Raw genomic sequence first — 443,351 nt, 5'->3', positions numbered from 1 at the left:
GTGCTGGCTAAGAGCGGCTAACAAAACTCAGCGAAGCGGTTCTGGCTAGGCGCTGCGTCGCAGGCAGTACGAGCAGTACGACAAGACGCAGCAACGACGCCAGAAGAGTTTTGTTAGCCGCTCTAAGATGGCGGCCCATCCCAGTCACCGCCGAGCCTGATGCCATTGCACATCGAACAAGCCAGCGCCTCAGATCTGCAGGCCGTCATCTCCACCCTGCAGGAGGTTGCGCAGTGGCTGCAGAACGCCGGCCGGCCCCTGTGGTCTCCCACCGAATTCGGCCCTGAGCGCGTGTCGCGCGAGGTCAGCGCTGGCGCCTACTGGCTTGCCCGGCCCGATAGGAGCCGCTCCGAGGCGGCGGGCGTGATGCGCCTGGACCTGGAAGACCCCCACTGCTGGCCCGAGATCGCGCCCGGCACCTCGGTCTATCTGCACAAGCTTGCGGTGCGCCGGGCCTGGGCGGGGCAGGGCGTGTCCACCGCACTGCTCGACTTTGCGCGCGAGCGGGCGCGGGCATTGCAGCTTTCGCATCTGCGGCTGGACTGCGTGGCGGACCGCAAGGCGTTGCGCACGATCTATGAGCGCTTCGGGTTCGTGCTGCACAGCGAGGTGCCCAAGGGTAACTGGGCGTTGGCGCGGTATGAGCTGGCGGTGGCTTCCTGACAGGATTCGGGTGCGCAGCCGGGGCCCTACGCCGTTCCCCAATCCCCCAGCACCATCCCATTCCACTCCCGCAACGTCTTCTGCTTCTCGTCATCCGCCAGCGCATTCGCCTCCTGCTGGCGCTTGAGTTCCTTGAGCAGGGGCAGCAGGTCCGTCTGCTTCGATTGCTGGCGGGCCGGATCGGCCGTGTTCTCGGTGATCCGGTTGTTTTCCACCTTGAGCGACTGCAGCGATTGCGACGCGGTCTGGGTGACCAGGGCGCGCACCGGTTCGTCCTTCTCATAGGCCAGCTCCACCTGGGTGCTGCTGCTGTCTTCCACCTTCTTGTAGTAGTAGTTCTGCGTGGCGGAATCGGAGGTCAGCTTGAGCTTGGCCGAAGGTCCGTCGAGCGATTGGTGGAAGGACGCCAGCAGCCTGGCGGTCTGGGTCTGGGTGACGGCGCGGTTGCCGGGCGAGGTGCCTGAGACCGGGGTGGACTGGTTGAGCGTGTACTCGAAGCTGTCCACCTCCTTGAGGCGGCGCGGGTTCGAAGCGCGGCGGGTGGCAGTGATCGAGGCGTTGAAGTCCGCCAGGCCTGTGAGCAGGCTCTGGTCCTCTTCGCTGAAGGCTCCTGCATCGCGGTTCAAGTCCACGGACTGGGCTGGCCCGAGGCCGGTGCTGGCGCGGCTGCCTGCGGCCGACCCGTAGCTGCCGTTCATGGCCGTGAAGGTGGACTTGAACAGGTCCACCAGTTCCGCGTCTGCATTGCCGCGCTGGGCGGCCTTGTCGATGCGGCCCAGGTATTGCTGCACGGCATAGGCCTTCTGGTCCACCGTGCCCCACAGCGCGCTCTGGCGCAGGTCGGTCTTCATGGCCACCGTGCCCTGGGGGGTCTTGATCTCGATCTCGCGGTTGCTGGCGTCGGCCGTGTAGCGGACGCCCAGCTTCTGGATGCGCGAGCCGTTGTCGTCCACGCCATAGAGGCTGGTCTTGAACTCGACCTTGCCCAGCAACTGGGTGTCAAACTTCGACAGGCCTTCCAGGTCCAGCGTCGGCGGCTCGCCCACCAGGCCCTCTATGGCCTGGTCGAAGCCCTTGGCCAGTGACTGCAGCGCCTGCTTCTCCTGTGGCGTGAGATCGCCCTCGACATCGATCTGCACCGCGATGCCCGAACCCGTGCCGATCGGCTCGCGCTGGTCGGCAATCGAGATGCGCACCGTTGCGCCCGACTGGGTCTTGATGGTCAGCTCGGCACTGGCGCTGGGCCGGGACTGGATGGCCCACAGCGCATCGGTGGCCTTGCCCTGGATCTTGCCCGGCGAGTAGGTTGCGCCCACATTCACGATGGTCTGCCGGTAGCTGGCGCCCGTGCTGGCCACCTGCTCCAGCAGGGCCGAGCCCAGCCCGGCAAACCGGGCCTTCTCTGTGGTGGCACTGGCGTTGCGGCCGATGATCTGGTCCACAGCCGTGGTGGGTGCCTGCTCCCACACCTGCATCTGCCCATTGCGGGTCTGCAGGTTCGCCAGTGCCTCGTAGGTCACGTCCACTGCTTCGAGGGACGCGGGGTACTGCGTAACGTGGAGAAAGCGGGTGTCGCCGGTGGCCGATGGTGCAATCGCCGGTGGGACCGATGCAGTGAATCTCGTGGCCGTGGCGACCGCTGCGCCCCCTCCACTGGAGGCTGTTGCAGGGACCGTGCTCGATGCGGTGGAGGCTTTGATGCTGGCACTCTGTGTGCCCAGGGCTGTTGCCGGAGAGGAAAGACTGACTGCACTCATTTTCTGGTTCTTGGTTTGTTGATGCGGTTCCGGTTGTTATCGTCAGGGCTTGAGAAAACTGAAGGTCCTGGCCTGTGCGAAGCTCTGCACCTTTGAAAAAATGAGGAGTGATGGCAAGCCATGGATCTGAAATTCAGCCACGTCGATGTTCTGGTCAGCAACCTGGAGGAGGCCTGCGCCTACTACGCCCGTGTCTTCAGCGCCCGGGTCTCCAGGACCCAGGTGTGGGAGCGCGGTGGCCTGCATGTGCGCTATGCGGTGGTGATGTTTGGCACCGAGCGCTTCATGCTCGTGCAGCCCATCGCTGGCAACCTGAAGGCGCTGATGGACTCCCAGGGCGAGGGCACGATCTACCGCCACTGCTACTCCACCCCTGACATCGGGGCGGCCTACGATGAGCTGGTGGCCGCCGGTGTGCAGCCGCAAGACGAGAATGGCAAACCCCTGGCGCGTGGCGATCTGCAATCACCCAGCGGCGCGCGCATCCTGTGGCTGCCCAAGCGCTTTGGCCATTTTTCGATCGAACTGCTGGAAGAAAAAGAGCTTCAGCGCTTCATCGAGGATGCGTTTGCGGGCGTTGCGTGAACCCGATGGGACTCAAGGCCTGGCAATGAAGGCCTGTTTGCCATGCCGGTCAAAGCCCGCGGATTCATAAAACCGCAGCGTTGCCTCGTCCTTGCGCCCGGTCATCAGCATCACCTTGTAGCAGCCCTGCGCCCATGCGAAGGACAGGGCATCGTGCAGCACCGCTTTGGCGTACCCGTGTCCGCGGTGATCGGCATGGGTCACGACGTTCTCAATCAGCCCATAGGGCCTGCCGCCGCGCGTGAGGTTGGGCACGATGGTGATGGTGCAACTGGAGATCAACTGGCCGTCAAGATAGGCGCCCAGGTACCGGTAGCGGTTGCTGCCCAGCAATTCCTTCCAGATCTCATCCAGTGCGCCGCCGTCGGGCCGTGGCTCGTCGTCGGCATGCAGATGGGCATAGAGTGCCAGCAACTGCGCGAGCTCGGATCGTTCGATGGGGCGGATCTCCATGCCGCATTCTGCATGCAGGGTTCAACTCACCCGCCGCCCGCCAAACCACTCCCCCAGAAAATCCGCCAGCGCCCGTGTCTTGGCCGACAGGTCGCTCTTGGTCGGGTACACCAGCGTCACGTCCGCAGCGGGCAGGGCCCAGCCCGGCAGCACCAGCCGCAGGCGGCCTGAGGCGAGGTAGGGCGCCACGTCCCAGTGGGAGCGCATGAGCACGCCATGCCCGTCCAGCGCCCAGGTGGTGGCCGCTGCGCCGTCGTTGGTGCTGAGCATGCCGCGCACCTTCACGGTCTCTTGCCTGTCGCCCTGGTGCAGGTGCCAGGTGCCATAGGTTTCGTCGCTCTCGCGGATCACGATGCAGTGGTGCGCCAGCAGGTCGGCCGGCTGCGTGGGCTCGCCCGCCTGGGCCAGGTAGGCGGGCGATGCGCACAGCACGCGCTGGTTGACCATCAGGCGCCGGGCCGTGAGGCGCGAGTCGGGCAGGTCGCCAAAGCGCACGGCGGCGTCGAAGCCTTGCTCCACCAGGTTCACGGGCCGGTCGGTCAGGTGCAGTTGCACCTCCACCTCGGGGTAGGCGCGGGCAAAGGCCGACAGGGCAGGGGCGATGTGCACGCGGCCAAAGCCCAGCGTGGCGGCCAGCTTGATGAGGCCGCGCGGTGAGCTGCGGGCGCCGGCCACCGTGCGCTCCAGCGCCTCCAGGTCGCCGAGGATGCGGGCGCCGTCCAGCAGGTAGGTCTCGCCCTCGGGCGTGAGGTGGATGCGCCGCGTGGTGCGGTGCAGCAGGCGCACGCCCAGCCGGTGCTCCAGCTGGGCCAGGCGCCGGCTGACCGCAGGCGGGGTGATGCCCATCTGCTGCGCAGCCGCAGCCAGGCTGCCTTCCTTCATGAGCAGGGCAAAGAAGCGCAGGTCCGAAAAGCCATCCATGGGTGCTTGATTCGTGCTTTGAATTTATGAATGAAGTAATTTTGACGGTATTTATGGCTTTGCACATCACTCATAAGATCCAACCCACAACAAATAACCACCTGCAGGAGACAAACCCATGACCGATTCCGTTATCCCGTTCACATCCCGCCGAATGGCTGCCGCTGCAGTCGCTGCAGCCACGCTGGCCCTGTTGGTGCCATCCGCCGCCATGGCGCAGCCAGCCGGCTACCCCAACAAGGCCATCAAGCTCGTGGTGCCCTATGCCCCGGGCGGCAGTGCCGACATCGCCGCCCGCCTGGTCACGGACGAGTGGAGCAAGGCCTTGGGCGGCTCGCTGTTCATCGAGAACAAGGGCGGCGCCGGCGGCAACATCGGCGTGGACATGGTGGCCAAGGCCGCACCGGACGGCTACACCATCGGCCTGCAGACCGTGTCGTTGGCCATCAACCCCAGCCTCACCGCGAAGATGCCGTATGACACGCTGAAGGACCTGGCACCCATCGGCATGGTGGCCAGCTCGCAGCATGTGCTGGTGGTCAACAATGCGCTGCCGGCGAAGAACATCAAGGAGCTGGTGGCGCTGCTCAAGGCCAGGCCGGGCCAATACTCCTACGGCTCTGCAGGGGCAGGCAGCACCTTCCACATGTCGGCCGAGCTGTTCAAGGCCGTGGCGGGCACGCCCATCGTGCACATCCCCTACCGCGGCGGCGGCCCGGCCATGATCGACACCATGTCGGGCCAGGTGGCGCTGAGCTTCCCCGTGCTGTCGGCCGCGCAGCCGCATGTGCAGGCGGGCAAGCTCAGGGCCCTGGGCGTCACCGGTACCAAGCGCTCGGCGCTGATGCCCGATGTGCCCACCATTGCCGAGGCGGGCCTGCCCGGCTACGCTTTCGAAACCTGGTTCATCGTGTTCGCGCCAGCGGGCACACCCAAGCCCGTCATCGACAAGCTCAACGCCACCTTGAACCAGGCGCTCAACACCCCCGCGCTCAAGGAGCGCATGGCCAAGGACGGCTTCGACCCCATCCCATCGACGCCCGAGCAGGCCCGCGCACGGCTCGAAAAGGAAATGCCGCAGTGGGCCAAGCTGATCAAGGAGCGCGGCATCACCGCAGAGTAAGCAATGGTGCGGGCTGACCCGCGCCCCAACACCAACCACCCCCCATGACCTCGACCCCGCTTTTCCCCGGCTTCACCCCCTACCGCGTGCCCACGCCCGACGGCCAGCACATCCACGTGCTGGTGGGTGGCAGCGGCCCACCGTTGCTCTTGCTGCACGGGCACCCCCAGACCTCGGCCATCTGGCACAAGGTGGCGCCGGTGATGGCGCAGCACTTTACGCTGGTGCTGGCGGACCTGCGCGGGTACGGAGATTCAGCGAAGCCGGAAGGCGACGCGGAACACCAGAGCTACAGCAAGCGCACCATGGCCGCCGACATGCTGGCCGTGATGCAGCACCTGGGCCACCCGCGCTTCACCGTGCTGGCCCACGACCGCGGCGCGCGCGTGGCGCACCGCCTGGCGGCAGACCACCCGGCGGCCGTGCAGCGCATGGTGCTGCTGGACATTGCCCCCACGCTGGCCATGTACGAGCAGGCCAACAACGCCTTTGCCCGCGCCTACTGGCACTGGTTCTTTTTGATCCAGCCCGCGCCGCTGCCCGAGCGCCTGATCGAGGCCGACCCCGCTGCCTATGCGCGCGACGTGATGGGCCGGCGCAGCGCGGGCCTGGCCCCGTTCGACCCACGGGCCCTGGCCGAGTACGTGCGCTGCCTGGCACTTCCCGGCACGGCCCATGGCATCTGCGAAGACTACCGCGCCGCCGCCGGCATCGACCTAGTGCACGACCGGGCCGACCGCGACGCGGGCCGCCAGTTGGCAATGCCTCTGTTGGCCCTGTGGGGCGAGCAGGGCGTGGTGCACCAGTGTTTCAAGCCCCTGGCCGAATGGCAGCGCGTAGCGACCGACGTGCGCGGCCATGCGCTGCCCTGCGGGCACTACATCGCCGAGGAGGCGCCCGATGCGCTGCTCGACGCGGCGTTGCCCTTCCTGCTGGCCGGCCAATAAAAACGATATCTCCCCCCGATGACCATGACCATCCCCACAACGCTCTACCAGAAGCTGGTGGCATCGCACACCGTGGCCGTTCTGGACGAACAGAACGTGCTGCTCTTCTGCGACCTGCACCTGATGAACGAATACACCAGCCCCCAGGCCTTCGCCGGCCTGCACGAGGCCGGGCGCGGCGTGCCCGTGCCGGGGCAGAACGTGGCGGTGGTGAGCCACATCATCCCCACGCACCCGGTGCGCTGGCGCACCATCCAGGACCCGCCTTCGGCCCTGCAGGCCAGGAACCTCAAGGCCAACTGCGACCGCCACGGCATCCCGCTGTTCGACACCAACGACCCGCTGCAGGGCATCGAGCATGTGATCGCGCCCGAGCACGGCATGGTGCGCCCGGGCATGGTCATCATCTGCGGCGACAGCCACACCACCACCTACGGCGCGCTGGGTGCTTTGGGCTTCGGCATCGGCACGTCGGAGGTGGAGCATGTGCTGGCCACCCAGACCCTGGTCTACCGACTGGCCAAGGACATGCGCATCCGCGTGGATGGGGTGTTGCCCACGGGCACCACCGCCAAGGACCTGACCCTCATGGTCATCAGCCGCATCGGCGCGCAGGGCGCGCGCGGCTATGTGGTGGAGTTCTGCGGCAGCGCCATCAGTGCGCTGTCGGTGGAGGCGCGCTTCACCCTGTGCAACATGGCGGTGGAGGCGGGCGCGCGCGGCGCTCTGATCGCCCCCGACGCCACGGCCATCGCCTACGTGCTGGCCAAGGCCCCCGACATCACGGGCGACGTACGCACCCAGGCGCTGGCCCACTGGGCCACGCTGCACAGCGATGCAGGTGCCGTGTTCGACGTCGAGCATGTGTTCGACGCCAGCGCCGTGGCGCCCTTCGTCACCTGGGGCACCAGCCCCGACCAGGCCATGGCCATCAACGCCACCGTGCCCCGGCCCGAGGACATCGCCGACGCCGTGCAGCGCAGCAGCGCCGAGCAGGCCCTGCGCTACACCGCCCTGACGGGGGGGCAGCCGCTGGCGGGCGTGCCGGTGCAGCATGTGTTCATCGGCTCGTGTACCAATGCGCGCATCGAAGACCTGCGCGAGGTGGACCGCATCGTCGGCAGCCGCCATGTGGCCAACGGCGTGCGCGCCATGGTCGTGCCCGGTTCGGGCGCCGTGAAGGCCCAGGCCGAGGCCGAGGGCATTGCCGCGCGCTTGGTGGCCGCCGGCTTCGAATGGCGCCAGCCCGGCTGCTCCATGTGCCTGGCGATGAACGACGACGTGCTGGCCCCCGGCCAGCGCTGCGCATCCACCACCAACCGCAATTTCGAGGGCCGGCAGGGCCGGGGCGCCATCACCCACCTGATGAGCCCGGCCATGGCCGCCGCCGCAGCCATCACCGGCTGCATCACCGATGTACGCACACTGGAGACCACCGCATGACCGCCGACAACAACGCCACCGTGCGCGGCCAGGCCGCCTTGCTCGACATCGCCAACCTCGATACCGACCAGATCATGCCCAAGCAGTTCCTGCGCGGCATCGACAAGGCGGGCCTGGCGCCCGGCCTGCTGTACGACCTGCGCTTTGATGGCGCGGGCCAGCCGCGGCCCGACTTCGTGCTCAACCAGCCGGCCTTTGCCGGCACCGACGTGCTGCTGGCCGGCAGCAACTACGGCTGCGGCTCCAGCCGCGAGCATGCCGTGTGGGGCATGCAGCAGTACGGCTTCAAGGCCGTGGTGGCATCGAGCTTTGGCGAGATCTTCTACTCCAACGCCATGAACAACCGCCTGCTGCTGGCCATGGTGAGCGAGCCTGATGCCCAGGCTTTCATGCAGGAGGCCTGCACCACCACAGGACCGCTGGCCCTGGAGATCGACGTGGAGCAGCGCCGGGTGCGCACGGTGGGCCATAGCGCACCGTTCACCATCTCCGAGCGGCACCGGCGCATGTTTCTCGACGGGCTGGACGTGATCGGTGCATCGCTGACCTACCAGGACCAGATCAACGCCTTTGCCGCGCAGCACTGGGCGGCGCAGCCCTGGGTGAAGGATGTGGCGCGGTTGACGCGGGACCGGCTGTGGGCGTGAGCGCACAGCGCAAACTCTGCCGGCAACCGTGAGATTGTGCCGGTTGCGGCCGCCGTAGCAGGGCAGGGGATGGGTTGACCTCTATAGTGGGGTGACACATTGCCCCAAGCCGTACCCATGCAATCCTTTTCCCTTACGCGCAGCGACTATGTCGATCTGCAAAAACGCATCCTGGCCAATGCCAAGGCCCAACTGCGGCGTGGTGCTGGCAGCAGTGATCAGCGCAGTGAAAAAGCCGCAGACGGGTCGGGACGATGGTGGTTGCCCCTGGTGCTGTGGGGTGCCTCCGTCGTGCCGCTGGTGTTCGTGTTCCGCTGGCTGGAGTCGTTGCCTGACATGGGCAGCCATCTGGCGGTGGGGGCTGTGGGCATCGTGGTCGGTGCATTGGCCTTCTGGGCGCTGGTCGGCAGCGGCACCCGTTCGCTCCAGAATGCCATGTTCGAGGACGACGGCTATTGCCTTGCGCCCCAGTCCCTCGACATACGGGCCGACTGCATTGAGCAGCGATCGGATGCGGCCCACAGCCTTTGGCAGTGGGCCGGCTTCAAACGCCGGCAGGAGAGCGATACGCTCGTGTTCCTGTTCGTGGACAACGCCGTGTGCTTGCCCGTGCCCAAGTCCATCCTCACGCCCGAAACCTATGCGCTCATCGAGCAGCGCGTGCCGCTTCAGGGGGACTGAAGATTTTTCACCCCTGGGCCGGCTTGCACGGGGGGGCCGTAGGGTCAGATCCCGAACACTTTGAGTACGGAATCCGCCAGGCCCTCCAGCCACCGCGCCGGGCCGCCCTGGTGCTTGCGCGGGTGGGGCAGTTCCTCGTACACATAGAAGCCGCGTTCGCCGCTGAAGGAGTCGTTGAGCAAAGCCTGCTTGCCACGCAGGTAGGCGATGAAGGTCTCGCACCGGCGCGTGGAATAGCCCAGGTTGGCATTGAAGCCGATGGTCGCCGCCTGGCTGATGGCGCGACCCGCATCGGCCGGTTCCACCCGCACGCCCCGGCAGCCCTGAACGATCAGCTGCGCGGGGCCATGGAACGCCAGGTAGCGCAACTGCAGCGTGAGCCAGGCATGCAGGCTGCCAAGCCGCCAATGCGAGGTGATGCGCACCGGCATGCCGCGCTGCTGCAGCACGCCCACCAGGTTGTGCGGCTGCATCACCAGGGCCGCGCCTGCGGGCAGCAGCAGCACGCCAATTTCACTGTGGGCGTCCTGCGTGGCCGACACCACGTAGGTGGCGGGCGCGGGGGTGCGGATGCGGGTGAGCGCCACCATGCCCGACGCCAGGCTGGTCAGCGGGTAATGTGGGTTCAGCAGCCAGCAGGTATCGCTGTGGCCTGCGGTGGATGCGCTCTGCAGAAAGTCAGGGTGCACCAGCAGCTCGTGGCCGGCGTCCACCACCACCTCGCGCGACACCGCTGCGTGGCCTGATTCCAGCGCCAGCTCGCCCAGGCTGTCTAGCAGCAAGCGCACGGGAGGGCGCCGCGCGGCCAACGGCGCGAGCACGAAGTAGAACAGCGCCTTGATGGCCAGTGGCGTGAGCATGGCACCCAGCAGTATCAGCAGCGCCGTTGGCATGATCTCCAGCAGCGGGGCCGACAGCCTGCCAAACCAGTTGCCGGCACGCAGCTCCTGCAGCGCCGCCTGCCGTTCGCGCAGTGGTGCAAGCAAAGTGTCGATCTCGCTGCGGTTCGGCGCGAACGCCTGCAGGGCTGGCAGCGGCTGTATCTCCTGCACCAGCGCCAGCTGGCGCTGGTAGTCGCCGTCGGCGCGGCGGTTGTCTGCCAGCAACTGGTCCTGCAGCGCCCTCAATTGCCCGCACTGGCGGTATTCGGCCGATCCAATGCCCAGCCGGCATGCCACGGGATGGCTCTGCTCCAGCGCTTCCCGCTCCCTTTTTGCGGCCTGCCACTGCGTGTACACACCCTGGTGGATGAGGCGCAGCCGCTCCAGCTCTGCCCGGCGCGACTGCGCCGACTGGGTGGCCTGCAAGCGCAGCCGCAGTTCCTGCAGGTACTTGCGCTCCGCGTCGAGCAGGTAGATCTCGGCATCCAGCCGCATGCCGGCCAGCTGGTGCTCCAGGATGGGCTGGCCTTTGAGCAGGGGTCCGAGCTCGCTGGCCTTCTGCCGTTCGAGCTGCTTGCGCCGGGTCTCCTGGTCCACCGCGTCGATGCGCTCGCCCAGGGCGCTCAGCGATGCGGACGATAGCCTGGCCACGCGCTCCTGGCTGGCGGTGGCAAGGGCGCCTACATCGCGCGCGATGCGCTGGTCTGCCCCCGCCAGTTGCCCTATCTCGGCCCGCGATGACTGGTATGCCTGCCACTCGGCCCAACCCCATCGGCCCAGCAGCAGCACCGCGCAGATCAGCACGAACGACAGCAGGTGGCGCAGCAGGAACCGGGCGATCATTGCAGCAAGAGTGGTCAAGAGCGGGGCCTTTCGTCGTGGTGAAAGCGATGTATCCCAACGCCTCTACAGGCGTGGGTTGCCAGAGTACCCGCCGGCAAGCGAGCCCAGACTGTGCCACGGCCGCGCAGCCTCCGAGCATGACCCACCAGTTGGCCGGCAGATCGGTGGCTCTTCAGGGCTTGGCCGCCGTGGCCGCCTTGCCCGCCTGCGCCTTCTGGGTCTTGTTGTAGACCTCCATCACCGTCGCAAAATCGCGCTCGAAGTTGATGGCCAGGAAGGTGTCGTTGCCGGGCAGCAGCTGGCGCAGCTTGGGCGAGAAGCTGTAGCTGTACGAGCACTTGGTCACGCGCGCCTGCACCTCGGGCGAGACATCCTTGCCCAGGGTCCAGGTCTCGGTCATGAAGGGCGGGCTTTCCCACAGGGTGCGAATGCTCGACCCCTTCACGTCGCCCTTGACCACCATGCGCTGGTACAGGTCGCTGGCCACGGCGGCGGCTGGGTAGAAGCCGTGCATCACGCCGGTCACCGAGCGCTCGTGGCCGTTGGAGAAGACCACCTCATAGTTCTGGTCAGGCACCAGGCCCAGCGCGGGGAACAGGGCGCGTGGCGCCAGGTTGCCCGAGTTGGAGGTGGGCGTGGTGTGCGCAATCTTCTTGCCCACCAGGTCCTGCGGCTTGGTGAAGGGGCTGTCCACCCGCGAGATCAGGATCAGCTTGTACGAATTGCGCTGCCCGCTGGCCTTGTTGCCCGGCACGCCAAAGGGGGCGGGCTGGCCCGCCGCCACCAGCTGCGGCACCAGGCCGGGGTTGACCTGGGCGAGCTGCACCTTGCCGGCGATGATGCCGTCGATCAGCTCCTTCTCGCCCAACGTGTCGATGTTCACGCTGCGCTCCAGCGACTCGCCCTGCAGATTCTGCAGGTCCAGGTTGCCGCAGCGTGCCAGGTGATTGAAGTAGTCACCCCAGATGAGCATGGTCTCGCTCTTGGCGTAGGTCTTGGGCATGGCCACGACCAGCTTTTCGCGCGTGCCGCCAAACAGCGGGGCGGCGGGTCCGGCGGCCTGCCGCGCAGCGCTGGCCTTGGCCGGTGGGGTGGCCGTGGTCTGCGCGGCCACGGGGCCCAGCAGCAAGGTGGCGCCTGACAGCAGCGTCGCGCACAGGCGCGCATCCAGGGGTTTGGCAAGCATGGTGTTTTCTCTTCCTCGGTTCATTCTTGTGTCGGCCAACGCGGCGCCAGCCCCGCGCCCGGCGGGCGCTGGATGGCTGGTGGCAATGCGTTGGGAATGGCTGCCTTGCGGGGCAGGCCGTGGCGGCACAGGCGTGCTGCGAGGGGCCCGGTAGGCCGGGCCAGTATGCACGACGCGACCCACCTGTTTGTAACCTTGGCGACTTGCGGGGCCCCGGTGTGGTGCGCGTGCCAAAACACCCATCCGCCATGGTTCGGTTGACACCCTGTCAAGCGCTGCGGGTGTGCAAATGGACAAGGTGGAGAGGGTGCAGCACACGCGCCACGGCAACAATCCAACCACTTCGCAGCCAATCCCGGTCGCCACACCGACTCCACCATGTCCCAAAACGCCCATACCCTGCACCTGTTCTTCGAAGATTCGATACGGCTCAAGTACGCCCAGCTGGTGTACCAGTACATCGCCGAGGGCAACACCGCAGAGGCCACGCGCTGGGCCGCAAAGCTGGGCGTGGCGCTGGCGGACCTGTGGGATGCCGAGTGGTTCAACCAGCAGGTGACGGCCGCGCCCGGTTACCTGCAGCTGAACTTCGACACCGGCACCAGCGACCCGCTGCCCCTGTCACCCCTGGTCGCACTGTTCGGCCACGGCCTGCAGGCTGCCGTGCTCGACGTGTTCTACGACCAGGTGGGTGAAACCCAGCGCATGTACTTCGACAAGGGCCAGTGGGTGCCGCGCTCGTATTTTCTGGCGCTGTACCCGCACCTGCAGACCATCGTCGAGCCCGCACACGACCCGGACGATGGCGACGAGCCCGGCGAACGCGCTGCAGCCGACGCGCACGACCCGGCCAAGCCCCTCTCCGTCGCCCGCCTGCTCAAGGACGAGGCCAAGAAGCGCAAGGAGGCGCAGGAGGCCGCCGAGGCCTTTGTCGAGATCGCCAAGGCCATGGGCAAGAACGGCGTCAAGAACACCATGGACGGCGTGATCGGCGTGGTGGTGCTGGGCTCGGCCCTCAAGGGCTTGCTGCACGCAGCGGTGTTCACCGTGGTCGCCGTGCTGCTGTTCAAGGGCCTGTGGCTGTGGCTCGGGCTGGGCCTGGTGCTGGCCATTGCGCTGCCGCTGTACTACGCGACGCGCACGCACAGCGAGCTGAAAGGCGATGGCGGCGATGGTGATGGCGATACCGATGGTGAAGCCGCCGCCGTTGGCTCTTGACCAGGGAGAACACACATGCTGACGCAGATCGAATGGTGGGGTGGGGTGATCTTTGTGCTGGGGGCCTTGGCCTACCGGCTGGTGCTGGGCGCGCTGGAGAAAGGCGAGGGCTACGACTGGTACCGGTGGCTGATGCGCCTGTTCTTTGTGCTGCCGGGCGTGCTGCTGGCCGGCTATTTCTATCCGCTGGAACGCCTGGCGCTGCAGTACGCCTACCTGGGAGTGCTGGGCGTTGCGCTGCTGGCGGTGGCCGTGGTGATGGTGCAGGAGGTCACGGGCGACGCCGATTCGGACAAGGACAAGGCCGCAAAGGCCGGGAGGGAGGGAGAAAAAAGCCAGGCCGGGGAGGACAGCGAAGACGAGGAGCCTGGCTGGCTGATGACCATCGTGGGCGTTGCCGTGCTGTACAGCCCGGTGCTGGCTGCATGCGGGCTGGCGTGCCACAAGGCCTGGCCCATGGTGCAAAGGCTGGTGTGAGGGGGCATCGGATGGTCGCCTGTGCCCACCAGGCCGCTGTGGGGCGCGGTGTGCGTCCGATGCCATCGTTTTTTGGCCGCCAGCACCCCTGGCGCAGGAGACAATGCCTGCTGGAGGCCTCGGCCTCTTTTTGTTGCCCTGCTCAAACCCCCTTGCCGGCTTGCCGCCCACCATCCATGGCCCACGATTCGTTCCCGGAGCTTTTGTCCCTCTACATGCGCCGCATCCGTGCGAGTGCCTCGGGGGTGGCCACCGAGATCGGCCTGAGCCGCGAGGCGGTGAACAACTGGCGCAACGGCATGTCGGCGCCCAACGCCCGTTCGCGCGAAAAGGTGGTGGCGTGCACCCGCTACCTGCGCCTGACCGAGGCCGAGGCCAACCGCCTGCTGAGTGCCGCCGGCTTCGCGCCCGAGTTCCCGCTGCAGGCCGAGGTGGAGGCACCTGCCGCGGCCGTGGGCGCCGCCACGGGTGCGGAGAGCGAACAGCCCTTTGGCGCCTTCCAGGCCCGGTTGTTCGGCCAGCTCGCCCAGGCCATGCCTTACCCCATCTCCATGCTGCTGTCGCCCGCGCACTGGGGGCAGCCGCCGTTTCGGCCCGAGCTGCTGCAGCGCGCGCGCCATCAGTATGGTGCCACTTCGGTGCTGCACATCCAGCCGCCCTACAGCGTGAGCACCGCGCCCACCGAGTACTTTGCCGCCATCGGCCGCCAGTGCGGGCTGGGCGAGGTGCAGTCGGACTACGAATTCGAATCTGCGCTGGAGCGGCGCCTTGTGGCCGGTGAGCGCCTGTTCTGTCTGGTCAGCCGCTTCGAGCAGGGCACGCCCGCGCTGCGCGAAACGCTGGCCGGCATCCTGCGCAGCCTGAGCGAAATGCACAGCGGCCGCCTGCACCTGCTGCTGTGCGGCGGCGAGGCGCTGGCCGACCTCAAGTACCGCAGCGGCGACATGTCGCTGCTCAACATCGCCCAGGTCAACCACTGGCCCGAGCCCACGCTGGCCGACCTGGCCCTGCTGGCGCGCCAGCGCTGGCCCGGCCACGACTGGCCGACGCCCGTGCTGGCCCACCTGCTGGACGCCAGCGGCGGCCATCCCGCGCTGTTCGAAGAGGGGCTGCAGTGGCTGGTGGAGCAGGGTATCAACGAGACCCAGGCTTCATCTGCCGCACTGCGCACGCAGCTGGCCGGCAGCCCGCGCCTGTGGCAGACCTTTCTGCCGCTGGCGCAGGAGGGCGCCCCGCGCGAGCGCCTGCGCAGCCTGCTGCAGGCCGACGACCTGGGCCGTGCCCGCCCCTACCTGCAGGACGACGACCTGCGCCGCCTGTTCTGGGGCAACCTCATCCACGTGCGCGGCACCGGCGATGCGGCGCGCCTGCACTGGCGCTGCGACACGGTGCGCCATGCGGGCCTGATGGTGCTGGAGGCCGCATGCTCGAGCAGTTGAGGTCCTGGATGACGTGGCCCGTGATCAGGGCCTTGATGGTCGCAGGCGCAACGCTGTTCATCGGTAGCGCGCTGCTCACGCCGCACCTGAACCCGGCCACCCGCGGATCGGTGCGCACGGCCGAGAGCATTGGCCCCGTGTGGGGCGAGCTGGTGCAGTGGCGCGTGGCCCTGGTGCAGGCCAGCCAGGAGCTGGGCCATTGGCCCGAGGACATCCAGAAGTACGCGCCGCAGATACCCTTTCCCAAGCTGCGCGTCACCTCGCCCGGGCCGCTGCGCCTGCAGGCCGACGTGATCAGCGACCCCGCGCTCGGCAATCTGTCCGGCACGCAGGTGCTGTTGCACATGACGCCCGACATGTACCACTGGACCTGCCGGCCCGGCAAGCCGCCCATGCCCCCGGGCATGCTGCCCATCAGCTGCGCAGCCGGCCCCGAAAGCCAGGACAACCAGGACGGCAAGGGCGACGACATGGACCCCGATGCCATCCGCCAGGCCCGCATCGCCGCGGTGGAAGCGGCCGAGCCTTTTGGCTGGCTGCGCAGCCTGATCAAGTGGTGTGCGCTGATCTTCGTGGTCGGCGCGGTGGTGTGGGTGCTGCGCCACCCGCTGATCGGCCCCGCGCAACTGCGCCCCGAGAGCTGCTGCGCACCCCTGTCTCGCGCCTGCCGCGCATCGACCAGTTGCTGCGCACCGTGGGCCGGCTGCGCGCCACGCTCGAGGCCGCCGAGGTCCGCACCCGGGACTGGCAGAGCGCCGTGCAGTTCGCACACGACGACCCGGCCGACCAGTCCACGGTGCTGGCCGAGCGCGTGTCCGCCCGCAGCCAGCCGGCCCGAGACTGGGCGCTGCCCGGCGCGGTGTTCGAGTGGCAGTTTCCGCCCGACCTGCCGGTCTCGCTGGACCGTTGCCTGCTCTACGTCCCCACCCCGGGGCTCGACGAAGCCACCGTGCTGCGCCAGCTGCGCGCCGCGCAGACCGGCACCGACGTGCTGCTCATCCTGTGCGAGCACGGCACCGAGACCCCCTGGCCGCTGTTGCGCGCGCACACCGACGACGGCGCCAACCTGCATGTGATGGTGGACAGCGCCAGCCAGACTGAGTGGCTGCTCTCGGCCCAGCCCCTGCAGGTGCTGCTGCGCCTGCTCTCGGCCCAGCTGCGCGTGACGCGCATCTCGCCCTACCAGACGCGCGGCGGCGTCACGCGCGAGGGCTCCTTCTTCGGGCGCGAGCAACTGCTGGCCCGCGTGGTCAACCGCGAGCCGGCCAACTACCTGGTGGTGGGTGGGCGCCAGCTGGGCAAGAGCAGCCTGCTCAAGGCCGTGCAGCGCCGGCTGCAGGGCCACCCGCAGATCGTCTGCCACTACGTCTCGCTGCGCGACCACCGGCTGGCGCCGCGCATGGCGCTGCAATTCGGCCTGCCGGCCGACACGCCGCTCGAAGCCATCGTGGACCACCTGCAGGCCCAGTTCACCGGCAAGCGCCTGTATTTGCTGATCGACGAGGCCGACCTGTTCTTTCGCGACGAGTCGAACAACGGCTACCACCAGCTGTCCACCCTGCGCTCGCTCAGCGAAGAGGGGCGCTGCTGGTTCATGCTGGCCGGCTTTTGGGACCTGTATGCCACGGCCGTGCTCGATTACCAGAGCCCCCTGCGCAATTTTGGCGAGGTGCTGGCCATCGGCGGGCTGGAGCGCCCCGCCTGCAAGGCCCTGGCCACCGAGCCGCTGCGCCGCCTGCGCCTGGGCTTTGGCGGCGATGCGCTGGTGGAGCGCCTGGTGGATGCCAGTGGCCTGCGCGCCAATCTGGTCGCCATCCTGTGCCAGGAATGCCTGGAGGCCCTGCAGCCTGGCGAGCGCGTGATCGAGGCCCGCCACCTGAACCAGGCCCTGGCCTCCCAGCCCGTGCAGGACGCCCTGGCCGGCTGGGGCCGCCTCTCGCCCGACGACGCCGCCTGCCGGCTCGACCGCGTGGTGGTCTACCACGTTGCCCAGCAGGCAGAAACCAGCCTGGTGGCCCTGGCGGGGCTGCTGCAAGGCCACGGCGTGCAGGCCGACGCCCAGGCCCTGCGCCAGTCGCTCGCGCGCCTGCAACTGGCCTGGGTGCTGCGCCGCGAGGGCGCCGCCTACAGCTTTGCCATACCGCTCATGTCCGCGCAGTTCGAGCCCAGCGAGGTGGAGCTGTTGCTGCACCAGGAGCTGGCGGTGATGGCCAAGGCCTGACGAGCGAGTTGCATCTTTTCTTCTGAGGTTCCTTTTTCCATGGCCACATCTTCTTCCGTTACCCTCGAACACGACATCGGGTTCGAAACCATCGTTGCCGAGATAGAGCGGCTGGTCCGCTCCGGAGTACACCCCGACCGCATCAGCGTGTCCCAGTACCCCGCGTCGCAGTGGGCCTGCAGCCCCCGTTGGGCACGCTACGATGGTCCTGACGAGCCCACAGCCACCCAGCGCGTGGATGCACAAATGGACTTGTTGCGCCTGCTGCTGGAGCACGGTGCGGATCCCAACAAGCGCAAGAACCGCAATTCCACGCCCCTGGCCGTGTGCTGCGAGCAATTGTGGAGCGGTCCCAGCGAGCGCTCTTTGGAGCGGCTGGGCCTGGTGCTGGCGGCAGGAGGTGATCCCCGCAAGACCAAGGATCCCGCGCTGTGCATTGTGCTCGGGTTGGGGGACATGCGCGGCGAGATTTTCAGCATCCCCTTTCGCGAGGATGCCGAGGCTGGGCATGCCGACGCCGTGTACCAGGCCATCGACATGCTGATCGCGGCAGGCGCCGACATCGAGGCCCTGGACCACCGCGAGATGTACAACCCGCTGCTTATGGCTGCCTACATGGGCAGCGTGCCGCTGCTGCAGTTTCTGAAGGGCCGGGGCGCCAACGTGCTGGCCACCAATCCCGCAGGCTCCAACGCATTGATGTACATCGCCGGCGACGTCGACGGCCTGGACCTGAGCCGCGCAGGCATCTCGGTGGCCTGGATGCGCCACGGCGACCCCGTAGCCACCACCCGCCAATTGCTGGTCTGGGGCCTCGACCCTGCGGCCGCCAACGCCCGCGGGCGCACCCCGCTGCGCCTGGCCGTGAGCGGTGGCAACCTGGATGTGGCAGCCGTCCTGGCCGAGGCGCTGGCCGCGCAAGGCAAGTTGTTGGCGGCCGATGCACGCCTGTTTAAGGGCACCGAATACGAAGCCCGCGTGGCCGCTTTGAGTACCGCAGTGCCCGCGAAGAAGCCTCCCAAGGTGAACACCAACCCCGATGGTGCAGCCCAACGCGCATCGTGGGATCGCGCGCGTGCAGTATTCAACGGCCCTGCGTTCGCACCGCCCAACCCGGATTCCCAATGGTTCCTGCCTTTCATGCACGGCATCTTCGAGCATTTGGCCACCGTTGCCGACCCCCGCATACCGATGCAGGCCCTGTACGCCGAGTACGACAACCAGTTCACCGCCATCCGGCTGTCAAAGACGAAATCTTGGCTCAGCCGCAGCGGCGTGGTGGAGGTGGAGCCGGACGTGTTCTGGACCAACCTGCTCGTCAAGTATCGGCAACAGGAGGGCAATAATTTTCTCAGCAGGGAGGAGGTGGTGCTGCCCATCTCAGCCAACGCGCTGCCCCCATTCGAGGCGGTTGCCGATGTGGTGGGCCGTATGTGCGCGCAGTACCTCAAGACGCAGGGATAGGGCAGGGCGCAGCTTTGGTTGGCCGTATCGCTGCGAAAAGAGTAGGACGCCTGCGGGATACTGCGCATGCCATGTCCCTCCTGACCACCGCCAAAGACTGGGCACGCCGCATCAAGCGTGACGTCGTCGCCGTCTACTTCGCTGCCCGCGATGCGCGCACGCCATGGCCCGCGCGCTGCCTGGCCGTTGCAGTGGCCGCGTACGCGCTCAGTCCCATCGACCTGATCCCCGATTTCATCCCCGTGCTCGGCTACCTGGACGACCTGCTCATCGTCCCTCTGGGACTGCTGCTCGTCATCCGCATGCTGCCGCCTGCGGTGCTGCAGGACGCCCGTGACAAGGCAGCCAGCGTGCTGGAGCGGCCCCGGAGCCGGGCTGCGGCGGTGGTCATCGTACTGGTCTGGTTGGCGTTTGCGTCGGGGCTCGTCTACTGGTGGGTGCATCGGCCGAACTGAAGGCAGCGGTGGGGTGCGATCCCTTACGATGGCGGGCATGCAAATCCGATTGGAATCCCCCCGCCAGCCCGACGTGGTGCAGCTCATCGACGACCTCGACGCCTTCCAGAAGCCCTTGTACCCACCCGAGAGCCACCACGGCATCGACCTGAACGCGCTCGACCAGCCCCACGTGCTGTTCGCCGTGGCGCGCTCGGAGCAGGGCGTGGCCCTGGGCTGCGGCGCCATGGTGCTGGGCGCCGATTTCGGAGAGGTCAAGCGCATGTACGTCCGCCCCGAAGCGCGCGGCCAGGGCCTGGCCCGGGCACTGCTGGCCTTGGTCGAAACTGCAGCCATCGCACGCGGCTGCACGCGTTTTGCGTTGGAGACGGGACCCCTGCAGCCCGAGGCGCTGGGTTTGTATGCCCGCATGAGCTATGAGGAGAGCGGGCCGTTTGGCGACTATGCGCCGGACGTGCACAGCGTGTTCATGCGCAAAGAGGTGCAGGTGGCTGCGTGATGGCTTCGGGCGATGGATTCATCCTGCGCCGGCTCACTGCCGAGGATGCCGAGGCCTTCAGCGCGCTGCGCCGCCTGGTCGCCGCAGACAATCCCGTGCCCTTGGGCCTGGGCATGCAGGAGGAACTGGCTCGGCCCCTTCAGGGTTTTCGCGACCAACTGGGTGCCCCGACGAACGTGGTTTTTGGCGCCTTCGTCGGCGCAACCCTCGCCGCCACCGCTGCGCTAGCCCCGTCAGGACCCTTCGCATCGTCGCGCCACAAGCTTGTGTTGTGGGGCACCTTCGTGGCACCCGACCATCGCCGCCAGGGCCTGGGGCGCCTGGTGGTGGCGCAGGCCGTCGATCATGCTCGCCAGGCCGGTGTGCGCCGCATCCACCTCACCATGTACCTGCCCAATCTGGCTGCTGGTGCGTTGTACGAATCCCTGGGCTTCACCGTCTGGGGCACCGAGCCCGAGGCCGTGTGCGTCGATGGCATCTACCATGATGCCATGCAGATGGGTTTGCTGCTGCAGTAGGCAGTAACGTGGCGGCGCCCGGCATTCAATAGCAGGAGGAATCCCTATGCCGCAGACCGTTGCCATGACCGCCGCACCGCAACACACCTTCTTCTGGCGCCGCATTGGCGGCGGGACTGGCAGCGATGTCTGCCGCGTCTACCCGCGGGCCGATGGCGGCTGGGACCTGCACGGCATGGCGGTGTTCCATGAAGAAGGGCTGGCGTGCGACCTGGGCTATGCGGTCAGCGTCGATACAGGCTGGGTGACGCAGGCCGCCCATGTGTCCGGCCATTGCGGTGGGCGCGTAGTGGACTTGCGCTTTCACCCCGGCGCCGATGGCCGTTGGCGGGTGGGGCAGGGCGCTGGGCCCGATGCGGATACCGGCGTCAGCGTCAGCGCATGCCCGGACATGGACCTCAATTTCAGCCCTGCCACCAACATGATCGCGATCCGCCGCATGGCCTTGCAGGTGGGGCAGGAGGCGAAGGCGCCTGCGGCCTGGCTGTCGTTTCCGGAGTTGCGTCTTCAGGAATTGCCCCAGGTCTACCGGCGGCTGGATGCCCTGCGCTACCAGTACGACGCGCCTACGGTGGGGTACAGCGGAGTGCTGGAGGTGTGCGAGAGCGGCGCGGTGGTGGAGTACCCGGAACTGTTCTCAAGGCTGGGCACTGGGACCCCCTCGCTCTCGACGCCCGATTGAAAACAGCGCCGTCCTGCACTCAAGTACCAGTTTGTCCGCATCGGCCCGAAAACTTGGCCAGTCGATCACCGCGAGCGCCGCACGGGCGTCGTTCCTGACCGGCTCCCAATCGGAGTGGTTGAAAATTTCCGGATCACCACATTCCAAGGCGCCTGCATCCATGGCATTGCAGCTTTCCCACGTGCGCGCCAAAGCATGCCTGAAGTCCGGACCAACGGCCTGGGGGCAACTTTCAAGGTAGTCTTTGACCGGCAAGACCATCGAATACCAAGTCTCGCATGCCTGGCAATTGGGGATGCTGTTCGCCTGTTCTGCTGCACTGGAAGCCAGGAATTCGAGTGCTTGGCACAGCTCGCAAAGTGCGAGGATGTTCTTGTACTCGTCTTCTGCGTACCAGCTCCAGAGCACCAGGGATAGCCGTTCAGTCATGCAAACTACCTGTTCTTTAGCCGAGATGTCGAAAGGGCTCAATCCAGCGCCAGCTTGCACTGATCTTCATCCGCATGGCGGTGTTGGTGCAACAGCGATTGAAACATGGCGGCGGTCGATATCCAAGGTTGACTGCGGGAACCACCTGATTTTGATGCAACGCGCTGCTCCTGTACTGGATGTGCTGTGTTTCCCCGCAGCAACATGTGTCTCCAATGACTTGGAGTGTCACGCACCTGACGCATTCGCCCCCCAACCTCCCGTGCTGCTTTCCTCAATCCCCCAGAAAGACGCACAACATGAGTTTCGCTCACACCACCACCTCCGCCTGGCGCCGCACGGCTGCCGCGTTCGCGTTGGCCGCGCTGACGGCAGCCACCCTGGCCGCCTGCGGCGGCAGCGACGACGACAACGGCGAATCCCGCGTTGCATCCCTCAGGCTGATCGGCACCGCGTCCCTGCCCACCGGCACGCTGTTCGAGGGCGTCGAGTTCGGCGGCATCTCGGGGCTGGACCAGGCCACCGATGGCAGCTACTGGGCCATCTCCGATGACCGCGGTGGCGAGCGCGGCACGCCGCGCTTTTACAACCTCAGCATCGACTACGCCGCCACCGGCCCGGTGACGGTCAAGGTCAACCGCCAGACGTATATGCAGCGCGAGGATGGCTCCTCGTTTCCCGCATCGGCCCGCACGGTGGACCCCGAGGCGATCCGCCTGGCGCCCAATGGCAACCTGTACTGGTCGTCCGAGGGCAACTGGGGTACCACGGCGGCAACCCTGTTCCAGCCCTTCGTGCGCGAGATGACGACGGCCGGCAAGTTCGTGCGCGAGTTCAAGATGCCGGCGATCTACAACTATGTGGACAACACCACCACGGGCGCGCGCAGCAACAAGCTCTTCGAGGCGCTGACGGTGGCGCCTGATGGAACGGTGTTCGTGGCCAATGAGGATGCGCTGATCCAGGACGGCCCGCTCACCACCGTGCAGGCCGGCAGCGTGGTGCGCGTGACGGCCCTGGACCCGACCACCGGCGCGGCCAAGGCACAGTATGCGTACCAGTTGCCGAAGATCCCGGTGGATGCGCCGGCCGGAGCGCCGTTCGGACCGGACAACGGCTTGTCGGACTTTCTGGCCATCGGCAACAAGAAGTTCATCGCCATCGAGCGCGCCTTTGCATCGGGCATCGGCAACACCATCCGCCTGGTGCTGACCGAGATCACCGATGCCACGACCAACGTGACCAGCATGGCCAGCCTTGCAGGCACAGCGGCCTACACCCCCATGACACGCAAGCTGCTGCTCGAGATGCCCATCAACTACCAGGGCGTCAAGCTCGACAACATCGAAGCCATCACCTGGCGCAAGACCCTGCCCAATGGCCACCGCACCCTCGTGCTTGCGGCGGACAACAATTTCACCGCCGACACGCAGGCCAATCAGTTCATCGTCTTCGAAGTGCTGCCAGATTGATTCTGTAAGGGGGCATGGTAGCCGCGCCAACGGCCCCTACCGCTCAATCATCTCCTGTACCTTGGCGGCCAGCGCCGCCACGTCAAACGGCTTGGTGATCACCTCCATGCCAAACGCCAGCAGGCCGTTGCCCACGGCCGCGTTCTCGGCGTAGCCGGTGATGAACAGCACCTTGAGGTCGGGGCGCGATACGCGGCCGGCGTCGGCCACCTGGCGGCCGTTGAGGCCGCCGGGCAGGCCCACGTCGGTCAGCAGCAGGTCGATGCGGCGCTCGGACTGCAGCACGTGCAGGCCGGCAGGGCCGTCGCCCACCGAGATCACGTTGTAGCCCAGGTCCTCGAGCTCTTCTGCGATCAGGCCGCGGATGGTGGCCTCGTCCTCGATCACCAGCACCACCTCGCCATCGGCCCGGTGGTCGAAGGTGGGCTGGATGTGCGGATTCTCCTGGTCGGCATCGCCCATGTAGCGCGGCAGGTACAGGCACATGGTAGTGCCTTCGCCGGGCACCGAGTAGATGCGCACCTGGCCGCCCGACTGGCGCACGAAGCCGTACACCATCGACAACCCCAGCCCCGTGCCCTGGCCCATGGGCTTGGTGGTGAAGAAGGGGTCGAAGGCACGTGCGATCACCTCGGGCGCCATGCCCACGCCGGTGTCGGTCACGCACAGCGAGATGTACTGGCCGGGTGGCAGCTCGCGCTCGGCGGCGGCGCGGTCGTCCAGCCATTTGTTGGCCGTTTCGATGGTCAGGCGCCCACCGTTGGGGGCCATGGCATCGCGCGCGTTGATGCACAGGTTGAGCACGGCGTTTTCAAGCTGGGATGGGTCCACCTGCGTGAGCCACAGGCCGCCCGCGCCCACCACCTCCACCTCGACCGAGGGGCCCACCGTGCGGCGCACCATCTCCTCGATGCCCCCCACCAGGCGGTTCACGTCGGTGGGGCGCGGGTCCAGCGTCTGGCGGCGTGAGAAGGCCAGCAGTCGCTGGGTCAGCGATGCCGCCCGGCGCACCGCGCTTTGCGCCATGCCGATGTAGCGCTCGGTGTTGTCGAAGTTCCTGGCGGCGAGGCGCTTTTCCAGCACCTGCAGGCTGGCGCTCATGCCCGCCAGCAGGTTGTTGAAGTCGTGCGCGATGCCGCCGGTGAGCTGGCCGATGGCCTCCATCTTCTGCGACTGGCGGAACTTGGCCTCCACTTCCATCAGTTCGTTGGTGCGCTCGGTCACCTTGCGCTCCAGCGACTCGTTCATCTCGCGCAGTTGGGCTTCGTTGCCGCGCAGCTTGTTTTCGGAGCGCACGCGTTCGGTGGCGGTGCGGGTGCGGCCCGCAATCTCGCGCATGAACTCGCACTCTTCGTGGGTCCACTGGCGCACGTCGTCCTGGTTCACGAAGAGCACGGCCACCAGGCGTTCGTGCTCCACCACGGGGATGTTCATGAAGGCACGGGCGCTGCGCGACTCCAGCGCACCGGCGGCCACCGCAGTGCGGGGGTCGTTGCGCGCATCGGTCACCCTGACGAACTCGTCGTTCTTGAGCGCGTCGATGAACGTGCCGAAGTCCCGCAGGCAGAGCTCTCCCTGCAGGGTCAGCACCCCCGGGGCCGTCCAGTCGCATTGCACCTGCAGGATGTCGGTATCGTGGTCCACGCGGCCATAGCCCGCGCGGCTCACTTTGAGGGTCTGGCCCAGGATGCGGGCTGCGGCCAGGCTGATGTCGTCCACGTTGTCCAGCCCGCGCAACTGGCTGGTGAACTCGATCAAGGCGTCGCGCTTGGCCTCTGCGGCCACGCGCTCGGTCACGTCCAGGCCATCCACGAAGATGCCAGTCACCGCGCCGGAGGTGTCGCGGATCGGCTGGTACACGAAATCCATGTACCGCTCGCTCACCGGCTCACCCGCATGCTGCTGGATGTCGAAACGGGCGCCAAAGGCCGTTGCGGCCTTGCCGCTCGTGTACACGCCATCGAGCATGGCCACATAGCCCTGCTCGGCGGCCTCGGGCAGAGCGTCGGCCACCGTGCGGCCCAGCAGGCTGCGGTCGCCCACCAGCTCCAGGTATTTGGGGTTGGCCAGCTCGATGCGGTGGCTGGGCCCCTGCAGCAGCACCATGAAGCTGGGCGACTGCTCGAACAGGGTGGCAAAGCGCTCGCGCTCCATCAGCAGGCGCCGGTCGGCCAGCACCTTGTCGGTGGTTTCCACCACCAGGGCCATGGCGCCCACCGGGGTGCCTGCGTCGTCTACCAGGGGGGAGTAGTTCAGGTCCACCCACAACGGCTTGTGCACGCCGTCGCGGTTCAGGCTCAGCTCCTGGTCTTCATACGTGAGCGTGCCGCCGGCCAGGCAGACCTTGAGCACCCGGTCGTTGAGGTCGGCCGCCTCGGGCCAGGCCTCGCGGATCTTCATGCCCAGGAGGCCTGGGTGGCGTGCGCCCGAGAACCTGGAGTAGGGGTCGTTGTAGATCAGCACGCCCGATTCGCCCCACAGCGTGGCAATCGGCATGGGGCAGCGCAGCATGTTGGCCAGTGCCAGCGTGAGGTGGGCGGGCCATTGTTCGAGCGGCCCCAGTTCGGTCGCGGCCCAATCGAAGCGCGCAATCAATCCGGCCATTTCGCCGCCGGCGGACAGGAGGGAAGCTTGGGTAGTGGGTATGCCGGAGGACATGGGTGCCTGGTTCTGTGATCGGGCCGTGCCCGGGGAAGGCGGTGCGGCACCGCATTTTTCGCACGATGATAAAGACACCTGTCCAGAGATTTTGTAGGCATTCGCCGATGCCATCACCAAAACGTGCACGACTTGGCAATGACAGGCCGATAGGGCTACCCCTGGCCCGGCCGCTGCGCCATCACCAGTGCATACAGCGCCTGCGCTGCTACCGACAGGCTGCGGTCGCGTCGGCGCACCAGGTAGATTTGGCGCAGCAAGCCGGGCAGGGCCAGCGGCCGGGTGACCAGGCCCGGCTGGTCGAAGTGGAACAGCGTGAGCGCCGGCACCACGCTGATCCCCAGGCCCGCGCGCACCATGCCCATCACGGTGGCCAGTTGCTCCACCTCCATCAGCGTGTGCATGGCCTCGGGGTGGAAGGCGGCCTCCAGGTACTGGCGCACGCTGCTGTTGCGCGCCAGGTGGATGAAGGGCCAGGTGGCCAGGTCGGCAGGGGCAATGGGCTTCTTGCGGTGGGCCAGCGGGTGGTCGGCCTGGCACACCAGATGGAAGTCGTCGCTGCAAAAGGGCTCGGCCTGCAACTCGGGTGTGTCGGCGCGGATCGCGGCCAGCGCAAAGTCGGCCTTGCCGCTGGCCACACGCTCGATGCAGGGCTCCGAGAGCACGTCGGCAATGTCGATCTCGATGCCTGGATAGGCCGCGCGGTAGGCCGCCAGCACGCCCGGCAGCCAGCCCGCAGCCAGCGACGGCAGCAGCGCCACGGCCACGCGCCCGCGCTGCAGGGTGGCCGCGTAGCGCATGGCGGCCAGCGCGGTGGTGATCTCGGCGCGGATGCGCCGGGCCGACTCCAGGAAGTTCTGGCCCTCGCCCGTCAGGTCGACATGCCGCGTGCTGCGGTCGAACAGGCGCAGGCCCAGGTCCTCTTCCAGCGCACGGATGAGGGCGCTGAACGCCGGCTGCGACAGATGGCACTGGGCCGCGGCGCGCGTGAAGTTGCGCTGCTCGGCCAGCGCCAGGAAGGCGTCGAGCTGGCGGGTGGAGAGGTGGTGGCTGCTCATTGCCGATAAATTAATCTGAAAAACGGATGGATTGATACCAACAATCTATTTCACAGAATAACACCCGGTGCCTACAGTGCGGCACAGGAGACAAAGACACCTTATGGCGAACAACGCAACACTGCTGGTCGGCTGCGCCGCCGGCTTCTCGGGCGACCGCACGGACGCCGCCGCGCCCGTGGTGCAGGCCCTGATCGCCAGCGGCAAGCCGGCTGTGCTGATCTTCGAGACCCTGGCCGAGCGCACCCTGGCCCTGGCCCAACTGGCCCGCCGCAGCGACCCCGACGCGGGCTACGAACCCCTGCTGGTGGACATGCTGCGCCCCGTGCTGGGCGACTGCCTGGCGCATGGCGTGCGCATCGTGAGCAACTTTGGCGCTGCCAACCCCGAGGGCGCGGCCCGGCGCATCGTGCAACTGGCGGCCGAGCTGGGCCTGCGCCGCCCGCGCGTGGCGGTGGTGCAGGGCGACGACCTGAGCGGCCCCGCGCACCGCGCCCTGCTGCAGGGTGCCCTGGGCAATGCGATGCCCACCGAAACCATCGCCAGCGCCAACGCCTACATCGGCGCGCAGGCCATTGCCGGCGCGCTGCGCGAGGGCGCTGATGTAGTGGTCTGCGGCCGCGTGGCCGACCCCTCCCTGGTGCTGGGCCCGGCCCTGGCGCACTACGGCTGGGCACCCGACGACTGGGATCGCATGGCCCGCGCCACCATGGCCGGCCACCTGCTCGAATGCGGCGCCCAGGTCACCGGCGGCTATTTCGCCGACCCCGGCTACAAGGACGTGCCCGGCATGGCCCGCCTGGGCTACCCGATTGCCGAGATCGATGCCGACGGGCATTGCACCATCACCAAGCCCCCGGGTACCGGCGGGCGCATCGACGAGCGCACGGTCAAGGAGCAACTGCTGTACGAGCTGCACGACCCCGCCGCCTACCTGACCCCCGACGTGGTGGCCGACATCACCGAGGCCACCGTCACCGCCGTGGGGCCCGATGCCGTGCGGCTCGAAGGGGTGCGCGGCCATGCCCGGCCGGCCACGCTCAAGGTCAACGTGTGCTTCGAATCGGGCTGGTTCGCCGAGGGCGAGATCTCCTACGCCGGCGCCCGGGCCGAGGCCCGTGCCCGCCTGGCGGGCGAGGTGCTGCGCGAGCGGCTGGCCGGCCTGGGCCCGCTGCGCATCGACCTGATCGGCGTGACCAGCGTGCTGGGGGACGATGCCGGCCGCTGGCTGGATGCCACCGGCGACGGCGGTGCCCGCGACGTGCGCCTGCGCGTGGCCCTGCAGCACCGCGACCATGCCAGCGCCCAGCGCCTGCTGCGCGAGGTGACCGCCCTGTACACCTGCGGCCCTGCGGGCGGGGGCGGGGTGCGCACGGCGATGCGGCCACGCCTGGGCACCGTGTCGTGCCTGGTGCCGCGCGAGGCCGTGCCCACGGGCTACCGCATGTTCGATGCCATCGTGCAAGAAGAAAGGGCGGCCGCATGACCGACACCATCACTGTTCCGCTGTACCGCCTGGCGCACAGCCGCACCGGGGACAAGGGCAACCGCTCCAACATCAGCGTCATCGCCTGGCACCCTGCACTGTGGGATGTGCTCATGGCCCAGGTGACCGAGGCCGCCGTGGCGCACCATTTTGCGCACCGCGAGCCGGGCCGCGTGGTGCGCTACGTGCTGCCGCAGCTGCAGGCCATGAACTTCGTGCTCGACGACGTGCTGGACGGTGGCGTCAACGACGCCCTGAACCTCGACAGCCACGGCAAGGCGCTGAGCTACCTGCTGCTCGACCTGCCGGTGCAGGTGCCGCAGGCACTGGCCGGGCATCTTGCGGGCCCGGGCTGACCCCGATTTCGTTCCTTCACCATCACCAACAACACCAGGAGACAACATGAGCGCTTTCAACACCATCCATTCCCCATCCCGCCGACGCACCCTTGCCGCCGCCATGGCCATGGCCGCATCGCTAGGCTTGGCCGGCACGGCCATGGCCCAGGCCTACCCGGCCAAGGCCATCACCTTCGTCGTGCCGTTTGCCGCCGGCAGCGCCACCGACCAGCTGGCGCGCGCCATCGGCCAGTCCATCACCAACGACACCAAGCAGCCCGTGGTCATCGACAACAAGGCCGGCGCCAGCGGCATGATCGCCGCGCAGGCGGTGGCCAAGGCGCCTGCGGACGGCTATACCCTCCTCATCACCACCAACACCACGCACGCGGCCAACGAGCACCTGTACAAGAAGCTCTCGTACGACCCGGTGAAGGACTTCGCGCCCATCAGCGGCCTGGGCAAGGGCGGGCAGGTGATGGTGGTCAATGCCGCATCGCCCTACAAGAACGTGGGCGACGTCGTGGCCGCGGCCAAAAAGGCGCCGGGCAAGCTCAGCTTTGGCAGCGGCAGCTCGTCGAGCCGCATGGCCGGCGAAATGCTCAAGCAGCTGGCGGGTGTGGACATTCTGCATGTGCCCTACAAGAGCAACCCCCTGGCCATCACCGACCTGCTGGGCGGGCAGATCGACCTGATGATCACCGACACCTCCACCGGCGTGCCGCAGGTCAAGGCCGGCAAGCTGCGCGCGCTGGGCTACTCCACGCAAAAGCGCAGCTCGCAGCTGCCCGACGTGCCCACCATCGACGAGGCTGGCGTCAAGGGCTATGACATGGGCTACTGGTTCGCGGCCTATGCCCCTGCCGGCACGCCGCCTGCCGTGGTGACGCGCCTCAATGAACTGATGGGCGCTGCCACGAAGAGCGCGGCCGCCAAGGCCTTCTTCGACATGGCGGGCTCCGAAGCCTGGACGACCACGCCCGACGAGCTGGCCAAGTTTCAGGCCGCCGAAACGGTGAAGTGGGGCAAGGTCATCAAGGCTGCCGGTATCGAAGCCGAGTAAACCGCCCACCTGCGTGCCCAGCCGGCACGCAGCCCTGTGCCGCGTTTTTGAGGACGCGCACAGCTCACCCCTGAAAGAGACGCCAATCGGCCGCGCGCCTGCGCCGCCGGTATGGGCGCAGCCATGCCCGAACACCCGACTCCCCGTGAGCGAGGTGCGAAGCCGCTGCATGTCCGTTTTTCCCGCAAGCAAGAGACCACAAGAGCAACCACACAGGAGACAAGCAACATGAGAAAACATCCTCTTCCCACCTGGGGCGCCATCGCTCTCACGGCTGCGGCCGCAGCAGCCGTCACCGCCTGCGGCGGCAGCAGCAGCGACGACGGCCTGACCGGCAAGGCCCCGGCGATGAAGCTCGAGATCACCGCCCGCGAGGACTTCCCGGGCACCTACGGAACCGTGGGCACGTACGAGCGCCTCACGGGCACGCTCTCGGGCGAGGTGGACCCTGCCGATCCCAAGAACGCGGTCATCCAGGACCTGGCGCTGGCGCCTGTCAATGCCCGCGGCATGGCCGAATACAAGACCGAGTTTGTGATGTTGAAGCCCAAGGACATGGCCAAGGCCAGCGGGGTCTTGCGCTACGACGCGCCCAACCGCGGCAACATCCTCACCATGCTCAACCCCACGGCCACGCCCAGCGATGCCGTGTACCTGGAGCGCGGCTACGTGATGCTGTACTCGGCCTGGCAGGGCGACGTGCCCAAGAGCGCGGCGGCGCGCCTCACGGCCACCGTGCCCGTGGCGAAGAACAAGGACGGCACCAGCATCACCGGCCCGTACCGCGCCGAGTTGGTGCCCACGGCGGCCAGTCCTGCGATGACGCTGCCCGGCGGCGTTTTCAATGGCACTATGATCCCCTACGAGCCCGCCAGCCTGGACAACACCCAGCCCGGCTATTCGCTCACGCGGCGCGCCAACGAGACCGATCCATACGTGACCATCTCCGCTGCGGACTGGAAGTTCGCCACCTGCGACGCCACGGGCGCCAAAGCCTTCCCTGGCACGCCCAGCCCCACCAGCGTCTGCCTCAAGGGCGGGTTCGACCCGGCCTACCTGTACGAGCTGGTCTACGTCGCCAAGGACCCCAAGGTCATGGGCGTGGGCCTGGCCGCGCTGCGCGATACGGTGAGCTTCTTCCGCAGCAAGGGGGCCGACGCCAGCGGCACGGCCAACCCGGTGGCTGGGCGCATCACGCACACGCTGGGGCAGGGCACCTCGCAGTCGGGCAACGCGATGAAGACCTTCTTGCACCTGGGCTTCAACCAGGCGCTCGATGGCAGCAAGGTGTTCGATGGCATGTACGCCCACGTGGCTGCGCGCCAGACCAACATCAACACCCGCTTTGCCGTGCCCGGCGGCGGCGGCGGGCTGCGCACCGACCACACGGCCTTCGGCCAGACGGCGCCGCGCGGGCTGGACAAGGACTACGTGGACGACATCAGCGGCCGCCAGGGCGGCGTGATGAAGCGCTGCGCCGCCACCAGCACCTGCCCAAAGTTCTTTTTGGGCCTTTCGGGCACGGAGTTCTGGCAGCTGCAGGGCTCGCCGGTGCTGACGGACGCCAATGGTCTCAAGGACCTGACCCAGCCCGACAACGCGCGCATCTACTACTACGCCAGCACCCAGCACGGCGGGGCCGGCGGTACGGCCAGCATCAGCTTTGCGCCCAGCCGCTCGCCGTACCCCACGGGCACGGTGGTGCAGTTCAACGACACCTTCCGCGCGCTGTTCCTGGGGGTGGAGGACTGGGTGGTGCGCGGCACCACGCCGCCCGCCAGCCAGGTGCCCAAGGTGGCCGACGGCACGCTGGTGCGCCCCGCGCAAGTGGCCTTCCCGGCCATGAAGGGGCTGACCTGGGCGGTGAGCGGCGCGCAGACGGCCATCCCCGACTTCAACTACCTGGGCTGGCACAACAACTTCCCGCTGTTCGACTTCGGCCCGCAGTACATCCCGCAGGACGAGGCCGGCATTGCCACCATCCTGCCCCCGCGCAACCTGAACCGCGACTACGCCATCCTGGTGCCCCAGGTGGACGCGCGCACGGGTCTGACCCGCGCCGGCATCCAGAGCGTGGAGGCGCGCGCGCCGCTGGGCACGAGCTTCGAGTTCAACTACGTGGCCACGCCAGGCATCACCGACCTGGCCAACCTCACGGGCGGCTACATCCCGTTCCACACCACGCGGGCCGCGCGCCTGGCCGCCGGCGATGGCCGGGTGTCGCTGGAGGAGCTGTACGGCAACCAGGCCGGCTATGTGGCCGCTGTGACCGAGGCGGCCAATGCTCTGGTGGCCCAGCGCCTGTTGCTGCCGCGGGACGCACAGGCCCAGATCGACCGGGCCAGGGCTACGGTGATCCTGCCCTGACGGTGGGTTGACCCTGTGATGCAAAGGCCAGGGCTGGTGCCCCGGCCTTTGTATTTCAGAGCGACCAGGGGGCTCCCTTGAAGCGCTCGACGAGAAAATCCAGCAACGCCCGCACCGCAGGCGACTGGTGCCGGCGCGAGGTGTACAGCGCGTTGATCGCCATCACCGGCAGCCCCCAGTCGGGCAGCACGGCGGCCAGCTCCCCGCTGGCGATGTGCGGGTTGGCCAGGTAGGTGGGCTGCAGCGCGATGCCGCCACCGGCCAGCGCGGCGCGCAGCAAGGTGGTGGCCTCGTTGGCGCTGAAGTGGCTGGACACCGCCACGCGCTCTGTCTCGCCGCCCCGGGCCAGCTCCCACACGCTCTTGCCGAAGTTGGCATAGCTCAGGCAGCGGTGGCGTTCCAGGTCGACCGGCAGGGCGGGCACGCCATGGCGCGCCAGGTACGCGGGCGATGCCACCAGCACCGAATCGCAGCGCGCCAGCGGCCGGGCGATCAGCATCGGGTCGGGCCCGCTGCTGATGCGGATGGCCAGGTCGATGCGCCGCTCCACCAGGTTGAGCGCGCCTTCGCTCGCATCCAGGTCGATCTTGAGCAGCGGGTGCAGCGCCAGAAAGTCGGTGATCGCCGCGCCCAGCTGCGCATAGGCGAACGACACGCTGCAGGTCAGCCGCAACTGGCCGCGCAGCTCGCCTTCACCCGTGGCGGTGGTCTCTTCCTCGATGTCCTGCGCCAGCGCCAGCATCTGCTGGCAGCGGCGCAGGCAGGCCTCGCCCGCATCGGTCAGCGTCACGCTGCGGGTGGTGCGCTGCAGCAGGCGGGCCTGCAGCCACTGCTCCATCTCGCCCACATAGCGCGTGACCATGGCGCGCGACATGTCGAGCCGGTCGGCCGTGGCACTGAAGCTGCCGCTGGTGGCGACTTCCACAAACACGCGCATAGCGGTCAGGCGGTCCATATTTGATCTATTGGTGCAACAAATATGCGCAGTTTAAGCGGTTTATTAGATCGATTGGCGCAAATAAACTGCAGCCTGTACCGAGCAACACCACCCACTTCTGGAGATTCCCGCATGTTCCGCACCACCGTTATCGCTGCCACCCTGGCCATCGCCTTCACCGCCGCACAGGCTGCCGAGCCGCTGCAGATCAAGGTCTACAACGCCGACGGCAACAGCTTCAATGTCAACTCCACCCTGGTCTACGGCGAGAAGGAGGCCATGGTCATCGACGCCGGGTTCACCCGTGCCGACGCGCTGCGCATTGCCGCCAACGTGCTCGACAGCGGCAAAGCGCTCAAGACCATCTACGTGAGCCAGGCCGACCCGGATTACTACTTCGGCGTGGAAACGCTCAAGGAGTTCTTTCCCCAGGCTGAGGTGGTGACCACCCCCGCCGTACTGGAAAAGATCAGCGCCAAGCTCGCTGGCAAGCTTGCCTTCTGGGGCCCCAAGATGGGTGCCAACGCACCGCGCACGCCCGTGCTGCCCAAGGCCATCACCGGCAACACCCTCACGGTCGACGGCCAGGTGGTCGAAATCCGTGGCACCACCGGCCTGCTGGCGCACCGCCCCTATGCCTGGATCCCCTCGGTGAAGGCCGTGGTGGGCAACATCGGCGTGTTCGGCACCAACACCCATGTATGGACCGCCGACACCCAGACCGTGGCCGAACGCAGTGCCTGGGTGGCCCAGCTCGACGAGATGGCCGCCCTGCAGCCCGCCGTGGTCGTGCCCGGCCACATGGGCGCCGGCACCGCACTGACCGCTGCCAATGTGACCTACACCAAGGGCTACCTGCAGGCCTTCGAGAAGAACGCCGCTGCGACCAAGACCAGCGCCGAACTGATCGACGCCATGAAGAAGGCGTACCCCGCAGCGCCCATGGGCCTGTCGCTCGATATCGGCGCCAAGGTGAACAAGGGCGACATGAAGTGGTAAGCAACAGGTTTACCAATCCCCCAAAGTGATGGACCACCAGATCATGCCAACGCATCCACTTCAACCCGTTTTGCAGCACCTGCGCGCCGGGCGCTGGAATGAAGCGCACGATCTGGTGCAACACGACGGCTCCCTGCTGGCGGCCTGGCTCCACGGCATCCTGCATCTGCAGGAAGGTGATCTGGAGGATGCCGAGAACTGGTACGACCGCGCCAACCGCCACTTCCGCAGCCGCGGCACCCTGGAAGAAGAACTGGCGCTTTTTGAAGCGGCGCTCTCTCAATCCACTGAACTGTGAAAGACCCAACACGATGACAACGGCAGTGACGTATTTGTTCGATCCCCTGTGCGGCTGGTGCTATGCCGCCGCCCCGGCCCTGGGCCGGCTGCAGGGTACCCCCGGCGTGCACGTAGCACTGGCGCCTTCGGGCCTGTTCGCGGGCGCTGGTGCCCGGCCCATGGATGCGCAATTTGCCGCCTATGCCTGGTCCAACGACCAGCGCATCGAAAAACTCACCGGTCAGCGCTTCACCCAGGCCTACCGCGACAACATCCTGGGCGCACCTGCGGGCCGCTTTGATTCCGGCCCCGCCACCCTGGCGCTGACTGCGGTGGCGCAGACCGCGCCAGACCGCGAGCTGGATGCCCTGCACGCCTTGCAGCGCGCCCGCTACATCGATGGCCGTGACACGGCCGATGCGCAGGTGCTGGCCGACGTGCTGACCAGCCTGGGCCTGGCCGACGCCGCCGCGCTGACCCTGGCGCCCGACGCCGCATTGCACCGTGCCATGGTCGAACGCGTGGCCAGCTCACAGGCCACCCTGCGCGCCGTGGGCGCACGCGGTGTGCCGCAACTGGTGGTCAGGGGGGAGGGCGGGGCGCTCAGGCTGATCGGCGGCGACGCGCTGCTCGGGCCGCATGAGCGCTTGCTGGAGCTGGTGCTGGCTGCCGCCTGATTTCAGCGCCGTTGGCGCCCCCCGACTACTTCGACGGATCGATCAACACCTTGGCACCGGTATTGCGCGGCCCGTAGAAGGCAATGGCGTCGGCGCTCAGCGCCTCTGCCAGCGATACCGTGCGCGCATAGTGGCTGGCGAACGTGGTCTTGAGCTCGGCCGCCACGCGCTGGCGCAGCGCCTGTGCCGCCTCGTTGCCGATCTTCTGCAAGAACGGGAACAGCAGCCAGCCGCCCACGCCCCAGGCCATCCCAAAGGTGCGCTGGATCTCGGTCGGGCGGGTGTCCAGGTGGCCATACAGGTAGACCTGCTTGTGCACGGCCGAGCCATAGCGGCTGTACTCGGTGGCCTTGCGGTTGATGGCGGCTTCCATGCATTGCAGGATCTGCCCGGTCAGCGTGCCGCCGCCTGTGGCGTCGAACGCGATGGTGGCGCCCGTGGCGGCCAGCGCGTCGGTCAGCTCGGCCATGAAGCCGGGCGCACTGCTGTCGCACACATACTGGGCGCCGATCTCGCGCAGCAATGCGGCCTGCTCGGGCTTGCGCACGATGTTGACCAGGCCGATTCCGTCCTTCTGGCAGACCTTGTTCAGCATCTGGCCCAGGTTGCTGGCGGCGGCGGTATGCACCAGCGCGGTGTGGCCCTCGCGCTTCATGGTCTCCACCATGCCCAGCGCCGTGAGCGGGTTGACGAAGCACGACGCACCCTCGGCCGCCGTAGTGCCGGCCGGCAGCGGCAGGCACTGCGCGGCGGGCATGGCCCGGTACTGCGCGTACATGGCCCCACCGATCACCGCCACGGTGCGTCCAAGCAGCGCCTGGGCTGCAGGCGAAGAACCGGCCGCCACCACCAGGCCCGCGCCTTCGTTGCCCACAGGCATGCTCTGACCCAGGCGTGAGGCCATGCCCGGCATGGCGCGGTCTGGGATGCGCGCGGTCACCACGGGCCGGTCGGCGCTGCCTGCCACCTGCACGCTGGCCAGGTCGGCCGGCCCGAACAGCAGGCCGATGTCCGATGGGTTGATCGGCGTCGCCTGGATCTGGATCAGCACCTCGTCGGGCCCCGGCGTGGGGACGGGCGTGGGTTCGAGGCTGATCTGCAGGGTGCCATCAGGCTGCACCAGCGAGCGCAGTTGCAGAGCGGTGGATGGAATGGCGGTGGTCATGGGTGTCTCCCGGTGGAATAACGGTGTCGGCTTTCATTGTCGCCGTGATGGGGCGCCTGTGCTGTCACCCACTTGGCTCATTGGGTCAGGGTCCGCACCATTTGCTCGTACATCGCATCCACCGCCGGTGAGCGCTGCGACTCCTTGCTGCGCAGCACCGACACGTCCATCGAATCCAGCGCGGGCAGGTCGAACTCGGCCGGCAGGTTCTGCAATATCTGCAGGTTGGGCGGCACGCTGCAGCGCGTGAGCACGGCCACGGCCAGGCCGCTTTCCACGGCGGCCAGTTGGCCCGCCAGGCTGGAGCTGTGGTACACGATGCGGTAGGCGCGGCGCCGTGCGGCCAGGGCTTTCATGGTGGCGATGCGCGCCAGGCTGGCCGACTCGTACACCGCAATCGGCAGCGGGTCGCGCCGCCAGGCCTCGAACTGCGCGGCACCCACCCAGACCAGCGGCTCCTGGAACAGGAAGCGCCCGCGCTGCGGCTTGTCGCGCGAGACCAGGGCCAGGTCGAGCTCGCCGCGCAACACGCGCGGGATCAGCGAGGTCGACTGCTCGCAGGTCAGCTCGATCTCCACCCCCTGGTAGCGGTGCGAAAAGCTGCGCAGCACGGGCGTGAGGTAGGTCGATGCATAGTCGTCCGGCACGCCCAGGCGCACCCGGCCCGCCAGCCGCGGGCCGAACAGGGCCGTCTGCGTTTCGGCCTGCAGCTCCAGCATGCGGCGCGCGTAGGCGAGCAGCTCTTGTCCCAAGGGCGTCAGCTCCAGGTGGCGCGGGCCGCGCAGCAGCACCGGACGGCCCAGCGCGGCCTCGAGCTTCTTGATCTGCATGCTGACGGCCGACTGCGAGCGGTGCACCAGCGGCGCCGCACCCGAGAGCGAGCCAGCGTCCACCACCGCGACAAAGGCGCGCAGCCAGTCGATCTGCAGGTCGGGATGAGTCATGCGTGCAATGTATTCGGTTTTCGAATGGCTGTGCTTCGAACTATGCGCTTTACCTGGAGTTTCGAAGAAACGACCATTGGCGTCATGAACAACAAGGCCTCCGCACTGCCCCTTTCGCCCGCGTCACTCGCCAGCACCCCCGACCTTGCAGCCCATGCCCGCGAGCGCACGGGCCAGTGGTTCATGATCGCCGGCGGCATGCTGCTGGGCACCATCGGAGTTTTTGTGGAAGAGGCCGGCCAGCACCCGCTGGTGACGGTGTGGTTCCGCTGCGCCTTCGGCGCGCTGGCCCTGGTGGCCTGGTGCCTGGCCACGGGCCGGGGCCGCGAGCTGCTGCTGCGCCACCAGGCCAGGAGCCGCTGGGTGGCCTGCGCCACCGGGGTGTTCATGGTGCTCAACTGGGCGCTGTTCTTTGCGGCCATCCCGCGCACCTCCATCGCGGTGGCCACGGTCATCTTCCATGTGCAGCCCATCTGGGTCATCGTGTTCGGCGCCCTGTTCCTGCGCGAGTCAGTCTCTCCCTCCCAATGGGCCGCCACGCTGGCGGCCCTGGCCGGCCTGGTGCTCACCACCGGGCTGCTGGACGGCATCCCCGCCGGCACGGCCGATGGCGGGGCCTATGTGGTTGGCGTGCTGATGTGCCTGGGCGGTTCGTTCTGCTACGCCGCAGTCACGCTGCTGGCCAGTCGCGCGCCCGCGCCCATCAGTCCGTTCGCCTTGTCGCTGTGGCAATGCCTGGTGGGCGTGGTGCTGCTGGCGTGGGCGCCGCTGGCCTTCGGCTGGCCGCACACGGCGGCTGCCTGGGCCTGGCTCACGGGCCTGGGCGTGCTGCACACGGGGCTGGCCTATGTGATCCTGTTTGCCGGCATGGCCCGGCTGGCGCTGGGCAAGGTGGCGGTGCTGCAGTTCGTCTACCCGCTCACGGCCGTGCTGGTGGACTGGGTGGTGTACGGGCGCACGCTGAGCCCGGTGCAGTTGGGTGGTGTCGTGTTGATGGCGGCGGCGCTGTGGACGATACGGCGGCCGGGCAGGGCTGTGGCCCGCCCCGCCTGACGCCATCGCTCTCAGAACGTGTGGCGGATGCCGGTGCCTAGGGCCGTGGTGGCGTTGCCGGCCCCGGGCGCAGGGCCGATGATGCCGGGGCTGTACATGGCATCGGCCTTCAGGTGGGCCACGGTGGCGTACAGCGTGGTGCGCTTTGACAGGCGGTATTCTGCGCCGGCCGTGTACTGCGTGAGCTTACCCTTGCTGGCGGCGCCGATGAAGTTGTAGCGTGACTGGATGAAGCTGCCCTTGAGCAGCCACACGCCCATGGCGTACTCCACGCCCAGGTCCGCAATATTGCTCGACGGGTTGTTGGGTCCGCCAGCAGTGAAGGGCTGGGTGCCGGTAGGGCGCGTGAAGTTGGCTGCGAAGTTGGGCGCAGCGCCCGCGCCTGTGCGCACCAGCGGCTGGTTCACGCGCGAGAAGCTGCCATGCAGGTGCAGGCCGCCGGTCTTGTAGCGTGCGCCCACGATCCACGTGCGCATACAGACCTCGCCCGGCTGGCCCATGCCCACGGTATTGCAGCCCGCGCCCGTGGCTGCTCCCTGGTCGCTGCTGCTGTTGGCCGTGGCGGTCACCACGCCCAGTTTTGACTGCCAGTAGCCCACGCCGGCACCGAAACCCTCGGTGTTGTAAATGGCGCCCGCGCCGAACGATTGGCCCGTGGCAGTGCTGTCCGCCGTCTCGCCCAATCCGTAGGTCACGTTGGCGCGAAAGCCGTTCCAGCGCGGGGTGCTGTAGTACACCATGTTGTTGGCCCGGTTACCCCCGATACGGTCCATGTTGTTGGAGTGCACGCGCGTGATGAAGGTGCCGAACGGCGTGATGCTGGAGAACGGTTCCGCGATCTCGTCGGTGAAGTCCTTGCGGCGGCCGATCTGCAGGTCACCGATCCAGCCAGCCAGGCCCACCGTGGAGCGCCGGCCAAAGGGCAGGCCGCCTTGGCTGAATGAGCCACTGTCAATGGCCAGCCCGCCCTCCAGCCCGAACTGCGCCCGCAGGCCGCCTCCCAGGTCCTCCGTGCCCCGAAACCCCAGGCGTGAGGCTTGCAGCAGCCCCGAGTCTTGCAGCCAGCCGCTGCCGGTGTTTTTCGGTGCCGCAGTAGTAGGGGCCTGCACGGTGCCGACATAGGCCACACCCACGTCTGCAATGCCATAGATCTGTACGCCCGACGTTTGGGCGAGGGCCGGGCCCGCTGCGGCCAGGGTGGCGGCAAAGGCGATGGTGTGTTTCTTCATGGAGTCTTTCCGGTATGGGTGGATGACGACCTGCGGCCCATCGGCTGCAAGCCCCCTACCGCCATGTCTCAATTCATGATGTTTTATTGGTTGAGACAATGTTGCGATAGATGAGACAATTTTGAAACTGAGAGAACGCTCCGTCAAGTGTTTGTTTTGTCTGTTGATCTTTGGTGTTGTCGGTCGATGCTGCGTGCAATGTGGTCCATCGCATGCGCCATGGCGGTGCGCGCTCACCATGAAGGTGCGTGGCGAAATCACGGGCCAAAAAAAGGACCAAGTGGTTAGCACTTGGTCCAACACGCCGAGGTCGTCAAGCCCCACCAGAGCGGCGTGGGGCAGGGGCGGGAGTTCGCCCCTGTCTTTCAACAGATTCTTCGCATGGTGTGCAGCGAAGCCGTTGCCGCACGCAGGCCATTTCTCATATCCTTCGAAGGATGTGAAGGTCTGTGCAGGCGCCCCTTGCGGGCGAAGGCCGTTGCACCGTGCCGCAGTCCTGAACTGGTCGCCTGCCGGTGGCGCCTATTCGTCGAGACTCAGCTTCTTTTCCTGGATCAGCTTGCCCCAGGCGGCGGTGTCCGCCTGCACCATGCGGCTGAAGGCCTGGGGCGTTGAGCCCTTGGCATCGGCGCCCTGGGCGCGCATCTGCTGCACGATGGCAGGCTCGGCCAGAAGCTTCTGCATGTCGGTACTGAGCTTGGCCACGATGGCCGCCGGAGTGTTGGCTGGTGCGAAGATGCCGTACCAGATCTGGTAGTCGAAGTTGGGTACGCCGTCCTCTGTCATTGTGGGAACATTGGGCATGGACGCATCCCGCCTGGCACTGGCCACGGCCAGGGGCGTGAGCTTGTTCGTATTCACGTACTGCAGCACTGTGGGTGTGGCATTGATGCCCAACTGTACGTGCCCGGCGAGCAGCTCTTGCACCGAAGGGGCTCCGCCTCGGTAGGGGATGTGCGTCATCTTGGTGCCCGTGATGTCGTTGAACATCTCCATCATCAGGTGGCTGGGGCTGCCGTTGCCTGCAGAGCTGTAGTTGAGCTCGCCGGGATGCGCCTTGGCGTAACTGATGAGGTCCTTGAGCGTCTTCACCTTGAGCGAAGGGTGCACGGTGAGCACCGGTGTGTTGGTGAGCAGCAGGCTCACGGGCACGAAGTCGCGCTGCGGCTTGTAGGCGAGCTTGGGGTTCATGAGGGGCGCCGTCACCATGTGCGAGCCCGCGCCCAGCACGAAGGTGTAGCCGTCGGCCGGCGCCGAGGCCGCCACCACGATGCCTGGCGCGCCGGGCCGGTTTTCCACCACTGCGGGCTGGCCCCACAGCTCACCCAGGCGCTTGGCCACGACGCGCATGGCAGCGTCGGATGGACCGCCCGCCGGAAACGGCACGATGAAGCGCACCGAATGATCGGGCCATGCCGCGTGGGCCGCTAGGGACGTGAGGCTCAATGCGGCGGCAGTGAGCAGGCTGGCGAATCGCTTCATGGTGTTCTCCATTGTTTCAAGAAATGGGCAGGGGTGGCGGGGATGGAAAATCTGTAGGGGTGCATCAGCGGCTCAGGGCTTGGCGGCACGGGGCGCCATGGGCAGCCGCAGGTGTGACGCGTGCACGCCGCCCATATGGATGCGGTTGATCGCCACGCGCGAATGGGTGGCCTGCGCCTCGGGCTCGCCCGTGTTGGGGTTTACGTCGAACTTGGGGAAATTGCTGCTCGAGATGTCGAGCCGGATGCGGTGGCCGCGCTGGAACAGGTTGCTGGTGGGGAAGAGTTCTATGCGCAGCGCATAGACCTGGCCCGGCTCCATCAGGACCGGGTGCTCCCAAGAATCACGGTAGCGCGCGCGCAGGATGCCGTCCGTGAGGTTCAGCGCATAGCCCTCGGGGTAATCGTCGCTGGGGGGGTACAAGTCCACCAACTTCGCGGTGAAGTCCGTGTCCGGGCAGTTGCTGGAGACGTGCAACACCACCTCGATGGCGCCAGTCACCTCCACGTCGTGGGTGAGCTGCGGCGTCTCGAATACCAGCACATCCTGCCGCCGGGCAAGTGGGCGGCCGGGCATGCGGCAACCGAAAAAGTCCGCGCGCTCCACCTGGTTGAACCCGCCCGCAAAGATGGCCGGCGGGCGCGATACCACGCTGCCGCCCAGAGTGGGGACGGGGTCTTGCGGGTCGAAGACGTATTCGTGCGCGCCCTGCGTCTGTGGGGCTGGCCCGCTTTGCAGGCTGCCATCGGCATGCAAGTACAAGCGCGTATCCCGCACGCCGAGGATGGGCCAGTCCTGCTCGGCGCGCCAATGGCCGCCGTGGTCCAGCCGGCCCTGGGCATTCTTGCGGCCGCTGCCGCCGCCCATTACGAACAGGCTCACTGGCGAGCGGGCAGTGGCTTTGGCGCCGTGGCCCGGTTGCATGCCCTTGAGCCAGCGGTCGAACCACTGCAGGCGAAGCTCAAGGAAGCTGGGCGCCAGGCTGGCGTCGAGCCGCGCTGCAGGGCCGAAGTCCACGTCGCCTGCAAAGGTCTCCCAGCGGTTGCCATGCGTCCACGGGCCCAGCACCAGTTGCTGGGGCGCGCCATGCCCCTTTGTTCCCTTGAAGTTCTCGACAGCGGTGCGAGGGTACACGTCGTACCAGGAGGAAATATGCAGCGCCGGGATGTGCCACAGCCGGTCGTAGTAACCCTCTGCGTAGATGCCTGGCTGCTTCCAGTAGCTGTCGAAGTTGCCGCGCTCCCACTGGTCGAAGAGAAAGTCCTCGTAATCGGGCGCCCCCGTCAACGGCGAATCGCCGCGGCGCCAGGGCATGCGCTTGAACCAGCGGTCCAGGTCCTGCGGGGTGAGGTGCAGGCCGTCGCTGTCATCGGCGTGCTTGCGGCGCGAATGCTCGGCCGCGAACATCACTGCCCAGGCGGCCTGCTTGAGCTCGTAGGCACCGCCCTGGCGGATGCCGCTCTGAAAGCCGTTGGAGAAGCCGCCCGAGTCCACCACCATCGCGCGCAGGCCGGGCGCGCCCAGGCTGGCCGCCGCCATCTGCGTGTGCGCTGCGTACGACAGGCCCTTGGTGCCTATGGCGCCGTCCGCCCAGTCCTGTTCCAGGATCCATGCGCAGGTGTCGTAGCCGTCCTTGGCATCGCTCAAGTACTTGACGAAATCGCCTTCGGAGCCGTAGCGACCCCGGCAGTCCTGGTAGACCACCACATAGCCATGGGCAACGAAGTACCCCGCTACCTCGGCGCGGGTGAGGGGAGTGGCGTCGGCGTGCGTGCGCTCGGAGCGGCTGGGCACGCTCTTGCCGTAGGGCGTGCGCTCCAGAACCACCGGAAAGCGGCCGGGCAGACGCTGGCCGGCCGCTGCGGGAAAGTAGATGTCCGTGGCCAGCCGCACGCCATCGCGCATGGTGATCATCACGTTGTGTTCCACCCCGTGGCATGGGGTGATTTGCCGCTTCTGCGGCTGTTCGATTGCTGCTTGCATGTTTTGTTTGTTGATACTGTGTTTTGTTCAGTAATACAAATGCTATCACATGAAAAATTGCGCGTAAAGCGCTCGGGCGTTGGTATGGGCGTGCGAAATCGCTGCGCAGCCGCTGTCGGGCGGGGCCTGCAAGGGGCTTTGCCAGCAGGCGAGCAGGGGGTGGACGTGCAATGTCGACCAGGCAGCGAGGGCTGGTCTTACGGGAACGGTCAGAGGCCGGGGCCTGCGAGCGGCGGCCGCGGCTTTTCAGGCGGGCAAGGCCGCCTGGCGCAGCTGTGTCAACGGCAGCGCATCAGTGGTGAAAAGCGTGAAAAAGGCGGGGTATCGCCCGAAGACCCCGCAGCCGGTCAGCCGTGGTTGCGCCAGCCCAGCTCGAACGACAGGTCGGCTGCGCTCTTGCTCACAGCCTGGATCATCTTCGCCAGGTCGTCCGGCGCGCGGTTGGAGGGCAGTGATATGCCGATGGCTGCCTGCACCGAGCCTGTGGAGTCGAACACAGGCGCGGCGACCGCCACCACGTCGGCCGCCATCTCCGCTATCGAGGTGGCATAGCCCTGCTCTGCGATCCGCTTGAGCTCCTGCTTGAGCTTGGTCTTGCTGGTGATGGTCTGGGGGGTGAACTTGCTCAACTCGCCCTCCAGCACGGCAGCCTGCACTTCGGGCGATGCAAAAGCCAGCAGCACTTTGCCCGATGCGCCCGCATGCAGTGGACGCCGGCGCCCGACCGCGCCCTGCACCCGCACCTCGTGCGTGCTGAGTTTTTGCGCAACCGACACGGATTCGAGTTCGTCACGCACCAACACGGCCGAATGCTCGTTAAACCGGTCCTGCAGCGCTTCGAGGTATTTGTCGGCCAGCCGCGTCAGGCTTACTTGCTCTTGCGCGGCCAGGCCCAGCACCAGCGCCTTGTAGCCCAGGCTGTAGGCCGTCGAGTCGCGGTCACGCTGCACGAAAGACGCTTCTTCCAGTGTGACCAAAAAGCGGAAGGTTCTAGCCTTGGTGTTGCCCGAGCGCTTGGCTATCTCCGTCACGCCTAGCCCCGGGTTGTGGGCTACCACCATCAGAACCCCGAGCGCCTCCTGCACCGCATTGACCGTGTATTCCATGACCGTCCTGTTTCACTGATTGAGACGATTATAGGGGGGCGGATTCCGAGGCCTGGGGTTGTGGATGCAACCTTCGTGCAGTGTCAAGGACTTGGCGATGGACGTGGGCGCCGTCCTGGCAAGACGACTGCGACAGGCTCCGGTGCGAAGCCAGAACGCGCCATGGCGCGTTCAGACCTTGATGCCGTCGCCCGCCTTGCGCATGTCCGCATGGCGGTGGATCAGCTTCCACTGGCCATCCTCCAGGCGAAACACCTCGGTCGTGCGCAACTGCATCGACACGCGCTCGTCCTTGCCCTCCATCACCACCTCGGCATGCTGCACGCCGGTCCAGAACGCGAGGGTACCGCTGCTGGCGCTCTGCATGATCTCGAACTGCCCCGTGCTGCCATCGCGAAAGCTCTGCGCGCCCTGGCGCTGGCTGGCTGATACCTCTGCCGCTCCCTGCACCGTGGTGCCGCTGGGCGGGAAGAAGGTGGCGGGGTCGTGCTGCGTGGCGATGTCCGCCAGCGGCTCGGGGTGGCCGTTGATGTAGTCGTTGGAGATCCGCTCGCGGGTGCGCAGGAAGTCTTGGAAAGAGCGGGTGGGCTGGAGGAACAGGTCCTTGGGTGCGTTGATCAGTGGTGCTCCGTTCTGGAAAGCGCTGCGCACGGCATGGATGCTGTCGCGCGGGCTTGGTGCTTGGTTCATGACAGGCTATTGCATTGCCCGCTGAAAGGTGTAGGAGGGAATGCATGCGACCTGTCGGACATGGCCTTGCGCAGGGTGCCGCGCGGCGGCGGATTTCAATGATTCGCGGGCCGCGCAGAAGAAGGCCAGGCCCAAGGCGCCTGCACCGCAGAAGGCCGCTTAAGGCGCGACGGTCAGCCGCACGACCACGGGCCGATGGTCCGACCCCAAGTCCGGCCCGATGCCCCCGCCCACCACCTGCCAGCCGCTCGATGCCAGCACATGGTCCAGCGGCAGCACCGACAGCCAGCCGAAGGCATTAGGCCAGCTGGGTGCCATGCCATTGGCGCGGCGCATGCTGCCGTCCACCGCGAACAGTCCCCGCGCCCAGGGGGTGATGTTCAGGTCCCCCGCCATCAGTGCCAGGCCGCCCGGTTGCGCTGTGAGGTGCTGCGCCTCCTGCACCAGGGCCCGGTCGCGGGCCTGGGCGAAGCCTTGGTCCAGCGGCGGCATGGGGTGCAGCGCGCTCAGGTACACGGCCTTGCCATTCCATGCCACGGTGGCGCGCAGGCGCAGGGTGTCGCGCAGGTCCTGTGGCTGCAGCGTCTGCAGGCCCGACAAGGGATGGCGCGACAGCACGGCCAGGCCAAACGGGTCGAGCTGGGGCACGGCCAGGCGGTGGGGGTAGCGCGCGGCCACGGCGGGGTTGCCGGTGAGCGCCTGCTGGGCCAGCTCGGTGAACTCCTGCAGAAACACCACATCGGGCGCATCGGCCAAGGCCAGCCAGTCGGTGAGCGGGCCGAAGTCGGTGGTTGCCGCATTGAGGTTGGCAGTGCCCACTGTCAGTACCGCGCCGGGGTCGGCCGGTTCGGCACCGCGCGGCAGCGTGGCCGGCTGCCACAGGAAGATGCCGCCCAGAACCAGGGCTGCCAGGGCCGGCAGGGCCAGCCACCCCTTGCCCATGCCGCTGCGCCCCGAGAGCATGAGCAGCACCAGCGAGGTCGCGCCCACCACCAGGTAAAGCCACTGCCAGTGGGCCGGCAGCTCCACCAGCCATTGCAGCGAGGGCACCAGGTCGGCTGGCAGAAAGCGCGCTATCGGCGCCGCCAGCGCGCCCAGGGTGCACAGCCAGACCAGCCACCGGGCCCTGGCGGTGATGAAGCGAGGAACTGCGGCATATGGCATACGGTCAATGGGCAGGGTGACGGGTGAAGGTGCAGGACAATTTGCGGAATGTACTGATCGTGGAATGGTGCCGGGGCTGGATGGCCGATTGCCTACTGTCCCGCCTGCAGCACCACGACACCTGAGTAGACACCCGGATACTATCGGCCGAACTCCCATGCATCTCCATCGCCACCATCAGGACACCACAGACGCCAGGTTTGCAGACTTGCTGCGCATTGCCATGGACGGGTACCGGGCCAGCCAGGCGGCCTTCAGCGAGGCCATTGCCGGCTTTTCAGCGTGGAACATCGATGAAGAAGCAGCGACGCTGACACTCACCGGCGATGGTGGCCGGACATGCGTGTACCAGGCGACACCCATCGTCACCTACCTCCCCGCGTTGGAAAGCCTGGCCTGGGCATGGGCCAACGACGTGTTCCCTGTGCTGTCAAGAAACAGGGCCGCTCAGGTCAGGGAGCTGGCGACCCAGACCGGCTACCAGGTGTTCGATACCCCGCAATTGCGCGCCACCCCCGGCGATATGGACGAGCTGTGCGCCCTGGCACTGCACCATCTGCAAGGCATTGCCGTGTTCAAGACCAAGAACCAGGAGCCATGGGTTTGCTATGTCCTGCATGCGGCCGCCTGAGCTTCGGTTTGCCCGTATTCCCAGCCCACCGTGGGCGGGGCCGGTGGACATGGAGCGGTGTGATCACTTCGAGGAGGTGGACTACGACACCCTCCAGGGTTTGCGCACCGTGATCGAGGCCGAGGTGTGGCGTCGGTTGGCGCAGTACGTCAGCGGGCTGCCGGCTGGCAATGCATTCCCTGATCTGGAAAGGTTGACTGGCGAGTGCTACCTGTCTGCCGAGCGCTACTGGGTTCAGGACGAGCCCTGGTTTGCCAAGGTTGGCAGACCAAGGGCGGTGTGCTTCAGCTTCTTCGTACGCTGCCTGGAGCGACAAAACGCGTTCAACGCCGCTGATCGCGACTATCTGGGCCTGGAGGTCCACTTCCGGTGGCTGCGAGACTCGGGTCGTTTTCAGTGGACTGCCACCGACCCAAGCAGCATTTAGCCACGCACAGATCGGTGCCCAGCGTTCGGGTTCCGCCACACAACCAGAGACAGGCCCGCAGAAGCGCGGGCCTCAGCGGGCGGCGATCACCTGCAAGGTACTGCGCAGCGCCGCCTCGTAAACCGCGTCGGGCCCCAGGCGGCCACTGTCCCTGGACACCGGCAGCGCCAGCCGCCCCGCAAACGACTCGCGCAAACGGGGCGCGGCAACCAGCCTGGCGCCCTCGCCGTCGGGCAACGCGATGCCCGCGAGCCGGCCGGCCTGGTCGAAGACGGGCCCGCCCGGCACCAGGCCCCGGTGCATGGACAGATCGAGCTCACGGTCCCCATCCGTACCCCTTGCGGCGCCGACGAAGCCCGTGCGCAGCAGGGGCCAGGCGGCGCCCGCATCGCCTGCTTGCGCATACGCCACGGCGAAGGCCACGGCACCCGGGAACACGTCGGCGGGCACGGTGCCCATGGACGGCGCGGGCAGCGGGCTGCCCAGGCGCAGCAGGGCGACGCCACTCTCGCCGCGCACCGGCATGGCGGTGGCCGGCACCAACTGCCCCAGCCCATTGCGCACCCACAGGCGCCGGCCGCCGGCGACGGCCCGTGCGGGCACCAGCGCCATGCGGCCTTCATCCACCAGCGTACCGGCCGCAACCAGACGCGCGCCCCGCGGCAATGCGGCCGGGTGGCCGGGGTGGCTGTACGGGGCGAGCCGTGCGGGCGCCAGCAGCATGTCGCCGCTCGCATGCGGGGCACCCGACGCCAGTTCACGGCCCACGCTGGCCACCAGCGGCTGCGACGGTGCACGCGCTTGCGCATCGGCCAGCAGCTTGCGGGCGATAGCGTCCTGCCCGCCCGCGTGGAGCAGCCAGGCGTACAGCGCCGCACCGCCGACCACGTCCAGGTGCGCACCCGCCGTGTGGGCGCCAAACGCCAGCGCGCGCCGGTACTGGCCCGACTGCATGTAGCTGCGCACCAGGCCCATCTCGGTGTCGGCGGAATGCAGGATCATCGCGGCGCGGTCGAAGCCCTGCTCGGCCGTCTGCGCATCGCCGGCTGCCAGCGCGGCCTCGGCCTCGCGCAACAGGGCCTCGCGCTCGCGCAGGCGCTCGGCGTCGGGTGGCCGGCCGGCCGCCGCCTGCATGATCGCCTTGAGCTTTTCCTCGGTGGCCGGCGAGGCCGCCAGCGGGCCGGTCGCCGCCAGCGCCAGCAGGCCGCTCAGGAAGTGACGGCGCCGGTCGGGCATGCGGTGCTGGTGCCGGTGCGGTTGATGCGTGTGCCGCCCGCATCGTTGGGGTTGGTGCCCAGCGTGTACGGTGCCTTGGGCGCCTTGAAGCCGGACAGGTAGGCCACCAGTGCGTCGATGTCCTGCGCGCCGCCCAGGCGGTTGGTGCCCTTGAGGAACGTGGAGTAGCCGTCGCCGCCATCGGCCATGAAGTTGTTCATGGTGACGCGGTAGGTCTTGGTCGGGCTGGCCACCGTGCCCGCAGCGTCGACGATGGTCTCCGTCGAGGCCCCGTTGCGCAGCGTGACATTGCTGACGCGCGCGCCGCAGGCCTTGGCGCCGTCCCAGGTGTACTTGAAGCCGTTGGAGGGCAGCATCACGCGCGTGGCCGTTGCCGACTGGCCCTTGCAGGCCGCGAACTGCTCTTCCAGCACGTCCTTCAGGTCCTGCGCCGTGAGCGACATGGTCACCAGGCTGTTGCCGAACGGCTGCGTGGTGAACGCCTCCCCGTAGGTGACGTTGCCGGCACCTTCGCCCACTGCGCTGCTCGCGAAGGTGAAGCCGGGGTTGCGCACGCCGCCGCCGTTCATCAGGGCGATGACCGCGGAGCCGAAGGTGGGGCCCTGCGTGGCCGCCAGCATGGCGTCGGCGACCAGGTCGCCGGCCGGCATGTTGCAGGCACCGTCGGAGCGGCTATTGGGCAGCTCGGCGGCGATGGAGCCGATCACCGTATTGGCGATGGGCGAGACCAGGGTGTTGTAGCCGGCAATGATCTTGGCGACGGCCGTATCGGCGGGCACGGTGGGGTCGTTGCGCACCACGAGGCGGTTGGTGGCCGTGGCTGCGGTGATGTCGCGTGTGGAGGGGTCGATGGTCAGGTCCATGTCGGTCAGCACGCGGCCGAACGAGCTGGAGCTGGTCACCGGGATGGCCCGGCCCGTGGCGTTGGGCAGCTTGCAGTTATAGGCGGCGTGGGTGTGGCCACTGATCACCGCGTCCACCGCGTTGTCCAGGCCCTTGACCAGGGTGGCGATGCCCGAGCCGGCGAGCGCGCCCTCGCAGCCGTTGATGTCCGACACGGTGCCCGACTGGAAGCCGCCCTCGTGCACCAGCACGACGATGGCTTCGATGCCCTGGCCCTTGAGCTCGGGGATGAGGCTGTTCACCGTCTGGATCTCATCGCGGAACTCCAGGCCGGCCACGCCCGTGGGCGTCACCACGGTCGGCGTGGCCTTGAAGGTCATGCCGATGAAGGCCACCTTGACGCCCTTGAATTCCTTGATGCCATAGGCCGGCAGCAGGGGCTTGCCGGTGGCGGTGGCAATGACGTTGGCCGACAGCCACTTGAACCTGGCGCCTTCGAACGGCACCGGCGTGCCGGCCACCGCGCCCTTGCAGCTGTTGGGCTCGCCGGTCTTGCAGCCGCCGTTCTGCAGGCGCAGCAGCTCGGCCGAGCCCTTGTCGAACTCGTGGTTGCCCACCGAGTTGAACTCCAGCCCGATGCGGTTGAGCGTTTCCACCGCGGGCTCGTCCTGGAACAGGGCCGAGATCAGCGGCGAGGCGCCGATCGAGTCGCCGGCGCCCACCACCACGTTGTTGGGGTTCTGGGCCTTGAGCTTGGCGACATGGGCCGCCATGAATTCGGCGCCGCCCACGGGCGGGCGGTCGGCTGCCGGCACGGCGGCGCTGGCACCGAAGGTGCCGGGGGATTCCAGGTTGCCGTGGTAGTCGTTGAAGCCGATCAGCTTGACGGTGAACGGCGGCTCGCTGCCGCCGCTGCTGCCGCAGGCGATCAGGGTGGCGGCCAGGGCGGCGAAGGCCGCGGCAGTCAATCGCAATGTCATGGATTCCCTCGTCGGTGTTGGTTTCTCGGTGTCCTGAAGCAGTCGCGGACTCTGGTCTGCTGCCTGAGTGGACCCAGCCACCGTGACAAAGCGATGAAGATGTTTGTTTGACCTAAATTAGGTCTAAGTTAAGTCTTGTGTGGCCTAAGTGGGCCGCATAGTATTTGTCCAACGCACCAACCAAGGTGCAGGCGACCTGGATGGGACCCACTGCGGCCTTGCAAGGTCAGCCACATAAAAAACAGGAGACAAGCCTTGGCACGCTGGCACAACTGCGGCACCGAAGACCTGGACGTTCTGCAAACCATTTTCTGGTCGGCGGGCGCGTCGCGGCATGCACTGGCGCAGCGGCTGGCCTACTCCAAGAGCAAGGCCAACGCGCGGGTGGCGGCCTTGCTGGACGAGGGCTTGCTCGACGAGGTGGGCCTGCAGGAGTCCTCCGGAGGCCGCCGTGCCGAGACCCTGCGCCTGAGCGAGACCCTGGGCGTGGTGATCGGCGCCGACCTGGGCGCCACCAGCATGCAGGTGGCCATCATGCGGCCCGACATGACGGTGCTGGCACGGCACCGCGAACCCATCGACGTGCGCCAGGGCCCGGGCGTGATCCTGGCGCGGCTGCGCGGCCTGATGCGCGAGCTGATGGCGCGCTGCGGGCTGCCGGCCTCGCAGGTCATCGCCATCGGCATGGGCGTGCCCGGCCCGGTGGACTTTGAAAGCGGCCAACTGGTCAACCCCCCGCTCATGCCTGACTGGGACGGCTTTTCCATCCGCGACTACCTGCGCGAGGCGTTTGCCGCACCGGTGTTCGTGGACAACGACGTGAACCTGATGGCCCTGGGCGAGCTGTGGCGGCTGCAGCGCAACCTGCCCAACTTCCTGGTGATCAAGATCGGTACGGGCATCGGCTGCGGCATCGTCTGCCATGGCCAGGTGTACCGGGGCGCCAATGGTTCGGCCGGTGACGTGGGCCACATCTGCGTGGACCAGGCCGGCCCGCGCTGCCACTGCGGCAACCAGGGTTGCGTGGAGGCCATGGCCGCCGCGCCCGCCATGGCGCGCATGGCGCTGGCCGCAGCCCAGGCGGGCGAGAGCGCGTTGCTGGCCGAGCGCCTGCAGGCCACCGGCACCCTGACCACCGAGGACGTCGCTCAGGCCAGCCGCGCGGGCGACGTGGCGGCCAACGCCATCATCCAGCGCGCGGGCAACCTGGTGGGGCAGATGCTGGCCTCCATCGTCAACTTCTTCAACCCGTCGCATGTGTTCATCGCCGGGCGCGTGGCCGACATGGGGCCGCTGTTCCTGGCCTCGGTGCGCCAGAGCGTGTACCACCGCTCGCTGGCCCTGTCCACGCGCCACCTGGAGATCCAGTACGCGCCCCTGGCCGACGATGCCGGCGTGGTAGGCGCGGGTGTGCTGGCCATGCAGGAGAGCATGGCCCAGTCCTCGCGTTCGGGAGGGGCCGCACGATGAGCGTCGCCGTCGAGTTCCGCAACGTGACCAAGGAGTTCGGGCCCGTGCGCGTGCTGCACGGCGTGGGCTTTGCGCTGCAGCCGGGCCGGGTCTATGGCCTCTTGGGCGAGAACGGCGCGGGCAAGTCCACGCTGATGAAGATACTGGCCGGGTACGAGAGCCCGACCACCGGCGAGGTGGTGGTCGACGGCGCAGTGCGCGCCCCCGGCGGCGGCTCGCGCGCGGCCGAGGCCCAGGGCATCGTGCTGATCCACCAGGAGTTCAACCTGGCGGACGACCTGACGATTGCGCAGAACGTCTTTCTGGGCCATGAGATCAAGAAAGGGTTCTTCCTCGATGATCGAGCGATGAGGGAGAAGACCCGCGCTGCCCTGGCCCAGGTCGGCCTGCCGCTGGACCCCGACACCCGCGTGAAGAAACTCATCGTGGCCGAAAAGCAGCTGGTGGAGATCGCCCGCGCGCTGGCCCGCAATGCGCGTCTGCTCATCATGGACGAGCCCACCGCCACGCTCACCCCGGGCGAGACGGAGCGCCTGTTCGCGCTGATGGCCGAGCTCAAGGCCGCGGGCGTGACCATCATCTACATCTCGCACAAGCTTGACGAGGTGGAGCGCACCACCGACGAGGTGGTGGTGATGCGCGACGGCCTGCTGGTGGCACGCGAGCCCACGGCCAGCGTCACGCGGCGGCAGATGGCCAATCTGATGGTGGGCCGCGAGCTGGCCGACCTGTTTCCCGCGAAGCTGCCCGCCCCGGCAGGCGAGCCTATCCTCCAGGTGCGCGGCCTCACCGTGCCCGGCTGGGCGCAGGACGTGGATTTCGAGGTGCGGCGCGGCGAGATCCTGGGCTTTGCCGGGCTGGTTGGCGCAGGCCGCACCGAGCTGTTCGAGGGCCTCTTGGGCCTGCGCCCTCGCTCTGCCGGCACGGTGGAGCTGGCGGGCAAGGCCGTGCAGTTCAAGAGCCCGCGCGACGCGGCACGCCATGGCCTGACCTACCTGAGCGAAGACCGCAAGGGCAAGGGCCTGCATGTGCACTTCAGCCTGCGGCCCAACCTCACGCTGATGGCGCTGGAGCGCTATGCCAAGCCTTGGCTCAACCCGGCGGCCGAGCAGGCCGCGCTGCGCGATGCGGTGCAGGAGTTCGGCATCCGCACCGGCTCGCTCGACGTGCGCGCATCGTCGCTGTCGGGAGGCAACCAGCAAAAACTCGCGCTGGCCAAGGTGCTGCACCCCGGCCCTACCGTGGTGGTGCTCGACGAGCCCACGCGCGGCGTGGACGTGGGCGCCAAGCGCGAGATCTACCACCTCGTGCAGCGCCTTGCGGCGCAGGGTCTGGCGGTGATCGTGATTTCGTCCGAACTGATGGAGCTGATCGGCCTGTGCCACCGCGTGGCGGTGATGCGCGCCGGCCGGCTGCAGACCACGCTCGAAGAACCCCATTTGACCGAAGAGGAGCTGATCGTCCATGCCACAGGTACCCGCTGAAAACGCCCCGACCGCGCCGGTTGCAGGCAGCCGCCACGGCGCCGCCAGCGCCTGGTGGGGCAAGCTGCACGGGCTGGGCCCGGTCATCGGCCTGGTGCTGCTGTGCATTGCCGGCACGCTGCTCAACAGCAACTTCGCCACCTACGACAACGTGATGAACGTGCTCACGCGCACGGCCTTCATCGGCATCATCGCGGTGGGCATGTGCTTCGTCATCATCTCGGGTGGCATCGACCTGTCGGTGGGCTCCATGGCGGCGCTGATCGCCGGCTCGGTCATCCTGTTCATGAACGCCATGGCACCCGTGCTGGGCTCGCCCATGGCCGCCGTGGTGGTCGGCATGCTGCTGGCGGTGGTGCTGGGCGCGGTGTTCGGCCTGGTGCATGGCCTGTTGATCACCAAAGGGCGCATCGAGCCCTTCATCGTGACGCTGGGCACGCTGGGCATCTTCCGCGCCTACCTCACCTACTTCTCCAACGGCGGCGCCATCACGCTGGACAACGAGCTGTCGGACCTCTACAGCCCCGTGTACTACGCCAACCTGCTGGGCGTGCCGATCCCGGTGTGGATCTTTTTGCTGGTGGCGTTGGTGGGCGGCGTGATCCTCAACCGCACGGCCTATGGCCGCTACGTGCAGGCCATCGGCTCCAACGAGCAGGTGGCGCAGTACGCCGCGGTGGACGTGCACAAGATCAAGATCCTGACCTACATGCTGCTTGGGGTGTGCGTGGGCATCGCCACGCTGCTCTACGTGCCGCGCCTGGGCTCGGCATCGCCCACCACGGGCCTCCTGTGGGAGCTGGAGGCGATCGCCGCGGTGATCGTGGGCGGCACCGTGCTGAAGGGCGGTGCGGGCACCATCACCGGCACCGTGGTGGGCGCCATCCTGCTGTCGGTCATCAGCAATATCCTGAACCTCACCAGCATCATCAGCGTGTACCTGAATGCCGCCGTGCAGGGCTTCGTGATCATCGCGGTCGCCTTCATGCAGCGTGGAAAACGGTGACGGCCTCTTGAATCGGTTTCTCGGTTTTTCGGTAAGTGTTTTTGACTTTCGTGTTCCCCAGCCGGCCAGCTTCCATGGCCTTTTTCATCAAAGCAACAGCAACAGGAGACAACGCATCATGAACAGCCAACTTACTTTCACCCGCCGCCTGGCCCTCTCGGCCGTGGGCGCCGCCGCCGCCGCGCTGGCACTGGCCGGCCCGGCCATGGCGCAGGCCAACAAGGTCGTGGTGGGGGTGGCCATTCCGTCGGCCACGCACGGCTTCACGGGCGGCATCGTGTACTGGGCCAACCAGGCCAAGAAGGACCTGGAGAAGGCCAACCCCGGCCTGCAGGTCATCGTCAAGACGGCCGGCGGCGCGCCCGAGCAGGCCAACCAGCTGCAGGACCTGGTCACGGTCAATAAGATCAACGCCCTGGTCATCTTCCCGTTTGAATCGGCTGCGCTGACCAAGCCCGTGGCCCAGGTCAAGGCCAAGGGCGTCTACGTGACGGTGGTGGACCGCGGCCTGACCGACACCAGCGCGCAGGACGCCTATGTGGCCGGTGACAACACCGCCTTCGGCAAGATCCCGGCCGAGTACATCGCCAAGGCACTGGGCGGCAAGGGCAACGTGGTGGCCATGCGCGGCATTGCCACCACGCTGGACAACGAGCGCATGGACGCCTTCAACGCGGTGCTGAAGAACCACCCCGACATCAAGCTGCTGGACGCCAAGTACGCCAACTGGAACCGCGACGACGCCTTCAAGGTCATGCAGGACTACCTCACGCGCTTCCCCAAGATCGATGCCGTGTGGGCGGCCGACGACGACATGGCCGTGGGCGTGCTCAAGGCCATCGAGCAGGCCAAGCGCAAGGACATCAAGCTGGTGTTCGGCGGCGCCGGTGCCAAGGGCATGATCAAGACGCTGGCCGACGGCAGCAACCCGCTGATCCAGGCCAACGTGTCGTACAGCCCCAAGTTCATCTACGACTCGATCAAGCTCACGGCCGAGGCACGCATCAAGGGCGACAAGCTGCCGCCCACGACGATCATCCCGTCGGTGCTGATCACCAAAGAGAACGCCAAGAGCTTCTACTTCCCTGACTCGCCATTCTGATCCCAGAGGTCGGTGGGCAGCGGCTGGCGCCATGGCCAGCCGGCTGCTGCCTGCGATCTTCCGCACGCAGGAGATGTTCCATGCCCATGCACCACGCCATCATTCCGTGCCTGCGCTACCGGGATGCGCAGGCGGCCATCGGCTTCCTGTGCAATGCCTTCGGCTTCGAGCGCCAGACCGTGTACGCCGATGATAAGGACACGTCCATCGTGCACCACGCCCAGTTGCTGCTGCGCGGGCAGATGGTGATGCTCGGCTCCGACCGTCCGGGGGGTGTGAAAGACCTCTACCGCTGGAAGACCGTCGACGAAGCAGGTGGCATCACCATGTGCGTCTACGTGGTGGTCGATGATCCGGATGCCCACTGCGCGCAGGCCAGTGCGGCTGGCGCTCAGATCCTCACCGCGCCGCACGATAACGATGGCTATCCCGGCCGCGGCTACGACGCGCGCGACCCTGAGGGCAATGTCTGGAGCTTCGGCAGCTACGACCCGTTTGCCGAAGGCGCATGAGGCCTGTCGCCAGCCCCGTTTTTGTTTCTGTTTGACCGCTGCATTCCCTGGAGCACCGCATATGCCAAGACCCGTCACCCTCTTCACCGGCCAATGGGCCGACCTGCCACTGGCCGAGCTTGCGCCGCTGGCACGCAGCATGGGCTACGACGGCTTGGAGCTGGCCTGCTGGGGTGACCATTTCAACGTGCAGGAGGCGCTGGCCTCCGCGCAATATGTGAAGGACAAGCATGCATTGCTGGCCCAGCATGGCCTCGCATGCTTTGCCATAGGCAACCACCTGGTGGGCCAGGCCGTGTGCGACCGCATCGATGAGCGCCACCAGTCCATCCTGCCGCCCCATGTGTGGGGCGATGGCGAGCCCGAGGGCGTGCGCCAGCGCGCGGCCAGCGAGCTGGCCGACACGGCGCGGGCCGCCGCCAGGTTCGGCGTGAAGACGGTCACGGGCTTCACGGGCTCCTCCGTATGGCATGCCATCTATGCCTTCCCGCCCACCAGCCAGGCGTACTGGGACAAGGGCTTTGTCGACTTTGCGCAGCGCTTTGTTCCCATCCTTGATGTGTTCGAAGAACACGACATCAACTTCGCGCTCGAGGTGCACCCCACCGAGATCGCCTTCGACATCGCCTCGGCCGAACGCGCCATTGCGGCGGTCAAGGGCCACCGGCGCTTCGGCTTCAACTACGACCCCAGCCACCTGGCCTACCAGGGCGTGGACTATGTGAAGTTCATCCGCCAGTTTGCCGGCCGTGTCTACAACGCCCACATGAAGGACGTGTGGTGGGGCAAGGGCGACGGCACGGTGGGCGTGTTCGGCGGGCACACCAGCTTCGGCGATGCGCGGCGCCACTGGGACTTTCGCAGCGTGGGCCGCGGCATGATCGATTTCGAATCCATCATCGTCGCCCTCAACGACATCGGCTATCAGGGCCCCCTCTCGGTGGAGTGGGAGGACAGCCGCATGGACCGCGTGCACGGCGCCACAGAAAGCGCGGCGTTCTGCAAGCGGCTCGACTTCAAGCCGGCCGCTGGCGCCTTCGACGCTGTCTTCGCACGCGACGAGCAACCGAAATAATAACCAACAAGGGTATCCATGTCCTCTGAACGCAAGCTGCGCTACGCCATGGTGGGCGGCGGCAACGGTGCCTTCATCGGTGCCGTGCACCGCAAGGCCATGGCGCTGGACGGGCAGTTCGAGCTGGTGGCGGGCGCGCTATCGTCCTCTCCCGAGCGGGCCCGCGCCTCGGGCGCCGCCCTGGGCCTGGCCGACGACCGCAACCACGGCAGCTGGCAGGACCTGCTGGCCGACGAGCTGCGCCGCCCCGCCGGTGAGCGCATCGACCTGGTCAGCATCGTCACCCCCAACCACGTGCACCACCCGGTGGCCCTGGCCTTTGTGCAGGCGGGCTTTCACGTAGTGTGCGACAAGCCGCTGGTGCACACCAGCGCGCAGGCCGACGAGCTGGTGGCCGCCGTTCGCCAGGCCGGCACCGTCTTCGGCGTGACCTACAACTACACCGGCTACCCCATGGTGCGCGAGGCGCGCCACCTGGTGCACAGCGGCGCCTTGGGCACGCTGCGCAAGGTCACCGTCGAATACAACCAGGGCTGGCTCGCCACGGCGGTGGAAGAGGGGGGGGGCAACAAGCAGGCCGACTGGCGGCTGGACCCCGCGCGCAGCGGCGCCGTGGGCACCATGGGCGACATCGGCTCGCACGCCGAGAACCTGGCCGCCACCGTCACCGGGATGGAGCCCGAATGGCTCTGCGCCGACCTCACCGCCTTCGGCGCGGGCCGCCGCCTCGACGACGACACGCAGATGCTGCTGCGCTACGCCAATGGCGCGCGCGGCATCATCGTGGCATCGCAAGTGGCGGCGGGCCTGGAGAACGACCTGCGCCTGCAGGTCTCGGGCACCCTGGGCACCATCACCTGGCGCCAGGAAGACCCCAACCACCTGGTGCATTCGCCCGTGGACGGGCCGCGCCGCATCCTCACGCGCGGTGCCCCCTGGCTCAGCCCGTCTGCGCTGCGTGCGGGGCGCATTCCATCAGGCCATCCCGAGGCGTTCATCGAGGCCTTTGCCAACGTTTACCTGGGCGTGGCGGCCGACATCCGCGCCCATGCGGCCGGGCAGCCGGCCGACCCGCTGGCGGCCGATTACCCGCGCGTGGAAGACGGTGCACGCGGCGTGCGCTTCATCGAGCGGGTGGTGGAGTCCGCGCGCAGCGAGCGAAAGTGGACGGCGCTGGCTGGCGACGGGGTGTGAGCCGGGCACTGCTGCGTCACCAACGGCACTGAGCGGCCCATTCCTGCAATGGGGAGCGATGGCGCGGTAAGCAGTGCGCGCTGCATGCGCGCGCACGACTTGCAGCCCATGTGCAGGCCCATCTTCGAGGCCACGGCCTGCGCCATCTCTCAGCGCGACGGAATGGGGGCTTGGCACAGCAGAGCGCCACGCCGGTGAGGCAATTCTCCGCAACTGCGCAGTCACTGCGCGCCGTGCAACTCTGACCATTCCGCGAACAGCCCACCCCGCGTGCTGCTGCGCGATGCAGCCCCCTTCACATTCTGTTCAAGCATCTGCAAAAAACCGAGGGTGAAGGCCTTCTCCAGGCCGTGTCTGCCGGCTATCGCCTCCGGCGTCCAAAGGCTCTCCTTGGGCCTGTCTCTGCAGCCCGGTGAGCCCCGGTTTGGGGGGGGGCTGCCATTCCTTCTACAGCGCAGGCCCTAACAGATTTCTGGCCACTTTCAGACCGATTTCCCGCGTCAATTCGATTTGTGAAATCTATTGAATTTTTATTTCAGTTGTTTATTTTGTATTTTGTGGCCACTCTAATACATAAGCACTATGGCTAATTGCAAGGCGATGGGGGATGCTTCGCTACCGCTTTCAGGGGCGTGAAGGATGCTGCAAATACCCTCATTTCTCCTATGAAAAATGCCTTTTTCGGCGGCGAAACCGGGGTACCGCCTAGGCGGGAAAAATCGACCGAAAACCACCTGAAAGAGTGATTGTTTTTTTCTTGACTTCAGTTATGCATTGTTTACAGTCGTTACATTCAGAAATCTTTCCTGTGTGCTCTTTTTTCAACGCCTGAGGACATCATGCGACCACTTTTTCCCATCCTGCCTTCGCGGCGCAAACATGGCTCGGCCGGCCAAAGGGCTGCACAGGGTGGTTTCACCCTGGTGGAACTGGCGGTCGTGCTGGCCGTCATCGGCCTGATCATCGGCGCCGTTGCCATCGGCAAGGATGTGCAACGCAACGCCGAATACACCAAGATCAAGAACAAGTTCATTGACCAGTGGGAGCAGGCCTACAACCAGTACTACCAGCGCACGGGCGTGGTGGTGGGGGACAACCAGGTTGCGCCGCGGATCATGGTGAATGGCACGGCTTACGTGGCGGCGGCTGGAGCTCCCACATCTGGTGGCGATATGGCCACGCTGGTTGCTGTCGGTTCCGAGCCCATCCCCGTTTGTCAGCGAGTGCCAGAAGTGGGGGCAATGCGCAGCAACGCTCCTGCAGTCACCCTGCGTAACCTGATGACGCAGGCCGGCATTCGCATGCCTCCAGGACGTGCTGAAGGGCAAGAGGATCTGTACATCTACACCGATACCAATGGTGCCCCGCAGGAAATCCAGGTGTGCTTCCAGTGGAACCGCCCTACGACTCCTGAAGGCGCAGGCAACGTGATGGTGATCTCAGGCCTGACCCCTGATCTGGCCCGCATGCTGGACCAGATGATCGATGGCAAGCCCGATGAGCAGGAAGGCCGTTTCCGCAGGCGAGGCATCGCCAACGGCACGCCCAACCAGCCTGGTCTGCAATGGATCGCCAACAACACCTCGGGTCAGGGCGCTGCGCTCGCCGTAGGGACAGACGGCAAGTCGCGCGATGAAGAGCAGGTCATCACGCTGACCGCCATCTACAAGATGAACCAGTAAGCCGCGCCAGGGAAACACCATCATGAAAAATCTCTTCAAGAAACCCCAACGTGGCCTGCGCTCGACGCGCCAACAGGGCTTCACCCTCGTTGAACTGGCTGTTGTACTGGCCGTCATCGGCCTGATCATTGGCGCCGTCGCCATCGGCAAGGATGTGCAGCGCAATGCCGAGTACACCAAGATCAAGAACAAGTTCATCGACCAGTGGGAGCAGGCGTACAACCAGTACTACCAGCGCACGGGAGTGGTGCTGGCCGACAGGCAGACCGCCCCGCAAAACATGGTCAACGGCGATGCATTCGTCGGGGCTGCGCTTCCCGGTGCCGTTCGGTCCGGCAGGAACATGACTGGGGCGACGGCGCCAGCGGCCATCTGCCGTGGGGCTGCTGGACAGGGGATGGCTCGCGCCTTCGATGCGGCCGCAGACCGGGACTTGCGGGTCCTGATGACGCGTGCCGGTATCCGCATGCCCCCGGGTCGCGCCGAAGGTCTGGAAGACCGTTATGTGTACCTCGACAGCAACGGCAACCCGCAGGAAATCCAGGTGTGTTTCCAGTGGAATGTGCCGATGGCCAACGGCGCTGCAGACGGCGACGTGGGTGAAGGGTCGGGCAACGTGATGGTCATCACCGGCCTGACGCCCGACCTGGCCCGCTCGCTCGACCAGATGATCGATGGCAAGCCCGATGAGCGCGAAGGCCGCTTCCGCCGCCAGGGGGTGCTCAACAACGCTGGTGGGACGACGCCAAACGCTCCAGGCACCCAATGGAACCGCACCAACCGTGACCTGATCGGCACCACCAATGACCGCAGCTTTGATGAAGACCAGGTGGAAATCGTCACCGCCATCTACAAGATGAACCAGTAACCGCAAATCCGCGGGCTACTTTTCTCACAACCTCCCCATTCAACCTCGTCGGAGATTTCGATGAAAAAGATGCATTCTTTTCGCAAGCTTGGCCGCAAGGTCCAGCAAGGTTTCACCCTGGTGGAGCTGGCCATCGTGCTGGCCGTCATCGGCCTGATCATCGGTGCCGTGGCCATCGCCAAGGACGTGCAGCGCAATGCCGAGTACCAAAAGGCGATCAACAAGTTCGCCTACCAGTGGAAGATGTCTTACGACCAGTACTACCAGCGTACCGGTGTGGTGGTGGGTGATTGCCAGCAGGCTCCCACCTACATGATCGATGGCTCCGAAACCTCGATCAACAACAGCAACGCATGCGCCCGCGCCGGCTCCATGGCCGTGCCCGGCATCCCCGCCAGCTTTACCAACCGGGGTGCAAAGATCTGCGCTGGCCAGGGCTATGCGGCAGACACCGTCGGCCAGGGCGACAAGGCGCTGGCAGGCCTGAACCTGCGCACCCTGATGACACAGTCCGGCGTGCGCATGCCCCCTGGCCGTGGCGAAGGGCATGAAGACCGTTTCCTGTACATCGACTCCAACGGCAACCCCGCCGAGCTGCAGGTCTGCTTCCAGTTCAACGACGCCGGCGTGGCCAGCGGCGCTGGCAACGTGATGGTGATCCGCGGCCTCACACCTGACCTGGCGCGCTACATGGACCAGGTGATCGATGGCAAGCCCGATTCACGCGAAGGCCGTTTCCGCATCCAGGGCCGCCCAGCCCACCAGACGGCTGCGACCGAGGCGAACGCGCCCGGTACCCAGTGGGAGGCCAACAACACCCAGGGCGTGGCCATCAATGTGGCTGGCAACAGCACCCAGATGAACACCAGCGACACGCGCCAGGCGGTGGTCAATACGTCCGGCAGCGCTGGCGGTACGACTGATGGCCGCAAGCTGGACGAAGACCAGGTCATCTTGCTGACCGCCCACTGGATCATGGAGCAGTAATTGAACGGCACCCGTACCGTCAAGCTCGGGGCCCTGGCCCTGGCCACTGCCTTGCTGGCTGGTGGCGCCTGGCTGGCGCAGAGTGGGCTCAAGCGGCTGGCGTTCGAGCGCCAGCAGACAGCCCAATTGCGCCAGAGCCTGGACAGCGCCCGTAACCTCATGCCCGAGGTGGAGCAGCGCGAGCGCCTTGTGCAATCGCTCAAGCAGGTGGCGCAGCAGGTAGACCGCCTGGGGTTCGATCCCGCGCAGTGGGGCGAGCGCAAGCTGCGCCGCACGACAGGGCCGGCTACCCGCGTGGAGGCTGCGCAGTTCCTGGGCGAGCTGGGCCGTGGCGGTGCAGGATCCATCTTCGTTGCCGATCTCTTCGAGGTCGCCACCCTGTCCCCTGAAACGGGTCTCTTCCAGATGCCGCAGCCAGGTGACAAGGGGCTGACGCTGGGTGCCAGCGGCACGCTGTATTTCCAGACGGTTTCCGTCGCCCCACCGCCCAGGACCATGCCATGAGCGCTGCCGCCGAACATGTTTACCGCGTCGCCAATGCAGGGTGGGTGCATTGCCACGGCCACCAGGCACAGGAAGTGCCTGCCTGGCCCCGGCTCACGCATACCGCGCTGGTGGTGCTGGACCTGGACGACGTCTTCACCGATGTCTGGCGCTTCGAAGGCAAGTCCGAATACGCCACGGCTTTGATCGAGAAGCGCGTGCGCACGCAAGGCCTGGTGGAGGGCTCTGCCCACATCATCATGCACCGCCTGCTCAAGGTGCCAGGTGGGTTCCAGGCCTTCTTTTCCGCGGTGTCGCTGGATCTGTGGCAACGCAGCTCGCAGTGGGCTAAGGAGCAAAACGACCACTGCCTGGTGATGACGACCGGCGGCCTGCTGTGCAATGGCGTGGACGCGGGCCAGGCGCGCCTGCTGCTCTCGCAGCGCCGCCTGATGTGCTTTGCCCACAGCGAGGAGGGCATGGTGTTCGCTTCCACCCAGGCACTAGGTTCGGGCGCGTCGGCCATGACCAGTTCTGCCCAGGTGCTGGTGGCCAACCAGAGCGCGCTGCTCAGCCGCCTGGGGCCCGATGCGGTGGAGTGGGGCGCCTTGTGGAGCACCCAGCCCGCCGATGGTGAGATCTGTGTATCGGCCTTGCAGGGCGTGCTGGGCAGTGCACCTGTGGTAATGAAGGCTGCAGAGCTGTCGTTGGCCGGCGAGCGGGTGCAGACGGTGATGCCCGCGCTGGCGCGCGACGCTGCAGGCCGGCATGCCCTCAATCCCTTTGCGGAGCGCGTGGCCTGGCGTGCGGAACGCTGGGTGGCGTCGATTACGGCGCTCACGGCGGTGGTTGGCGGTGCCTTGGTTGCCGTGGGTGCATTCACCAGCCAGCAGGCCGATGCCCAGCGCGACGAAGGCCAGAGCCAGCGCGCGCAGCTCGCGGCAATGCAGCAGCGCATCCAGGCCGTGACCACCGTACAGGCGCCGCTGCAACTGCTTCCCGTCGCGGAGTTTTCGCGCACGCTGGACGAGGGCGCCCGCTACGATCCCATGGCCTTCCTTGCCGTGCTGAAGTCCTCCACGGGCAGTGACATTCGCATCGTGCGTGTGAAGCTGGAAGCCACCCAGCAGAACCAGAACCCGAACCGCGCGCGTGCCTTTCGCGTGGATGGCGTGGTCGCGCCCGGAGCCTCGGCATCGGTGACACGATGGGTGAGCCTGATGTCCGCCGCCGGCTGGACGCTCAAGGCCATGGACCCTGCCGAATCTTCTCAAGGCGCTTTCTCCTATGAACTGGTTGCCAAGGCTGCCGCACCCGGGAACATGAAACCATGAAATACGCAGCACTGCTCTTGAATGCGGTTGCCGTCGCATTGCTCGGATGGGCAATGTACGGTGTGGTGCAACTGGTCCAGGCCCGAACACCCAACGTGCGTCCGCCTGAGATGTCATTGGCAGCCTTGCCTGAGGCGCTGCGCACCGACCAGGCGCGGGTCGCAGATGCTTTCGATGCCATGGCCCGCATTCAGAAGCAGGCATCTGGCCGGGGCGTGGACCCGCAAACCCTGATCGCGCTGCCCGCACCGGGTCGCGAGATCGTCGGAAGCGTGCAGATGCCCATGCGTTCGATGTCGTTGCACCTGGACAACTTGGCCACAGAGACGCAATCCGTCGTGATCGATGACCGCCTGGCCCGCCAGGGTGCGCGCCTGCCCGAAGGCGGCCGCATCACCAAGGTGGAGCCCAACCGGGTCGTGATTTCCGAGCGTCTGGGCCGCCAGACGCTGACCTTGCCCGAAGTGGGGCTTCGGGTCGGAACGCTGCGCTGGCCCGATGGCTCGCTGGCGAGCATCAGCAGCCAGCAGTTCAAGGCCGGCGTGCCCGGCACGGCACCGGACAACGCCCAGGGCCCCATCAGGAGCCTGCCGTGATGAGCAAAGGCGCCGCAGCGTCCATACGCTCCTGCGGCCTTCGGATGTGCCCGGCAGTCTGAACTTCGCGCACAGAAGAACGTACCCATTTTCAAGAAATCCATGAATCACCCAAGCGGTGCCAAGGACAGCGATATGACCCATCCTCCGATCTTCAAGCCCCTGGCCCTGGTGTGCGCCGCGTTCATTCTCAGCGGGTGCGCCAACGGTCCGCCCCGCAGCGCCTCCAGCCTGCCCGCGCCGGACACCGCGGCTGCCGACCAGATGCGCGAGAACGCGGTGGCCGAGGCCAAGCGCCTGCTGGAGCACCAGCAACTGTTGCTGGCAGACCTGAACAGGCCCGCACCGGCACCGGTGATCGCACCGATGGCACCCGTGTTCGATCCGCTCGAAGGCAAGCTGATCAACGTGGCCATGTCCAAGGCCAGCATCAGCCAGATCCTGGGGGCATTCGCCGATGCCGGCAACCTCAACCTGATCGTGGACCCCAACGTGCTGCGTGGCGGCCAACTGGCCGACATGTACCTGCGCCAGGTGACCCTGCGCGAAGGCTTCAACGAAGTGATGCGCACGTACGACGTGGCGGGCGAGTTTCGCGGCAACACGCTGCGCGTGAGCCTGACCGAGGAAAAGTTCTTCTCGCTCAACTTCCTGAACACCAAGTCCAGCATCCAGATGGGGTCGGGGGGCAATGTATTCGGCAGCAGCAATGGCGGTGGCGGAGGGAGCAGCGGCGGTGGCGGCGGTGGCTCCAGCGGCGGCTCGGGCGCCCAGCAGGGCAGCCTGACCATGTCGGGCTCCGGCGGCAGCTCTGCCGATCCTTACGCAGACGTGGCCAGCGCGCTCAAGGCCCTTCTGGAAGACGACGCCAAGGATCGCCTGGAGCAACAGCAGCAGGGCGCGAACGTGCAGGCGCCGGGCTATTCCCCATCCACGCCTTCGGCCTGGACGGGAACACCCGCCCCCAATGGAACCGGCGCGGCAAACGTGGCCCGGGGGCCCGGGGCGCTAGGTCCATCGGTGACCACCATCAAGGAAGAGGGCGGCTTCACCCTGAACTCCCAGACCGGCACGCTCTACGTCAAGGCGCGCCCTTCCAAGATGCGCACGGTGGAGAAGATGCTGGCCCAGATCCACAAGGTGCTGGGAAAGCAGGTGTATGTCGAGGCTCAGCTGATCGACGTGCAGCTGGGTGACAACTTCGAGTTCGGTGTGGACTGGAATTCGTTGCGCAGCCGCCTGGCCACGGGCTTCGGCTCCTCGCCCATGCAATTGGGCGGCAGCAACGGCACGCTGCCCAATGCGGGCAACGGCTACCCTGCACGCGCCATCTCGATCCCCGCCGCGCTCATCGGTAGTCTGACCGGCCCGGCCTTCGGCGCGTCCTACCAGGGCAGCAACTACGGCATCGTGATCAATGCACTGCGCGCGTTCGGCAACCTCAAGGTGCTGTCCAACCCCAACATACAGGTGCGCAACGGCACGCCGGCGCTGCTGTCGGTGGGCACCAGTTCGCGCTATGTATCGCAATCGGCCTCCACGCAGACGGTACCCGGCGGCGGCGCATCCACCACGTCGTCGAGCGTGCAGACCGACACGGTGTTCTCGGGCGTGATGGTCGGCGTACTCCCCATGGTGCGTGAAGACGGCCGTATCGAGCTGATGCTCAACCCGATGCAGAGCGATGTGGACCCGGCCAGCCTGCAACTGGTGGCGGTGGGGGGCGAGAACCTCATATCGTTGCCCAAGGTCAGCTACAAGGGCCTGACCACCACGCTGAACGTGGGTGATGGCGACGTGGTGGTGGTGGGCGGCCTGATCGATCAGCGCAACTCCAACAACGACCGCGGTGCCCCAGGTGTCTCCGACGTGCCGCTGCTGGGCAAGTTGTTCGGCAACGAGAACAAGGTGCACAACAGCCGTGAGCTGGTCATCGTTCTGCGGGTGCGTGTGCTATGAGCCTCATCCACGACGCACTGAAATCCATGGACACGGCCGTGGCATCCCCTGCTGCGCCCGCTGCCACGGCCCGGCCCCGCGCTGCCACCGCCCCGCGCGGCGGCCGCCCTGCGTGGCTGGATGGTGCCCTGGCATTTGCCATCGTGGTGGCCGCCGGTGGCCTGGGCTGGGTGCTGTGGCAAAGCCAGAAGCAACCCCAGCCGCTGCCGCCCGTGGTGGCTGTTGCGGCGCCTGTCTTGCCGGTGGCCACCCCGCCGGCACTGGCGGCCCCGCAGCCGCTGGTGGAAGTGCCTGCGGTTGCCGGTGCCACGCCGGTGGTCGATTTGCCAGCCGCCAGCGCTCAGCCCGCTGCGGTGGCTGCCGCCACGGCGCCAGCCCCCATGCCTTCCGCAGTTGCACCCGCGCCGTCAGCGCCGGCACTTGTCGCACAGGTTCAGGCCGCTCCAGCCGCCGCCGCACCTATGTCCGCATCGGGCGTGATGGTGGCGCAGGCTGCCACCGGCCAGGCCGACGTCCGCACGGCCACACCGCGCCCTGCAGCGGCGCCGCGCCCCGCCCGCGCCACCCGTGCAGTCGCCCTGCCTGTGGTGATGCCAGCCCCCGCGCCTGTGCTGGACGAAACGCCCGTGGAGCTGCGCTTCGCCCGCTTCGTGGCGGCCATGAAGAACAACCAGACCGCAGATGCCGAGCGCGAGCTGGCGGCCCTCAAGGCCCGCCTGCCCGCTGGCTCCCTGGGCTTGCTGCGTGCCCAGGCCTGGTTCGACCTGCGCGCCGGCAACGACGCCGCCGCTGCCGAGCAGTACCGCGCCATCCTGGACCGCATGCCTGGCGATGAAGAGGCATCCATCAACCTCGCCAGCATCCACAGCCGCCGGGGCAAGCCCGAGGAGGCCCGTGCGACGCTGGACACCGCACTGCGCCTGTCCCCCGACTCGGCTGCGCTGCGCTCGGCCCTGGGCCAGTTCACCCCCAACGCCCGCCAATGAGCACCAGCCCTGTCTACGCGACGCTGGGTCTGTCGCGCAATCCCTTCCCTCCCACGCCGGACGCGGGGTCGTACTTCTTTACGCCCCGATTGGAAGAGGATTTTGCGGAGGTTGCGCACTGCATCGAGGCGCGCAAGGGCTTCGTGCTGCTCACCGGCGAGGTGGGCCTGGGCAAGAGCACCATGGTGCGGCGCTTGCTCGATACGCTCAAGGACAAGAACTGCCGCTCGGCCTTGATCCTGAACACGTTCCTGCAGGACAGCGCACTGCTCTCGGCCATCCAGAGCGACTTCGGCCTGCCGCCCAGCGACGCGGTGGAGCAGGGGCTGGCCCGGCTGACGGAATTCCTGATCGAGCGCCACAAGGCCGATGAGACCAGCCTGCTGGTGATCGACGATGCGCAGAACCTGAGCGTGCAGTCGCTCGAACTCGTGCGCCTGCTGTGCAACCTGGAAACCGGGCAGGAGAAGCTGCTGCAGATCCTGCTGGTGGGCCAGCCCGAGCTCGAAGAGACCCTGGCCACGCCCGAGCTGCGCCAGCTCAAGAGCCGCATCGTCAAGCATGCCCGCCTGTCGGGCCTGCAAAAGGACGAGATGCCCCGGTACTTCGACTTCCGCGTCAATGCCGCCGGTGCGGAAGGGCGCCTGTCCATCGAGCCCGCCGCCGTGGACATCGTCTACCGCGTCACGCAGGGCAACCTGCGGCAAATCCACCTGGTGCTGGACCGCTGCCTGTACGGCTTGGCCAGCACCCGCGGCTCGGTGATCACCGAGGCGCTGGTGCAGCGCGCAGTGTCAGACATGCCGGCGCTGGGCGATGACGCCGCCACCATCGCTGCCGCCGTGGCACGCCCCCGCCGCCGCTGGGCCTGGGTTGCTGCCGGCCTGGTGGCCGGAACCACGGCCACCGTGGCGCTGGCCAGTTGGGGGCTGTCTTCTTCCGGCGGCAGTGCACCGCCGGTGGTCGATGCCGCCCCGAAGAACCCGCTGGCGCCAGTGCCCAAGGCTGCGCCCGAGGCGCCAACGCCGGCTCCCGTCACGCAGATGCCGACGGTGGCAGAGCCCGCACCTGCCGTAGTCGCATCGGCGGCCGCTGACCCCAGCGCTGCTGCAGCGTCTGCGACCGTGTCCGTGGCCGAAGTTTCTCCCCGCATTGCTTGCGAAGCCCAGCTCAAGGCCATTGCCACCGCTGACGACGTGCTGCAGGTGCAGCGCCTGCCGCAGCCCCTGGGCGCCAATGCCAATGCGCTCAAGCCCATGCCCCGTGTTTGCCGTTTTACCGAGGGCAAGGATGCATGGGTGGCGTGGCTGGGCCGTAGCGAGGCGCGCCACATCCTGGCGGCCCAGCAGGCCACGCGCAACGTGCAGCTCAAGCTCAAGGGCCTGGGTCTGCTCGATCCGCGCGAGCTGGACGACGGCTTTTTCGGCTCCAAGACGGGGGAGGCGCTTGCCCGCTTCCAGCTGCAACACGGGTTGGCCCCCACGGGCAAACCAGACGAACTGACTTTCTTTATCTTGGAGCAGCAGAATGTATCCGCCCGCTGACCCGGTGCTAGACGCCGCCCTTTCGCTGCCGCCCGGCACTTCCGTCACCGACCGCCTGGCTGCCCTGCAGGAGAAAAGCCCTTCCCTGGGGGCGGCGCTGGTGAATGCTGGCGTTGTCTCATCCGTGGCGATCGACTACGTGTTGCAAAAGCAGAAGATCGAGAAGGTGCCCATGGGCAACCTGCTCGTGGAACTGGGCTTTGCCAGTGCCAACGAGGTGGCCCGCCAACTGGCTGGCCAGCGTGGCCTGCTGTTCGTGAACGCCGCCGAGATGCCCGAGCCCGACCCGGCCGTGGCAGCGGTGTTCAACCGCTCGCTGTGCCTGACCTATGGCTTTTTGCCGGTGCGGGAACACGAAGGCCAGATTGAGGTGGTGCTGGGCGATGCCCAGCCCGACGCCGTGCGCGAACTGGTGCTGCGCAAGCTGGGCAAGTCCTGCCATTTCTTCCAGGGCGAGTTCGACAGCGTGGCCCAGGCCATCCAGCAGCACTACTACTTTGCCGACAACCCGCCCACCCGCCTGGTCGAGAGCGAAGTGCGCAAGCTCGAAGCCGACATCGACCGTGCCTACAGCCCGGCCCGCCTGCTCGAGCACATGCTGCACCTGGCCGTGCGCGAACGCGCCACCGACATCCACCTGGCGCCCACGGCGCGCAGCCGCTCGGTGCTGCTGCGGGTGGACGGCGTGCTGCGCCCCGTGTTCGCCCTGTCGCCCGCACTCGACCGCCTGGTGGTTTACGTCAAGCTGCAGGCCGACATGGACGCCAGCGAGCAGCGCCTGCCGCAGGACGGCAGCTTCACTGCCCAGGTGATGGAGCACAACTACACGATCCGCGTCTCCACGCTGATCTCCGAATTCGGCGAGCGCATGGTGCTGCGCCTGCTGCCTGAGCGCAGCAGCCTGGACAAGCTGGCCGATCTGGGCTTTCTGCAGGAAGACGTGACCGTGATGGCCAAGGCCTTTGCCAAGCCGCACGGTCTGATCCTGATCACCGGCCCCACGGGTTCCGGCAAGAGCACCACGCTGCATGCCGCCCTGCGCATGCAGCCGCTGATCGAGCGCAATGTGCTCACGGTGGAAGACCCGGTCGAGTACCGCGTGCCCGTGGCCTGCCAGACCGAGGTGAACCGCCGCGCGGGCTACGAGTTCGCCAACGCCATGCGGCACTTTCTGCGGCATGACCCCGACATCATCCTGGTGGGGGAAATCCGCGACTCCGAGACCGCACGCGCCGCGCTCGACGCATCGTCCACCGGCCACCTGGTTCTCTCCACCCTGCATGTGGGCAGCATTTTCGGTGTGATGCCCCGGCTCAAGCTGCTGGGCGTGGACACCGAGACCATTGCCGAAAACCTGGTGGCGGTGATCAACCAGCGCCTGGTGCGCCGCATCTGCCCGCACTGTGCCAAGCCGCGCCTGGCGACGGAGGATGAACGCCGCTGGCTGGGCCTGACCAACCCCGACTCGACGCCGCAGGTGTTCCACGGCGCGGGCTGCCACCACTGCCGCGACACCGGCTACCTGGGCCGGTTGCCTGTGTACGAGATGCTGGTCGTCAACCGCGACCTGGCCGACGCCATCGCCTCCGACGCCACGCGTGCGGAAATCCGCCAGCGCGCCATGGGCGCCGGCATGCGCCCCATCCTGACCCTGGCGCGCAACCGCGTGCTGGCGGGGGAGACCACCATGGAAGAGATCCTGCGCACGGTGGGCGAGGACTGACCCGTTTCGGCGGACACCACCCATGGCCTCATCCCTCAATACCTACTACTACCGGGTGCTGCTGCCGCATGGCGGCGTGCGCTCGGGCCTGCTGCGCCTGGCGGTCAAGCGCGAGGTGTCGGTGCGCATGCGCATCGAATCGGACACCGACGGCACGGTGCTCAGCCTGTTCCGCTTTCCGGCCTGGCTGGCCTTCTTCTCCGAGATCCTCATGCACGTGTTTCGCCGCCAGGTGCGCGGCGAAGACCTGGCGGGCTTCCTGCGCGACATGGGCCTCATGATGCGCGCCGGCGTGCCTGCGCTGGACGCGCTGCAGACGCTGGTGGACGAAAGCGACACCAGCGAGAACCGCGCCATGGCCTACGTGGCGCGCAACATGCTCGACGACCTGAACGCCGGCGTGGGCATGACCGAGGCCTTCAACCGCCACCCCGACGTGTTCCCCGAGACCGTGCGCAACCTGGTCTCCATCGGCGACCAGACGGGTACGCTCGACCGCATGCTGGGCGAGGCGGCAGAGCACGTGGAGCGCATGATCAACATCAAGCGCGACATCAAGACCGCGCTGATCTACCCGGCCTTCGTGTTCGCCACCATCATCGGCGTGGCGATCTTCTGGATCTACTACGTGGTGCCCAACATGGCCCGGCTGTTCAAGCAGATGCAGGCCAAGCTGCCGCCCATCACCGAAGGCCTGGTGTCGTTCGCCAACATGCTCTCGACCCACCTGCCCTGGGTGTTGCTCGTCGTCGCCGTGGTCGCCATCACGGGTACCGTGCTGTTCAAACGCTCGGAAAGCTTTCAGCTGGCCACCTACAACCTGCTGCACCGCCTGCCGATATCGCGCACGCTGCTCGTCTCCTCAGGCATGGCGCACATGACGGAGCACCTGTCCATCCTGGTGCGTGCCGGTGTGGACCTGGTCTCCAGCCTGCGCATCCTGGGCCGCGCCACCAAGAACCGCTACTACCGCACCCGCCTGATCCAGGTGGCCGAATCGGTGTCGCGTGGTGAATCGGTGTCTTCCTCCATGCGCCGTGTGGGCGGCTTCCCGGCCATGGCGGTGCGCATGATCTCGGTGGGCGAGGAGTCCGGCAGCCTGGACCAGCAACTGGCCCACCTGGCCGGAGACTACCGCAAGCGCCTGGAAGTGGTGGTCCAGTCGCTGGCCGAAATCCTGAAGCCGGTGATCATCCTGATCGCCGGCGGTCTGTTCCTGTTCCTCATCGTGGCGCTGCTGCTGCCGGTGTACGACCTGGTGCGGCAGTCGGTCGGGCATACGCTGGGAGGCGTGCAATGAAGGCTGAACGCCTTTTCGCCTCTGACACTGCGTTTTGCAGTGTGCTGTGGGCGTGTGAATCGCTTGCTTCACGCCGCCTTGCTGGCGTGGGTGTGAAAATTGGGACGGAGCAATGATGCGCAAGGGTGTTTTGATCGGCGGTGCCGCTGGCCTGCTCGTGCTGGCGCTGGTATTTGCCGTAGGCGTGTGGACTGGGAGCTCGGGCGCGCCCGAGCCGGTAGCTGCTGGTGCGGCAGGCGCGGCGGCATCGCCCGCAGCGACCGTTCCTGGTGTGAAGGAACAAGGCCGGGATCTGGCGATGGCTGGCGCGCCCGCTTCCCAAGCGCCGGGGCAGGCTGCAAGTGCGGTTGTGGCACCGGCCTCCGGCATGAATTCGCAGGAGCGCCGCAGGCGCCTGACTGAGGTGCGCGCTCGCTTTGCGACGCTGACGGCACAGGGGCCTGACGCCTCGCCTACCGAAGTGATTGCAGCGCTCAACGAACTGGAGTCCCTGTCGCAGGGTGAGCTGGATCCGCGCTACTTTCAGGCATTGCGGGTGATGCTGGAAGGCAGTGCCAAGGTCCAGTCGCTCAACCGCGAACTGAAGACCATCTCCAACAGCCTGGACCCCAAGGACGTGGCCCGGCGTCGCGTCATTCTTGAAGAATTGCCCCGCGTCAGCGAAGCCATGAGCGTTGCGGCCGCCAATGTGCAGACCTACGCGCGCCGGGCCACGCCCGCAGGGAAGGCGCAATGACCTGTGCCGCACTCCGCAGCAACCTTCCCGCGCAAGGTGCTGCGCAGGCGGGCTTCACCATGGTAGAGCTTGCTGTTGCGCTGGTGGTGGCGGGCCTGATGTCTTGGGCTGCGTTCAGCGGGTACGAAACCGTGACAGCGCAGCAGCAGATCGAACGGGGCCGCGCCGAAGCACAACAGCTGCAATCCATCGTCCGCGCTTTTGCGCTGCGCCATGGGCGGCTTCCATGCCCTGACAGCAGCGTTGCGGGCATCGGCTACGAGGCACTGACCGCAGGGGTCTGCACCACAGGTACGCAGGTCGGCTGGTTCCCCTATGTGAGCGTGGGGCTGGAGCTTCCGGTGCCGCTGTTGCGTGCGCGCTATTCGGTGTTCCGTGACCCCAATGTCGTGGATACCGCTGATGCAGACCTTGCCGTGGTGAAGGAGCGGACCGGGGACCCTGTGCCTGATCCTTCCAACCCCAATGCCAGTGCCAGTCCCAACTACCGTGATACCACGGACCTGATTGCGGCATTGAACACGGCATCCAGGAAAACGGCGGCAACGGCCAGAACCTACCTCACCGGAGATGGTGGGCCCGCTGGCGCCATTGACTGCGCTGGCAACCTGGTCATGGTTGCGGCCTACTGGGTGATCGTTCCGCTGGATGACAAGGACAACGATGGAAGCCGATTCGATGCCCCGCATGTGCCTGTCAGCACTTGTGCTGCAAGCCCCTCGGCGCCCCTGCGCTTCGGTTCCGACGATGTGGTCGTGGCCGAGTCCCCGGCCCAACTCGCCGGCTGGCTGCGCAAAAGTCTGCCGTAACGGTGTTTGCCTAGATACCTCCCATGCTGACAAACCATTCCAATGCCCACCGCGCACGCAGAGCGCCCGGCCGCTCACGCGGGTTCGGCCTCGTGCAGGTGCTGCTCCTGATTTCCGTGATGGCGGGCCTTGCAACCATCGGCTACCTGCAGTGGCGCGAACGCTCGGCCGTGAACACCGCCCGCCAGGAACGCCAGGCCCTTTCGCAAGCAGACCGGGCCCTCATTGCATACGTCACGGTGGCCGGAAGCCTGCCTTGCCCTGACATCGACCGCGATGGCTTGCAGGACTGTGGCGCCGGCAACCAAAGTGGATGGTTGCCAACGGTCACCATGGCCCTGGCGGGTGTCGATGCCGGTGTGGATGTGGGCCAGTTGCGCTACCTCGTGCAGCGCGGAACGGGTGCGAACAGCCTGACGGTGCTGGACGACTCCTGGAGGCCGCTGGAGTATGACGAAACCGGTCGCACTTTCGCCACCATGCGCGAGACCACTGCCACGGGCGGCACCTACACGGCCAACGTCCTTACGCTGCCGGACTTCTGCCAGCGGCTGGACGCAGGGCGGGCCATCGCCCCAGCTGCCGGCATGGCGGAGGTGAACTCGACACCTGTCAGGACCGTGGCCTATGCGCTCGTGCATCCGGGCAATGGGGACGCCAATGGCGACGGCAACCTGTTTGACGGAGCCAACACCGGGAGCGACAGCATGGTCGAAGACCCGGGCCGCCGGCCGGTGCTGGCGCTCTACAACGACATCGTGCTGGAGCGTTCACATGCCAGCCTCCTGTCCGCATTCCATTGCCACCCGTTGATCGACTCCATCAACACCATGGCCCTGGGGGTGGATGTGATTGAGCAGGTGCATGGCATGCGTACGGACAATATCGCCTCTGCCAAGGAGGCCGTGGCATTTGCCGCGCTGGGCGCCGCCATCACCGCCGTCGAAACCGGTGCATTGGTTCTGGAAACCATCTCGGATGCCGCCAATACCGTTGTCGACACGGTGACTTGTGCTGCCTCGCTGGGCTTGGCCGTCAACGCCTGTGCCGCCATCGGCATCCACGCGACTGCGACCGCATTGTCGGGAGGGGTCATATACCTCAACATTGCTTCCATCGCCGCAAACGTTGTGGCCGCTGTGATGGCCGGAAACGCGCTGGCCTTGGCCGATGGCAGTGCCGATCTGAGCGCGGTGTGCCCCACCATCGACCTCAGCTCTTCGGTCAATGCGGCCAAGACCGAGTGGGACAATGCCATCGCAGCCAGGCAAGCAAAACAGGCTGCGGTCACGAGCAAAACCAATGACGTGAACAACGCTGACACCAACAGGACCAATGCCATCAACCTGTTGATCGCGTATGTGAGAGCGGGCGCCACTTCCACGAACATCGATGACAGGGTGGCGACCCTGCAGACGGCAGCCACCACCTGGAACGACTACACGGCGGCCAAAACCAACGCGGACTACCGGATCGCGGACTACCAGGCTGCGGTGACCTCCTGGAGTGGTGAAGTCACGTCCTACGGGAACATGATCACCAACAGAACAGCATTGCTTACCCAGCTCAATACGGACATCGCCTCGCTGAATGCGCAGATTGCTGTTGCGACCGATCCCGTTGCCAAGGCGGCGCTGCAAAAGACCATGCTGGAGAAGACCTCGCAGCGCACGCTGCTCAATGACCCCGTGGCGCTGCAGGCAGAGTACGACAAGGCCGTGACTGAGCGCAACAACGCCCAGACCAACCTTGCGACCGCTCAGAGCGATCTGGCCGCCGCGCAGGCCAACCTGGGGCCTGCGGCCACGGCTTTCCAAACAGCCTACAACGCTTTGGTTGACGCCGGACCCTACCGGCGCTTCAACGGAGCCACTGAAATCCAGCCAGGTTGCTCTTTGAGCAATGGACTGTGCCCCTTGGGGCCTGTCAACACTTCCTCCAATGTGCTGGCTGGTGTCGTGGATCTGTTTGGTGGATCCAGGACCAGCCCTGACCCGAACGCGAAATTCCTTTTGCCCATCAGGCTGCGCAAGGAACTCGCGATTCTGCAAAGCGAGCTGACAGTCGCCCAGAAGCGGGAAACGGATGCCCAAGCCATCTATCAGCAGCTCAAGACCCAGCAGGACAACCCGCCACCTTGCAACATCACCAACAATGGGGCCGTTACGCCCATGCCGATCGAACGGGCCATGGAAATCCTCCTGCGCGCCGACCAGAAGGGAGGCATCCGATGAAGCGCTTTCTTCTGCACCGGGAGCGCGGCCTGTCCTTGGTGGAACTGGCCGTGGCGATGGCCGTCATCGGTATTCTTGGCGTACTGGTGTGGCGCTGGGTCGTTTCCACGCGTGAGCCTCTGCAGCGGCCCGCCATGCTGGCCCAGCTGGCGGAAGCCCAGTCGGCCGTGGAAGGTTTCGTGCTTGCCAACAGCACCATGCCGTGCCCTGCTTCAGATGCCCAGGGGGTCCAGGCCTGCGGCGATGCCGACGCGGTGTTCCTGCCGTGGCGCACCCTGGGCCTGGGCAGCCAATTCAACCAGATCCACTACGGCGTCAACCGCGGTGGGTCCATGGACCTGGCGCTCAATACCGCGACCGCCCCAAAACTGGCTTCCCCGGACTTGTATATCGAGTTCACCGGCCTTGCTGTGCCCGCACACCAGACGGGGCTTACACCGAGCGCAGGTGTGACCTCCGCCTTGGCGAATGCGACCAGTGCCATTGGCAGGGCAAAAAATACCCGCCGCGCCGTGTTCAACGGCCTGGACTGGTGCGCCGTGCTGCGCCAGTACGCTGCCAACCCCACGGCGACAGGTGCGCTGTCGGCGGGGAATGCAACGGATTCCATTCCCCTGGCTTACGTCCTCGTGCATCCCGGTGAGAACAACCGTTTTGATGGCAACAATGCCGCAGGCGCCAATCCTGCGTGGAAATTCGATTTTCCAGGCCGCCCCCAGACCCACGATTTCGACGATCTGAGCCTGGCGGTCGGTCCATCCGACCTGAGCGCACGCATTGGATGCGCGGCCCGCCTGAGCGAAATGCAGGCTGCGGCGCAGGGGGCCTATGCCGCTTACGACACTGCACGGGTGATGCAGGAGTATTGGTCCCTGCGATTGTTCGACATCACAGCATCAGAGTCTGCCGTCCAAAGCGCAGAGACGGGTGTGGCGGTTGCCGCGATGGGCTTGGCACTTGCGACGGCCGGGGGGGTGCTGAGCATTGCGTCGGCCGCGAACACCGAGGGGGTGACCGCCTTTACCGTTGCGATTGCCGCCGTGAACCTGGGCGCATCGATTGCTGAAACCGTGCTTGCGGCCCAAGCGCTTGACGAAGCGAAGGCAGCGCTGGAGGTCTCGCGGCAAAAGCGCCTCGCTGCGGACACCTACGCCATCCAGGTCTACGAGTCGTTCACGAATGCCCTCACCGATGCCATCAATCTGGACGAGAAAGGGCTCAATCCATGAAGCGCAAAGTGAGGGGCTTTACTCTCGTCGAACTGTCGGTGGTGCTTCTGGCCCTGGGGATCATCCTGCCCGCTGCGGTGATCCTTTGGCAGTTGGCTGAGCGCCAGCGCGTCACGTCGGTGCAGATAACGGCGCAGCAGCAGGCGCGAGATGCCCTTGTGGGCTTTCTGCATGCCAATTACCGCCTGCCTTGCCCTGCGGCGGACGCCAATGGCGTGGAGGCCTGCTCCGACGGCGCGGGGTTGCGCCAGGTGGGTTTCCTGCCGTGGCGAGCGCTGGGGATTCCCAGCCTGGATGCAAAGGCGTTGCGCTATGGCGTCTACCGCCAGCCCAATGCGGCAACCGCGCAACTGGACCAGGACCTGGCTGTTGCCCGTGACCGAATGAACCCGTTGCGCATTCGCACGCCAAAGCCCCGGCCTCAAAATGCGGATGGTCCCAACGCCACCGCGCCGCCCATTCCCCAGTCCACGGCGGTCCTGCTGGGGGCGACCCAGCCCGCGACCCAATCCGCGCCGCCTGCGGCTCCCATCTTCAATCCCTTGTGCGATGCCGCCAACGGTCCGCCGTGCCCGCTGGCAGGCAAGTCGACCACGCTGGTCGACGCCTGCCTTGCGCTGAACCTGGGGAGTGTCGTCATCCCTGCGCCTGCCGGAGGCCTCGCCACCACGCTGGGTGGCGTGAGGCGTTCGGTGGCGTTCGTGATCGCAGCGCCGGGCATGTTGGACGCCAACGGCGATGGGCAATCGTTCGATGGAGCGAATGCCACCGCCACCAGTGCTGCGCCGACCTTTGAGGCACCCGCAAAGCGCGTCACCAACACCTACGACGACATCGTGATGGCTGCCAGCCACGCGGAGTTGTTTGCCGAATTGCATTGCGGTGCCGCGTTGTCCGCAATCTCCCACGCTCACTTCAACGCGGCCATGGGTGCTTTTGTGATTGAACGCTCGTTGTACGACTACCGTGACCAGTTGTTCATCTCCGTCAAGCTGGCAGAAGCCGACGTCGCAGCTGCTGCCGCAGGCATTGCAGGTGCTGCCGCAGGCGTGCTCGATGCCGCCAAGGAAATGGTGTCCGCCGTTGGCGACACCACCTACAGCGCCGGTGTCCGGTCTGCTCAGATCGGATTGGCTGCGGGGGGCATTGTGGCAGCGGGGATCAGCGTGGGACTGGCGGCATTCGCTCAGGTTGACGCGATTGCGTCGTTGGCCGAGGCCAAGGAAGTGCACAAAGACTTTGCCGAACGGACGACGGCCATGACGGACCTGTCGATCTCGATCAACAACAACACGCTGACAGCCGATGCGATCGGCCATTGATTTCACGCTTACCGAGTCACCTACCATGACCTCACTTCACACTGCATCCAGTTGCCGCACCCGTGTGCGCCGCCAGCGTGGTTTCTCGCTTTTGGAGCTGAGCGTCGTTCTGGTCGTGATCGGCCTTTTGATCGGCGCCGTGGCCGTGGGGCGCGATCTGCAGCGCTCTGCGGCCAACCAACGCCTGTCCACGGACTTCATCCAGGGCTGGCAACTGGCCTACGAGGCGTATTTCAACGGCGTGGGGCGCCCGCCAGGCGACAATGCGCTGGCGCCCACTGGCCGGGTCAATGGTGCGGTGACGCCTGCCGGAACGCCCCTGTGTGGTGCCGACATGATCAACGCCTTTCTGGCCGCAGGCATCCGTGTCCCTACCGGGCGCACCGAAGGTCAGCAGGACCGTTACGTGTACCTGGATAGCAACGGCAACCCGCAGGAGGTGCAGGTCTGCTTCAGCAGCCTGAACTGGTCGGAGCCGGCCGCTGCGGTCGGCACCTATGTGGCGATGCCGCGCAACCTGATGGAAATCCGCAACGTGACCTATTCGCTGGCCGGAGCATTGGACCAGCAGATCGATGGCCGCAGTGATGCCCGTTTCGGCAGCCTGCGTGCTGCCGCGCTGGCGGCTGACGTTACCGCGAACAACCCTGGTCAGATTTGGCCCATCGACGACCGCATGGCCTTTGGCACGGTGGCTGTGACAACGCTGGACGAATCCCAAGTGGCTGTCGTGAATGCATTCTTCAAAATGACCCGCTAAGGGCTACTTCCCGTGCCTGCTGACGCAGGCCCGAGAGGGCCTCACACCCCCGCCAGCTGAAACCTCTGGTCAAAGTTCATCTTCCCCAGCACCTGCAGCGCAGCGGCGAGCAGGTTGCCGTCCACCTTGCTGATGTCGAGGCTGTAGCGGCGCTCGGTGGAAACCACGTCCACGCTCTTGCTGCCCCATTGCACGGCGACCAGGGGGGCAGGGCGGGTGCCCATGCCGGCGCCCACGAACACGCCGCGCTGTTCGGGGCGCAGCATGAATTCCAGCCGGGGTGTGCGCTTGAGCGTCAGGCGGTCTGCCCCCTGGGGGCCGAACGCAAACGAGACGATCCAGTCGTCTTCGTCTTCCACGGTCAGGATCGGGACACGCTGGGGTGGTGGCATGGTGGGCGGTGTTGATTGCTCGGCCGGCCCTGGTGGGGCCAGCAAGCCGGGCGGCGGTCAGTATGCCGTGCAATAGCCATGCCAGAAGAGGGGCGAACCCGAAGTTGGGTGTATCCAACGCTGCACCGAGTTTGTCAGCAAAATGCAAGGACTGGCCCGGCAGGTTTCCCCAGGATGGGAGGCGAGGGCGTGGTATTGCACCAGGATGTTGCGCTCCCCCGCGTGCCGGGCACCGGTTTCAGCCCAGCGCCAACTCCCGCGCCAGCCGCCCCACGGTGGCCAGCGCCTCCTCGAAGCGCTCCTGCGCCGGGTGGCCGTAGTTGATGCGCACGCAGTGGGCAAAGCGCTGGTCGGCTGAGAAGATCTGCCCCGGTGCCAGGCTGATGCCATGGGCCAGAGCCTGGCGGTGCAGGGTGAGGGCGTTGACCGACGCTGGCAGCTCCACCCACAGAAAGTACCCACCCTCGGGCCGCGAAACCCGCGTGCCGGCCGGAAAATGCCGCGCAATGCCGGCCAGCGCGCGCTCCTGCTGGCGGGCCAGGCTGCGCCGCAACTGGCGCAGGTGCCGGTCGTACCCGCCCTGGGCCAGGTACTCGGACAGCGCCTGCTGCGACGGTGTGGCCGCCGCCAGCGTGGTCATGAGTTTGAGGCGCTGCACGGCGTTGGCAAAGCGGCCCGCAGCCACCCAGCCCACGCGGTAGCCGGGGGCCAGGCACTTGCTGAACGAGCTGCAGTGCATCACCAGCCCCTCGGTGTCGAAGGCCTTGGCCGGGGGCGGGCGCTCGGGGGCAAAGTGCAACTCGCCATACACGTCGTCCTCGATCAGCGGCACCTGGTGGCGCGCGAGCAGAGCCACCAGGGCGCGCTTCTTTTCTTCGGGCATCAGGCTGCCCAGCGGGTTTTGAAAGCTCGGCATCAGCCAGCAGGCCTTGACCGGGTGGCGCGCCAGGGCCTCGGCCAGCGCAGCCAGGTCGATGCCCTCGCGCGGGTGGGTCGCCACCTCCACGGCTTTCAGGTTCAGCCGCTCCAGCGCCTGCAGTGCGGCGTAGAAGGTGGGCGATTCGACCACCACGATGTCGCCCGGCCGGGTCACCGCCTCCAGGCACAGATTAAGCGCCTCCATGGCGCCGTTGGTGATGATGAGCTCGCCCGTGTCCACCGCCGTGCCGTGCAGGCCGTAGCGCAGCGCGATCTGCTGGCGCAGGCGCTCGTCGCCCGGCGGCAGGCTCTGCACGATGCTCCAGGGGTCGAGCTTGCGCATGCCGCTCGACAGGCAGCGCGCCAGCCGCTCGACCGGGAACAGCTCCAGCCCCGGGAAGGCCGAGCCCAGTGGCACCAGGTCGCGGTCGCGCGCCGAGCCCAGCACCTCGAACACCAGGTCGCTGATGGCCACGCCGGTCGATCCGACCGCCGGCTGCGAGGGCAGGGGCTCGGCCGGGGGCTGCTGTCCGGCGGTGGCCGGCAGGTGCGTGCTGACGTAGTAGCCCGAGCGCGGGCGCGCATGGATCAGGCCCTGGGCCTCCAGCAGGTAGTAGGCCTCGAACACCGTGGAGGGGCTGATGCCCCGGGTGCGGCTGGCCTCGCGCACCGAAGGCACGCGGTCGCCCGGGCGCAGCGCACCGCTGTGGATGAGCTGGGCGATGGCATCGGCGTGGCGTTCGTAGCGTTTCAAGGGAAGTATTGTTCTAGTACAAACTGATCTGTATTTTTAACCAGAAACTGAATCTGTACTGTTTTTTAAAGGGGGCGTAGAGTCGCTTGCGTGTACTGGCCTACCGTGTACCTTCAAAACAAACTTCGCCCCATGATTGATCGTTTGCGCAGTGTGCTGCGCCCCGTTGTCCCGCTGTGGATGGCTGCCACCCTGGGCTGCGGCCTGGCGGCTGCGCAACCTGCCACCCCGCCCGCGCCTGTGGCGGCCACCACCGTGTCCAGCGGCATGGCGTCGCGCGTACTGGCCTGCGTCACCTGCCATGGCAAGGAGGGCCGCGCCACGCCAGAGGGCTACTTCCCGCGCATCGCGGGCAAGCCGGCCGGTTACCTAGCCAACCAGCTTCTCAACTTCCGCGAGGGGCGGCGCAGCTACCCGCAGATGACCAGCCTGATCGAGCACCTGACCGATGACTACCTGCGCGAGATGGCAGCCCACTTCGCTGCGCTCGACGTGCCCTATGCCCCACCGCCCGCACCCCAGGCACCACCCGCTGTGCTGGAAAAAGGCCGCCTGCTGGTGCTGCAAGGCGATGCGGCGCGCGGCATTCCGGCCTGCGTGCAGTGCCACGGCCAGGCCATGACGGGGGTGAACCCCTTCATCCCCGGCCTGCTGGGCCTGCCGCGCGACTACCTTAACAGCCAGCTCGGCGCCTGGAAGACCGGCCAGCGCCGCGCCCATGCGCCCGACTGCATGGCCGATATCGCGCGCCAGCTCACGTCCGAGGACGTGAGCGCCGTATCTGCCTGGCTGGCCGCCCAGCCCGTGCCCGGCGGTGGCAAGCCAGCGGCCCGCCTGGGCCAGCCCATGCCTGCGCGCTGCGGCGGGGTGGACGGCGTGCCCGTGGCCGCACGCTGAGGGGGATGCCATGAGAACACGCACCATCCTCCGTTCCATCTCCTTCACCCTGGCTGCGCTGGGCATTGCCGCAGCCACCGTGATCACCCTGAACCTGCGCGGCGAAGAACCGTTGCCATCCACCCCCGAAGCCTTTGCCTCCACCCCCGAACGGGTGGCGCGCGGCGAATACCTGGCGCGCGTGGGCAACTGCATGGCCTGCCACACCATGCAGGGCGGGGCGGCGTTCGCGGGCGGGCGCGGTATCGAGACACCCTTTGGCGTGGTGCACAGCTCCAACCTCACGCCCGACAAGGCCAGCGGCATCGGCCAGTGGTCGTCTGCCGAGTTCTGGCGCGCCATGCACCATGGCCGCTCGCGCGATGGGCGGCTGCTGTACCCGGCGTTCCCGTACCCCAACTACACCCAGGTCACGCGCGAGGATTCGGACGCCATCTACGCCTATCTGCAGAGCAGGCCCGCCGTGGACCAGGCCAACCGGCCGCATGCGCTGGGCTTTCCGTACAACACACAGGCTGCGCTGGCCGTGTGGCGGGCGCTGTTCTTCGCACCGGGCTTGGCGGTGGTCGCACCCACGCAGACGGCCGAGTACAACCGCGGCGCCTACCTGGTCAATGGCCTGGGCCACTGCACGGCCTGCCACACGCCGCGCAACGCCTTGGGCGCTACCAGCGACGCCATGGCCTTCAACGGCGGACTGATCCCGGTGCAGAACTGGTATGCCCCCGCGCTCAATGCCGCAGCCGAAGCCGGCGTGAAGGAGTGGCCGGTACAGGACGTGGTGGCCCTGCTCAAGACCGGCGTGGCACCCCACGGCTCGGTGATGGGCCCCATGGCCGAGGTGGTGTTCCGCAGCACCCAGTACCTGACCGATGCCGATGCGCGCGCCATGGCGGTGTATCTGCAGGACCTGCCGCAGCACACCGTGTCGCCACCACCCGCTGCGCCACCCGGCGCATCGGCCATGGCGCGCGGCGCCAAGGTCTACGAGCAGCAGTGCGCCCAGTGCCATGGCGACCAGGGCCAGGGGCAGGGCGGGCCCGGCGCCTTCCCCGCGCTGGCCGGCAACCGCGCCGTGGTGCTGGCCGACACCACCAACCTGGTGCGCGTGGTGCTGCAGGGCGGCTACTTGCCGGCCACGGCCGGCAACCCGCGCCCGCACGGCATGCCGCCGTTTCGCCATGTGCTGACGGATGAGGACGTGGCCGCTGTCGCCACCTTCGTGCGCAACAGCTGGGGCAACCAGGCTGCGGCGGTGGGCACCATCGAGGTCTACCGCGCCAAGGAACGGCGCGGCATGTAGGCTCAGGCGCCCAAGGGGTGCGCCTTCATCAGCGCCATGTACGACTCGGGCTTGATGTTGGTGTAGTTGGGCACATCGGCCGTGAGCACCGGTGCGGTCTTCTGTGCCGCCGCCTGGGCCTGCTCCACCGTCTCGAAGAAGGCATTGGTCAGCGCCACCACTTGGCCAGGGCGTGGCGGGCCGGGGTACATCACGCGGTCGCTCTCCAGCCGCACCAGGCCCAGCGGGCCCAGGGCCTCGCGCGCAATGCGCATGTGCTCGCCGTGGTAGTAGTCGTGGTCGAAGCGGGCACCCTCGTGCCAGCGGTACAGGGCCGTGATCTTGATCATGTAGGTTCTCTCTTCGTTGGAGCGACTCACAAAACTCTTCTGGCGTCGTTGCTGCGTCTTGTCGTACTGCCCGTACTGCCTACGACACAGCGCCTGGCCAGAACCGCTTCGCTGAGTTTTGTGAGCCGCTCTGGATGGGAGGCTGAATGGCCTCCGAAGCCTGCACGTTAGGGCGCACTGTGGTTGCCAGCAGCCGCCTGAGTGACACGGGCGGCTGCCGTTGTCGCCTGTGTGTCAAATCGCGCCGCTTCAGTCCTCGTCGGTTTCACCAAGGAAGCCGCCGCTCTGGTGCCCCCACAGCCGCGCATACACGCCGCCCTGCGCCAGCAGCTGCGCATGCGTGCCCTCTTCGATGATGCGCCCGGCATCCAGCACGATCAGCCGATCCATGGCGGCGATGGTGGACAGGCGGTGGGCAATGGCGATCACCGTCTTGCCCTGCATCAGCCCGTCCAGGCTCTGCTGGATCGCCGCCTCCACCTCGGAGTCCAGCGCGCTGGTGGCCTCGTCGAGCAGCAGGATGGGCGCGTCCTTGAGCATCACACGCGCAATCGCTACGCGCTGGCGCTGCCCGCCCGAGAGCTTCACGCCGCGCTCGCCCACATGTGCCTCGTAGCCGGTGCGGCCCTGCAGGTCACTCAGCGTGGCGATGAATTCAGAGGCCTCGGCGCGCTGGGCAGCGGCCTGCAGGTCCTCCTCGTTCGCATCGGGGCGGCCGTAGAGGATGTTGTCGCGCATGGAGCGGTGCAGCAGTGAGGTGTCCTGCGTGACCATGCCGATGGAGCGGCGCAGGCTGTCCTGCGTCACGTGGGCGATGTCCTGCCCGTCGATCAGCACCCGGCCCGAGCGCACGTCGTGAAAACGCAGCAGCAGGTTCACCAAGGTGGACTTGCCGGCGCCGGAGCGGCCGATCAGCCCGATCTTCTCGCCGGGGCGGATGGTCAGGTTCAGTTGGTCGATCACTGGGCGGCCATTGTTGCCATAGGCAAAGGTCGCATCCTCGAACTTCACTTCGCCCTGCGTCACCTGCAGCGGCTTGGCATCGGGCGCGTCCACCACGGCACGCGGGCGCGTCAGGGTGTTGATGCCGTCCTGGATGGTGCCCACGCTCTCGAACAGCGTGGTCATCTCCCACATCACCCAGTGGGCGTGGCCCGATACGCGCAAGGTCATCGCCGTCACGGCGGCCACGGCGCCGGCGCCCACCTGGCCCAGCGACCACAGCCACAGGGCCGTGCCGCAGGCGCCCAGGATCATGCCCACCACCAGGATGTGGTTGACGATCTCGAACTGGCTCACCAGGCGCATCTGGGCATAGCCGGTGAGCTTGAAAGCGTCCATCGCGGCGCGCGCGAACTCCGATTCGCGCCGCGTGTGCGAGAACAGCTTCACCGTGGCGATGTTGGTGTAGGCGTCGGTGATGCGCCCCGTCATGGCCGAGCGCGCATCGGCCTGCGCCTTGCCCACCTTGCCCAGGCGCGGCACGAAGTACCAGCAGGCCAGGCCGTAGGCCACCATCCAGAGTACGAAGGGCGCCAGCAGGCGCACGTCGAACCCCGCCAGCAGCGCCAGGATGGTCACCAGGTACACACCCATGCCGATCACCACGTCGGTGGTGGTGAAGATCATGTCGCGCACCGCCAGCGCGGTCTGCATGATCTTGGTGGTGATGCGGCCCGCGAACTCGTCGGCATAGAAGGCCATGCTCTGGCCCAGCATCAGCCGGTGAAAATTCCAGCGCAGGCGCAGCGGGAAGTTGATGGCCAGCACCTGGTGCTTCACACTGGTCTGCAGCGCCACCAGGGCCACCGAACCGAGCAGCAGCACGGTGATGCCGATCAGCTCCGTGCGGCGCTCGGCCCACAGGGCCGCGGGCGATACGCTGGAGAGCCAGTCCACCACATGGCCGAGCACGGCGAACAGCAGCGCTTCGTAGACCGCAATCGCTGCCGACAGGGCCGCCATGGCCACCACGTGTCCGCGCAGGCCGCGCGTGCCGTCCCACACGAAGGCCATGAAGTCCTTGGGTGGCAGGTGGGGTTCCTCGATAGGGTAGGGGGCTACGCGTTTCTCAAAAAATCCGAACAATGGGAGGGCTCCTTGGCGCGTGCCAGGGGCACGCTCTTTTGACCACATGGTAAGTGCCCTTGTGACCCGGCGCACCGGCAGGGGCATTGGGGCGGGGCGCGATGGGCGGGCACTGCATAGAATCCGCCCCCATGCACACCCGTCCCGCGTACCTTGCGTCCATCGATCTTCCCGAGCCCCTGGGGGGCCTGGCCACATGACGGCGCTCGCGCCCTGGACCTGGGCCATCATCGGCGTGGCCACCGCAGCGGTCATCGTACGGCCCTGGCGCCTGCCCGAGGCGGTTTGGGCAGTGGCCGGCGCGGCGCTGCTGCTGGCCTGCGGCCTGCTCACCCCCGCGCAGGCCTGGGCGGGCGTGCTGCGCGGGCATGACGTCTACCTGTTCCTGGCCGGCATGATGCTGCTGTCCGAACTCGCCCGGCGCGAGGGCGTGTTCGACTGGCTGGCCACCCTGGCGGCGAGGCAGGCCAAAGGCTCGGGCCGGCGCCTTTTCGTGTGGGTGTATGCAGTGGGCACGCTGGTCACGGTGTTCCTGTCCAACGACGCCACGGCCGTGGTGCTCACCCCGGCCGTGTTCGCCGTGGCGCGTGCGGTGGGGGCCTCGCCCTTGCCCTACCTGTTCATCTGCGCCTTCATCGCCAATGCGGCGAGCTTCGTGCTGCCCATCTCCAACCCGGCCAACCTGGTGGTCTGGGGCAGCGGCATGCCCTCGCTGGCGCACTGGCTGGCGCTGTTCGCGCTGCCTTCGCTGGCGTCCATCGCCGTGACCTACGTGGCGCTGCGCTGGGTGCTGCGCAGCACCATCCCCGAAACCATCGCTACCACAGTGCCCGAGCACCCCTTGGGCCTGGGCGGCCGCGTGGCGGCAGGGGGCCTGGCGGTCTCGGTGCTGGTGCTGGTGGCCTGCGCATGGCTGCGCATCCCGCTGGGCTGGCCCACGCTGGGTGCTGCCCTGGGCACGCTGGCGTTGCTGGCCTTTGTATGCGGACGTGCGCCCTGGCAGGCGTTGCGCTCCGTCTCGTGGGATGTGCTGCCCCTGGTGGCGGGGCTGTTCATCTTCGTACAGGCGCTGGAGTTGACGGGCGTGGTGGGCCTCATGGCGGGCGCACTGCGCAACGCCGCCGCAGCCTGGCCGCAGGGCGCGGGCACGCTGCTCGGCGCCCTGCTGGGCGTGGCGACCAACCTGGTCAACAACCTGCCCGCAGGCCTGCTGGCCGGGGCCTCGCTCGACGCGGCATCCGCATCAAGCACCGTGCGGGCGGCCGCGCTGATCGGCATCGACCTGGGGCCGAACCTCTCGGTCACGGGCTCGCTGGCCACCATCCTTTGGCTGGCCGCGCTGCGGCGCGAGGGCCTGCACGTGGGGGCCTGGCAGTTCCTCAGGCTCGGGCTGGTGGTGATGCCGCCCGCCTTGCTGTCAGCGTTGCTGGTACTTCAAGCGGCGCACTCGATGCACCTGCTGGTGCCTTGATCGGTCAGGTCAGCAGGAACACCACGGCCACCGTGATCACGCCCAGCGCCAGGTTCACCCCCACCAGGGTGCGGATGGACGCCAGCGCCTTGCCGCCCGCTGGCCAGTCCGCAGCCGCCACGGCGACCTTGAGCCGCTTGAACAGCGCAAAGCGGATGTGGCCATAGATCGCCATCATCACCAGGCCGATGGTGGCCATGATGGTCCACGACAGCGGCATGGCAAAGCGCCCGCCCGTCTGCGCGGCCATGCGCGCGACATTGCCGATCATCCATAGGCCCGAGCCCAGCACCAGCACCACGGCCACCGACACGGCGGCGAAAAAGCGCTGCAGAACATCGTGCATCAGCTTCACGCGCTGCGGCGGCTCCAGCGATAGGGTGGCGGGGCGCAGGAAGAAGTGGGCGAAGACCATGCCTCCGATCCAGACGATGAGGGACAGGACGTGGACGAACTTGAGCGCGGCGTAGAGCATGGCGGGCGGGCAGGGCGTGGGGCCCTGGTAGTGGTTGTAGTGGCCCGATTGTGCGGGCACCGGCGCCGGCCTGCCCGGAGGCCGTGCATGCCAAGGGGATTACATCCTCGCCAGTACCTGCGCGATGAACGGCCCCTTGGCCTCCGTGTAGCCCTCGCGGTCATGCCGGTACTGTACTGCCAGCTGGCGTTTGAGCGCCGCATAGCGTGCGGTCAGCGTGGAACTGCCCCGCAAGGCATCGCGGAACGCCAGGCGCTGCTGCCACAGGGCGCTGTGAAGCGGCACCAGGTGCAGGTGATGGGTGCGGTGCACGGGGCTGGGTTTGCAGAACCAGTGCAGTTGCTCCGGCTTGTAGGGGTAGTACAGGTAGTCGAGCGCGCTGGCTGCGGCAATGGCGTCGGCCGACTCCGCCAGCGAGCGCACCGGCGCCATGATGTCGATGATGGGCTTGGCGGGCAGGCCCGGCACGGCGGTGCTGCCGATGTGCTCCACCGGCCCGGCCAGCCAGGGCGCCAGCGCCTCTTGGAGCAGGCGGCGCTCGGCGTCGAACAGGGCGGGCCAGGCGGGGTTGTAGTCCACAACCTCGATCGGTGCGTCGTCTGTGCTTGATGCTGCAGAGGTGTTCATGGGGCAGTCAAAGGCGTCAGCCGCGCAGGAGCCGCCGGGCTATCCTGGGCCCCAGCAGGGCCAGGGCCAGCAGTGCGCACCACACCGCCCCATAGCACCAGCCTGCGGGGCCCGAGTGGCCCATGGATTCCCAGCCGGTCGCCGCCTCCACCCACGACCAGCAGGGAAACAGCAGCAGCGTGAGCAGCGGCCCTGCGGGCAGCACCCAGGCCAGGGTGATCAGCCCACGCAATAGCAGCCCGTGGCGAGGCTGCCGGGGCGCGCCATCGTGGCCGGGTTGTCGAGGTTGGCGCTGCATACCCCGCATTTTGGCCCAGCCGTATCAGGCGATGGCTGGGGGCGAGTGCGGAGGCGGTGCCGTATGCACCTGGTTGCCGCCGTTCTTCTTGGAGACATACATCGCCTCGTCCGCATGCACCAGCAGGTGGTGCTCCTCGCGGCCATGGTCGGGGTAGATGGCCACGCCAATGCTGGGCTGCGTGTGCACAGGGCGGCCTTCCAGGTCGAAAGGGGGGCCGAAGGCTGCCAGGATCTTCTCGGCCATGGCATGGGCGTGCTCACGCGCATGGCCGCCTTCGAGCAGCACCACGAACTCGTCGCCGCCGATGCGCGCCACGGTGTCCGAGCCGCGCACGCATTCGAGCAGGCGCTGGGCCACGCGCTGCAGCAGCAGGTCGCCCATGGCGTGGCCCAGGGTGTCGTTCACCTCCTTGAAGCGGTCCAGGTCGATGAACATCAGCGACAGCAGGCTCTGGTCGCGCCGCGCGCGGGCCAGGGCGGTCTTGAGCCGGTCCAGGAACAGCTGGCGATTGGGCAGGTGCGTGAGCTGGTCGTACTGCGCCATGTGCGCCAGGCGCTCGTGCATCTGCTTGCGTTCTATCGCGGCGGCGACCTGGGTGGAGACGAATTGCAGCAGCTCCTTGTCCTTCTCGGTGTAGGCTGCGTGCTCGGTATAGCCCTGCACCACCAGGGCTCCAATGGCACCGTGGTGCGTGTGCAGAGGTACGCCCAGCCAATAAAGCGGCGCGTCCTCACCGTCGGGCAACCGCAGGTGTGCGGGCAGGGCGGCGCGGGTGCCGGGCGTTAGCAGCAGAGACTGCCCGCTGCGAATGACCTCGGCACACAGGGTGTCGTCCGCCAGCGCCAGGGTGCCGGGGGCGGGGTGGCGCTCGTTGACGTGGTAGGGGTAGCTCAGCACGTCCTGGGCTGCGTCGTAGAGCACCACCGAAAAGTTCACGGCCGCCAGCAGCTGCCCGATGACCTGGTGGATGTGTTCGAACAGCGCAATCAGGTCCTTGGCGGTGTGGGCCGCCTCCGAGATGGCATAGATGGCTGCGTGCATCACCTCGATGTTTTTGCGCTCGGTGATGTCGTGGGCCACGGCCAGGCGCACCTGTCGCTCCTCGATCCAGCGCGCCGTCCAGCGGATGTGCGCGATGCGGCCATCCTTGCGCACGTAGCGGTTCTCGAAGTGCAGCTGCAGTTGCCCCTGCATGATGGACCGGGCCTGGTCCGCAGTGGTGCCCCGGTCTTCGGGGTGCACCAGGTCCAGCATGCGCAGGCCCACGGCTTCCTCGGGGCGGTAGCCAAAGATGCGCTCGAACGCCGGACTCACGAAAAGGATGCGGCTATCCGCATCGACGATACACACCGCGTCGAGCAAGAGATCGACAACGTTCAGGGAAGAAATGCTTTGCATGGGCAGGGCTGCCATTGGGGTCAATGCGTGCAAAGGAGCACTTTGCGGCCATTGTGCAGCGGTGCAAAGACATATGTGACAAGTTGTTTATCGATTGCTCTTTTATTGATAGCTGAAAACGCTTGAACAGCAAGTCGAAGAACGGCATTTTGCAATCTGCACGATGGTGTCTTCTGCGCGTCCCTTTTGTTGCCAACGCCGATCCTGAATGGGTCTGGTGTCGGTGCGTGCTACTCCCCACGGCCCCAGGGGTTACCCGCAGGCGTATTGCATAATCGCGAATCACTCGCATTATCACTTCCCTTGAGCCAATGGCCACCATCACCGCTTCCCGCCTGCACATCGTCGCGCGCATTGCCGCAGGCACGGTGGGCAGCTATGCGTTCACCTGGGGCTTCATTGCCCTCGGCATCGGCCTGCTGTTCGCGGCGGGGATGCCGTTCCACGATGCCGAGGCACTGGGCTACATCCTGGGCTTCATCGTGCTGCTGGTGGCTTTTCTCTGGGCCTTTTGCGCTGCCAGCCTGGTGCGTGTCTGGCTGGTGCTGGCCGGTGGCGGCGCCCTGATGGCCGGGGCTGCGTCCCTGGTCCAGAAAGCCCTGCTCTGATCCTTTTTTGCGGTGCGGCTCCCACCAGAGAGATCCCGCACCAGGAGATTGTTCGATGTTCCCAAATTTCCGGCTGTCCATGGCCTGGCTGCACACCTGGTTCGGCCTGGTGCTGGGCTTCGTGCTCATGGTGGTGTTCTTCTTCGGCTCGCTCTCGGTGTTCGACCGCGAGATCGACCGCTGGGCGATTCCCCAGTCGCGTTTCGAGCCGCAGCCCATGCCCTCGTTCGACAGGATCCTGCTGCCGGTCTTCAAGGACATGAAGCCCACGCCCGAGGCCATCGAGCAGGCGCGCAGCCGCGTCGACGGCCCCATGGCCGAGACCTTCCCCGTGCAGCGCTGGGGCGCCTACACCACCCACCGCGACCCAGTGCTGGGCCTGTTCTCGGGCCATGAGCTGCCCCATGCCAAGAACAAGGACGACAGCGTCTTCGGCACGCGCACCATCGACCCGCGCACGGGCGCGGCGCTGCCCGACGACCACCTCAAGATCGGCAGCCAGTTCTTCTACCCGCTGCACTACAGCCTGCACCTGGAGTGGAAGAACCTGGGCTACTGGATCGTGGGCTTTGCCGCCCTGGCGATGATGGTGGCGCTGGTCAGCGGCGTGGTCATGCACCGCAAGATCTTCCGCGAGCTGTTCACCTTCCGCCCGAAAAAGCACACCCAGCGCAGCGCGCTCGATCTGCACAACCTGACGGGCGTGGTGGCGTTGCCGTTCCACTTCATATTCGCGCTGTCGGGGCTGGTGATCTTCGGGGGCATCTACTTCCCTGTCACGCACACCCAGCTTGAACCTCTGCACGAACTGCATGAAAAGCACGAGGCCCAGGAAACCGGCCTGCCGCACGAAAAGGCCGGCGTGCCTGCCACGCTGGCGTCGGTGGACGCCATGGTGGCCGAGGCCCAGCGCCGCTGGGCCGCCAAGGGCATGGCTGGCGACGTGGGCTTTCTGGCCGTGCAGCACGTGGGCGATGCCAATGCCTATGTCAGCGTCTACCGCGCCGGCACCGACCGCGTGACGCTCACGGGCGAGGGTATCCACTTCAAGGGCTCCACCGGCGAGCTGATCCGCGAGGACCCGCCTGTGACGGTGGTGGCCGGCATCAACAACTTCCTCACCGGCCTGCACCTGCAGCACTTTCGCCATTGGCTGCTGCGCTGGCTGTATGTGCTGGGCGGCCTGTCGGGCTGCGTGTGCATTGCCACGGGTTTCCTCTTCTTTGTGGAAAAGCGCAAGCGCCAGCATGCCAAGCAGGCCGTGAGCGGCGCGCGCTGGGTGGACGCCTTCGCCGTCACCACCGTCACCGGCATGCTCATCGCCACCTTCTCCATGCTGATCGGCAACCGATTGCTGCCCACCGACCTGCCGGCGCGCGGCAATGTGGAGCAGTGCCTCTTCTGGGGTGCATGGGTGCTGGCCTGCGCGCACGCCATCTGGCGCACCGCACCCATGGGCGAGGGGCGCATGTCGCCGGCCTGGGCCGAGCAATGCTGGGCCGCAGCCGCACTGGCGGTGGCGGCCGTGCTGCTCAACTGGGTGACCACGGGCGACCACCTGCTGCGCACCATCGGCAACGGCTACTGGCCCGTGGCCGGGGTGGACCTGGCGCTGCTGGCCGCCGCAGCACTGGCCGTGGTCGCTGCCCGCCGGCTCCGGCGCCGCGCGCTGGGCGCATCCGTACAGGCCAAGGCGGCTCGCTCGCCAGAGGTGGCCAATGCCTGACTCGCTGCTCTATGCCGTGGCCCTCGTGGCCAACCTGACCGGTCTGGCCTGGCTGGCCCTGTCGATGGACGTGCATTGGGAGCAAGTGCGAGGCCCGGTGCCGCCTGCGCGTGGCTCCGTGGTGCTGCTGCGCTGGCTGGGGGCTGCGGTGGTGGCCGCCTCGCTGGCGGTGTGCCTGTCGGTGGACCATGGCTCCATGGCCTCGCTGGTCTGGTTCATGGTGCTGGCCGGCTCGGCGCTCACCATTGCCTTCACCCTGGCCTGGAAGCCGCGCCTGCTGGCGCCGTTGGTGGCCTGGGTGCCGGCGACCGCGCCCCACTGAGATGACAGACCCACCCTGCGCCTGGACGGCGTGGGTGGGTTCACCCCCAAAAGGCTGGCGAACAGGCAGGGCCGTGGGCTACCCTGCCGGCCGTTCGATCACTCCAGCTTGAGTTTCTGCTTGGCTACCACGCCCTTGTACAGCTCGAACTCGGCCTTGGTCTGTGCTGCGAATTCCTGCGGGGTGTTGCCCACCACCAGCGAGCCGGTGTCCTCAATGCGCTTCTTTACCGCCGGGTCTTCCAACGTCTTCTTCACGGCCTGCGAGATGCGCTCCACCACGGCCGGTGGCAGGCCCTTGGGGCCGTGGATGCCGTAGAAGGCCATGCGGTTCACGGGCTCGAAGCCCACTTCCTTGAACGTCGGCACATCGGGCAGCGAGGCCAGGCGCTGCGGGGCGGCCACGGCAATCGCGATCAGGCGCTTGTCCTTGATGAAGGGCAGGGCGGAGGGCAGGTTGTCGAAGATCATCGGCACCTGGCCCGATACCGCGTCGTTCAGCGCCGGGCCTGCGCCCTTGTAGCCGATGTGCTCCAGGTCCAGGCCGGTCAGTGACTTGAACAGTTCCATCTGCAGGTGGCCAATGCCGCCCGTGCCCGAGCTGGCGAATGAATACTTGCCGGGGTGGGCCTTCACCTCGGCCATGAAGCCCTTGAAGTCCTTTCCCGCAAAGCTCGGGTGCACGGCCAGCACATTGGGTGTGGCCGCCATGTTGACGATGGAGGTGAAGTCCGTGAGCGGGTTGTACTTGGCCGCCGGGTTGATGGCCGGGGCCGAGGCCACGGTGGACACGGTCGCCACGCCCAGGGTGTAGCCGTCGGCTGGGGAGCGCGCGATTTCCGTCGCGCCCACCACGCCGCCGGCACCGGCCTTGTTGTCTACCACTACGGGCTGGCCCAGGGCCGTGCCCAGTGACTGGCTGACCACGCGGGCCACGATGTCGGTGGTGCCGCCGGGGGCAAAAGGCACGATCAGCCGCACGGGCTTGTTCGGGTAGTCCTGTGCCAGCGCGGGGGCTGCGCCGACGAGCAGGCCAGCGGCAATGGCCACGGCGCTGCAGAGCTTGGAAAAAGGTTGTGTCGATGTCATGTGTTGTCTCCGGACAGGTTGTGGTGCGAAAAGGCCGGGCTGCGTTGGCCGCAATGCCCGCCCTGGGCTTTTTGCAGCTTGTGTGCCAGGCGCTGCCGTGCGGCGCCTGGCGGGCCGCCAGGCCGCGCCGCCATTGGGTTTGGCCCACGGGGGCCGGCATGGAAATCCATGCGCTGGTCCGTAAAAACCGGCGGATTTCCACACGAAAACCCCCGGTTTGTGCGGATTTCCAGACAGCGCCCCTTGTCAACCGGGTATCGCCTTGCCTGCAGGGTGCGGGGAGCGCCGCACAATGCGGGCAAGGCTGCCGCGCAATGGCAGTGCCGTTGACCTTCTGTTGCCGATCCGTTTGAAACCCACCCGTTCGCTGTTGACTTCCGGCCTGGCGCTGTTGGCCTGCGTGTTCGTGGGTGCGCTGGCCTACCGCTGGTCGCTCGACGCCCAGCTGTCTGGGCAGCAGCGCGCCGCCAGCCAGCGGCTGGCCTTTGCGGCCCAAAGCCTAGAGTCGCTGCTGCAGCGCAACGAGGCGCTGCCCGCGCTGCTGGCGCTCAACAGCCGCACCAACCTGGCCCTGCAGCGGCCCGATCCGCAGAACCTGCAGGCCGCCAACGCCTACCTGGCATCGGCCGTGGCGCTGGCCGACGTGGACACGGCCTATGTGATGAACACCGAGGGCCTCACCCTGGCCGCCAGCAACTGGAACCTGCCCAGCAGCTTCGTCGGCCAGAACTACCGCTTTCGCCCCTATTTCGAGGCCGCCATGCAGGGCCGCACCGGGCGCTTCTTCGGTGTGGGCGTGACCACGGGCAAGGCGGGTTACTTCATGGCGTCCGCCCTGCCGCCCGAGGCGCCCGCGCCCGGCGTGGTGGCGGTCAAGATCTCGCTCGACGCCTTCGAGGCGGCGCTCGCCGATGGCGGCGACACTGTGCTGTTGGCGGACGGGGAGGGCGTGGTGTTCGTCAGCACCGAGCCCGCCTGGCGCTACCGCACGCTGGCCCCGCTCCCGGCCGATGTGCGCGGTCGCCTGCAGGGCGTGCAGCAGTACGGCAACCATCCGCTGACGCCCTTGCATGCGGATGGATTCCGCCCTGCCGATGGTGACACCCTGCGCCTGCAGCAGGCGGGCCAGCAGCGCGACTTCAGCGTGGCGGCGCGCAGCGTAGGCCCGCTGGGCTGGCAGATGCTGCTGCTGGCCGACCAGCGCCCGGCCCGGCAGGAGGCGCTGGTCGCGGGCTTGGCCGGCGGCCTGTGCGCAGCGCTGGTGCTGGGCCTGGCGCTGCTGCGCCGGCTCGACCGGCTGGGCCGAGCCGAGCGGGCCGCCAGTGCCCTGCGCCTGCGCGAGGCGCACGGCATGCTGGAGGTGCAGATCGCCCAGCGCACCCGCGAGATCACCGCCGCCAATGCCGCGCTGGAAGACCGCGTGCGCGACCTGCAGCAGGCCGAGCAGATCGTGCGCGGCACCCGCGACACGGCGGTGCAGGCCGGCAAGCTGGCCGTGCTCGGCCAGATGGCCGCCGGCATGAGCCATGAACTGAACCAGCCCTTGGCCGCCCTGCAGACCCTTTCGGACAACGCCATCGCCCTGCACCAGCGCCAGCGCGGGGACGACGTGGCCGAGAACCTGCGCCTCATCAGCCAACTGGCCGGGCGCATGGGCCGCATCGTGCGCCAGCTCAAGAGCTTTGTGCGCAAGGAGCCGCCGGCCCTCAGCCCCTGCAGCGTGCGCGAGGCGCTGGACCATGCCCTGCTGCTGCTGGCCCCGCGCTGCCAGGCGGTGGATGCACAGATCGCCGTGGCTGACTTCGACGAGGCGCTGTGCGTGCTGGCCGATGCCACGCGGCTGGAGCAGGTGCTGGTGAACCTGCTGCGCAACGGACTCGACGCCGTGCAGCACCAGGCCGTGCGCGAGGTGCGCTTTGCCGTGGAGGTGCAGGCCGACGCAAGCGTGCTGCTGCGCGTGGCCGATACCGGGCTCGGCATGAACCCCGAGGTGCAGACCCATCTGTTCGAGCCTTTCTACACCACCAAGGCGGGCGAGGGCCTGGGCCTGGGGCTGGCTGTTTCGCGCATCATCGTCGAAGGCATGGGGGGCACGCTTGCGGCGTGTAACCTGCCGGAGGGAGGTGCCGAGTTCACCGTCCGCCTGCCCCGGGCTGCTGGCATTGCAGCGCAAGGCAAGGCCGCCCACCCCGCCACACAGGACCTTCCATGAACCTTTCTGCGGCAGACCCACCGACCGTCTACCTCGTCGAGGACGACGCCATGGTGCGCCGCGCCTACGCACAAGCGCTGTCACTGGCCGACATCGAGGTGCGCGCCTTCGCCAACGCCCAGGGCGCGCTCGACGCCTTCGGCCAGGACCGGCCGGCCGTGGTCGTCACCGACATCCAGATGCCGGGCATGAGCGGCATGGACCTGTTGCGCACCCTGCGCGCGCTGGACGCAGACCTGCCCGTGGTGTTGGTCACCGGCCATGGCGACGTAGCCCTGGCCGTGGACGCGATGCGCGACGGCGCCTACGACTTCATCGAAAAGCCGTTTTCGTCCGAGCACCTGGTGGCCACCGTGCAGCGCGCGCTGGAGCGCCGCGCCCTGGCCGAGGAACTGCGCGTGCTGCGCGAACGCAACCCGCGCGATGCCTTGGCCACGCTGGTCGGCCCATCGCCCGGCATGGCCGAGGTGCGCCGCCTGGTAACCGCCCTGGCGCCGCTCAGCGTGGACGTGCTGCTGCACGGCGAGACCGGCGCCGGCAAGGAGGTGGTGGCCCGCGCGCTGCATGCGGCCAGCGGGCGCAGCGGGCCCTTCGTGGCCATCAACTGCGGCGCGCTGCCCGAGAGCATCATCGAGAGCGAGCTCTTCGGCCACGAGCCCGGGGCCTTCACCGGCGCCACGCGCCGGCGCATCGGCAAGATCGAGCATGCCAACCAGGGCACGCTGCTGCTCGACGAGATCGAGTCCATGCCGCAGGCCCTGCAGATGCGCCTGTTGCGCGTGTTGCAGGAGCGCGAAATCGAGCGCCTGGGCAGCAACCTGAGCGTGCCCATCACCTGCCGCGTGGTGGCCGCGTCCAAGGTCGACCTCAAGGCGCTGGCCGTAGAGGGCCAGTTCCGCGCCGACCTGTACTACCGCCTGCACGTGGCCAGCATCGCCATACCGCCGCTGCGCGAGCGCCCGCAGGACATCCCCGTGCTCATGGCCCACTTCATCGCCCAGGCCGCCGCACGCCATGGCCGGCCCGCGCCCGCATGGACCGACCGCGAACTGGCCGCCTGGCTGGCCCACGATTGGCCCGGCAACGTGCGCGAACTGCGCAATGCCGCTGAACGCCTGTGCCTGGGCCTGCCCATGGAGCCGCTGGGGGAGGGCGATGCGTCAGCCCCCTCGCTGGCCGCCCGCGTGGACGCCTTCGAGCGCAAGCTGCTGCGCGACACCCTGCGCCTGACCCAGGGCAACGTGGCCCGAGCTGCCGAGATGCTGCAGATGCCGCGCAAGACGGTGTACGACAAGCTGCAGCGCCATGGGCTCATACCGGGGGATTTCGCGGCCCGCCCTGGGGCGGGGTCGTAGCTCTATATAGAGAGGAAGGATTCGCCCCCAGTACCTGCGGTCCTGGCGCGGCTTTCAGTGCAGGCAAAAGCAAATTCCTCGGGGTTTCCCTACCGCCCCTCAAAAGTAGTGCTATAGTCGAGGGCTTCGCTACCAAGACCTCTGTTCACAGAAGTTGGTCGGTTGAAGGTGCTGCCCAGGCAGTGCTTTCAGCGGTTTGGGTAGACCGAAGCAGACTTTGCAAAAAGTTGGGTCCTTTGAGAAAAGCGAGCAAAAACTCGGTATACAATCAAAGGCTGCGCTGAAAAGAGCTGGTCGCCGAAAGGTGGTGAGAGCTTCGAAGTGCTGGGGTAGATGAAGACGCCAAGCGGCTTCAAAAACTTCCAAAAAGTTTGACGGAACTTAAAAACCGTGCTATAATTCAAGGCTCAGCTGATCGCAGCTAAGTCGGTAGAAATAAAGAAAAGAACTACGGTTCTGGCCTGATTTCTACAAGGATCCTTAAAAATATACAGCCGATAAGCGTGGGCGTTTGATGGCGAGTGCCAAGTTCTTTGGAACTAGTGCTTAGCACTACAAACGCTCATGAGATAGAAGTGAAGTTCACTTCAATTCTTTTTTATGAGTTGCTCGAAAGAGCGAAAAAAATCAAGATCGAACTGTAGAGTTTGATCCTGGCTCAGATTGAACGCTGGCGGCATGCCTTACACATGCAAGTCGAACGGTAACAGGTCTTCGGATGCTGACGAGTGGCGAACGGGTGAGTAATACATCGGAACGTGCCCGATCGTGGGGGATAACGGAGCGAAAGCTTTGCTAATACCGCATACGATCTACGGATGAAAGCAGGGGACCGCAAGGCCTTGCGCGGACGGAGCGGCCGATGGCAGATTAGGTAGTTGGTGGGATAAAAGCTTACCAAGCCGACGATCTGTAGCTGGTCTGAGAGGACGACCAGCCACACTGGGACTGAGACACGGCCCAGACTCCTACGGGAGGCAGCAGTGGGGAATTTTGGACAATGGGCGAAAGCCTGATCCAGCCATGCCGCGTGCAGGATGAAGGCCTTCGGGTTGTAAACTGCTTTTGTACGGAACGAAAAGACTCCTTCTAATACAGGGGGTCCATGACGGTACCGTAAGAATAAGCACCGGCTAACTACGTGCCAGCAGCCGCGGTAATACGTAGGGTGCAAGCGTTAATCGGAATTACTGGGCGTAAAGCGTGCGCAGGCGGTTATGTAAGACAGATGTGAAATCCCCGGGCTCAACCTGGGAACTGCATTTGTGACTGCATAGCTAGAGTACGGTAGAGGGGGATGGAATTCCGCGTGTAGCAGTGAAATGCGTAGATATGCGGAGGAACACCGATGGCGAAGGCAATCCCCTGGACCTGTACTGACGCTCATGCACGAAAGCGTGGGGAGCAAACAGGATTAGATACCCTGGTAGTCCACGCCCTAAACGATGTCAACTGGTTGTTGGGTCTTCACTGACTCAGTAACGAAGCTAACGCGTGAAGTTGACCGCCTGGGGAGTACGGCCGCAAGGTTGAAACTCAAAGGAATTGACGGGGACCCGCACAAGCGGTGGATGATGTGGTTTAATTCGATGCAACGCGAAAAACCTTACCCACCTTTGACATGTACGGAATCCTTTAGAGATAGAGGAGTGCTCGAAAGAGAACCGTAACACAGGTGCTGCATGGCTGTCGTCAGCTCGTGTCGTGAGATGTTGGGTTAAGTCCCGCAACGAGCGCAACCCTTGTCATTAGTTGCTACATTCAGTTGGGCACTCTAATGAGACTGCCGGTGACAAACCGGAGGAAGGTGGGGATGACGTCAAGTCCTCATGGCCCTTATAGGTGGGGCTACACACGTCATACAATGGATGGTACAAAGGGTCGCCAACCCGCGAGGGGGAGCCAATCCCATAAAGCCATTCGTAGTCCGGATCGCAGTCTGCAACTCGACTGCGTGAAGTCGGAATCGCTAGTAATCGTGGATCAGAATGTCACGGTGAATACGTTCCCGGGTCTTGTACACACCGCCCGTCACACCATGGGAGCGGGTTCTGCCAGAAGTAGTTAGCCTAACCGCAAGGAGGGCGATTACCACGGCAGGGTTCGTGACTGGGGTGAAGTCGTAACAAGGTAGCCGTATCGGAAGGTGCGGCTGGATCACCTCCTTTCTGGAAAACCGCATTCAAAATTGAACGCCCACACTTATCGGTTGTTGGAAAAGGGTCTGTAGCTCAGCTGGTTAGAGCACTGTGTTGATAACGCAGGGGTCGTTGGTTCGAGCCCAACTAGACCCACCAAATTCCGATGGACAGAGAACTGCGGCGAGAGCTGTGGGGAAATGCATGGAATGGGGGATTAGCTCAGCTGGGAGAGCACCTGCTTTGCAAGCAGGGGGTCGTCGGTTCGATCCCGTCATCCTCCACCAACGACGACAGACAAAAACAACAACAAGTTAGTAAGAGATTACTCAACACCAAAGCGGCTTTGAATCAGAAATGATGCGAGGCTGTTTTGTTGTTGATCAATATCGATTGATCAATCGGCTGTTCTTTAAAAATTCATAGAGTCGAATCAGAGTTGCTAGCGGAAACTGCACATTCGTAAAGGTTTAGTGCAGACCGTGCCGCTAGCAACGATAATTTTTGATTGCGTCAAAACGAATATTCAAACCTAGTTTGAAATTCTTAAGTAATACGATGACAGATCTAAGGATCTGAAGTTGTTTACGGCATAACGCGCCAGGTGAAAGACCTGGCAAGTCCTTGAAGATTACGGCGATATCTTGAAAGAGATGTCAAAGTTATAGGGTCAAGTGACTAAGAGCATGTGGTGGATGCCTTGGCGATTACAGGCGACGAAAGACGTGATAGCCTGCGATAAGCTTCGGGGAGCTGGCAAATAAGCTTTGATCCGGAGATTTCTGAATGGGGAAACCCACCTCGCAAGAGGTATCGCATGATGAATACATAGTCATGCGAGGCGAACCGGGTGAACTGAAACATCTCAGTAGCTCGAGGAAAAGACATCAACCGAGATTCCGAAAGTAGTGGCGAGCGAAATCGGAAGAGCCTTCTATTGATAGCACGACTGTTAGCAAAACGGAATGGAAAGTCCGGCCATAGCAGGTGATAGCCCTGTATGCGAAAACAGACGTGTGGTACTAAGGTAGAGACAAGTAGGGCGGGACACGAGAAATCCTGTCTGAATATGGGGGGACCATCCTCCAAGGCTAAATACTCGTAATCGACCGATAGTGAACCAGTACCGTGAGGGAAAGGCGAAAAGAACCCCGGGAGGGGAGTGAAATAGATCCTGAAACCGCATGCTTACAAAAAGTAGGAGCCCGCAAGGGTGACTGCGTACCTTTTGTATAATGGGTCAGCGACTTACATTCAGTGGCAAGGTTAACCGAATAGGGAAGCCGTAGAGAAATCGAGTCCGAATAGGGCGAATCAGTCGCTGGGTGTAGACCCGAAACCAAGTGATCTATCCATGGCCAGGATGAAGGTGCCGTAACAGGTACTGGAGGTCCGAACCGACTAGTGTTGCAAAACTAGCGGATGAGCTGTGGATAGGGGTGAAAGGCTAAACAAACTTGGAAATAGCTGGTTCTCTCCGAAAACTATTTAGGTAGTGCCTCAAGTATTACCGTCGGGGGTAGAGCACTGTTTAGGCTAGGGGGTCATGGCGACTTACCAAACCTATGCAAACTCCGAATACCGACGAGTACAGCTTGGGAGACAGAGCACCGGGTGCTAACGTCCGGACTCAAGAGGGAAACAACCCAGACCGCCAGCTAAGGTCCCTAAAATTGGCTAAGTGGGAAACGAAGTGGGAAGGCTAAAACAGTCAGGATGTTGGCTTAGAAGCAGCCATCATTTAAAGAAAGCGTAATAGCTCACTGATCGAGTCGTCCTGCGCGGAAGATGTAACGGGGCTAAGCCAGTTACCGAAGCTGCGGATGTGCAATTTATTGCACGTGGTAGGAGAGCGTTCTGTAGGCCTGTGAAGGTGTCTGGTAACGGATGCTGGAGGTATCAGAAGTGCGAATGCTGACATGAGTAGCGTTAAAGGGGGTGAAAAGCCCCCTCGCCGTAAGCGCAAGGTTTTCTACGCAACGTTCATCGGCGTAGAGTGAGTCGGCCCCTAAGGCGAGGCAGAGATGCGTAGCTGATGGGAAACAGGTCAATATTCCTGTACCGATGTGTAGTGCGATGTGGGGACGGAGAAGGTTAGCTCAGCCAACTGTTGGATATGTTGGTTCAAGCCTGTAGTCGTGCCTGGTAGGCAAATCCGCCGGGCTTAGATGAGGGGTGATAACGAGTCTGCTTGCAGACGAAGTGAGTGATACCCTGCTTCCAGGAAAAGCCACTAAGCTTCAGCTACACACGACCGTACCGCAAACCGACACTGGTGCGCGAGATGAGTATTCTAAGGCGCTTGAGAGAACTCAGGAGAAGGAACTCGGCAAATTGATACCGTAACTTCGGGAGAAGGTATGCCCCAAGTAGGTGAACTCGAACAGAGGGAGCCCAACGGGGTTGCAAAAAATCGGTGGCTGCGACTGTTTAATAAAAACACAGCACTCTGCAAACACGAAAGTGGACGTATAGGGTGTGACGCCTGCCCGGTGCTGGAAGATTAAATGATGGGGTGCAAGCTCTTGATTGAAGTCCCAGTAAACGGCGGCCGTAACTATAACGGTCCTAAGGTAGCGAAATTCCTTGTCGGGTAAGTTCCGACCTGCACGAATGGCGTAACGATGGCCACACTGTCTCCTCCTGAGACTCAGCGAAGTTGAAATGTTTGTGATGATGCAATCTCCCCGCGGAAAGACGGAAAGACCCCATGAACCTTTACTGTAGCTTTGTATTGGACTTTGAACAGATCTGTGTAGGATAGGTGGGAGGCTTTGAAGTGATGTCGCTAGATGTCATGGAGCCAACGTTGAAATACCACCCTGGTGTGTTTGAGGTTCTAACCTAGGTCCATTATCTGGATCGGGGACAGTGCATGGTAGGCAGTTTGACTGGGGCGGTCTCCTCCCAAAGCGTAACGGAGGAGTTCGAAGGTACGCTAGTTACGGTCGGACATCGTGACGATAGTGCAATGGCATAAGCGTGCTTAACTGCGAGACTGACAAGTCGAGCAGATGCGAAAGCAGGACATAGTGATCCGGTGGTTCTGTATGGAAGGGCCATCGCTCAACGGATAAAAGGTACTCTGGGGATAACAGGCTGATACCGCCCAAGAGTTCATATCGACGGCGGTGTTTGGCACCTCGATGTCGGCTCATCTCATCCTGGGGCTGTAGCCGGTCCCAAGGGTATGGCTGTTCGCCATTTAAAGAGGTACGTGAGCTGGGTTTAAAACGTCGTGAGACAGTTTGGTCCCTATCTTCCGTGGGCGCTGCAGATTTGAGGAAGCCTGCTCCTAGTACGAGAGGACCGGAGTGGACACACCTCTGGTGTATCGGTTGTCACGCCAGTGGCATTGCCGAGTAGCTAAGTGTGGAAGAGATAACCGCTGAAAGCATCTAAGCGGGAAACTCGTTTCAAGATGAGATCTGCCGGGGCCTTGAGCCCCCTGAAGAGTCGTTCAAGACCAGGACGTTGATAGGTCAGGTGTGGAAGCGCAGTAATGCGTTAAGCTAACTGATACTAATTGCTCGTGAGGCTTGACCCTATAACTTTGATAGCCGTGTACGCTCCTTCATGGACGTGTGCAAGCTTCGAAGATTGTTATGCCAAGTTGACGCAGTCAAAACACATAAAATCTGATTCCACTCTATGAATTCGTTGTCTTGCTCCAAGAGCAAGTCGACTCCAAGTTATGCCTGATGACCATAGCAAGTTGGTACCACTCCTTCCCATCCCGAACAGGACAGTGAAACGACTTTGCGCCGATGATAGTGCGGGTTCCCGTGTGAAAGTAGGTCATCGTCAGGCTCTTATAGCCCCAAATCCCCTCAGTCTCCAAAGGACTGGGGGGTTTTGCGTTTGGGCGGGCGAAATGCGTCCGACGTTCCGGCCGATTCCTGAGGTCCGCCTCGCCCGGAAGCCCTGGCCCTACTATTTTTCATTTTTTTGGGTGGCGCTTAACCCCGTTCATCCCCGCCGTTCGTTTCACTCAGCACCAACACTTTGATGGAGCTGCCATGAAATCCGGTTCATTCATCCTTCCCGCTCTGGCTGCAATGCTGGCGCTGGCCAGCCTGCCGGCCCAGGCCATTGGCCGCCTGGCCGATATCACCATCGTCGATCGCGAAACCGGCGCCACGTTGCCGGTGCATTACGCCAAAGGCGAATACTGGGTGGCCGGCCGCCCTGGCGCGCGCTATGCCGTCACGGTACACAACCGCCTGGGCGAGCGGGTGCTGGCTGTGCCCTCGGTGGACGGCGTGAATGTGCTCAGTGGCGAGACCGCCGCCTGGGACCAGCGCGGTTATGTGTTCTCTCCCTACGAGCGCTACCAGATCACCGGCTGGCGCAAGAGCAGCAGCGAGATCGCCGCCTTTGAGTTCTCCAGCGCAGGCAACTCCTATGCCGGCCGCACCGGCCGGCCGGCCAACGTGGGCGTGATCGGCGTGGCGCTGTTTCGCGAGCAGCCGCCCTTGCCCGCGCCACCCGTGGTACAGGAGCCCTTGGGCCAGCGCCGCGACAGCAGCAGCGACAACAGGCTCGGGCGCCTGCGCGAGGAGCCAGCGTCGCCCGCCGCCGCAGCTCCCACCCCCGCCTCGGAAGCCGAGTCCTCCGCGCGCTCGCAGTCGGCGGGCAGCCTGGCGAAGGCGGCGCCTGCACCATCGCCCAAACTGGGCACGGCACATGGCCAGCGCGAGACCTCCGTCGTCACGCAGACCACCTTCACGCGGCTGCAGGAGCAGCCCAATGAAGTCATCAGCATCCGCTACGACAGCCGCGAGAACCTGGTCGCCAGCGGCGTGATCCGCGAGCAGCCGGTGCGGCCACCGGTACCCCGCGCGTTTCCGCAGTCGGACAACGTGTCCTATGTGCCGGACCCGAAGTGATGCGGCCTAGCGGAGCGTGGCAGACTTCGCCGGTGGATGAGGGCCCCGCATAATGCACAGGTGCCGGCCCTCCCATCACCCGACGACACCAACGACACCGACGAGGCGCTGATGCTGCGCTATGCCGGGGGTGAGCTGGGCGCGTTCGACACGCTCTACAGCCGGCACGAGCTGGCGGTATGGCGGTTTGTGTTTCGCAGCGTGAAGGTCCAGGCGGTGGCCGACGACCTGCTGCAGGACGTCTGGTTTGCCGTGGCGCGCAATGCCGGCAGTTATGAGGTCAAGGCGAAATTCAGGACCTGGCTGTTCACCCTGGCACACAACCGGCTGGTGGACCACCTGCGCACCGCCAAGCACCACGCCAGCCTGGACGCGAGCGACGATGACGAGCGCAGCCTGGTGAACACCCTGGCGGCAGACTCCGGGTTCGGCCCGGTTCGGCAGTTGCAGTCGCGCGAGCAGGCGGCGGCGCTGATCGCTGCGGTGGAGCAGCTGCCGTTCGAGCAGCGGCAGGCCTTTCTTCTGCAGGCCGAAGGTGACCTCGGTGTGCAGGAGATTGCGCAGGCCACTGGCGTCAGTTTTGAAACCGCCAAGAGCCGCCTGCGCTATGCACGGGCCAGCCTTCGCCAACAGCTACAGGAGTTTGCACCATGAGCGCGCGGGACGACGAGCTGACCCAGCGGTACCGCGAAGCCAGCGAACAGGAAGATGCCCGCCCCGGTGCCCATGTCCGTGCTGCCGTGCGTGCGCATGCTCAGATGCTGGCGGCAGCCCCGTTGCCCACCGCGCCCGCCGCCCCCAGCCCGGTTGCCGCCAACCAATCGCACTGGAAGATCACGGCCCTGGCCACCGTGGCGGTGGTGGGCCTGACCGGCTTGCTGCTGCTGCAGTTCCAGCGCGGGACGCCCGAAGAACAGGAAATCGCCTACGGCCAGCGCCGTGCCGAGGCGCCTGCGCGCGCGCAGCCGTCTGCTGCCGCACCCCCTGCGCCTGCGCCGGCAGCAGAAGCGCCTTTGGCAGCGCCTGCCGCACCTCCAGTACCACAAAGCCGTGCCCGTGATGAGGCCAGTCCATCGGCCGGGTCTGCGGCGCAAAAACCTGCTGCACCGGCGCTGGGCCAGGCAGCGCCACTGGCCAAGACGGTACCCGCACCGGCCATGCGGGAGGCCGAATCCCCAACGGCTGCGGGCGCGGCCGGCGCGGTGTCGGGCTTCCCCGCATCGCCGCCTCTCACGGCCGATCGCTCGTCGGTGTCTGGATCTGCGCCTCCAGTGGCGCCTTCCACCCCCTCCACTCCACGCGGTGAAATGCGCGAGCGTTTGGCCGTGCAGGATGCCCCGGCTGCCGCAGCAGCCGAAACTTCCCGCTCCGCCGCACCGGTTCAGGCACTGCCTGCCCCGACAGCGGTCCCCAGGCGGCAGGACAGCAGCGCGGCGGGCAACAGCCTGGCTGCGGCCGCGCCCCGTGCCGACAGCGGGGGCAGTGCCTCGTTGCCCGATGACTTGCGGGAGGCGGCCCGCACGGGCCACGCGCTGCAGGTGGAAAGCCTCATCCGCCAGGGGGCGCCCATCGACGCCCGCGACAACGCTGGCAAAACCGCACTTATGCTGGCGGCCATGGGCGGCCAAACCACCACGGTCCAGAAACTCCTGGCCCTGGGCGCCAACCCGGCCCTGGTGGACCGCGAAGGCCTGGGCGCCGCGCAGCACGCCAGGCGACTGGGTTACACGCGCATCGCCGAGCTCATCGAAGCCACCCCATGAGGCAGTGGGCGTGGGGCGCCTGCGGGCGCCTCACCCCTTGCCATCAGCCCTTCAAGGCCGCTGCCACCGTGGTCGCCAGCGGCGCCGTGGCCCTGCCGATCAGCTGGCTCAGCTGGTGGCCATCGTCGAATAGCGCACCCTTGGCCGCTGCAGCGTCCGAGTCGGCCAACAGCGCGGCAAAGCCTGCCGGCAGGCCCACCTGCACCAGGGCGGCCTGGTAGTCGGCCTCGGGCAGGTCTTTGTAGACCACGTTCTTGCTCGACTGACGCGCGATCTCTGCAGCCAGGTCCGCCAGGGTGTAGGCACTGTCGCCTGCCAGCTCGTACACGCGGCCGGCCTGGCCGTCGGTGGCCAGCACCACGGCTGCGGCTTCGGCATAGTCCGCGCGGGCCGCCGAGGCGATGCGGCCGTTGCCCGCGCTGCCCAGCACGGCGCCATGGGCAAGGGCGGCCGGCACGCTGGCCGTGTAGTTCTCGGTGTACCAGCCATTGCGCAGCAGCACCACCGGCAGGCCCGAGGCGCGCAGCAAGGCTTCGGTCTCCACATGCTCCGCAGCCAGGCCTAGCAGGGAGCTGTTGGCACGCAGCACGCTGGTATAGGCCAGCAGTTGCACTTGGGCACGCTTTGCCGCGTCGATCACCGCCTTGTGCTGCGCCGTGCGCTGGCCCACTTCGCTCGATGAGATCAGCAGCAGCTTGTCCACGCCCTGGAAGGCAGTATCGAGCGTGTCGGGCTGCCCGTAGTCGGCCTTGCGCACCTGCACGCCCAGGGCAGCGAGGTCCTGGGCTTTTTCGGGGCTGCGCACGGCCGCGACGATCTGGGCGGCAGGGATGCTCTTGAGCAGGGACTGGATGACGAGGCGGCCGAGCTGGCCGGTGGCTCCGGTGATGGCGATCATGGTGAAAAACCCTGGTTGAAAAAGAAAGAGAAGGCAGAATAGCGGCCAAGCTAACTTTTTGTAAGTACGCACATAAAGGTAAGTACCCCTATGTCTGCAAACCCTTCACCACCCCCCACCAACGCGGTATCCCCTGACGGAATTGCCGAGCGGCTGCAGCGCGGCCAGCTGTTCGCGCCCGATTGCCCATCGCGCGCGGTGCTTCAGCATGTGACCAGCCGCTGGGGCGTGCTCGTGCTGGTGGCCCTGCTCGCGGGCACACACCGCTTCAGCGATCTGCGCCGCAAGGTAGGCGGCGTGAGCGAGAAGATGCTCGCCCAGACCCTGCAGTGGCTGGAGCACGATGGCTTTGTGCTGCGCGTTTCGCATCCAGTGGTGCCGCCGCACGTCGAGTACAGCCTGACGCCCATGGGTATTGAAGTCGCACGCCAGGTCGAAGGGCTGGTGGACTGGATCGAGGGCAACCTGCACCGCATCATGGACAAGCACCGGGCGGATGCGGCAGGCGCTGGCGCTGCCGTGCAGCCTGTCGATCCGGGTGCGGGATGGGTGTTCTCCGCAGGCCTGTAGACTGCGGTGGCTCGGGGCATGGGCCCCGCTGACTGGAGATCTGCGGGATGAACCTGTCCATCGAACCGGTGGCACCAGCGCATTTCGAGGGCCTGTGGCGCGCCCTCGACTCGGTCGCGCGCGAGAAGCGCTTTCTGGCCTTTACCGAGGCGCCGCCCTGGAAGTCCTCGCGCGCCTTTTATGAGCACATCATCGCCAACGACCAGTGCCAGGTGGTGGCCGTGGCCGACGGCCAGGTCGTGGGCTGGTGCGACGTCCTGCCCGGCACGGGGCAGACGCGGGCGCATGTCGGCACCCTGGGCATAGGGCTCATCCCCTCTGCACGGCACCAGGGCATCGGGGCCCGGTTGATGCGCGCCGCCATCGACGGCGCCTGGGCCCGGGGCTTGACGCGCATCGAGCTGAGCGTGCGTGCCGACAACACCAATGCCAGGGCCCTGTACGAGCGTTTGGGCTTTGAGCTGGAGGGCATTCGCCGCCGTTCGGTGCGCGTGGATGGTGACTACCATGACAGCCATGCCATGGCGCTGCTGCGCGAGGGCGCGTAGCGGACGTTGGCCCGACAGACACCTTTGCGGGAGCAGCCATGCACTCTGACGATGAAGCACAGATCCGGGCACTGATCGAAACCTGGATGGTGGCGACCCGTGCCGGTGACGTGGAGGCCGTGATGGGCCTGATGACCGACGACGTGGTCTTTCTCATGCCCGGCAGGCCAGCCATGTCCAGGGCCGATTTCGAGGCCGCCGCCCGGCTGCGGGCCGGCGGTGCCGGCCCCCAGGTGGACGGCACCAGCGACATCCAGGAGGTGCAGGTGGCCGGCGAGTGGGCGTTTGCCAGGTCGCAACTGAGCGTGACCGTCACCCCACCCGGCGGTGCTGCGCCGCCCACCGTGCGCTCGGGCCCGGTGCTCACCGTGTTCCGCAAGGAACGGGGCCGCTGGCTGCTGGCGCGGGATGCGAACATGCTGGCGGTGCAGGCGCCGCCCCCCACCTGATCCTGCCTGTCTCAGGCGGCCTGCGCCTCGTGCATCCGCATGTGGCCAAGGGTCAGGGCCAGGCTGTCGTGCGACAACTCGGTGGCAGCGGCCTCGGCGGAGCCGGCGGCTGCCTGCACCACGCGCTCGAACATGTGCTGCTCGTAGTCCTTCACCGCCCGGGCCCAGCCCACCTGCTCGATCAGGCGCATGGCCAGGTCGCTGGCGTCCAGCATGGCCGCATTCACCCCCTCGCCGCCAAAGGGCGACATCAGGTGGGCGGCGTCGCCCAGCAGGGTCAGGCCCTGGCGGTGCTGCCAGCGGTGGCCGACGGGCAGGGCGTGGATGTGGCGGGCGACGAAATGGTCGGTGCTGGCGCGAAACAGGTCGGTGATGCCCTCGGCGTGGTCCGCAAACTCGGCCAGCAACCCCTCGCGCACGGCTGCGGGCAATGCGAAGTCGAAGCGTTTGTGCGCCCAGTCGGTCGGCACCCTGAAGATGGCATAGCCACGCACATGGGCGTTGCCGTTGCGCTGGGCGATGATCTCCTTGCCGCCACCGCACACCTGCAGCTTGCCGCGGCCCACCAGGCGCGAGAGGGCCGGGTGCCGGGCATCGATGTCGTCAATGCCGAACTCGATGAACGTGAGCCCACTGTACTGCGGCTGGTAGGCCGACAGCAGGGGCCGCACGCGCGACCATGCGCCGTCTGCACCGACCACCAGGTCGAATGGCCCGGCCTCGCCATCGTCCCCATCGGCCAGCACCAGCTTCCAGGTGCCCTGGCCTGCATCTGCCACCTGCACCAGTTCACTGCACCAGCGCACGCAGCCGGCCGGCAGGGCATCGAGCAGCATGCTGCGCAAGGCGGTGCGGTCCACCTCGGGCCGGTTGCCGCTGCTGGCATCTGCCGATTCGAACAGCACCTGGCCTGCCCGGTCCAGCAGGCGTGAGCCCTGGTCGTCGTAGCGCGCAATGCGCTGGAAGGGCTCCAGCAGCCGGGCGCGCTCCAGCGCCAGCAGGCCTGAGCCTTCGTGCAGGTCCAGCGTGCCGCCCTGGGGCCGCACCAGCGGCCTGGCTTCGCGTTCGAACACGGTGCTGGCCATGCCGGCCAGGTGCAGTGTGCGGGCCAGCGTGAGCCCTGCGGGGCCGGCGCCGATGATGGCAATGCGGGGATAGGTCATGTGCGCCAATCAAATTAAATAGGATCCTATTTATATTAAGATAGGTACCTATGCAAAGTCAAGCAAGCTCCGTCACGATGAATCCCCTGAAGATGATCGGCCACGTGGCGCGCGGCTTCACGCGCCTGGGTGACGCCCGGCTGCGCGACCTGGGCCTGGCCATGGGCCAGTTGCCCGTGCTTGTCTCGCTCAAGGACGGCGCAACGCGCTCGCAGGCCGAGCTGGCGCAGATCGCCCAGGTCGAGCAGCCCAGCATGGCCCAGTTGCTGGCGCGCATGGAGCGCGACGGCCTGGTCCAGCGCACGCCCGATCCGGCCGACGGCCGCAGCCGGCTGGTATCGCTGACGCCCGCGGCCCGGCGCAAGCTACCCCAGGGCAAGGCCCTGCTCGATGCGCAGGTGGACGAGGCGCTGGCCGGCTTTACGCCGCAGGAGGTGGAGCAGTTGGGCGCGATGCTGGTGCGCATCTGCGGCAATCTGGAGCGCATGGAAGCGTAGCCGCGCGCGAGCGGGGCGATGGGGCAGCCGGTGGGGCTAACATCGTGTTCATGAAAAGGCCATCCCGGAACCTGAACCGGCAGCGGACCCCGCAGCAACTGGTGCGCAGGGCGCTGCGTGCCTGGGACACCGACCGGGGCTGGAGTGCCATCGTCGAAATGCAGTTGCGCGCTTCTCTGCTGCTTCTGGACCTGGTGCGCTCACTTTGTGCGAGCCGCAGTTGGAGGCGCAGGGCCCTGGGCTTGCATGTCGCGTCACAGTTGCAGCGGCGCAGGCGTTCAGGCATGGGCGGAGCGATGGAATACGCCCTGGATGCCAGGCAGGCGCTGCTGCTGGCAGGCCTGATGGATTCGCACTCCGGCGTAGTCTGTGCCGCAGTGTCGGGTCTCGGGCATCGACCACATCCAGATGCTCTGGAGACCCTGGTGGCGTTGGCGAGGCATGCCGACAGTGCAATGCGTTGGAATGTCGCCGTATCGCTGGGTTGCTACCAGGATCCGGCCGCAATCGGCGCGTTGATCCAGCTGGCAACCGACGTGGACTCGGACGTGCGCGATTGGGCCACCTTCGGCCTTGGCACCTTGCAGAACGCCGACACGCCGGGCCTGCGCGAGGTCCTGTGGCGCAATCTGGGTGATGAAGATGAGGACGTCCGGGGTGAGGCCCTGGTGGGCCTGGCGGCACGGCAAGACCTGAGGGTGATCGACCACCTCTTGGCACAACTGGGGCCCGAATGCCGGGTTTATCAGCTGGATGCGGCAGAGCAATTGGCAAGCCCCTTGCTGCTGCCCGCACTCCAGGCCCTTGCGGATGGTTTGCAGGGCAGCGAGCGGGAGGGCTATTGGTTCGGATGTCTGCAGTCCGCCGTGGAGGCCTGCTCGCCGGCCTTGGCGCCGGATTCATTGGGTTGATGCAAGGGCAATGATTTAGCATGCTTCCATGAAGCTTCACGGATACTCAAAGGAAGGCCCGCAGGATATCGGTGCGTCCGCTGAATTGGCAGAGGTGACATTGGAGGCCAGCCCGCAGGAGTTGCGCGATATCGCCGCATTCTTCCTGTCGGCTGCAGATGAAATGGACCGAATGGGCGCGGCCTATGACCATTTGCACCTGGGAGATGCCATGCCCGAATTCAGAACCTCGCCGCATTTGACGGTGTTTCGATGGGTCTCGGAAAATGATGGGTGTTGAGCCCAAGACTCTCGCGCCAGTGCACTACCTGCACCTTTTACCGGGTGGTCAACTGCCGCTGGTCTCCAACTTCTTACCAAGCCGGGTGGTGGTGATTGCCGAGGTGGATGTGGCTCCCGCATGGCGGGCGCTTGCAAGCTCCTGGCTCGTGCGTTCAGGTTGCCTTTGCATGCTGGCCTGGGGCGAGCGTTGCGACCTGTGGGATGACGTGGTGGACTGGACCTTGCTGGGAGAATTCAAGTTTGGGGATATTCCGGAAGACCGATTCGTCATGACGTCCTGGCACGAAAATCAAACGCTCGACGAGGTTTTTGCCTACTGCAAGCAGTTGGTGCTTTTTGATTCCGTGCCGTTGGCGCAAACGGTGCTCCTGCACATTGCAAGGCAGCCCGCAGCGCAACGGATCATGGACGCTTACCTGCAGGCCTGAGGCCTGTCTGCGGTCTCCCCGATCAACGGTACTTCTGCTCCAGCGCATCCCACTCGCTCTTCTTCACCAGCCGCTGCCGCTCCGCAAACGGCGCCACCAGGGCCGGGTCCTCGTCGATGCGCTTCGTGTCGCGCAGCACCGTCAGCGCCTTTTGCATGCCGGCCACCGCGCCCTGCAGCGCGGCATTGGCATACAGCACGATGCCATAGCCCAGGTCGGCCAGTTCCTCGGCGCTGAAGATGGGCGTCTTGCCGCCGATCACCATGTTCATGAGCTGGGGCTTGCTGGCCAGGCGCCGGGGCAGGGCGCGGATCTCCTCGGCCGTGGTCACGGCCTCCACGAACAGAATATCGGCGCCTGCCTCGCCGAAGCGCTGGGCACGTTCCACGGCGGCTTCGAAGCCCTGGGTGGCGCAGGCGTCGGTGCGGGCCAGGATGAGGGTGTCGGGGTCGCGGCGGGCATCCACGGCCGCCTTGATCTTGCCCAGCATCTCGTCGGTACTGATCACCTCCTTGCCGTTGAAATGCCCGCAGCGCTTGGGGCTGACCTGGTCTTCGAGCTGGATGCAGTCGGCGCCTGCGCGCTCCAGGGTGCGCACCGCGTGGTAGGTGTTGAGCGCGTTGCCGAAGCCGGTGTCGGCGTCCACGATCAGCGGCAGCTCCACCGCATCGCGGATGCGTGCCGTGTGGTCTGCGATGTCGGTCAGGCCCATGAAGGCCTGGTCCGGCAGGCCGAACCACATATTGGTCACCCCGGCGCCGGTGACGTAGAGGGCCTCGAAGCCCAGGTCGGCCACCACGCGGGCCGACAGGGCGTTGAAGGCGTCGGGAACGAGGACGCCGCGGCGCGATTCGGCTACGGCTTTGAGGGTCTTGCGGGTGGACATGGATGGGTGAGGGGATGGGAGTCGGGATTGTTCTGCGAAGGGCGTCAGAAGGCGTCGCCAGGCACATGCACCCAGCCGCTCATGAGCACGCGGGCGCTGCGGCCCATTTGGGCCTTGGTCACCGTCCATTCGCCGTTGGATTGCCGGGTGGCTTCGGCGCCCACGCGCAGCGTGCCCGAGGGGTGGCCAAAGCGCACGGCGCTGCGCGGCCCGCCACCGGCGGCCCGATTCACCAACGTGCCCGGGATGGCGGCGGCGGTAGCGATGGCCACGGCAGCCGTGCCCATCATGGCGTGGTGCAGTTTGCCCATGGACAGGGCGCGCACCAGCAGGTCCACATCGGCGGCGGCCACGGCCTTGCCGCTCGATGCGGTGTAGCTGGCGGGCGGCGCGACGAAGGCCACCTTGGGCGTGTGCTGGAGCCGGGCGGCATCCTCTATCTGAGCGATAAGCCCCATGCGCACGGCGCCATGGGCGCGGATGGCCTCGAAGCGCGCGAGCGCGGCGGGGTCGCCGTTGATCGCATCTTGCAGCTCGGTGCCGGTGTAGCCGAGGTCCGCGGCATTGACGAAGATGGTGGGGATACCTGCATTGATCAGGGTGGCACGCAGCGTGCCCACGCCCGGCACAGCGAGCTCGTCCACCACATTGCCGGTGGGGAACATGGCGCCGCCCGCACCGTCCTCGTTGGCCGCCGGGTCCATGAATGCGAGCTGCACCTCGGCCGCGGGAAAGGCCACGCCATCGAGTTCGAAATCGCCGGTTTCCTGCACCGCCCCGCTGCTGATGGGCACGTGGGCGACGATGCTCTTGCCGATGTTGGCCTGCCAGATGCGCACCGTGGCGATGCCGTTGTGCGGCACACGGGCGGCATCCACCAGCCCGTTGGCGATGGCGAACGGCCCCACGGCGGCCGACAGGTTGCCGCAGTTGCCGCTCCAGTCGACAAAGGCCGAGTCGATGGCCACCTGGCCGAAGAGGTAGTCCACGTCGTGGCCGGGCCGGGTTGTGGGTGCGAGGATCACCACCTTGCTGGTGCTCGACGTGGCGCCGCCCATGCCGTCGGTCTGCTTGCCATAGGGGTCGGGGCTGCCGGCCACGCGCAGCAGCAGGGCGTCGCGTGCGGTGCCCGGTGCCTGGGCTGCGGCAGGCAGGTCTTGCAGGCGAAAGAACACGCCCTTGCTGGTGCCGCCGCGCATATAGGTGGCGGGGATCTTGATCTGGGGTGGGTGGGGCATGTCAGGCAACCGGTGGCTGGGAGGTGGAAGCAAGAAAGTCTTGTGCAAACCGCTGCAGCACGCCGCCGGCCTCGTAGATCGAGGCTTCCTCGGCGGTGTCCAGGCGGCAGGTCATCGGCACATCGATGCGCTCGCCGCCCTTGCGCCGCACCACCAGCACGAGGTTGGCGCGCGGGCGGCGTTCGCCCACCACATCGTACGTCTCCGTGCCATCGAGGCCGAGGGTCAGGCGGTTGGTGCCGGGCTTGAACTCCAGCGGCAGCACGCCCATGCCGATCAGGTTGGTGCGGTGGATGCGCTCGAAGCCTTCGGCCGCGATTGCCTCCACCCCCGCCAGGCGCACGCCCTTGGCCGCCCAGTCGCGCGACGAGCCCTGGCCATAGTCGGCGCCAGCGATGATGATCAGCGGCTGGCCGCGCTGCATGTAGGCCTCGATGCCCTCCCACATGCGCACCACCTGGCCCTCGGGCTCGATGCGGGTGAAGGATCCCTTCTTCACCCGGCCATCCACCACGGCCATCTCGTTGACCAGCTGCGGGTTGGCAAAGGTCGCGCGCTGGGCCGTGAGGTGGTCGCCGCGGTGCGTGGCATAGGAGTTGAAGTCCTCCTCGGGCAGGCCCATTTTGTGCAGGTACTCGCCCGCCGCGCTGTCCATCAGGATGGCGTTGGAGGGCGAGAGGTGGTCAGTCGTGATGTTGTCGGGCAGCACAGCCAGCGGGCGCATGCCCTGCAAAGTGCGCGCACCCGCCAGCGCGCCTTCCCAGTAGGGAGGGCGGCGGATGTAGGTGCTCTGTGGGCGCCAGTCGTACAGCGGGCTCACGGCCGCTTCGCCGCTGGCCGCCTGCAGCCGGAACATGGGCTCGTACACGCGGCGGAAATGCTCGGGCTTGACGCTCTGTGCCACGATGGCGTCGATCTCCGCATCGCTGGGCCAGATGTCCTTGAGCGTCACGGGGCGGCCCTCGGCGTCCGTGCCGAGCACGTCCTTTTCGATGTCGAAGCGCACCGTGCCCGCGATCGCATAGGCCACCACCAGCGGCGGCGATGCGAGGAAAGCCTGTTTTGCATAGGGGTGGATGCGCCCGTCGAAATTGCGGTTGCCCGAGAGCACGGCCGTGGCGTACAGGTCGCGCTCGATGATCTCCTGCTGGATCGCCGGGGCCAGCGCGCCCGACATGCCGTTGCAGGTGGTGCAGGCAAAGGCCACGATGCCGAAGCCGAGTTGCTCCAGCTCGGCCAGCAGCCCGGCGTCCTCCAGGTACAGCTGCACGGCCTTGGAGCCGGGCGCCAGGGACGACTTGACCCAGGGCTTGCGCACCAGGCCCCGGGCATTGGCATTGCGCGCCAGCAAGCCGGCGGCGATCACGTTGCGCGGGTTGCTGGTGTTGGTGCAGCTGGTGATGGCAGCGATGATGACCGCGCCGTCGGGCATCTGGCCGGGCGGCTCGGTCCACGGCGCGGCAATGCCGCGTGCCGCCAGGTCGCTTGTGGGCAGGCGCTTGTGCGGGTTGGAGGGCCCGGCCATGCTGCGCACCACGCGGGACAGGTCGAACGACAGCACGCGCTCGTACTCGGCCGTGGCCAGGGCATCGGCCCACAGGCCGGTTGCCTTGGCATAGGTCTCTACCAGCCGCACCTGCTCCGCTTCACGGCCCGTGAGGCGCAGGTAGGCGATGGTCTGCTCGTCGATGTAGAACATCGCCGCCGTGGCGCCGAACTCGGGCGTCATGTTGGAGATGGTGGCCCGGTCGCCCAGGGTCAGCGCCGAGGCGCCGGCGCCGAAGAACTCCAGGTAGGCGCCCACCACCTTCTGCTGGCGCAGGAACTCGGTGAGGGCCAGCACGGTGTCGGTGGCGGTGATGCCGGGCTGCGGCCGGCCGGTCAGTTCCACACCGATGATGTCGGGCAGGCGCATCCAGGAGGCACGGCCCAGCATCACGCTCTCGGCCTCGAGCCCGCCCACGCCGATGGCGATGACGCCAAGTGCATCCACGTGTGGGGTGTGGCTGTCGGTGCCCACCAGCGTGTCGGGGTAGGCCACGCCACCCTGGGCATGTACCACCGGCGACATCCGCTCAAGGTTGATCTGGTGCATGATGCCGTTGCCCGGCGGGATCACCTCGACGTTCTTGAACGCCTTCTTCGTCCACTCGATGAAGTGGAAGCGGTCCTCGTTGCGCCGGTCCTCGATGGCGCGGTTCTTGGCAAAGGCCTCGGGGTCGTCGCCGCCAAACTCCACGGCCAGCGAATGGTCCACGATGAGCTGGGTGGGCACCACCGGGTTCACTTGGGCCGGGTCGCCACCTCTGTCGGCAATCGCATCGCGCAGGCCGGCCAGGTCCACCAGCGCCGTCTGGCCCAGGATGTCGTGGCACACCACGCGCGCCGGAAACCACGGAAAGTCCAGGTCGCGCCGGCGCTCGATCAGCTGGCGCAGCGATGCTTCCAGGGTGGCAGGGTCAGAGCGGCGCACCAGGTTCTCGGCATGCACGCGCGAGGTGTAGGGCAGGTGCGCCCAGGCGCCGGGCTCCAGGGCGTCGACCGCTTCGCGGGCGTCGAAATAGTCCAGCGCAGTGCCGGGCAGGTTCTTGCGGTAATTGGTGTTCATGGACGTGGGGTAGGGCGGTTCGCTTCCTGTGGAATCTACTTGCGCTCGTTGATGGGCACGAAGGCCAGGTCTTCGGGCCCGGTGTAGTGGGCGCTCGGGCGGATGATCTTGTTGTCGATGCGCTGCTCGATGATGTGCGCCGCCCAGCCGCTGGTGCGCGCAATGACGAACAGCGGTGTGAACATGGCCGTGGGCACGCCCATCATGTGGTAGCTCACGGCGCTGAACCAGTCGAGGTTGGGGAACATCTGCTTGGCCTCCCACATCACCGACTCAAGCCGCTCCGCGATGTCGAACATCTTGGTGCTGCCCGCGTCCTGCGACAGCTGGCGCGCCACGCGCTTGATGACCTCGTTGCGCGGGTCGCTCACGGTGTAGACCGGGTGGCCAAATCCGATCACCACCTCCTTGGCCTCCACGCGGCGGCGGATGTCGGCCTCGGCTTCGTCGGCGTTGTCGTAGCGCTTCTGGATCTCGAAGGCCACCTCGTTGGCGCCGCCATGCTTGGGCCCGCGCAGCGCGCCGATGGCGCCGGTGATGCACGAGTACATGTCGCTGCCTGTGCCGGCCACCACGCGCGCGGTGAAGGTGGAGGCGTTGAACTCATGCTCCGCATACAGGTTCAGCGAGGTGTGCATGGCGCGCTCCCACGCGGCCGATGGTTTCTTGCCATGCAGCAGGTGCAGGAAATGCGCGCCGATGGAGTCGTCGTCCGTCTCCACCCCGATGCGCTTGCCCTGGGTGGACCAGTGGTACCAGTACAGCAGCATGGAGCCGAGCGATGCCATCAGCCGGTCGGCGATGTCGCGTGCGCCGGGCGTGTGGTGCCCGTCCTTCTCGGGCAGCACGCAGCCCAGGGCCGATACGCCCGTGCGCATCACGTCCATGGGGTGGCTGCTGGCGGGCAGCTGCTCCAGCGCCTCCTTCACGTTGGCCGGCAGGCCGCGCAGGGCCTTCAGGCGCCCCTTGTAGGCGCGCAGCTCTGCCGTGGTGGGCAGCTTGCCGTGCACGAGCAGGTGGGCGATTTCCTCGAACTCGCAGACATCGGCGATGTCCAGGATGTCGTAGCCGCGGTAGTGCAGGTCGTTGCCCGTGCGGCCCACGGTGCACAACGCCGTGTTGCCAGCGGTCACGCCCGAGAGGGCGACGGATTTTTTGGGCTTGAAGCCGGTGGCGAGGGTGTCGCTCATGCTGGCAGTCTCCTGTTGTTGGATAGATCGGTAGGGAAAGATGGCAATGGGTCAGATGCGCCGAGGCCTGCCATCGCAGTCCACTGCCACCATCTCGAAGGCGCCGCGCAGCGCGGGCTGCTGGTGGCCGGTGTGCAGGTTCTCGGCGCTGCCGCTGACCTCCACGGTCATGGAGCTGTTGCCGGTGCGCACGACTTCTGCGGTCAGCCGCAGCGCCTGGCCCTGGGGCACGGGCGCCATGAACTGCACGTCGCTGCAGCGCGCCATCACCACGGCGCAGCGCGCATGGCGGCTGGCCGTGACGAAGGCCGCCTGGCCCATCAGCAGCAGGGCCTGGCCGCCGAACAGCGTGCCGTAGTGGTTGGTGCGGCCGGGAAACACCATTTCCGTGAAATGCATGGGCTGGTGCAGGGCGCTGGTTTGTTGCATGATTCGCAATGTACGCAAGCCCATATCCCACGTACAGGGCTGAATTGGCGAATGATTGCGAAGAAAAAATGGATGAATTGCGAATCTTGCGAATGAGTGGCTCAGAGATGGTCGCGCGATGAAGAAGACCTTCATGGGCGTGCGTCTGCGCCGCCTGCGCGAAGAGCGCGGCATGACTCAGATCGCATTGGCGCGCGCGCTCGACCTGTCGGCCAGCTACCTCAACCAGCTCGAGCAGAACCAGCGGCCGCTCACCGTGCCGGTGCTGCTCAAGATCAATGCCGTGTTCGGCGTGGACGTGCAGCGCTTTTCCGACGACGACGAGGCGCGCCTGATCACCGGCTTGCGCGAGGTGCTGGCGGACACGCCCTCCGAGCCGGGCATGGAAGGCCAGGCCGTGTCCCTGGCCGAGATCCGCGAACTGGCCTCGGGCATGCCTGCCGTGGCGCGCACCCTGCTGGCCCTGCACCAGCGCCACCGCCAGGCGCTGGAGCGGCTCGATGCCCTGGGCGCCCAGTGGGGCGACGGGCGCAGTGGAGCGCTGGCAAGCGCCAGCCATCAGCCCATGGCCTACGAGGAGGTGCGCGACTTCTTCTTTGCCCGCCACAACCACATCGCCGAGCTCGACGACGCGGCCGAGCGGCTGGCGGCCGACTGGGCGCTGCAGCCCGGCCGGGCCGACGAGGGGCTGGCGCGCCGCCTGCAGGCTGCCCATGGCGTGCATGTGGCCATGGCGGCAGAGCTGCCGGGCGGGGCGCAGCGCCACTATGACCCCGGCAGCGGGGTGCTGCAACTGGCCCGGGTGCTCGAAGCCGGGCAGCGCGCCTTCCAGATGGCAACGCAACTGGCCTTCCTGGAGATGGGCCCCGAACTGCGTCGCCTGGCCGACGGGGCTGGCCTGTCGGGCGACCAGGCGCGGGCACTGGCACGCATCGGCCTGGCCAACTACTTCGCGGGCGCCTTGCTGCTGCCCTACACCGCCTTCCTGCGCGCAGCCGAGGCGGTGCGCTACGACATCGACCGGCTGGGCCACCTGTTCGGCGTGGGCTTCGAGACGGTGTGCCACCGCCTGTCCACCCTGCAGCGGCCCAGCGCGCGCGGCGTGCCCTTCTTCTTCGTCCGCGTGGACCGGGCGGGCAACATTTCCAAGCGCCAGTCGGCCACGCATTTTCACTTCAGCAAGATCGGCGGCACCTGCCCGCTGTGGAACGTGTACGAGGCCTTTGCCCAGCCCGGGCGCATCGTGCCGCAACTGGCACGCATGCCCGACGGCCGGGCCTACCTGTGGGTGGCGCGCACCGTCACGCGCGGCGGTGGCGGGGCAGGGGGCTGGGGCGCGCCGGGCAAGGAGTTCTCGGTGGCTCTGGGCTGCGACGTGCGCCATGCCGCGCAGCTCGTGTACTCGCGCGGCCTGAACCTGGCCGACCCCGAGGCGGCCGTGCCCATCGGCATGGGCTGCAAGGTCTGCGAGCGCGAGGCCTGCCCGCAGCGCGCGTTTCCGCCCATCGGCCGGGCGCTGGATGTGAATGAGAATCGAAGCCGTTTTGCGCCCTACCCGGTGATCGGTGGGTGATCCTCGGGGGCGACAAAAAAACCCGCCCTTGGTGTTGCATAAACGGTACGGCAAAAACAGCGGCGTTGTTACAAGATGTGGACCCTTGCATGCCGGATGAGGGGCCGAATCCCGCTATCCTCAGGGGCTGTTGCGGCAGTGCCCTGGTACGCCGTGTGCAACCCTGTCTGGCTTTCGCTGACTCCCTGCTCTGAATGGCTTTGCTACCCCTCAACGGCTTCTACCGGCATTGGTTGCCTGGCCTGGGCGTGGCTGCGGCTGGCTTGCTGCTGAGCTTCGGCCTGGCGCGGCAGCAGGCCGATGCCACCGATGCCGTGGCCAAGGCGCGCCTCACGCAGGAGACACGGCTGTTCACCGACGCGCTGGTCCAGCGCATCGCTACGCACACCGAAATCGTGCATGGCCTGCGCGGACTGTTTTCTGCCAATCCAAAGCTCACGCGGGCCGAGTTCGAACAGGTGGCCAGCGAGCTCGACATCTCCGAGCGCTACCCCGGCGTGCGCAACCTGTCGTTCACACGCCGGGTGGCGCTGGCCGAGAAAGCCGACTACGAAGCCCGTGTGCGGGGCGACACCTCGATCAACCCCGCCGGCTATCCCGAGTTTTCGATCCGTCCGCCCGGCGAGCGCCCCGAGTACTTCGTAGCCGAGTACCTGTGGCCCATGAAGGGCAACGAGGCCGTGCTGGGCCTCGACATCAGTGCCCAGCCCACCAACCTGGCGGCCATGCAGTACAGCCGTGACAGCGGCCACACTGTGGCCTCGGCCCCGTTCGACCTGGTGCAGGAGCAGACACACCGCACGGCCTTCGTGATCCGCGTGCCAGTGTTCGACCGTTCGGGTGTGACCGATCTCAAGCCGCAGGTGTTCATCGGGGCCGTGGCCGCCACCATCCGGGTCTATGACCTGGTGCGCTTCATGCGCGGCGAGGGCCTGCTCAATGGCATAGCGGTCTCCATCACCGACCAGGGGCCCTCCCGCCCCGGCGCCACCGACACCACGGTGCGCGTGCTGCTGCCGCCCACCGCAGAGGCCTTGCCGGGCTCGGTGCCCTATGAGCGCGACATCCTGGTGCACGACCGGCGCTGGCGCCTGCGCTTCATGCCCACGCAGTCACTGCTGTCGCTCTCCGAGCGCAGCCTGCCCTGGGCGGCAGGGGCTTCGGGGGCCCTGGTGTCGTTGCTGCTGGCGGCACTGGTCACGCTGCTGGCGCGCCAGCGCACGCAGGCCCTGGCGCGTGCGCAGGTGTCTGACGAGGCCCGGCGCGAAAGTGAAGACCGCTTTCGCGCCCTGTTCAACCAGGCCGCCGTGGGTGTGGCGCAGATCGATACCCAAAGCGGGCGCTTCGTGCGCATCAACCAGAAATACTGCGACATCCTGGGCTACTCGGTGCCGGAGATGCGTGCGCTCGATTTCCGGGCCATCAGCCAGCCCGGGGACCTGGCGCTCGATCTGGCCCAGATGGAGCGCCTCAAGTCCGGCGAGATCCACGAGTTCCGCATGGAAAAGCGGTACTTCCACAAGAACGGCTCCGAGATCTGGGTGGACCTGACGGTTTCGCCCATGTGGACGCCGGGCACTGCACCCGACTTCCACATGGCCGTGGTGCAGGACATCAGCGAGCGCAAGCGCATGGAGCACACGCTGCGCGGCAACGAGGCGCACCTGCGCGGCATTCTGCAGCGCCTGCCCATGGGGCTGTGCCTGGTGCAAAAGGACGGCACCATCTCGTTTCGCAACGAGCGCTTCCTGCAGATCTGCGGCTATACCGCCCAGGACGTGCCCAATGTGGACGTGTGGTGGCAAAAGACCTACCCCGACCCCGAGGAGCGCGAGGTGATGCGCAATGCCTGGCGCGAGGAGCGCCAGCGCGCGGACGACAGCGACGGCATCATCGCCGCCGCCGAATACCACTTTCTGTGCCGCGACGGCGTGGTGCGCCCGGTGGAGGTGGCCGGCGTGCGCATCGGGGACGACCACCTCGTCACCCTGCAGGACCTGAGCCAGCGCAAGGCGGCCGAGCATGAAATCAAGAATCTGGCCTACTATGACCCGCTGACGCAGTTGCCCAACCGCCGCCTGCTCATCGACCGGCTGCAGCAGGCATTGGCCACCAGCGCGCGCCACCAGAGCCACGGCGCGCTGCTGCTGCTCGACCTCGACAACTTCAAGACCCTGAACGAGACCCAGGGCCACGACAAGGGCGACACCTTGCTGCTGCAGGTGGCCAACCGTCTGCGCGCCTGCGTGCACGAAGACGACACCGTGGCGCGCCAGGGCGGCGACGAATTCGTGGTGTTGCTCGAAGACCTGGGCGCCACGCCCGAGGAGGCCGCCGCACGCTGCGAGGAGGCCGGCCAGCGCATTCTGGCCGTGCTGCGTGAACCTTACGCCATTGGCGCCGAGGCGCACCACAGCTCGCTGAGCATGGGCGTGACCCTGTTCAGCGGCGTGCGCGAGACGGTGGACGAGCTGCTGCGCCGCGCCGACCTGGCCATGTACCAGGCCAAGTCGGCAGGCCGCGACACGCTGCGCTTTTACGACCCCCAGATGCAGGCTGCCGTGAGCGCCCGCGCGGCCATGGAGCTGGACATGCGCGTGGGCATGGCCCAGGGCCAGTTCGAGCTGTACTACCAGGCGCAGATCGACCAGGGCCGCATCACCGGTGCCGAGGCGCTGCTGCGCTGGCGCCACCCGCGCGACGGCTTCGTCTCGCCGGCACAGTTCATTCCGCTGGCCGAGGAGAACGGCCTGATCCTGCCGCTGGGCGAATGGGTGCTGCAGGTGGCCTGCCAGCGGCTGGCCCGCTGGGCACATGAACCCGCCCTGGCGGGTCTGGGCCTGGCCGTGAACGTGAGCCCGCGGCAGTTCCACCAGAGCGGCTTCGTGGCCCAGGTGCTGGCCGCGCTGGCGGGTGCTGGCGCCGACGGCAACCGCCTCAAGCTGGAAATGACCGAGGGCCTGCTGCTCTCGGACGTGGAAGACACCATCGCCAAGATGGGCCAGCTCAAGGCCTATGGGGTCGGTTTTTCGCTGGACGACTTCGGCACCGGGTACTCGTCGCTGTCCTACCTCAAGCGGCTGCCGCTGGACCAGCTCAAGATCGACCAGAGCTTCGTGCGCGACGTGCTCACCGACCCCAACGACGCGGCCATCGCCCGCACCGTGGTGGCGCTGGGCACCAGCCTGGGCCTGCGCGTGATCGCCGAAGGCGTGGAGACCGAGGCCCAGCGCGAGTTCCTGGCGCGCAACAACTGCCATGCCTGGCAGGGTTATCTGCTCAGCCCTCCTTTGCAGGTGGCCGAGTTCGAGGAATTGGTGCGCCGGCATAACGCCCCGGGCCTGCCCCTGGCATGAGCTTGCCACCGGCTGCACAAGCCCTTTGCACCATCTGACCCGCGCCATGCTTTTCAATACGAGGCGATCGCAGCGCCAGGCCCAGCCACCTCCCGAGGCGTTCGATGCCCAGCGCGAGAAGTCGGCCATTGCCGAAATGCTGCTCAAGAGTTCTGCCAAGCTGATCCTCGGGCGGGGCGAGCTGGAGATCATCCGCGGCATCTGCCAGGCGATCGTCGAGGTCACGCCCCATATCCGCCTGGCCTGGACCTGGTTCGGCCCTTCGGACACGCAATCCATCCGCCCCCAGGTGTTCGCCGGCCCGGCGGTCGCATATGCCGAGGCACTGCACATCGAGCGCAACCTGCTCACGCAGATCGGCCCGGCCTTCTCCACCCTGGACGGCAAGCCTGCGCAGGCCTTCACGGTGTCGCAGTATTCGCTGTACGGCCCGTGGCGCGAGGCCGCGCGCGAGCATGGCATCCGCCACGTGTTGGCATTGCCGATCCGCTCCACCTTCAATGGCTACAGCGGCATGTTCGTGCTGTATGCAGACCGCGATGGCTACTTCGACGACCTGGGGGTGGGGCTCTTCTCGGGGCTGGCCGAGCTGTTCGGCTCGCTCATGACGGTGGCCGCCGAGCGTGTTGAGCTGGAACGCGCGGCCTACCACGATGCGCTCACCGGCCTGCTCAACCGGCACGCCCTGGACCTGATCGACCGGCGGCTGTACCGCACCTCGCTGTTCGAGCCGGCCTCGTCCATCCTGATGCTGGACCTGGACCATTTCAAGAGCATCAACGACCGTTTCGGCCACGATGCGGGCGACGCGGCGCTGCAGGCCGTGGCCCGGGTGCTGCGGGACGCCCTGCGCCGGGGCGACGAGATCATCCGCTGGGGCGGTGAGGAATTTCTGGTCTGCCTGCCCCAGACCCCGCTGGCCGACGCCCTCAAGGTCGCCGAGAAGCTGCGCCGCGGGGTGGAGGGGGTCACCGAGCCCGAGCCGCTAAGCGTCTCCATCGGCGCCTGTGAGGTGCTTGCGATGCAGCACCTGGCGCAGGCCATCGCGCGCGCCGACCAGGCACTGTTCGACGCCAAATCCCAGGGGCGCAACCAGGTGCGCGTGGTGCAGTGAAACCCGCCTGGGCAGCGGTTCAAAATTGATAGCTGCCAGCGCTTGGCAGGCAAGCGATGGAGTCGGTATTTGTTAAATATTGCAGATGGATGCAGGGGGATTGTCTTCGAGGGGGCTCCCTGGCGCGGGAGCCGGCAGGCGGCGCGGTATCATCCCGCTCTATATTTGCCGGTATTTTTCCGTCTGGCGCCTGTGCGCCCCCTTGCGCCACTCCCATTTTTGCCCGCCCCCTGACACGTGCGTCTCACCTCCATCAAGCTTTCCGGCTTCAAGTCCTTCGCTGAGCCCACCAACTTCATGCTGCCGGGGCAACTCGTGGGCGTGGTGGGCCCCAACGGCTGCGGCAAGTCCAACATCATGGATGCGGTGCGCTGGGTGCTGGGCGAGAGCAAGGCCAGCGAGCTGCGTGGCGAGTCTATGCAGGACGTGATCTTCAGCGGCACCACCACCCGCAAGCAGGCCAGCCGCGCCAGCGTGGAGCTGGTGTTCGACAACTCCGACCACCGCGCCGGTGGCCAGTGGGGCCAGTACGGCGAGGTGGCGGTGCGCCGCGTGCTCACGCGCGACGGCACCAGCAGCTACTACCTCAACAACCAGCCCGTGCGCCGGCGCGACGTGCAGGACGTGTTTCTGGGCACGGGCCTGGGGCCGCGCGCCTACGCCATCATCGGCCAGGGCACCATCAGCCGCATCATCGAGTCGCGCCCCGAAGAGCTGCGCCTGTTCCTCGAAGAGGCTGCCGGCGTCTCCAAGTACAAAGAGCGCCGCCGCGAGACGGAAAACCGCCTCTCGGACACGCGGGAGAACCTCACGCGGGTGGAAGACATCCTGCGCGAGCTCAACGCCAACCTCGAAAAGCTCGAAAAGCAGGCCGAGGTGGCCGCCAAATACAACGCGCTGAACGCCGACGCCACGCTCAAGCAGCACCAGCAGTGGTTCTTGAAGCGCGCCGATGCCGAGGCCGACCAGGCCAAGGTGCGCCTGGATGGCCTGCAGGCCGTGAACGACCTCGAATCGCGCATGGCCGACCTGCGCGCCGTCGAGTCCGACCTCGAGACCATCCGCCAGGCGCACTATGCTGCGGGGGACCACGTCAACCAGGCCCAGGGCAAGCTCTACGAGGCCACGGCCGAAGTCGGTCGCCTGGAGGCCGAGATCCGCTACGTGGTGGAAGGCCGCCTGCGCGTGGAGCAGCGCCTGGTAACCCTGGCCGAGCAGATCGCCCAGTGGTCCGCGCGCAAGGAAGAGGCCGACATCGAGCTCGAAAACCTCGCCGGTGCCGGTGTGGACGCCGAGGAGCGCGCCGAGCTGCTGGCCGCCCAGGTGGAAGAGCAGGCCATGCAGCTGCCCGACCTCGAAGACGCCCTGCGCCAGGCGCAAAGCCGCACCTCCGAGCAGCGCGCCAGCGTGGTCCAGGTGCAGCAGCAGATCGGCGTGCTGGCCGCCGAGCAGCGCAGCATCGACGAGCAAAGCCGCCAGTTCGATGGCCGCTACGAGCGCCTGCGCGCCGACCGCAATGCCCTGGCCGCGCCCGACGAGGCGCGCCTGGCCAACCTGCAGGAACAACTGGACGAGGCCCAGGAACTGGCCGAGACCACCGAGGCCCGCCTGGCCGAGCTGCAGGAGGCCGTGCCGCAGCTGGACGACGACCGCCGCGCCCGCCAGCAGGCCGTGAACAGCGAAAGCGCGCGCCAGGCCGACCTGTCGGCCCGCATGGAGGCCCTCAAAGCCTTGCAGGAAAAGGTCAAGACCGATGGCAAGCTGCGCCCCTGGCTGGCCAAGCACGGCCTCGATAGCCTGCAGGGCCTGTGGAGCCGCATCCACATCGAACCGGGCTGGGAAAACGCGCTTGAAGCCGCGCTGCGCGAGCGCCTGGCCGCACTCGAAGTCGGGCGCCTGGACATGGTGCGCGGCTTCCTGGGCTCGGGCGGCACCGATGCGCCGCCGGCGCGCCTGGCGTTCTACAGCATGCCTTCCGCCGGCACGCCCGAAGCCGCTTCGCCGCATGCGCGCCTGTCCGACCTGCTGCGCCTGAACGACGCCGGCCTGCGCGCCGTGCTGGTCGACTGGCTGCAGGGCTGCTATACCGCCCCCACGCTCGATGAAGCGCTGAACCGCCGCAGCACGCTGCTACCGGGCGAGGTAGTCTTTGTGCCTTCGGGCCATGCCGTCAGCGCGCACAGCGTGAGCTTCTATGCCCAGGACTCCGAGCAGTCGGGCATGCTGGCCCGTGCGCAGGAGATCGAGCACCTGGAGAAGGAGCTGCGCGCCCAGGCCCTGATCGCTGAGGAATCGCGCACCGCCCTGGTCCGTGCCGAGGCCGCATATGCTGACGCATCGCAGCGCCTGGTGGGTGCCCGCCGCGAGGCCACCGAGGCCCAGGGCCGGGCCCATGAGCTGCAGGTGGAGACCCTGCGCCTGACCCAGCTGGCCGAGCAGACGCGTGCGCGCAGCGCACAGATCGGCGCCGACATCGCCGAGATCGAGGCGCAATTGGCTGACCTGCAGGAGCGCCGCGTGGCCGCCGAGGCCCGCTTCGAAGAGCTGGACATGCAGCTGGCCGACAGCCAGGAGCGCGAGGCCCAACTGGGCGACCGCGTGATCGAGGCCGAGCGCAAGCTGGCCGCCTGCCGCGAGCAGCAGCGCACGCTGGAGCGCCAGGCGCAGGAGGCCACCTTTTCGCAGCGCAGCCTGGAGGCGCGCCGCGGCGAACTCAACCGCTCCATCGAGACGGCGAACCAGCAGGCCGCCTCGCTCACCGACGAGCAGCAGCGCGCCCGCGACGAACTGGCCCGCCTGTCCGACGCGGCCGCCCAGGGCGGCCTGCAGGCCGCGCTGGACGTGAAGATGGAGCGCGAGAAGGCCCTGTCTGCCCAGCGTGGCGAGTACGACGACCTGACCGCCAAGCTGCGCGCCAGCGACGAGCGGCGCATGCAGCTCGAGCGCGCGCTCGATCCGCTGCGCGCGCGCATCACCGAATACCAGCTCAAGGAGCAGGCCGCGCGCCTGGGCCTGGAGCAGTACACCACCTTGCTCGCCGATGCCCAGGCCGACCTGGAGGCCGTGGCCCAGTCGATCGCCGACGGCAACGTGCGCGTCTCTGGCCTGCAGGGCGAAATCGACCGCCTGCACCGCGAGATCGCGGCCCTGGGCGCGGTGAATCTGGCGGCGCTGGACGAGCTCAAGCTGGCCAGCGAGCGCAAGATCTTCCTGGATGCGCAGACGGCCGACCTGACCGAGGCCATGAACACGCTCGAAGACGCGATCCGCAAGATCGACGGCGAAACGCGCCAGTTGCTCTCGGGTACCTTCGACACCGTCAACGGCCATTTCGGGCGCATGTTCCCCGAGCTGTTCGGGGGTGGCCAGGCCCGGCTCATCATCACCGGCGACGAAATCCTCGACTCCGGCGTGCAGGTGATGGCCCAGCCCCCGGGCAAGAAGAACCAGACCATCCACCTGCTGTCGGGTGGCGAGAAGGCGCTCACGGCGATTGCGCTGGTGTTCGCCATCTTCCAGCTCAACCCCGCACCGTTCTGTCTGCTGGACGAGGTGGACGCGCCGCTGGACGACGCCAACACCGAGCGCTATGCCAAGCTGGTCTCCAGCATGAGCAAGAGCACGCAGTTCCTGTTCATCAGCCACAACAAGATCGCCATGGAAATGGCCGAACAACTGATCGGCGTGACCATGCAGGAGCAGGGCGTCTCGCGCATCGTGGCAGTGGACATGGAATCGGCCCTTTCGATGGCCGATGCATGACATGATGACCAAGACAAGCTTCCGCAGCCTTCCCGCCGGGCACGGACCGGACCGAGATCTATGAGCACATTGCAACTGAGTCTGGCGATCATCGGCGGCCTGGTGCTGGCCCTCATCGTGGCCTACAACGCCTGGACGTCGCACCGCAACGCGCCGCGGCGCGCCTCGCCCGAGGAGCCCGAGCACGGGGCCGACCCGGCGCTGCGCCAGGAGCCCGGTTTCGATGCCGGTGCCACCCAGCTCACGGCGGCGGAACTGGACAGCCTGGACCGCGGACCCGACCCCTCGGTGCACACGGTGGACGTGCTCGATGCGCTGCAGATGCCGGTGCCGCCGATGTCGCTGGAGCGCCGGCCGGGGCTCGACCCGCTGATCGACGTGATCGCCACCTTGCAGCCCGAGCTCATCGTTTCGGGCGATGCCGCGCTGGCCGCCATGCCGCCCACCCGCCGCGCGGGCAGCAAGCCCTTTGCCATCGAAGGCTACAACGAAGCCACCCAGCAGTGGGAGACGCCGTCGCCCGGCCAGCGCTACCAGAGCTTCCAGGCTGGCGTGCAGCTGGCCAACCGCATGGGCGCGCTCAACGAGATCGAATACTCCGAATTCGTGGTCAAGGCCCAGGCCTTTGCCGATGCGGTGAACGCCGCCCCCGACTTTCCCGACATGCTGCAGGAAGTGGCCCGTGCCCGCGAGCTCGACCAGTTCGCCAGCGACCACGATGCGCAACTGGCCTTCATGCTGCGCGCGCGCCAGGCCGCCTGGAGCCCCGGCTACATCCACCAGAACGCCGCGCGCCTGGGCTTCGTGTCCGGCGCCATGCCGGGCCGCCTGGTGCTGCCCACGGGCAGCCCGGGCCTGCCGCCGCTGCTCACCCTGGGCTACGACACGCAGGCCGCACTGGCCGATGACCCGGACCAGTCCGCCATCCGCGACGTGACGCTGAGCCTGGATGTCTCCCAGGTGCATCGCGGCGAACAGCCGTTCACGCGCCTGCGCGAAGTGGCCTCAGCGCTGTGCGAGGCCATGGACGGCGTGCTCTGCGACCAGAACGGCCACCCGCTGCCCGCCATGGCCATGGACCCGATCGCGGCCGACCTGGAGCTGCTGTACGACCAGCTCGACGGGCGCGAGCTGTCGGCCGGCTCGGTGCTGGCGCGGCGCCTGTTCAGCTGAGTGGCCGGGCATCCCGGGCCGAAAGGAGATCCCATGCGCTGGTGGCACGTGCTGTTTCCGCAGGTGGTGGAAACGCCCCAGGGGCTGTTTCGCCCCTCGAACCGTTTCATCGACTACGGCTTGCCCGCGATCGGCTTTCTGGTCATCGTGGGCATGTTCCTCAGGGCATCCCTGGCAGGCCGGACCAATTATTTCATCCTGGGGTATCTGGGCTTCGTCATTGCATCGGTGGCCTTGGCCTGGCGCGCACGGCGCAAGTTCGGACCCATGGGGCAGCCGCTGGTGCGCATTGATGGCGCAGGGATCTACCTGAGCATGCCCCAGAATGTGCGCCCGGGCCACGTGCAGGTGCCGCTGGCGGACATCCGGGCGCTCGTGGTCAAAGGCACGCCTGGCCTGCGCAGCTATGTGTTCGAGCGCCATGCGGGCGAGCCCATCGAGGTGCGCCCGGGGCTTGGGCGCCTTGACGCCCGAGTTATCGATTTCCTGCAGCGCGCCATGCCCGCCGCCATTCCTGTAACCGTGCAGGAGCCTCCTACTTTCCTGGGTGCCATCCGTGGTGACTGATTCCAATCCCTCCGCAGCCAGTGCGCTGTCCCTGCAACCGGCCGAGGCCGTCGACGCGCTGCGCGACCAGCTCAACCGCTGGGCCCACCAGTACTACGTACTTGACGAGCCCACGGTGCCCGATGCCGAGTACGACCGGGTGTTCCGTGAGCTGCAGGCGCTGGAAGAGGCGAACCCCGACCTCATCACCCCCGATTCGCCCACGCAGCGCGTGATCGGTGGCGTGGCGGATGGCCTGGCCCCGGTGCGCCATGCCGTGCCCATGCTCAGCATCCACACCGAGACAGATACCGAGGCCACGGGCGCCCAGGCCTTCGATGCCCGCGTGCGCCGCGAGCTGGGCCTGGCCGAGTCCGACCCTGCCATCGAGTACGTGGCCGAGCCCAAGTTCGACGGCCTGGCCATGAGCCTGCGCTACGAAGGCGGCCGCCTGGTGCAGGCTGCCACGCGCGGCGACGGCGAGGTGGGCGAGGACGTGACGCACAACATCCGCCGCATCCGCCAGATCCCTTTGATCCTGCCGGCCGGCGTGCCGCCGCTGCTCGAAGTGCGTGGCGAGGTCTACATGCGCCGCGCCGATTTCGATGCCTTGAACGAACGCCAGCGCGAGCAGGGCGGCAAGACCTTCGTGAACCCGCGCAACGCCGCGGCGGGTGCGGTGCGCCAGCTCGATTCGGACATCTCGGCCCGGCGCCCGCTGAGCTTTTTCGCCTACGGCCTGGGCGCCACCACGCCGGTGAACGAAGGCGGCCAGGCCTTCATCACGCACTACGAGATGCTGCAGACCCTCAAGGAGTGGGGCTTCCCGGTGGCGGCGCAGGTGCAGATCGCCAAGGGCGCGGCCGAGCTCGTGGCCTTTCATCAGAAGGTGGGCGCCTCGCGCGACCAGCTGCCCTACGACATCGACGGCGTGGTCTACAAGGTCAACCGCCTGGACCTGCAGCGCGACCTGGGCTTCAAGACCCGCGAGCCGCGCTGGGCCGTGGCCCACAAGTACCCTGCGCAGGAGATGGCCACGCGCGTGGAGGGCATCGACATCCAGGTCGGGCGCACCGGCAAGCTGACCCCTGTGGCGCGCCTGGCGCCGGTGTTCGTGGGCGGGGTCACGGTGACCAATGCCACGCTGCACAACCTGTTCGAGATCCGCAAGAAGCAGGTGCGCGTGGGTGACACGGTGATCGTGCGCCGCGCGGGCGACGTGATCCCCGAGGTGGTGGGCGTGATGCCTGGCCAGCGCCCGGCCTATGTGCCCAATTTCCGCATGCCGCGCCAGTGCCCCGTGTGCGGCAGCGACGTGGTGCGCGAGCCCGGCGAGGCCAACCACCGCTGCACCGGCGGCCTGTTCTGCGCCGCGCAGCGCAAGGAGGCCATCCTGCACTTTGCCGCACGCCGCGCCATGGACATCGAGGGCCTGGGCGACAAGCTGGTGGACCAACTGGTCGAGGCCAACGTGATCCGCACGCTGCCCGACCTGTACCGCCTGGGGCTCACTTCGCTGGTGGCGCTGGAGCGCATGGCGGAAAAATCGGCCCAGAACGTGCTGGCCGCGCTCGAAAAATCCAAGCAAACCACGCTGCCACGCTTCCTCTTCGGCCTGGGCATCCGCCACGTGGGCGAATCCACCGCCAAAGACCTGGCCAAGCACTTCGGCACGCTGGACGCCATGATCGGCGCCACGGCCGAGACCGCCGCCACCGTGGAGCAGCTGCTCGAAGTGCCCGACGTGGGCCCCATCGTGGCGCAAAGCTTCCACACCTTCTTCCAGCAGCCGCACAACCGCGAAGTGATCGAGCAACTGCGCGCCTGCGGCGTGGTCTGGCCCGAAGGCGTGCCGGCAGAAAAGGGTGCCCAGGTGCTGGCCGGCAAGACCATCGTGCTCACCGGCACGCTGCCCACCCTGAGCCGCGACGCTGCCAAGGACATGCTCGAGGCCGCAGGCGCCAAGGTCTCGGGCTCGGTGAGCAAGAAGACCAGCTACGTGGTGGCCGGCGAAGAGGCAGGCAGCAAGCTGGCCAAGGCCGAGGAGCTGGGCGTGCCCGTGCTCGACGAGGCAGGCATGCTGGCTCTGCTGGCCGGCGGGCCTGCAGCGTGATGCCGCCCCTTCTCACCAACCTGGGCTCGCGCCTGGCCGCCGGCCTGCGTCGCGTGGTGGCCTATGCAAAGGCCTCCTCGCGCCGCAAATGGCTGCTGGCCATCCTGGCGCTGCCGCTGGCCCTGGTGCTCTACACCCTGGCGCTGATCCCGTTCACTCCGTCCATCAGCGACATCACCAAGGCCAAGACCGAGCGTCCTGCGCAACTGATCTCGGCTGACGGCAAGGTGCTGTCCGAATACCGCTGGGCGAACCGCGAGTGGGTGGCGCTCAACCGCATCGCACCACACGTGATCAATGCGCTCATCGCCACCGAAGACCACCGCTTCTACGAGCACTGGGGCATGGACTGGCGGCGCACCGCCTCGTCGGTGGTGCACACGCTGCGCGGGGATCCGCAGGGCGGCTCCACCATCACCCAGCAGTTGGCGCGCAACCTGTTCCCCGAGGAGATCGGGCGCTCGCGCACCTTGACGCGCAAGCTCAAGGAGGCCATCACCGCGATCAAGATCGAGATGTCCTACTCCAAGGACGAGATCCTGGAGACCTACCTCAACACCGTGCCGTTTCTGTACAACGCCTACGGCATCGAGATGGCGGCGCGCACCTATTTCGACAAGTCGGCTGACAAGCTCAACCTGCTGGAGAGCGCCACGCTGATCGGCATGCTCAAGGGCACGGCCTACTACAACCCGGTGATGAACCCCGAGCGCGCCCAGGCGCGGCGCAACACCGTGCTGGCGCAGATGGTCAAGCGCGACAAGCTCGACAAGGCCCAGTTCGACACCCTGCAAAAACGCCCCCTGCGCGTCGATTTCGAGCGCCAGAGCGAGGCCACTGGCCTGGCCCCGCACTTTGCCCAGCAGCTGCGCAAGACCCTGATCGCCTGGGCCGACGCCAACGGCTACAGCCTGCACGCCGATGGCCTGCTGGTGCACACCACCATCGACTCGCGCCTGCAGGCCTTCGCCAACCAGGCCGTGGCGCGCCAGGGCAAGCAGCTGCAGGGCATTGCCGACACCGCCTGGGCCCAGCGCAGCGCGTGGAACCCGCAGTCCGACCTGGTGCGGGACTTCGTGCGCGACACGCCCGAATACCGCACGGCGGTGGAGCAGGGTGCCACGCCAGAAGAAGCGCTCAAGACCCTGGTGGCAGATACCGCCTTCATGCGCACCCTGCGCCAGAACAAAACCCGCGTGCAGGCCGGATTCATGGCCATGGACCCGGTCACCGGCCACGTGCTGGCCTGGGTGGGCAGCCGCGATTTCGGCCAGGACCCGTTCGACCACGTGCAGCAGGCACGGCGCCAGCCGGGCTCCACCTTCAAGCCCTTCGTCTACGGCGCGGCCTTCGAGCAGGGCGCGCTGCCCACCGACACGCTGATGGACGAGGCCGTGGAAATCCCCCTGGGCGGCGGCCAGGTCTGGCGCCCCACCGACGGCGGCCCGCCGAGCGACGAACCCATGACCCTGGCCGACGGCCTGGCCCTGTCCAAGAACACCATCACGGCCCAGCTCATGCACAAGGTCGGCCCCGCCCACGTGGCCGAGCTGGCGCGCGCCATGGGTGTGCGCGAGAGCAAGCTCGAACTCGTGCCCTCGCTGGCGCTCGGTACCAGCCCGGTCACGCTGCGCGAGATGGTCTCGGCCTACGGCACCATCGCCAATGCCGGGCGCTACGTGTCGCCGGTGCTCATCACGCGCATCGAGGACCGCCATGGCAAGGTGCTGCAGACCTTCACCCCGCCCGCGGCCGAGAAGGTGCTGCCCGTGGGCGTGGCGCAGACGCTGCGCGCCACCATGCGCGGCGTGATCGACAAGGGCACGGGCCGCGCCATCCGCACGCGCTATGGCATCCAGGGCGACGTGGCGGGCAAGACCGGCACCACGCAGGACAACACCGATGGCTGGTTCATCCTCATGCACCCGCGCGTGGTCGCCGGCGCCTGGGTGGGCTTCAACGACGGCCGCGTGACCCTGCGCAGCGACTACTGGGGGCAGGGCGCCCACAGCGCGCTGCCCATGGTGGGTGACTTCGTGCAGCAGTCCTTCCGCTCGCAGGTGCTGGACGGCAAGGACCGCTTCATCGACGAGCAAGACACCACCGCCGTGGGCAATGCCATGGCCGGCATGCGCAGCTGGGTGATGGACCTGTTCGGCCGCGATGCCCCGGGCCAACCGCCTGGCCAGCCGGGACAGCCCGGCAGCTACCCGCCACCGCTGCCCCCGGGCACCCTGCCGCCCGTGATCCGCGAGCCGGACCTGCTGCCGTTGCCTGAAGCGCCTGTGCGCTCTCCGACGCCCCCGGCCGAGCAGATGGTGCTGCCGCCGCTGTCGCCTGCCATGCCCCCACCGGTCGGCGTGCGGCCACCCGGTGGACAGGTGCCAGGGGCCGAGGTGCCGCCCTGAAGTGAAACACCCCCTGAGTCGCTTCGCGCCTTCACCCCTCTCTCGTCTCGCTGCGCGAGGCGGGAGGGGGACGCCCCCAGCGCAAGGGCTGGATACGCCGCCTTCGCGGCGGGGCGGCCCTTGCGAGGGGGCACTGGCCTGGGCCGCGCCAGTTTCATGCGTCGTGGGTGGCGCGCAGCGCAATGGATAACTGAGAGGACTTATCGGTGCTGTGCGCCGGGCCAGAGGATGGCCTGCGCCACGATCACGCGCTCGCCGTTGAACGTGGCGGCTGGCGATCCGTAGAGCGCGTAGCCCAGCGCCAGCGCCTCGCTCACGCGCTTTCAGAAGGCGGCGTCATCGGGCCCGGTCAGCAGGCGGTAGGTGGGCAGGTTGTCGGGTGGAGTGCTGTTCATGGCAGACCTCTCTCAAGACTCACTCGATATCGATGCAGTGCAGCCCAAAAGCGCCGGCCTTGCGGTCGGCGAAATAGCACTCCAGCGTTTCCTTCACCGTGCGAAAGGCGATCTCGTCCCACGGGATTTCGGCCTCGGTGAACAGGCGTGCCTCGATGGTCTCGTGGCCGGGGTCAAACACCTCGCTGAGCAGCGTGGCGCGGTAGAAGAAATGCACCTGGCCCACGCGGCGCACGTTGAGCAGGCTGAACAGCGGGCCCATCTCGATCTGCGCGCCGGCCTCCTCGTCGGTCTCGCGCGCGGCGCCTTGCGAGGTGGTCTCCTCCAGCTCCATGAAGCCGGCGGGCAGCGTCCACTTGCCCCAGCGCGGCTCGATGTTGCGCTTGCACAGCAGCACGCGTCCATCGGCCAGCACAGGCACCGTGCCCACCACGTTGAGCGGGTTCTCGTAGTGCACCGTGTGGCAGGCCGGGCACACGGCGCGCAGCTTGGTGTCGCCATCGTCGGGCAGGCGGTACACCACGGCGGTGCCGCAGGCGCGGCAGTGTCGGATCGGGCTGCGAAAGGTCATGCGGGTAAAGCGTGGGGCTGCCGGCCTGGACCGGCGCCCGCAGCTATGAAAATAATAGTGTACAGCCCGCCAGGACGAGCCTGCGGCGGGCGATGGCGATGGGGATTACACCACCTTGAGCTTGATCCCCGTGAGGCCGTCCACACCGCCTTCGAGCGTGTCGCCGCGCACCACGGCGCCCACGCCCTCGGGCGTGCCCGTGTAGATCAGGTCGCCGGGCTGCAGCTCCCAGGCGGCCGACAGGTGCTCGATGGTCTCCGCAATGTTCCAGATCAGCTGGGCCACCGTACTGCGCTGCTTGTCGGTGCCGTTGACCTGCAGCCAGATGCCGGCCTTGGCCACGTCGCCGGCCTGGGCCGCGGGTGTGATGGAGCCGATGGGGGCGCTGGCATCGAAGCCCTTGCCGATGCACCAGGGGCGGCCCTGCTTCTTCATGTCGTTCTGCAGGTCGCGGCGCGTCATGTCCAGGCCTGTGGCGTAGCCGTAGATGTGCGAGAACGCGTCGGCAGCCTTGATGTCCTTGCCGCCCTTGCCGATGGCCACTACCAGCTCGATCTCGTGGTGCAGGTTGGCGGTGAGGCTGGGGTAGGGCAACTCGCCGGTCTGGCCGGCATCGACGACGACGATGGCGTCGGCCGGCTTCATGAAGAAGAACGGCGGCTCACGGCCGGTGAAGCCCATTTCCTTCGCGTGCTCTTCGTAGTTGCGGCCCACGCAGTAGATGCGGTGCACGGGAAAGCGGTCGCCGCTGCCCACCACGGGCACGCTGGCCACCGGCGCGGGGGAAAACACATAGCTCATGTCTGCCTTTCAAGGGTGTTGGGGAGTCTGCCTATGCACGTGCGCCCGTGGGCGATCGCGTACAAGGCGAGCCTGTTGCCAGTGTGCCACGCCCGCGCCGCAGTTGCTGGGGGTGGGGCGCTACACTCCCGCCCATGGCAAAGAGCTTCGATTTCCAAAACACGCCGGGCCACCTGGTGCGCCGCGCGCACCAGCGGACTGTGGCGCTTTTCATGGAAGAGACGGCCGGGTTCGACGTGACCCCGGTGCAGTTTGCCATCCTGCACGAGCTGCTGGCCCAGCCGGGCGAGGACCAGGTGACGCTGGCCTCGCGCGTGGCCTTTGATGCCGCCACCTCGGGCTCGGTCATCGGCCGGCTCGAAAAGCGCGGCTGGGTGCGCCGCGAGGCCGACACCCGCGACCGGCGCCGCAAGCTGCTGTGGATCACCCCCGAGGGCGAAACCGCCGCACTGCAGATGCGCGACGCTGCCCAGCGCGTGCAGGAGCGCCTGATGGGCCCCCTGAATGCCGAAGAGCGCGCAGTCCTGATGGCCCTGCTGACCAAGGTCGTCTACCAGCACCAGGACCCCGCAGGCACCTCCGGCGCCTGATGTCCATGAACGCTTCCATGCCGGCCGACTGGCTGGTGCCCGACTGGCCTGCGCCGCCCGGCGTGCATGCCCTGTGCACCACACGTGCCGGCGGCGTCAGTGCCACGCCCTATGACCACCTGAACCTGGGCACCCACGTGGGCGACGATGCGGTGGCCGTGCGGGCCAACCGCCAGGTGCTGCAGTCCGTGCTGCAGGCCGCCACGCCGGGCGCCCGGGCCGTTTTCCTGAACCAGGTGCATGGCACCGACGTGGCGCACATCGACGGCGCCACACCCGACGCCACGGCGGCCGATGCCTGCCTGGCCACCGCGACCGGCGCCGTGTGTACCATCATGGTGGCCGACTGCCTGCCGGTGCTGTTTACCCACCGTTCGGGCTGCGTGGTGGCCGCCGCCCATGCCGGCTGGCGCGGTCTGGCGGGGGAGCAGGGGCAGGGCGTGCTCGAATCCACGGTGCAGCATCTGGCGACCGAGGGCGCGCCTGCGGCCGAGGTCATTGCCTGGCTGGGACCCTGCATCGGGCCCACGGCTTTCGAGGTGGGGGCGGAGGTGCGCGCGGCGTTCTGCGGGCATGAAGCCGCCGCCGATGCCTGTTTCGTGCCCCAGCCCGGGGGCAAGTTCCTCGCGGATCTGGCAGGCCTGGCCCGGCTGCGCCTGGCGGCCCTGGGGCTCAGCGCGGTTTACGGCAACGATGGCACGGCACCCTGGTGCACGGTGCGCAATGCCTCACGGTTCTTTTCGCACCGGCGCGACACCGCCGTCCTGGGCGGCAGCGGGCGTTTCGCCGCCTGCATCTGGCGCGGCTGAGTCTGCCTGAGCGGCCCGCAGTGTCGCCTGCTCGGCATCCCAGGCGGCCTGCTCTGCCTGCTCGCGCTGCTTGATGGCCCGTTTGCGCGAGGGCGTGCCCATGATGTAGACCACGATCCCCATGGGCAGCAGCCCGTAAAGCACGAAAGTGACGATGGCCCCGAGCACCGTGCCGGTGGTGTTGGTGGCTTCCGCCACGGCCATCATGAGGGTGACGTAGAGCCAGGCGATGACGATCAGGTACATTGTGTTGGAAACGTGTTTACGGGTTCTTGGCGCGATCAACGCGGTTGCAGGTTGCCAGCCCTCGCGGCGTGGGCAACAATGAAGGCAAGGTGCCGGTGCAGCCGAACACCATCAGAGGAGACGGGATGAGTTCAGAAGAATCGATCTGGGACCAGAGCGCCCAGCAATTCCAGCAGATTTTCGGTCAAGGCTGGGCACAGGCCGTCCAATCCTTCCAGAAAATCGACCTGGGCACGCCGGGCGCAGCCGCAGCGCCCCCCGCTCCGGTGCAATTGTCGCCTGCCAAGCTGCAGGCCCTGCAGCAGCAATACCTCGAAGAGGCCAAGGCCTTGTGGGCCCAGGGCCTGCAGGGCAAACCCGAGGTCAAGGACAAGCGCTTTGCCGGCGAAGGCTGGGCCGCCAACCCCGTAGCCGCCTTCTCGGCTGCGGCCTACCTACTCAACGCCCGTACCCTGATGGGCCTGGCCGATGCGGTCGAGGCCGACGAGAAGACGCGCGCACGCATCCGCTTCGGCGTGGAGCAGTGGATGGCGGCCATGGCGCCCAGCAACTTTTTGGCCTTCAACGCCGAGGCGCAGAAAAAGGCCATCGAAACCAAGGGCGAGAGCATTGCCAAGGGCATGCAGAACCTGCTGCACGACCTGAAGCAGGGCCATGTCTCGATGACCGACGAGAGCCTGTTCGAGGTGGGGCGCAACGTGGCCACCACCGAGGGCGCCGTGGTGTTCGAGAACGAGCTGTTCCAACTGCTCGAGTACAAGCCGCTGACCGCCAAGGTCTACGAGCGCCCCTTCCTGCTGGTGCCGCCGTGCATCAACAAGTTCTACATTCTCGACCTGCAGCCCGAGAACTCGCTGATCCGCTATGCGGTGAGCGAGGGCCACCGCACCTTCGTGGTGAGCTGGCGCAACCCCGACGACGCCCTGGCGAAAAAGACCTGGGACAACTACGTCGAAGACGGCGCCATGGCGGCCATCGACGTGGTGCAGAACATCACCGGCGCCGATCAGATCAACGCCCTGGGCTTCTGCGTGGGCGGCACCATTCTCAGCAACGCGCTGGCCGTGCTGGCCGCGCGCGGCGACGAGCCCGTGGCCAGCGCCACCTTCCTGACCACGCTGATCGACTTCACCGACACCGGCATCCTCGACGTCTTCATCGACGAGGCCTTCGTCAAGTACCGCGAGATGGAGATGGGCAACGGCGGCATGATGAAGGGCCAGGATCTGGCCTCGACCTTCAGTTTCCTGCGCCCCAACGACCTGGTGTGGAACTACGTGGTGGGCAACTACCTCAAGGGCGAAACGCCGCCGCCGTTCGACTTGTTGTACTGGAACAGCGACAGCACCAACCTGCCCGGGCCCTTCTACGCCTGGTACCTGCGCAATTTCTACCTCGAAAACAGCCTGGTGCAACCGGGCAAGCTCACCGTCTGCGGCGAGAAGATGGACCTGGGCCAGCTCACCCTGCCCACCTACATCTACGGCTCGCGCGAAGACCATATCGTGCCCGCCACGGCGGCCTATGCCTCGACCCAGGTGCTGCCGGGCAAGAAGCGCTTCGTGATGGGTGCATCGGGCCACATCGCCGGCGTGATCAACCCGCCCGCCAAGGGCAAGCGCAGCCACTGGATCCGCGCCGACGGCAAGTTCCCCGGCACGCTCGACCAATGGCTGCAAGGCGCGGTCGAACACCCCGGCAGCTGGTGGACCGACTGGTCCGGCTGGCTCAAGGGCCATGCGGGCAAGCAGATCGCTGCGCCCAAGGCCTATGGCAAGGGCCCCAAGTTCAAGGCCATCGAGCCGGCCCCTGGCCGCTATGTGAAGCAAAAAGCCTGAGCCTGCAGACCTGAGAGAATTCACCGCAAGATCTGAAAGCACAGGGCCCGTTGTTCCGCCGATGGGCCCGTATCCACCCCCAGAAAGAAGGACATTCCATGGAAGACATCGTCATCGTTTCGGCCACCCGCACGGCGGTGGGCAAGTTTGGCGGCGCACTGGCAAAGGTACCCGCCACGGAGCTGGGCTCCATCGTCATCCGCGAAGCCCTCGCGCGCGCGGGCCTGGCTGCCGGCCAGGTGGGTGAAGTCATCATGGGCCAGGTGCTGGCGGCCGGCGTGGGCCAGAACCCTGCGCGCCAGGCCTCCATGAAGGCCGGCGTGGCGCAGGAGACGCCTGCGCTCACCATCAACGCCGTCTGCGGCTCGGGCCTCAAGGCCGTGATGCTGGCCGCGCAGGCCGTGGCCTGGGGCGACAGCGAGATCGTGGTGGCCGGAGGCCAGGAAAGCATGAGCCTGGCGCCCCACGTGCTGCCCGGTTCGCGCGACGGCCAGCGCATGGGCGACTGGAAGCTCGTCGACACCATGATCGTCGACGGCCTGTGGGACGTGTACAACCAGTACCACATGGGCATCACGGCCGAGAACGTGGCCAAGCAGTACGGCATCACCCGCGAGCAGCAGGACGTATTGGCCCTGAACAGCCAGCTCAAGGCCGCCGCCGCGCAGGACGCCGGCAAGTTCGCCTACGAGATCGTGGACGTGGCCCTGGCGCAGAAGAAGGGCGACCCGATCTTCTTCAACACCGACGAATACCTCAACCGCAAGACCAATGCCGAGGCCCTGGCCGGCCTGCGCCCCGCCTTCGACAAGGCCGGCAGCGTGACGGCGGGCAATGCCTCGGGCCTGAACGATGGCGCTGCTGCCGTGGTGGTCATGAGCGCCAAGAAGGCTGCCGCCCTGGGCCTCAAGCCCCTGGCGCGCATCGCCTCCTTCGGCACCACCGGCCTGGACCCCGCCACCATGGGCATGGGCCCGGTGTCGGCCACGCGCAAGGCCTTGCAGCGCGCCGGCTGGAACGCCGCAGACGTGGACCTGTTCGAGCTCAACGAAGCCTTCGCCGCCCAGGCCTGCGCCGTGAACAAGGAGCTGGAGATCGACCCGGCCAAGGTCAACGTCAACGGTGGCGCCATTGCCATCGGCCACCCCATCGGTGCGTCGGGCTGCCGCATCCTGGTGACCCTGCTGCACGAGATGCAGCGTCGCGACGCCAAGAAGGGCGTGGCTGCGCTGTGCATTGGCGGCGGTATGGGCGTGTCCCTGGCGCTGGAACGCTGAGCACCGGTTCCATTGCGACGAAGCCCACCATCCGGTGGGCTTTTTTCATGGCCCTGCGCTTAGCCCGTGAAGCCCGCCAGGTTCAGCGTGTGCGAATGCCCCAGCCAGATCGCGCAATCGCGGTGGTCGCGCAGGCCGTCACCGGTGTTGGGGTGGGCGAACACGTCGAGCGCGCCGTGGTTGAGCGCCAGCCAGCCGATCACGTGCGAAAAATCGGCCGTGCCGAAGGCGAGCTGGTAGCTCCACACCGGGTGTGGGCCCACGGGTCGCTCATGGAAACGGCCGATCTCCACCCGGCCCGCCAGTTCGCGCGCGATGGTCTCGCGCAGTGCCCAGGCCGCGTCGCGGCTCTCGGTGTCGAAGTAGACATGGGCGTGCCAGTCGCGGATCAGGGCGGGGTCGAGCAGGGGCATGGGCGGCATGTTACGGCCTGGTCGGCCGCAGTGCCGGGCCGGCCTGCACAAGCCCCCACTGCCCAGGGCGTTGGCATCAGTGTCTGGTTTGCGCATCATCGAGGTGCGGTGCACGGCCGTCGCAGCCCATGGCCCTTGGCGCGCCGTGGAGCGCGCGCTACATTGGGCGATTCGACCGCTCCCGCGCGGCCCCTTCTTTCGCCGAGGCACCGATACCATGGCACTGACCCGATTCACCGCATCGCTGATGCTGCTGCTGGGATCCACCCTGGTATGGGCCGCGCAGGCGAGCCCGACCGAATGCACTTCGGGTGTCCGGTTCACCGCCGCACAGGCAGAGATCGATGCCGCGCTCAAGACCGTGGGCGACGGGCCGCTGCGCAACCGGGCGCGCCTCGAATCCCAGCTCAAGGCCAGCGGGGCCACGCGCGGCTGGTCGCAGGAGCAGCAGGCCGAGATGCTGCGCAAGGCCTACAGCTCCGCAGGCTACTGGGCACTTGAGAAGGCCAAGCAGCCGCATGTGTCCACGCTCATGCAGGCAGTGACGGCGAGCTCCGGCCCCGACCCTCGGGTCTCCAAATGCACCGCCGCCAAGCAGGTGAAGGCCAGCGCGTGGGCCGTGGCCGACATCCATGGCCGCCAGTACGCCTATGTGGCCCGCGAAGTGGGGCTCATACAGTCCACACAGGCCAAGGCGCGCTGAACACCCGGCGGGCGGTCATTTCGCCAGCCGGCGCCAGCCAATCACCACGCCTGTGACCGACACGACGAGGCCCGCGAGCGACAGCACCCAGATCGCCAGGTACCAGGCTGGCGTCTTGAGGAACAGCGGAAAATCCAGGCTGTGCAGCCCGTTGAAGAGCCAGCGGCGCAGCCGGCTGTCTGAGGTGCTGGTGGACAGCAACTGCCCTGTGGCAGCGTCCACATGCAGCCAGGTGGCCGCGTCGTCGTGCAGCACGATCCGCCACACCGGCAGCACGGGCGGCACGTGGCGCGCATACCAGTAGCGGTCGGGCTCGGTCAGCAGCGCCGGGGTGTCCGCGGCGATGCCTGGGTAGCTTGCCGCGGTGGCCCTCGCCAGGTCCTCGGGCACGACCGCCACAGCCAGTCCGGTGGCGGCATCCACGCTGCGGCGCCCGCCGGCGGCGTCCGACACCACCCACACCGGGCGGCCGCCATACCAGGCGGCCTCAACCGCCTTGGCGGGCGATGGGGCGCTGGCCAGCGTGTGCAGGCCTGGCAGCCCGTGCGTGAACTCCGGCCCGGCCTGTCCGAACTTCGCCGCCGCGTTGCCCGGCGTACTGTGCGAGAGCCAGCGGTTGGGACCCATCGAGAACCAGCCGCTGAACACCCAGGTCAGGATGGCGATGCCGCCGATGAGGCCCAGCACATGGTGCCAGGCCAGAAAGCCCCGGTAGGGCGTGGCCGAATCGCCCCGGTAGCGGCGGCGCAGGCGCACGCGCAGCACGCCCACGATGAGCCCGGTGCCGGCCGACACCATGGCCAGGCCCGAGGTCCACAGCACCAGTTGCCGCCAGAAGTCTGCATGCCGGCGGATGGGGGCGTAGGTGTAGTAGTGCAGCAGCGTGCCGAACAGTGTCCAGCGGCGCTCGAAGGCGCTGGTGTCGCGAACCACCTCGCCCGTCTTCTGCGACACGTAGAGTTCCGTGCCTGCGCCGTCGTCGATGGCGACGCGGTGCAGCGGCCGCGCCTTGTCGAAGCTGTTGGCATTGGGCAGGGTCCACTGGTCATCGAAGCTGGTCTCCAGGTAGCGCGCCGTCGCCGAGCGGGCGAATCCGCGTGCAATGGCCTCGGCGCGTTCGGGCGTGACCGCGCTTAGCGGCGTGGCCGATGCAGAAGCCACGTGGTGGTTGCCCTTGACGTCGATGACGCGCCATACGGGCGCATCCAGGCTCTGCTCCAGCGCCATCCTGCGGAGTGCCGCCAGCTGGAGCTGCGCCAGCGCCTCGGCCGGTGTGACCGTCACCTGCGCGAGGTCCAGCACCGGCAGGCCATCGATGCGCTCCTGCGGCGTGAGCGCAGGAAAGCGCACATGCAGCATCACCAGCCCCGACACGAACCACAGCACGAACAGGATGCAGCCAGCGATGCCCAGCCAGCGGTGGGTGAAGTACAGCGCCCGCCGCAGCGGGCGCCACAGGGCGTGCAGCGCGGGGCTCACGCTGCGCAATCAGAAGCGCACATGGGCCGACAGCTCCGCCGAGCGCGGGCGGCCGAGGATCCACTGGTTGTTGCCGCTGTACAGCGTCTGCGCGTAGATGCGGTCCGTGAGGTTGTAGACGTGCAGGGCCAGTACCGTGCCCGGGCGCACGGCCCAGCGCAGGCTGGCGTCGGCCACGGTGAAGGAGGCCGCGCTGCTGCTGTTGGCGTTGTCCACCTTGCGCGCACCGACGTAGCGCACGCCCAGGCCCACCTCCCACGCGGGCATGAAGGCCCAGGTCACCCAGCCGTTGGCCGTGCGCTCGGGCACGCCCGGCGGGGTGTTGCCGTTGCGCGAGACCACGCGGCCGCTGACCACTTCGTTGAAGTCGTCGAACTTCGCATCCAGCACGGCGGCATTGAGGTCCAGCCGCACGGTGGACACCGGCGCATAGCTGACCGATGCCTCAATGCCGCGCGAGGACTGGGCGCCCACCTGCTGGAAGAGGTTGGGGTCCACCGCGTCGCGGATCAGCAGCTTCTTCTTCTCGATCCAGTAGGCGGCCAGCGTGAACTCGCCCTTGCGGTCGTCGAACAGTTGCTTCCAGCCGATTTCGGCTTGCCTGCCCGTGGCCAGGTCGAACTGGCTCTGTTGCGCCGAGGTGTTGACCACGCCGCCCAGCGGGTCGGCCGCCGTCGAATACTGCGCGTAGACGGACGTGACCGGCGTGACGGCATACACCGCGCCAATGCGGCCTGACAGGTGGTTGAAGCTTTTGTTCACATCGGGGTCGATGCGTTTGGAATCCTGCTTGCCGTAGGCAATCGAATCCCAGCGCAGACCCGTGACCAAGGACAGCTGTTGGGTCAGCTGCAGCTGGTCTTCCACGAACAGCGAGCGCGTATCGGTCTGGGCCTTGAACAGCTCACCCACGGTCACACCCGTGGTGGGGAAGTTGCCGGGCACGAACTGGTAGGGGTCGAGCGACTGCGCGGCCGCGCCGTCGCCCCGCGTCTTGGCGTATTCGAGCCGGTTCACGTCGAAGCCCACCGTGAGGGTGTTGGGCAGGCCGGCGATGGGCTGCTTGAGCGTGGCGTCGAAGCGGTTGCCCACCTGGTCCAGCGTGTAGTCGATGCCGATGAAGCCCGAACGCGTGATGCGCCGCGTGGCGGGCACGTAGGCATAGCCCTCGGCGTTGTTCCAGTGGCGGTCCGAGGCGATGCGGTACAGCGAGTTGCGCAGGGTAAGGGCCGAGGAGGGCGTCCACTCCGTATCCAGGCGTGTCCACTGGTCGCGGAACTTGAGGTACGCATCGGCCACGTTGAAATTGGCCTTGCGCAGTGCCGGGTCGATGCGGCCGTTGACCAGTGGAATGCCGAAGTAAGGCGCGGGCTCCTGGTTGCCGTAGTCGTGCGACAGGGTGAAGCGCAGGTCGGGCGTGGCATCGAAGCGCAGGGCGCCTGCGGCCACCAGCGACTTGGAGCCGCCGCGGTCCACATGGCCATCGGAGCGGTTGTGCGACAGGTCCACCCGGTACGACCACTGCTCGTTGATGGCGCCGCCGCTGCCGAATGCCGTGCGCACTGTGTCCTGCGAGCCGTAGGCCAGGCGCACCTCGTTGGAAATGGCACCGCGCGTGGGCTTCTTGGGCACGGTGTTGATGGCGCCGCCGATGGCACCCTCGCCATACATGATCGAGGCGGGGCCGCGCAGCACCTCCACACGCTCGGCCTGCCAGGGGTCGAACGGGAAGGTGACGGTGCCGCCCGAGACGTACTGGCGCGTGCCGTCGTACAAACGCATCACCGAGGTATTGCCGGCAAAGCCGCGCGCCACCAGGGCGCCACCGGCGGCCGAGGCCGTCTGCGTGATGCCGGTGGCGCGGGAGGCGGCGTCGGCGATGGACTGGTCACCGCGCTGGCGGATGGTCTCGCCCTCCAGCACCTCGATCGAGGCCGGCGTTTCCAGCGCCGTGAGGCCCAGCCGGCTGCCGGTGCTGGTGGGCGTGGTCAGCGTCTGGGGTGTTTCGATGAAGGCACCGGACTGCACGGTGACCGGGGCCAGTGTGGCGGTTTGGGCCTGTGCGCCCGTGGCAGCAGCCAGTGTGAGAACGGCACCGTAGAGGCACGAGACATGGAAGCGCGCGGGCGCATGCCCGGCCGAGGGGCGGCAAAAGTGGGGATTCATGGGGCAACGGATACAGGGGCGTCCTCCCCGGCATCCCCGCCGGGTCTGGACTGAACGGTTCGCCGCACGCCATGGGCATGCCTGCAGACCACTTCGTTGGCCGGTATCCGGGCTGGGTGGAAAAAGCGTCCCTTGCCTTCCCAGGCGCCGTTGGCGCCCAGTGGCTTGATGAAGGATGCCGAGCCGTAAGGCTCTTCCACCGACCGTTGCGGGGGCAGCGCAGGTCAGGCTTGTTGCAAAGCCCTCCTGCTTCCCGTTGAACTGCGTTCCAGAAGAGGACCGCGAGCACCAACAGGGCGCGATTGTATGCGGTTGTTAACGGTCAGTGCTGCGTTCAGGGCGCTGCAAGCCGCTGCAGCAGCTCGGCAGTGGGGTAGCCATCGGCCACCGCACCAAGGCTCTGCTGGTACTGGCGCAGCCCGGCGCGCGTGGCCGGGCCCATCACGCCGTCGGGCGTGCCGGCGTTGAAACCGCGCTGGTTGAGCAGCGTCTGCAACTGCTGCATCTGGCTGCGCGACAGCGGCGCGAGGTCACGCGGCCAGGCGGTGGCCACGCCGCTGCCGCCGTCGATCTGGCGCGCCAGCAGGCCCACGGCCAGCGCATAGCTCACCGAGTTGTTGTAGCGCAGGATGGCGCGGAAGTTCGGCCCCACGAGAAAGGCCGGGCCGCGTGCGCCGGCCGGCGTGGCGATGGAGGCGGCCTCCAGCGCGGGCAGCGGTTGCCCGTCCACACCCTGCAGGCCTTCGGCAGCCCACTGGGCAGCCGTCTGGCGCACCGTCTGCTCGGCACGCGCGTAGTCAAAGCCCAGCGGCAGCCGCACCTCCACGCCCCAGGGCTGGCCGGCCTGCCAGCCCATGCGCGCGAGGAAGTTGGCGGTGGAGGCCGCCACATCCGGGATGCTGCCCCAGATGTCGCGATGGCCGTCGCCATCGGCATCGACCGCATAGGCCAGAAAGACCGAGGGCAGGAACTGCGTATTGCCCATGGCGCCGGCCCAGGAGCCCACCATGCGCTCGTCGCTGATGTCGCCCTGGTCCAGGATGCGCAGGGCCGCCAGCAGCTCGCTGCGCGCCCAGGCGGCGCGGCGGCCTTCGAAGCCCAGCGTGGCCAGCGCATCGACCGCGCGGAAGCTGCCGAAGTTGCTGCCGTAGTTGCTCTCCATGCCCCAGATGGCGGTGATGATGGAGGAGGGCACGCCATAGCGTGTGGCTGCGGCGTCGATGGCCGCCTGGTGCTCGGCCCGCTTGGCCTGGCCCTGGGCGATGCGCTGGGCCGACACGGCGCTGTCGAGGTAGGCCCAGGGCGTGCGGTTGAATTCGGGCTGGGCGCGGTCGAGTTCGATCACGCGCGGCTGCAGCGTGGCATGGGCCAGCACCTGCTGCACGGTGGCCGGCCGAATGCCCGCAGCCAAGGCCTCGCGCGAGAAGCCGGCGATCCAGGCGGCAAAGCCGGACTGCTCGGCATCCTGGATCGCAGAGGTGGTGACTGGGGCGCGGGTTGTGGATGCTGGAGCCGTGGGCTGTGGTGCCGCAGCCGCAGCCGCAGCCGGCGCGGTGGGGGCAGGCGGTGTGGCGCAGCCTGACAGGGCGAGAGCGCAGGCCATGGCCAAAGCAGTCAGGGCGACGCGGGGCGCAACATGCAAGAAGCGGCGGGCAGAATAGGGGGCAAGCGAAATGGGCATTCCCCATTGTCCCGTGCCCGGCATACTTGCGGGTTCTGGTGTTTCTGACCGTAGCAATTTCATTTCATGCATACCTTCCTCTGGCACGACTACGAAACCTTCGGCGCCAACACGCGGCGCGACCGGCCCGCGCAGTTCGCCGCCATCCGCACCGATGCCGACCTCAACGAGATCGGCGAGCCGCTGAACATCTTCTGCCAGCCGGCCAACGACTACCTGCCCGACCCGGTTTCGTGCCTCATCACCGGCATCACGCCCCAGCAGTGCCTGGAGCAGGGCATGCCCGAGCACGCCTTCGCCGCCCGCATCGAGGCCGAACTGGCCCGGCCCGGCACCATCGGCGTGGGCTACAACACCATCCGCTTCGACGATGAGATCACGCGCTTCATGTTCTGGCGCAACCTGATCGACCCCTATGCGCGCGAATGGCAGAACCAGTGCGGCCGCTGGGACCTGCTGGACGTGGTGCGCATGACCTACGCCCTGCGCCCCGACGGCATCACCTGGCCGAAGAAGGAAGACGGCGCGCCGAGCTTCAAGCTCGAGCACCTGTCCAAGGCCAACGGCCTGTTGCACGAGGCCGCGCACGATGCCCTGTCCGACGTGCGCGCCACCATCGCCCTGGCGCGGCTCATCCGCCAGCACAACACCAAGCTGTTCGACTTTGCCCTCAGCCTGCACAAGAAGGACAGGGTGGCCGCCGAGCTGCGCCTGCCGGCCACGGCCATCACCGCCAAACCGTTTTTGCACGTGTCGGGCATGTTCCCGGTGGAGCGTGGCTGCCTGGCCGTGATGTGGCCGTTGGCCAGCCACCCGTCCAACAAGAACGAGCTGATCGCCTGGGACCTGGCGCACGACCCTACCCCTCTGGCCAGCATGGGCGTGGAGGAGATCCGCCTGCGCATGTTCTCGCGCGCGGCTGACCTGCCCGAGGGCGTGACGCGCCTGCCCATCAAGACCATCCACCTGAACAAGTCGCCCATGGTGGTGGGCAACGTGAACACCCTCACGGCCGAGCGCGCCCGGCACTGGAACATGGACCTGCCCCAGGCGGCCCAGCACGCCGAGATCGCGCGGGTGCTGCCCGACATGAGCGGCATCTGGCCCCAGGTGTTCGCCCGCCCCGAGGAGCCCACGCCCGACGTGGACCAGGACCTGTACGGCGGCTTCGTGGGCAATGGCGACCGCCGCCAGCTCAACGACATGCGCGCCATGAGCGGCGATAAGCTGGCGCGCACCCGCCCGTCGTTCGACGACCCGCGCCTGAAGGAACTGCTGTGGCGCTACCGTGCCCGCAACTTCCCCGCCACCCTCTCGCCCGAGGAGCAGGAGCGCTGGGAAAAGCACCGCGCCGCCTGCCTGTTCGACGGGGCGGGTGGTGCCCGCACGGTGGAGCAGCTGTTCACCGAGATCGACAATCTCTCCGAGACTGCCGACGACGACCGCACCCAGGACATCCTGGGCGCCCTGTACGATTACGCCGAGCACATAGCGCCCGAGCGTTGAGTATTTTCCTTTTCCCAGGCCTGCAGAGCAGGCCCGCATCCCCATGAGCAGCAGCAACGACAAGCCCACCCGCCAGTTCACCACCGAGATCGTGCATGCCGACCGCCTGGCCGGCACCGAGTACGGTGCGGTGCACCAACCCATCCACACCTCGGTGCAGTACGGCTACGAGAAGGTGGAAGACCTGATTGGCGTGTTCCAGGGCACGATCAAGGGCGGTTTCAACTATGCCCGCCAGGGCACGCCCACCACGGCGGCGCTGGAGGCCAAGGTCACGCAGATGGAGCGCTGCCAGGGCTCCATCGTGTTTGCCACCGGCATGGCGGCCGTCTGCGCGGTGTTCCTCACCTTGCTCAAGGCGGGCGACCACCTGCTGGCCAGCAAGTTCGTCTTCGGCAACACCAACAGCGTGTTCGGCACCCTGGCCGACCTGGGTGTGGAAGTGACCGTGGTGGACGTGACCGACGCCGCCCAGGTGGCCGCCGCCGTGCGCCCCAACACGCGCATGGTGTTCGTGGAGACGATTGCCAACCCCGGCACGCAGATCCCCGACCTCGAAGCCATCGGCACCCTGTGCAAGGAGCACGGCCTGCTCTACGTGGTGGACAACACCGTGGCATCGCCCTACCTGTTTCGCCCTGTCACTGTGGGGGCAGGGCTCATCATCAACTCGCTGACCAAGAGCATCGGCGGCCTGGGCGATGCCTTGGGCGGCGCGGTCACCGACACCGGTTTGTTCGACTGGAGCCGCTACCCCAACATCTTTGCCCCCTACCGCAAGGGCGACGCCAAGGGCTGGGGCCTGCAGCAGGTGCGCAAGAAGGGCCTGCGCGACATGGGCGGCACGCTCTCCTCGCTGGCGGCCCACCAGCTGGCGCTGGGCGCCGAGACCCTGGCCCTGCGCATGGACCGCACCAGCGCCACGGCCCTGGCCCTGGCCCAGTGGCTGGAGCAGCACCCCGCCATCGCCCGCGTGCACTACCCGATGCTCGAATCGCACCCACAGCACGCGATCGCGCGCAAGCACTTCAAGGCCGGCTCCTGGCTGCTGGCCTTCGAGTTGCGCGATGCCGACCAATGCCTGTCTTTTTGCAACCGCTTGCAACTGCCGATCAAGGCCACGGGCCTGGCCGACACGCGCACGCTGATCATCCCCGTGGCGCACACCATCTTCTGGGAGGCGGGCCCCGCCGTGCGTGCCAACATGGGCATTGGCGACGGCATGATCCGCCTGTCCGTGGGCCTGGAAGAGATCGAGGACCTGCTGGCGGACTTCGAGCAAGCGCTCGCCTGAAAACCCCTCGTGCTGGTTGAGGGGTGCAAGCTGGCGTAAGGCCGGCATGCTAAGGTTTCCTGAAATGCCGGGCAGTGCCAACTGCAACGGCCGCAAGGAGACAACCATGCACCTGGAGCAAGCCGCCATGGCGGCACCGCGCGACCTGATACCCCACGCCCATGCGCGCTCGGCTGCCTACGGGCTGCGCGCGCAGGACGTGATGGACGCCATGCCGCTGGCCGGTGCCGACCTGCGCTGCACGCTGCAGCGCAACCAGGTGCTGGCCGACCATGCGCTGCCGGTGATGGAGACGCTGTACCACCAGATCGCCGGCACCCACAGCATGGTGCTGCTCACCGACCCCGAAGGCGTGATCCTGCATGCCCTGGGCGACGACGATTTCGTGGCCCGGGCCGACCGCGTGGCCCTGCGTCCTGGCGGCGTCTGGACCGAGGAGCGCAAGGGCACGAATGCCATCGGTACCGCGCTGGCCCTGGGCCAGGCCGTGCAGGTGCATGCGGGCCAGCACTACCTGCGCGCCAACCAGTTCCTCACCTGCTCATGCGTGCCCATCCTGGACCCCCAGGGCAGGGCCTTGGGCGCGCTCGATGTCAGCGGCGACCACCGCAGCCAGAGCAAGCACACCATGGCGCTGGTGCGCATGTCCGCCCAGATGGTGGAAAACCACCTCTGGAACCAGGTCCACGCGGACGCGGTGCGCCTGCACTTCCACGCGCGGCCCGAGTTTCTGGGCACGCTGGTCGAGGGGCTCGCGGCCTTCAGCGCCGACGGGCGCTTTCTCTCGGCCAACCGCAGCGGCCAGTTCCAGCTGGGCCTGTCGCACAGCGCGCTGCAGGCCCATACCTTTGTCTCGCTGTTCGGGGTGGACATGGGCCGCGTACTCGACCATTGCCGCAAGGCGTCCAGCGCACTGCTCACGCTGCGCCTGCCCGGCGGCGTGACGGTGATGGCACGGCCCGCGTACCGGCCGCAGGCCGAGCGGCTGTGGTCCGGTGGCGCAGCCGAGCCAGCCCGGGCCCTCGTCCAGGTGCGGCCTGCCCGTTCGACAGGGCTCTCGGGCCTGCGCTACCTCAACACCGGCGACCCCGCGCTGGCCCAGGCCATTGACCGTGTCACCAAGCTGCTGGGCCGCGACATCGCCACCTTGATCCTGGGCGAGACCGGCACCGGCAAGGAGCTGCTGGCCCGCGCCATCCACCACGACGGGCCGCGGCGGCAGGCGCCGTTCGTGGCGGTCAACTGCGCGTCCATCCCCGAGTCGCTGATCGAGTCAGAACTGTTCGGCTACGAGGAGGGCGCCTTCACCGGCGCACGGCGCAAGGGCAGCCCCGGCAAGATCGTGCAGGCCCATGGCGGCACGCTGTTCCTCGACGAGATCGGCGACATGCCGCTGGCACTGCAGGCCCACCTGCTGCGCGTGCTGCAGGAGCGCAGCGTGGCCCCGCTGGGCGGCACGCGCCAGGTCGAGGTGGACATCCAGGTGGTCTGCGCCACCCACCGCAACCTGCGCGCGATGATGGCCGAGGGCAGCTTTCGCCAGGACCTGTACTACCGCTTGAACGGCCTGGTGGTGCGCCTGCCCGCGCTGCGCGAGCGCAGCGACCTGGCGGCCATCGTGCAGCGCGTGCTGCAATCGGGCACCGAGTCCGCTGCGCCGCCGCTGCCCTTGTGCCCCGAGGTCATGGACCTGTTCGCGCGCTGCGCCTGGCCCGGCAACCTGCGCCAGCTGACCAACGTGCTGCGCATGGCGGCGCTGATGGCCGAGGGCGATACCGCCATCCGGCGCGAACACCTGCCCGAGGATTTTCTGGAGGAATGCGAAGAGGTTGCAGCGCTCGCAGCCGCTCCCGCAACCGCCGCGCAGCCTCTGCAGGCCATCACTGCGGCCGCCATCGCGCAGGCCCTGGCCGCGCAGGGCGGCAATGTCTCAGCCGTGGCGCGTGCGCTGGGCGTGTCGCGCAATACGGTGTACCGGCACCTGCGCGCCCAGGCGGCGGGCTGAAGCGCGCGGCTTCGCGGCGGCGCGGGCCTTTCGGGGTCAGTTGAACAGGTTCTGCATCTGCCCGTAGGGGATCTGCCCCTGCAGCTTGTCCGACTCACCCCCTTGCAGAAAGTCCGTCGCCAGCTTCGCCGCATCGCCCCACAGCACCTGCGGAATGCCGGAGCCCGCGCTGAGCCGCTTCACCCCCAGGGCCTGCAGTTGCGTGGCGTTGGCCAGGCCGCCCCAGGCCATCAGGTTCAGCGGCAGGTCGACACCGGCCACGACGGCCTGGATCTGCGCGGCATCGGCCAGCCCGGGCACGAACAGGCCATCCACGCCCGCGCTGCGGTACAGCGTGCCGCGCGCGATCGCTTCCTCGGCCTGGCTGCCCTCATCGACCAGCCGCGCAAGCACGACGTCCGTGCGTGCGTTGACGAACAGATCCAGCCCGTCCTTGGCCAGCCGCTCCCGGATCGCCTCGGCCTTGCGTGCGAGTAGCACAGCAGGTTTGCGCCCGTCTTCCAGGTTGATGCCGGCAACGCCCACTTCGGCCAGCCGCGCAGCCAGGTCCGCCACCTGTGCCGGGTCGTCCGAATAGCCGTCTTCCATGTCCACGGACAGCGGCACATGCAGCACCCGCACCAGGTTCTTGGCATACGCCAGCACCACCTCGACGGGCATGGCGTAGCCGTCAGGGTACCCCTGCGACCAGGCCACGCCCGCGCTGGTCGTGGCGATGGCCGTGGCCCCCAGGCTCTCGAAGAGCCTGGCGCTGGCAGCGTCCCAGGCGTTGGGCAAGCGCAGCAGGGTGCCATTGGCGTGCAGCCCGCGGAACGTGGTGGCATGTGCGGTCACAGGGGTCTCCTTCGGAAGGTCTTTGCGCAAGCATACCGCCGGTAGACCTCGAAGACGTGGCCAGGGCTCAGGCCACCGGGTGCAGTTTCAGCAGCGCCGTCTCTTCATCGCTGAACAGCCGCGAGCGGATCAGAAAGCGCAGGCCCGTGGGCCGCTCCAGCGAGAACATGCCGCCCCCGCCGGGCACCACGTCGATGGTCAGCTGCGTATGCTCCCACACCGCGAACTGCGGGCGGCTCATGTAGAAGGGTTCGCCGCCGATGTGGCCGAGTTGCACGTCAGAATCGCCCACCATGAACTCGCCGCGTGCAAAGCACATGGGCGCGCTGCCGTCGCAGCAACCGCCCGACTGGTGGAACATCAGCGGGCCGTGCTGCGCGTTCAGCCGCGCGATCAGTTCCAGGGCCGCAGGCGTGGCCGTGACACGGACCGGCGGGTCTGTGCCATGGCCTTGCCGGGTGGCCTCATGGGCTACAGGGGCCAGGGTGTCGGCCATGCTGCGCGTGCTCAGAAGAAGCCCAGGGGCGCCTGCGTGTAGCTCACCAGCAGGTTCTTGGTCTGCTGGTAGTGGTCCAGCATCATCTTGTGGTTCTCGCGGCCGATGCCCGACTGCTTGTAGCCGCCGAAGGCCGCATGGGCCGGGTACTGGTGGTAGCAGTTGGTCCACACGCGCCCGGCCTGGATGCCGCGGCCCATGCGGAAGGCGCGGTTGCCGTCGCGGCTCCACACCCCTGCGCCCAGGCCGTACAGCGTGTCGTTGGCGATCTCCAGCGCTTCTTCCTCGGTCTTGAAGGTGGTGACCGACAGCACGGGGCCGAAGATTTCTTCCTGGAAGATGCGCATCTTGTTGTGGCCCTTGAACACGGTGGGTTGGATGTAGTAGCCGCCGGCCAGGTCGCCTTCGAGGTGATTGCGCTCGCCGCCGATCAGGCACTGCGCGCCCTCCTGCTTGCCCAGGTCCAGGTAGGAGAGTATTTTTTCGAGCTGCTCCTGCGAGGCCTGCGCGCCGATCATGGTGCCCTTATCCAGCGGGTGGCCCTGCTTGATGGCGGCCACGCGCTTCAAGGCGCGCTCCATGAAGCGCTCGTAGATCGATTCCTGGATCAGCGCGCGGCTCGGGCAGGTGCAGACTTCGCCCTGGTTCAGCGCGAACATGGCAAAGCCTTCCAGCGCCTTGTCGAAGAAGCCGTCGTCGGCGTCCATCACGTCCTCGAAGAACACGTTGGGGCTCTTGCCGCCCAGCTCCAGCGTCACGGGGATGATGTTCTGGCTGGCGTACTGCATGATCAGCCGACCCGTCGTCGTCTCGCCCGTGAAGGCGATCTTGGCGATGCGCGGGCTGCTGGCCAGGGGCTTGCCGGCTTCCAGGCCGAAGCCGTTGACCACGTTGAGCACGCCGGGCGGCAGCAGGTCGCCAACGATCTCCAGCAGCACCAGGATGGAGGCGGGCGTCTGCTCGGCGGGCTTCAAGACCACACAGTTGCCGGCGGCCAGGGCCGGGGCCAGCTTCCACACCGCCATCAGGATCGGGAAGTTCCAGGGAATGATCTGCCCCACCACGCCCAGCGGCTCGTGGAAATGGTAGGCCATGGTGTCGTGGTCGATTTCGCTGATGCCGCCTTCCTGCGCACGGATGCAGCCCGCGAAATAGCGAAAGTGGTCAATGGCCAGCGGAATGTCGGCCGCCATGGTCTCGCGCAGCGGCTTGCCGTTGTCGATGGTCTCGGCCACGGCGATGGTCAGCAGGTTGGCCTCCATGCGGTCGGCGATCTTGAGCAGGATGTTCGCACGGTCCGTGGTCGAGGTCTTGCCCCAGGCGGTCTTGGCCTTGTGGGCGGCGTCCAGCGCGGCGTTGATGTCCTTGTCGTTGGAGCGCGGGATGGCGGTGAACACTTGGCCGTTGATGGGCGAGCTGTTCTCGAAGTACTGCCCGTCGATGGGGGCTACCCACTGGCCGCCGATGTAGTTGCCGTACTGCTTCTTGTAGGGGTTGGCGATGCCGAGGCTCGCGATTTCTGCCATGTTCATGTGCTTGTCTCCTGCGGTGGTTGGGATGTGCCAGGTGCCGTTGCCGGTGCCTGTACCCCCTGCAGAGCGCAATGCACGTGCCAGCGGCACGCGGGGCAGGGTGCGGTGGTCGGCGAAGGCGCGCCAACCCAATGCCCATGCGGCTTGCGCCCCCATCGGCGGGTGTGCGCCGGCAGCGGCTGGCGCGCCATGCCGATGTGCCATGGCACACCCGTTGTTCCACAACGGAACAGCGCAGGTGGCACAGCCCTGCACACATGGCAGTCGCTTGCGTGCGAAATGCCCGCCTTGGAGCCCGGGGCGTGGTTGCGGGCCGCTGGTTTTGCCACAATGAGGGCATCGCCACCCGGATGCCCATGACCGCTACCCCCACCACCATTCCCGCCACCATCGGCAAGTACCGCATCGAGCGCGAGCTCGGGCGCGGTGCCAGCGGCATCGTGTACCTGGGGCTCGACGGGTTCCGCGGCAAGCGCGTGGCCATCAAGCAGATGCACGCCCACCTGCTGGCCCAGCCCGACCAGGCCGAGCGCTACCGCCGCCTGCTGCGCAACGAGGCGGCCATGTCCGGCCGGCTCAAGCATCCCCACATCGTGCGCCTGCTCGACGCCGACGAGGACGCCGCCCAGCCCTACCTGGTGCTCGAATACGTGGACGGCCAGCCCCTGGCGGCCCATGCCCGGGCCGATGCGCTGCTGCCCGTGCCCCAGGTGCTGGACATCGCCTTCAAGTGCTGCAATGCGCTCGAATACGCCTACCGCGAAGGCCTGGTGCACCGCGACATCAAGCCCGCCAACCTGATGCTGGCCGCCAACGGCGACGTCAAGCTCACCGACTTCGGCGCCGCGCTGTCGCTGCGCAGCGATGCCACGCAGCTCTCGGGCATGGTGGGCTCGCCCTCGTACATGTCGCCCGAGCAGGTGCGCGAGGAAGACCTGACCCACCACAGCGACATGTTCTCGCTGGCCATCGTGGTGTACGAGCTGCTCACGGGCCGCCGCCCGTTCGACGGCGAGACCGACTTCGCCACGCTCTACAAGATCAGCCACGAAGAGCCCACGCCCCCGAGCCTGCTGCGCGCCTCGCTGCCCGGGCATGTGGACGCGGTGCTGCTACGCGCCATGGCCAAGAAGCCGGCCGACCGCTTTGCCACCTGGGGCGACTTTGCACAGGCGCTGCTCGACGCCCACCGTGACCTGCCGCGCCAGCGCTCGCAGGACACCGAGGCCGAGCGCTTCGGGCGCCTGCGCGAGCTGCCCTTTTTTGCCGATTTTCACGACGTGGCGCTGTGGGAGCTGATGCGCCTGGGCAACTGGCGCCGGCTGGAGCAGGGCACCGTGCTCATGCGCGAGGGCCAGCCCGGCGACTCGTTCTGCATCCTCATCGAGGGCCAGGTGACCGTGAGCCGCCAGGGCTGGACCCTGAGCACCCTGAGCGCGGGCGTGACCCTGGGCGAGATGACCTACCTGCGCCCCGACAACCGCCAGCGCACCGCCACCGCCGTGGCCGAGACCGAGGTGTTGGTGCTCAAGATCCGCAACCCCGCGCTGCGCGAGGCGTCCGAAGACCTGCAGTCGCGCTTCGACAAGGCCTTCATCAAGCTGCTGGTGGGCCGGCTGATCGCCGCCAACGAGCAGATTGCCGAATGGGATATGGTGGCCGGGCAGGTGTTTGCGCCCGAAGGGCCGGATGGCAATTGACCGGATTGGTCGCTGGCGAGGCCGCTGGTGCCCGCGACGTCACTTCACATAGTCATCCCAGAAGCCCTCGGCAGGCTCGGCCTGCTCCACTATGTCGAGCACCAGACCCGATGGGTCGCGCACCTGAAAGCGCACCTGGCCCCAGGGCTCGTGCTGCACCGCGTAGGCGATCTCCACGCCGGCCGCACGCAGGCGTGCCTCTTCGCGGCGGGCATCTTCCACCTGCAGGGTGAGCAGCAGGCCCTGACCGCTGAAGACTTCGGGGCCCGGCGGGCGCGAGGGGTGGTCGGGCGCCATGAAGGCGATCGAGGTGGTGCCGCCCTCGGTGCTGCCGCGCGACAGCAGCACGAACCACGAGGCCTCGAACACCACCTCGAAGCCCAGGTGCTGCACGAAGAAATCGCGCGAGGCCTGCACGGTGCCGGTAGTGACCAGGGGGTAGGCCGAGGTCAGTTGCGAAAGGGTGGCAGGGGAGGTGGTTGGCATGGGGGCTCCTGTTGCATCCAATGAACACTGGGTACATACTGTCTGTATGTTCGATAAAATATAGAAACGTACAGTCTGTATGTCAATAGGAAAGCCTATTCCCACCCCCGCTGCGGGCAACCGGCGGCTGGAGCAGGGCGCCCAATCACGCACCCGGCTCATCGCGGCGGCGCGCACGCTGTTCGAGCGGGACGGCTATGCCGCCACCTCCACCGAGGCGCTGCTGGTGGCCACCGGCCTTACGCGCGGCGCGCTGTACCACCACTTTCGCGACAAGAAGGACTTGTTCGTTGCGGTCTGCGAGGCCGTGCATGCCGGGCTCAGTGCGGCCATTGACGGGGCGGCCGATGGCCAGGACGCTCCTGTAGACCAGTTGTTGGCGGGCGCGCTGGCGTGGATCGATGCCGTATCCCACCCCGGTCCGCGCCAGGTGCTGCTGATCGACGGCCCCTCGGTGCTGGGAGCAGAGGCCTGGGCGGAGCTCGACGGGCGTCATGGCTACCAGCAGCTGCATGCCGTGGTCGCCCAGATCCTGGCACCCACGGGTCTGGCGGCCCTGGACGTGGATGCCTGCGCGTCTGCCCTGAACGGCGCCATCAACGAATTGGCCAGATGGCTGGCACGCCACCCGGCCGATGGGCACCCGGGCGCACGCGATGCGGTCATCGCCGCCCTGCAGCGGGTGTGCGCCAGCGTGCTGCCGCCAGCGGAAGAGATGGGAAAAGGCGCCTGAGCCGGTATATCGACCCGCCTGGGCCTTGAGCCACGTCAGCAGTTCGGCCAGCGGCATGGCCTTGGCAAACAGCCAGCCCTGCGCATGGCGCACCCCGCGCTCGCGCAGGAAGTCGGCCTGGAACTGGGTTTCCACGCCCTCGGCGATCAAGTCCAGCTCCAGTTTCTGCGCCATCTCGATGATGTGTGTGGCGCTGCGCATCGAGGAGAACCACATCGCCGCCCACCTTAGCTTGGCCAACGGCGTCTACATGGAGCAACTCGACTGGGCCGCCTGCATCGGCCGCTACGACAGGGACCGCCCCCTGTTCTACCTGGATTCGCCGTATTGGGGCGCTGTGGGCTATGGTATCCCGTTCCCCTGGGAGCAGTAGGAGCTGATCACGGTCAAGCTCAAAAACATCAAGGGCAAAGCCGTGATCAGCATCAACGACCACCCCGCCATCCGCGATTGCTTCGCGGCCTATGACATGGGGAACTGCGCATCGACTACACCGTGGGTAGCGGCGCCAACCGGGTGGAGCGTTGCGAACTGCTCATTTACAGTTGGGATGGCCAACCCGAACCGGCGGGACTCTTCTGAAAGGGGGCGGCATGATCGAAACGCTAAAGGGTAACGAAGCAACTGCGCGGAGTGAGGCGGGCTCCAACACGTATCACATGGGGAGATTTCTGAATGAAGTGTTGAATCCCACTTTTCTCGCTGTGATGGAGCGTAAGGACACCGAGCAAGCTGAACTGGCTGCGAGCGATGATGTTTTGAATCAGGTAAAGCGCGTCATTTCGCAGTCAACCAATGACTCGCTGCTTAGAGACATGGAGGTTGCTTTTTGCTTGTCTATCCAGGCAATTTGGGAGCGTGGCTTCAGAGCCTATGTCCAGAAGTGCGCCAGCGCGATGCGCGACGAAACTGCCGAGGCGAAGTCAAAAGCGACTCCATGGACTGACGTCAAAGACGGTTTTCAGTTGATACAAGGAATTAGCCTTAGCCAATATCCACAGAGCGCTGAACTCGAGCTGTTACACATGATCGGCAATGCTTGTCGTCATGGCCCCGGGAAGTCGTTAGATCGTCTGATGAGGTCCAATCCCGAGCTTTGGCCTGGAGGTGTGGATGTATCGTATCCGACCGGCCCAATGCAGGGCTTGCTGATTTCCCACGAGCGACTGCAGAGGTTTGCCGCTGCGGTGCGGTCCTTCTGGTCTTCGATTGACCTAGAGCTGTATGAGCAACAGTACTCGGAGGAGGAACGCCAAGCGCACCGAGAGAAGGAAGAGGCATTCCGTAGCGTCGACATCGAAGTCCATCGCGAAAAGATGCGCAAATTTTTGCTCGAACGTTTCGGTCAGCCCCCACGGCCTGCAGACGGGCCTTCTCCAAGTATTTAAGCTGAGTCCATCGAAACGCTAACTGGAGAGATTTATCGCAGTTGGCGGTCTGTGATTTTCGCGCCGCACTTTGCCAAAGCCCCCTCACTAGACAATACGAATGAGAATGCATATCATTTAATTGCCTGAGTACGCTACGCCCCGTCCACCGCAAAAGGCTCCCACCAGGAGCATTGCCATGGACCTGCGCCACGCAGCCAGCCTTTCGACCCCCAACACTGCCCGGGACGCCCTGGTGCCCGAGCCCGCCACGCTGGCCCATTGGGAGCGCACTCTGCAGCGCGCCAATGCCGCGCTGCGCTTGGACCAGCCGGTCATGGCGCTGGCCTACCAGCAGCAGGCGTTGGTCATTGCCTTGCGCATTGCACAGGCGCCCCCGGCCGGCCGGGAGGACGACTGCATTGCCGCCCTGGTGGTCTCGCACCTGAACCTGGCTGATCTGCAGGCCGAAGCCGGCGCCCTGGAGGACTGTGCGCAACTGCGGTGCAGCGTACATGCCGCGCTGCTGGGCCTGATGGCCGATGGCAGCCGGGGCACTGCGTTGCAGCAGGCCGCCTGGCGCCACAGCCGTGAAACCCACGCCGCCTTGGTGCGCCATGTGCAGGCGCATGGCGCGCACCCCGACATCACCGCCGTGCTGGCCGCTGCTTCGGGCGTGCTGCAGGGCGCGGCCCACTGAGTTTTTCTTCGTCTTCCCCACCCTTGAAAGGAACCCATGCCCTATTCGCTGCCCGCCTTGCCCTATGCCTACGATGCGCTGGAACCCCATATCGATGCCCGCACGATGGAGATCCACCACACCAAGCACCACCAGACCTACATCAACAACCTGAACGCAGCACTGGAAGGCACGCCCCATGCCGGCCTGCCGATCGACGAGCTGGTGGCAGGGCTGGTGCAACTGCCCGAGAACCTGCAGGGCCCCGTGCGCAACAACGGCGGTGGCCATGCCAACCACAGCCTGTTCTGGACCGTGATGTCCCCCATCGGCGGCGGCGAGCCGCAGGGCGAACTGGCGGCGGCCATTGCCACCGAACTGGGCGGCTTCGATGCGTTCAAGGAGGCCTTCACCAAGGCGGCACTCACGCGCTTTGGCAGCGGCTGGGCCTGGCTGTCGGTGACCAGCGCCGGCAAGCTGGTGGTGGAGAGCTCGGGCAACCAGGACAGCCCGCTGATGGCCGGCCTGCTGTCGGGCAACACCCCCATCCTGGGCCTGGACGTGTGGGAACACGCCTACTACCTGCAGTACCAAAATCGCCGCCCTGAGTACATCGCGGCGTTCTATAACGTAGTGGACTGGGCTGAGGTGGCCCGCCGCTACGCCCTGGCGCGCGGCTGAATCGATCCGCACTGCTGCGCCTCGCACCCTGAACAGATGCCTTCCGGAGCCGACACCATGCCCGTTCCCTCGCCGTCACCCGACAACGCCGCCTTGCCCAACCGTCTGACCGAGACGCCGCGCCAGCCTTTGCATTGGCGCCAGTGGATCGGGCTGGCCATCGTGGTCACGGGGGGCGTGGTCGGCACCTGGCAGATCTGGCAGTGGATCGCTGGCCAGCCAGTGGTGCTCGATGCCTGGAGGGGAGGCATGGTGGCCGCCCTGGCCACGGCCCTGGGCACGCTGCCGGTGATGCTGTCGCAGCGCATCTCCGAGCGCACGCAGGACACGCTGTTCGGTTTTGGGGCAGGCGTGATGCTCGCCGCCTGCTCGTTTTCGCTCATCATCCCGGGCATCAATGCCTCGCGCGCGGCCGGGGCAGGGGCCTGGGAGGCGGGTGGCACCATGGGCGCTGCCATTTTGCTGGGTGCGCTGGTGCTGCTGCTGATGGAGCGCCTGCTGCCGCACGAGCACTTCATCAAGGGCGTGGAGGGCCAGACCTCGCGCACCTTGCGGCGCACCTGGCTCTTCGTGTTCGCCATTGCCCTGCACAACCTGCCCGAGGGCCTGGCCATCGGCGTGGGCTATGCGAGCGGCGACACCATGCGGGCCGGCGCCCTGGCCACGGGCATCGCCATCCAGGATGTGCCCGAGGGCCTGGTGGTGGCCGTGGCGCTGCTGGCCGCCGGTTACAAGCGCTGGCTGGCGGTGGGGCTGGGCATGGCCTCGGGCCTGGTGGAGCCCATCGGCGCGGTGATGGGGGCTGCCGTGGTCAGCTACTCGGCAAGCCTCCTGCCCTGGGGCCTGGGCTTTGCCGCCGGCGCCATGCTGTTCGTGATCAGCCACGAGATCATCCCTGAATCCCACCGCAAGGGCCACGAAGCCTGGGCGACCGGCGGGCTGATGCTGGGCTTTGTCATCATGATGGTGCTGGACACGGCCTTGGGCTGATCCCGGGCAAGCCATTCCACAGGCCACGGCAAGCAAGTTGTCGTGGCCTTTGTGCTTTTCAGGGCAGGGCCTCGTACGCTTCCTTGATCGCCGGGGCCAGCGACTGGAGTGGGGTGGCGGTGGTATTGCGCGCATTGCGACCTTCCACCGAGCGCACGCGCCCTTCGTTGATGCCGCGTGCCATCTCCGCGAGCAACTGGGCCAGGTCGGGTGCGATGCCGGCCTGGGCCATGCCCTGGGCGGCGTCGTCATAGGGCAGTTGCTGGTAAGCCAGCGCCGGCTGGCCGATCACCCCGCCCACGAAGGTTGCAAGCTGGTCGTGGCTCAGGTCGCCGGGCCCCAGCAGCTCGCGCACGCTGTGGCCGGTCCAGCCGCGCTGGTCCAGTGCCCCGGTGGCGGCATCGGCAATGTCGCGCGTGGCTATCATGGGGATGGGCAGGCCGGGCGCGAAGGCGTCCGCCAGGCTGCCGCCGTACTTCACCCCGGGCAGCAGGTTGAAAAGACCCTCGAAGAACATCGCCGGGCGCAACGCCAGCACATGGCTGTGCTGCAGGCTGGCCAGGCGCTGCTCCTGCTCGTGCAGGCTGGTCAACACGCCGGTGCCCGTGGGTTGCTCGGCCCCCAGGCTGCTCAGGGCCACCACATGCGGTACGCGCGCGGCCTGCAGCGCCGCGACGATGGCCTGGCCCTGGGTGCGTTGCAGCTCCATGAAGCCGGGGGCCGTGGGGTCGAAGGGCATCATGGCGTAGACGGCGTCGGCGCCTTCGAAGGCGCGGGTGAGGTAGGCCGGGTCGGCACAGTCGCCCACGATCACCTGCGCACCCTGCTGGCGCAAGGCGTCGAGCCGCTCGGCCGAGCGGCCCATGGCGCGCACGCGGTGGCCCAGCGCGAGGAGGTTGCGGGCGATCACGCTGCCCGTGTGGCCGGTGGCACCCATTACTGCGATGTCTGACATGTGGAACTCCAAGGGGTTGTTGAACAAACAGGCGTCCAGTGTCTTGGGGAGTGGTAGGCATGCCAATGATGAAAGGTCGGTGTTTATTGATCATTCGTCCAGACCGGCTTAGGATGCGGCATGGACATCCAGGTTGAAGCCGCTTCTGCCGCCGCGGACCCGCTGGGCCGGGCCTTGCACCTGTTGCGCATGACGGGCGTGATCTATTGCTACTCGTACCTGCACCCGCCGCTGGGCATCGCCCTGCCGCCGATTCCGGGCTGCCTGATGTTCCATGCCATCACGGCCGGTGAATGCTGGCTGCGCGTGCCAGGGGCCGAGCCCGTGCTGCTGCGCGCGGGCGATTTCGCGCTGGTGCCGCGCGGCGAGGGGCACGACCTGCTCTCCACCGCCACGTCACGGGCCGATGCCTTCTTCGACCTGCCGCGCGTGCAGCTCGGTGGCCGCTTCGAAATCATGCGCCATGGCGAGGGCACGGAGCCCGTCTCTCTGGTCTGTGGTGCAGTGCGTTTCGACGACGTGCTGGCCCGCCGCCTGGTGCATGCGCTGCCACGCCAGATCGTGCTGAGCGGGCAGTCGCTGGGCCCATCGAACTGGCTTTCGCCCATCCTGTCCCTGCTGCAGGACGAGGTGCAGCACCTCAAACCCGGTGGCGAGGCGGTGGCCACGCGCCTGGCCGATGTACTGGTGCTGCAGGCCATCCGCACCTGGCTGCAGAACGACCCGGGCGCGCGCACCGGCTGGCTGGGCGCCTTGCAGGACGCCAAGCTTGGCCCGGCCCTGGTACTCATGCATGAGCAGCCCGGCACGCCATGGACGCTGGCCTCGCTGGCCAGCGCGGTGGCCATGTCGCGTTCGGCGTTCGCCGCGCGCTTCGCGGCGTCGGTGGGCATGCCGGTGATGCAGTACCTGACCCTGTGGCGCATGGCGCTGGCCCAGTCGCGCCTGCAGGAGGGTCAGGTGCGCCTGGCCGAGCTGGCCGACAGCCTGGGCTACCAGTCGGAGGCGGCGTTCAGCCGTGCGTACAAGCGCTGGTCGGGGCGGTCGCCGGGGAGCGAGCGGCGGGTGGAGGCAATGGCCCTTTAGCCGAAGAACCAGTAGCAGACAGCAATCGCCGCAATCACGCCCGCCAGCTCCGCCAGCAACGCGCACGCCACCGCATGCCGCGCGCGCTGTATGCCCACCGCTCCGAAGTACACCGCCAGCACATAGAAGGTGGTCTCGGTGCTGCCCTGGATGATGGCGGCCGCGCGGGCGGCAAAGCTGTCCACGCCCTGGGTCTGCATGGTCTCTATCAGCATGGCGCGCGCGGCGCTGCCCGAAAAGGGCTTGACCAAGGCTGTGGGCAATGCGTCCACGAAGCGCGTGTCGGCGCCGACCGCCTCCACGCACCAGCGGATCGCGTCGAGTACATAGCCCAGCGCGCCCGAGGCGCGGAACACGCCCACCGCGCACAGCATGGCGACCAGGTAGGGCAGCAGGCCCTTGGCCACGTCGAAGCCCTCGCGCGCACCCTCGATGAAGGCCTCGTACACGGCCACCTTGCGCCAGGCGCCCAGCACCACGAACATCACCACCAGCGAGAACAGCGTGAGGTTGCCCAGCAGCGACGACAGGCTGGCCAGCGCCGCCGCGCTCAGCGTGGTCAGCAAGGCCATGAAGCCGCCCAGCACCAGCGCCACGGGCAGAAGGTAGGCCAGCACCACGGGGTGCCACAGCGGCAGCCGCTGCACGATGGCCACCGTCACCAGCCCGACCAGGGTGGAGGCGGAGGTGGCCAGCAGGATGGGCAGAAACACCAGCGTCGGGTCTGGCGCGCCTTGCTGCATGCGGTACATGAAGATGGTGACCGGCAGCAGCGTGAGCGACGACGCATTGAGCACCAGGAACAGAATCTGCGCGTTGGTAGCGGTATCGGGCCGGGGGTTGAGCTCTTGTAGCGAGCGCATGGCTTTCAGGCCCATGGGCGTGGCCGCGTTGTCCAGCCCCAGGGCGTTGGCGGCAAAGTTCAGCGTGATCAGCCCTAGGGAAGGGTGGCCGCGCGGCACCTCGGGCATCAGCTTGGCGAACAGCGGCGCCAGCCAGCGGGCGAGGGCGTCGACGATGCCGGCCTTTTCGGCAATGCGCAGAAAGCCCAGCCACAGCGTTAGCGTGCCGAACAGCAGCACCATCACCTCGACCGAGAGCTTGGCCATGGCGAACAGCGCCTCGACCATGGCCCCGAAGATCTGCACATTGCCGCCCACCAGCCACTGGGCAAACGCCGCTATGGCGGCGACGATGAAAAAACCCAGCCACAGGGTGTTGAGCATCCGGTCTCCACGAAGATTGCAGGCTCCGAGATTACCCCGGCAGGGGCATGCACAAATACCTGCGAGCCGAGAGCGTGACAGTGGTACCCTACAGGGTTCGGCTGGGTTGTGCCCTGCGGCATTTTTACAACGTCCTGCGGCCCCCGATCCCAGCCCTTGACCTTCATTTGGGCGCCTTGGCGCGCCAACAACCAATACACCACCTAGGAAGAGATCCAACATGGGCGCGCAGTGGAAAGCAAAAGGCAAGGCACAGGTCGCTGATGCCAAGGGCAAGCTGTTTGGCAAGCTGGTCAAGGAAATCATGGTCGCTGCGCGCGGCGGTGCCGACCCGGCCGGCAATGCACGCCTGCGCCTCGTGGTCGAGCAGGCCCGCAAGGTGTCCATGCCCAAGGAAACCCTGGAGCGCGCCATCAAGAAGGGCTCGGGCACAGGGGCCGACGCAGTCAACTACGAACACGTGATCTATGAGGGCTTTGCGCCCCACCAGGTGGCGGTGATGGTCGAGTGCCTGACCGACAACGTCAACCGCACCGCGCCCGAGATGCGCGTGCTGTTCCGCAAGGGCCAACTGGGTACCTCCGGCTCGGTGGCCTGGGACTTCAACCATGTGGGCATGATCGAAGCCGAGCCCGCCAGCGCCGGTGCCGACCCCGAACTGGCCGCCATCGAGGCCGGCGCGCAGGACTTTGAAGCCGGCGACGAAGAAGGCACCACCACCTTCTGGACCGACCCGACCGACCTGGACCTGGTGAGCCGCGCGCTGCCGGCCCAGGGCTTCACGGTGCTGTCGGCCAAGCTGGGCTACAAGCCCAAGAACCCGGTGAACCCCGCCAACCTCACGGCAGAACAGCTGGAAGAAGTGGAAACCTTTCTGGCCGCCATCGACTCCAACGACGACGTGCAGAACGTTTACGTGAGCCTGGGTGGTTAAAAGGCTGTTGGCTGCGGGGCCAGCGCCTGGCCGCAGCAACCCTTCAAATCCATGACCGCAGACCACTACGCTGCCCTCGGGCTGGCGGCCAACGCCTCGCTCGCCGACATCAAGAAGGCCTACCGCCAGAAGGCGGCCTTCTACCACCCGGACCGCAACCCGGCGCCCGATGCTGCGCAGCGCTTCCAGTTGGTCCAGAAGGCCTACGACGTGCTGTCCGACGACGAGGCCCGCCAGGCCTACGACGACAACCGCCGCCGCAACCTGCTGGACGACCCGCTGCAGACCGCCCAGGAAATCTGGCACACCTATACCCAAGGCATTCTTCCTTCGTGAAACTCTCTCCTTATTTTTATGACCTGCGTTCGGCCTACCAGGCCGAGCTTGATGACCTGACCCAGGATTCCGAAGGCAAGGACGTGCTGCGCAAGCGGCTCACGCAAAAGCGCGGCGAGATCGCCTTTCTCGTGCAAATGATGGAGCTGGCGCCCGAGATGGTGGCCGTGGTCTTCCACCAGGGCTTTCGCTTTGCGCGACCTGCCGCGCTGGAGAGCCTGATCGGCCGGGGCGCTGACGACCTGCCGGCCTGGGGCACCCTGGCCGATGGCGCCGTGCTGCTCGAACCTTGGGCTGCAGGCCTGGCGAAGACGGTACTGGCCGAACCCGGTGGCGAGCGCTTCATGGCCGTGGCGGCGGGCCTGGAGTACCTGCAGGTGCATTCGCGCCTGGCGCCTGCGGCCCAGCATGCCGACGCCGAGGAAGAGGGCGACGATGAAGATGCCGCTGAGCACGACGACGATTACGACAACCTGAGCGCTGACGACGCCGCCGACCCGCACAACGCCCGCTCGCGCGACGAGGCCAGCGACAACTGGCTTTCCGACGTAGGCTTTGACCGCAAGGACTGACCATGAGCAACAACCACCTGGCCCTGATCACCAAGACCACCAGCCTCATCGCCGCAGGCGACATCGTGGGCGCCGAATCGGCGCTGGCCGAGCTGGCCGACACCGATGGCGACAACGCCCTGATGGTGGTGCTGGACCAGCTCGCGCCCAAGGACATTCTGGCTGTGATGCGCGAGTACGACGATTCCAAGGCCTCGGTGGTCAACCTGCTGGTCACGCCCGAGCAGTTTGCGCGCGCCATGGTGCTTGAAAAGCAGTACAAGGACCTCACCCACACCCACCTGCGCAACATGGTCAACGCCGTGGTGTTCCGCGACGATGCCGACCCGGTGGCCTTTCTCACCGCCATTGGCGACCTGGAGGGCGGCAGCGAGGCCCTGGCCAACTACTTTGCCGAAAAGTGGAGCCGCATCGAGGCCTTTGCCCGCACCGGCACCTTCGACGCGGTGGAAGACTACGGCCCGACGCTGACCGACGACGAACTGCTGGCCTCGGGCTACGTGCAGCCGCGCATCGACCAGGACGAAGTGGCCGACCGCGACTGGATGCAGATGGCCTGGCTGCTGCGCTACGAGTGCCGCGACCTGTTCATCGAAACTCTGCTGGTGCTGCGCGCCAAGGCCCGCGCCTTCGACCTGGGCCTGGAGGAGGGCGACGAGGCGGCCGAAGAGGACGACGGCAAGTTCGAGACCAGCGAGACCGACCGCGGCAAGGCGACGCCTGCTGCGCGCGCATCCGACGAAGAGTCGGCTATCTGACTTTCTTCATGTCCGAGCACGAAATGTCTTCTGCGCCGGCGGCCAACGCGCTGCAACTGCACGACGCGCGCCCGTTCTTTGAAAAGGCCCTGGCCCACGGCGTGGCGCACGGCATCATCGACGCGGCGAAGTTGGCTGCGATGAACACCGACGCCCCCAAGGGCATGGTGCAGATCGCACGCTACTTCGGCAGCGAGTTCCTGCGCCCGGAGCTGGAAAAGGCCCGTGACCGCATGGTCAACCTGATCAGCCTGTACCTGCTGGACACTACGGATGGCGACCTGCAGAAGGCGGCGGTATCGCTGCGCGACAACTCCTTCCTGTCGCGCTCCAAGGGCGGCTCGGACATGCTCAAGCGCCTGATCGCCATGCCCGAGAGCAGCAACTTCGGCATGGGCGGCTATGCCGATGCCGAAACGCCGCTGCTGGCCGTGTGGTCCCTGCGCAGCCATGCCGACTACCGTGCCGAGCTGACGCGCCGCAGCCAGATCGCAGCGGCCATCAGCGCCGCCAGGTGGATGGCCGAGCAGTACGACCTGGACGACGATGCGCTCGAAGAGTCGGGCGCCGACGCCGAGGCCGTGGTCCGCGCCGGCCTGCTGCTGCAGGCCCTGGCTCCCAAGGTGGGCGACTGGCCGAACGCCGTGGTGTTCGAGAAGATCGCCACGGCCCACCGCAAGAAGAAGACCACGGCCGACCAGGTCAGGCTGTCGCTGCCGCCCGGCCTGCCTGCGGACCTGAAGGACGTGGTGCAGTCCCAGCGCGCTGCCGTGCTGGCCGACCTGCCCAAGCTGCTGGACGCCGCCACGCCGCTGCGCAACCTGCTGCGGCCCACCAGCGGTTTTCGCGCGCGCTACTTTCTGCTCGACGACCCGCTGGCCGAGGTGGACGAATACCACCGCAACCTGGCCGACCTGGACGAAGAGGGCGATGCGCCCCAGCCCGCCAGCAAGACCTGGACCAAGACGGTGCAGGGCAACGAGGACGAACCCAGCCTGCTCACCCTGTTCCTGTGCCTGGCCACCGCCACGCCCAAGAAGACCGTGCTGACCGAAAAGACTGCCGCCAGCCTGGTGCGCAAGCTGCGCAAGAGCGGCTGGCAGCCCGCGCTGGCCACGGATTTCATCCGCGCCAATGCGCCTGGCGCACGCCATGCCGACTATGTGGACCTGTGGAACAGCTTCGTGCAGGAATCGCAGGCCACGCTGGCCAGCGACATGGACTACCAGATGCACGATGCCCTGGCGCTGCTGCGCAGGGAGTGCAATGTGGTGGTGGCGGGCTGACCGTCCGGGGACTGTGCGGAGAAGAGGCAAGGACGAGGGCGGGTACGGGGTCAGTTGCCGCGCCGCAGCACAACGGTCATCCGTGGTTCCCAATGCTTGCGGTCTTCGGCCTGAAGCGACTATGTCCCAGACATCTCACTGCCATCTCCATTGAAGGCGACGCGAAAGCGCACACCATCGCCATCGTCTGTCAGGCCCATTCCATTCACCACGGCACGCCGCCGCCAAGGTCGCGACCACGGTCCCAGTGGTGTGCAATGTGGTCACATAGGGTCACGAAAGGGCCGGGGCGCTGCAGGGCGGGCGCAATGCAGTCGTCGATGGCCATGGCGGGGTTCTCACGGGGGGCCTACTGCGCCAACAATCGCTCCAGCATGCTTTGCGGGTCCATGAGGAAATCACGGGTCACCCTGAAATGTTCCGTGTCCTGGTAGGCGATCTGCTGGATGCTGTCCTTGCCGCAATGGAATATGGTCGCGTCCGGATAGGCCATGAGAATGGGCGAGTGCGTGGCGATGATGAACTGGGATTTCTCCTCCACCAGGTCGCGCATGCGCACCAGCGTGGCCAGCTGCCGCTGCGGCGACAGCGCGGCCTCGGGCTCGTCCAGGATGTACAGGCCCTGGCCCCGGAAACGTTCCATCATCAGCGCCAGAAAAGATTCACCGTGGGACTGCTCGTGCAATGAGCGGTTGCCATACGCGCCGATGATCGGTGGGCCGCCGAATGGATCTTCGTCCAGCTTCTCGATCTCGGTCGCCACGTTGAAGAAGCTCTCTGCCCTCAGGAAGCAGCCATCTCGCTGAGGGCGCAGACCTTTGGCGATGCGCAGGTGCTCGTGCAGTTCGGAATGCGAGCGCCGGGTGCCGAAGCTGAAGTTCTTCGACCCGCCCTCGGCGTTGAACCCCAGGGAGACCGCGATGGCTTCGAGCAGCGTCGACTTGCCCGAGCCGTTTTCGCCCACGAAGAAGTTCACGCGCGGGTGCAGGTCGATCTGCTCCAGATGGCGAACCACGGGAAGCGAAAAGGGGTACTGTTCGAACGACTCGACTTTTTCGCGGCGCAGCGTGATGCGGCTGACGTACTGGGATGAAATCATGGCAGCACGCGCAAGAGTTCGTTGTGTTTGTCCCTCAGCCTGCGGCGGCTGGGCTGGGCTGGGCTGGTTCACACTGCGGGTGTTGGTCTCATTTTTGCTTCTGCGGCCGGGTGGGCCGGCTTGTTGTCAGCCAAAGGTCATGGGGTAAGAGTAACATCTGGCCCCAGCCGTCTTTCTGCACTGCCAGTTACCCACTACTTAGCGCGCCCACCAACCGCGAACCAGCTTTCAGTGCACAGCCCCACACTCGTCATCCTTTCGGCCATTCTTGCCGCACTCGTCACTGTAGTTTTGTTGGTGATGTGGCATTTCAACCGGAACATTCCGGGGCTGCGGCTTTGGATGCTGTCCTTTCTGTTTGCTTTCGTGTTCAGCACCAGCCTGTTGCTACGCGGGCATATGCCCGAGGTAGCTTCTGTGGTGCTCACGCAGGGCGCCATATCTTTGGCCGCCTACCTGTGCCTTCTGGGCACGCGCAATTACATGGGACGTCCGCCAGTTACGCATGGGTATGCCATGGCAGCCATCGGCGCGCTGGTGCTGCTATCGATCTTTTTCACCGTCGTGAAGCCGCACCTTGGTATGCGCTTTGTGTTCGCGGGGCTGGGGGCCGGGGTGTTCTTTTTGCTCACTGCGCGCACCCTGGCGCATGGGGATGTACGCTTGGTGCCCGCGCGCTACTTATTCGCCGTGGCGGCCGGGGCGCACGGCCTGTTCCTTTTGCTTCGGCCGTTGTTATTCACGATGGGTGGCGAGGGCGTGGAAGGTCCGATGGACGCGACCCTCGTCGCCAAGATATCGCAGTATGTGGCGCTCGAAGCGGTGGTGGCGCTTGTGCTTTTTGCCTTCGGCACACTGATGTTGGCCAACGAGTTCATCGCCAATGAACTGCGCCACTTGGCCGAGGTGGACCCGCTGACCAATGTGTTCAATCGCCGGGCCTTTCTGACCCTGCTGGACAAGGCCATGAGCAATGCCCAGCGCACTGGTGGGGGCGGGCTGCCCGTGCTGGTGATCGATCTGGACCACTTCAAGAAGATCAACGACACCTGGGGACACCAGTGCGGCGACGAGGTGCTGCGGCACTTCGTGCTGCTGGCCGACCGCTGCCTGCGCCGTGAGGACGTGCTGGGCCGTCTGGGTGGCGAAGAGTTTGCCATTGCTTTGCCCAATGCGGGCTATGAAGGCGCGCGCACCGTGGCCGAACGCGTGTGCGCCATGGTGGCTGCCCAGCCTGTGCCCACTGCTCGAGGGCCTATCGCGCTCACGGTGAGCATCGGGGTCACTTTGTGCGCGCCGGGTGATACACCTGAAGTCGCGCTGCAGCGTGCCGACGAGGCCATGTACCTGGCCAAGAAGCGTGGGCGCAACCGGGTGGAGGTGGTGCAAGCGCCCGAGAGGGCGGTGGCCGCAGCCAATGCAGTGCCCGCTCTCTGAGCATCGGTGGCACCGCGGGGGGATGTACCGGCCACGGCCTCCGTGTCGCGCGCACCGGCGTGACGCCGTGTAGACTCACCGCCGTCTGTTCTTCTCATTCCTTTCGGGTACCGCTTTCCTGTCGTCTGTCTGTTCGCTCCGCTCGGTACAAGCGGCTGGCGGGCATATGGAGTGCATATGGCGTTGGCGTATCTGCTGGAAGCAAAACCCCTGGCCTGGCTGTTGCTGGCGGCCAGTGTCATCTCTGAAGTGGCTGGTACCGTGGCGCTCAGGCAATCGGATGGCTTGTCTCGTATGGCACCCTCGGTGGGCGCTGGGGTCTGCTACGTGCTGGCGGTGTGGTGGATGTCACTGGCCATGAAGCACATCGGCATGGGCACCACCTATGCGGTGTGGGCAGGCAGCGGACTGGCGTTGACGGCGCTGCTGGGGGTTGCGCTGTTTGGTGAGCCGCTCTCGGGCATGCGGCTCGCCGGGCTCGCGCTGGTGGTGGCAGGGGTGGTCACGCTCAGCCTGGCAGGCCCAGCGCACTGATCAATCCGCCAGAAACCCCACGCTGCTCGGCCTGCCGGGCAGGTCCAGCGCAGCGACGGGTGCGGGGCTGCTCGCGATCTTCTTGCCGCGCCGGTACACCGCCAGGCGGGCGGACCGCAGGCGGATAGCCTCGACCGGGTTGCGCGCATGCAGCAGCACGAAGTCGGCATGGCAGCCTGCTGCAATTCCATAGCTTTCCAGGCCCAGCAGTTTTGCGGGATTGGTGGTCACCGCCTCGAAGCACTGGCGCATGGCGGCCTGGCTGGTCATCTGGGCCACGTGCAGGCCCATGTGGGCGGCTTCGAGCATGTCGGCGCTGCCGCCGCCGTACCAGGGGTCCATCACGCAGTCGTGCCCAAAGGCCACGGTGAGGCCAGCGGCCATCAGCTCGGGCACGCGCGTCATGCCGCGGCGCTTGGGGTAGGTGTCGTGGCGGCCCTGTAGCGTGATGTTGATCAGCGGGTTGGCCACCACGCCCAGCTGCGCCTCGGCCATCAGCGGGATGAGCTTGCTCACGTAGTAGTTGTCCATGCTGTGCATCGACGTGAGGTGCGAGCCCGCCACCCGGCCGTGCAGGCCCAGGCGGTGGGTTTCGTGCGCCAGGGTCTCCACGTGGCGCGAGAGCGGGTCGTCCGATTCGTCGCAGTGCATGTCCACCCTCTTGCCCAGGCTGGCGGCCAGCTCGCACAAAATCCTCACGCTCTCGGCCCCCTGGGCCATGGTGCGCTCGAAGTGTGGGATGCCGCCCACCACGTCCACGCCCAGGTCGAGCGCGCGCTTCATGTTGTCGAGCCCGCCAGCGGAGCGCAGCACGCCGTCCTGCGGAAAGGCCACCAGCTGCAGGTCGAGGTAAGGCGCCACGCGCTGCTTCACGTCGAGCAGCGCACGCACCGGCAGCAGGCTGGCGTCGCTGGTGTCCACATGCGAGCGGATGGCCAGCAGCCCCTGGGCCACAGCCCAGTCGCAGTACTGCAGCGCGCGCTGCACGATGGCCTCGTGCGTGAGCTGCGGCTTGAGTTCGCCCCACAGCGCAATGCCTTCGAGCAGGGTGCCGCTCTGGTTCACGCGCGGCTGGCCGTAGCTGAGTGTCGAATCCATGTGGAAATGCGCATCCACGAACGGCGGGCTGAGCAGCAGGCCGCCGGCGTCCAGCGTCTCGTTCGCTGGTGCCTGCAGGCCTTTGGTCACTTCGGTGATGCGCCCGTCCTGCACGGCAACGGACATGTTGCTGCGGCCGTCGGGCAGGGTGGCGTTGTGGATGAGCAGGTCGAGCATGGGCGGGTGATGGTGAGTGGGGGCGGTATTTGCCAGTGTAGAGGGTGCTTCAGGTTGCCGTTGGCGGCAGGGCCCATGTGCTGGTGCGGATTTGTCGGGTTTGTTCAAGACCGGGCCCTGGGCGCCCCTAAGCTTGGCCCAAGACCGTTCTTCTTGAAGGAATTCTTCCATGCAATTTGGCTACACCATTCTCTACGTCGAAGACGTGCCCCGCACCATTGCCTTCTACGAGGCCGCCTTTGGCCTGACGCGCCGCTTCGTTCACGAGGCCGGGGATTTTGGCGAGCTGGACACGGGCGCCACGGCGCTGGCCTTCTCGTCGCTGCGCCTGATGGCCGAACTGGGCAAGAACCCGCAGCGCGCCTCGGCCGGCGCGCCCAGTTTCGAGATCGCCTTCACCACTGCAGACGTGGCTGCTGCAGTGGAGCGTGCTGTGGCCGCCGGAGCCCGCCTGGTGCAGGCGCCCGAGCAGATGCCCTGGGGCCAGACGGTGGCCTATGTGGCCGACATCAACGATGCGCTGGTGGAGCTGTGCACGCCCGTGGGGCCACCGCCCGCCGCCTGATGGCTACCCGTAACCCACCTGCGCCAGTGTGGACAGCAGGGCCGGGGACTGGCGCAGCCGCAATGGCGTGGCGCCCAGCCAGCGCAGGCAGTCGCGGCTGAAATGGGCCTGGTCGGCATAGCCATGGTCTGCCGCAATGGCGACCAGGGGCGCGCCGGTGCCCAGTGCCTGGGCCGCCCGGCGAACGCGGGCCAGCGCCCGCCAAAAGCGGGGTGGCTGGCCCGTGGCCTGCAGGGCCATGCGCTCCAGGCTGCGTTCCGATACGCCGAGCGCTTTGGCGGCCTGGCCCACGGATGGGGCATGGGCCAGGGTGTACAGGGCCTCCTGGGCACGCACGTCCAGGTGCACATGGGTGTCGATGGCCTCCAGGACCGCAGTTTCCAGCGCCGCATCGATGCAGGGGTGCGCAGCGCCGGCGCGCGCGCGTGCCTGCGCCTGCTGCCAGAGGGCGTGCGCGGCAGACAGCAGTGGCCTGTGCTGGATGCCCACACCCGGCTGCAGGCGGTAGCCCAGCCACAGCTCGCCCGCATGGCCGGGCACCTGCAGGGCCGCACTGCCCAACGGGGAGATATGCCAGCCGCATGCGCCCTGGGCATCGATGTGCAGGATGAGGTCGCTGCAGCCATCGGGCAGCACCGTGGTGGGGCTGTCGTCGGTGCCCGTGTGCTGCCAGTGGGCCAGAACGGCAGAGGGCAGGGCCAGTGGGGCGTGCTCGATCACATCACCGCCTGGGGGTGGGCGTGTAGCGGTATGCGCCAGGCCGGTGGCCGGCCTCGATGGAGATGCTGCGCAGCCTGTCTTCGTGGCCCGAGCGGGCCTGCGCGGTGATGCGGATGCCGGTGCGCGTGCTGCGGCAGGCGATGTGGGTCAGGGTGATCTCCGCATGGTCGTTGTTGAGCTCGGCGATGCCCTGGGTGTGCACCGCCTGCAAAGTGCCGTTGTCGTCACGCTGCATCCATTGCACGTACAGAAACGACTGCGCGTACTGCGAGCCATGCACGATGCGGTAGACCCCCTCGTTCTTGCGCGTGGGCCATTGGCCGCAGACCTGCACCCAGTCCACCGCGTCGGCGGTGGCAAAGCGTTCGTAGGGCACATCCATGCCCAGGGCATGGGCGGGCGCACTGCAGACCAGTGCCAGCGCTGCCATGCATCGGACCGCGCTCACCGCTCGCCCTTGCGGTAGGGCTTCATCAGCGCCTGCGGGTAGGCCGCCTTGCGCGCCACCAGCACCAGCGCCAGGATGGACAGCAGGTAGGGCAGCATCAGGTAGACCTGGTAGGGCAGCCAGGCATCGCCGGCCTGCTGCAGGCGCAGCTGCAGCGCATCGAAAAAGGCGAACAGCAGGGCTCCCAGCAGCGCCTTGCCTGGCCGCCACGAGGCAAACACCACCAGCGCCACGCAGATCCAGCCACGCCCGTTGACCATGTTGAAGAAGAAGGCGTTGAACGCCGACAGGGTGAGGAAGGAACCTGCCACCCCCATGATCGCCGAGCCCGCCACGATGGCGCCTGTGCGCGTGGCCGCCACCGACAGGCCCTGGCCTTCGGCCGCCTGCGGGTTCTCGCCCACCATGCGCACGGCCAGGCCCAGCGGTGTGCGCATGAGCACCCAGGCCAGCAGCGGCACCAGCGCCAGCGCCAGCAGCGTGAGCGGGGTCTGCGCCGAGAGGATGGGCACGCCCAGCCACTCCATGGGGGCAAACGGTTCGATGGTGGGCGGCGTGTTCACCTTGGGAAAACTCACGCGGTAGCCGTAGTAGCTGAGCGCCGTGGCCAGCAGCGTGATGCCCAGGCCCGAGACATGCTGCGACAGCGCCAGCCCCACGGTGAGCCAGGCATGCAAGAGTCCGAATACCGCGCCCGTGAGCGCCGCTACCAGCACCCCGGTCCACAGGCCGTAGCCCGCATACACCGCGAGCCAGCCCGTGAAGGCGCCTGCGACCATGATGCCCTCGATGCCCAGGTTGAGCACGCCGGCACGCTCGCACAGCAGCACCCCGAGCGTGCCCAGGATGAGCGGCGTGGCCACACGCAGGGTGGCGATCCAGAAGGCCGGGTTGGCCAGGATGTCGAGCAGTTCGGTCATTTCCACTTCACCCGGTACTGCGTGAGCAGGGTGGCCACCAGCACCGCGATCAGCGAGGTGGCCACGATCACGTCGGCGATGTAGGTGGGCACGCCCACCGCGCGGCTCATGCTGTCGGCACCCACGAGCACGCCGGCCACGAAGGTGCCGGCCGCGATCACGCCCAGCGGATGCAGACCGGCCAGCATGGCGATGACGATGCCGCTGTAGCCATAGCCCGGCGACATGTCGAGCGTGACATAGCCCGTGCGGCCCGCAACCTCGATGGCACCGGCCAACCCGGCTAGGCCGCCCGACAGCAGGGCCACCAGCACGACGGTGCGGGTGATGGGCACGCCGGCAAAGGCCGCAGCGCGCGCACTGGCGCCCGCCGCACGGATGTCGAAGCCCGGAACCGTGCGCCGCAAAATGGCCCAGAGGATGAGCGCAAGGCCGATGGCCCACAGCAGCCCCGTGTGCAGGCGCGTCTGCGGCACCAGTTTGGATAGCTCCATGTCACCCTGCAGCGCCACGCTCTGCGGCCAGCCCATGGAGAGCGGGTCCTTCATGGGCCCGTCGAGCAGGGCAGAGACCAGCAGCAGGGCGATGAAATTGAGCAGCAGCGTGGTCACCACTTCGTCCACCCCCAGCCGCGATTTCATCAGCGCCGGGCCCAGCAACAGCAGCGCCCCGGCCAGGGCCGCCGCCAGCATCATGAGGGGGAACAGCAGCCAAGGCGACCACTCCAGCCCCGTGCCGCCATGCAGGCCACCCACGGCCACGGCGGCCAGCGCGCCCGCGTAGAGCTGCCCCTCGGCCCCGATGTTGAACAGCCGCGCACGGAAGGCCACGGCGGCCGCCAGCCCGGTCAGGATCAGCGGCGTGGCGCGAGTGAGGGTTTCGGTCAGCGCGAAGACCGAGCCGAACGCGCCTTTGACCAGCAACGCATAGGTCTGGCCCACGGGCGCACCGGCCCACAGCACCAGCAGGCCGCTGATGAGCAGGGTGAACACCACGGCGCCCACCGGGGCAGCCACGTAGGCTGCCGGGGAGATGTAGTTGCGTTTTTCGAGTCTCATGGGTGGCATGTCGGGTTCATGGCGAAGGGGCGCCCGCCATCGCCAGTCCGATGGCCTCGCGCGTCCAGCCTTGCGCAGGCCGTGCTTCGCTCAGGTGTCCCTCATGCATCACCGCCACGCGGTCACCCAGGGCCAGCACTTCGTCGAGGTCGTCCGAGATCAGCAGCACCGCCGCACCCCCGTCGCGCGCATTGATGAGCTGCTGCTGTACGAAGGTGACGGCGCCGATGTCCAGGCCCCAGGTGGGCTGGTGCGCCACGATGAGGCGCGGGGCGGGGGCGCTCTGGCGGGCGTCGTACGGCGGCAGCAGGGCCCGGCCCAGGATGAGCTTTTGCATGTTGCCGCCCGAGAGCGAGCGCGCCGGGGTGTCGGGCCCGCCGCCGCGCACGTCGAAGGTCTCGGCCACGCGCTGGGCGTGCTGGCGCGCAGCAAAGCGCTTGACCCAGAAGGCCCGGAACCAGGGGTGGGCGAACCAGTGGCTGCGCAGGCGCTCGGACACGGCGTTCTCCCACACCGGCAGGTCGCCCACTACGCCCACGGCATGGCGGTCCTCGGGGATGCGGGCCACGCCCTGGTTCACCACCCAGGCCGGCCGGGCCTGCAGCGGCGCGCCCAGCAGCGTGACCTGGCCGGCCGTGGCGGCGCGCACGCCGCACAGCACATCGGCCAGTGCCACCTGGCCATTGCCCGAGACACCGGCAATGGCGACGATCTCGCCCGCATTCAGGGTGAGCGACACGCCCTGCAGCCGGTCGCGCCCGGTGGGGGCGGTGGATACATCAGCCAGTGAGCATACCGGCGCGCCCACGCTTTTGGCGGGCCTGCGTGCGCTGGCCTCGATGGCATGGCCCACCATCCACTGCGCGAGTTGCCCTTGCGTGGTGCCCTGCGCGGGCGCCTCGGCCACCAGCCTGCCCTGGCGCAGCACGGCCACGCGGTGCGAGACGCGCAGCACCTCAGCGAGCTTGTGGCTGATGAAGATGATGGACAGGCCCTGGGCCACCATCTGCGACAGGGTGGCGAACAGGGCCTCGCTCTCCTGCGGGGTGAGCACGGCGGTGGGCTCGTCCAGGATCAAGATGCGTGCGCCGCGGTACAGGGCTTTGAGGATCTCCACCCGCTGGCGTTCGCCCACCGAGAGGCTGCCCACCCGCGCGTCGGGCTGCACGGGCAGGCCGAAGCGGGCGGACACGGCCAGCAGCTTCTCGCGTGCGGCGCTGCGGCGCGAGAAGGGCTGCCACAGCGGCTCGCTGCCCAGCAGCACGTTGTCCAGCACGGTGAGGTTGTCGGCCAGCGTGAAATGCTGGTGCACCATGCCGATGCCGGCGGCCAGCGCGGCGCGCGGCTGGCCCGGGGGCAAGGGCTTGCCGAAGACTTCGATGCTGCCCTCGTCCGCCACATAGTGGCCGAACAGAATGGACATCAGCGTGGACTTGCCCGCGCCGTTCTCGCCCAGCAGGGCCAGCACCTCGCCACGCGCCAGTGTGAGGCCGATGCCGTCATTGGCCACCAGCTTGCCAAAGCGCTTGGTGATGCCGGTGAGGCGAAGAACCGTTTCTGCAGGCTCCATGGACATCGATCGGGCTACTTCCAGGCGGCCAGGAAGGCCTGCAGCACCTTGGCCGAGTTGGCCGCCGCCAGGTGCATGAAGGTGTCCATCTCGTTGGCGCCGTCGCCGCCGCCCGCCAGGTCGCTCAGCGAGCGAAAGGCGATGTAGGGCACGCCGTTGCTGTGCGCCACCATGGCCGTGGCGGCGGTCTCCATGTCGAGCACATTGGCCTCGAAGGTCTTGAACGCGTATTCGCGGAAGGCCTTGTTGTCCACGAAGGCCTGGCCCGACACGCCATTGCCGCCCACCACCATGCGCGGGCGCTCCTTCATGCAGTGGCTGGCGTGGCAGTGTTCCAGGGGCACGGCGGCCAGGCCATGGGCCACGGCCAGCATGCGTGGGTCGGCCTCGAACCAGAATTTGTGCGTGAGTTTCGGATTGGCAGCCGAACGCACCTCCACCGGGCGCGGATGCATCATACCGAAGGCGGGCAGGGTCAGCTCGGCCTGCATCCAGCCCGGGGCCGTGTACTTGCCGGGCTGGTCTTCGCGCGCCATGAGCCACTCCATGTACTGGCCCCAGCGCGCAGGCACGGTCACGTCGCCGATGTGCAGGCCCGGGTTCACCCCGCCGGCAATGCCGGAGAAAACGATGTGGCTCACGTTGAAGCGGTCCAGCACCAGTTGCGTGTTCATGGCCGCATTGGTCATGCTGATGCCCGAGAGGAACACCACCACGGGCTTGCCCTGCAGCGTGCCGGTGGTGAACTCCACGCCGTTCACGCTGTGCCTGGCGGGCTGCTGCACCTGGGGCAGCAGCACGGTGAGCTCGGGGGCAAAGGCTGAGATGACGGCGATGCGCGGTGTGGCGTCGATTCGGACCGCCTTGTCCGGCGGGACGGCCGCGCAGCCCGTCAGGACTGCGGCAATCGCCATCGCGCCCAGCAAGCGCGAGCATTGGTGGGCCAATGTCCTGAGAGAGGCATGTGAGCGGTGTCGTACTTGCATGGCGATGTATCCTGTTCAGCAAGACAAGAATAAGCGCATTGAGAGCATCTTCTGCACGTTTGAAGCGCCTGAGTTGTTCCAAGCGCGCGCTGCGAGTCGGTCAGCGCATGTGCAGGACGCGGTACCCACCCAGCGAGAACGCAACGCCCACTGCAAGCCACAGCACCCCGCCCACCAACGCGCCAGCTGGCAACCCCAGGAATTGAACCGTAAGCATGGTGAGGCCACAGATGGCTTTGCAGCCCGATCCCTGTTGCATGAACGGGGTTCCGCTCAACAAAGCCCAGGCGCCAACGACTATGCCAATGGCGCCCAGTGCAATGAAAAGCGTGCCCAGGATTCTTGAGTCGCGCGCCAACAACTTGCCTTGCTTACTTGGCCGTGGACTTGGGCTGGCTGTCGTCCACCTTCACGGTGAACTTGCCGGCCAGGATGTCGGCCTCCTTGGCCTTGACCTTGGCCACGATGTCGGCCGGTACCTTCTTCTCGAAGGTGCCCAGGGGCGCGAGTTCCGAGCCCTTGTGCTTCATCATCGAGTAAGGGCCGTAGTCCTCGGGCGTGAACTTGCCTTCCTTGACCAGCTTGAGCGCGCGGTCGATGCTGGGCTCCATGTGCCACAGAGCCGAAGCGACCACCGTGTCGGGGTATTTGTCCTGCGTGTTGATCACGTTGCCGATGGCCAGTTTGCCTTTTTCCTTGGCCGCATCGCTCACACCGAAGCGCTCGGCGTAGAGCACGTCGGCGCCCTTGTCGATCATGGCGAAGGTGGCTTCCTTGGCCTTCGGTGGGTCGAACCAGCTGTTGATGAAGCTGATGGTGAACTCCACCTTGGGGTTGACTTCCTTGGCGCCGGCCATGAAGGCGTGCATCAGGCGGTTCACCTCGGGGATGGGGAAGCCGCCCACCATGCCGATCTTGTTGCTCTTGGTCATGCCGCCAGCCACCATGCCCGACAGGTAGGCCGGCTCTTGGATGTAGTTGTCGAACACGCTGAAGTTGGGCGCCTGCGGCTTGCCCGAGGAGCCGAGCAGGAAGGAAGTCTTGGGGAAGTCCTTGGCCACCTTGCGGGCGGCGGCTTCCACCGCGAAGGCCTCGCCCACGATAAGCTGGTTGCCGCCGGTGGCGTACTCACGCATCACGCGCTCGTAGTCGGCGTTGGTCACGTTCTCGCTGGACTTGTACTCGATCTCGCCGCGTGCCTCGGCCGCTTTGAGCGCCTTGTGGATGCGGCTCACCCACTGCTGCTCATAGGGCACCGTGTAGATCGCCGCCACCTTGGTCTTGCCCTGTGCCATGGCGGCACCGGGCGCCAGCCCGATCATGGCCGACAGTGCCAGCGAGGTGGAGAACAGGTGGCCGGTGAAGATGCGGCGTGAGGTCATGGGGTGATTCCTTCTTCGGATGGAGGATGGGCGATCGGATCTGGCGTTGTCTCAAGCAATTAGTGCGCCAATGGCTGGCAGGCGCTGGCATGGAGTCTGCCAGAAGAAAGCCACCAGTTGGTAAAAATTCGCACCGGCTTGGGGCGCAAAAAGGCCGCTGCGGGAAAGACATATCTGCAGCGGCTTCTCGGATTCGCCCTGTGTCCAGAGCCGCTAACAAAGCTCAGCGAAGCGGTTCTGGCTAGGCGCTGAGCCGCAGGCAGTACGTTAGTACGACAAGGCTCCGCAACTACGCCAGAAGAGTTTTGTTGGCTGCTCTTATTTGGTGCCAAAGATTCGGTCGCCGGCATCGCCCAGGCCTGGCAGGATGTAGCCATGGTCGTTGAGCTCGCGGTCGATGGCGGCGGTGAAGATCGGCACGTCGGGGTGCGCCTTCTGCAGCGTGGCCACGCCCTCGGGGGCGGCCAGCAGGCAGACGAACTTGATGGAGCGCGGGTTGAGCTTCTTGAGCCGGTCGACGCAGGCGGCGGCCGAGTTGCCGGTGGCCAGCATGGGGTCGACCACGATGATGTCGCGCTCGTCCATCTCGGACGGCATCTTGAAGTAGTACTCCACCGGCTGCAGCGTGGCGGGGTCGCGGTACAGGCCGATGTGGCCCACGCGGGCGCCAGGCACCACGTTGAGCATGCCGTCGAGGAAGCCATTGCCAGCGCGCAGGATGGAGACCAGCACCAGCTTCTTGCCATCGATCACCTGGCCGGTCATGGTCTCCAGCGGGGTTTCGATCTCGATGTTCTGCAGCGGCATGTCGCGTGTGACCTCATAGGCCATCAGCGTGCTCAACTCGCCCAGCAGGCGGCGAAAGCTGTTGGTGCTGGCATCCTTGCGGCGCATCAGCGTGAGCTTGTGCTGAACGAGGGGGTGGGTGATGACGGTGACGTTGGTGCTCATGGCGTAGTGCTCGCTTGTTTTTGGGTCGCGCCTAGTCTGCCAGAAAGCGCGCATAGCGCGCCATGTCCACATTCCCGCCGCTGATGATGATGCCCACGCGCGCGCCATGCACGTCCACGCTGCCATGCCGTGCGCCTGCAAAGGCCAGGGCGCCCGTGGGCTCGACCACCAGCTTCATGCGCTCGGCAAAGAAGCGCAGGGCCTCCACCAGTTGCTCGTCGGTGGCGGTGACGATGTCTTCCGCCAGGCGCTGGATGATGGGAAAGGTGATCTGCCCCAGCGACCTTGTCTGCGCGCCATCGGCAATGGTGTGGGGCGTTGGGATCTGCACCAGTTGCCGGGTGCGAAAGGACTGCTGGCCGTCGTTGCCCGCCTCGGGCTCCACACCCACCACGCGGCAGTTCGGGGCCAGGGCCTCGGCCGCCAGCAGGCTGCCCGCGAGCAGGCCGCCGCCGCCCACGCAGACGAAGAGGTAGTCGAGGTCGGGCATCTCCTCCAGGAATTCCTTGGCGGCCGTGCCCTGGCCGGCAATCACATGCGGGTGGTCGAAGGGGGGCACGAGCGTCATGCCGCGCTCCTCGGCCAGCCGCTGGCTGATGGCTTCGCGGTCCTCGGTGTAGCGGTCGTAGGTGACGACCTGGGCGCCGTACTCGCGCGTGGCGGCCATCTTGGCGGTGGGTGCGTCCTCGGGCATCACGATCACGGCGGGCATGTCCAGCAGCCGGGCCGACAGGGCGATGGCCTGCGCGTGGTTGCCGGCCGAGAAGGCCAGCACACCGCGCTCGCGTTGCGCCTCGGTGAAGTGCGAGAGGGTGTTGTACGCCCCGCGGAACTTGAACGAACCCGTGCGCTGTTGGTTCTCGCACTTGAAGAACACCTGGGTGCCCAGCAGCGCGTCGGCCATGTTGGAGCGCAGCACATGCGTGCGGTGGGCCACGCCAGCGAGCCGCTGTGCGGCAGAAACAACATCCGCGTAGGTGGGCAGGGGGAGGCTGGCGTTGCTCATGGTGGAATCTTTCGGGTCGGAAAGGGCTCTGACATTCCACCCATCATAAAACTGCCTGACTTTTGTCCACGGGGCCCGCGCAAGGCCCAAGAACAGGGCACAGGCCGCTATGAATATTGATGCCAGCACGCGCGGGGCGTGGATATACTGCCCATTTTCGCGACTTTCCCAAGGCCCACTATGTCCATTTCTCGACGCATTGCCACCCTGGGCCTCGGCCTGGCCGCCTCGTTTGGTGTTTCCCTGGCCGCCCAGGCACAGGCCCGCGAGCTCACCGTGGCTTCCAGCGCGACCTATGCGCCGTTCGCGTTCGAGAACAAGGACAAGCAGATCGTCGGCTTCGACATTGACATCATCAATGCCATCGCCAAACAGCAGAACTTCAAGATCAAGGTCGTGAACACGCCCTGGAGCGGTATCTTCGCGGCGCTCAACAATGGCGACGTGGACCTGGTGATCTCGGGCGTGACCATCAACGACAAGCGCCGCCAGAGCTACGACTTCTCGGCCCCGTACTTCGCGGCGCACCAGCTCATCGCCGTGGCCAAGGGCAGCACCGTGGCCTCGCTCAAGGACCTGGCCGGCAAGAAGATCGCCGTGGTGAATGCCTCCACCGCCGACGACGTGGCCTCGCGCGAGTTCGGCAAGACCAACGCCAACATCCGCCGCTTCGAGAGCACGCCGCTCATCATCTCCGAACTGGCCGGCGGCGGCGTGGATGCGGCCATCGGCGACAACGGCGTGATTGCCTACCGCGTGAGCCAGAATGCGGCGCTCAAGACGGTGGAAGACCCTTCCTTCCCTGAAGAAGGCTTCGGCATCGTCGTCAAGAAGGGCGACAAGGCCTTGCAGGACAAGCTCAACGCCGGCCTGGCCGCCGTGCGCGCCGATGGCAGCTACGGCGAGATCTACAAGAAGTGGTTCGCAAAAGAATACAAAGGCCGCTGAGCCGGGTTTCGATTGAGTCATTTGCAGCGGCCGCCATGCGGCCGCTTTTTTGTTTGCTGACGAAGGGTTGCCACGCTGCGCGCCCTGGGTAGAAGGAGAGACGCATGGATCAACCCGAATTGTGGTTTGGCTGGTTCCGGCCAGACATCCTGGTGGAATACCGCGAGCTGTTCTTCAAGGGCGCGTGGATGACCCTGTGCATGACGGTGGTCTGCGTGCTGCTGGGCGGCAGCTGGGGCCTGGTGCTGGCCCTGGCGCGGCTGGCGCAGGCGCGCCATGCACCGTGGAACTGGGTGTGCCGCTTTCTGCTGCGCTGGCCGTCTACCGTGTACGTGAGCTTTTTTCGCGGTACGCCGCTGTTCGTGCAGATTTTGCTCATGCATTTCGCGGTGATGCCGCTGTTCATCCACCCGGTGTCGGGCCTGCTGGTGGATGGCGACCTGGCGCGCACGCTCAAGCAGGAGCATGGCGCGCTGATCTCGGGCATCGCGGCGCTCACGCTGAACTCGGCGGCCTACATCTCGGAGGTGTTCCGCGCGGGCATCCAGTCGATCTCGCGCGGCCAGTCAGACGCGGGGCGCTCGCTGGGCCTGACCCCCATGCAGGTGCTGCGCTACGTGGTGCTGCCCCAGGCCTTTCGGCGCATGCTGCCGCCGCTGGGCAACAACATGATCGCGCTGCTCAAGGACACGTCTCTGGTCTCGGCCATCGGCCTGGCCGAGATGGCGTATGCCGCGCGCACCGTGGCCGGCGCCTATGCGCGCTACTGGGAGCCCTACCTGGCCATCTCGCTGGCCTACTGGTGCATGACGCTGGCGTTGACCACCTTGCTGCGCCGGTTGGAGCACCACATGGCGCGCAGCGAGCGCAGCTGAGGCAGGCCCTACCCCAGCTCTGAAAACCGCTGCAGCGGGGTGAGGGCAGGGAAGTCGCCCGCGCGCTTTTGCTTCATGGCCGCGACCGATTCCTGCACATGCCGGTTGCTCCAGATGGCGCCCTGCAGCCAGCCCATCTGGCGCAGGCTGTCTTCCACCGAGTGGTCGCGCGCATAGTTCACGGCCTGCTTGGTGCCCCAGATGGCCACGGGCGGCTTGCTGGCGATCTCCTGGGCGCACTGCAGCGCGGCGGCCAGCATGGCCTCTTGCGTGTCGAAGACCTCGTTGACCAGGCCGTAGCCCAGGGCCTTCTGCGCGGGCATGCGCCGGCCGGTGTAGGCCAGTTCCTTGACCACGCCCATGGGCACCAGCTTGGGTAGGCGCTGCAGGGTGCCCACGTCGGCCACCATGCCGATGTTGATCTCCTGGATGCAGAAGAAGGCATCTGCCGTGGCGTAGCGGATGCAGGCCGCCGTCACCATGTCCACCGCGCCGCCGATGCAGCCGCCGTGGATGGCCATGATCACCGGGATGCGCAGGTTTTCCAGGCGGGTGAAGGTGTGCTGCATGTCGGTCAGCAGGTCGAAGATGGCGGCGCGGCCTTCGGGGCTCTGGTCGTCCATGGTGATGGCGCCGCCGAAGGTCTCGAGCGCCATGCCCGCGCTGAAATGCCTGCCGGTGCTGCTGATGACCAGCGCGCGCGCCTCGCCGGCCTGGTGCAGGTGCACCAGCACCGCGTCCAGCTCGCGCCAGAACGTCGGGTGCATGGTGTTCATGGCCTCGGGCCGGTTCATCACCAGGTGGGCCACATGGCCGGTGGTGGTCAGGGAAAAGCAGGTGAGGGTGGGAGCGGCAGTGTTCATGGGCGAACACTGTAGGCCGCACGCCCGCGCCGCCATCGTCGCGTGGGTGACTCTGCGCGGGCTTTGCCCGAGCCCGCCCCGTGGCAGATGGGGGCGGGGGCTCAGCCGTCCGTGGTTTCCGTGGCGTTGGCCAGTTCGGGCACGGGCAGGCGGCTGGCCAGGATCTTGTCGATGGTCTTGCCGTCCATGTCCACCACTTCGAGCTTCCAGCCTTCCCACTCCACGGTGTCGGTCACCTTGGGCAGGCGGCCGGTTAGCAGCATGATCATGCCGCTCAGGGTGTGGTAACGGCCGCGCTCTTCCTCGGGCACGGCGTCCAGGTTCAGCCGGTCCTTGAGCTCGGGCACGGGGATGTGGCCGTCCAGCAGCCAGCTGCCATCCTCGCGCTGCAGCGCCCATGAAGTCTCGGGGTCGCGCGGCTGGAACTCGCCGGTGATGGCCTCGATCAGGTCCTGCAGCGTGACGATGCCCTGCACCTCGCCGTACTCGTCGATCACAAAGGCCATGTGCACGTCCGACAGGCGGAAGTTGTCCAGTAGCTCCATGCCGGTGATGGTCTCGGGCACGTACAGTGCCGTCTGCAGCGGCTGGTCGGAGAGGCTGTGCGCCTTGTCGCGGATGGTGCGCGAGAGCCACTGGCGCGCATTGAGCACGCCGCGGATGTTGTCCATGCCGCCGCGCACCACCGGGAAGCGGGCGTGGTCCGACTCCTCGATGAGTTTCAGGTTCTCCTCGAAGCTGAGGTCCAGGTCCAGGCAGACCACGTCGCCGCGCGGCACCATGAGCGAGCCGATCTGGCGGTCGTCCAGGCGGAACACGTTGCGCACCATGGTGTGCTCGTGCGATTCGATCACGCCGGCCGTCGTGCCCTCCACCAGCATGGCGTGGATCTCTTCCTCGGTCACCGGGCTGCCGCTGGTTTCCTTCACGCCGAGCAGGCGCAGCAGCGTGCGCGTGGAGGTGGACAGCAGGATGACGAAGGGCTTGGTCGCCAGCGCCAGGAAGTTGATGGGCCGCGAGACCAGGCGCGCAAAGGTTTCGGGGTGCGACTGGCCGATGCGCTTGGGCACCAGTTCGCCCACGACGATGGAGAAGTAGGTGATCAGCACCACCACCAGGCCGGTGGCGGCGTAGCCGCCGTAGGGAGGGGGTACACCCAGCGATGCCAGCCAGGCTGCCAGCGGGGCCGCCAGGGCGGCCTCGCCCACGATACCGTTGAGCACGCCGATCGACGTGATGCCGATCTGGATGGTGGAGAGGAAGCGGGTGGGGTCTTCGCCCAGTTTCACGGCGGCGGCTGCGCCGCTATCGCCCTCATCAATCATCTTTTGCAGCCGGGCCTTGCGTGCAGTGACCAGAGCGATCTCTGACATGGCGAACAGCCCATTCAAAAGGATGAGGGCGAACAGTATTGCGATTTCCATAGACAGGGGACACACGGCCCCCTTGAAGTTCAGAAGCTGTCCATTGTAGGGGTGTGGTTATTGCCGTGGTCGGCAACGGTTATCCGGCCGGCAGGCGCCGTCAGTTTTCCGTCATGGCATTCTTAGTCGCCCCCACCACCGCCGCAGCCACCACCGCCGCAACTGCCCCCATCGCTCCCGCCGTCGCTGGAGCTGTCGCTGCTGCTGCTGCTGGAACTGTCGGCCCCACCGAAATCATCCGAGCTGCCGCTGTGGCTGCCATCGGCAAAGCTGGTGCCGCAGTAGGTGCCGCTGCCATCGCCGCCTGCGGCGTTCTTGGCCAAAATGTTGCTGCAGTCGGGCAGGTAGGTGAAGCCGCCGGCAATCGCCATCTTGGCGTCCAGCGCAAACAGCAGCGGCAGCCGGCTGGGGGCCTTGGGGTTGATGGCTTCGTCCTTGCAGGCCCAGAACCAGGCGCGGCGCAGGCCATCGTTGTTCCTGGCCTTGGCGCCCAGGGCCTCGGCAGGGGTGTGGTGCAAAAAGAAGCCCAGCGCGTTGTGGCACCAGGTCTTGTAGGCCTGTGTGTGCAGAATGAAATCGTGCCAGAGCGCATCCACTGCCTTGGACGGCATGGCCACGAATTGCTTGCGGCTGCGCATGCAGGCCATGAAGAACTGGCGCAGCCCGCGCTCCACGAGCTCGCAGTCCTTCTGGGAGAGGTGCGGGTAGGTTTCGCGCAGCTTGCGCTTCAGATACGCGGGCAGGCGCGCCTCGCGGATGTAGCGCTCGCGCACCGTGCGTGTCCACTGCACGACGATGGCGGTGACCGCCACCGTGCACACTAGGTAGATGGCCCAGCGCCAATTGGGCCGCAGCAGCCCCGCGAAGGCGGCCACGAAGGCCAGCGTCCAGATGGCGATTGCCAGTTGCACCACGTTGCCGCCGTAGCGCACCAGCAGCCTTTCGATCTTGCCCATCGGTTTCCCCCTTTGTTATGTGTCTGTTTTCCGGGGTTGTACCTCTTTTTCGAGGGTCTGATGTGACTATTTTTAGAGTGCGCTCACCGCTTCCTGCCACCGAAGACGCTGCCCAGCACGCCACGCAGGATTTCTTTGCCCAGCGAGGTGCCCATGGTGCGCACGGCGGACTTGGCCATGGTCTGCGCCAGGCCGTCGCGCTTGCCGCCGCGCGGGCCGGTGGATCCGAAGAGCACGTCGTTCAGCCCGCCCAGCAGGCCGCCGCCTTCTTCTGCAGGCGCAGCCACCGAGCCCTTGCCTGCGGGCGTCGCCTGTGCCGTCGCGTCTGCAGTGCGGCCCTTGAGCTTTTCATAGGCAGACTCGCGGTCCACCACCTTTTCGTACACGCCGGCCACGAGCGAACTGGCCATCAGCGCCTGGCGCTGCTGCGGGGTGATGGGGCCCAGCTGGCTGCCCGGCGGCAGCACGAACACGCGCTCGGTCACGCTGGGGCGGCCTTTGGCGTCGAGAAAACTGATCAGCGCCTCGCCCACGGCCAGCTCGGTGATGGCGGTTTCGATATCCAGGCCCGGCTTTTGCCGCATGGTGGTGGCCGTGGCCTTCACGGCCTTCTGGTCGCGCGGCGTGAAGGCGCGCAGCGCGTGCTGCACGCGGTTGCCCAACTGGGCCAGCACCGTGTCGGGGATATCGAGGGGGTTCTGCGTCACGAAGTACACGCCCACGCCCTTGGAGCGCACCAGGCGCACCACCAGCTCGATGCGCTCGACCAGCACCTTGGGCGCCTCGTTGAATAAGAGGTGGGCCTCGTCGAAGAAGAACACCAGCTTGGGCTGCTCGGGGTCGCCGATCTCGGGCAGCTGCTCGAACAGCTCGGACAGCATCCACAAAAGGAAGGTGGCGTACAGGCGCGGCGAATTCATGAGCTTGTCGGCCGCCAGGATGTTGACCACGCCCTGGCCATCTACCGTCTGCATGAAGTCCTGGATGTTGAGCATGGGCTCGCCGAAGAACTGCGTGCCTCCCTGCTGTTCGATCTGCAGCAGCCCGCGCTGGATGGCGCCCACGCTGGCCGCACTCACGTTGCCGTACTCGGTCGTGAATTCCTTGCCGTTGTCGCCCACATACTGCAGCATGGCGCGCAGGTCCTTGAGGTCCAGCAGCAGCATGCCGTTGTCGTCGGCGATCTTGAACACCAGGTTGAGCACCCCGAGTTGCGTCTCATTGAGGTTGAGCATGCGCCCCAGCAGCAACGGCCCCATGTCCGACACCGTGGCACGCACCGGGTGGCCCTGTTCGCCGAACACGTCCCACAGCGTGGTGGGGCAGGCCAGGGGGGCGGGCAGGTCCAGCCCCCGCTCCTTGAGCGTGGCGGCCAGCTTCTCGCCGATCTTGCCGGGCTGGCTGGCCCCGGTGAGGTCGCCCTTGACGTCGGCCATGAACACCGGCACGCCAATGCGCGAGAAATTCTCGGCCAGCGTCTGCAGCGTCACCGTCTTGCCGGTGCCCGTGGCCCCGGTGATCAGCCCGTGGCGGTTGGCCAGGCTCGGGAGCAGGTGGCATTCGGTGGTGCCGTGCTTGGCAATCAGGAGTGGTTCGGCCATTTCGGGTTTCCTCGGGGATGCGGGTTCGGCAAAAGTAAAATCGCGCACAGTAGATTAAATCAGTACAAAAGGACTTCCCGTGGCAGGACACAGTAAATGGGCGAATATCCAGCACCGCAAGGGGCGGCAGGATGAAAAACGCGGCAAGATCTGGACCCGCATCATTCGCGAAATCACCGTGGCGGCCCGTTCGGGCGGCGGGGATCTGTCTGCCAACCCCCGCCTGCGCCTGGCGGTGGACAAGGCCAAGGCGGCCAACATGCCCGCCGACCGCATCAAATACAACATCGACAAGGCCACCGGCAACGCCGAAGGCCTGACCTACGAGGAAATCCGCTACGAGGGCTATGGCATCGGTGGCGTGGCCATCATGATCGACACCATGACCGATAACCGCGTGCGCACGGTGGCCGAGGTGCGCCACGCCTTCAGCAAGCACGGCGGCAGCATGGGCACCGAGGGTTCGGTGGTGTTCCAGTTCAAGCACTGCGGCCAACTGATCTTTGCGCCGGGTACCGATGAGGACAAGGTCATGGAAGTGGCGCTCGACGCCGGCGCCGAGGATGTGCTGACCGATGGGGACGGCGCCATCGAGGTGCTGACCGCGCCGGCCGACTTCGAGGCCGTGAAGAACGCCCTGGAGGCCGCAGGCCTGAAGCCCGAGGTGTCCGAGGTCACCATGCGCGCTGAAAACACCATCGAGCTGGAGGGCGAAGACGCCGTGCGGATGCAAAAATTGCTCGACATCCTGGAAGACCTGGACGATGCCCAGGAGATCTACCACAACGCTGCGCTCTGAAACGCTGCCACGATTGAATTCACAACACTGTCCCTGTAACAGCCGTTTGGCCGGTTGCAGACAGGTTCTAATAGGCTGGTATGAAGGTTCTTGTAATTGGTGGCGGCGGCCGTGAACACGCAATGGCCTGGAAGCTCAGCCAGTCTCCCAAGGTCACCAAGGTGTTTGTGGCGCCCGGCAACGGCGGCACGGCCCTGAACTCCAAGCTGGAGAACGTGGCCATCACCGACGTGCGCGAGCTGCGCATCTGGGCGCAGGCCGAGAAGATCAGCCTTAGCGTGGTGGGCCCCGAGGCGCCGCTGGCCGCTGGCGTGGTCGACGAATTCCGTGCGCATGGTCTGCGCGTGTTCGGCCCCACGCAGGCGGCCGCGCAGCTCGAAAGCTCCAAGGCCTTCTCCAAGGCCTTCATGCGCCGCCATGGCATTCCCACGGCGGACTACGACACCTTCACCGACCCGGTGGCGGCCCATGTCTTCGTGGACCGCCTGGGTGCGCCCATCGTCATCAAGGCCGATGGCCTGGCGGCCGGCAAGGGCGTGGTCGTGGCCCTGACGCTCAAGGAAGCCCACGATGCCGTGGACTTCATGCTGGTGGACAACAAGTACGGCGTGACCCACAACGAGGGGGGCGCCCGCGTGGTGATCGAGGCTTTCCTCGAAGGCGAGGAAGCCTCCTTCATCGTGCTGTGCGATGGCAAGAACGTGCTGGCCCTGGCCACCAGCCAGGACCACAAGCGCCTGAAGGATGGCGACGAAGGCCCCAACACCGGCGGCATGGGTGCGTATTCGCCCGCGCCCGTGGTCACGGCCGACGTGCACGCCCGCGCCATGCGCGAAATCATCCTGCCCACCATCCGTGGCATGGAAAAGGATGGCATTCCCTACACCGGCTTCCTCTATGCCGGGCTGATGATCGACGCCAAGGGCCATCCCAAGACACTCGAATTCAACTGCCGCATGGGCGACCCTGAGACGCAGCCCATTCTGATGCGCCTGAAAAGCGACCTGGCCGACGTGCTGGGTGCCGGCGTGGACGGCAAGCTCGACCAGATCGAGTTGCAGTGGGACCGCCGCACCGCGCTGGGCGTGGTGATGGCCGCCCACGGCTACCCCGAGAACCCGCGCAAGGGCGACACCATCACCGGCCTGCCGGCCGATGCGGACGACGCCGTGGCCTTCCATGCGGGCACGGCCCTGAAGGACGGCGTGGTCAGCGTCACGGGCGGCCGCGTGCTGTGCGTGACGGTGCTGGCCGACAGCGTCAAGCAGGCACAGCAGCGCGCCTACGATGTGGCGCGCAACATCCAGTTCGACGGCGCGCAATACCGCCGCGACATCGGCTTTCGTGCCCTTAAAGGCTGATGTCGGTTGACTCCCTGAACACCGCCGCCACGGTGGAGCGCGTGCGCAGCTACCTGCAGGGGCTGCAGCTGCGCATCATCGACGCCCTGGAGGCCGTGGAGGGCGAGGGCGGGGCCCGCTTTCTGGCCGACGCCTGGCACAAGGCGCCCGGCGAGGCGCTGCAGGGCGATGGCGTGACGCGCATCCTCGAAGGCGGGCGCGTGTTCGAGCGCGCAGGCTGCGGCTTTTCGCATGTGCGCGGGCCGCTCTTGCCGCCATCGGCCACGCAGCACCGGCCCGAGTTGGCGGGTGCGCCGTTCGAGGCCATGGGCGTATCGCTGGTGTTCCACCCGCGCAACCCCTACGTGCCCACGGTGCACATGAACGTGCGCATGATCGCTGCAGGCCACCCTGGGCAGGCGCCGACCTGCTGGTTCGGCGGCGGCATGGACCTCACGCCGTACTACGGCTTCGAGGACGATGCGGTGCACTTTCACCGCAGCTGCCGCGAAGCGCTCGCGCCCTTTGGCGATGACAAGTACCCGCGCTTCAAGCAGTGGTGCGACGAGTACTTCTTCCTCAAGCACCGCAGTGAGCAGCGTGGCGTGGGCGGCGTGTTCTTCGACGACTTCTCCGAGCTGGGCTTCGAGCAGAGCTTGGCCATGACGCAATCGGTGGGCGATGCCTTCCTGTCCGCCTACCTGCCCATCGTCGCGAAGCGCCAGGGCATGCCCCACGGCGAGCGCGAGCGTGAATTTCAGCTGTACCGCCGGGGCCGTTATGTGGAGTTCAACCTGGTGTGGGACCGGGGCACCCATTTCGGCCTGCAATCGGGCGGGCGCACCGAGTCCATCCTGCTGTCCATGCCGCCCCTGGTGTCGTGGTCGTACCAGCGCCAGGAGGGTGCCGATTCGCCCGAGGCCGCACTGGCCGAGCGCTTCCTGGTGCGGCGCGACTGGCTCGCGGATACGCACTGAAACGGCCATTGTCCGCAAAAAGCTATAATTTCAATAGCTGCACGCGCTTTTGGCGCCAGCAGCGAAGGGCTCCAACGCCCTTTATCGCCTGAGCGCCACCGCGCAACACCCAAGGCCCAGCCCGCTGGCTGCACGCCCCGTTGCGCGCTATATTGATTCCATTCCTCACAAATCACCGCCTGATGACCACATCCACAAAATCGGAAACCGCCGCCAAGAAAGACGTCACCAAACTCCAGCGCGCCATCGTCGATGGCCTGGAAGACGTCAAGGCGCAAGACATCCAGGTCTTCAACACCGAGCATCTCTCGCCGCTGTTTGAACGGGTCATCGTGGCATCGGGTACCTCCAACCGCCAGACCAAGGCGCTGGCCGCCAGCGTGCGCGACGCGGTGAAGGAAGCCGGCTTTTCCAAGCCGCGCATCGAAGGCGAAGACAACGGCGAATGGATCATCGTGGACTGCGGCGCCGCCGTGGCGCACATCATGCAGCCCGCCATCCGCCAGTACTACCGCCTTGAAGAGCTGTGGGGCGAAATACCTGTGCGCCTGAAGCTGGGCGCGGCCAAGCCGGCATCGTCGGCAGCAACCGAGCTGGCCGAGAAGAAGTCGGCCCAGAAGGCCGCCAAGTCCGATGCCAAGTCGGCCGCCAAGAGCGGTACCTCGGCGCGCCCCGCGGCCAAGAAGGCGGCAGCGCCTGCCAAGTCCGCTGCCCGCCCCGCCGCCAAGTCGGCAGGCAGGCCCGCACCGGCGGCAGCCAAGCCAGCAGCCAAGGCCCCCGCCAAGGCACCGAGCCGCGCACCCGCAAAGTCCGGCGCTGCCGCCAAGGCCGCACCGGCAAAGGCGCCCGCAGCCAAGAAGCCCGCAGCTACCAAGGCCCCGATCAAGACCATCGTGGTCAAGCCATCGGTGCCGCGCAGCAAGGCCAATGCCGAGGCCGCCAAGCCCGCTTCGCGCGGTGGTGCACGGCCAGCGGCCAAGGCCCCAGCCAAAAGGGCGCCCGGCCGCAAGTGAGGCGATGGAGGAGGGCTTCGGCCCGTCTCCCGCAACAATTTTTTGGCGCCTGAATTGCCATGAAACTGCTGATCGTGGCCGTGGGCCAGCGCGTGCCCGACTGGGCACAGACCGCCTACGAAGACTATGCCAAGCGCTTCCCGTTCGAGATCAAGGTCGAGCTCAAGGCGGTGAAGACCGAGCCGCGCGGCTCCAAGACCATCGAGACGCTGTACGCCGCCGAGCGTGAGCGCATCGAGGCCGCCATTCCCCGGGGCACCCGCGTGGTCGCGCTCGACGAGCGCGGCACCAACCTCACCACCAAGGCCCTGGCCGAGCGGCTCAAGGGCTGGCAGCTGGGCGGCGACGACGTGGCCCTGGTCATCGGCGGGCCCGACGGGCTCGACCCGGCCTTTCGCCAGGCGGCGCACGAGCGCATCCGCCTGTCCGACCTGACCCTGCCGCATGCCATGGTGCGCGTGCTGCTCATCGAGCAGCTGTACCGTGCCTGGTCCGTGAACGCGGGCCACCCCTACCATCGGGAATGATGTCCCGGGCGTGATTTGCTACCGATTGCGTAGCAAGGGATGATAGGAATTCGCGGTTCTACTGCGCGTTCTTGGTTATCCTTCATCCACCATGCCGGATTTCATCTACCTCGCCTCCCAAAGCCCCCGCCGCCGCCAGTTGCTCGACCAACTGGGCGTGCGCCATGAACTGCTGGTACCCAACGTGGACGGCGACATGGGCGAGGATGCCGAGGCCATCGAGGAAGTCCACCCTGGCGAGGTGCCGACCGCCTACGTGCAGCGCGTCACCGGCCTCAAGCTCGATGCCGCCATGGCGCGCCGCGCACGCCGGGGCCTGCCCGAGGCGCCCATCCTGTGCTCCGACACCACGGTGGCACTGGGCCGCGCCATCTACGGCAAGCCTGACGATGCCGCACATGCCGGGCGCATGCTGACCGAGCTGGCGGGGCGCACGCACCGGGTGCTCACCGCCGTGGCGCTGCAGATGGGCACGCGGCGCGTGGCGGCGCTGTCGGTCTCGCGCGTCACCTTTGCCGCGCTCACGCCGCAGCAGGTCGATGATTACGTGAACACCGGCGAACCCCTGGGCAAGGCCGGTGCCTATGGCGTGCAGGGCCGCGCCGCAGCCTTCATTCCGCAACTGAGCGGCAGCTATTCGGGCATCATGGGCCTGCCCATGTACGAGACGGCGCAGCTATTGCGCGCCGCCGGATTCCCTGTTTGAAGAACAACAAGCGTTGACGACCATGCAACAAGATATTCTCATCAACTGGTCGCCGCAGGAGACACGCGTCGCCATCGTGGAGCACGGCGCCGTGCAGGAGCTGCACATCGAGCGCACGCTGGAGCGCGGCCTGGTGGGCAATGTCTACCTGGGCAAGGTCTCGCGCGTGCTGCCGGGCATGCAGTCGGCCTTCATCGACATTGGCCTGGAGCGCGCCGCCTTTCTGCACGTGGCCGATGTCTGGCAGCGCCAGCCCGATGGCGAGCCACCCGCCTTTGCGCGCAAGGGCGAGCCGCAGGTGCCCATCGAAAAGCAGGTGTTCGAGGGCCAGTCGCTGATGGTGCAGGTCATCAAGGACCCCATCGGCACCAAGGGCGCGCGCCTGTCCACGCAGATCAGCATAGCCGGGCGCCTGCTGGTCTTCTTGCCGCAGGACGACCATGTCGGCGTGTCGCAGAAGATCCCCTCGGCTGAGCGTGATGCCTTGCGTGCCCGCCTGCAGGCCATGGTGGGCGACAAGACCACGGGCGGTGGCGGCGGCTTCATCCTGCGCACCAATGGCGAGGACTCGACCGACGCCGAGCTGGCCGAGGACATCGCCTACCTGCGCAAGACCTGGGCGCGCATCAAGGATGCATCGCTGCGGCTGCCGCCCATGTCGCTGCTGCACCAGGACCTGGATCTGCTGCAGCGCGTGCTGCGCGACCTGGTGGGCGACCACACGCAGACCATCCGCCTCGATTCGCTGGAGCAGTACCAGCGCCTGCGCGCCTTCGGGCAGGAGTTCATGCCCGCGGCAGCGCCCAAGCTGCAGCACTACAAGGGCGAGCGCCCCATCTTCGACCTGTACTCCATCGACGAAGAGGTGGCCAAGGCCCTGGGCCGGCGCGTGGACCTTAAATCGGGCGGCTACCTCATCGTCGACCAGACCGAAGCGCTCACCACCATCGACGTGAACACCGGCGGCTACGTGGGGGCGCGCAATTTCGACGACACCATCTTCAAGACCAACCTGGAGGCAGCCCAGGCCATTGCCCGCCAGCTGCGCCTGCGCAACCTGGGCGGCATCATCATCGTGGACTTCATCGACATGGTGCAGGGCGGCCACCAGGAGGCGGTGCTCTCCGAGTTCAAGAAGCAGCTCGGGCGCGACCGCGTGAAAACCATGGCCGGCGGCTTTTCGCAACTGGGCCTGGTGGAGATGACGCGCAAGCGCACCCGCGAATCCCTGGCCCACATACTGTGCGAGCCCTGCGAGGCCTGCCAGGGCAAGGGCAGTGTGAAGACCGCGCGCAGCGTGTGCTACGACATCCTGCGCGAGATCCTGCGCGAGGCGCGCCAGTTCAACCCGCGCGAGTTCCGCGTGGTCGCCTCGGCACGCGTGGTGGAACTCTTCCTCGACGAGGAAAGCCAGCACCTGGCGGGCCTGTCGGACTTCATCGGCAAGCCGATCTCGCTGCAGTCCGAAAGTGCGATGGGGCAGGAGCAGTACGACATCGTGCTGCTGTAGCAGCAAGAGCGGGCACGGCGTGTGCCGGCCCGCACGGCCGTGGACTAGGATGTGCCATCTGCCGCATGCCCATGACCGAGCGCCTCTTCCTCCGCCTCGATGGTGACCTTTCGCACGGGCCCGAAACCACGGTGCCCGCCGACACGCTGCGCGCCTTTCAAGTGGGCAAGCAACTGGGTGCCCATGTCTCCCAGATCCTGCTGTACCGCGAGACCTTTGTTGGCGACGCCGAGGTGGCCGAGCGTGTGCTGCCCGACGGGGCCGTGCGCCTGGTGATTCACCTGGGCGATAGCACGCTGGCCGGCCCGGCGAGTGAGCGCCAGGGCAGCGTCGCCCTGGGCGCCGCCACCGCGCCCGTGCTGCTGCGCTGGCGCCGCAGCAGCATGCACAGTGTGTCGGTGGCGCTGCGCCCTGGCGCCGCATCGGCCTTGCTCGGGGTGCCAGCCGGGGAACTGCAGGGCAGGGCGGTGCCGCTGGATGCCTTGTGGGGCGGGGCCTTTGCCGAGCTGCGCGAGCGCATGGCCGGGCAGCGCGACGACCAGGCGCGCATTGCCCTGCTGCGGGCCGCTCTGGAGCAGCGCCTGGTGCGGAGCACTCGGCCTGCCAACCCTTGTGCGGCACAGGCCGCCATGCTGATGGCCGAATCTGCAGGCCGCCTGCGCCCCCGAGACGTGGCCCAGGCCTTCGGCATGGGCGAGCGGCGCCTGCAGCAAATCTTCCGAGCCGAGGTGGGCATGTCGCCCAAGGCCTGGAGCCGGCTTGCTCGCCTGCACGCCTGCCTGCGCGTGCTGCGCGGAGCTCCAGTGGCGCCGCCTTGGGCCGCGCTGGCCGCCGATGGCGGCTTCTACGACCAGGCGCACCTGGCCAACGAGTTCCGGGCGCTTTGTGGACTGTCGCCTAACGAGTTTCTGCAGCGCGGCGCTTCGCTTTCTTCCAAGACCTGAGCGCCGGGCCTCTGTACCGTGGTGGTCCATCAAGAGAACCAAGGATTGACCGCATGAATCAAGCGCCAGCATCCCTGAAGGGAAAAGTGGCCCTCGTGGCCGGAGCCACCCGGGGCGCCGGCCGAGGCATCGCCGTGCAGCTCGGCGCGGCCGGAGCCACCGTCTATGTGACTGGCCGCTCATCGGGCGCGCAGCGTTCGGAGATGGACCGGCCCGAGACCATCGAGGAAACCGTGGCCCTTGTGGACCAGGCTGGCGGCAAGGGCATCGCCGTGCGGGTGGACCACCTGGTGCAGGAGGAAGTGCGCGCCCTGGTGGCCCGCATCGAACGCGAGCAGGGCGCGCTGCACCTGCTGGTGAACGACATTTTCGGCGCCACCCACATCGAATGGAACAAGACCGTGTGGGAGTCCGACTTGGACTACGGCCTGCGCACGCTGCGCCTGGCGGTAGACACGCATGCCATCACCAGCCACTTTGCCATCCCCTTGCTGCTCAAGGCGCCGGGTGGTCTGGTGGTGGAGGTCAACGACGGCACGGCCGAGTACAACGGCATGCGCTACCGCAACTCGTTCTTCTACGACATCGCCAAGGCTGCCGTGCTGCGCATGGGTTTTGCGCTGGGGCACGAACTCGGGCCCCATGGCGCCACCGGCGTGTCGCTGTCGCCCGGCTGGATGCGCTCCGAGGCGATGCTGGAGGCCTTTGGTGTCACCGAGGCCCACTGGCGCGATGCGGTGGCGCGCGTGCCCGGCTTTGCGGTGGCCGAAAGCCCGGCCTATGTGGGCCGGGCCGTGGTCGCGCTGGCGCAGGACCGGGAGGTGGCGCGATGGAATGGGCAATCCCTCTCCAGTGGGCAACTGGCGCGGATCTATGGCTTCACGGACCTGGACGGCAGCCAGCCCGACGCCTGGGGCCACATGCTGGCAGAGGAGCGGGCTGGCGGGCCGGTGGACGTGGCCGGCTACCGTTGACAGCACCTCATCACAGCTTGCGCAACCGCTCCAGCGCTGCGCGCAGGGTATCGTCCTTCTTGGCAAAGCAAAAGCGCACCACGTGCTGGTCGAAGCCGTCGCCGTAGAAGGCCGACAGCGGGATGGCGGCCACGCCGATCTCGCGCGTGAGCCACTGGCAGAAGTCCGATTCGTTCAGGTCGCTCACAGCCGAGATGTCCACGCACTGGAAATAGCTGCCGGTGCTGGGCAAGAGCTTCAGGCGCGAGCCGGCCAGGCCTTCGCGGAACAGGTCGCGCTTGGCCTGGTAGAAGGCGGGCAGCTGCAGGTAGGGGGCGGGGTCCTTGAGGTACGCGGCCAGGCCGTACTGCACGGGGGTGTTCACCGTGAACACGTTGAACTGGTGCACCTTGCGGAACTCGGCCGTCAGCGCGGCGGGCGCCGCTACGGTGCCCACCTTCCAGCCCGTGACGTGGAAGGTCTTGCCGAAGCTCGAGACGATGAAGGCGCGCGCCGCCAGGCCCGCGAAGCGCGCAGCGCTCTGGTGCTGGCCGCCGTCGAACACCATGTGCTCGTAAACCTCGTCGCTGATCAGCAGGATGTCGGTGGGGGCCAGCAGGTCCTGCAGCGCCCGCATGTCCTCGGCACTCCAGACGGTGGCGCTGGGGTTGTGCGGGGTGTTGATCAGGATGGCGCGCGTGCGCGGCGTGATGGCGGCGCTGATCTTGCCGAAGTCAGGGCGGAAGGTGCCGGGCGTGAGCGGCACGCGCACCGCGCGGCCGCCGGCCAGCTCGATGTTGGGCACGTAGCTGTCGTAGCAGGGGTCGAGCACGATGACCTCGTCGCCCGGGTGCACGATGGCCAGGATGGTGGTGATGATGGCCTGCGTGGCACCGGCGGTGATGGTGATCTCGCTGGCCGGGTCATAGCGACGGCCATGCAGTGCCTCGATCTTGGCCGAGACCGCCTCGCGCAGCGCGGGCACGCCGGTCATGGGCGGGTACTGGTTGTGGCCGGCCTGCATGGCGGCGGTGACCGCATCGACCAATGCCGGGTCGCAGGCAAAGTCCGGAAAGCCCTGGCCCAGGTTCACCGCATTGTGTTCGGCCGCCAGGGCCGACATCACGGTGAAGATGGTGGTGCCCACCTGGGGCAGCTTGCTGGCAAGGACGGGGGTGCGTGCGGTGTCGGTCGCGAGGGTCATGGGACGGGGAGGAGGAGGGAAGGAAAGGAAAGGGGTATGCGGGTGCGCCGATGGCTGGCGACCTAGCCGCCGTTGCGGCGGAATATCACCACGTCAATGTCGCTCGGGGCACCCCAGCGCACCAGTGGGTACGCCGCCACGATGGCCAGCCATATAAGCGGGGCCAGCCAGCGCACGCCCGATTTGAAGTAGGTGATGCGCGCATACAGGCCATCGAGGTGCACGCTGGCCAGATGGGCCGAGTCGATCAGGGTGAGGCCGTGCCGCGCACTCAACTGGGTGAGGTTGCGTGCATGGAAGTAGTGCAGATGGGGCGACGGCATGTCTTTTTGCCAGAGCCGGTCAAAAAATGCGCCCGCGCCGAACCGGTGCAGCATCTTGCTGATTCGGTAGAAGAAGCCGCGGCTGGAGGGCAGGTTCAGCACCAGCAACCCCCCGGGTGCCAGCCGTGCAATGCACTGCGACAGCAGCGCATCGGAATGCGGGATATGTTCGAACACATCGTTGAAGACGATGACGTCAAACTGCTCGTGCACAGCCAGCACATCGGGAAAGAAGCCCTCGCGCACCAGTGCCCCGTTGCGCTGCGCCTGCTCGCACACGGCGTGGTCCGGCTCCAGTCCCAGGGCGGTAAAGCCCCGGGATGCCGCAGCTTTCACAAACCACCCATGGGCTGCGCCCACGTCCAGCAGGCGCGTGCCAGCGGGGGCGGTATGTCGGCCGATGCGGTCCAGCAATTGGTTGAAATTGGCCTCGCGCAGGCTCTTGAGTGCGGTGTCGCGCTGGGCTTCATCGAGCTTCTTGTGGGATTCGGCTTCATTGATCGCGGGCGCAAACTGTGCGAATTCGTAGCCGCACAGCGCGCATACCCAGTGCCATTCCTCCAGTCCGGCGCGCAGGGTCTGGCCGCAGCAAACGCAAGGGGCTGCGGTTGTCGAAGAAGAATTCATGGTCCGGTTATCAGAGTTCATAGTCGTTGACGTGGCCGCTCATGGCGCGGGCAATCAGCTCGCGGCTCAGGCGGTCGCTCAGCAATTCCGCGAATTTGTACACGAAATTGCGCAGGTAGGCCCCACGCTTGAAGGCCACACGCGCCACGCTCTGGCCAAACAGGTGGCCCACGGGGCGCACCACCAGGTCGCCCACGGGGTCGTCGCGCATCGCCATTTCGGCCACGATGCCGATCCCCAGGCCCAGGCGCACATAGGTCTTGATCACGTCGGAGTCGATGGCTTCGAGCGCGATGCGCGGCTGCAGGCGGCGCGCGGCAAAGGCGTGGTCGATCTTGCCGCGCCCGGTGAACGAGGGGTGGTAGGTGATCAGCGGCTCGTGGGCGATGTCATCGAGGCCGATGCGCTCCTTCTGCGCCAGCGGGTGGCCGGGGGGCAGCACCAGCACATGCTCCCATTCGTAGCAGGGCAGCGTCACGAGTTCGGGGTAGTCGGCCAGCGATTCGGTGGCCATGCCGATCTCGGCCACCTCGTCGATCACCATGCGTGCCACCTGGTCGGGCGTGGCCTGGTGCAGGCTGATGTTGACCTTGGGATAGGCCTCGCGCAGGCGCGCCACGGGCACGGGCAGCACATAGCGGGCCTGGGTGTGGGTGGTGGCAATGCTCAGCGTGCCGTTGTCCTGGGCGCTGAACTGCTCGCCAATGCGCTTCAGGTTGCCCACCTCGCGCATGATGACCTCGATGCTCTTGAGCACATGCTGGCCGGGCTCGGTGATGCGCTTGAGGCGCTTGCCGTGGCGCGCGAAGATGTCCACGCCCAGCTCTTCCTCCAGCTCGATGATGGCCTTGGAGACACCCGGTTGCGAGGTGTGCAGGGCCTTGGCGGCTTCGGTCAGGTTCAGGCCGCGCCGCGCGGCCTCCTGGACAAAGCGGAATTGGTGCAGATTCATATCTGATATCGCCTAAAGAGTTGCATCATTATGCTGCAAGCATCTAAGAGATACCGGAGACGGTTGGCAAAAACTCAGCTGGCAGGCAATTCGCAGGCGATCTCGGCCATGAGAGCCGTCATGCGCGGGTCTTCGCCGATGGCGGCCTGCACGTTGAACTGCACGCCGCTGTGGCTGGCACGCAGCTGCTCCAGCAGCACGGGCAAATCCTCGCGCGCATGCTTGCCGGTGCCCAGGAACATGGGCACCACGGTGACCTGGCGGGCGCCTTGTGCCACCAGCGACGCGACAGCGTCGGGCAGGGCGGGGGCGCACAGCTCCAGGTAGGCGCAGGCGACGGGCCGGCCGGGTTGCTGCGCGGCGATGCGCGCAGCAACGGCTTCCATGGGTGAGCGCCACAGGGGGTCGCGTGAGCCGTGGGCGAAAAGGACGATGGCGTGGTCGGGCATGGGTGTGGCTAGCGTCTGAGTACCAGCCAGCTGAAGGCACCCAGGGACAGTAAAGAGTAGATCAGCCCCGGCGCTGCCGCCGTGAGCCAGGGCGACCAGTTCTGCAGGTTGCCGGCATAGCCGAACACGTTGTTGAGCAAAAAGAAGCTGATGCCGGCCATGACGCCGCCGAACACATAGCCGGCGATGCCGCCCGAGCGGAAGTGCAGGTAGGCAAAGGGCAGGGCCAGCACCACCATCACCAGGCAGGAGAGGGGGTAGAACACCTTGCGCCAGAACTCGATCTCGTAGCGCTGGGCCGACTGGCCGTTGCTGTCCAGGTGGCGGATGTACTGGAAAAGGTCCACCGTGGCCATGCGGTCGGGCTTGAGCAGCGAGGCGGCCACCATGTCGGCGCTGATGCGCGTGGGCCACTGCAGTGCGGGCACGCTCAGCCGGTCCACGCGGGCCTGGTCTTCGCCGCGCTGCAAAAAACTGCTGCGCTGCACGTCGGTCAGCTCCCAGCCGCCGCCGTCGCCAAAACGCCCCGATGCCGCGCGCGTCTGCGAGGCCAGCAGCCCCTTGGCGTCGAACTCGAAGATGCGGATGTCGAGCATGCCGCCGTCGGGCGTGAGGGCGCGCACGTTGACGGCGTAGGAGTGGTCGTCCTGGCGCTCCTTCAGCCAGGCGCCGGTGGCGCCCGAGGTGAGGCGGCCCAGGTGGCGCACCTTGATCAGCTGCGCGGCCTTGTCGCTCAGGGGCGCGATGTAGTCGCCCACGGCGAAGGTCAGCACCACGAAAAAGCCGCCCAGCGTGAGCAGGGTGCGCATGGCCCGCCCGGGGCCCATGCCGCTGGTGCGCATGATGGTGAATTCGGAGCTCTGCGCCAGGCGTGCCATCACGAAGATGGTGCCGATGAGCACCGTGATGGGCAGCAGCTCGTACAGGTGGCTGGGGATGCTGAGCACCACGAACAGCATGGCGTGCGAGAGCTGGTAGCCCTGGGGCCCCGTGCGGCCCACCCAGCGCAGCTCATCGACCAGGTCGAAGAAGAAGAACAGGGACAGGAAGCCGATGGTGACATAGGCGACGGCGAAGAAGGCCTCGCGGTGGATCAGGCGGCGGATGGTTTTCATGCGGGGCTCCGGCGCTGCCAAAGGCGGCGCAGGCTCCAATTGTTGTGGCGCGCGGTCAGCAGCAGCAGCGAAAAAGCCAGGATGCCGCCGTGCAGCATGAGCATGAAGCTGGCAAGGCCCAGGCGCCCGGCACCGACCCAGCTGGTACCCAGGGTCATGAGGTTGTAGTAGACGATGAAGGCGAAGAGCGCGAACACCAGGCTGGTGCTGCGCCCCGCGCGTGGGTTGACGGTGGCCACGGCCAGGCCCAGCACTACGAAGTTCAGCGCCGCCAGGGCCAGCCCGATGCGCCAGCCCAGCTCGGCCCGGTAGGCCGGCAGGGGCTGCATCAGCAGCTCATGGGTGGCGCGGGTCTTGACCGAGAGCTCTTCGGCAGAGCCGGCGGGGGCCGAGCCGATGCGGGTGGTGTATTCCTCGAACTCGCTGATTTTCAGGCCCGGCTTGTCGTGCGCGGTCTCCAGGCGCTGCCCCTGGCTGAGCACGGCCATGCGCTCGCCGCCCTGCGTCTCCAGCCGGGCACTGCGCGCGGAGGTGACGGTCTCCTTCTTGCCCACGTTGGTGGCAATGAAGATGTTGTTGCCCACCATGTTGTCGGGGCTGTCCTTGTCGATGAAGAACACCCGGCTGCCGTTGGCCGACTCCTGGAACTCACCGGGGGCGATGCGGTCGATGTCGCTGCGCTGCTCGTAGCGGGTCTTGAGCTCCTGGATCTGCGTGTTGGCCCAGGGCCACACCAGCAGCGAGAGCACGGCGATCACCAGCATCGAGGGCCAGGCAAAGCGCAGCAGCGGGCGCAGCAGGCTGATGAGCCCGCGGCCGCTGGCGAACCAGATCACCATCTCGCTGTCGCGGTACATGCGCGAGAGCGTGCTGACCACGGCGACGAACAGGCTCAGGGTCAAAATGGTGGACAACTGGCCCAGCACCGTGAAGCCCATGACCAGCATCACGTCAGAGGGGCTCACGCTGCCGCGTGAGGCCTGGCCGAGGGTGCGGATCAGCATCATGGTCATCACCACGGTGACCAGCACCACCAGCGTGGCCCCGAAGCTGCGCGCCAGCTCCTTGCGGATGGATGAATCGAATAACATTGGCTATAAGGAAAACACCGATTATGAACTTTGATCTGAAGACCCTTGAATTGCCGGCAGCTGCTTCCGAGAAATGCGACCTGCTGGTCGTGTTGGTCCCGGAGAGCTTCAAACCGGGGCGCGACGCCCTGTCCACGCTGGCGGCCCTGGCGCTCAAGCAAGGCGACTTTTCCGCCAAGCCCGGCAAGAGCCTGGCGCTGTACCAGGTGCCCGCCGTGGCGGCGCGCCGCGTGCTGCTGCTGGGTGTGGGCGATGGCGCGGCCCGTGCCGTGCGCCAGGCGCTCGGCGCGGTGGCCTCGGCGCTCAAGGCGCCCCAGACCAAGCGCGTGGTGCTGTGCTTTGCAGGCAGCGCCCAAGCCGATGCGGTGTGCGCGGCGGTGCAGGCCGTGGCCGACGCTAGCTATGTCTACACCACCACCAAGCCCAAGGCCGAGGCGCGCAGCCTGAACCGCGTGGTCGTGGGCGTGCCCGACCCCTCCGAGGTGCGGGTGGCCTTCTACCAGGGCATCGCCCTGGTAGAAGGGGTGGAGTTTGCCCGCGAATGGGGCAACCGGCCCGCCAACCATGCCACGCCCACCTTGCTGGCAAATGCCGCCAAGACGCTGGCCAAGCAGCCGCGCATCCAGTGCAAGGTGCACGGCCCGGCCGAAGTCGAGCGCCTGGGCATGGGCTCCTTCATGGCGGTGGCCAAGGGGTCGGAAGAGCCGCTGCGCTTCATCGAACTGCGCTACAGCGGTGCGGCCAAGGACCAGGCGCCCGTGGTGCTGGTGGGCAAGGGCATCACCTTCGACACCGGCGGCATCTCCATCAAGCCGGCGGCCGAGATGGACGAGATGAAATTCGACATGTGCGGCGCCGCCAGCGTGCTGGGCGTGTTCCGTGCCCTGGGCGAGCTGCAGCCCACCATCAACGTGGTGGGCCTGATCCCCGCCTGCGAGAACATGCCCGATGGCCGGGCCGTGAAGCCGGGCGACGTGGTGACCAGCATGAGCGGCCAGACCATCGAGGTGCTCAACACCGACGCCGAAGGGCGCCTGGTGCTGTGCGATGCGCTGACCTATGCCACGCGCTTCAAGCCTGCGGCCGTGGTGGACATCGCCACCCTCACCGGCGCTTGCGTGATCGCCCTGGGCGGCGTGCGCAGCGGCCTGTTCAGCAACAACGAAGACCTGGCCCAGGCCCTGCAGGTGGCCGGCGATGCCGCGCAGGACCCGTGCTGGCGCATGCCGCTGGACGATGACTATGCCGATGGCCTCAAGAGCAACTTTGCCGACATGGGCAACGTGGCCGGCCGCGCGGGTGGTGCCATCACGGCCGCCAAGTTCCTGCAGAAGTTCGTGGGCGACATGCCCTGGGCGCACCTGGATATCGCCGGCACCGCCTGGAAGGGCGGTGCGGCCAAGGGCTCCACGGGTCGCCCCGTGGGCCTGCTGGTGCAGTACCTGCTGGACCGCGAGGCCGATGCCTCGTCGGCCCCCAAGCCGGCCACCAAGCGCGCGACCCGAACCACGCGCGCCAAGGCTGCCTGAGCCCGATGACAGAAGTCGCCTTCCATTTCAACGCGCCGGACAAGGTGGCGTACGCCTGCCGGTTTGCGCGCAAGGTGCTGCGCAGCGATGCGCGCCTGATCATCGCCGGCCCGACCCATGTGCTGGCGGCATTGGATCGGCAGATGTGGAGCATGGCACCGCAGGATTTCGTCGCGCATTGCACCGACGCGGCCGACGAGGACCTGCGCCTGGCCTCGCCGGTGCTGCTGACCTCGGACGTGCAGGGTGCACCGCACCACGAGGTGCTGCTGAACCTGGGCGTCGAGGTGCCCGAAGGCTTTGGCCGCTTCGAGAAGCTGATCGAGGTCGTCAGTGCCCACGATGAAGAAGACCGGGAACAGGCGCGCAACCGCTGGCGCCACTATGCCTCGCGTGGCTACGCCATCGTGCGCCACGATCTGGTGCTGAAGGGCGCTTGATGGCCACCACGCCACCCCGCACGCCGCCCCGTTTCGTGCCCACGCTCACTGAAGTGGTGCAGGTGCCCGGTGCCATACCCGTGCCCTTGGTGGCGAAGCCGCCTGCGGCCGTGTCCCCTGCGGTTGCGGCGCGCCCGTCTCCTGCGGTGGCAGCCCCTGCCGCCGCCACGCCCAACCGTGCAGTGCCCCAGGCCGCCCCGGTGGTTGCCCCTGCGCTGGCGCCTGCCGCCACACCCGCAGCCGCCTCACCGGTGGCGCAGGCGGCCAGCCGTGCCCTGGAGGCCCTGGCATTGCGCCGCGCGCAGATCGCGGCGGCCGCCCCCTCGGCCTTGGCCGCCCCTGTGGCTTCGCTGGCGGTGCCGCAGGCCATGGCGGCACCCTCGCTTGCGCCAGCGCCCACACCCTCACCCGCAGTGCCTGCGGCATCCTTGCCCGCCAGGCCACCAGCCGCAGCGGCGCGCCCCGTGGTAGCTCCGGTGGCCGTGGCCGTTGCAGCGCCTGCAGCAGCCCCCGTGGTGCCGAATATGGGGCAGCAGACCGCTGCGCGTGCACTGCCAGAGGGCATGGAGGAGTACATGGTGCACCGGGTCATGCAGCGGGTGGACGTGGCGCTGGACCAGCGCCTGCGCGATGCCATCGCCACAGTGGTGCAGGAGCAGACGCGGTCGGTGCTTCCCAGGCTGCGCGAGGAGATCGAATCCGTGGTCCGCCACGCGGTATACGAGGCCGTGGCCGATGAGCTCGCAGGCAGCCACACTGCGCCGACAAAGGGATGACAGGGTATTCCCCTGTGGTTTCTCCCTCATTTAATCGTGTTCCCTAATGATCTGGCCCGTAAATTGCGATATGTTCGCCTGCGTTGAGACACAAGACTAATTCTCAGCGTTTATCTTTACTGGAGATTGATATGCAATTGAAGTTGAAACTGACCGTGGTTGCTGCTATCGCGGCTGCTGCTGGTGTGGCCTCTGCACAAGAGCAGGTGGTCAAGATCGGCCACGTGGCTCCGGTTTCCGGCGCCCAAGCCCACTACGGCAAGGACAACGAAAATGGCGCCCGCATGGCCATTGAAGAACTGAACACGCAGGGCATCACGATCGGCGGCAAGAAGATCAAGTTCGAACTGCAGGCAGAAGATGACGCAGCCGATCCTAAGCAAGGCACGGCCGCTGCACAGAAGCTGTGCGACGCCAAGGTGGCTGGCGTTGTGGGTCACCTCAACTCCGGTACCACCATTCCTGCTTCCAAGGTCTACAACGACTGCGGCATCCCCCACGTGACCGGCGCGGCCACGAACCCCAACCTGACCAAGCCAGGCTACAAGACCACGTTCCGCATCATTGCCAACGACAACGCCTTGGGCGCTGGCCTGGCTGCCTACGCCGTGGACACGCTCAAGCTCAAGACGGTCGCCATCATCGATGACCGTACCGCTTACGGCCAGGGCGTTGCAGACGTGTTCAAGAAGACCGCTTCCGCCAAGGGCATCAAGGTGGTGGACGAGCAGTTCACGACCGACAAGGCCACCGACTTCATGGCCATTCTGACCGCCATCAAGTCCAAGAACCCTGATGCCGTGTTCTTCGGTGGCATGGACCCCCAAGGTGGCCCGATGCTGCGCCAGATGGAACAGCTGGGCATGGGCAACGTGAAGTTCTTCGGTGGTGACGGCATCTGCACGGCTGAAATCGCCAAGCTGGCCGCCGGCGCCAAGACCCTGGCCAACGTGATCTGCGCCGAAGGCGGTGCATCGCTGGCCAAGATGCCTGGCGGCACGGCCTGGAAGGCCAAGTACGACGCCAAGTACCCCAACCAGTTCCAGGTGTACAGCCCCTACACCTACGACGCCACGTACCTGATCGTGGACGCCATGAAGCGTGCCAACTCGGTGGACCCCAAGGTCTACACCCCCGAGCTGCTCAAGTCCAGCTTCAAGGGCGTGACCTCGACGATCGCCTTCGAACCCAACGGCGAAATGAAGAACCCAGCCATCACCCTGTACAACTACAAGGACGGCAAGAAGACCCCCCTGAACTAAGGGATGGACTTGCCTTCAACCGGCTAACGTCGTTGGGGTGCCTTGCCGTGCTACAGCACTGTCTGCGGCTCCCCGCCTAGTTATCCGGTCGAATGCAATCCCATGCGGGAGCGCTGCCTTCGGGTGGTGCCTCGCGGAATCAAAAAAGGCTTCCCTCGGGAAGCCTTTTTCGTTGGTGCTGCCGACGCTGCTTGCGTTGGCGGCAGGGGGGCGTCAGCGGCGCACCTGCAGCGAACCCGGGTTCACGATGTTGGTGGGCGTGCCCTTGATGAAGTTGATCACGTTGTCGAAGGCTGCACCAAAGTAGAGCTCATAGCTGTCCTGCTCCACGTAGCCGATGTGCGGGGTGCAGATGCAGTTCTCAAGGCGCAGCAAGGCGTGGCCCTGCAGGATGGGCTCGCTCTCGAACACGTCCACCGCGGCCATGCCGGGGCGGCCTCGGTTCAGCGCGGCGATCAGGGCATCGGACTCCACCAGCTCGGCACGCGAGGTGTTCACAAACAGCGAGGTGGGCTTCATGCACGACAGGTCCTCGAGCGAGATGATGCCGCGCGTTTCGTCGTTCAGGCGCAGATGCACCGAGATCACGTCGCACTGCGAGAAGAATTCCTCGCGCGTGGTGGCGGCCTGGTAGCCATCGGTCAGGGCCTGGGCGCGCGATGCCTCGCGGCCCCAGACGCGCACGTTCATGCCGAAGGCCCGGCCATAGCCGGCCACGAGCTGGCCGATGCGGCCATAGCCCCAGATGCCGAGTGTCTTGCCGCGCAGCACCGTGCCCAGCCCGAAATTGGGCGGCATGGAGGCGGTCTTCAGGCCCGACTGCTGCCAGGCGCCGTGCTTGAGGTTGGAGATGTACTGCGGCAGCCGGCGCGTGGCTGCCATCACCAGGGCCCAGGTCAGCTCTGCAGGCGCCACCGGCGAGCCGACGCCCTCGGCCACTGCAATGCCGCGCTCGGTGCAGGCCGCCACGTCGATGTGGTTGCCGATCTTGCCGGTCTGGGCAATGAGTTTCAGGCGCGGCAGCTTTTCGACCAGCTGGCGGGTGATCTGGGTGCGCTCGCGCACCAGCACGATGATGTCGGCATCCTTGAGCCGGATCGACAATTGCCCCAGGCCCTTGACGGTGTTGGTATAGACCTTGGCGGTGTAGGCGTCGAGCCGGGTGGCGCAATGGAGCTTGCGCACTGCATCCTGGTAGTCGTCGAGGATCACGATGTTCATCCCGACATTGTGCCTTGGAGCGCTGCAGTCTTTGCGCCACAAGGCCCATCTGGCGCACGGCATTTGCAACGCTGCGTGAATGCCGGGCACCCTGGGGCGCCGATTTGCGCGGAGCGGGAGCACCGCCCCGCACCTGCACTGCGGGCCATGGGTACCCGTGGCTTGGCAAGGCCGGTGTTGGCCTTGCCCGCCATGCCCAGGGAATGGCGCTCTTCAGTGCTGCAGTGCCTCGCGGGCGGCCATGCGGTCCAGCTCCGCGCAGACATCGGCCATGCGGCCCGAGATCACGAGGCGCCCTGCATCGGCACCCGAGGCGGCTGTCCGGAGCACCCGTACCACGCGGCGTGCCTGGCCGTGGCTGCACGGGGCTTCGGTGCCTGGGGCAGGGGTTGGCGAGCGGCTTCCTGCTGCTGCCAGCGTGGGCTCGTCACGCGGCATGCGGGCTGCAACTGCACCCGGCCATGCGGGCACCTGGATGGTGGCTGGCAGCGGTGCCTTGCAGGTGCGTGGCCGTGCTACCGCGGTATCGAGCCCGCCATGCATGGCCGGCTGCAGCCAGCGTGCCAGGGCATGCAGCGGTTGCGAGAAGGCCGAGAAGGTCAAAGAAGCAATTCCCATGTGAAGACTCCGAAGGTCGGTGGTGAACACAGGCAGGATTGCGAGGGATGTGCACGGGCCCAGGGCTGACCCGCAGTGGCGCGGAAACTCCGCACCCCGCAAGCCAAACGCCCGCCACCTGGGCCATGCACGCCGGGTCCTTTGCGGCCTCCCTGCCTTGCGCAGGGGGTGCCGCGGACCCGTGGCGCTACATGAGCATGGTGTTGCGGATCAGGCCGACCGCCAGGCCTTCGATCTCGAAGGGCTCGCCGGGCTGCACGGTGATCACCGGGTAGTCGGGGTTCTCGGGCAGCAGCTCGATGCCGGTGGCCGTGCGGCGCAGGCGTTTGACGGTGACGTCGTCGCCCAGGCGGGCCACGATGATCTGGCCATTGCGCGCCTCGCGCGTGGACTGCACGGCCAGCAGGTCGCCATCCATGATGCCGGCGTCGCGCATGGACATGCCGCGCACCTTGAGCAGGTAGTCGGGCTTGTGCTGGAAAAGGCTGTTTTCCACGCTGTAGGTCTGATCGACATGCTCCTGCGCGAGAATGGGTGAGCCCGCCGCGACCCGGCCGATCAGCGGCAGCATCAGCTGCGACAGGCCGGGAATGGGCAGGCTGAACTGGGTGCCGCGCGCCGCGTTGATGGAGCGCACGGTTTCGCCGCGCAGGCGGATGCCGCGCGAGGTGCCGCTGACCAGTTCGATCACACCCTTGCGGGCCAGGGCCTGCAGGTGCTCTTCGGCCGCGTTGGCGGACTTGAAGCCCAGCTCGGTCGCGATCTCGGCGCGGGTAGGGGGGGCGCCGGTGCGCGCAATGGCAGTCTGGATCAGGTCCAGAATCTGTTGCTGGCGGGCCGTGAGCTTGGGGTTGTCGAGCATGGTGGTTTCCAGTGTGTGCCGGTAAAGTGGCAAATAACTGTTTTTTAATCCAGTAGCTGTATTTTTCACCAGTTTTTCGGAGTATGCAAGTGAGTGCGCAAAAAATTGTGGTTCTGGGTACGGGCGGCACCATTGCCGGCACCGCTGCGCAGGCGGGGGACAACATCGGCTACACGGCCGCACAGGTGGGGGTGGGCGAGCTACTGGCGGCCGTCCCGGGGCTAGAAACGGTGGCTGGCGGGCCTCTGGTGGTCGAGCAGGTGGCTCAGATCGACAGCAAGGACATGGAGGTGGGTGTGTGGCGTGCCCTGGCGCTGCGCTGTGACGAGTGCATGCGGGACCCTTCCGTGCGCGGTGTCGTCATTACCCATGGCACCGACACCATCGAAGAGACGGCCTGGTTCCTGCATTCGGTGCTCCACGCCTCGAAGCCCGTGGTGCTGACCTGCGCCATGCGCCCATCGACCGCGCTGGTGCCCGATGGCCCACAGAACCTGCTCGACGCCGTGGCCGTGGCCGCCACCGCCGGTGCGCAGGGCGTGGTGGTGGTGGCTGCCGGCACCATCCATGGCGCGCGGCGCGTGCAGAAGGTGCACCCCTACCGGGTGGACCCGTTCAGCTCCGGTGATGCTGGGCCCTTAGGGTGGGTGGAAGAGGGCGCGGCCCGCCTGGTGCAGGCGTGGCCCCAGGCGCCTGGCGGCAAGGCTGCCACAGCCATTGCCACCTTGCCGGCCGACTCCCCCTGGCCGTGGGTGGAACTGGTCGTGAGCCACGCCGGAGCCAGTGGCCGCGCGGTGGATGCCCTGGTGCGCGAGGGCGTGCAGGGGCTGGTGGTGGCATGCACAGGCAATGGCACCATCCACCATGCGCTGGGGGACGCGCTGGCGCGTGCGCAGGCGGTGGGTGTGCGCGTGGTGCGTTCCACGCGCTGCGCCGAAGGGCAGTTGCTGCCCACGCAGGGCGATGCCTTTGCGGCTGCGCCCGGCCTGTCCCCCGTGAAGGCCCGCATCACGCTGATGCTCGAGCTGTTGCACTGATCACCACGCCAGGATGCCCTTTATGTTCACTGCCCTGCGCGCCCATGTATGGGCCTACCCGGCGCTGGAGGTGGTGCACATCGTGGGCATCGCGCTGCTGCTCGGTAACCTGGTGCTGCTGGAGCTGCGGGTGTTTGGCCTGGGTGCCGCGCTGCCGCCCCGGGATCTGGCGCGCCTGAGCCTTTCGCTGGCACTGTGCGGCTTTGGCATGGCGGCCCTGTCGGGCCTGGTGATGTTTGCCACGCAGCCGCAGGAGCTGCTCGCCAACCGGGCCTTCACCCTGAAGATGCTGTTGTTGATGCTTGCCGGCTGCAACGCGGCGTGGTTTCATGGGCGTGGTTCGCTCGCACGGCTCGATGGCCTGGCGCGGGCGCAGATGCTGCTGTCCACCTTCATCTGGCTGGCCATCGTCGCCTGTGGCCGGTGGATAGCGTACCTCTGACATTCGAAAGGAGAATTTTCATGCCTTTGCAGCGTCGCCAGGTTCTCGCCGTGGCCAGTGTTCTTCCCTTGGTTCCCCTGGCGGCCCATGCGCACCACGGCTGGAGCAGCTTCGACGCGGACCGCCCGATCTATCTCGAAGGCACCGTGCGCAAGGTGCGCTGGCAGAACCCGCATGCCGAGCTGGAGCTGGAGCTGCCCGCCAACCTGGCGTTGCCGCCCAACCTGGCGCAGCGCGCCTTGCCCGCGCAGACGGCACCGGTCGATGGCAAGGCCCTGCTGGCCCGTGCCGTGCTGCCCACGCGCAAGGACCGCAAGTGGGAGATCGAGCTGGCCCCGCTGACCCGCATGCAGGCCTGGCAGGTGGCCGAGATCAAGCCGGGCGCAGCGATCTCGGTACTGGGCTTCACGCTGCGCGAGGAGAAGGGGGAGGCGGTGCTGCGGGTCGAGTACCTTTTCGTGGATGGCAAGGTCTACGGGCTGCGCTCGAGTCCGGCCTGATCGCTGATGGCCCGGCGGGTGGGCGCCGGGATCGTCGAATAGTGCACGTTTCGTTTCCTTGATGTGCTTGGGTGCGTGCGGCGTCGGGGTTTCCCGCCACTATCATCCCGCACATTACTTTGCAGGAGTCGTTATGCGCTGTTTCTCCCTTTCTCTCGCTGCCGCTGCCGTGGTCCTGGTCACCTTGCCCGCACAGGCCCTGGAGTTGCCCAAGCGCAAGCCGGGGCTGTGGGAGCTCAAGGCGACTTCTGGTGAGGGTGCGCCCCCTACCGTCATGCAGCAGTGCACGGATGAAGCCTTCGAGGCACAGATGCAGAAGACGGCCCTGGAAACGTCCAAGACCATGTGCAGCAAGAACGACATGAAGCGCGACGGAAACACCATCACGGGCAGCGCGGAATGCAAGATGGGTTCGGTCAACATCACCTCCCGTACCGTCACCACGGGTGATTTCACCAGCAACTACAAGGTCGTGGTGAACAACACCTACAACCCGCCGATGATGGGTAAAACCAATGACACCACAGTGCTGGAGGCGCGCTGGCTGGGGGCCTGCGCCGCCGGCCAGAAGCCAGGTGCCATGACGATGCCGAACATGCCCGTGCCCCCCAAGTCCAAGTAATCGCCTTCCGATCAAGCTGGCCCCAGCGGGTCAGAAAACAACAAAGCCGGGCATTGCCCGGCTTTGTTGTTGGTGCCGCTGAAAAATCAGCGGGTCAGTTGGTCAGCTGGCGAGGGCCGCAAAGGCCCGCTGCGTGATGTCGTCCACGCTGCCCATGCCGCTGATGGCGTGGTATTTGGGGGCGGCGGTAGGGTCGGCCTTGGCCCACTGGCTGTAGTAGTCCACCAGGGGGCGGGTCTGGTCGCTGTAGACCTGCAGGCGCTTCTTGACGGTCTCTTCCTTGTCGTCGTCGCGCTGGATCAGGTCTTCACCGGTCACGTCGTCCTTGCCTTCCACCTTGGGCGGGTTGAACTTGACGTGGTAGGTGCGGCCGCTGGCGGGGTGCGAGCGGCGGCCGCTCATGCGTTCGATGATGGCCTCGAAGGGCACGTCGATCTCCAGCACGTGGTCCAGCTTCACGCCCGCAGCCTTCATGGCATCGGCCTGGGGGATGGTGCGCGGGAATCCGTCGAACAGGAAGCCCTTGGCACAGTCGGGCTGGGCAATGCGTTCCTTGACGAGGTTGATGATCAGGTCGTCGCTGACCAGGGCGCCCGACTTCATGATGGCATCGGCCTGCAGGCCCAGCGGAGTGCCTGCCTTGACGGCTGCCCGCAGCATGTCTCCGGTGGAGATCTGCGGAATGCCGTACTTCTGGCAGATGAACGTGGCTTGCGTGCCCTTTCCGGCGCCAGGCGCGCCCAACAGAATCAGTCTCATGAAGGTCCTCGAAGGTTAGAAATCGGCTGGCAATGCTGGCTGGGGCTGCACCACGCGCGGGCGCTCGATCACGGCCATGGCAGCAAAAAAAGACCGCAGTGCTCCACGGATGGGGCTGGGCCTGCGGGGGTGTGCTGCAACGGCAGTGCTCGCGCAGGCGCTTGTGGGGCCCGGGATGCAATGCTCTCGTTGCGGTCGAGGATAGCATGTGACCGCCTTGCACTGGCTTACACGCGCGATATGACATGCGTATAAATGCGTAGGATGGCCCGTTTGCGCACCAGCATGGGGCATTTGCCGGCCCCTGCGGGGCATCCGCCGGCCTACGCCAACAGGGCGCGCACGCGCTCCAGGTCTTGCGGCGTGTCCACGCCGGGGCCGGGCGCGGTATCGGTGACGTGCACGGCAATGCGGTGGCCATGCCACAGCGCGCGCAGCTGCTCCAGCGCTTCCATCACCTCGGTGGGGGCCTGCGTCAGCGTGGGAAAGGCGCGCAGAAAACCCGCGCGGTAGCTGTAGATACCGATGTGGCGCAACGGGGCAAAGCCGGCGGGCACGGCGCCCGTGGCGTTGTCCCACCACGCAGTGCCCGCATGGTCACGTGCGAGCGGGATGGGCGCGCGGCTGAAGTAGTGCGCCAGGCCGCGTGCATCGAGCACGACCTTCACCACGTTCGGGTTCTCGTAGTCAGCCAGGGTGGCGATGGCGTGGGCCGCCGTGCCCATGCTGGCCTCGGGCCGCGCCGGCAGCAGGGCCGCCACGGCATCGATGAGGCCGGGGTCCATCAGCGGCTCGTCGCCCTGCACATTGACCACGATGTCGTCGCCAGACAGACCCAATTGCTCGCAGGCCTCGGCCAGGCGGTCGCTGCCGCTGGCGTGGTTGGTGCGGGTCAGGATGGCAGGTACGCCATGCGCCTGGCAGGCCTGCAGCACACGGGCGTCATCGGCGGCCACCACCACGCGGGCGGCGCCACTCAGCGCGGCGCGCTGCGCCACGCGCACCACCATGGGCAGGCCGGCGATGTCGGCCAGGGGCTTGTCCGGCAGGCGGCTCGAGGCCATGCGCGCCGGAATCACGACGGTGAAGGCTTCGGACGAGGCCACCGCGCTCATGCCTCGATTTCTTCGTCGGTCAGCGTGCGCGCCTCGTTTTCGAGCAGCACCGGGATGCCGTCGCGCACCGGGTACGCCAGGCGCGCGCTGCGCGAGACGAGTTCCTGGTGCTCGCGGTCAAAGGTCAGCGGGCCCTTGGTGACGGGGCAGACCAGCAGTTCAAGCAGTTTGGGGTCCATGGCGGCAGCTTTCCAGCAAACGTTCGTTCAATCCTAGGGGGCGGGCAGGGGCGATGATAGCGAGAGTGGCGGTACCAATGTGGCCAACCGGGCGTCCAGTGCCGCGAAAAAGGCCGGGTCCAGGCCCACCTCCAATGGCACCGCCAGGGCGTCGGGGCGCAGTGGCCAGAGCTTCACGGCATCCTTGGCCGTGCACAGCAGGGGCAACTGTCCGCCCTGCGTTGCGCCAGTCCCTTCGGTCCAGCCGGTGAAGTCGTGGTGGTCTGGCAGGGCGCTGGTGCGCGCCAGGGTCAGCCCCCGGGCCCGCAGCATGCCAAAGAAGTCCTCGGGCCGGGCGATTGCCGCCAGGGCATGCACGGGCTGGCCGCGCAGCGACTGCAGGGGCAGGCTGCTGCCGTCGGCGCGCACGGCATGGTCGGCCAGGCCGCGCCGCAATGCAAACGCGGCTGCCGTGCCGGCAGGGGCTGCCGTGGTATCGGGGTGCAGCACCCAGTCCACCGCACGCGGCCAGGGCTCGCGCAGCGGCCCGGCGGGCAGCAGAAAGCCGTTGCCCACACCCTGGTCGTTGAAGACGCAGACCTCCAGGTCGCGCTGCAGCGCCAGGTGCTGCAGGCCGTCGTCGCAGACGATCACGTCGGTACCCGGGTAGCGCGCCAGCAGCGCGCGCGCTGCGGTTGTGCGCTGGCGGTCCACGAAGACCGGCACACCGCAGCTGCGGGCGATCAGGGCGGGCTCATCGCCGACCTCGCTGGCCGGGCTGTCGGCCAGCACCTCGCGGCAGTCGGTGGTGCTGCGGCCATAGCCGCGCGAGATGACGCCTGGCTTGAGCCCCCGGGCCTTGAGGTGCTGCACCAAGGCCATGACTACCGGGGTCTTGCCGGCGCCGCCGGCAATCACGTTGCCCACCACGATGGTCGGGCGCCCAGGGTGTTCAGAGCGCAGTGTGCCGTGGCGGTAAAGGGCCCGGCGAAGCCGCACCAGGAGGCTGTAAGGCAGGGAGACGGGCCACAGAGCCCAGGCCGCAAGGCCCCGGGATTGCCAGGCCTGCACCAGGCCGGCAGACGAGGGCGGCTGCGGCCCCGCGGCAGCCATGTCCGCTAGCGGCCGCTGCCTGCGCTCGCGCCAGCCGATGACTGGGTGGCAAACGTGATCTGCGTCAGGCCCACGCGGCGCGCGGCCTCCATCACCGTCACCACGGCCTGGTGGGGCGACATCGCATCGGCGCTGATGATGACCACGCTGTCCTTGCCGATGGCGGCAGACGCCTCGCGCAGTGCGCGGGCCACGGCGTCGACGCTCTTGCCTTCCACGCCAGTCTTGTTGACCGCATAGCGGCCATCCGCCGCCACCGCGACCACCACTTCCTTGGGGTGGTCGCGTTGCTGGTCGGCATCGGCCACGGGCAGGGTCAGCTGCAACTCGGTGAACTTGCTGTAGGTGGTGGTCAGCATCAAAAAGATGAGGATCACCAGCAGCACGTCGATGAACGGGATCAGGTTGATCTCGGGCTCTTCCTTGGCGCGGGGGCGGAAGTTCATGGCCGCCCCGTCACTTCTTGTGGCGCAGGATGTGGCGCACGAACTGTTCCGAGGCCAGTTCCAGGGTCAGCAGGTAGGCATCGACGCGGCTACGGAAGTAGCGCCAGAAGATCAGCGCCGGGATGGCCACGATCAGGCCGAAGGCCGTGTTGTAGAGGGCGATCGAGATGCCGTGCGCCAGCCGGGCAGGGTTGCCCCCGCCCATGGCCTGCCCCACGCCGCCGCTGCCGGTCTGCGAGCCGAAGATCTCGATCATGCCGATGACCGTGCCCAGCAGGCCGAGCAAGGGGGCCGCCGAAGCAATGGTGGCCAGGGCGCTGAGGTATTTTTCGAGCCGGTGGGCGACGGAGCGGCCCGTGCCCTCCATGGCGGCACGCAGATCGGCCTCGCTGCACTGGGGGTTGCTGTTGAGCGTGCGCAGGCCACTGGCCAGCACCTCGCCCAAAGCAGAGTTCTGCGCCAGCTGGTTCACCACGTCGGGTGTGGGCAGGCTTTTCGACGAAACGGTGACGGCTTCGTCGAGCAGCTTGGGCGGCGCGACACGGGCCGTCTTGAGGGCCACGAAACGTTCGATAACCAGGGCCATACCGAGGATGGAACACACGATCAGCGGCCAGATGGGCCAGCCTGCGGCTTGTATGATGGACAGCAAATCTCTCTCCGCGCAGATGAGGGGCAATCGGCGATTATGGCCCAGCTTGCTGGCCACTTTTCGTCACAAACCGTTACCTTGGCGGATGCCCCGGGTGACCGCAGCGTCACCCACAAAATCTGTGGATAACTTTGTGGGCAACCGGGTCGCTCAGGCCCGCAAAGTGGCTTGGCGCCGTGCTTGCAACAGATTGATGAAAAATTGCGCAGTGAAAAATACATATAAATCAATGACTTGCACGTGCTCTCGTGATTTGCCGTGGGCAAGTGGTTATCCGGCACCTGTTGCCGCTGCATCGCCGCTTCTGTGGAAGACTCGGCCTGCCAATGGGGCGCCAATGGCCGCCGTTGCTCATGTTTGAGCGTGGAAGCCCCACAGTGGCGCCCCGCGTGTGGGAAGTTGGCGCGCTGTGCCGCGCCATTGCTGATGCGCTGGAGGCGCGCTTCAATCCTGTCGCGGTGCGCGGCGAGATCACGGGCTTCTCGCGCGCATCCAGCGGGCATTGCTACTTCTCGGTAAAAGACGCTCAGGGCCAGTTGCGTTGTGCCATGTTCCGCCGCGCCGCCAGCCTGCTTGACTTTTCGCCGCGCGATGGCGAATTGGTGGAAGTGCGCGGCAAGCTCGGCGTGTACGAAGCCCGGGGGGACCTGCAGTTCATCGTCGAAAGCATGCAGCGCGCGGGGCAGGGCGCGCTGTTCGAGCAGTTCCTGCGCCTGAAGGCCCAGCTGGAGGCCGAAGGCCTGTTCGATGGCGCCCGCAAGCGGCCACTGCCCGTGCAGCCGCGTGGCATTGGCCTGGTCACGTCGCTCGGCGCAGCCGCGCTGCACGACGTGGTCACGGCGCTGCGCCGCCGGGTGCCGCACATCCCCGTGGTGCTAGCATCTGCCCAGGTGCAAGGCGCAGCCGCGCCGCAGTCCATCATTTCCGCGCTCAACCGGCTGTACCGGCTGGCGGAGCAGGGGCCTTCGGCCAGCCAGCCGGCCATCGACACCATCCTGCTGGTGCGCGGCGGCGGCTCCATCGAGGACCTGTGGGCCTTCAACGACGAGCACCTGGCCCGCACCATCGTGCAAAGCCCGGTGCCGCTGGTCAGCGGCGTGGGGCACGAGACCGACTTCACCATTACCGATTTCTGCGCCGACCTGCGCGCACCCACGCCCACGGCTGCGGCTGAGCTGGTGGCGCAGCCGCGCGAGGTGTGGCTCGGTGCCCTGGACCTGATCGAAGGCCGCATCGCCGACGGCCTGCAGCGCCAGCTCGACGCCCGCCACCAGCGCCTGGACCAGGCCGCCGCCCGCCTGGGTCGCCCCTCGGGCCTGGTGGCGCGCGAACAGATGCAGATGGCGCGCATGGCCCAGCGCATGCGCCACGCCGTGCTGCTGCGCCTGCAGCGCATGGAACAGGCGCAGCAGGCTGCCGCTGCGTCACTGCCCGTGCAGGTGCAGCGCCGCATCGACGGCCTGCGCGACCGGGTCGACCGCGCCGCGCTGCGCCTGGAGCTGCTCGACCCGCGCCTGGTGCTGCAGCGCGGCTATGCGCTGCTGGCCGATGCGGATGGCCAAGCGGTCACCAGCGTGCGCCAGGTGCATCCTGGCGACGCGCTGCGCGCCACGCTGGCCGATGGCGTGGTCGACGTCACCGCTGCTGCACAGGCGCGTTTGCTGTAGGACAATCGCGGCATTGTCATGGACTATGACGAATCGTTGCACCCTTCTCTGCACAGGTCACATGTTCTTCCTACAATGCCCGTTCACCCACAGGCACGCCGCGTGGAACTCATGGCGCAGCGGGCCCACCACAATTCAAACCACCACGAGGAAAACACCATGGAACATACCCTTCCCCCGCTGCCCTACGCCATCGACGCCCTGGCCCCGAACTACAGCCAGGAAACGCTGGAGTACCACCACGGCAAGCACCACAATGCCTACGTGGTGAACCTCAACAACCTGCAAAAGGGCACCGAATTCGAGACGATGACCCTTGAGGAGATCATCAAGAAGGCCAGCGGCGGCATCTACAACAACGCCGCCCAGATCTGGAACCACACCTTCTTCTGGAACTGCATGGCACCCGCCGGCGGCGGCGAGCCATCGGGCGCGCTGGCTGCGGCCATCACCGCCAAGTGGGGCAGCTACGCCGCCTTCAAGGAAGCCTTCGTCAAGAGCGCCGTGGGCAACTTCGGTTCGGGCTGGACCTGGCTGGTGAAGAAGGCCGACGGCAGCGTCGACATCGTGAACACCGGCGCCGCCGGCACGCCCCTGACCACTGCCGACAAGGCCCTGCTGACGGTGGACGTGTGGGAACACGCGTACTACATCGACTACCGCAACATGCGCCCCAAGTTCGTCGAAACCTTCCTGGACAAGCTGGTCAACTGGAAGTTCGCCGAAGCCAACTTCGCCTGATTGCCGGCTACCGGCCTGCCTGCCCTTGCCGGGTGGGCACAAAAAAACGGCCTTCTGGCCGTTTTTTCATGGGCGCAGCAGGTTCACTTGCGCGAGAAGGGCGCGCCACCGAGCTTGAAGCCCGCCTTGATGCCCTTTTTGGCAAACCAGCCCTGGTTCATCTCCAGCACGAAGCGCACGGGCTTCTTGGAGCAGTGCGAATCCAGCGTCTGGGGCTTCATGTCCTCCAGATTGACGATGGTGCCGTCGTCCGCGACGAAGGCGGCCGTCAGCGGCAGCAGCGTGTTCTTCATCCAGAAGCACTGCTCGCTGGGCTGCTCGAAGACGAACAGCATGCCCTCGTGCTGGGGCATCTCGGGGCGGTTCATCAGGCCGATCTGGCGCTCCTGCGGCGCCAGTGCCACCTGGGCGTCGATGCGGTGCATGCCGGCGGAGAGTTCCACGCGCTGCAGGTTCAGCTGCGGGCCTTCCTGGGCCTGGGCGGTGGCAGCCAGACCAGCGAGCGACATGGCCAGTACGCCAGCGACCAGCAGGCGAAGGGGGGCAAGGGCTCGGGCGGCGGGGCGGGTACGGCTCAGGCGGGTCATGGGACTCTTTCGGCAACGGGATGACGGGACGGGCGCCAGAAACGGAAACGCCCGCGGTTGCGGGCGATTCTGAAGCAAACCAGCGGTGCAGGGGTCAGTGCAGGGCACAAACCCCCAGCCGCATCAGGCTGCGGCCTTCTTGGCGTGCTTCTTGGTCTTCTTCTGTGCCATTTTCTTGGACTGCTTGTGGGCCGGTGCCGCCTTGGCCATGGGGGCGGGGGCTGCCGCGGGAGCAGCTGCTGGAGCGGGTGCGGCAGCAGGGGCGGCTGGGGCCTGTGCGAAAGCACCGGCAGAGAACAGACCAGCCATCAGGACAGCGAGGAGTTTTTTCATATATGCCATTTCCTAGACGAACTATCGGGTTGAGGGCTTCGCAAAAAATTCACGAAGCTCCACCTGCAACGATAGCAGCCCCCGCACGGTTGACAGGGCTTTCCGGCATTTTTTTGTCTATAGAATCTTTGTGGTTGGCTGCACCCCGCACGGCCTGCCCCATTGTGTTTCAGATATCCAACGGAGACCTTCGCCCATGACCAGCTACCAGCACATCAAGGTGCCTGCCCAAGGGCAGAAAATCACCGTCAACGCCGACATGTCCCTGAATGTGCCGGACGAGCCGATCATTCCTTACATCGAAGGTGACGGTACCGGTCTGGACATCACGCCGGTCATGATCAAGGTGGTCGATGCCGCCGTGGCCAAGGCCTATGGCGGCAAAAAGAAGATCCAGTGGATGGAGGTCTACGCGGGCGAAAAATCCACCAAGGTCTACGGCCCCGACGTGTGGCTGCCCGAGGAAACGCTGGCCGTGCTGCGCGAGTACGTGGTGTCCATCAAGGGCCCGCTGACCACGCCCGTGGGCGGCGGCATCCGCTCGCTGAACGTGGCCCTGCGCCAGGAGCTCGACCTGTACGTCTGCCTGCGCCCGGTACAGTATTTCAAGGGCGTGCCTTCGCCCCTGAAAGAGCCCGAAAAGACCAACATGGTGATCTTCCGCGAGAACTCGGAAGACATCTACGCCGGCATCGAGTTCGAGGCCGAATCCGACAAGGCCAAAAAGCTCATCAAGTTCCTGCAGGACGAGATGGGCGTCAAGAAGATCCGCTTCCCCAACACCTCGGGCATCGGCGTCAAGCCCGTCTCGCGCGAAGGCACCGAGCGCCTGGTGCGCAAGGCCATCCAGTACGCCATTGACAACGACAAGCCCAGTGTGACCGTCGTGCACAAGGGCAACATCATGAAGTACACCGAGGGCGGGTTCCGCGACTGGGCCTATGCCCTGGCGCAAAAGGAATTCGGCGCCGAGCTGATTGACGGCGGCCCCTGGTGCAAGTTCAAGAGCCCCAAGTCGGGCAAGGACATCACCATCAAGGACAGCATCGCCGATGCCTTCCTGCAGCAGATCCTGCTGCGCCCCGCCGAATACTCGGTGGTGGCCACGCTCAACCTCAACGGCGACTACATCTCCGACGCACTGGCCGCCCAAGTCGGTGGCATCGGCATCGCGCCGGGCGCCAACATGTCCGACTCGGTGGCCTGCTTCGAAGCCACCCACGGCACGGCCCCCAAGTACGCCGGCAAGGACTATGTGAACCCGGGCTCCGAAATCCTCTCGGCCGAGATGATGCTGCGCCACATGGGATGGATCGAGGCGGCCAATTTGATCATCAGCTCGCTGGAGAAGTCGATTGCGTCGAAGAAGGTGACTTATGACTTCGCGCGGCTGATGGATGGGGCCACGCAGGTGAGCTGCTCGGGCTTCGGGCAGGTGATGATCGACCACATGTGATCGTGATTGACCTGGGTTCTTGAGAACCCTGGAAGCCAACCCGTCACTGTGGTGACGGGCTTTTTTATGCATGCCAGGTTCGCATCGATTCCACGGTGTGTAATGCTTCCGTGGGTTTTGACCCTTTCACTCCGCGCTGGCGGCGCCCAGCGTGGCCAAGGCCTCGGCATCCAGCGTGAGCTGGCTGGCCTTCACCAGGTCCTGCAGCTGCGCCAGCGAGGTGGCGCTGGCAATCGGTGCGGTGATGCCCGGCTGCATGATCTGCCAGGCCACGGCCACCTGGCCGGGGGTGGCGCCAATGCGGGCCGCCACGGTATCCAGCGCGCCCAGGATGCGCAGGCCGCGCTCGTTGAGGTACTTTGCCGTGGTGTTCTTGCCGCGGGCGCTCTTGGCGGCATCGGCCTCGGTGCGGTACTTGCCGGTCAGAAAGCCGGCGGCCAGCGCATAGAAGTTGATCACGCCCACGCCTTGCTCCACGCACAGCGGCTGCAGTTCCTTTTCGAAGACGGCGCGGTCGTACAGGTTGAACAGGGGCTGCAGGCTCTCGTAGCGGGCCAGGCCCAGGCTTTCGCTGGTCTGCAGGGATTCTGCCAGGCGTGCCGCCGTGAAGTTGGAGGCGCCGATGGCGCGCACCTTGCCGGCCTTGATCAGGTCGCTGTAGGCGCCCAGCGTGTCGGCCAGCGGCACTGCGGCATCGTCGTCATGCGACTGGTAGAGGTCGATGTGGTCGGTCTGCAGGCGCGTGAGCGAGGCGTCCACCGCCTGGCGGATGTACTCGGGGCGCAGGCCCACCTTGCCGTCGCCCATGTCCTTGCCCACCTTGGTGGCCAGCACGATGCGGTTGCGCTTGCCGGTCTGCCTGAGCCAGCGGCCGATCACCGCCTCGGACTCGCCGCCCGTGTGGCCCGGCGCCCAGCGCGAGTACACGTCGGCCGTGTCGACGAAGTTGAAGCCGGCGTCCACCCAGGCGTCGAGCAGCCGGAACGAGGTGGCCTCATCGGCCGTCCAGCCGAAGACGTTGCCGCCAAAGCACAGAGGGGAAACTTGCAGGCCCGAGCGGCCGAGGGGACGAAGGTTCATGGAGTGGGGTTCCTTGGATGGGGATGCGGGGGACTGTTCGGAAGCATTGTTGCTGCTTTTTTTGAGTCCTGCTGAGGACAGCGCCCTTCGTGCGTGCGATAGGGGCAGGCCTGTGCGTGATGTTGTTCACGGCGGGGGCGCCTGCCAGCCAGTGGGCCTATGGACTTCAGTGCCCTGCAAAGAGGACACTTCGCCCAGCCTGCAGGGAACCCGTGCCTTGCAGGTGACAGGGTCTGTTCACGCGGGGATATCTGGCAAGCCGGGGTATGCAGAGCTCCTGGTCTACGCCTTCACCGGAGAAACCATGATGCAATCATCCATCAGGCGCTTTGCAGCGCTGGCACTCGGCGTATCGGTTGCCGCCACCGCCCAGGCGCAGCTGTCGGTACGCCCCTCCAGCCGCGACGCGGCGCGGCAATGGCTTGAAAGCTCGTTCCCCGCCCTTTTTCCGCCCGGTGCCGGGCAGGACGGAATGGCCGGGCCCTATGCCTACCGGTTCTACCCTTCGGTGGGCAATGCCTTTGCCTTCAGCGATGGCAAGTTTCTCGTGGCCAGCCAGACCCAGACCGCGGGGCAGATTGTGGACCTGACGGCGGCCATGTGCCAGCTCAATGCTGCGCTGTGCGAGACCACGTCCGTGCCTCCCCCCGGCACGGGCACCGGCGCCGCGTCGGATTGCTTCAACCCGGTGCTGTTGCAGCAGGGAACGACCTACCGTTGGGATTGGCAGTCCAGTGACGGCGCCGTGCAGTTCAGCACCGAGGGGCGCATCAATGGCCCGGCCAGTTTTGCGGGGCAGACGGGCGTGATCGAAACCGAGCGCACCGTGTCGGTGGGCCGGGCCGGGGCGCCCCCATTCACCTCCCGCGTGCGGGAGTACGAAAGCGTGGAGAACACGCCGCAGGGGCCCGTACTGCTGCGCTACGGAAGCATCGTGCTCATGGACGTGCCCTTGGCAGGTACCCGAACCACGATCGTGAACACCCCGGTGAACCGGATCCGCGATTTTTCGCTGGCCGTGAACGAGAGCTACACCTTGAACGAGGTGCGGCAGACCACCATGGAAATACCGGGATTGCCAACCCAGACGAGCACCGTCCGTGAAGCGCAGACCTTTACCTACCGAGGCCAGGAAAGCGTCACAGTACCGGCCGGTACCTATACGGCCTGCAAGTTCGAATGGACGAATGGCGCACGCCGGTCGGCCGGATGGACGGCCAAGGGTAGCGGCCTGCCCCTGGTGATCACCGGCGACGATGGCGCAGGCAACCCGATCACGCTGTACATCAAGTCCAGCTCGCACATCAACGGTCAGCCCATATAGCCCAGGGCACCGAGGAGCGCGCCCGCGCCCAGCATCCACAGCAGGTGAAGGCGCGTCTTCCACACCAGCAGCATGGTCACCACCGTCACCAGCCACAGCGGCCAGGCGGTGGCCAGGCCGCCATGGGCCTGGGCCAGCACCCAGGTGGTGGCCAGCAGCAGGCCGATGACCACCGGCACCATGCCTTGCTTGAAGGCGCGCACGCCGCGCCGTTCGCGGTTGCGGTGGCCCCAGCGCGTGGCCAGCCAGGTCAGCAGGCTGCTGGGCAGCATCACCCCCAGCATGCACAGCGCCATGCCCAGGGCACCGAGGGCCCAGCCCAGCGGGCCCGCACCCCCGGCGTTCAGCCCCACGTTCCAGCCCAGCAGGGCGATGAAGAGCACATTCGGCCCGGGGGCGGCCTGGGCGATGGCGATGGAGGCGTTGAACTGCGGGTCGGTCAGCCAAGTCTGCTTTTCCACGAGAAAGCGGTGCATGTCGGGCGCCGTGGCAATGGCGCCGCCCACGGCCAGCAGCGACAGCGACATGTAGTACAGGAACAGCTGCAGCCAGTCGGCCCAGCCCAGGCTGATGGTGGCGCCGGTCATGGTGCGAGCTTTCGCCAGGTGAGCAGACAGGCCGCGCCGCCCAGGATCGGTAGCGTCCACATCAATGGCCAGCGCAGCACGGCCATGGCCACCACGGTCAGCACCGTGACCACCGAGCACACCGCCGGCCCGAGCGGGTGGGTGCGCAGCGTGGCCGAGAGCTTCAGGCCCGTGCCCGCGATCAGCCCGGCCGCCACCGCGCCCATGCCACGCAGGGCGCCGGCCACGGCCGGGTGGCTGGCAAACTGGGCATAGACCACGGCCAGCGACAGCACCAGCATGAGCGGAAACAGCAGCATGCCGGCCAGCGCCGCCAGGGCGCCGCGCCAGCCGAAATACCGGTCGCCGATGGTGATGGAGAGGTTGACCACGTTGGGGCCCGGCATGATCTGCGCCACGGCCCATTCCTCGACGAACTCCTCGTTCGTCATCCAGCGCTTGCGTTCCACCAGTTCGCGCTGCACCACCGCCAGCACGCCGCCAAAGCCCTGCAGCGCCAGCCAGGTGAAGGACCAGAACAGGTCGTTGCAGTTGCGCGGTGCCGGGCGTGGCGGTAGCGGGGTGTGGGGCGCAGGGGAGGGTGGGGCGGCTGGGGCCATGGAAAGCTGGACAGGACAGGGGCTGGACGCCATCGCGGCGCTACCCCGTGATGTTAAGGCAACGCTGAACAAGTCCTTCACGCGTCGCACACCCTGCTTTGGGCGGTCTGCGGCGTTGCAAATGCTCGCCATAGCACCGGCTATGGCTGCGCTTTGCGCCTGGCAGCCCATCCCAAATCAGGGCATGCGCCATCGCGAGGACTTATTCAGCGTTGCCTTAAACGTCTCGCAGATGGGTATGCTGGCGCCTTCCCGCATCCTGAACCATTCCCGACATGAAACTCCTCCGTTACGGACAACCCGGTGCCGAGCGCCCCGGCCTGCTCGACGCCCAAGGCGTGCTGCGCGACCTGTCGATGCTGCTGCCCGACCTGGGGCCCGCCCAGCTCAACCCGCGCACCCTTGCAGCCCTGGCCGCCATCGACGCCACCCGCCTGCCGGCGGTGGAAGGCGCGCCGCGCCTGGGCTGCCCCGTGGGTGGCGTGGGCAAGATCGTCTGCGTGGGCCTGAACTACGCCGACCATGCGGCCGAGGCGGGCATGCAGGCGCCTGCCGAGCCGGTGCTGTTCATGAAGGCCATCACCTCGCTGAGCGGCCCGAACGATGAAGTGCGCATTCCGCCCGGCTCACTGAAGACCGACTGGGAGGTGGAACTGGGCATGGTCATCGGCACACGCGCCAGCCATGTGGACGAGGCAGCCGCGCTGCAGCACGTGGCGGGCTATGTGCTGGCCAACGACGTGTCCGAGCGTTCTTACCAGATCGAGCGCGGCGGCCAGTGGGTCAAGGGCAAGAGCTACGACACCTTCGCCCCCGTCGGCCCCTGGCTGGTGACCGCCGACGAGGTGGCCGACCCGCATGCACTGGACCTGTGGCTCGAAGTCAATGGCCAGCGCGTGCAGAACGGCAACACGCGCAACTTCATCTTCGGCCTGCCCCAGGTGATTGCGTACATCAGCCAGTTCATGACGCTGGAGCCCGGCGACATCGTGCTCACCGGCACGCCCGCCGGCGTGGGCCTGGGCCAGAAGCCCGCGCCCTGGTTCCTCAAGCCGGGCGACGTGGTTCGCCTGGGCGCGACGGGGCTGGGCGAGCAGCGGCAGGTCTGCGCGGGCGGCTGATGGGCTTGGGGGAGTAGGGGGCGCACAACGCGCAGGGTAGATGCGCTTGCCGCAGGCAAAGCCGGGCGTGGATACTCTGGCCTGTGTCGTCTGCCCCTTCCCACCATTCATCGACCGTGCTCACCCGGCTGCGCCAGCGCTTTGGCCGTCGTGCGCTGTATGCCGTGCTGTGCCTCATGCTCTGCGCGCTGGCGCTGTTCGAGGTGACCACGTGGCACAAGCTCGATGCCCTCGACAACCGTGTCGGGGATGCGCTCCTGCGCTGGCATGCGGACAGCCGCAAGCCGCCGGACGACGTGGTGCTGATCGACATTGACCAGCCATCGCTGATGGACCCGCAGATGTTCGACATCGCGGGCAAGTGGGTCTGGCCGCGCGTGATCCACGCCGAGCTGATCAATGCGCTGGTGGCACAGCAGCCGCGCGCCATCGTGCTTGATCTGTTCCTTTCGCAACCCGACCGCTTTCGCCCCGAAAACGACGCAGAACTGGCGAAGGCGCTGGCTTTCGAGCGCGCCTTTGTTCCCATGCTCCTCATGGATGGGGCGGAGCAGAAGGCGCCACTGTCCATGGCGCCGCCGGTGATGGGCATACGGGCGCTGGAGCATGCCGACCCGAAGGCCAGCTACGGCATCGAGGCGCCGTTGGCCCTGCCCCCCGACGCCTGGCGCACGGGGTACATCAACTTCATCAAGGACCGCGATGGCATCGGCCGCCATACCGAATTGGGCCGCGAGGTCGATGGTTGGTGGATACCGCACATGATCGGGCGGGTGGCCGATGCACTGCAACTGCCCAAACCCAAGCAGCCGGGTTTCCGGTTGAACTGGTACGGCACGGAGTTCACACGCATTCCCTACGCGAAGGCCTATCTGGCGACCCAGATGGAGGGCGGCAAACTGCCTTTCGACGCCCATGGCAAGATCATCGTGATCGGTGCCACGGCCAGCGGAATTTTCGACTTCGTTCCCACGCCGTTCGATGCCACGACCCCCGGCCCCTTTGTTTTGGCCACTGGAATAGCCAACCTGCAGAACAATGACTGGTTGCGTGAGGCCCCGGTTTGGGCAAATCCGGCCCTGGTGCTGGTATTGATCTGCACTCTTGCGGTGGCCTTCGTTGTTCGCATGTCACCCATCTGGGTGATCACGGGCTATGCCGCGCTGGTGGCTGCGGCCATTGGGGTCAGTCTGCTGGTGTTGCAGCAGAGCCATGTGTACTGGATGCCGGTGTCCACGCTGGTGCTGGGGGCGGTGGCGTTGCTGGCCTTTGGGCTGCTGTCTTCGCGGCTGGAGATGGGGCAACGGCGCCATGTGCAGGCCATGTTCTCGCGCTTCGTGGATCCACGCATCGTGCAGGATTTGTCTGAAACGGTTGCCCAGGCCGAGGTTTCCGCCAGCCGCGAGATCACGCTATTGTTCTCGGACATCCGGGGCTTCACCAGCCTGTCGGAGCACCGCAAGCCCGAGGAGATCGTGAACATCCTCAACCGTTATTTCGAAATGCAGGTGGAGGTGATCTTCCGCTACCAGGGCACGCTGGACAAATTCATCGGCGACGCCATCATGGCCTTCTGGGGGGCGCCCATCGCCCAGCCCAACCACGCCGTGCTGGCGGTGGAGGCGGCACTGGGCATGGCCGATGCACTGCAGCGCTTTGCCGACGACATGGCACGCGAAGACCCCACCGCCAAATTCGACATCGGTATCGGCGTGCACACGGGGTCGGCCGTCGTCGGATTTCTGGGCACATCGCGCCGGCTGGATTACACCGCAATCGGCGATGCCGTCAACCTGTGCAGCCGCATCGAAGGTTGCACAAAAGGCATAGCCCGGGTTTTGGTTTCCGAGTCGACAAGGGCACAATGTGGGGAAACATTTGTTTTCATTGACCGCGGCGATTTCGAAGTAAAGGGCCGTGACCAGGCGGTGCGGCTTTTTGAGCCGCAGCGCCGCTCGCCAATGGGGGAATCGGCACCCGCCGCAACCCCGGTTTTGACATAGAGAGAGGAGAAGGAAAGTGAACACATCATTCGTAGGCCTTTTGAAGGGCTTGCTGATTGCGCTGCTGCTGGGGCTGGGCCTCGGTGCGCACGCCCAACAGCTGGAAGTCACCACCCCCACCGAGCTGCGCGCCATGCCGGCCACAAATGGCAAGGTGGTAACGAGGCTGGTCAAGGGCAGCAAGCTCGAACAGATCGAAGCGCAGGTCGGCTGGATCAAGGTGAAGTTCGGTGAACTGGAAGGCTGGGTGCGCTTGAACTTCGTGAAAACCATGCAAGCTGTCGCGCCAGCCGCTGCTCCGTCCAATTCTGGTACCAACCTGGCAGGCTTGTTCTCCCCACGCAGCAATGCGCCTACTGCGTCCACCGGCACCAAGGGACTCACCAAGGAACAGATCGCCAACGCCCAGCCGAATCCGGCTGAAATGGCACAGCTTGAGAAGTACGCCATCAACATGGGCCAGGCCGAGCAGTTTGCGCGCAGCGGCAAGGTCGTGGCGCAGAAGATTGACGCTTACACCGGAGCAGAAAAATGAAACTCCAACGCTTGAAGGCCGCCGCGCTGGTGCTGGCTGCCGTCGTATTGCTGACCGGTTGTGAAACCATGCCTGCTGCTGGCGGCGCACCCGGCGGGCTGGGGGCCATCTCCTCCGTATTGGGTGGCGGTTCCGGCGGCGGCTCGCGTGCTGGCGGCGTCATGGACGTGATCCAGGGTGCATCCGCTGCATTCAAGGACTATTCGGCCGAAGAGCAGCGCGCCATGGGCAATGACTTCGCGTCCGTGCTGCTGGGTGCCCGCCCGCTGCTGCGCAACGAAGCTGTGCAGCGCTATGTGAGCCAGGTCGGCTGGTGGGTGGCCGCGCAGGCTGAAAAGCCCAAGGACAAGGACGGCAAGGACATCCAGTTTGCCTGGCGCTTTGGCGTGATCGACTCCGACGCCGTGAACGCCTACGCCACACCCGGCGGCTTCGTGTTCGTCACCGTCGGCCTGTTGCGCCAGCTCAAGTCCGAATCGGAACTGGCCGGCGTGCTGGGCCACGAAATCGCCCACGTGACGCGCGGCCACTACCTGGCCGCCATCAAGAAGGGTGGCTTTGCCCAGGCTGCCGGCGGCGTGGTGCAGGCACGCTCGGGCAATGCCATGGTGAGCTCTGCCATGGTGGGCCTGGTGCGCAATCTGTACACCAAGGGTCTGGACCAGTCGGACGAGTTCGATGCCGACCGCCAGGGCGTGCTCTACGCCGCCCGGGCCGGCTACGCACCCATTGGTCTGCCCACGGTGCTGAACATGTATGCAGCCACCGGTTCAGGCTCCAATCAGGCGTATGAAGTGCTGTTCTCGACCCATCCGGCCCCCAAGGACCGCCTGGAGAAACTACAGCCGTTCATGTCCAGCAAGTTTGGCTCGGCCGCGAACGTGAGCAACGAAGCCCGCTACGACGCCATCAAGCGCCAGCTGCGTTGATGCCTGCAGGGCGGCGGCGATGCCGCCCATGGCAAAAACCCCTGCCGTGCATTGCAAGGCAGGGGTTTTTCATTTCTGGCGGGCAGCGGCTCAGCCCATCTTGCCCTTGAACCTGTTACCCGCATCGCGCCAGCCCGCCTGCTCGGGCGTCTTGACCTGGAAGGCCTTGATGTCGGCCTGGCTCTCGAACTTCACCTTGAAGATCTTGAAGCTGGCCTGGGTTGCGTAGTCAACAAAGTACCAGGTGGTGTCCCCGCGCGCCTGGGGCTCGTAGGCGGCCTCGTACCAGCACAGGTCGGCCTGGCTTTCATGGGCCACTTCGCAGACGGTTGCATCGGCCTGGTGTTCGTACTTGGTGACCAGAATCTTCGCCATGGGGAGTTCCTCTTCGTGCACTGGAGACGGGGCCAAAAGTCGCGCCGGCGGCATTGCCTTGTGTCGCCAGTGCAAGGTTATCCAAAAAACCGTGAAAAATTCCACGGAACCGACAGGCGTCACATCTGGACACCTTGTCGGTGAAATTTTGTCTTTTTCAGCGCACCGAAGTGGCTACTCCACTTGCGCCGTCTCCACGAAGATCAGCTCGCAGGAGTTGGCGCCCGAATCCGAGCGGGTGAGTGAGCTGGTCCAGCGCCAGCCGCCGGGGTGCGTTACCTCCACCAACTGGCCGGTGATGCGGATGAATTGCCCCGTGCGCGCCTTTTTGAGCACCCGCTCCACGGCCGCGTTGGCCGGGATCATGTGCATGTTGGCCGATGACTCGATGATCTCCTGCAGGGGGATCGGTGGCTGGCTCGACCACGAATAGCGGTACCAGCGCCCGCCCTGGGTGATGTTCAAGGGCTCGTACACCGCCGGCTCGGCCATGCGCCGCCAGCCCAAGGCAAGGTCCACGGGGGACAGATCGGCTTCGCGGCCAAAGGAGTATTCCTCGCGCCCCAGCACCCTGGCGCGTATGGCGAACTGGGCCAGTGGTTTGACCTGGTACTCCTTCAACGCAAAGGGGGCAGCGCTGGTGGAGGTCTGCTGCGGTACCTCGGCAAACACTTGCTGCGTGGTCGACTGGCCCTGCAGCCGCTTGTCCACCCGGCCCACGCGCAGCTTCTCGACGGCGAAAAAGCCGACAAGCAAAATGATCGCCAGCAGGACAACGGTCTTGAGTCTCATGGAAGGTTTTTGTGGCGGCCAATGCAGGAAGCTTGCGGAAATAAATGTAACTCGGGGCTGCGCATTTTGCGCAGTCGGCTGACAGGGCGCGCGTGCCTGGCCGTCCACACTGCACCCACCTCCCGCCACAAAGGCCGCCTCAAAGGTCCCTCGCCATGCTATTTTCCTTCTCGCTGACATCGCGCCTCTGGCCGCTGCTCACAGGCACGGTGCTGGCCGCCAGCCTTGCCGCATGCGGCGACACTGCCATCCTCTCGCCCGAGCAGGGCATGGGCAAGTCGCCCACCTTGCCGGCGCCGAACCAATCGCTGATTCCCACGCTGCACATCGCCCCTGCCACAGGCTGGCCCGAGGGAGCCATGCCCACCACCAGCGTGGCGGGACTGTCGGTCACGGCGCTGGCCACCGGGCTCGACCATCCGCGCTGGGTGCTGGTGCTGCCCAACGGCGACGTGCTGGTGGCCGAAAGCCAGGCGCCGCCCAAGGGCGAGGGCGCGCCATCGGGTGGTGTGCTCGGCGCCATCAAGGGCTGGGTCATGAAAACGGTGATGGGCAAGGCCGGCTCGGGCAAACGCCCCTCGGCCAACCGCATCACGCTGCTGCGCGACGCCGACGGCGATGGAAAGGCCGAAACCAGGAACGTGTTTTTGCAGAACCTGAACTCGCCTTTTGGCATGGCCCTGGTGGGCAATGAACTCTACGTGGCCAATGCCGATGCGGTTGTGCGCTTTCCCTATGAGGCGGGGCAAACGAGCATCACCGCCCCGGGCACTAAGCTGGTGGACCTGCCCGGCGGCCCCATCAACCACCACTGGACCAAGAATCTGATCGCCAGCGCCGACGGCAGCAAGCTCTACGTGACCGTGGGCTCCAACAGCAACGTGGGTGAGAACGGCATGCAGGCCGAAGAGGGCCGTGCCGCCATCTGGGAGGTGGACCGCGCCAGCGGCTCCCACCGCATCTTCGCCAGCGGCCTGCGCAACCCCAACGGCCTGGGCTGGGCGCCCGGTACGGGCGCGCTGTGGACGGTGGTCAACGAGCGCGACGAGATTGGCAGCGACCTGGTGCCCGACTACCTCACCTCGGTCAAGGATGGCGCCTTCTACGGTTGGCCCTACAGCTACTACGGCCAGCATGTGGATGAGCGCGTGCAGCCGCCCCGGCCCGACCTGGTGGCCAAGGCCGTGTCGCCTGACTATGCCCTGGGCTCGCATGTGGCGCCGCTGGGCATGGCGTTTTCGCAAGGGCCGGCCCTGGCGCCACAGCTGGCCAGCGGCGCCTTCGTGGGCGAGCATGGCTCGTGGAACCGCAAGCCGCGCAGCGGCTACAAGGTGGTGTTCGTGCCGTTTGTCGATGGCCAGCCTTCGGGCCTGCCCATCGACGTGCTCGCCGGTTTTGTGAGCCCGGACGGCGATGCCTATGGCCGCCCCGTGGGTGTGGCCGTGGATGCGCGCGGTGGTTTGCTGGTGGCCGATGACGTGGGCAACGCCGTGTGGCGCGTGGGTGCAGCAGCACCCAGGTAGCCCGGAATTCAGCGCATTCCGACCGCTTGCAGTGCCTTCTGGAGCGTGATCCGGAAGACCGTGTGCTGGTAGGGGTCTGCAATGACCACCGTGTGGGTGGCCCGGCCGTCGCTCAGCGTGAAGCCGTTGGTGTACGCGCTGATATTCACCAGAGCGTTGAGCGCCAGGACAAAGGACTTGTGGTCGCCCGCGAAGATGACGCGCTCGTCGGTCACCACCAGCTCCCCGGTAGCGACGATGAGGGCCTCGTTCACTGCCATGCTGGTGGCATTGCTGTGGTGGTTGGTGCCCACGCCAAACAGTTGCGGGTGGCTGGTTCCCGCTGTCTCGGTTTCGTAGCCCACGGTGTGGACCTCTCGCAGGCCCGCCTCGACCGCTGCATAGGCGACTTCTCCGGGCCGCACCAAGGCCTGGCGCGGAACCATTGGGGTCAGGGGCTGTTCCTGCAAGCGCACGAGGGCTTGCTGTTCGCGGGCTTTGCGGATTCTGATGCCGCGCGCACTCACCACCAGAAAGAAACCCAGGGCGCCCGCGATACCCCAGCAAAGGGCCACGCCGATCACGGCCTGCAAAAGCGTGGCACTGGGGGGAATCTCCCCCTGCAGCCACAGCCGGAGCCAGTTGACCGGCACCAGCGCAAGGATCACCACGATGACCCACGAAAAAAATCTGCCGACGCCCATTGCACTCCCTCGCTTTGTTCCTGGTGCATGAAGTCTACCGGCGCGCGCTGGCGCCCTGGCGTTGTCAGGCGCCCACCGAATCGACCAGCTCGGTGGGGAACTCGCCCGGCATCACCACCTCCAGCATCTCCACGTCCTCGCTGTGCCCCAGCTCTCGGTGCCGTATGCCGGGCGGCTGGTACACGCAGGAGCCGGCCTCGAGCCGCACCACGCCCTGTCCCTCGTATTCGAACTCGATCCAGCCCTTGAGGATGTAGACTAGCTGGAAAGTGGTGCGGTGCAGGTGCGGCTGGCTCGAAAATTCGGCACCGCCCGCAGCGCGGATCACGTGGGCCACCACGCGGCCGTCGGTGGCGTCCTTGATGCCCAGGTCGCGGTACTCGAAGAACGAGCGCAGGCCGCGCGTGAAGGGGGCGTTGGTGGCGTGCGTGGCCACGAAGGTGGAGGCTGGATTGGCTGGATTGGCTGGATTGGCTGGGGTGGTGTCCATGGCGGGGTGTCTCCTTGTCAAAGCCAGGTGTCGTGGGTCGCCACCTCGGCGGGGAACATGTTGATGTACTGCACCAGGCGCGGCCGGGTTCCCCGGTTGGGGCTGGCACCGTGGGGCAGGGCTTGGTGCCAGATCACGAGATCGCCTGCGCCTGCGCCGACGGGCGTGGCACCCAGGGCCTGGAAGTCCTGGCGGCGCGGATCGGCGCCGGGTGGCAGGCGGGCCAGCCAGTCGCCCACCGTGCGGTGAAAGCCGGGCACCACGGTGAGTGCCCCCTGCTCGGGCGGTGTGTCGGTGAGGTACAGGATGCCCTGGGTGCAGAACGGGATGGGCTGGGCCAGGCTCACGTCCCAGTGCAGCCCTTGTGCACCGTAGGCATGGCCCGGGCGCTCGGGCACGTTGAAGCCGCAGCGGTCGGTGCTGCGCCACAGGTCGGCCGTGCCCCACAGCTGGGCAAAGGCCTTGTGGATGCGCAGGGAGCGGCGGTTCTTCTCGAAGGCCGGGTGCTGGAACAACTGCAGCATGATGTTGCGCGGTGCATGGGGGTACCAGGACTCCGGGTCGTCCGGCGTGGCGTTCACCGCGTCCCACACCACCTGCGCGGCGGCGGCGCTGTCGGCTGCGGGCACGGCCTGCCGCACGACCACGTAGCCATGGGTGTCCCAGTGCGCCAGATCGGCCGCGTCGAGCACGGGCGGCATGGCCTCTATCCGGGCGTGCAGTTCCCGCAGCGCATCGGGCGGCGGGCCACCGTCGACCAGGGCCTGGATGCGTGCCACGGTGGCGGCGTCGGGTGCACCCGCAGTGCGCACGATCCAGTCCTCGAAGTCGGCGAAGTCCGGTGCTTCGCGCAGCACGTGCTGCATGGTCTGCTCCAGCCCCACACCCAGTGCGGCCAGCACGATCTGGGTGCGATGTGCTTCCTGCATGCCCGAGCCCGCCTGGCCCTGGCGCGCGGCCATCCAGCTGGACCAGCAGCGCTTGAGGTAGGGCACCTGCAGCGCGCCGCGGTCATGGGGAGAGCAGAGGGTGTCGGCGGAGTGCGGTGCGGAGGACATGCAGGAGGCAAATAGCTGTGGGTGCTGGGGTTGTGCGGGCACTCCTTTGTAACAGCCTGGGCATGTCCGGCCAAGCAATGAATCCGGACCCGCTTACTGGGGTACGAACCCGCTTTGCGCGACCAGCGCTGCCAGCGCCCTGGATACCTGTGCCAGCCGCAGTGCTTGCTCGCCGGGCGTGCCTGCAGCCGGTGTCATGGCATTGGCCTGCAGCTTGGCCACCACCTCGGGCAGGGCCACCACCTGGTTCAGCGCCGTGTTGTAGCGGGCCACGGTCGCGTCGTTCAGCCCGGCAGGGGCGTACAGGCCCAGGAAGTCGCTGGTTGCGTCCAGGCTGGGCAGGCCCGCCTGCGCGAACGAGGGTACACCCGGCAGCAAGGGCGTTGTGCGGCTGACCGCCACGATGCGCAGCCGACTCGCCTTCTGGTACTGCAGAAAATCCGAGATGCCCGACACGCCGGCCGCGATCTGCCCGGCCAGCAGGTCCGTCACCATGGGGGTGGCGCCCCGGTAGGCCACGGGCACGATGTCGGCCTTGAGCTGGCGCGCCACTTCGCCGGCAATGAACTCCGGTGCGCTGGCCGGGGCGGGCACGCCGATGCTGGCCTCGTTGCGGTGGGCGGCGAACCAGGTACCCAGTTCCGCCAGGTTCGCAGCCCCTGTCTTGGGGTGCATGGCCAGCGCCAGCTCGAAGTTGGCCACGGCGCCCAGGGGCCGGAAGTCGGTGGCGGGCGCAAAGCCCGGTGCCTTCATGGTCAGCGGCACCATGGCCACGGTGTGGGTGTTGCTCATGAAGATGACGGAGCCGTCTGCGGGCGCGGCCTTCAGGGCCTGGGCGGCAATCTGCCCGCCCGCGCCGGGCTTGTTGTCCACCAGCACGGGCTGGCCCAGTTGCACGGCGAGCTTTTCGGCCACGATGCGTGCCGTGGTATCCGCCGGGCCGCCCGGCGGGTAGCCGACGAGCATGCGGATGGGGCCGCTGTAGGTTTGCGCAGAGGCGCCGGTGGTGACGGCCAGCAGTGGGAGCGCCAGCAGTGCGGCTTGCAGGCAGCGACGGGTGGCGGAGAAGGGGCGTGGGTGGTTCATGGTGTCCTCCGTTCGGGGTGGGGATTCAGGCCGCAGTGGTCGCTGCGTGTCGGGCCGTGAGCAGCGCACGGCGCCGCTCGACGATGGGATGCAGCCGGGCCCGCGCGGCCTGCACCAGGGAGGCCGGCGCCTTGTGCGGCGAGCCGGTGTCAAAGGGCGGCTCTGGGTCGTACTCGGCAAACAGCTGGATGCCCTGGGCCACTTCGGTGCTGCTGGCCAGCGCAATCGCCTGCAGCGCACAGTCGATGCCCGAGGTCATGCCGGCACCGGTGATGCGGTTGCGGTCCACCACCACCCGTTTGTCGACCGGCGTGGCGCCCACCAGCGAGAGCAGTTCGTGCGATCCCCAGTGGCAGGTGGCCCGGTAGCCTTGCAGCAGGCCGGCCGCGCCCAGCACCAGCGGGCCGGTGCAGATGCCTACGATCCATTGCGCTCCCTGGGCCTGGCGTGCGAGGAATGCCAGGGTCTCCCCATCGCTCAGCAGCGCCTCGATGCCCGGCCCGCCGGGGACGACCAGCATGTCCAACTGGCCACAGGTATCGAAGGACGCCGTGGGGCGGAATTCCCAGCCCAGTTCCGTGCGGACCGGGTCGGTGTGCTTCCACACCAGGTGCAATTGCGCGCCGGGTATGCGCACCAGAAGGTCGGCGGGTGCGACGTAGTCGATGGCCGTGATGTCCGGAAATACAAGCATGCCGATGTTCATGGGGGTTGGCTTTCGTGGGTGGGAGGGATGGCTCCACTGTAGGATCGGTCTGTTTGTCCGTCAGGACACAAGCACCACGATTTCTGCCAACCTGCTTTACCTCCCCATGGCCCACCCTGCGCACCAAGTCTGGTTTCTTGTGTTCGATCAGTTCCAGCTGCTCGACGTGAGCGGGCCGCTGCAGGTGTTTGCCACGGCCAACGACGAGCTTCGGCTGGCGGGGCGGCCTGCGGTCTACGAGACCGCTGTCTATGGGCTGGAAGGGGGCGCGACCAGCAGCTCCAGCGGGGTCGAGGTGCTTGCGCGGCCCTTGACCAAGCGGCTGGCCCGAACCGTGCAGACCCTGGTGGTGCCTGGAGGTCCCGGAGTGTTCCGGCCAGCGGCGCCATCATGCAAAGCGGCAGACACGCCTGCGGCGGCAGCCCTGGCGCGGTGGATCCAGCAGGCGTCACCGCGCATCGAGCGGCTGGCATCGGTGTGCACCGGCGCTTTCGTGCTGGCGCACGCCGGCGTGCTCGATGGGGCGGGGGCGGTGACCCACTGGGCCGCCTGCGAGCAGCTGTCGTCCCGCTTTCCGGCAATTGCGGTGCAGCCCGATGCGATCTACTTCCGCCAGGGGCGGGTGTGGACTTCGGCCGGGGTCACGGCCGGCATCGACATGGCGCTGGGCATGGTCGAGGCCGACTTGGGCCGCGACATCGTGATGGCCGTTGCCAAGAAGCTGGTGGTGTTCTACAAGCGGCCCGGCGGGCAGTCGCAGTTCAGCAGTGCGCTGCTGGAGCAGACGGCCGGCGACCAGCGCATCGCCCGGCTGCACGCCTGGATTGCCGAGCACCTGCGCTCTGACATCAATGTGGCGCGCATGGCCGACCAGATGGGTATGACCCTGCGCACCTTTGCGCGCTTCTATACCACCCACACCGGCACCACGCCCGCCCATGCGGTCGAGCGCATCCGCCTGGAGAAGGCCTGCCGCCTGATCGAGGCGCACCGGCACAGCAACAAGGCGGTTGCGGTGCAGTGCGGCTTCAATTCGGAAGAGGTGATGCGGCGCGCATTCATGCGCCACCTGAACGTGTCACCCAAGGGCTACCGCGAGCGGTTTGCGGCGGCTGGCGCCTGACGGGCGCAACCCGGGCCGCTGCCGGGTGTCACTCCCACCAGGTGATGACCGCCTTGGCGGCTGCCATGGACTTGTAGCGGGTTTCAGCACCGTGCTCATCCTTGACCACGACGGAGCCGTCCTGGTGCAGGCGGTACGTCCACTGTGTGCCTGCGAGTTTGCCCTCTTCGACGACCGTCTCGCTCAGCAGGGCGGACTGGCGGGCAGCTTCCTCCTGCTGCCGGGCTTCATTCTGTTGTTGTGCCGCGCGCTGGCTGTGTTCGGCCGCGATTCCTTTTTCGATGCCATCGACGTAGGCAATGGCATCCTCCACGGTGCCAAAGAGCTTTTCGTTGGCGACGAATTTATCGAGCGTGGTGTTCTTCTCGATGTTGTATTTCTTGACCAGGAACAGCTTGTAGGCGTCGTTGTCCACGGACATCTCGCCCATGAATCGATTGGTTGCCTGGCTGGGGGACGCTGCGGGCACATCAGGCTGGTACCTGGACGAATCCAGCTTTAGCTCTGCAATGGCTGCGTTCACGCGTTCTGGCATGTCATTGAAGGTGTAGCCTTTTTCCAGCAGCTTCTTGGTGTAGAAGCCGTTGTAGATGAAGGCCCAGATGATGCACATCGGGAGCCAGCTCAAGCCTGCCGTCATGGCGGCGAAGATGACGGCAACGGCGAAATATCCGATGAACGTGAGGTAGTCCGCTCGAAACAAGGCGGGGAACGGACCGAAGAAAAAAGTGGTCCATGAAAACCCATGGAATCCCGTCTTGGTGATTCCGGTGGAGTTGTTGATCATCTTGACTGCCTCAGCCATTTTTCGCCTTTCAAGTGGATATGGAATGCACTGCATCGCGCACAGCCGTTGGTGGCCAGTGCGGCACCTCCCGCCAACTGCCTTGCCACCGTGCGGTACATGGAATGCGCATTGCAGTGACAGGCAGGGCTACTCTTCATTCACCAGTCTACCTACATCTTGTAACGATGCCGGTGGCCGTTGCGCACGAGGGGCTTCTGTGCCGCCATGGCAGGGAGGCCGCCACCCGCAGGGCCAGGCAAAGGCACAAAAAAATGCCGCCTCTAGGGGCGGCTTGGGAGGGGCTTACCTTGGAGAAAAAGGGAAGATTCCGGTCCAGTGGTCAGGCAAAGGTGTTGACCTGGGTGCCCAGCGAGCCCGAGGTGGCCAGCGGTGGCTGGGGCAGGGCCTGCAGCAGCGTGGCGGCCGAAGTGGCCTGGATGTCCAGCGCCTTCTTCAGCACGGTGATGTTGATGGCGTCCGAAGTCTCGCGGCTGGCCAGGGCCGTGGCGGTGTTGACGATGCTGTTGGTGAGTGCGACATCCATGCGGGTTCTCCGAATCTTGTCTCTCTTATCGGCATTCTGCGCCTGAAATGAAGGGCGTTTGCGCACTGTTACATCCTGGGGCGCCGTGCGGCCCCCTTCATTCCAGCGCGGCAACCCCGATGGGCGTGCAGGCCGCCAGGTCCGATGCGCTGGCGTCGGGAAGATGCCGGGCGGCATTGCGCAAGGCCGTGCGCAGGCCTTCCTCCAGCACCGGGTGGTAGATGGGCATGCCCAGCAACTGGTGCACCGTGAGCTTTTGCTGCACGGCCAGCGCCAGCAGGTGGGCCAGGTGCTCGCCGCCGGGGGCGCACATCTCGGCGCCCAGCAGCCGGGCGCTGCCCTTGTCCGCATACACGCACAAGCGCCCCTGGTTGCGCAGGGCGGCTCGGGCCCGGCCCTGGCTGTCGAAGTCCACGGCGCCCACCACGGTGTGTGCCGGATCCAGTTGGGAAAAGGGCACGCCGACCACCGCCACATTGGGGTCGCAGAACACGATGGCCAAGGGCACACGGCGCACGAAGCGCGTGGGCTCGGCCGCCAGGGCATTCATGCCGGCGATATGGCCTTCGTCGGCGCCCTCGTGCAGCAGTGCGGCATCGTCGTTGGCATCGCCCGCCAGGAACACGCGCAGCTTGCCGATCTGCTGGGTCTGTCGATCGACGTGGGGCATGCCTTTTTCATCCAGCGGTTCGCCCAGGGTCTCAAGCCCCAGGTGCTCGATGTTGGGCGTGCGGCCCATGGCTGCGATGACGTGGTCGACCACCACGCGGTTGGCGCCGCTGCTGACCTCGATGCCACCGGGCACCTCGCGCAGCTCGGCCTTGGCATGGGTGTGCAGCACCATTTCCTTTTTCAGCAGTGCCGCCAGTTCGGCATTCAGGGTCGGGTCGCTCAGGCCGCCCAGCGTGTGGCCGCTGGTGAAGGCCGCTACCTCCAGGCCCAGGCGCGCCAGGGCCTGCGACAGCTCCACGCCGATGGCGCCCATGCCGATTACCGCCACGCGCGGGCCCAGGGTCTGCTGCTCGAACAGGGTGTCGGTGGTCAGGATGCGGTCGCCAAGGGCCAGCCACTCCTCGGGCACCACGGGCCTTGAGCCGGTGGCGATGATGATGCTGTCGGCGTGGTAGCGCACGCCGCCTACGTCCACCGTGTGCGCATCCAGCAACACGGCGCGGCCCGAGAGGCTGGCGCCGCCCAGGTCGTCGGTGGCCTGCATCGCGCCGGCCACGAAATCGTCGCGCAGCGCCCGCACGCGCTGCAGCACGGCGGGGAGGTCGGCCGTAAGGCCATCTGCGCCCCGGATGCCGAATTCGCCGAAGGCGTGGCGCCGGTGGAAGGCGTTGGCCGCCTCGATCAGGGTCTTGGACGGCATGCAGCCCACGCGGGCGCAGGTGGTGCCCCAGGGCCCGTCATTGACGATCAGGTAGCGCTCGGTGCGCTTGCGCACCTCGCGCAGGGCGGCCAGGCCGGCCGTGCCTGCGCCGATGATGATGGTGTCGAGCGGCTGGCCCATGGATCGCGTCTCCCGAGGTGCATTGGAGCCGGTAGTTTGAAGGGCGTGGCACCCTGGGCTTGTAGGCGGGTTGCCCAATGTGTTCAGGCGGCGGTATCGGTCCAGCCCACCCGGCCCTGGCCTTGGTCATTGACGCGCAGCACGAACGCGTCGGCCTGCGCTTGCGGCAACCGCATCTGCAGGGTGACCAGCGAGCCGTGCTGCACGTCGATCAGCTCGGCACCGGCGGCCTCCACCTCCCGGCGCAGCAGGCCTTCCAGCGCATAGGGCACCATGCACTGCAGCGTGGCCATGCGCTGCAAAATGATTTTGGGCGCCGTGAGCAAGGCCTGGGCGATGGTGTCGGTGTAGGCCCGCACCAGCCCGCCCGCGCCCAGTTTCACCCCGCCGAAATAGCGCACCACCGTGGCCTGTACGCCCTCCAGGTCCTGGTGGCGCAGCACGTCCAGCATGGGCCGGCCGGCCGTGCCGCCGGGCTCGCCATCGTCCACGGCGGCCGACTGGCCGCCCGCGAGCAGCGCCCAGCAGACATGTGCGGCGCCCGGGTGCTGCTTCCACAGCGCGTCCACGGCGGCCTGCGCACTGGCGCGGTCGGCCATAGGCTGCACGCAGCCGATGAAGCGGCTCTTCTTGATGATGAGCTCACTGTGGGCGGGGGCTGCAAGGGTCTGTGGCATGGGGCGCAGAGCATAAGGCACAGCGGATTGCGTTTTTGTGCGTTGCCCACGCCACTCGGCGGCAGGGCCTGTACACCGGCATCCCCCAGATGGGTGTGGTGCAAATGCTTCACCTGCGGCGCTAGAGGTGGCAGTTATGTGACGCCTGTCACAGCCGCGCGCCCGCTGGTCGGGCTCGGGCCTGTAAGTGTGCGTTCTGTCACAAGCGCAGACGCGGTGCGTTCCTACACTTGACCCCATAGCCGATAACTATTCTCGGCAAACAACAAGCAAGCAAACGTACCCAAGGACCCGCCATGTTCGCACTGCCATTGACCGCCTCCCTCCCCAGCACCCTGGCCAGCCACGTGTTCGGCCGCTTCGCTGCATCTTCCACGCCACGCATGGCCGTGCAGTCTCCTGCCGCTGCCGCCAGCGCCCTGCGGGCCGATGCGGCGACCGATTTCGAGGACGAGGAAGAGTTCGACCTGGCCCAGCGCGTGCGTGAAGTGGGTGAGTGGTAAGAACTATCGGCGCATGGGGCGGCGGCTGCTTATGCGGCCGTGCTGTCGACCGGGCGTGACATGAGCACGCTGGTGTAGTTGGTGAGCGGCCTCCAGTCGCATTCGCCGACCACGCGGTAGCCCCAGGATTCGTACATCGCAATCAATGCATGGGCCGGTTGGGCCGTGTCCAGTGCCAGGGTGGCGGCCCCGGCATTGCGCGCCCTCTGCACCAGCTCCGCGTGCAGCAACTTCCCCAGGCCCTGGCCCTTGAAGCGGGGCGCCACGCAGAACTGCGTGATGGACCAGACAGTGCTGTCGCGGTACAGCGCTACCTTCGACTCCGGCTGCGGTGCCCGCAGCGTGGCGGTGGCCGCATAGTCCCCTTCGATTTCCATGACCAGTGCCAGGCCCGAGGCCAGGCGCTTGGCCGTGTCCTCCACCGTCTGGTGGGTTGCCCAGTAGCGCAGGCCCTTGGCGGCGTGCGGGGCGTAGGCCGAGTGGATGAGCGCCGTCAGCCGCTCCAGGTCATCGTGCGGGGTGAGCAGGCGCAGGGTGGGTGTCGAAGAGGGGCGGGTCATAGTTTGAGCGACCAGGTTTCTCCCACCAATTGTTGCCCGAAGTCCTCATAGGGCTCCGACTTGTCGAGGGTGAAACCCCGTTTGGCATAGATCGAACGTGCGGTAATGAGACAACTGTTGGTCCACAGCACCATTTTTTTGTAACCTTTGGCACGCGCAAAGGCGATGCATTCGTCCGTCAAACGAGCGCCCAGGCCCAGGCCGCGGGCCTTGGGCGAGAGGATCAGCATGCGCAGCTTGGCCGTGGTGGCCGACTTGCGTACCAAAAAGATGGCGCCCACGCGCTCGCCATCGAGCTCGGCGATCCAGCATTTTTCCCAGGCCGGCTGAAACTTGCGCACGAACTGCGCCGCGATGTCGGCCACCAGAGCCTCGAAGCGCATGTCCCATCCGTATTCGCGGGCGTAGATTTCGCCGTGCTGCTGCACCACCCAGCCGATGTCGCCCGGCACCGGGTCGCGCAGCACGGCCACCTTTGCGGGGCCGCCGGTGGCTGCGGCGGGCTCAAGTAATGCCTCGATGCGTTCCATGGCCTGCACCAGTTCCTGCTGGCGGGGGGCTGGCAGGGGGGCGAGCAGGGCGGCTGCCTCGTCGCGCGAGCGCTGCTGCAGCGGGGCAAAGGCGGCGTGCCCGGCAGGCGTCAGCGTGAGTTCGCTCTGGCGCGCATCCTTGGCGCTCGGCGTGCGGCTGATCCAGCCCGCACCCTCGAAGCGCCGCAGGATGCGGCTCAGGTAGCCGCCGTCCAGCCCCAGTTCGCGGGCCAGGTCGCTGGCCACCAGGGCGTCGCGGTGGGCCAGTTCATAGAGCACGCGCACGTCGGTCAGCGACAGTTCGCTGCCCAGGTAGGGGTCGAGCACACCGATGCGGCGCGTGAAGAAACGGTTGAAACGGCGCACGGCCTTGATGGCATCGACGGAGGTTTCGGAGGCCGTATTCTTCATGGTTGATTGCCTTTGTCATGTAATTAATTGACTTTAGCAAGTATATATGGGCGATCCATGGCCGGACAGAGGGTAGGGCAAACCGATGCAGGGCGACAAAATGGGCCCGCCAACGTAAAATCGCGGGTTATCCATAACGGCCTTGCACATTCGAGGTCTCGCACCCCCCACATGAACGCCCCCGTCGACGTCTCCTTTTTCGCGCGCGCAGCCAAGCCGCTGACCAGCTATCGCCCCTATTGGGCGAAGCGCTTCGGCACGGCCAAGTTCCTGCCGATGAGCCGCGCCGAGATGGAGCAACTGGGCTGGGACAGCTGCGACATCATCCTGGTGACGGGTGATGCCTATGTGGACCACCCGAGCTTCGGCATGGCCGTGATCGGCCGCACGCTGGAGGCCCAGGGCTTTCGCGTGGGTATCATCGCCCAGCCCGACTGGCAGAGCGCCGACCCGTTCAAGGCACTGGGCAAGCCCAATCTGTTCTGGGGCGTGACGGCGGGCAACATGGATTCCATGATCAACCGCTACACGGCGGACCGCAAGATCCGCAGCGATGACGCCTACACCCCCGGCGACATAGGCGGCAAGCGCCCCGACCGTGCGGCCATCGTCTACAGCCAGCGCTGCCGCGAGGCGTACAAGGACGTGCCCATCATCCTGGGCGGCATCGAAGGCAGCCTGCGCCGCATTGCCCACTACGATTACTGGAGCGACAAGGTGCGCCGCTCCATCGTGGTGGATGCCAAGTGCGACCTGCTGCTGTACGGCAATGCCGAACGCGCCCTGGTCGAGGTGGCGCACCGCCTGGCCGCGCGCGAGCCCGTGGAGCAGATCACCGACGTGCGCGGCACGGCCTTCGTGCGCCGCTCCGACGACGAGACCGGCAAGGGTTGGTTCGAGATCGACTCCACCAGCGTGGACGAGCCGGGCCGGGTCGAGGCGCACATCAACCCCTACATGACGACCAGCGAGCAGGCCGCCGCCCAGGGCAGCACCTGCAGCAAGGAAGATGGCACGCTGGATGCAGAGGTCGGCGCAGCCGCTGCGGCCGAGCCCAACCCCGCCATCCGGCCCATGCTGTTCGTGGCCAACCCGGCGCTCAAGGCCAAGCTCAAGGTTCCGCCGCGCGATCGCAGCGTGATCCGCCTGCCCAGCTACGAGCAGGTCAAGAGCGACCCGGTGCTGTACGCCCACGCCAACCGCGTGCTGCACCTGGAGACCAATCCCGGCAATGCGCGGGCCCTGGTACAGGCGCACGGTGAGGGCGTAACCGCCCGCGACGTGTGGATCAACCCGCCGCCCATCCCGCTGACCACGGCCGAGATGGACTACGTGTTCGACCTGAGCTACGCGCGCGGCCCGCACCCGAGCTATGCCGACGAGAACGGCAGCCACGAAGGCACGACCAAGATCCCGGCGTGGGAGATGATCCGCTTTTCGGTGAACATCATGCGCGGCTGCTTCGGCGGCTGCACCTTCTGCTCGATCACCGAGCACGAGGGCCGCATCATCCAGAGCCGTTCCGAGGACTCCATCATCCAGGAGATCGAGGACATCCGCGACAAGGTGAGCGGCTTCACCGGCACCATCTCGGACCTGGGTGGCCCCACGGCCAACATGTACCGCCTGGGCTGCAAGAGCCCCGAGATCGAGGCCGCCTGCCGCAAGCCCAGCTGCGTGTACCCCGGCATCTGCTCCAACCTGGGCACCAACCACGACCCGCTGATCAAGATCTACCGCCGCGGCCGTGCGCTCAAGGGCATCAAGAAGATCCTGATCGGCTCGGGCCTGCGCTACGACCTGGCCGTGAAGAGCCCTGAATACGTGAAGGAGCTGGTGCAGCACCACGTGGGCGGCTACCTCAAGATCGCGCCCGAGCACACCGAGCAGGGCCCGCTCACGAAGATGATGAAGCCGGGCATCGGCAGCTATGACAAGTTCAAGCAGATGTTCGAGAAGTTCAGCGAAGAGGCGGGCAAGAAGCAGTTCCTGATTCCGTACTTCATCGCGGCGCACCCCGGCACGAGCGACGAGGACATGATGAACCTCGCCATCTGGCTCAAGAAGAACGGTTTTCGCGCCGACCAGGTGCAGACCTTCTACCCGAGCCCCATGGCCACGGCCACGGCCATGTACCACAGCAACAAGAACCCGCTGCGCAAGATCACGCGCGACAGCGAGGGTGTGGACATCGTGCGCGGCGACAAGCGCCGCCGCCTGCACAAGGCCTTTTTGCGCTACCACGACCCGAACAACTGGCCGCTGCTGCGCGACGCGCTCAAGGCCATGGGCCGGGCCGACCTGATCGGCAACGGCAAGCACCACCTGATCCCGACCTTCCAGCCGCTGACCGATGGGGGCTACCAGAGCGCACGGCGCAAGAACTCCACCCCGGGTGGAGCCAAGGCCGCTACGCCTGGCCTGGCATCCAAGCCGTCGCAGGGCGTGGCGCTCAAGTCCACGCAGCCGCAAAAGGGCCGCATGCTCACCCAGCACACCGGCCTGCCACCGCGCGTGACCGGCTCGGCCAAGCCCTCGGCTGGCCGCAAGGGCCGCTGACCCACGGCACTGCCCATGCCGCAGGACCGCATCCTCTACGCCGACACCGCTGCGTGGCGGGTGGAGCGGGTGGTCAAGCCGGCGGGCGCGGCCCATGCCGGTAGGCCGGTTTACCAGGTGGCCACGCCGCGCTGGGTGTTCCCGGTGTGTGGCGTGTCCGAGTTCCACATGCAGGGGTGGCAGGTGCTGCTTGACGGGCTGACCGTGGTGGCCCTGCCCACCGGGTTGCCTTACCAGATCAACGAATGGCAGGCCGCGCCGCGCAGCCACATGGTGGTCAGCATGCAGCCGGGCAGCGCATCTGTCGGCAGCCCTGGCAATGCACGCGCCTGGGTGCTGCCTCCCCGCGCCCTGTGGCAGTTGCGCCTGCACTGGCGCGCCTTGGCGCAGGGGCGTGAGCAGGCCATTGGGCCTTTGCTTGGGCAGGGTGTGTTGTGCGACAGCGGCATGGCCCATGCGGCCGTGGCGCGCGCACGGCGCTTCATGGCCACGCGCACGGCGGCGGCAGACGGCCTGGGCTGGTCGCTGCACGACGTGGCCGATGCGGCTTGCTGCTCTTACTTCCATCTCGCTCGCCTGTTCCGCGCCCACACCGGCCTGGGCCTGCATACCTACCGCGAGCAGTTGCGGCTGGCCGCGGCGCTGCAGCGCCTGGACGAGGGGGAGGGCGACCTCGCGGCCCTGGCGCACGATCTGGGCTACAGCAGCCAGAGCCACTTGGGCACTGCGTTCCGCCGCGCAGTCGGCGTGACGCCGGCGCAGGCCCGGCAGGCACTGCAGGGCTGATGATCTCCGCAGGATTCTGATATCCGCAGCGGGGGTGCTGCGCCCAGACTGCGGGCATGCCTGTCTTCGCCTCCTTGTTTCGCCGCCTGTGTTCCTCCATTCCGTCGCCCTGGATCGGCTGGCTGGCGGCTCTGGCTGCCGCGCTCATCGGCAGCGGCTGGCAGCTTGCGTCGCGCCATGGCGTCACTACCACGCTGGGGCCTGTCGAGCTGGCCGTGCTGCGCTATGCCATTCCTGCGCTGGTCCTGGCACCGCTGTGGCTGCGGCGCAGCGGGTGGCCGGCAGGCCTGTCGTACAGGCGCTGTGCGCTGCTGGTGCTGTGCGGCGGCCTGCCGTTCGGGCTGGTGGTGCTGGCCGGCGCGCAGTGGGCGCCTGCGGCGCACATGGGCGTTTTCGTGGCGGGCAGCCTGCCGGTGTTCACCGCGCTGGGCGGCTGGCTGGTGGCGGGGGAGCGGCCTGCGCCTTCGCGGCTGCTGGGCCTGGCGTTGATCGTGGCGGGTATGGCAGTGTTCGGGGCGGCCGGTTGGCGCACGGTAGAAGGGGCGTGGCGTGGCGATCTGTTGTTCCTGCTGGCGACGCTGCTGTGGTCGTTGTACACGCTGGCGTTTCGCGGCAGCGGCCTGGCTCCATGGCAAGGCGCTGCCGTAGTGAACCTGGGTTCGGCCCTGCTGTTGCTGCCCGTGCTGCTGGTGGCGGGCGCCCCGCGCCTGCTCTCGGCACCGTGGGCCGATGTAGCTTGGCAGGCGCTGGGGCAGGGCGTGGCGGCCGGGCTGCTGGGCCTGGTGGTTTACAGCGTGGCGATTGCAAGGCTGGGTCCTGCGCGGGCGGCTCTGTCGGCGGCGCTGGTGCCGCTGCTCACGGCCGCGGGTGGCGCCTGCCTGCTGGGCGAGCCGGTCTCGGGTGCCTTGCTGGCTGCCGTGCTGCTGGTGGTGCCTGGCGTGGCCCTGGGTAGCGGGGCTCTGGCTCAACCCTTGCGCAGGCAGTCGGCCAGCGGGACGGGCCGCGAGAGCGCATAGCCCTGCGCATGGTCCACGCCGATGGCGCGCAGCGCGTCGACGATGTCCATGGACTCGGCAAACTCGGCGATGGTCTCTTTGCCCATGACATGGCCGATGTGGTTGATCATCTCCACCATGGCCCGGTTGGTCGGGTCGTCCAGCAGGTCGCGCACGAAGCTGCCATCGATCTTGAGGTAGTCCACCGGCAGGTGCTTGAGGTAGGTGAAGGAGGACATTCCCACGCCGAAATCATCGAGCGCGAAACGGCAGCCCAGTTGCTGCAGGTCCTTCATCAGCCGCACCGCGCTGGGCAGGTGGGAGATGGCGCTGGTCTCGGTGATCTCGAAGCACAGCCGGTGCGCATCCACCCCCGACTGCTCGATTTCGGTGTGGATGTACTTGAGCAGGCTCTCGTCGCCCAGGCTGGTACCCGAGAGGTTGATGGCGCAGGTGTGCACCGGTGGGCCACCCGTGGCCTGGTGCTGCGCCAGCAGGGCGAGCGTGTGCCTTACCACCCAGCGGTCGATGGCGGGCATCATGCCGTAGTGCTCTGCTGCGGGGATGAAGCAGCCGGGGGATACGAGCTCTTCATGGTTTTCGGCAAGGCGCAGCAGCACCTCCAGGTGCATGCCCATGCTGGCACCCTGTAGGGCCGTGATGGTCTGCGCATACAGCCGAAACCGGTCGTGCTCCAGCGCGAGGCGCAGGCGCCGCACCCAATCCATGTCGCCTTCACGGCGGCTCATCTCGATGTCTTCCGCCTGGTAGATGAAGACCTGGTTGCGCCCGCCCTCCTTGGCGCGGTAGCAGGCCATGTCGGCCACGCGCATGGCTTCCTGGATGGTACTGAGCGCGGGGATCAGCTGCACCATGCCGATGCTCAGGCCGGTGGAGAGTTGCCGCCCCTCCCACAGCACGCGCAGTTCGTGCCCGGCCTGGCGCAGTTGCTCTGCAATGCGTGCCGAGGGGCCGGGCGGGCAGTCCTTGAGCAGGATGCCGAACTCGTCCCCGCCCAGCCGCGCCAACGTGTCGCCCTCGCGCAGGTGGCTTTGCAGCATGCCGCAAACCCCGCGCAGCATCTCGTCGCCAGCCTGGTGGCCGCAGGTGTCGTTGATGAGCTTGAACTGGTCCAGGTCCACGTAGAGCAGGGCGCCTTCGCGCCCCATGGCACGCGGCTGGGCGAGCAGGGCCTCCAGCCGGCGCTCGAACTCGCGCCGGTTCACCAGGCCCGTGAGTGCATCGTGGCTGGCCTGCCAGGACAGCTGCTCCACATAGTGCTGTTCGCGCGTCACGTCGTGCAGCACCAGCACCACCCCGCGAGGCTGGGCCTGGTGGTGGATGGGCGAGCCCACCAGTTTGATGGGCACCAGGCTTTGGTCGGGCCGCACCACGGTCGGCGTGAAGCCATCGCGGTGCGTGGGCCCGCCGCGCAGCACCCGCTCCACCAACTGGTCGGCGCCCAGGGGACCTGTGCCGTCGTTCAGTTGCAGCACCTGGGCCAGAGGGCGACCGGTGGCCTCCTGGGCCGGCATGCCCACCAGGGCCTCGGCGGCGGGATTGAGGTACAGCACCCTGCCATGCAGATCGGTGGTCACTACGGCATCGCCAATGGCTGCCAGCGTGACATGCGCCTGCTCGCGCTCCGCGTCGAGTGCCAGCTCCGCACGCTGTCGCTGGGCCAGCAGCGCCCTGGTGTGCCAGGTGGTCAGCAGAATCAGCACGGCGGCCATGCCCATGTTGGCCCAGAGCAGCCATTGCACGATGCGCCGGGAGCTGTCTCCCAGTGATGTACTGAAAGCGCGGGCGGCCGGCGTGGCGCCCGCGTTGATGGCACGGATGCTGGCCTGCCAGCCGCGGCGCGTGGCAGCGTCCACCAGCCCTGCGGCATGGCCCTGCCGAATCTCTTCGGCCAGCAGCTGCAGGCTGGAAATGTGCTGGTCTCCGACCAGCCAGTGGGCCAGCGGCTGCTGCATGATCTCGAAGTGGTGGAACCAGCGCAGCAGCCAGATCAGGCTGTCGATGTCATCGGGGTGGTTCTCGCCGCGGGCGAATCCCTCGCGTGCGGCGTTCAGGTCGATGGGGTGTGATTCCAGCAGGGCCAGCCGGGCCGCCTTGTCGCCCAGGGGGGCCTCGACGGCCTTGCGGTACTGCGCGTAGGCGTCTGGGGAGCCGGTAGCGGCGTAGCGGTCCAGGTAGTAGATGGCGTCCTTTTGCCCCTTGGTCCAGAGGCTCTCGCCGGCCACGAAGGCCCGCACGGCGGACAGCACATACAGGCTACCCGAGGCGCAAGCGGCAAGCAAAAGCACCATCAGCAGGAAAGGCCAGGTGATCCGCAGCGTCGAACGCAGCGGTCCCTGGCCTGGTGGCTCGCGCGCGTTGGTCATGCACGGCGGCTGCTGTTGCGCTTCAGGGCCCTGCGGCCCGGTGCGCCTGGAGCGGGCTTGTGTGGCGGGACAATCCCATACCGGTTCCTCCCATGCGGTGGGCTACATCTGCTCCCCAGGCCACCGAGCCGGTGGGTGAGCGAGCGTGCGAGCCTTGGCCGCGCAAGACCACTATATCGGCAACCGGTCGGCTTGGCACCAAATCCTTGGCTGCAGGCACTGCGGCGGCAGATGTGGAAAAACCCGCGTGCCTTGCGGAGCGCGGGTTCGGGGTGGGGTGGCCGGGGGTGGGATCAGCTCGTCGCTGCGTGCGTCCCTACCACCACAGACTGGGTCTTCTCGTCCGGCACCGGCGGCGTGACCAGGTCTTCGATGATGAAGGTGCGGTAGTAGAAGGCCGTGGCAGCGCCTTCGGGAGCGATGGCCGCGACCACCGTATCGGGTTCGTCCTTGCTGTCCATCTGGATCAGCAGGCCGTGGTGGCCGGTGCCGGCCAGGTCGGCAATGCGGCGCACCATGTCGCCTTCGGCGCCTACGGAGGGCAGGGGCGCATCGGCAGTGCCCAGTGTGCGCACGATGTCGGCCATGATGGCCTCGGGGCTGGCATAGGCCAGTTCGCCCTTGTGGCCGGCAGCTTCGAGTGCCGTCGCCGCCTGGCGCACGCAGTCCTCGTCGGGGAACAGGGCGAACACATGCCCTGTGGGATAGAACACGCCGCCCATATTGGTCATGGTGGAGTCAAGAATCATTGGCTTCATGGCCGTCTCCTTTGGAGGGGTGGATACTTCTTCCATTGGAGCCGTTGGCAATGTCGCCGTGTGTAGTCCCAGGGACAATTTACCTGTCATCACACATTGGGGCTGTTCCTTCAGCCGATCCGGCGCATCACCCAGGCCGCAAGGCCTGCGCAGTGCAGCACCACCGTTGCCCAGTAAACGACCCGGAACTCGGCCTTGCTCGACTTGTGTCGCAGTGTCTGCTGCGCCACCCAGGCGCCGGGCCATCCGCCCGCCAGTGCCAGCAGGTGCAGGTTCTTCTCTGGCACGCGCCACTGGCCTCTTTGCGCGGCGCCCTTGTCCATGGCGTAGACGACATAGGTCAGCAGATTGACTGCGGCGGCAGCGCCCAGCAGCCACAGGGGCAGCCGTGCGCTCCAGACGCCCCAAGCCAGCAGGGCGACCCACAGCACCATCAGGAGCAGCGCAGGCCCGGTGGATGCCGCGCTGCCCGCGTGGTTTGTGCGCATACGCTGCGGACGGCGGGGTGCGGGCGCTGGTGCCTTGCTCGGCTGGCGTGCCTGCGGTGCCTTCGGCGCGGTGCCCTTGCCGCGTGCCGTGGTGCCGGCCGCCGCCTGCGTGCCCACGGGCTGCACCGCCATGGCCCGGGGGCCTTTGCCGCCGACGTGGATCTCTTCGTACACCACGGCCTGGCCTTCGCGCGGTGCGCCGCCGCCGCGGAAGTCGCGCACGTGGAAGAACACATCCGCATCGGTGTCCGGGCTGCGGATGAAGCCAAAGGCGCGTTCGGCGTTCCAGCGCGCCACCGTTCCCTGCTTTTGCATTGGATGACTCCGTCAGGCCAAGGTGTGCAGTGGGATGTCCTGCGCCTGCGCCAGCGCATCAAGCTGCGCACGGGTCTGCGTACTCAGGAAACCGGCCACGGCCTCGTGGGTGGCGGGGGCACGCAGCATCTGGGCATCACCCGTGGCGGGCAGGCCGGCGGCTGCGCACAGGCTGGCGGCAAAGTGCGGTTCCAGCGCGGCCACGGCCACGCGGCCGTCGGCGCAGGGGTAGATGCGGTAGCCGGCGTGGTTGCCGCCCACGTCGCCGCCGGGCGTGGTCAGGCCCCAGTCGCGCGGCTGGGCCAGCCACGCGGCGGCGTCGGCCAGCGCGACTTCGATGCACACGCCGGCGCCGGTGTGGGCGCGCTCCAGCAGGGCCTGCAGCACGGCCTCGCTGGCCATCAGCGATCCGCCCATGTCGGCGTACAGGGTGGGCGGCATCTCGGTGCCGGTGACCAGGCCGGCATCGGCCAGGTAGGTGAGGTCGTGGCCCGGCTCCTCGGCCCGCTCGGCGGCGGCGCCGACGATGCGCACCAGTGACAGGCGCGGGTATTTGGCCTGCAGGGCCTCCCAGCCCAGGCCCAGCTTGGCCAGGGCCGAGGGGCGAAACGAGGTGATCAGCACGTCGGTGCGCGCCAGTTCCTCGTGCAGCGTGGCCTGGCCCTCGGCGGTCTTGAGGTGCGCGTGCAGCACCCGCACGCCCTGGTGCAACGTGGCATAGGCCGCCGGGCTGTAGATGCCCATCGGGTCGGCGCTTGGGTAGCCGGCCACCGGTGGCGGTTCGAGCTTGGTGCATTCGGCACCCATGCGTGCGCAGCGCATCAGCGCGGCGGGGCCGGGCAGGTTCAGGGCAAGGCTCAGGACGCGGGTGTTGCGCAGGGGCTGGGGCAGGGTGGTGGTGGTCATGTCTCTTTATGGGAATGGAAGGGCGGCGATGCGCAGGCACCCGATGGCCGGAACTTTGGCCAGGCCGAGCGCTCACTCCCTGCGTTATACAAAATTTGTTACCTTCTCCCATTCATGCACCGCAGAACCTCTTTGGCCACCCTCGCAGGGTTGGCTGCTTTTCCGGGAGTTACCGTGACCTCGCTCAGCAGTGCCGCCGCCTTGCCCGCGTTGCAATCCCTCAAGCCGTCGCCGCGCATGCCGGTGCTGTTCGTGGGGCACGGCAGCCCCATGAACGCCATCGAGGACAACGCCTGGCGCCGCACCTGGGAGGCACTGGGCGCCGAATTGATGGCGCGCGCGGTGCAACCCCAGCTCATCCTGTGCATCTCCGCCCACTGGCTTACGCAGGGTGGCTGGCAGCTCACGGGCATGGCCAGCCCCAAGACCATCCACGACTTCGGCGGCTTTCCGCAGGCGCTGTTCGACCAGCAGTACCCCGCGCCGGGCGCACCGGCCGTGGCGCGCAGCCTGGCCCGAGAGCTGAAATCACCGGCCACCGGCGCGGCGCTGGGGGTGGACGAGGGCGACTGGGGCCTGGACCATGGCACCTGGTCGGTGCTCAAGCCCATGTTCCCCAAGGCGCAGATCCCCTTGCTGCAGCTGAGCATGGACTACAGCCGTGCCCCGGCCGAACACTATGCGCTCGGCCGGCAGCTGGCGGCGCTGCGCGAGCGCGGCGTGCTCATCGTGGGCAGCGGCAACGTGGTACACAACCTGCGCGTGACGCGCCGGGGCACGGCGGCCAACGAGGCCTACGACTGGGCGCAGGAGTTCGATGTCGTGGTGCAGGACCAGATCAAGAAGGGCCAACTCGGTGCGCTGGCGGACTTTCTGAAGCTGGGCCCCGTGGCGAAGCAGGCGCACCCCACCCACGAGCACTACCTGCCGCTGCTGTATGCAGCCGGAGCGGTGCAATCGACCGAAATGCCGCGTTTCTTCAACACCGGCTTCCAGTCGGCGTCTATATCGATGCGCTCGGTGCTGTGGGGGTGAATTCCCGCACGATCTGCAACCAAGGCCAGCGCTGCTGATAGCTCGCGGCCTTGGCGTCGAACAGTGGCAGGTGCAGGCAGGCAGGGTTGGGCCGCAGGATGCCCGCGTACAGCTCATCGAGTCCGTAAGGCGCATGCAGTACCGGGCCTGAAGGCGTCGGTTGCAATCCCACGCAGGTGCAGGGCACCAGAAAGCGGCCAATGCCCTCGCGCGCCGAGGTGAGGGCGGTGTAGGGGTAGCCGAACCAGCCCTCGTACCACAGGTGCACGCGCGCCTGGTTCTTGGCTTCTACGGTGATGGGCAGGTCGGCGAACAGGGCTGCAGCACGCGCCTGCACGGCCTCTTCGGCGGCGGCCGACAGGTCGCCCGCGTCGAAGTAGAACAGGTCGTAGTCCTTGATGCGCGCCTCGGGCGTGTGGCCAGCGTGCAGGTTCCACACCGTCTGGAACAGGCAGCCCGCGACCAGCCAGGCATCGGGCAGGCCCAGCAGCGGCAAACGCCCCAGAATGGCCGCGTTGTGCGGGTTCTGGAGCGCCTGGCTCACGAAGCGGCGCCGCAGCGCCGCTTCATCATTCAACTCAGACAACCTTTGCGATGGATTGGCAGACGTAGTCGATGTTCTTGCTGTTCAGGGCGGCGACGCACATGCGGCCGGTGTCGGTGCCGTACACGCCGAACTCGGTGCGCAGGCGCACCATCTGGTCCTTGGAGAGGCCGGAGTAGCTGAACATGCCGATCTGGGTGGTGATGAAGGACATGTCCTGCTTCACGCCGGCGGCCTTCAGGCCGTCGACCAGCTTCTGGCGCATGGCCTTGATGCGCACGCGCATTTCGGCCAGTTCCTTCTCCCACAGGGCGCGCAGTTCGGGGTTGCCCAGCACGGCGGCCACCACGGCGCCGCCGTGGATGGGTGGGTTGGAGTAGTTGGTGCGGATCACGATCTTGAGCTGGCTCAGCACGCGGCTGGCTTCTTCCTTGTTGGCGCACAGCACCGACAGGCCGCCCACGCGCTCGCCGTACAGGCTGAAGCTCTTGCTGAACGAGGTGGAGACGAAGAAGTTCAGACCGGCGGCGACGAACTTGCCGATCACGGCGCCGTCTTCGGCGATGCCATGGCCAAAGCCCTGGTAGGCCATGTCCAGGAAGGGGGTCAGGTTCTTCGCCTTGACGGCGGCGATCACCTGGTCCCATTGGTCGGCGGTGATGTCGTAGCCGGTGGGGTTGTGGCAGCAGGCATGCAGCACGACGATGGTGCCGGCCACGGCCGCATTCAGGCTGGCCAGGAAGCCTTCGAAGTTCACGCCGCGCTTTTCGGCGTCGTAGTAGGCGTAGCTGTCGACTTCGAAGCCCGCGTTGGTGAACAGCGCGCGGTGGTTTTCCCAGCTCGGGTCGGAGATCAGCACCTTGGCGTTCGGGCTCACCTTCTTGAGGAAGTCAGCGCCGATCTTCAGGCCGCCGGTGCCGCCGATGGCCTGCACGGTGGCCACGCGGCCGGAGGTCACGGGCTCGCTGTCGGCGCCGAAGACCAGGCCCTTGACGGCATTGTCATAGGCCACGATGCCGTCGATGGGCAGGTAGCCGCGGGCCGTGGGGGTCGACATCATGGTCTTTTCAGCGGCCTGCACGCATTGCAGCAGGGGCAGCTTGCCGTTGTCGTCGAAATACACGCCCACACCCAGATTGACCTTGTTGGGGTTGGTGTCGGCAGCAAATTGCTCGTTGAGGCCCAGGATGGGGTCGCGGGGTGCCATTTCGACGGCGGTGAACAGAGACATGAAAATCCTTGAAAGGTTGTCAGTAGCGAAGAATCCGGGCGTGGTGTAACGTGCCAGGTTCCGCCGATTTTAACGGCTAGCCCCCACCAACCGTTGACCTACCCCATGCTGGAAATATCAGAAGTCATACCGGATCAGCAAGACGGCGAGTTCGTGCGCTTCCCCGATTCGCCGTTCGAGCTGTTCCAACCGTACCCTCCTGCGGGCGACCAGCCCGAGGCCATCCAAAAGCTCGTCGAGGGGCTGAACGACGGCGAAGCCTTCCAGACCCTGCTCGGGGTGACCGGCTCGGGCAAGACCTTCACCATGGCCAACGTGATCGCCCGCATGGGTCGTCCGGCCATCGTGTTCGCGCCCAACAAGACCCTGGCGGCGCAGCTGTACAGCGAGTTCCGCGAGTTCTTTCCGAAGAACGCCGTGGAGTACTTCGTGAGCTACTACGACTACTACCAGCCCGAGGCCTATGTGCCCCAGCGCGACCTGTTCATCGAGAAGGACAGCGCGATCAACGAGCACATCGAGCAGATGCGCCTGTCATGCACCAAGAGCCTGATGGAGCGCACCGACGTGGTCATCGTGGCCACCGTGTCGGCCATCTACGGCATTGGCGAGCCCGAGAGCTACCACCGCATGGTGATGACCTTGCGCACCGGCGACAAGCTGGGCCAGCGCGACGTGATCGCCCAACTCATCCGCATGCAGTACCAGCGCAACGAGGCCGATTTCTCGCGCGGCAAGTTCCGCGTGCGCGGCGACACCATCGACGTCTTCCCGGCCGAGCACTCGGAGCTGGCCATCCGTATCGAGCTGTTCGACGACGAGATCGAGAGCCTGCAGCTGTTCGACCCGCTCACCGGCCGCGTCAAGCAGAAGATCCCGCGCTTCACGGTCTACCCCAGCAGCCACTATGTGACGCCGCGCGACAAGGTGCTGGCGGCTGTGGAGACAATCAAGATCGAGCTGGCCGAGCGCCTGAAACAGTTGCTGGACGACGGCAAGCTGGTGGAGGCCCAGCGCCTGGAGCAGCGTACCCGCTTCGATCTGGAGATGCTCAGCGAAGTAGGGCACTGCAAGGGCATCGAGAACTACACGCGCCACCTTTCGGGTGCCGCGCCGGGCGACCCGCCGAGCACGCTGACCGACTACATGCCCAAGAACGCGCTGATGTTCCTGGACGAGAGCCACCAGATGATCGGCCAGCTCAACGCCATGTACAGCGGCGACCGCTCGCGCAAGACCACGCTGGTCGAGTATGGCTTTCGCCTGCCGTCGGCGCTGGACAACCGGCCGCTCAAGTTCGAGGAGTTCGAGCAGCGCATGCGCCAGGTGGTGTTCGTCTCGGCCACGCCGGCCGACTACGAAAAGACCCATGCCGGCCAGGTGGTGGACCAGGTGGTGCGCCCCACGGGCCTGGTGGACCCTATTGTGGAGGTGCGCCCCGCCACCCATCAGGTGGATGATGTGCTGCAGGAGATCCGCATCCGCGCCGAGAAGCGCGAGCGCGTGCTCATCACCACGCTGACCAAGCGCATGGCCGAGCAGCTCACTGACTACCTCACGGACAACGGCGTCAAGGTGCGCTACCTGCACAGCGACGTGGACACGGTGGAGCGCGTGGAGATCATCCGCGACCTGCGCCTGGGCGCCTTCGATGTGCTGGTGGGCATCAACCTGCTGCGCGAAGGGCTCGATATCCCCGAGGTGTCGCTGGTGGCCATTCTGGACGCCGACAAGGAGGGCTTCCTGCGGGCCGAGCGCAGCCTGATCCAGACCATAGGCCGTGCGGCGCGCAACCTGAATGGCCACGCCATCCTGTATGCCGACCGCATCACCGACTCCATGAAAAAAGCCATGGGAGAGACGGAACGCCGGCGCATCAAACAGATCGCACACAACGAGGCCCACGGAATCACGCCGCGCAGCATTGTCAAGAGGGTAAGAGACCTGATTGACGGCGTCTATAGCGAGAAAGCGGGCAAGGATGCCGAGCGCCTGGAGCAGGAAACGATGCAGCGCGCCAAGGTGGAGGACATGTCCGAGAAGGACGTGGCGCGCGAGATCAAGCGGCTGGAGAAGGCCATGCTCGACCATGCGCGCAACCTCGAGTTCGAGCAGGCGGCCCGTGTGCGGGACCAGCTCACGCGCCTCAAGGACCAGGCCTTCGGTGCGCATGGCAATGATTCCGTGGCCTTGTGAAAGCGAGTTTGCACCCCGACATGAGGACGGGGAAGCGCATTCCTGGCGAATTGGGCGGTCAGTAAAAACGCGTATGGGGAAATAGTGACCCGATGGTTTCTTATCCCGACTGATTCGATAGGGATTTGTGCTATACTCCTACAAACTACTCAAGAACAAAGCCCAGCGATGAAGGGCTCCGCAGCGGACAACGGTGCGGAGTAAGGGGCGGAGACGGTGTCGTTGCTGGCCAACAGTCAGCAGTCGGCAGTTTCTACAACGAACAAGCCTTAGCACAAGGAGCTTGCGATGCGTCTCACTACCAAAGGCCGTTTTGCGGTCACCGCCATGATTGACCTGGCCCTGCGCCAGAACAACGGACCCGTCACCCTGGCTGCCATCAGCCAGCGCCAGCAGATTTCGCTGTCCTACCTGGAACAGCTGTTCGGCAAGTTGCGCCGCCATGAGCTGGTGGAATCCACCCGTGGCCCCGGCGGCGGCTACACCCTGGCCCGCAAGGCGGGCGACATCACGGTGGCCGACATCATCGTATCCGTGGACGAACCCATTGACGCCACCCAGTGCGGCGGCAAGGAAAACTGCCTGGGCGAAGCCGGCCGTTGCATGACGCACGAGCTGTGGGCCTCGCTGAACCAGCGCATGGTCGAGTTCCTCGACTCCGTCACGCTGCAAAAGCTGGTGGAAGAGCAACTGGCCAAGGGTGTGCAGATCGAAGACAAGCCGATCGTGCGCCGCGCCATCTCGACCACCCCTGTGGTCAAGCCGATCCGTGTGAATGCCCCGAATTCGGTGTTCGCACTCGGCAACGTGTTCGCCAAGTCCTGACCTCCAGGTCGACCATGCCGGCCCTGGGGTCGGCACCGCCCTGAACGTTTTTTACTGTACTGCCCCTTGTTGTTTGCAAGCCAGCAACCTTCCTGAGCCAGCCACGCCATGACGCCACACTTTCCCATCTATCTCGACTACGGCGCAACCACGCCGGTGGACCCCCGCGTGGTGGACGCCATGATCCCCTGGTTGCGCGAGCACTTCGGCAACCCGGCATCGCGCAGCCATGCCTGGGGCTGGGAAGCGGAAGAGGCCGTGGAAAAGGCGCGTGTGCAGGTGGCCGAGTTGATCAACGCCGACCCGCGCGAGATTGTCTGGACCAGCGGCGCCACGGAATCGATCAACCTGGCCCTGAAGGGCGCGGCCCAGTTCTACAAGGGCAAGGGCAAGCACCTGATCACGCTCAAGACCGAGCACAAGGCCGTGCTGGACACCGTGCGCGAGCTCGAACGCCAGGGCTTTGAAGCCACCTACCTCGACGTCAAGGAAGACGGCCTGGTGGACCTGGAGGCCCTGAAGGCCGCCATCCGCCCCGACACGGTGCTCGTGAGCATCCTGTTCGTGAACAACGAGATCGGCGTGATCCAGGACATCCCGGCCATCGGCGCACTGTGCCGCGAAAAGGGCGTGCTGCTGCACGTGGATGCCGCGCAGGCCACCGGCCGCGTCGAGATCGACATGAATACCCTGCCCATCGACCTGATGAGCATGACCGCGCACAAGACCTACGGCCCCAAGGGCGTGGGCGCCCTGTACGTGCGCCGCAAGCCCCGCGTGCGCCTGGAAGCGCAGATGCACGGTGGCGGCCATGAGCGCGGCATGCGTTCGGGCACCTTGCCCACGCACCAGATCGTGGGCATGGGCGAGGCCTTCCGCATCGCCAAGGAAGAAATGGCCGAGTCCAATGCCAAGGCGCTTGCTCTGCAGCAGCGCCTGCTCAATGGCCTGAAGGACATCGAACAGGTGTTCATCAACGGCAGCATGGAACGCCGCGTGCCACAGAACCTGAACATGAGCTTCAACTTCGTCGAAGGCGAATCGCTCATCATGGGCATCAAGGGCCTGGCCGTGTCGTCGGGCTCTGCCTGCACCTCTGCCAGCCTGGAGCCCAGCTACGTGCTGCGAGCCCTGGGCCGCAGCGACGAGCTGGCCCACAGCAGCCTGCGCATGACCATCGGCCGTTTCACGACCGAGGAAGAGATCGACTACGCCATTGGCACCATCCGCGAGAACGTCGCCCGCCTGCGCGAGCTGAGCCCGCTGTGGGAGATGTACCAGGACGGCATCGACATCAGCACCATCCAGTGGGCTGCGCACTGACCGAATTGCATTTTGAAGAATTGAAGAGGTACACATCATGGCTTATTCAGACAAAGTGGTTGACCATTACGAGAACCCCCGCAACGTGGGCTCGTTCGACAAGGGTGACGATTCGGTGGGCACCGGCATGGTGGGCGCGCCCGCCTGCGGCGACGTGATGAAGCTGCAGATCAAGGTGAACCCCGAAACCGGCGTGATCGAAGACGCACGCTTCAAGACCTATGGCTGCGGCTCGGCCATCGCCTCGTCCTCGCTCGTGACCGAATGGGTCAAGGGCAAGACGCTGGACGAAGCGGCTGCATTGAAGAACAGCGTGATCGCCGAAGAGCTGGCCCTGCCGCCCGTCAAGATCCACTGCTCCATCCTCGCGGAAGACGCCATCAAGGCCGCAGTGCTCGACTACAAGACCAAGCACGCTGCCGCAGTGGCTGCCTGATCGACCATGGCCATCACGCTGACCGAAGCCGCTGCGCGGCACGTGACCCGCTACCTGTCCCGCCGGGGCAAGGGGCTGGGCGTGCGCCTGGGCGTCAAGACCACGGGCTGCTCGGGCCTGGCCTACCAGCTCGAGTACGTGGACGACAGCGCGCCTGAAGACGTGGTGTTCGAAAACCACGGCGTGAAGTTGCTGATCGACCCCAAGAGCCTGGCCTACATCGACGGCACCGAACTCGACTTCGTGCGCGAGGGCCTGAACGAAGGCTTCAAGTTCAACAACCCCAACGAGCGCGACCGCTGCGGTTGCGGTGAGAGCTTCCGCGTCTGATCGTTTGCGGGCCCCTGTGCCTGTGTTGAGCGCCCAGCCAAACCGCCATCGCACCCCCGTGCTGGCGGTTTTTTCTTGACCCTTTCCCCTCCATGAACCTGCAATCCGACGATTTCGAGCTGTTCGGCCTCGCGCAGCGCTTTGCGCAGGAGCGCAGCGCCATTGATGCGCGCTGGAAGGAGCTGCAGCGCGAAGCCCACCCCGACAAGTTCGCCGCCCAGGGTGCTGCGGCCCAGCGCGTGGCCATGCAGTGGTCGGTGCGCATCAACGAGGCCTACCAGCGCCTCAAAGACCCGCTGCGCCGTGCCGCCTACCTGTGTGAGCTGCGCGATGCGCCGATCCGCGCCGAGGACAACACGGCCATGCCGGCGGCCTTTCTGATGCAGCAGATGGAATGGCGCGAAGCGCTCGAAGACGCAGAGGACGAGGCCGCTCTGGAGGCGCTGGACGACGAGGTGCAGCAGGCGCGGCGCGCAGCGCTGGCCCGCTGCGGCCAGTTGCTGGACGACGAGGGCGATGCCGCAGGCGCGGCGCGCGAGGTCAGAGCCCTCATGTTCATTGCGCGATTTGCCGACGACATCGAACGCCGCCGGGATCAACTGGGACAATAGGGGTTAGTGGGGCTTGCCCCCTTTCCTGCGGGCCGCGCGGCGGGCCTGCAGACAACGTAGAACACGACGACAAGAATCACTCCATGGCGCTTTTGCAGATCTCCGAACCCGGCCAGTCCCCCGACCCGCACCAGCGGCGCTTTGCCGTGGGCATCGACCTCGGGACCACGCATTCCCTGGTGGCGGCCGTGCGCAACGGCGTGGCCGAATGCCTGCCCGACGACCAGGGCCGGGTGCTGCTGCCCTCGGTGGTGCGCTACCTGGAGGCGGGCGGCCGCCAGATCGGGCACGACGCCGTGGCCGCGCAGGTGGAGGACCCGCGCAACACCATTGCCTCGGTCAAGCGTTTCATGGGCCGGGGCCTGGCAGACGTGGCCGATGCCGGCAAGCTGCCCTACGACTTCGTGCCCCCGGCCGACAGCGCCCTGGGCATGGTGAGTCTGGCCACCGTGGGCGGCGTGAAGTCGCCCGTGGAGGTGAGCGCCGAGATCCTGGCCACGCTGCGCTACCGCGCCGAAGACACCTTCAACGACGACCTGTACGGCGCGGTGATCACCGTGCCCGCGTATTTTGACGACGCCCAGCGCCAGGCCACCAAGGACGCGGCCCAACTGGCCGGCATCCACCTGCTGCGCCTGATCAACGAGCCCACGGCCGCAGCCATCGCCTACGGGCTGGACAATGGCAGCGAGGGCGTCTACGCCGTGTACGACCTCGGTGGCGGCACCTTCGATATCTCCATCCTGCGTCTCACGCAGGGGGTGTTCGAGGTCATCGCCACGGGCGGCGATTCGGCCCTGGGCGGCGACGACTACGATGCCGCCCTGGCGGATTGGGTGCTGCAGCAGTTGGGCCGCACGGTCGAGTCGCCCGGCGACAAGGTCGCGGCCCGCATGGCGGCCCGGGCCTGCAAGGAGGCGCTGAGCGCCGCCGACAGCGCCACCTTCACCGCACAGCTGGCAGGCGAGGGCGTGCAGCACGCAGTGGCGCGCGCGGACTTCGAGGCCGCCACGGCGCCGCTCACGGCGCGCTCCATGGTGGCAGTGCGCCGTGCGCTGCGCGATGCACACCTCACCCGCGAGGAAGTGCAGGGCGTGGTCATGGTCGGTGGCTCCACCCGCATGCCGCAGGTGCAGCAGGCCGTGGCCGACTTCTTCGGCACCACACCGCTGACCAACCTCAACCCCGACGAGGTGGTGGCCCTGGGCGCCTCGATCCAGGCCAACCAGCTGGCCGGCAACAACACGGCGGGCGACCTGCTGCTGCTGGATGTGATCCCGCTGTCGCTGGGCATAGAGACCATGGGTGGCCTGGTGGAGCGCATCGTGGCGCGCAACGAGACCATTCCCACCGCCAAGGCGCAGGACTTCACCACCTACAAGGACGGCCAGACCGCCCTGGCCATCCACGTGCTGCAAGGCGAGCGTGACCTGGTGCAGGACTGCCGGAGCCTCGCGCGCTTCGAGTTGCGCGGCATTCCGCCCATGGCGGCCGGCGCGGCGCGCATCCGCGTGACCTTCACCGTCGATGCCGACGGCCTCTTGAGCGTGAGCGCCAAGGAGCAGGGCAGCGGGGTGGAAGCACGCATCGACGTGAAGCCCTCCTACGGCCTCTCGGACGACGAGATCGCCCGCATGTTGCAGGATGGCTTTGCCACCGCCGCGCAGGACATGCGCGCCCGCGCCGTGGTCGAGGCCCGCGTGGACGCCGACCGCATGCTGCTGGCCACCCAGAGCGCACTCGACGCCGACGGCGACGTGCTCTCGGCAGCAGAGCGCACCGGTATCGACGCCCTGATGCAGGCCCTGCGCCAGCAGCGCGAATCGGAGGATGCCGCCGTGATCGAAGCCGCCACCGAGGCCCTGGCCAAGGGCACGGAAGCCTTTGCCGCGCAGCGCATGAACCGCGGCATCCAGCAGGCGCTGGCCGGCCGCAACGTGCAGTCCTTCTGACCGCCCCTTTTCATCCCTTACAAGAACAAGACGCCCGCCATGCCCGTCATCCGAATCCTGCCCCACCCGGAATACTGTCCTGCCGGCGCCGAAATCACGGCGCCCGCCGGCACCTCGATCTGCGAGGCCATGCTGGACAACCACATCGACATCGAGCACGCCTGCGACATGAGCTGCGCCTGCACCACCTGCCACGTCATCGTGCGCCAGGGCCTGTCCTCGCTCAACGATGCCGAAGAAGAAGAGGAAGACCTGCTGGACCGCGCCTGGGGCCTGGAACCCCAATCGCGCCTGTCCTGCCAGGCCATCCTGGCGCAAACCGATGTGACCGTGGAAATCCCCAAGTACACGATCAACCACGCTAAAGAGAATCACTGACATGACACGGCAGATCGTTCTCGATACCGAAACCACCGGCCTCTCGGCCGAAGGTGGCGACCGCATCATCGAACTCGGTTGCGTGGAGCTGTTCAACCGCAAGCTCACCGGCAACAACCTGCATTTCTACTTCAACCCGGGGCGCGAAAGCCACGAGGACGCGCTCAAGGTCCACGGCATCAGCAACGAGTTCCTGCGCGACAAGCCCAAGTTCGCCGAGCTGGCGCCCGACATCCTCGAGTACCTGAAGGACGCCGAGGTCATCATCCACAACGCGGCCTTCGACGTGGGCTTTTTGAACAAGGAGCTTGAGCTCACGGGCCGCCCGCCGCTCAAGACCTATGTCGGCAGCGTGACCGACACCCTGGCCATGGCCAAGGAAATGTTCCCCGGCAAGCGCAACTCGCTGGATGCCCTGTGCGACCGGCTGGAGGTCGACAACTCGGGCCGCACGCTGCACGGCGCCTTGCTCGATGCCGAGCTGCTGGCCGACGTGTACATCAACATGACGCGCGGGCAGGATGCGCTGCTGGTCATCGACGACACGGACGACAGCGCCGGCGGCATCAGCGTGGCTGCCATCGACCTGAGCGCCCTGGTGCTGCCCGTGCTGCCCGCCAGCGAGCAGGAGGTGGTATCGCACGCCGAGGTGCTCACGCAGATCGACAAGGCCAGCGGCGGCAAGACAATCTGGCGAAAATTCCAGACGGCCTGAAAAGTTGGGCTATAATCGAAGGCTTGTCGCAGCGACAAAGGGAGATTAGCTCAGGGGTAGAGCACTGCATTCACACTGCAGGGGTCGCAAGTTCGAAACTTGCATCTCCCACCACCCACGCTCGCAGACAGGCCACGGCAAAATCCTTCGCACGAAGGATGGCGCTGCGGGAGATTAGCTCAGGGGTAGAGCACTGCATTCACACTGCAGGGGTCGCAAGTTCGAAACTTGCATCTCCCACCAATTCGAAACCCTTGCAGATTGCGGTCTGCAAGGGCTTTTTCGTTTCGGTTCAGTTACTCGTCTTGCCGCAGCCCGTCGCGCAGTTGCCGGCCGCCGTGAACTCCATGGTTCGGCCAGACAGCGGCACGATGACCGGGACGCGCGAGGCCTTGATGAAGGCCTCGGTCTTGCTGCCGGGCCGCACCACGCCATCCACCGTGCCGACCTCGTTGACGTGAGACGCGATCACGGATGCCGGCTTGACCAGGTCGTTGATAACGTAGGCGGCCTCCGCAGGGCCGGTGCTGAAACCGTCGCCGATGTTCATCACCGCCAGCTTGGCCTTGTAGTAGTCGCGCACCACGCGTTCCTGGTCGGCGGTGATGCCGGTGTCGCCCGACAGGTAGGCCACCAGCCCGTTGCTGAAGGTCAGCACATAGCCGGTTGCCAGGCCGACGTCGCCGGCAATGCCGGCCGCCTTCATCGCATCGCCCAACTGGCCGCCGATGTAGTCCGGGTCCACGCCGTTGCTGTGCACGGCCGTCACCGTGGCGATGCGCACGCCCCCCACCGTGACACTGCCGCCGAAGCGAGCCAGCATCGAGTTGGCCGGGTCGCCGCCATTGGCCTTGAGCTTGGCCGCGAAGAAGGGCGGCATCTCGCTGCCGGTCACAATCTTGGACTTCTTGGCCAGCGCGATGTTCACCGCGCTGGAGTTGGGCAGGGCCGAGACCGACATGTCGGGGCTGGCGCAGGTCCCGGAATTGGGTGCCTTGTTGTGCGCATTGCCGATGTGGTCGCCGTGCATGTGGCTCACCAGGATGATGTCGATCTTCCCGAGGCGCGGGTCGTTGGCACCGGCCACGGTGCGGCCCGGGTCGTACAGCACGCGCGTGCCGTTGGGGTCCTCGAACACCAGGGCCCGGTCCTGCGGGCACAGCTCACCCTCGATGCCTCCCAAGGGCGTCACCTTCACGGTCTGGGCCTGGGCCGAAAGGGTGGTGGCCAGCAAGAGGGCGGCGGCATAACATGTCAGGCGCATGGGGTCTCCTTGAAAGTGGGGATGGGAAAGGGTCAGCGCTGCGGCGCCGGGTCGGCGACGGCAGCGCCCTCGATGCCATGGCGCTTGAGCGCCGCGGCGACAAAGCCGCTGGCCTTCATGCGTTCCACGAAGGCATGCAGCGTGGCCCGCGCCAGCGGTGGGCGGCTGGCCGGCACACCCATGGCCTGCTCGATCACCATGAAGCGGCCGGGCAGCAGCCGCACGCCGGGCACGCGCTGCGCATCGGCCTCCAGCTGCTGGCGCACACCGGCCGCAACGTCGAGCTTGCGCGAGATGAATTCGTCGACCACCTGGGGCGAGGTCGGAGCCCGCACCAGTGTGGCCTGCTTGATCTCGCGGGTGAGGAACAGGTCGTAGGCACTGCCCTTGCCGACCACCACTGTGGTCCCGGGCCGGTCGACCTGGGCGTTGGCGGTCAGTGGCGAACCGGCGCGCACCAGGTAGGCACCCTCGATCACCACGTAGGCCGCAGTGAACGACACGCCTTCACCGCGCACCGGGTCGATGGCGAAGAAGCCGACGTCGGCCGCACCCGCACGCACCACCTCCACCGACTTGCCGGCCGCATCCACGGCCTTGAGCTCCACCGGTACGCCGAGCTGCCGGCCGAGTTCCTGCGCCAGGTCGACCGACACGCCCTTGAGCGCACCCGTGGCCGCATCGCGCGAGGCCAGCACCGGGTTGCCGAGGTTGATCGACGCCCGCAGCGTCCCGTCCGGCGCCAGTGCCCGGATGGCTTCCGCCGACAGGGGCGGGGAGGACGGCGAACCGGTGGGCGCCAGGGTGGCGCAGCCCCCCAACAGGGCTGCGAACAGCAGCGGCGCAAGGCTTTGCGGTACCGGGAGACGGGCGAGCGGGCTGGGCAGAGGCAAGGCAGTGCTCCTTCTTTGGTCGGATGGCGATGGGCCGCCGGGTTGGCGCACACATGGCCGACGGATTGTGTCGCCGGGCATGAAAACGGAAAACAATGGATAACCCTAAGTCAACTAAAATATCAAAAGTGTTGACAGTTTAACGGCTTGGTGAAAACAATTGACCCTCTTGTTCTGGAATTGCAATGCCCCATTTGCCCGCATCTGCTGCGCTATCGCGCTTTCGCGTCATTGACCTGACCCAGGTTCGCGCCGGGCCGACCGCCTGCCGCCAACTGGCCGACTGGGGTGCAGACGTCGTGCAGGTGCAGATGCCCGAGCACATGCGCGGCGACGACACCCTGGGTGGCCAGGATGGCTCCGACTACCAGTACACCCACCGCAACAAGCGCTCGATCACCCTCAACCTCAAGGAGGAGGAGGGCATCGCCACGCTCAAGCGCCTGATCGCCACTGCGGATGTGGTGGTGGAGAACTTCCGGCCGGACGTGAAGTACCGCCTGGGCATCGACTACGACAGCCTGACCCAAGACCATCCCGGCCTCATCTACGCCAGCATCTCGGGTTTTGGCCAGACGGGGCCGCTGGCGCAGCGCCCCGGGTTCGACCAGATCGCGCAGGGCATGGGCGGCCTGATGTCGGTGACCGGCCTGCCCGGCGAAGGGCCAATCCGCGTGGGCATCCCCATCGCCGACCTGTGCGCCGGTATCTTTGCGGCCCAGGGCATTCTGGTGGCGCTGCTCGAGCGCGGAGCGTCGGGCAAGGGGCAGTGGCTGCACACCTCGCTGCTCGAATCCATGGTCTACATGCTCGATTTCCAGACTTCCCGCTTTCTCATCGATGGCGAGGTGGCGACGCAGGCCGGCAACTTCCACCCGACCAGCATTCCCACCGGGGTCTACAAGGCCCGCGACGGCTACATGAACATCGCCGTCTTCGGCTCCAAGATCTGGGAGCGCTTTTGCAACATCCTCGGTGCGCCGGAGTGGATCGCGGACCCGCGCTACCACGACAAGCCCTCGCGCTCGGTCAACCGCGACACCCTCAACGCCGAGATCAACCTGCGCCTGGCAGCACAGGACCGCGCACACTGGGTCGAGAAGTTCAATGAGGGCGGCGTGGCCTGCGGCCTGATCAGCGACATGCGCGAGGTGTTTGCCGAGCCGCAGATCGAGCACCTGGGCATGGTCAAGGAGGTGGTGTCCGAGCGCCTGGGGCCGCAGCGGCTGGTGGGCCAACCGGTGCAGCTCGAGCGCACCCCCAGCACCATCGTGCGCGCCGCGCCGCGCCGGGGCCAGCACACCGAGGAGGTGCTGCAGGAACTGGGGCTCTCGGCAGAGCACATCGCCCAGATGAAGGAACAGGGAGTTTTCTGATGTCCGAACCCATCTATGAATCCGGCACCGAGCGGGTGCTTTCCTGGCTCGACGGCAGTGCGCTGCACGTTCAGTTCAACAACCCGGCACGGCACAACGCCCTGTCCGTCGACATGTGGGAGGCCGTGCCCCGGCTGCTGAACGTAGCGCAGGGCGACGACCGTGTGCGCCTGGTGGTGTTCTCGGGCGCGGGCGACAAGGCCTTCGTGTCCGGGGCGGACATTTCGCAGTTCGAGGACATGCGGGCGGCCCGCGAGGCCGTGGCGCGCTACGAGGCCATGGCCGAAGAGGCGCTCATGGCCATCCATGACTTTCCCAAGCCCACCCTGGCCAGCATTCGAGGCTACTGCATCGGTGGCGGCGTGAACGTGGCCATCAGCTGCGACATCCGCATTGCGGCCGACGATGCGGTGTTCTCCGTGCCGGCGGCCCGCCTGGGCCTGGGCTACCGCTACTCGGCCCTGAAGAACCTGGTCGACCTCGTGGGCCCGGGCGTCGCCAAGGATCTGTTCTTCACCGCCCGCCGCATCGACGCGGCCGAAGCCAAGGCCGTGGGCTTGGTCACCCGCACGGCCCCTGTCGAAGCGCTGGCCGCGCTGCTGGCCGAATACACCGGCACCATCGGCCAGAACGCGCCGCTGACGATTGCCGCCGGCAAGGCCATCACGCGCGAGATCCTCAAGCCCTCGACGGACATCGACCTGCCGCTGTGCACATCGCTGATCCAAGGGTGTTTTCAGAGTGCCGACTACACCGAGGGCCGCACGGCCTTCATGGAAAAGCGCAAGCCGGTCTTCACCGGCCGCTGAATCCCTCACCACAAGGAACCGACCCATGGGCCCGAAACAGATGCAGTCCTACTGGATGCAGCAAAACGACGACTCATCGCTGCTGGAGCAGCGCAGCGTGCCGGTGCCCACACCGGGCGCGCAGCAACTGCTGGTGCGTGTGCGTGCCGCATCGCTCAACCGCGGTGAGTTCGTTGCCGGCCATGGGCTGCACGGCGCTCCCGGCAGCTGGAAGGCCATTGGCGGCGAATGTTCGGGCGAGGTGGTAGCGCTGGGGGAAGGCACCACCGGCTTTGCCATCGGCGACCGCAGCATGGGCCGCTGTGCGGGGGCCTTCGCGGAGTACGCGCTGATCGATGCCGCCGAGGCGATGCACGTGCCGGCCGCCCTGTCGTGGGAGGAGGCGGGCAGCATTCCGCTGACCTTTCTCGTTTCCTACGACATGCTGGTATTGCAGGGCGGGCTCGAAGCAGGCCAGTGGGTGCTGATCAACGGCGTGTCGTCCGGCGTGGGCGTCGCCTCGCTGCAGCTGGCCAAGGCGCTGGGGGCCCAGGTCATCGGTACCTCCGGCTCCAGGGAAAAGCTCGAACTTCTGGCTTCTCTCGGCCTCGACCTGGGCATTCCCACCCGGGCCCCGGATTTCTCTGGACAGGTGCTTGAAGCGACCGCAGGCAAAGGTGTCAACCTCGCCATCAACACGGTGGGCGGTACGGTCTTCGCGGAGAGCATCCGCTGCCTGGCCTTCGAGGGCAAGTTGGCAACCGTGGGCTACGTGGATGGCGTGGTGCATGGGGACATCGACCTCGGCGCGCTGCATGCCAGGCGCCTGACCGTCTTCGGCGTATCGAACAAGCTGCGCAGCAAGGCACAGAAATCCGCCGCGGTTCCGCGCTTCGTGGCCGAGGTGCTGCCCTTGTTCGCCAGCGGCCGCATCCGCCCCCGGATCGACGAGGTGGTGGACTTCGCCCACCTGGCGCAGGCCAAGGCGCGCATGGAAGCGGGCGCGCATGCCGGAAAGATCGTTCTGCGCATGCCCACGTAGCCCCCGCAACGGTACACCAGGAGACAAACCAATGAACCACAACAAGCTGCTGTTGGCGATGGCCCTCGTGGCCTGCGCCACCAGCGCCATCGGCCAGTCCACGCCGGCCAATTACCCCACCAAGCCGATCCGGCTGGTGGTGGGCTTTGCGCCCGGCGGCGCGGCCGACTATGTGGCCCGGGCGATGGGCGACGCCTTCTCCAAGGAGCTTGGCCAGCCCGTCGTCATCGACAACAAGCCGGGCAATGGATCGAGCATCGCGGCGGACATCGTGGCCAAGTCGTCGCCCGACGGCTACACCCTGCTCATTGCCAGCCCCAGCAGCATCTCCGTCAACCCGGCTCTCAATCCCAAGCTGACCTACACCGCCCGAGATCTGGCGCCGGTCACCCGCATCACGACCTCGCCGCTGGTGCTGGCGGTCCATCCCGCCACCGGCATCAATTCGGTGCAGGACCTGATCAAGGCGGCGCAGAAGGACCCGGGCAAGCTCAACTATTCCACGTCGGGCAATGGCTCGGCCCCGCACCTGGGTGCGGCGCTGTTCAGCCAGGTGACGAAGACCGAGATGACCCACGTGCCCTACCGGGGCGGCAGCCTGGCGATCCAGTCCGTCATGGCCGGCGACACCCAGGTCACGTTCGGCACCTCGCCGTCGGTGCTGCCCATGACCAGCAGCGGCAAGCTGCGCGCTCTGGCGGTGAGCACTCGGGAGCGCTCGCCGCTCGTGCCGCAGTTGCCGGGCATGCGCGAAGCCGGGTTGCCGGATTACGACCTCGAGTTCTGGTACGGCATGTTCCTGCCGGCCAACACGCCCGCGCCCATCCTGCAAAAGGTGTTCGCGGCCACCGTGGCGGCCATGCAGAAGCCGTCGGTCAAGGCTGCGCTCGCCCGCGACGGGACCGAAGTGTCCCTGTCCGGCTCGCCGGCGGACTTCGGCCGGTTCCTCGAAGAGGACGGCAAGTTCTGGGTCGGCCTGGTCAAGAGCGCCAATGTGAAGGTCGAATGAGCGCACGGTCTCCGCAACGGGCGCAGGTACGATCCACCCCCATGACGACATCCCCTTCGGTCCCCCGCGGCGCAGGCCTTTCGAACTCCATCGTGGAGCAGCTCAAGCAGCTGATCTACACGGGGGAGTTCAAGCCGGGCGACCGCCTCAACGAGGCGGCGCTGGCCCTGCGCATGGGCACCAGCCGCGGCCCCATCCGCGAAGCCGTGCGGGTGCTGGCCGGGCTGGGCATCGTCACCGCAGTTCCGAACAAAGGCGTGTACGTGCGCCAGCTCACGCTGCGCGAAGCGCTGGAACTGTACGAACTGCGCGCCCTGGTGTTCGGCTATGCGGCCGAGCGCGCATGCGACCACATGACCGAAGAACACCGCCAGCGCTGCGAGGCGCTGCTGGCGGGCATGGACCAGGCCTGCGAGGCAGGGGAGGGCACCGTCTACTACGAGCTCAACCTGCAGTTCCACGCGCTGATCATGCAGCTGTCGAACAACCGGCGTGCGCAGCAGGCCTATGACGACTATGTCAAGGAGTTGCACCTGGTGCGGCGCCGCTACTTCAATGCGCCGGGCAACATGCGGCGCTCCAACGTCGAGCACCGCGCGATCTTCGACGCCATCGCGGCCAACAACGCCGCGCGGGCCCGCGCCGCTGCCGAGCGCCATGTGCAGGCGGGGCGCGTGCGGCTGATGGCCTTCTTCGAAGACAGCTGATGGAGCCAGGTGCCTGGCGCGCCACGCGGCGTGCCAGGGCCTCTGGTGGATGGAAAGAAAAGGTGCTGCCTGTTCGGGCACCTCGGCGACGCACGGGCTGAGGGCACAGCCTCCCCGCGATGGCAGTCTGCCCTGCAAGGCCGCCACGCAGAACCACCACAGGAGACAGACATGAGCATGCAACGACGGCGCATTCTGCAGGCGGCCCCTGCCTTGATCGTCCCGGCCGGGCTGGGCTGGCAGGCCGCGCGGGCACAGGCCTACCCGGACAAGCCCATCCGCTACATCGTGCCCGTGGCGGCCGGTGGCGGCAGCGACCTGATCGGCCGCACCGTCACCGAGCGCTGGGGCCGCTCGCTCGGGCAGCAGTTCGTGGTGGAGAACGTCGGCGGTGGCGGCGGCGTCATCGCCTGCCAGAACACGGCGCGCGCGCCCGCCGACGGCTACACGCTGATGCAGGGCTACGTCGCCACCCACGGCACCAGCCCTGCCACGCGCAAGCTGCCGTACGACCCGGTCAAGGACTTCACGGCCATCGGCATGATCGGCGCCACCCCGAACGTGCTGATCGTGGTTGCCAACCTGCCGGTGAAGGACTTCAAGGGCTTCGTCGACTACCTCAAGGACAACCGCGGCAAGGTGAGCTACGGCTCGGCAGGTGCCGGCTCGCTCACCCACCTGACCATGGAGCTGCTGACCCAGCAGCTCGGCACGCCGCTGACCCACGTGCCCTACCGCGGCGTGGCGCCCGCCATCACCGACGTGATCGGTGGCCAGACGCAGGCCTGCTTTCCGGGCCTGGCCGCCGCACTGCCGCACCTGCGCTCGGGCCGGGTGCGGGCCATCGCCGTCACCGGGCTGGCGCGGGCGCAGCAGATCAAGGACATTCCCACCTTCGAGGAACTGGGCTTGAAGAACCTGGATGCCGTGCAGTGGTACGGCGTGGTCGGCCCCGCAGGCCTGCCCCCGGCCATCGTCGCCCGGCTCAACGAGACCCTGGGCGCCGTGCTGCGCGCCCCCGAAATGCTCGACAAGCTGGCTGGCGAGGCCGTGGAGCCATCGCCCATGGGATCCGCAGAGTTCACCGCCTACATCCGCAACGACGTGGCGCGCTGGACGGCCCTGGCCAGGGAACGCAAGATTTCGCTGGACGCATGAGCAGCGCTTCCGACTGCGACTGCCTGCGGGAACCCGGCTTATGCCGCTGAGTGCCTGGCGCACCGGCCCCGTTTTTTCATCCAATCCCAAGTCACACATACCATGGCACGCAATACCCAGGTCGCCGCCGACCACAACGCCCCTCCCATCACCCGCATCCTGGCCGAGTACGTCGCGCAGCATCCCTCGCGCGGCTGGAGCGACGCCGTGGAACACGAAGCGCACCGCACCTTCCTGAACTGGCTGGGCTGCGCCATCGGTGCTGCGCGCCACGAAACCGCCGACATGGCGCTGGCCGCCATCGCCGTGCTGCAGCCCGCGCCCCAGGCCACGGTGGCCGGGCGCAGCGAGCGCGTGGACATCGCCAGCGCGGCGCTGGTCAACGGCATCACCTCGCACACCTTCGACTTCGACGATACGCACCTCAAGACCATCATCCACCCGGCAGGCCCGGTGGCTTCTGCGGCGTTTGCGCTGGCAGAGCACACCGGTGCCAGCGGCCGCCAGCTGATCGACGCACTGGTGCTCGGCATCGATGTGGCCTGCCGCGTGGGCAACACCATCTACCCGGACCACTACGACCGCGGCTGGCACATCACCGGCTCCACCGGCATGCTGGGGGCCGCTGCGGCCTGTGCCCGCCTGCTGGGGCTGGACGTGCGCCAGACCCAGATGGCCCTGGGCATCGCCGCCTCCCAGCCCGTGGGCCTGCGCGAGCAGTTCGGCACCATGACCAAGCCGTTCCACCCAGGCGCCGCAGCGCGCGCGGGCCTGATGTCGGCGCTGCTGGCGCAGCAGGGCTTCACCGCCAGCGCGCGGGCGCTGGAGGCACCGCGCGGCTTCGTGCAGGTGATCTCGCCCAAGGCCACCTGGTCGGAAGTGACCGACGAACTGGGCCAGCGCTTCGAGATCTCGTTCAACGCCTACAAGCCGTTTGCCTGCGGCATCGTGATCCACCCCAGCATCGACGCCTGCGTGCAGTTGCGCGCCCAGGGCGTGCGGGCAGCCGACGTTGAACGCATCGAGCTGAGCGTGCATTCGCTGGTGCTGGAGCTCACCGGCAAGAAGGAGCCGGCCGACGGCCTGGCTGCCAAGTTCAGCGTGTACCACGGCTGCGCGGCCGGGCTGCTCTTCGGCAAGGCCGGCGAGGGCGAGTACGACGACGCCATCGTCAACCGTGAGGACGTGGTGGCGCTGCGCCGCAAGGTGCTGGCCACCGTGGACGACTCCATCGACGAGGCTGCGGCGGACGTGACGGCGGTGCTGCGGGATGGCCGCCGCGTGCATGTGCGCGTCGACCATGCCATTGGCTCGCTGCAGCGGCCCATGACCGATGGTGACCTCGAAGCCAAATTCAATGAGCTGGCCGCTGCCGTCATCGGCGCGCAGCGCTCGGTTCAGTTGATCGCTTCGTGCTGGCAGCTCGGCCATCTGGCGGATGTGCGCGGGCTGGCGCAGAGCGCCCGGCCGGCATAGGCCGGGCGGACGCCGCAGGCCCGTCTAACCTGCGGCGAGCGGGGCGTTGCGCGCCATGTGCACCTGGTGCAGCGTGATCTTGCGCACCTCGGCCTGGCTGGTCTGGATGTGGGCGCGCAGCAGCATGGCGGCCTGGTCGCCGCGGTGCGCGCGGATGGCCTTGAGGATGGTGGCGTGTTCGTCGTAGGTGGCATCGATGCGCGCCTGCTGCGTGAAGTCGAGCCGGCGGATGATGCGGATGCGCTCGGTCACGTCGCGGTGCACGCGCGTCATCTCGGCATTGCCGGCGGCGCGCACCAGCGCGCAGTGGAAGGCCTCGTCCCAGGCCGCCACCTGCAGGGTGTCGGTGCTGCGCTGGTCCGGCGGCACGAGCCAGATGGTGTTGAGCTCGTCGAGCAACCGGTGGTCGACCTGGATGGACTTGAGCGCCCCTGTGCCTTCGTCGCACAGGCGGTGCACGGCGGTGGTCTCCAGCACCATGCGCAGGTCGTAGAGCTGCTCAAACTGGTCGAAGTCGAAGGGCAGCACGCGCCAGCCGCTGCGAAACAGCACCTCCACGTACCCCTCCTGCTGCAGCCGCACCAGGGCCTGGCGCACGGGCGTGCGCGAGACGCCCAGGCGTTCGCAGATCTCGTTCTCGGTGAAGCGGTCGCCCGGCACCAGCTTGAACTCGCCCACGTCGCGCTTGAGCTGGGCGTACACATCGTCGGCGCGCGAGCTGCGCACCGGCTTGGGCTTGGAAGGAGGGGAGGCGGGGCGGGGGGTCTGCACAAGGCGACTTTAGCAACTACGGGGCCAGTACCGCGTCGGCCAATGCCGACAGCAGCGCGGCCGATGGCGCGGTCCACCCGACGATGGCGCCCTGGGCGCGCAGCATCTCGATGGCAGCTGCCTTGAAATGGGGGAAATAGCTCTCGGTGCAGTCTTCGAGCAGCAGGCCATCATACCCGCGGTCATTCGCCTCGCGCATGCTGGTCTGCACGCAGACCTCGGTGGTCACGCCCATGAAGACCAGGTGGGTGATGCCGCGCGCCTGCAGCGTTTCGTGCAGCCCCGTGGCGTAGAACATGCCCTTGCCGGGCTTGTCGACCACGATCTCGCCATCGACCGGGGCCAGCGCGGGGATGATCTGGTTGCCTGGCTCGCCCGCTACCAGGATGCGGCCCATGGGCCCCGCGTCGCCGATGCGCAGCTGCGGGTTGCCGCGCAGGCGCTTGGCGGGCGGGCAGTCGGAGAGGTCGGGCCGGTGCGATTCGCGCGTGTGCACCACCAGGCCGCCCGCAGTGCGCCAGGCGCTCAGCACAGCCTGGCAGGCCGGCACGATGGCTTCGAGCAGGGACACATCGTTGCCCAGCGTCTCGCCAAAGCCGCCGGGCTCGATGAAGTCGCGCTGCATGTCGATGATCACCAGCGCGGTGTGCGCCAGCGCGAAGCGAAAGGCGAAAGGGTTGGCGTGGATGGTCGTCAGGCTCATGCCGCTTCCTGGTAGGGTGTGTGATCGTGCCCGCCGCCCATGTAGGCGCCCAGCACATGGCGCTCGGCGGTGGCGGCCGGTGTTTCGTGGACGATGCGGCCTTCGCTCATGACGACGATGCGGTCCGCCAGCTCCAGCAATTCGTCCAGGTCTTCGCTGATGAGCAGCACGGCGCCGCCGCGCTCGCGTACGCCGAGGATGCGGCTGTGGATCTCGGCCACGGCCGCAAAGTCCAGGCCGAACACCGGGTTCGCGGCGATCAGCACATTGATCTCGCCCGCCAGCTCGCGCGCCAGCACCGCGCGCTGTACGTTGCCGCCCGACAGGCTGCGGATGGGGGCGCCCTCGCCCTGGGTCTTGACGCCGTAGCCGGCGATCCACTCGCGCGCACGGCTGCGCCAGGCCGAAAAACGCAGCACGCCGCCCCGCGACAGGGGCGGCTGGTCGAAGTCGCGCAGGGCCATGTTCTCGGCCACCGACAGGTCGCCCACGCAGGCATTGCGCAGCGGCTCCTCGGGCAGGCTGCGCACCTTGAGCTCACGGTTCTGTGCGCGGGTGGCCGTGTAGTCCCGGCCCAGCACCTGCACCCGGCCGGCCAGGCGCGGGCGCTGGCCCACCAGCGCCTCGACCAGCTCGCGCTGGCCGTTGCCTGACACGCCGGCCACGCCCAGCACCTCGCCCTTGCGCACCGACAGCGCGAGGCCATGCACGGCGAGGGTGCCACGGTCGCCCAGGGCCTGCAGGCCTTCCACTTGCAGCGCCACCTCGCCGGGCGGCACGGGCTCAGTCGCTGCCGACGCCGCCCCTGGTACGGGAGCGTCCTGCCTTTGCGTGGGAGCGCCTGGCGGCGCGACGCTGTCTCCCATCATGGCCTGGGCCAGCGCCTGCGGGCCGGTGTCGGCCACCCGGCCGTGGTGCACGGCCTGGCCGCGGCGCAGCACGGTCACCGCGTCGGCATAGGCCATCACCTCGCGGAACTTGTGGGTGATGATGACCACGCTGCACTGGCCGCTGCGGGCAAAGGCGCGCACATGGCCCAGCACCTCGTCGGCCTCCTGCGGGGTCAGCACCGAGGTGGGTTCGTCCAGGATCAACAGGCGCGGGCGCAGGTACAGCTGCTTGAGCAACTCAAGCTTCTGCTTTTCGCCGGCGGCCAGCTCCGAGGGGCGTGCGTCCAGGTCCAGCTGGAAGGGCGTGGTGGCCAGAAAGGCCTGCAGTTCGGCGCGCTTGGCGCGCCAATCGATCACCGCCGGGGTCTGGCCGCCGGCCAGCAGCAGGTTCTCGGCCACCGTCATGCCCGGGGCCAGCGTGAAGTGCTGGTAGACCATGCCGATGCCCAGGCTGCGTGCGACGATGGGGTTGGCGATGGCCTGCTCGCGCCCGTCCAGCAGGATAGCGCCTTCCTCGGCCCTCTGGAAGCCCGCCACGCACTTGACCAGGGTGCTCTTGCCCGCGCCGTTCTCGCCCAGCAGGGCGTGTACGCTGCCGGGTTCCACGCGCATGCTCACGCGGTCCATGGCGGTGAAGCTGCCAAAGCGCTTGGTCAGGTTCCAGGTCTCCAGCGCCAATGCACCGGTGCCTGTGGGCAGGGCGCCTATGGGTTGTTCGGACATGGGAGCTTCCTTTTCCTTCAGGCCAGTGCGGCAAGCAGCGCGCTGGAGGGCGCATGCGCGCCGAACACTCCGCCCTGCATGGTCACCATGTTCAATGCGGCCTGGTGGTTGGCGGGGTCGGTGGCGGCCGTGCAGTCGGACAGCAGCAGGCACTCGTAGCCGCGGTCGTTGGCCTCGCGCATGGTGGTGTGCACGCAGACGTCGGTGGTGATGCCAGCGAGGACCAGGTTCTGCACGCCTGCCAGGCCGAGCACCATGTCCAGGTCGGTGGCGTAGAACGAGCCCTTGCCGGGCTTGTCGATCACCACCTCGCCGGGCAGCGGCGCCAGTTCCGGGACTAGCTCCCAGCCGGGCTCGCCGCGCACCAGGATGCGCCCGCACGGCCCGGTGTCGCCGATGCCCAGGCTGTTCTTGCCGATCTGGCGCGAGCGCCAGCGCTTGTTGGCCGGCAGGTCGGCGAGATCAGGCCGGTGCCCCTCGCGGGTGTGGATGACGCGGTAGCCCTGCGCCCGCAGGGCCGGCAGCAGGCGCTGCAGCGGCGCGATGGGCGCGCGCGTCAAGGCGATGTCGTAGCCCATCACGTCCACATAGCCGCCGATGCCGCAGAAGTCGGTCTGCATGTCGATCACGATCAGCGCGGTGTTGTCCGGGCGCAGGTCGCCGTTGTAGGGCCAGGCATAGGGGTTGGCCTGGACATGGCGGGTGGTTGGGGTGGTCACGAGGGCGGTTCCTTCGGAGGGTTATTTGCTGGAAGAGAGTTCGCCCGGGCTGCCAGCGGCCACGCTGCCGGGCTTGCAGGTCAGCACCAGGATCAGCAAGGTCAGCACATACGGCACGGTGTTGAACAGGTGGTAGCCCCAGCCCACACCCACCGACTGCAGCGCCGGGCCGATGGCGCCGGCCCCGCCGAAAAGCAGGGCGGCGACCATGCAGCGCAGCGGGTTCCAGCGCGCGAAGATCACCAGTGCCACGGCGATCAGGCCCTGGCCGCTGGAGATGCCCTCATTCCAGCTGCCGGGGTAGAACAGGGTGAGCGAGGCGCCGCCCAGCCCGGCGATGAAGCCGCCCGCCGCCGTGGCCGCGATGCGGATGCCGGGCACCGAATAGCCGAGCGCGCGCGTGGCGTTGGCCGAGTCGCCCGCCAGCCGCACCAGCAGGCCCCAGCGGGTGCGCGCAAAGGCCCACCAGAGGGCCACGGCCAGCACGATGCCCAGCGGCAGCAGGGCGTTGACCTGCAGGGCCGACTGCACGACCGGCGAATCGCTCCAGCCGCCCAGCGCCAGCGCCGGGATCTGCGGTGCCTGCGGCTGGATCAGCGGCTTTCCCAGGTAGAAAGCCAGTCCCGTGCCCAGCAGCATCAGCGCAATGCCGGTGGCCACGTCGTTCACGCGGGGCAGCGAGCACAGCACGCCGTGCAGCGTGGCCAGCAGGGCACCTGCCGTGGCCCCTGCCAACACGCCCAGCCAGGGTGAGCCGGTCAGGTAGGCGCCGCCGAAGGCGGTCATGGCCGACAGCACCAGCACCCCCTCCAGCCCGAGGTTGATGCGGCCGGATTTTTCGGTAAGGCACTCGCCCAGGCTCACGAACAGGAAGGGCACTCCCACGCGCAGGGCTCCGCCCACGATGCCGGCCACCAGGGCAATCCATTGGTCTGCGGTCATATGGGCTCCACATTCGCGGTGGGAGGGGCGGCTGGGGTCGTCGCCTCGGCGGGCCGGCTGCGCCGCTGGGCCCACAGGGCCCGCCAGTCCACGTCGTGCAGCGCCTCGCTGGCCAGGATCAGCACGAAGGCAATGCCCTGCAGCACCATCACCGAGGCATCGGGCAGGCCCAGGCGGCGCTGCAGCAGGCTGCCCGCCGCGCCGAAGCCGCCGAACAGGATGGCCACCGGAATGATGGCGATCGGGTTGTGCCGCGCGATGAATGCCACGAGGATGCCGGCGTAGCCGTAGCCCGCGATCAGCGCGCCGTTGGCATTGGTGTGCACCGCCGCCACCTCCACGGCACCGGCGAGGCCTGCCGCCGCGCCGCCCAGGGCGCAGGCCACCAGGATCAGCCGGGTGGCCGGAAGGCCCACGAGTTGCGCGGCGCGCGGGTTGCCGCCCACCACGCGGATCGAGAAGCCCGAAGCCGTCCAGTGCAGCCACAGGCCCAGCGCCACGCAGGCCAGCACGCCCAGCACCAGGCCCCAGTGCACGTCCGAGCCGGCTATGCCACCGATCAGCAGGCCCGGATCGAGGCTGGGCGTGGCCGGCTTGTTCAGGCTGGCAGGGTCGCGCAGGGTGCCCTCCACGAAGTGCTTGAACAGGCCGATGGCCACGTACGACAGCAGCAGGCTGCTGATGGTCTCGTTGATGCCGCGGTACTGGCGCAGCCAGCCCGCCAGCATGATCCACAGCGCACCGGCCACGGCGCCTGCGGCGCAGGCCAGCGCCGTGCCCGCCACATTGTCGGGCAAGGCCACGGCCATGGGCAGCGCCGCGGCGGCCAGGCCGCCGAGCACCAGTGCGCCCTCGCCCCCGATGATGGTCAGCCCCGCCCGCGCGGGCAGGGCCACGCACAGGGCCGTGAGCATGAGTGGTGCGGAGCGCTGCAGGGTGTTCTGCCACGAGAACCAGTCGCCGAACGCACCCTTGAACAGCGTAGTCCACACGTCAATCGGGTTCACGCCCGCAAAGCCGACGAAGCCGCCGAACAGCAGCAGCGCCAGCCCGATGGCGGCGATAGGCAAAAGGGCGTCCTTGGCGGCCGAGTGCATGGCAGTCCCTTGCTTAGAACGAGCCGAGGACGCCTTCGACCAGGTAGTCCATCTTTTCCAGCTCCAGGTCGGTCTGCTTGAACGACTTGCCGCTGGCGATGACCTCCTTGCCCTTGTTGTTCTTGAGCGGGCCCTTGAAGATGTCGAAGCCGCCCGCGATCATCTTGGCCTTGGTGTCGTCGGCCTGCTTCTTGGCGGCGTCGCTCACGGCCGGGCCGTAGGCGGACATCTTCACAAAGCCTTCCTTCAAGCCCCCGCGCAGGAAGTTGGGGTGCGGCTTGCCGGTGCGGGCCGCCTCGATGATGGTGGTGTAGGCCGTGAGCCAGTTCCATTCGGCCCCCGTCAGGTAGGCCTGGGGCGCCAGCTTGGCCTGGCTGGCGTGGTAGCCGCAGACCATCTTGCCGCGCTTGGCCGCGGTCTCGACAATGACCTTGGGCCCGTCCACGTGCATGGTGAACACGTCGCAGCCCTGGTCGGCCAGGCTGTTGGTGGCCTCGGCTTCCTTCACGGCCATGGACCAGTCGCCCGTGAAGATGACGCTGCAGGTGACGCCCGGCTTGACCGAGCGCGCCCCCAGCGTGAAGGCATTGATGTTGCGCAGCACCTGCGGGATGGGCTTGGCGGCGATGAAGGCGATCTTGCCGCTCTTGCTCATGTGGCCGGCCACTACGCCGTTGAGGAACTGGCATTCGTCGATGTAGCCGAAGAAGCTGCCCGCGTTCTTGGGGTGCTTGCCTTCGGTCCACATGCCGCCGCAGTGCGAAAAGCGCACCTCGGGGTACTTGGCGGCCAGTGCCAGCAGGTGCGGGTCGAAGTAGCCGAACGAGGTCGGGAACAGCAGCTTGGCGCCGTCCTGCGCGATCATGCCGGTCATGGTCTTTTGCACGGCGGCGGTCTCGGGTACGTTCTCTTCTTCCACCACCTTGATGCCGGGCATCTTCTTGAGCTCGGCCGCGGCCTGGGCATGGGCCTGGTTGTAGCCGTAGTCGTCGCGCGGGCCGACATAGATCACGCCCACGGTCAGCGGGGCCTGCGCGTTGGCCTGCGGCGCCCAGCCGCCCAGGGTGCCGGCAGCCCCCAGCGCCGCAAGGGAGAAAAGAGATTCGCGGCGGTTCGGGTGGGCAAGGCGGGACATGGGTTTCTCGTGTTTCATGGCGGTCCTTTCGGCAGGGGTGGGTTCAACGGGAAGGGGATGGGGTCAGTCGAGCAGGCTCACGTGGGCTGCGACAACGCGCCAGCCGGCCTCGGTGCGCAGCCAGGTCTGGCTCTGGCGGCCGGTGCGGGCGCTGCCCTCGCGCTGGAACTCGACATTGGCGGTGGCGAAGTCGCGGCCATAGGTGGTGATCACGGTCCTGAGCAGGCGCCGCTGCAGCCCCTGGGCCGGGCGCCCGGCGCGAAAGGCCTGTATCTGCGCGTAGCCATACAAGTTCTCGGTGGCGCCGTAGCGCAGGGTGTGGGGGCTGTCCCAGAAGAGTTCGTCGAGCACCTCCACCTTGTTGTGCACCAGGGCATCTTCGTAGCGGGCGAACACGGCCTCGACCTCGGCGAGCACCTCGGGCTGGTTGATGGTGTAGGGCATGGGAAGGATGGCTTTCACAAAGTGGCGATGGGCGCGCGGCAGATGCCCGCAGCCTCCAGCACGGCGGCGGCGCGCAGCGCCAGGTCTTCGCGCCAGGGCGCAGCGATGATCTGCACGCCGATCGGAAGGCTTGCGTGCGTGCCCCACACCGGCACGGCGCACGCCGGCAGGCCGATGCACGAGAGGGGCTGGGTCAGCAGGCCCATGTTGGGGCGCAGCGGCAGGTCGCGCCCGTTCAGGTCGAACCGCTCGGTGCCGATGGGCGTGGCCGCGCAGGGCGTGGCGGGGGCCAGCAGCAGGTCGTAGCGCGACAGTACCCTTGCGGCTTCGTGGGCATAGCGGCTGCGCACGCGCTGGGCGCGTGCCACCCAGGCGGCAGGGATCAGCGCGCCGGCCAGGAAGCGGTCGCGTGACAGCGGCTCGAAGTCGGCCGCGCGCGTGCGCAGGTTGTCGAGGTGCAGGGCCCCGGCCTCCGCGTTGGTGATGAGGAACGCCGCCGCACGGCCGGCCTCCACCAGCGGCAGCTCCACCGGCTCGGCCTGTGCGCCCAGCGCCTGTGCCACCCGGGCCACGGCGGCGCGGGCCTCGGGCAGGGCGTTGTCGGCAAAGTAGCCGCCCAGCACGCCAATGCGCAGGCCGGTGATTCCCTTGTCCAGGTCGCGGGCCACCGGCTCGGCCGGCCGCTGCGCGCAGCCGGCATCGGTGTGTGCGGCGGGCGCTTCGGGGCCCTGCATGGCGTCGTAGGCCAGCGCCAGATCGCGCACGCTGCGTGCCATGGGGCCCAGGTGGTCCAGGCTGGAGATGAAGGGAAAGCTGCCTGTGCGCGGCAGCCGCCCGAAGGTGGGCTTGAGGCCGAACACGCCGCACAGCGAAGACGGCACGCGGATCGATCCATTCGTGTCCGACCCGAGCGTGATGGGCACCTGGCCTGCGGCCACGGCCGCGCCGGAGCCGCCCGACGAACCACCGGCGATGCGGGCCAGGTCGTGCGGGTTGTGGCAGGCGCCCTCGTGGCTGTTCTCGGTGGTGAAGCCGTAGGCGTACTCGTCCATGTTGAGCGCCCCGACGAGGATGGCCCCCGCTGCCTCCAGGCGCTGCACCAGCAAGCCGTCGGCCCTGGCGGGCGGGCGGTCGCGCTCGATCTTGGAGCCAGCCAGCGTGGTGAGGCCCGCCACGTCGAACAGGTTCTTCACGGCAAAGGGCACTCCCAGCAGGGGCAGGGCGGCCTGCGTCCCCGCAGCCAGGCCGGCATCGATGCGGGCGGCGCGCGCCAGGGCCCGTGCCCGCAGCACGGCGGTGAAGGCGTTGACGCGGGCGTCGGTGTGCTCGATGCGGTCCAGGCAGGCCGTCACCAGCGCGGTGGCGGATACGTCGCGCGCCGCCACGGCCTGTGCCATTCCGGCGGCGTCCTGTTGCCACCAGGGCGCCGTCATGCGCGGCCTCCCCCGGCAGGCAGCACCGGGACGAAGGCCATGGCGGGCTCGTCCGTCGCGTCCAGCGGCACGGCGTTGACGGTGTCGGCAAAACCGCTGGCCAGCGCCAGGTAGCCGAGTACGGCCGGGCAGTGCTCGGCCGCGATGGGCAGGCCGACGGCCGTGGCCGCGGCGTCGAGGTAGCGTTCGAGCTCGGCCGCGTTCATCGGCGCACCTCGCGCTGAAAGATCTCCAGGCTGAGCTTCTTCATGGCCACGAAGCTCGGCTCGCTGAGCGTGGCCAGGGTGCGCGGGCGGGCATCGTCGTAGTGCAGGATCTCGGCCACGCGGGTGGGGCGCTTGGTCAGCAGCAGCACCTCGTCGGCCAGGTAGACGGCTTCTTCCAGGTCGTGCGATACCAGCAGCATGGTGGTGCCGGTCTGCATGAACACCTCCTGCAGCTTCTCGCGGATGAACAGCGTCATCTCGAAGTCGAGTGCCGAGAAGGGCTCGTCGAGGAACAGCACCTCTGGCTTGGGCGCCAGCGCCCGCATGATGGAGGCCGTCTGCTGCTGCCCGCCCGAGAGCTCGTAGGGGTAGCGGTTGAGGTCGAACTTCACGTCGAACGAGGCCACCAGCTCGGCCATGCGGCGGTCCACCTCGGCCTTGCTCTTGCCTTCGAGCTTGAGCGGGTAGGCGATGTTGTCGATGGTGCGCATCCACGGGAACATCGCTTCGCGGTAGTTCTGAAAGACATAGCCGATCTTGGTGTCCTTGAGGCTTTTGCCGTCGAACAGGATCTCGCCGCTGTCGATGGGCACGAGGCCGGCGATCATGTTGATCAGCGTGCTCTTGCCGCAGCCGTTGGGGCCGAAGACCGAGACGATCTTGTGCTTGGGGATGTCGAGGTCGAAGTCCTCGTACAGCGGCCAGCCGGCGAAGTACTTGGTCAGCCCGCGGATGGTGATGTGGGTGCCTGCCGGGCCGGGTGTGAAAACACGCTTGGGCACATCGGCATACACGGCGCCATTGACGACGGTGTTCATCGGCCGCTCCAGTGAACGATCCTGCGTTCGGCGACGAGGAACAGGATGTTGAGGGCATAGCCCAGGGCGCCTGCAGCCAGGATGGCGGCGTACATGCTCTTGACGTTGAGCACCTGCTGCGCATCGATGATGCGATGGCCCAGGCCGTTATCGGAGCCGATGAACATCTCGGCCACGATCACGATGACCAGCGCCATCGACACGGCCGAGCGCAGGCCGACGAAGGTGGGCTGCAGGCTCTCCCAGACCAGCACGTCCTTGAAGATCTGCCAGCGCGACGCCCCCATGACCCGCGCCGCCATCACGCGCTGCTTGCGGGCATTGATCACGCCGTAGGCGCTGTTGAAGATCACGATCAAAAAGGCGCCGAACGCGGCGATGGCCACCTTGTTCACGTCCGACACGCCGAAGATCAGGAGGAACAGCGGGATCAGTGCCGACGAGGGCGTGGAGCGGAAGAAGTCGATCAAGAACTCCACGCTGCGGTAGGCGCGCTCGTTGCTGCCCAGCAGCACCCCGAGCGGCACGCCGATCACGGCCGCGATCAGGAAGGCCTGCACCGTGCGCCAGACGGTCACCGCGAAGTCCAGCAGCAGCGGCCCGCCCGCCAGGCCGGTGACCAGCGTGAGCACGGTGGCGCCGGGTGGTGGCAGCAGGATGGGCTTGATGAAGCCCAGCCGCACCACCAGGTCCCAAAGGATGAACAGGGCCAGGGGGCCGACGAAGGGAAGCAGCTTGTCCCAGGCGGGCGTCTTGGGCGCAGCGGATGCCGCCTTGCCTGCGGGCGGCGACCAGGCGCCGGCGGTGGTGGAGGTGGTTTCGGCCATGGCGCGCCCCTTCAGGCCTTGTAGATCAGGCTGTCGACCACGACCTTCTTGTCGAAGATGCCCTTTTCGGTGAACAGGTCGTAGAACTTCTGGAAGTACGCCAGGTCGCTGGGCTTGAACTCGTTGTGCAGCATGTACGAGGCCAGCGGCACCTCGGCCGTGAGCGCGCCCTCGATGGCGGTGTAGCCCTTCATGAACTGCCGCGCCTCGTCGGGCTTGGTGCGCACCAGCTCGATGCCGCGGGCGTAGGCGGCGATGAACTTCTTGGCCACCTCGGGGTTCTTCTTGATGAATTCGCTGGTCAGGCTGGCTGCGCCGCCGTGCCAGGGCGCCATCGCGTCGCCCAGGATGTATTTGGCGACCACGCCCGATTCGATGATGCGCGTGGTGCCGTTCATGCGGCCGATGGTGCCCGTGGGCTCCAGGGTGTAGCAGGCGTCGACCTGGCCGGCGACGATGGAGGCGATGTGCTGGCCAATGGGCAGCTCGGTCACGGTGGCACCCGTCGCGCCGGCACGCTCCAGCATGGTCTTGCACAGCGTCATGTTCTGGATGCCGGGGCCCGAGGCGACCTTCTTGCCCTTGAGGTCGGCCATGGTCTTGATGGCGCTGTCCTTGCCGGTGATGAACTGGTCGAGCACGAACTTGGCGTTGCTCGGGTTGGTGGCGAAGATCTTGAACAGGCCCGGCTGGGCGATCTCGCCGATGGCCAGGTTGGCCGAGCCGGTGCCGTTGGAGCTGCCGTCGGAGCGGCCCGAGAGCATGGCCTCCATCACCTGCTGGGCGCCCGCGAACTTGAGCGGCTCCACATCCAGGCCCGCCTCCTTGAAATAGCCTTTCTCCACCGCAGCGAAGAAAGGCAAACCGGCCGCCACGGGCCAGAAGCCGATGCGGACCTTGGGGCCGGACTGGGCGCGCACCAGGGCAGGGGCTGCGAGCATGCCCAGCGTGGCGGCCGAGGCTGTGAGGACGCGGCGGCGCGAAGTGCTGGTGATAGTGCCGGTGGATGGGATGGAACTGTGGGATGTCATGGCAGGCTCCTGCAGCAAGGTTGAAAGGTGAGGGGATGAAAGGGGCATGCGTCAGTTGCCGGCCTTGAGCGACGTGATGTACGCCCGCCAGCCGCCGAAGCTGCTGATGTCGCGCGCACCGGCCAGCGCCAGCGGCTCGCAGATGAAGCCCTGCACGCTGCTGGAGTCGGCCAGTGTGAGCGTGCCTATGCCCAGCGGCTGCGGGATCAGCGCGACGAAGCTGCCGTAGTGCGCGGCGGGCATGCGCCACACCTCGACCGCGATGCGCTTGCCCTGGCCCGGCGCCACGCGCAGCAGGCCGGGCTTGGGCGGCACGGTGCCGGGCAGGGCGTAGAGCTGGTAGTCGGCGGCCGTTTCGGTCGCCAGCTCCAGCGTGGCGCCGCGTTCGGTGAGCTGACCGTTGAGTGGCATGCCGCTCAGGTGGGCACCGACCACGGCGACCCGTACTGTGGCGGGTGCCTGCAGCCCGGCGATGGGTTGGGGCGCGGGCAAGGGCGTGCTGCCGGCGGCCTGGGGCAGGCCGGTGGCGTGGTGGTAGCGCTGGCCCAGCTCGGCCAGTTGCCAGTCGCTGCCGCAGGGGCCGATGAGGGTGATGCCGAAGGGCAGGCCATCGGCGCGCAGGCTGCTGGGCACCGAGATGGCGGCATAGTCCAGCAGGTTGACGAAGTTGGTGTAGGCGCCCAGGTTGCGGTTGAGCACCACCGGGTCGGCCTGCATGGCGGCAATGGTGTAGTGGGTGGGGGCCGTGGGCACCAGCAGCAGGTCGATGGCCTCGGGGCCCTGCCACATCGGTGCCACCTGCTGGCCCAGGGCGCGCAGCCGGGTCTGTGCATCGCACAGGTCGGCCGCGCTGTAGCGGCGCCCGCTGGCCAGGATGCTGCGCACCGGCTCCACCACCTCGTTCTCGTGCTGGTCGAAGAAACTGCGCACGGCGGCATAGCGTTCGGCGACCAGCGCGCTTTCATAAAGCAGGGCTGCGGCCTGGGCCAGCGGCGCGTAGGGGATGGGCACCGGCGTGCCGCCCAGGGCCTTGAGGCGGGCCACGGCCTCGGCGAATGCCGCCTCGGCCGCTGCATCGCCAAAGAACTCGAGCACATCGGGCACGCCGAAGCGGAAGCTGGCGGGCAATGGCTTGGTGGCCAGGGTGAGCTGCCGCCCATAGGGGTCTTGCGCGTCATAGCCCTGTGCGACCTGCAGCACCCGGGCCGCCACGTCCACCGTGCGCGCGAAGATGGAGACACAGTCGGCGCTCTGCGCGGCCGGAACCACGCCGCGGGCGCTGACCAGACCCTTGGTCGGCTTGATGCCCACGATATTGTTCAGCCCGGCCGGTACCCGGCCCGAACCGGCCGTGTCGGTGCCCAGCGCGAAGTCCACCTGCCCGGTGGCCACCACGTAGGCCGAGCCTGAACTGGAGCCACCCGACACGTAGGCCGGGTCCAGCGCATTGGGCACCGCGCCGTGCGGCGAGCGCGTGCCGTTGAGCCCGCAGGCGAACTGGTCCAGGTTCGTCTTGCCCACCAGCGTTGCGCCGGCGTCGAGCAGGCGCTGCACCACCGCCGCATGGGCTGTGGCCATGTAGGCAAAGGCAGGGCAGGCGGCGGACGTGGGGTAGCCCGCCACGTCGATGTTGTCCTTGACCGCAAAGCGCAGGCCGCTGAGCGGGCCGCCAGGCCTGCCGGCGACGGCGGGCTCGCAGCGCACCAGCCAGGCCTGCTCAGCCAGCGGGAGGGGCGGTGAACCGTCAGGCACAGGAGGAAATTCGGCCACCAGGGAGTTAGTTGCTTGCACCATTTTGAAGAATTCAATCTTGGATACAAGAAGAGATGCAAGCGCTGTGCCAGGGCGGCCGGGTCCGCAGCGGATCGGTCAGGTCCATGTGCCGCAAGGGGGGAAGTCCGGCAAGAACCGCCTAGCGCTCAAAGGGAAGCCCGTGGCTTTTGCGCCCGGACCAGGCCTGGTGCCGGCGCGTGAGGCGCGGCACATGCGGCCGGCTGCCGGCGCTGACGGGCGCCCGCTTTTGCTGCGGTCTGGTGCATGGGCAGCGTTTCGAGCGGTGTGGGACGCGCTAAAGTGGTGAGCCCTGCCGGCCTCCGTGGGATGCATCGACGGACGCGGGCAAAATCATTTCCTGTCTGTGCCCGCATGATTTCCTTCCACAACCCCTTGCACTACCGGCATGCGCCGGTCCATGAGTTCTACCGTGGCGAGCGCGTGCCGTGCTTCGAGAAGCCGGTCCGTGCCCAATATGTGGAGGACGCCCTGCTGGAGCGCGGCCATGGCCTGCTGGTGCCCGACGTGGACAGCACGCCGGTGCTGGCCCAGGTCCATGCGCCGCGCTACCTGGCTTTCTTGCAGAACGCATGGTCGCAGTGGCTGGCGCTGGATGCGGCCAACGCCTCGGTCCAGCCCTTCCCTTCGGTGTGGCCGGTGCGCAGCCTGCGCAGCGACGTGGAGCCGGACAACTTCGTGGCCAAACTGGGCCTGTACTCCATGGACAACGGCACGCCCATGGCCGAGGGGACCTGGGAGGCCGCCAAGGCCGGGGCCGACGCCGCTGCCAGCGCAGCGGCCCGCGTGGCCCAGGGCGCGCGGGCCGCGTTCTGCTGTACCCGCCCGCCGGGCCACCATGCGGGGCCCGACTTCATGGGCGGCTACTGCTTCCTCAACAACGCCGCCGTGGCGGCCCAGTGGCTGCGCAACCAGGGCAGCCAGCGTGTGGCCCTGCTGGACGTGGACTACCACCACGGCAACGGCACGCAGAGCATCTTCTACGACCGTGCCGACGTGCTGTTCATCAGCATGCATGGTGACCCGCTGACCGAGTACCCGTTCTACCTGGGCCATGCCGACGAAACCGGCGACGGCGAGGGCGCAGGTTTCAACCTCAACCTGCCGCTGCCCGCAGGCACCACGGCTGATGAATGGTTTGCCGCGCTGGAGCAGGCCTGCGTGCGCATCGCGCAGTACCGGGCGGACACGCTGGTGGTCTCGCTCGGGCTCGATGCCTTCGAGGACGACCCGATCTCCAAGTTCGCGCTCAAGACCTCGGACTTCACGCGCCTGGGCGAGCGCCTGGCGGCCCTGGGGCTGCCCACGGTGTTCGTGCTGGAAGGGGGGTACGCGGCGGCGGAACTGGGCAACAACGCCGTGAACGTGCTCGACGGCTTCGATCACGCAGCGGCGCGATGAGCGATACCGTCGACTGCGTGGTGGTGGGTGCCGGCGTGGTGGGCCTGGCGGTGGCCAGGGCCCTGGCTCGCGCAACAGCGAGGTCATCCACGCTACGCTACGGGCTCGCTCAAGGCCCGGCTGTGCGTGCAGGGGCGCGATCTGCTGTACGCCTACTGTGCTGAGCGCGGCGTGCCGCACCGGCGCTGCGGCAAGCTGATCGTGGCCACGTCCCCAGAACAGATCCCTGCGCTGCAGGGCATCGAAGTGCGCGCCCGTGCCAACGGCGTCACTGACCTGCAATGGCTCGATGCCGAGGCCGCGCAAGCGCTGGAGCCCGCGCTGCAGTGCGTGGCGGCGCTGCACTCACCCAGCACGGGCATCGTCGACAGCCATGCGCTGATGCTGGCCCTGCAGGGCGACCTGGAGCATGCGGGCGGCCTGGTGGCGCTCAACTCGCCGCTGGCCCATGCCCGCTGCACGGCCCAAGGCATCCACCTGCAGGCCGCCGACGGCACCGAATTGCTGGCACGTACGGTGGTCAATGCGGCGGGCCTCGCCGCACCCGGCCTGGCGCGGCGCTTAGAGGGCCTGGACGCCCGCCATGTGCCCACGCCGCACTACGCCAAGGGCAGCTATTTCACCCTGGCCGGGCGGGCGCCCTTCAGCCGCCTCATCTACCCCGCGCCCGAGGCCGCCGGCCTGGGCGTGCACCTGACGCTCGACATGGGCGGGCAGGCCCGTTTCGGCCCCGACGTGCAGTGGGTGGACGACCCGGCCGACCTGCAGGTGGACCCTGCCCGGGGCGATGCCTTCTACGCCGAGGTGCGCAGGTATTGGCCTGGCCTCAAGGACGGCGCGTTGGTTCCAGCCTATGCCGGCATGCGCCCCAAGATCAGTGCCCCGGGCGAGCCTGCGGCCGACTTCGTGATCCAGGGGCCGGCAGTGCATGGCGTGCCGGGCCTGGTGAACCTGTTCGGCATCGAGTCGCCGGGGTTGACCAGTTCACTGGCCATCGGCGCGCACGTGGCAGCGCTGTGATGCGTGTCAACTCCATGCCAGTCGTAAGCCATTGCGTCCAAGTCCTACAAGGGTTTTGGCGATGTGTCCGCTAAGATGGTATTGAGCGCCACATCATTGGCCGGTAGGCGGACAGGGGATGTGATTTTTTCTTTTGTACACAGAAAGGTTTGCCATATGAGCGTTTCCGACTCCATCTCCACGACCCAGGCCGATCTGGAAAAACTCGTCTCTGATCTGCGCGGCCTGCTGTCGAGCAAGGACCTTGATTCCGTGCCAGACATCAAGCTGTTGCGCCAGAAGCTGGACGATGGCCTGCAGACTGCACGCGAATCGGCAGTGCGTGCCGCGCAGGACGCAGCCCGCCAAGCCAAGGACGCAGCGCTCGCGGCAGACCGTTATGCTCACGACGAGCCGTGGCGTGTCGCCGGTGCAGCATTGGCTGTCGGTGCGCTGGTGGGCTTCGTGCTGGCCCGCCGCTGAAACGACGACGCTCTGACATTGCACAGACACCGCTTGTCTCCACTTCGTAGAACCCAAGGACACTGATGAACTGGCTTGCTCTTCTGGGCCTGGATGCGCTGGTGGCGCGCTGGCGCGCTAATGTCATAGAAGGGGCCATTGCAGCCGAAGACCGGATGGATCTGGCCCGCCTGGAATGGCGGGACCAGAAGCAGCGCCTGCAGCAACTGCTGGTGCTGACCATTCTGCTCGGCGGGCTTACGGTGGTGGCACTCATCATGCTGTCCATGGCGGTGTTGGTGCATTTCTGGGATACCGAACACCGCGTGCTGGTGGGCTGGCTGGTGGCCGGGGCCTGGTTGCTGGGCTGGGGTGGCACGCTGCTCAGCCTCGTGTCCGTTGCAAAACGGGCCGGCAACGGCTTTGCGCTGACCCGCCAGGAGCTGGCCCAGGACTGGCGCGACATCAAGGAGCGCCTGTGATGGCTGCCGACAACCAAGCCTTTGTTCCCGAACCCACGGCCGAGCAGCAGCGCGTGCTCGACCGCATTGCCAAGCAGCGCGAGCGCATCCGCGCGCGGCGCATCGCACGCGCCCAATCGGTGGCGCTGGCCCAGTCCGCGCAGCAGGCCTCGTCGGAGGAGCCGTTTGCGCTGCGGGCTGCGGCTTTTGCCAAGCAGCACCCGGCAGCGGTGGCTGCCCTGGTGGGTGTGGCCCTGGTGGCGGGGCCGCGCCGCCTGGTCCGATGGGTGGGCCTGGCGATGCCGCTGGTCACCCGGCTGCGGCCCTTTCTGGCGCGCAGGGCCTGACGGTCTCCCTCAGGTGGCCTCGGAACAGGTCCGGGGCTCTTTCGCACGCTAGCGAAAAGTGGGGGAGACACTCCCGACAGCCAGTTGCGCCTGCAGTTCCTTGACCAGGACATTGCCAGGCTCGTAAATGCCCATGGCGACGGTTGCGGTGCCGCTGGCCGCAGGGTCTTGTGTGATCGTGATCTTGGAGAACTGCCGCAGGGCACCTGACGCGAAGCGCGCGGTGGAAACCACGGCTGCATCCGCGTCGCTGCCTGGCGCGCGCACCGGTGTGTCGAAGGTGAAATCGGCTTGCTGCGCGTTGGCGAAGGGCAGGCTGGCATTCCACGCCGAGCACACGAGATTGAGCGCAGTCGCGGACTTGCCCTGGCTTGTGAGTTCGAGCTCGACCAGGGCGCTCAGGTGGTAGTCGCCAGCCACGAAGATCAGCCCCTCGACGTCGTTCTCGACAATGAACCGCACCAGCCTGCGCCAGCTGGCCGGATAGCCGAGCCAGTTGTCCGCAGCGATGCAGGTCGCCGGTTCGGCAACGAAACGGTTCTCGGGCAGGGCGAAGACGCTGCCGCTGCACAGCAGCTTGGGCCCCTTGGGGTGGGCCAGCAGCCAGCCTTCGATGGCCTGCATCTGCTCTTCGCGCATGATGGGCACACCTTTCCAGTCGTGCAGCGTGCGGGGTGCGCGTTCGGTGCGCGTATCGGCGGCGAAGGCGGGTATGCCGCCGACCTCGAACGCATGCCACAGGCCGTGTTCCACGGTCCATCCCTGGGGGGTCAGGGACAGCCTGGGCAGCTCCTTGCGGTGAAAGCGTGACTGGTAGGCCGTGGCCGCCAGGAAACCGCTGTAGAAACGCTGCCCACGCAGGGAGTCCGCCGTGGCACTGTCCGCCCCATCGAGGTTGTCCTCGAACTCATGGTCGTCCACCACCAGCCAGACGGGCAGGCGCGCGAACAATTGCCGCGTGGCAGCGCTGCCCCAGCTCTCACGGTAGCGCTGTGCGCCGCGCTCATCGCGCTCCGTGGTTTCTGCAATATTGGCCGTGGCATCGGCATAGATCTGGTCGCCCAGCAGCAGCAGGGCCTGCACAGGCGCTGGGGTGTGGGCGATGTGCTGCTCCATGTCGCCGGCCAGCGCGTCGATCGCGCGGCGCTCGAAGGCCAGGCCCGGCCAGCGGCAGGAGGTGGCCAGGAAACTGGTGCTGGCGTGCGCCTGGTCATCTGCGGTCCAGCGCTGCCACCAGGGCAGCTCGGCCAGATCGAGAACGATGGGCAGCGACATGCTTGGCGCAGCGCCCGGCGGCGGGCCGTCGGTTTCCATGGGCCGGGCCGTGCTCGATTCCTGTGGACTGCAGCGCAGCGTGAGGCTGATCTGCGGCAGATCGGCAAACCGCAGCTTCTCGCTTTCCTCGACTACACAGGTCCAGTAGTAGCCCTGCCCGGTGGGCGGGGGGCTTGGCAGGGCCGGTGGGGAGCTGGGTTCCAGCACGCCGGGAAATCCTTTCACCTCTACCGAGTCGCACAGCGCGCCGCCGATCCGGACCTCCGGCACCATCGGTGTGCTGGTGGTGTCGAAATACTGTTCCACCCAGACCACCAGCCGGCGCTTCCCGTGCGGTTCGCGTTCCGTCTGCAGCATGGGGCCGGTCAGTGGCCGGATGGGTGCGATGAAGTCCCGGTCGGCCAGATCCGTGTCGCTGGACTGACCATCCGGGCATGGCAGGTCGGGGTCGATGTGGCAGCCATCGGCGATGTCCTTGAACGCGGCGGGATTCTCCAGAAAGTCTGTGAGATGCGGGTAAATGTCCGTATGGGCATGTTTGCCGAACAGAAAATCCATGTGACCGTAGCCCTTGCGGATGAAGGTGCGGACCACCGGCCCGGGCTGGTGCGCGAAGACCCTGCGCAACCGGTTCCAGGTGCGTGCCGCTCCGCGCGGATCGAACACCTGGTTGTCCAGGCCGTGTACGAACAGCGTGGGAAAGCGCCAGTTCCTGAGGAAGTTGTCTTCCAGGAGGTAGCTGTTCTCCCCATCGCGGTTGGTGAGCCGCTCGCGCAGCACGATGAAGTACAGCTGGCGGAACACCTCGACCCCCGCCGCCCCCACGAGTTCGCCCAGCCGCTCATGCGTGCGCGGATCCAGATTGGCATGCACCCACTCGCGCCCGTAGAAAGCGGTCATCCGGTTGCAGATGGCGCACCCTGCGCCAGGCGAGTCGCGGTGCGCTTCGTGCAGGCTGCGCTCTTCATCCGACCAGGCCAGGGTGGCCGCGAACCGGTCCAGCAGTTCATCTGCTGCACCCGGCTTGGCCGGGGGGAGGGGGTCGATCAGTTCGCGGCCCGTGAGCAGGTTGCGGTAGAGCGCGGCCAGCGCTCCCGAGAACCGGTTGGACACGGACGGCACCACCCAGGGGTGCACCGCATGGATGATGGCCGCGCGCACCTTGGCGGTGTCAAAGCGCGCCTGCAGCGCCGCCATGGCGAAGGCGCCCGCGCCCACGCAGTGCGCGAATACGTCGATGGGCTGGCCGCCTGCCTGGGCATGGACGCGGTTGATGGCTGCCGGAATGTCGGTGTGCGCGATGTCGTCCATGGTGTGCGCATCGCGCGCGTAGCCCAGGCGGTTGGACATGCGGTTGTCCAGCAGCCAGACGGTATAGCCCTCGCGCAGGAAGTGGCCGGCCAGGTTGGTGTCCACGGTGTCGGTCGCATACACGCCGCTGCCGTGGGCGAGCCCGTGGATAAAGAGGACGTGCCGCTCGCCCTGAGGGTGGCGGTAGACCGTCAGCTGCAGGTCGATCTGGTCCGTTTCTCCGCTGCGGCGCGCCACCTTCAGCACCTCGGCCTGCGGCCGGACATCAACGCCCCCGGCTGTTTTCAGCGAAGGATGCGGCGGCAGCGCAGGGCGCGTGTACTTCGCGTAGTCCAGGCCGCGCAGCGACCAGAAGTGCGTCTGCATCACCGCGCGCAGCCACAGGGAGGCGAACGACACCAGCGCGACGATGGTGGCCGGCGTGCTCGATGCTTCACGGACCTGCAGCCGCAGCCGGCTCACGAGGTCTGCCAGATCGACGCGCAGCGCCATCTTCCAGGGCGCCTTGTCCTGCCACCTGAGGTCCAGGTCCAGCATCGTGAGGGCGTCCCACAGCGTGCGCGCGCCGTTGCGGTAGGCCAAGAGTTTGCGGCCCTGGGCGACGACCGCCATGGCTTCGCCTTGCGGCACCAGCGTGAAGTGGTAGTCGAGCGTGCGGTAGTGGGTATGCAGCCAGCCGGCACGGGCCAAGGCGAGCAGCTTTTTGCGCCAGCCGGGGCCCACATACTGGGAAATGCCGCCGGGCCGGCGTTTCAGGTAGGCGCTGAATGCGAGCACGCCGCGCCAGGCCCGGCGCAGGAAGCCGGCATGCTCGAGCGCGAGCAGCGACACTTGCCCCGTGCCGCGCAGCAGGGGTTCGCCCTTCAAGGCGTCGGCGTGGATTGCCGGCCAGCCGGGGATGGGGTTGGCATAGATCGCCAACGAGGCATCCCATGGGGTCGAGGGGTTGGCCAGCCATTGGTGCAGGTCGACTGTGACCTCGACGGCTGCGATGAACGCGCGCGGCTGCGTGGCCGCCCCAGGGGGCAGCGGTGTGTCGTGCCGGGACAGGAGCCGCTGGGCCCAGTCGGGCAGGTGGGCTTTGTCGGTGCTGCCCAGCAGGTGCTCGTGGATGCGAAAAAGCACCACCCCTGTGTCGGATGCTTTCTGTCCAGCATCTGCCACACGGGGCTGCGACCTGGAGCCCTGTGCCGCCGCAACAGGCGCTGCGCTGTCCGCGTTCGGTTGCGCCAGCCCGCTGGCGATGTCCCGGGCCGCGAGCATGGACAGGGCGGAGATCGTGACGAACGGATTGACACCCAGGGCGCGCGGAACGATGGCTCCGTCCAACACATGCAGGCCCGCGTGGACTTCATTCCCCCGGCCCTTGAACACTGCACCGCGCCAGTCGACGGCCCCTTGCGTGCCATCGTCGCCCATGGGGCAACCGCCGAGCGGGTGGACCGTGATCGATTTTTCTCCCTGGCCGCCTGCGATGATGTCGGAAAACCCCTCGGGTGTCGGGTGCCACAAGGGGTTGGGGAGGTAGTCGCCCCCATCGAAGCCGCCGGCCGCATGCGCCTGGCTGAATGCCCGGTGCACAGCCTGGTAGTAGTCGGCATGCCCTGCTGTGGCGCTGGAGCTGCTGGAGGGCCACCTGACATCCAGTTCCAGGGTGTCTGGATCCCCGGGGCTGGTACCGGAGGGCGGGCGCAGGGAGATGGTCCCGTTCGATGCGTCATGGCCCATGGCCAACAGCAATTGCGCGTGCCGCGCCGCCCCACGTGGAAGGGCCAAGGGGTCGTCGGTGCCTGGAAACCGCGCGTCCACATCGTGCACATAGCGGTGCAGGGTCGACAGCGCGTGGCCCAGTGTGCTCGTGGCCTGGGCGAGCGCAGAAGGGATGGCGCCGTCCTGCACCAGGATTTCCTGCCCTACGCCCTCCACATCCAGCGGCACGCGCAGCGTTCCACAGATCGTCGGTCCGACGTCACGGCTGGGTGCCGTGCTGTCCGCTTCGGGGGCCGAGACGGCATTGACGGCCCGGTGCTGTCGCCAGCCCATCGCGACCACGTCGCCATTGGTGGAAAAGGCCGAGCCCAGCGCCTCGGAGTGCGGTACATGGAAGGACCGCAGCAGCAACTCCGTGCTGCCCAGGCTGCCGGCGCTGACGATGACGGTGTGGGCGTCGATGCTGAACTCGACGGGCGCTGTGTTGCGGCTGCCCGTTGAACACTGGAAGTGCACACGCCAACGCAGGCTGCGCCCGTTCGCACTGCGTGCGGGTGTCTCCAGGGGCTCCACCCGCAAAGCGTTGCCGCCGACGAAAAAACGTGCGCCACGACCGTGCGCCGCCGGGATGAGGTTGGTGGCCAGCGTGCCCTTGGCGCCGATGTTGCAGCCGGTGAAGCAGTTGCCGCAGCGCACGCAGGCCTGCATCTCCACCCCGTGCGCGTTGGTGTGCTGCGTGTTCGAGATGGTGAGGGGGACCGGCTGCGCGCCGCCTGCGTGCAGCGCACCTCCCAGGCGCGACAGCGCCTGGAATTTGGAGAGGTCTGCCGCGCGCTCCAGTGGTGCCGCTTGCAGCGCCGATACGACTTCGTCCAGGGCCTCCATCAGGGCCTCCCGCCGTGCGCCACCGTGTCGGTACATGCTGGGCCAGTGCTCCTGGTCGAAGGTCTTTGCCGCCGGCTTGAAGGCCACGCCCGCGTTGACCAGGGAGCCGCCGCCCAGGCCGCTGCCGGTCAGCACCGCCACCTCGTCGAAATTGCGGACGTTGAGAAGTGCCTGCGCGTTGCCCAGGGCCTTTCCGCTGGCGCCGCGCTGCATCCGCAGGTGGCCAGGGAGGTGGCCGATGTCTTCAGGGAACTCACCGAGGGCGTATTCCTTGCCGCGCTCGACGACCCAGGTTTCCACGCCGGGACCGGCCAGTTCACGTGCCGCGAAGCTTCCCCCGTAGCCAGAACCGACAATGAGCACGTCGCATTGGGGCGCCGGGTGGGCCTGCAACATCGTTTCGATGGACTCTGACCAGCGAGAATGGGTCGCCATGGTGCCTTTCCGTGGATATCCGTTGTTGGGTAACAATTACTTACATGCGTCTTTTACCGCCCTTTCCCGTTGATGCCAATCACCCATTGGATGTAGCCATGGCGCGCGAGTCGCTGCGGCTGCGCGCACTGCAGTCCGTGAAAGCGCGCAGCATGGTGGTCGTGGCGGCTGTGGTTGCTGCGATCTGTTTTGGCTTCACCACCCCGGTCTGGCGCGTGCTGGCGTGGATGTTTCCAGTGCTGCTCATGGCCCAGATCAATGCGGTGCTCAGCGCGCGCGCGCTGGCAGCGCTTGATACGTCAGACGCAGCAGCGCTGACCGTACAACAAACCCACCACTGGTGGATCACCGTGGCCAACCAGACCCTGATGGGGGTGACGGTCTGGTGGATCGGGTATGGCAGCGCCGGAGGTTCGGCCACGTTTGCCACCGCGCTGCAACTCATCTACCTGGGGGGGGCGCTGGTGAATGCTTCGACGCACCCGCCGACCTTCATTGCGGGCGCGTGGATCAACCTCGCTTTTGCGGCGCTCTTCTGGCTTACCCAGGGCGGCACCAATGGCCTGCCGCTGGCGCTGGCACTGTTCGGTGTGGGCCTGGTCATCGCCGCCTCGTCGCGGCAGACGGCGCAGGCCTTTCGTGATTCGCTGCAGATCCGCTTCGAAAATGCAGATCTGCTGCGCCAGTTGGGAGAGGAGAAACAGGTGGCAGAAGAAGCGAATGCCGCCAAGTCGCGGTTTCTTGCTGCGGCAAGCCATGACCTGCGCCAGCCCCTGCATGCCTTGCTGGTCTTCTCGTCCCTGTTGCACCGCCATGAGACGCCGCAGACCTCGCAACTGATCGCCCACATCCGCGACGCAGCGGGATCGCTGGACAAGCTCTTCTCGGGCCTGCTCGACCTCTCCAAGCTGGAGACCGGCTCCATCGTGCCGCAGATGCAGGCCCTGAACATCGCCGCCATGGTCCGGGACCTGGTCAAGGAGTTCCAGCCGCGATGCACCGCCAAAGGGGTTTCCATGGAGGCCGAAGGGGCCGATGAAGCGTGGGTGCTGAGCGACGCGTTTCTGCTGGAGCGCATCCTGCGCAATCTGGTGGACAACGCGGTGAAGTACACCAACGAAGGTGGCGTGGTGGTCTCGGTGCTGGCGCAGGAGAGCGTGGTGCAGCTGCAGGTGCGCGATACCGGCATCGGCATCGCCCGCGAATCGCAGGCCCGCGTTTTCGAGGAGTATTTCCAGGTCGGCAATCCGTCGCGCGACCCGGGGCAGGGCAGTGGCCTGGGCCTGGCCATCGTGCGCCGCCTTGCCAACCTGCTCGGGCTCGAAATGGGCATGCGGTCCGATGCTGGCCAGGGAACCACGTTTACCCTCGTCTTGCCCCAGGCGCCTATTTTTGAAAACATGGGCATCGGCGCCGTCTCAGCACCCTCCCAGCCCGCGTTGACCACAGCCGTGGAAGTCTGGCTCGTCGAGGACCATGCCCTGGTGCGGATGGCAACCACGCAGGCACTGGAGTCGTGGGGCTGCAAGGTCACGCAATGGGAGGGCATGCCCCCGGATGCCGCGATGAATGCGATCACCACGCCCCCGCATGCGCTGATCGCAGACTACCGGCTCGCGGGCGATGCCACCGGCCTGGACGTGGCGCAGCGGCTGCGCTCGCGCTGGCCCAGGCTGCCGGTGGCGATCATCACCGGGGACCCCGGCATCAACCTCCACGAGGTCGAGCGCCTGGGCAATATTGCGATGTGGCAAAAACCGGTTCTGCCCTCACTGCTCATCGACTGGCTGGCCGAACTCAGTGAGCAGGCCGTGGTTCCGGCCCCGGTCCAGGTCGACTGAGGCAGCTGCTGCTGGGCGGACTCATACGGATTTGCATTCAATCGTATAACTAGGCGGGAGGCCGCAGACAGTGCTGTAGCACGGCAAGGCGGACCAACGAAGTTAGACGGTTGAAGGCAAATCCGTATCAGGCGATGCGCACGCCTTGTCGTGCGCAGACGTAGACGGCCTCGGTGCGGCTTTGGACGTTCAATTGGCGGAATATGACGCTCAGGTGTGACTTCACCGTCTGGTCGCTGATATTGAGTTCGCGCGCAATCACCTTGTTCGGCAAACCGCGCAGGATGGCGGCCAGCACATCCCCCTGGCGCTGGGTGAGCTCGGGGAACGCCTGGGTGAGATCGCTGGGCAGGTTGGTGTCCGAGGGCGCGGCCGTCCTCCCAGGCCCAGAGAGGAGGGTGGCAGGCAGGTAGATGCCACCCGAGGCAATGGTGTTCAGAGCCAGCAGCAGGGTTTCGGGTTCGGAGTCCTTGGCGATGAAGCCGACCGCGCCGTTGTCGATGGCCGTGCGGACCAGGGCAGCGCTCTTCTCGCCCGACAGCACGATCTGGCGTGCCTGGGGCACCAGTTCACGGATGGCCACCATGGCCTCGGCGCCCGAGAGGCCGTCCATGTGCCAGTCCAGCAGCACGATGTCCGCAGGCTGCTGGCGCAATTTTTCGAGGCCTTCTTCGCAGCTGCCGGCGATCTGGGTGTTGATGCCGAAGCCGAGCTCGGCGAGCAGCAGGCGAAGCCCCTCTCGAAACAGGGAGTGATCGTCAATGACAAGAACATTCATGGGATGGGAATACGGGGCATCGCCGTGACGCCACCAAGGCGGCATGCACAGTCAAAATGGATTGGATTGCCATCGGCTGACACATCTGGTATCACACCGACTATGCCATGGTCTTGGCGTCCATGCATTGCGACATCCCAAGTTTTACCACTTGGTGGAATGTTAACCGCCAGCAGCGCTGCTTTCAGCGCATGGCCTTGATGGCCTGTGCCGCCCGGGTCACGAGCGCCGGACCTTCGTAGATCAACCCGGTGTAGATCTGCACCACGTCCGCGCCTGCGCGCACCTTGCTCACCGCGTCCTCGGCGCTCATCACGCCGCCCACGCCGATGATGGGGAAGCGGCTGCCCAGCGCGGCACGCAGCTGGCGTATCACCTGGTTGCTGGCCTCCAGCACGGGCGCGCCGCTCAGGCCACCGGTCTCCTCGGCATGGCGCAGGCCCTTGACGGTATCGCGGCCGATGGTGGTATTGGTGGCGATCACGCCGTCCATGCCGTGGCGCTGCAGTGTGGCGGCGATCACCGACACCTGCTCCTCGGTCAGGTCAGGGGCAATCTTCACGAAGATGGGCGTGCGCTTGCCGGTCTGCCTGGCCAGCACCTCGCGGCGCTCGGCAATGGCGCCCAGCAGGCCGTCCAGCGCCTCGTCGCTTTGCAGCGCGCGCAGGTTCTGGGTGTTGGGCGAGCTGATGTTCACCGTCACGTAGTCGGCATGGGGGTATACGCCGTCCAGGCAGGTCAGGTAGTCGCTGGTGGCGTTTTCGATGGGGGTGCTGGCGTTCTTGCCGATGTTCAGCCCCAGCAGCATGCGCGGGCCGCTGCGTTGCTGGTCGCGAAAGCGCGACTGCTGCACGTTGCGCAAAAAGGCGTCGAGCCCTTCGTTGTTGAAACCCAGGCGGTTGATGAGGGCACGCTTCTCGGGCAGGCGGAACATGCGTGGCTTGGGGTTGCCGGGCTGGGCCTTGGGGGTGACCGTGCCCACCTCCACGAAGCCGAAGCCCATGGCGCCCAGGGCGTCGATCACGCGGGCGTTCTTGTCCAGCCCGGCGGCCATGCCCACGCGGTTGGGGAAGGCGAGGCCGGCCAGCTCCACCGGGTCGTCCACCCGCGTATTGCACCAGGCCCACTGCAGCGGCGTGCGCTGCCCGCGCGCCAGCATGTCCATGGTGAGTTCATGCGCGGCTTCGGCATCCAGGCCGAAGAGGAAAGGGCGGGCGAGGGCGTAGGGGATCAGGGACATGGGGGTATGACAAGGGATAATTGCGCAATTACCTCCGATTTTCCTCCATGACGACCTCCACCCCCCTGACCCAAGATGAACTCAAGGCCCTCGTAGGCCAGGCAGCCCTGCAATACGTGGTGCCTGGCGAGATAGTGGGGGTGGGCACGGGCTCCACCGTCAACAAGTTCATCGACGCCCTGGCCAGCATGAAGGGCGACATCAAGGGCGCCGTGTCGAGCTCGGTGGCCAGCACCGAGCGCCTCAAGGCCCTTGGCATTCCCGTGTTCGACGCCAACGAGGTCGTAGCCCTGTCGGTCTACATCGACGGCGCCGACGAGATCGACGGCCAGGGCCACATGGTCAAGGGCGGCGGTGCCGCGCTCACGCGCGAGAAGATCGTGGCGGCGCTGGCCGGCCGCTTCGTCTGCATCGCCGACGAATCCAAGCTGGTGCCAGCGCTGGGCAAGTTCCCCTTGCCCGTGGAGGTGATTCCGATGGCGTCCCAAAACATTGCGCGCCGTTTCGCGGCCCTGGGCGGCAAGGCCTCCATCCGCCAGAAAGACGGTCAGCCCCTGGTCACCGACAACGGCCAGCACATCCTCGACGTCACGGGCCTGTCCATCACCGACCCGCTGGCCTTTGAATCCGACGTCAACCAGTGGCCCGGCGTGGTCACGGTGGGTGTGTTTGCGCACCAGAAGGCCTCGGTCTGCCTGCTGGGCACGGCGCAGGGTGTGAAGACGCTGAACTACTGACGCCCGTTTCCGGTGGTTTCGCTCCTCCTCGGGGGGGCGGACTACAAAGCCAATGGGCCGCTGCTGCGGCCCATTTACCTGAGGTGCAGGTATCGCGTTTGGATCAGAACCGGATACCCGCAGGATTGGTCGGTGCGGTGCCATCCGTCGAAGGTGCAGGGCGTGCGCGGGGTGAGACCGTTGCGTCCGACGCCGGCGCGGCGGCTGGTGCCGGCGCGGCGGGAGCTGCAGCCACCAATGGCGTGGCTGCCGGGCGGCGGTAGTTTGCCGGCAATTGAGACTGCTTGGGATAGCCGGCTACGTCCAGGTACTGCGCCCATTCCCCCTCGGAGAAGCCCGCCATCCGTTGCGCGCCGATGGTGCCAAAAGGCAGTGTGCTGCTGCCACTGGCCGCCTGCAGAGCATCGATGTCTGCATTGCTGTTGACCGTCCGCTCCGTGAAGGGAATGCCGCGGTTGACCAGAAAACTGCGGGCGCTTGAACATGGCGCGCAGTCGTTGCCGGTGTACAGCGTCACCGGAAAGCGCTGGGCGACCCGGGAGAGTTCAAGCGGCAGCCCGGCACCGGCGCCGGCACTGCCGGCTGCAGGCGCTGCGCCCGTGGTTGTGGGCCTGGCGGAGGGATCTGCTGGCGCGCGGTCCGAGAAAGTCACCTTGCCATCGGGCCCGACGATGCGGTACACCGCTTGTGCCTGGGCACCGGCACAGGCCAGCACAAGCAGCATGGGGGCCAGCATTGGCAGGGACAGCAGGTTCTTGCGCATCGTCTTTCTCCTCGGGGTCGGTTTGTTGTGGGACGCGTCAGGCCGCAGCCGGCTCGGCCATGCCCTGGTGGCGCATCAGGGCATCCAGGCGCGGTTCGCGGCCCCGGAATGCCTTGAACGACTCCATCGCCGGGCGGCTGCCCCCGGCTTCCAGAATCGCCTCGCGGTAGCGGCGGCCGGTCTCGGCGCTGGGCTGGCCATCGCTGCCCACGGTCTCTTCAAAGGCTGCATAGGCGTCGGCGCTCAGCACCTCGGCCCATTTGTAGCTGTAGTAACCCGCAGCATAACCGCCCGCGAAGATGTGGCTGAAAGTGTGCGCGGTTCGGCTGAACGCCGGCGGCTGCAGCACCGCCACTTCGGCGCGCACCTGGCCCAGCAGCGGCATGATGTCCTTGGCCGGATCGTGCTCGGTGTGCAGCAGCATGTCGAACAGCGAGAACTCGATCTGGCGCAGGGTCTGCATGCCGCTCTGGAAGTTCTTGGCAGCGATCATCTTGTCGAACAGCGCGCGCGGCAGGGGCTCACCCGTGTCCACATGGGCGGTCATGTGCTTGAGCACATCCCACTCCCAGCAGAAGTTCTCCATGAACTGGCTGGGCAGCTCCACCGCATCCCACTCCACGCCGCCGATGCCCGAGACGTCGCGCTCGTTCACCTGGGTCAGCATGTGGTGCAGGCCGTGGCCGAATTCGTGGAACAGCGTGATCACGTCATCGTGCGTGAGCAGGGGCGGCTTGCCGTCCACGCCGCTGGCGAAATTGCACACCAGGTGCGCCACCGGAGTCTGCAGCACGCCGGTGTCGGGGCGCAGCCAGCGGGTGCGCACGTCGTCCATCCAGGCACCGCCGCGCTTGCCGGTGCGGGCCGGCTGGTCCAGGTAGAACTGGCCGACCAGCGTGTTGCCACGCTCGATGCGGTAGAACTCCACGGCCGGGTTCCACACCGGCGCGCTGTCGCGGCGGATCGCCACCTCGAACAGCGTTTCGATGATCTTGAACAGCCCGGCCAGCACCTTGGGCGCCGTGAAGTACTGCTTGACTTCCTGCTCGCTGAAGGCGTAGCGCGCCTCCTTGAGCTTTTCGGCCACGTAGGGCCAGTCCCAGGCCTGGGGGTTGGCCAGGCCCAGGCTGGCCGAGGCAAAGGCGCGCAGGTCGGCCACGTCCTTTTCGGCATAGGGGCGGGCGCGGTGCGCCAGGTCGCGCAGGAAGGTGACCACCTCGGCGGGAGAATCGGCCATCTTGGCCACTACCGAGACTTCGCCGAAGTTGGCGTAGCCCAGCAGCTGTGCCTCTTCCTTGCGCAACGCCAGGATCTCGCCGATCAACGCCGTGTTGTCGTACTTGCGGGCATCGCCCTCGGCCTGGTCGGAGGCGCGGGTCACGTAGGCGCGGTAGAGCTTTTCACGCAGTGCGCTGTGGTGGGCGAACTGCATCACCGGCAGGTAGCACGGCATCTTCAGTGTGAGCTTGTAGCCGTCCTTGCCCTCGGCCTGGGCGGCCTCGCGCGCGGCCTGCAGCACGTCGGCCGGCACGCCGTCCACCTCGGCGTCGGTGGCATAGTAGGCAAAGGCGTCGGTAGCATCCAGCGCGTTCTCGCTGAACTTCTGGCTCAGCTCGGCCTGGCGCTCCTGGATCTGGGCAAAGCGCTCCTTGGCCGGGCCGGCCAGCTCCGCACCGCTGAGCACGAAGTTGCGCACGGCATTCTTGTGTGCCTGGCGCTGCTCCACGCTCAGCGCGGCGGGGTCGATGGCCTTGTACTTGGCGTACAGGCGCTCGTCGGCGCCCAGGCGCGTCCAGTACTCGGTCACGCGCGGCAGGGCGGCGTTGTAGGCGGCGCGCAATTCGGGCGTGTCGGCCACGCTGTTGAGGTGGCTCACCGCACCCCAGGCCGTGCCCAGTTGTTCGGTGGCCACGTCCAGCACCTGGGCGATGGCGTCCCAGCGGGCGGGGAAGCCGGGGGCAGTCACCGTCTCCAGCGCCACGTTGGCACGTTCGAGCAGCACGTCGACGGCTGGTGCGACGTCGCCTGGCGTGATGCGGTCAAACTGGGGAAGGCCGGAAAATTCGAGAAGGGCGTTGCTCATGCGGTGTAGATGGCGCCTCGGGGCGTTGGTTCAAGGGTTTTTTACCGTGCAGCCGTGCGCTCGGCCGCCTCGATGGTGTTCACCAGCAGCATGGTAATGGTCATCGGGCCAACCCCGCCAGGCACGGGGGTGATCCAGCCGGCCACTTCCTTGACGCCCTCGAAGTCCACGTCGCCGCAGAGCTTGCCTTCGGCGTTGCGGTTGATGCCCACGTCGATCACGATGGCACCGGGCTTGACCATGTCGGCCGTGAGCGTGTTGGCGCGGCCCACGGCCGCCACCACCACGTCGGCCTGGCGCGTGTGGTAGGCCAGGTCGGGCGTGCCGCTGTGCGTCACGGTCACGGTGGCATTGGCCTGCAGCAGCAGCAGGGCCATGGGCTTGCCCACGGTGTTGCTGCGCCCGATCACCACGGCATGCTTGCCCTTGAGCGACTGGCCGGTGGATTCGATCAGTTTCATGCTGCCATAAGGTGTGCAGGGACGAAAGCCCTCCAGCCCGGCCATCAGCTCGCCGGCCGACAGCACCGAGTAGCCATCCACGTCCTTGGCGGTGGAAATCGCCTCGATCACCTTGTGCGGGTCGATGTGCTTGGGCAGGGGCATCTGCACCAGGATGCCGTGCACGCTCGGGTCGGCATTCAGCGCGGCGATGCGGGCCAGCAGGTCGGCCTCGCTCAGCGTGGCCTCGTACTTCTCGAAGATCGAGCGCACGCCGCTGTCTTCGCAGGCCTTGACCTTGTTGCGCACATAGACGGCCGAGGCCGGGTCTTCACCCACCAGTATCACGGCCAGGCCGGGCTGGTGGCCGCGCGCGGTAAGCGCGGCTGCGCGCTGGGCGACTTCGCTGCGCAGTTGGCGGGAGAGGGCGGTGCCGTCGATGATGTGGGCTGTCATGGCTGGAATACGGTCAAAAAGAGCAACAGGCGCTCTGATGGGTCTAAGTGCCAGGCTCTGTTGGCCTGTTGGAACAATGACTTCTACGGATTTGCATGCAAGCGGATAACTAGGCGGGGAGCCGCAGACAGTGCTATGGCACGGCAAGGCTCACCAACGACGTTAGCTGCTTGCAGGCAAATACGTGTCAGCCCTTGGGGGCATTTTGGCCGAGGGCGATCTTGAGCAGGTCGGCCACGGTGTTGGCGTTGAGCTTTTCCATGATGTTGGCGCGGTGCGCCTCCACCGTCTTGATGCTGATGCCAAGGTCGTCGGCGATCTGCTTGTTCAGTCGGCCGGCGACGATGCGCTCGAGCACCTGTGCCTCGCGGCTGGTGAGCTTGGACAGCAGGGCGTCGCGGCTGGCGGCCTGCTGGTAGCCGGCAAAGGCCTCGCGGGCGTGGTCCAGCATGCGCTCGACCAGGCCGACCAGCTCTTCCTCGTCAAAGGGCTTCTGGATGAAGTCGAGCGCGCCCTTCTTCATGGTGTTCACGGCCATGGGCACGTCGCCGTGGCCGGTGATGAAGACGATGGGCAGGGGCGACTTGCGCTCGATCAGGCGGTCCTGCAGCTCCAGGCCGGTCATTCCGCCCATGCGGATGTCCACGATCAGGCAGGCCACTTCGCGGGGGTCGTAGCGCGACAGGAAGGTCTCGGCCGAATCAAAGCAGCGCACCCGGTAGTCCTTGCCTTCCAGCAGCCATTGCAGGGAGTCGCGGACCGCTTCGTCATCGTCCACGACGTATACGGTGCCTTTTTTCGGAATCAAGCTCATGCAATTGTCCTTGGAGTATGTGCGTTTGCTACAGAATTTGTAGTGTCATCGGCAGGCTTGGCAAGCGGCAACCAGAAGGAGAACCTGCAGCCCGTGACGTCTGAACCATTGTAGATGTTCTCCGCCTGCATCCGGCCGTGGTGCGACTCGACGATGCTGCGGCACAGATTGAGGCCCATGCCCATGCCTTCCTGCTTGGTGGAGAAGAAGGCCTCGAACAGGCGCTCCAGCACCTCGGGCGCCAGGCCCTTGCCGGTGTCCAGCACCGAAAATTCGACCACCTCGCGCTCCTCGATGGTCTTGGGCACCACGCGCAGCTCCACGCTGCGGCCCGCCGTCGGGCGGTTGGCGTGCTGTATGGCCTCGGCGCCGTTCTTCATCAGGTTCACCAGCACCTGCTCGATGAGGATGGTGTCGGCCATCACGGGCGGCAGGCGCGCGGCGATGTACAGCGTCAGGCGCACATGGTGGCGGCGCAGCTCGATGTCGGCCAGCTCCACGGCCTCGGTCACCATCGAGTGCACATCGGCCAGGGCCCGGTTGGGCTCGCTCTTCTTCACGAAGGCGCGGATGCGCTGGATGATCTGTCCGGCGCGCTGCGCCTGGTGGGCGGTCTTCTGCAGGGCGGTGAGCAGGGCTTCCTCGGTCAGCTGCCCGCTCTGGATGCGCGAGACCATGCCGCTGCAGTAGTTGTTGATGGCCGTGAGCGGCTGGTTGAGCTCGTGCGCCACGCTGGACGCCATCTCGCCCATGGTGATCAGGCGGCTGACGGACTGCGCCCGCTCGGCCTGGCGCGAAGCCTGCTCTTCAGCCTGGCGGCGCGGGGTGATGTCGGTGGCGATCACCATTTGTGCCAGGCGCCCGTCCACCCAGTTCAGGTAGCGCGAGCGCACCTCCAGCCACTTGCCCAGGTCGGGCAGGTAGATCTCGGCGTTTTCGGTGCGGGCGCTGGTCAGCGTGTCGGTCGGCAGGCCCATCAGGCCGTCCTCGTCGTCCACGCCCGTCGAAGTGCTGCCCGCCACCGGCACCACGCCGGCCTGGGCCACCAGCTGCAGGTGGCCGCCGGTCTGCGAGCCGAACCATTGGCGGTACAGCTTGTTGGCAAACAGCAGTTCCTCGCTGCCCAGCGGCGCCACGGACACCGAGGCATCGAGCGATTCGAGCACGATGGTGAAGCGCTCGTGCGACGCCGAGAGCTGCTCGCGCACCCGGTTGGGCTCGGTGATGTCGGTCATCGACGTCATCCAGCCGGTCTGGTGGCCGTGGGCGTCGATCAGTGGCGATACGTACAGGCGTGCATCGAACAGCGTGCCGCTCTTGCGCCGCACCCGCACCTGGAAGCCGCCGACGATGGTCTTGCCGCTCAGTTCGTCGCGCAGCTTGGCGTGCAGGGCCTCGTGGTCCGAGTCGGGCCAGTAGGGGAAGGGCGCCTTCAGGCCCACCAGCTCGGCCTCGCTCCAGCCCGTCATCTGGCAGAAGGCGGCGTTCACGTAGGTGATGCGGCCCTCCATGTCCAGCGCGCGCATGCCGGTGAGGATGGAGTTCTCCATCGCCCGGCGGAAATTGGTTTCGGCCACCAGGGCCTGCTGGGCCTGCATGCGCCGGCGCGTGTGGCGCCAGGTGGCGATCAGCATCCAGGCCGTCATGGCGCTGAGCGTGCCCACCAGCCAGAACAGGCCGCTGCCCACCACCCCCAGCGAGGTGCGGTAGGCCTGGGCGCGCAGCACCAGCCCGTTGCCCACGGGCGAGACTGGCACCTCGTACTCATTGGCGCGCGGGCTCCAGGGCAGCAACTGCGTGGCCGGGTTGCGCGGGCCCAGAGGGGTGCCGGCAAGCACCTGGTTCTTGCTGTCCAGCAGCGTCACGGCGTAGCGCGCCAGCACCTCGGTGGGCGTGCCGTAGCGCAGCAGGCTGTCGATGGAGTATTCGCCCAGCACCACGCCGCTGAACTTGCCCTGGTTGTTCAGTGGCACCTGCAGTTGCAGCAGGGGAGTGATGTCGCCCGCCGTTGCGGCCGGCTGGGCATACACGGGCTGCTGCAGGTCGCGCGCCAAGCCATAGGTGTCGGCCGTGTCGCCGGCCTTGAGCACCTCGCCGGCAATGCGCAGCTCGCTGCTGGCCAGGGTGGGTGCCGCGTGGCTGGCGCGGATGCGGCGGCGCTCGTCGATCCAGGTGATGGCCTGCAGCTCGGGGTATTGGCTGATCAGCGTCTCGGCCCGGCTCACGAACTCGGATTTTTCGAGCTCCTGGTTGGACAGGTCGCGCGCAATGCGCATCAGTTGCTCCTGCCGCTCCAAGAGGCGCAGGCGCACCCGCTGCTGGGCGTATTCCACGTCACGGCGCAGGGCTTCCTGCTCGCGCTCGGCCTCTTCGGCGCGCAGGTACCAGAAGGCGGCCACGATGGCCGCCAGGAACATCAGCACCGCCGCCAGCGGCGCAAGTGCAGCAAACCGGTCCTGCCGGGTGGGCGAGAGGCTGCGCCACCACTTGCGCCACCAGCGCGCAGGGGCCGCGATGGGCGAAACCGTGGTGGGGGGCGCTGGGTCGGTGGGATGCATGTCCCTCAAGTGTAGAGGAGGCGCACACCTGGTAACGGACAGCAGGGACAAACCTGTCCACGATCCCTTGCAGTGTGTTTTTCGGACAGGCTGGGGATCATTTGCGAACGCTCGTTCTTGTGCGTTTGCAGCAAATTCTCATAATATGATATCAATGGGCACCATTTGAAATTCGCAAAAAGTTGTGCGAAACTAGGGGCAGTGTTCTAAATTGCTGCCACACCTATAGGAGACAAAGCATGTCAGCTCAGCCCGACCCTCAGGCCGCTTTTGGCCTCGGTACCGACGTCGATCAGCAGGAAACCCGCGAATGGATGGATGCGCTGTCCGCCGTGATCGACAAAGAGGGCCCCGAGCGTGCCCATTTCCTGCTGGAACAGCTTCTCGAGCACGCGCGCCAGAGCAGCATCGACATGCCGTTCTCGGCCAATACGGCCTACGTGAACACCATCGAGGCGGATCAGGAGGCCCATTGCCCCGGCAACATCGCCATTGAAAAGCGCCTGCGCGCCTACATGCGCTGGAACGCCATGGCCATGGTCGTGCGCGCCAACCGCCTGAACCCCGCCGACGGCGGCGACCTGGGCGGCCACATCGGCTCGTTCGCATCGGTGGCCAGCATGTTCGGCGCCGGCTTCAACCATTTCTGGCATGCGGCCAGCGAAGACCATGGCGGCGACCTGCTGTACATCCAGGGCCACAGCTCGCCCGGCATCTACGCCCGCGCCTACCTCGAAGGCCGCCTGAACGAAGAGCAGCTCGACAGCTTCCGCCAGGAAGTGGATGGCAAGGGCCTGTCGAGCTACCCGCATCCCAAGCTGATGCCCGAGTTCTGGCAGTTCCCCACGGTGTCGATGGGTCTGGGCCCGCTGATGGCCATCTACCAGGCGCGCTTTCTCAAGTACCTGCACGCCCGTGGCATCGCCAACACCGAAAACCGCAAGGTCTGGGTGTTCTGCGGCGACGGCGAGATGGACGAACCCGAATCGCTGGGCGCCATCGGCCTGGCCGCGCGTGAAAACCTGGACAACCTGGTCTTCGTGATCAACTGCAACCTGCAGCGCCTGGACGGCCCGGTGCGCGGCAACGGCAAGATCGTGCAGGAGCTCGAAAGCGAGTTCCGCGGCAGCGGCTGGAACGTCATCAAACTGCTGTGGGGCAATGGCTGGGACACCCTGCTGGCCCGCGACAAGACCGGCAAGCTCAAGCAACTGATGATGGAGACGCTGGACGGCGACTACCAGGCCATGAAGGCCAATGACGGCGCCTTCGTGCGCAAGAACTTCTTCGGCCGCCATCCCGAGACGCTTAAGCTCGTCGAGCACATGACCGACGACGAGATCTTCGAGCTGCGCCGTGGTGGCCATGAGCCCGCCAAGGTCTACGCCGCCTTCCACGCTGCCAACGCGCACAAGAACCAGCCCACCGTGCTGCTGGTCAAGACCGTCAAGGGCTACGGCATGGGCAAGGCCGGTGAGGGCAAGAACACCGTGCACCAGACCAAGAAGCTCTCGGACGAGGACATCAAGTACATCCGCGACCGCTTCAGCATCCCGATCCCGGACAGCCAGCTGGCCGACATCCCGTACTACAAGCCAGCCGACGACACGCCGGAAATGCAGTACCTGCAAGAGCGCCGCAGGGCCCTGGGCGGCTACCTGCCCAAGCGCCTGCCCAAGGCCGAAGAGAGCTTCACCGTGCCCTCGCTCGACACCTTCAAGGCAGTGCTCGAACCCACGGCCGAAGGCCGCGAGATCTCCACCACCCAGGCCTACGTGCGCTTCATCACGCAGCTGCTGCGCGACCAGGCCCTGGGCCCGCGCGTGGTGCCCATCCTGGTGGACGAGGCCCGCACCTTCGGCATGGAAGGCCTGTTCCGCCAGATCGGCATCTACAACCCCAAGGGCCAGCTGTACACCCCGGTCGACCGCGACCAGGTGATGTACTACCGTGAAGACAAGGCCGGCCAGATCCTGCAGGAAGGCATCAACGAAGCCGGCGGCATGGCCAGCTGGATCGCAGCCGCCACCAGCTACAGCACCAACAACCGGATCATGATCCCGTTCTACGTGTACTACTCGATGTTCGGCTTCCAGCGCATCGGCGACCTGGCCTGGGCAGCGGGCGACATGCAGGCCCGCGGCTTCCTGCTGGGCGGCACCTCCGGGCGCACCACGCTCAACGGCGAAGGCCTGCAGCACGAAGACGGCCACAGCCACATCCTGGCCGGCACCATCCCCAACTGCGTGAGCTACGACCCGACCTTCGCCCACGAAGTCGGCGTGATCATGCACCATGGCTTGAAGCGCATGGTCGAGCGCCAGGAAAACGTCTTCTACTACATCACGCTGCTCAACGAGAACTACCCCATGCCCGGCCTGCAGCCCGGCACGGAAGAGCAGATCATCAAGGGCATGTACCTGTGCAAGCAGGCGCCCGCCCTGGCCGCCGATGCACCCACCGTGCAACTGCTGGGCAGCGGCACCATCCTGCGCGAATCTTTCTTTGCCCAGGAACTGCTGGAAAAGGACTGGGGCGTGGCCGCCGGCATCTGGAGCTGCCCGAGCTTCAACGAACTGGCCCGCGACGGCCAGGACGTGGAGCGCTGGAACCTGCTGCACCCGACCGAAACGCCACGTGTCTCCTTTGTGGCCGAGCAACTGGGCAAGACCGCGGGCCCCGTGGTCGCCTCCACCGACTACATGAAGAACTATGCGGACCAGATCCGCTCGTTCATCCCTGCCGGTCGCACCTACAAGGTGCTCGGTACCGACGGCTTTGGCCGCAGCGACTTCCGCAGCAAGCTGCGTGAGCACTTCGAGATCAACCGCCACTACATTGTCGTCGCGGCCCTGAAGGCGCTGTCCGAAGAAGGCAAGGTGCCCGCAGCCAAGGTGGCCGAGGCCATCGCCAAGTACAACATCCAGGCCGACAAGGTCAACCCGCTGTACGCTTAAAAGAACCGGAGACAACAATGGCATTGGTAGACATTCAAGTTCCGGACATCGGAGACTTCGACGAAGTCGGCGTGATCGAATTGCTGGTCAAACCCGGCGACACGGTCAAGGCCGAGCAGTCGCTGATCACGGTCGAATCCGACAAGGCCTCGATGGAGATCCCGTCGAGCCACGCTGGCGTGGTCAAAGAGGTCAAGGTCGCCATCGGCGACAAGATCCAGCAGGGCTCCGTGGTGCTCACGCTGGAAGTGGCGGGCGAAGCGGCCGCGCCTCCCGCTGCTGCTGCACCCGCGCCAGCCGCCGCGTCCCCCGCACCGGCCCCTGCCGCTGCAGCGCCCGCCCCAGCGGCGGCCGCCCCTGCAGCAGCTTCGGGCCCGGTGGAAGTGCGCGTGCCCGACATCGGCGACTTCAAGGACGTGGCCGTCATCGAGATGCTGGTTAAGGTGGGTGACACCATCAAGCTTGAGCAGTCGCTCTTTACCGTCGAATCCGACAAGGCCTCCATGGAGATTCCTTCGCCCGCCGCCGGCGTGCTCAAGGAACTCAAGGTCAAGATCGGCGACACCGTGAACATCGGCGACCTGATCGCCGTGCTCGAAGGCGCTGCCCCGGTTGCAGCCGCGCCCGCACCGGCACCCGCCGCTGCACCTGCTGCTGCAACGCCAGCGCCGGCGCAGGCCGCAGCGGCCCCAGCCCCAGCCCCTGCAGCTGCCGCTGTTGCAGTGCCGGCCCACCAGCCAGGCGCCCCGACCACGGGCCTGCCCCACGCCTCACCCTCCGTGCGCAAGTTCGCCCGCGAACTCGGTGTGCCGCTTGGAGAAGTCAAGGGCACCGGCACCAAGGGCCGCATCAGCCAGGACGACGTGCAGGCCTTCACCAAACAGGTGATGAGCGGCGCCACCCAGACCAAGGCCCAGGCGGCCAAGGCGCCTGCAGGCGGCGGTGGTGGTTCCGGCGCAGGCCTGGACCTGCTGCCATGGCCCAAGGTCGACTTCAGCAAGTTCGGCGCCGTCGAGCGCAAGGACCTCTCGCGCATCAAGAAGATCAGCGGCGCCAACCTGCACCGCAACTGGGTGATGATCCCCCACGTCACCAACAACGACGAGGCCGACATCACCGAGCTCGAAGCCTTCCGCGTCTCCACCAACAAGGAGAACGAGAAGAGCGGCGTCAAGGTGACCATGCTGGCCTTCGTGATCAAGGCCGTGGTGGCCGCGCTCAAGAAGTTCCCCGAGTTCAACACCAGCCTGGACGGCGACACCCTGGTCTACAAGCAGTACTACAACATCGGCTTTGCGGCGGACACGCCCAATGGCCTGGTGGTGCCCGTGCTCAAGGATGCCGACAAGAAGGGCATCATGCAGATCAGCACGGAAATGGGAGACCTCGCCAAGAAGGCCCGCGACGGCAAGCTCGGCTCGGCCGACATGCAGGGCGGCTGCATGTCCATCAGCTCGCTGGGCGGCATTGGCGGCACGCACTTCACCCCCATCATCAACGCGCCCGAAGTGGCCATCCTGGGCCTGTCCAAAGGCCAGATGAAGCCGGTGTGGGACGGCAAGCAGTTCGTGCCGCGCCTGGTGCTGCCGCTGTCGCTGTCGTACGACCACCGCGTGATCGACGGTGCCAGCGCTGCGCGCTTCAATGCCTATCTGGGCCAGGTGCTGGCGGACTACCGCCGCATCCTGCTGTAACGAGGAGACCCTGGTATGGCAATCATTGATATCAAGGTTCCGGACATCGGCGACTTCGACGAAGTCGGCGTCATCGAAGTGCTGGTCAAGCCCGGCGACACCATCAAGGCCGAGCAGAGCCTGATCACCGTGGAGTCCGACAAGGCCTCCATGGAGATCCCCTCCAGCCACGCTGGCGTGGTCAAGGAGCTCAAGGTCAAGATCGGTGACAAGGTCGCGCAAGGCGCCGTGGTGCTGACGCTGGAGGCAGCGGACGCAGGTGCCGCCGCTCCCGCACCGGCGGCTGCGCCTGCAGCAGCAGCCCCGGCTCCGGCCGCCTCGGCAACCCCTGCCGCACCCGCACCCCAGGCATCAAGCTTTGGAGGCACGGCCGACTTCGAGTGCGACCTGCTCGTGCTCGGCGCCGGCCCCGGCGGCTACAGCGCAGCGTTTCGCGCGGCAGATCTCGGCCTGAAGGTCGTGCTGGTCGAGCGCTACGCCACCCTGGGCGGCGTTTGCCTGAACGTGGGTTGCATCCCCTCCAAGGCACTGCTGCACGTGGCGGCTGTCATGGACGAAGTGAGCCACATGGCCGACCTGGGCGTGAGCTTCGGCGATCCCACCCTGGACATCGACAAGCTGCGCGGTCACAAGGAAAAGGTCATCGGCAAGCTGACCGGCGGCCTGGCCGCCATGGCCAAGATGCGCAAGGTCACCACCGTGCGCGGCCTGGGCCAGTTCGTCGGTGCCCACCACCTCGAAGTGGAAGAAACCAGCGGCGCCACCGGCCAGGAGAAGACGGGCACCAAGAAGGTCATCGCCTTCAAGAACGCCATCATCGCCGCCGGCAGCCAGGCCGTGCGCCTGCCCTTCATGCCCGACGATCCGCGCGTGGTGGATTCCACCGGCGCGCTGGAGTTGAAGGAAGTGCCCAAACGCATGCTCATCCTGGGCGGCGGCATCATCGGCCTGGAAATGGGCACTGTGTACAGCACCCTGGGCGCGCGCCTTGATGTGGTGGAAATGATGGACGGCCTGATGCAGGGCGCAGACCGCGACCTCGTCAAGGTCTGGCAGAAGATGAACGCCAAGCGCTTCGACAACATCATGCTCAAGACCAAGACGGTGGGGGCCAAGGCCACGCCCGAAGGCATCGAGGTGACGTTTGCCGCGGCGGAAGAGGGCGGCACCGCGCCGGCTCCCCAGGTCTATGACCTGGTGCTCCAGGCCGTGGGCCGCACCCCCAACGGCAAGAAGATCGCTGCCGACAAGGCAGGCGTCTCGGTCACCGACCGCGGCTTCATCAACGTCGACATCCAGATGCGCACCAACGTGCCGCACATCTTCGCCATCGGCGACATCGTGGGCCAGCCCATGTTGGCGCACAAAGCGGTGCACGAAGCGCATGTGGCGGCGGAAGTCATCGCTGGCGAGATCCAGGGCAACAAGGAGCTGGCCAGCGCCGCCTTCAACGCCCGCGTGATCCCGAGCGTCGCCTACACCGACCCCGAAGTGGCATGGGTGGGCCTCACCGAAGACCAGGCCAAGGCCCAGGGCATCAAGGTCAAGAAGGGCCTGTTCCCGTGGACGGCCTCGGGCCGCGCCATCGCCAACGGCCGCGACGAGGGCTACACCAAGCTCCTGTTCGACGACAGCCCCGAGGCCCATGGCCACGGCAAGATCCTGGGCGGCGGGATCGTGGGCACCCACGCCGGCGACATGATCGGCGAGATCGCGCTGGCCATCGAGATGGGCGCGGACGCGGTGGACATCGGCAAGACCATCCACCCGCACCCCACGCTGGGAGAAAGCATCGGCATGGCGGCGGAGATTGCGCACGGTAGCTGCACGGATGTGCCGCCGCAGAAGAAGTAAACAAGCTGCTCAAGCAAAGCCGCGCATGCCTTCGGGCCTGCGCGGCTTTTTTTAATTGAGTTTTAAATCTTAAGCGCGCTGCTTTATTTTCTGTAAGCTTTTAAAAACCTTGCATAGGTGTAATTTTTTGTTTGTAAAAAATATTTCGCTATGTTAAAAAATATGTGAATTCATGCTGCCCCGGGCAATGCGAGATGAATCTTATGCGGCGTTAAATCTAATTAATAGGAGAATTTGCGATGGTTAATTCATATGAACTGAGCAGACTTGATCCATATGCGTTTGAGAACTTAGTCAATCTTCTTGCATTGAAAGTTCTTGGTGCTGGCTCTTCGGGTTTTGGTCCTGGAGCTGATGGAGGCCGTGATGGGATTTTTCAAGGCGAAGCTCTTTACCCGTCTTCTTCAGAGCGCTGGAAAGGAATGTGGTATATCCAATCAAAGTTCCACTCACCACATCTTTCGACTGATCCACATAAATGGTTGATAGAAAAAGTTCGAGTTGAGATAGAGTCATTTAATAATTCTAATGGCGATAGAGTTTGGCCAAACAATTGGATTATTGCAACTAACATAGACCCGAGTGGAAAGCCTAATACTGGAAGCTATGATGCAATAGTAAAAATGGTTTCTTCTGCTGCTAGTGGGGTCAATTTTTCTATCTGGGGTGGTGCTAAGATACTTGGATTTCTTAGTAATTATCCAGATATTGCGCGTCAATATGCCCATTTTATAACGCCAGGTCAAATAATTGCGCAATTGTATTCAAATCTTTTGGATCAAAGTGCGTCACTTGAGACGGTCATTCGATATTTAATTGCAACTCAGTTCTCTGAGCAAATTTACACCAAACTCGATCAAGCAGGATCCTCTGCAGACACTCGCCCAGGAGTTCATCATTTATTCATTGATTTGCCTTTTTCTGTTGAAGGAAAAGAGCTTGAAGGAATGGCTCTCGATCATTTGTGCCGCGCGGCTGCGCAGCCTCAAAGACATTCAATCGTAAGTAAACATTCGTCAGTATGGAGAGATTGGAATAAAAACCCACAAAATGCCCGGGTAGCTTTGCTAAAAGGTGGGCCAGGACAGGGGAAATCAACCGTGGGGCAGTACTTTAGCCAAATACAACGCGCGGCACTTCTTTTGTCAGATAATGCCCCTTTCGTGGTAGAAAAGGTTAAAAGATTTGCATTGGAAGTCGAGGTGGAGGCGAAGAAAATTGGAGCGTGGCCCGCTGCCCCAAGAATACCAATATTCATTGAGTTAAAAGAGTACGCTCACTGGTTTGGGCAAAAAAATGATAATGAAGCCCGAGGGGTTTTGAGTTATTTGGCTAATAGAATATCAGTCAAAGTTGACCAAACAGTGTTGTCGTCTACGCTAAGGAAAGCCATTGCAATTCAGAGTTGGTTTGTACTTTTCGACGGGCTAGATGAAGTTCCTAACGATGTTAAGGATTTGGTTGCTGATGAAGTGACAAATTTTGTGAATGAAACATTAATTCACGATGATTCCGATGTTTTGGTATTGTGCACTTCTCGACCACAAGGTTACTCCGGTCAGTTCTCAGCATTGGATGGTCCGGTTTTAAATCTTAAGAAGCTTGAATTGGATACTGCAATTAAATGTGCAGCGCCAGTGGTGAGATATGACCGTAGTGAAGATGAGGGCACTCGTTCACTTGAACTGTTAACATCAGCAGCAGCTTCGCAAAGTGTTCGTCAGCTAATGACTACGCCGTTGCAGGCGCACATTATGGCTGTTGTGGTTAGGGATGGAGGGCGTCCTCCAGAGTTAAGATGGGCGCTATTTGAAAATTTCTACCAAATTATGAAGAAGCGCGAGAGCTTAAAAAATGTTCATAATGCAAGAATTTCAAAACTATTGAGAGAAGACGATAGGCTTTTGCGTACGGTTCATACGCGGCTTGGTTTCGTTTTGCACGCTCGAGCGGAGAGAAGCGATGGGGCTCAAACCACATTGAGTAAAGATGAATTTCGTATACTTGTAACTCAAGTGGTTGAAAAGCTATCTGATGAAAATACAAAAAACACCGTGGATGTAGTTATGGAGGCAATGACGGAACGACTCGTATTAGTTAGTACTCCTGAGAATGGGGAGCACGTAAGATTTGATATAAGGCAACTTCAGGAATTTTTTGCTGCGGAATTTTTATATGATGCGGTCTCTCCAGAAGTATTGGAAAGTAGAGTTGAAACTGTGGGAGGGGATTCGCATTGGCTTGAGGTCATGCATTTTCTTTTGAGCGCCTTGGTAGAAAATAGAAGAACGACGGAATTGTCAGTAGTTTTGAAAGTGCTTGAGAGGCTAAATGAAGGAGGGCAGGATGGGGAAGGTCGAATATTTTATAGAAAAATGGCGAGAGGTACGGTCTTAGGAATTAGATTGCTTATTGAAGGTGTTTTGGAGCAAGATAAGCGAGATCGCCTAAAATTTAAATCTCTTTTCGAGCCTGTTGGCGGTCTTATAGATGTCGATCTTTTTAGTGCTCTTAAAAATGTTCGTGCACCGAATTCAAAAGCCTGGCTTATAAGCATATTGTATGAAAAAGTTGCTGAAGCTAATTTTTTCGAATCAATAGGCGCAATTATTTTGCTAGGTTGGTTACTGCCTGACGAACACCCTCTTTTTTTAAAGCTTGTTCAAAAATTTCGAGGTTTGCCTGCTTCTTATCAGCGTGAGGCATTAACTGCTTGGAGTGTGCCTGATTATGGTAAATATCGCTCAAAATATGCCCAGCATTTGAGTTTGTGGGTGGTGGTTTCAATACTTTCAATTGCCAATTCTGAGTCTGATTGGGATGGATTGTCATTAGAAGGCAAGACGGAGCTTACATCTATCTTAAAAGAGCAATTTGAAAAAATACCTGCGGCCGCTGAAAAAATAGGCCTAGATGAAAAGCTGGCGAAACTAATTCATGCTGTTTTTGAGGAGTCTGCAGATGAGGATGAAAATTTGTTTCCTCCCGAGCACTTTGGAATTGTAAAGGCTTCTCGCCTTAAACACAATTTGATAACTGGATCATTGCCGCTGAAGGTTGAGGGTGCATGGATCGATGATGAGGCGTATGATTCAGCTGGAGTTATCAAGCTTATTATTTCAATAATTAGATTTTCTAGAAATATAAATTTCGATAATTTTAAAGATGTGCTGATACTAATTCCCGTGGAAAACGATCGATTGTTATCGGCCGTCCCCGATTGGTTGATTGGGCTTTTTCCATGCAGAGGTGCGCATTTTTATTATCCGTATGATTGCTCTCATCTTCGTTCATTGGATTCTGTGAGTTTTGATGATTTCTTTAATTTGGAGAATTTAAAAAAATGGCCAGCCTTTGTTATTGGTGGAATTTTTATTCAAGGTGCATCTGGCAACGATAGAGAAGGATGGCTGAAATTATTTGAGCATTTCCCATTTATTGCGCTGAGTCTTCTTTTTCCAAACAATGGCGTGGAGTCTTTTGGCGTGACGAAGGAGCAGAATGAAGAAAATTTGAAATTGATCGAAAATGCTTTAACGAGTTCCAGTCGTTTTGCAAAAATGTATTTCCTTCATTGGGGCAAATTCTATGTGGAAAATATTGATATTTTTAATAAATTAAAAAATCTTACTCTTGTCGCTCAGAGTCGACCTGATGATGAGGTCTTCGGTGTCGATGAGCTTATTCCCTTTCCATTAAATGAAGATGAAGATGAAATGGTTTGTCTATTGGCGAAGGGGGTGACCTCTTTTCAGATTTCCCAATCTGATGGAGATTGGGCTGAAAGAAAAAGAAAATTATCTACCTTTCTTAGTGGTTTCCAGCTTTCAAGAGAAAAGCTGCAAAAAATGATTAACAACCATAAGTACTCTGCGGACTACAGAGCCTCCGCTCAATTATTATATATTGTTTGCGGAGATCCGCATGAATTTAGGAGGAGACTTTTGGTTGCAATAAGCAATATTTCTGAAATTAAAAATTTTGTTAATTCGACAACATCGACATGGTATGTAAATGGACTGTGTGAATTAATGATAAATGAGATTAATGAAAATTCGGAAGGTGCAATTTCTCTTGTCACTGAGTTATTGCTAATTGCGCGAGAAAAAATTGAAATTCGTTATGCCATTGCTAAAGTGTTAGGCGTTTGGCGAGAAGTGTCTTATTCCCCTGTTCAGAAATCAAATAGTCTGCAAAAATGGCTTGATGAATAATTGGAGCTGGGGGAAGGTTTTCATTTAGCCGGCTAGGTTGAAAGTGCAACTTCTAAGGTATCCGAGGCAATAACGTGGCTTGTGGCTTGTGGCTTATGAGCCGATCCTCTATCGTTGCTTCCATGAGCACCATCGTCCAGATCTTCGACCGCATCACGGCCACCGACGTGCCCACCGCCGTGGCCGCGTGCAAGCGCGACCAGGCGGCCACGCCTCGGGTCGTGGCCATGCTCGAGCAGTTTTTGCGCGAGGTGCAGTGCTACTACCCGCCGGCAGCCGGTGCCAACGGTGTGGACCAGCCCCTGATCTGGACCGAGGGCCTGCCGTTCGGCCCGCTGGACCACTGGCCCCTCAATCTGGGTGTGGATGTGCAGGCGCTGGATGCCACCGTCCTGTCCACCCTGGGCCATGTGGCGGCTGATGCCGGGCTGCAATTGTTCGAGCCACAGAGTGCAGCGCTGTACCGGCTGGACCGCCAGGTGGTCTACGCCAACGGCACGGTCGAGCCCTTTGCCGAGCGTTCCCTGCGGGTGGAGCCGCCCAAGGTGCAGGCAGCGCCCGGCAGCTTTGCCCCGGCGCGGGTACCCCACAGCCTGGATGTGCTGTGCGGCGCGCTGATGGAGCGGCTCGCGCCGCTGGGTTTCGAGGTGCACCCCCATCCGGTGAACTCACGCGCGCGCCTGGTGCAGCGCAGCCATGGCCCCACGGTGCAGGCATTTTTCATACAGGTGCAGCCGGAACATGACCGGCAGTACATCCATTGCTCCGTGAACTGGTGGCTGCCCAGCGTGCGCGAGGCCTGGCTGGCGCGCCTGGACGAGATCGGCGGGCCAGAACTGCGCAGCCGCATCAAGGCCTTCATCCCCGACTACGAACGCAGCCTGAACGATTTTCAGCAGATTCCCTGGCACCGCAACCCGCGTCTGGGCCAGAACGATCTGCGCAGCGAGCACGACCTGGGCGACTATGCCAAGGCCCTGGCCTTCTGGGCCGCCGAGCGCGCCATCCTCTGGCAGGATGCGCCCAAGGACATGGCGGCCCTGGGCAAGCTGCTGCTCTCGGTCGACCAGGTCAGCCGCGTGCTCAAGGACGGTGAGAGCGGAGTGCACGGCCTGTTCACCCTGCAGGAGCAGATGGCCCTGCTGGTGCTGGCACTGCACTGCAAGACCCCCCTGCGCGAGGTGTGGATTGAAACCCTGCGCCACCGCCAGCGCGTGACGCAGCACGTGCAGTGGAAGCCCGTCAGCGGCAACGATGGCAATGCCTTGTTCGACGCGATTCTCCAAAGCCTGATCGAGCGGCCTCCTGTGCTGGGCGCCTGATCCAGCCAACTTTTTGCATGATTTCCGACAACGACATTGAAGCCCGCGCCTGGAACCTGGTGCACGCCTACCTGGCCGATGCCTCTCCCGCTGCATGGCATGTGTTCGCCGCGCGCTCCAACTACGACGGCAACAAGCAGGCCCTGCGCTGGCTGCTCGACCAGCCCACGCTGGACCGGGGCACTGCATTGCTCATCTACTGGTACCTGGGGGCTGCCTGGCATGTGCAATTCACCTCGGCGGACCAGGCGTTGAGCCCCGAAACCTTCACGCTGCTGCGCCTGATCGAGGAGCGCTATGCGGAGGGTTTTTATCAAGCCGGCAATATCTGGTTCGACCCGCACACCTCCGAAGGCGGCCGGCCCGATGACTACCCCAAGGTGCCGGTGGTGCGGCCTGTGCCAGCCATCATGCTGGAGCCGGTCAACGGCAGCGAGTTGGTCGAGGTCTCCGAAGACCCGGAGGGCTTTGACGAAGGGCTCCCACTGAGCGTGGCGGTGGCGCTGTATGCGTTGTTCGAGGAGAACGAAGACTGACAACGTCCTCCGGTTCAGCGTCCCGGGCCTTCGATTGTGTCGCTGTCTGCGCGGTGTGAGCCCACCCCGACACCCAGGGCCATGCCGCCCATGCCGGCCCCGCCGGAGCCTCCACCGCCTGCACCCCCTCCACGCCCGCCGCCGGCCTCGGCATTGCCTGCGCCTCCCGCTCGCTTGCCCGCCGCCCCGCCACTTGCGGCCGGGCGCAGAGGGCCCTGGTTGGGTATGGTCACTGCAGCCGGGATGGGCTCCAGGTCCAGCGCCGAGCGTATGAAGTGGCGCAGCGACACGACCAGCTGCGCGGTCTCGATGCTGCGGCCGGCCACCATGTCCTGCGCGGCCTTGGCGGCCAGTTCCACCTGTTCCTCGGTGCCGAGCAGGATCACGTCGGACAGGGCGGCCTCCACCGCATCGCGCATGCGGCGCTGGCGTTCGGTGCTGGTGAGGGTCGGAGAGGGCAGGTCCGATTCCTCCGCTTCGGATGCATCGGTTTCCTGTGGGGTGGCCATCGCCATCTGCACGGCACTGTCATGCACCTGCTGGCGCCGCAGGTCGCGCATGTGCGTGGGGTGCACCTGCAACTGCCCGGTGAAGGATCCACCCAGTGTCTTGTACGCAGCGATCAGCGTCTTGAGCCGTTCGTTGATCTGCCGGTTCTCGCGCTCGCGGCGCTTCTGGATGGTCTGCATGAACACCAGGCGCGTGCCCACCATGACCAGGGTGGCCAACAGCAGGCCCATCAGTGTGGTGAGCAGGGTGGACCAGGAGGTGAAGTCGAGAAGGTTGCGCATGCGGAAAGCTGAGGGCGAACGGTGCGCCCATCCTAAAGGCAAGCCGGCTGCCGCCCTGTAGGCCGGCGCCCCAGCCAGCCCCATGGATGCTTTGCGAAGGGCGCAGGTCGTCACCCCCCCCGGTTCTCAATCGGCCGTCAGCCCCAGGCGCTTCACAACGGGTTCCCAACGGGCCATTTCCTGGGTCAGCGTCGTCTGCGCCTGCGCGCTGGTGGTCCCCAGGGCCGTCACATCGCTCTTTTGCAGCTTGGCACGCACCTCCGCCAGTTTCATCACCTCCTGCGCCCGTTTCGCCAGTTCGGCGATGACGGCGGGCGGCGTGCCCTTGGGGGCCTGCAGCACCAGCCGGAAGCTCACGTCCAGGCCTGGCTGCTTCAGGGCCTGGGCCAGCGTGGGAACTTCGGGCGCCAGCGGCGATGGCGTGGCCGAGGAGACGGCCAGTGCCGTGAGCTTGCCGGCCCGCACATGCGGCAGCACGGTGGGCGTGGCGAGGAAGCCGCATTGCACTTCGCCGGCCAGCACCGCCTGCGTAGCGGGCGCGGGCCCGCGGTAGGGGATGTGCTCCATGCGTGCGTGCGCCGCATCCAGGAACATTTCGGTCGCCAGGTGCCCGGGCACCCCCGGTCCACCGGATCCGTAGAGGATGCGCTCGGTCTTGCTCTTGGCCACCAATTCGCTGACCGTCTTCACACCCACCGAAGGGTGGCACACCAGCATCTGCGAAAAGCTGCCGATGATGGAAACGTTCACCAGATCGGCCTTGGGATCGAAATCGCGGTTCTTGTAGATATGCGGGTTGACCGTGAGCACGGTGTCCGGGCTGAGGACCAGGGTGGCGCCGTCGGGTTCCGCCTTGGCTGCCGCGATGGCGGCCAGGTTGTTGCCGGCACCGGGGCGGTTGTCCACGATCACGGGTTGCTTGACCAGCTTGCCCAGTTGGTCGGCGAACAGCCGCGCCGTGATGTCCGACGGGGCGCCGGGCGGCGAGCCCACGAAAAGGCGCACGGGTCCGGCGGGCCAGGCCTGTGCCAGCGCGGCGCAGGGCGCCAGCGCAATGAGGCCGATGGCACCGGCGCTGCGGATCGTCTTGAAAATGCCCATGGTTACTCCTTGTCGAAGCTCAGTACATCAGCTGGCCGCGGCGGTTCACGACGCCGATGTCCACCCACTGCGTGCCGATGTTCTGGCCATCGGTGAAATCGAGCGGCAGGCCCCCCAGGTCCATGCGCAACTGACGCAGCGCGGCCGTTACCTTCTCGGGCGTGGGGGATGCGCCAGCGCGAGAGATGGCCTCCACTGCGACCTGGGCGGCCACGTAGCCGGTCAGGTGCGGGTTGGACGGCTCGGATTTCGGATAGTGGATGCGCATTGCGGCACGGAAGTCCCGCGTCAGGCGGGTCTTGTCGGCAGAGGCATTGGGCAGCACCTGCGCCACCCCCACGCCGATGGCCGATTCCAGTGGCGTCTTTTCAATGATGGCTTCTGCCGGCACGTAGGACATGCCATAGATCGGCGTGCGGTCAGAGGCTGCACGCACGTCGCGAACCAGCGCCGCGCCGCTGTTGCGCACCAGCACCATCACATAGGCCTGCGCGCCTGTTGCCTGCAGCTGTTTGGCCGTGGCCGCGAGCTGCTCCCCGACCGGCGGCACGGGCACGCGGCCGACGACCTCGAGCTTGAGCTGTGCAGCCGCTTCATTGAAGTGGCCCAGGCCGCTCTTGCCCATGGGGTTGTCTTGGTGGGCGACCGACACCTTGCGGATACCGAGCGTGGACAGGTGCTGCAGGATGTGGCGGATCTGCGCGCGGTCGCCCGCGCTCACGTGGAAGATCCACGGGCTGCCGGGGTTGCGCATGGCCTCCGCGCCCGGGGTTGCGCCCACGGCCGGGATCTTCACGCGGTCGAGCACCTTGCTGGACTGAAGTGCCAGCACATTGGCCGAGCCGAACAGGTTGATGAAGGCCAGCGGCTTGTCGCGCGTGGCGATCATCTCGACCAAGCGCACGGTATCCTCGGGCTTGTACTGGTCGTCTTCGTGCACGAAGCGGATCTTCTGCCCGTTGACACCGCCCTTGGCATTCACGGTGTTGAAATACGCTGCGGCCCCCTCGTAGTTGCCCACGGCCGTCACGGCCAGCGGGCCCTTGGTGGGCGATACCTGGGCGATGACGATGTCCGCATGGGCAGTGGCCACCTGAAGGGCCGCGAAGAAGATGAGGGTACGAATGGGCAAGGGCTGACTCCAACGGCATAGAGAACTCTGCAGAGAATTCTTAGGCCTCAGCCGATGGTTCATCTAATGAAGAAAAGAGGAGACATTCCCTGATGTTGCGCAATCCCCGTGTGCCGGACGATTTCGTGAATTATCGATTGCTGCGGCTGTTCGCACTGGCGGGCGCACCTGTCGTGCGCCTGTGCGAAGGGCGCTACGGTGTGACACGGCGCGAATTCCGCCTGCTGTGCCTGGTGGTCGACGGCGGCCCCGTATCGCCGTCGCGCCTGAGCGAATTGGCGCACCTGGACCCGGCCCGCGCGTCGCGCGTCATCGCGGCACTGGCCAGGAAGCGGCTGGTGCGCCGCGAGGTGCAGAGTGGCGACCGCCGGTTCGCGCTCATTGCAGCCACCCGCGAAGGCGTGGCGCTGCACAAGGAGCTGTTTCCGCAGATCGCCGACATCAATCGGGGGGTGGTGTCGGTGCTCGATGCAGGGCAGGTCAAGGCGCTGGATCAGATCCTGTCGGTGCTCACGCGCCACGCCGAGGTGGTGAACAGCTCCATCGTGCTGGATGTGGGTGCGGACCGCCAGCGCGGGCGGCGCAGCCCTGATGACGACTTTGCATAGGACTGCAGGCAGGGCGGGGCGTCAGCCAGGCTTGCCCGCCGCCGGGCCCCAAGGCGCCACTGCAGCGGCGGAATCCGCCGGCTTGCTGCGCTTGCTGACCAGCAGCACCCCCGCCAGCACCAGCCCGGCGCCCGCCATCTGCCACCAGGACAGCGGTTCGTTCAGCAGCCAGCAGCCGAAGAAGATCGTCAGCATGGGCCCCAGGTTGCCGATCAGCGCGGTGCGGGCGGCGCCGATGCGGCGGATGGCGGCGGAGGTCATGAACACCGGCAGCACGGTGGAGAAGACGGCCATGCCCAGGGCATGCAGGTACACGGGCGCGGGCTGCGCCAAAGCCGCGACCGGCTGGGTCGCGATGAAGTGGGCCAGCGTGGCCACGGTGGACACCAGCATGGCCAGCGCGGTGAAGCGCGCTGCGCCCAGGGTGCGGATGGCCGGCTCGCTGCCGGCTTGGTAGAAAGCGTACGACACGGCAGAGCCGAAGACGAAGCCCGCGCCGATGAGCACGGCCCGCGCATCGCCGGCCACATGCAGGTCGTGCGCAAAGGCCAGCCCGATGCCCGCGTACGACAGCAGCAGCGAGCCGATTTCGCGCCGCGATGCCCGTTCGCCCATGAAGAGCACGCCGATCACGATGGTGAGCGTGGGGTAGGTGAACAGAATCAACCGCTCCAGGCTGGCCGTGATGTACTGCAGGCCGATGAAGTCAAGAATGCTGGCGCCGTAGTAGCCCAGCAGACCCAGCGCGATGACCAGCAGCCAGTCGCGCCTGGCCAGCGATGCCAGGCTGCGGCTGGCGCGCCAGCCGACCCAGGCAAACACCGGCAGCGAGAACGCCATGCGCAGGGCGAGCAGGGTGACCGAATCGACCGGCGTGGCCTGCGGCACGGCATAGGCCAGCTTGACGAAGATGGCCTTGAACGAGAAGCCCAGGGCGGCGAGAACGGCCAGGGCCAGGCCGATGCGTTCGGCGGGCCAGTGTTTCCAGGAAGGCATGGGGAAGTCTTGTGACATGGTGCATGCGGCTACTGCGAACGTTATGCATGCATGCGATACGGGGAGGGCAAATCGGTGAGGCCATGGTGCCCGACGATGTCGCGGTGCACAATTGCTATTCCCGCAAGCCTGCGTTCGTTTTTGCCGAACGATGGCGGGGCCTTTGTTCATGAACTACGACCTCATTGACCTGCGCCTGTTTGTCGCCATTGCCGAAGAATGCAACCTTACCCGCGGGGCTGCCCGCGCCTGCCTGGCCCCATCGTCGGCCAGCCACCGGCTGCGCCGGCTGGAAGATGTACTCCACACCACCTTGTTCGAGCGGCAGACGCGCGGCGTGCAACTCACCCGAGCCGGCGAAGCGCTGCTGCGCAATGCGCGCCAGGTGCTGGCCAGCCTGGAGCAGATGCATGCCAACCTCTCGCCCTTTGCCACCGGCATCCGCGGCCATGTGAGCCTGTGGGCCAACACGCATGCCACGCACACCTTTCTGCCGGACGATCTGGCTGGCTTTCTCAAGCAGCACCCGCAGGTCAGCGTGACACTGGAGGAGCGCACCAGTGCCGAGATCGTGGTGGCCGTGGCCAGTGGCGAGATCGAAGTGGGTGTGCTGGCGGACAGCGGCCACAGCGCGGGCGTGGAGCTGGCCCCCTACCGGCAGGACCGGCTGGTGCTGATCGTGCCCACCGGCCATGCCCTGTCGTCTCGTACGCAGGTCGGCTTTGCCGAGGTGCTGGACCACGCCTTCGTCATGCTGCACGCGGGGTCGGCCATCCACACCTTCACGATGAATACCGCCGCCGCTCTGGGCAGGCACCTGGATGTGCGCATCCAGGTGCGCAGCTTCGAGGCCGTCTGCCGCATGGTGGGCGCAGGTGTGGGCATCGGCATGGTGCCGCGCAGCGCCGTCAAGCTGGCGGGTGTTGGCGATCTGCCGGTGGTCGTGGAGATGGACGAACCCTGGGCCCGGCGCGACCTGCAGATCTGCGTGCGCAGGGGAGCAGAGCCATCGGGCTTTGCGGCCGCGCTGGTCGAGCACCTGCGCAGCAGTCGTGGCGCGCGCCAGGGGGTGTAGGTGGGTTCCGACGGCTTTGATCGGCATTGGCCCGCTTCGTGCGCCAAGGTGCCTGCGTAACCTTGAGGCCATGCAAAGCGATCCTGCTCTGCTCTACCACCCCAAGGAACCAATATGAACACCGATCAAGTCAAGGGCGCATTGAAAGAAGCAGCTGGCAAGGTTCAGCAAAAGACCGGCGAGGTGATCAACAGCCCCGAGCAGCAAGCCAAGGGCGCCGCCAAGCAGGTGGAAGGCAACATCCAGAAGAACTATGGTGACGCCAAGGAAGCGGTCAAAGACGCCGTGAAGTGACGCCCAGCGGGTGCGCCCGCTGCCGCACGTGAAGCCCCGGATGCAGTGATGCCCCGGGGTTTTGCTTTTTTAAAAGGGTGCTCAGTCTGCCCGGAGCACGTTCACGCCCGTGGCGCGCAGTTCGCTCTGGAGGCGCGTGGGTGCGGTGGCGGGCACCACGAGCGCGGCCAGCTCCTTGAGCGGAGCCACGGTGAAGGGCGAGGCGGCACCAAGCTTGTCCAGGGAAGCCAGCACCACGGTTTCCGCCGCGCGGCGGTGCAAGGCGCGCTTGACGGTGGCTTCCTCGAAGTCGCCGGTGGTCAACCCTGCCTCGGCGTGCACGCCCGTGACCCCCATCAGGAACAGGTCTGCGCGCAGCCGCTCGGCGGCCTCCACCACGCTGGCGCCCACGTTCACCATCGAGTGCCGGTACAGGCGCCCGCCCAGGCTCAGCACCTCGATGTGCGCGTGCCCGGCCAGGGCGGAGGCCACCGCCGGGCTGTGGGTCACCACCGTGGCGTGCAGGTCGCGGGGCAGATGCTGCACCACCTGCAGCGAGGTGGTGCCGCCGTCCAGGATGACCACCTGCCCAGGGCGCACCATGGCCGCCCCGGCACGGCCGAGCAGGCGTTTTTCATCGGGCGCCAGCTCCTTGCGCACGCGCAGGTCGCCCACCGCGGCCGAGGCGGGCAGGGCCCCGCCGTGCACACGCTGCAGCTTGCCCTCTGCGGCCAGTTCGCGTAGATCGCGGCGCACCGTGTCCTCTGAAATACCCCATTCCTCGCTGAGCGCTTTGGCCAAGACCTGGCCATCGTGCGCAAGGCGCTGGAGGATTAGTTGCTTGCGTTGCGTGGTGAGCATGGTCAGTGTGATTGCATGAAGTTCAATGAAAATGCATGATACTGCACGAATGCGTTTTTGGAGAAACCCATGCCCGATCCCATGGCGGCTGACCGCCCCCTGCTTGTGCTCATCGCCGGCCCCTACCTCTCGGGCACTGATGGCGACCCCGTCCGCATCGCCGCCAACCGTGCGCGGCTGGAGGCCGCGGCGCTGCCCATCTACCAGCGCGGCCACCTGCCGATGCTGGGGGAATGGCTGGCGCTGCCCATCATCCACGCGGCCGGCGGCCGTGAGCAGGGCGATGCGGTGTTCCATGCCTACCAGTACCCAGTGGCCGAGCGCTTGCTGACGCGCTGCGATGCGGTGCTGCGCCTGCCGGGCGCATCGCGCGGTGCCGATATAGACGTGGCACGGGCGCAGGCCCTGGGTTTGCCGGTCTACCACCATATCGACGAACTGCCGGTGCACCAGGCTGCAGAGGGGGTGGCGGCATGAAGCGGCCCCAGCCCATGCCACTGCCGGGCGATACGGACAATGTCCGATTGGTGGATGCCCAGCTGCTGTCGGACAGCTGGTACACCCTGCGCAAGATCAGCGTCGAGCTGCGCCGCCGCGACGGCCAATGGCAGCGGCTGAGCCGCGAGGCCTATGACCGGGGCAACGGCGCGGCCTTGCTGCTGTGGGACCCGCGCCGCAGCACGGTGGTATTGACCCGGCAATTCCGCCTGCCGGCCTTTCTGAATGGCTCGCCCGACGGCCAACTGATAGAGGCCTGTGCCGGCCTGCTCGATGGCGACGAGCCTGAGGCCTGCATCCGCCGCGAGGCCGAAGAGGAGACCGGCTACCGCATCCGCACACCGCGCAAGCTGTTCGAGGCGTACATGAGCCCGGGCTCGGTGACCGAGAAGCTGCACTTCTTCGTGGCCGAGTACGAGCCCGGCGACCGCGTGCGCGCGGGCGGCGGCCTGATGGAAGAGGGCGAGGACATCGAAGTCATCGAGATGCCCCTGGCCGAAGCCCTGGCCGCCATCGCCTCGGGGCGCATCCAGGACGGCAAGACCATCATGCTGCTGCAGCATGTGGCGCTGGTGCTTGCGCAAAGCACCGTCTGATGCCCGGTGTCAGCCTTTGCCGTCCAGCAGCGCGACGATCCGGTTCCAGTGGGATTCATCCACGGGCGTGATGGACAGGCGGCTGCCTTTTTGCAGCACGCGCAGGTCGGCCAGCTCGGGGTGCTGGCGCAGCTCGGGCAGGCCGAGCAGGCGCGTCTTGCGCACGGCCTGCACGTCGAGCAGCAGCCAGCGCGGGGCGTCGGCCGGCGACTTGGGATCGTGGTAGGGCGATGCGGGGTCGAACTGCGTGGGGTCGGCCCGCGTACCGGACGCCACGCGGGCGATACCGATAATGCCTGGCTCGGCGCAGCTCGAGTGGTAGAACAGCACGCCATCGCCCACCTGCATGCCATCGCGCATGAAGTTGCGTGCCTGGTAGTTGCGCACGCCGGTCCAGGGCACGGTGGCTTTGGGGGCGGCCAGGGCGTCGTCGATGGAGCATTCCTCGGGCTCGGATTTCATGAGCCAGTGGCGGGGGGTGGCGCTGGAGGGGGATGTCATGGCACCATTCTGGCAAAGAGTCGGGGGCCGACGCAAACAACGTCCGTGAGGGGAAAGGCGCTGCGGTCCAGATGGGCCGTGGCGAAACAAGCAATGGCTGAACCATCCAAGCGCAAGAGCAAAGGCCCCGGCACCTGGGTGCTGGCGCTGTTCGGGCTGCCCTTTGCGGCCGCGGGCCTGGGCCTGTTGCTGCTGAGCGTGCTGCCCACGCTGGTCGACTGGTCGACCATGCAGGGCTGGCAGCCGGTGCAGGCCACGCTGGCCTCGGCCGAGACGGTGGCCAGCCGCAGCAGCAAGTCCACCACCTACAGCGTGAAAGCCGAGTACCAGTACCGCGTGGCGGGGCAGGAGTACACCGGGCGGCGCGTGGCCATCGGCTCGGGCAGCGACAACGTGGGCGAGTTCCAGAAGGAACTGGGCGCCCGGCTGGAAGAGGCGCAGCGCAGCGGCACACCGGTGCAGGCCTGGGTGAACCCCGACAACCCTGCCGAAGCGGTGCTGGACAGGAGCCTGCGGCCTGGAATGCTGGCCTTCAAGCTGGTGTTTGCGCTGGTGTTTGGCGGGGCGGGCCTGGGCATCATGCTGTTCGCATGGCGCATGCGGTCCGTGCTGTCCAGCGAGGAACGGGTGGCAGAGCGGACCTGGGAGGCACGCCCCTGGGAGTCCCGCCCCGAGTGGAAGGACAACCGCATCCGGGCGCGCCGGCGCATCGGGCGGTGGGTGTTGTGGGTCCTGGCCCTGGTGTGGAACGGGGTGGCGCTCCCCATGGCCGCCATGGTGGTGCCGCGCACGCTGGAGCGCGGCGACCCTCTGCTGGCGGGCGCCTTGCTGCTGTTTCCATTGGCTGGGCTGGCCCTGCTGGTCTGGGCACTGCGCAGCGCTCTGCATGCACGCCGCTATGGCGATGTACGGCTGGAACTCGACCCGTTCCCGGGCTCCATCGGTGGGCACTTCGGTGCCATCCTGGCGCTGCCTGTGGCCTACAGTTCGGGGCTGCGCTTTCTGGCCACCCTGCAGTGCGTGCAGCACACCCGCTCCCGCTCTGGCGGCAAGACCAGCTACGACAGCCGCACGCTGTGGCAGGTGCGCGGCCTGCCGCAGGTGGAGGCGCAGGGCGAGGGCGTGCGCCTGGCCTGGCGTTTCGACCTGCCGGCGCACCTGCCCGCATCGGAAGACCCTGGCAGCGAGTACCACCGCTGGGAGTTCGAGGTCAAGAGCGTGCCGGGCACCTCGGGCGACAACCTGGCACCGGGGTTCGGGTGCAGCTTCGACGTGCCGGTGTACCTCACGAACCAGAAATCTGTCTGGCTGCAGCACGATGCGGCGCAGCACCCGCAACTGGGCGAGGTGGCCAAGACGGACGAGGAGGACGTCTCCGATGTGGAGCAGGTGGCCGGCGGTGTGCGGCTGTACTTCCCCTATGGGCGGCGCTACAAGCAGATGCTTGCGCTGCTCGTGTTTGGTGCCATCTTCGCGGGCGCGGGCGTCCTGCTGTGGAGCAGCGATGCACAGTTATTGTTCGGCGTGCTGTTTGGCGGCCTGGGCTGGTTGGTGGTGCTGGGCGCCATCTACGGCATGGGCAACAGCCTGACGGTGCAGATGGACCGCCACGGCCTGCGGACCGAGCGGCGGCTGCTCGGCCTTGCAAGCTTCAAGAGCGCGGCTTCGGCGAGCGAGGTGGCGCGCCTGGAGATCCAGGAAAGCTATTCCACCACCACGGGCGGCAACAAGGAGACCTACTACCGCCTGCAGGCGGTGCTGGCCAGCGGCAAGGGCATCACCGTAGCCGACAGCCTGCGCGGCAGGGCGGCGGCGCAGCAACTGCTGTCCTCGCTGTGCCGCCAGACGGGCTACACGAAGGGATCGACGCTGGATTGAGGGGCGAGCCTCACCCCGCCCTGCGGAAGGTCAGGTTGATCCGAAAGGCCCCCGTCAATGGGTGCACGGCCTCGGCCAGCGGCATCACGCCGTGGTAGCGCAGGCGCGCCGGGCCACCCCAGACCACCACGTCGCCATGGACCAGGGGAATGCGCTGCGGCTTGTCGGCCCGCGCATCGCCACCGAACAGGAACACGGCAGGGATGCCCAGTGACACCGAGACGATAGGGTGGTCGTGGCTGCGCTCATCCTTGTCCTGGTGCAGCGACAGGCGCGTGCCGGGGGCGTAGCGGTTGATGAGGCAGGCGTCGGGCTCAAAACCGGCAAAGCCTGCGGTATCGGCTGCCTCGCGCGCCAGGGTGGCGAACACGGTGGGCAGGGGTGGCCAGGCGCGGCCGGTCAGCGGGTCGGCCCGGCCATAGCGGTAGCCGCTGCGGTCGGAGATCCAGCCCAGCGGGCCGCTGTTGGTCATGGCCACCGACATGCGCTGGCCGCCGGGCGTTTCGAGGTGGCGGAATGGGGCGTGGGCGGTGATCGCCTCCACGGCCTGCAGCAGGGCCGGTGCCAGGCCGAGTGCAAAGCCGCGCAACAGCGCAGCCCCGGGCGCCAGCGGTTCGCGCGTGCCTGCCTGTTGCCCCAGCAGCAAGGCCTCTTCATCGTCGCTGAACAGGTTCAGGGTCATGTCGCGTCGTGAAAGATGATGCCCGCCGTGTGCCGCATCCCTGACCGCAGGCGGCTCACGCCGTGGCGCATGTTCACGCGGTAGGGGCCGCGGGTGCCGTTGACCGGGCGGTGGTGTACCGCGAACACCACGGCATCGCCCTGGCGCAGGGGCACGACCTCGGCACGCGACTGCATGCGCGGGCGCTGCTCGGTAAGCACGAATTCGCCGCCCGTGAAGTCGCGGCCCGGCTCCGACAGCAGTATCGCCACCTGCAGCGGAAATACATGCTCACCATACAGGTCCTGGTGCAGGCAGTTGTAGTCGCCCGCCTCGTACTGCAGCAGCAAGGGCGTCGGGCGCACCTGGCCGGCCGCGTGGCAGCGGTCGATGAACTCGGCATGCGTGGCCGGGTAGCGGGTGGCGATGTCCATCACCGCATTCCAGTGGTTGGCCGTAGGGCACAGGTGCGGGTACAGCGCCTCGCGCAGCCCGGCCACCAGCGGCGGCAGCGGGTAGGCGAAGTACTGGTACTCGCCCTTGCCGAAGCCGTGGCGGGCCATCACCACGCGGCTGCGGAAGATGCCTTCTGTGGCATACAGGCTGGCCAGGGCTTGGCACTCGTATGGGCTGAGCAGAGCGGGCAGGATGGCCGCGCCCTCGGTGTTCAGGGTGTCCGTCACAACAGGCCAGTCGATGGCGCTGGCGCGGGCAGCCCAGTCGGTCGTCTGTTCGGGAAGCCGGGCGTTCATGCGGGCTGGCCCTCTGTTTGGCCATGCGTGGCCTGCCGCTGCTCACGCTCCAGCAGGGCCTGCTTGCGTTCCACGCCCCAGCGGTAGCCCGACAGGGCGCCATCGTTGCGCACCACCCGGTGGCAGGGGATGGCCACGGCCAGGGCATTGGCGGCGCAGGCCTGGGCCACGGCGCGTGCGGCGGTAGGGCTACCGATGCGCTGGGCAATGTCTGTATAGCTGGCCGTTGCGCCGGCGGGAATGGCCTGCAGCGCCTGCCATACACGCTGCTGGAAGGCCGTGCCCTGCACATCGAGTGGCAGGGCGAGGCCGAGGCCGGGGGCCTCGACAAAGGCCACCACCTGCGCCACCAGCGTGTCGAAGCTGCGGTCGTCGCCCACCAGGTGGGCCTGGGGGAAGCGGTCCTGCAGGTCCTGCGCCAGCAGCTGGGCATCGTCGCCCAGCAGGATGGCGCACACGCCGCGCGCGCTCTGCGCCACCAGGATGGCGCCCAGCGAACACTGCGCAATCGCAAAGCGGATGGTGACCTGATTGCCGCCCGCCTGGTAGCGCGTGGGCGTCATGCCCAGCACGCCATCGGCTTCTTCGTAGAAGCGGCTGGCGGTGTTGTAGCCCGCGTTGAAGATGGCATCGGTGACGCTTGCGACCGGTGCCACCAGTTCGCTGCGCACGCGCCGGGCGCGCTGGGCGGCGGCGTACGCCTTGGGCGTGAGGCCCGTGGCCTGCTTGAAGATGCGGTGGAAGTGGTGGGCGCTCATGCCCACGTGTCCGGCCAGGTCGTCCAGCTTCGGCGGGGTTTCGGCCGCCTCGATGATGCGGCAGGCCTCGGTGACCAGGGCCGCATGGTGCGCCACGGGCGACGCCTGGGTTGGCTTGCAGCGCTTGCAGGGGCGAAAGCCGGCGTGCTCGGCATCGGCGGTGCTGTCATGAAAGCGCACGTTCTCGGGCAGCGCCGGCCGTGCGGCGCAACTCGGGCGGCAGTAGACGCCGGTGGTCTGCACCGAATAGTAGAAGCTGCCGTCGGCCTTGGCATCGCGCGTGCGCACCGCTGCCCAGCGTGGGTCGGCCTGGGTGGCTGCGGCCTGGGCGGCCTTGGTGGCCTTGGCGGGGCGGGTGGTCGGCATGGTGCTGTCAGCGGTGGCGGTGGAATGCATGGGTGGCCTCGCAAAGTGAATGGAGATGGCCTGACTGTAGAAACAGCCTGCGATCCACGCACCCCGAAGCTTGCTTTTGAATTCTGCACCCATGCCGCATGGCAGGGGGGCTGTGGGGTCAGGGATCAGGCACAAAGGGCCGCGCCCTGCGCAGGCCCGTGCCGCCCCAGCGCCTCGCATCCTCGCCCGGTATCGCCAGCGGGTTGTTCTGCGGCTCCGACAGCGGTGCCAGCAGGGCGTGCAGGTCGGCCTCGCTGAACTTCACGGCGCCCTCGGCATCGTGTCCCAGCACGCCCTGGGCCAGGGCGGCCTTGCGGGCCTGCAGCTCCAGCATGCGCTCTTCGATGCTGCCTTCCACCACCAGCTTGTAGACGAAGACCGGCTGGTCCTGCCCGATGCGGTGGGCGCGGGCCGTGGCCTGCTCCTCCACGGCGGGGTTCCACCACGGGTCCATGTGGACCACGGTGTCGGCGGCGGTGAGGTTCAGGCCCACGCCGCCCGCCTTGAGGCTGACCAGCAGGATGGGCGGGCTGGTCTCGTCCTGCGCCTGGAACTGCCGCACCACGGCGCCGCGCTGGCGTGGCGGGGTCTCGCCCGTGAGGGACAGGAACGGCAGCTCCAGCGCTTGCAGCTGCCCGGCCACCAGGTTGAGCATTTCGGTGAACTGCGAGAACACCAGCACGCGCCGGCCCTCGGCCACCAGGGCGGGCAGCATGTCGGCCAGCAGTTCGAGCTTGGCCCGTTCCATGCTGGCTGCTGTCTTGCTGCCTTTGACCAGGCGTGGGTCGCAGCACACCTGGCGCAGCTTGAGCAGGGCGTCGAGGATGGTGATCTGCGCGCCGTCGAAGCTCTCGCGCTCCAGCACGCGGCGCACCTGCTTGTCGGCGGTGGCGCGCACGGCCTCGTACAGCTCGCGCTGCTTGCCCTGCAACTGCACGCGCTGGATCACCTCGGTGCGTGGGGGCAGCTCGGTGGCCACGTCCTGCTTGCGCCGGCGCAGGATGAAGGGGCGCACGCGCTGCGAGAGCAACTGCGCGCGCAGGGTCTCGCCGTTCTCCTCGATGGGCTTGCGCCAGCGCGCGTTGAAGCTGCGCACGTCGCCCAGGAAACCCGGCATGAGGAAGTCGAACTGCGCCCACAGCTCGCCCAGGTGGTTTTCGAGCGGTGTACCGGTCAGGCACAGCAGGTGCGGAGCCTGCAGGCGGCGCAGGGCGCGCGCGCTGCGGCTGCCGGCGTTCTTGACCATCTGCGCTTCGTCCAGAATCAGGAGGTGAAAGGCTTGTGCCACCAGCGCCTCCACGTCGCGCCAGAGCAAGGGGTAGGTGGTGAGCACCAGGTCGTACTCGGCGATTTCAGTGAACAGCTTGCCCCGCTCTGGCCCGTGCAGGGCCAGCAGGCGCAGGCCGGGCGCCATGCGCGCTGCCTCGGCCTGCCAGTTGAACAGCAGCGAGGTGGGCAGCACCACCAGGGCCGGGCGGGTGAGGCGGCCGGCCTCCTTTTCCACCAGTATGTGGGCCAGCGCCTGCGCGGTCTTCCCGAGGCCCATGTCGTCGGCCAGGATGCCGCCCAGGCCCTGCGCTCGCAGGTACTGCAACCAGGCCAGGCCTTCGAGCTGGTAGGGGCGCAACTGCACCTGCAAGCCCTTGGGTGCGGCGACCGGCTCGGGCGTGCCGATGGCCTTCAGGCGCTTGGCCAATTGGGACAGGCCGATATCGCCCTGCAGCTGCCAGTCATTGGCGCCATCCACCCGATGCACCTGGACCAGGCCGGCGCGCAGGGCTTCGAGCCGGCGCAATTCCCAGACGCCCAGGCGCAGCGGGTCGCCCTCCTTGCGCTGGGCGCGCTCTGGGTCGGTGAGCAGGTCGACCATGGCGCCCACGATGGCCTTGAGCGGGCCGGCGGGCGCGTCGATGCGGCGCCCGCCGGGGGCACGCAGCGAGACGATCTCCAGGTCGTCGATGCGGGCCATGCGCCGCGCGATGAGCCAGCGCGCGTCGCGCTTGAGCAGGTCGGCCAGCATGGGGGCCAGGTCCAGCGTCTCGCCGTCGATCTCGATGCCCAGGCTCAGCAGCCAGGCGCCTTCGCGTGCGGGCAACTGCAGCTTTTGCACCGGGCGCTCGCGCGGGCCCACGGGGCCGGCCACCTCCTTGCCCAGCACCTCGCCGGTGTCGGGGGTGATGAGGAGCTTCCAGCGCTGCACGGGCACGCTCTCGTGCGCAAAGCCGGGCCGCACCACCACGCTCCAGCCCTTGGCCGAGAGGCGCGGCACCTGCTCGGCCCAGAAGTCGCCGAAGAAGGCCTCCTGCGCCAGCGTCCACAGCGGACCCAGGTTGGCCGCCGCATCGCGGTTGCGCCACTGCAGGGTGCGTGCGTCCAGGGGCTGCAGGCCCAGCTCCCAGACCAGGTCCATGGCGTCGGCCTCACCCGCCAGGTCGCGCTGCATGCGCACTACCGGGCCGCCGGTGTCGTACAGGTCCTGCAGCGGCGCCGGGCGCGAGTTGAGAATGGAGGTGGGGGCCGGCGCCTGCCATGCAATGGTGGCCTGGGGCATGTCTTCGAGGCGGTAGGTCCAGTCGATCTGCGCCAGCGTCACGCTGTCGCCGCGCGGGCCCATCTTGCCCTGGGGTTTGAGGCCCAGCAGCCCATCGCCCCGGCCCAGGGTCATGAGCGTGATGCGCGGCTGGAAGTGGCCGGCGGCAATGCCGGGCGGAGGGGCAGGGCGCATGGCCTCAGGCGCTGGGGCATCGCTCTCGTCGCCCCGCATCAGCGCCATCACGCGCGCGGCCTCGGCGTCCGTGAGCGGGGGCAGGGCCTTGAGCGCATCGGCCCCGGCCTGGCGGCGCAGGGCGGCCACCCAGGCGGCGATCACCGCCTGGCGGTCGAAGCGCGGTGGGATGGGTTCTGCGGGGGAGGGAAAGGGGTCACCGGAACGTGTCACTGGGCGGTGATTGTGCCCTCAGTCTCCAAGCACGGGAACGGCGTAGTGCATGACGGACGCGTCCGATCCGCCCTGGTAGCCCGGCCCATAGATTTCCAGGTCCGCACCGCCGCTGTGGCGCTGTTCGGACCCCGCCAGCCAGTTGGCGTAGATGTAGTTGACGGTGTGGTTCACGTTCTCCGGCGCGCCCCGGTGCTCGAACGTGGCGTAGCGGGAGGCCGGCACTTCAAAATGCACCATGCCCTCGGGCAATGCGCCGACGTGCGAGACCTCGATGGCGGCGTGGTAGAGCAGCAGGTCCGAGGTGCTCGCGGTCTGGCTCACCACGCCATAGCAGACCCCGGGCACCCGGTGGGGGACTTCTGCCAGCCGGGGCATGAAGCGGGCCCACAGCGGGGGCAGCTTCTGGCCCAGGTTGTCCTTGTCGGAATCCGCGCCATAGAAATGGGTCGCCAGCCCCACCAGATGCAAGGGCGGGCGCTCGCGGATGTCGGGGGTGAGCGACAGGTTGCGGTCCAGCTGGCGCAGGTAGTCTTCGTCGAACTGGATCTTCTTGACGAAAAGACTGCGCCTGCCGAACTTGCGGTACTGGTTGGGCGTCAACGCAAAGCAGGACTTGAAGGCGCGGGTAAAGCTCTCCTGCGTGTCGTAGCCCGCCGCCAGGGCAATGTCCAGGATGCCCAGGCGCGTGTTCAGCAATTGGTCCAGCGCCTTGGCGAAGCGCCGCGAGCGGATATAGGTCTTCAGCGTCTCGTTGGTAAGGGCCTTGAAGATGCGCTGGAAGTGCCACTGGCTCAGCCCCGCCGCCCGCGCCACCTCCGACAGCTCAATGTCGGTATCGAGGTGCGCTTCGATGAAGTCGATTCCGCGCTGGATGCGGTGCAGGTAGAACATGCTGTACGAGATTCAGGGGGTGTCGTAGAAGCCGGTCATGGCCACCAGCTTACCCTGGTCGTTGTACTGGCCAGAGCTCACGCCTTCTCCCATCACTGCGCCGCTGCCGTCGTGCATCTTCCACTGGGCCATGCAGACGTTGTGGTGGCTGGCGAAACGCTCGGTCACGAAATAGGCACCGGGCAGCTGCTGGTGAAAACCCTGCATGGTTTGCGCCAGCGCTTCCCAGCCCGATGCCACGCCCAGCGGGTCGGTGTAGGTGCAGTGTTCGTCCAGGCTGGCGGCGAACAGGGCCTGCTTTTCAGCGGGTGTGGGGGCCTTCCATGAGGCGACGTAGGTCTCCCAGGTGGTTTGCAGTGCGTGGTCCATGTGTGCTCCTTGGGGTGAATAGAAGCTGCCAATGGTGCCCATCGCCGCATCCGGGCTTTGACATTTTGTGCTTATCTCACCTGCCTATTTCACACCCTGCGTTGCGGGCTCCGTGGTCGTCGCCCGCGGCCGGTGACCCAGCAAGTTCATCGCTGCGGCGGCCAGCAGGATGGCGGCTGCTCCGAACCACTGCGCGGGCTGCAACCGGTGGCCGAAGGCGATGAAATCTACCGCAATCGCCACCACCGGGTAGATGAAGGACAGCGCGCCCTGCAGGTAGGTGGGCAGCTTCTGCACCGCGCCGTAGAGCAGGATGTACATCAGCCCGGTGTGCACCACGCCCACGGTGACCAGCAGCAGCCAGGTGCGCGAATCCTGGGGCAGGGCGGTGAAATTGGCGAATGGCGCCAGCATGAGAATCCCCACGCAGACCTGCACCAGCGCAATCAGGTGCGGCGGCGTGCCGGTGAGCCGCTTGGCGATCACCGAGGCCACGGCCCAGAAGAAGGCCGCGCCCAGCGCCATGGCGATGCCCAGCGCGTAGTGGCTGCCGGCAAAGCTGGCATCCGGACGGGCCTGCACGATGAGCAGCATGCCGCCAAAGGCCAGTGCCAGCCAGCCCAGCTTGGGCAAGGTGACGCGCTCGTCGAACAGCAGGGCACCGAAGGCCACCAGCATGAAGGGCTGGGTGTTGTAGACCGCCGTGGCGATGGAGATGGAGGCGTGCGAGTAGGCGCCGAACAGCAGCAGCCAGTTGGTGACGATGGCCACGCCCCCGAGCGCGGCCCAGGCCGCCTGGCGCCAGCTGAGTACGCCGCGCAGGATGCCCATCGCCGCGCAGACCAGCGCCAGCGTGGCCGCGCCGAAGGCGCAGCGCCAGAACACCACGTCGAGCGCGGCCTGCCCCGATTGCACGACAAACCAGCCGATCGTGCCCGAAATCGCCATGGCGCCGCTCATCTCGAGCGTGCCCTGTGTTTTCTTGTTCATCACCGTTCACCCTTGTAGTCCTATGCACCGAGTGTAGAAAAATGGCGCTGGCGGGTGAATGGTTGAATGAAGGCGTTTTTTCAGATAGTCCTCATAATCGAAGGCACGGCTCGAAATTGGAGTAATTTTCTATGGACTTGGTCGATCAATCCATTCTGTCCGTGCTGCACGCGGACTCGCGTACCTCGCTCAAGCTGCTGGCCGAGCGCGTGGGCCTGTCGGCACCCAGCGTGTCCGAGCGGCTGCGCCGGCTGGAGGAGCGTGGGGTAATCCGCGCCTTCACCCTCGACATCGAGCCGCGCGCCCTGGGCTACCAGCTGCAGGCCATCGTCCGCATCAAGCCCTTGCCGGGGCAACTGGCGGCGGTGGAGCAACTGATACGCGACACGCCCGAGTTCTGCGAGTGCGACAAGGTGACGGGCGACGACTGCTTCGTGGCGCGGGTCTACGTGCGCTCCATCGAGCAGCTCGACGGCGTGCTCGACCGCATCGCCGACAAGGCCCAGACCAGCACCGCTATCGTCAAGGCGCAGACCATACGGCGCCGGCCGCCGCCCTGGACGTTGGGCTAGCGTCCCAGGACTTTCGCAAACAGCTCGTTGCGAAAGTGGATGCCCAGGCGCGCGAAGGCGCGGTTGCGGTAGGTCTTGACGGTCGGCACGCCCAGGCCCAGGTCGGCCGCGATGCCCTCGTGCGTCATGCCCTGCAGAACGCGGGCGCAGACGTCGAGTTCTCGGTCCGTCAGGTCGTGCTGCAGGCGCAGCAACCGCTCGCGCAGCGCCGGCAGGCCAAGGGGCAGGGCGATCAGGGCAGGTAGCACGGCATGGTCCGTGTCTTCCTCCTGCACCAGCGGCACCATGGCCTGCGGGCGCGCCAGCGCGATGTGCTTGCGCGCCAGGGCCAGCAGCACGGGGGCGACGCTCTCGAAGCCACTGATCTGTCCATCGCGAAACGGCGGCTGGTGCTGGTGGCGGTAGAAGTTGACCGCGAACACCGAGCCATCGCTCTCATAGTCGACCACCGAGACGCGCTCGGCCACGCCATGCGCTTCGTAGACGCGGGCGCGGTGCTCGCCCTCGACCTCGGTGGCCGTCACATGGCACAGGCGGGTGAGCGGCTCCGCAGGCACGTCCTCGAACGCGCGGCCCCAGGTGCGGTCACGGCGGTAGGGCCCTGACAGGTACGCCCACCAGCAGTCCTGCGTGGTGTCGGGCACGCCCCGGCTGGCCGACATGAACAGGGTGGGCTTGCAGCGCTGGCCCGTGCGGTACACCGACCAGGAGGCGGCAGGCAGCACCGGCGCCAGGTCGTCGAGCAGGCCGGATGCAAAACCGGGCTCGCCCAGGCGCTGCACCATGCCGGCCAGGGCCTGGCCGCTGGCGGGTTGCCTGCCCGATGCGGGCGGCTCAGGGGGAAGCCATTGCCTCATGGGGTGGGGAAGATCCGTGTCATAGCGCTGTCATCCTCAGGGATGACAGGCGGTGGGCACAACCGGATTTACGCTAGGTTCATAACCAATTTTGCCGCCAACACCGCCCATGTCCGACCTGCCCACCCTGCCCGAACCCCGCCTGAAATTCTTTGCCGACCTGCGCGTGCAGGTGGGCGTACCGCAGGAAGTGGGCCACACCGCCCATGGCCTGCGCCGGCTGATCCCCATCACCGGCGGCACGGCCACGGGCGATGGCTGGACGGCCCGCGTGCTCCCGGGCGGCGCGGACTTTCAGCTCATCGTCAATGACCGCCTGTCCGAGCTCGATGCGCGCTACGTGCTCGAAACCGATGGCGGCGATTTCATCTACGTGCAGAACAGGGCCGTGCGCTCGGGCCCGCCCGAGCTGATCGCCCGCCTGGTGCGTGGCGAGCCGGTGGACCCGGGGCAGATCTATTTCCGCTGCAGCCCGAGTTTCGAGACCGCCTCGCCCGCGCTGGCCTGGATCGCCGAGCGCATGTTCGTGGGCTCCGGGGCACGCTACCCGGATGCGGTGGCGATGCGCTTCTTCGAGCTGGCCTGAGCTTCCCGTTTTTTCTTCCCCGACTTTCCCTCACAAGAACCACTGGAGACAAGCATGAACACTTCTTTCAAACCCGTGCGGCGCGTATTGCTGGCTGCGGCCGTGGCAGCCGGCCTGGCCACACCGTGGGCCAGCGCCCAGGCGCAGCCCGCCGCCTACCCGAGCAAGCCGGTGCGCATCATCGTCGGCTTTCCGGCCGGCACGGGGCCGGACATCGTGGCGCGCCTGTTGGCGCAAAAGCTCTCCGAGGGCTGGGGCAACATGGGCGTCATCGTGGACAACAAACCGGGTGCCGGCGGCCTGATCGCCGCCAGCGAAGCGGCCCGTGCCGCACCCGACGGCTACACGCTGATGCTGGGCGAAACCGGCCAGCTGAGCATCGCGCCCAGCAGCTACAGCAAGCTGCCGTACTCGCCGCAAAAGGATTTCGTGGCGGTGAGCCAGGTGGTCACTTCGGACTTCGTGCTGCTGGTCAACCCGCAGAAAGTGCCGGCGCGCAACGTCAAGGACTTCGTGGAGTGGACCAAGCAGCAAAAGGGCCTGTTCCTGGCCACTTTCGGCGCCGGCACGCCCGGGCATTTCGGCGCCTTCATGTTCGGTGATGCGGTGCAGTTGAAGCCTGAACCCGTGCACTACAAGAACACCGCCGACGCCCTGGGCGGCCTGTTCAGCGGCGACGTGCAGGGCGTGTTCGCCAGCGTGGGCCTGGCCGCTCCCAACGTCAAGGCCGGCAAGCTCGTGGCCCTGGGCAGCACCGGTGCCACGCGCACCAATGCGCTGCCCGACGTGCCCACCATCAAGGAGCAGGGCTACGCCAACCTGGAGTTCTCGTCCTGGTTCGGCATCGTGGCGCCCGCGAAGACGCCGCCCGAGATCGTCGCCAAACTCAGCGCCGACATCGTCAAGGCAGTGCAGTCGCCCGAAGGCAAGGCCAAGATGGAAGAGGCCGGCTTTCGTGTGACGGGCACGGGGTCACCGGAGTTCACCAAGATCATCGCCGCCGACACGGTCACTTGGGGCAAGGCCGTGGCCGCCACGGGCTTCAAGGCGGATTGAGGAACGCAGTCAAGAGAAACCAACACACAACAGGAGACAAACCCCATGCCATCCATTCCATCCCGGGCGCTGGTCGCTCGCCGCGCTGTGTTGCCCGCTGCCGTGCTGCTGCCCATCGCGCTGGCCGCCTGTGGCGGCAGCAATGACGGGCCCATGTGGCCTCCGGCCAACGGCGCCTACTCCGCTGCGTGTACCGGCCTGGTGGCCAGTGCCAAGCTGGCAGGCACCACGCTGGCGACCAGCTATGTGCCGCCCGACAGCAAACGCCCGGGCGGCGCCGCCACGGGCGCCTTGCTGCCAGGCCACTGCGTGGTCACGGGCAGCATCAATCCGCGCGTCGGGGTGGATGGCAAGAACTACGCCATCGGCTTCCAGCTGAGCCTGCCGGACAACTGGAACGGCCGTTTCCTGTTCATCGGCGGTGGGGGCAACGACGGCATCCTGCGCGATACCTCGCTGAGCTCCAGCATTTCAGGCGGCACGCCTTCGCCGCTGGGGCAGGGCTTCGCGGTCGTGTCCACCGACGGGGGCCACATCGGCACCACGGCCAGCTTTGGGGCCGACCCGCAAGCGCGCATCGACCATGCCTACAACTCCTACGACAAGACCGCCGTGTCGGCCAAGTCGCTGATCGCCACGCACTATGGCCGCAAGCCCGACCGTTCGTATTTTTCAGGCTGCTCGGGCGGCGGGCGCCAGGGCATGGTGTTTTCGCAGCGCTTTCCGGACTATTTCGACGCCATCACGGCCGGCGCGCCGGCCATGCGTGTATCCAGCGGCGCTACGGTGGCGGCGATGTGGAACACCATTGCCTTCAACGCCATAGCCCCGCAGGACGCTTCGGGCAACCGCATCCTGTCGCAGGCATTCAGCAACGCCGACCTGAACCTGGTGGCGAATGCGGTCAAATCGTCTTGCGACGCAGCCGATGGGGTGGCCGACGGCATGGTGAACAACACCAAGGCCTGCCAGTTCAACCCGGCGGTGCTGCAGTGCAGCGGCGCCAAGGGGGCAGACTGCCTCTCGGCCAGCCAGGTGGGCGCGCTCACCAAGGTATTCGCCGGCCCGCGCAACTCGGCAGGCCAGGCGCTCTATGCCGGCCAACCGTGGGATCCGGGCCTGGCGGCCCCCGGCTGGCGTGCCTGGACGCTGGGCAGCTCGACCACTGCCACGCCCGATGCGCGCTATATCACGCTGATGGTGGACGCGCTGATCAACGAGTTCTTCACCCCGCCGGACCTCAATTTCAACCCGCTGGCCTTCAACTTCGACACCGACCCGGCGCGCATGACCGCCTACTCTGCGATCTATGACACCTACGCCGACGACAAGCTCACGGCCTTCCGCCAGCGCGGCGGAAAGCTGCTGCTGATCCACGGCATGTCCGACCCCATCTTCTCGGCCAGGGACACGGTGGATTACTACGAGCGGCTGGCGGCCAACAACGGCGGCATGGCCAGCACCCAGGGCTTTGCGCGGACCTTCCTGGTGCCGGGCATGAACCACTGCTCGGGCGGGCCGGCCACGGACAGCTTCGACTCGATACAGACCATGGTGGACTGGGTGGAGAAGGGCTTGGCGCCCGACACGATCGCTGCCCGGGCGCTGCCCACGCAGGCGGACTACCCGAGCCGCACGCGGCCACTGTGCCCCTATCCCCAATTCGCCAAGTACAAGGGGACAGGCAGCGTGGAGGATGCGGGCAGTTTCGTCTGCTCCGCTCAATAGGGGTTGTCGGCGACTGCCCGCGCCTATTTCTTGGGGGCGGGCAGTTGCAGTTGGGCTTCCTTGGCCACACGCACGCAGTCCTGCATGTGCTGCTCGCCCAGGTAGCGCAGCGTGGCGTAGCCGATGGCCGCTGACACCGCCTGGCCGGCCAGAGGCACGTATTTGGCCAGCTGCTTGGTGGTCAGGCGCAACCCCACGGTCTGCGTGGCGCGTATCACCAGTTCACGGGTGATGAGCTTGCCGATCAGCACCGAGCCAACCAGGCCCACGGCCTTTTGTACCTTCTCGCGCTTTTCAGGGTCGAGCTGGTCGAGTTGTTGGGCCGACAGGCCGAACTCCGAACTGATCTGCGGCAGTACGCGCGAGAGCAGGGCGGCATCCACCGCCCAGTCCAGTCCCGGCACGGGCACGGTGCTGGCAGCGGCCGCCACCAGGGCACGGCGGTGCAGCATGCGCCGGCTGCGCTGCACGGCAGCAGCCAGGGCAGGATCGTCAGCAGCCATTTGTCGGGAAGAGGGCATCGGTCGGGTCCTGAAAAAGTGCTACCTCTGATCTGGGGCCGCCATAGCCCAGGGCAATAGGCGGGCGCTCAGCTTTTGCCCTTGATCAGGCCGTAGATGAACAGCAGAACGATGGCGCCCACGATGGAGGCGATCCAGCCGGCGGCGTCGCCCTGCTGGTACCAGCCCATGGCCACGCCCACATAGCTGGCCAGGAACGAGCCTGCCACGCCCAACAGGGCTGTCATGATCCAGCCCAGTGAATCGTTTCCGGGTTTGATGGCGCGCGCGATGAAGCCCACGACCAGTCCAATCAACAGCGTTCCTATCAGTGAGAACATGGTTTGTCGCTTTGTATGCAGGTGAAAGAATGGCCAGACTTTAGCTGCACCACGCATGCCCGTCTGTCGGACGAGATGCCTTGGCCCGTGTGCTGCCACATTGTTCACAATGCCGGCGAGCCGTGTAGGACTTGTCGCACAAGCTGGCGCGCGTAGCGCTGATGACGGCCGGGACAGGGAGTGCCTAAAGTCATGGACATGCCCAGCATCGCCAGAAAGAAGCCCGCCATGCGTCCATTGACCCTTCCCGTTTCTCCCACGTCCTTCGTGGCTGCCATCGCGCTGGTGGTCGGGGTGCTTTCTGCCTCTCCATCCACTGCCCATGCCCAGGGCGATGAGGCATCGCTGCAGCGTGGTGCCGTGGCGGACATGACGCCCCAGCAGCGCTACAACACGGCCATCCGCGAGGCGGGTGGCGGAATGAAGGTCGCGCTGGAAGAGTGCCGCACCCTGGCTGGCGCCGAGCGGCGCCCGTGCGAGGCGCAGGCCCGGGCCCGCTACCAGGCGGACATGGCCGCCGCCAAGGAATTTTTGCGCAACCCCAATGCACGGCCTGTCAACGTGACCGGTGGCCCCGTTCGCGGAACGGAATCCACCTATGTGGTCAAGCCATGACCCAAAGCAAAAGCGCGCCGAAGCGCGCTTTTTTCGGGGCTGATGAGGCGGTTTACTTCGCGGCAGTGGCGCTGGTCTCGACCGCGCTGGCCTCGGGAGTGACGCGGCGCGCCCCATCGAAGCGGCGCTGCCAGTACGAAACACGCATGTCTTCGACCCGGATTTCCGATCCACTGCGAGGAGAGTGAATGAATTTGCCATCACCCACGTAGATACCCACATGGCTGAAAGCACGGCGCATGGTGTTGAAGAACACCAGATCGCCGGGCTGCAGTTCCTTTTTGTCGATCACCGTGGTGGTGGCGGCCTGCTGGTCTGCGCGGCGGGGAAGCAAAAGGCCCACCGTCTGCTCGTACATGGCGCGGACGAAACCGCTGCAATCGAAGCCGGTCTCGGCACTGTTGCCGCCACGCTTGTAGCGGACGCCGAGGAAGCCCATCGCATTGCCCACCAGATCGGACGCCTTGTCCGCCACCGTGTGGGCCTTGTCGGCCACGGTGTGCTGCATGTCCTTGAGCTGGGACAGGAGCCCCTTGTCCATCAGTATTCGCTCCATGTCATCCGCTTGACCGGTGGATGGTGCAGCCTGTGCGCTGAAAGCGCAAGCCATGAGGAGGGTGCAAAACCATTTGGACATGGGGGCGAAGGGTACCACGCTAAATTGCCCGTTTTGTGAGGGAAGTCACGTATGCCTGCATGTGTGGGCTGGACTTGCCTTGTCCATTCCCTTATACCAGTGGGTTGCATGGAGCCCAGGTCCACCAAGGTTGACATGTATCTGACATCGAGATGCCGCATTCCTGCGCGCGCCGTGGGGTTTCTTGCTCTTTTTTCCGTAGCATCCGCAGGCGTGGGGATCGCCCATGCACAGGCGACCTCCGCCCCCGCCAAGGCTGTCACCTTGGCGTCAGTCGCCACCGGCCTTGTGAACCCGTGGGCCGTGGCGTTTCTGCCCGAAGGCCGGTTTCTGGTCACCGAACGGCCTGGCCGCATGCGGGTGGTGGAGGCCAATGGCCAGCTCGGCCCGGCGCTGGCGGGCCTGCCAAGCATTGCCGCGGGAGGGCAGGGCGGCCTGCTCGGCGTGGTGACAGACACCGACTTTGCGAAAAACCGCCGCATCTTCTTCTGCTACTCGGAGCCCGGCGCCGCGGGCACTTCAGACAACAGCACTGCGCTGGCACGGGCCACTCTGGCCCCGGACAACCGCTCGCTGCAGGACGTGAAGGTCATCTTCAGCCAGAAGCCCAAGGTGGCGAGCAACCTGCACTTTGGCTGCCGCATCGTGCAGGCGGGCGACGGCAACCTGTTTTTGGCCCTGGGCGAGCGCTACCACCGCAAGGACGATGCGCAAAAGCTCGACAACCACCACGGCAAGATCGTGCGCATCACGGCCGATGGCGCTGCGCCGGCCGACAACCCGTTTCGCGAGCGCGCAGGCGCCTTGCCCGAGATCTGGAGCTACGGCCACCGCAATGCCCAGGGTGCCACGCTGGCGCCGGACGGCAAGCTCTGGATGCACGAGCATGGCCCCCAGGGGGGTGACGAGATCAACCTGCCCCAGCCCGGTCGCAACTATGGATGGCCGCTGATCACTTATGGCGAGAACTACGGCGGTGGCAAGGTGGGCGAGGGCACGGCCAAGGCGGGCATGGAGCAGCCGCTGCACTACTGGGTGCCTTCCATCGCGCCCTCGGGCATGGCCTTCCTGACCAGCGACCGCTATGGCGCCGCCTGGCGCGGTAGCCTGTTCGTGGGCTCGCTCAAGTTCGGCACGCTGCACCGGCTCGAAGTGTCGGGCGGCAAAGTGCAGCGCGAGGAGAAGCTGCTGCAGGGCAACAACGAGCGCATTCGCGATGTGCGCCAGGGGCCCGATGGCTGGCTCTACCTGCTGACCGACAGCCCGCAGGGGCGCCTGCTGCGGCTGGCACCGGCGCCCTGAAGGTCCGCCCAGGGGTCTGGGGCTGCGACAATGGGGCATTCCCATTGAATTCTTGGTACACGCCATGCTGCTCGACGCCTCCGAATCCCAACTCGTCCTGGTGGATTACCAGGAACGCCTGATGCCCGCCATTGCCGAAGGCGCCGCCGTGCTGGCCAATGCCCGCCGCCTGGCGCAGATCGCGCAGCTGCTGGAGGTGCCGGTCTGGGGCACCGAGCAGAACCCCTCGCGCCTGGGACCCAATGACCCGGCGCTGCGCGCGCTGTGCGCCAAGACCCTGGCCAAGATGCATTTCAGTGCTGCCGAAGAAGGCCTGGGCGAATGGCTGCGCCCCCCCGCCAAGGCCCAGCAGGGCGGCAATGCGCGCAGCCTGCCCAAGCACCTGCAAAAGCCCGCCCAGCAGGCGCCGGAGCGCGGCACCATCGTGATAGCAGGCTGCGAGGCCCATGTCTGCCTGCTGCAGACCGCGCTGGACCTGATCGAGGACGAGTTTGAGGTCTGGGTGGTGACCGACGCCTGCGGCTCGCGCACCGACCGCAACCGCGATGCGGCCTTCGACCGCCTGGCCGGCGCAGGCGCCGAGCTGGTGACCACCGAGATGGTGGCCTTCGAATGGCTGGGCAGTTGCGAGCACCCTGATTTCAAGGACGTGCTGGCGCTGATCAAGTAAGAGACAGGCACAGGCGCACACCGTGTTCACCTTCGGCCGCGCCCATGAGGTCCAGCATGCGGTGCATTTCATCGGGTCGCCGGAAAAGGCTGCCCTGCTGGTGGCGGTGATCGATGCGGTTCATGACCTGCTCGAAGGGCAGGGCTCCGAAGAAGCGGTACTGGCCTGCCTGCGCACGGCGCTGGTCGAGGGCAAGTCGGGCACCTGGGAGTCGGCCGGCAGCTGGCTGCGCAAATTGGGTGCCGTGTATCCGGCCACCCAGCAGCTGTGGACCGAATTGGCGGCCCACCGCAGTGCCACGGTGCGGTTTCGGGTCGCCTGCGAAGTGGAGGACCTGGCCGAGCCTCTGCGGTCCGAGCTTGTGCGCCTGCTGCTGCAGGACCCGAGCAAGCGGGTGCGCGAGCGCCTGGAAGGGCAGACACCCTGAACATCGTTCGGTGCCTGCGTCAGCTTCCAGCAAGCCCGTCATGAATAATTATGAATTCAGAAATGCGCTCCCAACCGAGGAGTGCAGACGAGATGCAGGAGACACCGCATGACGCGCTACGCAGATTTCTACCGCCACTCCCTCGAGCAGCCTGATGCCTTCTGGGCCGAGCAGGCGAAACTCATCGACTGGCAGACGCCCCCACAGCAGATCTGCGACTACAGCAACCCGCCGTTTGCGCGCTGGTATGTGGGCGGCACCACCAACCTGTGCCACAACGCGGTGGACCGGCACCTGACAGCGCGGGCCGACCAACCGGCCTTGATCGCCATTTCCACCGAGACCGACAGCGAGCGCAGCTACAGCTTTGCCGAGCTGCATGCCGAGGTGCAGCGCATGGCGGCCGTGCTGCGTACGCTGGGCGTGAAGAAGGGCGACCGCGTGCTGATCTACATGCCGATGATCGCCGAGGCGGCGTTTGCCATGCTGGCCTGTGCGCGCATCGGTGCTTTGCATTCGGTGGTGTTCGGCGGCTTCGCCTCGGGCTCGCTGGCTTCGCGCATCGAGGATGCCGAGCCCGTGGCCGTGGTCAGCGCCGACGCCGGTTCGCGCGGCGGCAAGGTCGTGCCCTACAAGCCGCTGCTCGACGAGGCCATCGTCCAGTCGCGCCACAAGCCGGCCGCCGTGCTCATGGTCAACCGGGGCCTGGCACCCATGCAGCTGCACCCCGGCCGCGACCACGACTGGGCGGCACTGCGCGCGAAGCACCTGAACGCCGTCGTGCCCTGCGAATGGGTCGAATCCACCCACCCCAGCTACACCCTGTACACCAGCGGCACCACCGGCAAGCCCAAGGGCGTGCAGCGTGACACGGGCGGCTATGCGGTGGCCCTGGCGGCCAGCATGCGGCACATCTTCGACGCCAAGCCCGGCGACACCTATTTCGCCACCAGCGACATCGGCTGGGTGGTGGGCCACAGCTACATCGTCTACGGGCCGCTGATCGCCGGCATGGCCACCATCATGTACGAGGGCCTGCCCACGCGGCCCGATGCCGGGGTGTGGTGGAGCATCGTCGAGAAGTACCAGGTCACCCACATGTTCTCGGCCCCCACGGCCGTGCGCGTGCTCAAGAAGCAGGACGCGAGCTGGCTGCGCAAGTACGATGTATCGAGCCTCAAGGCCCTGTGGCTGGCCGGCGAGCCGCTGGACGAACCCACGGCGCAGTGGATCAGCGATGCGCTGCAGGTGCCCATCATCGACAACTACTGGCAGACCGAGACCGGCTGGCCCATCCTCACGCTGGCCAATGGCATCGAGCAGCAGACCACGCGCTTCGGCAGCCCCGGCAAGGCCATGTACGGCTATGCGGTGAAGCTGATCGACGAATCCACCGGGGAGGAGCTCACTGGTGCCAACCAGAAGGGCGTGGTCGCCATCGAAGGGCCGCTGCCGCCCGGCTGCATGCAGACGGTGTGGCGCGACGACGAACGTTTCGTCAACACCTACTGGAAGAGCATCCCCGGCAAGCTGATCTACAGCACCTTCGACTGGGGCATCCGCGATGCGGACGGCTACCACTTCATCCTGGGCCGCACCGACGACGTGATCAATGTCGCCGGCCACCGCCTGGGCACGCGCGAGATCGAGGAGAGCATCGCTTCGCACCCCAACATCGCCGAGGTGGCGGTGGTGGGCGTGGCCGATGCGCTCAAGGGCCAGGTGGCCATGGCCTTCGCCGTGGCGCGCGATGCCAGCGGGCTCGACGACCCGGCTGCGCGCCTGAAGCTCGAGGGCGAAGTCATGCAGCGCGTGGACCAGCAACTCGGTGCCGTGGCCCGGCCTTCGCGCGTGCACTTCGTGACCGTGCTGCCCAAGACGCGCAGCGGAAAGCTGCTGCGCCGTGCCCTGCAGGCCGTGGCCGAGCGGCGCGACCCGGGCGACCTGACCACCATGGAAGACCCGGCTGCGCTGCAGCAGGTGCGGGAACTGGTGGGGCAGGCAGGTTGAAGCTCAGCGGGCGGGCTTGATCTTGCCGCCCGCGCCGCGCACGCTGGTTTCGATGAGATCGCGCAGGTCCGCAGGCAGGTCGGCCACCGGCAGCGTGCTGAACTGGGCCCGCGAAAAAAGCAACAGCCATACGCGCTCGAACTGCCAGATCTCCTGGATGCTGGACCAGGGGAGGGTGGCCATGCTGGCCCCTGCCTGCAGCGTGAGGCTGTCCCCGTCCGCCCGCAGTGTGGCGCGCGGCGTTGCTCCCATGTCCCTGAGCTTGGTCATGGCATTGCGGTAGTGCACCCCATAGACCATGGCCGCCACCAGCGCGCAGATGGCCACCGATGCACCCAGGGCCCCCATTTGCCAGGACCGGTCGCCCCGTACCACCAGTGTTCCCAGCCACGCCGCCATCGCACCGATGACCAACAGCGTGCGCAGGCCCACGGACCGACGCCAGAAACAGAGGACTGCATGGCGGACCAGGTCGGGGGAGTAGTGCAAGGTGGTTTCCAGGGGCATGGCATGTACGGCATGGGCGATGGGCCGCAGTGTGCCATCGGTCGGCATGCCCGCAGGCGACGCTTCAGTGGGGCCGCGTTCGTTGCCACCCCGCCGGTGTCTGCCACTGGGCCGCCCAGTCCACGAATTGCTCCACGGCCATGGGCCGGGCAATGCAGTAGCCCTGGGCCTGGGCGCAGCCCAGCTGCTGCAGCATCTGGCCCTGCTCGATGGTTTCCACCCCCTCGGCGATCACGCGGTAGCCGAAGGAGCGGGCCAGGCCGATCACGCCCTGCACGATGGCCAGGTCGCCCGGGTCGCCCATCATGCCGTGCACGAAGCTCTGGTCGATCTTGAGCATGTCCATGGGCAGGCGGCGCAGGTAGGTCAGCGATGAATAGCCGGTGCCGAAGTCGTCGAGCGACACGGTGACGCCCAGCTCGCGCAGTTGCGTCAGCGTGGCGGCCACGGCGCTGATGTCGTAGAGCGCGGCACTCTCGGTGATCTCGATCTCCACCTGGCGCGGGTCGATGTCCGGGCGCTCGGCCAGCATGTGGGCCATCCAGTCGGCAAAGCCGGCATGCTGCAGGTGCAGGGCCGAGATGTTGATGCTCACCGGCAGGGCGAGGCCGTGGCCGTTCAGCCGCCTGAGCAGGGTCAGGGCGGCCTCGACCACCCATTGGCCAAAGCCGATCTCCAGCTCCGTGCCCTCCAGCAGCGGCAGAAAGGCGCCGGGCGGCAGCAGGCCGCGTTCGGGGTGTTGCCAGCGGGCCAGGGCCTCGGCACCCACCACGGCGCCGCTGCGCATGTCCACCTTGGGCTGCAGGTGCAGGATGAACTGCGCGCCCGCAATGGCATCCTGCAGATGCTTGCCTTGCTCGCGCTGCGCCACCAGGGCCCGCTCCTGCGCCGCATCGAACTGATGGAAGCGGTTGCGCCCGGCCTGCTTGGCCGCATACATGGCCTGGTCGGCATGGCGCAGCAGGGTGTCGGCGTCGGCCTCGTCCAGCGGGTACACGGTGTAGCCGATGCTGGCGGTGACCACCACCCGCTCGGTGTCCAGCGCGTAGGGAGCGGAGATGTTCTCCATCACCCGGCCCAGCATGCGCTCGCACTCGGCGGTGTCGGCCAGGTCGGGCAACAGCATCACGAACTCGTCGCCGCCCAGGCGGGCCACGCTGTCACCGGGGCGCAGGGCGCGCGAGAGCCGGCCCGCCACCATCACCAGCAGGCGGTCGCCCGCGCCATGGCCCAGGCGGTCGTTCACGGGCTTGAAACCGTCGAGGTCCAGGTAGCCCACCCCGAGCTGGGTGCCATGTTCGCGCGCCTGGTCCAGGCACTCCTGCAGCCTGCGCGCCAGCAGCACGCGGTTGGGCAGACCGGTGAGGGCGTCGAAGTGCGCCAGCTTGTGAAGAAGCACCTCCTGCTCGCGCTGGGGGGTCACGTCCAGCGCCACGCCCAGCATGCGCAGGGGCTGACCGTCGGCGTCGAAGCTCACGATCTTGCCCAGGTTGCGCACCCAGCGCGTGCCCTCGTGGGGGGCGGGTACTTTCCAGGTGGCATCGAAGGGCGTGGCCGGCCGTGCCGCGTGGCGCGCCACTTCGGCCGTGATGCGGTCGATGTCGTCCGCCGCCACCGCGCTGGTCCAGCGTACCGAAGTCTGCGCGATGGTGCCCGGCGTTCTGCCCTGCATGGTGGCCCAGCGGCTGTCACCGGTGATGGTGCCGCGCGCCATGTCCCAGTCCCACAGGCCCAGGGAAGCTGCGGAGATGGTGAGCGACAGCAGCTCCTCGCGCTCGCGGATCTGCTCTTCGTACCGCTTGCGGTCGGTGATGTCATGCACCGAGAACAGCCAGCAGGGTTCGCCGTCGAAATCGATGGCGCGCATGGACTGCAGCACGGTCAGCCGGGTGTTGGGCCGGCCATGCAGGGTCACCTCATGGCTGGCCTGTGGGCCCTTCTGTTCGAAGGCCTGCATCAGCTGTCGCCGGTCCTCTGCCGTGAAGATGCCCAGTTGTACGGCAGTCTGGCCCACGGCCTCCTCGCGTGGTATGCCCAGCAGGGCCTCCCAGGCCGGGTTCACGTCCAGGTACTGCCCATCGCTGCGGCGCGACAGGCCCATGGGAAAGGGCATGAGCTGAAAGATGCGCGAGAACCGCTCCTCGGACTGGCGCAGGCGCTCGTTGGCGCGCTTGGCTTCGTCGATGTCCTGCATCACCCCGCGCACGCGGGTGACACGGCCGTTTTCGACGACAGGCTCGCCGCGGGCGCGCACCCAGACCAACCGGCCATCGGTATGGTGCACTTCCAGCTCCATGCTCCACTCGGCGCGCTCGAGGATGCTGGCGCGAAAGTGGTTGCGCAGCGTCTCGCGGTAGGCGGGTGCCACCATGCGGTCGATGTAGTCGCTCGGCAGGGGCGAGCCGGGGGGCATGCCGTGGATGTCGAAGCACACGTCCGACCAATAGACCAGGCCCCGGCCGCGCACGTCCTCCCAGGCGCCCAGGCGTGCCAGCCGGCCGGCCTGCTGCAGGAGCCCGTTGAGTGCGCGCAACTCGTCGCTGGTGCGTTGGGCTTCGGTCATGTCGTGGAAAACGAAGACAAAACAGTCTTCCCCATCCACAAGCACGGACCGTGCCGACATCAGCCCCGGAATGCGCACTCCGCCCCGCTGCGCCACCAGGGGCAGCCGGTCCACCTGGCCGTGGCGCTGGAAGGCGTCCAGCAGGCGCTTGCGCTCCTCGTCGGTAGCCCAGATCCTGAGCTCGGTCGAGGTGCGGCCCAGCACCTGGTCATGCGGGACGCCCAGCAGCTCGCAGAACGCGGGATTCACGTCGATATAGCGGCCATCCGAGACACGGCTGATGCCCGCCGCATCGGGCAGCGTCTGGTAGAAGGAGGTGTATTTGGCCTCCGAGTCACGCAGCGCCTGCTGCGCTTCGCGGTTCGCGGAGATGTCCACGTCCATGCCGATCATGCGCAGTGGCCTGCCTTTGGCATCGCGCAGCGCCACCATGCCGCGCGACATCAGCCAGCGCCAGCGTCCGGCGGTATCGCGCACGCGGAACTCGGCTTCGTAGGACTCCTCCAGCCCATCCATGGCACGGGCCAGCCCTGCGGCGTTGCGCTCCCTGTCCACCGGGTGGCGCAGGTCGTACCAGCGTTGCCACAGGTCTGGCGCCGCGCGAACGTCGTCGGTGATGCCGAAGAGGTCGTAGAAACTGCCTTCGCAGCGGAACTGGCGCGTGTCCACGTCCCACTCCCAGCGGCCACCATTCAAGGATTCAAGGGCCATGCGCAACTGCTGCTCGCGCTGGCCGAGGGCGTGCAGGGCCGACGTAGTGGTCGCCAGCGACTGGGCCTTGCCGATCAGCAGCAGGCGGCAGGCGCCCAGCACCGCAATGCCGACGCCATGGTTCCAGGGCAGATTCGTCCACCAGTCCGCCCAGGCGAGGCCGGGTGCGGAGATGCCGGCCACCGTCTGAACGAACCCGCTGACCACGGGCAGTGTCAGTGCCAGGCCCAGCAATTCGCGCCAGCTGCTGCGCCCGCTGCGCAGCGCCAGTTGCCGCCACAAGGCCCCGGTGGCCCAGGCGCCGGCCAGCACCCAGGCGCCGACAAGCGAAGCTGAGCCCTGTATCCAGGTCCCTGCCAGCAGGGCCAGGCCTGCGGTGAGTGCGGTTGCCCGGGCGCCAAAGCACAGGGCCACAAAGGCCGTGGCCGTCGGGTAGACCACCATGCCGGGGCCCAGCGCCTGAAAATTGAGCATGCCCAGCATGGCCGCCGAGACGAGGCCGCCGGCCACGCCCGCCAGCCATTCGGTGCGCCGCGAAGGGGCCAGCACCTCCATGGGCGGCAGCAGGGCCAGCGCCAGAACGGCCAGCAGCAGGAGCAGGCTGCCCGCCAGCAGGGTGTTATGCGCCATGGTGCCCGCGGCCCGGTGTGTTTGCACGCAGGCTTGCGCCCGCCGCCTTGTGGGTGGCGTCAGGCTTGCACGGCGATCCCGTGGCATGTGAAAGCGTGCCGAAAACCGACGCAACAAAGACCATGCATCGAGTTTAGGGCCGTTCCGGGGCCTCCAAGGCGGGGCCGCGCGTCCTGACAAGCCCGGTTGACAACAGCGTGCCGGTGACGATCACGAGTGCGCAGCCCACCGTCCACACGGTGATGCGCTCCTCAAGGAACAGGGCACCGTAGAGCAGGGCGAACACCGGGGTCAGGAATGTCACCGCCAGAGCCCGGCTCGGACCGGCATGGGCGATCAGCCGAAAATACAGGATGTAGGCAATGCCTGTGCACAGCACGGCGATGGCGACGATGGCGCCCCAGGCGCGGGGTCCTGGCATCTGCGCAGGCCACAGCCAGAGGGTGGGCAGTGCCAGCCCGAGCGCCGCACCCAGCTGGCTGCCCGTGGCGATGGCCAGTGGCGGGATGCCCACCAGGCGGGTGCGCGCAAAGCTGGCCGCCAGCCCATAGAACGCCGACGCCAGCAGGCAGGCGCCGATGGCCCACAGCGCCTGCTCGGTCTTGAAGCCCGTGCCCGCCGGGGCCTTCCATGCCAGCAGTGCGACCCCGAGAAATCCCAGCGCCAGCCCGACCCAGCGCAGGCGGCCGATGCGGTCGCCCAGCCACAGCCAGGCGATCAGCGCACCAAACAGGGGCACGGTGGCATTCAGGATGGAACTGAGCCCGGTGGCGATGTGCAGCACCGCCCAGGAGAACAGCGCGAACGGGATGGCCGAGTTGATGATGCCGGCCACCACGATGGGCCGCCAGTGGCGGCGCAAGGCGGGCCAATGGCCTTGGCGCAGCATGATGGGCCACAGGAAGACGGTGGCCAGGGCAACGCGCAGCCCGGCCGTGGGCAGAGGCCCGAACTCCGAGGCGCCCATGCGCATGAACAGAAAGGACGCTCCCCAAAGCGAGGCCAGCAGCACGAACTCGCCGATCCATGCGGAGACGGGTTTGGATCCGCAATCGCTCATGCCGCCAGCGGGCGCGCGCCCTCGATGGCCAGCAGGGCGTCCTTGCGGTCCAGGCCACCGGCATACCCGGTCAGGCTGCCGTCGGCGCCCAGCACCCGGTGGCAGGGCACGATGACGCTCACGGGATTGCGCCCGACGGCGGCGCCCACGGCCCGCACCGCGCGCGGGCGGCCCAGGTCCTGGCTCAGGGCACCATAGGTGGTGGTGGCGCCGCAGGCGATGGCCAGCAGCGCGCGCCATACCTCCTGCTGAAAGGGCGTGCCGCCCGACAGGTCCAGCGGCAGGTCGAAGCCCCTGCGCTTGCCGTGCAGAAACTGCTGCAGCTGCGTGGCGGCTTCCAGCATCAGGGCATGGCCGGGCGCTTCGGGCCAAGCGCCGGGCCCGTCCAGCAAGGCGGTGGGCTGGTGCCGCTGGCCGTCGAACCAAAGGCCGACCAGGCCCTGGGGGGAGGCAGCCAGGCGCACCGGGCCGAGCGGAGAAGGGGTGCGCGATTGCACCGTGGCAGGATGGAATTGCATGGGAGGGGCTGATTCAGAGGGTTTTTTGCGCGGCAGCGCCGGGCAGGGGTAGCTCCGCCCAGGCGCGCAGCACGGCATAGCTGCGCCACGGGCGCCAGGCCGCCGATGCCTCGGTAGCGGCGCGGGCCGGGTTTTTCTGGCCCTGCACGCCCAGGGCCTTGTGCAATGCCACGTCGCCCGCCGGGAAGGCATCGGGCCAGCGCAGCACGCGCATGGCGATGTACTGCGCGGTCCAGTCGCCGATGCCGGGCAGGGCGCACAGGGCCGCCGTGGTGGCTGCCACATCGGCACCGGCATGCAGGGCCAGGGCCCCGCTGTCCACCGCCTGCGCCAGCGCCACGATGGCCGCCTGGCGCTGGCGCACGATGCCCATCTGCCCGAGCACGTCGCCTTCGGCGCGGGCCAGCACGGAGGGGGGCGGGAACAGCCGGCTCAGCTCGGGCCACGGTGTCTCGAGGGGCTCGCCCAGGCGCTCCACCAGCCGCTGGCCCAGCGTGCGGGCGGCGGCCACGGTGATCTGCTGGCCCAGCACGGCGCGCACGGCCAGCTCGAAGCCATCGAAGGCGCCGGGCACACGCAGGCCGTCGCCGTCGGGGAAGCGCCCGTGCAGCACCGCGTTGATGGCGCTGGGCTCGGCATCAAGGTCCAGCATGGCACGCACCCGGGCGATCACCACGGGCAGCACCGGGTAGAGGCTGTCGCTGGTCTGCAGCAGCACCTGGTGGCGGGTGGTGTCGAAGCGGGCGCTGAGCCAGCCGGTGGCTTCCAGCCCGCCGGTCACGGCGGGGGCCAGGCGCACCGTGCGGCGCAGGGCGGGGGCGCCGTCGCCCTCCTGCTGCACCCATTCCACCCCCAGAAAGCGACGGCGCTCGAAGAAAGTCAGCAACGCCGCCACATCAAGCGGCGGGCGGTAGGCCAGGCGCAGCGTGCCGGTGCTGCCGGCCCCTTCTACGCTGCCGCTCTTGCGCAACTGGGTGGGGTTGAGCCCGTAGTGTTCTGCAAACGCGGTGTTGAAGCGGCGTACGCTGCCAAAGCCGCTGGACAGCGCCACCTGGGTGATGGGCAGGGGGGTATCGGTCAGCAACTGCTTGGCGGTGAGCAGGCGCCGCGTCTGCAGGTACTGCAACGGGGAGACGCCCAGGGCCGCCTCGAAGATGCGGCGCAGGTGCCGGTCGCTCACGCCCAGGCGCTCGGCCAGCCGGGCGACGGTGGCCCCCTGGGTGTTGTCCCGGGCCCAGCCTTCAGGAGCGTCGAGCAGGCGCACGGCCTGCTGCACCAGGATGCCCGAGGCGTCCTGCACCGACCAGGCCAGGGACTGCGGCGCCATCTCGGGCCGGCAGCGCAGGCAGGGTCGAAAACCCGCACTTTCGGCCTGGGCTGCCATGGCAAAGAAGCGGCAGTTCTCGCGCCGGGGCGTGCGCACCGAGCAGACCGGGCGGCAGTAGATGCCGGTGGACGTCACGCCTGTGAAAAAGCGCCCGTCGAAGCGGGCATCGCGGGTCTGCAGAGCCAGGTAGCGGCCCTCGTCCTCCACCGCTGGAGCGGCAGCGGTGGGCGACGGGCCGAGGGGGCTGAGAGGGGTGGGCATGGCTGGAATGATAGGCCCCGCCTACAAGCAGTCTGGCCGTTTTCGGACATGTGCCTCCAAGCGCTCTGGTCTACCGTTGAGGGGCATCCCCGGCGCAGCATGGGGTGCCCCCTACAATCCAGCGCACCGTTCCAACGCTCACAGCAAAGGCCCCCCACGTGCAACCCACGCCTGCCATTTTTAAAGCCTATGACATCCGCGGCATCGTGCCGTCGACCCTGAACGAAGAAGTCGCTCTGGGCCTGGGCCGCGCCTTTGGCACGGCAGCCCGCGCCGAAGGCCAGACGGCTGTGGCCGTGGGCCGCGACGGCCGCCTGTCCGGCCCGGCCATGTCGGCTGCGCTGATCCAGGGGCTGGTGGAGGCGGGCATTGAAGTGATCGACGTGGGCATGGTCACCACGCCCCTCTTGTATTTCGCGGCCAGCACACTGTGCGCCAGCGGCATCCAGGTCACCGGCAGCCACAACCCGCGCGACTACAACGGCTTCAAGATGGTGCTCAACGGCCGCGCCATCTATGGCGAGGAGATCCAGTCCCTGCGCCGCACCATGGAAGAAGAGAGTTGGCAGCTTGCGCCCGGTGGCAGCGTGCGCCATGTGGACGTGCTGCCCGCCTACCGCGAGCGCATCATCGGCGATGTGAAGCTGGCCCGCCCCCTGAAGATCGTGGTCGACTGCGGCAACGGCATTGCTGGCGCCACCGCCCCGGGCATCTTCCGCGCCCTGGGCTGCGAGGTGATCGAGCTGTTTTCCGAGGTGGACGGCAATTTCCCCAACCACCACCCCGACCCGAGCAAGCCCGAGAACCTTCGCGACCTGATCGCCGCGCTGCAGGGCAGCGATGCCGAGCTGGGCCTGGCCTTCGACGGCGATGGCGACCGCCTGGGCATCGTCACACGCGACGGCGTCAACATCTTCCCCGACCGGCAGATGATGCTGTTCGCCCAGGACGTGCTCTCGCGCGTGCCCGGTGGCAACATCCTGTTCGACGTGAAATGCACCCAGCGCCTGGCGCCGGCGATTGCCGCCGCGGGCGGCGTGCCGGTGATGTTCAAGACCGGGCACTCGCTGATCAAGGCGCGCATGAAGGAGCTCGACTCGCCCCTGGGCGGCGAGATGAGCGGCCACATCTTCTTCAAGGAGCGCTGGTACGGCTTTGACGACGGCACCTACGCCGGCTGCCGCCTGCTCGAAATCCTGAGCCGCAGCGCCGACCCGAGCGCCGTGCTCAATGCCCTGCCCACGAGTTTCTCGACCCCCGAGCTCAACGTGGCCTGCGCCGAGGGCGAGCCGCACCGCCTCACGGCCGAGCTGCAGGCCCTGGCGGCCGGCAGCTTCAGTGAACCTGCCAAGGTCAACACCATCGACGGCCTGCGCGTGGACTGGCCGGACGGCTTTGGCCTGATCCGCGCCAGCAACACCACGCCGGTTCTGGTGCTGCGCTTCGAGGGCCATACCGAGGAGGCGCTGGCGCGCATCGAGGCGGCCATGCTGGCGCTGCTGCACCGGGTCAAGCCCGACGCGAAGCTGGGCGCGGCTGCCCACTGATTTCCAGGCCCGATCCCATTTTTTCGAACGCGTTCTCCTTGACCACGCCCATGCCTTCCTTGCTGTGCATCGCCGCAGCGCAGTCGATTTCCGCTCCCGGTGAAGTACGGGCCAATGTGCAGGGGCACCTGTCCATGGTGCACGAAGCAGCCCGCCATGGCGTGCAGCTGCTGGTGTTTCCCGAGCTGTCGCTCACCGGCTATGAGCCTGCACTGGTGGCCGGCCTGGTGCTGGATGCGGACGATGCCCTGCTCGCGCCCCTGCGCGACGCCGCCCGCGCCACCGGCATGGCGCTGGTGGTGGGCGCACCCGTGGCCCCGGTGGTGGCGGGCGACAAGCCGGCCATCGGCGCCTGGGTGTTCGGTGCCGATGGCAGTGCTGCCCTGTACCGCAAGCGCTACCTGCACCCTGGCGAAGAGCAGTTTGCCAGTGCGGGCAGCGAAGATGTCCACCTGCGCACGCTCGCGGGCCAGCCCACGGCGCTGGCCGTGTGTGCCGATACCACGCACCCTGAACATGCCCTGGCGGCACGCCATGGCGGGGCGGCCCTGTATGCCTGCGGTTCGGTGATCTCCGAGGGCGGGTATGCCAGGGATTCCAGCCAGTTGCAGGGCTACGCGGCCGACCTGGGCCTGGCCGTGCTCATGGCCAACCATGGCGCGCCTACGGGGGGCTACACCTGTGCAGGCCGCAGCGCCTTCTGGGCGCCCGGGGGCGAGGCCTTCGTGGCCGCACCGGGGGCAGGGGCCTGCCTGGTCATCGCCTCCCGCCAGGGCCTGGCATGGCAGGGCCGCGTGGTCGACGTCGTCGCGCAATGATACCCCGGATGACCACCGCACGCGCCCTGTATTCCATGGTCACCTGGGCGGCCCAGCCCCTGCTGCGGCGCAAGCTGCGCCGCCGCGCCGCTGCCGAGCCCGGCTATGCCGTAGCCGTGGGTGAGCGCTTTGGCCGCTACCCGCAGCCCATCGACAGCCTGGTGCTGCACAGCAGCACCGACCCCCTGGGCCAGTTCGTCTGGATCCATGCCGTGTCGCTGGGCGAGACACGCGCAGCGGCCATTTTGCTGACCGAGTTGCGTGCCCAGTTGCCCGGCATGCGCCTGCTGCTCACCCATGGCACCGCCACCGGCCGTGCCGAGGGGGAAAAGCTGCTGCAGGCGGGTGACGTGCAGGTGTGGCAGCCTTGGGACACCCAGGGGGCCGTGCTGCGCTTTTTGCGCCAGTTCCGCCCGGCCATCGGCATCCTGATGGAGACCGAGGTCTGGCCCAATCTCGTGGCCGCCTGCCGGCAGCGTGGTGTGCCGCTGGTGCTGGCCAACGCCCGTTTCAACGAACACTCGCTGCGCAAGGCCCGGCGCGTGTCTCCGCTGGCGCGCCCGGCCTATGCCGCGCTGACCGCCGTGTACGCCCAGACTGAGGACGACGCCGAGCGCCTGCACGCCATCGGCGCGCAGGTGCATGGGGTGTTCGGCAACCTCAAGTTCGACGTGGTGCCCGATGCGGCGCAATTGGAGCTGGGGCGTGCCTGGCGCGTGCAGGCCCTGCGCCCGGTGGCCATGCTGGCCAGCAGCCGCGAAGGCGAAGAGGCGCTGTGGCTGGAAGCGGTGCGCGCCTGGATCACCTCCCGCGCAGATGCGGCGCAACCCGTGCAATGGCTGGTCGTGCCCCGGCATCCGCAGCGCTTCGATGAAGTGCAGCAACTCCTTCAGGGCGCCGGCCTCACGGTGTCGCGGCGCAGCACCTGGAGCCTGCAACCCGAACCGGCGGACGTGTGGCTGGGCGACTCGCTGGGCGAGATGTCCCTGTACTACGGCATGGCCGACGTGGCGTTGCTGGGCGGCAGCTTCGCCCCCCTGGGCGGACAGAACCTGATCGAGGCCGCCGCCTGCGGCTGCCCCGTGGTGCTGGGCCCGCACACCTTCAATTTTGCGGAGGCCGCCGAACTGGCCTGTGCCGCCGGGGCGGCGCAGCGCGTGCCCGACCTCACGGCCGGGGTGGCGCAAGCCATGCAACTGGCGCGCGACCCCGCGCAGCAGGCGGCTGCCAGCGAGCGAGCGATCCGCTTTGCACGCCAGCACCGGGGTGCCGCCCGCGCCACGGTGCGGGAGTTGCTGCAACTGGTGCGCCAGCGCACGGTGGGGCGGCACGAAGAAGACGTCGATGCCTGAGCCGCAGCCGTCTCCGCCGCACATCCGCACGGCGGTGGCGGCCGACGCGCCGGCCATCGCTGGCTTGATGGGGCAATTGGGCTACGAGGCCAATGAGGCGCTGATCGTCCGCAAGCTCGCGATCCTCGTCGCGAATGCCTGTGACAGCGTGCTGCTGGCCGAGGTCGATGGCTGTGTGGCCGGCGTCATCAGCCTGCACGTGATGGAGCTTTTCCACGCCGAAGGCCGCATCGGCCGCATCACCTCGCTGGTGGTCGATGCCGGGCACCGGGGCCGCGGGGTAGGGGAGGCACTGGTCGCCGCAGCCGACCGCTCCTTCACCGGACAGGGCTGCGTGCGCGCCGAAGTGACCAGCGGCGACCACCGGCCTGCAGCGCATGCCTTCTATGCGGCGCAGGGCTACGCGCCGGATGAGCGGCGCTTTCTCAAACGCTATGCCGGCTTGAGCGCCCAGGAATCTGGCTGACCTTGCCTTGGCTGTGTAAAAGCCCCGATTGCCTTACGTCCCGACCACGCCGCCATCGGCCTTGCGGATCACCACCGTGGCCGAACGCGGGCGCCCAGCGGGGCGCTGGTCAGGCCAATTCGAGAACTTGCGCGGCTCGCTGGGGTCGCTGCGCTCGCTGGGGCTCTCGCCGGGGTGCTGGATGTTGATGAACATGGTTTTGCCATCGGGCGTCATCGTGGCGCCGGTAATCTCGCAGCCCGAGGGGCCGACCAGGAAGCGGCGGATCTCACCCGTGCGTGGGTCGGCCGCCAGCATGGCGTTGTTGCCCAGGCGCGCCAGGTCGCCCTTGCCCATGGCCGAGGTGGACATGTCGGTCTGCACCCAGAGCACGCCGCGGCCGTCAGCCCACAGGCCATCCGGGCAGGCGAACATGTCGCCTTTCACGCTGCCTTTGGCGTCCTGCCGCTCGTTGGCGGGGTCACCCGCCAGGATGAAGTGGTCCCACTGGAAGCGGGCGCCATCGAAGTCGCCGACTTCCTTCCAGCGGATGATGTTGCCCATGCTGTTGTTAGTGCGCGGGTTGGCCGCGTCCACGCCGGGCTGGCCGGTGCCGCCGCGGTTGCTGTTGTTGGTCAGCGTGCAGTAGACGGCGCCGTCCTTGCCCACGGCAATCCACTCGGGGCGGTCCATTTTTGTGGCGCCCAGCAGGTCGCTGGCCTGGCGCGTCTTGACCATCACCTCGCCGGCATCGGCAAAACCATTGGCGGCGGTGAGCGGGCCCTGGCCATGGGTGAGGGCGATCCACTGACCACTGCCATCGGCGTTGAACCGGGCGACGTACAGCGTGCCGTGGTCGAGCAGGTCGGCGTTTTCACGCGCGCCGCCCTTGCGGATCGCGTCCCGGCTTACGAACTTGTAGATGTACTCGAAGCGCGAGTCCTCGCCCGAATAGACCACGGCACGGCCGTCCCGGGTCACGGCAACCGTGGCGCCTTCGTGCGCGGCGCGGCCCAGCGCCGTGCGCTTGACCGGGGTGGAGCTGGCGTTGAACGGGTCGATCTCCACGATCCAGCCGAAGCGGTTGGGTTCGTTGGGGTTCTTGGTGGCGTCGAAACGTGCATCGTGCTCGGCCCAGCGGTAGCCGGCGGGCTCGCCCTTGCGCAGGCCCCAGCGGGTGTCGTGGGCATTGGGCGCGTCCGGGCCCTTGAAGTAGTTGATGAAGTTCTCTTCGCAGGTCAGGTAGGTGCCCCAGGGCGTGATGCCGCTGGCGCAGTTGTTCAGCGTGCCCAAGGGTTGTCGGCCGGCGGGATCGGCTGCGGTGCGCAGCAGGGCGTGGCCGGCGGCCGGGCCGCCAAATGCCATGGGCGTGCGCGCGGTGATGCGGCGGGCCCAGGGCGAGGGGCGCACGATATCCCACTGGCCATCGGCCTTCTGCTCCACCTCGATGACCGAGACGCCGTGCGCGGCCTGGGCCTTGCGCACCTTCTCGGCCGTCCAGGTCTTCATGCCGTCGGCGTGCAGCAGGCCGTCGTCGGTGTACTCGTGGTTCATCACCAAGAGGCCCTGGCGGCTGCCTTCCTGCGAATAGAAATGGATGCCGTCGTGGTGCATGCCGAGCTGCGCTTCCTGCTCGGCGGCGGTGTTGGAGCCGTCTTCCTTGAAGGCCGGGTTTTCGCCCGACAGGCCCACGGGATCGCCCCAGGGCGCAATGATCTGGGCCACATAGCCCTCGGGCACGACGATGCGGTCGGCCGTGCCGATGGGCACGCTCTTGAAGCCCAGCAGCGGGCCGCTGGCGATGCCGGCACCCGTGGCACAGCCGGGCAGCGACACGGCGGCCAGCGGCGCCAGCAGGCCGCCGACGGCCGAGGCCAGGCCACCGCTGAGCAACGTGCGCCGGCGCAGTGCCGACACCTCATGGATGCTGGGGTTGCCCGAGCGGTTGCTGTCTTCCATCGAGTCAAAGTCTTTTGCCATGAAAAATCCTTCAGTGGGGTGGGATCGCTTCTGGGGGAGGGAGAAAACTCATGCGCGCCGGGGCTGCAGCGTCTGGCGGTAAATCGCGGTGCCGGATGCATCCTTGAGCTGCACCGATAGGGTCCGGCTCTGCGCATCGACGTCGAGTTGGCCGAAGAACTGTAGACCCGCCAGGGGTGAGAGGGTCTGGCCCGGCTCGGCCCCCTTGCTGAACACCACCTGGGGTCCGAAGGTGTTGTCCATGGGGAGCGGCGCAGCGGTGCCCGCGTGGATGGGGCCGGCCACGAACTCCCAGAACGGCTCGAAGTCGTGGAACTGCGCGCGTGTGGGGTCGTAGTAATGGGCGGCGGCGTAGTGCACGTCGGCTGCGGTGAAGACCACGTTGCGCACGCGTTCGCGCGCCAGCTGGCGCAGCAGGCGCGCGATCTCAAGCTCGCGCCCCAGGGGCGGGCCATCGCCGTTGGCGCTGTTTTCCATGATTGGGTGGCCCTGCGCGTCCCGCAGCTGGCCGTCGCGCACCATCGCGCCCAGGGGCATGTCCAGCGAGACGATCTTCCAAAGTGCGCGCGAGGCCTTGAGCTCGCGCAGCAGCCAGTCCACCTGCGCATTGCCGAAGTAGGCCGTCTCCGCGCTCTCGCCGCCTTGCAGGTTGCTGCTGTTGCCACCCCGGTAGCTGCGCATGTCGGTCACGAACACGTCGAGCAGGGGGCCGTAGGGGATGCGCCGGTAGATGCGCTGGGCCTCGTCCTGCGCATGCCAGCGCATGGGCGCGTATTCGAGGAAAGCACGCGTGCCATGGGCCTGCAGGATGCCCACCTGTTTTTCGGTGTAGTCCTGCCAGGGGCCCAGGTCCTTGGCGGAGGACCAGTTGTTGGTCACCTCGTGGTCGCTCCAGTTCCAGACCTGGGCCACCTCGGCGTTGAATCGGCGCAGGGGTTCGTCCAGCAGGTTGTAGCGGTAGCAGCCGCGAAATTCCTCCAGCGTCTGCGCAGGCCGGGTGCGCGCTGGCGTCACCAGGTTGCGCCACAGCTGGCCGCCCTCGACTGCCTTTTCGGCCTGCAGCGGCGTGGTGGCGTAGATCGTGTCGCCCGCGTGGAGGAACAGGTCGGGCTCGGCGCGGCGCATGGTGTCGTACATGCGCATGCCACCCATGTCGGGGTTGATGCCGAAGCCCTGGCCGCCCGTGTCGGCCGACCAGATGATGCGTACGTGCCGCCGTGCCGCCGGGGCGCTCTGAAAGCTTCCCTGGGTCCAGTCGCTCAGGACGCGGGGCTGCCCCGCATCCTGGAACTGCACCCGGTAGAAAATGGTCTGGTCCGGCGGCAGGCCGGTGAGGTCGAGGCGGGCGGTGTAGTCGGTCACGTCCAGGGCCAGCGGACCCACGACGCTGCGGGGGTTGGCAAAGCGGGGCGTCGTGTCCCATTGCACGTGCATGCGGGCGGGCCGGTCGGTGGCGCTCCAAACCATGGCCCGACCGTGGGTCACGTCGCCGCTCATGATGCCCTGGGCCAGCGAGGGGCGGTGGGCCTCGGCGATGGCGCGCGCTGCCTGTCCCCTGCCCGTTGCCGCCAGCCAGGGTGCGGCGAGAATGCCGCTGGCCCCCGCGACAGAGCGCAGGATCGCCCGCCGTCTCGGCGGCATACCCTCCAGTATCTTCATGTCCGGTTTTTCTCGCGATGTCCATGGTGTCGTAACACTTTGCGCGAGCTGTCACGGCGCAGGGCGTACCAGGAGCAGCCAGCTTAGGATGCGAAGATGGCAGATTGATGACAGGCGAGCATCCCGCCTGCGGCCAGGGCCTTGGGCTTGCGCCAGGCCCTCGTACCGGGGCCAATGGCCCGGCACTCTACAAAGAGAAGAGAAACCATGGAAGTCGAATTCAAGTTCATCATCCCGGCAAAGCGCCTGGCCGCCGTGAAGGCCGCGGCCCGCCGGGGTACGTCCAGCGCCATCCGGCTGGAGGCGCGCTATTTCGATACCGCCGACAAGGCGCTGTCCTCGCGCGGCATCGCCCTGCGCCTGCGCAACGAGGGCGGCCAGTGGGTGCAGACCGTCAAGGCCATGGGCGATGGCCCACTGGACCGGGAGGAGCACAACGTCAGCGTCGACACCCCCACGCCGCTGGCGCGCCCGACGCTGCATGCGGGCACCAAGGCTGGTGAGCGCCTGCGCGCGGCGCTGGACAGCGCGGATGGTCCGCTGCTGGAGACCTACCGCACCGAGATCGACCGCGTCACGCGCGACCTGGCCTTTCGGGGCGGTGTGGTCGAACTGGCTTTCGACATCGGCTGCATCGTTGCCCATGGCGGCACGCCGCAGGAAAAGCAGGCACCGGTGTGCGAGCTGGAACTGGAGCTCAAGGAGGGGCCGGTGGTGGGCCTTATCGAAGTGGCCACCCAGTGGGCGGCCCAGCATGGCCTGGTGTTGAACACGGTGTCCAAGGCCGAGCGCGGCGAGCGGCTCATGGCAGCGCAATGGGCAAGGCCCGCTGCCAAGGCCCGGCCCATGGCGGCCGGCAGCCATAAAAAGCAGTTTCTCAAGGGGCCGAACCTGCAGCGCGCTGCGGTGGCCAATTGCCTGGCGCAAATCCTGGCCAATGCCAGCGAAGTCGTGGAAGGCTCGGCCGGCGAAGAGCATGTGCACCAGTTGCGCATCGGCATCCGCCGCTTGCGCACGGCGTTGCGCGAGCTCGATGCCCTGGCGCCGGGCCGCTTCGATCCCGCCTGGGAGCCACCGCTGGTCGACGTGTTCCGCCGCCTGGGCCAGCTGCGCGACCGGGAGCAGGCGCTGGACACCATTGGCGCCGAACTGCGCGAGGCGGGGGCGCCGAAGTCGGCAGCCCCGCCTGCGGGCGCCAAGGTGTCGCCCCTCGCCATCGTCAGCACGCCTGCCTTCCAGGCCGTGCTGATCGGCCTGATGGGTTTCACGGCCCAGGCCCTTGCGGCCAGGGATGATGGCGCACTGGGCGCAGCCAAGACGCGGCGGTATTTGCACAAGCGCCTGCAGGCGTTGCGCACCAAGGTCCACCGGGATGCGTGCCGCTTCGAATCCCTGTCGGTCGAGGAGCAGCACGGCGTGCGCAAGCGCTTGAAGCGCCTGCGCTTCCTGACCGAGTTCGTGGCGCCAGCGCTCGAGGGCGGGGCGGACGATTTTCTGGCCAGCCTGCAGCCGGCCCTGTCGGCGCTGGGCCGGCTCAACGACGAGCAGGTGGCCAGCGAGCTCTACCGCAGCATGGCAGCCAAGGACCCCAAGGCCTGGTTCGGTGTGGGCTGGCTCGCGGCGCGGCGCGGGCCGTCGGTCAAGGCCACGAAAAAGGCCCTCTCCCGGATGGGAGAGGGCCCGCGCTTTCGCAAGCTCTGAGAGGCTGAGAATCTTTCGTCCATGCCCGCCTTGCACGCCAAAACACCCCGGTTCGTCGAAAGCAAATGCTCGCCATAGCCCGCGCTATGGCTGTGCTTTGCGCCTAGATCCAGGGCGTTTTGACGCGCCATTCGGACACGGCCAAAAAACTCCCAGCCTCTGAGCCCTTTGTCAGGGTGTGAGCAGGGCGTTGATGGCCTGCACGTCTTCGATGGTGAGCGTGCCGGCGGCCTGGCGCAGCTTGAGCGTGCCCAGCAGCACGTTGTAGCGGGCCTGGGCCAGGTCGCGCTTGGTCTGGAACAGCTGGCTCTGGGCATTGAGCACGTCGATGTTGATGCGCACACCCACCTGGTAGCCCAGCTTGTTGGCATCCAGCGCGCTCTGGCTCGATGCCTCGGCGGCCTGCAGGGCCTGCACCTGGCCCTGGCCCGACTGCACGCCGAAGAAGGCGGCGCGGGTCGCCTGGGCCACGTTGCGGCGCGTGGTCTCCAGGTCGGCGCTGGCCTTTTCTTCCAGGGCCAGGGTTTCCTTGACGCGGTTTTGCACCGAGAAACCGGCAAACAGCGGCAGGTTGAAGGCCACGCCCAGGCTGGCGTTGTTGGTGCGGCTGTTGATGCCCGGCGCGGTGATGGTGCCGGTGGGGTTGCGCTGGATGTTGTAGCCGGCCTGCAGGTCCACCGTGGGCAGGTGGCCGGTTTCGGCCTTTTGGGTCTCCAGGCGCGCGATGTCCAGCGCAATCGCGGCCTGGCGCACGCCGGGCTGCAGTTCGCGGGCGGTGTCCACCCAGGTGATCACGTTGTCGGGCTGCACCGGGGGCAGTTGCAAGGGCAGTGCCAGGGGCTTGGGTTGGGTGCCCGTGATGCCCACCAGTTGGTCCAGCGCCAGCTTCTTCACGCGCAGGTCGTTTTCGGCCGCGATTTCCTGGGCGATCACCAGGTCGTAGCGGGCCTGGGCTTCGCGCGAGTCGGTCACGGTAGAGGTGCCGACCTCGAAGTTGCGCTTGGCAGACGCCAGTTGCTCGGACACGGCGGCCTTTTGCGCCTGCACAAAGGTCAGCGTGTCCTGCGCGGCCAGCACGTCGAAATAGGCCTGGCTTACGCGCACCAGCAGGTCCTGGCTGGCGGCGTCGAGCTGGGCCTGGGCCACGTCCACGCCGCGCTGGGCCTGTTCCAGGTTGATGCGATTGGCCGGGCGGTACAGGGGCTGCGAGGCATTCACGCCCAGGGTCTGGGTGGTGGCGGTGCGCTCGATGGGCGGGCGGCTCACATCGGTGTTGGCGCGCGAGACACCCGCCGACAGGCCGGCGCTGGGCAGCAGACCGGCGCGGGCCTGGTCGGCGCGGCGGGCCGAGGCATCGAGCTGCAGCCGGGCCGACTGCCAGGCCGTGTCATAGGTGCGCGCAGACTCCAACAGCTCCGTCAGGCTCTGGGCCTGTGCGGGGGCGCACAAGGCAGCGCCCAGCGCCAGTGACAGGGGAAGTAGCCGGAACGATGTCATGGATGCCTTTCAGGAGTAGCTGCATGTCGGGGATGGGACGAAAGAGACCGGGAACCTTCAATAGCGGGGCACGGCCGGGTCGTTCTCATGCGACCAGGCGTCGATGCCACCACTGATGTTGGCCAGCCGCTCGAAACCCTGTTGCTCCAGGAACGCCGCCACGCGCAGGCTGCGTGCGCCGTGGTGGCACAGGCAGGCGATGGGCGTGCCGGCATCGCGGGCGGCATCGAGCTCGGCCAGGCGGCCCGTAAGCTGCCCCATGGGGATGGCCACCAGCTCGAAGCCGTCAGCGCGCACGCTGGCCGTCTGCAGTTCCCAGGGCTCGCGCACATCCAGCACCACGGGCCGGCTGCCATCGGGGGCGGTGGCGAACCAGGCGGCGAGTTGGGCGGGGCGGATGTGCTCGATCATGCAAAAAACTCCAGAGAAGGCAGGTCAGAAGGTGAAGCCGGAGGGTTCAGGAAAGCCCACCAGGCGCGGCGCGATGGTGTCCCAGGGCGAAGTGGTCTCGAAACGGTCGCCGGTGCGGCGGGTCAGGGTGAAACGCATCACGGGGTCGTTGCCCACGATGGCGCCCAGGCGGCCGCCGTCGCGCAGGTGCGAGAGCAGGGCAGCAGGCACTTCGGCCACGGAGCCGCTGAGCACGATCACGTCGAAGGGGCCGTCCGTCGTACCGTTGGCACCATCGGCCAGGCGGACTTCGGCGTTCTGCAAACCGGCGCTGAGCAGGTTTTCGCGGGCCATTTCGGCCAGCTCGGGCACGATCTCGATCGACACCACCTGCTGCGCGCGGGCCGCCAGCAGCGCAGCCATGTAGCCCGAGCCGGAGCCGATTTCGAGCACGCGGTCGGTGGGCTTGATCGCCAGGTCCTGCAGGATGCGGGCTTCCACGCGGGGCTGCAGCATGCTGTGGCCCAGGCGCACGGCGTCTTCGGCATCGCTGCCCAAGAGGGGCACCTCGATGTCCATGAAGGCCAGGCTGCGGTAGGCCGGCGGCACGAATTCCTCGCGGCGCACCACGGCCAACAGCTCCAGGATGTCGAAGTCGAGCACATTCCAGGGGCGGATCTGCTGCTCGATCATGTTGTAGCGGGCCTGGGCGACGGGGTCGCTGGTATTGGCAGACGAGTTCAGTGGCATGTTCATGGAAGTTCTCCGTGGGGCGGGTGTCAGGACAAACCCTCGATTTTACGGGCCTCGGGCGCCTTCTGGCCGCGACCCATGCGCGCCAGGGCCCAGCGCGCCAGATCGTCCATGTAGCAATACACCACCGGAACCACCACCAGGGTCAGCAGCGAGGAGGTGATGACCCCCCCGATCACGGCCTGGCCCATGGGGGCGCGCTGCTCGGAACCCTCCGACAAAGCGAATGCCAGCGGCACCATGCCGAAGATCATGGCCAGCGTGGTCATGAGGATGGGGCGCAGGCGCACGCGGGCGGCCAGCAGCAGGGCATCGGCCCGGGGCAGGCCGGGCACGGTGGTGCCGGTGTCGTCGGTGTGCTCCTCGCGGGCGCGGATGGCGAAGTCCACCAGCAAAATGGCGTTCTTGGTCACCAGGCCCATGAGCATCACCACGCCGATGATGGAGAACATCGACAGCGTGGAGCGGAACATCATCAGCGCCAGCACCACGCCAATCAGCGTGAGCGGCAGCGAGGTCATGAGCGCCAGCGGCTGCAAGAAGCTGCGGAACTGGCTGGCCAGGATCATGTAGATGAAGACGATGGCCAGCACCAGCGCCGAGATGGCGTAGCCGAAGGATTCGGCCATGTTCTTGGTGGAGCCGCCGAACTGGTAGCGGTAGCCGGGCGGGAAGTTCACGCTTTCCAGCGCGGTCTTGATGTCGGCCGACACCTCGCCGGCCGAGCGCTGCGACACGTTGGCGTTGATGGCCACCTCGCGCGTCAGGTCGCGGCGGTTGATCTGGTTGGCGCCGGTCGACTCGGTCACGCTGGCCACCTGGTTCAGGCGCACGATGCGCGTCGTGCCATCGGCGGCGCTCATGGCAAAGGGCAGTCGCTCCAGGTCTTGCGGGGCGGTGCGGGCCTCGGGCGCCAGGCGCACGTTCACGTCGTAGGTCTGGTCGTCGGGCGCGCGCCAGTTGCCCACCGTGGTGCCGGCCACCAGGGTGCGCAGCGATGCCGCCATCTGCGCCACCGACAGGCCCAGGTCCGAGGCCGCGTCGCGCTTGATATCGAGGGCGATCACCGGCTTGTTGGGCTTGGCGCTGGTGTCCAGATCCACCAGGCCGGGGATGCCGCGGATCTTCGCGGTCACGGTGGCCGTCAGGCGTTCGAGCTCCTGCAGGTCCGGGCCCTGCAGCGAGAACTCCACCTGCTTTTGCCCGCCCACGGCGTCGAGCAGGCCCACGTGCGTGACGGTGATGCCGGGCACGGTCTTCAAGCGCTCGCGCAGCACGTCGGACATGGCGTCCACGCTGCGGCTGCGGTCCTTGCGGTCCACCAGGCGCACGTAGATGTTGGCGTAGATCTTGCCCTGGGCGCTGCCGGTGTTGATGGTGGACAGCGTGTAGCGCACCTCGGGCAGTTCGTGCAGGATGGCCTCCACCTGGGCCGCCTTGGCCTCGGTGGCTTCGAGCGACGAACCCACAGGGGTGTAGAAATTGATCGAGGTCTCGGAGAAATCCGCCTTGGGCACGAACTCGGTGCCCAAGAGCGGCACCATGAAGATGCTCAGCACGAAGATGGCCAGGGCAATCGCCATGGTGGTCAGCTTGTGCACCAGGGCCCAGCGCAGGATGTGCTGGTAGCCCTCCGCCAGGGCGTCGGTGGCGCGGTCGAACCAGCCCGTGACGCGGCCGATGGTCTTGTCGTAGAAGGTGACGGGCCCCGTCTTCTGCCCATGGCTGTGGATGCTCGGGTCGTGCCAGATGCTCGACAGCATGGGGTCGAGTGTGAAGCTGACGAACATCGAGATCATCACCGCAGCCACGATGGTGATGCCGAACTCGTGGAAGAACTTGCCGATGATGCCGCCCATGAAGCCGATGGGCATGAACACCGCCACGATGGACAAGGTGGTGGCCAGCACCGCCAGGCCGATCTCCTGCGTGCCGTCCATGGCCGCGTTGTAGGCGGACTTGCCCATCTGAACGTGGCGCACGATGTTCTCGCGCACCACGATGGCATCGTCGATCAACAGGCCCACGCACAGGCTCAGCGCCATCAGCGTGATCATGTTGATGGTGAAGCCGAACATGTTCATGAACAGAAAGGTGCCGATCAGCGCAATGGGCAGAGTGAGGCCCGTGATCACCGTGGAGCGCCAGGAGTTCAGGAACAAAAAGACGATCAGCACCGTGAGGATGGCACCCTCGATCAGCGTCTGGCGCACGTTGTTCACCGCAACGCGGATGGGGCGCGCGCTGTCGCCAATGGTTTCGAGGCGCACGCCGGGCGGCAGCTGGTTGCGCAGCTCGACCACGGCCGCGTTCAGGCCGTCCACCACCTCGATGGTGTTCTCGCCCTGCGACTTCTGCACCGACAGGAGCAGCGTGCGCTGGCCGTTGTACAGCGCCAGGCTATCGACCTCTTGCGCGCCGTCGTTGACGCGGGCGACCTGGTCCAGGCGCACGGGGGCGCCGTTCTTGCGCGCCACGATGATGCGGCCGAAGTCCTCGGGCCGCTGCATGCGTGCGTCGATCTGCACCACACGCTCCTGCGCCAGCGAGCGGATGGCGCCCACGGGCAGGTCCTGGTTCTCGTTGCGCACGGCAGTGGCCACCTGGTCGGGCGTGACGCCGAACGCCTCGAGCGCCTGCGGGTTCAGGTAGATGTTGATCTCGCGCTTGGTGGCACCCACCAGGTTCACGGCGCCCACGCCGCGCACGTTCTCCAGGCGCTTTTTCAGGATCTGCTCGGCCCAGGTGGTCAGCTCCACCGCGCTGCGCGCAGGTGCGCCGTCTTTGCCGTCTTTGGTATCGGGCAGCACGGCCAGCGACCACACGGCGCGGCTGGCGGGGTCGAAGCGCAGCACGCGCGGCTCCTTGACCTCGGTGCGCAGCAGGGGGCGCACCGTGGCCACCTTCTCGCGCACGTCCTCGGCGGCCTTGCGGCCATCGATGTGCAGTTGGAACTCGATGATGACGACGGCCGTGCCTTCATAGCTGCGCGAAGTCAGGGCGTTGATGCCGGCGATGGAGTTGACGCCTTCCTCGATCTTCTTGGTGACCTCGCTCTCGACGATCTCGGGCGATGCGCCGGGGTAGTCCACCGTGACCACCACCACCGGAAAGTCGATGTTGGGGAACTGGTCGACCTTCAGGCGCTGGTACGAAAACAGGCCCAGCACCACGATGGCGAGCATCACCATGGTGGCGAACACCGGGTTCTTCAGGCTGACCTTGGTGAACCACATGGCGGGTCAGGGCGCGGTACGCGATGCAGGGGCCGCCGCGGAAGCCGCTGCCGAGGGCGCTGCAGCCGAGGTGACGGCCGTGCCTTCGCGCAGCTGGCCCATGCGGCCCGAGACCACCACCGTGCCTTCGGGCGCACCCTCAATGGCGACCAGGGTCTGGCCGTCGACCACGGCGCGCGCGCCGGTCTTGACTGGCAGGTAGGCCACCTTGCCACCCTGTACCGCTTGTATATAGGGCGCGGGCTTGTCGGTGCGCACCGCATCGAGTGGCACGGTCAGCACGTCGGCGCGGCCGGTGTCGAGCAGGCCCTGCACGAACAGGCCCTGGCGCAGCGCGGGTGCGCCGCGGTTCTGCGCGATGGCCAGGTACACCGGCACCGTGCGGCTGCCGGCCTGGGCGCTGGGGTTGATGCGGGCCACCGTGGCCACCACGGGCTCGGTGCTGCCTTCGATCTGCAGCTGGGCCTTCTGGCCCACGCGCACGGCCAGCGAGTCGGCCGGGCTCAGCAGGGCTTCGAGCTCCAGGCGCGACAGATCGACTACCTCCAGCACGCGGCCATCGATGGGCATGCGCTCGCCGGGCTGGGCCAGGCGCTGTGACACCTGGCCGCTGATGGGGCTGCGCAGCACCGTGTCGTCCAGCGATTTTTTGGCCACATCGGCGGCGGCCAGAGCCGCACGGTAGGTGGATTGGGCCGATTCGAGGCTGGCCTGCGAGGTGACGAGGGCCGTGGCCGAGATGAAGCCCTGGTTCACCAGGGCCTGGTTGTTGGTGACCGTGCGCTGGTTGATGTCGACCTGCGCCTTGGCCGCGTCGGCCTGCTGCTGCGCCTGGCGCAGGCGGGCCTGGGACTCGGTGGCCTCGATGCGGGCCAGCACCTGGCCGGCGCGCACGCTGTCGCCTTCGCGCACCGTGAGGCCCTGCAGTTCACCCGCCACCCGCGCCTTGACCATGGCCGATTCGGTCGCGCGCAGCGAGCCCGACACCGGCACGCCCAGCACCAGGCTCCTGCGCTGTACGCCCACCAGTTCACTGGCGGCCAGTTGCAAGGGCGCCTCGGCGCGCTGGGTGGCCGCTTGCGCCAGGGCTTTTTGCTGCGCCTGGCGTGCGGCCATGGCGCGCCACGCGCCCCCGCCGACCAGCACGACAACGGCGGCCGCAGCCAGCCAGGGAATCCAGCGTTTCATGGGTCAGGCCGCAGAAGAAGAGGGAGGAGGGGAAGCGGGGGCAGGGGCGAAAGGCCCCGTCTCCGGGCGGGCACAGAGGCCGTACAGCACGTTGTCCACCTGCGCATCGATGAACTTCTCGGGCCCGAGCTCCAGCGCATCGGGCATGCAGGCGCCCATGGAGTGCTTCCACAGCATCAGGAAGATCATGGGTGCCATCACCACGTGCACGGCGTAGTCGAGGTTCACGCAGCGGAATTCGCCGCGGTCCATGCCGCGGCGCAGGATGCGGCGCACCAGGTCCTGGCCGGGCTGGATCACTTCCTGCTGGTAGAACAGGGTGATTTCGGGGAAATTCTGCGATTCGCTGAACATCAGCTTGGTGATGCCCGAGGCCTTGGTGGCGCCGATGCGCTCCCACCAGACCTGGTAGCAGTGGCGCAGCAGTTCGCCGGTCGTGCCCTCGAAGGCTTCGAGCTCGTGGCTCCATTCCTCGAAGCGGCCCACGATGTTCTGGCGCACCACGGCCTTGAACAGCTCTTCCTTGCTGGGGAAGTAGAGGAACAGCGTGCCCTTGGACACCCCGGCACGCGCGGCCACGTCGTCCACCCGGGTGGCGGCAAAGCCTTTCTCGACGAACAGGTCGAGCGCAGCCTCCAGCAGTTCGCCGGGGCGCGCTTCCTTGCGGCGCTCACGCTTGGTACCGGCAGAAGGGGTGGTGGGGACGGTGCTCAAGGGGCTTTCTAGTTAATGACTGACTGGTTAGTAATATAGCAACTGCGCCTGCGCCAGTCAATTGATCGGTGGGCGAATGAGACAAAAGACCGAGCGCTGTTGCCTTCTGGGGTAAACCCTGGGAGCGACGCATGCGTTACCCCCAATCGCTGTGGCGAACGCCGCGACGAGGTGCTCCACGGCGGTGCATGGTGCCTCTCCAGGCCCCGAACAGGTGCGCGATCATGCTCCAAAAATGGGAGCGCCTTGCAGCCAGTCGCTCTCGGGGACAAATGTCCTTAAAACAGGACCAAATAGCCTCAAATGTCTCATTGACAGGACATTAAGGATGTTTGACGATGGGCCCATGTCGCCGAAGCTGCCACTGCCCAAGTACCACCAGATCTACCTGGTGCTGCGCGAGCAATTGCAGGAAGGCTGTTTTGCTGCGGGCCTGCCGGGCGAGCTGGCGCTGATGCAGCAGTTCTCCGTGGCGCGCGTGACGGTGCGCCGCGCGCTGGAGCTGCTGCAGGGCGAGGGCCTGATCTCCCGCCAGCCCGGCAGGGGCACCCGGCCCGTGCCCCAGCCCGACGCAGGGCAGGGCGGCCAGGAGAGCCACCCCCACAGCAACCGCGCCCAGCTCACCGGCCTGCTCGAAAACCTGGTCAGCATGGGCCTGCGCACGTCCGTCAAGGTGCTCGACGTGGAGACGGTCACGGCATCCCGCGCGGTGGCCGGGGCCTTGCAGATCACCGTCGGTGATTCGGTGCAGAAGGCGGTGCGGGTGCGCAGCACGCGGGAAGGCCCGCTGTCGCACATCACCACCTATGTGCCGGCCGACATCGCCCGCCAGTTCGGCCGCCGCGAACTCGCGCGCAAGCCCATTCTGGTGCTGCTGGAGGAATCCGGCGTGAAGGTCGGTCGCGCCCACCAGACCATTTCCGCCAGGCTGGCCGATGCCGTGGTGGCCCGCCACCTCGATGTGTCGGTGGGCTCCGCGCTGCTGGCCGTGCGGCGCCTGATCTACGACGACCAGGAGCGGCCCGTGCAGTGGCTGCACGGCCTGTACCGGCCAGACCGCTATGAATACGAAATGCAGCTGTCCCGCGTGGGCAGCATCGATGCCAAGGTCTGGGTCAGCAAAGAGCTGTCGGCCCAGTTCCACTGATTTCAACGACCCCCCTTCGACCATCCCCCAAGGAGAACGCCCATGAGCAACCGCCGCCATTTCCTATCCCAGTCGGCCGCCGCCGCATCGGCCCTGGCCTTCCCCCTGGTGGGCGGCGCACAGGCCAAGGCGGTCAAGGTGGGGGTGCTGCACCCCGTGACGGGCGCGCTGGCCTACTCGGGCCAGCAATGCCGCGAAGGCGCGATGATGGCCATCGAGGACATCAACAAGGCCGGCGGCATCAAGTCCCTGGGCGGCGCCAAGCTCGAGGCGCTGCTGGGCGATGCGCAATCCCAGCCCCAGGCCGGCGCGGCCGAGGTCGAGAAGATGAACGAGGCGGGCGTGTCCGCCGTGGTCGGGGCGTTTGCCTCGGCCATCTGCCTGGCGACCACGCAGGCGGCCGCCAAGTACAACCTGCCGCACATCGTGGACGTGGGCGTGGCCGACCAGATCGTGGAGCGCGGGCTGAAGAACACCTTCCGCTTCGGTCCCGGCTACAAGAAGTGCGCCGAAACCGCTGTGGCCAACCTGCACGTGCTCAACACCGCGGCCGGCAAGCCCGCCAAGACGGTGATGATCATCCACGAGGAGTCGCTGTTCGGCTCGGGCACGGCCCAGTTGCTGGCGCGCGAGCTGCCCGGCTACGGCTACGAGGTCAAGGAGGTCGTCAAGCACGCCAACCCCACGCGCGACTTCAACAACATCGTGCTGCGCATGAAGGCGATCAACCCCGACATCGTGATCCCCGCCAATTACTACAACGAGTACGCGCTGCTGGTGCGCACCATGCAGCAGCAAAAGGTCACGCCCAAGGCCATCTATTCGGTGCTGGGCGGCGCCGCGTCGAGCTACAAGTTCGTCAAGGAGTTTCCGGACGCGGCCAACGGCATCATCGACTGCAACCACTGGTTCAACCCCAAGGACAAGCGGGCGCAGGACCTCAAGAAGCGCGTGGAGGCCAAGGGCCTGTTCTTCAGCTACGAGCTGTTCATGACCTACACGTCCATGTGGCTGCTGGCCGATGCGCTGGAGCGTGCCAAATCGGTGGACCGCGCCGCCATCATCGACGCGCTGGAGAAGAGCACCTTCGCTGACCACATCATGCCGTACGGCGCCACGAAGTTCGTGGCCGGGCAGAACCAGGGCGCCCAGCCGCTCATGACCCAGGTGCTGAACAAGGACATCAAGGTCATCATCCCGCGCGACTACCGCGAAGCGGACCCGCTCTTTCCGCTGAAGGCCTGAGCGGCTGACAACTCCCACTTTTGCGGCCATGCACAGGTCTGCACGGCGCCAGAACCCTCTGGTGCCAGGCCGCGCCTTTGCCTGACTGCCGCACACACCACCCATGTTCGAGCTCAGCATCCTCTTCCCCTCGGTCCTCAACGGCCTGACGACCGGCGCGGTCTACGCACTGATCGCGCTGGGCCTCACGCTGATCTACGGCGTGCTGCACATCATCAACTTCGCGCATGGCGCGTCGCTGATGCTGGCGCTGTACGCCGTCTACCTGCTCAAGCAGCACTGGGGGATCGATCCCTACCTGGCGCTGCCCATCCTCGTGCCCGGCATGTTCGCCCTGGGCTATGTGCTGCAGCGCGTGGTCATCAATCGCGCCAGCCACGGCAAGGACGAGAACATCCTGCTGGTCACCCTGGGCATCTCCATCGTCATGGAGAACCTGGCGCTGCTGTTCTTCAAGTCCGACACGCGCACCATCGAGACCGCCTACACCCTGACCACCGTGGCCATCGGCCCGGCCATGATCGCGCTGCCCAAGCTGGTGTCGTTCGCCGGGGCGCTGGTGGTCTCGGGCCTGCTGCTGTGGATCGTGGGGCGCACCGACCTGGGCCGGGCCATCCGCGCCGTGGCGCGCGAAAAACACGGCGCCAAGCTCATGGGCATCCATGTCGACCATGTCTACGCCATGAGCTTCGGCATCGACCTGGCCTGCCTGGGGGCTGCCGCCTGCTTCCTGCTGCCGGCCTATTACGTCAACCCGCAGGTGGGCAGCGGCTTCGTGCTGGTGGCCTTCACCATCGTCGTGCTCGGCGGCATGGGCAGCTTCACCGGCGCGCTGGTGGGCGGGCTGCTGATTGGGGTGGTGGAGTCGCTCGGGGGGCTGTTCCTGGGTGAATCGCTGGGGCAGATCGGCATCTTCGCCATCTTCATCGCCGTCTTGCTGTTTCGCCCGCAGGGCCTTTTTGGAGCCAGGCAGTGAACAAGCAACTCTGGGCCATCGCCCTCTTCGGACTCGCCATCGCGGCCCTCACGGGCTGGTCCGACTCGGGCGTGCTGCTCAACTTCGTGATGATGGCGCTGTACGCGGCCCTGCTGGCGCAGGCCTGGAACATCCTGGGCGGCTTTGGCGGCCAGTTCTCCTTCGGCCATGCGCTGTTCTTCGGCACGGGGGCCTACATCCAGGCCATTGCACAGATGCAGGGCGGCATCAACGCTTGGCTGGCCCTGCCCATGGCGGTGGCCGGCAGCGCGCTGGTGGGGCTTTTCGTGGGCGGGCTGTCGTTCCGCTACGGGCTCAAGGGCTCGTACTTCGCGCTGGTCACGCTGGCGTTTGCCGAGGTGTTCCGCATCCTGGCGCTGTCGGTGCCGTTCACCGGGGCGGGCGTGGGTCTGATGCTGCCGCTAAGGGAGTCGCTCGCGAACATGCAGTTCGGCTCGCGCAAGGGCTATGTGTTCCTGATCCTGGCGCTGGTCACCCTGGCGCTGCTGGTGAGCTGGTGGCTGCGCAACTCGCGCTTCGGCGCCTGGCTGCAGGCCGTGCGCGACAACGAGGACGCGGCGCGCGCCATCGGCGTCAACCCGTTCACGGTGAAGATGGGCGCCATCGCGCTGTCGGGCGGCTTCATGGGCGCGGCCGGGGCGTTCTACGTGCAGGTGTTCCAGTACATCGACCCGGGCATTGCCTACGGCTCGGTGACCTCGGTGGAGGCCCTGGTGGCGGCCATCGTGGGCGGCATCGGCACCGTCTGGGGGCCGGTGCTCGGCGCGCTGGTGCTGCATGTGCTGGCCGACCTCACGCGCAACCTGTTCGGCCAGTTGCCGGGGATCAACATGGTGATCTACGGCGTGGTGCTGGTGCTCATCGTCATGTTCCTGCCGCGCGGCATCGCGGGCCTGGGCCAGTCGGTGGTGGACCTGTGGAAACGCTCGGGAGGCCGCCATGGCCAATGATCTCTTGACCCTCACGGGGCTGGGCAAGTCGTTCGGCGGCCTCAAGGCGGTGCAGAACGTCAGCCTCACGGTGCCCGAAGGCTCGCTGACCGCGCTGATCGGCCCCAACGGTGCCGGCAAGACCACGCTGTTTGCACTGATGACCGGTTTCGTCAAGCCCGACTCGGGCACGGTGCAGTTTGCCGGGCGCGACATCACCGGCCAGGCGCCGCACCTCAACGCCCGCCTGGGCATGGCGCGCACCTTCCAGATCGTGCAGCCCTTTGCCGCCCAGACCGTGCGCGAGAACATCGCCGTGGGCGCCCACCTGCACGAGCCGCGCCGCGCGGCGGCCCTTGCACTGGCCACCGAAGTGGCGGCGCGCGTGGGCCTGTCGGCCCAACTGGACAAGCCGGCATCAGACCTCACCGTGGCCGGCCGCAAGCGGTTGGAGCTGGCACGCGCCCTGGCCACCCGGCCGCGCCTGCTGCTGCTTGACGAGGTGCTGGCCGGCCTCAACCCCCAGGAGATTGCCGAGATGATTCCCGTGGTGCGCGGCATTGCAGAGGGCGGTGTGACGGTGCTGATGATCGAGCACGTGATGCAGGCTGTGATGAACCTGGCCGAGCACGTGTGGGTGCTGGCCCAGGGCCAGCTGATCGCCGAGGGCAACCCCGCCACGGTGACATCCGACGAGCGCGTGATCGAGGCCTACCTGGGCCATGGCACGGCAGCGCGCCTGCGCGCCGCGGCCGCCAAGGAGGCTGCATGAGCACGGGCCCACTGCTTGACATTGCAGGCCTGCGCGGCGGCTATGGCCGCGTGGAGGTGCTGCGCGGGGTGGACCTGCAGGTGAACCCCGGCGAAACCGTGGCCTTGCTGGGTAGCAACGGCGCGGGCAAGTCCACGCTCAACAACGTGGTCTGCGGCATCTACCCGGCCTGGGCCGGGCGCGTGGCCTTCGGTGGGGCGGACCTGAGCGGGGCGCACTACACGGCGGTCGTCAAGGCCGGGCTGATCCAGGTGCCCGAGGGGCGCAAGATCTTCCCCAACCTGAGCGTGCTCGAAAACCTGTCGCTGGGCAGCTTTTCGCGCGCCCGCGAGCGCCGGGCCGAGAACATCGACAAGGTGTTCGCCACCTTCCCGCGCCTGAAGGAGCGCACCACCCAACTGGCCGGCACCATGAGCGGCGGCGAGCAGCAGATGCTGGCGATTGGCCGCGGCCTGATGGCCGAGCCGCGCCTCTTGATCCTGGACGAACCCTCGCTCGGCCTGTCGCCCCTGCTGGTCGAAGAGATGTTCGGCCTGATCCGCCAGCTGCGCTCCACGGGTCTGGCCGTGCTGCTGGTGGAGCAGAACGTGGGCCAGTCGCTGGAGATCGCCGACCGCGCCTATGTGATGGAGAACGGGAGCATCCGGTTTTCGGGCGCCCCCGACGAACTGCTGCGCAGCGACGAACTGCGCCGGGCCTACCTGGGCCTTTGAGAAGGAGACAACCACATGACCGTTCCCCGCCGAAAACTGCTGCTGGCCTTGCCGGCGGCCCTGTCCATGGGCCATGTGCTGGCCCAGAACGCGCCCATCCGCATCCTCGTGGGCGCGCCTGCGGGCGGCTCCACCGACACCCTGGCGCGCAACCTGGCCAGCGAGATGGGGCGCCAGCTTGGCCGCACCGTGGTGGTGGAGAACCGCCCTGGCGCGGGTGGCAACATCGCGGCCGATGCCGTGGCCAAGGCCGCGCCCGATGGCAATACGCTGCTCATGAGCTTCACGAGCCACGCCATCAACGCCAGCCTCTACCCCTCACTGCCGTTCGATCCGATCAAGGATTTCACCCCGCTGACCTGCGTGGCCACCTCGCCCTCGATCCTGGTGGCCAACCCCTCGGTGCCGGCCAAGGATGTGCGCGAGCTGATTGCGCTGGCCAAGGCGCGGCCGGGCAAGCTCAACTTCGCCATTGGCGCCGTGGGCTCCTCGCTGCACCTGGCGGGCGATGCGTTCAAGATGCAGTCGGGCGCCTACATCGTCAACATCCCCTACCGGGGCACGGCCCCGGCGCTGCAGGACGTGCTGGCCGGGCAGGTGGAGCTGATGTTCGCCGCCGTGGGCAACGCCCAGGCGCAGGTGCGGGCGGGCAAGCTGCGCGCGCTTGGCGTCACCAGTGCCAGGCGCCTGCCGGCCTTTCCGGACGTGCCCGCGATTGCCGAGGTGCTGCCTGGCTATGAGTCGAGCGCTTGGTTCGGCCTGTTCGGGCCCGGGAACATGGCCCCCGAACTGGCCAAGCGCCTGAGCGACGCAGCCCGCCAGGCCATCGCCACGCCCGAGGTCAAAAAGCGCCTGGAGACCGAGGGCGCCGTGCCCGTGGGCAACAGCCCCGAGGAATTCGCCCGCTTCGTGCAGGCCGAGATCCCGCGCTGGGCCAAGGTCGTGCGTTTTGCCGGAGCCAAGCCCGAATGAGCTCCGCACCCAGCACCCTGGCACAGAAGCTGGTGGCCCGCGCGAGCGGGCGCACCGGCCTGGCGCCGGGTGACATCGTCAACTGCCGGGTGGACCTGGCCATGTTCCATGACTCGTCCGGCCCCCGGCGCCTCAAACCCATGCTCGACGAACTCGGTGCCACCATCTGGGACAAGTCGCGCGTGGTGCTGGTCATGGACCACTACCTGCCCGAGCGCGACGAGGAGTCGCGCCGCATCGTGCGCATCGCGCGTGACTGGGCGCGTGAGCAGGCATTGCCCCACGTGTACGACGGCCAGGGCATCTGCCACGTGGTGGTGCCGCAGCACGGCCACATCCGCCCCGGCATGTTCTGCGTGGGGGGCGATTCGCATTCGCCCACGGGTGGGGCCTTCGGTGCCTACATGTTCGGCATCGGCAGCACCGAGATGCTGGGTGTGGTGGTCACCGGCGAGATCTGGCTGCGCGTGCCGCACACGCTGCAGATGCATTGGAGTGGAAAGCTCGCCGCTGGCGTGACCGCCAAGGACATGATGCTGCACATGATCGGCCGCTTCGGCATGAACGGCGGCCAGTACCAAGCGGTGGAGTTCGCCGGTGCTGCCGTGCAGGCCCTGTCGATGCAGGAGCGCATGACGCTCTCGAACATGAGCGCCGAGCTGGGCGCCCAGGCCGGCCTGATCGCACCCGACGCGACCACGCGCGACTGGCTGGCCGCCCACGGCGTGCCAGAGGCCGACCTGCAAGGCCTGGACGCCTGGGCGACCGACCTCGGCGCGCCGCTCACCCGCCATGATTTCGACGCCGGCACCCTGGCCCCCCAGGTGGCCGCGCCCCACAGCCCCGCCAATACCGCCGCAGTGGGCCAGCATGCGGGCACGCGCATCGACGTGGCGTACATCGGCGCCTGCACGGGCGCCAAGCTCGACGACCTGCGCGCCGCAGCCAGTGTGCTGCGCGGCCAGCGCGTGGCCAGCGGCGTGCGCCTGATGGTGGCACCCGCCAGCCAGCAGGACCAGGCCGCCGCCCGGGCCGAAGGCGTGCTGCAGGTGCTGGAGGAGGCGGGCGCCGAGCTGTTTCCGACCACCTGCGGCGCCTGCGCCGGCTATGGCGATAGCGTGGGCGACGGCACCACCGTGATCTCCAGCACGGCGCGCAATTTCAAGGGGCGCATGGGCTCGGCGACGGCCCAGGTGTACCTGGCCTCGCCCTACACCGTGGCCGCCTCGGCCCTCAAGGGCCGCATTGCCGACCCGCGCGAGGTGCTGGCATGAACGCCGCACTGCACAGGGTCTGGAAGCTCGGTGCCGACATCGACACCGACGTGCTGGCCCCCGGCCACGCGATGAAGCATGGCATCGATGTGCTGGCCCGCCACTGCCTGGAATCGGTGCGGCCGGACTTCGTGGGCGGGGCAGGGAAGGGCGACGTGATCGTGGCCGGCCCCAATTTCGGCATCGGATCCTCGCGCGAACAGGCCGCTGCGGTGCTGGTGCGGCTGGGCGTCGTGGCGGTCATCGCGCCCTCGTTCAGCGGCCTGTACTTTCGCAACGCCTTCAACCTGGGCCTGCTGCTGCTGACCTGCCCGCAGGCGGGCGAGGTGGCCGAGGGCGAGGCCGTTGCCCTGGACTGGCAGGCCCCAGCCGTGATCACAGCGGATGGTACGCGCCTGGCGTGCGATCCGATTCCCCCGTTTCTCATGGACATGGTGCGCGCTGGCGGCTTGATGAACCAGCTGCGCGCCCGATTTGGCAAGGAGGCCTTGAATGGCTGAAAACACCACCACCACCACAGCAACGTCGATGGACCCGGTCACGCTGGCCGTGCTGCGCGGGCGGCTCGAGCAGATCGCCGACGAGATGGACGCCACGCTGTACCGCAGCGCGTTCAACCCCATCATCGCCGAGGCGCACGATGCCTGCCACGGCCTGTACGATGCCACGAGCGGCGACACGCTGGTGCAGGGCAAGTCGGGCCTGCCGGTGTTCGTGGGGGCCATGGCCTTCGCGGTGCGCGCGGCCATGCGCATCGCCGCCGGGCGCGGCGGCATGGCACAAGGCGATACTTGGCTGTTCAACGACCCGTACGAGGGCGGCACGCACGCCAACGACTTCAAGCTGGTGCGGCCCTTCTTTCGCGATGGCAGGCTGTACTGCTTTCTCGCCTCGGCCGCGCACTGGCACGATGTGGGCGGCAACGTGCCCGGCAACTACAACCCGGCTGCCACCGAATGCTGGCAGGAGGCGGTGCAGATACCGCCGGTGCGCATCGTGCGCGGCGGCGCGCTCGATGAGGACGTGCTGGCCATCCTGAAAGCCAATACCCGCCTGCCCGACAGCCTGTGGGGCGACCTCAACGGCCAGCTCTCGGCGCTGGACTTGGGCGAGCGCCGCCTGCACGACCTGCTCGACCAGTACGGCGACACCGTGGTGCTGCAGGCCATGGGCGAGCTGCGCACGCGCGCTGTCAGGCTGATGCGCTCGCACATCGCGGCGCTGCCCGATGGGCGCTACAGCTTCAGCGACATGCTGGACAACGATGGCGTGAAGGACGAGGCGCTGACCATCGCCCTGGACATGACCGTGCAGGGCGACCGGCTCACGCTCGACTTCTCGCGCACCTCGCCCCAGTGCGCCGGGCCGGTGAACATCTCGCGCGCCACGGCCATCGCGGCCTGCTACGTGGCGCTCAAGCACCTGTTTCCGGATGTGCCGGCCAATGCGGGCGTGCTCGACGCGGTGGATTTCGTGCTGCCCGATGGCCTGGTGATCAGCGCCGCGCGCCCGCGCCCGGTGGGCGGCTACACCGAGACCATTTTGCGCATGATCGATGTGATCTTCAGCGCCACGGCCCTGGCCGCGCCCGAGCGCGCCATGGCCCAGGCCTACGGCACCATCAATGCCCTGTCCATCGCCGGGCACCGCACCGATGCCGCGCGCAAGGGCCAGCGCTGGGTGATGTTCAGCTTCTTCGGTGGCGGCCATGGCGGGCATTCGGACGGCGATGGCATGAGCCACGGCAACGCGCCCATCTCCACGGCGACCATTCCACCGCTGGAGATCCTGGAGGCGGCGTACCCCGTGCGCTTCACGCAATGGGCGCTGCGCCCGGGCTCGGGCGGCGACGGGCAGCACCGGGGGGGCCTGGGTGCCATCTACGAGATCGAATTGCTGGAGCAGGATGCCGAGGTCTTCATCTTCGGCGAGCGCGGCAAGGCTGCGCCCCAGGGCATTGCCGGGGGCGGAGAGGCCGCCATGAACGTCTTCAGCTACGAGAACGCGGGCACGTGGAAGGTGCCGCCCATGCGTTCCAAGATGATCGGCATCCGATTGCAAAAGGGCGAGCGCGTGCGGCTGGAGACGCCTGGTGGCGGGGGCTACGGTGTACCTGCGGCACGGTCGGCCGCAGCGCGCCAGAGCGACGAAGCGATGGGTTATGTAGTGGCGGACAACAGCGCAGCAGCAGTGAAAGGCGCAGCATGAGCGGCAAGGCTTCCTTTGTGGTGGGGGTGGACGTGGGTGGCACCTTCACCGATCTGTTCGTGCTCGACGAGGCCGACGGCAGTGCGCGCATCGTCAAGGTGCCCTCCACGAGGGGCGAGGAGGCGCGCGGCTTCATGAACGGGGTGGCCCGCGTGGCGGATTCGGCGGCGGCCATTGCCACCATCGTGCATGGCACCACGGTGGGCACCAACGCGCTGCTGGAGCGCAAGGTGGCGCGCACCGGCATCATCACCACGCGCGGCTTTCGCGACGTGCTGGAGATGCGCCGGCGCGACCGGCCCCAGACCTGGGGCCTGCGCGGCAGCTTCGAGCCCATCGTGCCGCGCGACCTGCGCCTGGAGGTGGACGAGCGCGTGCTGGCCGATGGCACGGTGCACACGCCTGTAGACCTGGGCCAGGTGAAAGCCCAGGCCCAGGCACTGCTCGATGCCGGCTGCGAAGCCGTCTGCGTGTTCTTCATCAACACCTATGCCAACCCGGCCAACGAGCAGGCCGCCGTGGCCGCCGTGCGCAGCCTGTGGCCCAATGCCCACGTGACGGCGGCCAGTGAGGTGCTGCCCGAGATCCGCGAGTTCGAGCGCTGCTCCACCGCCACGCTCAATGCCGCCTTGCAGCCCGTGGTGGGCAGCTACCTGGAGCGGCTGGAGGGCGACCTGCGCGGCCAGGGCTTCGCGGGTGAACTGCTCATCGTGCAGAGCAACGGCGGCGTGATGTCGCGCCAGACGGCGTGCGATGTGCCTGTGCGCACGGCGCTGTCGGGCCCAGCGGCGGGGGTGATCGCCTGTGCGGCCATCGCACGGGCGGCAGGTTTCCCGGATGCGATCACGGGCGACATGGGCGGCACCTCGTTCGACGTGTCGCTGGTGGCGAGCGGCGAGGCGGCGCTGGCGGCGCAGACCTCCATCGAATTCGGCATGGTGGTGCGCTCGCCCATGATCCAGATCGAGACCATTGGTGCGGGCGGCGGCTCCATTGCCTCGGTGGACGCCAGCGGCATGCTGCAGGTGGGCCCCGAGTCGGCCGGCAGCGTGCCCGGCCCCGCCTGCTACGGGCGCGGCAACACCCGGCCCACGGTGACCGATGCCAACGTGCTGCTGGGCCGCATCGCGGCCGACCGGCCGCTGGGCGGTGGCCTGCTGGCCGCCATGGACGCTGGCAAGTCCCGCGACGCCATCGAAACCCACGTGGCCCAGCCCCTGGGCCTGGATGTGATGGCGGCGGCCGAGGCTATCCTCACCGTGGCCAATGCCAAGATGGCCGGCGCCGTGCGCGTGGTCTCCATCGAGCGCGGGCACGACCCGCGCCAGTTCGCCTACATGCCCTTCGGCGGCGGCGGCGCGCTGCATGTCTGCGCCATGATGCGCGAGGTGGGCGTGGGCACGGGCATCGTGCCGCGTTACCCCGGCGTCACCTCTGCCCTCGGCTGCGTGATGGCCGACATGCGCCATGACGCGGTGCAGACCCTGAACAAACCCCTGGCAGACCTCGACGTGGCCGACCTGCGACAGCGCGTGCAGGCCCTGTCGGCTGCCTGCCAGCAGCGGCTGGACTCGGCCGGTGTGCAGTTCGTGCAGGTGCAAGAGGTCATTGCGCTGGATATGCTCTATGCCGGGCAGACGCACACCGTGCAGGTGCCGCTCGCCACGGAGGCACTCCACCGCGAGGGCATCCAGGCGGCTTTCGAGGCCGCCTACCGCGCCGCCTTCGGCCGCGTGCTCGACGGCATCGCCGTGCGGGTGATGAACCTGCGCTACGCCCGCGTGGGTGTGCGCCCCAAGTTCGACCTCACGGTGCTGGCCCCGCAATCGACCACGCTGAACCCTTCGTTGGGCGTGCAGCGCGTGTTCCATGCCGGCCGGTGGTGGGATGCGGCGCGCCATGCGCGGCTGGAGCTGCCGGTGGGCGCCCGCATCGATGGTCCGGCCATCCTGGAACAGCCCGACACCACGGTGTGGCTGGAGCCGGGCTTTCACGCCACAGTGGATACGCTGGGCAATCTTCTGGTGCGTTCCGCATGACCGCCGCCGCAGCTCCCCTGCACACCCGGCGCGTGGCGCTGGTCATCATCGACCTGCAGAACGACTTTCTCGCGGCCGACGGGGCCTATGCGCGCGGCGGCGCGGTGAGCCCGGCTGCGCAGGCCTTGCCGGCGCGTGTGGCGCAGGTGGCCACATCCGTCAAGGCCGGGGACGGCCTGGTCGCAGGCAGCCAGTTCACGCTGTGGCCCGACGCACAGGGCGAGCCCATGGTCTCTCCCCACCTCAAGACCTTGCGGCCCTTCCTGCGGCGCGGCGACTTCGCGCCCGGCAGCCGGGGGCAGGCCCATGTGCCCGAGATCGCGCCCTGGGTGGACCTCTCGGTGTGCAAGGTGGCCTATTCGGCTTTTTTCAACACCCAGCTCGACTGGGTGCTGCGCCGCGCCGGTATCGATACCGTGGCTGTGTGCGGCATCGTCACCAACGGCGGGGTGGCCAGCACGGTGCGCGATGCCCACATGCGCGACTACCGCACCCTGGTGCTGTCGGACGGCTGCGCCGCCTTCCGCCAGGACGTGCACGACACCGCGCTGGCCGACATGGCCACCGTGGCTCAGGTGCTGGGCTGCGCAGAGTTCATGGCTGCGCTGGCGGCGGGCACGCCATGACGGGCACGCTGCCCAACATTCGCCGCGCCGACCGGATGCCCGCGGCCGCGCAGGGCAACCATGTGCCCGTGGCCATCGTTGGCGGCGGCGCCTGCGGCCTGACGGCCGCGCTGATGCTGCACGACCTGGGTGTCGAATGCGCCGTACTGGAGCGCGATGCCACGCCCACGGGCTCCTCGGCCCTGTCCTCGGGCTTCATCCCGGCACCGGCCACGCGGGTGCAGAAGGAACTGGGCATTGACGACAGCCCCGAGCGCTTTGCCGCCGACATCAGCGCCAAGGCCAAGGGCAGGGCGGCGCCGCAGCTGGTGCAGGCCTATGCCCGGGCCATCGGCCCCGCGCTCGATGCGCTGCAGCAGCGCCACGGCCTGCAGTGGCAGGTGCTAGACGGCTTTCTGTACCCCGGCCACAGCGTGCGCCGTATGCATGCGGTGCCCGAGAAGACCGGGGTGGGCCTGATGGGCCGCCTGGCCAATGCCGTCGCGGCGGCCGACATCCCCCTGGTGACCGATGCCACCGTGCGCGAGTTGTGGGCGGACGACACCGGCCTGGTGATCGGCGTGGGCTACGAGCGGCCCGGCGGCCGGCTGGAACACCTGTCGTGCGACGCGGCCATCCTGGCCTGCAACGGCTTTGGCGGCAACGCCGCCATGGTGCGCGAGTTGCTGCCCGATATGCGCGATGCCCTGTTCGCCGGCCACACGGGCAACGACGGCAGCGCCATCGCCTGGGGCCGTGCCCTCGGTGCGCGCCTGGCCGACCTGGGCGGCTACCAGGGCCATGGCTCCTGGGCCATTCCCCAGGGCGCTCTGATCTCGTGGGCGCTGATGATGGAGGGGGGCCTGCAGGTCAACGCGCTGGGCCGGCGCTTCCACGACGAGACGCAGGGCTACTCGGAGGCCTCGGTGCATGTGCTGGCGCAACCGGGTGGCGTGGCCTGGAATGTGTTCGACGCGCCCCTCCTGGCGCTGGCGCGCGGCTTTCCGGACTTCGTGGATGCCGAGGCTGCGGGCGCCGTGAAGCATTGCGACAGCGTGCAGGCCCTCGCGGCCGTGATCGGCTGTGATGAGGCCGCGCTGGCGGCCACCATCGGGGGGCAGGGCCCGTACCCGCGTCCGGAAGCCCGGCCGCTGCAGGCACCGTTCTGCGCCGTGAAGGTCACAGGAGCACTGTTCCATACCCAGGGCGGCCTAGATATCGACGCGCAATGCCGGGTACTCGACACCGCAGGCTGCCCGTTTCCCAACCTGCTGGCGGCCGGCGGCGCGGCGCGCGGCGTCTCGGGCGATGCCGTCTGGGGCTACCTCTCGGGCAACGGCCTGTTGAGCGCAGTGGCCGGCGGTTACCTGGCGGCCCATACCGCCGCACACCTGCTTCGTCCCTCCACGGGCCACATCCCATGACCACGATTTCCTTGCACGAACGGCTGCAACAGCCGCAGATCCTGCTGGCCCCTGGCGTCTACGACGCGCTGAGCGCCCTGGTGGCAGAGCAGGCGGGCTTCCAGGCGCTGTACCTCTCGGGTGCCTCCATCGCCTACACCCGGCTGGGCCGCTCCGACGTGGGCCTGACCACCTACACCGAGGTGGAGGACACCCTGGCGCGCATCACCGAGCGGGTGCGCACGCCGGTGATCGTCGATGCCGACACGGGTTTCGGCAACGCCCTGAACGTGCAGCGCACGGTGCGCGGCTTCGAGCGCGCGGGCGCCGCCATGGTGCAGATCGAGGACCAGGGTTTTCCCAAGCGCTGCGGCCACCTGGACGGCAAGAGCGTGGTGCCTGCCGCCGAAATGGTGGGCAAACTGCGCGCCGCGCTCGACGCGCGCCACCATTCCCACACCTTGGTGCTGGCACGCACCGATGCGCTGGCGGTCGAGGGCATCGAGGCTGCGTTCAACCGGGCCGAGCAGTATCTGGAGTGCGGGGTGGATGCGCTCTTCATCGAAGCCCTGCGCACCCCGGAGCAGATGGATGCGGCCTGTGAACGCTTTGCCCACCGCATTCCGCTGCTGGCCAACATGGTCGAGGGCGGCAAGACCCCGGTGCAGAGCGCGCAGGAGCTGGGGCAGCGCGGTTTTCGCATCGCCATCTTCCCGGGCGGCACGGCGCGCGCCGTGGCCCACACCCTGCAGGGCTATTACGCCAGCCTGCAGGCCCACCAGACCACGGCGCCGTTCAAGGAGCGCATGCTGGATTTCGATGGGCTCAATGCGCTGATCGGGACACCCGAGTTGATGGAGCAGGGCAAGAAGTACGAATAGCCCCGCCGGCACTGCGGCACTCGAGGCCGCTTACCATTCCATGGAAATCCTTCATTGCATGGAGAACACATGGCAGACAAACTGCAAACCATCACCCTCGGCGGCGGCTGCTTCTGGTGCACCGAGGCGGTGTTCGACCGCGTGCGCGGCATCACCGACGTGGAAAGCGGCTACACCAATGGCCAGACCATCCAGCCCACCTACGAGCAGATCTGCCAGGGCGACACCGGCCATGCCGAGGTGGTGCGCCTGACCTTCGATGCCGACGAGATCAGCCTCGAAGAGATCCTGGAGATCTTCTTCCACACCCACGACCCGACCACGCTCAACCGCCAGGGCAACGATGTGGGCACCCAGTACCGCAGCGGTATTTACTACGAAGATCCGGCCCACGGCGAATTGGCCGACGCCATGGTGCGCCAGATGTCGCAGGACAAGCTGTTCGGCGCGCCCATCACCACCGAGGTGAAGCCCCTGGCCAACTACAGCACGGCCGAGGACTACCACCAGGATTACTTTGCCAAGCACCCGGGGCAGGGCTACTGTGCCATGGTGGTGGGCCCCAAGGTGGACAAGTTCCGAAAGACCTTCCGCAAGTACCTCAAGGAGGACTGAGAGGCTGAGAGTCTTTCGTTCATGCCCGCCTTGCACGCCAAAACACCCCGGCTCGTCGTTGCAAATGCTCGCCATAGCCGGAGCTATGGCTGTGCGTTGCGCCTAGATCCAGTGCGTTTTGACGCGCCATTCGGACACGGACAAAAAACTCCCAGCCTCAGAGCAGGCTGGGCCTGTCGCCCACCCGCACGCGCACCACGCCGCCCAGCAGCCCACCCATGGCCCGTTGCAGCCGGGAGGCGGGGCGGCTCGACAGCAGGGTGCGCATGATGTCCTGCGCACTGATGGTTTCCGGGGGCGCAAAGCCACAGTCCGCGAGCATAGCCTGCAGTTCGCGGTCGTCCAGGAAGCAATGCCAGGGCTCGCCCATGCGGTGAAAGCGGCGCGCCATCAGGCCCAGGGCCAGCCGCCGGCCCAGCTCCTTCGGGGCAGGGCGCCGCACATAGTCGAAAACCAGCACGCTGCCCGGCGCCATCTGCGTCCCTATGCGTTCCAGCGTGGCCCGTACGGCCGAGGGGGCCAGGTACATGCTGACGCCCAGCCAGGCAAACACGGTGCGTTCGTGCGGGTCCAGACCCCGGGCGACCAGGTGCTGCATGAAGTCCTGGCGCTCGAAGTCCACCGGCACATGGGTCGCCCCTGGCCGCATCCACAGGCCGGCGCAGGCGGCCAACTGCTGCTTCCAGGCCTGGGTGGCCGGGTGGTCGACCTCGAACACCCGGGCGAGCCCCTTGGGCCAGCCCCTGCGCAAGGCGAACGTATCCAGGCCCGCGCCCAGCACCACGTACTGCGTGGCCCCGGCGGCCACCGCCTCGCGCAGGGTGTCTTCGGCGATGCGGCTGCGGGCGGCCAGGGCACCGCGCATGGCTTCGGAAAAGCTGCCCCGGTCGCTCAGGTGCCCCCCGGGTCCGTGGTCGATGGCCCATTGGCGCACCGCTACCCCCAGCTCCGGCCCCAGGATCTCGAGGGCCAGCGGGTCGGCGAACACTTCACCCCCGTCCAGCAACTGGTGCCGGGCGCGGGCAATGCCGCACAGCAAGGCCGTGCGGCTGGGCTGGGCCGAGGCCAGAAGGGGCTGCAGGGCAGGGGAGATGGAGGATAGGTTGTGGGCCATGGAGGCGATTCTGAAAGGTCCGCGCCCGGCCGTCTTGAACGATTTCGCCAAGCGCACCCCGGGAGCGTGCCTGGCGAACCCGTTTACGATGCGGGGTGTGCGCCTGCGATTCCAGCTCCCCTTTGCCACCGTCGCCCTGCCGCCCCTTGCGCTGGCGGGTTGCATCCGTGCCTACCTCATCAAGGACACCACGGGCGGCAAGCACCTGCAGGAGGCACCGCGCCTGAACCGCTACCCGGCATCGGTCTACTGTGGCGTGGCCTGGTTTCTGCAGGGCAGCTCCGAGCGCATCGATGCCGAAGGCGGTGCATCCCAGCCCCTGGCCTCCACGCTGTTGCTGGGACCGCAGACCCGCCCCTGGGCCACGCGCAATCCCGGGCCGGTACGCACCTTCGGGGTGGTTTTCCAGCCCCATGCCTTCCACCAGCTCACCGGCCTGCCCATCAGCGCACTGGTGGATGGCCTGCTGCCCGCCCAGGAGGTGCTGCCGGCACCATGGCGTGCGCTGTGCGATGCCGTGAGGCAGGCGCAGGACGATGCCGCCCGGATGGCACTGATCGAAGACATGGTGGCCACCCATTGGCGCAGCCGCGATGGCGCGCAGGCTGCCGATGGTGCCGACGGTGCCCCTGGCACCCGCTGGATGCGTGCGCTGCAGGCCCATGCTGCGGCCAGCGGGCTGGGCGGCAGCCTGCGCAGCCTGGAGCGCCACGCCCGCGCCTGGGCAGGCCAGCCCGTGCGCCGCCTGGCCTGGCTGTCGCGCGCCGAATCGACCTTGCTGCAGGCACGCACCGACAGCGAGCGCAGCGGCCAGGTGCCGCGCTGGCAGGAGGTGGCCTCCGGCGCCGGCTATGCAGACCAGTCGCACCTGTGCCGCGAGACACAGCGGGTCACCGGCCACAGCCCGGGCGAACTGGCGCGCGGCGTGGACACGGACGACAGCTACTGGTTCTATCGACTCTGGTCTTGACCGCAGGGTTCGTCCGGAAATGGCCGGTGACCGGCATGCAGCATGCATAATGCAAATCGATTGCGTTACCAGGCCTGCGCCGGTCAGCCATTCCTTTCATGCCCACGATTCGCTCCCCTCTTTCTGTTGTCGCCGCCACGCCAAGCGCCTGGACCCTGCCCGCCGGCATGCGGGCCACGCGCGCCACGCGGGCGCTGGCGCAACTGTTCGAGGCGCGGCCCGACGCCGCACTGTCCGAAGCCGAGGTGGAATCTGCTCTGGCAGCAGCCGGTGCACCGGTCAACAAGGTCACCGTCTACCGCATGCTCGACCGCTTTGCCGCCGCCGGCCTGCTGCAGCGGCAGGTGGATGCCGCCCGCGTCACGCGCTTTGCGCTGGCGCCGCAGGGGGGGGAGGGCGCTGTTCCCCGCTTCGAGTGCGGTGACTGCCATCGCCAGTTTCGCCTGGCGCAAGGCTCGGCGCGCGTGCAAAGCGCCTTGAAGCAGGTGCTGCAGGCCCTGGCCACGGCCGGGCACGAAAGCCTGGCGGTGGACATTGCCGTGCGCGGCCGTTGCGCCGGGTGCGCGCATCCGGCCGAAGGGGCTGCCGCATGATCCGCACACGGGGTCTTTCGTATGCGTATGCGGTGGGCAGCGAGGCGCTGCGCTTTCCCGATGTGGACCTGCGCCAGGGCGGCACCTTGCTGCTGCGCGGGCGCTCGGGCACGGGCAAATCGACCTGGCTGGCGCTGCTGGCGGGCCTGCGTTCGCCCGCTGGCGGCGACCTGTTCGTGGCCAGTACGCAACTGGGCACGCAGCGCGGCGCCGAGATCGATGCCTGGCGTGCGCGCAGTGTGGGTTTTCTGCCGCAGAAGCTGCACCTGAGCAGCGCGCTCACCGTGGCCGACAACCTGGCCCTGGTGTACTTTGCGGCCGGCCTGCCGCGCGACGATGCGGCCATCAACCGCGCGCTGGCCCAGGTGGGTGTGGCCGAGCTGGCCGCGCGCCGGCCGCACCAGCTTTCGGGCGGGCAGGCGCAGCGCGTGGCGCTGGCGCGGGCGGTGCTGCTCACGCCCCAGATCCTGCTGGCGGACGAACCCACGGCCAGCCTCGATGACGAGGCCGCCGCCGACGCCCTGGCGCTGCTGCAGGCCAGCGCCACGGCCTGCGATGCCAGCCTGGTCATCGCCACGCACGACCAGCGCGTGGTGCAGGCCCTGGCCTCCGTGCAGGGGCTGCAGCAGCTCGACCTGAACGCCCTGCGCGTCACCTGAATCCCATGGCCCAACTCCTCTCGCTCTCGTGGCGCTATCTCTGGGCGCGCCCGCTGGCCGCCGTGCTCAACCTGCTGGTGCTCACGCTGGGCCTGGCGGCCATCACCCTGGTGCTGCTGGTGGCCACGCAGCTCGACCGTGCCTTCGAGCGCGACCTGGACGGCATCGACCTCGTGGTGGGGGCCAAGGGCAGCCCGCTGCAGCTCATCCTGGCGGGGGTGTTCCATATCGATGTGCCCACCGGCAACATCCCGCTGCAGGAGGTGCAAGCCCTGCAGAAGAACCCGCTGGTGGCGCAGGTGATCCCGCTGAGCCTGGGCGACAGTTACCAGGGCTTTCGCATCGTGGGCACCACGCCCGACTACCTGGCGCTCTATGGCGCCACTCTGGCCGAGGGCCAGCCCTGGCAGCAGCCCATGGATGCGGTGCTGGGCGCCACGGTGGCGCGCGGCATCGTGGGCGCAGCGCATGCAGGCGCGCCCTTGGTCGGCGCCACCTTCATCGGCAGCCATGGCCTGGGCGGGGGAGGGCATGCCCATGGCGAGCACCCGTACCGCGTGGCCGGCGTGCTGGCTGCCTGCAGCTGCGTGCTCGACCGGCTCATCCTTACCTCCACCGAGTCCGTCTGGATGGTGCACGAGACCGCCACCGCCACCGAGCCCGAGGACCTGGCGGTGCTCAAGGAGGAGCGCGAGGTGACCGTGGCCCTGCTGCGCTACCGCACGCCCATGGCCGCCGTCACGCTGCCGCGCCAGATCAATGCCGACACGTCGATGCAGGCGGCCGCTCCCGCCATCGAGGTCACCCGCCTGCTGCGCCTGCTGGGCGTGGGGGCCGACGTGCTGCGCGCCTTTGGCGGCGTGCTGCTGGCCGTGGCCGCGCTCAGTGTGTTCATCGCCCTGTGGAATGCCGTGCGCGAGCGCCGCACCGACCTGGCCATGCTGCGCATGTTGGGCGCGCCGCCGGGCCGCGTCGCCGGCCTGGTGCTGTGCGAGGCGCTGTGGCTGGCCGCCATGGCGACGGCCCTGGGCCTGCTGCTGGGCCATGGCCTGGCGCAGGTGCTGGGCTGGGTGCTGCAGGCGCAGGGCCTGTTGCCCGTGAGCGGCCTGGTGTGGCTGCCAGCCGAGGCGGGCGTGCCGCTGATCGCCGTGCTCGTGGCCGCCTTTGCGGCGCTGCTGCCCGCCATGCAGGCCTACCGCACCGAAGTGGCCGATCTCTTGAGCCAACCCTGATTACCAACTGCTCCCGAAAGGATTTCCATGAAAAAGCTGCTCACCGCCCTGGCCCTGGCCCCCTTGCTGCTGGCTGGCGCCCTGGCGCACGCCCAGGGCGCGCACTCCGACCAGGAAACCAAGGCCGACATCCAGCGCCACCGCGCCATGGCGGCCGCGCACGAGGCCGCAGCCAAGTGCCTGGAATCGGGCAAGGGCCATGACCAGTGCCAGAAGGAACTCCAGGTCGCTTGCAAAGGTCTAGGTATCGGTAAATTTTGCGGCATGCGCCACGTGCACTGACCCATTGCACGCCACGCCCGCGCATCTGTAAGAAAATACGCCAGCCCTGCCACCAAGGACTTTCCATGCACCGCCACCCTCTCTCGTCCCGTTCCTTGCCAGCCCAGTCTGCCGCACTGGTGCTGGCCTGCGCCCTGGCGGGGGTGGGCAGCGCCCATGCCGAAAGCAAGCCTGCGGCGACGGCCGGAGCGCCCTACAACACGCCTGTGCTCAGTTCGCCCATGCCGGGCACGGCGCCCACGGGCTCCGGCGCGGGCTACCACAGCCCCAACAGCCCGATTGCGCCACTGCCCCAGCGCACCGACGTGGTGCCATGGTCGTTGCTCAGTGACCTGACCAAGAAGACCACCAAGGACGGCATCCTGCCCGTGTTCAACGCCCAGCAGCAGGGCATGGACAAGACGGTGCAGCGCATCCAGGGCTTCATGATGCCGCTGGATGCCAAGGCCACGCAGACGCACTTCCTGCTCACCTCCGTGCCGCTGACATGCTCGTTCTGCATTCCGGGCGGGCCCGAGAGCATGGTCGAAGTGAAGGCCAAGACGCCCGTGCGCTACTCGCTCGAACCCGTGGTGGTCGAGGGCCGGTTCACGGTGCTGCAGAACGATCCTTACGGCCTGTACTACCGCGTGGTCGAAGCCGTGCCGGTGAAGTAAGCAGACCATCCTTGTCGTGACCCACCCGCGCATCCAGCCGACTGCCCTTGCGGCCGCTGCCACCCGTCCCGGTCAGCGGCAGGGTGGGCGCGCGTGGGCGGCCCATGCGGCGCTGGTATGGCTGGTGCTGGCGCTGGCCTGGGTGCCCACCATCGGTCGCCTGCACCAGATCGCCCATGCCCAGCCACTGGCGCAGATCCATGCCGGCCATGGCGCGCTGGCCGTGGTGGAGCATGCGTCCGTCCATGCACCGGGCATGCTCGGCGGCTTCCTGTCCAGCCACAGCCTGGTGGACTGCCTCTTGCTCGACCAGCTCGCGCTGGGTGATACCTTGCACAGCGCCGCACCGGCGCTGCTGCCCAGCTTGCCGGCCCTGGCGCCGGTGGCCACGCACGCCGAGCGCGTGCTGGCGCGCCATGTCGCGCTGTTCCAGGCGCGCGGGCCGCCCGCCTTGCGGGGCTGAAGACTCTGCCTTTGCCATCCCTGCCGCACTGCGCAGGGGCTGGCGGGTGCATCCGGCCCCCTTCCCCTTGATCCCCCTGATCCCCTAGCGGCAGCTGCCTTGAATCCAGGCGGCTCAGCCGTGCGTCCCCTTTTTTCTCCATGCCTGCCTAGCAGCATGAATGCGCGCACCTGCGCCTGGCCTTTGCCTACGAACACCATGACGACACCACAACGCCACTCCACCCCTCGCCGTACTGCCCTGCATCCCACCTTGCATCCCGTGGCCCTGGCCGCCATGCTGGCGATCTCGTCGGGCGGCAGCTTCGCCCAGACGGCTCCCCCCGCAGCGCCCGGCGCCGCAACCAACGCATCCACCCTGCCTTCCGTCACGGTGTCTGCCAGCGGCCTGCAACTGGGCGCCGGCGAAATGACCACGCCGGTGAGCGTGCTCGAAGGCGACGAACTCGTGCGCCGCCGCGAGGCCACGCTGGGCGAAACCCTCAACAGCGAGCCGGGCATCACCAGCAGCCACTTCGGCGCGGGCGCCAGCCGCCCCATCATCCGCGGCATGGACGGCCCGCGCGTCAAGGTGCTGTCCGACGGCGCCGAGCTGCACGACGCCTCGACCATCAGCCCCGACCACGCCGTGGTGTCGGAGCCCTTGCTGGCCACGCAGATCGAAGTGCTGCGCGGCCCCTCGGCCCTGGTGTATGGCAATGGCGCCGTGGGCGGCGTGGTCAACGTGCTCGATGGCAAGATCCCCACCGCCGTCCCGCAAAAGGGCTATGAAGGCAGCGCCGAGCTGCGTGCCAACACCGGTGCGCGCGAGGGGGCAGGGGCCTTCTCGCTGACCGGCGGCGCCGGCAACCTGGCCGTGCACGTGGAAGGCGTTTCGCGCGACGCCGGCGACTACCGCGTGGGCAAGGGCTGGGCGCCCAATGGCGAGCCGGCGCGCAAGGTGCTGGGCAGCTTCAATCGCACCGACACGGGCAGCGTAGGCCTGTCCTGGGTGGGCGACCGAGGCTACCTGGGCGCCGCCTACACGCGCCAGACGGCACGCTACGGCCTGCCCGGCCACAACCACAGCTTCGAGGGTTGCCACACCCATGGCAACAGCCTGCACTGCGGCGAGCATGGCGGCGAAGAGGAAGGCCATGACCACGGCGCCGAGGCCGGCGACGTGCCGGTGGTGGACCTGCGCAGCGAGCGCTTCGACGTGCGCGGCGAGCTGCGCAACCCGTTTGCCGGCTTCTCGGCCCTGCGCCTGCGCGCGGGCGTGACCGACTACGTGCACGACGAGGTGGAGGACGGTGCCATCAGCACCACCTTCAAGAACAAGGCCTACGACACCCGCCTTGAGCTGCAGCACGAGCCGATTGCCGGCTTCAAGGGCGTGTTCGGCCTGCAGACATCGCAGCGCAAGTTCAGCGCCGAGGGGGAGGAGGCCTACGTGCAGCCCACCACCACGCGCAAGACCGGCCTGTTCGTGCTCGAGGAATACCGCCTGGGCGACTGGCGCTTCGAAGGCGCGCTGCGCCATGACCGCCAGACGGCCGAGGCAGAGACTTCGGGCATCGAGCGCAGCCACAACGGCACCTCGGCATCGCTGGGCGCCGTATGGCAGTTCACCCCGGGCTACCAGCTGGGCACCTCGCTGACCCGCGCCAGCCGCGCGCCCTCGGCCGAGGAGCTCTACGCCAACGGCCTGCACATGGCCACCAGCACCTACGAGCGTGGCAACGCCGACCTGCGCTCCGAAACCTCGCAGAACATCGACCTGAGCCTGCGCAAGACCAGCGGCGACACCACCTTCGGCGTGAGCGTGTTCCGCAACCGCATCAGCAACTACATCTACGGCCGCACGCTCGACGAGGTGGATGGCCTGCAGCTGCTGCAGTACGCCCAGGCCGACGCCACCTTCACCGGCATCGAAGGCCAGGTGCGCCAGCGCCTCACGCGCAACCTGGGCGTGACGCTGTTCGGCGACACCGTGCGTGCCCGGCTGGCCGGCGGCGGCTTGCTGCCGCGCATTCCCGCCACCCGTGCCGGTGTGCGGCTTGATGCGAACTGGAACGCCTGGGACGGCCAGGTCGAATGGGTGCAGGTGGCGCGCCAGAACCGCGTGGCCGAGTTCGAATCGGCCACGCCTGGCTACGGCATGCTCAACCTGGGCGTGAGCTACAGCGGCAAGGTCAACGGCGAGACGCCCTGGCAGGTCTACCTCAAGGCCAACAACCTGACGGACCGCCTGGCCTATGCCCACACCTCGTTCATCAAGAACGCGGCACCGCTGATGGGCCGCAACCTGACGCTGGGGGTCAAGGTCGCATTCTGATGTCTGGGCCGGCCGCAGGGCCGGCCCAACGTCCAGGGTTTACACGAAACGTATATGTTTCGTATAATTCAGCCCATGGGTATCGTTAAAATTTCAGACCAAATGCATGAGAACCTGCGCATTGCCAGCAATGCGCTGTCTCGTTCCATCAATTCACAAGCCGAGCACTGGATGCGCGTGGGCATGCTCGCCGAGCTGCACCCCGAGCTCAGCCACAGCCAGATCTGCCAAATGCTGATCCGCGCCGAACAGTCCGGCGGGTTCGATCTGGCCGTGCTGGCCCAGGCCTTGCCGTCTGCCGATGGTGGCAGCAAGCCCAGCGTTCAGGTAAGGCGGGTGCAGTGATGGGAGCCAGGCCCCCCCAGGTGATCATCAAGACGCCCGCCGAGATTGCCCAGTCGCGCATTGCCGCCCAGTTGGCGGCCCGGGTGCTGCAGATGATAGGCCCGTACGTGCAGCCCGGTGTCTCCACCGAAGCGCTGGACGACCGCTGCCGCGAATTCATCGTGCACGAGCTGCAGGCCATACCGGCCAACATCGGCTACCACGGCTTCACCAAGACGGTGTGCACCTCCGTCAACCATGTCGTCTGCCATGGCGTGCCGGCGGCCGACAAGGTGCTCAAGAAGGGCGACATCATCAACATCGATGTCGCCGTCATCAAGGATGGCTGGTTCGGCGACACCAGCCGCATGTACTACGTGGGTGAGCCCAACCGCCTGGCGCGGCGCCTGGTGGAGACCACCTACGAAGCCATGTGCGCCGGCATCCGCCAGGTACGCCCTGGCGCCACGCTGGGCGACGTGGGCCATGCCATCCAGAGCGTGGCCGAGCGCGAACGCTTCAGCGTGGTGCGCGACTACTGCGGCCATGGCATCGGGCAGATCTACCATGAGGACCTGCAGGTGCTGCACTACGGCCAGCGTGGCCAGGGCATCGTGCTGGAAGAGGGCATGGTCTTCACCATCGAGCCCATGATCAACGTCGGCAAGCGCGACACCCGCGAGCTGCCCGACGGCTGGACCGTGGTCACACGCGACCACTCCCTCTCGGCCCAGTGGGAGCACATGGTGGCCGTGACGGCCGATGGTTTCGAGGTGCTGACGGCCTGGCCCGAAGGCACGGGGAGCTATCCGGCGATTGCCTGAAAAGGGCAACTGCCGGGCGGGCACGCTCAGAGCGACTGCGCCTGGCCGGCGATCAATTCCCGCAGCCACTGCTGCGCGGGATGCGCATCGCCGCGCCGATGCCAGACCAGGTGGAAGGCGATGGGCTGCAGCGCCACCGGCGGCGCAAATATCGCCAGTTGCTGGTGTCCGGCCGAGTGCAGCGCCACGCGTCTGAGCAGTGTGGCCGCCATGTCCGTGCGCGCCACCAGCGCTGGCACCGCAAACAGCTGCGGCAGGGTGACGGCGAGGTGGCGGCGCCTGCCGAGCTGCGCCAGCGCCTGGTCGACCAGGCCATGGCGGTCCCCCTCGGGTGACACCAGCACGTGGGACAACGCCAGGTAGGTCTCCAGGTCCATGCCATGGCACGCCTGCGGATGGCCGCGCCGCACGATGGTCACGAACTCGTCCTGCAGGATGGGGCGGGTGAGGATGCGCCCGTCATGCTGCGTCGGGGGCACGCCTACGGCCGCATCGATGCTGCCTGCATCGAGCAGGTCCACCGCGCTGTCGCGGCCGCGCACGGCATGCACGTTCAACGACGCACCGGGCGCCTGCAGGCGCAGGGCCTCTACCAGGGCTGGAAGCAACACCATGGCGGGGTAGTCGTACAGGCCCAGGTTGAAGGTGAAGGAGGCGGTGGCCGGGTCGAACTGCGGCCGGGGCACCACAGCCGCTTGGATCTGCCGCAGCGCCTGCGCAATAGGCTCGGCCAGGTCCCGGGCACGCTGGGTGGGCAGCAGGCCGTCGGCGCTGCGCAGGAACAGCGGATCGGCGAACAAGTTGCGCAGGCGCGAGAGGGCGGCGCTCATGGCCGGCTGGCTCACGCCCACGCGCACGGCGGCGCGGGTCACGTTGCGCTCGTCCATCAGCGCGTCAAACGCGGCCAGCAGGTTCAGGTCGACGCCATAAAAATTCATAAATCAGATATTTATTTATATCGTCCATTTGTTGGACGGATTTTAGGGGCGTCCACAGAATCGCGTTATCCCTTGTGCAACCCCTTTTTCAAAGGACGACCGATGACCGAAACCCTCCCCCATGCCGAGCAGCTGCGCCAGGAGCGCCTTGCCGTGGAGACGCTGTACCGTGCCTTCAGCGACAAGAACCCCGATCTCGTGGACCAGGCCGTGACGCCGGACTGGGACGACATTCCCCTGGCCCCCGGCCAGGGCCCCGGACCCGGCGGGCTCAAGCCAGTCATCGCGGGCTTCATCGAAGCCCTGCCGGACGTGCAGATCACCATCCATGATCTGCTGCAGCTCCCGGGCCGTGTGGCTGTGCGGGCCGAGATCACGGGCACGCACCGCGGTGCGCTGTTCGGCATTGCGGCCACGGGCAAGCGGCTGACCATTCCCATTCATGAATTCCATGAGCTGCGCGATAGCCGCATCAGCCGCACCTGGCATCTGGAAGACTGGTTCGGGGCTTTCTTGCAGATGGGCAGCTTTCCGCCGCCGTCCGAAGGGGCCCAGCCCTCCGTCAAGGAGGCCGCATGAAAGCCCTGCGCATCCACGGCTTCGGCGGGCAGGACCAGGCCGTGCTGGAAGAGGCCGCGCTACGTTCACCGGTCGACGCCCAGGTCGCCGTGCGGGTTGAGGCCGCCAGCATCAACCCGCTGGACCTCAAGATCCTGGCCGGCCATATGCAATCCGTGTTTCCGGTGGCGCTGCCTTACACCCTGGGCACCGATTTCGCGGGCGTGGTGGAGGCAGTCGGCCCGCTGGCCAGCAGGTTCCGCCTCGGGGACCGGGTGGTGGGCCGACTGGACCCCACTAAGGGTGGCGCCCTGGCGCAGGCCGCGCTGGTGCCGGAGCAGGCGCTCTGCCTGCTGCCCGCCAGCATGGCCTGGGAGCAGGCGGCAGCCTTGCCCACCGCGGCGGGCACCGCGTGGCTGGCGCTGTTTGGCGTGGGCCGGCTGCAGGCCGGGCAGCGCGTGCTGGTGCATGCCGCAGCAGGGGGTGTGGGCAGCTTCGCCGTGCAACTGGCGCGGCAGGCAAGGGCCTATGTGGTCGCCACGGCATCGGCCCGCAACCAGGAGCTGGTGTCCGGGCTGGGCGCGCATGAGGTGATTGACTACCAGGCGGGCGACTTCGCTGCGCAGGCGCATGGGCTGGACCTGGTAATCGACACAGTAGGCGGCCTTGCCACCGAGCGCTCCTGGCCTCTCATCCGCCCTGGAGGTGCCCTGGTGTCGCTGGTGGACCATGCCATCGCAGATCAGGGTGCGGTGCGCGGTGCGTTCGCCTTCTTCAAGCACGATGCATCGGTGCTGGACCGCATCGTCGAGCGCTTTGGCGCTGGACGGTTGCAGGTGGTGCTGGACACGGTCCATTCCCTGGATGGCGCGCATGCCGCCATCGACAAAGTGGCGACCGGTCACGCACGAGGCAAGGTGATCGTGCGGACGTCCCATTGAAGGACGAGGCAAGGGCAGGGCATTGCCGCGCCCTTGTCTACCGCTTGCCCTGCATCGCCTCGAACTGCTCCACCGGCATGGGCCGCGCAAACGCAAACCCCTGCAGCACATCGCACCCGGCGCCCACCAGGTAGTCGATCTGCGCCTGGGTCTCCACGCCTTCGGCCGTGACGGCCAGGCCCAGGCCGTGCGAGAGCGCGATGATGGCCTTGACGATCATCCGGCTGTGCTCCTGCTCGGGCAGGTCGCGGATGAAGCTGCGGTCGATCTTGAGCCGCTTCATCGGCAGGCGCCGCAGGTAGGCGAGCGAAGAGTAGCCGGTTCCGAAATCGTCGATGGCCAGGTGCACGCCCAACTGGCTCAGGCGGTGCAGCGTGCTGGCACAGGCGTCCATGTTCTCCATGAGCACGGTCTCGGTCAGCTCGATCTCCAGCAGGTGGGCCGGCAGGCCTTCCTCGCGCAGGATGTCCATCACGCGCTCCAGGAACTGCGGGTCGTTAAGCTGCCGCGCCGAGACGTTGACCGCCACGCGCAAGGGGTCCTGGCTCTGTGCCTGCCATCGCGCAGCGTCCCGGCATGCCGTGTGCACCACCCAGTAGCCCAGGCGCACGATCAGGCCGCATTCCTCCGCTACCATCACCGCCTCCAGCGGCGGGATGTTTCCCAGCTTGTCATGCGACCAGCGCAAGAGCGCCTCGGCACCGATCATCTTCTGGTCCCCGGCCGAAAACACCGGCTGGTAGTGCAGGGCCAGGCCTTGCCCGTCCTCCAGCACCTGGCGCAGCGCTTTCTCGATGGCATGCCGGCGCACGGCAGCGAGGTTCATGGACGCGTCGAAGCGCTCGCAGCGGTTCTTGCCGAGGTCCTTGGCGCGGTACATTGCCGTATCGGCGCTGCTGATGAGGCTGTCCCGGTCCGGCGCGTCTCCCGGGTAGGTGGCGATGCCTGCGCTGCAGGTCACCATCACCTCCTGGTCCGACTCGACAAAGCCTTTCTCGAACACGGCGACGATCCTGCCCGCGTAGCTGCCAAGGGCTGCCTCGTCCATGTCCAGCCGCAGGATGACCGAGAATTCGTCGCCCCCCATGCGGCAGATGTCATCCCCCGCCCGCACCACCGACTGCAGGCGCTGCGCCACCTGGCGCAGCAGGCCATCTCCGGCGGCATGGCCGAAGGTGTCGTTCAAGGCCTTGAAATTGTCCAGGTCGATGTAGACCAGCGCCAGCTTGCTCCCCAGGGTCGACGCCCGGGCGATTTCATGCGCCAGCCGTTCGTTGAAGAAGTGCCGGTTGCCGACCCCCGTGACCGCATCCTGGTGGGCCAGCACCTGCAGGCGGTTTTCCGCCTCGCCGACCGCCGCGCGGCTGCGCAGTACCAGCGCGGTGGCCAGCGCCATGGTGCCCCCGGCGATCAGCAGTGCGCCGCCGAAGCGGATGACCAGGTGGGTGTAGACCTCGGCCATCGACTTGCGCAGGTAGATGCTGCCCGAGCTTTTGCCCCTGAACTTCACCGGTTTGGCCATCTCCAGCAGGTACAGGCTCTGGTACTCGAAGTCCCCGTTGCCGCCACCCGGCAGCGTGCCGGGCGCCACCTGGTCGCCATCGCGCTGGTACGAGGCGAGGAGGACGCCCTGCGCATCGTAGATGCCGGCCATCAGCACCATGGGCGAGGCCCTGAGTGCGCCCAGCATCTCTTCGGTGGTGTGTGCATCGCGGAACATCACGGCCGTGGAGACGTTGTCGGCCACGATGGCCGCTTCCACCCGGCTGTCTGCGAGCATGGCCTTGCGGCTGCTCCAGTAGTCGAAGGCCGTGAGGGCCAGGACCATGGTCAAGAGGGCCAGTCCGGTGGCCAGCAGCCCGGTCGCCACCACGCGCGACGACAGCTGCTCCGAGTTGGTGGTGGCCGGGCTGTCGAAATTCATCGGGCCCCCCTGGACAGGCGCAGCAGGCGTGAGCTGACCGAGAGGCCCGCCCTGCCGATCGCATCGGCATTGATGTCGAAAACGATGCGATCGCCCTCCCGGTGCAGGGTGATCATGATCTCCGCCGGGGCGGTGGCCGGTTCGTCGGCGATGGTCAGCACCGCGGTTTTGCCCGGCCCGGCGCGCAAGGCACGCAGGGCGCGGTCCGTGTCCGCGCCATGGAGGACCAGCACACGGCAGTCGTCGAGCTCGTTGGCCTCCCAGAGCCGGATGCGGATGGGGTTGTCCTTGCGCGCGGGCCGCCCCTCCAGCGCCAGCAGGGTGCGCTTCAGGGGGCTGAAGGGGGACACGCAGATGGTCCAGTCGCTGCCGGCGCGGCCATCCCCCTGGGGCCATTCGATGAACTGGATGAAGTTGAAGACATAGGCCGCCTTCATCTCGTTTTCGCCGACCTTCTCCTGTGCACGGCCCCAGGGGCAGCACGCAAGCACGCACAGGCCCGCCAAAAGGGCTTTGTGCAGGCGGTACACGTGCAGCATGGCCTAGAACGCGTAGGTGAGCTTGAGGCGCCAGGTTCTGCCGTCCTGCGCCATCGAGTCCCCGCGGATCTCAAACGACGCCGGGTCGGCAAACCGCTTGTCGAACAGGTTGTATACCCCGAGGGCGATGTCGGTGCCCGCCAGCCGCGTGGTGTAGGTCAGGTTGGCCACCGCGTGGGCGGGCAGGCGCGATGCCAGCGTGCTGCGCGCGCCGATGGCGATGGCTTCCACCCCGTAGCGCCCTCGGGCCCAGGGGGCAGCGTCGGCGCCGCCGATGGCGCTGGACCAGTGCGCCTTCAGCAGGTGCCGGGGCGAATTGGCCAGTGTTTCGCGGGTGACGGCATCGCGCGCCCGCTGCCAGCTGTAGGCCACGCGAAACCGGGCATCGGGCCCCAGGCGCCTCTCGATTTCTGCCTCCATCCCGTACACGCCGGCACTGTGGGCGTCGCTGAACATGAGCCGGTCGGCCTGCAGCGCATCGCCGATGGCCAGCAGGTGCGACACGCGCGACTTGAACACCGTGACCAGCGCCCGCGTGGCACCCGAAGGGGCGTGCTCCAGCACCAGCTCCGTGGTGCGCACGCGCTCCGAGCGCAGGCTGGCCGTGCCCACCACCCCGCCAGGGGTTTCCACGCGGTAGTCGCGCTCATAGGCATTGGGGGGCCGGTAGGCCGTGCCATACAGCAGTTTGAGGGCCGTGGCGGGCCCCACCAGGTACACCAGGCCCAGGCGCGGGTGCAGGCTGCCCTTGCTGTCCGAATGCTTGCCCCAGCGCAGCCCGGCATGCAGCACCAGGTCGGGGCGCAGCGCGAATTCGTCCTGCAGGTAGATGCCCATGACATCGCCGCTGCTGCTCTTGTCCAGGTACTGCGTTTCGGGCGCCAGGTCCATGTTGCGCTGGGTGATGTCCAGGTCGCGCCGGTAGTCCACGCCCCAGGAGATCTTGTGCCGCTGCAGCGCCGTGCTGACCCATTGCAGTTCCGAGCCCACCCACCGGCCACGGCCAAGGTCGCGGTTGGCGGTGACGGGCGGGTAGTCGTAGACATAGTCGCCCACATACCGGTACTGCCCGCCATGGATGCGCGCCGTGAAATGCAGGGCCGGGCTCCACAGGTCTGCGTACTCCGCAGAGACGCGCGTGCTGGAGTCGGCCACGCGCGAGCGCGGGTCATTGAACACCTGCGAGAAGGCGGCCGTGGGCAGGCCCTTCACGCGTTCGCCATGCGACAGTGAGAGTGTCAGGCCCCCGCGCCGCACCTTGGCAAACAGGGTGGTGCTGCGGTCGTAGTCCAGCCCTTGCGCGATCCCGTGGTTCTGCTGGGGCGTATCGTAGGTGGGGTAGTAGAGGTCATCGCCCCGGGTGGTGGAGCGCGATGCGGACAGCAGCCAGTCGCCACCGTGTTCGTCCACCGTGCCCAGCGTCCAGCGCAGCTTGGCGTGGCCGTGGCTGCCCAGCTCGGTGCTGACCTGCGCGCCCTTGAACTGCCGGCCCTCGCGCGTGATGATGTTGAGCACGCCGAAAAAGGCATTCGCGCCATACACGGCTGCACTCGGGCCGGGCACGAACTCGACGCGTTCGATCAGGTCGACGTCGATGGGGAAATCCGTGCCCACCGGCGCCTGGTCGTACAGGTTGTCATTGAACCGGACCCCGTCGACCAGCAGCAGCACCCGGGTGTTGTAGTCCCCGGGCGTGGAAAAGCCGCGCATGCCCAGGTAGTGGTAGGACCGGTCGTAGGAAACATACAGCCCGCGCATGCTGGCCAAAATCTCGGCCAGGTTGCGGTACCCGAAGGTGCGAATGTCCTCGGCAGTCACCACGCTGACCGCAGCAGGGGCCTCCAGCGCGCTCTGCAGGTAGCGGCTCGCGGTGCGTACCTCCATCTGCATCAATTGCTCCAGCGGCAACTGGGCGACATCGGCCTGGGCGTGGGCCCTGGGCACCAGGCAAGCGGCCATGCAGATCCCGAGGGCAAGGCGGCTGCTTCCTGCGTGGGGGGCTGTGTTGGTCATGGCATCCCTATCGAGTGGCATGTCGTGCAACTGCCACCCAGGCGCATCAGATGGCGGTAACAACTGCTTGCATGCTACTCCTCTGGTGGTCGCTGAGGCCCGTGTTTACCTTAGTTCAAGATCACCGGACCCGTGAACTCTTTCAATGAAAATATACGCAATGCGTTTGTTTGAAAACTCATTGCGTATAATTCATGGTCATGAACAGCCAACAAGACTTCCTGCGCGACGCCATGCGCCGCCTCAACCTGACGCGCGACGCGTTTTCCGACCGGCTGGGCGTGCGCCGCCGGGCGCTCGACACCTGGCTGCTGCCGGCCGACTCGGGCGAGGCGCGCAGCATGCCGGAGATGGTGGAAAAGTTCGTCTCCGAAATCCTCGCGCACGAGGCGCGAGACACCGGGGCCGGGCCGGGCAGGGCGCCCGCAGCCAAGCCGCTGGCCCAGCGCATCGCGGCCGAAGGCCGGCCGCACCTGCTCTCGGTGGCCCAGTTCGACCGCGGCAGCCTCGAAGAGCTGTTCCAGGTCGCCGACCTGATGCAGCCCATCGCCCGGCGCCAGAAGGTCTCACGTGTGCTTGAAGGGGCCGTGCTGGGCAGCCTGTTCTTCGAGGCCAGCACGCGCACCCGGGTGAGCTTTGGCGCGGCGTTCTGCCGCCTGGGCGGCACGGTGTGCGACACCACGGGCTTCACCTTCTCGTCCATGGCCAAGGGCGAGTCGATCTACGACACCAGCCGGGTCATGGCCGGCTATGTGGATGCGCTGGTGGTGCGCCACCCCGAGCAGGGGGCCGTGGCCGAGTTCGCGCGCGCCACCAACATCCCCGTGATCAACGCGGGCGACGGGCCGGGCGAGCACCCGAGCCAGGCCATCCTGGACCTGTACACCATCCAGCGCGAGTTCTCGCGCCTGGGCAAGCTGGTCGACGGCACGCACGTGGCCCTGGTGGGCGACCTCAAGTACGGCCGCACGGTGCACTCGCTGATCCGCCTGCTGGCGCTGTACAAGGGCCTCAAGTTCAGCCTGGTGGCCCCGCCCTCGCTGGAGATGCCGGCCTACCTGCTGGAGCTGGTGGCGCGCAACGGCCATGTGATCGAGCAGACGGCCTCGCTGGAGGAGGGGCTGCGCGGTGCCGACGTGGTCTATGCCACGCGCATCCAGAAGGAGCGCTTCGTGGGCGAAGCCATCGAGGGCTACACGCCCGAGTTCCAGGTGCGCAAGGCGTTGGTGGACGCGCTGTGCAAGCCCGACACCATCCTCATGCACCCGCTGCCGCGCGATGGCCGCCCCGGTGCCAACGACCTCTCCACCGACCTCAACCACGACCCGCGCCTGGCCATCTTCCGCCAGACGGACAACGGCATCCCCATCCGCATGGCCTTGTTCGCGGTGCTGATGGGGGTGGAGAACCAGGTGGCGCGCAGCATGCGCGATGCCGGCTGGCGCTCGCCATCCCACGTGGGGCCTGATGACGCCGTGTTCGACGGCCTGGATTGAGCTGCGCAGCCCTTTGTACCAGGCGCACAGGCCATAAACTCTGTCTTCCAATTCTCGCCTGCAATTCCTTCTGGCCTCCGCGCCCGCTGCCCCGTGAATTCCCCCGTCTTTGCCTCCCTGATCCCCGTCGTCCTGTTCATCGCCATCGGTTTCCTGTCGGGCCAGCAGGGCTGGATAAGGGCGGGGTCGGTCAAGGACCTCTCTAACCTGGTGTTCATGGTGCTCACCCCAGCGCTGCTATTCAGAACCATGAGTTCGGTGCACCTGGGCGATGTGGACTTTGCGCCCATCGCTGCCTACTTCGCGGCGGCGGGCCTGGTGTTCGGCGGCACCATGGCGCTGCTGGGCTTCACCAGCCTGGCAGCGGCCCGGGCGCTGGCCAACATGTTCAGCAACACGGTGATGATCGGCGTGCCGCTGGTGGGCCTGGTGTTCGGCGAGGCCGGCCTTGTCACTCTGTTCACCCTGATCTCGCTGCACGCGCTGATCCTGCTGACCGCCGCCACCGTGGTGTTCGAGCTGGCCGCGGCGCGCGAGCGCGCGGGCACCCCAGGGCATGAAGGCCGCTCCATGCTGCGCACGGTGCTGATGGCGGTGCGCAACGGCATCATCCACCCCATCCCCATGCCCATCATCGTGGGTCTGCTGTATGCGCAGACGGGGCTGCCGATACCGTTGGTGATCGACAAGCCGCTGGAGCTGCTGGGCCAGGCGCTGGGGCCGCTGGCGCTGCTGCTGGTGGGCGTGACGCTGGCTTTCACCAAGGTGGGCACGCATTTCCGCGCGGCCATGCGCATCGCACTGGTCAAGTGCCTGGTGCACCCGGTGGCCATGGCGGCGGTGGGCTGGGCCGTGGGCCTGTCGGGCATGCCGCTGGCGGTGATGGTGGTCGCCGCCTCGCTGCCGGTGGGCGCCAATGTGTTCCTGTTCTCGCAGCGCTACGAGGTGGCGCAGGACGAGGTGACGGCCAGCGTGGCCGTGTCGACCACACTGGCACTGATCACCATGCCGTTGGTGATCATTTTGGTAACCCGTTTTCTGGTTTAGGGCGCCAGCCGTTCGCGCACCCAGTCGGCACCGTCAAGCCGGTAGCGCAGCCGGTCGTGCAGGCGGCTCTTGCGGCCCTGCCAGAACTCCCACTGCTCGGGCTTGAGGCGGTAGCCGCCCCAGTGCGGCGGGCGCGGGGGCTTGAGCAGGAACTGCGCGCCATACTTGGCGGCGTTGGCCACCAGCACGCTGCGGCCCGGGATCACCTGGCTTTGCGGGCTGGCCCAGGCACCGATGCGCGAGTCGAGCGGGCGGCTGGCAAAGTAGGCGTCGCTTTCCTCGTCGCTGACCTTTTCCACCACGCCCTCGATGCGCACCACGCGCTCGAGCTCTACCCAGTGAAACTGCAGCGCCGCAAACGGGTTGCCCGCGATCTGGCGGCCCTTGCGGCTGTCGTAGTTGGTGAACCAGACGATGCCGCGCTCGTCGAATCCCTTGATGAGCACGATGCGCGTGCTGGGCCTGAGGTCGCCTCCCACGGTGGCCAGGGTCATGGCATTGGGCTCGGGCACCTGGGCGGAAATGGCTTCCTGGAGCCATTGATCAAACTGCTGCAGCGGTGCAGCATGCGAGGCGTCTTCGTTGAGTTCGGCGCGCTCGTAGCTCTTGCGCAGATCGGCGATGGAGGTGGTCATGGCACACGATTGTGCACCCGGTGGAGCACCGCAAAGGGCAGGCCGCGCGGGCGCTGTTGTTGCCGAATAAAAATTCGCTTATATTGGCGAGGCGATGAAACCCAAAGACGACGAAAAGCAGCGCGCCATTGCGCAGGCCACCTTCGACCTGGTGGGCCAGACGGGCCTGAGCGGGCTCACCATGGCCCAGATCGCGCGCGCTGCGGGCATTGCCACGAGCACGCTGTACGTCTACTACCCGTCCAAGGACGAGCTCATCAGCCAGCTCTACCAGGACGCCAAGACCGTCACCGCCGCGCGCATCATGGAGGGCGTGGTGCCCGGCCTGCCGTACCGCGCCCGGGTGCGCCGCATCTGGGGCAACCTGCTGCGCCACCGGCTGGACCAGCATGCCGAGGTGGTGTTCCAGGAGCAGTACTACAACTCGCCCTGGTTCACCGAGGGCAACCGCGAGTTCTCCACCCGCCTCATGGCCGGCTTTTTCGCGCTGATGCAGGAGGGCCAGCAGCAGGAGATCCTCAAGGCCGTGCCGGTGCCGCTGCTCACGGCGAGCCTGATCGGCTCGGTGCGCGAAACCGCCGGCCTGATACGCACCGGTGTCCTGCCCGACGACGAGGCCCTGCACCAGACCGCCTTCAGCCTGTGCTGGGATGCGCTCAAAGCATAAGCCGCCGATTTGCGCTTTAATCGAATAAATATTCTCTTAAAAATGCCGCGATTTCACCTGCACCTGTTGCGCCCCGACCGACGGCGATGGCGCCGCTGACCTGTCGGCCTAACATATCACCGCTTTACCGTTCTACCTGCTTTCCCTCAAAAATATCCCCCACGGAGAACCCACGATGCCCACCCTCAACATCAATGGCAAAGAAACGGCTGTGGATGCCGATGAATCCACCCCCATCCTCTGGGCCCTGCGCGACACGCTGGGCATGACCGGCACCAAGTTCGGCTGCGGCGCTGCGCTGTGCGGCGCCTGCACCGTGCACCTGAACGGGGCGCCAATCCGATCCTGCATCACGCCCATCTCGGCGGCGGCGGGCCAGAAGATCACCACCATCGAGGCCATCGCGTCCAGCGACAAGGTGGGCAAGGCCGTGCATGCCGCCTGGGTCAAGCACGACGTGGCGCAATGCGGCTACTGCCAGAGCGGCCAGATCATGAGCGCCACGGCCCTGCTCAAGGGCAAGAAGAAGCCGAGCGACGCCGACATCGACACCGCCATGGCCGGCAACGTCTGCCGCTGTGGTACCTACGTGCGCATCCGCGCGGCCATCCACGATGCCGCCCGCACCTTGGCCTGAAGGAGAACCACACCATGCATTTCGACCCCGTGGCCGTTCAGGCCCACATGCCCAAGCACCTTCTGGCCCTGATGGAGAAGGCGCAGAGCGCCGATGAATCCACCGGCCCCGGTTTTTCAGAGGGCCTGGCGCGCCGCACCTTCCTCAAGGTGACGGCGGCCTCCGGCTTTGCGCTGGGCGCATTCCCCCTGGCGGCGGTTGCGCAGGGCGCCGCCGCGCCGGCCGCCGGCCTCAAGCCCTTCGAGCAGCCCTCAGCCTTTGTGCGCATCGAGCCCGATGGCACGGTCACCGTCACCATCAACCGCCTGGACTTCGGCCAGGGCGTACAGACCGGCCTGCCCATGATCCTGGCCGAGGAGCTCGACGCCGACTGGTCCAAGGTGCGCAGCACGCACGGCGATGCCAACCCGGCCTATGCGGACCCGGCCTACGGCATGCACCTCACGGGCGGCTCCAACTCCATCAAGAACTCCTACACCCAGTACCGCGAACTCGGTGCCCGCACCCGCGCCATGCTGGTGTCGGCTGCTGCAGCGCAGTGGGGTGTTGACGCCTCGACCCTGCGCACGCAGAACGGCTTTGTCGTGGGGCCGGGTGGCAAGAAGCTCGGCTATGGCGAGCTGGCCGAAGCCGCCATGAAGCTGCCCGTGCCCGAGAAGGTCACCCTGAAGGACCCCAGGCAGTTCCGCCTGATTGGCCAACCCACGGGGCGGCTCGACGCCAAGGCCAAGTCCAGCGGGCTGCAGGACTACGGCATCGATGTGCGCCTGCCCGGCATGCTGACCGCCGTGGTGGCGCGCCCGCCGGTGTTTGCGGCCAAGCTCAAGTCGCTGGACGACTCGGCCGCCAAGGCCGTCAAGGGGGTGAAGGCCGTGCTGCGCGTGCCTACTGACCGGGGCGGCGAAGGTGTGGCGGTGATCGCCGATGGCTACTGGGCGGCCAAGCAGGGCCGCGATGCGCTCAAGGTGGAATGGGACACCAGCGCCGTGGAAAAGCCCGACACCACCGCGCTGCTGGCCAGCTACCGCGAGCTTGCGGCCAAGCCCGGCCTGGTCGCCATGCAGGCCGACACGGCCCCGCTGGCCGGCGCGGCACACAAGATCAGCGCCGAGTACGTTTTCCCCTACCTGGCGCATGCGCCCATGGAGCCGCTGAACTGCACCGTGCTGCTCAATGGCGACAAGGCCGAGCTGTGGATGGGTACGCAGATGCCGGGCACGGATGCGCTGGCGGCTGCCAAGGTGCTGGGCCTGCAGCCGCAGAACATCAAGGTCCATACGCAGATGGCCGGGGGCGGCTTTGGCCGCCGCGCCATTCCCACCAGCGATTACGTAGTGGAGGCCTGCGGCGTGGCCAAGGCCGCGCTGGGCGCGGGCCTCACGGCGCCGGTGCGCACGCTCTGGAGCCGCGAGGACGACATCAAGGGCGGCTACTACCGCCCCATGCACGTGCACCGCGCGGAGATCGGTTTCGACGCCCAAGGCAATATCCTCGCCTGGGACCATGTCATCGTGGGCCAGTCCATCCTCAAGGGCTCGCCGTTCGAGGCCTTCATGGTCAAGAACGGCATCGACGCCACCGCCATCGAAGGCATGAAGGAGCCCTATGATGTGCCCATGAAGCTTTCGGTGCACCACCCGCAGGTCAACGTGCCGGTACTCTGGTGGCGCAGCGTGGGCTCTACCCACACCGCCTATGCCATGGAAACGCTGATCGACGAGGTCGCCCGCACCACCAAGCAGGACCCCGTGGCCTACCGCATGCGCCTGATGGGCGACAAGCACCCGCGCCACAAGGCGGCGCTGCAACTGGCCGTGGCCCAGTCGGGCTATGGCAAGAAGAAGCTGCCCGCAGGCCGCGCCTGGGGTGTGGCGGTGCACGAGTCGTTCGAATCCGTGGTGGCCTATGTGGTCGAGGCCTCGGTGAAGGACGGCACGCCCAAGCTGCACCGCATCACCGCCGGGGTGCACTGCAACCTGGTGGTCAACCCCAAGAGCGTGGAGGCCCAGGTGCAGGGCGGGGCGCTGATGGGCCTGTCGATGTGCCTGCCCGGTGGCGCCATCACCCTCAAGGACGGTGTCGTGGAGCAGAGCAATTTCGGCGACTTCGCGGTGCCGCGAATCACCGACATGCCCCAGGTGGCCGTGCACATCGTGCCCAGTGCCGACCCACCCAAGGGCATGGGCGAGCCCGGCCTGCCCCCTCTGGCACCGGCGTTTGCCAACGCCATTGCCCAGATCACCGGCAAGACGCCGCGCGAGCTGCCCTTCAAGCTGGCGTGATGGTTGTTGTTCCGGACCCGCTGCCGTCCCCCGTGGTGCTGGTCCTGGCCTCGGGCCGGGGCGAGCGCTTTGCCGCATCGGGTGGGTCCGTGCACAAGCTGAGCGCATTGCTGCGTGGCGTGCCCGTGTTGGAGCACACGCTGGCCGCCGTGCGCGAGAGCGGCTTGCCCTGGCACCTGGAAGACGCCGGCCACCCGGGCATGGGGGATTCGATTGCGGCGGCGGTGCGGGCCACGGCCACTGCACCTGGCTGGCTGGTGCTGCCGGCGGATCTGCCCCTGGTGCGGCCAGAAACCCTGCGCGGCATGGTGGGCGCGCTGTACGGGTGTGCGGTGGCCGTGCCGGTGCACCGTGGCGAGCGCGGCCACCCGGTGGCGTTTTCAGCCCTGTGCCTGCCTGGCCTGCTGGCCCTGGCGGGAGAGCAGGGCGCCGCCGGCGTGGTGCGCGAGCAGGCGCAGCAGGGCAGGTTGCGCCTGGTGGAGGTGCATGATGAAGGCACGGTGACCGATGTGGACACCGTGCAGGACCTCGCCCGGGCCGAGCAGATCCTGGCCGGAAGGCTTACTTCGCCGTGATCACGGCGCAGGCCAGGCGCGGGCCGGCATTGCCGGTGGGCTGGGTGGTGTAGTCGTCGGGATCGCGGTGCACGATCAGGCCCTTGCCGACGATGTCGTTGGCAGTGCTGCCTACGCGGATGGAGCGCGACTCGAAGCTGATCTTGGCCACGCCACCGGCGTCGGCCTTCAGGCTGGGCAGGTCGCCCGTGTGGTGCTCGGCGCCGCCGTGGCTGCCGTGCGGCTTGCCACCGGGGTTGAAGTGGCCGCCGGCGCTCATGCCGTCGCCGCTGGAGCAGTCGCCTTTTTCATGGATATGGAAGCCATGCTCGGCATTCGGCTTGAGGCCACGCACCTCGCCCATTACCTTGACCGTCTCTCCCGTCTGGGTAAACGTCACCGTGCCGGTGGTGGTATTGCCGCGCGTGGCTTCAAGCTTGCCGGTGGCGCTGGGGCCCGAGGACGAAAAGGCGGCGCAACCAGCCAGGGATGCGACAGCGAGGGCAAGCGATGCAATGCGAAAACTGTTCATGGCAATGGACTCCAGAAGACAGGAAAAAAGGACGCACCGCCTTGGGGCGTTGAGCGTGATGAAGGCAGCGAACGATTCGCACCTTCCAAGTGCGCCACTATGCCTGCTTTTTATCGGTAAGCGAAAGTAATCTTCCCAAAGAGCGGTCGTGGATGCCCATGCGGCGCAGCTCATCGTAGGTGGCCTGGGCGTAGTCGCGCGTGGTGCCGAACTTGCCACAGGCCTGCTCGAAAATCCGGCAGTACTCCTGGTCGGGCAGCTCGCCGGTGTGGTTGGGGCTTTTGCGCGACAGGGTGAAGGCCAGCGCCTGCACGCTGCCATGGGGCGTGTGGCAGGTAAGCCAGCGCGGGTCGTACACGCCGGTCATCATCTCGCGCTGCCACAGGTTGATCAGCACCTGGCGCGCATGCGCCTTGTCCACGCGGAACACCATACCCCGGCAACTGCCACCCGAGAGCATGCCGAACACCAAGCCCGGGCACTCGGGCGTGCCGCGGTTGATGCGGCTCCACATCTTCAATGCGCGGTGCCAGCCATGCACGCGCGCAGCACGGCGCTCGGAAAAGTCGAAATCGGGGCGCCAGATCAGGGAGCCGTAGCCGAACACCCACAGGTCCCTGAGGCCACCCCACTCGTGCAGGGCCCGCTCCAGCATGGGAGCGGGATCGCGCAGCGGTGCGGGAAGACTCGTCATGGCATCACTCTACAATGAAGAAGGTGCCGGAGCCTGGCACCCGAAACATCCATCACGCATATAGATAGATATACATACAGGGAGACCCCATGTCCGGTAGTTCTGACAACGACAGCCAAGAACGTTTTGCCCTCGGTTTTTTGTTCATCCTGATCGCTCTGGTCATCTCCACCGCGGTCGGCACCGTGGTGGTCAAGCGCCTGGACGCCGCGTCTGCCAGCAAGGCAGCGCCTGCGCCCACCACCGCCCTTGCAAACAACGCGCCAGCCGCCCCGGCCGCTGACATGGCTGCCCCTGCTACGGCTGCTGCAGCAGACGCCGCCAGCGTGCGCGTGGACAACGGCGTCGTGAAGTTCTACTTCGCCAGCGCCAAGGCCGAACTGGCCGCAGGCGCCAACGAAGCCCTGGCTGACGTGGTGAAAGGCGTGGCCGAAGGCAAGAAGGCTGTGGTTTCTGGCTTCCACGACGCCACGGGCGACGCCGCCGCCAATGCCGAGTTGGCCAAGCAGCGCGCCTACGCGGTGCGCGACGCGCTCAAGGGCCTGGGCGTGGCCGAAGACAAGATCGAGCTGAAGAAGCCTGAGGAAACTACTGCGGGTGGCAGCAATGCGGAGGCGCGGCGGGTGGAAGTGGTGCTGGCTGCGATCTGATCACTCGGACAAGTCCTGTGTTCCGGCGCGAGGCTCCATGTCTGCGTGCCACACGCCATCGGCGATGATGTTGCGCTATGCCAGCCCGGGCTGGAACGCTCAGGTGCTTGAAAAGACCAGCTCCTCAGACCCGCCGGTAGCGGCATGCCAAAAAACGCTCAGGCGCAGCGGGCCCTTGCGGTTGCCCGCCTTGTAACTCTGCGGACTGGTTTGCATCTGGCGGAACAATTCCTTGAGGTAGTCCATGTGCAAATGCCCGCCGTCGATGGGCTGTGGCGTGATCAGTTCGATTTCCAAGGTTCCATTGAAGCTCTTGTCCTGGGTGAAGCCGCTGTTCATGAGACCCGGGGCCACCTTGTTCACCAGGCTCGCCAGGTGGTGGGCGGCGTGCCGGGTGGCCACCTCTGCATCAACGGAGCCGATCTTCAAGCGGTATCCGTGGGAACCATCGACTGCCATGGTCTGGCTGATGTTCAAGGTCTGCAAACTCTCTTCCGCGAAAATCTCTTGGCCGAAAGATGTACCGGCGGGTATGGACAACAGTGCCCCACATCCCCATTGGTGGTAATCGTCGGGACTCAAGAAAACCAGGCTTCGGCCGCCTACCACCTGGAGGTGTACAGGGTTGCCCAGCCAGAATTTCCATTGGGAGGGCAGGCTTACCGAGCTGACCACGGTGCCATCGGGCAGATAGCTGTTGAGAAAATTGGCGCCGCAAGACGCTGCATACAGCGCTTGGTCGTTGTGCCAGAACAGCAGTGTGCCCTTGAACTTGTCTGGGTCGAAAACGGCAATTTTCTCTGCAATTGACAGATCATCCGAAGCGGCTTTGAAAATGCCTGATTTGTCTGCGAAGAAAACCCCATCGAGGGTTTGAACAATGGAAACGATATATCCGCTGGGTCGCTCTACACGAGGCCCCAGCTCGCCCCGGCTCAGAGAAAAAGGCACGAGGAATGCTGTGCCATTTTCACCGCCCACGCTGAGATGGATGGTTTCGCCGATTTTGAACAAGCTGAGCGCATTTTTCGGACGGTTGCCGTCGCTGACAGCATTGCACTCGCATACTTTAATGCCTTGGTGGTCGTATACCGACCATCCATGTCGGCCTTCTTCAAAGAAGAAACCGCCAGCGTGATTCAAACTCCGCACTCTGGCATTGTTGAATTCCAGGTAACGCTTTTCCAGGTAGTTGTACGCGATGAATTTGCCTGTTTCGTTCTCTTCGAGAAGAAGCCATCCCTCCGCGAAGCTGATCAGAGAGCAGTCGGTGAAATGGTTCGCTTCATGGTTGTGCGAGACCTCGAAATTGAATCCGATACCGTCCTTGCCGTTGTGAGCCTGTTTCAAAACGGCGCCGTCGGCAGCTACCCAAGGGTCTACCACTCTGTCGGTAGAGTGGCCGATGCTCAGGGCGCCGTTCTCTACCTTGTTGACCAACCCGGATCGAAAATAGAGCGCCTTGTTACTGGAAAAGACGCCGTTTGCGAAATTGAGGGTTGGGTAGATCATGGTTTAACTTTGAAATGGGTTCGGTGGCTGTGCTGTCTACGTAACCCGGTGCGTAGCGTTCTTCACCCCAGTGTGGTCGCAGGCCTGTGAGATTTCGCGCGGGGTAAGAAGGTGCTGTCCACCAGCAGCCTAGCCCCATGGTATGCAAAGCATAGGTTCACGGCTGGACAAATTGTCCAGTGGCCGGTGCATATGCCTATATGTAACAAAATCGCATACAGATTTTCGCCGTGGGCGAGTGCCGCATCGACTTTGCCGAATCGTGCCGCGTAGAGGTTGGACCTGCGTTCCGGCGTGCAGAGGCATGAACGCAAATGCCCGGCATCGCCGGGCAACTTTCGTGGGGGGCAGGCACTCAGCGCAATCCCGTGCCACCCGTATCGTTCTTGCGCTCAATCAGCTCAATCTTGTACCCATCAGGATCCGTCACAAACGCGATCACCGTGCTACCGCCTTTGACCGGCCCCGCCTCGCGCGTCACATTGCCGCCCGCCGCCTTGATCTTGTCGCAGGCCGCATACGCATCCGGCACGCCCAGCGCGATATGGCCATAGGCCGTACCGAGGTCGTAGCTCTCGGTGCCCCAGTTGTAGGTCAGCTCGATCTCGGCCTGGCCGGGGTTGCCGCCGTCGAAGCCGAGGAAGGCCAGCGAGTACTTGTACTCGGGGTTTTCGGACTGGCGCAGCAGCTGCATGCCCAGCACCTGGGTGTAGAAATCAATCGAGCGTTGAAGGTTGCCAACGCGGAGCATCGTGTGAAGTAGAGACGGCATTTCGTTAGTTAAAAAGTCGTTGACTGGCTTGGGTTTGCAATCCTAGTCCAATCGAGACAGGTGCAGTAGATGGACTGCTGCATGCCAAGCTTCTTGCGACAGAAAAATCCCGCTGATCAAGTTCGTTGGCAGTGTCCGCGTCCAGCAGACGCGCTTCCGCTGAACTTGTTCAACAGGCTGCGTGTTCCCGTGGATTTGAACAGCTAGTCCTGTGTCCTGAGCAGGCAGTACAGTCGCTATGGTCACTCTCAAGAATTGCAGACGAAAGGCTGATCGGTTTGCTGGTATCTCACAAGTGATTGAACCGAAAAGCTGCTGGATCTATGTGAAAAACTCCCCGCGGCCCATCGATTGTCGAAAAGTCACTGTTCGTAGCGCTTCAGTCGAAGCCATCCATCGCGCGGACTCCAGAGCAGATCGCGCGAAATGTGCGTACTCCGCGCCTGCACATGGCCATGCATGGTTTGTTTTGCTGCCCTGCAGTTCCTGGGGCTTGTCCACGCCTTGGTAGCCCGCATCACCCCACACGTGCTTTTCCTTGTCGTGCAAGAGCCCTCCCGCCTGCGTCACGTCGTTGGCGTTGGCGGCTTTGCCCATGACGGTGTGCACCAAGCCTGAACTTGCGTTGACACCAATGTGCGCCTTCATGCAGAGGTGCCACTGGTCGCCTTTCTTGGTCTGAAGCATTTCGGAGTGCTGCTCACTATCTTTGTTCTTGGTCGAGCTGGCGCTGAAATGATGGTGGCATCGCGATGGTGCCAGGCCTTGCTGGGCCAAGCCCGTGTTGATGGCTGCCAGCATCTGGGGTGCCAACTGGTGCCTCTCCAGCAAGTGGCGAAAGCGCAAGATGGTGGCCTCGTCAGGCATGTGTGCTGCGCCGTCCACGCCCGCAAAGCGGCGATGCAAAGGCCGCTCGTGCAGTTCTTCTTCCATGGCCGGATCGATCAGGTTCCACCACCGCTACAGGTAGTGGATGCGCAGCATGGTCTCGATGGGGAACGGTGGGCGACCGCCGAGCGCTTGGTGCCCGCCAAGGCAAACGGGGCAATGAGGGCCACCGATGGTGCCCAGGGCACGACCTGGTTCATCTCGTCGAGGAAGACTCATTGCAGGTCTTCTTGGGCAACGGCTCCAAGCCCTGGGTGAATTGATCCATGTGTGTCAAATTTCAATTTTTTGAATTGAGTTTTTGACTAACTTGGGAGCGAGAAATATTAAAAATTTGTGTGCAGATAATTTTGATCGAGGCGAGATCCGAGGATCTTGCGACATCAAAAAAAACGCGCTGCTGACGCGTTTATCTTCAAAAATGTAGAAAAACGATGATTACAAGAGTTGAAATTTTTCGGACGCCCTCCTCGAAAATGTGACTTGACCAACCTCTTCTGAATTGGTTACATTCGGAGTGAATTGCCAATAATTAGGCGTCTAGGGAGTGAAGTCCTCTGGGCCAAAGCATTATTTTAAGAATGGCCCTACAGGGGGCGTCACGCCCAATTTCAACTTGATCAGAACCTGCGCGAATGGAATGTCGTCCCATGCACTCGAGTGGCCCGTGCCTTCAGGACAGGCTGTGGGCAGACTTTGGCCCTTTGATGGACCAAAAAAGTCTCTGCAGGGTCCTGCATTTCAAATCGGTCAACGCGCTGTACATAGCGCACAGCCAAGGACGCCTGCCTTTTGCTGTGTTCAACCTCGGCGGGAGGCGAGGATTCTTCGCAAAGACGCTGGAGGTCGCTCACTGGCTGGAGGAGGCGTCCACAAACCCAAAGGTAGACCAGTCCTGCCACCAGGGGGAGTAGCAACCAAGTTCTCGGCGCTTTCAGTGCCTCACGACACTGAATCCACTCGACTCACCGCTCCGCATTGTTTGGGAGCTTTCAAGGAACTGCCTGTGACCTAAAACCGAAAAGTTCGACCATCCAGAAGCGCAAAAGCCCAAGGCGCGAACCTTGGGCTTTTGCCCGGTAAACAAGACACCGGATCCATTGGTAGTGGAATCCATAGTGTCTATCGGAAATGTCAGTCTGTCAATAGTGGACTGATGCTGGATGAACTCGCCCATACGAGGCGCCCTGTTCATTACATAGACTATGAGCCTGCTTGTCCCCGTGCAGCGTGCAATTTCACGCCTGCACTTCCGTGACTCCAATCAATCACACCGAACTCTTCCAGTATCACTGGAAATTTTTCCTGGAACAGTGTCATCGCTGTGCGACCAACTTGACCCACTTAGCAAAAATTGGGATGAGTTAAAAAGCCTGGACGAAGTCGACTGGGATAGGGTGCTTGACACGAACATTCGATCAGTCGCTCAAAGCAAGCCAAGGCCTGACCGGGCTTACACACAGGCCGAACTTCAGCTCCACGACGCCAGGCTAGAAGAGTTGTGGCGGGAGTGGCTTGGTAGCCAAGATACCGTCATGCGAGAGGTGTCTCGCCCTGCCGAGCCCGCTGTCATCAAGCGGACACAAGACAACCGCAGCTCAACCGACTTATCGCTTCTGCCGGGCCCGCTATTGATGTCGTGACACCGTCTCGCCGTTCATTCGGCCGGTGGACGGCGAGCCGCTTCCGTTGACCAACTGGTCTAAGCACAGAGAGCCGAGCTCGCTGGTATTGATGATGCATCACTATGAGCCGCGTTCCGATTGACCAATTGGCTAAATGCAGTGCGATGTCTGCGTGACTAGTCGATAACCTGTAAGAACTTGATTTTTTGCCTCATTTTGGTTGCTTTTTGGTCAGGCTTCAAATTAACGTTCGAATTGTTAACGACCTTTCACGCCGTTCTATCGGAGAATTTATGCGATATATAACCGCAACTGAAGATTTTATCTATGCTAATCTTCCAAAATCCGGATTTCCACTGATTTTAAACTCCGAGATGGAGCCTGTCGAGCCATTTCATAGCTATTTAATTTGGCGCCTTCTTGGGAAGGGGAATGATCTGAATGTAAAAACATGGGAGGCATACGGCAGGGCAATATGGGATTTTGCAAAATTCCTTGATGAGAATGAGTTGAAGTGGAATCAAAATTTCGAATCGCCGGGAACGGGTGTAGTGGTAATTTACAGAAATTGGCAGATTTCGCAACTTCGGCTCGATGCGGCAACCATCAACTCGCGACTTAAGCAGGTTGTAGATTTTTATGAATGGGCGCAGGATCATGGAATGATCGTGGATCTCCCATTTTCATACAGATTTGTCACTCGTCGCGGTGTTCAATCTGATTTAGCACATTTGACACATGGGCAGCAAGATGTTGAGAAAGCCGATGTTCTTGTGGGAGAGTGGGATAAGGATCCAGTTTTTTTAACCGCTGACCAACTGGCAATTGGCCGCGAGGAAATTCGATCAACCTCCCAAAGATTGCTTTGGGATCTGATGGCGAGGGTCGGATTAAGATCGGTGGAGGCTCGAACTTTTCCACTCAAATATGTGTTTAATCCTGCTGCAAGAAGGGATCTAAATCCTCGTTCTATGATTTTGATTGAGCTGAACCCAAATGATATGGAGACGAAGTTTGGCAAATCCCGCCAAGTGGCCGTTCCATATAGTTTGATGGAGGATATGTGGTCATACGCCCAGTTCGAACGAAATATGTTTGTGGGTGCAGAGGCTCGGGCAGAGTTAGTGCTGACAGTCAATGGCAAGAAATTCACCAATTCATCCACGGGAAAGATATTTTCGCAATTGAGCAGGAAGATCGGGTTTAAGGCAAGTCCGCTAATGCTTAGGCACAGCTATGCAATCTATACGCTGCTGGTTCTCCGTGCCCATCCTGAATTGAAGTTGGAACCGCTGTTGTATGTTAGGGATCGTTTAGGTCACGAAGATGTTGCGACGACGATGATATATCTCAGCCAGATAGGCCGGCTGGCAGGAGACGAAGCAGAAAAGCTGATGGATGAGTACGATGCAATATATGGAATTTCAAGAAGTATTGCATTGGAATCTTCCTCGTCATAGATTTACGCTGATTTCGAGTAGGGATTGAAAATGCCGAAAAAGAAGATTTATCAAACATCGCTTGCTGGCATGACATATTGCGCAGAAACGGGAATCCAGGAATCGGGGGGGGATGGCGCCGTTGATGTGATTGTTGATAAAAGTGCAGACATAGATATGGTGCAGTTGCTCGGGGAGGATGCCAGATTTACTGGCAGTGCTCGTAAAATCCTTTTCAGTTCTCAGCTAAACCGCGGGATTGACGAATGGATTTATGCCACCGCCCATGCGATCCGATCCCTTTTGTTAGGTGGTCAAGCGACCATAACAGCCGCTTCGCAAAGAAGCTCCATGATGCGATTCTTTGATTTTCTTACTGAGAAATCCATAGACCTTCATTCAAAAAATTTTCGACCTGGGAGTCCAAAAGATCTTAAGCCGCAGCACATTGAGCAATTCATCGCATGGAGAAAAAATTACGGCTTAATGAATGACGAAACGCCTGGGAGTACTCGTACAAGCTTTCAAAATGTCAAGACCATCTTGGTGGAAATGTTAAAACTAGAGTTGATCAGCGGTGAGTACCATCAATTCTTCCGGCGTGGAGTATTTACTCGTGATGGCGAAAGTATGGTCACGAGCTTTAGCGAGAAGGAACAGGAGCGGATTGCAATTGCAGTCAAATCGGATCTTTCTGCAGTGCATCATGGCCGCCTAGAAATCTCCCACAGAGAGCTTCAGGCGCTCCGTTTCTTAGTAGTCGCACATCGACTAGGGCATAATACCACTCCGTTATTGGAGCTTCGCCGAGATGCAATGAGGCCTGGTGTACTGCCGGGAACTATACTGCTCGAAACATTAAAGCGGAGAAACCTTCGGATCGACACACAGATTGGCCGAGAAGGTGAGAAAATCTCGATTATAAAACCGGCGCCAGTGGATGAAAATTCGCTCCCTGAGAACAAAAAAGAGTCTGAATTGGAGTTCCTTCCGTTTAGTTTTGCTGAGGGCGCGGTGATAAATCAAGCAATAGTCTCTACTGAGCATCTCATTTCGAGAGCTCCAAATAGAATTAAGAATAGAGTATGGCTATATGAGAGCATAAAAAAGAAAAGTGGCAAGCAATCGACCACTGTGTCGGCGCTCTCGCCTCTGACTGTATTTAATAGTTTGAAGACATTTGTTGCTCGTCATAACATAGTTGGCGATGACGGGAGTCCCATGGCTATTACCACGAGTCGATTCAGAAAATCTCGATTTGATAGAGCATTTCGAATCGCGGATGGAGATATTTCGGTAACTGCCAACCTAATGGGAAATACCCCGCAGGTGGCCAGTATTAATTATCCATCAATGAATCTCGCTCGTCAGGTCGAGGCTAATGATTTCATGGATGCGGACTATATAGAATCAATGCGCAGCGCTGATTTTAATGAGTCCGAAAATTTGGCGACTGCGCCCTCTAAAATGCTGACTCCAATTGGGGTGTGCGCCGACAGTGTCGGTGGAGAGCACGCTCCCAAAACTGGAAGCCACTGTGATCGTTTTGTAATGTGCTTGTTTTGTTCAAGCTTTGCCGTTATGGGAACTGTCGACGAACTTTGGAAACTATTCAGTTTTCAAATTTTTGCCCAACTGGAGTTAAACTATTTGGAGAAAATTTTAGGTCCGGAGTCATCTGGCGACTTGAATTTTCTCGCGATTGAAGAATTGCGGGACCGTTACAGACTCGCTGTTCCGTTCATAGACTCTTTCACTAAAAAGCAGTTTGCGGCAAGCCGGGTGAAAGAAGCGAGAGAAAAGGCTAAGTCCAGCATGCACCCATTTTGGAAGTCTCAGGTAGCGGCTAGTCGGCGAGCGAGATTCACTGAATTGGGGTCAACCGAAACGATGGACGAAACTAAGGTTCCACCGGAGGTAGCGAATGAATAAAAGGGCTGATGGTTCTGCGCAGATCTCTCTTTCCAAAAATTCTATGTTGCAAAATAATAATTCTGAAAATAGTATGTTGTCTGCTCAAGCTCTGGAAGAGAGCCGCAAAGTAACTTCAAATGTTGAGCAAATTCATAATTCTGCAACCGTAGTTTCAGGGGCTATTGCATACGGTAAAGCATTTCAGATCTTGGCTGATCAGCCTGTATCTTTGATTGGCTTGGCGAAGAACGAAAGAGATGCCGTGGTGATTTCAGCTTTAGCTGATGAATTCGGCAATGAGCATGTTTTGAGTAAATTTGGGGATGATATTTGGAATTTTTCACCTGATATTTTGGCCGTGAACAGATCGGAGGCTTCCAAAAAAATTATTTGGTCTCGAGAGATACCTTCGGATCTCATAGATGATGCAAAAATTGCGGTCTATTGCTCCATTCGGCAAGGAAGAAATGGGGTCGCTTGGGCCGCAAGCACTGCTGCCGCATTTGGTTCGAGAATAGATTTTTTCTTGAGATATCTTTCAGGCATTGGGGTGAGAAAATTTTCCGACGTAAGCCCTGTTCATATATCAAACTATATTAATCAGTGCAAAGGCAATATTGAGGCATCCACCATTTATAGCTATTTGCACATAGTTGATCTTGCATGGTCTTTCTCTAAGGAGTTAGATAATCCGCTACCGGATCATCCATTCCGGGGGAAAACGCTATATGACGCGGTTGGCAAGTGGGGCGCAAGATCGAACAAGAGCGGCAAGTCCGGTAAGACTCCAGTAATTCCACGAAGCGTTCAGAAGAAGATTTGGCTTCATTGCGAAGCTACTCTTGATCAATCCGAATCTGTTTTCCTAAGACGTGATTGTGGAGAAATAGATGCTATGAGTGCTGAGCTCATCGCAATTCGAGACTCCACCCTTTATCAGCTGCAAATCTGCACTGGTATGCGTAACTCAGAGAGTACTGGAGTCGTTAATGGATGTTGGCGAAGCGAAATTAAAAATATTCTTTACGATAGGAAGGTTGTTTTTCATTGGATCAATACGCGAGAAGTAAAGACGACAGGAGGGGCGTTTTTAGATTACCTAGCCCCAGGAGAACTCTTCGAATCCATGGAGAAATTAAAGCGTTATGCCGAGCCTCTTCAAGAGCGTCTTGCGGATGAAGCAAAGTGGCTGGAGGCAATTCTCAAAACTGAGGCTGATGAGGAAGGGTTGTTCAGTAATAATAAAAATTTTCTTGAAAATATAGAGCGAATAAGAAGAATTAAGGAAATTGGCAAGCATTTGATGTTGACAGTCAGTTATGGCTCATCTGATCAGCTAGGAGATGGCACAAGGATAGATGTGATGACTTCGTACGACTGCAACGTTGCGCTCAGACGTGTCGTTCGTACTGCGGGCGCGAAATGGCAAATTGCGAACCACCAGTGCCGGCGTACCTTTGCGTGGAATGTCGCCAATTCGCGCCTTGGGCGAATGGGTTTGGTTTTTATCAAGTGGCAGTTCAAACATGTATCTATAAGTTGGACACAACTTTACGCGGCAAATCCTAATCAAGAGCAGGCTCTATACGAGGAATTTGGCGAGGCTATGTTTGAGAGTAAGACAGATTTGATAACTGCATGGAACGACGCAGACTGCCGACTGAGTGGGGGTGCTGGGAAAAGGCTCATGCAAACCCGCGCGATACCCGCGCGAAGTATGTCGCAATTAGTACAGGCAACTGCTGATGCTGTTGTCCTGCGCAGTACTGGACATGCGTGGTGCATGAGCGGTACCCGAGGCTGTCATGGGCAGGGGGTTTATGACCCGACGACGTGTGGAGGGTGCTCTCAGGCAATAATCGATGAGTCGCAGGGAAGCCGCTGGCAGATGATTCACCTGGAAAATCTTAGACTTGCAGCAGTCACTGATTGCGGTCCAGTTGTCTCAGAAAAAATCAGGAGAGCTATAATTATGTCGGAGAGAGTACTTTCGGACTTAAATATACCTTTGCCTAGCACAACGCAAGCACTGGCTTATGAAGCGGGAGAGTGGTCAGAATGAAAAAGAAGACGATTCCGGTCGCATCAAAAGTAGCTCAAAAGGTGTTGCCGAGAGAGGAGCGTCCTAGCGTTTTGAAAAGGGGCACTCGCAGGCTACGCGATAGAGATAAAACGCGGGAAGATCTTGCCTTTGCTGAGCTGAGACTAAAAAACAAGGGGGCCAAGCTATCAATTACCGCCGTTGCCTTGGAGGCGGGGGTCACCCCGGCTCTCATTCACAACACTTATCCTGATGTGGCGGAAGCGATTCGTGCTCAAATTGGGAAATCTGCAAGGCAAGCGCGGGAAAGTACGAGCGCAGAGCTCGTGAAGGCCAAGACGCGAAATGGTGAGTTGAGGGACGAGTTGAAGACTGCTCTCGCAGATCTACGACGACTTTCTTCAAAAAATGAAACGTTACGTCAAGAACTAGCAGCTCTAAAAGCAATGGGGTCTGGAAAGGTAGTCGTTCTAGCCAAGAGGAAATAGCAGTCTGGATCCACCGCATAGCTAACGAAAATCCCTACTCTCTAATCGCCCCAACCGCCCCAGCCACGGCGTGAGGTCCACCAGCCGGTCTGCAATCAGGTTGCACACCGCCCCATTGCGTTGCCACATGCTTTTCACCGCCATCAACCGCGACTCCAACAGCGCCTGGCGCTAACCCTCGCGCACGCTTTGCCACACGATCACCTGGACCGAGCCGAACTCGTCCTCCAAGGAAACGAAGATGGTCCCCTTGGCCGTGGCGGGCTGCTGCCGCAGCGTCACGATGCCCGCGGTGCCCACCACGCGGCCGTTGGGCACACGCTGCAGTTCTCGGGACGACAGCAGCTTCTTGGCTGTGATCTTGGGCCGAAGCAATGCCAGCGGATGCCGGCGCAGTGTGAGCCCGGTAGACGCGTAGTCCTATACGAGTGTGGTGATGGAGTGGACAGCGCACCTGCGTGTTGGCGCTGTATGGACACCACAGCGCGCTTCATACGGTAGACACAGCCTATTCTTCAATTTTCGCGATTGGTGCAAAGGTTATTTTTCAAGGCCCGTTCTGCCGTGCGTGAATCAGATCGGAATTCAATTAGTTCTGATCAATTTTTGAGCATCTGTAGTAAATCATCTCATTGTTGTGATGTCGGAGTGATTTAGATTTTCTCGAATCAGACTGTCACGTAAGGTTGCTTGCAACAGAACTGGGCAATTACCTATGCTTTTAGCGAAATAATACCGCTCCGAGTTCTCTAGAGAGAGGCCGTTGACGCGAGCAACAAATTTAAAGTCTACTATTTTACTTTTACTGCCTGCGACCAAGCATAAATCTGGAGTTACTGGCACTACTGAGTGTAGTGAAATTCTATCCGGTACCAAAAATTCACCATTATCTGGCTTTGCTTTGAATATTCCCCAGGTAGTGGATTCCATTCGTTCGCGCTCGATCCATAGTTGCATTTGCAGGCTGCTTCCGGTGAGAAATCGGTTTGGTATCTCTCCTTTTTCATTCCAGAAGAGAACTCCTTCTTTTTCTAATTTTTCCTGCTGATTTTTATCGCTTACTAATTTTTCTGGCTTGAATTCGGAGAATTGAGGGTATATTTTATCTTCGCTATTTTCTCGGTCGCGCAAATTCCATAAAATATAAAAATCAGTGATTGCATTGTGCTCCGCTGAGGTTAAATCAAAGTGGCCATCGATTATTTTATCGCATACTTGCTGGTACGCGGCTTCGATATTGGCCATGAATCCGTGTTCTGTCTGATGGTCCCACAGTCGTCTTGCGCAAAATAGTACATCGTTTGGTTTCCTCCAGATTGTTCTATTTTCCTTCCTCTCGTGCACTTCCACTCTGCCTTGCAATGTATACCTCTGAATGCTACGAACCGGGAATATATGCTGATTGATTGTAATTTGGTGAGGATTTCCCTTTTGAACTGATTCTCGCTTTGTCATTAATAAAACTCGTAGATGAAAAATTTTGAAAGTCACTGGCGTACATCATGTGAGGTACATGATCTATGCTGGCGTATTATTTTGCTCGTGATAATTTGAGTCTCTATTTTAGAATAATTCTAGAGGCTTCTAGCAGAGATCGGTTAATCGAGCGAGTCGCGATAAAAATGGCCCTTGCAAATGCGGGCAAATCTTCCAACGCCTCCGAGAATGTTGGCTCTCTGCGGCTTGCTCTTGCGATTATTTCTCGCAGTTGGGTTACATTGGGATCCACTTCAATCTCTTCATTTAGTGCTGCGATCTTGGCCGCTGTCTCGCTTGCGCTATGTAGTGATTTGCCAAGGGTGTCGCTTTTTGCCAATTCATCAAGGATTTGCTTTTCTTGATTGGCATATTGTTCTTTCAGAAAGAGGGCAAGGCTTGCCTTCTTGACCAAGAGTTCCATCTCCTTTTTCTTGACTGCAAGGCTATCGATTTCGAGGACGGTTTGCTTGCGGGCCGACTGTAATTGCTGAAGTTCCGCTGCTGTATCCGCCACGGACTTTAGAGCTTGGAGCTCTATAGCCTCAATATCTGATTGAGTAATTGCAGGTCTCGTAAGGGCAAGTAGGCCCGCGACGGATGCTAGGCCTCCGACTATTCCCGCGTATGCGAAATAATCATCTCTAGTGACTAAGTCGAACTGAACAGTTATCCATCCCCCAATAAAGTAAATCATGCAAAAAAGAATAATCACCGCATATAGTTTACGCATCCACTTCCCTTTATATCTTGTTTGTATTTATAAAAAATATGGCCTAATTCTTGGAGGACTCAGGGCGAATGATTATTATCTTTTCACCAACCCATCCGATATCGTGGTTGGTTATATTCATTGCTTGAGGCTTATCTGGGACAACAACTACGATTCCATGTTTGGTGCTTGAGAAGTTCAAGTAATGACTCATCTGTTGAATAAGTTGGTCGGAGGCTCCTTTGAAACGGCTAGTCTTGACTTCGACGATGACCTTCTGACTCTCAGAGGAAATCACAAGATCTACGCGCAGTTTGTTGCCATCGTTCAGGGGCGAATCCGCTAGCAGAGTGAGTTCTGGTGCTACTGAAGAAAAGAATCCTTGGAGTGCGCCTACGACTTGATTCTCTGTCGGAGTTGAATTGGGACGGTGATATGGAAGTGATGCTGAACAAAATTGTTCTAACAAGCGAGCTACCCTTGTCTGTAGATCGGAGCTTCTAGAATTCTCTAGTTGTTTCAATAGCGCGACCTTTTGCTCTTCCGCTGCATCCTGAGCTTTGACAAATGACAATCGCTCTAATATTTGATCAAGAAGAAGGCACGAAAAAGCGGTTACAGAGACAATAGCCAAAAAGGCTTCGTCCTCATCAAAGTCGAGCTTGTAGTCATGGGTAGATGGATTGCGCCATTCCGTGCGATAAAGCGTCAATTGTCCCAAAACTCTCTTTCGGAATACGTTGTTGTTTTCAAGATAAGTTTCGATCTCAAAAGGACTTTTCTTTGACGGGTCTTTGCCAGCAAGAACCCTATAAGCCTCTTTCACGCTGCCTTCAAATGCTTGGTTGGTTCGATAGATTACATCGGTAAATGCCGTGTCATCGCTGTAGTACTGCCCTCGTGAAAGATGGCGAAAAGCAGTCTCTATATGCATTAATACGGCTTCAAGGCCCGGCAAATAGCTACCGGGCTCAAGTATTTTTATTTTCTTTTGAAGTGTAGCGACAAGGTCCATATATTTAAGCAAAGCCTATTTTTAAGGAGGTTAAAGCAAGCCTTGAATTTTTCAGTTGTTAAGTTGCAGAAGATTTTCTGGCGAAATGAGCTTGATGAGATGCTAATTCTCTTCTGTGAACGTGTCGTTTAATTACCTGCGTATCATTTTTCAGTGAATTTAACCAATAGCAGTTAGAACGGTTCAAGGTTTTTCAATAAAATTAGCAAACGGGCATCATAGGAGGGTGTAGAAATCTGTTACATCTTATAGCCATTCTGCTGACTGGCAACTTTCTTTTTTCACTGGCGTCAATCAGGCGAGAACGACAGGCGTAAGTTCTTATTGATCGAGAGAGTGCTTACCTGAAATCTCGACTCTCCGTCCCCAGCCTCCCCAGCCACTGCGTGAGATCCACCAGCCGGTCTGCAATCAGGTTGCACACCGCCCCATTTCGCTGCCATATGCCTTTCACCGCCAGCATGCGCGACTCCAGCAGAGCCTGTCGCTGCCCCTCGCGCACGCTGCGCCACACGATCACCTGGACCGAGCCGAACTCGTCCTCCAAGCTGACAAAGATGGTGCCCTTGGCCGTGGCAGGTTGCTGCCGCAGCGTCACGATGCCTGCGGTGCGCACAACCCGGCCGTTGGGTACGCGCTGCAGCTCTCGTGAGGACATCAGCTTCTTGGCCGCCATCTTGGGCCGCAGCAACGCCAGCGGGTGCCGACGCAGCGTGAGCCCGGTGGACGCGTAGTCCCAGACGATCTCCTCGCCCTCGGGCGCGGCCTGCAGCTCCAGATAGTCCTCGTTGACCGGGGCGTCCTGCAGCAACTCGGGCGGGGCGTGCAGGCCTGCGGCATCCCATACCTGTTGCCTGCGATGCCCCGACAGGGTGGTCAGCGCATCGGCGGCGGCCAGCAGCTTCATCTCGTGCTGCTCCAGGCGCGCGCGGCTGGCCAGATCCTCGGCGCTGTCAAAGGGCTGCAGCGCGCGGGCCTGCACAATGCGCGCGGCCGAGGTGGCCTTGATGCCGCTGACCATGTGCAGGCCAAGCCGCACTGCCGGGCGCGCGGGCAGGTCTTCGAGGGTGGACTCCACGACGCTGTGCATCACGTCCACAGGCCGTACTTCGACCTTGTGCCGCTTCGCATCCTGGACCAGTTGGCTCGGGCTGTAGAAGCCCATGGGCTGGCTGTTCAGCAGTGCGGCCAGGAATGCCGCTGGCTCGTGGCGCTTGATCCAGCAGCTTGCGTAGACGAGCAGGGCGAAGGAGGCCGCATGGCTCTCCGGGAAACCGTACTCCGAGAAGCCCTTGATCTGGTTGAAGATCGACACCGCGAACAACTTGTCGTAGCCGCGCTGCGTCATGCCATCGACGATCTTGTCGTAGTACTTGTCCAGGCCTCCTTTGCGCTTCCATGCGGCCATGGCGCGGCGCAACTGGTCGGCTTCGCCGGCAGTGAAGCCTGCGGCCAGCATGCTGATTTGCATGACCTGTTCTTGGAACACCGGCACACCCAGGGTGCGGCCCAAGGCCACCTCCAGTTCCTTGCTCGGGTAGGTTACCGGCACCTTGCCCTGCCGCCTGTCGAGATATGGGTGCACCATGCCGCCCTGGATGGGCCCCGGCCGCACGATGGCGACTTCGATGACCAGGTCGTAGAAGCACTGGGGCCGCAGGCGCGGCAGCATGGTCATCTGCGCGCGGCTCTCGATCTGGAACACGCCGATGGTGCCGGCCTTGCAGATCATGTCGTAGGTGGCCTTGTCCTCGGATGGGATGTCCTGCATCTCGAAGTCGTGGCCGCGCCGGTCGCCGATCAGGTCCAGAGCTTTGCGGATGGCCGTCAGCATGCCGAGCGCGAGCACATCGACCTTGAGCAGGCCGATGGCATCGAGGTCGTCCCTGTCCCACTCGATCACCGTGCGGTCTTGCATGGCCGCGTTCTGGATGGGCACTATGCGGCTGAGCAGGCCCTTGGTCAGCACGAACCCACCCGTGTGCTGCGACAGGTGCAGCGGAAACCCGATCAGCTGGTTGGTCAGCTCGATGAGCTGCTGCACGGCCAGGTCCTTTTCGGAGATTCCCAGCTCCTCGAACCGCTCCAGTCGCACCCCATCGCCATCCCACCACTGGTGGCCCTTCGCCAACGCATCGACCACCTCCAGGCTGAAGCCCAGCGCCTTGCCCACATCGCGGATCGCGGACTTCGGCCCGTAGGTGATGACGGCAGCGGCCAGCGCCGCGCGGTCCCGGCCGTATTTGTCGTAGAGGTACTGGATGACCTCTTCGCGCCTTTCGTGTTCGAAATCGATATCAATGTCGGGAGGTTCGTTGCGCTCCTTGCTGATGAAGCGCTCGAAGAGCACCGACATGCGAGCCGGGTCCACCTCGGTCACGCCGAGGCAATAGCAAACCACGCTGTTGGCGGCCGAGCCTCGGCCCTGGCAGAGGATGTGTTTCGATCTGGCGAAGCTGACGATGTCGAAGACGGTGAGGAAGTAGTGCTCGTAGTGCAGTTCGCAGATCAGGTCCAGCTCGTGCTCGATCTGGGCCTGCACCTTGCCCGGGATGCCGGTCGGCCAGCGGCGCCCCGCGCCCTCGTAGGTGGCCTGGCGCAGGTAGCTCGCAGGAGTGTGCCCATCGGGCACCACCTCGTCCGGGTACTGATAGCGGATCTCGTCCAGGCTGAAGGTACACCGGTCCGCGATGCGGATGGTCTCGGCCATCAGGTCATCGGGGTAGGACTGCGACAGCCGCAGGCGGCTGCGCAGGTGCTGCTCGGCGCTGCGCTGCAGGTCGTAGCCGCATTCGGTGAGTGGGCGGCCCACCCGGGTTGCCGTCATCACGTCCTGCAGCGGCTTGCGGCTGCGCACGTGCATGTGCACGTCACCCAGAGCCACCAGCGGAAGCTCGGTCAGGGTGGACAGCTGCCGCATGCGGTGCAGCCACAGCTCGTCATCGATGCGCCGCGTCTGCTCGATGCCCACCCAGGCGCGGCCGGTGAAATTGGTCAGGGTCCAGCGTCCCAGCTCTTCGAGTTGTTCATCGGTAGCGGTGCGGTCCGGAGACACGATCAGCAGGCACTCGGCCAGCGCCTCGCCTTCGATGCTGTGGCGCTGCAGCAGGTAGGTGCCTTTCTCCTCCGTGGTGCGCCGCAGCCGGGTGATGAACTGGCAGAGGTTCCCGTAGCCCTCCATGGTCTGGGCCAGCACAATCATCGTGAAGGGCAGGTCTGCAGCCACCCGGAACTGCGAGCCGATCAGCAGCTTGATGCCTTGCTTCTTCGCCTCGACGTGCGCGCGCACGACACCAGCCAAAGTGCACTCATCCGTGACCGCGATGGCGCTGTAGCCCAGCTCCTTGGCACGTTCGACCAGCTCATCCGGCCAGCTCGCACCGTCGAGAAAAGTGAAGTTGGAAACGCAGCGCAGCTCTGCGTAGTCGGGAAGCGCCATACCGGTAGCCCACGGGTTCGTCGGTATGTCTCAGGCGTACAGCCCGTGGAGAAACCAGCCGGTCTCGTCCTCGGCCAGCCGCCGCTGAAAAACCCACAGCACGCCGGCATGCCTGCTCATCGCGATCCAGTAGTCACGCTGAACATTCAGCTGATCGGCGCCCCCATCGCCCGCACCGGGTTCGCGATGCCACCAGCCGCCTTCCACGCGGTCCGGGCCCAGTAGCAGCTGCAGGGCGCCCTGGTAGATTGGACGGTGGTCGCGTTCGGCCAAGCGCAGCGGTTCGGGCAGCACCCAGGCGGGCAGCGGCAACTCATGGCACCCAGGTGCGCCGCGCGGGCGTGCCAGCTCGGCGCCTTGCCAGCACTGCATCCATTCCGGGCGGTGGTCGGCCCGCAGCGAGGGGCGCACCACGCGCTCCTTGCCCAGACGAGCCTGCACGCGCTCCAGCACAAGGGAGGTGTCTTCGCCCTGGCGGATGGTCTCGGGCAGCAGGGACTTGCTCTCCTGCTGGATGGGGATGGTCTCGGAGGCGAGCAGCTCGATGTCGCCCGCAGGGGCCAGCAGTTCGACCTTGGCCAGGTGCTCGCCCAGCAGGCGGCCCAGGTGCTCGACGTTCTGCGTGGGTTCGGCAGTTCGCACATCCAGCTCGCCGCCAGTGCCTGCGGTCTTGGCGCGCATGGCGTCGTGGGCCCACCTCAGGGTGAAGGCCGTGACGCCCATGTGCCGGGCCGCGAGCCAGCTCGACATCTGGAACAGGAGGCGGCGGGCGCCGAACATCAATGCAGGAGCGTGTTCCACACGGTGCATGAACTCCAGGCGCACGGAGAAGGTCTCGGGCAACTGCTGCCACTCGTAGACCTCGGGCCGTACCCCATAGGCCTGGTCCAGGCTGTGCAAAAGCTGCTTGTCGAAGCGGCGGCCCAGGCCACCCCGGGGCAGTGCACGCACATCACCCAGAGTGCGGGAGCCGAGGCGATGTAGCGTGCCGGCATGGTGCGCCACGGCGGTGATGGATTCGAGGGGGAGCTTGTCCAGCACCTTGTGCAACGGGCCGCCAAAGCCGTTGGGCATGCGCGCACGCAGCAGGGCCAGCGCGGCAGTGCCCGTTGGCGCCCAGGCGATGGCCTCCACACCCACCTCGGCACCTTCCGCCTCGATGCGCCTGCGCAGGCGCCCCAGGCCACCGAACAGGCGTGCGCTGGCACTGACCTCGACCAGGACCGCTTCCTCGCGCAGGGCTACCCGTGGAGAGAACTGCAGTGCCCAGACGGCCAGGGATGGCAGGTCAATGGCGGTGCAGGACTCGCTGCTGGTCGTGCGGGGTAGCAGTGCGGCCCAGATGCCGATCATCGGGGGCCTCCTCTCTGCGCGTGGGGATGACGATCTCGGTGTCCAGGCGCCGAAGGCGCGGTGGAAGCACGCGGCTCAGCTGGCCGGGGATGGCGGAAAGCTCAAGGACATCGGGACATGGCGTGCCGCGGCGCTTGAGGATGCGCACATCGATATCCCAGCCGGAGCCGAGCGACACCAGGGTGCGCAGCGGCGCCGGAGAGGCCTCACGCTGGGCGTTCACCGGCCGGAACAAGAAAACGGGCGACTGGCAGGACTGGGCGTGCACCTGTAGGCGCCGGATCTGGTCGGCGCGGGCCTGGGGTAGCCAGGACAGCACTGCGCCTCGGGGATTGGACTTGACGAGCTGCTCGGTCACCCACAGGCGCTCTGCGGGCGTCTTGGCCTGGATCCACACCACCTGGTCGGCTGGCACGCCGAGCTGGGCAAGGCCGCCCGCATGAGGTTGCTGAGGTGGGGCCACGAGCAGGATCTGGCCGCCGCCCTCGACCAGCGAGGGGAGGCAGCGGCCGAGCAGGCGCCATTCGCACAACGGGGCCTGGGCGGACAACACCTCGGTCAGCGTGCGGGTGGGCCAGCCTCCGCCAGGCAGGGCGGCGTCCAGCAAGTCGAAGCCGGTGGAGATGGTCGGGTGGTGCTGGTGCGCCAGGTCATCGCCCGTCCAGACGGACTCCCGCACCGAGATGGGCAGGTGCTGGGTGTCGAAGGAGCGGGTGGCAGCTGGCATGTCGAAATACTGCAATTAAACACAGTATACGAATAGGTCTGCTGACAGAAAAGAGGACGCTGACGGCGGTTGAAGGCCATTGGGCGCAGAGTGCACCGGAAACGATAGCGGGGGAGTCAGGGCGGGTGCGGGAGGATCAGCAAAACGGCTGTGCAGAAAAAATTTGCAATGTGGGCGTAGAAGGACGGGTGGTACCTCGCTGCATGGCCAAGTGGTGTTAAGCAAATGCGTGCTGCGGTGCGGTCAGCATGAACATCTAACAGGGTAGAGCGACGGGACTCTCTCGACAAGCGGCACTACAGTAGTTCGCTGATGCTCGTGGTCGAATAAGAAGCCCCGGAATATTATTTATTGGCTATTATCGACTTGGCACTTATGAAGGGCCGATCTTATTGCTTGACCAACGCCACTATGCGGAAGATAGCCAACAACTCCATGGGCATTGGAGGTCTCGTTGTCTACAGTTCCATCATTGGTAATACCGCTCGAAAAATTATCTTCATTCAGCGCCTTCCCTAAGGTTACGATATCAGATGGATCGAAAAAGTTTTTCCACTCACCAACTCCGCTTGGCTTACGTCGAGGTGGGCCAAGCTTTGCTTTGAAAGCCTCAAGCCCCAGCGGCGACCCCATAGTTATCAAGAGCGGAATATTAATATTTACACCCTCCCTCTCCATCTCTCGAAGCAGCTTAAATGCAATTACAGTACCAAGAGAGTGAGTAATAAGTACGTAAGGATTTTTCTTCAAAAGGGGGCGTACTATATCATCCACAGATCTTGCGGCTTTGGGTGATGAAAGATAGGTATGACCCTGCTTGACAGCACGAAGGAGAATAGCACCTTTTGCAGGCGACAACCTTTCTACCATCCGTAGCAAACCCACAACGCGTCTCCCGATAAAATTGTCCATAGGAACAATATTATCTTCGGCCAAAGCTATTGCAACATCGATGCTTTGCTCGTCTACTCCTTGATTGAGAACGAATTCCTCCATTACGGAGCTTATGAACTTAAGCTCATCGGCGTCATCCATCTCAATTTTCGTAGATTTTCCGCCCATGGTGACGGAAATATTTTCCCGACCACTCGACCAATCGGCAAGTGTCGTACCATAGTACGCCATTTCAACCGATCGCCCGCTTAACAAACCTGGGTGTGCCTCCTCAAGACAAGTCTCCCATATCCGCTTTAAATCCTCCTTTGAAAATTGCTCCTGACCTATCCCATGAATCATTAAAACGTTCATATGCTAGCCTTAGGTTAAATCCATTAATTAATTTCAGGGCGCCCTCCGCCTTGAACGAGGAGAATTGTGATGGCAATAAAAACTTGGAGACGTTTTGCAGCTCAACTGCGTATGCTTCCTCATGAGGCATAGGATCTTCTACGAACTGCCATCCTTGACGGAGCCAAGGCCAAAACCCGGCTACCTCTCCATCCGCCTCAACGGTACTCATGGTAACCCAAGATGGCAAATTCTCTGAGGCGCGCGCTCCACTTCTGGCCGGAACAGGAGGCACATGTGCCTTCATGTTTTTAACGTCACCATTGCTATCCAATCGCCATTTATCCGTTCTGGAAAGCATCCCCATAAATGCCACGTCAAAAGGCATGGCTTGACCGTGTTTGCAATAGAAGTATGCCATTCGAAGTATGCTATCCACATCTCCTGCATAGTCATATAAATAACTAGCAATGGCACCAAGCGTTGGATTAACGTGCTTATCCTCCCGAAGAAACGTGGCGATTTCATCCACCTGTTCATAAGTAAGCTTGCCAGCTTGCAAATTCGAAATCGCATCGGAGGAAGCGATGAGATTTTTAATAGAATTCATGGACTTGGAAACACAGCCCCACGTTATATTTCCAGTATCGTCAAGAGTCACTTGAGTCGTTAATTCGGGATATATTACCGCAGAAGAAAAGAAATCATCACCTATCTGAAAAATTATTTGAGTTGCGGCAACGCATCTCACTTGGTATGTCTCCCAATCAATGCCGGACGAGCAAAACTCTATTGAAGCATTGCTCCATATCTTTTTTAGCTTCGCTCCACGAACAACCAAATTAAATTCGACGTAGCCTTCAACAAGGCGAAGGTCCAATATGCCTTTAGCATACTGACCAAAGACACTGCGTCCAGTCGTTGGATTCTTCGATGGTGGATCACCATCAACTGGACCCTTTACTGCTGCGTGCGAGATCGGTGCAGGCCACGTTGGAACGGGAAGACTGTTGATTGCCCGGTTACGCCTGAAATAAACTGCATGCTCCCTGGGTATTCCTGTGGTGCACTCAGGTATACATTTTAGGTCATACAACTCACCAATCTCTCTCAACCTCTTCTGCGAAAATAGTGCTAGCGACTCTGGAATAACAAGATCGGGCTTGTATGTATCAAATGCCTCATCTTTCTGACCGCACAGCCCCTCCAGCAAAACTGTGGAAAAAACGCACCTAGGTGGTGAATTTTCATCACCTTTCAGCATGTACGCCTGCTGGCCATCGACTACCGCGTTGAATCGGTCCACTATGGGAGTTCTATAATCGTATGGCCCTCGCGGAAGAATCGGATCACCAAAAATATCTGCAGTATCAATGTCAGATGGTAAGGACCGGCAAGCATCGCTAAATATCGACAGACTTTGTATTCCGTGCCGGTAGAGCTGCTTTCTAAGACCCTCCACAGATACGGCACGCATTTCTTTATGCCAGTCGCTTGGTAGCCATATATGTTGTTCTGCTCCCGAGCGAAACCCATGACCAGCAAAGTGCAAAACAAAAAGTTCTACATCATCATTACGTGGAAGCATCTCAATTAAAGTCTGACGCAAACGGGCGATGGTGACAGGCTTATTACCCTCATCAGTGACTATTTTTGTGTGAAATCCAGATTTTTCCGCCCACTGGCCCATTTCATTGGCGACAGTAATTGCACCTGGCAAATTTTCAAGTGGTGCCGCGTTTGAAACCCCAATCGTTAGACACAGTTTCATATATTCTCTAAATTATTTATGATCGAGCGATTAATTAAATTTGCAGCCGACGATTGCTGCATCACATGGGAAGCTTTACGATTCGCATGCAGTGGTCCGACGGAGGTGTTAAAGATGATGTGGTCAATGCCCCTTGTTCGGGAGCAAAAAATGTCTCCAGCAATTAGGCCTCCATCTTTGTTCAACTTGTGAGGTAGGACTTTGATGGTGCTACCCTTGGGAATGTCATCATTCCATTCGGGTGCCATCGCCTTGATCTTCTGCACTGGAGTCTTTCCAAGGCGTATGGGGTCTGGCGACGGGTAAGTAGCCATTTCAGCTAACAAGGTGCGATTGAAATCGCCGAGCAGAACGAATTCCTTCACTGGGGAAACTTTTGCGTAGTGCGCATCGATCCAGCGCTCCACTTGCGCAACCTGCTCAGCAAGCACCGGGCAGGACTCCTTCTCGTAAGTCGTCTTAGGCAAATCGATATCAACAGATCTGCAGCTAGCTTTCAAATGCACTGCTAGGAAGTCCACATCCTGACCTTTAACCTTCCACGAAAACAGGAGGCCAGGTCTTAGTGGTCGATCACCAATGTCGGACAGTGTTGCCAACAACCTGAATCCGCTAGGTTGATCGACGGTGCTCTTCCAAGCAACGCCAACATGCTGAGCAATGCGAGGCGTATTAGGGATACTCGCCGTGGTTTTGACTTCCCATCCCTCGGGCAAGATAGTCCGAACCGCGTCCTCATTGCTCACCTCCTGAAGTGCAATGAGGACAACACCCTTCGCATCTGCCACCGCAAAGGTCTCACGCAATGCTGCAAGCTTTCGCTCGTACTGATTCCAATCCGCTAAGTCTGGCGAGACACGACATTTGCGATCAGGGCTATCGGCGTTTGTTGGGCGGTCATGGCGAGCATCGCCGATGAGCGAAGGGCACTCATCCCGGTAGAAGTCGATCCCATTGTGAACGTCGCAGTATGGAAGTCCGAGCAGGCTTTGAGGGAAAGCTGCGCCTTCAGCCTTCAGCTCCTTCTCAGTCTTCCATCCCGTGGCCGAACAGGCCTGAATCCAGCGGGTATGTGTCGCCTTGTCCATGAGCCATCCAAGATTCCAGGTGGCAATGGCTGGGCTCATCATTGTAGGCTGCTGAGCGAGCACAAGTGCTGGGGCGAAGCACGCCAAGACCAAGCCCCTCGTGAGCATTCCGTTCATGATCACTCCAAAGTTGTAGATGCCGAGCGCTGAAGCGCTCTCTATCGCGCAGGCAATATACGATTAAAGAGCAAATTCCAGAAGCAAAATATGTCATCTGGCGGTAGTGCAGCTCTGTCACCGCGGTCTTCGCTGTATCACAGTGATGTCTTGGGGTGCAGCGAGCTCATGCGGCCGAGCGGCATACGATTGGCTTGGGCATGCGACTATATACAAACCGATGGAAGCAGCAAGACATAAGTGGCTCCTGCTAAGTATCTGCTCGAGCTCGCTGCGCCTTTAATGCCAATGCAGGCCTCTGAGATCACGAAGTAGGGCGTCCGCAACTTTTAAAAAGCGAGCAAAATCGCCACCGAACAGCCCCGATTTCAATGGCAACCAATTTCCCTGAAAAGCTTTTGCCTCTTCTATTACCCGAATTAGAGGCGCCTGTTTCCATCCGAACCTTCCGATTGGACCCCAGGGGGTTCCCTCTTTGGCAAGACGCACATCTGCCGAACAAAGCGCAAAATATACCTCAAAGGTATCAAATGCAACCTCATAATTCTTCCCTAGAAAAAGTGCATCATCCAAATCCGGCTGCAGAATTTTCAGAAAGTGATCGCTTAACGGAGTATATTTTTCTTCTTGACCAGGAATGCGCTTTAGGATATTTGACCGGTTAAATGCAAGAATCGCGGAAGAGGCGGCCTCAATGAAAGTTCCATGCTCGCGATGTAGATCACTGTTCGGCAGCTGCGTACGGAAAATCGCAGCTAGCGAATCATATCGGCTCGCGTCTATCGCAGCAATTCCACAGCAATATAGCTCGATCAGTAGGGGATACCAACGTAAATCGAGCCAAACCGATAATCCACTGACTGATTCGAGCCGATCGCCGGAGCGCGCTAGACATTTTTGCAGCGTAAGCAAGTGATGAGCGCGTCCCCACTGAGAAACACAAGCGAGGAGAATTGAGATGTTTCGAGCAGCAGCCTCATAACGAGTTATCCGAGATTCGAATTCTTCCTGCGTAAAAGTGGTAGATGGTGCAAATGAATCGTCAGCTGTAGATGCCAAGAAGCGCCTAACTTGATCACTGAGCAAATCATGCAGGCCAATGGATCCGCTCTCGCTCGCAAGTAGTTTTTTGGCCTCTTCAACTCTGACATCAATTGAATCAATCTCATCGAGGCCGTCTGAAAATGGGATCGAAACAAGTAGGTCAATGTCCTTGGTGTCGCTCTCCTCCAATACATCAAGACCGGGGGCCTTAAGGACCATATCTCCATCTCCATCAATGTGCCCAAAATGCGGTGTCTGATTAGAATCTTTGTCACTGGCGACCCTACCATAAACATATGACATAACGCCGCTGGCAGTCAAAAATCCTTCCGGTGTTAAGGCCTTACCTTGAATTGCTTCAATAAGATGCCCCGTAAAAACAGAGTGATTTGGAATAGGTCCCCCTGAATCAGAGACTACTTGATTAGCCTTTCCCGCAGTAAGTACCTGCCGAGATGTCCGCAGCATCATGTCTTTAAGAAATCGAGAACTGCCCGCGCTCGCAGTACGCACTAGCGCTAAACCTCCATAACATGCATCCATAATGAATAGGATGTGCTTTGCCCTAATTAGATCGACATTTTTAGTTAGGTCGTCCCAACGTATGCAAGTAGAAATATCGTCCAAATCCGCGTCATGGGGAACGAGATATCCAACTTCACCTCGTCTTCCGGTGAGAGTGTGTCCGTGCCCTGCAAAGAAAACCACTATCTTGTCATCTAAATTAACATCATATTTTGCAAATCGCAGATATGCCTTGAGGATCGCATCCCTTGTGGCAGCTTCATCCGTCAATAGTGTGATTTTCGAATCATCGAAGCCGAGATCGTTGATAAGCGCCTCCTTAATTGCTAAAGCGTCACTTACTGCATAACCTAGGTTCGGCACACGTTTGTATCTGTCGATGCCGATCACAAGGGCACGTCCAATTTCGTAGCGGTTCTTGTAGATGAAGCGAAAATCAGTCATATCGGTAGATCCTTAACGATAGCCTACAAACATCAATGCTGCGGATTGCATAAGCATTTCTAAATTAATTTCATTGCCTATTTTCGGCGGATTCAAAACTGAAGTGCAACACCTGCCAGCCCTGTAAGGTCCGCAGATGCATTGCTCCTCCCGTTCCAGCCACTACAGCCAACTGCAGCCCGAAGACCGAATCACCATTGCCAGCCTGAAGCAGCAGAACTACAGCGTGCGGGCCATCGCAAGGCAACTGCTGCGCTCACCCGCCACCATCAGCCGGGAGCTGGTGCGCAATGCTCACCCATCGGGCTATGGCAGCGTAAAGGCGCAGTGCCTTTGCCTGCAGCGCAGGCGCTGCGGCAGGCCCGCAGTCAAGCTGCACGCTGACTCCATCCTGTGGGCCCTGGTGGGCCATTTGCTGCGGCTTCTCTGGTCGCTCGAGCAGATTGCCCTGACACTGGCACGCTTGCATCCCAAAGGCCATGAGCACCGCGTGTCACACGAGACCATCTACAACTGCATCTATGCCATGCCCGTGGGCGAGCTGCGCAAAGAGCTGATCGCCACCTTGCGCCACGCCCACAACAAGCGAGTGCCGCGCAGCAAAGGCAAGGACCGCAGGGGCCAGATCCCGGACATGCTGAGCATCCATGTGCGCCCTCCAGAGATCCAAGACCGCCAGTTCCCCGGGCACTGGGAAGGCGACCTGATCAAGGGCGAAGGCAATGCCAGTGCAGTAGGGACGTTGGTGGAGCGCACCAGCCGATTGGTCATGCTGGTCAAGCTCCCTGAGTTCAAGCCGGCCAGCACTGCCAACGTCTTGCAGGGCTTCACGGACAAACTGCTGGGCATTGCCCAGCCGATGCGCCTGAGCATGACGTACGACCAGGGCAGGGAGATGAGCATGCACAAGAAACTCAGCGAGCGAACCGGCATCGCGGTGTACTTCTGCGACCCGCACAGCCCCTGGCAGAGGGGCTCCAACGAGAACATGAATGGCCTGGTGCGCCAGTACCTGCCTAAGGGGACGGACCTGAGCATCTACAGCCAGCAGCAACTTGATGCGATAGCCGATGAGATCAACGACCGCCCAAGAAAAGGGCTGGGGGTACGATCACCGCTGGCCGTGTACCGCGAGTTGCTGATCAACAACCCGCAGCACTCCACCCTTGTTCATTGAAATCCAGGGTGTTGCGCTTCGCTTTTGAATCCGCGCATGGATAAATCGCCGCTCGTGTCGCGGTTCGAACTCATCGCGCCACACAAAGACACCCGCGGGCAGCGCCTTGATCGATTCCGAGCGCCATTTATTCAATCCAGCTTCATGACTGACTTCTTTTGAGCGAATTTCAGCGCTCAATGCTTCCAGCCGCGTATTCACTACATTGCTCCAGTAAGCTTCAGGAAGTTCCCTTGCCTGTCCACCTTCGAATCCAAAAGCTTTGAGGCCCTCAAAGTGGTAGAAATGCTCATCTCCAGCGAGCGCTTTCGCTAGGTAGTCAGCACTCATCGTCTCTCGATAGGTCAGGAGCGGAATCGCTCTCACGGGAATGGCATCTCGGCCGCCAATTTTAATGATTACATTCATGCCAACTCCTACGAACTAAAATGTAGCCTACCAAAGCACCCAGTCCCAGAATTTTTTCCGGATCGATATCCAATATCATCAATACACATAAGAGTACAATGTCTCTAATAGGTACAAAGTGCGTGCAGTGCGAAGATCACGATCAGATCATTTATGCTT

Annotated in this window: 401 protein-coding genes, 4 tRNA genes, 3 rRNA genes, 4 pseudogenes and 1 riboswitch (1 of these 413 only partly in view); of the genes and pseudogenes, 229 read left to right on the top strand and 183 right to left on the bottom strand. The window is 66.0% G+C overall.

Going from position 1 to position 443,351, the window contains the following annotated elements; all coding sequences use genetic code 11:
* Nucleotides 1–159: 159 nt before the first annotated feature.
* On the top strand, nt 160–663 hold the full coding sequence (locus ACSQ3Y_RS20845; RefSeq protein ID WP_436178733.1) for a GNAT family N-acetyltransferase: 504 nt from the start codon (nt 160–162) through the stop codon (nt 661–663).
* A gap of 26 nt (nt 664–689) precedes the next feature.
* Here the strand turns inward: ACSQ3Y_RS20845 and ACSQ3Y_RS20840 are convergent, their stop codons facing one another.
* On the bottom strand, nt 690–2,420 hold the full coding sequence (locus ACSQ3Y_RS20840) for a hypothetical protein (protein ID WP_436178732.1): 1,731 nt from the start codon (nt 2,418–2,420) through the stop codon (nt 690–692).
* A 120-nt stretch (nt 2,421–2,540) separates the two neighbouring features.
* Between ACSQ3Y_RS20840 and ACSQ3Y_RS20835 the strand changes: the two genes are divergently transcribed.
* The gene (locus ACSQ3Y_RS20835) at nt 2,541–3,005 is read left to right on the top strand and encodes a VOC family protein (RefSeq protein ID WP_436178731.1); all 465 of its coding nucleotides are present in this window, start codon (nt 2,541–2,543) and stop codon (nt 3,003–3,005) included.
* 12 nt (nt 3,006–3,017) lie between these two features.
* On the opposite strand, the gene ACSQ3Y_RS20830 is transcribed toward ACSQ3Y_RS20835, so the two are convergent.
* Entirely contained in the window at nt 3,018–3,458 is a 441-nt protein-coding gene (locus tag ACSQ3Y_RS20830; RefSeq protein ID WP_436178730.1) for a GNAT family N-acetyltransferase, read from the bottom strand.
* 21 nt (nt 3,459–3,479) lie between these two features.
* Nucleotides 3,480–4,379 (bottom strand): LysR family transcriptional regulator, encoded by a 900-nt coding sequence (locus ACSQ3Y_RS20825; protein WP_436178729.1) that lies wholly within the window; start codon nt 4,377–4,379, stop codon nt 3,480–3,482.
* 118 nt (nt 4,380–4,497) lie between these two features.
* Between ACSQ3Y_RS20825 and ACSQ3Y_RS20820 the strand changes: the two genes are divergently transcribed.
* The 5 genes from ACSQ3Y_RS20820 to ACSQ3Y_RS20800 all read left to right on the top strand — a co-directional run bounded on the left by ACSQ3Y_RS20820 (nt 4,498) and on the right by ACSQ3Y_RS20800 (nt 9,220).
* On the top strand, nt 4,498–5,502 hold the full coding sequence (locus tag ACSQ3Y_RS20820) for a tripartite tricarboxylate transporter substrate binding protein (RefSeq protein WP_436178728.1): 1,005 nt from the start codon (nt 4,498–4,500) through the stop codon (nt 5,500–5,502).
* A 44-nt stretch (nt 5,503–5,546) separates the two neighbouring features.
* Entirely contained in the window at nt 5,547–6,449 is a 903-nt protein-coding gene (locus ACSQ3Y_RS20815) for an alpha/beta fold hydrolase (RefSeq protein ID WP_436178727.1), read from the top strand.
* Between the two features lie 24 nt (nt 6,450–6,473).
* Nucleotides 6,474–7,892 (top strand): 3-isopropylmalate dehydratase large subunit, encoded by a 1,419-nt coding sequence (leuC, locus tag ACSQ3Y_RS20810; protein WP_436178726.1) that lies wholly within the window; start codon nt 6,474–6,476, stop codon nt 7,890–7,892.
* Nucleotides 7,889–8,539, top strand: coding sequence for a 3-isopropylmalate dehydratase small subunit (gene leuD / locus ACSQ3Y_RS20805; protein ID WP_436178725.1), 651 nt, complete (start codon nt 7,889–7,891; stop codon nt 8,537–8,539). The genes leuC and leuD overlap by 4 nt, the downstream gene beginning before the upstream one ends.
* 117 nt (nt 8,540–8,656) lie before the next feature.
* Complete coding sequence (locus ACSQ3Y_RS20800) at nt 8,657–9,220, top strand: YcxB family protein (protein ID WP_436178724.1); 564 nt, start codon at nt 8,657–8,659, stop codon at nt 9,218–9,220.
* Nucleotides 9,221–9,264: 44 nt separating this feature from the next.
* Here the strand turns inward: ACSQ3Y_RS20800 and ACSQ3Y_RS20795 are convergent, their stop codons facing one another.
* A complete protein-coding gene (locus ACSQ3Y_RS20795) occupies nt 9,265–10,944 on the bottom strand; it encodes a hypothetical protein (protein ID WP_436178723.1) in 1,680 nt (559 codons plus the stop codon).
* Between the two features lie 172 nt (nt 10,945–11,116).
* On the bottom strand, nt 11,117–12,130 hold the full coding sequence (locus ACSQ3Y_RS20790; protein WP_436178722.1) for a PhnD/SsuA/transferrin family substrate-binding protein: 1,014 nt from the start codon (nt 12,128–12,130) through the stop codon (nt 11,117–11,119).
* 378 nt (nt 12,131–12,508) lie between these two features.
* Between ACSQ3Y_RS20790 and ACSQ3Y_RS20785 the strand changes: the two genes are divergently transcribed.
* The 9 genes from ACSQ3Y_RS20785 to ACSQ3Y_RS20745 all read left to right on the top strand — a co-directional run bounded on the left by ACSQ3Y_RS20785 (nt 12,509) and on the right by ACSQ3Y_RS20745 (nt 21,103).
* On the top strand, nt 12,509–13,348 hold the full coding sequence (locus ACSQ3Y_RS20785; protein ID WP_436178721.1) for a hypothetical protein: 840 nt from the start codon (nt 12,509–12,511) through the stop codon (nt 13,346–13,348).
* 15 nt (nt 13,349–13,363) lie between these two features.
* Nucleotides 13,364–13,825, top strand: coding sequence for a hypothetical protein (locus tag ACSQ3Y_RS20780; RefSeq protein ID WP_436178720.1), 462 nt, complete (start codon nt 13,364–13,366; stop codon nt 13,823–13,825).
* Between the two features lie 176 nt (nt 13,826–14,001).
* Entirely contained in the window at nt 14,002–15,264 is a 1,263-nt protein-coding gene (locus tag ACSQ3Y_RS20775) for a hypothetical protein (protein ID WP_436178719.1), read from the top strand.
* A gap of 589 nt (nt 15,265–15,853) precedes the next feature.
* On the top strand, nt 15,854–17,485 hold the full coding sequence (locus tag ACSQ3Y_RS20770; RefSeq protein ID WP_436178718.1) for an ATP-binding protein: 1,632 nt from the start codon (nt 15,854–15,856) through the stop codon (nt 17,483–17,485).
* A gap of 39 nt (nt 17,486–17,524) precedes the next feature.
* On the top strand, nt 17,525–18,949 hold the full coding sequence (locus ACSQ3Y_RS20765) for an ankyrin repeat domain-containing protein (protein WP_436178717.1): 1,425 nt from the start codon (nt 17,525–17,527) through the stop codon (nt 18,947–18,949).
* A 71-nt stretch (nt 18,950–19,020) separates the two neighbouring features.
* Nucleotides 19,021–19,404 (top strand): YkvA family protein, encoded by a 384-nt coding sequence (locus ACSQ3Y_RS20760; protein WP_436178716.1) that lies wholly within the window; start codon nt 19,021–19,023, stop codon nt 19,402–19,404.
* 37 nt (nt 19,405–19,441) lie between these two features.
* Nucleotides 19,442–19,903, top strand: coding sequence for a GNAT family N-acetyltransferase (locus tag ACSQ3Y_RS20755; RefSeq protein WP_436178715.1), 462 nt, complete (start codon nt 19,442–19,444; stop codon nt 19,901–19,903).
* Nucleotides 19,903–20,421, top strand: coding sequence for an N-acetyltransferase family protein (locus ACSQ3Y_RS20750; RefSeq protein WP_436178714.1), 519 nt, complete (start codon nt 19,903–19,905; stop codon nt 20,419–20,421). The genes ACSQ3Y_RS20755 and ACSQ3Y_RS20750 overlap by 1 nt, the downstream gene beginning before the upstream one ends.
* 46 nt (nt 20,422–20,467) lie before the next feature.
* Nucleotides 20,468–21,103 carry a putative glycolipid-binding domain-containing protein gene (locus ACSQ3Y_RS20745; RefSeq protein WP_436178713.1) on the top strand — a complete coding sequence of 212 codons (636 nt, stop codon included), beginning with the start codon at nt 20,468–20,470 and terminating at the stop codon, nt 21,101–21,103.
* On the opposite strand, the gene ACSQ3Y_RS20740 is transcribed toward ACSQ3Y_RS20745, so the two are convergent.
* Entirely contained in the window at nt 21,059–21,532 is a 474-nt protein-coding gene (locus ACSQ3Y_RS20740) for a hypothetical protein (RefSeq protein WP_436178712.1), read from the bottom strand. The genes ACSQ3Y_RS20745 and ACSQ3Y_RS20740 overlap by 45 nt on opposite strands.
* A gap of 299 nt (nt 21,533–21,831) precedes the next feature.
* Here ACSQ3Y_RS20740 and ACSQ3Y_RS20735 point away from each other — a divergent pair, with 299 nt between their 5' ends.
* Nucleotides 21,832–23,004 (top strand): esterase-like activity of phytase family protein, encoded by a 1,173-nt coding sequence (locus ACSQ3Y_RS20735; protein ID WP_436178711.1) that lies wholly within the window; start codon nt 21,832–21,834, stop codon nt 23,002–23,004.
* 36 nt (nt 23,005–23,040) lie between these two features.
* Here ACSQ3Y_RS20735 and ACSQ3Y_RS20730 read toward each other — a convergent pair whose 3' ends face one another.
* Both ACSQ3Y_RS20730 and ACSQ3Y_RS20725 read right to left on the bottom strand, forming a co-directional pair.
* The gene (locus tag ACSQ3Y_RS20730; RefSeq protein ID WP_436178710.1) at nt 23,041–25,608 is read right to left on the bottom strand and encodes an ATP-binding protein; all 2,568 of its coding nucleotides are present in this window, start codon (nt 25,606–25,608) and stop codon (nt 23,041–23,043) included.
* 209 nt (nt 25,609–25,817) lie between these two features.
* Nucleotides 25,818–26,720, bottom strand: coding sequence for a LysR family transcriptional regulator (locus ACSQ3Y_RS20725; protein WP_436178709.1), 903 nt, complete (start codon nt 26,718–26,720; stop codon nt 25,818–25,820).
* Nucleotides 26,721–26,823: 103 nt separating this feature from the next.
* On the opposite strand from ACSQ3Y_RS20725, the gene ACSQ3Y_RS20720 reads away from it, so the two are divergent.
* From ACSQ3Y_RS20720 to ACSQ3Y_RS20705, 4 genes are all read left to right on the top strand, one after another.
* The gene (locus ACSQ3Y_RS20720; RefSeq protein WP_057268879.1) at nt 26,824–28,206 is read left to right on the top strand and encodes an acyclic terpene utilization AtuA family protein; all 1,383 of its coding nucleotides are present in this window, start codon (nt 26,824–26,826) and stop codon (nt 28,204–28,206) included.
* On the top strand, nt 28,203–28,562 hold the full coding sequence (locus ACSQ3Y_RS20715) for an AtuA-related protein (protein WP_057206848.1): 360 nt from the start codon (nt 28,203–28,205) through the stop codon (nt 28,560–28,562). Before ACSQ3Y_RS20720 ends, ACSQ3Y_RS20715 begins: the two co-directional genes overlap by 4 nt.
* A gap of 46 nt (nt 28,563–28,608) precedes the next feature.
* Nucleotides 28,609–29,607, top strand: coding sequence for a Bug family tripartite tricarboxylate transporter substrate binding protein (locus ACSQ3Y_RS20710; RefSeq protein ID WP_436178708.1), 999 nt, complete (start codon nt 28,609–28,611; stop codon nt 29,605–29,607).
* 228 nt (nt 29,608–29,835) lie between these two features.
* Nucleotides 29,836–31,974, top strand: a complete 2,139-nt coding sequence (locus ACSQ3Y_RS20705; RefSeq protein WP_436178707.1) for an alpha/beta hydrolase domain-containing protein — start codon at nt 29,836–29,838, stop codon at nt 31,972–31,974.
* 55 nt (nt 31,975–32,029) lie between these two features.
* On the opposite strand, the gene ACSQ3Y_RS20700 is transcribed toward ACSQ3Y_RS20705, so the two are convergent.
* Nucleotides 32,030–32,929, bottom strand: a complete 900-nt coding sequence (locus ACSQ3Y_RS20700; protein WP_436178706.1) for a LysR family transcriptional regulator — start codon at nt 32,927–32,929, stop codon at nt 32,030–32,032.
* Nucleotides 32,930–33,043: 114 nt separating this feature from the next.
* Here ACSQ3Y_RS20700 and ACSQ3Y_RS20695 point away from each other — a divergent pair, with 114 nt between their 5' ends.
* From ACSQ3Y_RS20695 to ACSQ3Y_RS20685, 3 genes are read left to right on the top strand one after another with little or no spacing between them, the layout of a single operon-like run.
* Nucleotides 33,044–33,910: an MBL fold metallo-hydrolase gene (locus ACSQ3Y_RS20695; protein ID WP_436178705.1), complete on the top strand. Its 867-nt coding sequence runs from the start codon at nt 33,044–33,046 to the stop codon at nt 33,908–33,910.
* 28 nt (nt 33,911–33,938) lie between these two features.
* A complete protein-coding gene (locus ACSQ3Y_RS20690) occupies nt 33,939–34,208 on the top strand; it encodes a hypothetical protein (protein ID WP_436178704.1) in 270 nt (89 codons plus the stop codon).
* Between the two features lie 13 nt (nt 34,209–34,221).
* On the top strand, nt 34,222–34,866 hold the full coding sequence (locus ACSQ3Y_RS20685; RefSeq protein ID WP_436178703.1) for a DsbA family protein: 645 nt from the start codon (nt 34,222–34,224) through the stop codon (nt 34,864–34,866).
* Between the two features lie 25 nt (nt 34,867–34,891).
* On the opposite strand, the gene ACSQ3Y_RS20680 is transcribed toward ACSQ3Y_RS20685, so the two are convergent.
* Entirely contained in the window at nt 34,892–36,031 is a 1,140-nt protein-coding gene (locus ACSQ3Y_RS20680) for a zinc-binding dehydrogenase (RefSeq protein WP_436178702.1), read from the bottom strand.
* A gap of 77 nt (nt 36,032–36,108) precedes the next feature.
* The gene (locus tag ACSQ3Y_RS20675; RefSeq protein ID WP_436178701.1) at nt 36,109–36,975 is read right to left on the bottom strand and encodes a LysR family transcriptional regulator; all 867 of its coding nucleotides are present in this window, start codon (nt 36,973–36,975) and stop codon (nt 36,109–36,111) included.
* Between the two features lie 84 nt (nt 36,976–37,059).
* Between ACSQ3Y_RS20675 and ACSQ3Y_RS20670 the strand changes: the two genes are divergently transcribed.
* Entirely contained in the window at nt 37,060–38,028 is a 969-nt protein-coding gene (locus ACSQ3Y_RS20670; protein WP_436178700.1) for a DMT family transporter, read from the top strand.
* Between the two features lie 11 nt (nt 38,029–38,039).
* Here the strand turns inward: ACSQ3Y_RS20670 and ACSQ3Y_RS20665 are convergent, their stop codons facing one another.
* The 6 genes from ACSQ3Y_RS20665 to ACSQ3Y_RS20640 form a co-directional block, all read right to left on the bottom strand.
* Entirely contained in the window at nt 38,040–39,257 is a 1,218-nt protein-coding gene (locus ACSQ3Y_RS20665) for a porin (RefSeq protein WP_436178699.1), read from the bottom strand.
* A 522-nt stretch (nt 39,258–39,779) separates the two neighbouring features.
* Entirely contained in the window at nt 39,780–40,739 is a 960-nt protein-coding gene (locus tag ACSQ3Y_RS20660; RefSeq protein ID WP_082604457.1) for a Bug family tripartite tricarboxylate transporter substrate binding protein, read from the bottom strand.
* Between the two features lie 72 nt (nt 40,740–40,811).
* Nucleotides 40,812–42,722, bottom strand: coding sequence for a CocE/NonD family hydrolase (locus ACSQ3Y_RS20655; RefSeq protein ID WP_436178698.1), 1,911 nt, complete (start codon nt 42,720–42,722; stop codon nt 40,812–40,814).
* A 347-nt stretch (nt 42,723–43,069) separates the two neighbouring features.
* Entirely contained in the window at nt 43,070–43,828 is a 759-nt protein-coding gene (locus tag ACSQ3Y_RS20650) for an IclR family transcriptional regulator (RefSeq protein WP_057206825.1), read from the bottom strand.
* A gap of 171 nt (nt 43,829–43,999) precedes the next feature.
* Nucleotides 44,000–44,518 (bottom strand): YybH family protein, encoded by a 519-nt coding sequence (locus ACSQ3Y_RS20645; protein WP_436178697.1) that lies wholly within the window; start codon nt 44,516–44,518, stop codon nt 44,000–44,002.
* A gap of 159 nt (nt 44,519–44,677) precedes the next feature.
* Nucleotides 44,678–45,682: an endonuclease/exonuclease/phosphatase family protein gene (locus ACSQ3Y_RS20640; RefSeq protein WP_436178696.1), complete on the bottom strand. Its 1,005-nt coding sequence runs from the start codon at nt 45,680–45,682 to the stop codon at nt 44,678–44,680.
* A 157-nt stretch (nt 45,683–45,839) separates the two neighbouring features.
* On the opposite strand from ACSQ3Y_RS20640, the gene ACSQ3Y_RS20635 reads away from it, so the two are divergent.
* A complete protein-coding gene (locus tag ACSQ3Y_RS20635) occupies nt 45,840–46,313 on the top strand; it encodes a DUF6882 domain-containing protein (RefSeq protein WP_436178695.1) in 474 nt (157 codons plus the stop codon).
* Nucleotides 46,314–46,389: 76 nt separating this feature from the next.
* Nucleotides 46,390–46,740 carry a hypothetical protein gene (locus ACSQ3Y_RS20630; protein WP_436178694.1) on the top strand — a complete coding sequence of 117 codons (351 nt, stop codon included), beginning with the start codon at nt 46,390–46,392 and terminating at the stop codon, nt 46,738–46,740.
* Between the two features lie 72 nt (nt 46,741–46,812).
* Here the strand turns inward: ACSQ3Y_RS20630 and ACSQ3Y_RS20625 are convergent, their stop codons facing one another.
* On the bottom strand, nt 46,813–47,976 hold the full coding sequence (locus ACSQ3Y_RS20625; protein WP_436178693.1) for a hypothetical protein: 1,164 nt from the start codon (nt 47,974–47,976) through the stop codon (nt 46,813–46,815).
* Entirely contained in the window at nt 47,949–49,799 is a 1,851-nt protein-coding gene (locus tag ACSQ3Y_RS20620) for a bifunctional metallophosphatase/5'-nucleotidase (protein ID WP_436178692.1), read from the bottom strand. Before ACSQ3Y_RS20620 ends, ACSQ3Y_RS20625 begins: the two co-directional genes overlap by 28 nt.
* Nucleotides 49,800–50,054: 255 nt before the next feature.
* On the opposite strand from ACSQ3Y_RS20620, the gene ACSQ3Y_RS20615 reads away from it, so the two are divergent.
* From ACSQ3Y_RS20615 to ACSQ3Y_RS20500, 24 genes are all read left to right on the top strand, one after another.
* On the top strand, nt 50,055–51,269 hold the full coding sequence (locus ACSQ3Y_RS20615) for an ROK family transcriptional regulator (protein WP_370877038.1): 1,215 nt from the start codon (nt 50,055–50,057) through the stop codon (nt 51,267–51,269).
* The gene (locus ACSQ3Y_RS20610; RefSeq protein ID WP_436178691.1) at nt 51,266–52,753 is read left to right on the top strand and encodes a sugar ABC transporter ATP-binding protein; all 1,488 of its coding nucleotides are present in this window, start codon (nt 51,266–51,268) and stop codon (nt 52,751–52,753) included. The genes ACSQ3Y_RS20615 and ACSQ3Y_RS20610 overlap by 4 nt, the downstream gene beginning before the upstream one ends.
* Nucleotides 52,734–53,759: an ABC transporter permease gene (locus ACSQ3Y_RS20605; protein WP_436178690.1), complete on the top strand. Its 1,026-nt coding sequence runs from the start codon at nt 52,734–52,736 to the stop codon at nt 53,757–53,759. Before ACSQ3Y_RS20610 ends, ACSQ3Y_RS20605 begins: the two co-directional genes overlap by 20 nt.
* 118 nt (nt 53,760–53,877) lie before the next feature.
* Nucleotides 53,878–54,861: a substrate-binding domain-containing protein gene (locus ACSQ3Y_RS20600; RefSeq protein WP_436178689.1), complete on the top strand. Its 984-nt coding sequence runs from the start codon at nt 53,878–53,880 to the stop codon at nt 54,859–54,861.
* 80 nt (nt 54,862–54,941) lie between these two features.
* Nucleotides 54,942–55,373 carry a VOC family protein gene (locus ACSQ3Y_RS20595; protein WP_436178688.1) on the top strand — a complete coding sequence of 144 codons (432 nt, stop codon included), beginning with the start codon at nt 54,942–54,944 and terminating at the stop codon, nt 55,371–55,373.
* Nucleotides 55,374–55,434: 61 nt separating this feature from the next.
* On the top strand, nt 55,435–56,448 hold the full coding sequence (locus ACSQ3Y_RS20590; RefSeq protein ID WP_436178687.1) for a sugar phosphate isomerase/epimerase family protein: 1,014 nt from the start codon (nt 55,435–55,437) through the stop codon (nt 56,446–56,448).
* 18 nt (nt 56,449–56,466) lie between these two features.
* Nucleotides 56,467–57,642: a Gfo/Idh/MocA family protein gene (locus tag ACSQ3Y_RS20585; protein WP_436178686.1), complete on the top strand. Its 1,176-nt coding sequence runs from the start codon at nt 56,467–56,469 to the stop codon at nt 57,640–57,642.
* Between the two features lie 839 nt (nt 57,643–58,481).
* Nucleotides 58,482–59,324: a type II secretion system protein gene (locus tag ACSQ3Y_RS20580; protein WP_436178685.1), complete on the top strand. Its 843-nt coding sequence runs from the start codon at nt 58,482–58,484 to the stop codon at nt 59,322–59,324.
* 22 nt (nt 59,325–59,346) lie between these two features.
* Nucleotides 59,347–60,192, top strand: a complete 846-nt coding sequence (locus ACSQ3Y_RS20575) for a type II secretion system protein (RefSeq protein ID WP_436178684.1) — start codon at nt 59,347–59,349, stop codon at nt 60,190–60,192.
* A gap of 60 nt (nt 60,193–60,252) precedes the next feature.
* Nucleotides 60,253–61,179, top strand: coding sequence for a type II secretion system protein (locus ACSQ3Y_RS20570; RefSeq protein ID WP_436178683.1), 927 nt, complete (start codon nt 60,253–60,255; stop codon nt 61,177–61,179).
* Nucleotides 61,180–61,683 carry a hypothetical protein gene (locus tag ACSQ3Y_RS20565; RefSeq protein ID WP_057206798.1) on the top strand — a complete coding sequence of 168 codons (504 nt, stop codon included), beginning with the start codon at nt 61,180–61,182 and terminating at the stop codon, nt 61,681–61,683.
* Nucleotides 61,680–62,996, top strand: coding sequence for a hypothetical protein (locus tag ACSQ3Y_RS20560; RefSeq protein WP_436178682.1), 1,317 nt, complete (start codon nt 61,680–61,682; stop codon nt 62,994–62,996). Before ACSQ3Y_RS20565 ends, ACSQ3Y_RS20560 begins: the two co-directional genes overlap by 4 nt.
* Nucleotides 62,993–63,592 (top strand): hypothetical protein, encoded by a 600-nt coding sequence (locus ACSQ3Y_RS20555; RefSeq protein WP_179680576.1) that lies wholly within the window; start codon nt 62,993–62,995, stop codon nt 63,590–63,592. Before ACSQ3Y_RS20560 ends, ACSQ3Y_RS20555 begins: the two co-directional genes overlap by 4 nt.
* Before the next feature lie 102 nt (nt 63,593–63,694).
* Entirely contained in the window at nt 63,695–65,551 is a 1,857-nt protein-coding gene (gene mshL, locus ACSQ3Y_RS20550; RefSeq protein ID WP_436178681.1) for a pilus (MSHA type) biogenesis protein MshL, read from the top strand.
* Nucleotides 65,548–66,537 carry a tetratricopeptide repeat protein gene (locus tag ACSQ3Y_RS20545; RefSeq protein WP_436178680.1) on the top strand — a complete coding sequence of 330 codons (990 nt, stop codon included), beginning with the start codon at nt 65,548–65,550 and terminating at the stop codon, nt 66,535–66,537. Before mshL ends, ACSQ3Y_RS20545 begins: the two co-directional genes overlap by 4 nt.
* Nucleotides 66,534–68,081: an ExeA family protein gene (locus ACSQ3Y_RS20540; RefSeq protein ID WP_436178679.1), complete on the top strand. Its 1,548-nt coding sequence runs from the start codon at nt 66,534–66,536 to the stop codon at nt 68,079–68,081. The genes ACSQ3Y_RS20545 and ACSQ3Y_RS20540 overlap by 4 nt, the downstream gene beginning before the upstream one ends.
* A complete protein-coding gene (locus tag ACSQ3Y_RS20535; RefSeq protein WP_082604444.1) occupies nt 68,065–69,804 on the top strand; it encodes a GspE/PulE family protein in 1,740 nt (579 codons plus the stop codon). The genes ACSQ3Y_RS20540 and ACSQ3Y_RS20535 overlap by 17 nt, the downstream gene beginning before the upstream one ends.
* Nucleotides 69,805–69,826: 22 nt before the next feature.
* Nucleotides 69,827–71,104, top strand: coding sequence for a type II secretion system F family protein (locus ACSQ3Y_RS20530; RefSeq protein ID WP_436178678.1), 1,278 nt, complete (start codon nt 69,827–69,829; stop codon nt 71,102–71,104).
* A 115-nt stretch (nt 71,105–71,219) separates the two neighbouring features.
* On the top strand, nt 71,220–71,840 hold the full coding sequence (locus ACSQ3Y_RS20525; protein WP_436178677.1) for a hypothetical protein: 621 nt from the start codon (nt 71,220–71,222) through the stop codon (nt 71,838–71,840).
* Nucleotides 71,837–72,649 carry a type II secretion system protein gene (locus tag ACSQ3Y_RS20520; protein WP_436178676.1) on the top strand — a complete coding sequence of 271 codons (813 nt, stop codon included), beginning with the start codon at nt 71,837–71,839 and terminating at the stop codon, nt 72,647–72,649. Before ACSQ3Y_RS20525 ends, ACSQ3Y_RS20520 begins: the two co-directional genes overlap by 4 nt.
* A gap of 23 nt (nt 72,650–72,672) precedes the next feature.
* Nucleotides 72,673–74,883 carry a hypothetical protein gene (locus tag ACSQ3Y_RS20515; RefSeq protein ID WP_436178675.1) on the top strand — a complete coding sequence of 737 codons (2,211 nt, stop codon included), beginning with the start codon at nt 72,673–72,675 and terminating at the stop codon, nt 74,881–74,883.
* On the top strand, nt 74,880–76,112 hold the full coding sequence (locus ACSQ3Y_RS20510; protein WP_436178674.1) for a type II secretion system protein: 1,233 nt from the start codon (nt 74,880–74,882) through the stop codon (nt 76,110–76,112). Before ACSQ3Y_RS20515 ends, ACSQ3Y_RS20510 begins: the two co-directional genes overlap by 4 nt.
* Entirely contained in the window at nt 76,109–77,434 is a 1,326-nt protein-coding gene (locus tag ACSQ3Y_RS20505) for a type II secretion system protein (RefSeq protein WP_436178673.1), read from the top strand. Before ACSQ3Y_RS20510 ends, ACSQ3Y_RS20505 begins: the two co-directional genes overlap by 4 nt.
* A gap of 25 nt (nt 77,435–77,459) precedes the next feature.
* Complete coding sequence (locus ACSQ3Y_RS20500) at nt 77,460–78,194, top strand: prepilin-type N-terminal cleavage/methylation domain-containing protein (protein WP_436178672.1); 735 nt, start codon at nt 77,460–77,462, stop codon at nt 78,192–78,194.
* A 41-nt stretch (nt 78,195–78,235) separates the two neighbouring features.
* Here the strand turns inward: ACSQ3Y_RS20500 and ACSQ3Y_RS20495 are convergent, their stop codons facing one another.
* Both ACSQ3Y_RS20495 and ACSQ3Y_RS20490 read right to left on the bottom strand, forming a co-directional pair.
* A complete protein-coding gene (locus ACSQ3Y_RS20495; RefSeq protein WP_057268908.1) occupies nt 78,236–78,586 on the bottom strand; it encodes a hypothetical protein in 351 nt (116 codons plus the stop codon).
* A gap of 238 nt (nt 78,587–78,824) precedes the next feature.
* Nucleotides 78,825–80,258, bottom strand: coding sequence for a PLP-dependent aminotransferase family protein (locus ACSQ3Y_RS20490; RefSeq protein WP_436178671.1), 1,434 nt, complete (start codon nt 80,256–80,258; stop codon nt 78,825–78,827).
* Between the two features lie 132 nt (nt 80,259–80,390).
* Here ACSQ3Y_RS20490 and ACSQ3Y_RS20485 point away from each other — a divergent pair, with 132 nt between their 5' ends.
* Both ACSQ3Y_RS20485 and ACSQ3Y_RS20480 read left to right on the top strand, forming a co-directional pair.
* Nucleotides 80,391–81,155, top strand: a complete 765-nt coding sequence (locus ACSQ3Y_RS20485) for a c-type cytochrome (RefSeq protein WP_057206771.1) — start codon at nt 80,391–80,393, stop codon at nt 81,153–81,155.
* Between the two features lie 10 nt (nt 81,156–81,165).
* The gene (locus ACSQ3Y_RS20480) at nt 81,166–82,458 is read left to right on the top strand and encodes a c-type cytochrome (RefSeq protein WP_436178670.1); all 1,293 of its coding nucleotides are present in this window, start codon (nt 81,166–81,168) and stop codon (nt 82,456–82,458) included.
* 2 nt (nt 82,459–82,460) lie between these two features.
* Here the strand turns inward: ACSQ3Y_RS20480 and ACSQ3Y_RS20475 are convergent, their stop codons facing one another.
* The gene (locus ACSQ3Y_RS20475) at nt 82,461–82,787 is read right to left on the bottom strand and encodes an EthD family reductase (RefSeq protein ID WP_436178669.1); all 327 of its coding nucleotides are present in this window, start codon (nt 82,785–82,787) and stop codon (nt 82,461–82,463) included.
* Between the two features lie 249 nt (nt 82,788–83,036).
* Nucleotides 83,037–84,875: an ABC transporter ATP-binding protein gene (locus ACSQ3Y_RS20470; RefSeq protein WP_436178668.1), complete on the bottom strand. Its 1,839-nt coding sequence runs from the start codon at nt 84,873–84,875 to the stop codon at nt 83,037–83,039.
* Nucleotides 84,876–85,071: 196 nt separating this feature from the next.
* On the opposite strand from ACSQ3Y_RS20470, the gene ACSQ3Y_RS20465 reads away from it, so the two are divergent.
* The gene (locus tag ACSQ3Y_RS20465) at nt 85,072–86,346 is read left to right on the top strand and encodes an arsenic transporter (protein WP_436178667.1); all 1,275 of its coding nucleotides are present in this window, start codon (nt 85,072–85,074) and stop codon (nt 86,344–86,346) included.
* A 4-nt stretch (nt 86,347–86,350) separates the two neighbouring features.
* On the opposite strand, the gene ACSQ3Y_RS20460 is transcribed toward ACSQ3Y_RS20465, so the two are convergent.
* The 4 genes from ACSQ3Y_RS20460 to ACSQ3Y_RS20445 all read right to left on the bottom strand — a co-directional run bounded on the left by ACSQ3Y_RS20460 (nt 86,351) and on the right by ACSQ3Y_RS20445 (nt 89,147).
* Nucleotides 86,351–86,821 carry a CopD family protein gene (locus ACSQ3Y_RS20460; RefSeq protein WP_322592129.1) on the bottom strand — a complete coding sequence of 157 codons (471 nt, stop codon included), beginning with the start codon at nt 86,819–86,821 and terminating at the stop codon, nt 86,351–86,353.
* A 99-nt stretch (nt 86,822–86,920) separates the two neighbouring features.
* Nucleotides 86,921–87,448, bottom strand: a complete 528-nt coding sequence (locus tag ACSQ3Y_RS20455) for a GrpB family protein (protein ID WP_436178666.1) — start codon at nt 87,446–87,448, stop codon at nt 86,921–86,923.
* A 16-nt stretch (nt 87,449–87,464) separates the two neighbouring features.
* The gene (locus tag ACSQ3Y_RS20450) at nt 87,465–87,746 is read right to left on the bottom strand and encodes a hypothetical protein (RefSeq protein WP_436178665.1); all 282 of its coding nucleotides are present in this window, start codon (nt 87,744–87,746) and stop codon (nt 87,465–87,467) included.
* Nucleotides 87,747–87,770: 24 nt separating this feature from the next.
* A complete protein-coding gene (locus ACSQ3Y_RS20445) occupies nt 87,771–89,147 on the bottom strand; it encodes a diguanylate cyclase domain-containing protein (RefSeq protein ID WP_436178664.1) in 1,377 nt (458 codons plus the stop codon).
* 311 nt (nt 89,148–89,458) lie between these two features.
* Between ACSQ3Y_RS20445 and ACSQ3Y_RS20440 the strand changes: the two genes are divergently transcribed.
* Genes ACSQ3Y_RS20440 through ACSQ3Y_RS20430 form a run of 3 tightly spaced genes read left to right on the top strand, consistent with a single transcriptional unit; the run spans nt 89,459 to nt 91,803 of the window.
* Nucleotides 89,459–89,755: a hypothetical protein gene (locus ACSQ3Y_RS20440; RefSeq protein WP_057268916.1), complete on the top strand. Its 297-nt coding sequence runs from the start codon at nt 89,459–89,461 to the stop codon at nt 89,753–89,755.
* Between the two features lie 55 nt (nt 89,756–89,810).
* Nucleotides 89,811–91,481: a PepSY-associated TM helix domain-containing protein gene (locus tag ACSQ3Y_RS20435; RefSeq protein ID WP_436178663.1), complete on the top strand. Its 1,671-nt coding sequence runs from the start codon at nt 89,811–89,813 to the stop codon at nt 91,479–91,481.
* Nucleotides 91,474–91,803: a DUF3325 domain-containing protein gene (locus ACSQ3Y_RS20430; protein WP_057206754.1), complete on the top strand. Its 330-nt coding sequence runs from the start codon at nt 91,474–91,476 to the stop codon at nt 91,801–91,803. The genes ACSQ3Y_RS20435 and ACSQ3Y_RS20430 overlap by 8 nt, the downstream gene beginning before the upstream one ends.
* 98 nt (nt 91,804–91,901) lie before the next feature.
* On the opposite strand, the gene ACSQ3Y_RS20425 is transcribed toward ACSQ3Y_RS20430, so the two are convergent.
* Nucleotides 91,902–92,891, bottom strand: coding sequence for a tripartite tricarboxylate transporter substrate binding protein BugE (locus tag ACSQ3Y_RS20425; RefSeq protein WP_436178662.1), 990 nt, complete (start codon nt 92,889–92,891; stop codon nt 91,902–91,904).
* A gap of 349 nt (nt 92,892–93,240) precedes the next feature.
* Between ACSQ3Y_RS20425 and ACSQ3Y_RS20420 the strand changes: the two genes are divergently transcribed.
* The 10 genes from ACSQ3Y_RS20420 to ACSQ3Y_RS20375 all read left to right on the top strand — a co-directional run bounded on the left by ACSQ3Y_RS20420 (nt 93,241) and on the right by ACSQ3Y_RS20375 (nt 105,248).
* Entirely contained in the window at nt 93,241–95,103 is a 1,863-nt protein-coding gene (locus ACSQ3Y_RS20420; protein ID WP_436178661.1) for a sensor histidine kinase, read from the top strand.
* Nucleotides 95,100–96,458, top strand: coding sequence for a sigma-54-dependent transcriptional regulator (locus ACSQ3Y_RS20415; protein ID WP_436178660.1), 1,359 nt, complete (start codon nt 95,100–95,102; stop codon nt 96,456–96,458). Before ACSQ3Y_RS20420 ends, ACSQ3Y_RS20415 begins: the two co-directional genes overlap by 4 nt.
* A gap of 635 nt (nt 96,459–97,093) precedes the next feature.
* Nucleotides 97,094–98,626: ribosomal RNA gene (locus tag ACSQ3Y_RS20410) — 16S ribosomal RNA — on the top strand.
* Nucleotides 98,627–98,678: 52 nt separating this feature from the next.
* A tRNA-Ile gene (locus ACSQ3Y_RS20405) sits at nt 98,679–98,755 on the top strand.
* Between the two features lie 52 nt (nt 98,756–98,807).
* Nucleotides 98,808–98,883: transfer RNA gene (locus ACSQ3Y_RS20400), tRNA-Ala, on the top strand.
* A 381-nt stretch (nt 98,884–99,264) separates the two neighbouring features.
* A 23S ribosomal RNA gene (locus ACSQ3Y_RS20395) occupies nt 99,265–102,143 on the top strand.
* 150 nt (nt 102,144–102,293) lie between these two features.
* Nucleotides 102,294–102,406 (top strand): 5S ribosomal RNA (rrf, locus tag ACSQ3Y_RS20390).
* Together the 16S, 23S and 5S rRNA genes with 2 tRNA genes alongside form the textbook arrangement of a ribosomal RNA operon.
* 209 nt (nt 102,407–102,615) lie before the next feature.
* Entirely contained in the window at nt 102,616–103,485 is an 870-nt protein-coding gene (locus ACSQ3Y_RS20385) for a hypothetical protein (RefSeq protein ID WP_057267840.1), read from the top strand.
* Between the two features lie 36 nt (nt 103,486–103,521).
* The gene (locus tag ACSQ3Y_RS20380) at nt 103,522–104,139 is read left to right on the top strand and encodes a sigma-70 family RNA polymerase sigma factor (protein ID WP_436178659.1); all 618 of its coding nucleotides are present in this window, start codon (nt 103,522–103,524) and stop codon (nt 104,137–104,139) included.
* A complete protein-coding gene (locus ACSQ3Y_RS20375; RefSeq protein WP_436178658.1) occupies nt 104,136–105,248 on the top strand; it encodes an ankyrin repeat domain-containing protein in 1,113 nt (370 codons plus the stop codon). Before ACSQ3Y_RS20380 ends, ACSQ3Y_RS20375 begins: the two co-directional genes overlap by 4 nt.
* Before the next feature lie 43 nt (nt 105,249–105,291).
* On the opposite strand, the gene ACSQ3Y_RS20370 is transcribed toward ACSQ3Y_RS20375, so the two are convergent.
* Nucleotides 105,292–106,146: an SDR family oxidoreductase gene (locus tag ACSQ3Y_RS20370; RefSeq protein ID WP_436178657.1), complete on the bottom strand. Its 855-nt coding sequence runs from the start codon at nt 106,144–106,146 to the stop codon at nt 105,292–105,294.
* Between the two features lie 90 nt (nt 106,147–106,236).
* Between ACSQ3Y_RS20370 and ACSQ3Y_RS20365 the strand changes: the two genes are divergently transcribed.
* The 3 genes from ACSQ3Y_RS20365 to ACSQ3Y_RS20355 are packed head-to-tail and all read left to right on the top strand — an operon-like array spanning nt 106,237 to nt 107,713.
* The gene (locus tag ACSQ3Y_RS20365; RefSeq protein WP_436178656.1) at nt 106,237–106,716 is read left to right on the top strand and encodes a winged helix-turn-helix transcriptional regulator; all 480 of its coding nucleotides are present in this window, start codon (nt 106,237–106,239) and stop codon (nt 106,714–106,716) included.
* 47 nt (nt 106,717–106,763) lie between these two features.
* Complete coding sequence (locus ACSQ3Y_RS20360; protein ID WP_436178655.1) at nt 106,764–107,264, top strand: N-acetyltransferase family protein; 501 nt, start codon at nt 106,764–106,766, stop codon at nt 107,262–107,264.
* Nucleotides 107,265–107,302: 38 nt separating this feature from the next.
* Complete coding sequence (locus ACSQ3Y_RS20355; RefSeq protein WP_436178654.1) at nt 107,303–107,713, top strand: YybH family protein; 411 nt, start codon at nt 107,303–107,305, stop codon at nt 107,711–107,713.
* A gap of 11 nt (nt 107,714–107,724) precedes the next feature.
* Here ACSQ3Y_RS20355 and ACSQ3Y_RS20350 read toward each other — a convergent pair whose 3' ends face one another.
* Nucleotides 107,725–108,876, bottom strand: a complete 1,152-nt coding sequence (locus ACSQ3Y_RS20350; RefSeq protein ID WP_057267833.1) for an FAD-dependent oxidoreductase — start codon at nt 108,874–108,876, stop codon at nt 107,725–107,727.
* 77 nt (nt 108,877–108,953) lie between these two features.
* Between ACSQ3Y_RS20350 and ACSQ3Y_RS20345 the strand changes: the two genes are divergently transcribed.
* The 4 genes from ACSQ3Y_RS20345 to ACSQ3Y_RS20330 are packed head-to-tail and all read left to right on the top strand — an operon-like array spanning nt 108,954 to nt 110,994.
* Nucleotides 108,954–109,373 carry a MarR family winged helix-turn-helix transcriptional regulator gene (locus ACSQ3Y_RS20345; RefSeq protein ID WP_157412546.1) on the top strand — a complete coding sequence of 140 codons (420 nt, stop codon included), beginning with the start codon at nt 108,954–108,956 and terminating at the stop codon, nt 109,371–109,373.
* A gap of 50 nt (nt 109,374–109,423) precedes the next feature.
* The gene (locus ACSQ3Y_RS20340) at nt 109,424–110,284 is read left to right on the top strand and encodes a HEAT repeat domain-containing protein (protein ID WP_436178653.1); all 861 of its coding nucleotides are present in this window, start codon (nt 109,424–109,426) and stop codon (nt 110,282–110,284) included.
* Between the two features lie 28 nt (nt 110,285–110,312).
* A complete protein-coding gene (locus ACSQ3Y_RS20335; RefSeq protein ID WP_436178652.1) occupies nt 110,313–110,564 on the top strand; it encodes an Imm32 family immunity protein in 252 nt (83 codons plus the stop codon).
* A 19-nt stretch (nt 110,565–110,583) separates the two neighbouring features.
* On the top strand, nt 110,584–110,994 hold the full coding sequence (locus tag ACSQ3Y_RS20330) for a DUF7684 family protein (protein ID WP_436178651.1): 411 nt from the start codon (nt 110,584–110,586) through the stop codon (nt 110,992–110,994).
* Nucleotides 110,995–111,016: 22 nt separating this feature from the next.
* Here the strand turns inward: ACSQ3Y_RS20330 and ACSQ3Y_RS20325 are convergent, their stop codons facing one another.
* From ACSQ3Y_RS20325 to ACSQ3Y_RS20305, 5 genes are read right to left on the bottom strand one after another with little or no spacing between them, the layout of a single operon-like run.
* Nucleotides 111,017–111,880 carry an isocitrate lyase/PEP mutase family protein gene (locus ACSQ3Y_RS20325; RefSeq protein WP_436178650.1) on the bottom strand — a complete coding sequence of 288 codons (864 nt, stop codon included), beginning with the start codon at nt 111,878–111,880 and terminating at the stop codon, nt 111,017–111,019.
* Nucleotides 111,881–111,924: 44 nt separating this feature from the next.
* Nucleotides 111,925–113,118 carry a 2-methylaconitate cis-trans isomerase PrpF gene (prpF, locus tag ACSQ3Y_RS20320; RefSeq protein WP_436178649.1) on the bottom strand — a complete coding sequence of 398 codons (1,194 nt, stop codon included), beginning with the start codon at nt 113,116–113,118 and terminating at the stop codon, nt 111,925–111,927.
* A 1-nt stretch (nt 113,119) separates the two neighbouring features.
* Nucleotides 113,120–115,726: a Fe/S-dependent 2-methylisocitrate dehydratase AcnD gene (acnD, locus tag ACSQ3Y_RS20315; RefSeq protein WP_428000485.1), complete on the bottom strand. Its 2,607-nt coding sequence runs from the start codon at nt 115,724–115,726 to the stop codon at nt 113,120–113,122.
* Nucleotides 115,727–115,761: 35 nt separating this feature from the next.
* Nucleotides 115,762–116,916 (bottom strand): bifunctional 2-methylcitrate synthase/citrate synthase, encoded by a 1,155-nt coding sequence (gene prpC, locus ACSQ3Y_RS20310; RefSeq protein ID WP_057203235.1) that lies wholly within the window; start codon nt 116,914–116,916, stop codon nt 115,762–115,764.
* A 51-nt stretch (nt 116,917–116,967) separates the two neighbouring features.
* Nucleotides 116,968–117,345 carry an acyl-CoA thioesterase gene (locus ACSQ3Y_RS20305; protein WP_235516155.1) on the bottom strand — a complete coding sequence of 126 codons (378 nt, stop codon included), beginning with the start codon at nt 117,343–117,345 and terminating at the stop codon, nt 116,968–116,970.
* Nucleotides 117,346–117,463: 118 nt separating this feature from the next.
* On the opposite strand from ACSQ3Y_RS20305, the gene ACSQ3Y_RS20300 reads away from it, so the two are divergent.
* From ACSQ3Y_RS20300 to ACSQ3Y_RS20265, 8 genes are all read left to right on the top strand, one after another.
* Nucleotides 117,464–118,918 carry a short-chain fatty acyl-CoA regulator family protein gene (locus ACSQ3Y_RS20300; protein ID WP_436178648.1) on the top strand — a complete coding sequence of 485 codons (1,455 nt, stop codon included), beginning with the start codon at nt 117,464–117,466 and terminating at the stop codon, nt 118,916–118,918.
* A 194-nt stretch (nt 118,919–119,112) separates the two neighbouring features.
* Nucleotides 119,113–122,274 (top strand): bifunctional diguanylate cyclase/phosphodiesterase, encoded by a 3,162-nt coding sequence (locus tag ACSQ3Y_RS20295; RefSeq protein ID WP_436178647.1) that lies wholly within the window; start codon nt 119,113–119,115, stop codon nt 122,272–122,274.
* 46 nt (nt 122,275–122,320) lie between these two features.
* Nucleotides 122,321–123,388, top strand: a complete 1,068-nt coding sequence (locus tag ACSQ3Y_RS20290; RefSeq protein ID WP_057267874.1) for a GGDEF domain-containing protein — start codon at nt 122,321–122,323, stop codon at nt 123,386–123,388.
* 237 nt (nt 123,389–123,625) lie between these two features.
* Nucleotides 123,626–127,150, top strand: coding sequence for a chromosome segregation protein SMC (smc, locus tag ACSQ3Y_RS20285; protein ID WP_436178646.1), 3,525 nt, complete (start codon nt 123,626–123,628; stop codon nt 127,148–127,150).
* Between the two features lie 60 nt (nt 127,151–127,210).
* The gene (locus tag ACSQ3Y_RS20280; protein WP_436178645.1) at nt 127,211–128,323 is read left to right on the top strand and encodes a cell division protein FtsZ; all 1,113 of its coding nucleotides are present in this window, start codon (nt 127,211–127,213) and stop codon (nt 128,321–128,323) included.
* A 33-nt stretch (nt 128,324–128,356) separates the two neighbouring features.
* Nucleotides 128,357–128,890, top strand: a complete 534-nt coding sequence (locus ACSQ3Y_RS20275; RefSeq protein WP_436178644.1) for a hypothetical protein — start codon at nt 128,357–128,359, stop codon at nt 128,888–128,890.
* Nucleotides 128,883–130,982, top strand: coding sequence for an NAD-dependent DNA ligase LigA (ligA, locus tag ACSQ3Y_RS20270; RefSeq protein ID WP_436180146.1), 2,100 nt, complete (start codon nt 128,883–128,885; stop codon nt 130,980–130,982). Before ACSQ3Y_RS20275 ends, ligA begins: the two co-directional genes overlap by 8 nt.
* Nucleotides 130,982–133,390, top strand: a complete 2,409-nt coding sequence (locus ACSQ3Y_RS20265) for a penicillin-binding protein 1A (protein WP_436178643.1) — start codon at nt 130,982–130,984, stop codon at nt 133,388–133,390. Before ligA ends, ACSQ3Y_RS20265 begins: the two co-directional genes overlap by 1 nt.
* 200 nt (nt 133,391–133,590) lie before the next feature.
* Here ACSQ3Y_RS20265 and ACSQ3Y_RS20260 read toward each other — a convergent pair whose 3' ends face one another.
* The 3 genes from ACSQ3Y_RS20260 to ACSQ3Y_RS20250 form a co-directional block, all read right to left on the bottom strand.
* The gene (locus ACSQ3Y_RS20260; protein WP_436178642.1) at nt 133,591–133,707 is read right to left on the bottom strand and encodes a DUF1737 domain-containing protein; all 117 of its coding nucleotides are present in this window, start codon (nt 133,705–133,707) and stop codon (nt 133,591–133,593) included.
* A gap of 97 nt (nt 133,708–133,804) precedes the next feature.
* Entirely contained in the window at nt 133,805–134,356 is a 552-nt protein-coding gene (locus ACSQ3Y_RS20255; protein WP_436178641.1) for an NUDIX hydrolase, read from the bottom strand.
* Between the two features lie 105 nt (nt 134,357–134,461).
* Nucleotides 134,462–135,157, bottom strand: coding sequence for a fumarylacetoacetate hydrolase family protein (locus ACSQ3Y_RS20250; protein ID WP_436178640.1), 696 nt, complete (start codon nt 135,155–135,157; stop codon nt 134,462–134,464).
* 134 nt (nt 135,158–135,291) lie between these two features.
* Here ACSQ3Y_RS20250 and ACSQ3Y_RS20245 point away from each other — a divergent pair, with 134 nt between their 5' ends.
* Both ACSQ3Y_RS20245 and pgeF read left to right on the top strand, forming a co-directional pair.
* Entirely contained in the window at nt 135,292–135,747 is a 456-nt protein-coding gene (locus ACSQ3Y_RS20245; protein WP_436178639.1) for a MarR family winged helix-turn-helix transcriptional regulator, read from the top strand.
* Nucleotides 135,747–136,556 (top strand): peptidoglycan editing factor PgeF, encoded by an 810-nt coding sequence (pgeF, locus tag ACSQ3Y_RS20240; RefSeq protein WP_436178638.1) that lies wholly within the window; start codon nt 135,747–135,749, stop codon nt 136,554–136,556. The genes ACSQ3Y_RS20245 and pgeF overlap by 1 nt, the downstream gene beginning before the upstream one ends.
* On the opposite strand, the gene ACSQ3Y_RS20235 is transcribed toward pgeF, so the two are convergent.
* The gene (locus tag ACSQ3Y_RS20235) at nt 136,476–136,802 is read right to left on the bottom strand and encodes a hypothetical protein (protein ID WP_436178637.1); all 327 of its coding nucleotides are present in this window, start codon (nt 136,800–136,802) and stop codon (nt 136,476–136,478) included. The genes pgeF and ACSQ3Y_RS20235 overlap by 81 nt on opposite strands.
* Nucleotides 136,803–136,927: 125 nt before the next feature.
* On the opposite strand from ACSQ3Y_RS20235, the gene ACSQ3Y_RS20230 reads away from it, so the two are divergent.
* Together ACSQ3Y_RS20230 and ACSQ3Y_RS20225 are read left to right on the top strand one after the other, a co-directional pair.
* Nucleotides 136,928–138,640, top strand: a complete 1,713-nt coding sequence (locus ACSQ3Y_RS20230; RefSeq protein WP_436178636.1) for a PHA/PHB synthase family protein — start codon at nt 136,928–136,930, stop codon at nt 138,638–138,640.
* A gap of 98 nt (nt 138,641–138,738) precedes the next feature.
* The gene (locus tag ACSQ3Y_RS20225) at nt 138,739–139,917 is read left to right on the top strand and encodes an acetyl-CoA C-acetyltransferase (protein ID WP_436178635.1); all 1,179 of its coding nucleotides are present in this window, start codon (nt 138,739–138,741) and stop codon (nt 139,915–139,917) included.
* A gap of 59 nt (nt 139,918–139,976) precedes the next feature.
* Here the strand turns inward: ACSQ3Y_RS20225 and ACSQ3Y_RS20220 are convergent, their stop codons facing one another.
* Nucleotides 139,977–140,330 carry a DOPA 4,5-dioxygenase family protein gene (locus ACSQ3Y_RS20220; RefSeq protein ID WP_436178634.1) on the bottom strand — a complete coding sequence of 118 codons (354 nt, stop codon included), beginning with the start codon at nt 140,328–140,330 and terminating at the stop codon, nt 139,977–139,979.
* 217 nt (nt 140,331–140,547) lie between these two features.
* On the opposite strand from ACSQ3Y_RS20220, the gene ACSQ3Y_RS20215 reads away from it, so the two are divergent.
* On the top strand, nt 140,548–141,033 hold the full coding sequence (locus ACSQ3Y_RS20215; protein ID WP_436178633.1) for a hypothetical protein: 486 nt from the start codon (nt 140,548–140,550) through the stop codon (nt 141,031–141,033).
* A gap of 15 nt (nt 141,034–141,048) precedes the next feature.
* Here ACSQ3Y_RS20215 and ACSQ3Y_RS20210 read toward each other — a convergent pair whose 3' ends face one another.
* The 3 genes from ACSQ3Y_RS20210 to ACSQ3Y_RS20200 form a co-directional block, all read right to left on the bottom strand.
* Nucleotides 141,049–142,512, bottom strand: coding sequence for a PepSY domain-containing protein (locus ACSQ3Y_RS20210; protein WP_436178632.1), 1,464 nt, complete (start codon nt 142,510–142,512; stop codon nt 141,049–141,051).
* A gap of 9 nt (nt 142,513–142,521) precedes the next feature.
* Nucleotides 142,522–144,678 (bottom strand): TonB-dependent receptor, encoded by a 2,157-nt coding sequence (locus ACSQ3Y_RS20205; protein WP_436178631.1) that lies wholly within the window; start codon nt 144,676–144,678, stop codon nt 142,522–142,524.
* 81 nt (nt 144,679–144,759) lie between these two features.
* Nucleotides 144,760–144,986: riboswitch (cobalamin riboswitch) on the bottom strand.
* A gap of 26 nt (nt 144,987–145,012) precedes the next feature.
* A complete protein-coding gene (locus ACSQ3Y_RS20200; RefSeq protein ID WP_436178630.1) occupies nt 145,013–146,359 on the bottom strand; it encodes a lytic murein transglycosylase in 1,347 nt (448 codons plus the stop codon).
* A 66-nt stretch (nt 146,360–146,425) separates the two neighbouring features.
* On the opposite strand from ACSQ3Y_RS20200, the gene sbcB reads away from it, so the two are divergent.
* The 3 genes from sbcB (at nt 146,426) to ACSQ3Y_RS20185 (ending at nt 151,164) form a co-directional block, all read left to right on the top strand.
* Entirely contained in the window at nt 146,426–147,865 is a 1,440-nt protein-coding gene (gene sbcB / locus ACSQ3Y_RS20195) for an exodeoxyribonuclease I (RefSeq protein WP_436178629.1), read from the top strand.
* Nucleotides 147,866–147,908: 43 nt separating this feature from the next.
* Nucleotides 147,909–149,159 carry a cystathionine gamma-synthase family protein gene (locus ACSQ3Y_RS20190; protein WP_436178628.1) on the top strand — a complete coding sequence of 417 codons (1,251 nt, stop codon included), beginning with the start codon at nt 147,909–147,911 and terminating at the stop codon, nt 149,157–149,159.
* Between the two features lie 106 nt (nt 149,160–149,265).
* A complete protein-coding gene (locus tag ACSQ3Y_RS20185; RefSeq protein ID WP_436178627.1) occupies nt 149,266–151,164 on the top strand; it encodes a sigma-54-dependent Fis family transcriptional regulator in 1,899 nt (632 codons plus the stop codon).
* 36 nt (nt 151,165–151,200) lie between these two features.
* On the opposite strand, the gene ACSQ3Y_RS20180 is transcribed toward ACSQ3Y_RS20185, so the two are convergent.
* From ACSQ3Y_RS20180 to adh, 3 genes are all read right to left on the bottom strand, one after another.
* Complete coding sequence (locus ACSQ3Y_RS20180) at nt 151,201–151,998, bottom strand: isocitrate lyase/PEP mutase family protein (RefSeq protein ID WP_436178626.1); 798 nt, start codon at nt 151,996–151,998, stop codon at nt 151,201–151,203.
* Between the two features lie 67 nt (nt 151,999–152,065).
* Nucleotides 152,066–152,494: a DUF779 domain-containing protein gene (locus ACSQ3Y_RS20175; protein WP_436178625.1), complete on the bottom strand. Its 429-nt coding sequence runs from the start codon at nt 152,492–152,494 to the stop codon at nt 152,066–152,068.
* An 11-nt stretch (nt 152,495–152,505) separates the two neighbouring features.
* Complete coding sequence (adh, locus tag ACSQ3Y_RS20170; RefSeq protein WP_436178624.1) at nt 152,506–154,026, bottom strand: aldehyde dehydrogenase; 1,521 nt, start codon at nt 154,024–154,026, stop codon at nt 152,506–152,508.
* 356 nt (nt 154,027–154,382) lie between these two features.
* On the opposite strand from adh, the gene ACSQ3Y_RS20165 reads away from it, so the two are divergent.
* On the top strand, nt 154,383–155,726 hold the full coding sequence (locus ACSQ3Y_RS20165) for a protein kinase domain-containing protein (protein ID WP_436178623.1): 1,344 nt from the start codon (nt 154,383–154,385) through the stop codon (nt 155,724–155,726).
* 39 nt (nt 155,727–155,765) lie between these two features.
* Here the strand turns inward: ACSQ3Y_RS20165 and ACSQ3Y_RS20160 are convergent, their stop codons facing one another.
* On the bottom strand, nt 155,766–156,212 hold the full coding sequence (locus tag ACSQ3Y_RS20160; RefSeq protein WP_436178622.1) for a VOC family protein: 447 nt from the start codon (nt 156,210–156,212) through the stop codon (nt 155,766–155,768).
* Nucleotides 156,213–156,291: 79 nt separating this feature from the next.
* Here ACSQ3Y_RS20160 and ACSQ3Y_RS20155 point away from each other — a divergent pair, with 79 nt between their 5' ends.
* A complete protein-coding gene (locus ACSQ3Y_RS20155; RefSeq protein ID WP_436178621.1) occupies nt 156,292–156,945 on the top strand; it encodes a TetR/AcrR family transcriptional regulator in 654 nt (217 codons plus the stop codon).
* A 120-nt stretch (nt 156,946–157,065) separates the two neighbouring features.
* Here ACSQ3Y_RS20155 and ACSQ3Y_RS20150 read toward each other — a convergent pair.
* Nucleotides 157,066–157,119: pseudogene (locus tag ACSQ3Y_RS20150) on the bottom strand (hypothetical protein); the annotation flags it as partial.
* Between the two features lie 419 nt (nt 157,120–157,538).
* Between ACSQ3Y_RS20150 and ACSQ3Y_RS20145 the strand changes: the two are divergent.
* The 4 genes from ACSQ3Y_RS20145 (at nt 157,539) to ACSQ3Y_RS20130 (ending at nt 160,662) form a co-directional block, all read left to right on the top strand.
* Complete coding sequence (locus tag ACSQ3Y_RS20145; protein ID WP_436178620.1) at nt 157,539–158,333, top strand: hypothetical protein; 795 nt, start codon at nt 157,539–157,541, stop codon at nt 158,331–158,333.
* 178 nt (nt 158,334–158,511) lie between these two features.
* The gene (locus tag ACSQ3Y_RS20140) at nt 158,512–159,012 is read left to right on the top strand and encodes a hypothetical protein (protein ID WP_436178619.1); all 501 of its coding nucleotides are present in this window, start codon (nt 158,512–158,514) and stop codon (nt 159,010–159,012) included.
* A 36-nt stretch (nt 159,013–159,048) separates the two neighbouring features.
* Entirely contained in the window at nt 159,049–159,672 is a 624-nt protein-coding gene (locus ACSQ3Y_RS20135; protein WP_436178618.1) for a superoxide dismutase, read from the top strand.
* Nucleotides 159,673–159,729: 57 nt separating this feature from the next.
* Entirely contained in the window at nt 159,730–160,662 is a 933-nt protein-coding gene (locus ACSQ3Y_RS20130; RefSeq protein ID WP_436178617.1) for a ZIP family metal transporter, read from the top strand.
* A 58-nt stretch (nt 160,663–160,720) separates the two neighbouring features.
* On the opposite strand, the gene ACSQ3Y_RS20125 is transcribed toward ACSQ3Y_RS20130, so the two are convergent.
* The gene (locus tag ACSQ3Y_RS20125; protein ID WP_436178616.1) at nt 160,721–161,617 is read right to left on the bottom strand and encodes an NmrA family NAD(P)-binding protein; all 897 of its coding nucleotides are present in this window, start codon (nt 161,615–161,617) and stop codon (nt 160,721–160,723) included.
* Nucleotides 161,618–161,737: 120 nt separating this feature from the next.
* Here ACSQ3Y_RS20125 and ACSQ3Y_RS20120 point away from each other — a divergent pair, with 120 nt between their 5' ends.
* Nucleotides 161,738–162,703, top strand: coding sequence for an AraC family transcriptional regulator (locus tag ACSQ3Y_RS20120; RefSeq protein WP_436178615.1), 966 nt, complete (start codon nt 161,738–161,740; stop codon nt 162,701–162,703).
* Here the strand turns inward: ACSQ3Y_RS20120 and ACSQ3Y_RS20115 are convergent.
* Nucleotides 162,700–163,929: a nucleoside recognition domain-containing protein gene (locus ACSQ3Y_RS20115; protein ID WP_436178614.1), complete on the bottom strand. Its 1,230-nt coding sequence runs from the start codon at nt 163,927–163,929 to the stop codon at nt 162,700–162,702. The genes ACSQ3Y_RS20120 and ACSQ3Y_RS20115 overlap by 4 nt on opposite strands.
* Before the next feature lie 220 nt (nt 163,930–164,149).
* Between ACSQ3Y_RS20115 and ACSQ3Y_RS20110 the strand changes: the two genes are divergently transcribed.
* The 5 genes from ACSQ3Y_RS20110 to ACSQ3Y_RS20090 are packed head-to-tail and all read left to right on the top strand — an operon-like array spanning nt 164,150 to nt 167,815.
* Entirely contained in the window at nt 164,150–164,863 is a 714-nt protein-coding gene (locus ACSQ3Y_RS20110) for a YebC/PmpR family DNA-binding transcriptional regulator (protein ID WP_057203202.1), read from the top strand.
* A 51-nt stretch (nt 164,864–164,914) separates the two neighbouring features.
* A complete protein-coding gene (locus ACSQ3Y_RS20105; RefSeq protein WP_057203201.1) occupies nt 164,915–165,199 on the top strand; it encodes a DnaJ domain-containing protein in 285 nt (94 codons plus the stop codon).
* Nucleotides 165,196–165,771, top strand: a complete 576-nt coding sequence (locus ACSQ3Y_RS20100) for a hypothetical protein (RefSeq protein WP_436178613.1) — start codon at nt 165,196–165,198, stop codon at nt 165,769–165,771. The genes ACSQ3Y_RS20105 and ACSQ3Y_RS20100 overlap by 4 nt, the downstream gene beginning before the upstream one ends.
* 2 nt (nt 165,772–165,773) lie before the next feature.
* On the top strand, nt 165,774–166,529 hold the full coding sequence (locus ACSQ3Y_RS20095; RefSeq protein ID WP_057203199.1) for a hypothetical protein: 756 nt from the start codon (nt 165,774–165,776) through the stop codon (nt 166,527–166,529).
* Between the two features lie 8 nt (nt 166,530–166,537).
* Complete coding sequence (locus tag ACSQ3Y_RS20090) at nt 166,538–167,815, top strand: hypothetical protein (RefSeq protein ID WP_436178612.1); 1,278 nt, start codon at nt 166,538–166,540, stop codon at nt 167,813–167,815.
* Nucleotides 167,816–168,020: 205 nt separating this feature from the next.
* On the opposite strand, the gene ACSQ3Y_RS20085 is transcribed toward ACSQ3Y_RS20090, so the two are convergent.
* Complete coding sequence (locus tag ACSQ3Y_RS20085; RefSeq protein WP_436178611.1) at nt 168,021–168,143, bottom strand: hypothetical protein; 123 nt, start codon at nt 168,141–168,143, stop codon at nt 168,021–168,023.
* Nucleotides 168,144–168,164: 21 nt separating this feature from the next.
* Nucleotides 168,165–168,914, bottom strand: coding sequence for an AAA family ATPase (locus ACSQ3Y_RS20080; RefSeq protein ID WP_436178610.1), 750 nt, complete (start codon nt 168,912–168,914; stop codon nt 168,165–168,167).
* Nucleotides 168,915–168,941: 27 nt separating this feature from the next.
* Here ACSQ3Y_RS20080 and ACSQ3Y_RS20075 point away from each other — a divergent pair, with 27 nt between their 5' ends.
* Nucleotides 168,942–170,351 carry a GGDEF domain-containing protein gene (locus ACSQ3Y_RS20075; RefSeq protein ID WP_436178609.1) on the top strand — a complete coding sequence of 470 codons (1,410 nt, stop codon included), beginning with the start codon at nt 168,942–168,944 and terminating at the stop codon, nt 170,349–170,351.
* Between the two features lie 177 nt (nt 170,352–170,528).
* On the top strand, nt 170,529–170,885 hold the full coding sequence (locus tag ACSQ3Y_RS20070) for a DMT family transporter (RefSeq protein ID WP_436178608.1): 357 nt from the start codon (nt 170,529–170,531) through the stop codon (nt 170,883–170,885).
* On the opposite strand, the gene ACSQ3Y_RS20065 is transcribed toward ACSQ3Y_RS20070, so the two are convergent.
* Nucleotides 170,886–172,160, bottom strand: coding sequence for an amidohydrolase family protein (locus tag ACSQ3Y_RS20065; protein WP_436178607.1), 1,275 nt, complete (start codon nt 172,158–172,160; stop codon nt 170,886–170,888).
* 169 nt (nt 172,161–172,329) lie between these two features.
* Here ACSQ3Y_RS20065 and ACSQ3Y_RS20060 point away from each other — a divergent pair, with 169 nt between their 5' ends.
* Complete coding sequence (locus ACSQ3Y_RS20060) at nt 172,330–172,725, top strand: VOC family protein (protein WP_436178606.1); 396 nt, start codon at nt 172,330–172,332, stop codon at nt 172,723–172,725.
* A 3-nt stretch (nt 172,726–172,728) separates the two neighbouring features.
* Here the strand turns inward: ACSQ3Y_RS20060 and ACSQ3Y_RS20055 are convergent, their stop codons facing one another.
* From ACSQ3Y_RS20055 to ACSQ3Y_RS20015, 9 genes are all read right to left on the bottom strand, one after another.
* Nucleotides 172,729–173,445 carry a helix-turn-helix domain-containing protein gene (locus tag ACSQ3Y_RS20055; RefSeq protein ID WP_436178605.1) on the bottom strand — a complete coding sequence of 239 codons (717 nt, stop codon included), beginning with the start codon at nt 173,443–173,445 and terminating at the stop codon, nt 172,729–172,731.
* A gap of 1 nt (nt 173,446) precedes the next feature.
* Nucleotides 173,447–173,893, bottom strand: coding sequence for a hypothetical protein (locus ACSQ3Y_RS20050; protein WP_436178604.1), 447 nt, complete (start codon nt 173,891–173,893; stop codon nt 173,447–173,449).
* Complete coding sequence (locus tag ACSQ3Y_RS20045) at nt 173,890–174,813, bottom strand: ABC transporter permease (protein WP_436178603.1); 924 nt, start codon at nt 174,811–174,813, stop codon at nt 173,890–173,892. The genes ACSQ3Y_RS20050 and ACSQ3Y_RS20045 overlap by 4 nt, the downstream gene beginning before the upstream one ends.
* Entirely contained in the window at nt 174,810–175,871 is a 1,062-nt protein-coding gene (locus tag ACSQ3Y_RS20040; protein ID WP_436178602.1) for an ABC transporter permease, read from the bottom strand. Before ACSQ3Y_RS20040 ends, ACSQ3Y_RS20045 begins: the two co-directional genes overlap by 4 nt.
* 16 nt (nt 175,872–175,887) lie before the next feature.
* Entirely contained in the window at nt 175,888–177,441 is a 1,554-nt protein-coding gene (locus ACSQ3Y_RS20035) for an ABC transporter ATP-binding protein (RefSeq protein WP_436180145.1), read from the bottom strand.
* A 14-nt stretch (nt 177,442–177,455) separates the two neighbouring features.
* Nucleotides 177,456–178,355: a 5'-methylthioadenosine/S-adenosylhomocysteine nucleosidase gene (locus tag ACSQ3Y_RS20030; RefSeq protein ID WP_436180144.1), complete on the bottom strand. Its 900-nt coding sequence runs from the start codon at nt 178,353–178,355 to the stop codon at nt 177,456–177,458.
* Nucleotides 178,356–178,798: 443 nt separating this feature from the next.
* Complete coding sequence (locus ACSQ3Y_RS20025; RefSeq protein ID WP_436178601.1) at nt 178,799–179,809, bottom strand: BMP family protein; 1,011 nt, start codon at nt 179,807–179,809, stop codon at nt 178,799–178,801.
* Between the two features lie 318 nt (nt 179,810–180,127).
* Entirely contained in the window at nt 180,128–180,760 is a 633-nt protein-coding gene (gene upp, locus ACSQ3Y_RS20020; RefSeq protein WP_436178600.1) for a uracil phosphoribosyltransferase, read from the bottom strand.
* Between the two features lie 31 nt (nt 180,761–180,791).
* A complete protein-coding gene (locus tag ACSQ3Y_RS20015) occupies nt 180,792–181,766 on the bottom strand; it encodes a threo-3-hydroxy-L-aspartate ammonia-lyase (protein ID WP_436178599.1) in 975 nt (324 codons plus the stop codon).
* A 180-nt stretch (nt 181,767–181,946) separates the two neighbouring features.
* Between ACSQ3Y_RS20015 and ACSQ3Y_RS20010 the strand changes: the two genes are divergently transcribed.
* Together ACSQ3Y_RS20010 and ACSQ3Y_RS20005 are read left to right on the top strand one after the other, a co-directional pair.
* Nucleotides 181,947–182,714, top strand: a complete 768-nt coding sequence (locus tag ACSQ3Y_RS20010; RefSeq protein ID WP_057267780.1) for a basic amino acid ABC transporter substrate-binding protein — start codon at nt 181,947–181,949, stop codon at nt 182,712–182,714.
* 104 nt (nt 182,715–182,818) lie between these two features.
* Nucleotides 182,819–183,589, top strand: coding sequence for an amino acid ABC transporter permease (locus ACSQ3Y_RS20005; RefSeq protein ID WP_057267779.1), 771 nt, complete (start codon nt 182,819–182,821; stop codon nt 183,587–183,589).
* An 8-nt stretch (nt 183,590–183,597) separates the two neighbouring features.
* Here ACSQ3Y_RS20005 and ACSQ3Y_RS20000 read toward each other — a convergent pair whose 3' ends face one another.
* The 4 genes from ACSQ3Y_RS20000 to ACSQ3Y_RS19985 form a co-directional block, all read right to left on the bottom strand.
* Nucleotides 183,598–184,452, bottom strand: a complete 855-nt coding sequence (locus tag ACSQ3Y_RS20000) for an enoyl-CoA hydratase-related protein (protein ID WP_057203184.1) — start codon at nt 184,450–184,452, stop codon at nt 183,598–183,600.
* A 101-nt stretch (nt 184,453–184,553) separates the two neighbouring features.
* Nucleotides 184,554–185,876: a hemolysin family protein gene (locus tag ACSQ3Y_RS19995; protein ID WP_057203183.1), complete on the bottom strand. Its 1,323-nt coding sequence runs from the start codon at nt 185,874–185,876 to the stop codon at nt 184,554–184,556.
* Nucleotides 185,877–185,998: 122 nt separating this feature from the next.
* Entirely contained in the window at nt 185,999–186,832 is an 834-nt protein-coding gene (locus ACSQ3Y_RS19990) for a glycine-rich domain-containing protein (RefSeq protein WP_436178598.1), read from the bottom strand.
* 83 nt (nt 186,833–186,915) lie between these two features.
* On the bottom strand, nt 186,916–188,433 hold the full coding sequence (locus tag ACSQ3Y_RS19985) for a helicase HerA-like C-terminal domain-containing protein (protein WP_436178597.1): 1,518 nt from the start codon (nt 188,431–188,433) through the stop codon (nt 186,916–186,918).
* Nucleotides 188,434–188,512: 79 nt separating this feature from the next.
* On the opposite strand from ACSQ3Y_RS19985, the gene ACSQ3Y_RS19980 reads away from it, so the two are divergent.
* The 9 genes from ACSQ3Y_RS19980 (at nt 188,513) to ACSQ3Y_RS19940 (ending at nt 197,223) form a co-directional block, all read left to right on the top strand.
* Nucleotides 188,513–189,232, top strand: coding sequence for a YebC/PmpR family DNA-binding transcriptional regulator (locus tag ACSQ3Y_RS19980; RefSeq protein ID WP_428000540.1), 720 nt, complete (start codon nt 188,513–188,515; stop codon nt 189,230–189,232).
* Nucleotides 189,233–189,312: 80 nt separating this feature from the next.
* The gene (purD, locus tag ACSQ3Y_RS19975; RefSeq protein ID WP_436178596.1) at nt 189,313–190,593 is read left to right on the top strand and encodes a phosphoribosylamine--glycine ligase; all 1,281 of its coding nucleotides are present in this window, start codon (nt 189,313–189,315) and stop codon (nt 190,591–190,593) included.
* Nucleotides 190,593–191,549 carry an oxygen-dependent coproporphyrinogen oxidase gene (hemF, locus tag ACSQ3Y_RS19970; RefSeq protein ID WP_436178595.1) on the top strand — a complete coding sequence of 319 codons (957 nt, stop codon included), beginning with the start codon at nt 190,593–190,595 and terminating at the stop codon, nt 191,547–191,549. The genes purD and hemF overlap by 1 nt, the downstream gene beginning before the upstream one ends.
* Nucleotides 191,550–191,731: 182 nt before the next feature.
* Nucleotides 191,732–192,562 (top strand): ribosome silencing factor, encoded by an 831-nt coding sequence (gene rsfS / locus ACSQ3Y_RS19965; protein ID WP_057267774.1) that lies wholly within the window; start codon nt 191,732–191,734, stop codon nt 192,560–192,562.
* Between the two features lie 59 nt (nt 192,563–192,621).
* The gene (gene rlmH / locus ACSQ3Y_RS19960; protein WP_057203175.1) at nt 192,622–193,089 is read left to right on the top strand and encodes a 23S rRNA (pseudouridine(1915)-N(3))-methyltransferase RlmH; all 468 of its coding nucleotides are present in this window, start codon (nt 192,622–192,624) and stop codon (nt 193,087–193,089) included.
* A gap of 91 nt (nt 193,090–193,180) precedes the next feature.
* Complete coding sequence (locus ACSQ3Y_RS19955; protein WP_057203174.1) at nt 193,181–193,795, top strand: Maf family protein; 615 nt, start codon at nt 193,181–193,183, stop codon at nt 193,793–193,795.
* A gap of 22 nt (nt 193,796–193,817) precedes the next feature.
* The gene (rng, locus tag ACSQ3Y_RS19950) at nt 193,818–195,305 is read left to right on the top strand and encodes a ribonuclease G (protein ID WP_436178594.1); all 1,488 of its coding nucleotides are present in this window, start codon (nt 193,818–193,820) and stop codon (nt 195,303–195,305) included.
* A 71-nt stretch (nt 195,306–195,376) separates the two neighbouring features.
* Nucleotides 195,377–196,249 carry a helix-turn-helix domain-containing protein gene (locus ACSQ3Y_RS19945; protein WP_436178593.1) on the top strand — a complete coding sequence of 291 codons (873 nt, stop codon included), beginning with the start codon at nt 195,377–195,379 and terminating at the stop codon, nt 196,247–196,249.
* Nucleotides 196,250–196,302: 53 nt separating this feature from the next.
* A complete protein-coding gene (locus tag ACSQ3Y_RS19940) occupies nt 196,303–197,223 on the top strand; it encodes an SDR family oxidoreductase (protein WP_436178592.1) in 921 nt (306 codons plus the stop codon).
* Nucleotides 197,224–197,233: 10 nt separating this feature from the next.
* On the opposite strand, the gene ACSQ3Y_RS19935 is transcribed toward ACSQ3Y_RS19940, so the two are convergent.
* The 6 genes from ACSQ3Y_RS19935 to lptF form a co-directional block, all read right to left on the bottom strand.
* On the bottom strand, nt 197,234–198,406 hold the full coding sequence (locus ACSQ3Y_RS19935) for a pyridoxal phosphate-dependent aminotransferase (RefSeq protein WP_436178591.1): 1,173 nt from the start codon (nt 198,404–198,406) through the stop codon (nt 197,234–197,236).
* A 62-nt stretch (nt 198,407–198,468) separates the two neighbouring features.
* The gene (locus ACSQ3Y_RS19930) at nt 198,469–199,356 is read right to left on the bottom strand and encodes a class I SAM-dependent methyltransferase (RefSeq protein WP_057203170.1); all 888 of its coding nucleotides are present in this window, start codon (nt 199,354–199,356) and stop codon (nt 198,469–198,471) included.
* Between the two features lie 10 nt (nt 199,357–199,366).
* Nucleotides 199,367–200,308 (bottom strand): CysB family HTH-type transcriptional regulator, encoded by a 942-nt coding sequence (locus tag ACSQ3Y_RS19925; protein WP_057203169.1) that lies wholly within the window; start codon nt 200,306–200,308, stop codon nt 199,367–199,369.
* A 74-nt stretch (nt 200,309–200,382) separates the two neighbouring features.
* On the bottom strand, nt 200,383–200,757 hold the full coding sequence (locus ACSQ3Y_RS19920) for a sirohydrochlorin chelatase (protein ID WP_436178590.1): 375 nt from the start codon (nt 200,755–200,757) through the stop codon (nt 200,383–200,385).
* Between the two features lie 8 nt (nt 200,758–200,765).
* Entirely contained in the window at nt 200,766–201,872 is a 1,107-nt protein-coding gene (gene lptG / locus ACSQ3Y_RS19915) for an LPS export ABC transporter permease LptG (protein WP_436178589.1), read from the bottom strand.
* Nucleotides 201,869–202,963, bottom strand: a complete 1,095-nt coding sequence (lptF, locus tag ACSQ3Y_RS19910) for an LPS export ABC transporter permease LptF (protein WP_057203166.1) — start codon at nt 202,961–202,963, stop codon at nt 201,869–201,871. The genes lptG and lptF overlap by 4 nt, the downstream gene beginning before the upstream one ends.
* Nucleotides 202,964–202,986: 23 nt before the next feature.
* On the opposite strand from lptF, the gene ACSQ3Y_RS19905 reads away from it, so the two are divergent.
* From ACSQ3Y_RS19905 to ACSQ3Y_RS19890, 4 genes are all read left to right on the top strand, one after another.
* Entirely contained in the window at nt 202,987–204,492 is a 1,506-nt protein-coding gene (locus ACSQ3Y_RS19905; protein WP_436178588.1) for a leucyl aminopeptidase, read from the top strand.
* A gap of 5 nt (nt 204,493–204,497) precedes the next feature.
* The gene (locus tag ACSQ3Y_RS19900) at nt 204,498–204,932 is read left to right on the top strand and encodes a DNA polymerase III subunit chi (protein ID WP_436178587.1); all 435 of its coding nucleotides are present in this window, start codon (nt 204,498–204,500) and stop codon (nt 204,930–204,932) included.
* A complete protein-coding gene (locus ACSQ3Y_RS19895) occupies nt 204,932–205,708 on the top strand; it encodes a hypothetical protein (protein ID WP_436178586.1) in 777 nt (258 codons plus the stop codon). The genes ACSQ3Y_RS19900 and ACSQ3Y_RS19895 overlap by 1 nt, the downstream gene beginning before the upstream one ends.
* A 131-nt stretch (nt 205,709–205,839) precedes the next feature.
* Nucleotides 205,840–206,970 carry a branched-chain amino acid ABC transporter substrate-binding protein gene (locus ACSQ3Y_RS19890; protein ID WP_057203164.1) on the top strand — a complete coding sequence of 377 codons (1,131 nt, stop codon included), beginning with the start codon at nt 205,840–205,842 and terminating at the stop codon, nt 206,968–206,970.
* Nucleotides 206,971–207,183: 213 nt separating this feature from the next.
* Here the strand turns inward: ACSQ3Y_RS19890 and ACSQ3Y_RS19885 are convergent, their stop codons facing one another.
* The 3 genes from ACSQ3Y_RS19885 to lexA form a co-directional block, all read right to left on the bottom strand.
* Nucleotides 207,184–208,191, bottom strand: coding sequence for a D-2-hydroxyacid dehydrogenase family protein (locus tag ACSQ3Y_RS19885; protein ID WP_057267756.1), 1,008 nt, complete (start codon nt 208,189–208,191; stop codon nt 207,184–207,186).
* Between the two features lie 213 nt (nt 208,192–208,404).
* Nucleotides 208,405–208,809: a hypothetical protein gene (locus ACSQ3Y_RS19880; protein WP_436178585.1), complete on the bottom strand. Its 405-nt coding sequence runs from the start codon at nt 208,807–208,809 to the stop codon at nt 208,405–208,407.
* A 187-nt stretch (nt 208,810–208,996) separates the two neighbouring features.
* Entirely contained in the window at nt 208,997–209,671 is a 675-nt protein-coding gene (lexA, locus tag ACSQ3Y_RS19875) for a transcriptional repressor LexA (protein ID WP_057203161.1), read from the bottom strand.
* 83 nt (nt 209,672–209,754) lie between these two features.
* On the opposite strand from lexA, the gene ACSQ3Y_RS19870 reads away from it, so the two are divergent.
* The 4 genes from ACSQ3Y_RS19870 (at nt 209,755) to ACSQ3Y_RS19855 (ending at nt 212,272) form a co-directional block, all read left to right on the top strand.
* Nucleotides 209,755–210,708 (top strand): asparaginase, encoded by a 954-nt coding sequence (locus ACSQ3Y_RS19870; protein WP_436178584.1) that lies wholly within the window; start codon nt 209,755–209,757, stop codon nt 210,706–210,708.
* A 22-nt stretch (nt 210,709–210,730) separates the two neighbouring features.
* On the top strand, nt 210,731–211,150 hold the full coding sequence (locus tag ACSQ3Y_RS19865; protein WP_436178583.1) for a hypothetical protein: 420 nt from the start codon (nt 210,731–210,733) through the stop codon (nt 211,148–211,150).
* A gap of 20 nt (nt 211,151–211,170) precedes the next feature.
* On the top strand, nt 211,171–211,650 hold the full coding sequence (locus ACSQ3Y_RS19860) for a DUF6152 family protein (RefSeq protein ID WP_436178582.1): 480 nt from the start codon (nt 211,171–211,173) through the stop codon (nt 211,648–211,650).
* 133 nt (nt 211,651–211,783) lie between these two features.
* Nucleotides 211,784–212,272, top strand: coding sequence for a DUF3617 domain-containing protein (locus ACSQ3Y_RS19855; RefSeq protein WP_436178581.1), 489 nt, complete (start codon nt 211,784–211,786; stop codon nt 212,270–212,272).
* Nucleotides 212,273–212,374: 102 nt separating this feature from the next.
* Here ACSQ3Y_RS19855 and adk read toward each other — a convergent pair whose 3' ends face one another.
* From adk to ACSQ3Y_RS19825, 6 genes are all read right to left on the bottom strand, one after another.
* Nucleotides 212,375–213,031 (bottom strand): adenylate kinase, encoded by a 657-nt coding sequence (adk, locus tag ACSQ3Y_RS19850; RefSeq protein WP_436178580.1) that lies wholly within the window; start codon nt 213,029–213,031, stop codon nt 212,375–212,377.
* A gap of 323 nt (nt 213,032–213,354) precedes the next feature.
* Nucleotides 213,355–214,146, bottom strand: coding sequence for a 3-deoxy-manno-octulosonate cytidylyltransferase (gene kdsB / locus ACSQ3Y_RS19845; protein ID WP_436178579.1), 792 nt, complete (start codon nt 214,144–214,146; stop codon nt 213,355–213,357).
* A complete protein-coding gene (locus tag ACSQ3Y_RS19840; RefSeq protein WP_057203154.1) occupies nt 214,143–214,325 on the bottom strand; it encodes a Trm112 family protein in 183 nt (60 codons plus the stop codon). The genes kdsB and ACSQ3Y_RS19840 overlap by 4 nt, the downstream gene beginning before the upstream one ends.
* Before the next feature lie 33 nt (nt 214,326–214,358).
* Complete coding sequence (lpxK, locus tag ACSQ3Y_RS19835) at nt 214,359–215,417, bottom strand: tetraacyldisaccharide 4'-kinase (RefSeq protein ID WP_436178578.1); 1,059 nt, start codon at nt 215,415–215,417, stop codon at nt 214,359–214,361.
* 5 nt (nt 215,418–215,422) lie between these two features.
* A complete protein-coding gene (locus ACSQ3Y_RS19830) occupies nt 215,423–215,863 on the bottom strand; it encodes an ExbD/TolR family protein (protein WP_057203152.1) in 441 nt (146 codons plus the stop codon).
* Between the two features lie 10 nt (nt 215,864–215,873).
* The gene (locus ACSQ3Y_RS19825; protein WP_436178577.1) at nt 215,874–216,515 is read right to left on the bottom strand and encodes a MotA/TolQ/ExbB proton channel family protein; all 642 of its coding nucleotides are present in this window, start codon (nt 216,513–216,515) and stop codon (nt 215,874–215,876) included.
* A 353-nt stretch (nt 216,516–216,868) separates the two neighbouring features.
* Between ACSQ3Y_RS19825 and xseA the strand changes: the two genes are divergently transcribed.
* Nucleotides 216,869–218,182 carry an exodeoxyribonuclease VII large subunit gene (xseA, locus tag ACSQ3Y_RS19820; RefSeq protein ID WP_436178576.1) on the top strand — a complete coding sequence of 438 codons (1,314 nt, stop codon included), beginning with the start codon at nt 216,869–216,871 and terminating at the stop codon, nt 218,180–218,182.
* 159 nt (nt 218,183–218,341) lie between these two features.
* Nucleotides 218,342–218,923 carry a superoxide dismutase gene (locus ACSQ3Y_RS19815; protein WP_057203271.1) on the top strand — a complete coding sequence of 194 codons (582 nt, stop codon included), beginning with the start codon at nt 218,342–218,344 and terminating at the stop codon, nt 218,921–218,923.
* Nucleotides 218,924–219,006: 83 nt separating this feature from the next.
* On the opposite strand, the gene ACSQ3Y_RS19810 is transcribed toward ACSQ3Y_RS19815, so the two are convergent.
* The gene (locus ACSQ3Y_RS19810; protein ID WP_436180143.1) at nt 219,007–219,432 is read right to left on the bottom strand and encodes a DUF192 domain-containing protein; all 426 of its coding nucleotides are present in this window, start codon (nt 219,430–219,432) and stop codon (nt 219,007–219,009) included.
* Nucleotides 219,433–219,633: 201 nt separating this feature from the next.
* On the bottom strand, nt 219,634–219,843 hold the full coding sequence (locus ACSQ3Y_RS19805; protein WP_057267738.1) for a hypothetical protein: 210 nt from the start codon (nt 219,841–219,843) through the stop codon (nt 219,634–219,636).
* Between the two features lie 196 nt (nt 219,844–220,039).
* Here ACSQ3Y_RS19805 and icd point away from each other — a divergent pair, with 196 nt between their 5' ends.
* Nucleotides 220,040–221,299: an NADP-dependent isocitrate dehydrogenase gene (gene icd / locus ACSQ3Y_RS19800; RefSeq protein ID WP_057203147.1), complete on the top strand. Its 1,260-nt coding sequence runs from the start codon at nt 220,040–220,042 to the stop codon at nt 221,297–221,299.
* 126 nt (nt 221,300–221,425) lie between these two features.
* On the opposite strand, the gene ACSQ3Y_RS19795 is transcribed toward icd, so the two are convergent.
* Nucleotides 221,426–222,379, bottom strand: coding sequence for an aldo/keto reductase (locus ACSQ3Y_RS19795; RefSeq protein WP_436178575.1), 954 nt, complete (start codon nt 222,377–222,379; stop codon nt 221,426–221,428).
* 307 nt (nt 222,380–222,686) lie between these two features.
* Between ACSQ3Y_RS19795 and ACSQ3Y_RS19790 the strand changes: the two genes are divergently transcribed.
* Nucleotides 222,687–223,703, top strand: a complete 1,017-nt coding sequence (locus ACSQ3Y_RS19790) for a hypothetical protein (RefSeq protein WP_436178574.1) — start codon at nt 222,687–222,689, stop codon at nt 223,701–223,703.
* On the opposite strand, the gene ACSQ3Y_RS19785 is transcribed toward ACSQ3Y_RS19790, so the two are convergent.
* Nucleotides 223,691–224,290, bottom strand: a complete 600-nt coding sequence (locus ACSQ3Y_RS19785) for a chromate transporter (RefSeq protein ID WP_436178573.1) — start codon at nt 224,288–224,290, stop codon at nt 223,691–223,693. The genes ACSQ3Y_RS19790 and ACSQ3Y_RS19785 overlap by 13 nt on opposite strands.
* Entirely contained in the window at nt 224,287–224,889 is a 603-nt protein-coding gene (locus tag ACSQ3Y_RS19780) for a chromate transporter (protein WP_436178572.1), read from the bottom strand. The genes ACSQ3Y_RS19785 and ACSQ3Y_RS19780 overlap by 4 nt, the downstream gene beginning before the upstream one ends.
* Before the next feature lie 275 nt (nt 224,890–225,164).
* Between ACSQ3Y_RS19780 and ACSQ3Y_RS19775 the strand changes: the two genes are divergently transcribed.
* From ACSQ3Y_RS19775 to ACSQ3Y_RS19760, 4 genes are all read left to right on the top strand, one after another.
* A complete protein-coding gene (locus ACSQ3Y_RS19775) occupies nt 225,165–226,010 on the top strand; it encodes a fumarylacetoacetate hydrolase family protein (RefSeq protein ID WP_436178571.1) in 846 nt (281 codons plus the stop codon).
* Nucleotides 226,011–226,126: 116 nt separating this feature from the next.
* Entirely contained in the window at nt 226,127–228,013 is a 1,887-nt protein-coding gene (locus tag ACSQ3Y_RS19770; RefSeq protein WP_057267724.1) for an adenylate/guanylate cyclase domain-containing protein, read from the top strand.
* Between the two features lie 40 nt (nt 228,014–228,053).
* Nucleotides 228,054–228,548 (top strand): SH3 domain-containing protein, encoded by a 495-nt coding sequence (locus tag ACSQ3Y_RS19765; RefSeq protein ID WP_436178570.1) that lies wholly within the window; start codon nt 228,054–228,056, stop codon nt 228,546–228,548.
* A complete protein-coding gene (locus ACSQ3Y_RS19760; protein ID WP_057267722.1) occupies nt 228,545–229,477 on the top strand; it encodes a M48 family metalloprotease in 933 nt (310 codons plus the stop codon). The genes ACSQ3Y_RS19765 and ACSQ3Y_RS19760 overlap by 4 nt, the downstream gene beginning before the upstream one ends.
* 90 nt (nt 229,478–229,567) lie before the next feature.
* Here ACSQ3Y_RS19760 and ACSQ3Y_RS19755 read toward each other — a convergent pair whose 3' ends face one another.
* On the bottom strand, nt 229,568–229,852 hold the full coding sequence (locus ACSQ3Y_RS19755; protein ID WP_057203270.1) for a DUF6150 family protein: 285 nt from the start codon (nt 229,850–229,852) through the stop codon (nt 229,568–229,570).
* Between the two features lie 174 nt (nt 229,853–230,026).
* On the bottom strand, nt 230,027–230,644 hold the full coding sequence (locus ACSQ3Y_RS19750; protein ID WP_436178569.1) for a hypothetical protein: 618 nt from the start codon (nt 230,642–230,644) through the stop codon (nt 230,027–230,029).
* Nucleotides 230,645–230,799: 155 nt separating this feature from the next.
* Between ACSQ3Y_RS19750 and ACSQ3Y_RS19745 the strand changes: the two genes are divergently transcribed.
* Nucleotides 230,800–232,167 (top strand): PQQ-dependent sugar dehydrogenase, encoded by a 1,368-nt coding sequence (locus ACSQ3Y_RS19745; protein WP_436178568.1) that lies wholly within the window; start codon nt 230,800–230,802, stop codon nt 232,165–232,167.
* 8 nt (nt 232,168–232,175) lie between these two features.
* Here the strand turns inward: ACSQ3Y_RS19745 and ACSQ3Y_RS19740 are convergent, their stop codons facing one another.
* The 5 genes from ACSQ3Y_RS19740 to ACSQ3Y_RS19720 all read right to left on the bottom strand — a co-directional run bounded on the left by ACSQ3Y_RS19740 (nt 232,176) and on the right by ACSQ3Y_RS19720 (nt 236,190).
* The gene (locus ACSQ3Y_RS19740) at nt 232,176–232,817 is read right to left on the bottom strand and encodes a hypothetical protein (protein ID WP_436178567.1); all 642 of its coding nucleotides are present in this window, start codon (nt 232,815–232,817) and stop codon (nt 232,176–232,178) included.
* A 97-nt stretch (nt 232,818–232,914) separates the two neighbouring features.
* The gene (locus ACSQ3Y_RS19735; protein ID WP_436178566.1) at nt 232,915–233,340 is read right to left on the bottom strand and encodes a cupin domain-containing protein; all 426 of its coding nucleotides are present in this window, start codon (nt 233,338–233,340) and stop codon (nt 232,915–232,917) included.
* Nucleotides 233,341–233,357: 17 nt separating this feature from the next.
* On the bottom strand, nt 233,358–234,398 hold the full coding sequence (locus ACSQ3Y_RS19730) for a phytanoyl-CoA dioxygenase family protein (protein WP_082604225.1): 1,041 nt from the start codon (nt 234,396–234,398) through the stop codon (nt 233,358–233,360).
* 93 nt (nt 234,399–234,491) lie between these two features.
* On the bottom strand, nt 234,492–235,484 hold the full coding sequence (locus ACSQ3Y_RS19725) for a tripartite tricarboxylate transporter substrate-binding protein (protein ID WP_436178565.1): 993 nt from the start codon (nt 235,482–235,484) through the stop codon (nt 234,492–234,494).
* A gap of 25 nt (nt 235,485–235,509) precedes the next feature.
* The gene (locus tag ACSQ3Y_RS19720; protein ID WP_436178564.1) at nt 235,510–236,190 is read right to left on the bottom strand and encodes a DJ-1/PfpI family protein; all 681 of its coding nucleotides are present in this window, start codon (nt 236,188–236,190) and stop codon (nt 235,510–235,512) included.
* A gap of 106 nt (nt 236,191–236,296) precedes the next feature.
* Here ACSQ3Y_RS19720 and ACSQ3Y_RS19715 point away from each other — a divergent pair, with 106 nt between their 5' ends.
* The gene (locus ACSQ3Y_RS19715) at nt 236,297–237,313 is read left to right on the top strand and encodes a GlxA family transcriptional regulator (RefSeq protein ID WP_436178563.1); all 1,017 of its coding nucleotides are present in this window, start codon (nt 236,297–236,299) and stop codon (nt 237,311–237,313) included.
* Nucleotides 237,314–237,341: 28 nt separating this feature from the next.
* Here the strand turns inward: ACSQ3Y_RS19715 and ACSQ3Y_RS19710 are convergent, their stop codons facing one another.
* The 4 genes from ACSQ3Y_RS19710 to ACSQ3Y_RS19695 form a co-directional block, all read right to left on the bottom strand.
* Nucleotides 237,342–238,100, bottom strand: a complete 759-nt coding sequence (locus ACSQ3Y_RS19710; RefSeq protein ID WP_200961127.1) for a DUF2628 domain-containing protein — start codon at nt 238,098–238,100, stop codon at nt 237,342–237,344.
* A gap of 340 nt (nt 238,101–238,440) precedes the next feature.
* Complete coding sequence (locus tag ACSQ3Y_RS19705) at nt 238,441–238,644, bottom strand: YjfB family protein (RefSeq protein ID WP_057203132.1); 204 nt, start codon at nt 238,642–238,644, stop codon at nt 238,441–238,443.
* Between the two features lie 97 nt (nt 238,645–238,741).
* Nucleotides 238,742–240,157, bottom strand: coding sequence for a dihydrolipoyl dehydrogenase (locus tag ACSQ3Y_RS19700; protein ID WP_057267717.1), 1,416 nt, complete (start codon nt 240,155–240,157; stop codon nt 238,742–238,744).
* Nucleotides 240,158–240,240: 83 nt separating this feature from the next.
* Nucleotides 240,241–240,834 carry an IMPACT family protein gene (locus ACSQ3Y_RS19695; RefSeq protein ID WP_057203130.1) on the bottom strand — a complete coding sequence of 198 codons (594 nt, stop codon included), beginning with the start codon at nt 240,832–240,834 and terminating at the stop codon, nt 240,241–240,243.
* Between the two features lie 296 nt (nt 240,835–241,130).
* On the opposite strand from ACSQ3Y_RS19695, the gene ACSQ3Y_RS19690 reads away from it, so the two are divergent.
* Nucleotides 241,131–241,337: a hypothetical protein gene (locus ACSQ3Y_RS19690; protein ID WP_057203129.1), complete on the top strand. Its 207-nt coding sequence runs from the start codon at nt 241,131–241,133 to the stop codon at nt 241,335–241,337.
* A gap of 29 nt (nt 241,338–241,366) precedes the next feature.
* On the opposite strand, the gene ACSQ3Y_RS19685 is transcribed toward ACSQ3Y_RS19690, so the two are convergent.
* Both ACSQ3Y_RS19685 and ACSQ3Y_RS19680 read right to left on the bottom strand, forming a co-directional pair.
* Nucleotides 241,367–241,897, bottom strand: a complete 531-nt coding sequence (locus ACSQ3Y_RS19685; RefSeq protein WP_057203128.1) for a GNAT family N-acetyltransferase — start codon at nt 241,895–241,897, stop codon at nt 241,367–241,369.
* Complete coding sequence (locus tag ACSQ3Y_RS19680) at nt 241,894–242,838, bottom strand: bifunctional helix-turn-helix transcriptional regulator/GNAT family N-acetyltransferase (RefSeq protein WP_436178562.1); 945 nt, start codon at nt 242,836–242,838, stop codon at nt 241,894–241,896. The genes ACSQ3Y_RS19685 and ACSQ3Y_RS19680 overlap by 4 nt, the downstream gene beginning before the upstream one ends.
* Before the next feature lie 171 nt (nt 242,839–243,009).
* On the opposite strand from ACSQ3Y_RS19680, the gene ACSQ3Y_RS19675 reads away from it, so the two are divergent.
* From ACSQ3Y_RS19675 to ACSQ3Y_RS19665, 3 genes are read left to right on the top strand one after another with little or no spacing between them, the layout of a single operon-like run.
* Nucleotides 243,010–245,397 (top strand): YgiQ family radical SAM protein, encoded by a 2,388-nt coding sequence (locus ACSQ3Y_RS19675; RefSeq protein WP_436178561.1) that lies wholly within the window; start codon nt 243,010–243,012, stop codon nt 245,395–245,397.
* Between the two features lie 15 nt (nt 245,398–245,412).
* Nucleotides 245,413–246,183, top strand: a complete 771-nt coding sequence (locus tag ACSQ3Y_RS19670) for a helix-turn-helix transcriptional regulator (protein WP_436178560.1) — start codon at nt 245,413–245,415, stop codon at nt 246,181–246,183.
* A gap of 56 nt (nt 246,184–246,239) precedes the next feature.
* On the top strand, nt 246,240–247,199 hold the full coding sequence (locus ACSQ3Y_RS19665) for a DMT family transporter (RefSeq protein WP_436178559.1): 960 nt from the start codon (nt 246,240–246,242) through the stop codon (nt 247,197–247,199).
* On the opposite strand, the gene ACSQ3Y_RS19660 is transcribed toward ACSQ3Y_RS19665, so the two are convergent.
* The 4 genes from ACSQ3Y_RS19660 to ACSQ3Y_RS19645 all read right to left on the bottom strand — a co-directional run bounded on the left by ACSQ3Y_RS19660 (nt 247,148) and on the right by ACSQ3Y_RS19645 (nt 252,032).
* Entirely contained in the window at nt 247,148–249,565 is a 2,418-nt protein-coding gene (locus ACSQ3Y_RS19660) for an EAL domain-containing protein (RefSeq protein ID WP_436178558.1), read from the bottom strand. The two genes, ACSQ3Y_RS19665 and ACSQ3Y_RS19660, sit on opposite strands and share 52 nt — an antisense overlap.
* Before the next feature lie 293 nt (nt 249,566–249,858).
* Nucleotides 249,859–250,323 (bottom strand): hypothetical protein, encoded by a 465-nt coding sequence (locus ACSQ3Y_RS19655; protein WP_057203123.1) that lies wholly within the window; start codon nt 250,321–250,323, stop codon nt 249,859–249,861.
* A gap of 110 nt (nt 250,324–250,433) precedes the next feature.
* On the bottom strand, nt 250,434–251,126 hold the full coding sequence (locus ACSQ3Y_RS19650) for a DUF1294 domain-containing protein (protein ID WP_436178557.1): 693 nt from the start codon (nt 251,124–251,126) through the stop codon (nt 250,434–250,436).
* A 12-nt stretch (nt 251,127–251,138) separates the two neighbouring features.
* Nucleotides 251,139–252,032, bottom strand: coding sequence for a CoA transferase (locus ACSQ3Y_RS19645; RefSeq protein WP_428000578.1), 894 nt, complete (start codon nt 252,030–252,032; stop codon nt 251,139–251,141).
* 132 nt (nt 252,033–252,164) lie between these two features.
* Between ACSQ3Y_RS19645 and ygiD the strand changes: the two genes are divergently transcribed.
* Complete coding sequence (gene ygiD, locus ACSQ3Y_RS19640; protein WP_436180142.1) at nt 252,165–253,067, top strand: 4,5-DOPA dioxygenase extradiol; 903 nt, start codon at nt 252,165–252,167, stop codon at nt 253,065–253,067.
* On the opposite strand, the gene ACSQ3Y_RS19635 is transcribed toward ygiD, so the two are convergent.
* Together ACSQ3Y_RS19635 and ACSQ3Y_RS19630 are read right to left on the bottom strand one after the other, a co-directional pair.
* A complete protein-coding gene (locus ACSQ3Y_RS19635) occupies nt 253,036–253,644 on the bottom strand; it encodes a nucleotidyltransferase family protein (protein ID WP_369819468.1) in 609 nt (202 codons plus the stop codon). The two genes, ygiD and ACSQ3Y_RS19635, sit on opposite strands and share 32 nt — an antisense overlap.
* 1 nt (nt 253,645) lies before the next feature.
* Nucleotides 253,646–254,842 (bottom strand): amino acid aminotransferase, encoded by a 1,197-nt coding sequence (locus ACSQ3Y_RS19630; protein WP_057203119.1) that lies wholly within the window; start codon nt 254,840–254,842, stop codon nt 253,646–253,648.
* A 105-nt stretch (nt 254,843–254,947) separates the two neighbouring features.
* On the opposite strand from ACSQ3Y_RS19630, the gene uvrB reads away from it, so the two are divergent.
* The 11 genes from uvrB (at nt 254,948) to ACSQ3Y_RS19575 (ending at nt 263,851) form a co-directional block, all read left to right on the top strand.
* Nucleotides 254,948–257,038, top strand: coding sequence for an excinuclease ABC subunit UvrB (gene uvrB, locus ACSQ3Y_RS19625; RefSeq protein ID WP_436178556.1), 2,091 nt, complete (start codon nt 254,948–254,950; stop codon nt 257,036–257,038).
* A 288-nt stretch (nt 257,039–257,326) separates the two neighbouring features.
* Complete coding sequence (iscR, locus tag ACSQ3Y_RS19620; protein WP_057203117.1) at nt 257,327–257,863, top strand: Fe-S cluster assembly transcriptional regulator IscR; 537 nt, start codon at nt 257,327–257,329, stop codon at nt 257,861–257,863.
* Nucleotides 257,864–257,971: 108 nt separating this feature from the next.
* Nucleotides 257,972–259,186 carry an IscS subfamily cysteine desulfurase gene (locus tag ACSQ3Y_RS19615; RefSeq protein WP_057267691.1) on the top strand — a complete coding sequence of 405 codons (1,215 nt, stop codon included), beginning with the start codon at nt 257,972–257,974 and terminating at the stop codon, nt 259,184–259,186.
* 37 nt (nt 259,187–259,223) lie between these two features.
* Nucleotides 259,224–259,622 (top strand): Fe-S cluster assembly scaffold IscU, encoded by a 399-nt coding sequence (gene iscU, locus ACSQ3Y_RS19610; RefSeq protein WP_057203115.1) that lies wholly within the window; start codon nt 259,224–259,226, stop codon nt 259,620–259,622.
* A gap of 6 nt (nt 259,623–259,628) precedes the next feature.
* On the top strand, nt 259,629–259,952 hold the full coding sequence (iscA, locus tag ACSQ3Y_RS19605; protein WP_057203114.1) for an iron-sulfur cluster assembly protein IscA: 324 nt from the start codon (nt 259,629–259,631) through the stop codon (nt 259,950–259,952).
* A 92-nt stretch (nt 259,953–260,044) separates the two neighbouring features.
* Nucleotides 260,045–260,563: a Fe-S protein assembly co-chaperone HscB gene (gene hscB, locus ACSQ3Y_RS19600; protein ID WP_436178555.1), complete on the top strand. Its 519-nt coding sequence runs from the start codon at nt 260,045–260,047 to the stop codon at nt 260,561–260,563.
* A gap of 83 nt (nt 260,564–260,646) precedes the next feature.
* On the top strand, nt 260,647–262,515 hold the full coding sequence (gene hscA / locus ACSQ3Y_RS19595) for a Fe-S protein assembly chaperone HscA (protein WP_436178554.1): 1,869 nt from the start codon (nt 260,647–260,649) through the stop codon (nt 262,513–262,515).
* A 39-nt stretch (nt 262,516–262,554) separates the two neighbouring features.
* Nucleotides 262,555–262,893, top strand: a complete 339-nt coding sequence (fdx, locus tag ACSQ3Y_RS19590) for an ISC system 2Fe-2S type ferredoxin (RefSeq protein WP_057203111.1) — start codon at nt 262,555–262,557, stop codon at nt 262,891–262,893.
* 1 nt (nt 262,894) lies between these two features.
* Entirely contained in the window at nt 262,895–263,608 is a 714-nt protein-coding gene (gene dnaQ / locus ACSQ3Y_RS19585; protein WP_436178553.1) for a DNA polymerase III subunit epsilon, read from the top strand.
* 39 nt (nt 263,609–263,647) lie between these two features.
* Nucleotides 263,648–263,722: transfer RNA gene (locus ACSQ3Y_RS19580), tRNA-Val, on the top strand.
* A gap of 54 nt (nt 263,723–263,776) precedes the next feature.
* Nucleotides 263,777–263,851 (top strand) — tRNA-Val (locus tag ACSQ3Y_RS19575).
* Between the two features lie 49 nt (nt 263,852–263,900).
* Here ACSQ3Y_RS19575 and ACSQ3Y_RS19570 read toward each other — a convergent pair.
* Nucleotides 263,901–264,872, bottom strand: a complete 972-nt coding sequence (locus tag ACSQ3Y_RS19570) for an MBL fold metallo-hydrolase (RefSeq protein WP_436178552.1) — start codon at nt 264,870–264,872, stop codon at nt 263,901–263,903.
* Nucleotides 264,873–264,904: 32 nt separating this feature from the next.
* Nucleotides 264,905–265,765: an ABC transporter substrate-binding protein gene (locus ACSQ3Y_RS19565; RefSeq protein WP_436178551.1), complete on the bottom strand. Its 861-nt coding sequence runs from the start codon at nt 265,763–265,765 to the stop codon at nt 264,905–264,907.
* A gap of 185 nt (nt 265,766–265,950) precedes the next feature.
* On the opposite strand from ACSQ3Y_RS19565, the gene ACSQ3Y_RS19560 reads away from it, so the two are divergent.
* From ACSQ3Y_RS19560 to ACSQ3Y_RS19530, 7 genes are all read left to right on the top strand, one after another.
* Nucleotides 265,951–267,141: a CaiB/BaiF CoA transferase family protein gene (locus ACSQ3Y_RS19560; protein ID WP_436178550.1), complete on the top strand. Its 1,191-nt coding sequence runs from the start codon at nt 265,951–265,953 to the stop codon at nt 267,139–267,141.
* Nucleotides 267,141–267,950 (top strand): enoyl-CoA hydratase, encoded by an 810-nt coding sequence (locus tag ACSQ3Y_RS19555; RefSeq protein ID WP_436178549.1) that lies wholly within the window; start codon nt 267,141–267,143, stop codon nt 267,948–267,950. The genes ACSQ3Y_RS19560 and ACSQ3Y_RS19555 overlap by 1 nt, the downstream gene beginning before the upstream one ends.
* A 25-nt stretch (nt 267,951–267,975) precedes the next feature.
* Nucleotides 267,976–268,971, top strand: coding sequence for a quinone oxidoreductase family protein (locus ACSQ3Y_RS19550; protein ID WP_082604222.1), 996 nt, complete (start codon nt 267,976–267,978; stop codon nt 268,969–268,971).
* 31 nt (nt 268,972–269,002) lie between these two features.
* Entirely contained in the window at nt 269,003–269,980 is a 978-nt protein-coding gene (locus ACSQ3Y_RS19545; RefSeq protein WP_057203105.1) for a Bug family tripartite tricarboxylate transporter substrate binding protein, read from the top strand.
* A gap of 41 nt (nt 269,981–270,021) precedes the next feature.
* A complete protein-coding gene (locus ACSQ3Y_RS19540) occupies nt 270,022–270,687 on the top strand; it encodes a GntR family transcriptional regulator (protein ID WP_007857476.1) in 666 nt (221 codons plus the stop codon).
* A gap of 177 nt (nt 270,688–270,864) precedes the next feature.
* Nucleotides 270,865–271,845 (top strand): Bug family tripartite tricarboxylate transporter substrate binding protein, encoded by a 981-nt coding sequence (locus ACSQ3Y_RS19535; RefSeq protein ID WP_436180141.1) that lies wholly within the window; start codon nt 270,865–270,867, stop codon nt 271,843–271,845.
* Between the two features lie 102 nt (nt 271,846–271,947).
* Nucleotides 271,948–273,321 carry an MmgE/PrpD family protein gene (locus tag ACSQ3Y_RS19530; protein WP_057203104.1) on the top strand — a complete coding sequence of 458 codons (1,374 nt, stop codon included), beginning with the start codon at nt 271,948–271,950 and terminating at the stop codon, nt 273,319–273,321.
* A gap of 24 nt (nt 273,322–273,345) precedes the next feature.
* Here the strand turns inward: ACSQ3Y_RS19530 and ACSQ3Y_RS19525 are convergent, their stop codons facing one another.
* The 14 genes from ACSQ3Y_RS19525 to atzF form a co-directional block, all read right to left on the bottom strand.
* Nucleotides 273,346–274,092: a GntR family transcriptional regulator gene (locus ACSQ3Y_RS19525; protein ID WP_057203103.1), complete on the bottom strand. Its 747-nt coding sequence runs from the start codon at nt 274,090–274,092 to the stop codon at nt 273,346–273,348.
* 16 nt (nt 274,093–274,108) lie between these two features.
* Nucleotides 274,109–274,795: a cysteine hydrolase family protein gene (locus ACSQ3Y_RS19520; protein ID WP_057203102.1), complete on the bottom strand. Its 687-nt coding sequence runs from the start codon at nt 274,793–274,795 to the stop codon at nt 274,109–274,111.
* The gene (locus ACSQ3Y_RS19515) at nt 274,792–276,408 is read right to left on the bottom strand and encodes an ABC transporter ATP-binding protein (RefSeq protein WP_436178548.1); all 1,617 of its coding nucleotides are present in this window, start codon (nt 276,406–276,408) and stop codon (nt 274,792–274,794) included. Before ACSQ3Y_RS19515 ends, ACSQ3Y_RS19520 begins: the two co-directional genes overlap by 4 nt.
* A gap of 17 nt (nt 276,409–276,425) precedes the next feature.
* Entirely contained in the window at nt 276,426–277,127 is a 702-nt protein-coding gene (gene biuH, locus ACSQ3Y_RS19510; RefSeq protein ID WP_057267678.1) for a biuret amidohydrolase, read from the bottom strand.
* Between the two features lie 21 nt (nt 277,128–277,148).
* A complete protein-coding gene (locus ACSQ3Y_RS19505) occupies nt 277,149–278,069 on the bottom strand; it encodes an ABC transporter permease (RefSeq protein WP_436178547.1) in 921 nt (306 codons plus the stop codon).
* Nucleotides 278,066–279,166 carry an ABC transporter permease gene (locus ACSQ3Y_RS19500; protein ID WP_436178546.1) on the bottom strand — a complete coding sequence of 367 codons (1,101 nt, stop codon included), beginning with the start codon at nt 279,164–279,166 and terminating at the stop codon, nt 278,066–278,068. Before ACSQ3Y_RS19500 ends, ACSQ3Y_RS19505 begins: the two co-directional genes overlap by 4 nt.
* Nucleotides 279,167–279,179: 13 nt before the next feature.
* Nucleotides 279,180–280,301, bottom strand: a complete 1,122-nt coding sequence (locus ACSQ3Y_RS19495) for a BMP family ABC transporter substrate-binding protein (RefSeq protein WP_436178545.1) — start codon at nt 280,299–280,301, stop codon at nt 279,180–279,182.
* A gap of 63 nt (nt 280,302–280,364) precedes the next feature.
* Entirely contained in the window at nt 280,365–280,745 is a 381-nt protein-coding gene (gene hpxZ, locus ACSQ3Y_RS19490) for an oxalurate catabolism protein HpxZ (protein ID WP_436178544.1), read from the bottom strand.
* 14 nt (nt 280,746–280,759) lie between these two features.
* Complete coding sequence (locus ACSQ3Y_RS19485; RefSeq protein WP_436178543.1) at nt 280,760–282,178, bottom strand: AtzE family amidohydrolase; 1,419 nt, start codon at nt 282,176–282,178, stop codon at nt 280,760–280,762.
* Nucleotides 282,175–282,384, bottom strand: a complete 210-nt coding sequence (locus ACSQ3Y_RS19480; RefSeq protein ID WP_436178542.1) for a DUF4089 domain-containing protein — start codon at nt 282,382–282,384, stop codon at nt 282,175–282,177. Before ACSQ3Y_RS19480 ends, ACSQ3Y_RS19485 begins: the two co-directional genes overlap by 4 nt.
* On the bottom strand, nt 282,381–283,202 hold the full coding sequence (locus ACSQ3Y_RS19475) for an ABC transporter ATP-binding protein (RefSeq protein WP_436178541.1): 822 nt from the start codon (nt 283,200–283,202) through the stop codon (nt 282,381–282,383). The genes ACSQ3Y_RS19480 and ACSQ3Y_RS19475 overlap by 4 nt, the downstream gene beginning before the upstream one ends.
* Nucleotides 283,199–284,029: an ABC transporter permease gene (locus ACSQ3Y_RS19470; protein ID WP_057203092.1), complete on the bottom strand. Its 831-nt coding sequence runs from the start codon at nt 284,027–284,029 to the stop codon at nt 283,199–283,201. The genes ACSQ3Y_RS19475 and ACSQ3Y_RS19470 overlap by 4 nt, the downstream gene beginning before the upstream one ends.
* A gap of 11 nt (nt 284,030–284,040) precedes the next feature.
* Nucleotides 284,041–285,060 (bottom strand): ABC transporter substrate-binding protein, encoded by a 1,020-nt coding sequence (locus tag ACSQ3Y_RS19465; RefSeq protein WP_436178540.1) that lies wholly within the window; start codon nt 285,058–285,060, stop codon nt 284,041–284,043.
* A 51-nt stretch (nt 285,061–285,111) separates the two neighbouring features.
* On the bottom strand, nt 285,112–286,854 hold the full coding sequence (gene atzF / locus ACSQ3Y_RS19460) for an allophanate hydrolase (protein ID WP_436178539.1): 1,743 nt from the start codon (nt 286,852–286,854) through the stop codon (nt 285,112–285,114).
* A gap of 351 nt (nt 286,855–287,205) precedes the next feature.
* On the opposite strand from atzF, the gene ACSQ3Y_RS19455 reads away from it, so the two are divergent.
* The 5 genes and pseudogenes from ACSQ3Y_RS19455 (at nt 287,206) to ACSQ3Y_RS19435 (ending at nt 290,521) form a co-directional block, all read left to right on the top strand.
* Nucleotides 287,206–288,252: a histone deacetylase family protein gene (locus tag ACSQ3Y_RS19455; protein WP_436178538.1), complete on the top strand. Its 1,047-nt coding sequence runs from the start codon at nt 287,206–287,208 to the stop codon at nt 288,250–288,252.
* Nucleotides 288,249–289,272 (top strand): annotated as a pseudogene (locus tag ACSQ3Y_RS19450) (NAD(P)/FAD-dependent oxidoreductase). Before ACSQ3Y_RS19455 ends, ACSQ3Y_RS19450 begins: the two are co-directional and overlap by 4 nt.
* A 156-nt stretch (nt 289,273–289,428) precedes the next feature.
* The gene (locus ACSQ3Y_RS19445) at nt 289,429–289,734 is read left to right on the top strand and encodes a DUF883 family protein (protein WP_057203089.1); all 306 of its coding nucleotides are present in this window, start codon (nt 289,429–289,431) and stop codon (nt 289,732–289,734) included.
* A 65-nt stretch (nt 289,735–289,799) separates the two neighbouring features.
* A complete protein-coding gene (locus ACSQ3Y_RS19440; protein WP_057203088.1) occupies nt 289,800–290,195 on the top strand; it encodes a phage holin family protein in 396 nt (131 codons plus the stop codon).
* Nucleotides 290,195–290,521, top strand: coding sequence for a hypothetical protein (locus ACSQ3Y_RS19435; protein ID WP_057203087.1), 327 nt, complete (start codon nt 290,195–290,197; stop codon nt 290,519–290,521). Before ACSQ3Y_RS19440 ends, ACSQ3Y_RS19435 begins: the two co-directional genes overlap by 1 nt.
* 48 nt (nt 290,522–290,569) lie before the next feature.
* Here ACSQ3Y_RS19435 and ACSQ3Y_RS19430 read toward each other — a convergent pair whose 3' ends face one another.
* A complete protein-coding gene (locus tag ACSQ3Y_RS19430; RefSeq protein ID WP_436178537.1) occupies nt 290,570–296,137 on the bottom strand; it encodes an alpha/beta fold hydrolase in 5,568 nt (1,855 codons plus the stop codon).
* An 11-nt stretch (nt 296,138–296,148) separates the two neighbouring features.
* Between ACSQ3Y_RS19430 and ACSQ3Y_RS19425 the strand changes: the two genes are divergently transcribed.
* The gene (locus ACSQ3Y_RS19425; RefSeq protein WP_436178536.1) at nt 296,149–297,978 is read left to right on the top strand and encodes an ATP-binding response regulator; all 1,830 of its coding nucleotides are present in this window, start codon (nt 296,149–296,151) and stop codon (nt 297,976–297,978) included.
* 127 nt (nt 297,979–298,105) lie between these two features.
* Here the strand turns inward: ACSQ3Y_RS19425 and ACSQ3Y_RS19420 are convergent, their stop codons facing one another.
* Together ACSQ3Y_RS19420 and ACSQ3Y_RS19415 are read right to left on the bottom strand one after the other, a co-directional pair.
* Nucleotides 298,106–298,756 (bottom strand): response regulator, encoded by a 651-nt coding sequence (locus ACSQ3Y_RS19420; RefSeq protein WP_057267656.1) that lies wholly within the window; start codon nt 298,754–298,756, stop codon nt 298,106–298,108.
* Nucleotides 298,757–298,940: 184 nt separating this feature from the next.
* A complete protein-coding gene (locus ACSQ3Y_RS19415) occupies nt 298,941–299,996 on the bottom strand; it encodes a quinone-dependent dihydroorotate dehydrogenase (protein WP_057267654.1) in 1,056 nt (351 codons plus the stop codon).
* Between the two features lie 47 nt (nt 299,997–300,043).
* Between ACSQ3Y_RS19415 and rpiA the strand changes: the two genes are divergently transcribed.
* Nucleotides 300,044–300,733, top strand: a complete 690-nt coding sequence (rpiA, locus tag ACSQ3Y_RS19410; protein WP_057267652.1) for a ribose-5-phosphate isomerase RpiA — start codon at nt 300,044–300,046, stop codon at nt 300,731–300,733.
* Between the two features lie 103 nt (nt 300,734–300,836).
* Here rpiA and ACSQ3Y_RS19405 read toward each other — a convergent pair whose 3' ends face one another.
* From ACSQ3Y_RS19405 to ACSQ3Y_RS19385, 5 genes are all read right to left on the bottom strand, one after another.
* A complete protein-coding gene (locus ACSQ3Y_RS19405) occupies nt 300,837–301,496 on the bottom strand; it encodes a glutaredoxin domain-containing protein (protein ID WP_436178535.1) in 660 nt (219 codons plus the stop codon).
* A 37-nt stretch (nt 301,497–301,533) separates the two neighbouring features.
* Nucleotides 301,534–303,579: a M3 family metallopeptidase gene (locus tag ACSQ3Y_RS19400; protein WP_436178534.1), complete on the bottom strand. Its 2,046-nt coding sequence runs from the start codon at nt 303,577–303,579 to the stop codon at nt 301,534–301,536.
* Between the two features lie 41 nt (nt 303,580–303,620).
* On the bottom strand, nt 303,621–304,475 hold the full coding sequence (gene folD, locus ACSQ3Y_RS19395; protein WP_057267648.1) for a bifunctional methylenetetrahydrofolate dehydrogenase/methenyltetrahydrofolate cyclohydrolase FolD: 855 nt from the start codon (nt 304,473–304,475) through the stop codon (nt 303,621–303,623).
* Nucleotides 304,476–304,662: 187 nt separating this feature from the next.
* The gene (locus tag ACSQ3Y_RS19390) at nt 304,663–305,289 is read right to left on the bottom strand and encodes a response regulator transcription factor (RefSeq protein ID WP_007848524.1); all 627 of its coding nucleotides are present in this window, start codon (nt 305,287–305,289) and stop codon (nt 304,663–304,665) included.
* Nucleotides 305,286–307,847 (bottom strand): PAS domain S-box protein, encoded by a 2,562-nt coding sequence (locus tag ACSQ3Y_RS19385; RefSeq protein ID WP_436178533.1) that lies wholly within the window; start codon nt 307,845–307,847, stop codon nt 305,286–305,288. The genes ACSQ3Y_RS19390 and ACSQ3Y_RS19385 overlap by 4 nt, the downstream gene beginning before the upstream one ends.
* A 239-nt stretch (nt 307,848–308,086) precedes the next feature.
* On the opposite strand from ACSQ3Y_RS19385, the gene aceE reads away from it, so the two are divergent.
* The 6 genes from aceE (at nt 308,087) to ACSQ3Y_RS19355 (ending at nt 320,424) form a co-directional block, all read left to right on the top strand.
* Nucleotides 308,087–310,804, top strand: a complete 2,718-nt coding sequence (aceE, locus tag ACSQ3Y_RS19380; protein WP_057203077.1) for a pyruvate dehydrogenase (acetyl-transferring), homodimeric type — start codon at nt 308,087–308,089, stop codon at nt 310,802–310,804.
* A 17-nt stretch (nt 310,805–310,821) separates the two neighbouring features.
* Nucleotides 310,822–312,498 carry a dihydrolipoyllysine-residue acetyltransferase gene (aceF, locus tag ACSQ3Y_RS19375; RefSeq protein WP_436178532.1) on the top strand — a complete coding sequence of 559 codons (1,677 nt, stop codon included), beginning with the start codon at nt 310,822–310,824 and terminating at the stop codon, nt 312,496–312,498.
* Nucleotides 312,499–312,513: 15 nt separating this feature from the next.
* The gene (gene lpdA / locus ACSQ3Y_RS19370) at nt 312,514–314,352 is read left to right on the top strand and encodes a dihydrolipoyl dehydrogenase (protein WP_436178531.1); all 1,839 of its coding nucleotides are present in this window, start codon (nt 312,514–312,516) and stop codon (nt 314,350–314,352) included.
* Between the two features lie 239 nt (nt 314,353–314,591).
* Nucleotides 314,592–318,566, top strand: coding sequence for an NACHT domain-containing protein (locus ACSQ3Y_RS19365; protein WP_436178530.1), 3,975 nt, complete (start codon nt 314,592–314,594; stop codon nt 318,564–318,566).
* A 122-nt stretch (nt 318,567–318,688) separates the two neighbouring features.
* Complete coding sequence (locus ACSQ3Y_RS19360) at nt 318,689–319,888, top strand: hypothetical protein (RefSeq protein ID WP_436178529.1); 1,200 nt, start codon at nt 318,689–318,691, stop codon at nt 319,886–319,888.
* 17 nt (nt 319,889–319,905) lie between these two features.
* Complete coding sequence (locus tag ACSQ3Y_RS19355) at nt 319,906–320,424, top strand: DUF4274 domain-containing protein (protein WP_436178528.1); 519 nt, start codon at nt 319,906–319,908, stop codon at nt 320,422–320,424.
* Nucleotides 320,425–320,438: 14 nt separating this feature from the next.
* Here the strand turns inward: ACSQ3Y_RS19355 and ACSQ3Y_RS19350 are convergent, their stop codons facing one another.
* From ACSQ3Y_RS19350 to ACSQ3Y_RS19340, 3 genes are all read right to left on the bottom strand, one after another.
* The gene (locus tag ACSQ3Y_RS19350) at nt 320,439–321,215 is read right to left on the bottom strand and encodes a hypothetical protein (protein ID WP_057267634.1); all 777 of its coding nucleotides are present in this window, start codon (nt 321,213–321,215) and stop codon (nt 320,439–320,441) included.
* 126 nt (nt 321,216–321,341) lie between these two features.
* Nucleotides 321,342–322,316: a Bug family tripartite tricarboxylate transporter substrate binding protein gene (locus ACSQ3Y_RS19345; RefSeq protein ID WP_436178527.1), complete on the bottom strand. Its 975-nt coding sequence runs from the start codon at nt 322,314–322,316 to the stop codon at nt 321,342–321,344.
* 19 nt (nt 322,317–322,335) lie between these two features.
* Nucleotides 322,336–323,448, bottom strand: coding sequence for an ABC transporter substrate-binding protein (locus ACSQ3Y_RS19340; protein WP_436178526.1), 1,113 nt, complete (start codon nt 323,446–323,448; stop codon nt 322,336–322,338).
* 92 nt (nt 323,449–323,540) lie between these two features.
* Between ACSQ3Y_RS19340 and ACSQ3Y_RS19335 the strand changes: the two genes are divergently transcribed.
* Complete coding sequence (locus ACSQ3Y_RS19335; RefSeq protein ID WP_057203069.1) at nt 323,541–324,056, top strand: MarR family winged helix-turn-helix transcriptional regulator; 516 nt, start codon at nt 323,541–323,543, stop codon at nt 324,054–324,056.
* A 21-nt stretch (nt 324,057–324,077) separates the two neighbouring features.
* Here the strand turns inward: ACSQ3Y_RS19335 and ACSQ3Y_RS19330 are convergent, their stop codons facing one another.
* A complete protein-coding gene (locus ACSQ3Y_RS19330; RefSeq protein ID WP_057203068.1) occupies nt 324,078–325,052 on the bottom strand; it encodes a DMT family transporter in 975 nt (324 codons plus the stop codon).
* Nucleotides 325,053–325,221: 169 nt separating this feature from the next.
* Here ACSQ3Y_RS19330 and ACSQ3Y_RS19325 point away from each other — a divergent pair, with 169 nt between their 5' ends.
* The gene (locus tag ACSQ3Y_RS19325) at nt 325,222–326,127 is read left to right on the top strand and encodes a LysR family transcriptional regulator (protein WP_436178525.1); all 906 of its coding nucleotides are present in this window, start codon (nt 325,222–325,224) and stop codon (nt 326,125–326,127) included.
* 114 nt (nt 326,128–326,241) lie between these two features.
* Nucleotides 326,242–326,421 carry a CsbD family protein gene (locus ACSQ3Y_RS19320; RefSeq protein ID WP_057203067.1) on the top strand — a complete coding sequence of 60 codons (180 nt, stop codon included), beginning with the start codon at nt 326,242–326,244 and terminating at the stop codon, nt 326,419–326,421.
* A gap of 81 nt (nt 326,422–326,502) precedes the next feature.
* Here the strand turns inward: ACSQ3Y_RS19320 and ACSQ3Y_RS19315 are convergent, their stop codons facing one another.
* Nucleotides 326,503–327,261: a DeoR/GlpR family DNA-binding transcription regulator gene (locus tag ACSQ3Y_RS19315; RefSeq protein WP_436178524.1), complete on the bottom strand. Its 759-nt coding sequence runs from the start codon at nt 327,259–327,261 to the stop codon at nt 326,503–326,505.
* Between the two features lie 69 nt (nt 327,262–327,330).
* Here ACSQ3Y_RS19315 and ACSQ3Y_RS19310 point away from each other — a divergent pair, with 69 nt between their 5' ends.
* Together ACSQ3Y_RS19310 and ACSQ3Y_RS19305 are read left to right on the top strand one after the other, a co-directional pair.
* Nucleotides 327,331–327,738 (top strand): DUF4406 domain-containing protein, encoded by a 408-nt coding sequence (locus tag ACSQ3Y_RS19310; protein WP_436178523.1) that lies wholly within the window; start codon nt 327,331–327,333, stop codon nt 327,736–327,738.
* On the top strand, nt 327,735–328,355 hold the full coding sequence (locus ACSQ3Y_RS19305; RefSeq protein ID WP_436178522.1) for an NUDIX domain-containing protein: 621 nt from the start codon (nt 327,735–327,737) through the stop codon (nt 328,353–328,355). The genes ACSQ3Y_RS19310 and ACSQ3Y_RS19305 overlap by 4 nt, the downstream gene beginning before the upstream one ends.
* Nucleotides 328,356–328,364: 9 nt before the next feature.
* Here ACSQ3Y_RS19305 and ACSQ3Y_RS19300 read toward each other — a convergent pair whose 3' ends face one another.
* Nucleotides 328,365–328,856, bottom strand: a complete 492-nt coding sequence (locus ACSQ3Y_RS19300) for an EVE domain-containing protein (protein ID WP_436178521.1) — start codon at nt 328,854–328,856, stop codon at nt 328,365–328,367.
* Nucleotides 328,857–328,949: 93 nt separating this feature from the next.
* Between ACSQ3Y_RS19300 and ACSQ3Y_RS19295 the strand changes: the two genes are divergently transcribed.
* On the top strand, nt 328,950–330,734 hold the full coding sequence (locus ACSQ3Y_RS19295) for a DUF3592 domain-containing protein (RefSeq protein ID WP_436178520.1): 1,785 nt from the start codon (nt 328,950–328,952) through the stop codon (nt 330,732–330,734).
* Nucleotides 330,735–330,744: 10 nt separating this feature from the next.
* Here ACSQ3Y_RS19295 and alkB read toward each other — a convergent pair whose 3' ends face one another.
* From alkB to ACSQ3Y_RS19260, 7 genes are all read right to left on the bottom strand, one after another.
* Nucleotides 330,745–331,416, bottom strand: a complete 672-nt coding sequence (alkB, locus tag ACSQ3Y_RS19290) for a DNA oxidative demethylase AlkB (protein WP_436178519.1) — start codon at nt 331,414–331,416, stop codon at nt 330,745–330,747.
* The gene (locus tag ACSQ3Y_RS19285; RefSeq protein ID WP_436178518.1) at nt 331,413–332,147 is read right to left on the bottom strand and encodes a 2OG-Fe(II) oxygenase; all 735 of its coding nucleotides are present in this window, start codon (nt 332,145–332,147) and stop codon (nt 331,413–331,415) included. Before ACSQ3Y_RS19285 ends, alkB begins: the two co-directional genes overlap by 4 nt.
* Nucleotides 332,144–333,271 carry a bifunctional DNA-binding transcriptional regulator/O6-methylguanine-DNA methyltransferase Ada gene (gene ada / locus ACSQ3Y_RS19280; protein WP_436180140.1) on the bottom strand — a complete coding sequence of 376 codons (1,128 nt, stop codon included), beginning with the start codon at nt 333,269–333,271 and terminating at the stop codon, nt 332,144–332,146. Before ada ends, ACSQ3Y_RS19285 begins: the two co-directional genes overlap by 4 nt.
* Nucleotides 333,272–333,419: 148 nt before the next feature.
* Entirely contained in the window at nt 333,420–336,239 is a 2,820-nt protein-coding gene (locus tag ACSQ3Y_RS19275) for a DEAD/DEAH box helicase (protein WP_436178517.1), read from the bottom strand.
* Between the two features lie 18 nt (nt 336,240–336,257).
* A complete protein-coding gene (locus ACSQ3Y_RS19270) occupies nt 336,258–337,133 on the bottom strand; it encodes a helix-turn-helix domain-containing protein (RefSeq protein ID WP_436178516.1) in 876 nt (291 codons plus the stop codon).
* Between the two features lie 12 nt (nt 337,134–337,145).
* Complete coding sequence (locus ACSQ3Y_RS19265; protein WP_436178515.1) at nt 337,146–337,502, bottom strand: nuclear transport factor 2 family protein; 357 nt, start codon at nt 337,500–337,502, stop codon at nt 337,146–337,148.
* Nucleotides 337,503–337,586: 84 nt separating this feature from the next.
* Nucleotides 337,587–338,492, bottom strand: coding sequence for a DMT family transporter (locus tag ACSQ3Y_RS19260; RefSeq protein ID WP_436178514.1), 906 nt, complete (start codon nt 338,490–338,492; stop codon nt 337,587–337,589).
* 131 nt (nt 338,493–338,623) lie between these two features.
* Between ACSQ3Y_RS19260 and ACSQ3Y_RS19255 the strand changes: the two genes are divergently transcribed.
* Complete coding sequence (locus ACSQ3Y_RS19255) at nt 338,624–339,064, top strand: Lrp/AsnC family transcriptional regulator (protein ID WP_436178513.1); 441 nt, start codon at nt 338,624–338,626, stop codon at nt 339,062–339,064.
* Here ACSQ3Y_RS19255 and ACSQ3Y_RS19250 read toward each other — a convergent pair.
* On the bottom strand, nt 339,061–339,921 hold the full coding sequence (locus ACSQ3Y_RS19250; RefSeq protein ID WP_436178512.1) for a helix-turn-helix transcriptional regulator: 861 nt from the start codon (nt 339,919–339,921) through the stop codon (nt 339,061–339,063). The genes ACSQ3Y_RS19255 and ACSQ3Y_RS19250 overlap by 4 nt on opposite strands.
* A 109-nt stretch (nt 339,922–340,030) precedes the next feature.
* Here ACSQ3Y_RS19250 and ACSQ3Y_RS19245 point away from each other — a divergent pair, with 109 nt between their 5' ends.
* Genes ACSQ3Y_RS19245 through ACSQ3Y_RS19235 form a run of 3 tightly spaced genes read left to right on the top strand, consistent with a single transcriptional unit; the run spans nt 340,031 to nt 343,291 of the window.
* Nucleotides 340,031–340,507, top strand: a complete 477-nt coding sequence (locus tag ACSQ3Y_RS19245; RefSeq protein WP_436178511.1) for a DUF3237 domain-containing protein — start codon at nt 340,031–340,033, stop codon at nt 340,505–340,507.
* Between the two features lie 54 nt (nt 340,508–340,561).
* Complete coding sequence (locus ACSQ3Y_RS19240; protein WP_436178510.1) at nt 340,562–341,563, top strand: Bug family tripartite tricarboxylate transporter substrate binding protein; 1,002 nt, start codon at nt 340,562–340,564, stop codon at nt 341,561–341,563.
* A 45-nt stretch (nt 341,564–341,608) separates the two neighbouring features.
* Nucleotides 341,609–343,291 (top strand): tannase/feruloyl esterase family alpha/beta hydrolase, encoded by a 1,683-nt coding sequence (locus ACSQ3Y_RS19235; RefSeq protein ID WP_436178509.1) that lies wholly within the window; start codon nt 341,609–341,611, stop codon nt 343,289–343,291.
* 23 nt (nt 343,292–343,314) lie between these two features.
* Here the strand turns inward: ACSQ3Y_RS19235 and ACSQ3Y_RS19230 are convergent, their stop codons facing one another.
* Nucleotides 343,315–343,812 carry a hypothetical protein gene (locus tag ACSQ3Y_RS19230; RefSeq protein WP_436178508.1) on the bottom strand — a complete coding sequence of 166 codons (498 nt, stop codon included), beginning with the start codon at nt 343,810–343,812 and terminating at the stop codon, nt 343,315–343,317.
* A 68-nt stretch (nt 343,813–343,880) separates the two neighbouring features.
* On the bottom strand, nt 343,881–344,132 hold the full coding sequence (locus tag ACSQ3Y_RS19225) for a GlsB/YeaQ/YmgE family stress response membrane protein (protein ID WP_436178507.1): 252 nt from the start codon (nt 344,130–344,132) through the stop codon (nt 343,881–343,883).
* Between the two features lie 228 nt (nt 344,133–344,360).
* On the opposite strand from ACSQ3Y_RS19225, the gene ACSQ3Y_RS19220 reads away from it, so the two are divergent.
* Nucleotides 344,361–344,747 carry a hypothetical protein gene (locus tag ACSQ3Y_RS19220; protein WP_436178506.1) on the top strand — a complete coding sequence of 129 codons (387 nt, stop codon included), beginning with the start codon at nt 344,361–344,363 and terminating at the stop codon, nt 344,745–344,747.
* 52 nt (nt 344,748–344,799) lie between these two features.
* On the opposite strand, the gene ACSQ3Y_RS19215 is transcribed toward ACSQ3Y_RS19220, so the two are convergent.
* On the bottom strand, nt 344,800–345,384 hold the full coding sequence (locus ACSQ3Y_RS19215) for a C40 family peptidase (protein ID WP_179684204.1): 585 nt from the start codon (nt 345,382–345,384) through the stop codon (nt 344,800–344,802).
* A 135-nt stretch (nt 345,385–345,519) separates the two neighbouring features.
* Here ACSQ3Y_RS19215 and ACSQ3Y_RS19210 point away from each other — a divergent pair, with 135 nt between their 5' ends.
* The 4 genes from ACSQ3Y_RS19210 (at nt 345,520) to ACSQ3Y_RS19195 (ending at nt 349,793) form a co-directional block, all read left to right on the top strand.
* Nucleotides 345,520–346,686 carry a PQQ-dependent sugar dehydrogenase gene (locus ACSQ3Y_RS19210; RefSeq protein ID WP_436178505.1) on the top strand — a complete coding sequence of 389 codons (1,167 nt, stop codon included), beginning with the start codon at nt 345,520–345,522 and terminating at the stop codon, nt 346,684–346,686.
* A 64-nt stretch (nt 346,687–346,750) separates the two neighbouring features.
* Nucleotides 346,751–347,356 (top strand): isochorismatase family protein, encoded by a 606-nt coding sequence (locus tag ACSQ3Y_RS19205; RefSeq protein ID WP_179680355.1) that lies wholly within the window; start codon nt 346,751–346,753, stop codon nt 347,354–347,356.
* Between the two features lie 22 nt (nt 347,357–347,378).
* Nucleotides 347,379–347,783, top strand: a complete 405-nt coding sequence (locus ACSQ3Y_RS19200; protein ID WP_436178504.1) for a hypothetical protein — start codon at nt 347,379–347,381, stop codon at nt 347,781–347,783.
* A gap of 81 nt (nt 347,784–347,864) precedes the next feature.
* Nucleotides 347,865–349,793, top strand: a complete 1,929-nt coding sequence (locus tag ACSQ3Y_RS19195; RefSeq protein ID WP_436178503.1) for a propionate--CoA ligase — start codon at nt 347,865–347,867, stop codon at nt 349,791–349,793.
* A gap of 3 nt (nt 349,794–349,796) precedes the next feature.
* Here the strand turns inward: ACSQ3Y_RS19195 and ACSQ3Y_RS19190 are convergent, their stop codons facing one another.
* The 5 genes from ACSQ3Y_RS19190 to ACSQ3Y_RS19170 all read right to left on the bottom strand — a co-directional run bounded on the left by ACSQ3Y_RS19190 (nt 349,797) and on the right by ACSQ3Y_RS19170 (nt 357,370).
* Nucleotides 349,797–350,300 (bottom strand): YcxB family protein, encoded by a 504-nt coding sequence (locus ACSQ3Y_RS19190; protein ID WP_436178502.1) that lies wholly within the window; start codon nt 350,298–350,300, stop codon nt 349,797–349,799.
* A gap of 64 nt (nt 350,301–350,364) precedes the next feature.
* A complete protein-coding gene (locus tag ACSQ3Y_RS19185; protein WP_436178501.1) occupies nt 350,365–354,204 on the bottom strand; it encodes a sensor domain-containing protein in 3,840 nt (1,279 codons plus the stop codon).
* Nucleotides 354,205–354,337: 133 nt separating this feature from the next.
* Entirely contained in the window at nt 354,338–355,264 is a 927-nt protein-coding gene (locus tag ACSQ3Y_RS19180; protein WP_436178500.1) for a DMT family transporter, read from the bottom strand.
* On the bottom strand, nt 355,261–355,782 hold the full coding sequence (locus ACSQ3Y_RS19175) for a methylated-DNA--[protein]-cysteine S-methyltransferase (RefSeq protein ID WP_436178499.1): 522 nt from the start codon (nt 355,780–355,782) through the stop codon (nt 355,261–355,263). Before ACSQ3Y_RS19175 ends, ACSQ3Y_RS19180 begins: the two co-directional genes overlap by 4 nt.
* A gap of 13 nt (nt 355,783–355,795) precedes the next feature.
* On the bottom strand, nt 355,796–357,370 hold the full coding sequence (locus tag ACSQ3Y_RS19170) for a DNA-3-methyladenine glycosylase 2 family protein (protein ID WP_436178498.1): 1,575 nt from the start codon (nt 357,368–357,370) through the stop codon (nt 355,796–355,798).
* A gap of 158 nt (nt 357,371–357,528) precedes the next feature.
* On the opposite strand from ACSQ3Y_RS19170, the gene ACSQ3Y_RS19165 reads away from it, so the two are divergent.
* From ACSQ3Y_RS19165 to ACSQ3Y_RS19150, 4 genes are read left to right on the top strand one after another with little or no spacing between them, the layout of a single operon-like run.
* The gene (locus ACSQ3Y_RS19165) at nt 357,529–358,917 is read left to right on the top strand and encodes a phosphomannomutase/phosphoglucomutase (protein ID WP_436178497.1); all 1,389 of its coding nucleotides are present in this window, start codon (nt 357,529–357,531) and stop codon (nt 358,915–358,917) included.
* A gap of 50 nt (nt 358,918–358,967) precedes the next feature.
* A complete protein-coding gene (locus tag ACSQ3Y_RS19160; protein ID WP_436178496.1) occupies nt 358,968–359,735 on the top strand; it encodes a carbon-nitrogen hydrolase family protein in 768 nt (255 codons plus the stop codon).
* Between the two features lie 8 nt (nt 359,736–359,743).
* Nucleotides 359,744–361,087 carry a 3-deoxy-D-manno-octulosonic acid transferase gene (locus ACSQ3Y_RS19155; RefSeq protein WP_436178495.1) on the top strand — a complete coding sequence of 448 codons (1,344 nt, stop codon included), beginning with the start codon at nt 359,744–359,746 and terminating at the stop codon, nt 361,085–361,087.
* A complete protein-coding gene (locus ACSQ3Y_RS19150) occupies nt 361,080–361,553 on the top strand; it encodes a GNAT family N-acetyltransferase (RefSeq protein WP_436178494.1) in 474 nt (157 codons plus the stop codon). The genes ACSQ3Y_RS19155 and ACSQ3Y_RS19150 overlap by 8 nt, the downstream gene beginning before the upstream one ends.
* 33 nt (nt 361,554–361,586) lie before the next feature.
* Here the strand turns inward: ACSQ3Y_RS19150 and ACSQ3Y_RS19145 are convergent, their stop codons facing one another.
* Nucleotides 361,587–363,512, bottom strand: a complete 1,926-nt coding sequence (locus tag ACSQ3Y_RS19145) for a PhoX family protein (RefSeq protein WP_436178493.1) — start codon at nt 363,510–363,512, stop codon at nt 361,587–361,589.
* A 48-nt stretch (nt 363,513–363,560) separates the two neighbouring features.
* Nucleotides 363,561–365,171: an alkaline phosphatase D family protein gene (locus ACSQ3Y_RS19140; protein ID WP_235514583.1), complete on the bottom strand. Its 1,611-nt coding sequence runs from the start codon at nt 365,169–365,171 to the stop codon at nt 363,561–363,563.
* 207 nt (nt 365,172–365,378) lie between these two features.
* Between ACSQ3Y_RS19140 and ACSQ3Y_RS19135 the strand changes: the two genes are divergently transcribed.
* Complete coding sequence (locus tag ACSQ3Y_RS19135; RefSeq protein WP_436178492.1) at nt 365,379–366,872, top strand: CHAD domain-containing protein; 1,494 nt, start codon at nt 365,379–365,381, stop codon at nt 366,870–366,872.
* 171 nt (nt 366,873–367,043) lie between these two features.
* Here the strand turns inward: ACSQ3Y_RS19135 and ACSQ3Y_RS19130 are convergent, their stop codons facing one another.
* From ACSQ3Y_RS19130 to ACSQ3Y_RS19105, 6 genes are read right to left on the bottom strand one after another with little or no spacing between them, the layout of a single operon-like run.
* The gene (locus tag ACSQ3Y_RS19130) at nt 367,044–368,369 is read right to left on the bottom strand and encodes a TolC family outer membrane protein (protein WP_057203036.1); all 1,326 of its coding nucleotides are present in this window, start codon (nt 368,367–368,369) and stop codon (nt 367,044–367,046) included.
* 57 nt (nt 368,370–368,426) lie between these two features.
* Nucleotides 368,427–368,780: a rhodanese-like domain-containing protein gene (locus tag ACSQ3Y_RS19125; protein ID WP_007850151.1), complete on the bottom strand. Its 354-nt coding sequence runs from the start codon at nt 368,778–368,780 to the stop codon at nt 368,427–368,429.
* 24 nt (nt 368,781–368,804) lie between these two features.
* The gene (locus ACSQ3Y_RS19120) at nt 368,805–369,515 is read right to left on the bottom strand and encodes a protein-L-isoaspartate O-methyltransferase family protein (protein WP_436178491.1); all 711 of its coding nucleotides are present in this window, start codon (nt 369,513–369,515) and stop codon (nt 368,805–368,807) included.
* A 23-nt stretch (nt 369,516–369,538) separates the two neighbouring features.
* Complete coding sequence (locus ACSQ3Y_RS19115; protein WP_436178490.1) at nt 369,539–372,748, bottom strand: efflux RND transporter permease subunit; 3,210 nt, start codon at nt 372,746–372,748, stop codon at nt 369,539–369,541.
* Nucleotides 372,749–372,754: 6 nt separating this feature from the next.
* Nucleotides 372,755–373,936, bottom strand: coding sequence for an efflux RND transporter periplasmic adaptor subunit (locus ACSQ3Y_RS19110; RefSeq protein ID WP_436178489.1), 1,182 nt, complete (start codon nt 373,934–373,936; stop codon nt 372,755–372,757).
* Nucleotides 373,937–373,939: 3 nt separating this feature from the next.
* Nucleotides 373,940–374,650, bottom strand: coding sequence for a TetR/AcrR family transcriptional regulator (locus ACSQ3Y_RS19105; protein ID WP_057203031.1), 711 nt, complete (start codon nt 374,648–374,650; stop codon nt 373,940–373,942).
* A gap of 346 nt (nt 374,651–374,996) precedes the next feature.
* On the opposite strand from ACSQ3Y_RS19105, the gene ACSQ3Y_RS19100 reads away from it, so the two are divergent.
* The 15 genes from ACSQ3Y_RS19100 (at nt 374,997) to msrA (ending at nt 390,450) form a co-directional block, all read left to right on the top strand.
* A complete protein-coding gene (locus tag ACSQ3Y_RS19100) occupies nt 374,997–375,797 on the top strand; it encodes a GntR family transcriptional regulator (protein ID WP_057203254.1) in 801 nt (266 codons plus the stop codon).
* 42 nt (nt 375,798–375,839) lie between these two features.
* Nucleotides 375,840–377,042 (top strand): ABC transporter substrate-binding protein, encoded by a 1,203-nt coding sequence (locus ACSQ3Y_RS19095; protein WP_057203030.1) that lies wholly within the window; start codon nt 375,840–375,842, stop codon nt 377,040–377,042.
* A 103-nt stretch (nt 377,043–377,145) separates the two neighbouring features.
* Nucleotides 377,146–378,018 (top strand): branched-chain amino acid ABC transporter permease, encoded by an 873-nt coding sequence (locus ACSQ3Y_RS19090; RefSeq protein ID WP_436178488.1) that lies wholly within the window; start codon nt 377,146–377,148, stop codon nt 378,016–378,018.
* The gene (locus ACSQ3Y_RS19085; RefSeq protein WP_436178487.1) at nt 378,015–378,989 is read left to right on the top strand and encodes a branched-chain amino acid ABC transporter permease; all 975 of its coding nucleotides are present in this window, start codon (nt 378,015–378,017) and stop codon (nt 378,987–378,989) included. The genes ACSQ3Y_RS19090 and ACSQ3Y_RS19085 overlap by 4 nt, the downstream gene beginning before the upstream one ends.
* Nucleotides 378,979–379,740 carry an ABC transporter ATP-binding protein gene (locus ACSQ3Y_RS19080; RefSeq protein ID WP_436178486.1) on the top strand — a complete coding sequence of 254 codons (762 nt, stop codon included), beginning with the start codon at nt 378,979–378,981 and terminating at the stop codon, nt 379,738–379,740. Before ACSQ3Y_RS19085 ends, ACSQ3Y_RS19080 begins: the two co-directional genes overlap by 11 nt.
* Complete coding sequence (locus ACSQ3Y_RS19075) at nt 379,737–380,453, top strand: ABC transporter ATP-binding protein (RefSeq protein WP_179680332.1); 717 nt, start codon at nt 379,737–379,739, stop codon at nt 380,451–380,453. The genes ACSQ3Y_RS19080 and ACSQ3Y_RS19075 overlap by 4 nt, the downstream gene beginning before the upstream one ends.
* A gap of 15 nt (nt 380,454–380,468) precedes the next feature.
* Complete coding sequence (locus ACSQ3Y_RS19070; RefSeq protein ID WP_057203025.1) at nt 380,469–381,425, top strand: tripartite tricarboxylate transporter substrate binding protein; 957 nt, start codon at nt 380,469–380,471, stop codon at nt 381,423–381,425.
* On the top strand, nt 381,422–382,699 hold the full coding sequence (locus ACSQ3Y_RS19065) for a 3-isopropylmalate dehydratase large subunit (RefSeq protein WP_436178485.1): 1,278 nt from the start codon (nt 381,422–381,424) through the stop codon (nt 382,697–382,699). Before ACSQ3Y_RS19070 ends, ACSQ3Y_RS19065 begins: the two co-directional genes overlap by 4 nt.
* Nucleotides 382,696–383,199 (top strand): 3-isopropylmalate dehydratase, encoded by a 504-nt coding sequence (locus tag ACSQ3Y_RS19060; RefSeq protein WP_436178484.1) that lies wholly within the window; start codon nt 382,696–382,698, stop codon nt 383,197–383,199. The genes ACSQ3Y_RS19065 and ACSQ3Y_RS19060 overlap by 4 nt, the downstream gene beginning before the upstream one ends.
* Nucleotides 383,192–384,907 (top strand): hydantoinase B/oxoprolinase family protein, encoded by a 1,716-nt coding sequence (locus ACSQ3Y_RS19055; protein WP_436178483.1) that lies wholly within the window; start codon nt 383,192–383,194, stop codon nt 384,905–384,907. Before ACSQ3Y_RS19060 ends, ACSQ3Y_RS19055 begins: the two co-directional genes overlap by 8 nt.
* Nucleotides 384,904–386,946, top strand: a complete 2,043-nt coding sequence (locus tag ACSQ3Y_RS19050; RefSeq protein ID WP_436178482.1) for a hydantoinase/oxoprolinase family protein — start codon at nt 384,904–384,906, stop codon at nt 386,944–386,946. Before ACSQ3Y_RS19055 ends, ACSQ3Y_RS19050 begins: the two co-directional genes overlap by 4 nt.
* A complete protein-coding gene (locus ACSQ3Y_RS19045) occupies nt 386,943–387,572 on the top strand; it encodes a cysteine hydrolase family protein (RefSeq protein ID WP_057267582.1) in 630 nt (209 codons plus the stop codon). The genes ACSQ3Y_RS19050 and ACSQ3Y_RS19045 overlap by 4 nt, the downstream gene beginning before the upstream one ends.
* On the top strand, nt 387,569–388,975 hold the full coding sequence (locus ACSQ3Y_RS19040; RefSeq protein ID WP_057267581.1) for an FAD-dependent oxidoreductase: 1,407 nt from the start codon (nt 387,569–387,571) through the stop codon (nt 388,973–388,975). Before ACSQ3Y_RS19045 ends, ACSQ3Y_RS19040 begins: the two co-directional genes overlap by 4 nt.
* On the top strand, nt 388,972–389,835 hold the full coding sequence (locus tag ACSQ3Y_RS19035) for an isocitrate lyase/PEP mutase family protein (RefSeq protein WP_436178481.1): 864 nt from the start codon (nt 388,972–388,974) through the stop codon (nt 389,833–389,835). Before ACSQ3Y_RS19040 ends, ACSQ3Y_RS19035 begins: the two co-directional genes overlap by 4 nt.
* Before the next feature lie 69 nt (nt 389,836–389,904).
* A complete protein-coding gene (gene msrA / locus ACSQ3Y_RS19030; protein ID WP_436178480.1) occupies nt 389,905–390,450 on the top strand; it encodes a peptide-methionine (S)-S-oxide reductase MsrA in 546 nt (181 codons plus the stop codon).
* Nucleotides 390,451–390,607: 157 nt separating this feature from the next.
* Here msrA and ACSQ3Y_RS19025 read toward each other — a convergent pair whose 3' ends face one another.
* Entirely contained in the window at nt 390,608–391,564 is a 957-nt protein-coding gene (locus ACSQ3Y_RS19025; RefSeq protein ID WP_428000663.1) for a class I SAM-dependent methyltransferase, read from the bottom strand.
* Between the two features lie 97 nt (nt 391,565–391,661).
* Here ACSQ3Y_RS19025 and ACSQ3Y_RS19020 point away from each other — a divergent pair, with 97 nt between their 5' ends.
* The 10 genes from ACSQ3Y_RS19020 to map all read left to right on the top strand — a co-directional run bounded on the left by ACSQ3Y_RS19020 (nt 391,662) and on the right by map (nt 399,883).
* On the top strand, nt 391,662–392,534 hold the full coding sequence (locus ACSQ3Y_RS19020) for a DUF6597 domain-containing transcriptional factor (protein ID WP_436178479.1): 873 nt from the start codon (nt 391,662–391,664) through the stop codon (nt 392,532–392,534).
* A gap of 167 nt (nt 392,535–392,701) precedes the next feature.
* Complete coding sequence (locus ACSQ3Y_RS19015; RefSeq protein ID WP_436180139.1) at nt 392,702–393,127, top strand: transcriptional repressor; 426 nt, start codon at nt 392,702–392,704, stop codon at nt 393,125–393,127.
* Nucleotides 393,124–393,786, top strand: a complete 663-nt coding sequence (locus ACSQ3Y_RS19010) for an ATP-binding cassette domain-containing protein (protein WP_436178478.1) — start codon at nt 393,124–393,126, stop codon at nt 393,784–393,786. The genes ACSQ3Y_RS19015 and ACSQ3Y_RS19010 overlap by 4 nt, the downstream gene beginning before the upstream one ends.
* A gap of 5 nt (nt 393,787–393,791) precedes the next feature.
* Nucleotides 393,792–395,018 (top strand): FtsX-like permease family protein, encoded by a 1,227-nt coding sequence (locus ACSQ3Y_RS19005; RefSeq protein WP_436178477.1) that lies wholly within the window; start codon nt 393,792–393,794, stop codon nt 395,016–395,018.
* A 27-nt stretch (nt 395,019–395,045) separates the two neighbouring features.
* Nucleotides 395,046–395,300 carry a hypothetical protein gene (locus ACSQ3Y_RS19000; protein ID WP_057203011.1) on the top strand — a complete coding sequence of 85 codons (255 nt, stop codon included), beginning with the start codon at nt 395,046–395,048 and terminating at the stop codon, nt 395,298–395,300.
* 65 nt (nt 395,301–395,365) lie between these two features.
* Nucleotides 395,366–395,956, top strand: a complete 591-nt coding sequence (locus tag ACSQ3Y_RS18995; RefSeq protein ID WP_057203010.1) for a DUF3299 domain-containing protein — start codon at nt 395,366–395,368, stop codon at nt 395,954–395,956.
* Between the two features lie 16 nt (nt 395,957–395,972).
* Nucleotides 395,973–396,419, top strand: a complete 447-nt coding sequence (locus ACSQ3Y_RS18990; RefSeq protein ID WP_200961123.1) for a hypothetical protein — start codon at nt 395,973–395,975, stop codon at nt 396,417–396,419.
* 198 nt (nt 396,420–396,617) lie between these two features.
* Nucleotides 396,618–398,735, top strand: a complete 2,118-nt coding sequence (locus tag ACSQ3Y_RS18985; protein WP_436178476.1) for a TonB-dependent receptor domain-containing protein — start codon at nt 396,618–396,620, stop codon at nt 398,733–398,735.
* Nucleotides 398,736–398,810: 75 nt separating this feature from the next.
* Nucleotides 398,811–399,080 (top strand): ParD-like family protein, encoded by a 270-nt coding sequence (locus ACSQ3Y_RS18980; protein WP_057203009.1) that lies wholly within the window; start codon nt 398,811–398,813, stop codon nt 399,078–399,080.
* A complete protein-coding gene (gene map, locus ACSQ3Y_RS18975; protein WP_057267571.1) occupies nt 399,080–399,883 on the top strand; it encodes a type I methionyl aminopeptidase in 804 nt (267 codons plus the stop codon). The genes ACSQ3Y_RS18980 and map overlap by 1 nt, the downstream gene beginning before the upstream one ends.
* Before the next feature lie 26 nt (nt 399,884–399,909).
* Here map and ACSQ3Y_RS18970 read toward each other — a convergent pair whose 3' ends face one another.
* A complete protein-coding gene (locus tag ACSQ3Y_RS18970; RefSeq protein WP_436178475.1) occupies nt 399,910–400,821 on the bottom strand; it encodes a LysR family transcriptional regulator in 912 nt (303 codons plus the stop codon).
* Nucleotides 400,822–400,923: 102 nt separating this feature from the next.
* Between ACSQ3Y_RS18970 and ACSQ3Y_RS18965 the strand changes: the two genes are divergently transcribed.
* Nucleotides 400,924–401,400: an ester cyclase gene (locus ACSQ3Y_RS18965; RefSeq protein ID WP_436178474.1), complete on the top strand. Its 477-nt coding sequence runs from the start codon at nt 400,924–400,926 to the stop codon at nt 401,398–401,400.
* Entirely contained in the window at nt 401,397–402,320 is a 924-nt protein-coding gene (locus ACSQ3Y_RS18960; protein WP_436178473.1) for an NADP-dependent oxidoreductase, read from the top strand. Before ACSQ3Y_RS18965 ends, ACSQ3Y_RS18960 begins: the two co-directional genes overlap by 4 nt.
* Before the next feature lie 37 nt (nt 402,321–402,357).
* On the opposite strand, the gene ACSQ3Y_RS18955 is transcribed toward ACSQ3Y_RS18960, so the two are convergent.
* From ACSQ3Y_RS18955 to ACSQ3Y_RS18945, 3 genes are read right to left on the bottom strand one after another with little or no spacing between them, the layout of a single operon-like run.
* Entirely contained in the window at nt 402,358–404,244 is a 1,887-nt protein-coding gene (locus ACSQ3Y_RS18955; protein WP_436178472.1) for a putative bifunctional diguanylate cyclase/phosphodiesterase, read from the bottom strand.
* Entirely contained in the window at nt 404,241–404,783 is a 543-nt protein-coding gene (locus tag ACSQ3Y_RS18950; protein WP_436178471.1) for a YfiR family protein, read from the bottom strand. The genes ACSQ3Y_RS18955 and ACSQ3Y_RS18950 overlap by 4 nt, the downstream gene beginning before the upstream one ends.
* A 3-nt stretch (nt 404,784–404,786) precedes the next feature.
* Nucleotides 404,787–406,796 (bottom strand): TonB-dependent receptor plug domain-containing protein, encoded by a 2,010-nt coding sequence (locus tag ACSQ3Y_RS18945; RefSeq protein ID WP_436178470.1) that lies wholly within the window; start codon nt 406,794–406,796, stop codon nt 404,787–404,789.
* 200 nt (nt 406,797–406,996) lie between these two features.
* Between ACSQ3Y_RS18945 and ACSQ3Y_RS18940 the strand changes: the two genes are divergently transcribed.
* Both ACSQ3Y_RS18940 and ACSQ3Y_RS18935 read left to right on the top strand, forming a co-directional pair.
* Complete coding sequence (locus ACSQ3Y_RS18940; protein ID WP_057267849.1) at nt 406,997–408,292, top strand: aspartate carbamoyltransferase; 1,296 nt, start codon at nt 406,997–406,999, stop codon at nt 408,290–408,292.
* A gap of 93 nt (nt 408,293–408,385) precedes the next feature.
* Nucleotides 408,386–409,339: an AEC family transporter gene (locus ACSQ3Y_RS18935; RefSeq protein ID WP_428000673.1), complete on the top strand. Its 954-nt coding sequence runs from the start codon at nt 408,386–408,388 to the stop codon at nt 409,337–409,339.
* On the opposite strand, the gene pdxH is transcribed toward ACSQ3Y_RS18935, so the two are convergent.
* Nucleotides 409,336–409,974, bottom strand: a complete 639-nt coding sequence (gene pdxH, locus ACSQ3Y_RS18930; protein ID WP_428000674.1) for a pyridoxamine 5'-phosphate oxidase — start codon at nt 409,972–409,974, stop codon at nt 409,336–409,338. The two genes, ACSQ3Y_RS18935 and pdxH, sit on opposite strands and share 4 nt — an antisense overlap.
* Before the next feature lie 94 nt (nt 409,975–410,068).
* Between pdxH and ACSQ3Y_RS18925 the strand changes: the two genes are divergently transcribed.
* The 4 genes from ACSQ3Y_RS18925 to ACSQ3Y_RS18910 all read left to right on the top strand — a co-directional run bounded on the left by ACSQ3Y_RS18925 (nt 410,069) and on the right by ACSQ3Y_RS18910 (nt 414,135).
* Complete coding sequence (locus ACSQ3Y_RS18925) at nt 410,069–410,641, top strand: TetR/AcrR family transcriptional regulator (RefSeq protein WP_057267564.1); 573 nt, start codon at nt 410,069–410,071, stop codon at nt 410,639–410,641.
* A 175-nt stretch (nt 410,642–410,816) separates the two neighbouring features.
* The gene (locus ACSQ3Y_RS18920; RefSeq protein ID WP_057203001.1) at nt 410,817–411,278 is read left to right on the top strand and encodes a (2Fe-2S)-binding protein; all 462 of its coding nucleotides are present in this window, start codon (nt 410,817–410,819) and stop codon (nt 411,276–411,278) included.
* A gap of 14 nt (nt 411,279–411,292) precedes the next feature.
* Nucleotides 411,293–413,560, top strand: coding sequence for a molybdopterin cofactor-binding domain-containing protein (locus tag ACSQ3Y_RS18915; protein ID WP_436178469.1), 2,268 nt, complete (start codon nt 411,293–411,295; stop codon nt 413,558–413,560).
* A complete protein-coding gene (locus ACSQ3Y_RS18910) occupies nt 413,560–414,135 on the top strand; it encodes a nucleotidyltransferase family protein (RefSeq protein ID WP_057202999.1) in 576 nt (191 codons plus the stop codon). Before ACSQ3Y_RS18915 ends, ACSQ3Y_RS18910 begins: the two co-directional genes overlap by 1 nt.
* Here ACSQ3Y_RS18910 and ACSQ3Y_RS18905 read toward each other — a convergent pair.
* Both ACSQ3Y_RS18905 and ACSQ3Y_RS18900 read right to left on the bottom strand, forming a co-directional pair.
* Nucleotides 414,122–414,646: a superoxide dismutase family protein gene (locus ACSQ3Y_RS18905; RefSeq protein WP_436178468.1), complete on the bottom strand. Its 525-nt coding sequence runs from the start codon at nt 414,644–414,646 to the stop codon at nt 414,122–414,124. The two genes, ACSQ3Y_RS18910 and ACSQ3Y_RS18905, sit on opposite strands and share 14 nt — an antisense overlap.
* A gap of 97 nt (nt 414,647–414,743) precedes the next feature.
* Complete coding sequence (locus tag ACSQ3Y_RS18900) at nt 414,744–415,340, bottom strand: gamma-glutamylcyclotransferase (RefSeq protein ID WP_428000677.1); 597 nt, start codon at nt 415,338–415,340, stop codon at nt 414,744–414,746.
* Nucleotides 415,341–415,429: 89 nt separating this feature from the next.
* Between ACSQ3Y_RS18900 and ACSQ3Y_RS18895 the strand changes: the two genes are divergently transcribed.
* Complete coding sequence (locus ACSQ3Y_RS18895) at nt 415,430–415,990, top strand: OmpA family protein (RefSeq protein WP_436178467.1); 561 nt, start codon at nt 415,430–415,432, stop codon at nt 415,988–415,990.
* Nucleotides 415,991–416,089: 99 nt separating this feature from the next.
* Here ACSQ3Y_RS18895 and ACSQ3Y_RS18890 read toward each other — a convergent pair whose 3' ends face one another.
* The 3 genes and pseudogenes from ACSQ3Y_RS18890 to ACSQ3Y_RS18880 all read right to left on the bottom strand — a co-directional run.
* Entirely contained in the window at nt 416,090–417,502 is a 1,413-nt protein-coding gene (locus tag ACSQ3Y_RS18890; RefSeq protein ID WP_436178466.1) for a hypothetical protein, read from the bottom strand.
* 355 nt (nt 417,503–417,857) lie between these two features.
* A complete protein-coding gene (gene gloA, locus ACSQ3Y_RS18885) occupies nt 417,858–418,274 on the bottom strand; it encodes a lactoylglutathione lyase (RefSeq protein WP_179680305.1) in 417 nt (138 codons plus the stop codon).
* Between the two features lie 468 nt (nt 418,275–418,742).
* Nucleotides 418,743–419,377, bottom strand: a pseudogene (locus ACSQ3Y_RS18880) (IS5 family transposase); the annotation flags it as partial.
* 1,703 nt (nt 419,378–421,080) lie between these two features.
* Here ACSQ3Y_RS18880 and ACSQ3Y_RS18875 point away from each other — a divergent pair.
* Genes ACSQ3Y_RS18875 through ACSQ3Y_RS18860 form a run of 4 tightly spaced genes read left to right on the top strand, consistent with a single transcriptional unit; the run spans nt 421,081 to nt 426,669 of the window.
* Nucleotides 421,081–422,247 carry a tyrosine-type recombinase/integrase gene (locus ACSQ3Y_RS18875; RefSeq protein WP_436178465.1) on the top strand — a complete coding sequence of 389 codons (1,167 nt, stop codon included), beginning with the start codon at nt 421,081–421,083 and terminating at the stop codon, nt 422,245–422,247.
* Nucleotides 422,248–422,277: 30 nt separating this feature from the next.
* Nucleotides 422,278–424,158, top strand: coding sequence for a hypothetical protein (locus ACSQ3Y_RS18870; RefSeq protein ID WP_436178464.1), 1,881 nt, complete (start codon nt 422,278–422,280; stop codon nt 424,156–424,158).
* Nucleotides 424,151–426,202 carry an integrase gene (locus ACSQ3Y_RS18865; RefSeq protein ID WP_436178463.1) on the top strand — a complete coding sequence of 684 codons (2,052 nt, stop codon included), beginning with the start codon at nt 424,151–424,153 and terminating at the stop codon, nt 426,200–426,202. The genes ACSQ3Y_RS18870 and ACSQ3Y_RS18865 overlap by 8 nt, the downstream gene beginning before the upstream one ends.
* Nucleotides 426,199–426,669, top strand: a complete 471-nt coding sequence (locus tag ACSQ3Y_RS18860) for a TetR family transcriptional regulator (RefSeq protein WP_436178462.1) — start codon at nt 426,199–426,201, stop codon at nt 426,667–426,669. Before ACSQ3Y_RS18865 ends, ACSQ3Y_RS18860 begins: the two co-directional genes overlap by 4 nt.
* A gap of 21 nt (nt 426,670–426,690) precedes the next feature.
* On the opposite strand, the pseudogene ACSQ3Y_RS18855 reads toward ACSQ3Y_RS18860, so the two are convergent.
* The 11 genes and pseudogenes from ACSQ3Y_RS18855 to ACSQ3Y_RS18805 all read right to left on the bottom strand — a co-directional run.
* Nucleotides 426,691–427,089 (bottom strand): annotated as a pseudogene (locus ACSQ3Y_RS18855) (error-prone DNA polymerase); the annotation flags it as partial.
* 204 nt (nt 427,090–427,293) lie between these two features.
* Nucleotides 427,294–427,914: a hypothetical protein gene (locus ACSQ3Y_RS18850; RefSeq protein WP_436178461.1), complete on the bottom strand. Its 621-nt coding sequence runs from the start codon at nt 427,912–427,914 to the stop codon at nt 427,294–427,296.
* A 313-nt stretch (nt 427,915–428,227) separates the two neighbouring features.
* Nucleotides 428,228–428,878 (bottom strand): hypothetical protein, encoded by a 651-nt coding sequence (locus ACSQ3Y_RS18845; RefSeq protein ID WP_436178460.1) that lies wholly within the window; start codon nt 428,876–428,878, stop codon nt 428,228–428,230.
* Nucleotides 428,879–428,921: 43 nt separating this feature from the next.
* The gene (locus ACSQ3Y_RS18840) at nt 428,922–429,872 is read right to left on the bottom strand and encodes a hypothetical protein (RefSeq protein ID WP_436178459.1); all 951 of its coding nucleotides are present in this window, start codon (nt 429,870–429,872) and stop codon (nt 428,922–428,924) included.
* Nucleotides 429,873–430,212: 340 nt separating this feature from the next.
* Nucleotides 430,213–433,311: an error-prone DNA polymerase gene (locus ACSQ3Y_RS18835; protein ID WP_436178458.1), complete on the bottom strand. Its 3,099-nt coding sequence runs from the start codon at nt 433,309–433,311 to the stop codon at nt 430,213–430,215.
* A gap of 30 nt (nt 433,312–433,341) precedes the next feature.
* Complete coding sequence (locus ACSQ3Y_RS18830) at nt 433,342–434,664, bottom strand: Y-family DNA polymerase (protein WP_436178457.1); 1,323 nt, start codon at nt 434,662–434,664, stop codon at nt 433,342–433,344.
* Complete coding sequence (gene imuA, locus ACSQ3Y_RS18825; RefSeq protein ID WP_436178456.1) at nt 434,600–435,391, bottom strand: translesion DNA synthesis-associated protein ImuA; 792 nt, start codon at nt 435,389–435,391, stop codon at nt 434,600–434,602. The genes ACSQ3Y_RS18830 and imuA overlap by 65 nt, the downstream gene beginning before the upstream one ends.
* 348 nt (nt 435,392–435,739) lie before the next feature.
* Nucleotides 435,740–436,639: a hypothetical protein gene (locus ACSQ3Y_RS18820; protein ID WP_436178455.1), complete on the bottom strand. Its 900-nt coding sequence runs from the start codon at nt 436,637–436,639 to the stop codon at nt 435,740–435,742.
* Nucleotides 436,557–438,389, bottom strand: a complete 1,833-nt coding sequence (locus ACSQ3Y_RS18815) for a caspase family protein (RefSeq protein ID WP_436178454.1) — start codon at nt 438,387–438,389, stop codon at nt 436,557–436,559. Before ACSQ3Y_RS18815 ends, ACSQ3Y_RS18820 begins: the two co-directional genes overlap by 83 nt.
* Nucleotides 438,386–439,516 carry a hypothetical protein gene (locus ACSQ3Y_RS18810; RefSeq protein ID WP_436178453.1) on the bottom strand — a complete coding sequence of 377 codons (1,131 nt, stop codon included), beginning with the start codon at nt 439,514–439,516 and terminating at the stop codon, nt 438,386–438,388. The genes ACSQ3Y_RS18815 and ACSQ3Y_RS18810 overlap by 4 nt, the downstream gene beginning before the upstream one ends.
* A gap of 357 nt (nt 439,517–439,873) precedes the next feature.
* Nucleotides 439,874–441,607, bottom strand: coding sequence for a caspase family protein (locus tag ACSQ3Y_RS18805; RefSeq protein WP_436178452.1), 1,734 nt, complete (start codon nt 441,605–441,607; stop codon nt 439,874–439,876).
* Between the two features lie 136 nt (nt 441,608–441,743).
* Here ACSQ3Y_RS18805 and ACSQ3Y_RS18800 point away from each other — a divergent pair, with 136 nt between their 5' ends.
* Nucleotides 441,744–442,784 carry an IS30 family transposase gene (locus tag ACSQ3Y_RS18800; protein ID WP_436178451.1) on the top strand — a complete coding sequence of 347 codons (1,041 nt, stop codon included), beginning with the start codon at nt 441,744–441,746 and terminating at the stop codon, nt 442,782–442,784.
* Here ACSQ3Y_RS18800 and ACSQ3Y_RS18795 read toward each other — a convergent pair.
* Nucleotides 442,719–443,192 carry a hypothetical protein gene (locus ACSQ3Y_RS18795; protein WP_436178450.1) on the bottom strand — a complete coding sequence of 158 codons (474 nt, stop codon included), beginning with the start codon at nt 443,190–443,192 and terminating at the stop codon, nt 442,719–442,721. The two genes, ACSQ3Y_RS18800 and ACSQ3Y_RS18795, sit on opposite strands and share 66 nt — an antisense overlap.
* A 151-nt stretch (nt 443,193–443,343) precedes the next feature.
* Nucleotides 443,344–443,351, bottom strand: partial view of a hypothetical protein gene (locus tag ACSQ3Y_RS18790; RefSeq protein ID WP_436178449.1) — the 3' end only. It continues 4,480 nt past the right edge of the window; 8 of the gene's 4,488 nt are visible here — the last part of the coding sequence; the start codon falls outside the window, past its right edge — the gene reads right to left on this strand; it ends in the stop codon at nt 443,344–443,346.

The organism is Acidovorax sp. LjRoot66 (genome assembly GCF_964253305.1).
In the GTDB taxonomy this organism is placed as follows: Bacteria; Pseudomonadota; Gammaproteobacteria; order Burkholderiales; family Burkholderiaceae_C; genus Acidovorax.
The sequence above is the reverse complement of the archived record's forward strand: the minus strand, read 5'-3'. Positions and strand labels throughout refer to the sequence as shown.

What these genes read in the sequence shown, in the direction of transcription:
- rlmH (WP_057203175.1), top strand. Translation starts at nt 192,622, where the DNA reads ATGAAACTGCTGATCGTGGCCGTGGGCCAGCGCGTGCCCGACTGGGCA.
- ACSQ3Y_RS19880 (WP_436178585.1), bottom strand. Translation starts at nt 208,809, where the DNA reads ATGGGAATTGCTTCTTTGACCTTCTCGGCCTTCTCGCAACCGCTGCAT.
- ACSQ3Y_RS19325 (WP_436178525.1), top strand. Translation starts at nt 325,222, where the DNA reads ATGAACTACGACCTCATTGACCTGCGCCTGTTTGTCGCCATTGCCGAA.
- ACSQ3Y_RS20335 (WP_436178652.1), top strand. Translation starts at nt 110,313, where the DNA reads ATGAAGCTTCACGGATACTCAAAGGAAGGCCCGCAGGATATCGGTGCG.
- ACSQ3Y_RS20535 (WP_082604444.1), top strand. Translation starts at nt 68,065, where the DNA reads ATGTATCCGCCCGCTGACCCGGTGCTAGACGCCGCCCTTTCGCTGCCG.
- ACSQ3Y_RS19100 (WP_057203254.1), top strand. Translation starts at nt 374,997, where the DNA reads ATGTCGCCGAAGCTGCCACTGCCCAAGTACCACCAGATCTACCTGGTG.
- ACSQ3Y_RS20095 (WP_057203199.1), top strand. Translation starts at nt 165,774, where the DNA reads ATGAGCAACAACCACCTGGCCCTGATCACCAAGACCACCAGCCTCATC.
- ACSQ3Y_RS20140 (WP_436178619.1), top strand. Translation starts at nt 158,512, where the DNA reads ATGGACCTGCGCCACGCAGCCAGCCTTTCGACCCCCAACACTGCCCGG.
- ACSQ3Y_RS19780 (WP_436178572.1), bottom strand. Translation starts at nt 224,889, where the DNA reads ATGGCCCCAGCCGCCCCACCCTCCCCTGCGCCCCACACCCCGCTACCG.
- ACSQ3Y_RS20305 (WP_235516155.1), bottom strand. Translation starts at nt 117,345, where the DNA reads ATGCAACAAACCAGCGCCCTGCACCAGCCCATGCATTTCACGGAAATG.
- ACSQ3Y_RS20070 (WP_436178608.1), top strand. Translation starts at nt 170,529, where the DNA reads ATGGCGTTGGCGTATCTGCTGGAAGCAAAACCCCTGGCCTGGCTGTTG.
- ACSQ3Y_RS20360 (WP_436178655.1), top strand. Translation starts at nt 106,764, where the DNA reads ATGAACCTGTCCATCGAACCGGTGGCACCAGCGCATTTCGAGGGCCTG.
- ACSQ3Y_RS20130 (WP_436178617.1), top strand. Translation starts at nt 159,730, where the DNA reads ATGCCCGTTCCCTCGCCGTCACCCGACAACGCCGCCTTGCCCAACCGT.
- ACSQ3Y_RS20425 (WP_436178662.1), bottom strand. Translation starts at nt 92,891, where the DNA reads ATGACATCGACACAACCTTTTTCCAAGCTCTGCAGCGCCGTGGCCATT.
- ACSQ3Y_RS20440 (WP_057268916.1), top strand. Translation starts at nt 89,459, where the DNA reads ATGGCCACCATCACCGCTTCCCGCCTGCACATCGTCGCGCGCATTGCC.
- ACSQ3Y_RS19345 (WP_436178527.1), bottom strand. Translation starts at nt 322,316, where the DNA reads ATGGGCATTTTCAAGACGATCCGCAGCGCCGGTGCCATCGGCCTCATT.
- ACSQ3Y_RS20085 (WP_436178611.1), bottom strand. Translation starts at nt 168,143, where the DNA reads ATGGCCATCGACGACTGCATTGCGCCCGCCCTGCAGCGCCCCGGCCCT.
- dnaQ (WP_436178553.1), top strand. Translation starts at nt 262,895, where the DNA reads ATGACACGGCAGATCGTTCTCGATACCGAAACCACCGGCCTCTCGGCC.
- ACSQ3Y_RS19785 (WP_436178573.1), bottom strand. Translation starts at nt 224,290, where the DNA reads ATGACCGGCGCCACCATCAGCCTGGGCTGGGCCGACTGGCTGCAGCTG.
- ACSQ3Y_RS19405 (WP_436178535.1), bottom strand. Translation starts at nt 301,496, where the DNA reads ATGCGCAAGAACCTGCTGTCCCTGCCAATGCTGGCCCCCATGCTGCTT.
- ACSQ3Y_RS20665 (WP_436178699.1), bottom strand. Translation starts at nt 39,257, where the DNA reads ATGAAGAAACACACCATCGCCTTTGCCGCCACCCTGGCCGCAGCGGGC.
- ACSQ3Y_RS19815 (WP_057203271.1), top strand. Translation starts at nt 218,342, where the DNA reads ATGGAACATACCCTTCCCCCGCTGCCCTACGCCATCGACGCCCTGGCC.
- lexA (WP_057203161.1), bottom strand. Translation starts at nt 209,671, where the DNA reads ATGCTCGACAACCCCAAGCTCACGGCCCGCCAGCAACAGATTCTGGAC.
- ACSQ3Y_RS20655 (WP_436178698.1), bottom strand. Translation starts at nt 42,722, where the DNA reads ATGCAAGCAGCAATCGAACAGCCGCAGAAGCGGCAAATCACCCCATGC.
- ACSQ3Y_RS20595 (WP_436178688.1), top strand. Translation starts at nt 54,942, where the DNA reads ATGCCCATGCACCACGCCATCATTCCGTGCCTGCGCTACCGGGATGCG.
- ACSQ3Y_RS19865 (WP_436178583.1), top strand. Translation starts at nt 210,731, where the DNA reads ATGTTCACTGCCCTGCGCGCCCATGTATGGGCCTACCCGGCGCTGGAG.
- ACSQ3Y_RS20690 (WP_436178704.1), top strand. Translation starts at nt 33,939, where the DNA reads ATGGACCACCAGATCATGCCAACGCATCCACTTCAACCCGTTTTGCAG.
- ACSQ3Y_RS18980 (WP_057203009.1), top strand. Translation starts at nt 398,811, where the DNA reads ATGGGTATCGTTAAAATTTCAGACCAAATGCATGAGAACCTGCGCATT.
- ACSQ3Y_RS19895 (WP_436178586.1), top strand. Translation starts at nt 204,932, where the DNA reads ATGGCCACCACGCCACCCCGCACGCCGCCCCGTTTCGTGCCCACGCTC.
- ACSQ3Y_RS19890 (WP_057203164.1), top strand. Translation starts at nt 205,840, where the DNA reads ATGCAATTGAAGTTGAAACTGACCGTGGTTGCTGCTATCGCGGCTGCT.
- ACSQ3Y_RS19240 (WP_436178510.1), top strand. Translation starts at nt 340,562, where the DNA reads ATGAACACTTCTTTCAAACCCGTGCGGCGCGTATTGCTGGCTGCGGCC.
- ACSQ3Y_RS20750 (WP_436178714.1), top strand. Translation starts at nt 19,903, where the DNA reads ATGGCTTCGGGCGATGGATTCATCCTGCGCCGGCTCACTGCCGAGGAT.
- ACSQ3Y_RS20765 (WP_436178717.1), top strand. Translation starts at nt 17,525, where the DNA reads ATGGCCACATCTTCTTCCGTTACCCTCGAACACGACATCGGGTTCGAA.
- ACSQ3Y_RS20060 (WP_436178606.1), top strand. Translation starts at nt 172,330, where the DNA reads ATGCAATTTGGCTACACCATTCTCTACGTCGAAGACGTGCCCCGCACC.
- ACSQ3Y_RS20415 (WP_436178660.1), top strand. Translation starts at nt 95,100, where the DNA reads ATGAACCTTTCTGCGGCAGACCCACCGACCGTCTACCTCGTCGAGGAC.
- ACSQ3Y_RS19470 (WP_057203092.1), bottom strand. Translation starts at nt 284,029, where the DNA reads ATGGCCGAAACCACCTCCACCACCGCCGGCGCCTGGTCGCCGCCCGCA.
- ACSQ3Y_RS19955 (WP_057203174.1), top strand. Translation starts at nt 193,181, where the DNA reads ATGCCGGATTTCATCTACCTCGCCTCCCAAAGCCCCCGCCGCCGCCAG.
- ACSQ3Y_RS19990 (WP_436178598.1), bottom strand. Translation starts at nt 186,832, where the DNA reads ATGGGCAAGATCGAAAGGCTGCTGGTGCGCTACGGCGGCAACGTGGTG.
- ACSQ3Y_RS19480 (WP_436178542.1), bottom strand. Translation starts at nt 282,384, where the DNA reads ATGAACGCGGCCGAGCTCGAACGCTACCTCGACGCCGCGGCCACGGCC.
- ACSQ3Y_RS20435 (WP_436178663.1), top strand. Translation starts at nt 89,811, where the DNA reads ATGTTCCCAAATTTCCGGCTGTCCATGGCCTGGCTGCACACCTGGTTC.
- ACSQ3Y_RS18850 (WP_436178461.1), bottom strand. Translation starts at nt 427,914, where the DNA reads ATGGCCAATATCGAAGCCGCGTACCAGCAAGTATGCGATAAAATAATC.
- ACSQ3Y_RS19860 (WP_436178582.1), top strand. Translation starts at nt 211,171, where the DNA reads ATGCCTTTGCAGCGTCGCCAGGTTCTCGCCGTGGCCAGTGTTCTTCCC.
- ACSQ3Y_RS20205 (WP_436178631.1), bottom strand. Translation starts at nt 144,678, where the DNA reads ATGAATCCCCACTTTTGCCGCCCCTCGGCCGGGCATGCGCCCGCGCGC.
- mshL (WP_436178681.1), top strand. Translation starts at nt 63,695, where the DNA reads ATGAATCACCCAAGCGGTGCCAAGGACAGCGATATGACCCATCCTCCG.
- ACSQ3Y_RS20040 (WP_436178602.1), bottom strand. Translation starts at nt 175,871, where the DNA reads ATGAGACTCGAAAAACGCAACTACATCTCCCCGGCAGCCTACGTGGCT.
- ACSQ3Y_RS20135 (WP_436178618.1), top strand. Translation starts at nt 159,049, where the DNA reads ATGCCCTATTCGCTGCCCGCCTTGCCCTATGCCTACGATGCGCTGGAA.
- ACSQ3Y_RS19320 (WP_057203067.1), top strand. Translation starts at nt 326,242, where the DNA reads ATGAACACCGATCAAGTCAAGGGCGCATTGAAAGAAGCAGCTGGCAAG.
- ACSQ3Y_RS19440 (WP_057203088.1), top strand. Translation starts at nt 289,800, where the DNA reads ATGAACTGGCTTGCTCTTCTGGGCCTGGATGCGCTGGTGGCGCGCTGG.
- ACSQ3Y_RS20520 (WP_436178676.1), top strand. Translation starts at nt 71,837, where the DNA reads ATGACCTGTGCCGCACTCCGCAGCAACCTTCCCGCGCAAGGTGCTGCG.
- ACSQ3Y_RS19435 (WP_057203087.1), top strand. Translation starts at nt 290,195, where the DNA reads ATGGCTGCCGACAACCAAGCCTTTGTTCCCGAACCCACGGCCGAGCAG.
- ACSQ3Y_RS19995 (WP_057203183.1), bottom strand. Translation starts at nt 185,876, where the DNA reads ATGGAAATCGCAATACTGTTCGCCCTCATCCTTTTGAATGGGCTGTTC.
- ACSQ3Y_RS18870 (WP_436178464.1), top strand. Translation starts at nt 422,278, where the DNA reads ATGCCGAAAAAGAAGATTTATCAAACATCGCTTGCTGGCATGACATAT.
- ACSQ3Y_RS20500 (WP_436178672.1), top strand. Translation starts at nt 77,460, where the DNA reads ATGACCTCACTTCACACTGCATCCAGTTGCCGCACCCGTGTGCGCCGC.
- sbcB (WP_436178629.1), top strand. Translation starts at nt 146,426, where the DNA reads ATGCATACCTTCCTCTGGCACGACTACGAAACCTTCGGCGCCAACACG.
- ACSQ3Y_RS19920 (WP_436178590.1), bottom strand. Translation starts at nt 200,757, where the DNA reads ATGCCCGACCACGCCATCGTCCTTTTCGCCCACGGCTCACGCGACCCC.
- ACSQ3Y_RS19215 (WP_179684204.1), bottom strand. Translation starts at nt 345,384, where the DNA reads ATGTCCAAATGGTTTTGCACCCTCCTCATGGCTTGCGCTTTCAGCGCA.
- imuA (WP_436178456.1), bottom strand. Translation starts at nt 435,391, where the DNA reads ATGCCAGCTGCCACCCGCTCCTTCGACACCCAGCACCTGCCCATCTCG.
- ACSQ3Y_RS20715 (WP_057206848.1), top strand. Translation starts at nt 28,203, where the DNA reads ATGACCGACACCATCACTGTTCCGCTGTACCGCCTGGCGCACAGCCGC.
- ACSQ3Y_RS20025 (WP_436178601.1), bottom strand. Translation starts at nt 179,809, where the DNA reads ATGACCTCACGCCGCATCTTCACCGGCCACCTGTTCTCCACCTCGCTG.
- ACSQ3Y_RS19140 (WP_235514583.1), bottom strand. Translation starts at nt 365,171, where the DNA reads ATGAAGATACTGGAGGGTATGCCGCCGAGACGGCGGGCGATCCTGCGC.
- ACSQ3Y_RS19255 (WP_436178513.1), top strand. Translation starts at nt 338,624, where the DNA reads ATGGACTTGGTCGATCAATCCATTCTGTCCGTGCTGCACGCGGACTCG.
- ACSQ3Y_RS19455 (WP_436178538.1), top strand. Translation starts at nt 287,206, where the DNA reads ATGATTTCCTTCCACAACCCCTTGCACTACCGGCATGCGCCGGTCCAT.
- ACSQ3Y_RS19330 (WP_057203068.1), bottom strand. Translation starts at nt 325,052, where the DNA reads ATGCCTTCCTGGAAACACTGGCCCGCCGAACGCATCGGCCTGGCCCTG.
- ACSQ3Y_RS19060 (WP_436178484.1), top strand. Translation starts at nt 382,696, where the DNA reads ATGAACGCCGCACTGCACAGGGTCTGGAAGCTCGGTGCCGACATCGAC.
- ACSQ3Y_RS19645 (WP_428000578.1), bottom strand. Translation starts at nt 252,032, where the DNA reads ATGACCACCACCACCCTGCCCCAGCCCCTGCGCAACACCCGCGTCCTG.
- ACSQ3Y_RS18970 (WP_436178475.1), bottom strand. Translation starts at nt 400,821, where the DNA reads ATGAATTTTTATGGCGTCGACCTGAACCTGCTGGCCGCGTTTGACGCG.
- ACSQ3Y_RS20300 (WP_436178648.1), top strand. Translation starts at nt 117,464, where the DNA reads ATGAAGAAGACCTTCATGGGCGTGCGTCTGCGCCGCCTGCGCGAAGAG.
- ACSQ3Y_RS20355 (WP_436178654.1), top strand. Translation starts at nt 107,303, where the DNA reads ATGCACTCTGACGATGAAGCACAGATCCGGGCACTGATCGAAACCTGG.
- ACSQ3Y_RS19840 (WP_057203154.1), bottom strand. Translation starts at nt 214,325, where the DNA reads ATGGACCCCAAACTGCTTGAACTGCTGGTCTGCCCCGTCACCAAGGGC.
- prpC (WP_057203235.1), bottom strand. Translation starts at nt 116,916, where the DNA reads ATGAGCGACACCCTCGCCACCGGCTTCAAGCCCAAAAAATCCGTCGCC.
- ACSQ3Y_RS19855 (WP_436178581.1), top strand. Translation starts at nt 211,784, where the DNA reads ATGCGCTGTTTCTCCCTTTCTCTCGCTGCCGCTGCCGTGGTCCTGGTC.
- ACSQ3Y_RS19945 (WP_436178593.1), top strand. Translation starts at nt 195,377, where the DNA reads ATGACCGAGCGCCTCTTCCTCCGCCTCGATGGTGACCTTTCGCACGGG.
- ACSQ3Y_RS20275 (WP_436178644.1), top strand. Translation starts at nt 128,357, where the DNA reads ATGCGCTGGTGGCACGTGCTGTTTCCGCAGGTGGTGGAAACGCCCCAG.
- ACSQ3Y_RS18960 (WP_436178473.1), top strand. Translation starts at nt 401,397, where the DNA reads ATGAAAGCCCTGCGCATCCACGGCTTCGGCGGGCAGGACCAGGCCGTG.
- ACSQ3Y_RS20845 (WP_436178733.1), top strand. Translation starts at nt 160, where the DNA reads ATGCCATTGCACATCGAACAAGCCAGCGCCTCAGATCTGCAGGCCGTC.
- ACSQ3Y_RS19545 (WP_057203105.1), top strand. Translation starts at nt 269,003, where the DNA reads ATGAACCACAACAAGCTGCTGTTGGCGATGGCCCTCGTGGCCTGCGCC.
- ACSQ3Y_RS20815 (WP_436178727.1), top strand. Translation starts at nt 5,547, where the DNA reads ATGACCTCGACCCCGCTTTTCCCCGGCTTCACCCCCTACCGCGTGCCC.
- ACSQ3Y_RS19530 (WP_057203104.1), top strand. Translation starts at nt 271,948, where the DNA reads ATGGCACGCAATACCCAGGTCGCCGCCGACCACAACGCCCCTCCCATC.
- ACSQ3Y_RS20720 (WP_057268879.1), top strand. Translation starts at nt 26,824, where the DNA reads ATGGCGAACAACGCAACACTGCTGGTCGGCTGCGCCGCCGGCTTCTCG.
- ACSQ3Y_RS20620 (WP_436178692.1), bottom strand. Translation starts at nt 49,799, where the DNA reads ATGACATTGCGATTGACTGCCGCGGCCTTCGCCGCCCTGGCCGCCACC.
- ACSQ3Y_RS20670 (WP_436178700.1), top strand. Translation starts at nt 37,060, where the DNA reads ATGAACAACAAGGCCTCCGCACTGCCCCTTTCGCCCGCGTCACTCGCC.
- rng (WP_436178594.1), top strand. Translation starts at nt 193,818, where the DNA reads ATGCAACAAGATATTCTCATCAACTGGTCGCCGCAGGAGACACGCGTC.
- ACSQ3Y_RS19935 (WP_436178591.1), bottom strand. Translation starts at nt 198,406, where the DNA reads ATGACCCTCGCGACCGACACCGCACGCACCCCCGTCCTTGCCAGCAAG.
- gloA (WP_179680305.1), bottom strand. Translation starts at nt 418,274, where the DNA reads ATGCCGTCTCTACTTCACACGATGCTCCGCGTTGGCAACCTTCAACGC.
- ACSQ3Y_RS19040 (WP_057267581.1), top strand. Translation starts at nt 387,569, where the DNA reads ATGACGGGCACGCTGCCCAACATTCGCCGCGCCGACCGGATGCCCGCG.
- hscB (WP_436178555.1), top strand. Translation starts at nt 260,045, where the DNA reads ATGAACCTGCAATCCGACGATTTCGAGCTGTTCGGCCTCGCGCAGCGC.
- ACSQ3Y_RS20445 (WP_436178664.1), bottom strand. Translation starts at nt 89,147, where the DNA reads ATGCAAAGCATTTCTTCCCTGAACGTTGTCGATCTCTTGCTCGACGCG.
- ACSQ3Y_RS19160 (WP_436178496.1), top strand. Translation starts at nt 358,968, where the DNA reads ATGCCTTCCTTGCTGTGCATCGCCGCAGCGCAGTCGATTTCCGCTCCC.
- ACSQ3Y_RS19055 (WP_436178483.1), top strand. Translation starts at nt 383,192, where the DNA reads ATGGCTGAAAACACCACCACCACCACAGCAACGTCGATGGACCCGGTC.
- uvrB (WP_436178556.1), top strand. Translation starts at nt 254,948, where the DNA reads ATGCTGGAAATATCAGAAGTCATACCGGATCAGCAAGACGGCGAGTTC.
- ACSQ3Y_RS19430 (WP_436178537.1), bottom strand. Translation starts at nt 296,137, where the DNA reads ATGGCGACCCATTCTCGCTGGTCAGAGTCCATCGAAACGATGTTGCAG.
- ACSQ3Y_RS19015 (WP_436180139.1), top strand. Translation starts at nt 392,702, where the DNA reads ATGCGGGCCACGCGCGCCACGCGGGCGCTGGCGCAACTGTTCGAGGCG.
- hpxZ (WP_436178544.1), bottom strand. Translation starts at nt 280,745, where the DNA reads ATGCCCTACACCATCAACCAGCCCGAGGTGCTCGCCGAGGTCGAGGCC.
- ACSQ3Y_RS20580 (WP_436178685.1), top strand. Translation starts at nt 58,482, where the DNA reads ATGCGACCACTTTTTCCCATCCTGCCTTCGCGGCGCAAACATGGCTCG.
- ACSQ3Y_RS19905 (WP_436178588.1), top strand. Translation starts at nt 202,987, where the DNA reads ATGAACTTTGATCTGAAGACCCTTGAATTGCCGGCAGCTGCTTCCGAG.
- ACSQ3Y_RS20045 (WP_436178603.1), bottom strand. Translation starts at nt 174,813, where the DNA reads ATGACCGAACTGCTCGACATCCTGGCCAACCCGGCCTTCTGGATCGCC.
- ACSQ3Y_RS20840 (WP_436178732.1), bottom strand. Translation starts at nt 2,420, where the DNA reads ATGAGTGCAGTCAGTCTTTCCTCTCCGGCAACAGCCCTGGGCACACAG.
- ACSQ3Y_RS20640 (WP_436178696.1), bottom strand. Translation starts at nt 45,682, where the DNA reads ATGCCATATGCCGCAGTTCCTCGCTTCATCACCGCCAGGGCCCGGTGG.
- ACSQ3Y_RS19680 (WP_436178562.1), bottom strand. Translation starts at nt 242,838, where the DNA reads ATGAAGAATACGGCCTCCGAAACCTCCGTCGATGCCATCAAGGCCGTG.
- ACSQ3Y_RS19050 (WP_436178482.1), top strand. Translation starts at nt 384,904, where the DNA reads ATGAGCGGCAAGGCTTCCTTTGTGGTGGGGGTGGACGTGGGTGGCACC.
- ACSQ3Y_RS20745 (WP_436178713.1), top strand. Translation starts at nt 20,468, where the DNA reads ATGCCGCAGACCGTTGCCATGACCGCCGCACCGCAACACACCTTCTTC.
- ACSQ3Y_RS20455 (WP_436178666.1), bottom strand. Translation starts at nt 87,448, where the DNA reads ATGAACACCTCTGCAGCATCAAGCACAGACGACGCACCGATCGAGGTT.
- ACSQ3Y_RS19070 (WP_057203025.1), top strand. Translation starts at nt 380,469, where the DNA reads ATGACCGTTCCCCGCCGAAAACTGCTGCTGGCCTTGCCGGCGGCCCTG.
- ACSQ3Y_RS19225 (WP_436178507.1), bottom strand. Translation starts at nt 344,132, where the DNA reads ATGTTCTCACTGATAGGAACGCTGTTGATTGGACTGGTCGTGGGCTTC.
- ACSQ3Y_RS19080 (WP_436178486.1), top strand. Translation starts at nt 378,979, where the DNA reads ATGGCCAATGATCTCTTGACCCTCACGGGGCTGGGCAAGTCGTTCGGC.
- ACSQ3Y_RS19115 (WP_436178490.1), bottom strand. Translation starts at nt 372,748, where the DNA reads ATGTGGTTCACCAAGGTCAGCCTGAAGAACCCGGTGTTCGCCACCATG.
- alkB (WP_436178519.1), bottom strand. Translation starts at nt 331,416, where the DNA reads ATGACCCTGAACCTGTTCAGCGACGATGAAGAGGCCTTGCTGCTGGGG.
- ACSQ3Y_RS19675 (WP_436178561.1), top strand. Translation starts at nt 243,010, where the DNA reads ATGAACGCCCCCGTCGACGTCTCCTTTTTCGCGCGCGCAGCCAAGCCG.
- ACSQ3Y_RS19285 (WP_436178518.1), bottom strand. Translation starts at nt 332,147, where the DNA reads ATGAACGCCCGGCTTCCCGAACAGACGACCGACTGGGCTGCCCGCGCC.
- ACSQ3Y_RS19665 (WP_436178559.1), top strand. Translation starts at nt 246,240, where the DNA reads ATGCCTGTCTTCGCCTCCTTGTTTCGCCGCCTGTGTTCCTCCATTCCG.
- ACSQ3Y_RS19555 (WP_436178549.1), top strand. Translation starts at nt 267,141, where the DNA reads ATGTCCGAACCCATCTATGAATCCGGCACCGAGCGGGTGCTTTCCTGG.
- ACSQ3Y_RS19210 (WP_436178505.1), top strand. Translation starts at nt 345,520, where the DNA reads ATGTATCTGACATCGAGATGCCGCATTCCTGCGCGCGCCGTGGGGTTT.
- ACSQ3Y_RS19125 (WP_007850151.1), bottom strand. Translation starts at nt 368,780, where the DNA reads ATGATCGAGCACATCCGCCCCGCCCAACTCGCCGCCTGGTTCGCCACC.
- ACSQ3Y_RS19750 (WP_436178569.1), bottom strand. Translation starts at nt 230,644, where the DNA reads ATGAGACTCAAGACCGTTGTCCTGCTGGCGATCATTTTGCTTGTCGGC.
- ACSQ3Y_RS19830 (WP_057203152.1), bottom strand. Translation starts at nt 215,863, where the DNA reads ATGAACTTCCGCCCCCGCGCCAAGGAAGAGCCCGAGATCAACCTGATC.
- ACSQ3Y_RS20635 (WP_436178695.1), top strand. Translation starts at nt 45,840, where the DNA reads ATGCATCTCCATCGCCACCATCAGGACACCACAGACGCCAGGTTTGCA.
- ACSQ3Y_RS19170 (WP_436178498.1), bottom strand. Translation starts at nt 357,370, where the DNA reads ATGCCCACCCCTCTCAGCCCCCTCGGCCCGTCGCCCACCGCTGCCGCT.
- ACSQ3Y_RS20710 (WP_436178708.1), top strand. Translation starts at nt 28,609, where the DNA reads ATGAGCGCTTTCAACACCATCCATTCCCCATCCCGCCGACGCACCCTT.
- ACSQ3Y_RS19690 (WP_057203129.1), top strand. Translation starts at nt 241,131, where the DNA reads ATGTTCGCACTGCCATTGACCGCCTCCCTCCCCAGCACCCTGGCCAGC.
- ACSQ3Y_RS20215 (WP_436178633.1), top strand. Translation starts at nt 140,548, where the DNA reads ATGGCACTGACCCGATTCACCGCATCGCTGATGCTGCTGCTGGGATCC.
- ACSQ3Y_RS20775 (WP_436178719.1), top strand. Translation starts at nt 14,002, where the DNA reads ATGGCCCACGATTCGTTCCCGGAGCTTTTGTCCCTCTACATGCGCCGC.
- ACSQ3Y_RS19300 (WP_436178521.1), bottom strand. Translation starts at nt 328,856, where the DNA reads ATGACATCCCCCTCCAGCGCCACCCCCCGCCACTGGCTCATGAAATCC.
- fdx (WP_057203111.1), top strand. Translation starts at nt 262,555, where the DNA reads ATGCCCGTCATCCGAATCCTGCCCCACCCGGAATACTGTCCTGCCGGC.
- ACSQ3Y_RS19355 (WP_436178528.1), top strand. Translation starts at nt 319,906, where the DNA reads ATGATTTCCGACAACGACATTGAAGCCCGCGCCTGGAACCTGGTGCAC.
- ACSQ3Y_RS18910 (WP_057202999.1), top strand. Translation starts at nt 413,560, where the DNA reads ATGGTTGTTGTTCCGGACCCGCTGCCGTCCCCCGTGGTGCTGGTCCTG.
- ACSQ3Y_RS20545 (WP_436178680.1), top strand. Translation starts at nt 65,548, where the DNA reads ATGAGCCTCATCCACGACGCACTGAAATCCATGGACACGGCCGTGGCA.
- ACSQ3Y_RS19185 (WP_436178501.1), bottom strand. Translation starts at nt 354,204, where the DNA reads ATGGCGCATAACACCCTGCTGGCGGGCAGCCTGCTCCTGCTGCTGGCC.
- ACSQ3Y_RS20505 (WP_436178673.1), top strand. Translation starts at nt 76,109, where the DNA reads ATGAAGCGCAAAGTGAGGGGCTTTACTCTCGTCGAACTGTCGGTGGTG.
- ACSQ3Y_RS20600 (WP_436178689.1), top strand. Translation starts at nt 53,878, where the DNA reads ATGAACAGCCAACTTACTTTCACCCGCCGCCTGGCCCTCTCGGCCGTG.
- ACSQ3Y_RS20530 (WP_436178678.1), top strand. Translation starts at nt 69,827, where the DNA reads ATGGCCTCATCCCTCAATACCTACTACTACCGGGTGCTGCTGCCGCAT.
- ACSQ3Y_RS20280 (WP_436178645.1), top strand. Translation starts at nt 127,211, where the DNA reads ATGAGCACATTGCAACTGAGTCTGGCGATCATCGGCGGCCTGGTGCTG.
- ACSQ3Y_RS18905 (WP_436178468.1), bottom strand. Translation starts at nt 414,646, where the DNA reads ATGAACAGTTTTCGCATTGCATCGCTTGCCCTCGCTGTCGCATCCCTG.
- ACSQ3Y_RS20525 (WP_436178677.1), top strand. Translation starts at nt 71,220, where the DNA reads ATGCGCAAGGGTGTTTTGATCGGCGGTGCCGCTGGCCTGCTCGTGCTG.
- ACSQ3Y_RS19065 (WP_436178485.1), top strand. Translation starts at nt 381,422, where the DNA reads ATGAGCTCCGCACCCAGCACCCTGGCACAGAAGCTGGTGGCCCGCGCG.
- ACSQ3Y_RS19755 (WP_057203270.1), bottom strand. Translation starts at nt 229,852, where the DNA reads ATGGCGAAGATTCTGGTCACCAAGTACGAACACCAGGCCGATGCAACC.
- ACSQ3Y_RS20495 (WP_057268908.1), bottom strand. Translation starts at nt 78,586, where the DNA reads ATGCCACCACCCCAGCGTGTCCCGATCCTGACCGTGGAAGACGAAGAC.
- iscA (WP_057203114.1), top strand. Translation starts at nt 259,629, where the DNA reads ATGGCCATCACGCTGACCGAAGCCGCTGCGCGGCACGTGACCCGCTAC.
- ACSQ3Y_RS19180 (WP_436178500.1), bottom strand. Translation starts at nt 355,264, where the DNA reads ATGAGCGATTGCGGATCCAAACCCGTCTCCGCATGGATCGGCGAGTTC.
- ACSQ3Y_RS20785 (WP_436178721.1), top strand. Translation starts at nt 12,509, where the DNA reads ATGTCCCAAAACGCCCATACCCTGCACCTGTTCTTCGAAGATTCGATA.
- ACSQ3Y_RS19110 (WP_436178489.1), bottom strand. Translation starts at nt 373,936, where the DNA reads ATGAAACGCTGGATTCCCTGGCTGGCTGCGGCCGCCGTTGTCGTGCTG.
- rsfS (WP_057267774.1), top strand. Translation starts at nt 191,732, where the DNA reads ATGACCACATCCACAAAATCGGAAACCGCCGCCAAGAAAGACGTCACC.
- ACSQ3Y_RS20185 (WP_436178627.1), top strand. Translation starts at nt 149,266, where the DNA reads ATGCACCTGGAGCAAGCCGCCATGGCGGCACCGCGCGACCTGATACCC.
- ACSQ3Y_RS19730 (WP_082604225.1), bottom strand. Translation starts at nt 234,398, where the DNA reads ATGTCCTCCGCACCGCACTCCGCCGACACCCTCTGCTCTCCCCATGAC.
- ACSQ3Y_RS20160 (WP_436178622.1), bottom strand. Translation starts at nt 156,212, where the DNA reads ATGCCAACCACCTCCCCTGCCACCCTTTCGCAACTGACCTCGGCCTAC.
- ACSQ3Y_RS20450 (WP_436178665.1), bottom strand. Translation starts at nt 87,746, where the DNA reads ATGCAGCGCCAACCTCGACAACCCGGCCACGATGGCGCGCCCCGGCAG.
- rpiA (WP_057267652.1), top strand. Translation starts at nt 300,044, where the DNA reads ATGACGACCTCCACCCCCCTGACCCAAGATGAACTCAAGGCCCTCGTA.
- hscA (WP_436178554.1), top strand. Translation starts at nt 260,647, where the DNA reads ATGGCGCTTTTGCAGATCTCCGAACCCGGCCAGTCCCCCGACCCGCAC.
- ACSQ3Y_RS18995 (WP_057203010.1), top strand. Translation starts at nt 395,366, where the DNA reads ATGCACCGCCACCCTCTCTCGTCCCGTTCCTTGCCAGCCCAGTCTGCC.
- ACSQ3Y_RS19260 (WP_436178514.1), bottom strand. Translation starts at nt 338,492, where the DNA reads ATGAACAAGAAAACACAGGGCACGCTCGAGATGAGCGGCGCCATGGCG.
- ACSQ3Y_RS20570 (WP_436178683.1), top strand. Translation starts at nt 60,253, where the DNA reads ATGAAAAAGATGCATTCTTTTCGCAAGCTTGGCCGCAAGGTCCAGCAA.
- ACSQ3Y_RS20755 (WP_436178715.1), top strand. Translation starts at nt 19,442, where the DNA reads ATGCAAATCCGATTGGAATCCCCCCGCCAGCCCGACGTGGTGCAGCTC.
- ACSQ3Y_RS19205 (WP_179680355.1), top strand. Translation starts at nt 346,751, where the DNA reads ATGCTGCTCGACGCCTCCGAATCCCAACTCGTCCTGGTGGATTACCAG.
- ACSQ3Y_RS20105 (WP_057203201.1), top strand. Translation starts at nt 164,915, where the DNA reads ATGACCGCAGACCACTACGCTGCCCTCGGGCTGGCGGCCAACGCCTCG.
- ACSQ3Y_RS20480 (WP_436178670.1), top strand. Translation starts at nt 81,166, where the DNA reads ATGAGAACACGCACCATCCTCCGTTCCATCTCCTTCACCCTGGCTGCG.
- ACSQ3Y_RS20375 (WP_436178658.1), top strand. Translation starts at nt 104,136, where the DNA reads ATGAGCGCGCGGGACGACGAGCTGACCCAGCGGTACCGCGAAGCCAGC.
- ACSQ3Y_RS19145 (WP_436178493.1), bottom strand. Translation starts at nt 363,512, where the DNA reads ATGGCAAAAGACTTTGACTCGATGGAAGACAGCAACCGCTCGGGCAAC.
- ACSQ3Y_RS19705 (WP_057203132.1), bottom strand. Translation starts at nt 238,644, where the DNA reads ATGGATGTCGCACTCACCAACAGCATCGTCAACACCGCCACGGCCCTG.
- ACSQ3Y_RS19535 (WP_436180141.1), top strand. Translation starts at nt 270,865, where the DNA reads ATGCAACGACGGCGCATTCTGCAGGCGGCCCCTGCCTTGATCGTCCCG.
- ACSQ3Y_RS19660 (WP_436178558.1), bottom strand. Translation starts at nt 249,565, where the DNA reads ATGACCAACGCGCGCGAGCCACCAGGCCAGGGACCGCTGCGTTCGACG.
- ACSQ3Y_RS20590 (WP_436178687.1), top strand. Translation starts at nt 55,435, where the DNA reads ATGCCAAGACCCGTCACCCTCTTCACCGGCCAATGGGCCGACCTGCCA.
- ACSQ3Y_RS19515 (WP_436178548.1), bottom strand. Translation starts at nt 276,408, where the DNA reads ATGTCCGAACAACCCATAGGCGCCCTGCCCACAGGCACCGGTGCATTG.
- ACSQ3Y_RS19940 (WP_436178592.1), top strand. Translation starts at nt 196,303, where the DNA reads ATGAATCAAGCGCCAGCATCCCTGAAGGGAAAAGTGGCCCTCGTGGCC.
- ACSQ3Y_RS19035 (WP_436178481.1), top strand. Translation starts at nt 388,972, where the DNA reads ATGACCACGATTTCCTTGCACGAACGGCTGCAACAGCCGCAGATCCTG.
- ACSQ3Y_RS20555 (WP_179680576.1), top strand. Translation starts at nt 62,993, where the DNA reads ATGAAATACGCAGCACTGCTCTTGAATGCGGTTGCCGTCGCATTGCTC.
- ACSQ3Y_RS19495 (WP_436178545.1), bottom strand. Translation starts at nt 280,301, where the DNA reads ATGTCCCGCCTTGCCCACCCGAACCGCCGCGAATCTCTTTTCTCCCTT.
- ACSQ3Y_RS20780 (WP_436178720.1), top strand. Translation starts at nt 13,364, where the DNA reads ATGCTGACGCAGATCGAATGGTGGGGTGGGGTGATCTTTGTGCTGGGG.
- ACSQ3Y_RS20485 (WP_057206771.1), top strand. Translation starts at nt 80,391, where the DNA reads ATGATTGATCGTTTGCGCAGTGTGCTGCGCCCCGTTGTCCCGCTGTGG.
- ACSQ3Y_RS20465 (WP_436178667.1), top strand. Translation starts at nt 85,072, where the DNA reads ATGACGGCGCTCGCGCCCTGGACCTGGGCCATCATCGGCGTGGCCACC.
- pgeF (WP_436178638.1), top strand. Translation starts at nt 135,747, where the DNA reads ATGTCCATGAACGCTTCCATGCCGGCCGACTGGCTGGTGCCCGACTGG.
- ACSQ3Y_RS19305 (WP_436178522.1), top strand. Translation starts at nt 327,735, where the DNA reads ATGAAGCGGCCCCAGCCCATGCCACTGCCGGGCGATACGGACAATGTC.
- ada (WP_436180140.1), bottom strand. Translation starts at nt 333,271, where the DNA reads ATGCCGACCACCCGCCCCGCCAAGGCCACCAAGGCCGCCCAGGCCGCA.
- ACSQ3Y_RS20010 (WP_057267780.1), top strand. Translation starts at nt 181,947, where the DNA reads ATGTCCATTTCTCGACGCATTGCCACCCTGGGCCTCGGCCTGGCCGCC.
- hemF (WP_436178595.1), top strand. Translation starts at nt 190,593, where the DNA reads ATGTCGGTTGACTCCCTGAACACCGCCGCCACGGTGGAGCGCGTGCGC.
- ACSQ3Y_RS20795 (WP_436178723.1), bottom strand. Translation starts at nt 10,944, where the DNA reads ATGATCGCCCGGTTCCTGCTGCGCCACCTGCTGTCGTTCGTGCTGATC.
- ACSQ3Y_RS20365 (WP_436178656.1), top strand. Translation starts at nt 106,237, where the DNA reads ATGTCTGCAAACCCTTCACCACCCCCCACCAACGCGGTATCCCCTGAC.
- ACSQ3Y_RS18820 (WP_436178455.1), bottom strand. Translation starts at nt 436,639, where the DNA reads ATGAACGTTTTAATGATTCATGGGATAGGTCAGGAGCAATTTTCAAAG.
- ACSQ3Y_RS18875 (WP_436178465.1), top strand. Translation starts at nt 421,081, where the DNA reads ATGCGATATATAACCGCAACTGAAGATTTTATCTATGCTAATCTTCCA.
- ACSQ3Y_RS19715 (WP_436178563.1), top strand. Translation starts at nt 236,297, where the DNA reads ATGGCCCACCCTGCGCACCAAGTCTGGTTTCTTGTGTTCGATCAGTTC.
- ACSQ3Y_RS19775 (WP_436178571.1), top strand. Translation starts at nt 225,165, where the DNA reads ATGAAACTCCTCCGTTACGGACAACCCGGTGCCGAGCGCCCCGGCCTG.
- ACSQ3Y_RS20830 (WP_436178730.1), bottom strand. Translation starts at nt 3,458, where the DNA reads ATGGAGATCCGCCCCATCGAACGATCCGAGCTCGCGCAGTTGCTGGCA.
- ACSQ3Y_RS20510 (WP_436178674.1), top strand. Translation starts at nt 74,880, where the DNA reads ATGAAGCGCTTTCTTCTGCACCGGGAGCGCGGCCTGTCCTTGGTGGAA.
- ACSQ3Y_RS20225 (WP_436178635.1), top strand. Translation starts at nt 138,739, where the DNA reads ATGGAAGACATCGTCATCGTTTCGGCCACCCGCACGGCGGTGGGCAAG.
- ACSQ3Y_RS19695 (WP_057203130.1), bottom strand. Translation starts at nt 240,834, where the DNA reads ATGCCACAGACCCTTGCAGCCCCCGCCCACAGTGAGCTCATCATCAAG.
- ACSQ3Y_RS20685 (WP_436178703.1), top strand. Translation starts at nt 34,222, where the DNA reads ATGACAACGGCAGTGACGTATTTGTTCGATCCCCTGTGCGGCTGGTGC.
- ACSQ3Y_RS20475 (WP_436178669.1), bottom strand. Translation starts at nt 82,787, where the DNA reads ATGATCAAGATCACGGCCCTGTACCGCTGGCACGAGGGTGCCCGCTTC.
- ACSQ3Y_RS20030 (WP_436180144.1), bottom strand. Translation starts at nt 178,355, where the DNA reads ATGGCGATTGCCGCAGTCCTGACGGGCTGCGCGGCCGTCCCGCCGGAC.
- ACSQ3Y_RS20350 (WP_057267833.1), bottom strand. Translation starts at nt 108,876, where the DNA reads ATGACCTATCCCCGCATTGCCATCATCGGCGCCGGCCCCGCAGGGCTC.
- ACSQ3Y_RS18800 (WP_436178451.1), top strand. Translation starts at nt 441,744, where the DNA reads ATGCATTGCTCCTCCCGTTCCAGCCACTACAGCCAACTGCAGCCCGAA.
- ACSQ3Y_RS19720 (WP_436178564.1), bottom strand. Translation starts at nt 236,190, where the DNA reads ATGAACATCGGCATGCTTGTATTTCCGGACATCACGGCCATCGACTAC.
- ACSQ3Y_RS19795 (WP_436178575.1), bottom strand. Translation starts at nt 222,379, where the DNA reads ATGAACCTTCGTCCCCTCGGCCGCTCGGGCCTGCAAGTTTCCCCTCTG.
- ACSQ3Y_RS19270 (WP_436178516.1), bottom strand. Translation starts at nt 337,133, where the DNA reads ATGTTCTACCTGCACCGCATCCAGCGCGGAATCGACTTCATCGAAGCG.
- ACSQ3Y_RS19670 (WP_436178560.1), top strand. Translation starts at nt 245,413, where the DNA reads ATGCCGCAGGACCGCATCCTCTACGCCGACACCGCTGCGTGGCGGGTG.
- ACSQ3Y_RS18845 (WP_436178460.1), bottom strand. Translation starts at nt 428,878, where the DNA reads ATGCGTAAACTATATGCGGTGATTATTCTTTTTTGCATGATTTACTTT.
- ACSQ3Y_RS19265 (WP_436178515.1), bottom strand. Translation starts at nt 337,502, where the DNA reads ATGGACCACGCACTGCAAACCACCTGGGAGACCTACGTCGCCTCATGG.
- ACSQ3Y_RS20645 (WP_436178697.1), bottom strand. Translation starts at nt 44,518, where the DNA reads ATGAACCAAGCACCAAGCCCGCGCGACAGCATCCATGCCGTGCGCAGC.
- ACSQ3Y_RS18915 (WP_436178469.1), top strand. Translation starts at nt 411,293, where the DNA reads ATGCATTTCGACCCCGTGGCCGTTCAGGCCCACATGCCCAAGCACCTT.
- purD (WP_436178596.1), top strand. Translation starts at nt 189,313, where the DNA reads ATGAAGGTTCTTGTAATTGGTGGCGGCGGCCGTGAACACGCAATGGCC.
- ACSQ3Y_RS20345 (WP_157412546.1), top strand. Translation starts at nt 108,954, where the DNA reads ATGAATCCCCTGAAGATGATCGGCCACGTGGCGCGCGGCTTCACGCGC.
- ACSQ3Y_RS19550 (WP_082604222.1), top strand. Translation starts at nt 267,976, where the DNA reads ATGGGCCCGAAACAGATGCAGTCCTACTGGATGCAGCAAAACGACGAC.
- ACSQ3Y_RS18955 (WP_436178472.1), bottom strand. Translation starts at nt 404,244, where the DNA reads ATGAATTTCGACAGCCCGGCCACCACCAACTCGGAGCAGCTGTCGTCG.
- ACSQ3Y_RS19190 (WP_436178502.1), bottom strand. Translation starts at nt 350,300, where the DNA reads ATGCCCCTGGAAACCACCTTGCACTACTCCCCCGACCTGGTCCGCCAT.
- lptG (WP_436178589.1), bottom strand. Translation starts at nt 201,872, where the DNA reads ATGAAAACCATCCGCCGCCTGATCCACCGCGAGGCCTTCTTCGCCGTC.
- ACSQ3Y_RS20625 (WP_436178693.1), bottom strand. Translation starts at nt 47,976, where the DNA reads ATGCCCGACCGGCGCCGTCACTTCCTGAGCGGCCTGCTGGCGCTGGCG.
- ACSQ3Y_RS19650 (WP_436178557.1), bottom strand. Translation starts at nt 251,126, where the DNA reads ATGCAAAAGCAGGGAACGGTGGCGCGCTGGAACGCCGAACGCGCCTTT.
- ACSQ3Y_RS19230 (WP_436178508.1), bottom strand. Translation starts at nt 343,812, where the DNA reads ATGCCCTCTTCCCGACAAATGGCTGCTGACGATCCTGCCCTGGCTGCT.
- msrA (WP_436178480.1), top strand. Translation starts at nt 389,905, where the DNA reads ATGGCAGACAAACTGCAAACCATCACCCTCGGCGGCGGCTGCTTCTGG.
- ACSQ3Y_RS20000 (WP_057203184.1), bottom strand. Translation starts at nt 184,452, where the DNA reads ATGAACACTGCCGCTCCCACCCTCACCTGCTTTTCCCTGACCACCACC.
- ACSQ3Y_RS20825 (WP_436178729.1), bottom strand. Translation starts at nt 4,379, where the DNA reads ATGGATGGCTTTTCGGACCTGCGCTTCTTTGCCCTGCTCATGAAGGAA.
- upp (WP_436178600.1), bottom strand. Translation starts at nt 180,760, where the DNA reads ATGAGCACCAACGTCACCGTCATCACCCACCCCCTCGTTCAGCACAAG.
- ACSQ3Y_RS20430 (WP_057206754.1), top strand. Translation starts at nt 91,474, where the DNA reads ATGCCTGACTCGCTGCTCTATGCCGTGGCCCTCGTGGCCAACCTGACC.
- ACSQ3Y_RS19150 (WP_436178494.1), top strand. Translation starts at nt 361,080, where the DNA reads ATGCCTGAGCCGCAGCCGTCTCCGCCGCACATCCGCACGGCGGTGGCG.
- lptF (WP_057203166.1), bottom strand. Translation starts at nt 202,963, where the DNA reads ATGTTATTCGATTCATCCATCCGCAAGGAGCTGGCGCGCAGCTTCGGG.
- ACSQ3Y_RS20605 (WP_436178690.1), top strand. Translation starts at nt 52,734, where the DNA reads ATGCCACAGGTACCCGCTGAAAACGCCCCGACCGCGCCGGTTGCAGGC.
- ACSQ3Y_RS19520 (WP_057203102.1), bottom strand. Translation starts at nt 274,795, where the DNA reads ATGAGCCTGACGACCATCCACGCCAACCCTTTCGCCTTTCGCTTCGCG.
- ACSQ3Y_RS20380 (WP_436178659.1), top strand. Translation starts at nt 103,522, where the DNA reads ATGAGGGCCCCGCATAATGCACAGGTGCCGGCCCTCCCATCACCCGAC.
- ACSQ3Y_RS19250 (WP_436178512.1), bottom strand. Translation starts at nt 339,921, where the DNA reads ATGAGGCAATGGCTTCCCCCTGAGCCGCCCGCATCGGGCAGGCAACCC.
- ACSQ3Y_RS19630 (WP_057203119.1), bottom strand. Translation starts at nt 254,842, where the DNA reads ATGTCTCTGTTCACCGCCGTCGAAATGGCACCCCGCGACCCCATCCTG.
- ACSQ3Y_RS20700 (WP_436178706.1), bottom strand. Translation starts at nt 32,929, where the DNA reads ATGGACCGCCTGACCGCTATGCGCGTGTTTGTGGAAGTCGCCACCAGC.
- ACSQ3Y_RS19900 (WP_436178587.1), top strand. Translation starts at nt 204,498, where the DNA reads ATGACAGAAGTCGCCTTCCATTTCAACGCGCCGGACAAGGTGGCGTAC.
- ACSQ3Y_RS20760 (WP_436178716.1), top strand. Translation starts at nt 19,021, where the DNA reads ATGTCCCTCCTGACCACCGCCAAAGACTGGGCACGCCGCATCAAGCGT.
- ACSQ3Y_RS19335 (WP_057203069.1), top strand. Translation starts at nt 323,541, where the DNA reads ATGTTGCGCAATCCCCGTGTGCCGGACGATTTCGTGAATTATCGATTG.
- ACSQ3Y_RS18920 (WP_057203001.1), top strand. Translation starts at nt 410,817, where the DNA reads ATGCCCACCCTCAACATCAATGGCAAAGAAACGGCTGTGGATGCCGAT.
- ACSQ3Y_RS20585 (WP_436178686.1), top strand. Translation starts at nt 56,467, where the DNA reads ATGTCCTCTGAACGCAAGCTGCGCTACGCCATGGTGGGCGGCGGCAAC.
- ACSQ3Y_RS20560 (WP_436178682.1), top strand. Translation starts at nt 61,680, where the DNA reads ATGAGCGCTGCCGCCGAACATGTTTACCGCGTCGCCAATGCAGGGTGG.
- ACSQ3Y_RS20325 (WP_436178650.1), bottom strand. Translation starts at nt 111,880, where the DNA reads ATGTCCACCCGCAAGACCCTCAAAGCCGTAGCCGAATCGCGCCGCGGC.
- ACSQ3Y_RS20290 (WP_057267874.1), top strand. Translation starts at nt 122,321, where the DNA reads ATGCTTTTCAATACGAGGCGATCGCAGCGCCAGGCCCAGCCACCTCCC.
- leuC (WP_436178726.1), top strand. Translation starts at nt 6,474, where the DNA reads ATGACCATCCCCACAACGCTCTACCAGAAGCTGGTGGCATCGCACACC.
- ACSQ3Y_RS20575 (WP_436178684.1), top strand. Translation starts at nt 59,347, where the DNA reads ATGAAAAATCTCTTCAAGAAACCCCAACGTGGCCTGCGCTCGACGCGC.
- ACSQ3Y_RS19810 (WP_436180143.1), bottom strand. Translation starts at nt 219,432, where the DNA reads ATGTCGCTCGCTGGTCTGGCTGCCACCGCCCAGGCCCAGGAAGGCCCG.
- ACSQ3Y_RS20820 (WP_436178728.1), top strand. Translation starts at nt 4,498, where the DNA reads ATGACCGATTCCGTTATCCCGTTCACATCCCGCCGAATGGCTGCCGCT.
- ACSQ3Y_RS20155 (WP_436178621.1), top strand. Translation starts at nt 156,292, where the DNA reads ATGTCAATAGGAAAGCCTATTCCCACCCCCGCTGCGGGCAACCGGCGG.
- ACSQ3Y_RS19805 (WP_057267738.1), bottom strand. Translation starts at nt 219,843, where the DNA reads ATGAAAAAACTCCTCGCTGTCCTGATGGCTGGTCTGTTCTCTGCCGGT.
- ACSQ3Y_RS19245 (WP_436178511.1), top strand. Translation starts at nt 340,031, where the DNA reads ATGTCCGACCTGCCCACCCTGCCCGAACCCCGCCTGAAATTCTTTGCC.
- leuD (WP_436178725.1), top strand. Translation starts at nt 7,889, where the DNA reads ATGACCGCCGACAACAACGCCACCGTGCGCGGCCAGGCCGCCTTGCTC.
- ACSQ3Y_RS19760 (WP_057267722.1), top strand. Translation starts at nt 228,545, where the DNA reads ATGAAACTCCAACGCTTGAAGGCCGCCGCGCTGGTGCTGGCTGCCGTC.
- ACSQ3Y_RS20175 (WP_436178625.1), bottom strand. Translation starts at nt 152,494, where the DNA reads ATGGCCGACACCCTGGCCCCTGTAGCCCATGAGGCCACCCGGCAAGGC.
- ACSQ3Y_RS20065 (WP_436178607.1), bottom strand. Translation starts at nt 172,160, where the DNA reads ATGCTCGACCTGCTCATCCACAACGCCACCCTGCCCGACGGCCGCAGC.
- ACSQ3Y_RS19385 (WP_436178533.1), bottom strand. Translation starts at nt 307,847, where the DNA reads ATGCATCCCACCGACCCAGCGCCCCCCACCACGGTTTCGCCCATCGCG.
- ACSQ3Y_RS19220 (WP_436178506.1), top strand. Translation starts at nt 344,361, where the DNA reads ATGCGTCCATTGACCCTTCCCGTTTCTCCCACGTCCTTCGTGGCTGCC.
- prpF (WP_436178649.1), bottom strand. Translation starts at nt 113,118, where the DNA reads ATGCCCCACCCACCCCAGATCAAGATCCCCGCCACCTATATGCGCGGC.
- folD (WP_057267648.1), bottom strand. Translation starts at nt 304,475, where the DNA reads ATGACAGCCCACATCATCGACGGCACCGCCCTCTCCCGCCAACTGCGC.
- ACSQ3Y_RS20730 (WP_436178710.1), bottom strand. Translation starts at nt 25,608, where the DNA reads ATGGCCGGATTGATTGCGCGCTTCGATTGGGCCGCGACCGAACTGGGG.
- ACSQ3Y_RS19560 (WP_436178550.1), top strand. Translation starts at nt 265,951, where the DNA reads ATGCCCCATTTGCCCGCATCTGCTGCGCTATCGCGCTTTCGCGTCATT.
- ACSQ3Y_RS18965 (WP_436178474.1), top strand. Translation starts at nt 400,924, where the DNA reads ATGACCGAAACCCTCCCCCATGCCGAGCAGCTGCGCCAGGAGCGCCTT.
- ACSQ3Y_RS19010 (WP_436178478.1), top strand. Translation starts at nt 393,124, where the DNA reads ATGATCCGCACACGGGGTCTTTCGTATGCGTATGCGGTGGGCAGCGAG.
- ACSQ3Y_RS19415 (WP_057267654.1), bottom strand. Translation starts at nt 299,996, where the DNA reads ATGTCCCTGATCCCCTACGCCCTCGCCCGCCCTTTCCTCTTCGGCCTG.
- ACSQ3Y_RS18895 (WP_436178467.1), top strand. Translation starts at nt 415,430, where the DNA reads ATGTCCGGTAGTTCTGACAACGACAGCCAAGAACGTTTTGCCCTCGGT.
- ACSQ3Y_RS20650 (WP_057206825.1), bottom strand. Translation starts at nt 43,828, where the DNA reads ATGGAATACACGGTCAATGCGGTGCAGGAGGCGCTCGGGGTTCTGATG.
- ACSQ3Y_RS19745 (WP_436178568.1), top strand. Translation starts at nt 230,800, where the DNA reads ATGCTATTTTCCTTCTCGCTGACATCGCGCCTCTGGCCGCTGCTCACA.
- ACSQ3Y_RS19090 (WP_436178488.1), top strand. Translation starts at nt 377,146, where the DNA reads ATGTTCGAGCTCAGCATCCTCTTCCCCTCGGTCCTCAACGGCCTGACG.
- ACSQ3Y_RS20800 (WP_436178724.1), top strand. Translation starts at nt 8,657, where the DNA reads ATGCAATCCTTTTCCCTTACGCGCAGCGACTATGTCGATCTGCAAAAA.
- ACSQ3Y_RS18830 (WP_436178457.1), bottom strand. Translation starts at nt 434,664, where the DNA reads ATGATCGGCATCTGGGCCGCACTGCTACCCCGCACGACCAGCAGCGAG.
- ACSQ3Y_RS18865 (WP_436178463.1), top strand. Translation starts at nt 424,151, where the DNA reads ATGAATAAAAGGGCTGATGGTTCTGCGCAGATCTCTCTTTCCAAAAAT.
- ACSQ3Y_RS19295 (WP_436178520.1), top strand. Translation starts at nt 328,950, where the DNA reads ATGGCTGAACCATCCAAGCGCAAGAGCAAAGGCCCCGGCACCTGGGTG.
- ACSQ3Y_RS19400 (WP_436178534.1), bottom strand. Translation starts at nt 303,579, where the DNA reads ATGAGCAACGCCCTTCTCGAATTTTCCGGCCTTCCCCAGTTTGACCGC.
- ACSQ3Y_RS20235 (WP_436178637.1), bottom strand. Translation starts at nt 136,802, where the DNA reads ATGTACCTGATCGTCATCGCCTGGCTCTACGTCACCCTCATGATGGCC.
- ACSQ3Y_RS19465 (WP_436178540.1), bottom strand. Translation starts at nt 285,060, where the DNA reads ATGACATCCCACAGTTCCATCCCATCCACCGGCACTATCACCAGCACT.
- ACSQ3Y_RS18890 (WP_436178466.1), bottom strand. Translation starts at nt 417,502, where the DNA reads ATGATCTACCCAACCCTCAATTTCGCAAACGGCGTCTTTTCCAGTAAC.
- ACSQ3Y_RS19120 (WP_436178491.1), bottom strand. Translation starts at nt 369,515, where the DNA reads ATGAACATGCCACTGAACTCGTCTGCCAATACCAGCGACCCCGTCGCC.
- ACSQ3Y_RS19870 (WP_436178584.1), top strand. Translation starts at nt 209,755, where the DNA reads ATGCAAGTGAGTGCGCAAAAAATTGTGGTTCTGGGTACGGGCGGCACC.
- ACSQ3Y_RS19315 (WP_436178524.1), bottom strand. Translation starts at nt 327,261, where the DNA reads ATGCTCACCACGCAACGCAAGCAACTAATCCTCCAGCGCCTTGCGCAC.
- ACSQ3Y_RS19725 (WP_436178565.1), bottom strand. Translation starts at nt 235,484, where the DNA reads ATGAACCACCCACGCCCCTTCTCCGCCACCCGTCGCTGCCTGCAAGCC.
- ACSQ3Y_RS20190 (WP_436178628.1), top strand. Translation starts at nt 147,909, where the DNA reads ATGAGCAGCAGCAACGACAAGCCCACCCGCCAGTTCACCACCGAGATC.
- ACSQ3Y_RS19175 (WP_436178499.1), bottom strand. Translation starts at nt 355,782, where the DNA reads ATGCAATTCCATCCTGCCACGGTGCAATCGCGCACCCCTTCTCCGCTC.
- atzF (WP_436178539.1), bottom strand. Translation starts at nt 286,854, where the DNA reads ATGGTGCAAGCAACTAACTCCCTGGTGGCCGAATTTCCTCCTGTGCCT.
- ACSQ3Y_RS19390 (WP_007848524.1), bottom strand. Translation starts at nt 305,289, where the DNA reads ATGAGCTTGATTCCGAAAAAAGGCACCGTATACGTCGTGGACGATGAC.
- ACSQ3Y_RS19700 (WP_057267717.1), bottom strand. Translation starts at nt 240,157, where the DNA reads ATGGGCCAGCCGCTCGACACCATCATCATCGGCGCAGGCACGGCCGGC.
- ACSQ3Y_RS19365 (WP_436178530.1), top strand. Translation starts at nt 314,592, where the DNA reads ATGGTTAATTCATATGAACTGAGCAGACTTGATCCATATGCGTTTGAG.
- ACSQ3Y_RS20125 (WP_436178616.1), bottom strand. Translation starts at nt 161,617, where the DNA reads ATGTCAGACATCGCAGTAATGGGTGCCACCGGCCACACGGGCAGCGTG.
- ACSQ3Y_RS20660 (WP_082604457.1), bottom strand. Translation starts at nt 40,739, where the DNA reads ATGAAGCGATTCGCCAGCCTGCTCACTGCCGCCGCATTGAGCCTCACG.
- ACSQ3Y_RS20705 (WP_436178707.1), top strand. Translation starts at nt 29,836, where the DNA reads ATGAGAAAACATCCTCTTCCCACCTGGGGCGCCATCGCTCTCACGGCT.
- ACSQ3Y_RS19925 (WP_057203169.1), bottom strand. Translation starts at nt 200,308, where the DNA reads ATGAATCTGCACCAATTCCGCTTTGTCCAGGAGGCCGCGCGGCGCGGC.
- ACSQ3Y_RS19540 (WP_007857476.1), top strand. Translation starts at nt 270,022, where the DNA reads ATGACGACATCCCCTTCGGTCCCCCGCGGCGCAGGCCTTTCGAACTCC.
- adk (WP_436178580.1), bottom strand. Translation starts at nt 213,031, where the DNA reads ATGAGACTGATTCTGTTGGGCGCGCCTGGCGCCGGAAAGGGCACGCAA.
- aceE (WP_057203077.1), top strand. Translation starts at nt 308,087, where the DNA reads ATGTCAGCTCAGCCCGACCCTCAGGCCGCTTTTGGCCTCGGTACCGAC.
- ACSQ3Y_RS19095 (WP_057203030.1), top strand. Translation starts at nt 375,840, where the DNA reads ATGAGCAACCGCCGCCATTTCCTATCCCAGTCGGCCGCCGCCGCATCG.
- ACSQ3Y_RS19445 (WP_057203089.1), top strand. Translation starts at nt 289,429, where the DNA reads ATGAGCGTTTCCGACTCCATCTCCACGACCCAGGCCGATCTGGAAAAA.
- ACSQ3Y_RS20540 (WP_436178679.1), top strand. Translation starts at nt 66,534, where the DNA reads ATGAGCACCAGCCCTGTCTACGCGACGCTGGGTCTGTCGCGCAATCCC.
- ACSQ3Y_RS20250 (WP_436178640.1), bottom strand. Translation starts at nt 135,157, where the DNA reads ATGAGCTATGTGTTTTCCCCCGCGCCGGTGGCCAGCGTGCCCGTGGTG.
- ACSQ3Y_RS18985 (WP_436178476.1), top strand. Translation starts at nt 396,618, where the DNA reads ATGACGACACCACAACGCCACTCCACCCCTCGCCGTACTGCCCTGCAT.
- ACSQ3Y_RS20515 (WP_436178675.1), top strand. Translation starts at nt 72,673, where the DNA reads ATGCTGACAAACCATTCCAATGCCCACCGCGCACGCAGAGCGCCCGGC.
- ACSQ3Y_RS19310 (WP_436178523.1), top strand. Translation starts at nt 327,331, where the DNA reads ATGCCCGATCCCATGGCGGCTGACCGCCCCCTGCTTGTGCTCATCGCC.
- map (WP_057267571.1), top strand. Translation starts at nt 399,080, where the DNA reads ATGGGAGCCAGGCCCCCCCAGGTGATCATCAAGACGCCCGCCGAGATT.
- aceF (WP_436178532.1), top strand. Translation starts at nt 310,822, where the DNA reads ATGGCATTGGTAGACATTCAAGTTCCGGACATCGGAGACTTCGACGAA.
- ACSQ3Y_RS20220 (WP_436178634.1), bottom strand. Translation starts at nt 140,330, where the DNA reads ATGCCCCTGCTCGACCCCGCCCTGATCCGCGACTGGCACGCCCATGTC.
- ACSQ3Y_RS18940 (WP_057267849.1), top strand. Translation starts at nt 406,997, where the DNA reads ATGAACAGCCAACAAGACTTCCTGCGCGACGCCATGCGCCGCCTCAAC.
- kdsB (WP_436178579.1), bottom strand. Translation starts at nt 214,146, where the DNA reads ATGAGCGCGGTGGCCTCGTCCGAAGCCTTCACCGTCGTGATTCCGGCG.
- ACSQ3Y_RS18840 (WP_436178459.1), bottom strand. Translation starts at nt 429,872, where the DNA reads ATGGACCTTGTCGCTACACTTCAAAAGAAAATAAAAATACTTGAGCCC.
- ACSQ3Y_RS19710 (WP_200961127.1), bottom strand. Translation starts at nt 238,100, where the DNA reads ATGATCAACAACTCCACCGGAATCACCAAGACGGGATTCCATGGGTTT.
- ACSQ3Y_RS20725 (WP_436178709.1), bottom strand. Translation starts at nt 26,720, where the DNA reads ATGAGCAGCCACCACCTCTCCACCCGCCAGCTCGACGCCTTCCTGGCG.
- ACSQ3Y_RS19075 (WP_179680332.1), top strand. Translation starts at nt 379,737, where the DNA reads ATGAGCACGGGCCCACTGCTTGACATTGCAGGCCTGCGCGGCGGCTAT.
- ACSQ3Y_RS19685 (WP_057203128.1), bottom strand. Translation starts at nt 241,897, where the DNA reads ATGACCCGCCCCTCTTCGACACCCACCCTGCGCCTGCTCACCCCGCAC.
- ACSQ3Y_RS20385 (WP_057267840.1), top strand. Translation starts at nt 102,616, where the DNA reads ATGAAATCCGGTTCATTCATCCTTCCCGCTCTGGCTGCAATGCTGGCG.
- ACSQ3Y_RS19500 (WP_436178546.1), bottom strand. Translation starts at nt 279,166, where the DNA reads ATGCACTCGGCCGCCAAGGACGCCCTTTTGCCTATCGCCGCCATCGGG.
- ACSQ3Y_RS19735 (WP_436178566.1), bottom strand. Translation starts at nt 233,340, where the DNA reads ATGGACACCACCCCAGCCAATCCAGCCAATCCAGCCAATCCAGCCTCC.
- acnD (WP_428000485.1), bottom strand. Translation starts at nt 115,726, where the DNA reads ATGAACACCAATTACCGCAAGAACCTGCCCGGCACTGCGCTGGACTAT.
- ACSQ3Y_RS19505 (WP_436178547.1), bottom strand. Translation starts at nt 278,069, where the DNA reads ATGACCGCAGACCAATGGATTGCCCTGGTGGCCGGCATCGTGGGCGGA.
- ACSQ3Y_RS20245 (WP_436178639.1), top strand. Translation starts at nt 135,292, where the DNA reads ATGGCAAAGAGCTTCGATTTCCAAAACACGCCGGGCCACCTGGTGCGC.
- ACSQ3Y_RS18795 (WP_436178450.1), bottom strand. Translation starts at nt 443,192, where the DNA reads ATGAATGTAATCATTAAAATTGGCGGCCGAGATGCCATTCCCGTGAGA.
- ACSQ3Y_RS20740 (WP_436178712.1), bottom strand. Translation starts at nt 21,532, where the DNA reads ATGACTGAACGGCTATCCCTGGTGCTCTGGAGCTGGTACGCAGAAGAC.
- ACSQ3Y_RS20695 (WP_436178705.1), top strand. Translation starts at nt 33,044, where the DNA reads ATGTTCCGCACCACCGTTATCGCTGCCACCCTGGCCATCGCCTTCACC.
- ACSQ3Y_RS19025 (WP_428000663.1), bottom strand. Translation starts at nt 391,564, where the DNA reads ATGGCCCACAACCTATCCTCCATCTCCCCTGCCCTGCAGCCCCTTCTG.
- ACSQ3Y_RS18900 (WP_428000677.1), bottom strand. Translation starts at nt 415,340, where the DNA reads ATGACGAGTCTTCCCGCACCGCTGCGCGATCCCGCTCCCATGCTGGAG.
- iscR (WP_057203117.1), top strand. Translation starts at nt 257,327, where the DNA reads ATGCGTCTCACTACCAAAGGCCGTTTTGCGGTCACCGCCATGATTGAC.
- icd (WP_057203147.1), top strand. Translation starts at nt 220,040, where the DNA reads ATGACCAGCTACCAGCACATCAAGGTGCCTGCCCAAGGGCAGAAAATC.
- ACSQ3Y_RS18810 (WP_436178453.1), bottom strand. Translation starts at nt 439,516, where the DNA reads ATGAGCCCAGCCATTGCCACCTGGAATCTTGGATGGCTCATGGACAAG.
- ACSQ3Y_RS19130 (WP_057203036.1), bottom strand. Translation starts at nt 368,369, where the DNA reads ATGACATCGTTCCGGCTACTTCCCCTGTCACTGGCGCTGGGCGCTGCC.
- ACSQ3Y_RS20090 (WP_436178612.1), top strand. Translation starts at nt 166,538, where the DNA reads ATGTCCGAGCACGAAATGTCTTCTGCGCCGGCGGCCAACGCGCTGCAA.
- ACSQ3Y_RS20145 (WP_436178620.1), top strand. Translation starts at nt 157,539, where the DNA reads ATGATCGAAACGCTAAAGGGTAACGAAGCAACTGCGCGGAGTGAGGCG.
- ACSQ3Y_RS19360 (WP_436178529.1), top strand. Translation starts at nt 318,689, where the DNA reads ATGAGCACCATCGTCCAGATCTTCGACCGCATCACGGCCACCGACGTG.
- ACSQ3Y_RS18945 (WP_436178470.1), bottom strand. Translation starts at nt 406,796, where the DNA reads ATGACCAACACAGCCCCCCACGCAGGAAGCAGCCGCCTTGCCCTCGGG.
- ACSQ3Y_RS19155 (WP_436178495.1), top strand. Translation starts at nt 359,744, where the DNA reads ATGACCACCGCACGCGCCCTGTATTCCATGGTCACCTGGGCGGCCCAG.
- ACSQ3Y_RS20265 (WP_436178643.1), top strand. Translation starts at nt 130,982, where the DNA reads ATGCCGCCCCTTCTCACCAACCTGGGCTCGCGCCTGGCCGCCGGCCTG.
- ACSQ3Y_RS18815 (WP_436178454.1), bottom strand. Translation starts at nt 438,389, where the DNA reads ATGAAACTGTGTCTAACGATTGGGGTTTCAAACGCGGCACCACTTGAA.
- ACSQ3Y_RS20015 (WP_436178599.1), bottom strand. Translation starts at nt 181,766, where the DNA reads ATGAGCAACGCCAGCCTCCCCCTGCCCACCTACGCGGATGTTGTTTCT.
- ACSQ3Y_RS20735 (WP_436178711.1), top strand. Translation starts at nt 21,832, where the DNA reads ATGAGTTTCGCTCACACCACCACCTCCGCCTGGCGCCGCACGGCTGCC.
- iscU (WP_057203115.1), top strand. Translation starts at nt 259,224, where the DNA reads ATGGCTTATTCAGACAAAGTGGTTGACCATTACGAGAACCCCCGCAAC.
- ACSQ3Y_RS19235 (WP_436178509.1), top strand. Translation starts at nt 341,609, where the DNA reads ATGCCATCCATTCCATCCCGGGCGCTGGTCGCTCGCCGCGCTGTGTTG.
- ACSQ3Y_RS20080 (WP_436178610.1), bottom strand. Translation starts at nt 168,914, where the DNA reads ATGATTTCATCCCAGTACGTCAGCCGCATCACGCTGCGCCGCGAAAAA.
- ACSQ3Y_RS19615 (WP_057267691.1), top strand. Translation starts at nt 257,972, where the DNA reads ATGACGCCACACTTTCCCATCTATCTCGACTACGGCGCAACCACGCCG.
- lpxK (WP_436178578.1), bottom strand. Translation starts at nt 215,417, where the DNA reads ATGGCTGCCGCGGGGCCGCAGCCGCCCTCGTCTGCCGGCCTGGTGCAG.
- ACSQ3Y_RS19045 (WP_057267582.1), top strand. Translation starts at nt 386,943, where the DNA reads ATGACCGCCGCCGCAGCTCCCCTGCACACCCGGCGCGTGGCGCTGGTC.
- ACSQ3Y_RS18860 (WP_436178462.1), top strand. Translation starts at nt 426,199, where the DNA reads ATGAAAAAGAAGACGATTCCGGTCGCATCAAAAGTAGCTCAAAAGGTG.
- ACSQ3Y_RS19885 (WP_057267756.1), bottom strand. Translation starts at nt 208,191, where the DNA reads ATGAACATCGTGATCCTCGACGACTACCAGGATGCAGTGCGCAAGCTC.
- ACSQ3Y_RS20340 (WP_436178653.1), top strand. Translation starts at nt 109,424, where the DNA reads ATGAAAAGGCCATCCCGGAACCTGAACCGGCAGCGGACCCCGCAGCAA.
- ACSQ3Y_RS20370 (WP_436178657.1), bottom strand. Translation starts at nt 106,146, where the DNA reads ATGATCGCCATCACCGGAGCCACCGGCCAGCTCGGCCGCCTCGTCATC.
- ACSQ3Y_RS19485 (WP_436178543.1), bottom strand. Translation starts at nt 282,178, where the DNA reads ATGACGGCGCCCTGGTGGCAACAGGACGCCGCCGGAATGGCACAGGCC.
- ACSQ3Y_RS20680 (WP_436178702.1), bottom strand. Translation starts at nt 36,031, where the DNA reads ATGACCACCGCCATTCCATCCACCGCTCTGCAACTGCGCTCGCTGGTG.
- ACSQ3Y_RS18805 (WP_436178452.1), bottom strand. Translation starts at nt 441,607, where the DNA reads ATGACTGATTTTCGCTTCATCTACAAGAACCGCTACGAAATTGGACGT.
- ACSQ3Y_RS20200 (WP_436178630.1), bottom strand. Translation starts at nt 146,359, where the DNA reads ATGCCCATTTCGCTTGCCCCCTATTCTGCCCGCCGCTTCTTGCATGTT.
- ACSQ3Y_RS20120 (WP_436178615.1), top strand. Translation starts at nt 161,738, where the DNA reads ATGGACATCCAGGTTGAAGCCGCTTCTGCCGCCGCGGACCCGCTGGGC.
- ACSQ3Y_RS20610 (WP_436178691.1), top strand. Translation starts at nt 51,266, where the DNA reads ATGAGCGTCGCCGTCGAGTTCCGCAACGTGACCAAGGAGTTCGGGCCC.
- ACSQ3Y_RS19985 (WP_436178597.1), bottom strand. Translation starts at nt 188,433, where the DNA reads ATGGCCGAACCACTCCTGATTGCCAAGCACGGCACCACCGAATGCCAC.
- ACSQ3Y_RS20835 (WP_436178731.1), top strand. Translation starts at nt 2,541, where the DNA reads ATGGATCTGAAATTCAGCCACGTCGATGTTCTGGTCAGCAACCTGGAG.
- ACSQ3Y_RS20255 (WP_436178641.1), bottom strand. Translation starts at nt 134,356, where the DNA reads ATGACCTTTCGCAGCCCGATCCGACACTGCCGCGCCTGCGGCACCGCC.
- ACSQ3Y_RS19000 (WP_057203011.1), top strand. Translation starts at nt 395,046, where the DNA reads ATGAAAAAGCTGCTCACCGCCCTGGCCCTGGCCCCCTTGCTGCTGGCT.
- lpdA (WP_436178531.1), top strand. Translation starts at nt 312,514, where the DNA reads ATGGCAATCATTGATATCAAGGTTCCGGACATCGGCGACTTCGACGAA.
- ACSQ3Y_RS20675 (WP_436178701.1), bottom strand. Translation starts at nt 36,975, where the DNA reads ATGACTCATCCCGACCTGCAGATCGACTGGCTGCGCGCCTTTGTCGCG.
- ACSQ3Y_RS18950 (WP_436178471.1), bottom strand. Translation starts at nt 404,783, where the DNA reads ATGCTGCACGTGTACCGCCTGCACAAAGCCCTTTTGGCGGGCCTGTGC.
- ACSQ3Y_RS20460 (WP_322592129.1), bottom strand. Translation starts at nt 86,821, where the DNA reads ATGCTCTACGCCGCGCTCAAGTTCGTCCACGTCCTGTCCCTCATCGTC.
- ACSQ3Y_RS18925 (WP_057267564.1), top strand. Translation starts at nt 410,069, where the DNA reads ATGAAACCCAAAGACGACGAAAAGCAGCGCGCCATTGCGCAGGCCACC.
- ACSQ3Y_RS20115 (WP_436178614.1), bottom strand. Translation starts at nt 163,929, where the DNA reads ATGCTCAACACCCTGTGGCTGGGTTTTTTCATCGTCGCCGCCATAGCG.
- ACSQ3Y_RS20790 (WP_436178722.1), bottom strand. Translation starts at nt 12,130, where the DNA reads ATGCTTGCCAAACCCCTGGATGCGCGCCTGTGCGCGACGCTGCTGTCA.
- ACSQ3Y_RS19420 (WP_057267656.1), bottom strand. Translation starts at nt 298,756, where the DNA reads ATGAATGTTCTTGTCATTGACGATCACTCCCTGTTTCGAGAGGGGCTT.
- ACSQ3Y_RS19655 (WP_057203123.1), bottom strand. Translation starts at nt 250,323, where the DNA reads ATGAAGCCAATGATTCTTGACTCCACCATGACCAATATGGGCGGCGTG.
- ACSQ3Y_RS19005 (WP_436178477.1), top strand. Translation starts at nt 393,792, where the DNA reads ATGGCCCAACTCCTCTCGCTCTCGTGGCGCTATCTCTGGGCGCGCCCG.
- ACSQ3Y_RS20165 (WP_436178623.1), top strand. Translation starts at nt 154,383, where the DNA reads ATGACCGCTACCCCCACCACCATTCCCGCCACCATCGGCAAGTACCGC.
- ACSQ3Y_RS19135 (WP_436178492.1), top strand. Translation starts at nt 365,379, where the DNA reads ATGGAAGTCGAATTCAAGTTCATCATCCCGGCAAAGCGCCTGGCCGCC.
- ACSQ3Y_RS19475 (WP_436178541.1), bottom strand. Translation starts at nt 283,202, where the DNA reads ATGAACACCGTCGTCAATGGCGCCGTGTATGCCGATGTGCCCAAGCGT.
- ACSQ3Y_RS19350 (WP_057267634.1), bottom strand. Translation starts at nt 321,215, where the DNA reads ATGCGCAACCTTCTCGACTTCACCTCCTGGTCCACCCTGCTCACCACA.
- ACSQ3Y_RS19790 (WP_436178574.1), top strand. Translation starts at nt 222,687, where the DNA reads ATGCAATCATCCATCAGGCGCTTTGCAGCGCTGGCACTCGGCGTATCG.
- ACSQ3Y_RS19930 (WP_057203170.1), bottom strand. Translation starts at nt 199,356, where the DNA reads ATGAATTCTTCTTCGACAACCGCAGCCCCTTGCGTTTGCTGCGGCCAG.
- pdxH (WP_428000674.1), bottom strand. Translation starts at nt 409,974, where the DNA reads ATGACCACCTCCATCGCCGATCTGCGCAAGAGCTACGAGCGCGCCGAA.
- ACSQ3Y_RS19570 (WP_436178552.1), bottom strand. Translation starts at nt 264,872, where the DNA reads ATGCGCCTGACATGTTATGCCGCCGCCCTCTTGCTGGCCACCACCCTT.
- xseA (WP_436178576.1), top strand. Translation starts at nt 216,869, where the DNA reads ATGTTTGAGCGTGGAAGCCCCACAGTGGCGCCCCGCGTGTGGGAAGTT.
- ACSQ3Y_RS20035 (WP_436180145.1), bottom strand. Translation starts at nt 177,441, where the DNA reads ATGGAGCCTGCAGAAACGGTTCTTCGCCTCACCGGCATCACCAAGCGC.
- ACSQ3Y_RS20110 (WP_057203202.1), top strand. Translation starts at nt 164,150, where the DNA reads ATGGGCGCGCAGTGGAAAGCAAAAGGCAAGGCACAGGTCGCTGATGCC.
- ACSQ3Y_RS20295 (WP_436178647.1), top strand. Translation starts at nt 119,113, where the DNA reads ATGGCTTTGCTACCCCTCAACGGCTTCTACCGGCATTGGTTGCCTGGC.
- ACSQ3Y_RS20005 (WP_057267779.1), top strand. Translation starts at nt 182,819, where the DNA reads ATGGATCAACCCGAATTGTGGTTTGGCTGGTTCCGGCCAGACATCCTG.
- ACSQ3Y_RS18835 (WP_436178458.1), bottom strand. Translation starts at nt 433,311, where the DNA reads ATGGCGCTTCCCGACTACGCAGAGCTGCGCTGCGTTTCCAACTTCACT.
- adh (WP_436178624.1), bottom strand. Translation starts at nt 154,026, where the DNA reads ATGAACATGGCAGAAATCGCGAGCCTCGGCATCGCCAACCCCTACAAG.
- ACSQ3Y_RS20230 (WP_436178636.1), top strand. Translation starts at nt 136,928, where the DNA reads ATGAGTTCAGAAGAATCGATCTGGGACCAGAGCGCCCAGCAATTCCAG.